Here is a 401,298-nt window from a genome sequence, read left to right as displayed (position 1 = left end):
AAGGCTTCTCCCCCCTCCTTTTCTTTTTAAAATGACCAGTATCAAACTGTTATAGAACACGAAAAAGAGCAAATGGTCATCACCATTCGTGCACATACTTTGTTGAAAACAATTAATATAGTAGAAAAACGTCTTTTCGACAAATTACACAGGTTGTGGATAAACAATTCAACAAGCTGTGTAATAACTTTCCACAGGTTATCCACAAATTGTGGATAAGATAAATAGGCCAGATAAGTAATTAAGAGTTAAAACACAAATATAATATCAAAATAAACAAGATGGTGCAATGGGTGTCACAAACTTATCCACACACTTTACATCCTGTTGAAAAATAATTATCCACATAGGTTATTTGTGTGAAAAAAATGTCGATAATGGATGTGGATAGTCAAAATATGCCGGAAAAATATCCACAACCTTGTTTTGAAGGTTTTTTTGAAGGAAAAAAAGAATAAAATGCTGGAAACTAAAAAAGAAGGTTTCTTCACTTGATAACTTGTGTTATGCTTATAAGGTTGATAATAAGAGTTTTATCATTGATATTGACAATCGATGGGTTACACAAATATAATGAGTTAGACTGTCTTAAACAGCTATTCCTCAGGGAGGTGTCATAAATGAAAAGAACGTTTCAACCAAATAACCGTAAGCGTAGTAAAGTTCATGGCTTCCGCAGCCGTATGAGTTCTAAAAACGGACGTCTAGTTTTAAAGCGACGCCGCAGCAAAGGTAGAAAAAAATTATCAGCTTAGGCCACTGAATAATGTCAGTGGTCTTTTTTACATAAAATCGTAAATGAACTGTCAGTTTTTATCGGAGTGGAAGAAAACATGAAGAAGCGAAACAGGCTAAAAAAAAATGAAGAGTTTCAAACAGTGTTCAAAAAAGGTCAATCAATGGCTAATCGCCAATTCGTCATTTATCAGCTGGACCAACCAAATCAAGAAGAACTGCGTTTAGGATTGTCTGTCAGTAAGAAGATAGGGAATGCAGTGATAAGAAACCGGATTAAACGACTAATCCGTCAGGTGTTCTTAGAGGAAGGTCATAAGCTAAAGCAAGAAAAAGACTACATTGTTATCGCACGAAAACCAGCAAGCGAATTGACCTTTGAAGAAACAAAGAAGTCTCTCCAGCATTTATTTAGAAAATCCGCTGTTTATCAACAACAACCGAAAAAGTCTTCGTAATAGAAACTTTCGTTGAATCAATTTTTAAAAGCGCTTCCTTCATCTAGTGAATTAAAATGAAACCACCACTTTGTAATGAAAAAATGTTACCATACTGATTAGGTGAGTCACTTTCGTAATCAATTCCAACTTAAATAAAGTTTGAAGTAATGGGAGGAATCTTGTTGAAAAGGCGATTATTACTAATATTTAGCTTGATTGGCGTGTTGGTTCTATTGGCAGGATGTACACAAATCAATGAACCAATCACATCAGATAGTAAGGGATTCTGGAATTCTTACATTGTATACCCGCTATCTCAATTAATCACTTATATGGCAAACTTAACTGGTGAAAACTATGGTGTAGCGATTATTATTGTAACTCTTTTGATTCGTTTGCTCATTTTACCATTAATGATTAAACAGTTAAGAAGTACAAAAGCAATGCAAGCACTTCAGCCAGAACTAAAGAAGCTTCGTGAAAAATATAGCTCAAAAGACCAGAAAACACAGCAGCAGCTTCAACAGGAAACAATGGCTCTTTTCCAAAAGAATGGTGTAAATCCATTAGCAGGGTGTTTCCCAATCTTAATTCAAATGCCAATCTTAATTGGTTTTTATCATGCGATCATGAGAACAGCTGAAATCAAGAAGCATACTTTCTTATGGTTTGACTTAGGCAGTCCAGATCCATTATTCCTGCTACCGATTATTGCAGGTGTAGCTACTTTTATCCAGCAGAAGCTAATGATGGCTGGAAATCCTTCGGACAACCCTCAAATGGCGATTATGCTTTGGGTGATGCCAATTATGATCATTGTATTTGCAATCAGTTTCCCAGCGGCACTTTCACTGTACTGGGTTGTAGGTAACATTTTCATGATCATTCAAACTTTGGTCATTAAAACACCTCAAGTAAAAGTTGATACAAAAGAAAAAGCTGGCGGGAACAAAAAATGAAGGAAATAACTGCTGTCGGTCGCACAGTCGAAGAAGCAGTAGATTCCGGACTGAAACAAATTCAACTACTACAAGAAGAAGTAGATATCACAATAGTAGATGAAGGAAACAAAGGGTTTTTAGGATTATTTGGTAAAAGACAAGCTGTTGTCAAGTTAGTAGAAAAGCGAGATGCGCTCAAATTAGCAACACAGTATTTAGATAAAATTGTTAAATCAATTGATCCTAAAGCAAATATTGTTTCGAAAAAAGAAACGAAAAAGATTTCTTTTCACATTAATGGAGACAAAACTTCATTAATGATTGGAAAAAGAGGACAAACACTGTACTCTTTAGAAACCTTGGTGCAGTTAGTGTTTAATCGTTATTCTGATCAGTATCATCATATTACAATTGATATTGGAGATTATAGGAAGAAACGACAAGAAGCACTTGAACAATATGCAATCAAAACGGCAAACCGTGTTTTAAAAACGAAGAGAAAGGTTCATTTAGAACCGATGCCTTCGAATGAACGAAAAGTCGTTCATGATACGATTGCAGCATTTTCTAAAGAACTTGCCACGGCATCCGAAGATACAGGCAGCAAGCGTCATGTTGTGGTGATGTATAAAAAATAGCAGAAAGGCTAAGATTCAGCAAAGCTGGATTTTAGTCTTTTTTTATTGAAAAATTACCTTTTAATAGTAGATTCCTCCTTTATTTCTAAAAAGTTAGTGTGTTATTTAGATCGAAAACGTCATTTTCCCTTAGTTGCAAAGGGAGAAGGGCGTTTTAATTTATTGGATTTAGGTGTAAGATGTGAAGACAAGTTTAGAACGTCGTTATTCACATGTGGATAAGTTAAGTGTTAAAATAGACAGGGTGCAAAACTGTGGATAATTAAATGTGGGCTACTTTCGCTTCGCATGCATTTATGGTATCTTTAAATTTTGGATTAAGCGTTTTTGATATAGAGATGGACAACGTCCATTTAATAGATATAAGACTGTCTATTGAATAGAGAAAGAGGTGAATGAGCGGTGGATACAATTGCAGCAATTTCTACACCAATGGGTGAAGGGGCAATTGCCATTATACGTTTAAGTGGGCCTGATGCAGTTCAGATTGCTGATCGCATGTATAAGGGGCCTAAGGAGAAAAAACTTGTATCAGTGGATTCTCATACAATTCATTATGGTCATATTGTAGATTCAAGTACCGAGCAAGTGATAGAAGAGGTCATGGTGTCTGTATTAAGAGCACCAAAAACATTTACGAGAGAAGACGTTATTGAGATCAACTGCCATGGCGGAATTGTCACGGTCAATAAAGTCTTGCAGCTTGCTTTAAAAGAAGGAGCGAGATTAGCGGAGCCAGGTGAGTTTACAAAACGTGCTTTCCTAAATGGAAGAATCGACTTGTCACAAGCAGAAGCCGTAATGGACTTGATTCGTGCAAAGACTGACCGTGCGATGAATGTCGCAATGACTCAAATGGAGGGACGTCTCTCCGGTTTGATTAAACGTCTTCGTGGTGAGATATTGGAGACACTTGCCCATGTAGAAGTGAATATTGATTATCCAGAGTATGACGATGTGGAAGAAATGACACATCGAGTCTTAGTTGAAAAGGCGACATCTGTGAAAAAGGAAATTGAATCGCTTCTAACGACTTCACAGCAGGGGAAAATCCTACGTGAGGGTTTATCTACTGTTATTATTGGAAGGCCAAATGTTGGGAAGTCTTCCTTATTAAATAGTCTTGTTCAGGAAACAAAGGCGATTGTGACCGATATTCCTGGAACAACCAGAGATGTCATCGAGGAATATGTGAATGTAAGAGGAGTGCCGCTCCGTTTAGTAGATACTGCAGGTATACGTGAGACTGAAGACATTGTTGAGCGTATTGGGGTCGAACGATCAAGACAGGTCTTAAAAGAAGCTGACCTGATTTTACTTGTGCTCAATTATAGTGAAGAGTTATCTGAGGAAGATATTAAGCTATTTGAGGCTGTCTCGGGTATGGATATTATTGTGATTGTCAATAAGACTGATCTTGAGCCTAAACTTGATGTAGAAAAAGTAAAAGAGTTAGCGAAAGATCGTCCAGTCGTGACAACATCTTTATTACAAGAAAAAGGGATTGATGAGCTTGAAATGGCCATTCAATCTTTATTCTTCACTGGCTCAATTGAAAGTGGAGATTTAACGTATGTAAGCAATACTAGGCATATTGCGCTCCTTCAAGAAGCAAAACAATCGATTGAGGATGCTCTAGAAGGAATTGAAATGGATGTACCGATCGACATTGTTCAAATAGATTTAACACGCTGTTGGGAGCAGCTAGGTGAAATTATTGGGGATGCTGTTCATGAAAGCTTAATTGATCAGTTATTCTCTCAATTCTGTTTAGGAAAGTAAAGGGAGGAACAAAAGAAATGGGTTATGAAGCTGGCCAATATGATGTAATCGTCGTCGGTGCCGGTCATGCTGGTGTTGAGGCTGCTCTTGCTTCTGCAAGACAGGGCGCCAAAACACTTGTATTGACCATCAATCTCGATATGGTTGCTTTTATGCCATGTAATCCGTCCGTAGGAGGTCCCGCTAAAGGGATTGTCGTCAGAGAAATTGATGCGCTAGGCGGAGAAATGGCACGAAATATAGATAAGACACATATTCAAATGCGTATGCTGAATACTGGGAAAGGACCTGCTGTCCGTGCGTTAAGAGCGCAAGCAGATAAGTTTCAATATCAGCACGAAATGAAAAAAACAATGGAAAATGAACCAAACCTAACAATGCTGCAAGGGATGGTAGACCATTTAATTGTAGAAGATGATGAATGTAAAGGTGTTGTGACTCAAACAGGTGCAAATTATCGCGCGAAGTCTGTTGTTCTAACGACTGGTACTTTCTTAAAAGGCCGCATTATTTTAGGAGATCTTTCTTATTCAAGCGGTCCTAATAATCAGCAGCCTTCCATTAAATTATCGGATCATCTAGCAGAATTAGGATTCGATTTGGTTCGCTTTAAAACTGGGACACCACCTCGAGTAAACAGCCACTCGATTGATTATAGTAAGACGGAAATTCAACCAGGTGACGATGTACCACGTGCGTTTTCTTATGAAACTGTGGAATATATTACAGATCAATTACCATGCTGGTTAACATACACGAGTTTAGAGACTCATCAAATTATTGATGAGAATCTTCACCGTTCTCCTATGTATTCAGGTATGATTAAAGGAACAGGTCCTAGATACTGCCCGTCTATTGAGGATAAGGTGGTTCGTTTTAATGATAAACCGAGACATCAAATTTTCTTAGAGCCAGAAGGCCGTAATACGCAAGAAGTGTATGTTCAAGGTTTATCTACAAGTCTGCCAGAGGATGTACAGCAGCGAATGCTGTCAACCATTCCAGGGCTTGAAAATGTACAAATGATGCGAGCGGGTTATGCCATTGAGTATGATGCGATTGTGCCTACACAATTGTGGCCGACACTTGAGACGAAGAAAATTTCTGGATTATATACAGCTGGCCAAATTAATGGTACCTCTGGTTATGAGGAAGCTGCAGGTCAAGGAATTATGGCAGGTATCAATGCAGGAAGAAAAGCATTGGGTAAAGAAGAAGTCATTTTAAGCCGATCTGATGCATATATCGGTGTTCTCATTGATGATCTTGTCACGAAGGGTACAAATGAACCTTACCGTCTTTTAACTTCTCGTGCAGAGTACCGCTTACTTCTGCGTCATGACAATGCTGATTTAAGATTAACGGAACTTGGATATAACATTGGTCTAATTTCTGAAGAGAGATTCCAAGCATTCACACAGAAAAAAGAGGCTATTGAAGCAGAGAAAAAACGTTTATATTCTGTCATTATTAAACCTACAGCAGAGACACAGGAATATATCCGTTCTCTTGGTGGAAGTGAATTGAAGGATGGTATTCGCGCTAGTGATCTGATGAAGCGTCCAGAGATGAACTATGAATCTGTTGTGAAACTAGCTCCTGCTGACACACCGCTTCCTGCTGATGTGTGTGAACAGGTAGAGATTCAAATTAAATATGAAGGTTATATTGAAAAGTCGCTCCAACAAGTTGAAAAGCTGAAAAAGATGGAAAACAAAAAGATTCCGGATCGAATCGATTATGATGCCATCAAAGGGATTGCAACTGAAGCGAAGCAAAAGCTAAAAGAAGTCCGACCGCTTTCTGTTGCACAGGCTTCTCGTATTTCAGGCGTTAACCCTGCTGATATTTCTATCCTTTTAGTGTATTTGGAGCAGGGACGTATTGCGAAGATAGCAGAGTAGAAAGGATGTCGGCATGAACATTGAACAATTTACAGCAGCACTAGAGGAGAAAGGGATCACTCTTTCTCCAGTGCAGCTTGAACAATTTGAAACTTACTTCCATATGCTTGTAGAATGGAACGAGAAGATGAATTTAACGTCCATTACAGAAAAGGAAGAAGTATATTTAAAGCATTTTTATGACTCGATATCAGCAGCATTTTTTATTGATTTTCACAATGTGACAACAATTTGTGATATTGGAGCTGGTGCTGGTTTTCCAAGCATTCCTCTTAAAATTTGTTTCCCTCATCTACATGTGACCATTGTTGATTCTCTCCAGAAACGCATTACGTTTCTCAATGAGTTAGCAAAAGGGTTAAACTTACAAGATACTACTTTTTATCATGATCGTGCGGAGACCTTTGGACAACGTAAAGATCAGCGTGAAAGCTATGACCTTGTCACCGCTAGAGCAGTTGCGCGCTTATCTGTCTTAAGCGAACTATGCCTGCCTCTTGTGAAAAAGGAAGGTTTGTTTGTTGCATTAAAAGCATCTGCTGCAGATGAAGAGATGCAAGCAGGAAAAAAAGCCGTTACTGTCCTCGGAGGAGAGGTTGTTGAAAAGCATTCCTTTGTTCTTCCTTTAGAAGAAAGCGAACGGAACATCATTGTCATTGAAAAGAAAAAACAAACACCAAAAAAATATCCTAGAAAACCAGGAACACCTAATAAATCGCCAATAGAGGGTTGATCATGTAAAAGGTCGGTTTTTCTTCAATATTTATGATTTTACAGAAGGAAAAAACATGAGAAAATAGAATTATAAAAAGGTAGTTTTTAAAGGTGGTGTAGGTTCATGAAGCATTCACTCTCACGCTTCTTCGGGCTTGGTGACAAAGAACATCCTGAGCGTGATACCGAAATAGAGGCAGAGATTGCTGAGCATGAAACATTAAAGGAAGAGATACAGGAGCTCCCGGTCGACACAATTATGCCTAACCGTTTTCAGCCACGCACCATTTTTTCAGAAGAAAAGATACAAGAGCTGGCCACAACCATTCATACCCATGGCATTATTCAACCGATTGTTGTTAGACCAACAGAAGAAGAAGGAAAATATGAACTGATCGCCGGCGAAAGACGTTGGAGAGCGGTACAAACTCTTCAATGGGAGAAGATCCCCGCTATTATAAAAGATTTTACTGATACGGAAACGGCATCTGTGGCATTGATTGAAAATTTGCAAAGAGAAGAGCTGTCTGCAATTGAAGAGGCTCATGCTTATGCACGTCTTCTAGAGCTTCATGATTTAACGCAAGAAGCGCTTGCTCAGCGTTTAGGTAAGGGACAATCGACTGTTGCAAACAAACTAAGACTTTTAAAGTTGCCTGAAGAGGTACAGCAAGCCATTTTGGAGAAAAAAATCTCAGAGAGACATGCCCGTTCACTTGTACCTCTAAAGCTGCCAGAATTACAGATCACGCTGTTGCAGGAAATCATCGAAAAGCAGCTGAATGTGAAACAGACTGAAGAGCGTGTAGTGAAGATGCTTGAACAAAAAACAGATCGCAAACCGAAGCCGAAACGTAAGGCGTTTAGCCGAGATACGCGAATTGCGATGAATACCATTCGTCAGTCTCTCCACATGGTAGAAGACAGCGGACTTAAAATAAATACCGAGGAAGAAGAATTTGAGGAATATATCCAATTAACGATTCGAATTCCTAAATAGAAAGAAGCTGATGAGCATTACTCGTCAGCTTTTTTGTCTTTCTCTCCCTTCAATTCATGATATTTACTTATTATTAATTAATTGGTAAAATATGATTTTCATAGTAGAAGGGAGGTGACATATAACTGATGAAAATGAAAAAGACTGTTTTTGCTATTATCTGTTATTTACTAATCTCTTTTTCTCTTTTTTCAAATGAAACGACTGTGTTTGCTGTGAGCACGTCAACAAATCATGATACTCATTCAGCGGAAGAAACGATTACGAAAGAAGAACTGAGTACTCTGAAGAAACAAGGTGTGGTTTCGACAGATGTAACGGTTCAACAATTAAATCAAGAGCAAGCGTCTCAGGACGATGCGATCGATGTAATCACAGCTGATGATGATTTGGAGAACTATGGTTTAAGGCAAAACAAACAGGATGAAATGGTAACGGATGAAAGGCCGAATACCATTCGCCATCTTTTTGGTAAACCGTATCCTGGAACCGATATTATGCCTCAAAAAGGGGATATATTGGTGACGAGCACTGGTGCTTTGAATGGTTTAATTGGTCATGCAGGCATCGTCATTAATGAGAAAAGCTATGCATCCATTCCTGGGTTCCGGCAGCATCCAAATATAGATTCGATTCAAAGCTGGTTTCGCTATAGTGCCAATACAAAGGTGATTCGGATTAATCATCAGGAAAAGGCAGATTTAGCAGGGGATTGGGCGCATGATTACGTGAAAGACCATCCGAAGGCTCGATATTCGATCACTATGTCTATTCAATCCTTGGACCCTACTTATTGTTCAAAGATTGTATGGCAGGCTTATGCGAAAACCGGGGACGCTGTTGGACATGCCACATTTACCATTAAAGCACCCTATGGGTTTTTGAAAAAGAAGAACTATAAAACAGTGACACCTAAAGTCATTGTAAGTGAAGGCCGAAAAATTGGCGGGCTAAACTTTTGATTGTATCTCCCTCACTTTTATGAAAGTGGGGGTTTTTTGTCTCGTTATTTTCTTCAAAAGATATATTAATATATCTTTAAAGCGTATTTTTATGCATCTATTCATGTACGGAAACACAGATTCATTCACGAATTTATAATGGGGGAACAAAAAAAGCAAACGTTTCATACTTTTTTTGATAGAATAGGAAGTATGAATGAATGAGAAACTTGTTAAGTTGAAAGTGGGTGACATCGTGGGGAAAATCATAGCGATTACCAACCAGAAGGGCGGCGTTGGGAAGACGACAACTTCTGTTAATTTGGGTGCGTGTTTAGCATACATAGGAAAACGAGTGTTGTTAGTTGATATTGATCCGCAGGGAAATGCCACGAGTGGTATTGGGATTGAGAAGGCCGACGTAGAGAAGTGCGTGTACGATATTTTAGTAGACGATGCAGATGTACTTGATGTGATTAAGACGACAGAGGTCGAAAATCTTGATGTCATTCCTGCGACGATACAGCTTGCAGGGGCGGAAATTGAGCTTGTGCCTACGATCTCACGTGAAGTGAGGCTGAAAAGAGCACTTGAATCTGTGAAGCAAAATTATGATTATATGATTATTGACTGCCCGCCATCGCTTGGATTACTGACGATTAATGCGTTAACTGCATCCGATTCTGTTTTAATACCGGTTCAGTGTGAATATTATGCGCTTGAAGGATTGAGTCAATTGTTGAATACGGTTCGTCTTGTGCAGAAACATCTAAATACCGACCTTGCCATTGAAGGTGTCTTACTGACAATGCTGGATGCAAGAACAAATCTTGGAATCCAAGTCATCGAAGAAGTAAAAAAATACTTTAGAGATAAAGTCTATCAGACCGTGATTCCGAGAAATGTGAGACTAAGTGAAGCGCCTAGTCATGGGAAACCTATTATCTTGTATGATCCACGTTCAAGAGGTGCAGATGTCTATTTAGACTTAGCAAAGGAAGTGGATGCGAATGGCTAAAGGTCTTGGAAAGGGTATTAATGCGCTATTTAACAATGTGGATTCCAATGAAGAAACTGTCGAAGAAATTAAGTTGAAGGATTTGCGCCCGAACCCTTATCAGCCAAGGAAAACGTTTGATGATGATGCATTGTCTGATCTCAAAGAATCGATTCAGCAGCATGGTGTTTTACAGCCGATTATTGTTCGTAAGTCCATTAAGGGATATGACATTGTCGCGGGAGAACGCCGTTTCCGTGCAGCACAACAAGCTGGTTTGACAACGATTCCTGCGATCGTCAGGGAATTTTCAGAAACACTGATGAGGGAGATCGCTCTTTTAGAAAACTTACAGCGCGAGGATTTATCTCCATTAGAGGAAGCGGAAGCCTATGCCTCCTTACTAGATCACTTAAGTGTGACTCAGGAGGAATTAGCCAAGCGATTAGGCAAAAGCAGACCGCATATTGCGAACCACCTTCGTTTATTAACATTACCGGATGAAGTACAGAAGCTGATTGCGGATGGAACATTATCCATGGGACATGGACGCACGCTGCTTAGTTTGAAAAACAAAAAGAAGCTGGCGCCATTGGTAAAGAAGGTCGTGGACGAAGGATTAAATGTCCGTCAGGTTGAGAAACTTGTTCAGCAATTAAATGAAAATGTTCCACGTGAAACAAAGAAAAAAGAAGCACCAAAGGATCGCGTGTTGAAAGAAAGAGAATCTTTCTTACAAAATTACTTTGGTACTTCAGTGACGATCAAGAAACAGAAGAAAAAAGGGAAAATTGAGATTGAATTTCTCTCAAATGAAGATTTAGAAAGAATCCTTGAATTGCTTTCTACGAGAGAATCATCGGAATGACCATCTTGATATGAGATGGTCTTTTTTATATTCTTCCCGTGATATTTTGAATAGGGGTGAAAAGAGAACGGCTTTTTTCTCTCGTCCAATCCATTTGATCAATGTGGGATAGACTTTCAGAAAGTGTATTGGCCATAGACATTACAAGATGAAGACGTGTGTTTTGGAGAACGAAGTATTCCATAAAACCGCTCACGTTGACGATTCCATTAATATGAATATTGCCTACTTCTGGCAGCTCTTTTTGCACACCTGCACCGGGCTTTAACGGTCCTTCTCCAATTTGAAACGATCCTACACTTTTCACTCTACCTAAACAGGCATCAACGGCTACGATAAATGGATGTTTATGAGCTTGTTCAATTTCAGCGAGCTTTTCCTTTAAATTGACCGCATGCACTGGGTCAGAGAGAGTGCCGTATACATGCAGCTTTTTTAAATCAAGACTTGAAAGCTTTGTTCCTACAAGTGGACCTAGAGAGTCACCGGTTGAGCGGTCTGTTCCTATGCAGACGATGGCAACGGGTCTTTTTCCTGCTTTCTGAAGATGCGAGAATAAAATACTTTTAAGCTGCTGAATGGCATTTGTATCCGTATGGGACACGTATTCTTTCACCCTATTTCTTAAAAAAAGACCGTTCTTGCTATTCATAGGTCTCACTTCCTTGTCATAGTAGTTAGTATCAGTATACGGAAACAAGCTTAATTCTATACCTATGAGGTGATGATTGTGTGGAAGGCTGGTTCAAGGTGGACGCTTTTAATTTTAGGAAGCTTGATAGGAGCGGGATATGCCTCCGGTCAAGAAATATGGCAGTTTTTTGGCCTTGATAGCGGACTAGCCATTCTACTGTTTACGCTCATGTTTATGCTGTCTACCTATGTGGTGTTAAAAATCAGTTATGAGGTGCGTGCCGATCATTTTGTGCCGGTGTTAGAGCGTCTTGTAGGTCCTTGGCTGGCCAAGGTGTATGATATTTTAATTGTTCTTTATCTATTCACGACAACAACAGTCATGATTGCCGGTGGCGGGGTGACACTTGAGATGTATCATGTGCCATTTTGGGTTGGAATCGGTGCATTTTGTTTATTTTCATTTATGATTTTTTTCTGGGATGTGAAAGGGCTCTTATCTGTGAATGCCTTCATTATACCAATTTTGGTGGCGGGGCTCATCTATGCGTTTGTTTTTTATTATATGAATCATGATCATATGTGGAGAATTGATTTTGGCCAGCAATACAATTGGCCTGCTAGTATCGTCTTTGCTTCTTTGAATATATTATCTGTTGTGGCGGTGCTGTCTTCAGTGGGGAAAGAAATGAAGGGGCTTGGAGAGGCCAAAGTTGCGAGTATATTAAGCGGTTTGATTTTTGGTGTCATTTCTTATGTGTATAACGAAATACTAGTTGATATTTCTGGGAGTCTTTCAGCAGAGGGGATTCCTTTGTTTACAGTATTAGAGGGGGCACCAACATCATTGTTTGTGTTTATGACCATTGTTCTTTGTTTAGCGATTTATACAACAACCGCTGCAGGATTATTTGGTTTATCCAGCCGCATGCTCTCTTTTGTACGAATGCCCCGCTGGCTCATTGTATTCATCATGCTTCTTTTGATGGCACCTTTAACCTCTCTTGGATTTGCTGATTTGATTGCTTTCTTGTATCCGATTTACAGCTTGCTCAATCTTTATTTGCTTGTCTGTTTAATGCTGTATCCGATTTTAAGTAAAAAGATATTTTTCCGTTCTAAAAATTATACTGATAAAATAAAATAAACACCTCTCTTTCAAAGAGAAGTGCTTATTTTATCCGAATGGAATCAATCGCTTCCTTGATATCGTCATATACAGGCATGTGCTGGAGACGCTGCATGCGTTCCTCTATTTCTGAGATGGCTTGTCCCTTTAAATGCTGGGATACGTGCTGTTTGACAATGGTTGTCTGGTTTATCATGTCTTCGGTTTTGGACAATTGGTACTCCAAGTGCATGCGTGTGTTTGCCAATTCATCGTGAAGCCGCATTTTCAGCAATCGCTTTAAATCTTTTCGTTGTCCTTCTCTGCGCATGGCCTGAATAGCGGCAATTTCTTCAGGTGATTGCGATTGTGTTTGTGGTGCAGATTGACTTTCGAATACAGACATGGAGCGGCGGGCACTCACATTTTGTAAGAAACGCTGGGCGTCACTAGGAGGTTTATTTTGATTGATCATATGTCGACTCCTTTCTTAACGAATACCCATTTGCATCGCAAGGCGTCTATCTGCCTTGGCATAGTCATCACCCATTGTGTACATATGTCTTGAAAGGGTGGAAAGTTCTTGTTCGTAGTCTCTCAAGGTGTACAAGGCATTCAGTTGTTTTTCATGAGAATAAAAGGATGATTGCGGCTGCTCCATCCTTACTTCCTCTAACAGTGCTTCTACATCGCTATGGGTTAATAAATCATAGTGACCAAAGCCGACAAGTCCTTTCAGCTCTTGTTTTACATGATGGACGGCATCTTTGACACTATCATCAATTCCATCTATTTTCTCAAATACAGTGTGTACTTCATGTTCAATAATACTTTGTAGATCATAAGATGAATTTTTTAGTAAATGGGATTTTATGATAATTTCAATCCCGTTTTGTGCATATGCACGGCCTGAATGGATGTCTTGTAAAAGCATCGCTGTAAAACTTGTATTGTGATCAAGCTGTTCATCTAAAATACGAGCGGTTCCATTCGGATGGAATGAATACCCATTTACTTTAAAATCTCCTGAAACGAGAGCTAAAAATGCATTTGTATCAAATGATTCGTTCCACTCTATATTCATTGATGCAAAAGCTGATCTTAAAAAGGTGTCAATTTCTCTTGGTTTATATTTTATGGATTCTTGGACCGATCCCTGCTCCCGGGGCGGTACGGTGTACTTGACTTGTCCAACTCCATGATCATGGCGATTGAGTAAACCTACATAATGATTGGGTTGAATATATTCTGTGAGAACATGGGTATATTTTCCTTCTACTGCTTTTTGCTGAATGGAAGGTGCCAAGCTGCTCCATATATTTGGGCTATCGAATGTGATGGCTTTTTTGACAGCTGGTTGTTCTGTCGCAATATAAGCACAAACAGCACCGGCAAGGGCTTGTCCAGTGAGATAGATGGCTGCATTTGGGTGCTTCTGACAGATGTCCTCGATGTATTCCTTCCCTTTAAAAAAGACATGTTCTTGCTTTCCGGCTAAGGATTTTCTTTCAATGGGGTAGGCATAATCCGTTTTTAACAATGATTGGGTAGCCGTTTGAACATCTTGTGCCGATGTCACCGTCATTTGTTTTGGCAGAGGACAGTGAAACGCGACAATGAACTCATCTGACTGTTCCTGCTGCATCGTTAAACCATATAATTGATGATCTATTTTTAGAAAATCGTTGACAGTGAGCGTATGCTGACCTACTTCTATCGTATGGTTCTGCTGGTAATTCTCTGCGTTTCCAGCGTGATCGGATATGATTTTATAATCTTTGTCGGTTAATCTATCCTTTCGATTGACCATCGTACCTGCTCCCTCACATAACATTTATGCAGATATCATAAATCAAAAAATATGGAAAAACCACAGCGTTCTACCAATAAAAACCTTTTGACCTACAGTGTTTGTGACAATATTGAAAAAAAGCGGAGTTTAAGTAACTATTGGTCACAAATAAAATGATCTAAAAGAAGGGTTTTTTCTATAAAAAAGAACGGGATTGATACATGACAGCGGCTCTTTATTTTGTGCATTGCTCTCTATCGTCGTTTTTTTGTACAATAGATTTAATGAAGTGAGCAAGAGAGGTGAATGCTGATGGCAGACAAAGCATTTGGGTTACATGACGTCGTTGAAATGAAAAAACCCCATCCATGTGGCGCCAATCGGTGGAAAGTCATTCGTTTGGGCATGGATATTCGTATTAAATGCGAAGGGTGTGGGCACAGCGTGATGATCCCAAGAAGAGATTTTGAACGAAAAATGAAGAAAATTCTCGTCAAGCATGAGGAGCCAACTGCTTAAGTAGGCCTCATGCTTTTTTGATGAAATTTGTCTTTTGTTCAGAGAAACAGATGCAATTTCTCATTTTAAAGCTCCGATTTAGTCTTTTTGGTAATGTTTCTTCTATTGAAAATGCATGATGGTTAGCTTGTCTTTTCATGTAAACCTACTTATAATTGCTCTAGGTTCATATTACGCAGTATAACGAGCACGTTTCATATAGAGGAGATGAAAGAATGGCTTTAACAGCTGGTATTGTTGGCTTACCTAACGTCGGGAAGTCAACGCTATTTAATGCAATTACACAGGCTGGAGCGGAGTCTGCTAACTATCCGTTCTGTACCATTGATCCAAACGTCGGAATTGTAGAAGTTCCAGACGAGCGTTTGCAAAAACTGACAGAATTAGTGCAGCCAAAAAAGACAGTTCCGACTGCTTTCGAATTCACTGATATTGCTGGTATTGTGAAAGGTGCATCTAAAGGAGAAGGTTTAGGAAATAAATTCCTTTCTCACATTCGTCAAGTAGATGCGATCTGTCACGTGGTGAGAGCTTTTGCTGATGATAACATTACACATGTGTCAGGTAAGGTTGACCCAGTGTCAGATATTGAAACGATTAATTTAGAATTGATTTTGGCTGATCTAGAAACGGTTGAAAAGCGTTTAACTCGTGTGAGTAAGCTTGCGAAACAAAAAGATAAGGAAGCGGTAGCTGAATTTGATATTTTGGAAAAGCTGAAGGACGCATTTGAAGCTGGAAAATCTGCAAGATCGGTTGAATTTACAGATGAGCAGCAGAAGCTTGTGAAGCAGCTTCATTTACTCACGTCAAAACCTATTCTGTATGTAGCAAATGTGAGTGAGGACGAAGTAGCAGATCAGGACGGAAACGAATATGTACAGCAAATTCGTGAGTTTGCATCTGGCGAAAACGCTGAAGTCATCGTCGTTTGTGCGAAGATTGAGTCTGAAATTGCAGAGCTTGAAGGAGAAGAGAAGCAAATGTTCCTTGAAGAGCTTGGCATCAAAGAATCAGGTTTAGATCAGTTGATTAAAGCGTCTTATTCACTTCTTGGCTTAGCTACGTATTTCACAGCAGGTGAGCAAGAAGTACGTGCTTGGACATTTAAAAAAGGAATGAAGGCGCCGGAATGTGCTGGAATCATTCATACGGACTTCGAGCGTGGATTTATTCGTGCTGAAACGGTGGCTTATGAAGATTTACTAGCTGGCGGAAGTATGTCTGCTGCAAAAGAAGCAGGAAAAGTTCGTTTAGAAGGTAAAGAATATATAGTGAAAGATGGAGACGTCATTCATTTCCGTTTTAACGTATAGGTTCTTGTCATAGGCAAAGTAATTTGTTATAATATACAATTGTGAGTAATATAATTTATTGCTCCTTGCCCGTATAGGGCCGCTTAGACCAAAAGGAGGTGCAATCAGATGAGAAAGTACGAAGTTATGTACATCATCCGCCCAACAGTTGACGATGAGGCTAAAAAAGCAGTTATCGACCGTTTTAATAACGTGTTAACTTCTAACGGTGCGGAGATCACTGGAACAAAGGATTGGGGTAAACGTCGTCTTGCATACGAAATCAATGATTTCCGTGAAGGCTTCTACCAAATCGTAAACGTTCAATCTGACGCTGCAGCAGTTCAAGAATTTGACCGCTTAGCTAAGATCAGTGACGATATCATTCGCCACATTGTTGTTAAAGAAGAAGAATAAATCATTGAAATATATATTTAAAGGTGGTCTTTCAATATGCTAAACCGTGTTGTATTGGTCGGAAGACTAACAAAAGACCCTGAGCTTCGCTACACGCCTAATGGTGCGGCTGTAGCCACGTTTACTCTAGCTGTGAATCGTACGTTTACGAATCAATCTGGAGAGCGTGAAGCCGATTTCATTAACTGTGTTACTTGGAGAAGACAAGCCGAGAACGTGGCTAATTTCTTGAAAAAAGGAAGTCTTGCCGGTGTAGACGGTCGCTTGCAGACAAGAAACTATGAAAACCAGCAAGGACAACGTGTCTTCGTGACAGAAGTTCAAGCTGAAAGTGTTCAATTTCTTGAGCCTAAAAGCGGCGGTGCTGGTTCAGGTGGATACAGCGGCGGTGGTAATAGCGGAGGCCAGTATTATGGCGGCAGCCAAAATGATCAGAATCCATTTGGAAATGAACCAAGTCAAAATCCATATGGCAATCAAAACAACCAAAATCGTAATCAGGGAAATAGCTTCAATGATGACCCATTTGCGAATGATGGTAAACCGATTGACATCTCCGATGATGATTTGCCATTCTAATTGATCTGAAAAAAATGACCAAAGGAAAGGTGTGAAAACAAATGGCAGGTGGACGCAGAGGCGGTCGTGCGAAACGTCGTAAAGTATGTTTCTTTACTTCTAACGGAATCACGCACATCGATTACAAAGATGTTGATCTTCTTAGAAAGTTTGTTTCTGAGCGTGGTAAAATTTTACCTCGTCGTGTAACAGGAACTAGCGCTAAGTATCAACGTAAATTGACATTAGCGATTAAAAAATCACGTCAAATGGCATTACTTCCATACGTTACTGGTGAGTAAGTCGTTGACTTAAAAGCGAAGGGCCTTGAGCTCTTCGCTTTTTTTATTTGTCTCACTTTTATGAGAAAGTCGTTTCTGGCAGTCTAACTAGGGGAAGTATGTAAAAAGAGAGTCAACGTGACAGTTTGTTCTATACAAATACTAGGTTAATCTGTCATATTGGTATTTTAAAATATACTTGCAGTCAGGGCGTGGGAAGATGATTGAATTTAAGAATGTATCGATGCAATTTTCTGATGACCGGTATGCCGTTCAATCTGTTGATTTGGAGATTCAGAAAGGTGAATTTTTTGTATTGATTGGACCTAGTGGGAGCGGGAAAACGACGACTTTGAAAATGATCAATCGTCTCATCTCTTCTACAGAAGGTGAGATTTACATAAAGGATCGAACCATCAGCGATTATGATATTTATGAGCTGCGCTGGGATATTGGTTATGTGCTTCAGCAAATAGCGTTGTTCCCTCATATGACCATAGAAGAGAATATTGCTGTAGTGCCAGAGCTGAAACAATGGAAGCGGACTGAGACGAATCAGCGTGTTGATGAGTTGATGTTCATGGTGGGGCTTGAGCCTTCTACCTATCGACATCGAAAGCCAGCAGAGCTTTCAGGAGGACAGCAGCAGCGAGTCGGCGTAGCACGGGCACTTGCTGCTGATCCTGAGATTGTCCTGATGGATGAACCTTTTAGTGCGTTAGATCCACTGACGAGAGAGAAATTACAAGATGATCTGCTTGAGTTACAGCGCCGTATTCAAAAGACCATCGTTTTTGTGACACATGATATGCAGGAAGCCATGAAGCTTGGAGATCGGATATGTGTGATGAATGAAGGAAAAGTGGTGCAGGTTGGACGCCCAGAGGAATTGATTCAGCATCCAGTGAATCCATTTGTGCGGGAGTTTGTTTCAGGAGCTGCCCGTCATGTAGACCATCAAGCATTTGAGCTGACAACTATTTCTCAGCCCATGCCTCAAGATGATCTGTTAGGCGATGAGGCGGTCTCCATCCATGCGACGCTGGAAGAGGTTCTATCTCGACTGGCAGAGCATGAAGAGCTTGTTGTTGAGAAGGATGGGGAACGGATCGGGCTCATCACTCGTCAAGCGGTGATTCAGTATTTAGCCGGTACTTCTGCTGAGAGGGGCGAGACACATGAATGAATGGACTAGTGTGCTATGGGCTCGAAAAGATCAGCTCGGACACGCCTTACTTGAGCATATTCAAATTTCCTTCATTGCGTTATTTCTAGCGATTTTGATTGCCATTCCTTTAGGGATTTATTTAACGAGAGTCCCTAAGATAGCAGAGTGGATCATTGGGGTGACGGCTGTCTTGCAGACAATTCCGTCTTTGGCGCTGCTTGGACTGCTGATTCCTCTCGTTGGGATTGGTCAAGTGCCCGCAATTATCGCTCTTGTCGTCTATGCTCTGCTCCCTATTTTAAGAAACACATATACAGGCATTCGTGAGGTCGATCCGTCGCTGCGGGAAGCGGCGTTTGCTATGGGAATGAATCACCGCAAACGCTTATTAAAAGTAGAACTCCCTCTTGCTATGCCAGTGATCATGGCAGGTATTCGAACGGGGATGGTCCTCATTGTAGGGACAGCCACTCTTGCAGCTCTTATTGGGGCAGGTGGATTAGGGAGTCTGATTCTGCTTGGAATTGATCGAAATGATATGTCTTTGATCATCATTGGTGCTATTCCAGCTGCATTACTTGCGCTCTTATTTGATGTGGTCTTGCGGACACTTGAGAAAATCTCCTTTAAAAAAACCGTGATCTCTGTAACGGTCTTTGCTGTAATAGCAGGAGCAGTTGTCGCTGCCCCATTGCTGTTTCAACAAGAAAAGAAAGAGATCACCATTGGAGGGAAGCTGGGGTCAGAGCCTGAAATTTTGATCTCCATGTATAAGCTTTTAATTGAGCAGGATACAGATATCCAAGTCAATCTTAAGCCTGGTCTTGGTAAGACGTCCTTTGTTTTTCAAGCACTGCGGTCTGGTGATATTGACATCTATCCTGAATTTACAGGGACAGCGATTTCTGAATTTCTGAAAGAAACAGCGAAAAGCACGGATAAGGAAAAAGTGTATGAGCAAGCGCGCCAAGGTTTGGCGTCATCCTTTCAGCTTCAGCTTCTTCAGCCGATGGCTTATAACAATACATATGCTTTAGCCGTGCCTCAATCACTAGCGGATCAATATGATTTATCAAAGATTTCAGATCTGGGTCAAATCAAGAATCGTATACGTGCTGGCTTTACTTTAGAGTTTTCTGATCGTCAGGATGGATATTTAGGCATTCAAAAAGCTTATCAGTTTTCTTTTGACGATGTGGTCACGATGGAACCGAAACTTCGATATCGCGCCATTCAAAAAGGGAATATTCAGTTGGTCGATGCGTATTCGACAGACAGTGAATTGAGACAATACAAGTTGAAGGTGCTTGATGATGACAAGCATGTTTTCCCGCCCTATCAAGGAGCGCCCTTGCTAAGACAGGAGACATTAAAAGAGTATCCTGAGATTGAGGCCTCTCTCAACAAGCTCGCTGGTCAAATCACAGATGATGAGATGAGAGAAATGAATTACGAAGTCAATGTGAAGGGGAAAGATGCATTTCAAGTAGCCGAAGCCTATTTAAAAAAGAAAAAATTGCTTCAATAATCAAGGGGAAGCAGGTCTGCTATATACAAAGCGGCCTGCTTTTGAAAAGAAAAAAAACAAAAATCATTGACATCTATTTCAAAAAATAATATCCTTAATTCGAGATAAATATATTTTTTGATCATATATCTCGAATTCGAGATAATATAAAAGCATCAGTCAAGACATAATGAGTAGGGACATGTTACGTCATGAAGAGGAGGTCATTAGAAGTGAAGAAAACAGAAGGAATTCACCATATCACAGCAATTGTTGGTCATCCTCAGGAGAACGTTGATTTTTATGCAGGTGTTTTAGGTCTGCGTCTCGTGAAAAAGACCGTCAATTTTGATGATCCAGGCACATATCATTTATATTTTGGAAATGAAGGAGGTTCTCCAGGTACCATAATTACGTTTTTCCCTTGGCCAGGTGCACAAAAGGGACAAATTGGAGCAGGTCAAGTAGGTGTGACAACATATGTCGTACCGACCGGTGCCTTCTCTTTTTGGAAGGAACGCCTTGAGCAGTTTGACGTTTCTTATGAAATGATTGAACGCTTTGGTGAGGCCTTTCTCTCATTTGAAGATCCGCACGGTTTATTGATAGAACTTGTAGAACGTGAAGAAGGAAAACAGAATGACTGGACATTTAATGGGGTGACACCAGAAGTAGCGATTAAAGGGTTTGGCGGAGCTGTTTTATTAACTTCACAGCCTGAGCAAACGATGCAGCTGCTAGAGCAAACGATGGGACTTGAAAAAGTCGGCACGGAAGGAGATTATGTGAGATTCCGTTCGTTTGGAGAAATCGGCAATGTCATTGATGTGAACAAGACACCTGTTGCACGAGGACGTATGGGCGTGGGTGTTGTACATCATATTGCGTGGAGAGCAACAGATGATCAGGATCAATTAGATTGGCAAAGACATGTTGCGCAAAGCGGATATCAAGTGACGCCTGTGCAAGATCGAAATTATTTCAATGCCATTTATTTTAGAGAGCTTGGCGGCATATTATTTGAGATTGCGACCGATCCTCCAGGGTTTGCACACGATGAATCTGTGGAAACGATGGGTGAAGCGTTGAAACTGCCGCCGCAATATGAGGCGCAGCGTAGTCAAATTGAACAAATCGTGCTGCCGATTGAGGTAAGAGAAATCAAAGGGAAAGGAGATTCATGATGAAGCATCTTTTTCAAAAAGGAAAGAATGAACAAAAACCTGTCCTTCTCATGCTGCATGGAACTGGCGGGACAGAGCAAGACTTATTGCCGCTTGCAGAAGTGGTAGACCCTGAAGCATCTGTTCTTAGTGTGAGAGGAAATGTATCAGAAAACGGCATGCCGCGTTTTTTCAGGCGTTTGGCAGAGGGTGTTTTTGATGAGCAAGATTTAATTGATCGTACAGAGGAATTATATACATTTATCGGGGAAGCAGCAGATAAGTATGGATTTGATCGTCACAATGTTGTAGCCATCGGCTATTCAAACGGGGCGAATATTGCTGGAAGTCTGTTATTCCATTACGGAGATGCGCTGAAAGGAGCGATCCTGCATCATCCAATGGTCCCAAGACGAGGGGTTTCATTACCTTCATTAGCGGGGAAACAAGTCTTTATAGCAGCTGGTGAAAATGATCCAATGTGCCGTCCTGAGGAATCTCAGGAACTGGAGCAACTGCTTCAGGAGGCGGGAGCATCCGTAACGCTTCATTGGGAAAATCGTGGACATCAGCTAACGAGAGAAGAAGTCGATGCTGCGGCATTGTGGTATCGTCGTCAATTTAAATAAGGTGGGGAATACAGGTGGGATTTTTACAGAATCTTTTTGGGCAAACCAAACAAAAGGAGATGGAACAAGTGGAAAACGTAAAACTAGCGATTATTTATTATAGTTCAACAGGTACAAACTATCAGATGGCGAAATGGGCGGAGGCTGGAGCGAAAGAAGCTGGTGCTGAAGTCAAAATTTTAAAGGTTCCTGAATTGGCACCAGAAGCAGTTGTTGCATCAAATCCAGCATGGAAAGCACATTTAGATGAAACAAAAGATGTCCCTGAGGTTCAGTTAAGTGACTTAGAGTGGGCAGATGCCATTATTTTCAGCATGCCGACACGTTTCGGTAACTTACCGGCTCAAATGAAACAATTCTTAGACACAACAGGCGGTTTATGGTTCCAAGGGAAACTAGCAAACAAAGCAGTGAGTGCGATGACATCTGCACAAAACCCAAATGGCGGACAGGAGCAGACAGTTCTGAGCCTTTATACAACGATGTTCCACTGGGGAGCCATTATTGCCGCTCCTGGATACACGGATGATTCCCTATACGGCGCAGGGGGTAACCCTTACGGTGTGAGTGTGACTGTTGACCAAAATGGAAAGATCCAAGAGGATGCAGAAGCAGCCGCAAAACATCAGGCGAAACGTACAGTGAATGTAGCAGAATGGATCAAAAAAGGTCAAAACGCTTAATAGATGTATACAAAAAGAATGCAGCCACTCCGCTGCATTCTTTTTTCATTAATAAGGATCTGAAGGGGTGCTGTTGTTGATCGCATCATTGACAGCCTGTGCCGCGCCTGTTGATCCAATTGGTCCGCTTGGCTCCTCTTGTTTGAAGGCTTTTAAGCCATCGGCCACACGTTTTCCGTAGTCAGGATCAGCTTTTGTAAAGTTTTCGATCATTTGGTCTTGGATGTCTTTTTGGCAGGTAGCTAAGGTGTTGACTAAGTTTTTAATCAGTTCCTCACGTTCCCAATCATTGAAGCGGCGATAGGTTTCTCCCGCTTGTCCGAAATTGTTCGGGCGGTCAATGGCTTCTCGTTTGACTTCACCCTCTACAAAAGGCGTATGATCCTTTCCATCTTGCTGCGCTTCTTTTAATCCCCCGAGAATGGACGGTTCATAATTCACATGGGGGTTTTGTCCTTTTCCTTGATCCACATGATATTCCATTTGCCCATCTCGCTGATTGGTGGCAACATGCTTTTTCGGGGCATTGATCGGCAGCTGTAAATAATTTGGCCCGACACGATATCGCTGCGTATCAGAGTATGAGAAGGTACGTCCTTGCAGCAATTTATCATCTGAGAAATCTAATCCGTCTACAAGAACCCCCGTCCCAAAGGCAACCTGTTCCACTTCTGCAAAATAATTTTCTGGATTTTTGTTTAGCACCATTCGTCCGATTGGTTTCCATGGATAGTCATCCTTGTACCAGAGCTTTGTCGGATCGAGTGGATCAAAGTCTAGATGGGGGTGGGTGTCATCTTCCATGATTTGCGCGTATACTTCCCATTCAGGATGATCCCCTTGTTCAATGGCTTCATATAAATCCTGTGTGGCATGATTAAAGTTTTCCCCTTGAATGGCTTGGGCTTGTTCTTGTGTCAGGTTGCGAATCCCTTGCTTCGGTTCAAAGTGATATTTGACCAGTACTGCTTTTCCTTCATGATTCACCCATTTATAGGCATGGACGCCAGAGCCTTGCATGTGCCGGTATGTGGCAGGAATGCCCCATGGCGAGAAGAGAAATGTCACCATATGTGTTGCTTCAGGTGATTGTGAAACGAAATCAAAAATGCGCTCACCATCCTGACGATTGGTGACAGGGTCAGGCTTAAAGGCATGAACCAAATCAGGGAATTTCAAAGCATCTCGAATAAAGAAAATTTTGAGGTTGTTCCCAACGAGATCCCAGTTGCCGTCTTCTGTATAAAATTTGATCGCAAATCCCCGCGGATCGCGTAAAGTTTCTGGTGAATGTCCGCCGTGAATAACAGAAGAGAATCGAACGAAGACAGGGGTCTTTTTTCCTTTCTCTTGAAATAATTTGGCTCTTGTATAAGTGGAAATGTGTTCGTCACCGAATGTACCGTAGGCTTCAAAGTATCCGTGTGCGCCGGTACCTCGTGCGTGAACGACACGTTCAGGGATGCGTTCACGATCAAAATGACTGATTTTCTCTAGGAAATCGTAGTTTTCAAGCGTAGTCGGTCCTCTATTCCCAACGGTTCTCATGTTTTGATTATCTGTTACCGGGTGACCTTGGCGATTCGTCAAGGTTTCTTCTGACTCTGAAGATGATGTAGGCTGTTGATCTTCTTTCAAGGTAGAATCCCTCCTTCAATATCTCCTTAACAATATGGTCATGTTGCTCCCTATTTCATACAAGGATTGATATAATGAGTGAAAACTTTTATGAGGAGCGGACCTAATGATTCGATTACACTGCCTTCACGCACATCCATCTAATATTTCTTACATTGACGACGCTTTCTATGACACAGGATTTGATCTGCATCACATCGTCGATTCATCATTTATGGAACGAGCCAAACAAGATCCCGCATTTGATCTTGAGCAGCAGCAAACCTATGCGATCAACAGACTCATGCAAGAAGCAGAGGCTGATCTTGTTTTATTAACGTGTACACAATACATTGCGGCTTTGGGGGAGCAGCAGCACCTGTTCAAACAACCAATTGTTCCGATAGATGAGCCGTTATTTGAGCAGATTTGTGAGCGAGAGGGTCCGCTTCAGCTAGTGTTTTCAAACCCAGATACAGTAGAAGGAACGATGAAGCGACTGTCTTCATATGTAAAAGAGCGGGGAAAGCAGTTGAAGGCAGAAGTGGTTGTGCTAGAGGATGTCTTTCATCTTTGCTTGAACGGTGATATACAAGCCTACCATGAGCGAATCATGGAACAGTTAAGGCAATCTTTGAAGCAGCAGCATGGAGATATTTGTGTGATGCAGCTCTCGATGGTTCACGCTGCAAAGCAGGTGGAGCAGGAAACAGGAGTGTCCATCATTCATCCGCTATCACCACTCAAACCATTTGTTTATCAAAAAATAACGGCTTTAAAAGAGTGAACCTGTCAGGTTCGCTCTTTTTGTATAGAAACGTAAATGGGATGACATGTTAAAAAAATAATGGAGCGCAAACTATTTTTAACAGGTGCGCGTCTATCCAATGTAAGAAATAACAGATGCGCATTTAAGATAAAGGAGCTCTTTGTAAAATGAAGAAACGAAAGATTGATGATCAATTTGCGGATTACGTAATGGAGCATAAACACAGTTTTTATCGATTGTCCTATAGCTATGTCAAAAACCCAGAAGATGCGATGGATGTCGTTCAAGAGGCGATTCATAAAGCACTCAAATCTGTTCACCGATTAGAGGATGCGACCAAGATGCATAGCTGGTTTTATAAAATCGTCGTAAACGCTGCCCTCGACTTTTTACGAAAGAAGAAGCGTGTGCAAGTGACAGACGATGACACGCTTGAATTTTTATCGCAGGGTGAATCGGATGTCTATGAGGATCAAGATGTCAGACGGGCGATAGAAGATTTGCCGGAGATGTATCGGGCCATCATTATATTAAGATTCTTTGAGGATTTAAAGCTAGAGGACATTGCTCATATTCTTGGAGAAAATGAAAACACCATTAAAACAAGATTATATAAGGCGTTGCGGCTTTTAAAAGTAGAATTATCGCAGGAGGAAATATAAATGGATAAGCATTTGGAGCAATTAAAAGAGGAATATCTAGAAATCCCTATTCCCCCGGAATACGATGCTATGGTTGAACGGACATTAAAACGAAAAAACAAGCAACCTCATTTTCAGAAATGGACGATCGGACTTGTTGCTGCGGCTGCTTTATTTGTCACAACTGTGAATGTCAGTCCGCAGGCAGCAAGAGCGATTTCAGAAGTACCCGTCATTGGAGAGCTTGTGAAAGTCGTGACGTTCACAGAATTTAAAAAGAGCGATCAGGGAACAAATATTGATCTCAAAACACCACACGTTTCAGGGCTTGGGGACGGAAAATTACAAGACAGCCTGAATCAAAAATATTTAGCTGAAAACAAAAAGCTGTATCAAGATTTTGAAAAGGAAACAAAGGGTTATAAAAATGGTCATTTGAGTGTAGAGAGCGGATATGAAGTAAGAACAAACAATGATCAAATTCTTTCACTAGGTCGATACAAGGTGACGACTCAGGCTTCTGCGGCAGAGGAAATGACATATGATACGGTGGATAAGAAAAACCATGTACTCATTACATTACCAAGTCTATTTAAAGATGACCGTTATATTGATGTGATTAGTGAAAATATTAAAGAACAAATGAAGAAACAGATGAAAGAGGATTCAAATAAGATTTACTGGATGACGAAGCAAGATACGGTTGATCCGTTTAAGAAGATTCAGCCAGATCAAAGCTTCTATATCAATTCAAAAGGCAAACTGGTGATTTCCTTCAACGAATATGATGTGGCGCCTGGTTACATGGGTGTAGTTGAATTCACGATTCCAACAAGCGTGCTAAAGGATATTCTCGTCAGCGATATGTACATTCATTAAAAGAAGAAAAAAGACTGCTGAAGATGTCAGCAGTCTTTTTATGTTTATGAAGAAAGTGCGTCTGTTAGTGCAGGCACGACTTGTTTCTTTCTTGATACAACACCTTTGAGTAAAGCAGTGTTGTTTTCAAGTGTGACATTAAATGCTTTTTCTACTTTTGCTGCTTCAGCACCAAGGGCAAGCGCAAGAGAATCATTTTCTAGAATGTCTGTGATCACTAAAACAAATAGATCAAGACCTTTCGCTGCGATAACTTCATTGATTTTTGCTTCGATGTCAGCTTGTCTTGCTGTTACTTCAGCAATATCAACTGTATTAACTTGTGCAATTTCGACTTTGCTGTTACCTAGTGCAAATTCTTTTGCATCCAGTGTGATTAATTCTTGAACTGTTTTTTGGCTTAGGTCAGCTCCTGCTTTCAGCATATCTAAACCATATACGTCAGGGTCTACTCCTGCGATTTTTGCCAGCTCATGCGCAGCATCAACATCCTGCTGTGTGCATGTTGGGGATTTGAATAGCAAGGAATCAGAAATGATCGCAGACAAAAGCAAACCAGCGATTTCTTTTTCAATTGTGACTTGGTGCTCTTTGTACATTTTGTTTAAGATCGTTGCTGTGCAGCCAACTGGCTCAGCACGATAGTAAAGAGGTTCACTTGTTTCAAAGTTGGCAATACGGTGATGGTCAATGACCTCTGTCACTTGTACTTGATCAATATCGCTTACACTTTGTTGGAATTCGTTATGATCGACAAGAATGACTTGTTTTGTTTCGTTTGCAGCCGTTTCAATGAAACGAGGTGCTTCTTGTTTAAAGAAATCTAATGCGTATTGTGTTTCTCCATTGATTTCTCCAAGTCTGACAGCTTCTGCTTGAACGCCAATTTTGTTTTTCAGATCAGCGTAAGCGATAGCAGAGCAAATCGTGTCTGTGTCAGGGTTTTTGTGTCCGAATACGAGTGTTTTTCCCATGTGAATTCTCCTTCTTACTTTTATTGATGATGTTTCTATTCTAACAGCTTTTGACCTTGAATTCAGGGTTTATAGCTAAGAATAATCTAAAAAATTGTAACATGCTGTCTGAAAAGTTGCATGTACAAGACGATCTAAGTTGTTCCACGTGAAACGCTCTTGGGATAGCCTGCATTTTACTTGCGATTTGCGGCTATGGTAAAATAAAGGTTGGGTCAAGATATGACGGAGCGTACATCGTACGTATACATAGAAGTACACATTGAGCAAGATATAGAAAAATGATTGGATTGAGGTGAAGGTGTGAAACAAACAAAAGCGTTAGTAGAAGGCGCTATCATGATCAGTATTTTTGCGGTAATGACGCTGTTTTATTTGTATGTGCCACTTTTATCCATTATTTTCTTCATGGCTGCTCCGATTCCGATCATTCTCTATACAATCAGGCATGGCTTGAAAAAAGGAATTGCGGCTGGCGCTATTGGCATAGTGATCAGCTTTTTAATTGGGTCTATTAATGGGCTGTTAAGTGCGCCAATGCTGATTGCTGTTGGAATAGGTATGGGTGTTTTCTACAGCAGGAGGCAGCCAGGTCAGGCTATCATTACGGGTGCGCTGATCTACTTATTCAGTTTTCTCATTTACTTTGTTGTCAGTGTCCAGCTGTTTCAAGTAGATATACTGGGTGTCGCAAAGGAATCAATTGACCAAATCATGCCGATGGTAGAGAGTACCTTAAAACAATCTGGCGCTTCTGATCAGGACATAGCAAAACAACTCAAGCAGTTTAGAGAGATGCAGGATACGGCATTAAATTCTTTACCTGTAGCGCTTTTGATTTTTGTCACGCTGATGTCTTTCGTCAATCATTGGTTTGTGCGGCCGTTGATCAAACGGTTTGTTCCAGACATGCCAGCTCTTAAGAAATTTAAGGATATGCGACTGCCAAAAAGCATGGTATGGTATTATTTACTCACACTGCTTTTGATGCTGATTCAGCCGGAGAAAGGCAGCTTTTTATCGCTCGTGCAAACGAGTGCTTTTCAAATTTTATTTATACTGGTGCTTATTCAGGGCTTTTCTTTTATCTTCTATTATTGCCACGAAAAAAACATCTCAAAAGTGGTACCCATTTTTGCCGTCGTATTGACGATTCTCTTTCCGCCAATCGGTGTGATTGTGCGTATTATAGGGATTGCTGACATAGGCTTTGATTTAAGAGAAAAAGTAAAAACAAATAATTCACTCTGAATGTTGAGGAGTTGATATCAGTGCCAAGCTTCTATCGAAAACCTGTCATCAAGTATCCGATCTTCGCGTTAATTGTCCTTGCGGTGATCACAGTCCTCCTCAACCTTTATTTTAATTGGATCATAGGAGCGGTTGGTCTTTTAGTCCTTGCGGGTGTGCTCTACTTTTTAAAGTGGGCAGATACGCAGGTGCAAAAAGAGATTGATTCATATATTTCAACATTATCCTATCGAGTCAAAAAGGTTGGAGAAGAAGCATTAATGGAGATGCCAATTGGTATTATGCTGTTTAATGACCAGTATTATATCGAATGGACCAATCCATTTCTCGCTTCGTGCTTCCATGAAAGCACACTTGTCGGCAGATCCTTGTATGATACATTTGAATCCATTGTGCCTCTTATTAAACAAGAGGTTGAGACAGAAAATGTGACGCTGAATGACCGGAAATTCAAAGTCATTATTAAACGGTCAGAGCGCCTTTTATATTTCTTTGATGTCACGGAACAAGTGCAGATTGAAAGACAGTATGAAAATGAACGAACGGTGTTATCTTATATCTTTTTAGACAATTATGATGATGTGACGCAGGGTCTTGATGATCAGGTGCGCAGCGCGATTAATAGTGAAGTCACATCGCTGTTAAACAATTGGGCACAAGAATACGGCATTTTCTTAAAAAGAATTTCATCTGAACGATTTATGGCTGTATTAAACGAGAGCATCTTAGCAGAGCTTGAAGCATCGAAGTTTTCCATTTTAGACGAGGTTCGTGAGAAAACAGGGGCACATAGCGCCACACTTACCCTTAGTATTGGAATCGGTGCGTCTGTTCCTTCTTTAAAAGAACTTGGCGCACTTGCGCAGTCGAGTCTTGACCTTGCCCTCGGACGAGGCGGGGATCAGGTAGCGATTAAACAGCCGAATGGGAAAGTGAAATTCTACGGTGGAAAAACCAATCCAATGGAAAAACGGACACGAGTACGCGCACGGGTCATTTCACATGCTTTAAAAGAAATTGTATCTGAAAGCGGTAATGTCATGATCATGGGGCATAAGTTCCCCGACATGGATTCTATCGGTGCCTCGATCGGGATTTTAAAGGTTGCTCAGGCGAATGGAAAAGAAGGTTACATCGTCATTGATGCCAACCAGATTGGGGATAGCGTTCAACGCTTAATTAGTGAAATTAAGAATTATGAAGAACTTTGGTCCCGTTTTATCACGCCTGAGGAAGCGATGGAGCTTGCAAAGGATGACACATTGCTTGTGGTCGTAGATACACATAAACCGTCGCTTGTGATGGAAGAACGACTGCTAAATAAGATCGAAAACGTCGTTGTCATTGACCACCATAGACGTGGTGAGGAATTTATCCGTGATCCTTTACTTGTCTATATGGAGCCGTATGCTTCATCTACAGCAGAACTGGTGACAGAGCTGTTAGAGTATCAGCCGAAGAAATTGCGGATTAACATGATTGAGGCCACAGCACTTCTTGCTGGGATTATCGTGGATACGAAGAGTTTCTCCCTCAGAACGGGGTCAAGAACGTTCGATGCAGCATCCTACCTTCGTGCAAAAGGGGCAGATCCTGTCCTTGTGCAAAAGTTTTTGAAAGAGACCGTCGATCATTACATCAAACGGGCAAAGCTCATTCAGCATACAGAGCTGTATCAAAATCAGGTAGCGATTGCTTCCTTGCCGTCTGACAGATCTGAGTATTATGATCAAATTACGATCGCACAGACGGCTGATTCTCTCTTGTCGATGAGTGAGGTTGAAGCATCATTTGCTGTCGCAAGGCGAGATGACGATACGGTCTGTATTAGTGCAAGATCGTTAGGGGATATCAACGTTCAAATTATTATGGAAGCATTAGATGGCGGCGGTCATTTAACTAACGCTGCGACCCAGATTTATGGTATAACCATTGAAGAAGCGGTAGAGAAGTTAAAAGCTGCCATAGACGAATATTTCGAAGGAGGGGTTCAAAGATGAAAGTCATCTTTCTAAAAGACGTAAAAGGCAAAGGGAAAAAAGGCGAAGTCAAAAATGTAGCAGACGGATACGCTCACAACTTTCTCATCAAACAAGGGTTAGCTGTTGAAGCAACTCCAACGAACCTAAGTGCATTGGAAGGGCAGAAAAACAAAGAGAAAAAGAATGCCATCCAAGAGCTTGAGCAAGCGAAACAATTAAAAGAAACACTTGAGGCGCTGACAGTGGAACTCACTGCTAAATCAGGTGAAGGCGGTCGTCTATTTGGATCGATTACAAGCAAACAAATCGCTGATAAATTGCAAAAAGAACATCAAATCAAACTCGATAAGCGTAAAATCGAGTTGAATGATGCCATCCGTGCGCTAGGATACACAAATGTACCGGTGAAGCTTCACCCAGAAGTACAAGCAACATTAAAAGTGCACGTCACAGAACAAGCATAAACAGAAAAGAACCCGTCTCCTCGTGAGGCGGGTTCTTTGTTTATGATGGATCCGAAATATAGACGCTTCGTCCAGCACGCATACCGGATAAAAACATGAAGAATAGGACGACGATAAAGATGATAATGGCTGGCGTCCATGTATGTGTCACATCAAAAAGGATACCGATCATGAATGGACCAACAGCGGCTAATAAATAACCGAGTGACTGCGCCATTCCAGAGAGGGCAGCTGCTTGTTCCATATTGGTTGTTCTTAATCCGATAAATGTGAGGGCAAGACTGATACTGGCCCCTTGTCCGACGCCGATGAATAACACAGAGATGACAAGAATAGGCGTCGACCCTCCGAGAAGGAGTCCAATCATGCCGAGTAAATACACAAGGACAAGGCCGACGACAAGCGGTCTTTGCGTTTTTAATTTTTCTGCAAAGACGGGCGTTAAGAAGGTGGATGGCAGACCAGTGAACTGCATAATAGAGAGCATCCATCCCGCTGTCGCCAGGTTCATGCCATGTGATGTCAAAATATCAGGAAACCATGCGATACTGCTGTAGAAAAGAAATGATTGCAAGCCCATAAAAAAGGTCACCTGCCATGCGACACGTGAACGCCATATTGGCTGCTCTTTGAGTGAAATGCTTTTGACAGCTGTGTTCTGATGAAGAAGCTGCGGCGCCCACACCATCATCGCAAGAAGGGCAAGTCCGGCCCAGACAAGGAATGATGTATTCCAGCCCCCAGGCATCGCATGACTGAGCGGAACGCTGACACCAGATGCAAGTGCAGCAAAAACGGACATCGATGTCGTATACACGCTTGTCATTAATCCAGCATGTGCAGGGAATTTATGTTTCACAAGTCCAGGTAAAAGCACATTACAAATCGCAATCCCGACGCCGACTAGCGCCGTTCCCATCATTAAAAAGGTGATGCTTCCCAATGAACGAATGACAATCCCAAAGAGCAGGACAGCAAGCCCAAGCCAAAGTGTTCGTTCATTCCCAAGACGTTTTCCGATTTTAGGTGCAATGGGAGAAAGCAATGCGAATGAGAGCAGTGGTAATGTCGTGAGGAAACCAGCCAGTCCATTTGAAAGCTGTAATTCAGAACGAATGGCACCGATCACAGGACCAACAGACGTAATGGCTGGCCTCAGGTTAAAGGCAATGAGTAAAATCCCAGCAATCAGCAAAATGGTTTGCCCTGTACTGCGGGGATGAAATGTTGATTTTTCTAGTTGTTGTTCCATGAATGTAAACTCCTTTATTTCTTTAAGAACGATCTTTCTTCTGTTCAAGCTCCGCTAATTTAGCTAATAAGATGTGCTGCGGCATATGCATGATTTGCTCTAACGGTACATTGAGTGATGCAGCAAGCTTTTGTGCGGTATCGGCTGAGATTTGTAAAGGTCTCATGCGCAAATCCCTCCTCTTTCAATCTATACGTTCCAATATACCATATCAACTTTGTGACTTGCTGATAAAAAATTTGGGTTTTCTTTTATAAAACCACTTGATGGCCGATAAGAAATTTTTTTGAAATTGTTTCAGATGGTGGCCCTCTCCTTGTTCAATGTGAAAGTGAAGCTTTCGTTCCTGCATCCCTTTCTGTAATAAAAGATCATGGAGTTTTTTGTTGAATAAAGGCATGTGCTGTTGGACAGATGTTTTGCCTTTCCCTTCTTCACTGCCTACAGACAAATAGACAAGGTGGTCCACAGACTGAATGCTTTGTTGTTTAGCAACCGGTAGAAAATCTGGATACCAAAATGACCCAGAGATAGATGCGATGTTTTTAAAAAGGTCAGGGTACATGAATAAGGTATAAATAGCAAAGAGCCCACCTAATGAAGCACCTACATGGCTATGTTCATGACCGGTCTGTTTGACTGGGTATTCTCTTTTGATATATGGAAGCAAGTCATTTGCTAAAAATGACACATATGTCTGTGCCTCACCTTTAAAGTCAGGGAATCCAGAATGCAGTGATGATGCTTTCCATGGTGTATATTCGTCAAGTCGATTGAAGGGGTGTATACCGACGATGATGATTGGCGAGATGGTTTTGGCTTCAATCATGCTTTCGATCTCTAGCAGGTGGGTTCTAAACAAAGAAGAGCCATCTTGTACAAAGACAGCTGGAACATCAATAGAGGTGTCCGGTGGAAGGTAAATATCAAGCTGCCGCCCGTTCAATTCGTCATATAGAAACGTTCCGTTCATGTGTATTCTCTCCTTCAAGTTTTCAAGCTCCGCTGAAAAAGAAGAACAAAGGACTAAAATGTTTAGCCCTTTGTCAAGATGCGCATCTTTTTAGTTGGTTTGATCTAGCCATTTGACAGCCTGATCAAGGAAGGTGGTTTTGCTTAGTGCTGTTCCTCCCTGAAGCATAGGATCAACGACATTTTCATTGATGTGCCCATTTTTCACAGCTTTTAGGCTGTTCCAAATTTTATTTCCCTCTAAGTCCTTCAATGCATTTGGATTCGATGAGTTTTCCTCTTGGGAGAATTGAACAAAGATATAGTCAGGATTGAGTTCGCCTAGGCGTTCCAATGAAATCATTGCTTGTGCTTTGGCTTTTTTGATATCACTTGGTGCTGTAAACCCTAAGTCCCCATATAAAGTAGAGTTGAAGTATACGTCTTCAGGGTACACGTACAGGTCGCCCTGTCTAATGCGTAAAATGACAGCTGTTTTGTTGTTGCTTTTGTCTTTCAGGGTTTCTTTCGCTTGTTTGAGATCTTTCTGATAATCAGAGATGATGCTTTTCGCTTCTTCACTTTTTCCAGTCAGTTCACCGAGTAATAAAAGGTTGCTTTCCCAGTCGGAAGAGACATGTGATACTGGGATCGTCGTTTGGACTTTATCTAGTTTTTTAATTGTTGCAGGCGGGAACTTGGTTGATCCGAGTATCACGTCTGATTTTAGTTTTAAGATTTTTTCTAGGTTTGGTTCAGTTTTTTCCCCAATGCCTTCTGTTTTTGCTGTAATGTCTTTAAATAATTCAGGGAAAGTGCCGCCGACAGTAGAAGCACCAATAGGGTCGATACCAAGTAGTTTTGCATCTTCCATCGATTCTAGGCTTCCAGCAATGACGATTCGTTTCACTGGTGTTTTCAGTTTGTACGTTTGATCTAAGTATTTGATGTTTGTTTCTGCTGCTTCAGCTGACTTGCTTTTGGTTGTGTTTGAAGCCGGTTTATTTTCTGTAGCACCACAGGCTGCTGCGATGATCGTCATGATACAAAGGATAAGCAATGCGAACCATTTTTTCATTTGTTTTCTCCTTTAACTGATAATTGTTCTCAATTAAAGATTGTAGTAGTCATTCGTCCTTTTATCCATAGACAATGATCTGTCTAGTGATGGACTTTTTACGGAAAAAAAGATAAAAGGTCCTGAATGACTCGTTGATGACTGGCTGCTGTGTATTCACGCCAAGGGTCAGAAGCGAGTGGATAGACGGCTTGTTGCGTCACAGCCTTGAGATTTTGCCAAGCCTCCTGTTGCTTTAATTTTTGATAAAAAGCAATGGTTTTTGGTTCTTTATGCAACAAGAGGAAGATGGCATCTGGGTCTAACTGCTGTATAGAGTGAATGCTGATTTTTTTTTCGATGAGCTGGCCATCATTCTGAAAAGCTGGCAGAAGGCCAATGTCATGAAAAATTACTTCTGACATGGTGCGATTGACAGATAAGTAGAGCTGATCTTGAAAGATACGAAGAGGCAGGACGGTTCTTGGTGGATGATCAAAAAGGCATGCCTTTTTCGCTTGAATGACGAGTTCTTCGTAATGAAGGATCCATTCTTCTGCTTCCCTCGTTTCGTTTAAGAACAGAGCTGTTTGTCTGAATTGAGCGCGCCAATCCAATTGTGTGAATGGAACAAAGTGAACAGGACAGATGGTTTCCAACGCTTGTTTTTCTTCCTCTGTCACATGATCATTGGCAATGATCAGCTCAGGTTGTGCTTCCTTCAATTGCTGTAAATTGGCTTCAGCGTGTTCGTTGATACGATGTGCACTCAGATGAATCGGAATTTCTTCTGCATAATGCTCAAAATCATGTGCTGTCCATTTAGGGTGAAGAGGGGCAGCATATGGGATGATATGAATGGGTGTGAGCTGACCGAGTATGGAATGGCCATAGGCAGCCATTTTCCGTTGACGGCTTTTCATATAAGCAGAAGGAGTGATACCCGTTTTTTTCTTAAAGATACGGCTAAAGTAATAGGGGTCTTGATAGCCGATGTCCTGTGCAATGTCTTTGAGCTTTGCATGACCTTTTGCCATTAACTGTTTGGCTCTAGCCAGTCTTTTCTTGGTGATATAATCAGTGACACTCACATCAAAATGCTTTTTAAATAGCTCGCTGTAGTGATTGGCGCTGATACCAGCCATATGAGATAGACTTGTAAGGCTGAGAGGTTCTTCGGAATGTTGATCGATATATTGTTTTGTTTTAAAAAGGGCGTGTGTTGTGTCACAAATGTCTTCTTTATGCAGTGTGAAAAGCTGCATCATGAGCTGTTGAAAAAGGGTTTGGCTTCTAAAAAAGCTAATGGATTCAGGTTTTTGCCATTCTGCTGTCATGTCGGACAGTAAAGAATGAATGTGTTCAATCGAGCTAATATCGATAAATTGCCATACATTCAGTAAAGATCGGGCTTGTTCAGTTGATACTTCTTCTATGTTTTGACCTTGCGGCGTGTACATCTGAAAGCGAAACAGGTAGAGCTCGTGTTTTTGATGTGGCTCTGTTTTCAACATAAATGTTTCCCCAGGCATCATCGTATAGAGTGTCAGATTTTTCAATCGCCATCTTTGATCATTCAATGTAAGTAAACCGCTGCCACTTATGTTAAAGAGGAGGCAGAAAGTATCTGACAACTGCTGCTCCGTATGTGGAAGATCTGCATTATTTATTTTTTCAGTATATGTTAATCGATAAATGCATTGTTCAGCATTTACCTTTGTACATAATTGATGATTGTTTCCCATAAAACCACCTGATCTCTTATTAATTGATAAATATTCTCAATTGAATTGTATCAGAAAGAGCTGGAAAATGGTGTGTTTATTCTGTCAAAAAAGCACCCTGATGGAGATCAGGGTGCGTAGGGTGTAGAGAAATACTTGCATTCGTTGTCCGTCCTGCGCCTGTGATAAGGGCAATCTTTTGAGATAGATCACTATATTTCGTGTGTTCACTAGCTTTTTTTCATGTCTGTGGTTGTTAAAGGATCATCATGATAGAGTGCAAAACGAAAAGCATAATTCATCAGCACCGGCAAAACGGACGTATGTCCTTCTTCAGGGAACTCGTGATAGGCAGTATGCAAGCCGTATGACGATAAAGGCAACATACGATTTGCTAGTGAATTGGCATGATCATTCATTTGACATGGATGATGTTTTTCTAACTCACCTACACCTACAAGCAGCCTGACATCCATAGGCACCTGACGTATATAGTTGGTGAATTGGTGTTCTTTTTCTAGAAATAATTTTTTGTTCCAGTGGATAGAAGGGCTCCCTGCAATATATGTCTGATAAGCATCAGGGTGCTCAAATAGTGTGTGTAATACAAAAAGACCGCCAAGAGAATGCCCAAACAGTGTTTGACGACTTTGGTTGATCGGAAAGCGTTGTTCGATATAGGCCTTTACCGTCATTTCTAAAAAAGAAAAGAAAGTAGAAGCGCCGCCATATGTATGGTTGGAGAAGTCCTTTCTTTTCCTCCCAATGGAAGCATCAGGGGCGGTAAGAGTGAGATCATAATGCCTAAGCGGATGATAGGATTCTTCTGTTTGATAGCCAATTCCAACAATGATTGCAGGTATGATTCCTGTTTTTTCAGGTCTTCTTGACTGTAAACGAATGGCTTCGACCATTGTGCCAAAAAGCGAATTTCCATCAAGTACGTACATGACTGGAAAACCAGCCGCTGGAGGAGTAGCATTCGGTTTAAATATAAAAAGTCTGTATGGGTGTGCTGTGATATCCAGTTGCTCCGTCCCAGGTATAAAAAAGGGACGGCTTTCTCCGAAAAGTGAATTCTCAGTACCCATTCCTTCAGGGTGTTTCAACATATATAAAAATTCCCTTCCTCAAAATGATCCTCATATGGTGATAAAAGCAGACTTGTGAATATTGGTTGGATGAGAGTATTACTTGAAAACTTCAAATGAAAATGATTCTCAATTATCATGTGAGCAAACCAAATAATAATAGTTATTAATTATAAAGTCAAATGTTCATAAAGTTATGTAAATGTTAATTTCGCCCAATTCATTGATGCGGCCTGCTCTGCTTCTATATTTTGCGTCGGCAGCCGGTCATCGAGAAGTTCCGCCATACCAAGCACCGTCCTTTCATACAAAAATACACTACTCTTCTTTTTAACATTTTCATTCATAACAAAATGAAATGGTCAGTCGGGGTTCTGCTAGAGAGCGTGTTGAAAGAGGAGGGGCTGTTTTAAAAGTGGCGAAATAACATATAACATCAAAAATGAGGCAATAAGAAAAGTAAGGGATGTGCCCTTACTTTTTGATCAATTGGTGTACATATCTGTTAACATCATTCACTTAAAATCCATCTGTGACATCATATTCGTAACGGATATCGGCTTTGACATTGCTCATAGTAGATCTCGCTGTAGCTTTTGCGTTGTACTTAAAGCTCCATTTTTGAGCGACTCTTAATTGATCATCCAGAGATATACGATAAGAACCACTTGTTGCAGAGGAGAAAAGTGATTGATACCAAATGTTACTATCACTAGCCATCAGTTTGTGTGTGACATTCCCTTGGTTGGGTGTTTGAGTGCTAGTTGTCGTAATTGATTTAACTACAGCGCGTTTAGGCACTGTGGAATTATTCGTTAAATCCATTGTAATGACTGAAGAGTCAACTCCTAAAAAATTTAAAGAAGAATTCCCCAAGTTCGTAGCAGTCCCTGTAAAATTGAATGTCCCATTTCCAGATTTAATACGATCTTGAATGGAAACAGTAAAATACATGTTACCGGTATATGTACCACGGGTTACTTTCACAAAATAAGTTTCTGAAGTTGAAGTCACGTCACCAGTATTTGCAAAAATAAAAGGCGTTACTGAATCAGGATTTATAACTTCGGATCCTGTCCTAGAATATTTCGAATTATACACCTCGATATTCATCCCTGTATATTGCTTATTATACGAACTTCTGACATAAACTCTTTCCCCTTTATTGATCGTAAACTGATAATACGCTTCATTTTCACCTTCAGGTAAGATTGTCGTGTCTGAACGACTGTTTTTCCAATATCCCATTGAACTTGCAGTGTTAGGACTGTTATTCCCTGTAATAGCTGCTTCCGCTGAAGTAGGTGCAAAAAAACTAGCAACAAGCGCCAATAATAATGCTGGTAATAATAAACGTTTAAAGATAGTATTTGTCATATATTAACCCTCCTTGTAATAATTACTATATCGACATTAAACTAACAAATTTTAACTGAATTGCCGATATATTTAATAATCACTATTTTCTTAAAAAAGGAGAATCAAAATGAATATTAATACGTCGTATACAGCCAGTTCTTCGAACAATTTGAACCAAATAAACTCTAAAGGTCAATCAGCTATTAAAAGTACAAACGAAGTGATGACCGAATCTGATAGACGAATGAAAATATTAGATGAAAAATACGAAAAAATAAATGAACAAAATAAACGATTCAAAGATCCTCAGAGTCATATATATGATAAGTATCGAAATCCATACTCTTCTTATTTCAGAAGTGATCTAACTAAAGTGGAGAGAGAAGCTGCTTATACGATGGAAATGAGTTGGGCAAGGAATAATAAAGGTGGACAATATGACTTCAATGATGCTATTTTCCGTAATGAAAAACGGTACGATCCTACCCAAGAAAGTGTAGAAAAGAAACTATTAAATCGTCAAAAGGTGAATGAACAACTGCAAGCTTTGTTTTCTACCAATGGTTTGAACATTCCTAAAAACGCCAATTTAACTTTTACCATTGACCCAAATCATTTCAAATTAGTGGTGAGTGGATCAACTGATGAATCACTGATCAAACAAATAGAAGACATATTAAATACAAGCAACAATACAAGAGAACTATTTTTCCATATTATGAAAAGTAGAAATGATGATTCGACTCAATTCACGCCGGATTCACTTGCAAAGTTCCACCTTGTCAATCAAATCAAAACGGTGACAGGCTACGACTTAAAAGGTTTAAGCATTGTAAACGGTCAATTTGTAACGGATACCGGAGCGAACATTTTTGATATCTACAAAGAAGAACTTCTGAAAAACCCATACACAGCAGAAAATGCCCGCATTGCTGCATCACATTATGGTGCACAGCTCTTTGATCTAGCGAAGAACGGGTATGATTCTATTCCTGATTTGGTGCTATCTATTGGTTATGAAAACGGGTCTTTATATGATATTGGACAAAAGGTGAATTACGGAGTTAAGAAAACGATAGATTAAAAAAACGCACCTGATATTTGCAAGGTTTGATCATGTGCGTGTACATGCCGTGTTAGAATATCAATCACATGTTTGAACAACAACAGCTACAAATCCCATAAGCGATACAAAGGACTCTATAACAATTTATGTTACAGAGTCCTTTCTATTTGAAGTGTGTTGTTTCGCTGTTCAATGAAACAGCCACATGGTAATTTTGACTATAGTTGATGTTTTTCACTTTTTTATTGATGAAAATGTTAAAATGATGAGTAGCGTATTTTTTTATGAAAGGACGGTGCTTGGCATGACGGAACTTCTCGATGACCGGCTGCCGCCGCAAAATATAGAAGCCGAGCAGGCCGTATTAGGTGCTGTTTTTTTAGAACCATCTGCGCTAACGCTCGCTTCTGAAGTATTAATTCCAGAGGATTTCTATAGAATGTCGCATCAAAAGATTTACAATGCGATGCTTGTACTTGGTGATAGAGGGGAACCGGTTGACCTTGTCACGGTGACATCAGAACTTGCCAATACAGACTTACTAGAAGAGGTAGGCGGGATTTCGTATTTAACCGATATTGCGAACTCTGTCCCAACTGCCGCAAACATTGAATATTATGCAAAAATCGTGGAAGAAAAATCCATTTTAAGACGTCTGATCCGTACAGCGACAACCATTGCACAAGATGGATATACGCGTGAGGATGAAGTAGAAGATCTATTGAGTGATGCTGAAAAAACCATTATGGAAGTGGCTCAGCGTAAAAACTCAGGAGCTTTCCAAAACATTAAAGACGTTCTTGTTCAGACATATGATAATATTGAACAGCTTCATAATCGAAAAGGTGATATCACTGGGATTCCAACGGGTTTCTCAGAGCTTGACCGGATGACAGCTGGCTTCCAGCGAAATGACCTGATTATTGTAGCGGCTCGTCCGTCCGTAGGGAAAACAGCCTTCGCGTTAAACATTGCACAAAACGTCGCAACCAAGACAGATGAAAGTGTCGCCATCTTTAGTTTAGAGATGGGCGCTGAGCAGTTGGTCATGCGTATGCTTTGTGCCGAGGGAAATATCAATGCACAAAACCTAAGAACTGGTAACCTCACCGAAGAGGACTGGGGTAAGCTGACAATGGCGATGGGTTCGCTATCAAACAGTGGGATTTTCATTGATGATACACCTGGCATTAGAGTCAGTGAAATTCGCTCGAAATGCCGCCGTTTGAAGCAAGAAAACGGGCTTGGCATGATCCTGATTGACTACTTACAGCTCATCCAAGGGAGTGGCCGATCAAGCGATAACCGTCAGCAAGAGGTATCTGAAATTTCTAGGGCTTTAAAGTCACTAGCAAGAGAACTTGAAGTGCCGGTCATTGCCTTATCACAGCTTTCTCGTGGGGTAGAGCAGCGTCAGGACAAACGTCCGATGATGTCTGATATTCGTGAATCAGGAAGTATTGAGCAGGATGCCGATATTGTGGCGTTCCTTTATCGTGATGATTACTATGACAAAGAATCAGAGAATAAGAACATTATTGAAATTATTATTGCGAAACAGCGTAACGGTCCAGTTGGAACGGTATCACTGGCTTTCGTGAAAGAATATAACAAATTCGTCAACTTAGAAAGAAGATTTGATGATGCGGGTGTTCCGCCCGGTGCTTAAAGCTAAAGCCCAGCTCAAGAAGCTGGGCTTTTTTTGATCCATCTACATCGAAAGAATGACTGAAAAACAGTCGAAATGAGGAGGAGTGGGAGAAAAAGAGAGCGTATACTAAAGGGAGAGAAAAGGAGTGATGACTGATGAAGTTTCAACAATTCGAAGCCGCTCAATTACGCATCGCACGTCCGACCGTCAACATGAAAGAGGTTGTTTCTTTTTATGAAGAAGGTTTAGGGCTGAAACGAATAGGCTCATTTGATCAGCATGAAGGGTATGATGGTGTCATGCTTGGGCTTCCTCACCAGCATGTTCATCTGGAAATCACCAAACATGAAGAAGACGAAAGCTTGCCTGTTCCCCACCCAGAGCAGCTGCTTGTATTCTATATTCCGGATGAAGAGGAATTTCAGCAGATGAAAAAGAGACTGATCGCATTTGGCGGACGGCATGTCACCTCTACGAACCCGTACTGGGATCGAGGAGGCGTGACGATTGAAGATCCAGATGGATATCGAGTGGTGCTCATGAATACAGAAGGAATTACACCTGATTAAGAAAGACTCCCATCTCGTGGGAGTCCCAGCGTGTAGACAAACCCTCGCATTCGGTGTCAGTCCTGCGTGCTGGTGCTCACGAATGAAAAATTCGCTCCGCGCCAGTACTCGTCCTTCCTCGGGCTGCAAAGGTTTTCTATCACGCTGAAAAGAAGACAAAGGGCTAAAATCAACACCATTTTAGCCCTTTGTCAACAACCTGAGACTCCCATCTTGTGAGAGTCTCAGATTGTTAGGAACGAGGCGTGACACGGAGCTTCAGTTCTTTTAGTCCATACATACCGCTGCTTGTCATTGGGACGTAAGAGAGAAGCTCTAGTGATTCATATCGTGACTGTATGGCTTTGATGGCAGTGTATGCTTCCAGGCGAGCAAGTGGTGCGCCTAGGCAGAAATGAATGCCGTGGCCAAAGCCAATATGGGGATTAGGGTGCCGGTGTATATCGTACTCATGTGCGTTTGGAAATTGACGCTCATCCCGGTTCGCAGAAGCAAGAAAGACAATCACACTGTCTCCCTTTTTCAAGACTTTTCCTCCAAGTTCGGTGTCTTCTGTGACATACCGGACGATGGTAGGCGCAGGGGCACGAAAACGGACAGCCTCCTCCACAGCTCGAGGAATGAGGTCAGGTGATTGAGCGAGCGCTTCATACGCCCCCGGATTTTCTAACAAACTAAAGATCATATTGGAGATCAGGTTGGTGGTCGTTTCGTTGCCTGCTAACAGGAGAAGATTGCAGAAAGGAATTAATTCGTCTGCGGACAGCTTATCTCCATCTTCCTCCGCTTGGATTAAAAGCGAAATCAAATCCTCACTAAGGTTCTGCCGCTTCTCTTCAATGATGTCAGCAAAAAACGCCATCATGTCCGCTTCGCTTTGATCCCGTGTTTTTTGCCATTCAACGACATCTTTTTCATGTTCACTTTTAGGCATGCTGACGAGAATATCGGACCATTCTTTAAAGGATTGTTTATGTTCTGTTGGCACACCTAAAAGCTCTGCAATGACTATCACAGGAAGCGGATAGGAGATGTCTTGAACAAGATCAATCTCTTCCTTACCTTCTATTTGTCCAATGAGATCATCCATTAACTCTTGAATGCGTGGTTCCCACAATTTCATCACCCGGGGTGTAAAGGCTTTGCTCACAATGGAACGGATTCGTGTATGTTTTGGCGGGTCCATCATGACCATTGTTTTCATCAGTGAATGTTTCCGGTGGTCTTGAGGAGGTTGACTAGAAAAGGTATCTTTATCGATGGTGACGCGCTTTGCTTCTTCATAGGTGAAGACACTCCATGTTTGGCTGTGTTCATCGAAATGAACAGGGGATTCTTGACGCATTTTGGCGTACCAATCAAATGGGTGATACGGGTCCTGCTTATTTTTCCCTCTTAATAACGCTTTCTGAACGGCACTAGGTGTTGTTGTTTCCATGATCATCACTCCTTATGGGTTGTCAGATGATTCCTTTTTTTCACTGTGTTAGATTTAAGGTAATTCATCAGGAGAAAGGATTCAACCAACAGAAAGGCGAAATCTGTTGAAGAAAATGGGAAGGGGAGAGCGGCTTGTGGCGGACTGCTACAGAGGGGATAAGCGCGCAACTGAATCAAAGCAACAATTAAGAAAAGCGTTATTTCAGTTATTAAAGGAGAAGGAATGGGGGAAGATTTCTGTACAAGATTTGACGAACAAGGCAGGAATCCATCGCACCACCTTTTATCAGCATTATGAGGATAAGTTTGACTTGGCTCAGCAGGTCATGGATGAGATGTTTGATGTCATGAAAACGGCTATTTTTGCTCCTGTACATGAAAATGAGTGGAAGAGCGATCATGCAGCATATGTGTATATTTACCGCTTTTATCAGCATTTGCAGGAACATGAAGAGGAGTATCAGATTCTCTTGAAAAGGGGAAGAGAGCTTAATATTCATCAGACGGCCAGTGCTTTTTTTGAAGAAAGCTTTACTTTAGGGCTAGAAGAAGTCACAGGTTCAACACCTGATCCACAACACGTTCCTCTCGAGATGCAGAAGCAATTTGTCATTTCTGCTTATGTTGGAACAGCTGAGTGGTGGCTGAGAAAAGGTAGACCATACTCACCCGACTTTATGGCAAGTTCGATGATTCAATTGATTGAAAATCACTGAACAAACGGAAATGAGAAAAACAGTAATTTTGATCGAAATCTTCTTGTTCAAGCGTAGAATGAGCAATTAAAGCGCTTTTCCTCACATGTAAAACGAACAAAATTTGATTTCAAGATATTAATGTTCGGATTTCACGTTGACTTTTTCATTGTCCATTGATAAAATAAATGTGTTTGAAAGAGATAACGTTTTGAAAGGTTAACGGAGGTGCACGATATGTCTTCAGTAGTCGTAGTAGGTACGCAGTGGGGTGACGAAGGGAAAGGGAAAATTACCGATTTCCTTTCAGAAAATGCAGAGGTGATTGCCCGTTATCAAGGGGGAAACAATGCAGGTCACACAATCAAATTTGATGGAGTGACTTACAAGCTACACCTCATTCCATCCGGTATTTTTTACAAAGAGAAAACTTGTGTCATCGGTAATGGAATGGTGGTTGATCCTAAAGCGTTGGTCACTGAGCTTGCGTATCTTCACGAACGGAATGTGAGTACAGATAACCTCAGAATCAGCAATAGAGCCCATGTCATTCTGCCTTATCATTTAAAATTGGACGAGGTAGAAGAAGAGCGGAAAGGGGCTAACAAGATCGGTACGACGAAAAAAGGAATCGGACCAGCTTATATGGACAAAGCTGCCCGCGTAGGAATCCGTATCGCAGATTTATTAGATCGTGAAGTATTTGAAGAGAAGCTTGCCCGTAATCTAGAAGAGAAAAATCGTCTTTTAGAGAAAATGTACGACACAGAAGGCTTCAAAATTGAAGATATTTTAGATGAGTATTATGAATATGGTCAGCAAGTGAAAAAATATGTTGTGGACACATCTGTTGTATTGAACGATGCTCTAGATGAAGGCCGCCGTGTTCTTTTTGAAGGGGCACAAGGCGTTATGCTTGATATCGATCAAGGGACATATCCGTTCGTGACGTCATCTAACCCAGTGGCTGGAGGCGTGACGATTGGTTCTGGTGTAGGTCCTACGAAAATTCAACATGTGGTCGGCGTATCAAAAGCTTACACAACTCGTGTAGGTGATGGCCCATTCCCGACAGAACTCCATGATGAAATTGGCGATCAAATCCGTGAAGTTGGCCGTGAATACGGTACGACAACTGGCCGCCCGCGCCGTGTTGGTTGGTTTGACAGTGTTGTTGTCCGTCATGCACGCCGTGTGAGTGGAATTACAGATTTATCTCTTAACTCCATCGATGTACTGACAGGGATTGAGAAATTGAAAATCTGTGTTGCTTATAAATTGAACGGAGAAATCACTGAAGAATTCCCAGCAAGTCTAAATGAATTAGCGAAATGTGAACCTGTCTACGAAGAAATGCCAGGTTGGACAGAGGATATTACAGGCGTGAAGAATTTAAGTGAACTGCCTGCAAATGCCCGTCATTACTTAGAGCGCATTTCACAATTAACAGGTATTCCACTTTCTATTTTCTCAGTCGGACCAGACCGTTCCCAAACGAACGTTGTCCGCAGCGTGTACCGTCCATCATTATAGACTGATCAGACACCAGTAAAATCACACATTTTACTGGTGTTTTTTTGTTTAAATATTCCTTAATTTCTACGGAACGCTCTTCCTGTCATTACCAAAATGTGATAACTGTATAAAAGGGAAGGAGCGTTCTAGTGAAAGAAAGAATACGATTATTAGATATTTTACGAGGTTTTGCGATATTAGGCACATTGGGTACAAATGTCTGGTTTTTTGCGTACGCAGGGGATACCTTTGCGACAGATCAGATTGCGGATGAATATGAAAATGGCAGTTTTCTTGAAAGTCTTGTCTCTATGTTCGTTTATGGCAAAATGCTATCGCTGCTTACGATCATGTTTGGTGTAGGGCTAGAGCTGAAATACCAGCAGGCGAAAAGAAAAAATACGACTTGGCCGGGTACATATTTATGGATTCTTTTGTTCTTATTGATTGAAGGCTTTGTCCATTTTGCGCTAGTGATGGAATATGATGTGCTCATGAGTTACGCCGTCACGGGTTTGCTTGTGGCGTTTATTGTCCGTGGAGGAAGTCGGCGCATCAAAAAAGGCATGATTGTCTCGGGTGTCATTCATTTGTTGGTGACGGCTTTTCTCGTTGTATTTTCTTTCTCTGAATTGGAAACTGAATCCTATGACGGGAGCAGTGAACCAGCGTACGAAGAACAACTGCCGGAGACATGGATATCTCAAGTTCAAGACCGAGTACAGCACTTTTTGATGTATCGAGAAGAAGCAATCTTTATTATCCCAATGAATACCTTTTTGTTTTTATTAGGTGTGCGGATGATGAGAGCCGGTGTATTTTATGCAAATGAGCGTGGGCAAACTCTGCGGAAAACATTATTCAGAATGGGTTTGTGGATTGGACTGCCGCTGAATGCGCTCGTCTTCGTACCAAATGACATAGTAGAATTTGTGGTGCGTTATGTGTTTTCACCATTCCTCTCTATATTCTATATTGCTGTTGTGGCGAAGCTTTTAGAACGGACGGAATCATGGTTCATGTGGACTTGGTTTGAATATGTAGGAAAAATGGCGCTTAGCTGCTATATCCTGCAAAATGTCATCTGCTCGCTTCTTTTTTATAGCTGGGGATTGGGTCTTGGCGGGCAAATCAACGCCCCCCTTATCATCTTGTCATGGCTGTTCATTTCACTTCTGCAAATTGCCATTTCAGCCCTTTGCTTAAACGTCTGGCGGATTGGACCAATGGAGTATATCCGATCACAGGCACTTCGCCGGGTGACAATGAAGAAAGCATCTTAAAGGGGAATAGATACAATGTTTTTCAAAAAAACGACGAAAAGAGAACAAGCCAATGCACAAAAAGCAGCAGGATCGGCGTTTGTTTTTTATCTTCTAGCATTAGGAGGACATGCGTCTTACGCTTTTTTTCAAGGTGAGAGTACACCTGTGACTTTTGTGATTTTAATGACAGGTCTTCTTGTGTTTTTCACCGCAGATTGGCTATACAATAAAAAACATTCATAAAAAAGAAGCCCTCTGATGAGAGCTTCTTTTTTATTTTAGGCTTTTATATTGGCCTTTTAAATTTTTACGAATGTATTGAATGATTTTGCGCAGTTCGTTGGCATGCGGTCTGCCAAATGGACTTGTTTGTCTTTGCTGATAGAGGACTTGGCCTTTTTCATTTAATAAGAAATAGGCAGGTTCTCCGTGCACCCCATGATCTTCGTAGGGGGCATCTTCCCCGTGATAGAAGACTTCATAGGCTTTCAATGATGTGAGGTCTTGGTCAGACATGATGGGGAAAGAAAGTCCCTCTTTGTCTGCAAATTCCTTCAAGTCTTCAGGGTTATCTGTTGAAATCGTCATTAAGTGAATATCCTTGTCTTGAAAATAGGATTGCTGTTTTTCCAGCTCTTTTAATTCCTCGACACATACTGGGCACCATGCTCCTCTAAAGAAAACGATGAGGTGCCAGCTTTGATGCTCCTCTAAATGTTTGTAAAACTCAATGTGATCGCCCTGCACTGTTGGCAGTGAAAAATCGGGCATTTTATCTCCTAATTTAAATGAACTCATCCTATGCTTCCTCCTTTTTCAATCACCATGCTGTTTGTTTCTTGTATAACCAATATTGGTCGGAATCAAACGTTTCTGTGTGCTGGATTGGGCAGTAGCCATTGATTGAATGAAGGCGCTTTCGGATTTAGGCGATATAACAGAAGATATCAAATCCGACACTTTTTTTAAAAAAATGTCGAAAAACGTATTGCCATATGTAATTACTCTATGATATTATAAATCTCGTTGTTGCAAAGGTCTCTGAAACTTGTTAAGATGCGATTTTCCAGCTTTTAAAGCGATTGGTTTGACGCAATACAGCTTCTTCAGATTCACTTTTCACAAACCGAGAGCCATTAGCTCAGTTGGTAGAGCATCTGACTTTTAATCAGAGGGTCGAAGGTTCGAGTCCTTCATGGCTCACCATGTTTTGGCCCGTTGGTCAAGCGGTTAAGACACCGCCCTTTCACGGCGGTAACACGGGTTCGAATCCCGTACGGGTCATTGATTTACTTTAGCGTTAAGCTAATTTTTCCTCACTTGCTTGAAGGAGCACCACGATTGCTTTTTCGGGCAAGTTACTGAGGTCCGGTAGTTCAGTTGGTTAGAATGCCTGCCTGTCACGCAGGAGGTCGCGGGTTCGAGTCCCGTCCGGACCGCCATTTATACATATTCATCTTTTGATGATGGCTCGGTAGCTCAGTTGGTAGAGCAACGGACTGAAAATCCGTGTGTCGGCGGTTCGATTCCGTCCCGAGCCACTTCCAAACGCATCTGCAATCGCAGGTGCGTTTTTATTATGAAAAGAAGGCATAAAAAGGGAGAAGCCGGACCTAGGTAGGGCCCGGCTCCATAAGAAGAAGACGTTACATGTATATAGACGTTTGGTGACTGGAAAAGTTTCAATAAAAAAGGAAAAAGTCATCAAATCTTTTGGATGAAGTTCTTCTATCCAACGTTTACTAGCAAAGAAAGCCGTTATTGTTTTTATCTTTGCCTCGTAAAACGTTATAATAGACAGTGAGCCTTTTTTGCGTAAATGAAAAAGGCGTAATGAGACATGCAAAATGGAATGACATAGATGCTAAAAATGCAGGAGGAAATCACAATGGAAAAAAAGATTCTTGTCGTAGATGATGAAAAGCCGATTGCGGATATATTGGAATTTAACTTAAGAAAAGAGGGCTACGAGGTTCATTGTGCGTATGATGGAAATGAGGCCCTTGAAATGGTAGAAGAAATTAAGCCAGACATTATTTTGCTCGACATTATGCTGCCGAACAAAGATGGCGTTGAAGTATGCCGTGAAGTGAGAAAGAAATATGATATGCCGATTATCATGCTGACAGCAAAAGACTCTGAAATCGATAAAGTCATTGGTCTTGAGCTTGGTGCAGACGATTATGTCACAAAGCCATTCAGTACACGCGAGCTGCTTGCACGTGTAAAAGCAAATTTAAGAAGACAGACGGCTGCTCCGCAATCAGAGGAAGAATCTGAATCAAATGATATCGAGATTGGTTCACTTGTGATCTACCCAGATGCGTATGTCGTGTCTAAGCGTGACGAAACGATTGAGCTAACGCATCGTGAGTTCGAATTGCTTCATTACTTAGCGAAACATATTGGACAAGTCATGACACGTGAGCACTTACTGCAAACGGTTTGGGGCTACGATTACTTCGGAGATGTCCGTACAGTAGACGTGACAGTCCGCCGTCTTCGTGAAAAAATTGAAGACAACCCTAGCCACCCGAGCTGGATCGTAACAAGACGAGGCGTCGGCTACTATTTAAGAAACCCAGAGCAGGACTAAGATTCTTATGAGTAAAGTAGGTTTTTTTCGCTCGATTCACTTTAAATTGACCTTGATTTATGTGCTGCTGATCATTGTCGCCATGCAGATCATTGGCGTGTACTTTGTGAAGCAGCTAGAGCAGTCCTTAATTAATTCCTATGATAATTCCTTGAATCAGCGAATCTACTCGTTATCGTATTACCTAGAACAAGATTCATCGAAAAGCAAGGCAGAATTAAAAGAGGATGCTCAAAAGATATTAAACGATTTTAACAACAAAGATGAGTCTAATGAAATTTCTGAAGTCAGCTATATTGACGAAAGCAGAGAGGTCATTGCCTCTGTGAATAACGGCAGTCAAGAGATTGCCGGGAAGAAAATCACAGATCAAATCATTAGCCGTATTTTCGCGGTTGGCAAAGACTACGAGAAAAAATTCTATGACCCAGAATCGAATAAACGAGTCCGCATATCAGCGACAGCCGTGAAAAATGAGAACCAAGAAACCGTTGGTGTCATTTATGTGGTCTCATCCATGGAAAGTGTTTTTAACCAAATGCGAACGATCAACACCATTTTGGCGACGGGTACACTCATCGCACTTGGGACGACCGCTCTACTTGGTATATTCATATTCAGAACCATTACCCACCCAATTTCGGATATGAGAAAGCAAGCGATCGAGCTCGCCAAAGGGAACTTTTCCAGAAAGGTCCGAAAGTATGGACATGATGAGATTGGTCAGCTAGCAACGACATTTAACCATCTGACGAGAGAGCTGGAGGAAGCGCAGCTGATGACAGAGGGTGAGAGGAAAAAGCTTTCTTCTGTTATCGCCTATATGACCGATGGCGTCATTGCCACGAATCAAAATGGGGCCATTATTCTATTAAACAGCCCGGCACTAGAGCTTTTGAATGTTTCACGTGAAACAGCTCTAGAGATGCCGATCACATCCTTGCTTGGCTTAGAAGAAACTCATACATTTGAAGATTTAGTCGAAAATCAAGACTCCATGCTACTAGAAATTGAACGTGAAGATCAACTGTCTGTTTTGCGTGTCAATTTCTCAGTGATTCAGAAAGAGCATGGGAAGATTGATGGCTTGATCGCGGTCATTTATGACGTAACCGAGCAGGAAAAAATTGATGCGGAACGTCGTGAATTCGTGGCGAACGTATCCCATGAGCTGCGCACACCGCTTACGACGATGCGAAGCTATCTTGAGGCTCTCGCTGAAGGTGCGATTGGTGATAAAGAGCTTGCGCCAAGGTTCCTCAGTGTCACGCAAAATGAAACAGAGCGCATGATTAGACTTGTGAATGACCTGCTCCAGCTGTCTAAGTTCGACAGCAAGGATTATCAATTCAATCGTGAGTGGACGAATTTTATTAGGTTTATCTCGCTCGTCATTGATCGTTTTGAAATGACGAAGGAGCAGCATGTCGATTTCATCCGGAACCTGCCGCAGCGTGAAATATATGTGGAAATTGATCAAGACAAAATCACACAGGTGCTCGATAATATCATTTCCAATGCTATGAAATACTCGCCAGAGGGTGGACACATTACGTTCACTGTCGATTTGGATGAGGAGCAAGGTCTTGTGTTATTCAGTGTCAAAGATGAAGGAATCGGTATTCCGAAGAAGGATATGGATAAAATCTTTGAACGTTTTTATCGAGTGGATAAGGCAAGAACAAGAAAACTTGGCGGAACCGGCCTAGGTCTTGCGATTGCAAAAGAAATGGTTCAGGCTCATGGCGGAGATATTTGGGCTGACAGCATTGAAGGAAAAGGAACAACAGTAACCTTTAGCCTTCCGTACAATGAAGAACAAGAGGATGATTGGGATGAAGCGTGAGACCTTTAAAACCATTATATTGACAATCCTAATTGCGATCAGTCTTGTGTTTACATGGAATATTTGGATGTTCCAGCCCGTCATGCAGGATCAGGCTGATGCCGGCACACAGGTCGTGGAAACGAAGAAGATTTCAAGCGACGAGCCTCGGAGTCTCATTGATGTCGTGAAGCCGCGTGAGATGTTCATCCATTCCAATGGAGAGCATTTCAAAGTCGATCAAAAGGAACTCTTCCAAAACTTTTGGAATGATGTGAGCCTGTGGGATGTCAAAGAGATTGCCGATGTGTCGGACCAATATTCCGAGCAGAAATTTAAGAATTTCTTCTATGGACGCGAGGGGCAAGGCAAAACATTGGATCTTGTGTTCAATGATCCGATTCCGATTGATATTTTCCAAGCGCTGTTTAAATGGCCGAATAAATCCATTGAATACAACTCATTTGACCGGATGATTGTGCCGTTTGCTCAGCCGGATAAGGCCAATAAGAAAGTCTATTTGGTTTCATACAGCAAGGAAACGGTGCTTGAGCTGACGATTGAATCAGCCAACTATCGTAATCTGATGGATAGTATTGCAGCCGCTCAAAACGAGATGCCGCGCTATGATCTATATACTTTCTCTACGAATTCAAAACGAGATTTCCTTCTGCCGCAGAAGCAAAAGCAGCTTGAAGCGAAAATGTTCTTTATCGAAACGATTAAGACAAGCAAATTCAAGGACGCTTTGTTTACAGACCCAAGTCTAGTTGGGGAGGAATCTAATTTAAACCGGACGGTGTATACAGATGGAACGAGTCGTCTTGAAGCAAATCAAAAAGACCACCGCATCCAATATCAGCATCGTAATATCAATTCTAGTACCGTATTCCAAACGGGAGATTTGATCAAGCGAAGCGTGAAGTATTTCAATGATACCGGAAGTTTTACCGATAATTATCAATACTTCGGCATTAACAGCAACCAGCAGCTGTCCTTTAATATGTTTATGGATGGACTGCCGATCGTCAACAGCACAAAACATCCATTTGGTATGACATCACTTGAAGTACAATGGGCGAATGATGACATTTTGAGTTATAAGCGTCCAAACTACATTCTCGGCAACAAAGCGAGTCAGAGTGAACAGGTCAAACTGATGAATGGGACAGAGCTGAAAAACTTGATCATCAAGCAGACGAAGTATGATGATTTAGAGAAAATTGAACAGATATTCCCTGCCTATCAAGCGACATCCACGGCATCAGATCAGGATCAAGCGATGTTTGTCTGGCTAGAGCCGGTATGGTGTATGAAATATAACGGAAAAACCGTCATTTTAACGAATGATTTGCTGACAGAGGGGAGCGAGAATCATGGAGTGGAATAAGACCAAAACGATCTTTATCCTAGCCTTTCTCGTTCTCGATATCTTTCTAGGTTTCCAATACTTTGAAAAGCGATCGACCGATCATTTTGCGATTATCGAAAAAACAGATACGCTGGAAGAAATGAAGGCAGACGGAATCAAATATGGCAATCTATCAGATGAAGCGAAGATTGGATATCGCATTACAGCTGAGAAAAAGCAATATACGAAAAAGGATGTCGACGGATTAGCTGATCAAAAGACGAAAAGCACATTCCCGAAAACCGAGAAAGATGATCCTGTCACCCTGCTTGAAATGACCTTCAATAAACCAGTCGCATTGCCGAAAAAAGATATGAAAACAGCAGCGACCAATCTTGTGAGCCAGCGTTTACTGGATGGTAAGAATTATAAGCTCTGGAGCATCGATGAAGAAACAGGTGAAATCGTCTTTTTCCAAACGTATAAAGGAAAATACATCTTCCAAGAAGGTCTTGATGACACCGAAACTATTGGGAAGATCACATTGGATGTGAACGATCAAAACGAGGTCGTCTCGTACCGGCAGTCGATGGTGATATCGATTAATGAAGTGAGAAAAGAAACCCTTGTCCCAGCGCTTGAAACGGTGAAGGACTTATATACACAAAATATGCTGAGCCAAAACACGACAGTGAAAAAAGTGGAGCTTGGCTACTACACGCAATACCCAGGTGCAAGCACTCAAGTCATGGTTCCTGTATGGCGAGTAGAGATTGAAGGCGTGGCAGCTGGTTCAAAGAAAAAGACAGAAGAAGAATATTTGATCAATGCCATTGATGGCTCAACACTTGATCATATAGAGAAAGAAGACAAATCTTCATTGGAGTGAGAGAACATGAGCTTGCAGTTCAGTGTACTAGCGAGCGGAAGTACGGGGAACGCTTTTTATTTAGAAACAGACGAGCATGCTTTTTTAGTAGATGCGGGCTTAAGCGGCAAACAGATGGTAGAGCTGCTTGGTCAAATCGACCGAAAGCCAGAAGATTTGGACGGAATTTTTGTCACTCACGAGCACTCAGATCATATTAAAGGACTCGGTGTGATGGCAAGAAAGTACAAGCTTCCTGTCTATGCAAATGCGAAAACATGGAAGGCGATGGAGTCACATATTGGGAAAGTGGATACGGAGCAGAAATTCCACTTTGATATGGAGACGGTTCAATCATTCGGCGGTCTCGATGTTGAATCATTTGGCGTATCACATGATGCGGCAGAGCCCATGTTTTACGTATTCCATTATGGCGGGCGTAAACTTGCCCTTATGACGGATACAGGCTATGTGAGTGACCGGATGAAAGGGATTATTAAATCAGCCAATACGTTCGTATTTGAGAGCAACCATGATGTCGGCATGCTGCAAATGGGGCGCTACCCATGGAGCATTAAACGCAGAATTTTGAGCGATGTCGGACACGTATCCAATGAAGATGCGGCTCTTGCTATGACAGACGTGATTGGAGACGCCACCTCACGCATTTATTTGGCCCACTTGAGTCAAGACAACAACATGAAGGACTTAGCCCGTATGGCGGTCCAGCAGACGCTTGAAATGAAGGGCTTTGTTGTAGGGGACGGCTTTGATTTATATGATACGGACCCGAAAAAAGCAACCCCGCTTTGCGCCGTATGATTTTTACAATCGTATGATTAAGATAAGAGCTTCTTACCAACACTATATACATCATCTATTCACTGAAAGGAAGGAAACATAGTGGATTATCGCGATGTAGAGTGGAAGCCGAGACGAAGCAGAAAAGGATATTTCCTATCTGGTCTGATCGGTGTATTGGTAGGAGCTTTTTTAATGGGATTCTTTTTCCCCTATGTGTCTGGACAAAACGGCAGCCCCTTTGGCTGGCAGTCAGCTGGAGATCAGCAGGCATCAGATGGCCCTTTAAAGACCGTCAATGTGAACGTGAATGATGCGGTCACAAAAGTGGTATCGAGTATGTCGGATACAGTTGTCGGCGTCATTAACATTCAAAAGTCGAGCTTTTGGGAAGAAGGCGGTGAAGCAGGCAGCGGGTCAGGTGTGATTTATAAAAAAAAGGGTGACACCTTTTATATCGTGACCAACCATCATGTCATCAAAGGCGCAAACCAGCTTGAAGTGAGCCTTCAGGACGGGACAAGGATCGGGGCAAATCTTGTCGGCAGTGATCAGCTGATGGATTTAGCGGTACTTACGGTCAAAAGTGATAAGATCAAGAAAACCGCTGCCTTCGGCAATTCAGACCATGTTAAACCAGGTGAGCCTGTCATCGCCATTGGAAATCCATTGGGCCTTGAATTTGCTGGCTCCGTCACACAAGGTGTGATTTCTGGAACGGAGCGTGCGATCCCTGTTGATTCTAATGGTGATGGACAGACGGATTGGAATGCGGAAGTTTTGCAAACGGATGCCGCCATTAATCCTGGGAACAGCGGCGGAGCCTTGATCAATATGGACGGCAAAGTGATCGGCATCAATTCAATGAAGATTGCTGAGTCAGAGGTGGAAGGGATTGGGCTGTCTATTCCTGCGAATCTGGTGATCCCTGTCATAGAGGATTTAGAGCGCTATGGAGAGGTGAAGCGTCCGTACCTTGGTGTTGGGATGAAATCACTAGCAGATATTGCGAGCTATCATTGGCAGGAAACGTTAAAGCTGCCATCAAAGGTCACAACCGGAGTCGTCGTGATGAGTGTCGAGCCTTTATCTCCAGCAGGAAAAGCAGGGTTAAAAGAGCTGGATGTCGTGACGTCGTTTGACGGCAAGGAAGTACAAAATATCGTTGATCTGCGTAAATATCTTTATCAAAAGAAAGTCGGCGACAAGGTAAAGGTGCAATTTTACCGAAGCGGAAAGAAAAAATCAGTCGAGATCAAACTCTCCCAAACCGATCAGTTCGGTGGCTAGCCAGTTCCTATAGGGGACTGGCTTTTTTTACATGCCCGGCATATGATAAAGGAAAGGGGGAGATACGTTTGGTCACATTACAGCCGATGTCACAAACGGATTATGACGTCTTGATAGAGGCATCCATTAAGAGGTACGCAGAAGAAAAGATACTCGCAGGGACGTGGGGTCAGGAAGAAGCGCAAAAGAACGCAGAGGAACAATTTGAGCGGCTGCTACCTGAAGGTCTTCAGACAGAGGATCATGAGCTGTGGACATTCATGCATGGAGACGAATCCATTGGGTGGGTATGGCTTTGCTATGATCCAGATCATCCCCAGCATGAAGGATTTATTTATAATTTTATTTTGTTTGAAGCGTATCGAGGAAAAGGGTTGGCAAAACAGGCCATGGCGGCATTAGAAGAGCAGGCAAAGTCATTAGGTGTGAAGAAACTATCGCTGCATGTCTTTGCCCATAATCAAATCGCCCGCTCACTTTATGAGAAAACGGGATTCGCTGAGACTGGGATTTACATGAGCAAGCCTTTATAAAAAAAGAGAAGTACCGTGCGGCGAGCGTACGGTACTTTTTTATGTGGACATCATGGCATCTTGCGCCGTGACTCGGTATAGATCGACTTTGCATTTCACAAACGCACGGATGATGGCTGGGACTTGAGCTTCTGAACGAATCAACAATGAGGTCTCGTCATCTCTGATCACAAGGTCTGTTCCCACACTTTGTAAGTACTGCGTGAGAACAGGCTTCACCTCATCATCAATCCATGCATGCTTGAAGGTGGCACGAATGGTTGAGGACGTGATGGTTTTCTCTTGAGGATGAGTACTTGAGGACACGATTTTTCCTTCAGATATGAAAGCTGTTTTGGTACAAATAGGCTGGGTGAACCTTGGCTCGTCTGCTGTTAAAAAGACAGTTTTTCCTTCAAATTTTAACGATTCAATCACCCGCTGGATATGTAAGATAGAATCTGCATCAATATCCGCAAAAGGCTCATCAAGTAAAATAAAGTCAGGCTGATGAGCGATGGCTTGAGCCATTCCGAGCCGCTTCTTCATCCCAGGTGTAAAGGCACCGACTTTCTCTTGATGATAACGATGTAAGCCAACAAATTCGAGTAATTCTTCATAATAGCTCGTTTTCTGGCGAGTACCCGTAATTTTCGATAAATAGGCAATATGCTCAATAGCAGTCAGCCCTTCATATAAATCTGTATATTCAGGCAGAACACCGATATGATGACGTACTTTTTTTAACGACGTCATGTTCATCATGATAAATGTGCCAGAGGTGGGGCGGGAGATCCCTGTAATGATATTAAAAAAGGTCGTCTTACCAGCACCCTTCGGTCCAATGAGGCCGAAGATATCCCCTTGATGGATATCAAGATCAATATGATTTATTGCGACTTTTGTCCGATATTTTTTTGTCAGCCCTTTTGTGTGAAGCACTTAGACATCCCTCCTCTGAAACAGTAGTGCCGTTCCAACGAGTAAGACAACAGTCAATGCGGCATTCATCAGCACATAGGTCAGCGGTTCACTCCAGCGCGCATAATAATAAGGCGTCACGTATTGGAACCAGTGAATCAACCGTTCTGAAGAAAGAACAGACATCATGCTCATGATTGGAAATAGAAAGGAAAACAACATGCCAACAAACATCGATTTCTGTGGTGTTGGAAAGAGCATGGACAAAAACAAAGCACAGGAGATGCCGACACTGATAAACGTTAATATTTTTAAGGCATCAGAGAACAGAAAACGATGTGAAATCACCATATTTAATATATATGTGGTCATAATGCAACTGAGCCAAAACAGCATCAGCCCAAGATATTTCCCGATGACAATGTTTAAACGGGTCGTTTTGCTGACGAGAAAACGAATGGTTTTCAAATGAATTTCGCGGCTCAAAATATCATGAGATAATAAAAAAATAAGGAAGAAACCAAATAACGAAATCACTAGTTCATTCCCAATGGAATAAGGGTCCTTTGCCTGTTCCCACTTCCCTTGATAAGCAGCTATAAATGGAAGACTTGATACAAAAGTAGATAAAATGAAAATAATAACAATAGTTAAGATGGATTTTGTGCTTTTGAAGAGCTGCTTAAATTCATTCATACAGATGGTCCACACACACTGTACCTCCCTTCATCTTTATTATACCGCTAGAAAAGAAAGACACCATATCTCGCTCTTTAACATTTGCTTAAATTTTATAAAAAAGAAGACTCTTCCAGAACAGTTAACTCATTTTTAAAAATGTTCAGAAAAATATCTTGATTTATCAAAAAACATCATGTATGATAGCTTTAATTCAAGATAGTTAAACAGGCAATGACGAGAGAAAGTACAATCATCAATTTTTCCACAGAGAGCTTCGGCAGCTGAAAAGAAGCAAAAATAATGATTCGAAAAATGGTCTCTGAGCCTCGTGCTGAACATATCCATGATATTAGTAGGTGACGACGAGAGTTGGTACTCGTTATCAAAACCACAGTATATGAGCCAAATTGGAGCTTTGTACTTGTAGAGGCTGTTTAGCGCGAGCAAACAGTAAATAAAGGTGGTACCACGAGACAAATACCTCGTCCTTATGATTCATAGATAAGGATGGGGTATTTTTTATTGTCCACTTTTTTTCATACAAATGTTCAAATGTTCCACGTGAAACACCACAACCATTTTTTCAAATGAAAGGGAGATTAACATGAGTGAACATGCATTGGTTTTGCAATCAGATTTCGGTATTGATGATGGAGCGGTCAGCGCAATGTACGGCGTAGCCAATACAGTGAGGAGTGGCATCCGCATTTTTGATTTAACTCACAACATTCCCCAATATGACATTTGGGAAGCGTCTTATCGCTTGCTTCAGACGGTCACATATTGGCCGGAAGAAACGGTGTTTGTCTCCGTCGTTGACCCAGGCGTTGGATCAGAGCGAAAGAGCCTTGTCGTCAAAACAACAAGCTCCCACTACATCATCACACCTGATAATGGGACACTTACGCATGTCGCCCAGGATATTGGCATCGTGGAGGCTCGGTATTTAGATGAAACCATCAACCGTCTGCCGAAGTCAGGAAAATCACATACTTTCCATGGTAGAGACATTTACGCCTATACAGGCGCGAGAATTGCTTCAGGTGTGATTTCTTTTGAAGAGGTCGGGCCAAAGGCGAATATAGAGGACATTATTCACCTTCCAGTCGTACAAGCTTATGCGGAAGAAGAAGTGATCACAGGGACGATTGATATTTTAGATGTGCGGTTCGGAAACCTATGGACAAACATTCATCATACGTTATTTGAACAGCTTTCAATCAATTATGGGGATGCAATAGAAGTTACCATTGCCAACGGGCCAAAAAATGTGTATAAAAATATCATGACCTATGGACGATCTTTTGCCGATTTAAAGGTAGGCGAACCACTCGTATATGTCAATTCACTCGATCATTTAGGCGTGGCGATCAATCAAGGGTCATTTGCAAAGGCTTATAACATCGGTACAGGCACAGGCTGGCGCCTTTCGATTCGCAAAGCTCCGCGCATTATATACGAATAAGAGGAGGAAACATCATGGCAGGTAAACAACTTTCAACGAAAACTGTCGTTGCCATCGGGATTGGCGCAGCCGTCTTTGTCATTTTAGGACGCTTCGTCTCCATTCCAACTGGGATTCCGAATACACAAATTGAAACATCGTACGCGTTCCTTGCATTAATGGCCGTGCTATTTGGTCCTATTGCAGGCGCATTGATTGGATTTATTGGTCATCTCATTAAAGATGCCACCACATTTGGACCTTGGTGGAGCTGGATTATCGTTTCGGGTGTTGTTGGTTTATTGATCGGTCTCATTTCGAACCGTTTAAAAGTAGAAGAGGGCGACTTTGGCTGGAAAAAAATCACGCTCTTCAACGCCGTCCAAGCCGGCGCACAAGCATTAGGCTGGTTTGTCATTGCGCCGGTACTCGACATTGTGATCTATGCAGAACCTGCAAATAAAGTGTTCGTTCAAGGCATCGTAGCAGGAATCTCAAACATCATCACAGTCGGTGTACTAGGCACCATCATCATTGCGGCTTATGCGAAAACGAGAAGCAAAAGCGGCAGTCTATCGAAAGAAACATCATGAAGCAAGGTGGAACACATAAATGAAGAAACCGATGATTCAATTCGAACATTTCGGATTCAAGTATCGCAGTCAGGCAGAACCAACATTGAAAGATATCAACCTGACCATCTATGAAGGAGAAAAAGTCCTCATTGCAGGCCCGTCTGGATCGGGAAAAAGCACACTAGCCCATTGTATCAATGGGCTAGTTCCTGCGTCTTATAAAGGTTCTATGGAAGGAAGTCTCCACATCGGCGGAAAAAATGCAGAGAAAGAGAACATTTTCTCCCTCTCACAGCTCGTTGGGACGGTGCTGCAAGACCCTGATGGACAATTTATCGGGCTAACCGTAGGAGAAGACATCGCATTTACACTTGAAAATGATCAAGTCACACGCGAAGAAATGAAAACACGTGTCGAAAAAGCGGCAAAATTAACAGAGGTAGACGGCAAACTCGCATCGTCCGTACATGAGCTGTCAGGAGGTCAAAAACAACGTGTCGCCATCGCAGGCGTACTTGTCAACGATGTCGATATTTTGCTATTCGATGAGCCACTGGCAAGCCTTGATCCTGCTACAGGTAAAGAAGTGATCGACCTTATTGACCATCTGCAAAAAGAAACGAAAAAAACGGTCGTGATGGTGGAACATCGATTGGAAGACGTCCTCTTCCGTCATGTCGACCGCATCATCGTTGTCAATGACGGCACGATTGCAGCGGATATGACACCAGATGCATTGCTCGCCTCCAATGTATTAGAAGCCGCGTATTTACGTGAGCCTTTATATGTGAAAGCGATGAAATATGCAGGCATTCCGGTTGAAGCAGGAGATCAGATCGCTAATTTACAGCACCTCACCTTAAATGACGAGGCAAAAGAGAAAATCGAACAATGGATGGAAGCATCTGAGCCATCAGTCGAGCAGAATGAAGCGCCGGATTTACTAGAAGTGCGTGAGCTGAGCTTTGATTATCCGACAAGACCCAACACACTGAACAACATCTCTTTTACCGTCAAAAAAGGAGAAATGATCAGCATCGCCGGTGCCAATGGCGCAGGCAAGACGACACTATCCAAGGTGCTTTGTGCATTTGAAAAGCCAACCAAAGGGACAATCCTTTTAAATGGCGATGACATCACAGGAGACACCATCAAACAGCGCTCCGAAAGAATCGGTGTCGTCATGCAAAACCCAAATCAAATGATTTCTAAACAAATGATTTTTGATGAAGTCGCACTAGGTCTCGTTTTAAGAGGCGTAAAGGAAGACGACATCAAGGCTCGTGTAGAGCGGGTTTTAAAAGTATGCGGGCTGTATCCATTTCGAAATTGGCCGATCTCAGCACTCAGTTTTGGACAGAAAAAACGCGTCACCATTGCATCCATTCTTGTGTTAGAGCCAGAAATCATCATTTTAGATGAGCCAACGGCCGGTCAAGATTTTAGACATTACACAGAGATGATGACGTTTTTAGAGCAATTAAATCAGCAGGGAGTCACGATTTTGATGATCACCCATGATATGCATTTGATGCTCGAATACACAACAAGAACCATTGTCATTTCAGATGGAGAAAAAATCGCAGATGATACACCAGCCAAAGTGCTGACAGATCAGCTGCTAGTCCAAAAGGCGAGCTTAAAGGAAACGTCGCTCTATGAACTGGCGCTAAAAGCAGACTGGCCAAATCCAAATGAACTCGTGGATCGCTTCATTGAGGTTGACAGAAAGGAACGAATGACATGGCTGTAGACATGCTGTCCTATATCGATCGCCCGTCGCCGATTCACCGGCTGACAGGGGCAACCAAACTCATTTGCTTTATCCTCTGGTCATCCGCAGCGATGCTCACATATGATACAGGCGTATTAGTGTTTATGCTAGTTGCCAGTATCGTGTTCTTTCAACTGTCGAATGTGCGATTTCGTGATATCTCTTTCGTAGTGATTGTCTTGGCGATTTTTCTTGTCATCAATAACATCGCCATTTACGTCTTTGCGCCTCAGCAAGGTGTCGCCATCTATGGAGCGAAGCACGAGCTGTTTCACATTGCAGGCTGGTACAATGTCACACTTGAACAGCTTTTCTATCAATTGAACATTACACTGAAATACGTGACTGTGATGCCAGCAGCGCTTTTATTTATCGTGACAACAAATCCAAGTGAATTCGCCTCATCGCTCAGCCGAATTGGGGTCAGCTACCGGATTTCGTATGCTGTAGCGATTGCTTTGCGCTATATTCCAGATATTCAGCGTGATTTTCGAACGATTGCCATTTCTCAGCAAGCAAGAGGCATTGATTTATCAAAGAATGAAAAACTGGGAAAACGGATTAAAAATGCGCTGTCTATTGTGATGCCGTTGATATTTTCTAGCCTAGAACGGATCGAGACCATCAGCAATGCGATGGAGCTGCGCGGGTTTGGGAAACATAAAAAGCGTACATGGTTTACGGCGAAAGACTTTCAAAAAGCAGATTATGCGGCGTTATTGTTTGTTGGTGTGGTATTGATCGTGTCGCTAGTGATTACATTTGTTAGAGGAACGAGATTTTACAATCCGTTTTGATAGAAGGAAGCCTTCACAGGAGTGGAGGCTTTTTTATTTGGTTTGTGGATAAAAGGTGTGGAAAATGGTAAAAGACTATTAACATGTGAATAAATCGGTTATATTGAACAATGAGCGAAACACTTGTGAATAACCAAACAACATATTGGAGGAATTAGAAACTTATGAACAAATCACTTTATGCTTGTGCAGAACATATAGAAACCGTACTAGACATGTACATAGATGATCACGAAACACCGCCAGAATTCAGAAAAATCGAACATACACACAGCTTATCCACAACCTGTGAATTGTGCGATGAACCTGCAATATATATAGTGGGGAACGAATGATCGGACACAAAATACACAAATTTTATCCACAATTGTTGATAACTTATATGAATAACTTGTTCTTAAGGTGGGGATGACCTGTGAATATATCAATTATCACAGTAGGAAAACTAAAAGAGAAATATTTAAAGCAAGGCATAGCCGAATACACAAAACGATTACAGGCATACGCAAAAATCGAGATCATTGAGCTCGCAGACGAAAAAGCACCCGAGAATCTCAGCGAGCAAGACATGAAAATCATCAAAGACAAAGAAGGCGAACGCATCCTAAGCAAAATCAACCCAGACGCCCACGTCATCGCCCTCGCCATCGAAGGAAAAATGAAAAGTTCCGAAGAATTAGCCGATACAATAGATAAGCTGGCAACATACGGGAAAAGTAAGGTATGTTTTGTCATAGGTGGATCCCTTGGATTAAGCGACGCTGTCATGCAGCGGGCGAATGAGAAACTGTCGTTTTCGAAAATGACGTTCCCGCATCAGTTGATGAGGTTGGTGTTGGTGGAGCAGATTTATCGGGCGTTTCGGATTGTGCGGGGGGAGCCTTATCATAAGTGAATGAGGTTTTTGAAGAAATATATATATAATCTGATGTAATAGAGTTCTTATTATAAGGGGGATGAATATGGAACATGATATTCGTTTGAAAATTATAGATTTGAATTTGGGTTTTAAAATACTAAAGAAATTTGAAGATAATTGGATTTATATAAAGATGGTATCACATACTTCTAAAAACTCGAGTAATTGTGCCTATTTTAAATTTAAGCTGAAGGATCTTATGCTCTTAGATGATGATATATTTTTATATGGGAATGAGGATGAGGATAGGCTGTATTTAAACAAAAGCGGAATTGTTCAAACTGAATGTTCCCCTGAAGAAGATGAAATTCTTTTTAAAATAGCCTCCTCCGATGGAATTATAGAGGTATTTATAAAAAAATATCTTCCTATCTTAAACGTTAGATTAGATGAACTAACTAATCTAGTAAAAATATAATTATTACAGAAGGACAAACAGACTGGAGACATTTAAAATATGCTTTAAAAAAGTTAAATGGAAATGACATGTTTCAAAGCTTAGATATTGAATTTTTTGAACCTGATAAAAAAACTCAGATGGGTAACGATAAATTAAAAAAAATTCGTGATTATCATGCTTTATTGGAGAATGAATATTGTAAAATATTTATTTTTGATAGAGATGCTGATGATATTAATAGTGAATTTGGAGATGCTGAAGTATTATATCATGGGAACAATGTGTATTCTATGTTGTTACCAGTACCAGAGCACCGTAAAGACACACCATATATTAGTATCGAACATTATTATTTCGATAAGGATTTATTTAGAGAAGATATTAATGGAAGAAGACTATATATGGTAAAAGAATTCGATAAAATTACAAAAAAACATCTACTAATTCCTAATTTATATGCACTTAAAATAAATAAAGAGTCTAGTGATATAGGTATTTTAGATTTTAAAATTATGAAGTATGAAGAACAAGAAGGGGACTTATCCAAAGTAGCTAAAGATGGACAAAATATTGCATTAAGTAAAAGCAATTTTATTAAACATATTGAAAATGAAGAATTTAAGGGAGTTAATGTAGCGGCATTTTCATCAGTCTTTACAATGATTGAAGATATATTACAAGATTATTTACAAAATAAAGCTGGAGAAATAGAGATAAGTAAGGGTGTGTATTTAAAAAAGTATCCTACAGGATTAAGTACATTATCTTTATTTGCAGAGGCTCCAAAAGAATTATTAACTCTTTATAAAGGTACAAATCTAGTAACCGTTGGACCTGTAGTACTAGAAAATCATAATAAATTGATACTCGAAATTAAGGCTTTGATTAATGAAGAATGGCATCAGATTATACAATTTCCTTTAGATATTACTCCCTACTTAGTGGATTTTATAATGAAGAAAAATAAGAATAGATATAATCGTATAGAGCTTCATTTGTTTAGCCCTGATAGAGCAATAAGTTCTTCAAGAGAAATCTTAAAAGATGACATCTCTGGAACTATTCTATTAAGAGCGCTAAATTTGTAAAAAAATTCGTTAAATAGATAGGTAGTTTAGACCTAAAAAAGTAAAATATTTTTTTTAGACTTTAAAAAAATGCTCAAGAGCCTTTTAAAAATGTATTAAAGGGCGAGAGTTTTATAATATAAAGTATTGAGCAGTGACTATCATTCGTGTTAGGAGCTGCCTTTAGATAAAACCTCACTTAGGTGCATTACGGAGAGCCTTATCATAAGTAAAATCAAATCGTTAGTATTAATATATATAGTATTTTATATTAAGAAAGGAGCGGAATTGTGAAGAAGGAGTACAAAAATATAACTATAATATCAGAGATAGAAACAAAAATTAATACTTTAAATAGAACTAGAAATAATAGAATAGAAATGAGTAAACGTTTAAAGAAGTATAGTGACAAATGGAAAATAATTTTTTTCTGGTTAAACATTGAAGCGGTAATATTTGTGTTATTGTCTCTTGGAGGAAAGGAAGTAGAACCTAGTTTTTCAAATAGTGGTTTTAGCTTAATTGCTGGAGTTTTCTCGATTTACGTAATCCTATTACAATACTATGTAAATGAGTTGAATTATAATGAGAGGGCTTTAAAAACACACTATCATCAATTAGATATAGAAGACTTAATTTTAAAGTTAAAAAAGTTGTTTTTAGAAAAGAATAATAGTAATAGTGATGACAAGTCATTAATAGAGAGATTTGATATTATTATGTTTGAGTATCAGTCAATACTTAAGAATAACGAAAATCATGATTCTGTTGATGATGCAAAACATAGATTTAATAAAATAATAGAAGATAAAGAATTTAAGAAAAAGAAAATAAAAGATTTTACAGTAGACAACATTTTATTACATGTTAATATGGCCATACTCTTATTTCCTATAGTTACTATTTATATTTATTTTCTAAAGTGAGTGATATGATGGAACTAATTGAGCTTACATATAAGTATATATTATCAATGTCCAAATCTAAAAAATATAATCCACAAACTATTGCTATTACCAATTACTTTGATAAACATAGTTTCTCGGCTATTAAAATTGAATTAGAAAGAGATGTTAAAGATTTTTGTGAAAATAATTACCCTTTTAAAGCAAGAGATTTTATTTATAAGAACGATTATTTTACACCTAGAAATATGTATTTGATAAGTCCAATATACTATACCTATTATACTTATATTGTTTTTAGAATAGCCAAATTGTTTTTAGATGAAGATACTAAATTAGATTTCTCAAAAGAACGAATGAAGATATTTTATTCAGGATTTTTAGACATAAGTTCTAATCATTCGGATGTCAAACAAAATGCTAGATTTAATAAAAGTTATAGCAGTTTTCAAAAAGAGAGAGAGAGATACTTTGATTTTCCCGTGTTAAAAATAGATTTACAGGATTTTTTTAACTCGATTAAATTAAAATCGTTGATAAATAAATTAAAAACGTTACTAGGAGAAAATAAGATTATTGATGATTTGAGTTATTTTCTTAATTTTTGTGGATTTGATTGTTTACCACAATTTCATTATTCAATAGGTTCATCAATATTATCTCAAGTATATTTGCAAGACTTTGATTCAAAAATAGAGAAAATAGCTTCAAGAGAAAACATAAATCTAATTAGATTTGTTGATGATATGTATTTTATTTATTTAGATGGTGAGATGGACTATAAAAGAAATAATAACTTGCTTAATGAAATAAGCTATTTACTATGGAATGAAGAGTTAGTGTTAAATTCCTCGAAAACAAAATTCTTAAGTCCAGAAGAATATAAAAATACAGTTGAAGTAATTGGCTTTGACTATGGTGAAGAAATGGTATCCTTCACTAGTGAAAAAATTATAGATAAAAGAACTAAAGAAATAATTAATAATGGTAACTTAATTCAATTAGTTAATAAATTATGTAGATTAGAAGAAGAGAGCGGTATAGATTTGAAAAGGTACAAGGAAATATTAGATGAATACATATCAATTGAAGGCGAAGATAATAGAAAAATATTAAATAATATTATTTTCTCTGGTAAATGGAAAGTGTTAAGTGATAAAGAGTTAAAGAATTTAGTTGAAAACTGGAGATATATTCAATTCAATCCATCTCAATTTACCGTCTTATATGTATTAATTTGTCGGCATTTAGAAAGAAAAAATGTCATAAATGGATCGAAAATAAAGTTGATTTTAAACTATTTATTAAATAATAGTAACTTTACATTTCGTGATACATTAGTAGCGGTTGCATATTTATTTCAGAATAAAAATAAACATAGTGATTTATTAAATAAGATCGAAATAGTTAATGTGGATTTTGTTAAATTTGTTAAAAAATATGTATGAAGGAGTTAATTAGTAATGATTCTGGGAGTTATAAAATAAAAGTGAAGCTTTATTTAAGTAATTAATATTGAATTATTATTTCAGTATTTGACAACGAACATATATAAGGACATATTGCGTTCTTAAAGGAGACTTTCATGGGTTTCAAAGCTGATTTTAAACATGAAATACGTAACGTAATAAAAGACGTAGAAAAAGAAATAAATAAAACATGGAAAATTGAATATAAAGGGCATTCTATAGAAATTACAAACCAAATAAAAGAAGAGCAACTAATCATTGATGGTGTGACAGTTGATAAAAAACAACGAAAAAGTTTATTGACTCATATGATCCCTTATTCAAAATTGTCAGGGATATTGGAGCTTCAAGATGGTACAAAACACAAGGTGTCCGTTAAACTTGGTGGGTATGTACGATTTCGTTGTATGGTGAAGGTAGATCATGAAACGGTTTTAGATGAATCAATGAAGATAGACCTTCTATCATGGGATCATAAAGAGAAAATCGTTCCCTTTATTCAACAACAAATTCAAACACATCATAAAATAGTAGATGATCGTTTACCCGATGAAGATTATTTATTTGACGAAAATGAACCACGATTGGCTCCCGGTTTATCTGATTATTATGTAGATGAACGACCTGCCCCTTTTTATGTGAAGAAACTATTGAAGCTTTTTGAAATACAACTGAATCATCCTACAAACGAAACTAGAAAAAAAACATATGAAAAAATCATTTCTAACAATATGGCGAGTCGCAACAGTGAGTTAATTGACCGATTTCAACAAACACAATGGGATGAGTATCTTGTACAGCAAGAAGCGTTATGGCTTCTTGAGCATGCAGCACATCGGGAGGTAGTTAAATTTGCAGTTATGATACTGGGATGTACGAACTGTGAAAAATACAAAGAGCTTTTATTCACAATAGGTATGCATGAAGAATTTACTTCTTATGTCGTGTTTGCATTGAAGAATGGCACAATTCAAGGAAACGAACATGTTTGGCGTCTTGCAAAGTCCGTCGATGGATGGGGGAAGATTTCGGCTGTTGAGCAATTGGAAGCATCGACGCCAGAAATAAAACGATGGCTCCTAACAAAGGGCTGCGAAAATACAATCATGAATGAATACTTAGCTTATACTTGTGCTCTTAATGGTGATCTGGAAACAGCTTTATCAAAAGATGAAATTTCCAAAGAATTATATGATGGAGCGAGTCTCATCATTCAAGCATTATTAGAAGATGAGGTTTCTAACTATGGTATCGAAGAGTATCCAAATGCAAGCTTAGTTCTCTGCCGTTTTATTCACCATGCTCATAAGCACTGTCAATCAATTGAGGACTTTTATCCAATATTGAAAATAAATGAGTTTTTAAATGATGAACAAGAGATTTGGGAAGACCGATTGAATGCTTCATGGAAACAGGACGATTATAAGGCTATCCAGGAAGCTGTTCAACCGTTTATCAATGACAGTAGATGGCCAAAGCTTGCAATCGATTCGTTACAACAGGGTTTCAGCTCCCAAGCACTTAAAATCGCTCTCTTTTATCGTTTAGATGTGATTGAGCATCTATTTGCTTTACTTGAGAAAGATCCGGCAAATAGTGAAATATACTTTGCTGTGATGGACACAAATCATCACCAGCATATTAGAGAGCTTTGTACATTTGCAGAAACACATTTATCGTTATCAAACCTCTCAGATGATGAAGTGGCTTGTCTACAATATATTGTGCAAGATTTATATGAACACGAAGGTATAGGATTGCCATTGATTCAAGCTGCACTTAGATCAGATGATGGAAATTTACAGTATCATGCTTTAAGTGTATTAAAAGAATGGTCTCCTTCGTATTCGCAGCAAGCGGCCACAAGAGAATTGATTGAACATATTGCTGTGAAGACAAAGGATAAGGAAGATCGAAAGTTAACCAAATACTTATTAAAGAAATAGGATTCGGTTTACCTTCGCACTACGAGAATAAAATCTATATATTAGAAAGCAGGCACACCATGCACACAATCAAAAAAATAGGCAAAACCTTCTCCTACATCACGCCAGTATCACTCACCGACCGCCCCATCCTAGGCATGGTCGAAGGCAATAACAAAACATTAATGATCGATGCCGGTAATTCAGAAGATCATGCGAACTATTTCATCCAAAAGACCTTAAAACAAGAGAACGCTACACCTGATCTGGTAGTCCTCACGCATTGGCATTGGGATCATATTTTTGGTCTACCGGCGTTGCCTCATGCGGTTTCAATTGCTTCTGCAAAAACCAGAAAGGAAATGGAGAAGCTTCTTCCGTTTTCGTGGTCTGATGAGGCGATCGATGAGCGGGTGAGGGAAGGAACGGAGATTGAGTTCTGCGCGAAGGCGATAAAAGAAGAATATAAGAATCATCGAGAGATTCAGGTCGTCTTACCGGTTGTGACGTTTGATCGTCGGATGGAGATTGATCTTGGCGGGGTGACTTGTGTTGTGCAGCATGTTGGGGGTGATCATGCCGCAGATTCAGTGATCGTGTATGTGAAAGAGGAAAAAATCCTGTTTCTTGCTGATTGCATTTATCCGAAAATGTATGCTGAAAAAGTACATTATACGGTAAAAGAAATCTTGCGTCTTTTAGATGAGTTAGATGCATTTGATGCTGAAACGTATATTCCTTCACACCAAAGACCGTGGACAAAAGAGGAGTTTCGTCAGGAAACAGACAAGCTTCGGATGATTGCGAAATTCACCGATCTTTGTGGTGGAGATCAACAGAAAATCACGATAGAATATCAAAATTACGTGAACAGAGAATTGAAAGAAGATGAACTAGAAACCATTGCTTACTTTGTAAATGGTTATTAAATAATTATGGTGACTAAACAGAAAAAGTCTCATTTGAGTGATTTCCCTCAAACGAGACTTATTTCATTTCTATGGTAAACCTACAAAGTCTTCTGCATCACGAACTGTGACAGACATCTGTTTTGCATTAATAATAATGACACAATCCCAAGTGGGCTTTATTTGCAGTTCATCATTCTCATCAATACGAATAATCCCTTTAAATTCAACAGTCTGTTCTAGAAAGACCATTTTCTTTTCTGTATCATCTTTGACGGCTGTTAAATGTTCAGGATAGTGAATCGTCCAATCATAAAAAGCGGTTTTCTTCATAGTTCCTCCTATTTTCATTCGTACACATCTCCGAATACTTCTTTTGTTTGCCGGATTGTCAGTGATTTATTGGTTGGATCAATTGAAATGACACAATCCCAAGTAGGTTTGATTTGTAGCTCGTTGTTGTCATCCATCCAGATGATGCTATTTAGTTCAATGGATGGCTCTAAAATGACCATTTTCTTTTCATAATGATCTGTAATCGCTGTTAAGTCTGCTTGTAAATGGATGGTCCAGTCAAAAAAAGTGATCTTTTTCATTGTTTTCTCCTCTCATCATCGCTTATATTTCCATTATAACCTGAGTGTTTTCTGACACCATTTTTTATCAATTCTTCTATTAATCGAGAGGTTACTTACAGATGGACAAAATAACTGACCCATACGACACCTTCAAAACCAAAATATCGAAATATCCAATTGAACAAAATCATTGGCAAGCCTTCAAAGATGGAACAGCGATTAAACAATTAAAAGCGGGTACATGCCTGATCAAGGCTGGCGATCCAGTGAAGCATGCTTATTTCTGCATAACGGGGCTCTTCCGTCTGTTCTATTTGTTACCGGATGGAAGGGAGTATAATGTGGCTTTTACGTTGGAAGATGATTTTGCTACTTCTTATGCAAGTATGATCAACGGGCAGCCTTCTCCTTATTCGATTGAAGCGATGGAGGATTCTATCGTGATTGAAATTCCGTATGATCTGCTTCAAATGTTGATGGACAGAAGTCATATGTGGGAGCGGTTTGTTCGGGTGAGTGTTGAAAGGCTGTATACGAGAAAGGAAGAGCGTGAGAGGGAACTGCTATATTTGCCAGCAATTGAGCGATATCAGGCGTTTTTATTGAAATATCCCGGGTTACATCAACGTATCGCTCAATATCATATTGCCTCATATATCGGTATTTCTCCGGTTTCGCTGAGCAGGCTGCTACATCCTGCTGAACATTAACCTATGTTAATGCACATTCTCTAGATCTGGCGTACAATCATCACATCATAGAAGAATCGAGGGGCATGATGATGAAATATATGATGGTTGTTTTATTAGAGTTCTATCCATCTTGGCTTGCTTTACCACGAGAGGAGCGCAGAACCCATGCGGCTTCGCTGCAAGAATTGATGCAGAAATATGAGGAACATGTGACGGTGCGCTTTTTTGATGCTGAAGCTCTTCCAGGTAAGGATTACACAGATTTTGTGATGTGTGAAACGGATGACCTGAAGTTCTATCATTTTATGTGGGAAGAGATTAGAGATTCTATTCCTTACACAAGTGGTTATGTCAAAATTAAAGAGGTCATCATGGGAATGGAAAATGCTTTTCAAACATATGAAAAAGAATCTCTGAAAATGGATCAGTAATCGAAAACCACCTGCTATCAGGTGGTTTTTTGCACATTCTATTTTTTGGTATAATCAGTGGTAAGGTAAGAACGGATAAATTTTTGAACTGAATCGGAGGTAATTATGAAGCAGCTGTATATGAAGCAAAAGGTATTTAGTCTGAGCGGCAGGTTTACAGTCAAGGATCAACAGGAGAATGATGTATATGTGGTCGAAGGCAGCTTTATGAAGGTGCCAAAGACGTTTACCATTTTGAATACAGAACGAGATGAAATCGCTGTGATTACGAAGAAAATGTTTACCTTTTTACCGAAGTTTGTAGTAGAAGTTGATGGTCAAGAGGTATTGACGATCAAAAAAGAATTTACGTTCTTCAAAGCCAAATATTCAATTGATGCTGCGGGTATCGAAGTACAAGGGAACTGGTGGGATATGAATTTCCAAGTGCTGCAAAGCGGCGAAATGATCGGTCAAGTGAAGAAGGAATGGTTTACTTGGGGGGATAGCTATAAGGTGGATATTTTGAAAGAAGAGATGGAGCCTGTGATGATTGCATTGGTTGTTGCGATTGATTGTGTGAAGGCGGATGAAGCGGCGTCGAGGTCTTCGTCGACGACGATGAATAATTAATTGGAGGGTTTAAAAAGTTGGACAACCTCACCCGCATTTTAAGATTAAGAGATGCAGAGATATGGGAGTATGAATTTCTCGATAATAAAGACATCATCGTCTATTTCTCGATTACAGATTTAAATAGAAAAGCAACGATTCATGATAACCCTCTGGCCACTCAAGAAGAACTGGATGAAAGAGATAATTACATATCAATGGATGTGCACAGCCATCTAGATCTCAAGAAAACGCTAGAAGAAGATATATTTGATGACTTTATCACCAATATCTCAGCTTTAGTAGAGCATATGCATGATTTTCACAATGCGCATGTTTTTATTCACATGCATGTTCATGACAAAATCGAATTGACAGATTTTCAGTTAGAAAAAGATGAAGAGATGCATGGCGATGAAAAAGAACAACTCTATACATTTAAACGTTTATGGATTCAGCAGGCATGTTTTCAATTGGTCGAACAACAATTAAATCGAAAAATCACAGACATGTCTAACAGTAGGTTTTGCCAAGATCTAAAGTGAGGTGAGCAAACGAATGACATTCCCATACAAAGTATTTCAAACAGTCGTCGAATGCGGCAGCTTTACAAAAGCTGGAGAGAAGCTTGGGCTGACGCAGTCTGGGGTGAGTCATAATATGGCGAAGCTTGAGTCAGAACTTGGGATTGTGCTGCTTCATCGGAATCGAAACGGGCTGTCGCTGACAGATGCAGGTGAGCGGGTGATGCCGCATATTCGCCAAATCATTCATCATGCGTCATTGCTTGAGCAGGAGGCGGCGTTGATTCAAGGGATGGAAGTGGGGAGCATTAAAATCGGCACGTTTTCTAGTTTTTCTTCAAAAATGCTTCCGCAGCTGATTCATCGTTTTACGAAAAGTTATCCCAATATCCAATTGGAGTTATACGAAGGCGGCTATGAAGAGATTGAAGAGTGGATCGCGTCTGGCACAGTTGATCTTGGGTTTTTAACACAGCCATCTAGAGATTTGGTAACTGTTCCACTGTTTCAAGATGAATTGGTGGTGCTCATGCAAGAGAGTCATCGTTTCCATACAAAGAAGGTGATGGAAGTCGCTTCGTTTCAAGATGAACCGTTTATCATGCCAAAAGCGGGCTGTGATCAACTCATTAAGAAAATATTAAAAGAAAGAGGCGTAAAACCCCATGTTTTATTTGAGATTGAGGACAACAATACGCTCATCTCTATGGTTCAGGAAGGCATTGGGCTCACGATCATTCCGAAGTTGATTTTGCCGCCTCAGGTGCCTCATGCGAACGTAATTCCACTTGAGACCAGTGTTTATCGCGAAATCAATATGGCGTTTAAATCTTTTAACGCAGCCTCTCCCTCTACTAAAAGATGGATTGAAGCGGTCAAAGATCATTTTAAATAGATTCAGCTTGAACGAGAGTCTCTATTCAAGCTGATCAATTTATAGCGTGATCACCCCACGAATGGTAATAACCGCTGCACCTGCTACTTTAATCACCGGCTTTGCTTCATTCGGAATGACCGTGATACGAAGCAATCCTGGTCTGCCGATTGCATCACCTTGAGCAATGCGCAGATGAGTGGTTTCTTGCTGAGGAATGATCCCTTCCAAATACAGATATCCGGCTAATGCTCCGTTTGCTGCTCCGGTTACAGGATCTTCGGGTATACCAATGCCAGGTGCAAAATCCCTTGTATAAAGATCACAGTCCTTTGTGGCTTGAAACGTATAAAGATGAGTCGTTGTGATACCCTGCGCTTTATTCATTTTCCCTAAAGCTGCTAAGTTTGGTGCCGCTTGATCAATGTCATCCTGATGTTTCAGCGGAACCAGGAGATGCCAGTTTCCGGTGTTTGCTAATTTTATAGGATAGGATGGATCAATCCTGTCACTGCTTATACCGAGCATGTCACTAAGCTCTTCTACATCGATGATAAAATCTCGCGTCTTTGGCGTGACCTGTGTCATCTCCACATCCACAACTTTGCCATTTTCCTCGTGCCATATAACGGGAACATGGCCGATCTTTGTTTCTAACACAACCCCTGATTTTTCTTTAGCCATCCCTAGCTCCGTCGCTAAAAGCCAAGTCAACCCAACCGTCGCATGCCCGCAGAAATTGACCTCTTCCGTTGGAGTGAAATATTTCACTCGATAATCAGCTTTCTCATCATGTGCCGGCAGTAAGAAAACGGACTCGGGTAAGTTCAACTCCTTGGCGATATTCTGCATCTCATCCTCCGTTAACCATTCCCCATCCAACACCACCCCAGCGGCATTACCTCCAAATTTCTCAGTTGTAAACGCATCGACATGATACACCCTAATATCTTTCATCTGACGAATCCTCCTAAACATGTTGTTATGTTCATCATAAGTTTGTATGATGCATTCGTAAAATGAATCTTTTGAATGTGATGAATTGGAATTGTTCATGTAATATCAAACAACTAGGCGCTAAGGGCGGAAAGGTCTTACCGTTACAGGAAAAGGAATGTCGGAGAGTAGTAAGACGGTAAAGTCGTTTAAGGCTGAAAGAAAATAATATCGGATCAAAAGGCAGGTTCAAAGAGAATCTGCTTTTTTTGTAGTATGCTTGAACAAAACAAAAAGAAAGCGAGGGGGTCAGCATAGCTTTAGGAGGATATATCAATATTGGATTGGTATTCTATGATGACATTCATTTAACAATCACTTTTCGCAAACTGACTGACTTTTTAACAAAAAAAGGAATATTGATAACGAAGGTAAAGTTTAGTCAGGACGCTAATGGCGAAGCATGGATCGAACATGATGTAAAAGAGAATAAAATCAAAAACAATTACTTGGAAGCCTATTATACAGAATTTGAATTGACGGGAACATGTCTAAAGCATACGACCATGAATATACAAAAAGAAGCTGGTTTTGTTGGATTCGTTCTATATTTAAAGTGGACAGAGGTTGTTTCACATGATGTCGTTCGTATTCAACAGGAGATCGTACAGTGTCTTGTAGAACTTTATCATACTCTTACGTTCGAGTATGCATTCATTGGTCATGAAATGGAAGTCGAGCTTCATCCAGATGATGTTGAAAAGAGTCTGCAAGAACATCATGCTTTTCCAGTTGTTCTTATAGGTAAAGGGGATTGTTTAGTCATTTTTTATGGTGATACTCTCATTGACGGGCTAACTACTCAAGAGAGAGGGAAGAAATATTTAAAGGTTAAAAGAGAACAGTAGAAAAGCCTCCTGAATGTATCAGGGGCTTTTTCCTTTCATCACCCATAATAATTATTCGCTTGAATAAAAAATTGGGATTGTGTGTAGTTATATGTGATTTTCGAAAAGTCGAAGGGCTGGCCGTTTGTGAGATGAAAGACCGTCTCGACGCGGAGAGCGGGATCGTCTAGTTTGAGGCCGAGGTGCTTTGCTTCGGTATCGTTCAGTTTGCCTACTTGTAAGTACATATCGGAGAAGCCGACTTTGAGTCCAAGACCTTCACTGACGAATTTAAATACAGAATCGGCTGCAATTTCTGTGTTGAGGTAAGGAATAATGGTTTTCCGGTAATAGGACTCTTCTAAACATAAAGTTTGTCCATTGATGTAACGAATGCGTTTAAGGTAGAAAACATCCTCATCTGGTTCAATGTTTAAATTCAGCGCAGCTTCTTCTGGCGGTTTGATGGTATCTAACGTGAGAACTTCTGATGTCAGTTGAAATTCCTCTAAATCTTTTTTAAACCCTTGGTTGGATAAAAGGCTGATATAGCCTTTGCGTCTATGCCTTCTCACAAAGATGCCGCTGCCCCTCACCTGATAGACAATCCCTTTTCTTTCGAGTAAATCTAATGATTTGATAATTGTACTTTTGCTCACAGCAAATTGATTCATGAGCGTCTCAAGCACAGGAAGTTTGTCTCCTTGCTGTAGCTCATGTGTGACAATATATTTTTCAATATCGCTCGCAATTTGTTGATACTTTAACATAGCCATTCCTCTTTGTTTTCACGATTTATTGTCTTTGTATTATAGCACATCCCGATTTCTTTTTGATATGCAAATTGAAATTATATAGGTATTGATAAATTGTACCGGTATAATTATAATGTACATATACTAGTAGTGATAAAGGGGGGTTTTATATGTCAAAAGTGAGGGATTATCAAAAGCTTGCAGAAGACATCTTAGAAGCAGTTGGCGGAGAAGAAAATGTGGTGAGTGCTGCAAGATGCGCCACGAGGCTGCGTTTGGTGTTGAAGCGTTCTAATCCAAAGGCAAAAGAAGCAGTCAACGCCATGCTTGGCGTCATTACAGTGGTGGAAAACGGTGGTCAGTTTCAGGTTGTGATCGGTCAGCATGTAGGTGAGGTATATGAGCATTTTTCCAACCTTGTTCAGCTCCAAACGTCGGATGATGATCAGCCGAATGAAAACAAAGGAACGATACTGAATCGGGTCATTGCGACCATGTCCGCTGTGTTTGCGCCATTTGTGTATATTTTAGCCGCAGCTGGTATTTTACAAGGTGCACTTATCTTAATAAATTTGATATTTCCAAGCTTCTCGAAAACAGGAACTTATGAAGTGTTTAGCTTTATTTCTTGGGCACCGTTTACGTTCTTGCCCATTTTTATTGCGATCACTGCAGCCAAGCATTTCAAAACAAATATGTATATCGCGGTTGCTTGTACAGCAGCGCTTGTCAGTCCTTCTTGGACAGAGATTGCTGGACGTGTAGCATCAGGGGAAGGTGTGACCTTTTTAGGGATTGCGTTATCTGAAACGGTTTATACATCATCCGTCTTGCCACCGCTTTTCTTAGTATGGATTCTTTCCTATGTAGAAAAATTCTTAAACAAACGAATTCATGAGGTTGTCAAACCGCTATTTGTCCCATTTCTATGTATGGTCGTCATGGTTCCGTTAACCATTCTATTAATCGGTCCTCTTTCGACAGCAGGTGCAAATGGGATTGCAAACGGATACAATATCTTAGCTGAAAATGTACCAGCTCTGGCAGGGGCCATTATCGGCGGTTTCTGGCAAGTACTCGTGATTTTCGGTGTTCACTGGGGCATCACGCCAATGGTACTTGCGAACTTTGAACAATATGGACGTGACTCCTTTCAGGCATATCAAACCATCGCTGTTATCGCTCAAGTCGGTGCGGTGCTGGGAGTTATTTTAAAAGCAAGAAATCGGGAAACACGGAAAGTTGGGGTTTCAGCTGGAATCACAGGACTCTTCGGTATTACGGAGCCTGCGATTTACGGTGTCACCTTACGTTTTAAAAAGCCGTTTATTTTCGGGTGTATTTCTGGAGCAGTCGGTGCCATTGTGGCCAGCTTCTTTACGCCTTATTACTTTGCATATGCAGGGCTGCCTGGCCCTCTGACCATTGTGAACGGAATCAGTGCAGATTATCCAACGTCTATCATTGGTATTTTGATTGGTGTGGCCATTGCGCTGATATTACCAGTTGTGCTTATTCAATTGTTCGGTTATGGGGAAGATACGGTAGACCAGCCAGCTGGTGAAACACCTGTTAAAGATCAAGGCGGAGAAACGACACAAGCTTCTATGAACAATGAAGAAATGATCACGGCTCCACTTACAGGAAAGGTGCTTTCGTTATCTGAAGTGCCAGATGCCGTATTTAGCTCTGGAGCGATGGGGAAAGGCTTTGCCATTCATCCGACCGATAACAAACTGTTTGCACCGTTTGATGGCAGTGTCGTCATGCTTGCACCAACAAAACATGCGATTGGTCTGCGTTCTGAATTTGGTGTGGAGTTACTTGTTCATGTAGGAATTGATACGGTCTCTCTAGATGGATCGGCATTTACACTCAATATCAAAGAAGGCGACAAGGTGAAAAAGGGTGAATTGTTGATGACATTTGATCAGGAAGCAATTGAAAGCAAAGGATTACAAACAATCACACCTGTTATCATTACCAATACCCAAGCATACGAAGATGTGATTGTAGAGAAACGTTCGACATGTCAGCCAACTGACGTCATGATGACAATTGTGAAATAGGAGGAATAGATAATGACTTTACCAAAAGATTTCTTATGGGGCGGGGCATTAGCCGCTCATCAATTCGAAGGTGGATGGAATGCAGCTGGCAAAGGGCCGAGTGTTGTAGATGTCATGACAGCAGGTGCTCATGGTGTTCCAAGACAGATCACGGAAACGATAGAAGAAGGAACTTTTTATCCAAACCATGAAGCCATTGATTTCTACCATCGTTACAAAGAAGATATCGCCATGTTTGCTGAAATGGGATTAAAATGCTTGCGAACATCGATCGGCTGGAGCCGAATTTTCCCTAAAGGGGATGAAGAAGAGCCGAATGAAGCAGGCTTACAGTTTTATGATGATGTGTTTGATGAACTGATTAAACATGGAATCGAGCCTGTCATTACGTTGTCTCACTTTGAAATGCCCCTTCATTTGGCAAGAGAATACGGCGGATTCCGAAGCAGAAAAGTCGCTGAATATTTCGCGAAATTCGCGGAAGTATGCTTCAATCGTTACAAGAACAAGGTCACGTACTGGATGACATTTAATGAAATCAATAACAAAATGGACGTCAACAACCCGTTGTTCCTTTGGACAAATTCAGGGGTATCTGTCAAAGAAGGCGAAAATGCCAAAGAAGTCATGTATCAAGCGGGCCACCATGAATTGCTTGCAAGTGCATGGGCAGTGGCAAAAGGAAAAGAGATCAATCCGTCCTTTCAAATTGGAGCGATGGTGTCCCACGTGCCAATTTATCCATATTCCTCAAACCCAGAGGATGTCATGCTGGCAGAAGAATATATGAGACAGCGCTATTTCTTCCCAGATGTCCAAGTGCGTGGCTACTATCCAAGCTACGCGTTAAAAGAATTTGAGCGCGAAGGCTATCACATTCCATTTGAAGAAGGCGATGAAGAAAGTTTAAGAAAAGGAAAAGTAGATTATCTTGGCTTTAGCTATTATATGTCAACAACGGTCAAAAGCGATGCAGTATCTGATCACAAAGGAGACATTGTCAATGGAGCACTGCCGCATGGTGTAGAAAATCCGTATATCAAATCAAGTGACTGGGGCTGGTCCATTGATCCGACAGGTTTAAGGTATACATTGAATCGTTTTTACGATCGCTATCAAATCCCGCTATTCATTGTGGAAAATGGCTTTGGTGCCATTGATCAAGTGGAAGAAGACGGCTCTATTCATGACCCAGAGCGAATTCAATATCTCGCTTCTCATATTCAAGCACTGAAAAAAGCGGTTGAATATGACGGTGTGGACCTCATCGGCTACACACCTTGGGGCATCATTGATATCGTGTCATTCACAACCGGTGAAATGAAAAAACGCTACGGCATGATCTATGTTGACCGCGATAACGAAGGTAATGGTTCAATGAAGAGACTCAAAAAAGATTCGTTTACTTGGTATCAAAACGTCATCGCAACGAATGGTGAAGAAGTGTAACAAAGGAAAATGCAGACCCGGATGAGTGTGGTATACGCTTGTTCGGGTTTTTGTGTTTCTTTCGACAAAAATGGTGCGCATATCCTTTTGTTAACAAGAAATAAGTCTTATAATTTAGATAGAATATTTGATGATGAAAATAAGAGAAGATAGATGGAATGGGAGAGGTAGTAAATGACGAAATGGTGGATGGTTCGTGCGGGTGACCAAAACGAATTAATTACAATTTGGGAAGAGAAAGGCATTGCATCGATAGGGTGGCCTAAATTAGGTAATCCAAAACAATATCAAACAAAGCAAGAGATGAATGCTCGAGCTGATGTCATATTCGCTGAGAACAAACCTTTTACGAGAAGAAGCTGGGTCAGTCAGGTATGGAGGTTTAGTAGAGAAATCAAAAAGGGAGATCGAATCATTACGTACATAAAAGAAAGCCGTGAATATCGAGTAGGTACGGTGATTGCTCCGCATTTTTTTGATGAAGCAGTTGGAGATAAAATGTATCCAAATCATATTCAGGTAAATTGGGAACCAATAGCAGTTAAACGAGATTCTCTCAGTCAATCAGCTAAGAACAGCCTCGGTTCTATATCAACTGTTTTTCGTGTAGATGATTGGGGGAAAGAGATTGAACATTTACTCAAAAACCCTACATCTATATCAGCACCTGAAGATGAAACCGAAGAAGATGAAATTATCGAAGATTTAGTCAGCAAAGCTACTGTCATGATTGAAGATAAAGTAGATAAATTGGACCCGTGGCAAATGCAAGACTTAGTCGGAGGCTTACTGCAAGCAATGTCATACAATGTTCGCGTGAGTCCAAAAGGGCCAGATGGCGGTGTGGATGTATTAGCTTATAAAGATGCATTTGGATTTGAAAAGCCTATTATTAAAGTACAAGTAAAGCATCGGAAAAATTCAGCCAGTTCGCCAGAGGTGCAGCAATTATTAGGTGCTAATCCAATGAATGCTAACAGTTTATTTGTTTCTACTGGTGGGTTTACTTCTCATGCAAAAGCTGTTGCGAAGCATAATGAGGTTCATCTAGTGGACTTAGAAGAACTCGTAAATCTTATTGTACATTGGTATGAACATATGCCAGCTGAGACAAGATCCTTATTACCTCTGAAAAAAGTGTATGTACCTGAGTGATCTTTTTATTGTCTATGTTTCAATAACTCCTGAATACAAAGAAAAAAGAGGGTAATGACGGTAAAATAGTTCATTGGATTCTGAAAGATATTGATGTTCATTGATAATTGAAGAAGAATCCACAGACTGAATACCACCATAACAGCAGGAATAATTAATTTATACACAATGGTTCTCCCTTCTAGAGTAGTGCGGTTTTAGTTGGCATTGTCTCATATCATTGTAGAGGTTGAAAAGAGGTAAAGGTTTTAATAGGTTCTATCACATAATTCGGTATAATTGATCTATAAAAGCGATAAATGGTAGATAAAGAATAGGAGTTGTTGAAATGAATCAAACTCTGCAAATGGGTGCCAATACCGTACTAAACTCTCCAAAGGGGCAATTATTCATCAGTTATGAAGTGTCATCTGCAATTGATATTTCTTTAACGGCGTTTCTCTTAACAGATTCAGATCTAGTTCAAGGAGATAATGGCATTATTTTTTACAATCAGCCGGAGAGTGCTACGGGTGTCGCGACACTTTTACCAGCAGAGATATCAGATCAGTTGAAAAGACATCAATTGAATTTTGATATGAGCAAAGTGCCCGTCGGAATCACAAAGATGGCTATTACACTAACAGAGGATCGAGGAATCGGCTTTTCTCATGTGAAGAATCTGCAAGCAGAAATTCGAACAGGTGATGAGGTGCTATACTTAACACCAGTAAGCTTTACAAATGAAAAGGGTATTGTCGTAGTAGAGCTATACATAAGAAATAGTGAAACGAAAGCACGATCCATCTGGCGTGGCTTCGATTCTGGATTGGAAGGGCTATGCAAGCTTTATGGGGTGGAGGTTGAACCTGATGAACAGGATGTTTCTACACCTCCTCCAATGGTTTCTGAAAAACAAATTAATGAGCCTGCTCCAATGAACACAGCCGCTAAAGAGAAAGTCTCTGCACCTATTAGCTTAGAGAAGGTTCAAGGTAAAATTAGTCTAGACAAAGGTCATAAACCGATCATCATTGAAAAAACACCAGAGATTACGGCTACAGTATCTTGGGAGTCTGGAACCGATTATGATATCTACGCATTGGTCTATACGAAGTCAGGAAAACAAATAGATGTGGCCATGTTTGGCGCAAAAGGTGTTCCCGCTCTCAAAAGTTACGGTAACGGAGCTGTTGAGCATATGGGAGATGTCGGTAGAGATCGTGAATCAATGAAAACGGAAGTCATTAAACTAAGGTTAAATGATGATATCCTTGCGGTGGTACCCGTTGTTTACTCTGCTCAATCAAATGGAACAGGTTCTTTCTATAGATATAGAGTGTCTATGAGTATCGATAATCATCAAGGAACGTCTGTCACTATTCACGCGAAACATGCAAATGACAATGATCGAATTTATTCTTGTGTCCCAGGTATTCTTCAAAACACGAATCATGGTGTGATCATCCGTCCATTAGAGCTTTACAGCAAACCGAATTCCGAGCGCAGACCTAAATTAAAAATGAAGTATTCAAATGAAATTGATGTTTTGATGGATAAAGGACCAATCAATGACTATAAGTAACGTGAACATGTGGCTAGACAGAGTATAATGAACTGTCTGGCTTTTTCTATATCCTACAATTAATAAACTTGTTTATCCGAATTAGCGGGTAAATTGGATAGAGAGTTCATTCCATTTTTTATGTCATTTAGCCTATTTTTCCGTTTTGAAGGTCACGGTAAAATAGACTTTATGATCAATAATGGAGGGAGTGGCTTCTTCTGGGCAAGATACTTGATGCAAAAGCACTAACCAGTGCCATGGATACAAGGGCAAAACACTATCAGGAACTCCGCGAACAAATGATAGATTTAAAAAAGGCATTACAAGGTGTTGCCAATCTCGGTGACGACTTTACTGGAAAAGGTGCCGATAACATTAAAAGCTTCTACAAAGAACTCGCCGGAAATGTGGACATGTTCATCAGCTTTATTGATAAGCAAAAAGCCTTTCATGAAGGTGTTTCTGGAACGCTTGATGATACAAACTTTGGCGGCGATACCTTTGTAGAAGAACACTTTTTAGACAACGCTGTACATATGGGAATCAAAAATGCCAAAAGTATTGTAAAGGATCAAAAAAACGCTCTTAAAACCATTTTTCAAGACATAGATGACCTCATTTCACTAGAAGTATTTGATAGCCAAACTTTTGATGAAAAAATAGAAGATGCGGAAGACGAGCGAAAAAAGACAGTGAAAGACCTAAGAGAGCTTGATCAAAATTTAAAAGATGAATATGCTTTGTCAGAGACGGAGCAGCAAGCTACAATGGCATTGTACGCAGAAATGATGAATGCGACAAATGACGGAAAATCCATTTCGCCTATGAATTTTGACAAGAAAGCGTATCAAAATAGCGAAATCTACAAGGCAAAAAGCGATATTGAGAAGCAAACTTCTGAATATCTAAAAATAAAAAAAGATCAAGAAGAAGCCCGCAAGATTGCAAAGGAACAAGAAGCACTAGCCAACCGTCCTTGGTATGAAAAAGCCCTTGATTACGGTGGGAATATCGTTAATGAGCTGACAGGCGTGAACGATGCAAAACGTGCCGCAACAGGTGTCGATCCGATCACAGGTGAAGAACTCACCGCAGGCCAGCGAGTCGCCGCAGGCGGCATGGCAGCAGCAGGATATATCCCAATCGTCGGATGGGCAGGACGCATTTTCAAAGGCGGTAAAGCCGTTTATAAAACGACTCAAGCCACGTCCGCCGCAGTAAGAGCGGTCGACATTTACAAGACATCACAGAAGTCTTTTGACGCCCTGAAAACATCTCAAAAAGGCTTATATGGACTCACCGCAACTAACGGCTTCAGCGAAGCGATTACGGGTCGAGATATGTTTGGAAATAAAGTCTCGAAAGAACAGCAGGAAGCGAGTATGAATGCGGCGCTTGGGATGCTTTTGCCGTTTGGGGCAAAAGGGTTTCATGGGAAGATGGGTGTAAAGAGTTCAGGTATACCTAATATTTCAAAAAGGCATGATGAAATTGCTCATAAAAGTTATTATGGTAGAAAAGATTTTAGAATAAAGATAAATAGTGCAGTATATTCTCATCATGATAATAAGCATTTAAAGGCTAGAACTGCCGAAGAAGCGAAACGTTTTAGTGAAACCGGAAGACGAAATGCTCAATACCTACCTGAAATAAATAATAAAGTGATAGAAAAAGAAGCTCTTCAAAGAGGGCATATCATTGATAATGGCAATAATAATTTTTACTTCATTTATGATACTGGTAAAGTTGTTGGTTATGATAATGGAAAATCTACTAGTTGGATTAGAGGAGAACTAACGAGTGGTAATGTGTATCACGGTCATCCAATAGCTGGTGATAGATTAAATAAGTATTTAAACAAATTAGGAATAAAATAACTATAAAATTAACAAAGAGGTCGGATAAAGATGAGAAAGCATGTGAAACTTGATATTCCGGAAGTAAACATTCATCCCTTGAGGATAACTGAAGGTTGGAATGTCCGTTATAATCATTTTTGGGAAATTGACCCTAGAAAGTTAGAAACAGAAGATGAAAGATGGTTTATGTTCACTGAAAGTTTGTTACAGCTTTATCATGAGAAATCATCAATAACATTGGACTTAGGTTGGTATCCCGATTTATCTTCAGATGGCAACTATCTTGTTCTAATAGTTAAAAATACAGATTGGGACAATCCTATTCAGGAGTTTAGCTCTGATGACTATAGCAAAGTGATAGATTTTATAGAATTTCATTTAAAAGAAATTACATCTAACTGGTGGAAATAAAACTGTATGTATTTCTACGAGGTTAATAAGGCTAGTGCTTCTCTGTTTTGCCGTTTCTATGGTGGTGGTCTTATAATGAATAAAAACCAAACAATGCTTAAAAAGAAAAATATGTGGAACCATCATTGGAGCATTAAAAATGTATATAGAACTGGATAAAATTTTATCCGCTGATAAATACTAGTAAGTGAGATACTCTTGTATTTTAGCCTAAACGATTGGGAAGAACTATCAAAACAGGTACTCAATAAACTAATAGAGTGGCAGCGAAAAATTGCGTACTGTCTCGATAATGAGTGCAATGAATATGAGTTTCATATTTTATTGGATTTGCTGAATACTAATGATGCGGAATTATTTGAGATTTGTATTGATACATTAAGAAGTTATCCTATTGAAGAGGGTAAAAAAATAGTACTGAAACATCCTCAGATTACAGAACGTATAAATCAAATGTTGACTACTACTGCGAACCTACCAGCAAAGACAGTTCTTCGAGATTTCATTTCAAAAATACATTCAAATTAGTCCGTTATTGCTGAAATTTAATGATGAAATAAGATCTTGATTGGTTTTATACTGATCAAGATTATTTAATTTACACTGATGAAAAATGTCACATTGTAAAAAGAGTAAGTAGGAATGTATTTATTCGGGATTTTAAACAACATAAGATTCATTATTACGTACATGTAATTATACAAAGTCCCCATTTATATTGATTTCCTAGATTTATATCCGGAAATTTTGAAAAAAAGCATAGTTATCTAGAAATCAGTTCATTCCACCGTGTAGCCTGGTGGAATTTTCAAGGGGGAGATGTCTAGAGAGCAATGTTTATACGCCTTGTGGAGGTGCTCCTATGAATAATAAAGGAAAAACAAAAATCGAAACCTTAAAAAGAAAAAGCAGAAGAAAGCACTTAATAAACGAATTAAGCTATATGACACTTCCAGAACCCCCTTTTTTGGAGGTCGAAGAGAATCAATTTTTTTGTCAGAAGGTATTTACTTTCCTGCAATCGAGAGAACATAAAAGTCAAATACATGGAGACAACTATCTAGAGCATATTGAAAAGTCTACACAAATGTTAAATGAAATGGTCGGGAGGATAAAAGAGATTCCTAAACAAGGGAGATTGCTTTTTTTCCGAGATCATGAAATTGAAGCGCTTTTAGTGAATGTGGATGAAGTGTTTCATCATTTAAATCAACTTCTTGAGCAAACCAAATTTTTAAGTGGATACGGAGATTTCATTTTAATAGCAGAGGATTTTCATTTTGGATTATGCATAGAGCGTACAGAATATTTTTATGAGTTTAGTTTTTGGGGAATGTGAGTTTAGATCAAGCTTCATTTCAAAAAATGACAGGGATTTTTCTCTATAACCATTTCCCTCAAATTTAAGCAATTCACTATCATTACCTTTCACATTCATATAAAATAAGAGCTAGTGAAAATTTGAAGAGATGCTTGATAAATGAAGGGCATGTAAGCTGTATGAAATGATGAGATGTTTCAAGTACGTGAAGGTTGCAAAGCTGTTTCTCCTCACGCATGAATCTTGTAAGCGTAACCATTATTTGTCACTTCATTGCAATGTGTTGAGGGGTGTGTCAGCATGAGGAATCCGTATTTGAGAACGGCTTCTAGTCTTTATATCAATTATTTTTTATTAGGTATGGTCAATATTATTTTGGCTTCTAATATGCCATTTTTGATCAAACAATTAGATACAAATAGTGCGGGGATAAGTTATATGATATCTGCACTCGGTATTGGCAGGGTGCTCACGTATGGTTTATCGGGCGTACTGTCAGATCGTTTTGGACGAAAGCCGGTCATTTTGGTTTCGGGGGTGCTGATGGCGGTGTTCCTCATTGGAATCCCATTGTCTCCGAATTATCAAATCGCGTTTGCGTTTGCGATTTTGGCAGGGGTGGCGAATTCGGCGATGGATGCAGGGACGTATCCGGCTTTAATGGAAGCTTTTCCTCAAAACTCGGGATCTGCAAATGTGATGGTGAAGGCGTTTATTTCGATTGGGGCGACCATTCTGCCGCTCGCTATTTTCTTTTTAGCAGAGCATGATCTGTTTTATGGATTTGCGTTTTTTGTACCTGCTTTTATCTATTTAGTGAATGTGATGATGTTGTGGACATTGCCATTTCCGAATCATCGCAAGGTGGAGCAAGTTCAGGTGACGGAGCATGATGGACTTCCGCGCTTCTCATCAGAGCCTACGTTTTGGAGAGAAGGGGTCGCACTGATTGTGATCAGTTTTACATCAAATGGTCTGTACGCCTTGCCGCAAATTTGGCTGCCTACGTACGGTGAGGAAATATTGGGAATGGCTTCTGGCAGTGCTGTGAAGCTGCTTAGTTACTATAGCATGGGCGGTTTGCTGTCTGTCTTATTGCTCGCATTTCTTTTGCGCCGCATTGTTCGTCCGGTCACCGTGCTGCTACTCTATCCGATCATTACACTCGCTTCTATATGTGTGCTATTGGTCGTGAAGTCTCCAGTCATCGGGACCGTCAATGCATTTGTATTGGGCTTTTCAACAGCTGGTGTCTTTCAGCTGACGTTAACCGTAATGGCTGAGTTCTTCTGGAAAAACAAAGGGACGATGACAGGAATTATCTCAACAGCAGGCGGAGTGTCCGCCATTGTGATTCCGGTTGTCACTGGTTTGATCGAAACCCACGCGACCATTTTGCAAATCTTTATATTTGATGCGGGTGTCGCTGTTGTTGCGATCATCGGGGCGATGTATATCCTCAATCGATATCGCCGGATTATGATACACGAATAAAAAAAGACGACTTCCAAAGCGGAGGTCGTCTTTTTTCTGTGTTTCGTTTAGAAACGGTCATTTTCAAATAGAATTTGTTTCACTTGTTCAACTGGCATATCCTCGCCAGTAAACAGTTTGTACGCAAGGGCACCTTGCCATAGCATCATGCCAAGACCGTTAATCGTTTTGGCACCAGCTTCTTGTGCTTGAGCAAGAAGTTTTGTTTTTTGCGGGTTGTAGACAACATCTGTCACGATTAAGTCTTTGCGTAATACATCAAGGGTATCGTCAATAATGCTGAGTTCATCTAATGGTTTCATGCCAAGGCTTGTCCCGTTTGCTAAGATCGCACTTTCAGCTACTTCACGACGGAAAGCGTCTTTGTCTTCAAGTGGGAAGATATTCGCTTTGACACCGAATGATTTCATTTCGTTGTTGATGTAATTTACATTTTCTTCTGCTTGAACAAAGTATTGATCATTACGAGCAAAAATACTAATTTCACGAATACCTGATTGTGCAAGCTGAATGGCAATCGGTGTTGCAGCGCCGCCAGATCCAACGAGTGTAACCTTTTGTCCAGCTAATTCAACGCCATGTTCAATTAAGTTTCTTACGTAACCAAGACCATCTGTGTTGTAGCCAACCAGCTTGCCATCTTTGTTTACAACTGTGTTGCTTGCGCGAGTATGTCTTGCAGAATCATCTAGTTCATCTAAGTAATCGAGTACTTTCATTTTGTTCGGCATGGATACGTTAAATCCAGCTGCACCCATTGCTTTCATCCCGTTTACTGCTGCTTCTAGTTCATCATTTCCTACCTCAAAAGCAAGGTAAGCATAGTTGATTCCTGTTAGTGTATAGCCAAGGTTGTGCATCCGTGGTGACAGGCTGTGCCCGATTGGTGTTGCAAGAAGACCGACTAATTTTGTTTTTCCATCAATATTACGTTCGTGTATGTTTGTCATGATTGACATCTCCTTTAATTATCTAAACAATTTTTTCATGCGTCGTAAAACAAAGACTGCTAACAATACGCTGATGACCGCAATGATCATATCGAAGAATAAAGTCATTTTAATATCGTACGTGCTAACGAGTCCGCTTGTAATCAGCGGAACAAGGATAAACGCTGAACTTGCCGCAATGTTGACATATGATGAAGCCGTTGCTTTGTTTGTAGGGAATAATTTCATCATAATACTCATCGCCAACTGGAAAATGCCGGCTGTAAATAATCCTAAGAAAAAGGTACTAACAATGACAATGCCGTACGTTTCGATTTGAAATAGTGAAAGCATGGCAAGGAATGCCCCGATTGGGTAAATTATGGCGACCATAATCGGTGAAATGAATTTATCTAATACGATTGAAAGCAATAGAACAGATACGAGTGCACCAATACTAAAATAAGAAAGAAGCTGTGTCGCTTGTCCTGAACCAAGCCCAATCAATTTCAACCCGAGCTGTGGAAGCCAAGTTTGCCATACGACAAATAATGCAGTAGACGTGAATCCCATAAGTACAACAGCTAAACCTTCACCAAACATTTTCGGTTCTTCCTTCATTTGCTCTTGAACGGGAAGATCGTTTTGAGAAGCCGTTTGCTTATGATTTGGGAACGGCATAAAGATCAAGTAAATGCCTACAAGTAAATAAAGAAGTCCTAGACCAAAGAATGCCCAGCCCCAGAAGATGTCATGTGCAATAAGGAATGCCAAGATAAATGGAAGAACAGTCGCACCAATTGATACAGACGCCTTCACTAATACAGAAGCTGAACTTGCTTTTTTAGGAAATGACTCTGTCAAAGCAGGATATGTCCCTGAATCAAGCAATGAGTTTGCAATCCCTGCGGAAATGGCAAAAATGAAAGCCAATGTATAATTGGTCGTCGTTGGAATCCCAATTAAGAATAATAAGTAAAGAAAGTTACCTGTAATAATGACAGGTTTTCGCCCCCAGCTGTCTGCCAGCCGGCCAGAGAAAAAGAGAGCAATTAATTTACCGATACCGATTGCTGATACAAGCAAGCTGATTTTTGGAATATCTACATGGTAGCGTTCAGATAAGCTTTCCATGTTTGATGCCACAATAATATTGATCATGCCTAGCATGAAATAGTTTAAGTACATGCCAAGTGATGATTTAATGTATGGATTTTTCATGTTCCCACTCCTATATTTGAAACCCTGTTCGGGCCAAATTCTTGTTACCCTTTGTTATTTCCTTAAACGTAAATAATATTAAGTCCATCACAACACCCCTTGTGTGATTGATGAAAAAATAATGAATATTCATCTGTTCTTCAAATAAGTACATCGTTCTACTAAATAATTAAAAATAATAACAGTTATCATAAGTTGATGGACTTTCTCGATTTGATCAGAATCAAAAGATCCATCTTTAACTGTAGTTGATATCATAAATAACGATATGTTCATAAAAGGTATAACGATATACTAAAAGAAGCAACGAGATAAATATACTCCTGTGTATAAAATGTGTCAAGTTTATGACTTTGCGATTTAAAAAAAGAAAAATGTAATAAAGAAATAGTTGACTTGCTCAATAAAAAAAGGAGAATCGCTTTGCAATTCTCCTTTCAGCGTGTAGACAAACCCTCGCATTCTTTGTCAGTCCTGTGCGCTGGTACTCACGAATGTCAAATTCGCTCCGTGCCAGTGCTCGTCCTTCCTAGACTGCAAAGGTTTTCTATCACGCTGAAAAGAAGACAAAGTGCTAAAATAAAGTTCATTTTAGCACTTTGTCAACAATCTGAAAGGAGAATCGCTTTGCAATTCTCCTTTTCATGATCATGTCGAGGTTTCTCGAATATGAAGTTGAGGCTTTAATATCAATCGCTGCAGTTCTTCATCCTGCTCGTTCATTTTATGATACAAAAGGTTGGCTGCTTTGACTCCAATGGATCGTGGAAAAGATGAGACTGTGGTGAGCGGCGGGTGATACATCTCCGCTTCAGGGATGTTATCGAATCCAACTACATCAATGTCTTCACCAGGCTTGATGTCACGCGCTGCTAATTCTTGAATCACCCCAAACGCCACTAAATCACTGAAGCAAAAAATAGCAGTAGGTGGTTCGGGAAGGTCAATCACTTGGGCAAGGGCTTCTTTCCCGCCTTCACGGGTAGGCACCATATCGATAATAAGAGATTCATCCATCGTTAGGTCTTCATCATCATGGGCTCTTTTGAACCCTTTCATCCGTTCAATCCAAGTCGAGGAGGATTTGATTCCACCTAAGAAGGCGATGCGGCGATGACCTTTTTGAAGAAGATGACGGACCGCCATCCAAGTGCCTTGTTCATAATCAACGCCGACATAATCACAATGGACATCTGCTAATTCACGGTTTGCCAATACTTTTGGTGTGCGAATGTTGTTTAACTGTTTCACCGTTCGTGTCGAACTTTTCGATGCTGGATTTAAGATGATTCCACCCACTCGGTGCTCTACCATTGTGGAGATGAGCCGCTCCTGCTTATCTACACTATCAAAGGTTGTCCCAAGTAAAACGGTATAGCCAAGTGATTCAAGTGTGGTTTGCACACCGATTAAAAATTCAGAAATAAAGGTGTTTGAAATATCCGTGACGATCACACCCACAATATTTGAACTTTTCGACCGCATGTTGGCAGCGACGCGATCGTACACGTATCCCAAATCCTCCATGGATTGCAGCACTTTTTTCCGGGTGGCTTCAGAGATCCTAGGGTTGTTGCGAACAACGAGTGAGGCCGTTGAAGTCGATACACCGGCATGCCGAGCGACTTCTTGTAATGTCACACGCTGTTTGTTCATTTTTTTCATTTGTCTTCACCAACTTCATTGGATTGCCTAACTATGGTTCATCATCAAGATGGATGTCTCCACCAAACGAGCCGAACATTCTTTGTTTCATTATACCTTAATCAAGGGGTGTTGATGAAGTGATGTCATATCAGCTTCAGATATGGAGGAAACAACATCTTAAAAGATTACCATTGACAGCTTTCTTTTAGAGGCGTAAAATATAAAATTATTCAGAAATAGCAACATTTAAAGTAAATATCGAAGGCTATGATTGCTGTGGGTCACACTATGGCAGGAGCAGCTTCTGGAGAGACCGCATGTATGTGCGGCGCCGAAGGGTTCACAATCTCAGGCAAAAGGACAGAAGAGTACGAAATATTGTATTTGTGATGCATGGATCATACTGTGTATTGCTTTTCTCTATTTTGCTATTCTTTTATGACCGTGAGATTGGAGCGCATCCAATCTCTTTTTTTATGGACTTTTTGAGAGTTCATTATTTCAGTATAGGATCGTGTCGTAGGAGGGTGTTGAAATTGGCACAACAAGAGTTAAAGCGAGATTTATCAAACCGTCATGTTCAATTAATTGCCATTGGCGGAACGATTGGAACGGGGCTGTTTTTAGGGTCTGGAAAGGCTATTCAATTGGCAGGACCATCGATCATTATTGCGTACTTAATTGTCGGAATGGCCATCTTTTTTGTCATGAGGGCACTTGGAGAATTGCTCTTATCTAAGGCGGGCTATCAGTCTTTAACGGATATAGCAGAAGATTATCTTGGACCATGGGCTTCCTTTGTGACAGGGTGGACGTATTGGTTTTGTTGGATTATGACAGCGATGGCGGATGTTATTGCGGTCGGGGTGTATGTGCAGTACTGGTTTGATATTCCGCAGTGGATTCCTGCTATTATTTGTTTATTGATTTTGCTAGGATTTAATTTATTAACGGTGAAGCTTTTTGGAGAAATGGAATTTTGGTTTGCACTTATTAAAGTGATTACGATATTACTGTTGATTGGCGTTGGAATTGTCCTGTTAATCATTGGTTTTCAAACAGATGCAGGGCCCGTGACGGTAACGAATCTGTGGTCACACGGAGGATTATTTCCAAATGGTGTGACAGGCTTCTTATTGTCATTCCAGATGGTGATTTTTGCGTATGTGGGCGTGGAACTTGTCGGTGTGTCAGCAGCAGAAACAGCGAATCCGCAAAAAAATATCCCGTCTGCGATTAATAAAATTCCATTAAGAATTCTATTTTTCTATGTAGGTGCGATTTTTGTATTACTATGCATCAACCCATGGACAGAACTCAGTGCATCAGAAAGTCCTTTTGTGAAAACCTTTGGGCTCATTGGGATACCAGTAGCGGCGGGACTCATCAACTTTGTCGTCCTGACATCTGCGGCTTCTGCTTGTAATAGCGGTATGTTCTCAACGAGCCGAATTTTGTATAATCTCAGTCATCAAAAACAAGGACCGGCATCTTTTGGCCGTCTAAATAAGCATGCTGTTCCAAGTAATGCCCTGTTTGTGTCGACGATTGTGGTGTCAGTAGGGGCTCTTTTAAGCAAGCTGATTCCTGAACAAGCCTTTGGTATTGTGACTACGATTAGTGCCATTTGTTTCATTTGGGTATGGAGTATTATTTTAATATGCCATCTGAAATATAAGAAAACACGTCCTGAACTGCATAAGGCGTCTACCTTTAAAGCGCCATTTACACCTTTTGTGAATATAGCGGTTCTTGTGCTCTTTGCTGCCATTCTTGTCATCATGCTTTTCGCTGATGCTACACGTCCAGCCCTGTTATTGACACCCGTATGGTTTGGGTTTCTATTTTTGATTTATGCACGAAAGAAACGCCGTTCAGCATAATGAACGAAAAAAGCACAGCCTTTTTAAATGGCTGTGCTTTTGCTTATTTAACGATTTCGAATCTTCAACATATAGTATGCATTAAGAATGATCAGAACAAGCCCAACGACGATGATGGAGAAGAGCTGAGAGTGATTGGCGCCAAGAGAATAGACAATCAAAATAAACATGGCACCGGTCAATAAAATATTCATCATTTGGAAAGTGTGAAAAAGCCCATCGAGCATCACATGCTTTTCGCCTTCATCAGAAATGGCGAGCAGTTTTTTGCCATAATCTTTATCGGTTGGACTAGGTAGGTGACGATTAGGATAGACGAGCTTTAGGACAGAGATCGATGCATAAGAAAGAATGACGGTGATCAAAAATAAGGCAGCATTTGCGAGAATCAGCCAGAGTGGCTGCTCGGTTACGATGGAAATACCAATTGCAATAATCGATAAAATGGTACTCACCGTATTAGCTAACGTTACATCAGTAAAGGTTCGGTACTGTTTTGCCTCTAGTTCATCTTCCTCATCACCAGATACTGAAAGAGAGACTCTTTTCTTCATGCGTGAAATGCCTGAAAAACAATAAATGATGAATAGAACTGTCAAGCCAGTGATGACAAGAGTCGCTTCAAATGAAGCTTGCAGAAGTGTCAGCTCAAATTCGGCTGCCAGCAAACAGTAAGCACCGAGAAAACCAAGGAGAGCACCTAAGAGCATTTTGTATACAGTTTTCATGTGAGTTCATCCTCCTCAAATAGAAAAATATGTTCAATGGGTTCTTGAAAAATACGTGAAAGCCTCATAGCAAGTAAGAGAGACGGCATTAATTCATCTCGTTCCATTAAGCTGATCGTCTGGCGGGAAACCTTTGCCCGTTTCGCAAGCTCCGTTTGGTTTAAACCATCACGTGCCCGCAGCTCTTTTAGCCGATTTTTCATTCTGTCACCTCAACTCTGATCAAAATGTTATCTTGATTGTAAAGTATTATATTCATTTTGACAAGTATATTTGTCAAAATGATAAAAGTAATTGTCAGAAAGATCGCCTTTATTCAAAAGAGAATCAATGATACGCTAAAGAAAAGAGAAACAGAAAATAGGTGATGCCCATGTTCATTGATCAATTAAAAAGTGACTTACATCAATCACAGCCGCTATTTATCGGAGAAGAGACAGCGTTCAAAGCGGCAGTCCTTGTCCCTTTGGTGCAAGTAGACGGGGAATGGCATGTTTTATTTGAAGTGCGATCACTGACGATGAGAAAACAGCCTGGCGATATTAGCTTCCCAGGAGGCAAACTCGACGGCGGCGAAACCGCACAAGAAGCTGCAATGCGGGAAACATATGAAGAACTAGGGATTCCGCCCGAATCCGTCAAGGTTTTAGGACAGCTCAGCCCTTATATTGCCTCACCATCCTTTGTGGTATATCCATTTGTCGGGATCATTGATGAACAGCAGGTCAAACATTCCTTTAATCAAGAAGAAGTAGAGGAGACCTTTACTGTGCCTCTATCATGGCTCAGCCAATACGAACCGTACTTACACCATGTATCGGTGCAGCCAACACCAGGAGAGGACTTTCCTTATGAAAAAATCATGAATGGTGAAAAATACAGCTGGGGGAGTCGTTCGATTGAGGAGTGGTTTTATGATTACGATCGTTACACCATTTGGGGATTAACTGCCCGCATATTAAAACATTTTGTGATGGTTGCAAAAAGAAATTCCTAGAGAATCAGCTCTAGGAATTTGTTGTAGAAAGGCGTTCTTTTGCAGTTTCTTTTCCTTTCCCTTTTCCAATTAGGATGGGCGCTTTCGCTTGGCTCAATCCATATGAAGGCATGTTCACGTAGATAGATTCATATGAGCCGGCTTGAATTTGATACGTTTCATGATAAATTCCGACCGCGTCATTATTTCGTGCTCTTTGGTTAAATCCTTTCCAAGCAGCCAAATGCTTCTCCATCTTGGCGTAGGCAAGGAGGTCCTCTGTTGATTTCCAATATTGGATCATGGTAGTGGTGCGTAAACCGAAGTAATTTTCTGTCCCGAGAAAACCAAGTTCTTCTTGATGTGTATAAAGTTCTTTGATCATCCCCGGCATCGCCTTAAATACTGGCAGCCATTGATGGACAGCCCAGCGTTTATTGATTCTCATTCCGATAATGAACACAACAATCGGCTCAGAATTGTCTGTTGTATACCTGCCAGCACGTATATTTTTTTTCATTTGTTCACCCTTCTTTCTTCATCGATTCACAGGTCTCCACGCACCAATCAATTCCAGCCTGCGCCACTTTCTTTCCGTAATCTAACGTATACAGCCAATACTTCGCATCAGCTTCATCTGGATACAGCTCTTGAATGTTTTGTTCAATCGCAACATATGTCTCATAACGGATACGGAGCTGCCTCTCATAATCCTGCAAAAGCACCAATTTTTTCTCAAACGAAAGATATTGACCAAAAAATAACTTTAATAACACTTCATTTCGTTCTGATGGTACTTGATCGAGCGGCTGCGCCAGCCATTGCCTCAACGTGTCCAGCCCTTTTTCAGTCAGATGATACTCCCGCTTGTCTGAGCGCCCAGTTGTAGAAGCGGGTGAAACCTTCGCAAGCCCTTCCTCGACTATTAACTTTAAAGCTGGATAAATTTGTCCATAACTAATTTTCCAAAAGTGATGCAAGCTCCTATCAATTAATTGCTTCACTTCATACCCAGACTTACAATCTGTCGTTAAAATCCCCAAAATCGCATACGTCGTATCATTGTATTTTTTCATTGATCAACACACCTATCTAAAAGATATATCATTTAGATATATAATAAACGATGTATAACTGCAGATACAAGAGGTATGAGAAAAAAATAAATGCTAGAAAGGAGGTGAAGAGATCACTGATTTGTTAATCAATGAGAGGAATCCTTCATATAGAATGAACGATCATAGTTTGGAGGGGACATATGAGTAAATCGAAAATCTGGATCATGACTATTCTGGCGGTACTACTGATTGGTGGAGGCGGCTGGATAGCCTATCAAGCAATCGCAAAAAAGAGTGTATTGAATCATCCCTACGCCTTTGCATATAAGACTCATGATCGTGTGAACTGGTTCAAGGTAACGGAGAGAAACGGAAAAGTAACAGGTCATCTGAATGAAACCATTTTAGAGGAAAATCCGAAAAGGCATTATGATCCCAATCTATTTATCAACAAATATCAATTAACTGGGAAATCAATTGAAAACGGTTACGAATTTTATGTGAAGCAAGGGAAAGAAACGGTCACATATGAAGTTCACCTTGCCGAAAAAGATCTTTCTGTGAAAAAACAAGGTGAAAAGCACAGCATCACATACAAAGCAGTTGATCAAAAAAACCTACGTGCTGTTCAACAGGACATTCATACTCGATATGAGAAACTGATGGATGACACGGAAAATAGATTTCATGATTATGTACGAAACTTCATTAAGAAAGTAACAGGCGCTTATGGTTATCTGTATACGGCAGAGGATGGTTCGTACCAACTATTTCTAAAAGTAAAACGAATGTATATGCAGTCTGAATGGGCAGGTTCTTTTCTAATGAGAAAGGTCCCAGGAGATGGTGGTGAACCATATAAAGAAACGAAACATACAGCCGGTGGAGTTTCAGATGGGATGATGTTTGATTTGAGTACTTATCCTGCAATTGAAAAGGGTTTTATTTTAGGGGAAACTGACCGAGACGCAACATACATTAAATTTCCTTTTAAAATGGCAGGCGGGACAATAGAATTTAAAGCGGTCACGAAAGAGGAATATCAAGAACAAACGGAAGCATTTAAAAAGAAGGCGAAAGAATGGCAAAAGTAGATCGTGTTGGAACAGATGAATGTTGTGAATGGCATTTCAGGGCGATCAGAATTTAGTTGAATAAATAGGGATAATGAAGATTTTTTAAATCATATATTAGTGGAGGTACCTATGAGTAAATTGAAAATGTGGGTCGTGTCTATCCTGGCAGTACTCGTCTTAGGTGGAGGCGGCTGGACAGCATATCAAGCAATCGCACAAAAGAATTCATTGAATCATGCCTATGCATTTGCGTATAAAACGAAGGATAAAATGAGCTGGTTTGAGATATCTGAGAATAAAGGCAAAGTAACGGGGCATTTGAATGAAAAGTATATAGAAGAAATATGGTGGGATCCCAAAATATATAAAAAACAATATGTAGTGTCCGGGAGTTCAAAGGAAAACGGTTATGAATTTCGAGTCAAACAAGGCAAAGAAACAATCATATACGAAGTTCAAATGTCTGGGAAAGACCTATCTGTAAAAAAACAAGGTGATAAGAAAAGCAGGATATATAAAGCAATCAATCGAAAAAAGCTAGATTCGTATCACAAAAAAATTCAAGATCGACATCAACATCTAGTTGATACATCAGAAACTAGATTTTATGACAATATGAGACACTTCAGGGATAAAGTAGCGAAGGTATATGGTTTTCTATATACGGCAGAGGACAAACAACTATTTTTACAAGTGGAAAGCATGCATATTGAGAATGGATGGCTCGGCTCTTTTCTAATAACAACTGTTTCTGAAGAGGGGTGTAAGCCCTATAAAGAAATGAAATTAGAGGTCGGGGGCGAAACTGATGGTGGAGACTATTTAGACATGAGCTATGATCCTATAATTGAACGAGGTGTCATTATAGGTTCGACTGATCGAGATGCAAAATCAATCAAACTGCCAATTAAAAAGACTAACGGTACTATAGAGATAAAAGCTTTCACGTATCAGGAATTTAAAAAACTCCCTAGACCATATATCATGACAGGCGATTCAGTAGAGTTAAAAGCTGTCACGAAAAAGGAATATGAAAAACAAGCGAAAGCATTTAAAAAGAAAGCAGAAGAAAAGAGAAAATAGGCATCTTAAACCAGATGAGTGAATCAACTTATCTGGTTTTTTATGGAGAAACATTTTGTTGATTGATGATAGAAGGAACAAAAGAGTTGCTTTAAGTAAATAAAGAAAAGTATTTTGGGTATATAGACCTTAATAAATTTCAGAAAAATAAATGTTGACGCTTTCATATAATCAATATATACTAAAAACAAATCCAATATAAATAAATTAGACATGTGACTGGTCATGCAGGCAGGATCTAAAAACGATGAATTTCTTTAATTTGTCGTTTTAGGTCCTTTTTTTATTGCCAAAATATAGGTCTCATGTATGAGAAAAGGAGGAGAAGAAATGGATTACACACAAGTCGCCAAAGATGTTTTGCAGCATGTAGGTGGTAAAGAAAACATTGCGCACCTTGAGCACTGCTCAACAAGACTTCGCTTCACACTAATTGATCAGAAAAAAGCAGATGTACAGGCATTAGAAAAAACACCAGGTGTCATAGCAGTTAGAATGTCAGGACAATGCCAAGTGGTCATTGGGAATGACGTGATTGAAGTGTATCAAAAGGTAACAAATTTAATGGGCGGCAGCTCGTCTGGGCAAGGCGTGCCATCCAATCAGCCAAAAGAAAAAAGAAAAGCAGGCACAGTTCTATTAGATTTCATTGTGGGTGTCTTCCAGCCGCTTGTTCCGGCTATCGCAGGCGGAGGGATTTTAAAATCATTTCTTCTCCTTTTCTCTTTATTAGGCTGGGTGGATGCAAAAGGCCAAACCTATCAAATACTGAACATGGTGGGTGACGCACCACTATACTTCCTGCCATTATTAGTCGCTGTCACAACGGCAAATAAACTAAAGGTAAACCCACTGGTCGCATTATCAGCAGTCGGTGCACTCCTTCTTCCGAACATGACAGCCATGCTTACTGAAGGTGCGCAATTAATGTCATTCGACGTAAAAAATATAGCTTATGCGTATCAAGTGTTTCCAGCAATCCTTTCTGTATTGCTTTACGCTCAAATGGAAAAATTCTTCACACGATTTTCACCAAAACCAATTCGGATTTTCTTTGTCCCAATGATGTCATTAGTCATTACTGTACCAGTTACGTTACTGCTATTAGGACCACTTGGTTTTACAGCAGGACAAGGGTTTTCATCCGTTATTCTTGCGATGTTTAATACAGTAGGCTGGGTAGCTGTCGCAATTTTAGCAGCGGTACTCCCGTTTATGGTTGCATCAGGCATGCACAAAGCAATGGTCCCTTATGCAGTGACAACGATGGGGAACCTCGGGAAAGAAGCACTTTATTTACCAGCATCCCTTGCGCATAATATTGCGGAAAGTGGAGCTTGTTTCGCAGTGGCACTACGCACGAAAGACAAGGTACTCAGATCAACAGCCATTTCGGCAGGAATTTCAGCATTTTTTGGCATCACAGAGCCTGCTTTGTATGGTGTGACACTTCAAAATAAACGCGTACTTGGAAGTGTCATGATTGGTTCGTTTGTTGGCGGGATCTTCATTGGATTAGTTGGTATACAAGCCTTTGTACTAGTTGGTCCTGGATTAGCAAGTATGTCGATGTTTATATCAGATGAGCTTCCACGAAATCTAATGTTTGCTGTCATTGGAGCTGTCATTTCCTTCGTTGTTGCTTTTATCGCTGCTTTTGTATTAGGTAAGGATAAAAAAGTAGAAGAAAAGACAAATGATCAAGAAGCATTTGCTGAACAAATTGGAGCAGGGGAAACTTTCAAAAGCCCTGTGATTGGTCAAATGATCTCTCTATCTGAAGTAAAAGATGATATTTTCTCTTCAAAGGTCATGGGAGACGGAATTGCCATTGTTCCTTCAGAAGGAGCGTTATATGCACCAGTAGATGGTGAGGTCACCTTGCTGTTCGAAACAAACCATGCACTTGGTATGAAAACGGACAAAGGGGTTGAAGTATTATTCCATATTGGCATTGATACTGTACAGTTGGAAGGACAGTATTTTTATCCAAAAGTGCAGGCAGGAGATCGTGTACAAGCAGGGGATTTACTCATTGAATTTGATGTAGAAAAAATCATGGAAGCAGGATACGATCCAGTTACGCTTGCTGTCATCACGAATACAGATCAATATGATATTAAGGTACAGCCATTACAAGAGGTCAATCGCCAAGATACATTGATGGTTATCACCCAATTAGGAGGCTAAACATATGACGACAATAAAAGGTTTTCCAAAAGGATTTTTATGGGGCGGCGCCATTGCCGCCAACCAAGCAGAAGGCGCTTGGAATGTAGATGGAAAGGGCCCATCTGTTGCTGATATTGCGATGTACCGTTCTAATTTGAGTGTAGAAGATTATGAAGGGCATCTAGCTGTTACTTCTGAAAATATAGATCGAGCGATGAAAGACCCAGATGATAAAAAGTATCCAAAACGCAGAGGTGTTGATTTCTATCATCACTATAAAGAGGATTTGGCTCTATTTGCTGAAATGGGTTTTAAAACTCTTCGCATTTCTATTGCATGGAGCCGTATCTTCCCAACTGGAGAAGAGAAAGAACCAAATGAAAAAGGACTCCAATTTTACGATCGTTTATTTGCAGAAATGAAAAAACACAACATAGAACCGATTGTGACGCTGTCACATTATGAAATGCCGTTAGCACTGAGCGTGAAATATAATGGCTGGGTTGAAAGAAAAGTCGTTGATCTCTTTGTTAAGTTCGCCAATGTATGTTTTGAACGCTATAAACATGATGTGAAATATTGGCTGACCTTTAATGAAATAGATAGTATTCACCGCCACTCTTTTATTACAGCAGGAATTATTCCTGATCGCTGCCCAGAAGGGAAAGAGGAAGAGACGGTTTATCAAGCACTCCATCATCAATTCATTGCCTCTGCACTCGTAACAGCAGATTGTCATCGCATCATACCAGGCAGTCAAGTAGGGTGTATGCTGACAAAATTAACAACGTATCCGCACACTTGTCATCCGAATGATGTGGAGCGGGCATTGAAACAAAACTTAGAAAACTATTTCTATGCAGATGTTCAGGTATTTGGTGAATACCCTCCGCTTATCAAGCGCATGCTTGAGAGAAAAAACATTCATATCCAAATGGAATCAGATGATCTTTCTATTTTAAAAGAAAATACAGTAGATTTTATCTCGTTCAGCTACTATATGTCTTTAACTGAATCAGCTGATGAAGGATTAGAAAAAACGGATGGAAATACCATCCGTGGGGTCAAAAATCCTTACCTTCCATCTACTGATTGGGGATGGCAAATTGATCCGGTTGGTCTGAAAATTTCTTTAATAGAATTATATGATCGTTATCAAAAACCACTGATCATTGTAGAAAACGGCATGGGTGCAAAAGATGTTGTTGAAAGTGATGGATCAATTCACGATGATTATCGTATTAACTATTTCAAAGAGCATTTCCGCCAAATGAGAGAAGCGGTGGAAGAAGGCGTTGACCTCTTCGGATATACGAGCTGGGGCTCAATTGATATTATTAGTGCAGGTACATCACAGATGTCAAAACGATACGGGTTTATTCATGTAGATCAAGATGACGATGGAAACGGTACATTAAAACGTTCTCGTAAAGACTCATTTTATTGGTACAAAAAGGTCATTGAAACAAATGGTGAATCGCTTGATTGAAAAACCACAATCATGAAAACAGGTGATGACGATGTTTAAAATCAAAAAAGTTTTAAACTCGAGTGTGGTTCTGGCTGAAGATCAGAACCAACAGGAGATGGTTCTATTCGGCCGGGGGATTGGTTATGGACAAAAACCAGGTCAAATGATTGAAGAAAAGAAGGCAGATCAAGTGTTTATGTCTGTCGATAACATGAGAGCGAAGGAATTTCTCCAACTGTTAGATTCAATGCCGCAAGAGTTTATCGATTTAACTCAGCATATTGTTCAATATGCTGAAAAACGCTTAAACTCAAGTCTGAATTCTGGTGTCTATTTTACCTTGATGGACCATTTGAATTTTGCAGTAGAACGGCACAAGAAGAATATTAATATTACAAATCGAGTATACTGGGAAATCAAAAACTACTATACCGAAGAATTTGAAGTAGGTAATTATGCGCTTGAGTTAGTCAACAATACATTGGGCATACAATTACCAAAGGAAGAAGCGGCCAATATCGCCTTCCATTTAATTAATGCGTTAGGTGAAGAGTCCGATTCCAAAGATGGCATGAAGTATGCCAAGATGATCGGAAGTATTGTGAATCTCGTCCGCTATACGTTGAATATGAAAATGGATCAAGAGAATATTCATTACAGCCGATTTATTACACATGTGAAATTCTTTGTTGAAAGATTTTACGCAAATAAATTATTATCAGATCAAGAAAATGAGTTGTTTGAACAAATTGCACACTTGTATCCTCAAGCGATGGATGTGGCTTTCAAAATCAAAGATTATATTAAACAGGTGCACAGTATTGTTATTCCAAATGACGAACTTACGTATCTGGCGGTACATATTCACCGCCTCATTTCTTATCAAGAACTAAAATAAATGTGGACCACTTGCCTTGTAATGAGGCAAGTGGTTATTTGTATTGTATCGGTTTATGTTCCAATAGGTCGTTCTGTTGGGTTAAGATTTGTATCATTTAACGAATTGTAAGACACCGTTTGTCCGAAAACAACGATGGCTAAAGCGAAAATGAGTAAACTCACTTTTTTCATCATAATTCCTCCAATTAAGTGTAGTGTGTTCCAATTGATAGGCATCCTTCAAAAAGAGATATGCTTGGTGAATTGAACCCAGCTCTTCAAAGTGTTTGGCAGCTAGTGCACTTAATTCACGGGTACCTTCAACATCCTTTAGTTCTTTCAGAATACTGATGTCATCGAAACAGGTTTGAGCTTTTTTGGATATGTCTTCAGTGAAATATAGGTGATAGAGAAAATTCATTTTTGCTGTATAGATGGGGTTTCTGTCTATTTCTTGTTTTTGTTTGACTAATTCAAAATAATAGAGAGCTTGCGACTTTTCATCAATGGAGAGCAGCTCTTTTAGTAACATAAACATGGAGTGTTCGAAATAACAAGATGAAAGGTAGTCATCATCACTAAGAGCCTTTTCTAGGGCATCAATACATTTTTTTGATTCTCCAGCTTCGGCATATAGAATACTGATATTGTGATAAAGCTGTGATGCTAGAAAATGATCGTTTAATTGATTTGAGATGTGTAATGCTTTTGTGTAGTAATTCTCAGCTCTTTTGAAATCGCCAATATCCATGAAGTTGGTGGCTGCGATCACAAAAGCTGCTGCCAGTCTTCTTTCATAGCCATCATGACCTTTGAAAATATCGATGGCATTCTGAATATAATGAAGTGAAATCAGGCTTTGGCGAAGCATCATATATAGGTTTGCGACCTTCGTATGGAATTCTGCTACTTCTATTTCATCAGGAATGTTTTGCAGTTTTTTCTCAGCAATTTTAAACAGTCCGATGGCTGATGCATAGTCTCTGTTATATGAAGCGTAAAGGGCTTTATATAGGTAAAAATAGTATTCAATTAAGTCGTTTGTTTTAGAAGGGTATTCTAGCACTGTCGGTTCATTCAGTTTTTTACCCCTTCGTTCATATAACATGAGCTTAAACTTGCCTTCTAGCAATGAATAGTAGGTCAAGACCTCCTGATTCTCTTCCATCTCTTGAAGTAATTCCTTTAATTCTGTGTAGATTGTCTTTGCATTGTGTACATCATGCTTACGAATGGCAATTCGCCAATCATTTAAACGGTTCCCCACCTGTTCAGCTGAAATGATCATCATGGAAATTTCACCTCTTTAACATCCTTTCGCCTGTTTCAATAAAAAACGATATCACAATTTTTGGTAAAATATAATCGTTTCAGAGAGGTGATTGACAGGAGGTAATAAAAAGGACCTTATGTCATGAGATGTACGTTATTGTAATGATCATTGATTGTTTATTCAAATGAGTAAAATCTTTTTTTGGAAGTCTAAAAACGTGATAGATACTATTAGTTTTAAGTTTATGGTCGAAAATACCATCTGAATATATGAAATAAAGCTATTTTAGCTATGAGAGAAGAACAATGAAAGGTCGATCTAGAAGGGAAAATCAGTTATGATGTTGCTAGATGATTTTGGGAAAGAAACTGGTAGTTACTGAGAAAGGTGAAAATCCGAGACAAGTGTTGACCTTTCAGAAAGGATGTTGAAATGAAAAAAAGATTTCAAATGTTAAACTGGCAAATGACAATTGTGATTACTACGCTTTTACTTGTTTTAGTCACTCTTTATATCTCAAAGAGATACTTTTATAGCAAAGAAATTGAGTTGCTGACAGAATCTTGTCAACAAGAAGACGGCAAAATCATACTAGAAACAAATAGTTTGACTATGGATTACTCCTTTGAGTGTAAGAAAAAATAAAACAGGCAGAAAGCTGCCTGTTTTACACCAATTAAAACCCTAAGTTTTGTAACCACTTGTTTAACAAGGCCTCTCGTTTCTCAGCGGTGAAGCGATCGTATTTTCCTAAATTTAAATGAGCTGAAATTTCACCGTCATTCATAAACAAAATTCTTTCAGAGCAAAGGGCCACTTTTGGATCATGGGTGACGAGAAGCAGAGTTGTTCCTTCAGAATTGATTTGTGAAAAAATATCCATGACTTCCTTTGTGGTTCTTGAATTAAGAGCACCTGTGGGCTCATCTGCAAAAAGAATGTTTGGTTCATTCATAAGAGCTCGACAGATAGAGGCTCTTTGGAGCTGTCCTCCTGATACTTCTGATAAATATCTATCAGCTAAATGATCAATATCAAGTTTCTCCATTAGATATTTTGCTCGTTCATTGACTTCTTTTCTCGGCATTTTCTTCGCTAAGTAAGCTGCAGCAATGATGTTATCAAATAGATTGAGGTTCTTTAGTAAGTGGCTGTGTTGAAAGACGAATCCCATCTCTGATAAGCGCAAAGCTGTTAACTGTTTGTCTGTCATTTCTGATAGCAGTTGACCTTTATATTTGATTTCCCCTCTGGAGGATGTCTCTATACCGCTAAGTTGATAAAGCAAAGAGGTTTTTCCACATCCTGAAGGTCCCATAATGGTGACAAATTCTCCACGTTTAATTGATAAGTGAATATTTCTAAGAATGGTCTGTTTTTGTCCTTTTAATGAATCAATTTGTAAAGACAATTGTTTCGCTTCAATTAATTGTTCCATGTGAAACATCTCCTTATGAAAGTGTATGACGGCTGATTTTACTAGAAAAAAAGGACTTCAATAACCACGAGATGACAGTTAAATTCACCATAAACAGCAGGAGAGGATACACGATCCAAACCCATTTCGGGGCTAACCACTGAAGGCTGGATGCTCCTAATGATGCTCCGCCTGCACTCATTAACGCCGGACCAATAGTATGAACAGCGATTGCTCCAATGAAGGCACCAATAGAGAGAACGACGATAAAACTTGTTAAGTATTGATAGGTTAAATCTTTTTGAGAAAAACCAATCGTCCTTAACAAGTGAGTACGATTTAAATCTTTCGCCCTTAACATGTGTAGAAACATCATTAACATGAGGCTGGCTGTTCCAAAAGCTGCGATGGTTGAAAATAATGCAATCACTTTTACTAGAGATGCGGTGCTTCCTATTGTTTGATGCACATATTCTTTCATATCTGTCACTTTTGCAGGAGACATATTTGTTTCAAGTGCTGCTTTTTTTCCTGCCATATCTATTCCTTGTTTTAATTGTATTTGAATGGTTTTCCAAAGGGATGATTGAGGAAAAGGCTGAGATAATGCTTTAGCAGTTTTCCCTCCGTTGGTGACGTCTTGATAAATGCCGGTAACCATTTTTTGAACTTGCTGCCCATTTGTGGCGAGAGTGACTTTTTCGCCTATCTTTTTCTGAAGTGAGTCAGCACTCAACACCGATAAAGCAATCTCTTCCTCCTTCAACGGTTCCCTTCCTTGTAAATAGGTGAGAGGGAATGCTGAAAGATCACCTGTTTCTAAATAGAGCGTTTCTAATGTATTCTCCATTGTTTTGGCTTGTAGAGAAGTTGTTTCATAGACGGTAGATGTTTGAATGTCTTGGTCTTCGCTAATCATAGACTCTATTTTATTTGTACTTTTCTCTAAATGATTTCCCTGCCGAATATCAATTCGAAGGTCACTTTTTCCAGAGCCAAGATATGTGATGAAATCTGGTGATTGTAATGTGTACCATAACTGAATCGGCATCAACATTAAAAATGTACAAAGCGCGATAATACAAGTAATTGTTGAATACATCTTTATTCGCGAGAACAGATCTTTCAAACCAAACCAAAAATTTACTGGGAGGAATCTGTTTTTCTGGAGGTGCATAGGAATTTGTTTTTTATGGCTTGGTGAGCTTATGCCGCCTTGAATGGCTTGAGCGGCTGATATTTGTCCAAATCTCCTTAGGACAGCATAGCTGAATGAGATGACGATCATTGCCGTCAAAATTGACACCAAAAGCGGGATCACCTGATGAATAAAAGAGAGGCGATTCCCCATATATTGCTGAATATTGGCTGTAAACAAATCACCAAACATGAGCGTCATTAAATATCCTGCTATACACCCTATACAGGCAAGCACAGCATATTTCCCAACGTATAATTGTTTGATTTTTGATAAAGGGATTCCAAGTACTTTTAAGATTCCAATTTCACGTTCATCCTCTTCTATAGCGGCGGTCATAGCGAGACGAAGAGAGAGGAGAGAAATGCTAATGAGCAGAAAGCAGACAAGAAGGAGAATGGCGATCACCATACCATCTGTTAGGGCATTCAGCATGCGAAGCAGGGGTAATGTGACAGCAGGCCCCTGTTGTGGCAGCTCAGATGATTGATAGAGTGATTGAAAAGCATCTGCTTGACCAGCATCATGCAATAAAAATTCAATTAAGTACTCCTTTTTTTGAAACACTTGATTCAGTGCCGCCCAGTCCGCATCATGCAGAAGAAATCTCTTTGAACTGACAAGACTTGGATTCATTTGGGCATCTCGTAAGAACGTTTTGATTTGAAAAGAGAATTGATGAGAGCCTTTTGTAATGAGTAACCTTTCGCCAATCTTTAAGTGGTATTTTTGTTGAAAATAAATAGGGACTGCTACTTCTCCTTTATTTACAGTGAGCTTTTCATTTCGTTCGTTTAAAAGGAAATCAAAATAGCGATTTTGCTTTACAAATAAATGATCCATCACACCCGCTTGAGCAGGCTCCTGCCCGAACTTGATGCTGACATGTTCGATCGGAATCATTGGAACAATTTGATGTGCCTTCACCATCGACTGTTTACTTGAAAATGTATCGACCGCTTTTTCATCTAAGCTCCCATCGTGCATTTGGACAAAGTCTGGTGCTTTGGCTGATTGGAGTAAATCAGAAATGGAACCATTCAACTGGACTGTCATTTGCGCAGCGCTTGTTGCTAAAAATGATGTCATCATGATGCAAAGGGTTAAGCCGATTGAAATGAGACGGTGGCGGGTTAGGTCTTTCTTGATAAACGTCAATCTCATGAGGCTGATTCTCCTTCATGTCGAAGCATATTTTTTGTAAGGAAGGCAAGTGCAAACATCAAGGCACTGACGATTAACACGGTCACATACATGCTGGTGGAAAAAGTGTTGAACAAGAACCCGTACATCATTTGACCGAGCGGTGCAGCACATTGAGAGACCATTGTCAGATTGGCCATGACTTTTCCTAATTGAGCATTGGGTGTTTTCTTTTGCACATGTGAGATGACAACGATCGAAATCATGGTGAGCAGCATGGCAATTGGGAGACACCCTGCTAAAAAGAGAAAATAGGCTGGAAATGTCCCAAATTGAAGAGCCACCTTGGATGTTGAAAAAGCAACAGGCAGCAAAATGACTGCGATGACGAGCAGCCAGCGATACAAAGTAGGAATGCGCCAATGTTTCGCTACAAGCCCAACTAGCAGGGCGCCTGCGATGACGGCAAATTCAATGATGCCCATTCCTATTCCATACATGATGTCACTGCTTTTCATTGTGACCCTTAAAATAATGGGACCTCCAACGATAAAAAATGGTGTGAGGATGAAATTTAGCAGCGCTGCAAGCAGCATGGCTCTTTTTAAAAATGGCTGGCTTCCGATATAGGAAAATCCTTGTTTCATATCTTTCAAGAGTACTTTGGTCATCGGTTCTGCGAGTGGGCTAGGTGAGAAAGAGATATTTAACCGTAAAAGCATGCATGCTGATAGAAAAAATACAATGCTACTAGCACCTATGATGACCTGGCTCCCAATGAGTCCGTATAAAACGCCGCCAATGATAGGAGCGACAACACCTGAAAGGGCCTGCACGCCATTCACGATGCCATTTGCTTGTTCTAATTTTTCTTCTTTCACTAGCTGAGGAATACTCGACATCACAGCAGGAGCATAAAATGTACTCATGACACCAAGGAGAATCATGACGGCTCCAATCATATAAAGTGAATCATGACCTGAAAATAACCAGAAATAAAAAGCCAGAATCATAATGCCAGTAAGAACATCGAATAAAATCATCAAATTTCTTCTGTTAAACCGGTCAGCAATTGCTCCTGCTAATGGCGAAAGGAGGAGCGGGATATTGGATAAAGCAAAAAGCAGGGCATATAAATCAACACGATGTGTCATATCCAAGACGTGTAAAGATAGAACAAAACGAATCAAGGAAGACCCGAAAACGGAAATAATTTGCCCGAGAACGAGGTAGATAAAGTGGGTGGAACCATTTTTGGCTGATGACGACATGAAAATCACTCTCCTTTTAGACCGACCGTCAGTCTATAATGTATGCAGGATTGGTATTGAAGTGACCAATCACTGATTATTGTCTTCCGGTTCTCCAGTTAAACGTTGGAGAAGGAAGGAGAAACTTCCCTTTTCTGCATGTAAAGAGGCTTCAAGGATTGCGATAAATGCTAGCGCCCGTTGTATGCTTTCCGCTGTGGTCCATTGGAAAAGTCCCTCATCAAAGATAACCTGTGCAGAAGCGAGGAGAAATTCGACAGTTTCTTGTGGGTAATCCGTTTGAAATATCCCTTCTTCTACACCTTGCTGAATGACTTCTGCTAAAACGGGTGATAGCTCTGTAATGGCTTTGATCAAGCTTTTTTGATGCATCTCTGCATTAGCAGGCTGATGAAATTGTTCGATCATGCCTTCTTTATGGCTGCCCTGTTTAGGAGATTGTGCCATGATGATGCGAAATAATTTATCGACCACTGAGATATCTGGATCAGCGGCAATACGCTTTGCCTCGATGATATCTGCTTTTATGATCCGGTCAATGATTGCATCCATCACTTCTTCTTTGGAAGTAAAGTAATAATAGAATGTGCCTTTTGCAATGCCAACGGCTTTGAGGATGTCAATAATTGTGGTTTGCTGATAGCCTTTGGTTGAAAAAAGCTTCTCTGCTGCATTTAAGATGTCATTTTTGCGTTCCTCAGGATGTTTAACGGTTCTCATAAAGCCATCCTTTCTTTTGACTAGACTGTCGGTCGGTCCCTTGATTTGATTAAACACTTTTTGGCGTATCCTTGTCAATGGCTGTTTTTTTCAGCTTTGCATTTATTGTGCAATGACACTATGATACATTGAATGAAAACCCTTCAGGAGAGATGCAGAATGCAATTTTTAACCAGTGAATTGGCGCAAGAGATGGTTGAACGTACGATGCATATTTTACATCAAAACATCAATGTCATGAATGCAGATGGTGTCATTATTGGGTCTGGTGAACGAAAAAGGATTGGACAAAAACATGATGGAGCACGTCTAGTGCTGTCAAGCGGAGATAGTGTGGAGATTGATCAGGAGACGTCCCGCCGCTTAAAAGGCGTGAGACCTGGAATCAATCTGCCTATTTGCTTTCACGAACAAGTCGTTGGTGTCATTGGGATTACGGGTGAGCCAGGGGACATTCGTCATCATGCCGAGCTGGTGAAAATGGCAGCTGAACTCGTATTAGAGCAGTCTTTTCTACTTGAACGCTTCCAGTGGCGGCAGCGAATAGAGAGTGAAATTGTGAATCAGCTCATCTCCGAGTCTGACATGGGTGATCATCAGTTGAAGCACCGTGCTGACTGGCTTGGAATGGATCTAGACAAGCGGCGAATGGCTATTGTTTTTCAGCCGATTCCATCGTCCGAGGATACTGTACACAAAATGATGCATGCCATTCAATACGATAAGAATGCGGATGATTTACTAGGCATGACCTTCCGTCATGAATTAATCCTGTTAAGACAGCCGATATGTGACCATCAATTCAAGCATGTGATCGAACAGCTGCAACAAACAATGGCAGGTGCAGTTGATGGACAAGTGCTAGTGGGTGTAGGAACTGTCGCTGAGGACATGAGTCAATTACCGTTGTCCTTTCAGCATGCGAGAGAGGCCCTGCGGTTAGGAAAGGTGCTCCATCCAGAGGAAAACATATATGTCTTTGAATCTTATCAGCTTGAAAGCTTGTTTATAAAAGCGAGAGCCGCTAAAGAGGGCAAACGGTGGAGTGATTTTTATCATCCGCTGATACAAGAAATGGAGCTCGTTCAAACGTTAAAGGTTTACATTGAAGAGGGCGGGGATTTACAAAGAATCGTTGATCGTCTATTTATTCACCGTAATACACTGCGATATCGTTTAGATAAAATCCAGGCATTGACCGGAAAAGACCCTCGTCATGTGAAACAGTTGATGGAGCTGTACATAGCACAATTGGACAATCAATTGTCTTAATTGTGCATTTGCACAACTGGAAGAAGAAATAAATAAAAGAAGTTCATCTGGATTCACAACTCGATCCCAATGGGTAAACGCTTACAATTAAGAAAAGACAATCAGGAGGGATGGAGTATGGGTGGAGATGTGACAGTAAGTACATTGGGCGCATTGACTGCGCTTGTGATCGCTATTGTTCTTATTTTAAGAAAAGTATCACCTGCTTATGGCATGTTGGCAGGCGCATTTATTGGCGGTTTGGTTGGCGGTGTAGATGTTGTGCAGACCGTGAACGTCATGATGGAAGGCGCAAAGGACATGATTCCAGCTGTTCTTCGAATCATGGCGGCAGGTGTACTGGCAGGGGTTTTAATTGAGTCGGGTGCAGCGTTATCTATTGCGGAGGCCATCGTGAAAAAACTTGGAGAGGCGAGGGCACTTTTAGCACTCGCACTTGCAACAATGATTTTAACAACGGTGGGTGTTTTTGTAGATGTAGCAGTCATTACAGTAGCACCAATCGCACTTGCCATTGCCAAGCGTGCAAAACTTTCTAAAACGGGGATTTTACTTGCGATGATTGGAGGAGGGAAGGCGGGGAATATCATGTCACCGAATCCGAATGCCATTGCAGCCTCTGATGCCTTTGGTGTACCGCTTACTTCCCTGATGGCGGCAGGTGTCATACCGGCTATTTTCGGGATAGCCGTCACGTACGTATTAGCCAAAAAGCTTGCGAATAAAGGGACACCTGTTTTGGAAGAGGGAGCTGACCAAGGCGAGGTTCAAGTACCTGGTTTTCTACAAGCGCTTATAGGCCCGCTTGTGACCATTCTCTTGTTAGCCTTAAGACCGTTGTTTCAAATAAATATTGATCCAATGATTGCCTTACCAATAGGAGGAATTGTTGGCGCTCTTTTCATGAAAAAAGGGAAGTTTCTCAATGATTATGCGATGTCAGGGCTGCATAAAATGTCAGGTGTAGCGATCATGTTACTAGGGACAGGCACATTAGCTGGAATTGTATCGAATTCTTCCATGAAAGAGGTATTTATTCAGGCGCTTGACGCTTCGGGATTACCTCCTTACTTGCTTGCACCAACGTCTGGAATTTTTATGTCGGCAGCCACAGCTTCGACAACTGCAGGGACGGCAGTTGCAAGTGGTGTATTTAGCGGAACTCTTATTGGTCTTGGTGTATCTGCCCTTTCAGGCGCAGCTATGATTCACGCTGGCGCAACTGTTCTCGATCATATGCCGCACGGAAGCTTTTTCCATGCAACGGCGGGAAGTGTTCAAATGGATATAAAAGAACGGTTGAAATTAATGCCCTTTGAATCGTTAATTGGTTTGACATTAACTGTGGTATCGACCATTATCTTTGGTATTTTCCAGCTGTTCGGCTGAGGACTTAATGAGAAACGAGGGGTTTTTGGATGAAAATTGTGATCGCACCAGATTCATTTAAAGAAAGTTTATCTGCTTATGAGACAGCATGTGCCATCGAACGAGGATTTCGCTCTATTTTGCCATATGCAGAATATATGAAAATCCCAATGGCAGATGGAGGAGAAGGCACAGTTCAATCGTTAGTGGATGCGACAGGCGGAACCATTGTCCAGCAAGTGGTCACAGGCCCGCTTGGCAAACCTGTAGATGCCTTTTTTGGTATGTTGGGAGATGGGCAGACAGCTGTCATAGAGATGGCAGCAGCATCAGGATTACATCTTGTCCCGCCAGAAAAACGGAACCCCTTATTCACGACGTCTAGAGGGACAGGAGAATTAATGCTTGCAGCGCTGGATAAAGGAGCGAAGCATTTAATCATTGGGCTTGGCGGAAGCGCAACAAATGATGGCGGCGTTGGCATGATGCAAGGTTTAGGTGCTTCTTTTCTCGATAAAGCAGGCCAAGACCTCACGCCGGGCGGTGGATCACTGAATCAATTAGCTTCTATTGATCTATCTCGACTGGATCCAAGATTGCGATCAGTCCGTCTGGAAGTGGCGTGTGATGTGGATAATCCTTTAACGGGTGAAAGAGGAGCGTCTGCTGTGTTCGGTCCTCAAAAGGGAGCAGATACAGAAATGGTTCAACTGTTGGACAAGAATTTATCTCATTTTGCACAAGTGGCTAAGCAGCATCTTCATGTCTCCTTTGGTGAGGCGGCAGGTGCAGGAGCGGCAGGAGGAATGGGCGCGAGTTTATTAGGCTTTTTACAGGCTGATCTGCAAAAGGGAATCGATATTGTACTGAAAGCCGTACATTTTGCTGACGTACTAAAGGACGCTGACCTAGTCATTACAGGGGAAGGTCGGATTGATCAGCAGACCATTTACGGCAAAACGCCAATCGGTGTAGCCAAAGCTGCGAAACAATATGGACTCCCTGTCATTGGCATCGCTGGGTCCCTCTCAAAAGACAGTGCAGTCGTACATGATCATGGCATTGATGCACTTTTTAGTATTGTCCCTGGCGTCACGACTCTGGCTGAAGCCATGCATGATGCTAGTGTGTATGTAGAGAGAACAGCAAGGAATATTGCGGCTGTCATGACATTTGGAAGAGATAAGTAAATGATGAAAAATGTTTCCTTTTCTATCACATTCCTTTCTATAGAAATGTGGTAAAATGGTTCTAAATGAAAAAAAGTTGGAGGAAACACAAATGTCTAATCTACCGAATTGTCCATCGTGCAGTTCAACCTATACATACGAGGATGGCAGCATGCTTATTTGTCCAGAATGTGCGCATGAATGGTCGCTAGAACAAGAACAAGCGGCAGAGGAGCAGCTTGTTGTCAAAGATGCGAATGGAAATCTATTAAGTGATGGTGACACGGTCACTGTGATTAAAGATTTAAAAGTCAAAGGTTCTTCTTCGGTTTTAAAAATAGGGACGAAGGTCAAAGGGATTCGTTTAGTCGAAGGCGATCATAACATTGATTGTAAAATTCCTAGCTTTGGCGCGATCAAGTTAAAATCGGAGTTTGTGAAGAAAGTATAATATATGAAAAGAGGCTGTCGATCATCAGCCTCTTTTTTATTTCGATATTTATAGGTGAAAGGTATAATCTTAAACATCATTTCATACATATGTACCTATTGAAAATCATTCTTTTTTTAAAAAATCAAGCCTCTTTTCTTATAAAAATTCACGCTTTTCTTAACTCTACCTTAAAAAAGGCAGATGATTCTCTAAATTTTGCCTAATCCCCTTCACAACTTTTGGGCATTGCTGTACCATATGGAAGTGTTCTTCTATTTTTGACGGATCATGGTGTTTATCAGGAAATAGATGATAGATGATACTTAGACAAAGAAGGAGAGGTAACGTGACGAACGTTTTAGAACTGCAACATGTATCTAGGCATATTCGCGGGAAAAAGATTGTTCAAGACTTGAGTTTCTCTGTCCAAGCGGGCGAAGTCTTTGGCTTCTTAGGACCGAATGGCGCAGGAAAAACGACAACCATTCGCATGATGGTCGGTCTTTCTCCCATTACATCCGGTGACATTCTGATTAATGGTCATAGTATTCAAACCTCATATCAGCATGCCATCCAAGATGTCGGTGCAATTATTGAAAATCCAGAAATGTATAATCATTTAACGGCAAGACAAAACCTTGTTCATTTTGCCAGAATGAATGGAAAAGTGGATGAAGGTCGAATTGATGAACTACTAGAACTAGTTAGTTTGCAGCATGTGAAGCATAAGCGTGTCCGTACGTTTTCATTAGGAATGAAGCAGCGTTTGGGGATTGCTCAGGCATTGATACATAAACCGAAACTGCTAATCTTAGATGAGCCGACCAATGGACTAGATCCAGAGGGAATTCGTATGATACGAGATTACTTGAGAAGGCTGGCAAAGGAAGAAGGGCTTGCTGTCATTGTTTCAAGTCACCTCATGTCAGAAATGGAATTGATGTGTGATCGTTTCGCCATTATCCAAAAAGGAAAGCTGATTGCGATTGAGGATCAGCGTGCGGAGACGAAGCAGGATGATTTGGTCAATTATCGAATGAAAGTAGCATCAAGTGAGTTTGAAGAAGCTCAAAAGCTCATTGAAGCATTTGAGGAAGGCATCACAGTTAGAGAAGAGGAGCAGTACTTATTCTTCTCCATCCTAGAAGAGAAAATGCCAAAATTGATTCGTCATTTGAGTGAAGCTTCTATTCATTTGTACGAAATCAAAATAGAAAAACAAACCTTAGAAGATAAGTTCTTAAGCTTAACAGGTAAAAAGGAGGCAGACGTATGATTCGCCTCATTCAAAACGAGTGGATGAAAATCAGTTATCGTGTGGGTACTTGGATTATGGTTGGGCTTCTTGTTTTAGGTATGATTGCGACGTTGATTTTTGCTGTTAAGACAAATGACGGAGATCAAGCATCCGGTGATTGGAAAACTGAGTTGCAAGAAATCAATAAAGCAAAGAAGCAAGAATTGAAAGAGGATAATATAAGCTTTTATAAGAGATCCCTTGAAACCGAAATAGCGATCAATGAGTATCGAATCAAACATGATTTACCTCCAGCCGATCAATTCGGTAAAAATGCATGGACTTATGTGAAAACAAATGCTAATTTGCTTCAGCTGGTCGGTGTATTTGTGATTATTATTGCAGCCACAATTGTCTCGGCTGAATATAAGCATGGTACAATTAAATTATTACTGATTCGTCCGCCATCCAGGTTGAAGGTTCTTTTGTCTAAATACTTTACCGTTCAACTATATTCACTTTTCCTGATCGCTGTCCTATTTATCTTATCCTTTATCTTAGGTGCGATATTCTTTGGACTAAACAATGATTATGTGTATTTGGCTTATCAAAATGGTGAAGTCATTGAACGGTCTCAGTTTGCAAATATGGTTTCTTATTATTTGGCGCATTGTGCTATGTTTGTTGTATTAGGGACACTTTCTTTTGCCATCTCAACGGTGTTTAGAAGTGAGGCCATTTCCATAGCGATTAGTGTATTAGCCTATGTTGTCGGAGCATCCATCACAAGCATTTTGATGTTCTTCTTTGATTGGGCGAAATACTTATTGTTTGCCAACGATCCTGCACAGTATTTCGCAGAAACACCTACTTTTATCGAAGACATGTCCCTAGGATTCTCACTAACGGTCCTAGTCATTTATTGGGCCATCTTCTTGGCGGTTGCTTTAATCGTCTTCCAAAAGCGAGAAGTAAAAACAGGTTAATTTAACTTTTTAGGAGGTTTCTATCAATGATTAAGCGTAAAGGTGAAAAAATTATGGGGATTATCAGTATTGTCCTCAACGTAATTGGTGTTGGTTTTGGGGCATTGATGCTCTCTGTGGACCCAGCAGTTTATGAAGAATTGAATGAAGTGTTAAAAGAGGAAGGCAGTGCCTTGCCAGTTGAAACACTTGAGGCATCGGTTCATGCCTTTGGCGTTCAGTTTATGGTCGTTTCCGCAATTGCGGCTGTCTTAGCCCTTGTTGGTGTGATTGTCTTGAAAACAGACCGCCGTGCCGTGCTTTCTGGTATTCTTTTCTTGGTTTCCGCTGTGACTCTTTTAATTGGAACTGTTGGTCTTGCTTTCGTTCCGATGATCTTGTTGCTAATCGTTGGATTGATGTCACTAATTAGAAAACCAAAAACAGACATTCACACGAGTGAATATCCTTCATAATTCAAAGAAAAAGACATGCGCTGGTTTGCGCATGTCTTTCTTTTTTATATGATGCCAATCAGTTTGGCGATGATGAGTAAAACGATACTGAACCCCCACATCCAAAAGAACGAGTAGCGGATATGTTTCCCCATATCGACCCCTGCAAGACCGATGGCGAGCCATACAGCAGGTGCAAGGGGGCTGACAAAGGTGCCGATGATATTTCCAATCATCATGGCGTATGCTGCAGATGTCCCTGACACACCAACCTCTGATGTAATCGATTCGACAATCGGCAGAAGTGCATAATAATAAGCATCCGTACTTGTCAGCATATCAAGCGGAACCCCAAATATCCCCACAATGATATGTAAAAATGGCAGTAAGAAAGCTGGCAAAATGTGAATACTGTCCACTGCAATCGCCTTTAGCATGCCCGTTCCTTCAAGAATTCCTAAAAAAGAACCTGCGGAGAAAATTACAGCTGCCATCATTAGTGCACTTGGGGCATGTGCCTTTATTCGCTCCATTTGTAAATTCACATTTGGAAAGTTAATCAGAAGTGCTAGTGAAAGACCAATCATAAACATATAGCTAGCAGGAATCACGTTCAGCACAAGAAGGACAACAACAGCTAAAAATAGAATGAGGTTGACCCACATTAAGTGATAACGCTTTAAAGACGCATCGCCTGTTTCGCTGATCGATTGAATGGCACGATCCCAATCGGCGCCTTCTAATTGGACAGCGGCTACTTCATTTGCGGCGATTTTCACCCGAATTCGTTTTTCTTCTCTTTTTCCTAAAATGAATGCCATTCCTAATACGAGCACGACCCCGATCAGCTGAATGGGAATAAGCGGTGCCCACAGTTCAGATGGGTCCATATTTAGAACACTTGCTGCCCGTCCTGTGGGGCCAGCCCATGGAATCATATTGGTTAATCCAGCACTTGTCCCGATTAACAAAAGCAATAAATAAGGACTCATATGTAATTTTTTATAAAGCGGAAGCAGTGCAGGTACAGTTAATAAAAAGGTGGTAGCTCCTGCTCCGTCTAAGTGTGCGATGACCCCAATCAAGGCAGTTCCCATCGCAACTGTGACAACATTTCCTTTTGTCAGCTTGATTAATGCTTTAATTACAGGTTCAAAGAACCCTGTATCTTGTAAAATGCCAAAAAATAAAATGGCGAAGATAAACATGGTCGCCACTGGCAATACTTTGATAATCCCTTGTTCAAAGAAAGTTTGAATGTCATTGATACCAAATCCCGCGATGAGCGCCCCTATTAAAGGCACCATGACCATGGCGACAATTGGACTCGCTTTCCCCCAAATCAGCAAAACAACAATCGTTAAAATAATCAACAATCCAACAAACGTTAACATAAGCCCCTCCCCCTACAATAAACCGTTTACATTTGTTTGTTTTTATACCAATGCAGTCCCACATCTGCATTGAAAAAAAGAGTATCAAAAATATGAGTATTAGGCAACCGCTTTCATACCTATACAATGGTAAAAAAGGATGGTGAATCCAATCGTGGCGCGGTGTTCAATATGTCAAAAAATTTAGATAAAAAATAATGATTCTATTGGTAATCTACTACCGGAAGAGATTTTATAGGTATTTAGATTCACTTAAAAGTAAAAAGCGCCCTTTGGATGGACGCTTCTTTCACGCTATTTTTTCAAAATAACGTATTCGTAAGGATTCAGTTGTAACTGTTGAGATGTATGCTGTCCAGTCAGCATATTTTCATAGCTTTCCGCTGAATCTAGTGAAATGTTCTGTTGCTGTTCTGTAAAATTCATCATAAACACAAAGTCCTGCGATCCATCTGTTCGTTTCTGGACACTGACGCCCTCTGGAATCGAAGAGGATAGGATCGGTTGTATGCCTATTCCTGTGATAAGGTCTTCGTAAAAATCATCATAAAACGCCTGCTCATTTTCAGAAGCCATATAGTATGCTTTCCCTTTGCCAAATGGACGGACAGTAAGGGCGGGCTGTCCTTCATAGCAGCCATTCTCAAAATGCCCTAACACAGAGGCTGTTTCAGGATGAATGGACTCGCAATATTGCCCGACATGATAAGTGCGTCCATTTCCTGTGGTCATTAAAACGTGTTCATCTGGCATCAATGTGTTGATTTCCTCTGCCCAAACACCAAGTACATGGCGGAGAGGACCGGGGAAACCACCAAGGAAACAGAGGTCGTTTTCATCGACCATGCCGCTCCAGTATGTTGCCACAAAAATGCCGCCCTCTTTGACAAATGCTTCGATCTTTTCTGCCACGCCTGGTTTGATCATGTAGAGCATTGGTCCAACAAGCACTCGATAGGATGAGAAATCCTTTTCCATCCCGACAATATCAACAGGGATGCCCTTTTTCCAGAAGCTTCGATAATGAGTTTGGCAAGCCTCTACATAGCGTTTGTTGGTATTATTTAAGCCTTGCGCATCATCAATTGCCCAATGGTTTTCCCAATCATATATGATGGCGACTTCTGGTTGAACGGATGTACCCGCAATCGGCTGAAGCTGCTCCAGCTGTTTTCCTAAATCAGCGACTTCTTGAAACACACGCGTGTGTTCATGTCCTGAATGATCCACAACAGCGCCGTGGAATTTTTCAGAGGCGCCTCGACCTTGTCTCCACTGGAAATAAAGGACGGAGTCGGACCCGTGGGCAATCGCCTGCATGGCAGAGAGGTGTGCCATTCCTTTATGCTTCACCTTATTCACTTCATGCCAGTTCACGAGGCTTGGTGTGCTTTCCATCACAAGAAACGGCTGACCGCCCTTTAATGAACGATACAAATCGTGAACGAAGGCGACGTTTGACGCTAATTCTGCAGTGGTTTCTCTGCCGCTATGCCATGCTGGATAGCTATCCCATGAGATCACGTCGACTTCTTTTGCAAATTGATGATAATCCAGTCCAAGAAATGGACGCATATGCGGATAGTCGCCCATAAAATTGGTGGTTACTGGCACATGAGGTGTTAATTCTCGTAGCGGTTCAATTTCATTTTGATAAAAATTGATCGTTTGTGCTGTGACAAAACGCTTCCAGTCTAGGTTCATGCCATGAATCATGTGCTCGCCATGAGGGGCTGGTGACTCGATTTGTGACCAATCGGTAAAGGTGTGGCTCCAAAATCCCGTCCACCATGCTTGATTCAAAGCTTCAAGGTCATGGTTGTATTTGTCTTTCAAATAGTCTCTAAATGCTTCTTGGCAAAGATCACAATGACATTCACCGCCATATTCATTTGAAATGTGCCACATGATCAGCGCTGGATGATCCTTGTAGCGTTCAGCGAGCAAACGATTGAGTGTATTCGTTTTTTCTCGATAAACCGGTGAGGTGAAGCAATGATTATGGCGAAGTCCGTGTAAGTTGCGCTGGCGGTTTGCTTCAACGCGTAAGACTTCTGGATATGTTTGCGAGAGCCAAGCAGGTCTTGCTCCGCTTGGCGTGGCGAGAATGGCGTGAGCTCCCTGCGCTGCCAAGCGGTCCATGATATCATCCAGCCAGGCAAAATCATATTCCCCTTCTTTTGGCTCGAGCTTGCTCCAAGCGAAAATATTGATAGAGAATGTTTGACAGTGTGCAAGCTTCATTAATCGAAAATCTTCGTCAATGATCTCCGGCATATGGAGCCATTGATCAGGATTATAGTCGCCACCATGCAAAAAGCCTTTCACATTTGGGTGAACGAGTGGGTAATGCTTTCCCATTTTGTCACGTCCTATCTGTTTAATTACGGTGTCATTTGTTTAAATACATCAAGAGAAGGCAGGGCTTTTCCGTTGAAATCAAACATGGCCTGATTTTCCCAAGCATTCCCGACTGTCCCGGTTGTTTGAATATAAGCGAGCCCGTATTGACTAGACCACGGAGCACCTTTTGCTGGAATCCAAAGCGGCTCCCAATAAAAGAACCCTTTCCCGCGATGGTTTTTCACTTGTGAAATTTTTTCTGATAGATCTCGTATAAAAGATGCCTGCCCTTGTGGTGATGCTGGATAACCGGCCGTATTGACTGAATCTTGGTTAAATGAGTTATCGAGGTTGTCACCATTTGCTGTTGTAAAGCCGTAGGCGGTTTCGACCACGATGACATCTTTGTTATAGCGGGCGCTAATATCATTCATATTGGTAGTAAGACCGCTAAATCCCCCGTCCCAATACGGGTAGTAAGATAAACCGATCGTATCGAACGAAACGCCTCGTTTGGTGATTTCATCAAACCACCAGCGAGATGCGCCATTGTCTCCTCCATGTGCAAGGTGAAGCATGACTTTGATGTTTGAATCGACAGAGCGGACAGCATTTGTCCCCGCTTTTAGCAAAGCAGCGAGTCGGTCAAATTCACCGCCGCCTTCACCCCAGCTTTTTCCGTTCGGCCAAAGCATACCTGAATTCAATTCATTCCCGACCTGCACCATATTTGGTAGGGCATTTTGTGCTTTCATCGCTTTAAGTACATCGCTTGTGTAAGTGCCAACCGCTTTCTCTAAATCGCTTTGCGAGAGATTGGTCCAAGCTTTCGGTTTGAACTGTTTACCGGGATCGGTCCAGAAATCACTGTAGTGAAAATCAAGCAGCACTTTCATGTTTTGTGCTTTTGCACGTTTCGATAGAGCAATGGCGGTATTTAAATCGTTTGTCCCGCCGTTATAGGCACGGCCTTGGTTGTCGTATGGATGGTTCCAGAGTCTAATGCGCACATAGTTGACACCTTTCTCTTTTAATAGCTTGAGCGGATCAACCTGCTGCCAGTTTTGGTTGTAGTATTTGCCGCCGCTTCGCTCCACTTCTGCGAGCATGGAGATATCGGCTCCTTTGATGAAATCACCTTGCAATCCATTGATCGGTTTCACCGAAATCGTATCAGCCTTTGCTTCAGGCAGAATACCTAATCCCATCAGAAAGAAAACGACAACAGTGACAAGCAACCATTTCTTCATCAAATCTCCCCTTATCCTTTTGTCCCGCCTTGTGTGAGGCCGGATACAAATTGTTTTTGTAAAACAAGAAACAATAAAGCAACTGGAATCGCAATGAGTAAAGCCCCGGCTGCAAAGGTCGTGTAGCTGGCACCCATTTTGTCTGATACAAGATTGTATAGACCGATTGGGAGCGTATACATTTCGGGTGAGCGGACAATGACACTAGAGATGATGAAATCACCCAGCGGTCCTGTAAATGAGTTGATGGCAACAACGGCTAAAATCGGCTTGGCAAGCGGCATAATAATTTGGATGAAAATCCGGAAATGCCCTGCGCCATCCATTCTGGCTGATTCATCGAGATCCTTTGGAATCGCATCAAGATAGCCTTTCATTAAATACGTATTCATTGGAATTTGTCCGCCTGCATAAATCAAAATCAATGCAAGATGGCTGTTAATGAGTCCAAGCATTTGAGCCAATACAAAAATGGCAATTAGCGCTGAAAATTGAGGAATCATTTGCAGCAGCAAAAAGAGCATCAGCCCATTTTTCCGTCCTTTGAATCGGAACCTAGAAAAGGCATAACCTGTAAAGCTGACAAGTATCAACGTTAAGAGCATAGTTGCAATACTGATTTTCATTGAGTTCCAATACCATTTTGCATAAAGTGCTCCCTGACCGAAGAAGAGTTCTGTAAAGTGGCTGAACGTTGGATTCTTCGGAAACATGCTTGTGCTCATCAGGCTGTTCCCGGGATTAAAGGAAGCGCCGATCGTCCAAAGGAGTGGATATAGAATACAAACGGAGGCAATGAAAAGGATGAAATAGGTGATACTCAGGCGAATGAGCTTATTTTGTTTTGATCCCATATCACATCATGTCCTCCTCTTTGAATGAATTCGTTCTCTTAAACTGCCAAAGTGCAATGGCAATGACGAAGATCGACAGTAAGATCGTAACAGCGGCAGCGAGTGCATATTGAGAAGACTGCATCGTCAGTTTGTAAATCCAAGAAACCAAGATGTCCGTTCCCCCAGCAGTTGAGCCAGCCACAGGCGGTCCTCCGCCATTAAATAAATAGATGATATTAAAGTTGTTAAAGTTAAACGTATACTGCGTGATTAATATAGGTGCAATTGAATAGAGGACAAGCGGTAATGTAATGGAACGGAATTTCTGAAAGAAATTTGCCCCATCAATGGTTGCAGCCTCGTATAAATCTTCAGGAATGGCCTGCAAAACGCCGGTTGTCATAATGAACACAAAAGGAAAACCAAGCCAAGTCTGCATCGCAATAAGAGCAATTTTGCTCCAAAATGGATCTGTCAGCCATGGTTTTGGATCAATTCCAATCGATGCAAAAAGGGTATTGTTGATCGCACCAAACGTGTCGTTAAACAATCCAGCAAACACCAAAATGGTCACAAATCCTGGAACAGCCCACGGCAGAATCAAAATCGTTCTGAAAAACCGTTTTCCTTTTAAATCTTTTTGATTGAGCAGAACCGCTAGAAAAATGCCGACAGCACATTGAAGGGTCGATGCAGCCAACGTCCATACGACCGTCCAGCCCAGTACATCAATGAATGTGTCTCTCCAAATATCGATTGAAAAGATATTTTGAAAGTTTTTGATGCCTACCCAATCAATGAGATTGGCAGGAGGCGAGTGGTATAAATCATAGTTTGTAAAGGCCAGCGCAAAGCTGAACATAATAGGAAAGACAACAGAGAATAGAAGTAAAAAGAAAGCAGGAGTGCTCATTAAGTAAGGAAAGCCTTGATCGATGAGCTGATGGTATTGAGCACGGATGGAATGAAGCGGAACCCCTTGATCACGTTTCTTTCCGTTCATAAATGCATCTCGTATCATGAGTACATAAAAACCGATGCCAAATCCAGCTGTTAAAAGTGCAATAATTCCTTTTGCTAAAAGGAAAACAGAGTTGTCACGAGGCAGCATCGTACCAAGTGTGAACAGCCCCCAGAAGCCAATATTGAATAAATCATAAAACACAACTAGAAAAGAAACGCCAAACAGGAAAAAGAGTGCCCCTTTGCCATACTGTTTGTTGTATATTTGCCCCATCCCGGGTATAAGAGAGAACATTAGCGCCCGTCTCCGGTGTGTCTTTGATTCCACTATGTGTGTGCGGTCTAGTTCAAGGTTACCCGTCACGTTTAACACCTACTTCATATGAAATTAGATCAAGTGCAGGCAGCATGATAGATGAACAGCTACCTGCGCTTGATGTTTATTTGGAGTGATTCGCTTTAATTTGCGAGTCGATTTGTTTGACCGCGTCATCAAATGCCTTTTTCACATCGGTACGGCCAGTCGCAATCAGTCCTAATGCACTGTCAATCGGCTTCCACACCTCTGCCATCTCTGGATTGTTCGGAGTCAGCGTGGCATATTTCGTTTGCTTTGAAACAGCATCCGCATTAGCGTTTTCAGTAATGACTGGGTCTTTCATCAGCTTTTTCACTGGTGGAATTTCCTCTGTTACTTCAAAGCGCTTTTTCGAATTTTTTTCGTTCGTGATAAACTCAACAAATTTCTCGGCAAGTTCTTTATTTTTAGAATAAGAGGAGACGTTGTAGCTCTTTACACCTAAGAATGAGCTCATATGTTTTCCGTTAGGGAGTGTTGGCAATTCTGTCACGCCATAGTCGATACCCGCTTCTTTATAAGGACCAAATGACCATGGACCAGAAATCACAGCCGCAGCCTTTTTCTCAGTGAATAAGGAGTTGAGGACATTGATTCCTTGCTCACCAATGATGCCTTTCGGGAAAAGTCCTTCGCTAAAGAATGTCTGAATGTATTTTCCGCCTTCGATGGCACCATCGTTATTAAGACCAATATCATTGACGTCATAAGACCCATCGTTTTTCTGTTTGAAAATATAGCCCCCTGATCCGCCTAATACACTTTGTGCGTAGTAAATTTCATCCCACTTCGCAACAAAACCGTATTTCCCGTCCTTTGTCAGCTTTTTCGAAAGGTCATACCAGCCATCGAGTGTCGTGGGTGCCTTTTTGACAAGGTCTTTGTTATAGAAAAGCACAGTGGTTTCAACGGATTTTGGCAGGCCATACAGCTTACCATCTACCGTTTGTGATTGAATCGATTCGTCTGTGAAGGAATTGATCACTTTTTCATCTGGTTTGATTTCTTGTAACAATCCCTCTGTGACAGCTGATCCAATTTGGTCGTGAGGCATGGTGATGACATCTGGACCAGTGCCGGCTGCGCCATCAAGACGAAGCGCTTCAATTTGGTCGGCATATGCTTTTTCGACTACTTTGACTTTCACGTCGTTTTGTTTTTCAAATTCTTTGACGGCGTCTTGAATCCCATCAGACTTTTTGACATCCTCCCACACTAGCAAGGTCTTTGTACCTGTAGATGCTGGCTGTGTACCGCTTGAATTGTCATCTCCTGGTCCGCATGCTGACAGTAGCAGCACAGCAGTACCAACGACTGCCGATAATGTCGCCCATTTTCCCTTTTTCATTCGTAATCCCCTCTCGTTCTTTTTTCACAGATGATAAGAAAACGCTTTCTTAATGTGAGAATATCAACTTGAGTAAAAAAAGTAAACACATTTTATTAAATTTATTAAGTAAAATTTTTTACTGAAATAAAGAGAAAAGAAGCCCACCATATACGGCAGGCCTTCCAGCTGTTTATATCGTGCTTTTCCGAAAGACAGGTTCTGAGGCAATCAGCACGGTTTTTGGTAATGTTCTGCCATCAACAAGTCTTTCTAAAAGTAAATCGACAGCTGTTTCGCAAAGTAAAGAGGTATGGATGTGATAAGTTGTGAGCGGTGGTGACACATATTGAGAGACGTGAATATCGTTGATACTAAAGACACTCACTCGATTTGGTAAAGAAAAACCGCGTTCATTTAATGCTTGTAAACAGCCTATCGCAAGAGGATCACTTGCGACACAAAAAGCGGTTGGCAGGTGATCACCGAGCTCGTCGATCGCCTTCATCATCAATGAATAGCCTTCATCTACAGAGAAGTGGTGACCGATATAGACCAATTGTTCATCCAGTTTGTTGTGTGCTGTCATGTACTGGCGGAAGGTCGTTTCACGAATATCTGGAATACGCCTATTTGTATTGAGATCAAGATCTGTCCCGCCAATAAATCCGATGGATGTGTGGTGTTTTTCGATAAAAGAATCAATAATCTTTTCAACAATTCGTTTCAGGTTTGGTTTCACAGAATCAAAGCGGTCTTCATCTGGTGATGTATCAATAAAGACGATGTGTTTTGTGATCGCATATAATTGATCAAGCTCAGTTTTTTTAAATCGACCGATGGCGATGATGCCTTCTGTAGAAGGATCAATCGATTGAAGACCATCAGACGGTTTGTAAGCGGTAACATTTAAGCTTCTGGTATTGGTGAGTTCCTCAATGCCTAGACGAATGGATTTAAAATAAATATCTTCAAGCTCCTCTTTTTCTGTCATCCAATAGAGAAAGGCAATTTTTTTTAGTGAATGTTTGAATGTCTTTTTTTGATAGGACAAAGCTTCTGCTGCCGCGTATACTCTCTCACGTGTTTGATCCGTAACCGATAGGTTGGGATCTTGGTTCAGTACGCGAGACACGGTGGCGATGGATAATCCGGCTTTTTCTGCAATGTCCTTTATTTTAGCTGCCAAGTCAGCACCTCCTATAGAAAATATCTCCTTTCAGTATAGAGTCTTTAAAAAAATTAGTAAATATTTTTATTAAATTGATTGGTTTAGGCTGTTCTTTACGAGTTGGAAAGGAATTAGTAAGATATATGTATTGAAGATGTAGGATTAAGATTTCTGATAGGAGAGGGACAGATGTATTATGATGCACTGAAGACATTTGTGACAGTGGTAGAAGAGAAAAACTTTACAAAAGCAGCTCAGAAGCTACGGATTTCTCAACCGAGTGTCAGTCTTCACATTAAGAACTTGGAGCAGGAATTTCAGACTGTTCTGCTTAATCGTTCGCCAAAGCAATTAACGGTGACGCCAACTGGGGATATGCTGTACCATCGATCAAAACAAATCATTCGTTTATATGAACAGGCGAAGCAGGATATTTATGAGCATCATCATCTGGCACGAGGGAAGCTCACGATTGGAGCGAGTTTTACCATTGGGGAGTATGTGTTGCCGCAAATCTTGGCGCAATTTCATCAGCTTTATCCGCATGTTGATATTGAGGTAGTCATTGATAATACAGAGGCGATTGCCAGACATGTTCGCTTATTCCATGTCGACATCGGACTGATCGAAGGACAAACCAATGACAAAGAACTCTCTGTGGAAACGTTTCTAGAGGATGAACTGTATATCGTTGCACCATTAGACCATCCGTTTGCAAAGAAAAAGGATGTCACCATTGATCAATTGCAAAATGAAACATGGATCACAAGAGAAGAAGGATCTGGGACAGGAGAATACTTACAGCACGTCCTGAAATCAAATGGACTGAAAGCGCGGACCTTTGTGACATTTAGCAGCAATCAAGCGATTAAAGAAGCTGTCATTCATGGAATGGGGCTGTCTGTTTTATCTAAATATGTGCTCCAGCGGGGCAGCATTGGCGGGGAATTGGCTGTCATTTCTGTGAGGGGAATGGACTTTAAACGGACATTTTCCTATGTTGAATCCCCGATGACAGGTGGGAATAAGAATAAGGAATTGCTTGTTGAGTTGTTGAGAAAAGAGAGAAAAGACGCTTCTCCGCAGTAGGAGAAACGTCTTTTTTTTATAATCCTTTGATGTTGATTTCATCGACTGGTAGGAAAATCTCACCTGTATCTGTGTACTTCATGGTGACTTGATCGCCTTCTTTTAAATAAATAATAAGAGGCTCTTTTTCAGATGACATCGTGTAGTTTTTCCCATCGTCTAGTAAGAAGGTGACGGTTGTATAATCACCTGTCTTTTCCTTATACACCCTCTTCACTTTACCTGTTGACTCTTTCTTTTCTTGCTTCGATGAACTATTGACGGTACCGCCGCCTTTTTGAAGAGCTGTTTTATAGGCTCTTAGTGCTTCGTTTGGTGTAGAAGCATATGCGGCGATTTCAGGATTGGCTGCCGAAACAATAAAGTAGTTTTGCAGGAACCCATTTGAATCGAGAACAGGTGTAAGCCAGCTTGCTTCCCCATAGAAATTATAAAGAATCGGCATGCGGCCCTTCCATTTCTTCTCGATAAATCGTTTCTCAATAATTTGCAAAGCTCCCTGTGAATCCATGTAGGATTCTTCAAGATTACCCGTATAATACGTGGCTTTTCCTGTTCGGGCATTTGTTAGTGCATACCCGAGCATGGAATCAACGCCCTCTTTTGGACTCGTGAAATCTGTGAAGTAATACATATCCCCTTTTGAATCAAACACCGGACTTACATTGGCTTCAGTCCCCTCATCAGAAGGCAGCTTCACATCTGATTTTCCAAAGAGGCTGTTCCAGAAACCATGTACATAGTTGCCGAAGTAACTATTCTGCAGACTGACGGCCTCTGGTGACACAGCGCCATCAATAAAGGCTGGTACTTTGTCTAAGGCGTATTTCTTCGTTTCACCCGTTTTGGCATCCACAACAACCACACCTGAAGCTTTAAACCCGTTTCGTGCAGAGATGAAATCTCCAAATGTTTGGATGTAATAAGGCTTGCCATCATCATTGATCTCTAGCTGCGTGTCTCCATAGAAAATCAAGTCTGGATACTGAAGACGGATATGCCGCTCAATTTCTTTATTGAAATAGGAAGAAGGCGTATAGACCATCTCGGTTTTCACAAACTTTGGATTGGCAGATGAGTCGGTCGCACTTAATGTAAAGTAACCCGGTGTGCTACCAGAACGAATCCATTTAAAGAAATCGGAGAACTCGACGGGTGCGATATACACATACTCACCATTGACCTTCTGAATTTGCAAGCTGCCAAGCTCGTAGTAACTCGTGTTTGGCACCTGTCCGAACGATTTCTTCATCTTATTGCGAGCAAATTGCGGTGGTACACTCGCAGGTGTCTCTGTCTCATCGAACGCTTTGATTTCGACTTTTTGCTCCATTTTAGACACGTCGAATTTCTCATTTGCATTAAATAGAAAAGCGGTTGCCATATAAACACCGAGCAACAATAAAATGAGAAATAATACGCCTTTGATCTTTCGCTCCAATCCCACTGATAAAAAGGCACCTGCTGCTGTCACAACAAGTCCAATGAGCCACAGTGATGATGGGTTGCGGTCTAAATTGGTGATGTAGTAGAAGCCGAAAATCCCGATGATGAACAGCAGGGCAAGTCCTGCAATCCACATAAGGGGCACCTGTTGTTCGGTCCCTTTCTTTCTAACGATCAACCTGAGTGGTGTGAGCAAAAGGGTCAAGACAAGACCGATCACAACCGAAAATAACAACATATATCCCACAAACAGATCTCCTTTCAAATCAATCACTCTTTTAGTATATACGAGTGAGACAGGGAAAAGATTCACCGGATAGAAGGTTCATTTAAATGCCGATCGAATCAATGGCTGATTGAACATCTTCTTTCAGCTCAAAAAATGTGAGTCTTTTTTCGATTTTCTCTATTAACGCGTCAATGGCTTCACCTGACATATGGGTTTGGATGTTCCTTTGATGTTTGTACACGTTAATCAGAAGGTCATCAATTAGATCTACTATTTTTTTGGCTTCTTGACGATCCTCTGCAAATTCATTTTGAAGTTGATGCCGGATGGCTCTGATCAGCGCTGTTTTCTGTTCTTCTTTGATCTTTGCTTTCAAAGCAGCCAGCTCTGCTGGTGTCATGTCTTCCGTGTTAAAGTTTGCTTTTGAGAAAATGGAGCTTGATGTATGCGTATCTGTCATTCTTTGCAAAAAACGATCTGCATCTGTTGGTTGTTTCTTTGAAAATTCCATTTATCGTTCTCCTTAAGAAATACCCATGTTCTTGGCTAGGGCCGTATCTGCATCGTGGTATTGTTTTCCTAGCTGGCTCATATCATCTGATATTGAGTCCATCCACCTTTTCATATCCATCGCATGATCAATCGCTGCATCATACTTTTTAACTGAATAGAACTCATTGTCAAGACCCTCTGTTTTTAAGTGGCGAATGACAGCATCCACATCTGAAGCCGTCAGCTGATCATACGAGCCAAAACCGACAATTTGTTTGTATCTTGAACGGACGCGTTCCACTGATTGATCCACTTTGTCATCGAGTTTCTCAATTTTGCGAATGATTTGCTGCATATGGTGCTCGGCATATGTGGAGAATGTACGACCTGTGTTCATAAGAACATGCGACTTGATTAAAATCGCTACCACACTTTGCGGGTGAACATTTGATTGGCTCAATTGATGTAACATGGCGGCAGTGAGAGAAGGGTTTTTTCTCAACATATCATCAATGGTTTGAACGGAGCCATCTGACGAAAAGGAATACCGGTCTAAGCCATGGCTGCCGGCGAGGGCTTCAAGAAATAAATTCGCATCAAGTGAAGGATTCACACTCATTGCCCGATTGAGGAGATTTTTCATAAATTGGACGGCTTTTGAGGAGTCCTCAGTGTAATCGACGCCTTCAGGTAAAGCGGCATCATACATCACTTTCACACGACCGATTTCTGTCGTATGACGATTTAAGAGAGATAGCCCGTCATTGAGATTGATATATTCTGTTAATCTACTACGGTAATCACCTTTTAATGCTTTGGCTTGCAGACCATCCGATAGATTTGGGTAAATATTCGGATTCTCAAAGGTGACCCCGCCTTTAATAAAATCATTTTTGACAAGAACATAAGAAGCATTTGACCCGCCAAGTGAATGCCCTGTCACATACATCTTCGCATTCGGCATTTTCTTATGGATCTCTTTCGCATACCGGTCCGCCTGCACCATTTGATTCTCTGCGCCGTGTTCAAAAGGGATATTTTTAATCAAATACTTCGTATCTGAAATCAACCAATCTTGTACAATCTCATTTGTATAGGTCGTTGTCCCTGTCGTCACCTTCGTCGTGACTTCCTTTGACGTCTGTGACTGGCTAAAAGGAGGCAGCTTTGTCAAAATGGTAGAAAGAAGATCATCTGACTCTTTTTTTCCATGTTTTTTAATGGTATCTTTATATTGGCCTGCCCCAATCGGTTCTGAGCCGCGGTAGGCGATGACGGCGTTTTTGATTTTTGTGAGGTCTTTTCCTCCATCGGAGCGATCAAAATCTTCTTCGGAAACGATAGTTAGTGCATTAAGACCTTTAGTTGTTTCTTTATAATCAATGACATACATGGTCTTATTTTTACTAATTTCTATTTCACTAGAAATTCTATAGTAATCTATTTTATAAGATGCATTGGAAATAAGATTATAGTCTTTATCAGAAAGTTCGTTTTGGGCTACGGTTTTAGACAAAATTGTCACTCCTGTAATATTTATCTTATATATTATATGATATTGTATGATAGATATCTATAAAAAGAGGATTTTAACAAAGGTGGATTTATCTAATGAAAAACACAATCAAAGTTGTGATTATATTATTTACTATCGTTATTATTCTAATAGTTTCTCTTATTATCCAACAAGATAAGAAAGAAAAATCGAATGATTCAGGAGGGGAAACTGTTGTGAAAGAGAAAAGTGATCAAGAAAAAGCAGAAGAGTTCGCAGAGAAAATGAAACCAAAAATAGAAGAAAGATTACATAAAAAGGATATCTATCATTTTATAGAAAAAATAACATTCAAAAAAAAGGTATCCATTAGTCCAATGGGATATGTAACAGTTGATGGTTATATAAATGATGATCCTGAAAAATTTTATTTCTCAGCATCTTTAATGCATAAGTCTAACGAAATTGGTTCTATGAGCTTTTCCCCAGAGTTGTCATATCGTTTTAAAGACTGGAATAAATATAAAGATGAGCCTGAGATAAAAGAAAACTACCTTAACAGACTCTCTAAAAAAGAACGAGAGCAATATCTAAAGGACATTGGAGAAAAAGAGTAAAGCAGGTACTCACCTACCTGTTTTTATTTGTGTCAATTTCATTTGTAGATTGATTAAAGGTTCATAAAGGAGTTTTTATTTTTTATGAGAAATACAATGAAATTTTCTATATTATTTGTGGTCGTCATCATCTCAGTAACTGCTTTCATTGTAGAGTACATTAATCAGAGTCTGTCGGATGATGTAGTGGAAGAGAAGAGCGATGAAGAAAAAGCAGAAGAACTTGCAAAGAAGATGAAGCCTAAGATAGAAGAGCATTTACATAAAAGAGACATTCATCACTTTATTAAAACCATAACGTTTGAAAAAGATGTGACCATCAATCCTATGGGGGATATTATAATCGATGGCTATATAAATAATGAACCGGAGAAGTTCGGATTTTCAGCTTCTTTACAATATAGTGCTAAAAAAATAGGTTCAATGAGTTATGATCCTGAGTTGTCCTATCGTTTTAAAGATTGGGACAAATTTAAAGATGAACCAGAATTAAAGGAAAACTATCTTAAACGACTCTCTGAAAAAGAACGAGAGCAATATCTAAAGGACATTGGAGAAAAAGAGTGAAGCAGGTGTCTACCCACCTGTTTTATTTTCTTATTATCATTAATTGAGAAGTTTTGATTGTAAGGAGTGTTGCGTTGTATGAAAAATACTTTAAAACTTGTATCTGTTTTGGTCGTTATCATCATTGTCTCAGTGACTTCGTTAATCACTCAGCACAATAAGCAAAGTAAAACAAATGATGTGGTAAAAGAAAAGAGCGATCAAGAAAAAGCAGAAGAGCTCGCAGAAAAAATGAAGCCTAAAATAGAAGAATGTTTACGCAAAGAAGACATCCATCACTTTATTAAGACCATAACGTTTAAGAAGAGGGTAACTATTGATCCAATGGGCTACATCGTAATTAGAGGATATATAAATGATGAACCGGAAAAGTACGGTTTCTCAGCTTCTTTACAATATAGAGCTAAAAAAATCGGTTCAATGAGTTATGACCCTGAATTATCAGACCGCTTTATAGATTGGGAAGAATATAAAGATGAGCCGGAAGTGAAAGAAAATTACCTTAAAAGTTTTACTAAGGAGGAACGTGAACAGTATCTGAGAGACATTGGAGAAAAAGAGTGAAAAATATCCGTTAGCCGTATGTTCTTTAAAAAACGATGACCAAAGTAATATGCTATCATTCCCCTAACAACACTTACAAACAAGGGAGAGTTTTCAAACATGGCAAATAAAAAGAAATTGATCTTGGATGTAGACACTGGAATTGATGATGCGATTGGTATTTTGCTTGCAGTGAAAAGTAAGCGGTTTGATATGTTGGGGATCACAACGGTGTGCGGGAATGTGTCTGTTGAAGCGGCGACGTTGAATACGTGTAAAGTGCTTGAGCTGGTTGAGGCAGAGGATATCCCTGTCATCAAAGGTGCAGTAACGCCCCTTTTGAGAGCCCCTCATTATGAACATCGGGTGCATGGGGAGGATGGAATTGGCGGCGCTTTAAAGGAAGCCCGGCCTAAGAAGACCGCATGTGAAGGTTTTGCGCCTGATTTTATCATTGACCAAGTGCTGAAGTATTCGAAGCAGGTTACGCTCGTGTTGACAGGACCGTTAACGAATTTAGCCCTTGCGGTAAAAAAATGTCCTGAGCTGATTCATCACGTGAAAGAAGTCATTTTTATGGGGGGTGTCGTGCAGGGACAGGGGAATGTCACACCGGTTGCGGAATTTAATACATATGCAGATCCAGAAGCGGCGAAATTGGTGCTGGAGGCTGGTTTCCCTTCATTGACTCAAGTAGGGCTGGATGTCACGAGACAGGTCTTGTTAACGGATGAGAGAATTGATGCCATTCAAAATGAAACGTTAGCCAGTTATATCAGAGAGAGCACAAGCATTTACCGCCAGCGCTATTTTGAGCGGAATGGGGTGTGGGCATGTGCCATGCATGATCCGCTTGCTGTAAGTCTTGCAATTGATAAACAACTTGTGAATACACAGGCTTTTCATGTAGAAGTGGAGACGAAGAGTGAGTTCTGCGATGGTCAAATGATATGTGATTTTCAGCATCAATGGGGAAAAGATCGCAATCTTCAAGTGTGTATGGATGTAGATGCTGAAGGGTTTTTTGATTTAATGATCAAAGTCTTGAATTCTTAAAAAAGAAGTCTGTGCAAACAGGCTTCTTTTTTATAAGATGGGAACATGAGGAAATGTATGCGCTCACATGAATGAGGAAGGAGTGAAGTCAATTGGCTTCTGTCAGTTTAAGTAGTATGGATAAGATAAGGGCAGCAAGCAGAGGATTGCCGCCAAAACTGAAAGCAATTGCTGAGCACATTACAAGTGAGCCCCGCGACATCATCCATTTGTCGATTGTCGAGCTTGCCAAAAAGACAGCGAGCTCAGAGGCAACGATTTTTCGTCTTTGTAAAAGGCTTGGATTTGAGGGGTATCAAGATTTGAAGATTGCTATTGCCCAGGAAATAGACCAAACGAAGCCTGATTATGTAGATGAAGAGATGAGTCTTGACGATGATACTGCCGTTTTTATGCAAAAGGTATTTCAGGCAAACATCACTGCATTAAAGGATAGTTTTCAATTGTTGAATCCAGAAGATGTAGAAAAAGCCGTACAATTAATCCATGAAGCAGAGCGCTTAGAGTTTTATGGCAGCGGTGGGTCTGGCCTCATCGCCACAGATGCTTTTCACAAATTTATGAGAACAGGCATCAACTGTATTGTTCATACAGATTCTCACTTTCAAGCGATGTCGGCAGGCCTGCTTGATCAAAAGAGCACAGTGCTTGGTATATCTCATTCTGGTCGAAATAAGGATTTACTGGATGCGATGAAAACAGCTAAGGAAAAAGGAGCGAAAACCATTGGCATTACAAGCTATCAGCGTTCTCCATTGAGTCAGCTTGCAGATGTCACGCTGTATACATCAACGCAAGAAACGGCTTTCCGAACGGAAGCGATGTCTGCTAGGCTTGCCCAGCTTACTGTGATTGATGTGCTATATTTTGCGCTTGCACATTTAAGGCAGCAGGAAACATTAACAAACTTAAAGCAAATGAGAGAAACCATTTCTCAAAAAAGAGTGTAATGGTTTCAAAAATAAATTTTTCTATTAGTGAAAAATGCTGTTGTGGTAACGATTCTAAGGTTTTAAATGAAAATTATTTTCTTTTTGGTCGTTGAATGTCGAAAAAAATATTCCTATAATGGGATTTATCAGGTACACCGGCACCACGACACTTTATTTCAAATCAATGATTGGGCGTGATACAGATGAAGGGAAACCAGGCGGTAATTGGTTTGGATATTGGAACAACAAGTACAAAGGCGGTTCTATTTGGACCACAGGGGAAAGTCATATCAAAGCATTCTGTTCCTTATGACCTCATTCACCCCCAGCCAGCATGGGTTGAGCAGAACCCTGAACATATTTTAGATGCTGTGATTGCGAGTGTAAGAGGCGCATTGACGAAAGCAGCATTTGATGCAAAAAACCTCATAGGTGTGGGAATTAGTACGGCGATGCATTCCTTAATCGTCATGGATGAGAATGGAAAAGCATTAACAAACAGTATCATTTGGGCTGATAACAGAAGTGCAGAACAAGCGAAACGAATCATAACGGACTTAGATGGCTTTCAAATTTATAAAAGAACCGGAACACCGATCCATCCAATGTCACCGCTTTCAAAAATACGATGGATCAAGGAAATGACACCTGACGTCTTCAATCAGGCAGCAAAATTCATTTCCATCAAAGAGTATGTTCTTTATCATTTCTTTGGTCAGTATGTGGTCGATTATTCAATCGCGTCAGCAACAGGACTGTTCCGATTGGAAACGCTTCAATGGGACGAGGAGGCACTACGTATTGCAGGAATTCAGGTGAATCAGCTGTCTGAACTTGTTCCAACGACGCATCAGCTGCGTGGTCTTCAGCCAGAAATTGCGCTGCGAATGGGCATTGAAGAAGATACACCATTTGTTGTGGGTGCAAATGACGGTGTACTAGCGAATCTTGGTGTTGGTGCGATTGGCAAAGGTGAGGTAGCAGTCACGATTGGGACAAGTGGTGCGGTACGTACAGTCGTAGATCAGCCAATTACAGATGAGCAATCAAGAACATTTTGCTATGCATTGACGGACAAGCATTGGGTCGTCGGAGGACCGACCAATAACGGCGGAATTATGCTGAGATGGCTCAAGGATGAATTTGGGTCTTCCGAGGTGGAGGTAGCAAAGCGTCTAGGTGTAGACCCTTACGATCTGATGATTGATATTGCAGAAAAGGTTCCAGCTGGCTCAGAAGGACTGCTGTTTCTACCATTTTTAACAGGTGAGCGAGCACCTTATTGGAATCCAAACGCAAGAGGCACGTTCTTCGGGATCGGTCTTCAGCATAAGCGCGAGCACTTTATTAGAGCCGTGTTAGAAGGCGTCATTATGAGTGTTTTCTCGATCGGTGTGGCACTAAGAGATTTAACAGGTCCAGCGAAGGATGTCAGGGCTTCTGGTGGATTTGCGAGATCCCCGCTATGGCGGCAGATTTTGGCGGATACAATGGGCAGAGAAGTGCTTGTTCCAGAGAGCTACGAGGCTTCCGCACTTGGGGCGGCTGTCCTTGCACTTCATAGTTTAGGTCATATGGAAGAGATAGAAGAGGTACAGGAATGGATCCGTATTTCTGCCCGCCATGAACCAAATATGAAGAACAACGAAACATACATAGAGCTGTTTTATTTATATGAGCGTCTCTATGACAAACTGAAGGATGAATTTGATGTCATTAGTGCGTTGCAATTAAAACAAAATCGTTAAACATCGGGGAAAAGGTGGGAGAACATGCTTTTATTCATTGTGATTGCGGCTATTGTCCTTTTACTCATTCTCATTACAGTCGCTAAGTTGAATCCGTTTGTGAGTTTGATCATTACCTCTATGCTAGTAGGCTTTGCTACAGGAATGGATTTACAGGAAATCATTCAATCGATTAAAACGGGATTAGGGAACACGTTATCGTTACTGGCGATTGTACTAGCGCTTGGGACCATGCTTGGGAAAATGATGGCTGAGTCAGGGGGCGCTGAGCGGATAGCTCAAACACTCATCAGTCGTTTTGGGACGAAGAATGTGCATTGGGCGATGATGTTTGTAGCCTTTATCGTGGGGATACCTGTCTTTTTCCAGGTCGGATTCGTTCTTCTCATTCCCTTACTCTTTACCATTGCGATTGAAACGGGCATTTCGCTCGTGACGATTGGGATTTCATTAATCGCAGGATTGTCTGTTGTGCATGGGCTAGTTCCGCCTCATCCAGCTGCAATGGCAGCAGTAGGCATCTATCATGCCAACGTGGGGAAAACGATTTTCTTTTCAATCATCGTCGGTTTGCCAACAGCTATTATTGCTGGACCGATGTATGGTAAGTGGATTGGAAAACGGATACATAAACCAGTTCCAGAGATGCTCAGAAAGCAATTCACGGAACGACATGCTGATCGGAAGCTTCCTGGTTTTGCGAATACGATGTTTACCATTTTGGTGCCGGTCATTCTTATGCTGCTTGCCACGTTGGCGGATATTATTTTGCCAGAGGATAGTATGTGGTATCAGATGTTCAAGTACATTGGAGATCCCATAACAGCTTTATTGATTGCAACAGTGTATTCTTTCTTTAGCCTTGGCTTTATACAAGGGATGAGCCGTGACCGAGTGCTGTCATTCAGTAACGATTGTTTGGGACCGATCGCTTCCATTCTGCTTGTGATTGGTGCAGGTGGAGCGTTCAATAATGTACTGATCGATTCAGGCGTTGGGGATTATATTGCTGATTTAGCCAAACACTCCCCAATCTCACCGATTTTACTTAGCTGGCTGATTGCTGCGGTTATTCGTGTGGCAACAGGATCTGCTACAGTATCCATGATGACAGCGGCCGGAATTGTAGCCCCAATTGCTGCATCCATGCCGGATGTGAGCAGAGAGCTGCTTGTTTTAGCAACAGGAGCGGGTTCATTGATTTTGTCTCATGTCAATGACTCTGGTTTTTGGCTGATCAAAGAGTATTTTGGTATGACCATTAAAGAGACGTTCTTGACTTGGACGGCTATGGAGACCATCATTTCCGTTAGCGCCATTGCATTTATTATGATTATTAATATGTTTATATAACGGGACAACAGCTCAATTCTTCGGGATTGGGCTGTTTTTGGTTTGTTGTTATGCCGCTTTTGACAATTTAGGATAAAATAATGATATTGAGCTATGGGAGGCGGACACGATCGAACCTTTAAAACATGTATATAATGAACCATTTATTCAACATTTAGCAGAAAAACTTGTGCAAGCGTCAACTGTATTTGATGCTGATCACTTTCAGCAGCTCGTGTTTCAAGAGGATTGGGAGCAGCTGGAGTTAAAAGGACGAATGAGAAGAGTGACTGAATCGATGCACGCCTGTCTGCCTGAAGATTATGAGAAGGCAATCGATGTACTGCGTCAGACAGCACCGCATTTTACAGGGCTCAGTGCGCTCGTATTTCCAGACTACGTCGAGACATATGGTGTTGACCATTGGGATATTTCGATCAAAGCACTTGAATTCTTTACACCGTTTTCCACTGCTGAATTTGCCGTTCGACCTTTTCTCATTCAAGATCAAGAGAAAATGCTGGCGCAGATGCTTGTGTGGTCACAGGATCAAAATGAACATATTCGCCGTCTCGCTAGTGAAGGATGCAGGCCTCGTTTGCCGTGGGGATTATCCGTCCCTGCGCTGAAAAAGGACCCTTCTGTCACGCTGCCCATTTTAGAAAATTTGAAGTCAGATTCGGCCAAGTATGTGCAAAAAAGTGTAGCGAATCATTTAAATGATATTTCTGCAATTCAGCCAGACCTCATGAAGCAAATGGTCAAAAGCTGGTATGGAACCAATGAACATACAAACTGGATTGTCAAACATGCATCCCGTACGTTATTGAAAAAAGGCGATCCAGATATCATGGCTTTATTTGGCTATGGAGATGATCCGTCTATCCAAGTGACGGATTTGAAGGTGACGCAAGACCCCGTTCGTATTGGAGAGAAGCTGACCTTTCATTTTATTCTTCAGGCAGATAAGCCATTAAAGCTGCGCGTAGAGTATGCCATTGATTACGTGAAAGCTCGTGGTACACGCAATCAAAAGGTATTTAAAATCACAGAATTTGATACAGGATCGGCCCTGCATAGAGAATTTGTCCGATCACAGTCGTTTCAAAATATGACAACGAGAAAGCACTATGAGGGCATTCATACATTAACCATCATCATCAACGGCATCCCAAAAGCGTCTGTCGATTTCGAAGTCACAGCAGCTGCTCATGAAAAAAACCGCCACTGAGGCGGGTTTCAGCGTGTAGACAAACCCTCGCATTCGGTGTCATTCCTGCGCGCTGGTGCTCACGAATGTCAAATTCGCTCCGCGCCAGTACTCGTCCTTCCTAGACTGCAAAGGTTTTCTATCACGCTGAAAAGAAGACAAAGGGCTAAAATCAAGTTCATTTTAGCCCTTTGTCAACAATTTGATACCCGCCATTGAGGCGGGCTTTGCTTGCGTTTCTAAGCTTTCTTTTTCATTAAGAATGAAGCAATGATGGCGGCTGCTAAGAAACCGATACTGATAATCGAGCTAGGTAAGTTCTCTGGTCTGAATAGGAACAGAACAAAACTGACACTGAGTACAAGACCAGCAAATAAAGTGAAATACGGAAATAACCATACTTTGAAATACGGCTCCTGCGGATATCTTGGACGCAGTTTCAAATGAGCCAGACAGATGCTGATCCAAATAAGAGAAACCGCAAAACCAGGGATTGCCAGCATATAGCTGAAAATTTGATCTGGGTACAAGTAAGCAAAGAATGTTCCGATTAAAAGAAACAGAACGGTCACCCATAAACTTAAAATAGGTACACCTCTTTTGTTGACCTGTGCCAGCTTTTTTGGACCGCCGTCTGATTTAGATAGAGAATGAATCATTCTTGTCGTGCCGTAAATACCAGAGTTGGCGGCAGATAGAACGGCTGTAATTAAGACGAAATTAATGAAGTGAGAGGCACCTTGCATTCCAGCTGCTGAAAAGACTTGGACAAAAGGGCTGTTATTCGGATCGATTTGATTCCAAGGAATGAGTCCGCAAATAATCAAAATCGGCAGTGTGTAAAACAAGATGATGCGCCACATCATACTTTTGACAACACCAGGTAATACCTTTTCTGCATCCTTTGTTTCTGTAATGGTCAGCCCGATCAATTCAGAGCCTCCATACGAGAAGATCACCACTAATAATGAGGCAAAGACAGCACCCCATCCGTTCGGGACAAAGTTTTGGTAATTGGTGAGAACAGGCGTGCTTTGTTCGCTCGGAATGATTCCAAATAATAATGCAGCACCGAGAATAATAAACACAATAATAACGAAAATCTTCATTCCAGCGAACCAAAACTCAATTTCACCAAAGTATTTTACATTATTTAAATTAATTCCGATGACTAAGAGCGAGCAAAGTAAACATAAAGACCATAAAGGTACGTTTGGCATCCAATATTGAAGTAAACTCCCCGCTGCAATGATTTCAATGACACATACAGTGAGCCACATAAAACAGTAAACCCATCCGACAACAAATGAAAAACGTTGACCAAGCGCAATCTGTATGAGGTCGCGAAGGTTATTCCCTGGGTAGACGATGGCCATTTCAGCTAAAGCCGCCATGACAATGAGAAGAAGCAATCCAGCAAATACATAGGAAAAGATAACTCCAGGACCTGCTAAGCCGATTGTATCGGCACTTCCTTTAAAGATTCCTGTACCAATGACCCCGCCCATCGCAATCATGCGAATATGACGCGGCGATAAAAGCTTTTTTAATTCGTGTTGTTCCTGATTCGCGCTCATGACGTTCTCCTTTTTTAAAATGCTTATGTTCCATTTTCTTTTTTCGAGCGGTCAGTGTCAATATAAAAAAAGAGATTTTTCAGACTAAATAGGCGGTTGATTCTATCAAATGAGCCGTTTTCTTCCATAAATCTTTTCCATGACCCATCCCCAAAATCTGAAACTTCGTGAAAAAATGAACTTTTGCCTTCATTCTGACATAAACAATTTTCAGTTTTTGTCGATATATCTTTTGTATTACTAAAGTCCTAATAAAGAATTGTTTATAACTGTAAAATATTTCAAAAACGTATGAAAGAATGAAAGGAGTTATTGAAGATGTTTATGAGAAAAGCAAGTGATTCATCGTCGGGAGCCCTTCTTAGTGAAAGCAGTCAATTAGTTGAACGAATTGAGAAGGGAGATTTTTCAGCCAGAATTGATACTGCTGTATTCTCTTCTAGTCAAACAATAGAAGCAGTGGCTCAAATAAATGAAGCGTTGCAAAAGATGCAAGAAGCGCAAGAAGATATTCATATGCGTATGAATTTAGTGACAAAAGCCATTAAAGTGGGTCTATGGGATATGACGGTTGTAGCAGGAGATCCTGTGAATCCAAAAAACGAATTCACATGGACGGATGATTTCCGCAAAATGCTAGGTTTCCAAAATGAAAACGATTTTCCGAATGTCTTAGACAGCTGGGCATCTCGAATTCATCCAGATGAGCAGGAATACACCTTGAATGCATTCTCTACGCATTTATTGGATCATTCTGGCCGTACACCGTATGATATCGAATATCGTCTGATGTTGAAAAATGGCGAGTATCGCTGGTTCAAAGCAACTGGAACGACGATTCGAGATCGAAATGGGGTACCTCTTCGTGTGGCAGGGGCTCTTTTTGATATTCATGATCAGAAATTGAAAGAAGAAGAGCTGCAAGCATTCGTGACAAGATATGACTTGATCAACCGTGCGCTTGTGGAAGCGCCTTGGGATATGGTTGTAGAGGCTGGCGATCCTGTCAATCCAAACAATGAATTCTGGTGGTCTCCACAGTTTAGAAAAACGCTTGGTTTTACAGATGAAAAGGATTTCCCTAACGTGTTGAGCAGCTGGAGTGATCGTTTGCATCCTGAAGATAAAGAATCGGCTCTCCAAGCTTTTGCGGATCACTTAAATGACCATTCTGGCCGCACACCATTTGACATTGATTATAGATTGCAGAGTAAAAATGGCGAGTACCGCTGGTATCATGCGGGTGGTGAAACCATTCGTGATGAGAAGGGTGTCCCTTTACGTGTCGCAGGAACGATTCGTGATATTACGTTAGAAAAAAATAAAGAAAAAACAGCCAATGAAATGGCTTCCCAAGTAGAGCAGCTTTCAAGTTCTATTAGTGAAATGGTATCTGGTATCAGTTCTGTGACAAACCAAGCACAAGAGCTTGCTGTCGCCCAAGAGCAGTCAACGTCTGCTGCTAATTTGGCGAAAAACAGTGCAGATGAGACGAAGAACATTTCAGACTTAATCAAAGAAGTGGCAAACCAAACGAATCTGCTTGGTTTGAATGCCGCAATTGAAGCAGCAAGAGCAGGCGAGCAGGGCCGCGGTTTCTCAGTCGTTGCCGATGAAGTACGTAAGCTAGCGCTTCATAGTGCCAATGCGACAGAAAATATCGAATCTAGTTTAACTGAAATGAAAACACAAATCGATCAAATTCTTGAAAATATCTCCAATATGACAGCTCTTACGCAAACACAGGCTGCTTTAACAGAGCAAGTGAACGCTTCAGTTGATGAAGTGAATCATATGTCTCAGCGTCTGGTGGCATATTCAAAGAGTATCTAATGTCACAAAAAACCGCCTTTTCATCAGAAGGCGGTTTTTTTATTTAAGCATGATCTGCTGGGAAAACAATACCGGCGTCTTTCCTAGCGGCTTCAAGAACCTTCATGACAGAAAGACTGTCATCAAGCCATTCATAACACTTTTCGACATTTCCGGTTTCAATGATATGCTGAAATGCTTCTGCTTCATAAAACAGGCGGTTTGAATTGGTTTGTGCATTGAGTGAAGTGACTTGGTCTCCAATATGCAGCAACACTTCCTCACAGCCATTCGCACCATTTTTCACATGCAGGAACCCTTTTTCCCCTTGAATCAAAGCGAAATTCATACTGCTTGTATCTTTGCTGCCAACACTTGTGGCGATGAAATCATTGTAAGTAAAAGTTAAAACACCAGATGTGTCGATGCCGTTTGGATGGCGGTTGGCCTGGTAACGAACGTCTTTCGGTGAACCAAATAGATTCATAATGAAATGAACATTGTAGATGTTAATATCCATTAGAGCACCGCCAGAAAACTCTGGGTTAAAGACATTCGGCGTTTCCCCGGCGAGCAGCTGATTATATTTACTTGAATATTGACTATAGTTACATTGAACGAGTTTGATTCTGCCTAATTGATGAAGGTGTTTTTTGATTAAATGATAGTTGGGCATATGAACGGTCGTAATGGCTTCAAATAGGAAGAGCTGCTTTTCCTTTGCGAGAGCGATTAAGGCTTCTAGCTCTTTCACATTAGAGGTAAAAGGCTTTTCGCAAATCACATGTTTTCCGTGTTTCAATGCAGCCGTGGCATGCTCGCTATGTAAACGATTGGGTGATGCGATATATACCGCTTCTATGTGGGGATCTTCTAACATAGCGGTTAAATCCGTATAAGTCGTTTGCACCCCAAATTGATCTGCGAGTTTCTTTGCCGTAGCTTCCTTTCTTGAATAGACAGCGTGGCAAGAAGCACCTTCAAGCTGTTCAATTGCCTGGAGGAAACCTTCCACAATCACACCTGTTCCAATGGTTGCTATTCTCATTCTATTCATAACCCCTTCCATACGATTGATGTCACGTCAAGCTGTCTCTAGTATACCTGATGTTTTCATACAACGTGTACTTAACAGCTAGGCGCAGAGGGGTGCCAGTAAAAAATACCGGCACATCTTTGGCAGTCTCTACAATTAACTAATGTTAGCTAATGTTTGTTTCGTTAACAGTTGAATGGCCGCCTTCCTCTTTTTTAACTCTTGAATGGATTTTTGAATATCTTCTACTTTTTGTTCGAGCAGCTGTTCCGCTTCTGTTTTCGACTGTTTCTCGAATAGTGACGTGATAATTTCTCGAATTTCTTTGAGTGAGAAATCTAGCTTTCTTGCTTCAGTGATAAAGGATAGCATGAGTACATATTTTTTATCATATAAACGATAGCCGTTATGTGCTCTCTTAGGCTCGGGGAGCACACCCTCATTTTCATAAAAACGAATGGTTTCAATATGTACACCAGACATTTTTGACAATTTTCCTCTCGTAAATGTAATCATTCCCTGCACCTCCTTTCTTTGCTATCCATCATACAATTAGATTTGCTAGTTTCAAAATATTCTCCGATGAACATTTGTTCCTTTTCATACTGTTAAAATGACAGGTCTGTCCTATTCACAGCGGATTTCATAGAATAGGTTATAATAGATGAGGATGAAGTGATTTTTTGTTACAGATATGAACAAGTAGACAGTGTGAGAAAAAAACGATAGGCTAAAATAGGTACATAGTATGATGAACAGCATGTGATCATGTAGATGATCACTCAAAATAGTGACAGCATGTTTTGCTGAGAAAAGGGGAGCAGTGAATGTATAAATTAGTCGCAATTGATATGGATGGTACGTTATTAAATGATCAGCATATGGTGCCGGATGAGGTGTTTGAAGCCATTCAACAGGCGAAGGCAGAAGGCGTTAAAATTGTTTTATGTACAGGCCGGCCGATTGGCGGGGTGCACCGCTATTTAAAAGAGCTGCAGCTTGATCAAGAGGGGGATTATGTCATCGCCTATAACGGAGCGCTTGTACAAAACAGCCATACAAATGAAGTCGTATCAGAATTAACTTTATCCTATGATGATTTGACTTCTTTATATGAACTGAGCCGTCAACTGGATACACCTATGCATTATTTCGATTCAGCTCATCTATATACACCAAATCGGGATATTAGTGAATACACGGTACTTGAATCGTATTTAACGAAATTGCCGCTTAAGTATTTACCTGTCGAAGAGGCAGACCCATCCATGAGACTTCCGAAGATGATGTATATTGATCAGCCGGAACGTTTGGAAAAGACGATACAAGCCATTCCATCTGAAGTGAAGGATCAGTACATGATGGTAAAAAGCACAGATTTCTTCCTAGAAATTCTCCATCCTGATGTGAGCAAAGGGAATGCCGTGAAGCTTCTAGCGCATGAACTGGGGATTTCTCGTGAAGAAGTGATGGCGATTGGTGACAATGGGAACGACGTGTCGATGCTGGAATTTGCGGGCTGTGGCGTTGCGATGGGAAATGCCATTGATGATGTCAAAGCAGTTGCGGATGTTGTGACAAAATCCAATAACGAAGCAGGAGTGGCACATGTCCTGCATGAGAGAGTCATCGGAAAATAAAGAAAGAGCGGTCTACCAATGAGGTAGCCGCTTTTTTATATGTGTGAGAAAAAGTAAACAAGCATACGTCTGCTGTTCAAATTTGTTTTTTCGAGCATCGCCTTTACATGATCATGCACCGTATGAGGCGAGATAAATAACGTACTGGCAATTTCTTTTGTGGATTGTCCTTTTATTAAGCAGTCAAGGACGTTCATTTCTCTTTCTGTTAGCCGATATGTTTTCGCTATATAAGGAAGGATGTCACTTGTTTGAGCTCGTTTAATATGAATCATGACAGCCTCTTCCTGCCCGGCTGCCTGTGCTAAACGAAATGCTTGAAGAGAGAGAAAACGCCCTGTCGGCATTCTGGTGATGCTGACCGCTGTTTGGTCACCGCCGCCATATAAAAGCTTAGCACCTAATGCTCTAAACGGACGGGGCATGATGGCACCGTCATGAATTTGCTCAAAGGTTTGGAAGGTGTGGAGCCAATGAAGTCCGGTTTCATTTCCATAAAGAAGATGGTAATCGTGTGAAAGAATGAGGAAGCCTTGGTGTTCCGCCGTTTCATCTTCTTCCGTTTCTCTTCTTTTAAAAAGTTCATCTCTCAGCTTGGCTGCGAGTGCTGGTGTTTGGCGACTAACCGCTTGTATATCTTGTTCATGAAAAGGTTCCTTCTCCTTTTTCCGATAAAGGCTGGCAATTCCCCAGCATTCACCTTGAATCACAAGGGCTGCCCGCAATTCATCTGCCCATCCGTTAGGTAACAAAATGTGCTGGTATCGACCACTATTGATGTATTCTCCGCTTTGGACGAGACTGGCAGCGTGGACAGGACCTTTCGCTAGATCTTCATGCTGGTGCACATCTTTTTTTAAATATTCATTTTGAAACAGCTCGTTATGTATGGCTTCAATCGGTTCATCTGTAAAAGAACCCGTCGAGAGGAGAGTAGCTGGATCAATGGTTGTGATACAGGCAGCATCAAAATCACAGATAGCAGCAAGTTCATCTCGAATGCTTTTTCTCAGCTGCTGAAAATGAGCGGCTGGATTGTTCATTTGATCTCCTCCTCAATATCCCCACTTTTAGGGATCGTTTTTTTTCATCTATCTTCTTACAATGAAGATAACATACCGTTAGTGTAAAGGAAACGAAGCAAAGCGGAAACTGGAGGAGAAGACATATGAGTGTAAATCAACATTGGCATGATCCTGTTGCTGAATCCTATGCGGCGACAATTGCACATAAAGTACCGGGCTATCATCTTTTGCATGAGCTGACAGTGGATAGAGTAGAAATCGAATTAATGGGAGCGGCTTCTTGCATTTTGACAGTCGGAGCAGGTGGGGGCGAAGAGATCATCAACATGCTTCAAAGAAATAAAGACTGGCATATCACAGGGGTTGATCCATCTCCAACCATGCTTGATATGGCCAAGCGCAGAGTGGCACAGCTTCATATGCAAGAACGCGTCACATGGTATGAGATGGCCTTAGACAAAGTGCCGGTTGAAAAGTTGTACGATGCAGCAGTAAGTTTGCTTGTCATTCATTTTGTAAAAGATCAGCTGCCCTTTTTACAGGAGATCGCCCGCCGGCTTCAGCCAGGGGCACCGCTCGTGCTGGCGTTTATTAAAGGAGATCCAGAAACGCCTGCATTTCAGCAGGAGCTTCATACGCTTTCTCTCTTCATGAAGCGTCAAGGCTTGGAAAAGGAAGTGTTTACGTCCTTCCGAGAAAGGCTGGGTGTCACAACATATCCCGTGTCTGAAGAAAAGATGACAGCACAATTAACCGAAGCAGGATTTCAAGACATTAGACCTTATTTTCAAGCTGGCATGATCAAAGGGATTGTTTGTAAAAGAGGCAATAGAAAGGCGGTTGAAAAATGAGGTCAAAAGTGATGGTGATAGGCGGGTATGGACATGTGGGGCAGCAAATATGTCTTCAATTAAGTGACGTGTATCCAGGCCAAGTCTTTGCGGCTGGCCGAAGTTATGAGAAGGCTGAACAATTTTCACGCCAAACGAATGGGCGTGTACGTCCATTTCAGATAGACGTAAGACAACCAGTGGATACGGACTGGATGGATGAAACGAAACTCGTGATCATGTGTCTTGATCAAGATGACACGTCATTTGCTGAAACATGCTTACGGTCAGGCATTGATTATCTAGATATTTCGGCAAAAGGAGCCTATATTGAGCAGCTGGCAAAGGTACAGCAACCATTGAACGCAACGGCTGTGTTGAGCGTAGGTCTTGCACCTGGTCTCACCAATTTGCTTGCAGCGAAGGCGGCATCTATTCTGACCTCTGTGGAGCAAATTGATATTAGTATCATGCTTGGGTTAGGTGACCAGCATGGAAAAGCAGCTATTGAATGGACGCTTGATCATGTGCATACGGATTATGAGCTGACGAAGAATCATCAGCGAAAGAAAGTCAAAAGTTTTACTGGAGGGAAACGCATTGATTTTGGCAAAACGCTTGGAAAGCGGCAAGCCTATCAGTTCCCTTTCTCTGACCAGCAAACATTGCCTTCGACGCTCCATGTGCCTTCTGTGACAACAAGGCTCTGTTTTGATTCTGGCGTAGCGACACGTGCATTTGCTCTCACAAGGAAACTCGGAATGACGTCCCTTCTCACGATGCCGAAAATCAAGGAACGAGCCATTTCACTGATTCAATCTGCTCAAATGGGTACAGATCAATATGCAGTGAAAGTGGAAGCGGTAGGAATGAAGGGTAACGAAATTCATCAGGAAGAGCTTGGAATAAAAGGTCGCGATGAGTCTCGAGCAACGGCTCAAGTCGCAAGTGCTGCGGCACTGCATGTATTGAGCAGGCAGTTTCAGGCAGGTGTCTTTCATATCGAAGAATTATTTTCATTAGCGTATGAGAATGGTGATTTTGCGTTGGTGGATCAAAAAACGAAGGAAAAGCACGCATTAGCATTGAGAGCCAGCCTTTTAACGGCATAAAAGAAAACGACAAAAGATACGCATCAGCTCAAAAGTACAGGTCAGTCATGTGGGCGCTTTATTCATGATCCATTTAAAAACAAGGTGTCTATGATCCGAAAACAACAGCTTGCTCTCCATGTAAATGGCCGAGAGGTGAAAGAGATTCAAATCGAGGATTGTAGACTGAACTGACATAATGATTATATTTGGAAAATAAATCTCAAGTGGGTGTTTACAAGTGCTAGATACAGAACAAGATGTAGTGAAGAATTATATAGATTCACCCCAAAAATTGAAAAAATTATATAAACGAGTATTGTTCGTTGTCAGTCTATCGCAAATATTTGGAGGGGCTGGAATAGCCGCAGGAATTACGGTAGGTGCTCTTTTAGCGCAACAAATGCTTGGGACTGAAGCGTATGCAGGAGTTCCAATCGCTTTATTTACTTTGGGGTCAGCTGGGTCAGCTTTCATTGTAGGAAAACTTTCGCAACGTTATGGACGACGTATCGGTTTATCGACAGGTTTTGTTGCTGGAGGACTCGGAGCAATTGGCGTTGTGCTGGCAGCTATGATGAATAGTGTCATTTTATTATTTGCATCGCTCTTCATTTACGGCGCAGGAACATCCACAAACTTACAAGCGCGTTATGCTGGAACGGACTTAGCGAATTCTAAACAGCGTGCAACTGCCATTAGTACAACAATGGTCATGACAACATTTGGAGCAGTAGCAGGTCCGAATTTAGTTGAAGTGATGGGTAAATTTGCAGTATCAATTGGTGTTCCAGCACTTGCTGGTCCCTTTATTTTATCAGCAGCATCACTAATTGTAGCTGGTCTTGTCCTTTTTATTCTACTGCGTCCTGATCCGTTAGACATTGCCCGAAGAATAGCAGCTTACAAAGCAGAACATGGGCATGGAAATAAACGAGATGCTGCTGATAAAAAAATAGATAAAAAAGGGCTTACAGTAGGTGCCACGGTTATGATCTTAACTCAAATTGTCATGGTTGCACTCATGACCATGACACCGGTGCATATGCAGCATCATGGTCATGGATTAGCCGAAGTGGGCATTGTAATTGGTTTTCATATAGGGGCCATGTATCTTCCTTCACCTATCACGGGTGTACTTGTAGATAAACTAGGACGAACAGCTATGAGCATAGCGTCGGGCATCACATTGTTACTTGCTGGTTTATTAGCAGCATTCGCACCAAGTGATTCAATGATTCTATTAATCATTGCTTTGTCTTTACTTGGATTGGGATGGAACTTTGGTTTAATTAGTGGTACTGCTCAAATAGTGGATTCTACAGATCCATCAACCCGGGCAAAAACCCAAGGAACACTCGATGTTTTTGTTGCGTTAGCAGGTGCTTCTGGCGGTGCCCTTTCAGGAATGGTCGTAGCGAATACGAGTTATGCTACATTATCTTTAAGCGGAGGAATTTTATCGTTAATTCTCATCCCTGTCATCGTTTGGTCTTTTAAAAGTAAAACATAATGCAGCTCCGTGCTCATCCATCACAAAAAAAAGACATGCCTCCAATCATTGGAAAGCATGTCTTTTTTGAATCTCTCTTCACAGGATGCTAGTCTTCTTATGATGCCGAGGACACATCTCCTTTTTTCTTGATACTGGCTTTAATGAGCTCAGTCAATGTGTCAGAGCCTTTTGTGGAAAGATGAACACCATCTGGCTGAAAATAGGATGGCTGTCCTGTGGCAGCTGAATGCCAATCGACTAACCTCACATTGTGATGTTGATTGGCCACACGCTCAATGACTGCATTCACATCATTTTCCCAAGATCTTGGAACGCGAGTGTTCACAAGAAAAATATGAGCCTTCGAGAAATGTTGAATGAATGAGGTCAAAGTCCCCTCTGTAAAATAACCATTTGTGCCAAGCTCAATAATAACAGCGGCATCAGCCTTGTTAAAAGAAGCATATTGAGGGGCGATGCGGATGGCTTCGTTCATTTGCCTTCCGACCCTTGCGTCAATGGTGATGGGTTCATAGGCCTTTTCTAAATTTGAAGCAATGTCTAACATGACGGAATCACCAATGGCAAGAACTTGGTGAAATTGTTTAGGATCCGCTGCTTTTTTCTCATGTTTGTCTTTCTTTTTCTTCACTTTTGATTCTGTCTGACCGCCTGCCTTTTGGGGCGCTGTCTTAATTTGTGTTACTTCTTGTGCATGCGGGGATGTATGAGACGAGCTAGACATGCCAATGGTAAATAAAATCAAAAGGACTGCGGCAATCCCAAGAAACACTTTATTGGACATAGACCATTGCTTGATTCCTGTTTTCCAAATCGACCAAGAGGCAAAATAGTGTCTAAACCCGAGTTTACGAATCGGCTGTTCGATCAAACGATAGGAAGCCTCTGATATGAGTAGAATTGCGATGAGCTGCAATGTGACACGTCCCATAGAAGGCTGTCCAATCTCAATGACCGGTGTGGTCAGCACGATAATTGGATAATGCCATAGGTAGATGCCATAAGACCGCTTCCCGAGCCAAACGAGTGGTTGAAAAGACAGCCATTTCCCAATAAGACTGGCAGGATGGCAGACACACGCAATTAAGATCGCTGCATTCAGACAGAATAAAAGCATACCGCCTTGGTAGAGAAAGCCGTCAAATTCGTCGACTGCATAAACACATAAGAGGAAAATGACCATCGAACCGAATCCGGCTATATGTAGTATACGTCTGCCGACAGGAAGTAATTTTCTGCTGGAAAGTCTGTGCATGGGCCAGACAAATGCAAGACTGCACCCGATGAGGAGTGCAAACGCACGTGTGTCTGTTCCATAATAGATCCTGCTCGGGTCAGTATCCGGTGAATAGAGAATGGCCATCCATAACGCAGATACAAGTGCCAGACCAAAGGTGATCATAGGAAGATGGGATCTATTTTTCACCCATTTCAGTCCAGCAATCAACAGTACCGGCCAAATGAGATAAAATTGCTCTTCAATCGCCAAAGACCATAAATTTTTTAGTGGAGATACAGCATTGAAGCTGTCAAAGTAAGAGAGCTGATGAAAAATGTACCACCAGTTACTCACATAAAAAAAGGACGATAAGGCATCGCCACGAATGGACATTAATGCATTTGAACCAGCAATGGCGCACCAGCTGACGATTAAAAAAATCATGACGTAGGCAGCTGGAAGCAGCCTTCTGATGCGGCCCATCCAAAAAGGCAGAAGCTCTTGATAACCCAAATCCTGCTTATGCAGCAAGATGGTTGTAATCAAGTAACCAGAAATCACAAAAAACAAATCAACGCCAAGAAACCCGCCGCTTGCGGGTTCAATATGTAAGTGATAAGCAATGACCGCCAATACGGCAACAGCTCTCAGCCCATCTAATCCTAATATGTAACGTAAACGGTTTTCCTTGCTGTTCATGAAAAAGAATCCCCCATCAATGTCAAACGCGTCTTTTTTGTTGTCACTCCAAAAGAACAACGATTCTTTTATTTTATATAAGATTAGACGCATCAGCATTACATTTTGTTGGCGAATTTCTGTCTTTTTTAAAATTTTTTTATATGAAGAAACTTTCTAAGGATTGAGGGATTCTTATTTTTATACTCAAACCGAAAATCCCTGTCATAATAAAAGAAGAAGGAAAGGGGATGTGTTGAATGAGAACGATTGAAAATGATCTGTTATTGGTTCAAATCAATGAGAGAGGTGCCGAGGTGAGAGAGGTGCTTCATAAAGAAAGTGGACGTCAATATATGTGGTCTGGTGACCCTGCTTATTGGGGCAGGGTGTCGCCCGTCTTATTTCCGATTGTCGGACGGTTGAAGGATGATCAATACAAGATAGACGATCAAACGTATCAACTCTCGCAGCATGGATTTTTGCGTGATGTTGATTTTGAACTATTTGAAGAAGCAAAAGATCAGGTGGTTTTTCAATATCAATCAAATGGCCGTCACACGTCACAATATCCGTATGAATTTACAGCGCGCATCAGTTATGCACTGTCGGAAAATGGACTAACGATTTCCTGGGAAATTGTTCATGAAGGAGATGGCACGATGTATTTCTCGATTGGCGGGCATCCGGCATTTCATGTTCCGCTTGTTGAAGGCGAGCAGACAGCTGATTATTCACTTACATTGGCACCTTCCACCGAACATGATCCAGTCCAATATGAACTTCATGATTCACTTGTGAGAGAGAAGGAGAAAGGTGTTGAGTTTGAGCCGATTCAACTTCGCCCAGAACTTTTTCAGAACGATGCAATGATCTTTAGTCATATTCATCAAGTATCATTGACTTCTCAAGCAGGTCACGGCATTGAGGTCGATCTCAGTGGTTTTCCGTTCGTTGGTATTTGGTCTCCATATGATCAAGAAAAGGGAACAATGGCTCCTTTTGTTTGTATTGAGCCTTGGTATGGGATCGCTGATATGGAAGGGACGAATGGGCAGTATAAGGAGAAATTCGGCATTCAAACTTTAGAGAAGCAAGAGACCTTTCACGCAGCCTACACCATTTTCTTTAAATGAACATTTGTGCATGGTGAAGTGAACAATTTGTTATGATAGAGGAAAAAAGGAGGCGTACAAATGGATCGGGAGAAACAGCAATTAAGTATTGAAGCAGCAAGGCTCTATTACTTATCTGATTACAGTCAGCAGGAAATCGCCAAGCAGCTTGACCTGTCGAGGCCAACGGTGTCTCGTCTGCTTCAGTATGCGAAGGAAAAAGGGTACGTCCAAATTACAGTGATGGATCCATTTGAGGATTTAAATGAGCTGTCCTCATTGCTGAAAGAAAAATATGATCTGCTCGAGGCTCATGTGGTATTTTCACCAAAGGACGATTATCCAACGATTACTGATTACTTGAGCCGGTTTGGTGCAGATTATCTTCAGAATACGGTGAAAGACGGTGATATCGTTGGAGTGAGCTGGGGCACCACGATGTATCAAATTGCTCAAAAGATGCAACCTAAACAGGTAAAAGGGGTAGAGGTGGTTCAGCTGAAAGGCGGAATCAGCCATTCACATGTGAATACATATTCTGCGGAAACAATTCAGCTGTTTGCATCAGCTTTTCAAACGGCACCACGCTATTTGCCACTGCCTGTTGTGTTCGATAGTGCCGCCGTTAAAGAGATGGTCGAACAGGACAGACATATTCAGCGCATTATTGAAATGGGCAAACAGGCAAATATCGCTGTGTTTACTGTTGGGACGGTAAGAGATGAGGCGCTTTTGTTTAGGCTTGGTTATTTCCGTGAAGAAGAAAAGGCGCTGCTCAAGACATCCAGTGTCGGAGATATCTGTTCACGTTTTTATGATCAAGAAGGACGTATTTGCAGTGAAGCGATTAACAATCGCACAATCGGTGTGGAGCTGGATGATTTGAGAACAAAAGAGCGCTCCATTCTTGTTGCTGGTGGACATCGAAAGGTTGCCTCTATCCATGGGGCGCTGAGAGGAAAATATGCGAACGTATTGATGATCGATCAGCACACAGCAAGAGCTCTTTTAAATGTCACAAAATAGATGAACAAAATTTCATAACTATATTTACAATTGTTCAATAGTCATTTAAGATGAAAGTATCATATTTAAAAGGAAGTGTGAATCATGACAATAGCAAAGCTCATTGATCATACAGCGCTAAAACCAGATACATCTAAAGCTGCGATCATGCAGTTACTAGAAGAAGCAAAGACATATCAATTTGCTTCCGTTTGTGTGAACCCAACTTGGGTATCTCTTGCGGCGAAAGAACTAGAAGGAGCGGGCGTTGATGTATGTACAGTCATCGGTTTCCCGTTAGGTGCAAACACCACAGCAGTGAAAGCATTTGAAACAAAGGATGCCATTGAAAACGGTGCAACTGAAGTGGACATGGTCATCAATATTGCGGCATTGAAAGATGGCGAATATGATGCGGTTGAACAAGATATTCGTGCCGTTGTAGACGCAGCAAAAGGCAAAGCCTTAGTGAAAGTCATCATTGAAACTTGTTTACTCACAGATGAAGAGAAAGTACAAGCTTGTGAACTTTCTGTAAAAGCTGGCGCTGATTTCGTCAAAACATCGACTGGATTTAGTACAGGCGGTGCAACAGCTGAGGACATCGCATTAATGCGTAAAACAGTTGGACCTGACATCGGTGTCAAAGCATCAGGCGGCGTAAGAACAAAAGAAGACGTAGAAGCGATGACAGCTGCAGGCGCAACCCGTATTGGTGCCAGTGCAGGCGTTTCCATTATTAAAGGAGATCAATCAGCTCCTTCTAAAGACTATTAATTCATACGATCCTATGGTAGGATAACAATCATGACTCATTAGATGATGAAAAAGTCATATGCGGAAGGATCTCATTTCTGGGATTTTCTTCCACAATTTGTTTGCGAAATAGGGTTTGTTCCATACAAGCACATTAATGTAAACGAATTCATTCAAGGAGGAAAAACATGAAATACGTCATTGGTATTATCGGTTTGCTGGTGATTCTCGCCATTGCATGGCTGGCAAGTAACGGGAAAAAGCGAGTGAAATTCCGTCCAGTCATTGTCATGATTGTACTGCAATTTATTTTAGGTTATATTCTGCTCAATACAGGTGTTGGGAACTTCCTAGTCGGGGGCTTTGCAAAAGGATTCCAAATGCTTCTAGGCTATGCTGGTGAAGGGATCAACTTCGTATTTGGCGGTTTAATGAATGATAATGCGTCAACTTTCTTTATCAATGTCTTGCTGCCGATCGTCTTCATTTCTGCCTTGATTGGTATCCTGCAGCATTGGCGTATCCTTCCGCTGATCGTACGCGGAATTGGGTATTTGCTTAGTAAAGTCAATGGAATGGGGAAACTAGAATCTTACAACGCCGTAGCGTCAGCGATTTTAGGTCAATCCGAAGTGTTCATTTCCATTAAGAAACAGCTTGGATTATTACCTCAACAGCGTCTTTATACATTGTGTGCATCTGCGATGTCGACTGTATCAATGTCCATTGTCGGTGCGTATATGCAAATGATTAAACCGGAGTACGTTGTTACAGCACTTGTGCTGAACCTATTTGGTGGATTTATTATTGCGTCTATCATCAATCCATATGAAGTGTCTAAAGACGAAGATATGCTTGAAGTCGTAGAAGAAGAAAGACAATCTTTCTTCGAAATGCTCGGCGAATACATTATGGATGGTTTCAAAGTAGCCATTGTTGTGGCTGCGATGTTGATTGGATTCGTTGCATTAATTGCGATGATTAATGGTATTTTCACAGCTGCCATCGGTGTTTCTTTCCAAGATGTACTTGGATATGTGTTTGCACCATTTGCTTTCCTTGTTGGTGTACCTTGGAGTGAAGCGGTACAAGCAGGAAGTATTATGGCGACCAAAATGGTATCAAACGAATTTGTAGCGATGCTTGCTCTATCTGGCGACGGTCTTCATTTCACTGCTCGTACAGAAGCGATCATTTCTGTATTCCTTGTGTCATTTGCGAACTTCTCGTCTATCGGTATCATTGCTGGAGCAGTGAAAGGCTTAAATGAAAAACAAGGAAACGTTGTCGCACGCTTTGGATTAAAGCTGTTATTCGGTGCAACACTCGTCAGCTTCTTAACAGCAGGCGTTGTCGGTTTGATTTACTAAACTAAAAAAGGAATGGTGAAAACAATGAGAATGGTAGATATCATTGCGAAAAAACGTGACGGAAAAGAATTATCTTCAGAGGAAATTTCTTTCTTTGTCAAAGGTTATACGGACGGAACAATTCCTGACTACCAAGCAAGTGCCTTGGCGATGGCGATTTTCTTCCAAGATATGACGGATCAAGAACGTGCAGATTTAACACTCGCTATGGCAAACTCAGGGGACACAATTGACCTGTCTGCTATCGACGGCATTAAAGTAGACAAGCATTCAACAGGCGGTGTAGGCGATACAACAACGCTTGTACTCGCTCCTCTTGTTGCAGCACTTGATGTACCTGTTGCAAAAATGTCTGGGCGTGGTCTTGGACATACGGGTGGAACAGTCGACAAGCTAGAGGCAGTCAAAGGCTTCCACGTTGAAATTACAAAAGACGAGTTCATCGAGCTGGTGAACCGTCATAAAGTAGCGGTCATTGGACAATCAGGCAACCTGACACCTGCTGATAAAAAACTGTATGCCCTTCGTGATGTAACAGGGACTGTTAACTCAATCCCGCTCATTGCAAGCTCTATTATGAGTAAGAAAATCGCTGCTGGCGCAGATGCAATCGTATTAGATGTGAAAACAGGTGCAGGTGCTTTCATGAAAACACCTGAAGACTCTGAGAAGCTTGCAAAAGCAATGGTTCGTATCGGAAATAATGTTGGCAGACAAACGATGGCTGTCATCTCAGACATGTCTCAGCCGCTAGGATTAGCGATTGGAAATTCCCTTGAAGTGAAAGAGGCGATTGACACGCTTAAAGGCGAAGGCCCTGAAGACTTAAACGAGCTTGTGCTCACATTAGGAAGTCAAATGGTCGTTCTTGCGAAAAAAGCAGAGACACTTGATGAAGCAAGAGAAAAGCTAATTGAAGTCATGAAAAACGGCAAAGCACTTGAGAAATTCAAGGAATTTTTAGAAAACCAAGGTGGAGACGGCTCGATTGTAGATCAACCGGAAAAACTGCCGCAAGCACCGTATCAAATCGAAGTGCCGGCAAAAGAATCAGGTGTGATCGCTGAAATCGTCGCAGACGAAATCGGTGTTGCAGCGATGATTCTTGGAGCAGGACGTGCAACAAAAGAAGACGATATCGACCTATCTGTTGGCATCATGCTCAACAAAAAAGTAGGCGATCGTGTAGAAAAAGGTGAATCTCTCGTGACACTGCATGCAAATCGTGAGGATGTAGCGAATGTCATGGAGAAAATTTATGACAACATCCGCATCGCTGACCATGCTGATGCTCCGACTTTGATTCATACAGTGATTACAGAATAAAGAGAAAAAGACAAAAGTGATGAATCGCTTTTGTCTTTTTTTATGTAAATTTTAGGTAGCGCTTCTTCTAGATATGATAAGTTAGATGAGTAGGAGGGGATAAACCATGAGAATGCTCAAACTCATTCTCTTTATTTTTGTTGTCTTGATGATCATTGGATTTATCAGTTACTATGTGGGACCAACAACAACACCAAGTTCTTAAGACGAGCAAAAGCTCGTCCCAGCGTGAAGACAAACCCTCGCATTCGGTGTCAGTCCTGCGCGCTGGTGCTCACGAATGTCAAATTCGTTCCGCAAAAGTAGCTGTCCTTTCTAGACTGCAAAGGTTTTCTTTCACGCTGAAAAGAAGACAAAGGGCTAAAATAAACTACATTTTAGCCCTTTGTCTACGGTCTGAGACGAGCAAAAGCTCGTCTTTTTTAATTGAAATAAAAAATTTCACTTTATGAAACAAACCTCTTGCAATCATGAAACAATGGGTGTATATTAGTTGACGAGTCAATGATTGATATATCAACTAATTGATCTGAATAGAAAAGAGGGGATGGCATTGACTGCATTTTGCTCTGAAGAAGCAGAGGTATTATATCGTTTGCAGTGTGTGAACCGTATGATGGGTGTGAAGTTCGAAGCATGCACGGGCATCAGCCAATCAAGACTGGAGTTGCTATCACTGTTATTCCAAGCCGACGAAATCAGCCAATCCGATTTGCAGAAAAAAGTAAATATTGATAGTGCGGCTGTGACGCGTCACTTAAAACAGTTAGAAACAAAAGGAATGGTCACGCGCAGAAGAAAGCCGGAAGATAATCGCGTCACGCTTGTTCGTCTGACAGATGAAGGCAGAACAAGAATCGAAGCTTCTAAAAAAGAAAAAGAACGATTTATCTCAGAAATGCTTGAAAACGTAAGTGATGAAGAACGAAAGCTTCTCACTGATGTGCTCATCCGTATACAACAAAACATCAAAAAGATTCAAACAACCTAAAGGAGTGTTACACATGGCTACAACATTAAAAACAAACGATTTTATGGATATTATGAAAGGGCGCCGCTCCATTCGTAACTATGATCCAGCAGTGAAAATTAGCAAAGAAGAAATGACAGAGATTTTAGAAGAGGCAACAACAGCACCATCATCAGTGAATGCACAGCCTTGGCGCTTCATGGTCATTGACAGCCCAGAAGGAAAAGAAAAGCTTGCACCACTCGCAAAATTCAACCAAACACAAGTAGCTACATCATCAGCTGTCATCGCTGTGTTTGCAGATATGAAAAACAATGAATACTTAGAAGAAATTTATTCAAAAGCAGTAGAAAATGGCTACATGCCGCAGGAAGTAAAAGAAAGACAAATTGCTGCATTAACTGCACATTTTGAAGCTCTTCCAGAGCAAGTGAATCGTGAAACGATCTTAATTGACGGTGGACTTGTGTCAATGCAGCTGATGCTTGCTGCTCGTGCGCATGGCTATGATACAAACCCAATTGGCGGATATGACAAAGAAGTCATCGCTGAAACATTCGGCTGGGATAAAGAGCGCTATGTACCAGTTATGCTTCTATCCATTGGGAAAGCGGCTGACGAAGGTTATGCTTCTTACCGTTTACCGATCGATCGCATCACAGAGTGGAAATAATTTTTAAAAAAAGGGAGACGATCATATGATTATTATTCATGCAGGGATGACCATTCATCCAGAGAAAGAAAATGTATTTCTAGAAGAAATCAACGGTTTAATGAAAGCTTCACAGGAAGAAGAAGGCAATGTGTCCTACAAGCTTTTCAAGGATACAGAGAAAGAAAACACCTTTTTAATGGTCGAAGTGTGGAAAGATGAAGCAGCGGTTCAAAGCCATAATGCAAGTGCACATTTCCAAGCTTTCGTCGCAAAGGCAAAAGAATTTTTAGCCGCTCCACTTGATGTTGTTGCATATCAAGGAGAGCAGCTTTCATAGAAAAACAACAAACACCCTAGGCATTTATAGCCTAGGGTTCTTTTATTTTCGACAATTCGTTCCACCTATTTCAATCTCGTATTGTGCATTTTCCACAAAGTTTCTGAAAATAAAATGTTTTTCGACTTAAGTATATTGGAATATGCTAGAATTAGATATTATTTATTACCAAATTAGGGAGGAACCAATATGAAAAAAGGGAAATGGACGAGCATCGCACTAACAGCTGTCCTCAGTTTAGGCACATTGACAGCTTTCAGCACCCCTCTATCTGCCCACACCTCAGAAAAGTCAACATCCTCAGATGGTGGTCATTATTCAGGTATTCCATTCGACGCAAGTGTTGTCAATGAAGACCGCCTCATCAAAGCCTTGAAAAAACAAGGAAAGATCAAAAAGAATGCCAATGAGGCAGAAACCCAAAAAGCATTAAAGAACTACCTAAAGAAAAAAGAAGAAGCAGCGATGAAACAAAGCGCAAGTACCTTAACAGAAGAACCTGAATTCCTAAAAGAATACAAACAAAATGTACATAATAAACTAGCCAAAAAGAAAAAGTTAAAGAAGCATAAAGGAAAAGAAGGCAATCAAGTAAAGCCGGTGAAAAAGGAAAAATATAAAGGCGACGTCCGTAATGATAAAGTTTTGGTCTTATTAGTAGATTTTAAAGATTATAAGCATAATAGTATTAAAAAAGAAGAGACTGATATGTACTATGACAAGTACGATCAGCAGCATTACCAAGATATGCTTTTCGGAAAAAATGGCTACATCGGTCCAGATGGTAAAAGAAAAGTATCTATGAAGCAGTATTATGAAAAGCAGTCCGGTGGAAGCTACACGATTAGTGGAACAGTAGCTGGATGGTATACAGCCAAGCATGAAGCAGCATATTATGGCGGGAACGTACCAGACGAATCAGGAAGTGACGGCAGACCGCGCGAATTGGTGAAAGAAGCCCTCGAAGCAGCGGCAAAGGATCCAAACATTGACCTTGGTGAATATGATCAATGGGACCGCTATGATATGGATGGGGACGGTGTTTATAATGAGCCAGACGGTATCATTGACCACCTCATGGTTGTACACGCTGGCGTAGGTGAAGAAGCTGGCGGCGGACAGCTTGGCTCTGACGCGATTTGGTCGCATCGCTGGTCACTTGGTGATGTATTTGAGATTCCAAACACTGAATCAGAAGTGGGTCAAGGCGGAAAGTTAGGCGCTCTAGATTATACGATTGAGCCTGAAGATGGCGCAGCAGGCGTGTTCACACATGAATTTGGACATGATCTTGGTCTGCCTGATGAATACGATACACAATACACAGGCAGAGGAGAGCCCGTTTCTTATTGGTCTATCATGTCAAGCGGAAGCTGGGCAGGTAAAGTACCTGGTACGGAACCAACAGGTTTTAGTCCATATGCAAAAGAAATGCTTCAAAACTTGCATGGCGGCAACTGGCTTTCTGGAAAAACCATTGATGGTAAGACATTAACAAAAAGCAAAACAGTTTTAATCGATGAAGCAGCAACAAAAGGAACCAACCATGATGCGGTTCGAGTCGATTTGCCAGATAAAGAGATTGTGGTCACTCAGCCTGCACAAGGGCAATATTCATACTTCAGCGGAACAGGTGACAATTTGAATGCTACCATGACGACATCAGGGATTGATTTGTCGAAGGGAAGCAAAGCCGAGCTTACGTTTAAAGCATGGTACGATATCGAAGAAGATTATGACTATGCGTATGTAGAAGTTCGTGAAGCTGGGACAGACAAATGGACAACCATTGCTGGTAATATTACGAATGATCGAAATGAGGCAGGAGCGAATGAAGGCAATGGCATCGATGGAAAATCAGATGGCTGGGTAGATGCATCCTTTGATCTTTCTGCTTATGCAGGGAAGAAGATCGATCTTCAATTCCGCTATACAACCGATGCAGGATATTCACTGCCAGGTTTATTTGTAGATGATCTAAAGATTACAGCAGATGGAGCAAAAGTGTGGTCAGATGATGCCGAGGGAACGTCCACGTTCACTTTTAATGGATTCTCTCAATCTAATGGAAAACAATATGCCGCTCAGTATTATTTACTAGAATGGCGCTCTTATGCTGATGTCGATAAAGGCTTAAAGCATATCAAACGAGGAGCAAGTCTGATGAGCTATAATAACGGTTTGGTCGTGTGGTACGTCGATCAATCGTACAGTGATAACTGGGTTGGAAAACATCCAGGGAACGGCTTCCTTGGAGTCGTAGATGCAGATCAACAAGTGTTGAAATGGAGTGACGGCTCTATTGCAGCGACAGGTTTCCAAGTACATGATGCAGCATTCTCTTTGAATCCAAGCACGAAGCTGAATATTGATTATACAGCGACAACAGGCTTAACCTTAGAGGATCGCTATATCCGCCCAACGCGTACATTTAGTGATAAAAAGAACTATGTGAATCCAAATAACCCTGATGCAGGACGTGATGTGCCAACATACGGCCTATCCTTTAAAGTCGTCGGACAAAGTAAGGACCGTTCTGTTGGAAAGGTATTAATTTCTAAAAGCAACTAAACAAAAAGCCGGATTCAATCCATGAATCCGGCTTTTTGATACGTTAAGACATGGATTTTTAGCATATGACTCGTCTTTGATCGAATGTTTGTTCTTTTTTATTTTGATATCCGAATGAAACCATTATATAATAGAGATTGGAAGGTTTTTCTTTCATTCAATGTTCTTTTTAGTTGTTAAAAAACCAAGAAAGGATGAGCGTTACCAATGAGTTGTGTCACTGCCAAGCAATTAAAGGTGATTCGAGGGACGATGCAGACTTTTTGCAGCCATTTAGAGTATGATGGCCACGGTAAGCTTCATATTAATACCATCATGGCTTTTATTAAAAAGGAATTTGGTGTAAGAAAAATGAAAGACATTCCACAAAGTCGTTTTCATGAGGCGTTAGAGCTAATCCAAGACTTTGATTTATACACGGACAAAATACAAATACGAGACCGTCTATCAGAAAGGAATTCACTAAATTGAATATTTTAGCAATGATTTTAGTAGGAATTGTCGCTTTAGAGCACATTGTCATCATGTTACTAGAAATGTTTTTTATGGAATCAAAAATGGCGAAAAGATCGTTCAATCTGCCTGAACACTTACAAAAGGATCCAAATGTGAAAGTGATGTTTGCTAATCAAGGGCTATACAATGGCTTTCTAGCTGCTGGACTCATTTGGGGGCTCATTCTTGGTTCGAATACCGTAGGATATATGATTCAGCTATTTTTCGTTCTTTGTGTGTTCATCGCAGCAGTATTTGGCGGGGTGACGTCTAATAAATCGATTATCATCAAACAAGGGTTACCAGCTTTTCTTGCATTAATTGCACTTATCCTGGCTATATAATCCTATCAACGTGATAGAAAACCTTTGCAGTTTAGGAAGGACGAGCATCGGAGCGAATTTGACATTGGTGAGCACCGAAGCGCAGGACTGACACCGAATGCGATGGTTTGTCTACACAGTAAAGCCGCCCCAGAGGGCGGCTTTTATCTTTTACGCATTCCCATCAAACGAATAATGGACGTAAGACAAAGGGCAACAGCGACAGCCAATATGATTTTTCCATACATGACGCCCGTAAGATTCATTAAAAAGACAGCCAATATGATACAGAGCGTGATGATAATCATCACAATCGAATAGGTTTTCATCTCTTTTTCCACTCCTTTTAAATTCCCTCTAGCGCAAGAGGTCTGTCAATTGTTTCTCATATTATATCATTTCATCACAATTTTACATGAAATTCCCTGTCAATAGAATGTGACAGAATGATTAGATTTGAAGTGAGGCTATATTTTTTAAAAAATCGGGTATAACATAAAGAGTTGTATCTAAGTCTGATTGCTTGATATTTAATTGTGCAAAATACAAAATAGCCACATGATAAATAGAAAGGATGATCAAGTTGAGCAAAAACGTCTTATTAGTATCAACAAGCAGCTCAGAAATGAACGGACACCCTACAGGCTTATGGCTAGAAGAATTGGCCGAGCCATTTCATATTTTTAAAGAAAATGGACTCAACGTGCAAATTGTTTCAATAAAAGGTGGAACAGTACCGATCGATAAAAATTCAATTCCTGAAGGAGTTCCAGCACAATATCAAGATGTGTATGAATTACTTCAAGACACAAAGGCACTGACAGATGTAAACCCAGCTGAGTATGATGGCATTTTCTTTGCTGGAGGACATGGCCCAATGATCGACTTTGCATCCAATCAATTGGTTGCCGATGCGATCTTAGCGATTTCAGACAAAAATGGAGCCGTTGGGGCAGTTTGCCATGGCGTTTCTGCCTTTGTTGATGTGAAGGATCGTGATGGAAAATCATTTATCGACGGCAAGAAAATAACAGGATTCACAAATGAGGAAGAGGATGCTGTTCAGCTGACATCTAAAGTTCCATTTTTATTGGAAACAAAACTTCGCGAGCAAGGGGCAGCATTTGAAAAAGGCGATGCATTTGCGCCATTCGCTGTTGTAGATGGACAAATCATTACTGGACAAAATCCAGGATCAAGTGCAGAAACAGCACGCTTATTTGTCAAAACCATTGCATAAATCATCAAATAAACCAGTCGTGACTCATACGGCTGGTTTTTTGTTATAAAAATTTCCTAAAAAAGTCCAAAACAAGTATTAGAAAAATGGTAAAATAATCACAGGGTAAAAAACCCAAATTAGGGAAAAGGGGATGTTCCTGTGAGAGCATTTTATGTCAAAATCACCGCCGCCTTACTGTCTATTTTATTGGTCACAACAGGTTTATTTTCACCAGCAATCAATGCAGAAGATGCACCAAAATCAAGTGAAAAAGTATCGCCACTGACTGAAAAAGCCATTCAGCAAGTGCAAGAGTCGTTTGAAAAACAGGATAAAGGGACTGCGGTTCAACAGAAGGAAGTAAAAAAATCATTTAAAGTAGATAAGAAAAAGGGAATAAGTATTAAACGAAAAGCGGCTGCAGATGGAAAGATGCGTACGTCTGCCGTTCGCTCTATTGATGGACTAGCCATTAATCAATCGGCAGTTTTAAACGAGGAAGATCCAGTTGATTTATGGTTCTTAAGTACATCGTCTCCTCAGGCGCTCATCAGCCGGATTACCTCTCCAAATGCTGATTATTTCGTTCAGTTATTTGTTATTGATTATGAAGAAGGACAAGCTTATCCAACGGATCTGATTCAACCGGCAGGCAGTCTGCTTGCGTTAAGCAATTTACCAGCGGGGGATTATGCGTTTGGTATTACTAGCGGTGGAAACTTTGGAGACTCATATACATTACAGGTGAACGCAAAAAACCCACCAAATTTCACAGGTGCTGAATCCCTATCATCAACATTGCAATACTTTGTTGCTGCGTATGCCAATGGGGATGTTTTCGCAAATGGTACAAAAGTGTATAACAAACAATCTAAGACCGCCGATTATAAATGGGAGCGTGTATTTTATTTCTCATATGATGGAAAATATCAACAGAGAACGCATTCTGTTGACAGTGTAAAAGTGAAAAGTATTTCGGCACCAGTATCGTACTCTGCTCCATATGCGAGTTCCTCTGAGGCCATTCTTGTATACTTAGATGTGGAGACATTATTTATGTATCATGAATCATCGTTTGCTAGTGGGCAGTACTACCATAGCAGCTTTGTTGATACTCTCGGAAAGACAACGCCAAGGCGTTTAGACATTGATGATCTGACCAATTATGGCGATCATATTTTGGCTGTTGATATAAAGACAGGAAAGCCAATTGATTTCTTCAGTGTCCTTAATTTCTACTATGCAGCAGGGATCGAGAAGCTGCCAACGATCAATACATTGAATTAAGATCGGCGGTTGACATCAAATCGCCACATGTGTAGAGTAAAGATAATTAAATGACAAAAGTCCACTAGGGGAGTCATGTATGACTGAGACAAGAGAAAATCTTGGACCCTTTGAACCTGATCTAGTTTGTACTAGCGGAGGGAAGTGGAGCAGGACCTTGTCTTATTCATGATTGAATCGATAAGAAGGCCGCTCCATTTGGGGTGGCTTTTTCATTTATTCAACTGAAAAAGAGGAGGCTTTTTTTATGACATTTTCAACGCAATTAAGGCAAGAAGCAGAACCATTATTTGAAGCGATTTATCAGCATCCGTTTGTGAGAGGACTTGCAGCAGGAGAACTCGAAAAGGAACAGATCATTCATTATGTCAAACAGGATGCAGAATATTTAAATGCCTTTATTAAAATTTATGCGGCAGCCATTAGCAGATGTACAGACAGAGAGGACATTACCTTTTTCCATCAACAAATGGCTTTTGTTCTTGATAGTGAGACACATCCTCATCAAAACCTTTGCCGGGTGGCAGGTGTAGCTTATGATGAACTGCAAGGTGCATCTTTGGCGCCAAGTGCTCATCACTATATTCATCACATGCTGCAAGTCGCCGAGGAAGGGACGCTAGGAGAAATCATTGCGGTTTTGCTCCCTTGCCCTTGGACCTATTGGGAAATAGGCAAACGAATGCTCAGAGATGTAGAGCCCGATCCTGCCCATCCATTCTATGAGTGGATCACGTTTTATGGCGGGTTAACGGACTCTGTTACAGTGGAGCTTTGCAAACGGCTTGATCAGTGGGCGGAAGGAGCAAGTGAGAAGGAAAAGGAGAAAATGAAACAGCACTTCATCTTAAGCTGTCAGCTTGAGTATAAATTCTGGGAAATGGCCTTTACTGTCGAAGAGTGGCCTGTCCAAATGGAGGTGCATTCTTTATGACATGGAAGATGAAAGAAGTCGTTCTTGCTGTCATTTTATCAGTGGCATGCGGAGTTATCTATTTAGGGTGGTCGACGCTTTATTTACCGATTACAGCCCTTGTCGGTCCAGCAGGAGGCAACATCATGTTCGGAATTTGGGTCATTGCCAGTCCAATCGTTGCTTACATTATCCAAAAGCCTGGCGCTGCCCTCATCGCAGAAACAGCTGCCGCCGCCGTGGAATTACTGACAGGCAGCCACTTCGGTCTTTCTGCGCTTTTGATTGGTGTGTGCCAAGGACTTGGAGCAGAAATCGCCTTCGTTCTATTTGGCTATAAGCGATATCGCATGTGGACACTCATGTTGTCTGGTGCCTTTGCAGCAGTAGGGGCAATGGCATATAGCCTCATTGCCAATGGATTCGGCTATTACACGCCTCAAGTGTTACTCATGACCCTTGTCACTCAAGTCATTAGCGGCATGTTACTCGGTGGTTGCTTGGCAAAGGTTGTGGTGGATGCTTTATCTAAAACAGGTGTGCTGAATCAATATGCCATCATGAAAGAAAAACGAAGTAAGGGTGACCAGCATGGATTCATTTCTCGCGTGCAGTAATCTCACTGTCCGTTTTTATGAACAGCCGAATCCCGTTCTTCATCAAGTATCTCTTTCTATTCAAAAGGGGGAAAAGGTGCTGATATTAGGACCAAGTGGAAGCGGGAAATCTACGCTGATTTCTGTGCTTGCTGGCATTATTCCAGAGCATATGGAAGCTGAAGTACAGGGAGAAGTGATGCGGCAAAGGCATACTGGTGTCATGTTTCAAGACCCAGATTCGCAGTTTTGTATGCACCGAGTCAATGAAGAAATTGCGTTTAGCTTAGAGAATCGATCTGTCCCTCGAGAACAAATGGATGACATGATTCAGCATCTCATGAAAAAGGTACAGCTGGATGTCGACCCAAATACAGATATTCATACCTTATCTGGCGGAATGAAGCAGCGGTTGGCGCTTGCTTGTTTACTAGCATTAGAGCCAGATGTCCTGTTCTTTGATGAACCGACTGCACAGCTTGACCCAGCAGGAAGAATGGAGATATTTCAATTGCTTCAGCAGCTTTCGGCTGAACAGAATCAGACGATGATTTTTGTGGAGCATGTGTTAGACGGTGTCATCGAGTGGATGGATCGGGTGATCTTATTAGATCATCAAGGCTGTATTATAGCAGATGGAACGCCAAAAGACGTGATGAACACATTTGAGGGAGAAATGAAAGAAGCCGGCATTTGGCGTCCGAAAATATTTCCCGAGAAATGGTCCAATGTCTTACAAGATCCGTTTCATCCACTGAGTCAAACACTCTTGCAAACCTTTGAGGCGAGAAAAGTACGGCATGAGAAAGTGTCATCAACAGATCGAGAGACAATCATTCGCACAGATCATCTACAACTAAGCTACGGAAAAAAAAGCATTATAGATGACCTGCACCTTGATATAAAAGCAGGAGATTGGGTTGCGATCATTGGTGAAAATGGCAGCGGAAAAAGTACGTTTCTTAAACATGTCATCCGTTTAGAACCAATAAAGAAAGGTCACATTTACTTAAAAGGAAAACACCTGAAAAAGTGGTCTGACCGAACATTATATGAAAAAGCAGGCTTTGTATTTCAAAATCCAGAACTTCAATTTATACAGGATACAGTGTTTGATGAAATCGCATTTGGTGGGAGACAGCGAAATTGGTCAGAGTCTGTGGTGCAAGAAAAAACGAATCAGCTATTGGCAGAGTTCGGCCTAGAGAAGCATAGAGACGCGCATCCTTTCACCTTAAGCTTAGGACAAAAAAGAAGATTAAGTGTTGCCACGATGCTTCTTTTTGATCAGGATGTACTCATTTTAGATGAGCCGACCTTCGGGCAGGATGAGAAAACGGCGAGGGAGTTAATCCGGCGTTTAAAAGAACGGCAACGACAAGGCACCACTATTATTATGGTCACACATGATATGGAACTCGTTGATGAGTGCGCTGATCAGGTGCTTGTTTTTCATCAAGGGGAGCATGTTTATGATGGTACGCCTTTTGATTTATTTTCTCATCAGGAACTTGTCACTTCCTGTGAGCTGAGAGTGCCGTTACATTATCGCTATATGGCTGAAAGAAAGGAAGTGATGACGATTGCAAAGTAATCACTCCTTTCTATCCACTGTAAATCCAGTCATGAAATTACTCGCCCATCTCCTTGCGATGTGCTGTCTGATGGCAATTTCTGATCCTAAAACGACGTTCATCATCTGGCTGTTTGCACTTGGAATTGGACTTGTCCTAGGCGGCTGGAATTTGAAATACCTCATCACCAGACTTGTACCTTATCTGCTCTTTTTCATTCTCGTGTTTTGGATGATCGCGGCCTTTGGCAAGGGAGATCATACAGTTTGGAAGTGGGCATGGTTTCATATCACAGAGGAGAGTTTAAGAAATGGGCTGACCATTTCTTTTAGAATGCTTGGCTTTGTGACATTTGGTCTCCTTTTTACATCAACAACTGATTTGACGGCCTTTATGATGAGCTTAATCCATCAATGCCGAATGTCACCCAAATGGGCATATGGGATGCTGGCAGGCTTCCGGTTTATCCCGTTGTTTCAAAGTGAATTGAAGCAAATGAAGGCTGCACATAAAATTAGAGGTTACAAGCAAAAAAACAGTTGGAAAGCCTTTATACGTTATGCACTCCCTCTTTTCACGCAAGGCGTACGGAAATCTGAACGACTAGCCATTGCGATGGAAGCAAGAGGCTTCACAGGGACGAGGGAGAGAACGTATTATCATGTCATCAGCACTTCGTGGATCGACTGCATGTATCTTTTTTTCATCGTCATTAGTGTGTTGATATGCATCTTCTTCTTTTAAAAACAGCCACATTCTCTTGATAGAATGTGGCTGTTTTATATGTCTTAGGTCATTTGGTTGATATTAGTACACATTGCAGGCTGTAATAGATCATATAAAGAACCGATAAAGAGAGTGTACTGAGAAAAAGAGAGGATGAACGTGAGCGAATGTCACAGAGAATTGATAACATAATAGACGCTTTACCAATCGTTGGACTAGCTATGAGAGAGCAGCTAACCTTTTCTGTATTAGGGAAAGAGAAGGTTCTTTATTATCAGCAGCACGGGAACATTGATTTAGGGTTTAAAGCAGGGGACGTTGTAGCTCCCGGGTTCCAAAACTTTTCGATGTTGAAAAATGGGAGAGAGCCATCATTTATCCAGATTCCTAAAGAGGTGTACGGTATTCCTATGGACATCGTCGCCGTCCCGATTAAAGATGACAATGGTCAAGTGATCGCTGCCTTCTGTGTAGCATATGACCAAACGAATCAACAACGATTAGAACACATTATGACGGAAAGTAACGATGCTTCCGAAAAACTAGTCGCGATGGTACAGCAAGTGGCTGCACATTCAGAGGAACTACAAGCGACAAGTGAACAAATTTTACAAAATACAAAAACCACTGTCGAAAATTCCTCTAAAATCAACCAAGTGTCTAATCTCATCAAAGGTATCTCTGATCAAACGAACTTACTTGGACTCAATGCATCCATTGAGGCTGCAAGAGTAGGTGAAGCAGGAGCAGGCTTTGGGGTGGTTGCTACGGAAGTGAGAAAGCTGTCTACTCACGCAAAGCAAGCAACGACTGATATTGAAACAGCGCTAAAAGATGTGCAAGGCTCTATCAAAGGAATGGAAGAAGAAATAGCACAAATCGTGGCTTCTTCTGAACATCAAGCAGAACTTGTTGGCACTTTCACAAAAATTATTGAGGGGCTGCACGAAACGAACGAAACGATGAAAACATTGGCAACAGACTTAGTGAATTATCAAGTGAAATAAATAAACGAATCACAAAACCTCCAGCCGTATTGGAGGTTTTTTAACGTGTTGAAGTGAGTTTTTTGTCATGATATTGACGGGTTTTTCACTGACAGGGAAGTTACACTTCTGTATGATAGAAAAAGAGAGACCTGTTTTGATCATTAGACCTATACATAAGGAGGAAGCCCATCTTGACACAATCAGCAAAGCTGCAAGAAGTACTTGCGCCTTACCGTCCATTGTTAGATCAAACTGAAAAACCACTGATTCAATTACAGATAAAACAAGGAAAAACAGGACCATATGACAGCAAAATATCAGGTGATCCTTATTTCCCAAAAAACGACGAATATCCCGTTGATGGAGAAGGCCATCCTATGAAGCTGCTGGCACAAATCAATTTCGGCCAGCTGCCAAAGCTGAAAGATTACCCAGAAACAGGACTTTTGCAAGTTTTTATTTCTGTACATGATGATCTTTATGGGATGAATATTGACCATAAAACAGAGCAAAAAGATTTTCGGATCAAATTTATTGAGGAACCTTTCTTAGCTGAAGAAGACTTATTGACTGATTTTTCATTCGTGAAAATTCCTGACGATTTTTATTTTCCAGTTACGAAGGAAGGCGCGATTACAGGTGAATTATCAAGCGAAACGATCAGTGTAGAAGATTTCCGCTTTGAAAAAGTCACAGGAAAGCGAAGCTGGGATCTATTCGAAGATGCTGTTGGTATTGATGGTGATGAAGCAGATACTTTACTAGATGAATTTTATGAGACAGCAAGTGGCTTTGGCCACAAAGTAGGCGGATACCCAGGTTTTACACAAGAAGACCCGCGTACCTATGTAGACCAAGAACATACTGTGCTATTATTGCAAATTGACTCAGATGATGAAGTGGACATGTTGTGGGGAGATTGCGGCATTGCTAACTTTTTTATCAAACCAGAAGACCTCAAACGAAAACATTTCGAAAATGTCGTCTATAACTGGGATTGCTCCTAATTTTGTAAAAAACACTCTTTTTGAAGAGTGTTTTTTGTCTATTTTTAGCCTTTTTGCCCCTAAATCGTCATTTCTGAGAGGTAATATGTCATTCTTTCTAGTTGACCGTATCAAAAAAAAATGTAAAATCATCTTAAAGTCCTCTTTTTTGAAAATAATAATAAAATGACATATCAATCAACAATGAAATGCTCGAAAAAGCGGAATGTACTGGGGGGGATCAATTGATCATTTCGAAAGTAATCAACAATAATGTGGTCAGTGCGTATGATGACGAGCAGCATGAGCTGGTCATTATGGGCAGAGGGATTGCGTTTCAAAAGAAAAGCGGAGACCCGATTGACGAAGAACGTATTGAAAAAGTATTTTCCATTCAAAATAAAGATATATCAGAAAAATTCAAAACCCTGCTTTATGATATTCCGATCGAGTATATGCAAGTGTGTGAGGCAATTATCGATCACGCGAGAACGACCCTTAACAAAAATTTAAATGACAGCATCTATGTCACGTTAACGGATCATATTACCTTTGCTATTGAACGTCATCAAAAAGGAATGGACATTAAAAATGCCTTGCTTTGGGAAATCAAACGGCTGTACAAAGAGGAATTCATGTGTGGTGTAGAAGCGATTCGGATCATACAGGACAAGCTCAACATCCATCTTCCCGAGGATGAAGCAGGCTTTATTGCGATGCATATTGTCAATGCAGAACTGAATGAGGAAATGCCGAATGTCATTCAAATTACAAAACTGATTCAAGATATTTTGAACATCGTAAAGTATCATTTCCAAATTGATTTGGACGAAGAATCATTAAATTATTTCCGTTTTGTCACGCATTTGAAGTTTTTTGGACAGCGTCTGTTTAACGAAACACAAATGGAAAATCAAAATGAGTTTCTGTATGAAGTGGTAAAGGAAAAAAATACAGCCGCTTTTCAATGTGCGGAGAAAATTAATGACTATGTTCAAAAGGAATACAACCGAAGTCTCATAGAAGATGAGATGTTATACTTAACTTTGCACATCGATCGAGTCATAAAAAGAAAATAAATCAAAAAGAAAGCGTTGACATATCAAAATTAACATGCTAATTTATAACTATAAACTCAATAACCCACAATCTTTTAGGATTGTTACTGGTCAAGCAGGCAAAACCTAAATCATTGTCCCTATCTTTGATAAGGCGTGATTTAGGTTTTTTTGTATCTAAAGGCTTATAAAATTGAATAACGATCAATCGCTATGAAGGATTGTTACTGGTTAAGCAGGCAAAACCTAAATATCGATTAATGTCTGAATCGCTATTTTTCGGGCATTAATGGATGTTTAGGTTTTTTCTATATCAAGATGAAATCAACGATTGGAGGGTAACACAATGAACCACAAACAAACAGCAAAAGAAGTTCTAGAGCTTGTCGGCGGTGAAAAGAATGTTAAGCATGTCACGCACTGTATGACAAGGCTCCGCTTCAACTTATACGATGAAAGCAAAGCGGATAAAGAGAAGCTGCAATCAACAGACGGCGTCATGGGCGTGAATCAAAGCGGCGGTCAATACCATGTCATTATTGGCAACGACGTATCAAACGTCTATCAAGCAATGATTGCTGATTCTGGGTTATCAACAGATGTAAAGTCAGGCGATTCAGATGAATCATCAAAACAAAATGTGATTTCAAAACTTTTCGATTTTATCTCTGGTGTCTTCACACCGATTCTTCCAGCCATCGCTGGAGCTGGTATGATCAAAGGGATCTTGGCATTAATGCTGACGTTTCAATGGATCTCAGATAAAAGCAGCACATATGCGATTTTAACAGCTATCGGAGACGGAGCCTTTTACTTCTTACCGATTCTGCTTGCTGTAAGCGTAGCCAAAAAAATTGGCACAAATCAGTATATCGCCGCTGCCATTGCAGCAGCCGCACTGCACCCGCAGCTCACCGCTTTACTAGGTGCAGGAAATACAGAATTTCTAGGCTTGCCAGTGGTTGCCGTTGTGTACTCTTCATCGGTGATTCCAATTCTACTCACTATCTGGCTCGGCTCATATGTGGAAAGATTCGCAGAAAAATATAGTCCGAAATCACTAAAAATCATTCTTGTTCCAACAGTTACACTTCTTGTCGTGGTACCAGTTATGCTTATCGCGGTTGGACCGCTTGGTGGGATTATCGGAAATGGTCTTTCAGGTGGAATTGATTTATTGTTCAAACATGCAGGTATTTTGGCCGGACTCTTAATCGGTGGCTTTATGTCACCATTGATCATTACTGGCATGCACTATGCACTACTTCCAATCATGATCAACAACATTACATTAAACGGTTTTGACTTCATTCTTCCAATGATGTTTGTAGCGAATATGGCACAAGCAGGCGCAGCATTCGGTGTCTTCTTAAGATCAAAAAACAAAACATTCAAATCATTGGCGATGTCTACAAGTATCACTGCGTTAATGGGTATTACTGAACCTGCTATGTATGGTGTGAACATGCGATTGAAAAAACCGTTCCTTGCAGCCCTCATTGGTGCAGCAGCAGGCGGCGTGTTCATGTCTATCTTCAAAGTAAAGTCATATGTGATATCAGGATCAGCAGGTCTTCCAGGTCTCCCAACGTTCATTGGACCGACATTTGTTTACTCCATCATTGGATTAGTGATCGGCTTTGTTGTAGCAACCATCATGACACTTGTTCTAGGGTTCAAAGATGTACCAGTGAAAGATGATACAAAAGCAGACAAACCAGAAGAAAAGAAAGACACAGTAGCGCTTCAAAATGAAGTGGTACAAAGCCCGCTTGAAGGTCAACTAAAGCCGCTCAATCAAGTAAATGATGCAACATTCTCTAATGAAATCATGGGTAAAGGAACAGCCATTGTCCCAACAGTTGGACGTGTAGTAGCACCGTTCAACGGCAAGGTTGAAACCATTTTCCAAACGAAACATGCCATTGGTTTAAAGAGTGATCAAGGCACAGAGCTTCTCATCCATGTGGGGATTGATACAGTAAAACTTGGCGGTAAACATTTCACAAGTCATGTGCAGTCAGGTGATCTCGTTCAAGCAGGAGATCTGCTAGTTGAATTTGATATCAAGAGCATTCAGCAAGATGGCTATGATGTAACAACGCCAATTATCGTCACCAACACAAATGATTTTGCACAAGTTGATGCGAAAACAGATGGGGCGATTACAGTAAAAGAGACATTGCTTACAGTCAGTGTAGAAGAAAATGAGGAGGGCATTCAACATGACGAATTTAGAAAAAACATTTCCTAAAGGTTTCTTATGGGGCGGCGCAGTAGCCGCCAACCAAATTGAAGGCGCTTATAACAAAGATGGAAAAGGCTTGTCGACAGCCGATATATCACCACACGGTATTATGCACCCATTTGACGAATCAATGAAAGACCTTAATTTATATCATGATGCGATCGACTTCTATCATCGCTATAAAGAAGATATTGCCCTGTTTGCAGAAATGGGATTCAAGTGCTTTAGACTATCCATTTCTTGGCCACGTATTTTCCCAAATGGCGACGATGCGGAACCGAATGAAGCAGGCCTCGCTTTCTATGAAAAAGTATTTGATGAACTGCATAAGCATGGAATTGAGCCAGTTGTCACAATCTCTCACTATGAAATGCCGCTTGCGCTTGTGAAAAACTATGGCGGATGGAGAAACCGTAAGCTTGTGGGTCTTTATGAAACATACGCTAAAACATTGTTCACTCGCTTTAAAGATAAAGTGAAATATTGGATGACCTTCAATGAAATTAACGTCGTCTTACATGCTCCTTTCACAGGGGGCGGCCTTGTATTTGAAGAAGGCGAAGACGAGAAGAGCATTCAATATCAAGCAGCGCATCACCAATTTGTTGCAAGTGCTCTAGCTGTTAAAGCAGGACACGAAATCATTCCAGATGCGAAAATCGGTTGTATGATTGCAGCGATGACCACATATCCGTACAGCTCAAGACCTGAAGATATGTTTGCTGCGATTGATCAAGATCGTAAAACATTGTTCTTCTCAGATGTACAGTCAAGAGGCTATTACCCTGGATACATGAAACGTTATTTCCTGGAAAATAACATCAATATTGAATTCCAAGACGGTGACGAAGACATTCTAAGAAACCATACAGTCGACTATATTGGCTTCAGCTATTATATGAGTTTTGTGACAAGTACAGATCCAGAGGTTCTTGGACAAGTTACTGGTGGTAACCTATTTGAAGGCGTGAAAAACCCTTATCTAGAAGCAAGTGATTGGGGCTGGCAAATTGATCCAAAAGGACTTCGTACAACACTAAACCAACTATATGACCGCTACCAAAAACCATTGTTTATCGTAGAAAATGGATTGGGTGCTGTGGATCAAGTAGAAGAAGACGGCTCCATTCAAGACGATTACCGAATTGATTACCTCAGAAGTCATTTGCTTGAGGCAAGAGAAGCGATCGCAGACGGCGTTGATCTGATCGGCTACACAAGCTGGGGCCCAATTGATCTTGTCAGTGCATCAACAGCTGAAATGAAAAAACGCTACGGCTTCATTTATGTCGACCGTGATAATGAAGGAAACGGTACATTAGATCGAAAGAAAAAGAAAAGCTTTGATTGGTATAAACAAGTGATTGCGACAAATGGAAAGCATTTAGACGCATAAAAAAGAGAGACAAACCGCTGATGAAACGGTTTGTCTCTTTTTATTGTGAGTGGCCTATGATGTCCACACTTGATCCGCAATCTCAATCACATGACGCAGCTTTTCCCATTGCTGTTCTTCTGTTAACAAATTGCCTTCCTCTGTTGAGGCGAATCCACATTGTGGGCTCAAACAGATTTGGTTGATGTCCACATATTGAGCCGCTTCCTCGATTCGTCTTTTGATCTGATCAACGGGTTCAAGTTCCCCATACTTTGAAGTGACAAGACCTAGTACGATTTGAAGGTTTGGATTTTTCACATAACGCAGGGGCTCAAATCCGCCAGAACGGTCATCGTCGAATTCTAAGAAGAGACCATCCAAATCGAGACCCGCAAAAATCGTTTCTGCCGCTGCCTCGTAACCACCTTCGGCTGCCCATGTTGATTTAAAGTTACCACGGCAAATGTGCATGGTGATCACTAAATCATCTGGTCGATCGGCAACCGCTTCATTGATTGTTTTCGCAAATGATTCACGCAGTTCATCTTCCTCGCGGCCAAAGGCTTTGATTTGTTCATGTCCTTTTTCAGAAAAGAACACAGCCCAAGCTGTATCATCTAGCTGTAAGTAACGGCAGCCTGCATCATAAAAAGCACGGATGGCTTTTTTATAAGCTTGTGCCACGTCATGGTGAAAATCATCTAAGCTGTCGTACACACCTTCTTCAAGCTTTCCACGGAAAAAGAGCATATTCGGACTTGGAATCGTCATTTTAGCCGTATGATCACCCGCGATGCTGTGAAGGAAGCGATAATCCTCTAGCATTGGATGATCAGTAAAATCAATCTTACCTGTTACTTTGATGCCTCTCGCTTTTGTCGTCGTATTGTGGAATTGAATGCCTTGGTCTGCTTCAAATCCTTCGACCCCATCAAGCCCTTCTAGAAAGTCAAAATGCCACCATGCACGTCTGAATTCTCCATCTGTGACAACCTCTAATCCAATTTCCTTTTGCTTCTCTACAATACGAGTGATTTCTTCGTTTTCAATTTGTCTGAGCTGTTCTGCTGTCAGTGTACCGTCTGCTTTTTGCTTGCGGGCTTCTTTGATGCGTTCAGAACGAAGTAAACTCCCTACTTGATCTGCGCGAAATGGCGGCTTTGTTGTTTTCTTACCAATGGTTTGTACTTGTGTCATGCTGAATCCCTTCTTTCTTCAGGTTATAAATCAAATAAAAAAGCTCTTCCTTGGATAAGGAAGAGCATCATATACTGTGAGATCTCTGCCTTATCTTCAAACAAGCATCAGCTTGCTTAAGGAATTAGCACCATTCTGTTCCTAGGAACAGCGGTTGCCGGGTTTCACAGGGCCAGTCCCTCCACCACTCTTAATAAGGTTACCTTTGATTCAATTTTCTTAATAAACACAATTATTCAATCTTTTCGAGAAAAAGTCAATGGTTTTTCCTATTTATTTTCCTACATAAACAAATCAGCGACGAGAACACCTGCTAATCCAACAAGTGATAGAACTGTCACCATTAATGTCCACGTTTTAAAAGTTTGAGCCATCGACAAATTAAAGTATTCTTTGTAAATCCAGAAACCTGCATCATTCACATGAGAGAATGTTATACTGCCGGCGCCTGTTGCAATCACCATTAATTCTGGGCTGACTCCCGTCAAACCAATCAGCGGTGCAGAAATGCCAGCTGCTGTGAGACCCGCAACAGTCGCTGACCCTAAAGAGACACGAAGGACAGCTGCAATCAGCCAAGTGAGGAGCAGAGGAGACAGTGTGCTTCCTTGCATAATCCCTGCAATGTATTGATCAACGCCGCTGTCAATGAGCACCTGTTTAAAGGCGCCGCCACCTGCAATGATCAATAGAATCATCGCAATGGAGCCAATTGAATCCGTAATCGACTTCATGACGTCCTGCATGCTCTTTCCTCTGCCAAGACCAAATGTGTAGATGGCAAGCAGCACAGAGATTAATAGGGCAATCGCCGGCTCACCTAAAAACTCAGCCGCCGGTAGCAGTGGAGAGGACGGGAAGAAAATTTCTAAACATGCTCTGAATGTCATGAGCAATACAGGTAAAATAGCGGTGAAAATACTAATGCCGAAGCTTGGCATTTCCTCTTCTGTAAATTCCTTTGGATTAAACAAGTCCTTTGGAATGTGTGCATGCAGTTGATCTTTCTTAAATAGTTTCGTAAACAGAAGTCCGCCTACTAAAACAGCAGGAATGGCTAAAATAATTCCAACCAATAAGGTTTGTCCCATGTTGGCTTGAAATACATTGGCAATGGCTGTCGGCCCTGGGTGAGGAGGGAGAAAGCCATGTGTTGTAATGAGTGCAGCGACGAGCGGCATTCCCACATACAACACAGGGAGTCTTGCGGCTTGAGCAATGGTAAAGACTAATGGAATAAGAATAATGAATCCGGTTTCATAAAATAGAGCAATTCCGATAACAAATCCAGTCAGCGTCGTTGCCCATTGAATTTTCCCGATACCAAAGCGGTCGATGAGTGTCATGGCAATACGCTGAGCACCGCCAGAATCAGCCATCAATTTACCAAGCATCGCTCCAAAGCCAAGAACCAACGCCAGATGGCCGAGTGTACTTCCAAGCCCTTTTTCGACTGAAGCAATCGCTTCAAGTGGTGACATGCCTTCTAAAACGGCAACGATTAGAGAGACAATAATCAACGAAATGAAAGCGTTTAACTTAAAGACAACCATGAGTAAAAGTAATAACAAAACGCCAAGTCCGATAAAAACTAACGACATGATCTTTCCTCCTTTGTGCTGCATAAGGGAGCGTGAACGCTCCCTCTGCTTTATCCTTCAAGTATGTCTACTGCTTCTTTTAACGTATCCTTTGAGCCAACATTTCCCGGGAAAATCACATAAGACATGAATGGGAATTTACTTTCTTCTCCTGTTTGCCAAACGGGAATACCTGGTCTGATTTGACCTGCGACAGTCGCACGTTTGACGCTGAGTCCTCTTGTTCCAATATCACTTGAGGTGATTCCACCTTTGGCAATGAGGTACTTAGGGCGAATGGAGAGGCGCTGAACAATGCTTGTCACAGCATCACTAATCTGAACAGACAGCTTCAATTCTTCCTCTTGACGATCGTCCCCAAGATCAAGCCGTTCTCTCCTTGTATAAACAGCAACCGATTGCCCGGTTGTTAAAAGCCTTTCAGTTTGTTGAATCACGCGGTCAATTTCCTCTTGAAATGCTTCAGGTTCTAACACGAGGTGTGTATCAAATTCAATAAATGCGATGTCTTCATTTTGCTGCAGCGCTTGCAATTGTTCGGTTGTTTTTTTGACATGGGAACCGACCATGATGAGGCCACCGTGCCTGCTTTCTTCCTGTATTAAGTCTTGTCTAGTTAATAGAGCTTGATCCTCAATGCCGCCAAGCACTTTTGTGAGAGCTGCCGCACTTCTAAATAGAAAGTGCTGACCTGCTTTGATGGCATCTATGAGGGCAACGACAAAGACTTTGACATCGTCATAGTCCACTGCATTTACAACTACTTTTTGAAAATCCTTCACGGTCATCAGCTGATCCTTGATTTGTTCAATACGTAAAGCCCGGATATCTTCTAAAGAAATATAAGTAGTGTTTTCTTTAGTGAACGATCCGTTTGATTTCTCTTCGATCCATTCTCCGAGGTGAGAAGATTGAAATCCGAATGTACGATCCAATGCAAATTCTGTGTCACCAGCAGGAATTAATTCGTGACCTTCCTGTACGTAGTGAATATTGCCAATCGTAAAGCGGCCGCCTTCTTTAAAAAAGGGAAGAAGAATTTCGCCGTCAAATTGGCGGGAGCTTTGCTGTTCAATGGTCGTTCTGAGAATTTCAGTCTCCAGTGGGAAGTGTCCACGCAGGGTGGAATCCCCCCGGCTGACAATGATGAAATCTTGATCAAGCTGTTCAGCCGTTTTCACAATCGTTGATGCGATCGTTTCATGAAGAACCGCCGTTTCTTTCTCTGTCATACTGCGAGAGTTGGTTAAGATAAAGAACATACGGCTGTCTTCAAGAAAACCAGCCTCAATGCTTTTCTCTGACCAATCGGTGAAAACAGAGACGCCGTGCACGGTTTGAATGCCTGTTGGGTCATCGTCTAATACAATCACTTTATGGTGAAAATGGTTTAGTGCTTGTTCGTATGCTGATTGAATGCGGTCTGAATCCGCTTTCGGAATGGCATTTAGTATCTCAATGCTTTGTTTCATAGAACCTCATCCTTTCTTCACTTCAACATGAGCCATTTTTTCGTAATATTGAACGATCCCGCCGTGATCAAGTCCAGACTTTCCGTCCGCTTTGAGGGCGTGGAAGATTTCCAGCAGCTGACTAGAAAGCGGGAGAGGAACGCCGATATCATGGGCGGTTTCCATGACATTGGTTAAATCCTTTAAGTTGATGTCAATACGTCCACCAGGCTCAAAGTTTCGTTCTAAAATGAGGGGAACCTTCGCATCGAGGACAGCACTTCCTGCCAGTCCACCTCGGATGGCTTCATACATTTTATCAATCGCAATGCCAGACTTAGCGGCAAGAACGAGTGCCTCGGACATGGCAGCGATATTTAAGTTGACGATGATTTGATTCGCAAGCTTAGCGGTTGTCCCGCTTCCATTTGATCCAACTAATACGACATCTGTGCCCATCGCATAGAGGACATCCTTTACTTGTTCAAAGATCTCTTCTTCTCCGCCCGCCATAATCGCAAGTGTCCCGTCTATCGCCTTTGGCTCTCCGCCACTGACAGGAGCATCGATAAATTCGACCTGATGCTGTTTTGCCAGTGCCGCTAATGCTCTAGAAGTAACAGGTGAAATAGAGCTCATATCTATAATGATCGTGCCAGGTTTTGCTGCAGCCAATATGCCTTGTTCACCTGCTACGACTGCTTCTACATGCTCACCTTTTGGAAGCATCGTGATGATGATATCGCTTTCAGATGCTGCCTCAGCAGCTGATGCAGCGGCATTTGCGCCCACTTCTTTTAATGCTAGAACAGCTTCTGTATGAATATCGAAAACAGTCACAGTATGACCGGCTTTTAATAGATTGAGTGCCATAGGTTTCCCCATAATGCCTAATCCAATGAATCCAATTTGCTTTGCCATTTTGTCCGCCTCCTATTTAGAAACCCCTTACAAAAAGCGCTTTCTTTTCTTTTTGTTAGTATATATACTATCTTTTTAATTTGATAGTAGGAAATAAACTATTGTTCATTTAATGTACATGACGAAATAGGAATGTGTCAACGGAAAATATGAGAAAAGTCACAAAAAAAAGACCGGAAACAGCTCCGGTCTATTGTCGATTATGTTTTATTTTTAGCTACAGCTAATCGAGAACGTTTGACGTTGTCGATCGCATTTGATCCTAATTCTAAAACAGCTGCGACGTACAAAACATCAATAATCACAAGCTGATTAATACGAGAAATCATTGAGTCAGAACGATAGGTTGTTTCTCTCGATGAACTGAGCAGATGAAAGTCGGATTTCTTGGCGAGCTCTGATTTCGGATAGCTCGTAATCGAGGCGACCGTTGCACCTTTTTCCTTTGCAAATTGCACGGCATCAAGGATTTCTCTACTTTCCCCTGAATGTGAGATCGCGACGATAAAATCATGTTCCGTTGCATGTGTTGCAATCATATTCATCATATGAGGATCGCTGCATAGACTCACTTCAAAGCCAAGCTGGAGAAACTTATGATAGGCATCTCCGGCAATAAAACTGGAGGCACCTGCTCCAAAGAAGACGGTTTTATGAGCCTGTTTCATTTGCTCAATAAATTGTGTCACAGCTTGGTCTTCTAAAATATGTTTCATATCCTGAATAGAGTTGGTTGTTAACTCTATGACCTTATGTTTAATATCTGCGACACTATCAGATGCTTCGATCTCACCGTATATGGATTGAGGCGTATTGGTCGCAATATCCTGCGCGACATGGACACGAAACACTTGATAGGACTCATAGCCAATTTTTCGCAGAAAACGAAAGATCGTCGTTTCACTTGTGTTGCATTCAGCAGCGAGTGCACTAATCGAATGAAGCACAACTTTCTGAGGGTTTTGTAAAATGTAATTGGCAATCTTTTTCTGGGTAGGGGACAAACTATGAAATGTTGTCCGGATATGACTAAAAATATTCTCTTCTATGATAAACACCACACTTCATCTAACATTCTATCTTAAGCATACAGGAACTTATGAAAACGGTAAACAAACCTCACATGAAAAATAAAGAATAATATGGAAGAAAACACTTCTTTTGGTTCTTTTGTCATGGTATACTCAATTGGTAATAGACAAAAATGGGGGTTTTTACTATGACAATGAAAAAAGGCCTAACGATCAGCCTGCTCATTTTTTCGCTGATTGTTTCGTTGTTTGCGCCAGTTGGATCTGCGGATGCCAAACAAGTGAAAAAAGCAAAAGTAAGTACACACTATTATAAAAAGAAAAAAACGTTTAAATATGCACAGGTGAAAAACCTTAGTAAAGCGCATATGAAAACCATCAATCGTGATTTAAAAGAAGATATTGCATTCTCTTATTCTACGTACTTGTTCTTAAAGGACGAAGCGAAAAAGGAAGGCTACGGGAAGGTCACGTATGAGAGAACGTATGAAACGAAATTTAACAATGGTAAGAAACTGAGTATCTTAAACTATGATTACATGTATAACGGTGGAGCGCATGGGGATACGATGGTTACGAGCATGAACTATGTGTTAACAAAGAAAAAAACAAAGCAACTGTACTTTACAGATGTGGTAAAAACAAAGAAAAAGCGTACAAAAGTAAGAGATTATATCTATAACTACACAAAGAAGCATAAAAGTAAATTCTATGCGAATCTGAAAAAAAGCGATATTCAAATCGGCTACGACACGCAGTACTACTTCACGAAAAAGGGAATCGCTGTTGTCTTCCAGCCATATGAAATTTCACCGTACTATGTAGGAATTCCTATGATTCAAGTACCTGCGAAGGTGTATAAATAAACAAGAGAAACGGCCATGAATTTGGTCGTTTTTTTATACATAAAAAGAGCCCCTGGTGATGAGGCTCTTCTTTTTACATTTATACTTGTTTGGGTGCATCGTTTAGTGGGTGACGGCGTTTGCCGTTGTAGTGGCGGCGCATACGAAAGATTTCAAACTCCGAAAGCTCTGCGCTTTTTCGTTTTTGGGTGCGGTTATCTTTTTTGAAAGAGAATAGTAAGTAGCAGCAAAGTGAAGCGATAATCAATAAAATCATCATATGACATTCCTCCAATTCATCCTATTCTTTAAGTGTAGACAGGGTGAGTGATGTTTATAACTGAAAATAGTGAGCAAATAGCGTTTAGTTCTAAAGGTTTATTCTGGCTGCTTTTTTAGGTCTAAAATACTGGTTGTTTTTAACTATTATATTTCCAGTTATTTCACTCGTCAAGAAGAATTTTTCTGGGGTTGTCTCTATTAGTACGATTAAGTGTCATAAAAGTTTCAGAAAATTGTAAACTTTTATTAAAAAACCGTTCCCGAACAGGAACGGTTGTAAACATGTTTATGCTTTTTCTTCAAATAAACGTGCTATTTCCACGATCACTTCTGATGCTTTCAGCATGTTCTCTACAGAGATGAATTCATATTTACCGTGGAAGTTTTCCCCGCCAGTAAAGATGTTTGGCGTTGGAAGTCCTTTATATGAAAGCTGTGAGCCATCTGTACCGCCGCGGATTGGTTCAATGACAGGTGTCACTGAGCGGTTTTCCATGGCTTCATGAGCGATGTCTACGATATGTTTGACTGGCTCAATTTTTTCTCTCATATTGTAATATTGATCCTGAATGCTAAGGGTGATGCTGTTTTCGCCATATACCGCTTTTAAGTCGTTTGCGATTTTTTCAAACAGTGCTTTGCGCTTGTTGAATTTCTCTTTATCAAAATCACGAATAATATATTGCAGCTCTGCTTCTTCTACTTCTCCTACAAACCTCGTGAGGTGGAAAAAGCCTTCGTATCCTTCTGTGTATTCTGGAGATTCATCTGAAGGAAGTTTGTTGTGAAAGAGCATGCCGATCTTTGCAGCACTGACCATTTTGTCTTTTGCTGTGCCTGGATGGACGTTGTTTCCTTTAATTGATACTTTTGCACCTGCGGCGTTGAAGCTTTCATATTGAAGCTCTCCTAGCGGGCCGCCGTCAATCGTATAAGCATAAGAAGCGCCAAAGGCATCAACATCGAATTTGTGAGGTCCTCTGCCGATCTCTTCATCTGGTGTGAAGGCGACACGAATTTTTCCATGTTTGATTTCTGGATGCTCAATCAGGTAATGCATGGCGGTCATAATTTCTGCGATACCTGCTTTGTTATCTGCACCAAGCAGGGTCGTGCCATCAGTCGTGATGAGCGTATGTCCTTGGTATTTTTGTAAATTTGGAAACTGTGCTGGAGATAATACGATATGTAGATCTTCGTTTAACGTGATGTCCCCGCCTTGATAGTTCTCATGAATCTGCGGTTTCACGTTCTTGCCAGTGAAGTCAGTGGCTGTGTCGATATGAGCCAGGAAGCCAATGGTTGGCACTTCTTTGTCTGTGTTAGATGGGATCGTGCCCATGACATAACCGTTTTCATCCATTGTCACTTCTTGAATGCCGATGGATTTCATCTCTTCAACTAGCTGCCTTGCTAGGTTTAGCTGTCCTTCAGTGGATGGGCAGCTCTCCATGTCTGCATCAGACTGTGTATCCACTTTTACATAACTTGTGAATCGCTGGATCATTTCCTCTTTCATCAATACGTCACTCCTTTTGTAGAATATGTTCATTTTATCATGTCTTGAATGCGCTTCATAACAAGAAAGGCTTTCTCTGACAATTAGAGAGGAAAAAGACCTACTTTTATTTTGTGATGTGCTGAATGGTTCTTTAGGGTGATTTTTTTGGGTGTCTTTTTATTTATAATGAGGACATATAAAATCATCCATTTGTACGTTAATTTGGGAGGAAGGGGTGCGAAAGTTGGATTCTAGTCAAACACTTGCACTCGCTCAAAAGTTCCAGGAAGCCGCTGATGGCATTCGGCAGTCGAAGCAGCTGCTTGAGAATCGGCTGAAGGCAGTTGGATCAGGCTGGCAAGGGGAAGCAAGAGATAAATTTGATCAAAGCTTTGAGGAAACAGCGGTACGCTATGATCAATTTGAAAAGGACTTGCTTGAAACAAGTCAGGAACTGCGGGATGCTGCTGTCAAAATCGAGGAACGTAAAGCTGAAATCGCCAGAATGGAAGAGCTTGAGCGAAAAAGGCGAGAAGAACGGAGAGAAAGAAATTGAGAAGGGAGATGATGTGATGGCGCGTGACATTGTAGTAGATCCAGATCAGCTGACAGGGCTGGCGAATGATTTTGTAGGAGAGCTTTCGGCCATCGAAACAAAGCACCACGATTTACATAGTGAACTGGATGGCCTCATCCTAGGCTGTGATCCCCGTTATCGAAGCTGTTTTTCTGGAGTAGGAGATGCATGGGGTTCTGGACAAGCCTTAATGAGCAAATTGAGCAGTGACGACATTGCCATTCGTCATGCAACGGATAAAATGGTCGAAGCTGATGATATTTTAAGGAAAATGTACAGTCTGTATGATCAATATGGTACACTCACGAGCCTAGCTGGTATTGTGATGATGCAGGCAAAATACTATGGGCTTGGAATGACGACTTTTATTAAAGAAAATGGCCGATATGCTGCGCAGCATTCAAAGCTCCTTCTTGATGTGACCGGACGGGTAGAAGGTACGAGATTTGACCGGTTGGCAAGGATTTGGCTGAGCAAAAAAGAATTATTAAAACGATCGAATTGGTCGATGGCTGACCTGGTCCATAAGAAATTTACAAAATTTTATCCTAGCGATACAGTGGCGTTCACGAACAGTGTACGTGATTTCACAAAAGGAAGTATCAATTGGAAAGACACAGCTGGCATCAAGTCTGTTCTGAAAAATGGTGCAAGGTTTGCGAAAGGAAATGCCATCATTGCAACGGTCGTCACGGGTGCAACAGAAACGGTTGGCTGCGGTCTGAAAATTGCGGAGAACTATGCGGAATTTGGGGATCAGCCAGAAGTTCTCAAGCGTGAAAATGCAAAGGCTGTTGGAAATGCAGTGAATAATACGGTCTTTATTGCAGGCGGATCTGTTGCAGGTGCCGTTGTGGGCGGCGCTCTTGGAAGCTTTGCAGGACCGATTGGAACAGTGGTTGGCGGTGCGATAGGATCAGCAGTAGGTGGCTTTATTGGTGAAAAAGTCGCCAAGCTTACTTCTGGTTTTGCAGAACAGGTCGCAGTGAAATTAAAAGACCCAATTCATGCGGTTGTCGATAAAGGAAAAAAAGCATTTGAACTGGCAGGTCAAGGTGTTAAAGCAGTCAATGACACCATTGATCAAGCAAATCAGGTGATAAATAAAGGAATAGAAAAAACAAAAGAAACCGCAGATTCGCTGTTGAAAGGTGCAGGTGATTTCTTGAAGGGCGCATTTTCTTTTGGATAAGGAGAGATCAAGTTGGATCAGCTAAGTCTAAGTATCGAGGAACTCATCTTTAGTTTTTACAGTGAAGGCTATTTTGAGCAAGGGATGTCTTTAAAGGAAGCCTATTATCCAGATGTAGAGGATGAACGTCTTGGATTTTTATTTGAAATTGCATGTCGCTCTTTGCTGGCAAAAGACGTGCTGGAATTTCGAAATAGACAATACCGTTATAAAGAAAAATACCGGCATTTCATTCAAGCCATGAACGATGCATCACATACCGTGAAAGCTTCAAGGTTTGGTGCATTAGATGAAGAGGTCAGTACGTCCTTTCATACGACTCAGGCAGGTGTGTATTCACACCATACGCTTAATGATCAACAAGTGCATCAGATTCACAAACTAAAAGACGATCAGCAGACTGTGGAGCAAGTGACAACCTTTTTGAACATACACATGAGTGAACACCTCACACCAGTCATCAATTTGCAGGCGGAAGAATTTGAACTGCTGTTAGAACAAGCCAGTCAAGGGAATGATGATTGGCCTTCTTTTCTAAATAAAGCCGAGAACCAAGAGCTTGTGCGGGCATTTGTTTCTGATGTAAGGGTCAGAAGAGGAAAAATGGATTCTTTGATGAAGGTCACTTATGATAAAAATAATACGCCGGATGTAGAGTCTATGATATTTGTTATTCCGGGGCAGAAGCATTCTTGGCTAGTGTCGGGCATGAAGGAAAATGAATTTCGGATAGAGACGGCTCATAGGGACGGATTACGTTCTATATTCTAATGGAGAAAAGGAGAATGGCGCTTGAATCCAAGTGAAGTAATAGAAGTGAGGAGCAGACCCTTTCTAAGAGTATGGGCATTCTTAGCAACGGGCGGGTTTGGCATCATCGGTATTTGGTTATTTTCAGAAGCTCTTACATTTGAATCGAATTATACGTTGTTTTTATTTTTAGGCGGATTATTAGGCATTGTCTATGGGTGGATCTCTTTTTTGATGATTCTTCCGGCTTTTACGAAGAGGGGAAATGTGATTTTTCGCATTCAGCGTGGAGAGAATGGCGCTGTTTTATACCGGCAACAAACAATCCCTTTTCAAGACATACAATCTATTGATATGCGCAGGCATCGTTACAGTATTAGGGGATTTCTGTTCATGGATGTGCTCATTCGTAAAATAGATGGGAAATTGATCAAGATTCCGGCGTACAGTATTTTAGATGAAGAAGTATTTGAGCAAACGGTGAAACAAGACATTTATCCATATTTACATGAGACCGCCCAAGAGAATTGGAAACAGCAGCATGGTCATGGTGAAAAGCAGAATCAATAGATGTTTTCGCCATCATTCCATGAGGTGAGACGCCACTTTTTTTAAGAAATCGTGTATGATGTCAGTAAAGACTGAACAATCAAGAGGTGATGAGAGATGGACAAAGAAATGGTAATCGACCTCGTCACAGAACAAATGGCACGAATTCGAAAAGAAAAAGACTATACGCAGGACCGTATGGCTGAGGTGCTTGGTCTATCCAAGCGGCATTTGCAACAGGTAGAAAAGAATCGTCTTCGCCTCAACTGGACGCAATCTGCGGCCGTATGTGCATTATTCAGGGATAGTGACATTTTAAAAGGGACACTTGGGGATGATCCGCTTGAGATTTTGGAAGTCGTCGCCCACGATGAATTGCATTTATCTGTTGAACGTACGATTGGCGGAAAGGTTTGGTGGCGGACGTCTGTGAAAAAAGGTACGTTTCGTCTCCAGCAAAATGTACTAAGCCAGCATTACCGCATCTTAGATGATGAGAATTATCGCTATTATAGTTCCTTTAATAAAGAAGAAGCGAAGCGACGGTTAGAGGAATTAAGTGAGCTGTCGTAAGCAGAAAAAGAGAGGTACCTCTATGACAGGGACCTCTCTTTTTTGTGTTGTTTATACTTTCAGAGTGTTTTTCGCCCGAATAAAGGCAACAAGCTGTTTGATTTCTTCATCTGTTAGTGGAACGCCGTCTACATGGATGGTTCCTTCTTTTGCTTCCGTCAGCTCAATTTTGATATCAGAGATTTTGCGTTGGATCTCTGGCTCGTCCGTTCTACCAAGTAAAAAATCAATGGACGTATCATACAAATCAGCCAGCAGTTTCACTGCTTCAAGCGAAGGTCGTCGGTACCCAGATTCGTAACCGGCATAGGTGCTTTTGGCGATACCTAGGCGATCTGCCGTATGCTGGAGAGACCATTTTTTCTTTTTTCTAAGGGTGGTTAAACGATCGAGTATCATACATGAACGCTCCTTTATATACAACAACAGTATATCATATTTTGACAAAGAGTGTACGCGTTATGCGTAATAATTTCTTGATTAATTCGCGTTATGTGACTATAATGGCAATGAAGGTACGCGTAAAGCGTATATTATAGAATAGCACAAGCTGGCTTATAATATGTGTGACAAACGAAGTAATTTTACTGAAAGAGGTGGACCTGTTGAAGAAATTATTGCTTTTAACCACTGGTGGGACGATTGCATCTGTAGAGAGTGAAAATGGTTTAGCTCCAGGTGTTAAAGCTGAGGACCTTTTAAGCTATTTAAACGAAATTAATGCAGACTACACAATGGACACAAAGTCCCTAATGAGTATAGATAGTACCAATATGCAGCCTGAATACTGGGTTGATATCGCAACAGCCATTTATGAAAATTATGATCAATATGACGGATTTGTCGTCACGCATGGTACGGACACAATGGCCTATACATCAGCAGCACTATCGTATATGCTGCAAAATCCTGATAAGCCAATTGTCATTACAGGGTCACAAATCCCGATTACGTTTAAGAAAACAGATGCGAAGAAAAACATTACAGATGCGATTCGTTTTGCATGTGACGGTGTTGGCGGCGTATACGTCGTATTTGATGGCAGAGTCATTCAAGGAACTCGCGCAATCAAACTAAGAACGAAAAGCTACGATGCATTTGAAAGTATTAACTACCCATATATTGCATCGATTGAAAATCATCAAATTGAATACAATAGCAAAGTAAAAAGATCATCAATGAAACCGCTTAAATTAGATGCATCCTTGAACACAGACGTTTGTTTATTAAAACTGCATCCAGGACTGAAGCCTGAGTTTTTAGATTCAATCAAAGGTTTGTACAAAGGGGTCGTCATTGAAAGCTACGGCAGCGGCGGAATTCCTTTCGAAGGAAGAAACCTTTTAGAAAAAATCAACGAATTGCTGGAAGAAGGCATTTCTGTTGTGATCACCACTCAGTGTCTCGAAGAAGGAGAAGACATGAGTGTGTATGAAGTAGGACGTAAAATCAATCAAGAACTGGTTGCTCGTTCTAGAAACATGAACACAGAAGCCATCGTGCCAAAGCTCATGTGGGCATTAGGTAAAACAACAGATCCACGAGAAGTGAAAAAGATTATGGAAACGCCAATCGCAGAAGATTTAGTGATTTAACTATTCTATAGAAAGCAGGTCATACGAGATGGTTCAAGCAACTTATCGTTACGAGAAGGATTTTCTAGGTGAAAAAGAAATTCCCGCAGACGTGTATTATGGTGTTCAAACGCTTCGTGCAAAAGAGAATTTCCCGATTACAGGATATCGCATGCATGAAGAACTCATTCGAGCATTTGCCATCGTCAAAAAAGCAGCAGCTCAAGCCAACATGGAAGTCGGACGTTTATATGAAGGAATTGGAAATGCGATCGTTCAAGCTTCAGATGAAGTGATTGAAGGCAAACTCCATGAATATTTCATCGTAGACCCGATTCAAGGCGGCGCAGGAACGTCTATGAATATGAATGCCAATGAGGTCATTGGAAACAGAGCCCTCGAGATCATGGGACATCAAAAGGGCGAATACATTCATTTAAGTCCAAACACACATGTGAACATGTCACAATCGACAAATGATTCGTTCCCAACGGCGATCCATATTGCAGTGCTCAAGCAGTTAGACATTTTACTTGAGACGATGCAGGCCATGCAGGACGTATTTCAAAAGAAAGCAAAAGAATTCGATCATGTCATCAAAATGGGGCGTACTCATTTACAAGACGCTGTTCCGATCCGTTTAGGACAAGAGTTTGAAGCATACAGCCGTGTGCTCAGCCGTGATATTAAACGAATCAACCAATCAAAACAGCATTTATATGAAGTGAATATGGGTGCGACAGCTGTTGGGACAGGCCTCAATGCAGATCCTCGCTACATCGAAATCGTAGTGAAGAAGCTTGCTGATATTTCTGGACTGCCATTAGTAGGCGCAGAGCACCTCGTAGATGCGACGCAAAATACAGATGCATACACAGAAGTATCTGCTGCCTTAAAAGTATGCATGATGAACATGTCTAAAATTGCGAATGACCTTCGCTTAATGGCATCTGGCCCACGTGCAGGTCTTGCTGAGATTGCATTGCCAGCCCGTCAGCCGGGATCATCCATTATGCCTGGGAAAGTCAATCCAGTCATGGCAGAGCTCATTAACCAAATCGCATTCCAGGTCATTGGGAACGACCACACCATCTGTCTTGCTTCTGAAGCAGGCCAGCTTGAGTTAAATGTGATGGAGCCTGTTCTGGTCTTTAACTTGCTTCAATCTATTAGTATAATGAATAACGGATTCCGCTCATTCACAGATCACTGTTTAGCGGACATCGAAGCAAATGAAAAACGTTTGAAAGAATATGTCGAAAAAAGTGCAGGTGTCATTACAGCGGTAAACCCTCACTTAGGCTATGAAGCTGCGGCTAGAATCGCAAGAGAAGCCATTTTAACAGGACAATCGATCAGAGATCTTTGCCTGCAAAATGATGTGTTAACAGAAGAAGAACTTGATATTATTTTGAATCCTTACGAGATGACAAAGCCTGGCATTGCGGGTGCAGAGCTCCTAGAGCGATGATAATATCAAAAATTTTATTTTATTAATATGTTGAATTGCCTGTGAAAAAGAGAAAAACAGGCAATTCACTTTCTTTCGAATTGACACACTTTTTTCACAATATTTTGAAAACGCTTAACGCACGCACAAAGGGAGGAAACAAAATGAAAACACCACGTCTACCGTCTATTTTAGAAGTCGTGTCTGTACTTGGCTTATTTTTAGCAATTGTTTTATCATTCACTCTTTACTTCAAATTAGATATTCAGCTAGCATTGTTCATCTCATGGTTTATGGTTATTGCTTTAGGAATTCGTTTAGGGCATTCGTACAAAGACCTTCAAAATGCGATTACAAAAGGGATATCAAATGGATTAGAGGCTGTTTTAATCTTAATTGCAGTAGGTGCACTTGTTGGTACATGGATTGCTGGCGGTGTTGTACCCACGTTAATTTATTACGGACTGGAATTTATTCATCCTAATATCTTCTTATTAGCTACACTGATTATCTGTTCTATTATGTCTGTTGCTACTGGTACGTCTTGGGGTACAGTTGGAACAGCAGGTATTGCGATGATTGCGATTGGTGAAGGATTGGGTATCCCATTACCGATCGTAGCTGGGGCTGTTTTATCTGGCGCTTATTTTGGTGATAAATTATCTCCTTTATCTGATAGTACTGTGCTCGCTTCCTCTCTTTCAAAAGTGGACGTGCTGGCGCATGTAAGAGCCATGATGGTCTTATCCATACCTGCCTTTGTTATTACGGCTATTATGTTTACAATTACTGGATTTATGTATGGCGGAAGAAATATTGATCAAGATAAAGTAGAGTTTTTGAAACAAGCATTGCAGGATACATTCACGATTAATATTTGGATGATCATTCCGGCAGTCATTGTTGTCCTATTACTTGTATTGAAAAAACCGTCAATGCCTGTTATCGCAATTGGTGCACTGCTTGGGGCAGTCTGGGCGATGGCATTCCAAGGAATGAACCCAGCTGATGCGCTTGGTACAGCATATAACGGCTTCTCTATTAATTCAGATGTAGATTTCTTAAATACACTGTTGAACCGTGGCGGTATTGTGAATATGTTAGGATCTCTAGTGGTCATTATTCTTGGACTTGGTTTTGGTGGAGTTCTTGAATACTTAGGCGTGTTAAAAGTGATCGTCGCAACATTCGAGAAAAAATTGCACAATGCAGGAAATGTGACACTGTCTACACTTGTAGTAGCATTCTTCGCGAATATCTTTGGTTGTGCAATGTATGTCTCATTAATTCTTACACCAAAAATCATGGAAAAAAGCTATGACAAATTAAAATTAGACAGACGTGTGTTATCTAGAAACTCTGAGGTTGGTGGAACACTTACGTCTGGTATGGTTCCATGGTCAGATAACGGAATTTACATGGCAGGGATTCTAGGCGTCTCGACATTCTCGTACTTACCATTTATGTGGTTGAGCTTTGTCGCCATTGGCCTTGCCATTATCTACGGATATACAGGGAAATTCATTTGGTACGTCAAAAATCAACAAGAATCAGAAGAATCGGCTTCATAAGCCGCTACAAAAGCCGCCCCTCCCCTGGGCGGCTTTTGTTTGTCCTAGGACCGTAAGACTATGTGTGTTACCAGAAGGAAGGGTGTGTATTTTGACCCCCTATAAAAGAGGGCTTAAGGTGTGGTATGAAGGTGATTCAAAGCATATTTATACCATAAAAAGGGCACAAATCCCTATTCAAACATGAGTCTTTGAACCTTATAATAACAATATTGGAAAAAGTGCGATTCACCATTACGCTCGTTTAGAGGGACTCTAAGCAGCGTTTTTATTTTTGACAGGAGGAGGAACCCATATGAGCTTATCGGATATGCTGTCTGCCCTTAACGGTGGCATTTCAAATAAAAAGGCAGAGATCGAAGAGAAAATTGCTCGACTCAAAAAGGCAAAAAGTAAGATTGAACGTGAACAAGATGCCGCAGAAACAGACCTAAAACAAATCAAGCAGCCAAAGCTTGGGGCCTCTTGGAAAGGGGAGCGGAGCCAAGATTTCAAATCAGAACGAAATGAAGCGCATGATGCGCTGCAAACGATCGTAAGCGATAAATATCCACGCTACGTGAGCCGAATCGAATTCAAAATCAGTACACTAGAAGCAGAGCAGGCTGCCTTATCCTTTGCCAGCTCTTTAGCTGGAGATGCCGCACGTTTGGCTGAAAAAGGAGAAGACGCAGTAGAAGACGCAAAACGCTTGATCTCAAAAGCATGGAGCAGCTTGTAAGCGAGCTTCATGCTGAACCAATCTGGAGGATATCATAATGGGACAAATTAAGTTAAACTACCAAACAGTGATGGATAAACTAGATGAAGTCTCCCAAGCAGTTGAAGCTTTAACAATGAAAAAAGCAGCAGATAAAGCTGGTGAAAACAGCCTTGAATTTGTAACCAAATGGACGGCACGTGAAGCAGAGGTGGGCGAAATGGTCTCAAGCTTTAAAGAAGCCTTAATCAAAAACGTTCAGGATACACGCTCAAATGTGAAGACGCTAAAAGAACAGGATGAAGCGATTGCGGCAAAATCATAAGCCCCAATCGTTTTATTGATAGCGTAGCTGAGTACGATGTAAAATATAGTCGTAAAGACTCATATATAATTCGGGATTTATGACCTTAGATTATTCCGTTTTTCTTCCAAACACCATGTTAAAAGGACACCTTTTCCCTATTTAAGCCTAAGGCTTTTCACCTTATACTATACTTAATGAAAGCGAACGATAGAAATGTCAGGACTGGAAAAAGCAGATGATCTGCCCGGTTTCAAAAACGCTGACGCCGTGCTTTCTTATGAGGTCTAATAGAGGTGGATGACATGAGTTTATCCGAGATGCTGCATCATCTGCATATGGGGATTGAAAACAAACGTGCAGAATTTGACGAAATGATCTCTCGGTTAAAGACAGCCAAAAGTAATATTCGAACAGAACAAGATCTTGCGCAGTCTGACATAAAGGAAATCAAGAAGCCTGCTCTAGATTCGTCATGGAAAGGTGAGAGAGGAACGGACTTTCACCGTCATCGGAAAGAAGCCTATCACGTGCTGCACGACATTGTGAACAATGAGTATGAAACCTATATTACGGAGATAGACCAAAAAATTATGCACTTTGAGTTAAAAAAAATGGAACTCGCTGTCGCTAGTAATTTTGCAGGAAGAGCCCAAGATGTGATGGAAAAAGGCGAGGATTTTGCAAAGGATGTCAAACATTTAATTGAACGGGGCTGGAAAGCTCTTTAATAAAATAAACGAAACAGCCGGCTGAACAAGCGGCTGTTTTTTTTGGTTTAGTCACATCCGCCGCTACCACCTGAATCACCACCGCAGGAGGCATCAGAAGCGTGATGTGTATACGAATCAGTATAGTTACTGGTTGTTGAACTGTGATGTGCAGAATGCTTAGAAGATGAACGCTTATCTTTTGGTGTAAACATGTGGGCGGTAATGGCGCCTAAAGAAGCTAGTATGATGATGATAACAAACATGATGTATCCCTCCTCTTGTTTCATATTCATACGTTTGAGCCATAACAAAGTTCCCGGTCGGAAAGAAAAACTGGGCAAAGAGTTCTATTTTCGTTTATGATGATAGGCAAAAGTAATTGACCAAGGGAGGGGAGTCTATGTTATCTCTACGTCAGGAGGAGCTGTTGAGGCGGTTAATGCAGGCAGAGCAGGAGCTGACAGGTGAAGAAATTGCACGCCTGATAGGCGTCACATCACGAACAGTTCGAACAGATATGAAAGCGCTTAAATCAATATTAGAAGCACATGGGGCAACACTTCATATGAAACGTGGAGCAGGGTATACATTGACTGTCGAAGATTATGGAGCATTTCGTACTTTTTTGAAAAACTCAATGAGAGAAAGAAATGAAAAAAAGAATCAAGTTATTCCAAATCAGCCTGAGGATCGTATCTCTTATTTATTGAGAAGGCTTTTGTTGTCCGAAGACTATAAGAAATTAGATGAATTGGCCGAGGAATTATTTGTGAGTGAATCTACTGTGAAAAATGACCTGAAAGCAGTCAAGCATCTATTTTCTTTACATGGACTCTCTGTTGCACACCGACCTAAATATGGACTGAGGCTGACTGGAGATGAAATGAAATTAAGGTATTGTCTAGCTGAGCATGTGTTTCAGCAGGAGCATCCGAACCCTGCCCTTTTACCTGAAGAAACGTATCAATTGATTCAAGATATGGTGCGTTCACGTACAAAGGCAAGCGGCCTTCATGTCTCAGAGATCGGTTTAAGCAACTTAGTGACACATATCGCCATTGCGTGCAAACGAATTGAAGAGAAAAAATTGGTGATGATGCCGGAAGGAGAACTCAAAGACATTCAAACACAGCCCGCTTTTCAAGTGGCGAGGCAAATGGCAGAAGATATGCGTCACGTACTCGGTATAGATTTTCCATTATCTGAAATGGCCTATATTGCGATTCATTTAATGGGTGCAAAAATGATGGCGTATGGAGAAACGGGCCACACGCTATTTCACATGCTTGATGAAGAGCATTTCCGTTTAACTCACCAACTACTTGGTTATGTCGAAGAGCACATGTCACTTGATATTCAGACAGACAAGGAATTGATTGTGGGACTAAGTCTTCACCTGAGATCAGCGATTCATCGGTTCCGATATGATATGAACATCCGTAACCCCTATTTATCAGACATAAAAAGGCATTATCCGATTGCTTTTGAAGCAGGTGTCTATATGGGAAGATGGCTGAAGGAAAAAGAGAATGTAGAGATTCATGAAGATGAAATCGGATATTTGGCGCTGCATATTGGTGCTGCCATAGAGCGGACAAAAACTCAGACTGTGAGAAAAAAATGCTTGATTGTGTGCGCAACGGGTGTCGCGAGCAGTCAGCTTCTTCTTCATAAGCTGAAGGCCGCCTTTAGCGAAAGGCTAGAGATTGCTGGAACTGCAAGTGTCAGTGACCTTTTGTCGTATGACTTGAGAAGTATCGATTTGATCATTAGTACCATACCTCTTCAGAACACACTACCTGTGCCAGTGATTGATGTACATACGATCCTCAGTGAAGACGATATGTTGAGGCTGAAACGATTTGTACAGGGGTCACAAGAAATGGGTGTCTTGCGATATATCAGTCCGAAGATGACTTTTTTTCAGCAAGATCTACAAACAAGGGAAGAGGTTCTTCAATTTTTCGTGAATGTATTGCAGGAACAAAACCGAATCCCGGATGATTTTGAACAGCTATTGCTGGAAAGAGAGGAAGTGTCACCTACGTCGTTCGGTCATTTGGTCGCGATCCCTCACCCAATCAAACCGGCAACAGATGATACGTTTTGTGCGATCTGTACGTTGAGAAAACCAGTGCTGTGGGGCGACGATCGGGTACAGGTCGTCTGTTTGTTAAGTATACAGAAGACGTATCAGAAAGAATTGCAGTCACTTTATCAATTTCTTGTGCGTTTGACAGAGCAGAAGGAAGTGGTGGAGCAAATCATCAAAGCTGCTTCATTTGAAGAACTGACGGCGGCGCTGCACGTGTTGGAACAGCCAGATGAAAAAAAAGGACACCCATTTCCGCATCTGTGAGGAAAAAGATTAGATGTTAATGAAAGCGCTTTTAAAATAACATCAATAAGGAGGATGATCACGAGTTTTTGTAAAGGGGGAGACGGATCATGAGCTTTAAAGAGAGAGCGGCCGACGTCATGGGACATGTCGCTTATCGTATTACAAATCAGAAATATATTATGGCGATCAAGCAAGCATTTGTCACATTAATGCCAATCATCATTACAGGGGCATTTGCTGTACTGGTCGCAAATATGATCATGAGCCCGGAAACGGGGCTTGCCCATTTTGAGATATTCAGGTTTTTAGCAGAGCTTCAGCCAATTATGAAGGCAATCAATTATGCCACGCTGAACTTTTTAACGATCGGGGCTGTGTTCCTCATCGGGATTGAGCTTGGGAAAATCAATGGACATAAATCATTATTCCCAGGATTAATGGCATTGATTTCATTTATATCCGTTATTCCGACGACACTTCTTCTTGAAGTCGATGGATCGATGCGTGAGGTTGTCGATGTGCTGGCGAGGCAATTCTCCGATCCAAAAAGCTTATTTTTGGGTATGATCATTGCCATCGTCTCTGTAGAGATCTTTTGTAAGCTTACCGAGGTGAAGTGGCTGCAAATTAAGATGCCAGATTCTGTTCCATCAAATGTGGCGACGTCTTTTTCTTCACTTTTCCCATCAATTATTACGATTACAATCATTAGTTCATTCGGGTTTGCGTTTCATCGTGTGACAGGCATTTATTTGCATGAAGCGGTGTATAACGTCGTGCAGCGTCCGCTTGAAAGTGTTGTGCAGGGACTGCCTGGTATTTTAACGTTAATGTTTGTGGCTCAATTTTTCTGGGTGATCGGTATTCATGGCAACCAAATGATTAAACCGATTCGCGAGCCGCTCTTATTAGGATCAATTGCAGTGAATATGACAGCATTTCAAGAGGGCAAAGAGATTCCGAATATTATCACGATGCCATTTTGGGATGTGTATATGAGCATTGGTGGTTCGGGTGTGACGATTGGTCTGTTGATCGCCATTTTTATAGCGGGTAGAAGGGAAGAGATGCGTAGCATTGCCAAGCTTTCATCGGGACCTGGACTGTTTAACATCAATGAACCAGTTATTTTCGGATTACCTGTCATGCTGAACCCTGTGATGGCGATTCCGTTTATTGTTACACCACTCGTGACAGGTACGATTGGCTATATCGCAACCGCTACAGGTTTTGCCGGGAAAGCGGTGGTGATGGTGCCGTGGACGACACCTCCGATTGTGAATGCTTGGCTGTCTACCGCTGGCAGTATGGGGGCTGTCATCACACAGCTCATCTGTATTGTTGTCGCTGTTTTTATCTATTTGCCTTTTGTCCTCTTGTCCAACCGGAAGCCAGAAGCAGCACCTGATTCAGAATAGAAGGAGGGCTCATGAATGAACATGCAATTTAGATGGTATGGCAAAGAAGATCCTGTCTCCCTTTCATATATTCGGCAAATTCCCGGCTTGAAAGGGATTGTCAGTGCCGTCTATGATGTGCCGGCTGGCGATCTGTGGCCGGAGGAAAGTATTGCTCATTTAAAAGCGGAAATCGAACGTCACGATCTTGCTTTTGAAGTCGTAGAAAGTCTCCCGGTCCATGAAGATATTAAGCTGGGAAAGCCTAGCCGGGATGTTTATATCGAGCATTATCAAGAAAATATCCGGCGATTAGCAAGGCATGGTGTGAAGGCCATTTGTTATAACTTCATGCCAGTCCTTGATTGGACACGAACACAGCTCGATTTCCCACTAGCTGATCAATCGACGACTCTTGTTTATTTTCAGCATCAGCTTGAACAGATGGATATAGAAAAAGATCAACTTTCCTTACCAGGGTGGGATACGTCTTATACGCAGGAAGAAATGAGAAAGTTGATGGCTGCATACAGGGCATTGGGTGCGGAAGGGTTGTTTGAGAACCTAGACTATTTCTTGGGAAATATCCTTCCAGTTGCAGCGGAAGAGAACATGAATATGGCACTGCATCCAGATGACCCTCCTTGGAACATATTTGGTCTACCCCGCATTGTCAGTTGTGAAGAACAAATAGATCGTATCCTTCAGCTCGATGAACGCTCACAGCACGGACTGACCTTTTGTTCCGGTTCCCTAGGCTGTAATGCGAAAAATGATGTTCCTGCACTTGCGAGAAAGTATGCCAAAAAAGGGCGTATACACTTTGCTCATTTACGCAATGTCAATTTGTATGAAAACGGTGATTTTGAAGAGTCAGCACACCTGTCGTCAGCAGGCAGCCTCGATATGGGAGCGATTATGAACGCATTGTTTAAGGAAGGATTTGCTGGCTATGTCCGGCCAGATCATGGACGAATGATCTTTGGTGAGACGGGCAGATCTGGCTATGGATTATACGACCGGGCACTTGGAGCTATGTATTTACAAGGGATGTGGGAAGGACTTCAAATTCACACGAAGAAAGGTCAGGTGGCAACATGAACAAAATCGACATACCCAATGACTTTATTCTAGGTGCTGCGGCTTCTGCTTGGCAGACAGAGGGTTGGAAAGGGAAGAAACCGCATCAGGATTCGTATATAGACCTTTGGTATAAGGAGGGGTATCACGTATGGCACGAAGGATACGGACCAGCGGGAGCAACGAATTTTTACGAGCGCTATCCCGAAGATGTAGCCCTTATGAAGGAAATTGGGTTATCTCATTACCGGACATCGATCAATTGGTCGAGGTTTCTCATAGATTACGAGAATGGAATTGTAGATGAGGCCTATGCTCGTTATATTGATAATTTCATCAATGAATTACTTGAAGCGGGTGTAGAGCCGATGTTTTGCTTAGAGCATTATGAGCTTCCTGCCGTTTTGCTTGAAAAGTACGGCGGCTGGTCATCTAAACATGTTGTCGATCTGTTTGTTCTCTATGCAGAAAAGGTGTTTGAGCGCTATGGAGACCGGGTCAAACATTGGTTTACCTTTAATGAACCAATTGTTGTTCAGACTCGTGTGTATCTAGATGCTATTCGTTATCCTTTCGAGCAAAATACGAAGAAGTGGATGCAGTGGAACTATCATAAAGCCTTGGCGACAGCAAAAGTGGTGAAGCTGTTTCAGGAAATGGGCTTGAAGGAATCAGCCGGTGCAAAAATCGGGGTCATTCTCAATCCAGAAGTGACGTATGCGAGATCGACTGCCTCGCATGATCAAGAAGCTGCCCGCATGTATGATTTGTTTTTTAATCGAGTGTTCTTAGATCCCTCCATTAAAGGCGAGTATCCAGAAGAACTGCTTGATGTATTGAAAAAGCATGACATTCTTTTCGATGCAACGGAAGAAGAGCTTCAGACCATTAAAGATCATACAGTCGATGTGGTCGGTCTTAATTTATACTATCCGCATCGCGTTAAGGCACCTAGCAAGGCTTGGAACGAAAATACACCGTTTCATCCATCTTATTATTACGATCTATTTGAGCTCCCAGGGAGAAAAATGAATCCATTCAGAGGTTGGGAAATCTATCCGAATATTGTCTATGATATGGGTATGAGAATAAAAGAGGAATACGGGAATATCGAGTGGTTTGTGGCTGAAAACGGTATGGGGGTCGAGCAGGAAGAACGGTTTAAAAACGAAGACGGCATCATTGATGATCAGTACCGAATTTCATTTATCAGCCAGCATTTGAAAAAAGCCCTCCAAGCGAAAAAAGAAGGTTCAAACTGTAAGGGATATATGCTGTGGGCTTTTACGGATAATGTCTCACCGATGAATGCATTCAAGAATCGCTACGGATTAGTAGAGATCCAGCTGGAGAATGAACGGAATCGTCAGATGAAAGCGTCAGGATACTGGTACAAGACATTAATCCAAACGAGGAAATTAAGGGATGAACCAGATTTTATTTATCAATAGGAGTGATGGGATATGAAGCGAATCATTCTCGCTTGTGCAGCAGGAATGTCAACGTCGATTGTGGTATCTAAAATGAAGGCAGCCGCAGAAGGAAAAGGGCTGGATTATGAAATTTATGCGATACCTGAAGGGGCCATTGCGGATGAACTAGAAGAGCATGGGGACGATGTAAAGGTCATTTTGCTAGGACCGCAAGTTAGCTTTATGAGAAAGGCAGCAGAAAAAACAGCGGCACCTTATCATATACCTGTCGATGTGGTAAATGTAAGATTATATGGAACAGCGAATGGAGAAAAAATTCTAGAACATGCACTGAAACTAGCAAATGAATCTTGAGCAATCGGAGGAGAAGCAGATGACGGTATTAGAGGAAATGCAGGGAGCAGCCTTTCAAATCATTGCCCATGCAGGTGAGGCACGAAGCCATTATGTAGAAGCCATTCGTCTAGCAAGAGCGGATGACTTTGAAGCAGCGCAGCAGTTGATTGAAAAAGGGGAGGAAGCGTTTCGAAGCATCCATGACCTGCACTTGTCACTGATACAAAAAGAGGCGGCAGGGGAACAGCTTCCCTTTTCTTTACTGCTCATACATGCAGAAGACCAAATGCTCACAACAGAGACCATCCATCTGCTTGCCATTGAAATGATCGAAATGTGTAAAAAAATGAATACCCTGTCAAAATAGATATCAGTTATTAACCAATTTCTGTTATAATCATTCGGTAGATAAAGAGAAAGCAGGATTGGTGAATGAAAAAAACATGTATGTGGCTTGCAGTTGGTTTAGTCATGCTGCTCATTTCGGGCTGTATGGGTACGAAACAGCAAACAGAAGGAAACCAGCAAGCCATCAAAGAGGTAAAGGGTCAAGGACAAACGAAAGAAACAACAGAAACTCAGCAAATTGAAGCGGCAGAGATAGACAAACAAAACTGGATTCAGCAAAAGGAACCCGTTGCGCTTCCAATCTTGATGTATCACAGTATCTCTAGCGGTAATTCGTTACGTGTGCCAAAAAGCGAATTTGCAGCTCATATGAAATGGCTGAAAGACAACGGCTATGTCACGCTGTCGCCGAAAGAGGCATATCAAGTTCTCGCGACCAATTCGACACCAAGTGAAAAGTATGTTCTTATCACATTTGACGATGGATATACGGATAACTACACAAAGGCATTTCCGATTTTAAAGGAATATGGAATGAAAGCCACGATTTTTATGATCGAGCAGTCCATCGGCCGCCCGCATCATTTAACCGATGCCCAAATGGATGATATGGTGGCGCATGGTATTTCAATAGAGAGTCACACCATTCATCATTTAGAGCTCAATCGTTTATCACAGAAGCAGCAGGAAGAAGAATTAAAAGGATCGAAGGTATTCTTTGACCAGCGGTTTTCCCAACAAACGGTCATGGTCAGCTATCCGGTCGGTCGCTATAACGAAGACACGCTGAAGCTGGCGAAGGAAGCAGGATATGAAATGGCTGTAACCACTGAACCAGGACATGCGAAGAAAGAACAAGGCATGATGTCCTTACATCGCCTGCGCATTTCACCGGGACTTTCACCCGAAAGCTTTGGCAGGCTGATAGAGGGAAATTGATCAATATTAGATCACAGATGTTTCACATGAAACATTTTACGACACGTTTCGTGGATTAAATACGATTTGTTTGAGATAAATGTATGCAGAAAGAATCAGTTTTTATATACTGATTCTTTTTTATTTAACTAAATAAGGTCTTACAGTTGCCAATAGAAAGTAGGAGGGCTTAGAAGAAAAGTACAGGTTATTATACTTGAAAGTTATTTTGAGTGTTGTTCAGTTTATTTGATTCATTGCATAACAAAAAGCTGTATAATTTATTTGAAATAATGAAAATTCTGCATTTGAAATGAATCAGTAAGATTAAAAAATAAGCTTAACTATGGTAACAAATTGTTACTTATGGTAACATATTGTTGCACAAGTTTTTTGTTCAACTCGGACTAAGTTGAACTAGTTTTCAAACTGAAGCACGAGAGCTTCAAGGTGAATTTCTTGAACGTTCACCATACAACTGAAAAGAAATTTAATTTGGGCACTCGGCTGACTACCGTGTGCTTTTTCTATGTATAAATTTAAAATGTGAGGAATACACTGAAATAATATGAAAAAATAAAGCAGCCCTCCAAAAAACAGAAACGAGATAGAACCAGCATTACCTTGACTAGGGGTAATGAAGGTGCCGCTTTATTTTTCATTATCATCTTAAGGGTTCATTCAGAACGTTCTCTTATCTAAAATCCATATGATGAACTGGACTAGAGTTCGGATTGAATTTAAGATAAGGAACCAAAGCTTGTACTTACAGGTACAAGCTTTTTTCTTTTTGTTTTTGCGTCTCTCAACGCGTGAACGCACAAGTTTTGTTCTCAAACTGACCCCTCCTTTCTAGGCATAAAAACACCTTTAGTATGGAAGGGGGGAGGACTATCGTTTGCAACACGTTTCTATGTATATTTTACCATCTTTCCTATTTAATGACGAATAGCACCTTGTTGTTTCCTCTCTGTTTTTCTTTGCGTTTCATTCATAAAACTCCATATGTGTTTTCTCTAGTTTGTAATAATCCAATCGATCTTTCAAGGTTCCTGTATGAAATTCAAATTTATGTCCATCAGGGTCTGTGAAATAAATCGACTTCTGATCTCTTTCGTCTCTTGGCCTGCTTGGTAAGATGTTGACGTTCAAATCTTTTAGTTTGTTATACATTGGATCTACATCCTCCTCATCAATAGAAAAAGCGATGTGTGTGTAAGAGTGATGGATGTCTTGACGAGGAATGTCTTTTTCTACATTGAGGGCAAGCCACAGGCCGTTCAAATCAAAGTAAGCTGTCGTTCTGCCCTTTGTTAACAATTTGGCATTAAAGACCTTTGTGTAAAAATCAATAGATGTCTCTAAATCAGAAACAGAAAATAATAAATGGTTTATTCCTTTGATGTTCAATTTAATCACCTCAAATTCAATGATGAGAAAAAAGCTTGCAGACTCAATCTACAAGCTTTGTTGTTTATTGATAAACAGGATAACCCGTTATCTTTATATCTTTTCCCAGCGGTTCAAGAGAGAGTTGATCCAGTTCAATTGCATCACTCATGAGGCGTATGCCTTCGCCTCCGAAAAAAGAAGGAGAGAGTCGTCCGCCAATGAGCTTGGGCGCCATGTAGATGACGAGTTTATCGACCAGCTGCTGTTCTAAAAATGAGGCATTGATTTGCCCGCCGCCCTCAATCATTAGGGAGGAGATATTTCTTTCTCCAAGCACTTGAAGTACTTCTTGTAAGGGCACCCGGATATCGCTATCCGTCATGATGACGCTGACGCCAGCTGCTTCTAAAGCGGCTCGTTTTTCTTCATCGGCTTGTTTTGTTGTAAAGATCCATGTTGGCGCCATTTGATCCGTGACCACCTTTGCTGTCAGCGGGATAGACAGTTTAGAGTCTAAGACAATTCGAATCGGATGATGACCGTTTGGAATGCGTGCTGTTAATGAAGGATCGTCGTGAATGACGGTTTGCGCACCGACCAAGATCGCATCGTTGATACTGCGAATGTGATGTGCATCATAACGGGACGTCTCTGATGTAATCCACTTGCTGTCAGACGTAGCAGATGCAATTTTTCCGTCTAACGTAATGCCTGCTTTGAGTGTCACGAAAGGCGTTTTTTTCGTAATAAAGTGGTTGAACACTTCATTCATGAGAATGGATTCTTGCTCCATGACGCCTGTGATGACTTGAATGCCTGCATCTTGTAAAATGGCAATCCCACGCCCGGCAACAAGCGGGTTCGGATCCAGTGCAGCAACGACGACTTTTTCTACGCCAGCTTTCACAAGTGCTTCAGCGCATGGGCCTGTGCGGCCATGGTGGGAACAAGGCTCTAGTGTCACATAGATCGTGGCACCTTTTACCTTGTCTCCAGCCATTTTAAGTGCATGAATTTCTGCATGTGGTTCGCCGGCCTTCATATGCGCCCCGACCCCAACAATTTCATTTTCTCGCACAATCACAGCCCCGACGAGCGGATTGGGAGATGTCTGACCTTTCATTGCTTCAGCATTTTCAAGGGCTAGTTTCATATATCGCTCATGATGTGGCAATCGTACGCACCTCTTGATCCGCCTTCATATGACCTGAGCGGTTAATTTTTGTCTGCAAGTATTTTTCATTGAACTCAGAGACATCACCCCAAAGTGGAATCCGTCCAGAAAGAGAAAGGCCTGCATGACTGATAGCATCGGTCTTTTTCGGATTATTGGTGATAAGTCTGACTGGCTTTGTACGCAATGTTTGAAGAACAGCAATCGCTTCTTCATATTGACGTGTATCATCTTCAAAGCCTAGTGCTTCGTTTGCTTCTACTGTATCGTAGCCGTTTTCTTGCAAGATGTAGGCCATGGCTTTACTGAAAAGACCGATCCCGCGTCCTTCATGGTTGGCTAAATAAAACAGTGCGCCTGCTCCATTGTCCTCAATCATTCGCATAGACTGTTTCAATTGGAACCCGCAATCGCAGCGTTTGCTTCCGAAAATATCGCCGGTGTGGCAGATGGAATGCATGCGGATCAGCGCTTCATCAGCATGTTCGAAATCTCCGTAAACAAGGACACTTGATTGCTGATGATCTGCAAGCTCACGGGAGGAAAGGCTTTCGATTAAAGCTTCATCTGATAATGGTTCTTTCCCATCGTCTTTTAACCATGAATACCAGTTAAACATGACCGTTCTACCGTCTAAATTCACTGGCAGTTTAATAGGTCCAGTGATATATATAAATCCGTCTTCTTGCTGTACTCGTTTGATTTTATCTTTTAAAATGGCTGTTTTAACCTCTGTGTGTTTGTCCATATTCTACACCTTCTTTTTTGTCTGTTTCTTCAATCTGTAAACGAACGAGAACGCCAAATGGATCAACAAATTCGTTACTTTTTCCTGTCGTGTTCATGTGAACACCTGCTTTTGTCAGACGTTCGACGACGGATGTTCTATCGTCTTCTTTTGGGAAAACCAGTGTATAGCTTCTAATTCCTGAAAAACGTGGATCAATGGCTCCTTTTCTCCCGCGTCCCCATGCATTAAAGGCAAGGTGGTGATGATAGACGCCACCAGCAACGAATAAGCTGGCTGGGGGAGCCATTCGGATATGAAAACCGAGCGTGTTCACATAAAAGGAATCGGCTTCTTCTGGGTTGAGATGGAAATGCAAGTGTCCCATGACTGTACCAGCCGGGAGTCCTTCCCAGGTGGAATCAGCGGCTTCTTGCAGGAGACCATCTCCATCAAGCGGAGCATTTCCGCCACCTTTCAGCTCTCCATGCTCACCTACCCATATGTCCTGAGGACGATCAGCATAAATCTCAACGCCGATGCCATCTGGATCACTTAAATAAATGGCTTCACTGAAAAAGTGATCGCTCGCTCCAATTAAAGGATAGCCTTTTTTGATCACATGCGCCAGCCATGTGCCCAGGTTTTTTCTGGTAGGTAATAAAACCGCAAAATGATAAAGTCCTGGCTCATGATCCGGCTTCTCTTTCAGCTGCACATCTTCTTTCAGCACAAGGATTGGTTCCTTTGCGTTGCTGCCAAGCGTGACAGTAGAATCCGTCTGTTCTAATAAAGTAAAACCTAAAATGTCTGTATAAAAAGGCAAAGAACGCTCAAAGCTGGACACATGTAATTCTGTTACACCTAATCTTACCTGCTCTATTGTATTCAAAGCTCGGTCATCTCCTTCATGTTATATGCATCTGCATGTTCAATGGTTTATTGAAAATTGATAAAAATGATTACCTTGTTACTTTTAGTAACTAAACTATATAATAGTTAGTGACTTATTTCAAGTAATTAATTATGTTATAATGAAAAAAAGTAGAGAAAAGCAGGAGGGAGTAAAGTATGGCTCAAGTAGATGGCTGCCCAATTACAGATGCCATGGAGATTTTAGGGAAGAAGTGGGTGATTCTGATCATCAATCAGCTTTTGACAGGGCCAAAACGTTTTTGTCAGCTTGAAAATGAAATGAACATCAGCGGACGGTTATTATCAGAAAGGCTGAAAGATTTAGAAGCTGAAGGCCTTGTTGAGAAAAAAGTTTATCCCGACATTCCCGTGCGGATTGAATATGAACTAACAGAACAAGGAAAGAAAATTGAACCAGTCATACGGGAAATGTATGCTTGGTCTTTAGAGCGAAAAAATAGTGAAAAGGGTGAACATGTCCCTTCTTAATCGATTTCGATCAGTGTCCCTGATCGATTTTTTTTGTGATTTTCCAGAAATCTAAGTCAATAGTATGAAAAATGATGTTGACAATAATTTCATTCATCATATAATATCAAGGAGAAGAGGGTTCTTTTCCCTGTAATGGAATGGGGAGGTTATGCCATGGTATCATGAATGGGACAGATTACCTAAACCGTGTATCACTACATCATGTAGCAGCAGACATCTTTGACTTGTCGAAAGCAAAGATTTATTTTTTAAACTCAATTGATAATGATTATCATAATCATTTATGAGTGTGATTCATACGCTGATAAAGGTTATTTTTTTTATTGTCTATTGAGAATAATTATCAATATCAATTAGGAGGATATATATGAAATCACTTCGTTCAGCATCACACGTCTTATTATTCTTTAGCTTTGTCCTATTGTTTGCTCTAGCCCCGGTTAGCTCTGCCTCAGCAGCAGGCTTAGCAGATGGTCAATATTCAGCACAATATGTGGTATGGAAAGCAGACAGTGATTCAACGTCAACAGCAAATACGTATTTTGAAAAACCAGCTAAGCTTGTTGTGAAGGACGGAAAAATCAAAGCGCAAGTCACGTTAACGAACAGCTCTTGGATTACAAGCTTTAAAACATTGGATCAAGGTGTTTACAAAGATGCGAAGGTGATCAGTACAAACGCAGCTGCTAACAAGAGAACGGTAGAGTTCAATGTCAACAGCCTGACAGATGTTGTACCAGCTAAAGTGAGTGTGACTGTACCGGTCATTGGATATACAGGCAATTACGATATTCGCGTCAAGTTTGATGCAGCAACTGTTCAATAAAAAGGGAGGAAATTCATCTGATGAAAAAATGGATCAGGATGCCAGCCTTTGTGGCTGCATTATTGCTGGCACTTATACTGCCTTTTTCAAATGCACAGGCTGCCTCATTAAATGATGGTACATACTCCGTCAATTACACTGTGATGAAGGCCGAAGGGACTGCCGTTTCGATGGCAAATGATTACTGGCTGAAGCCGGCAAAAGTGATCGTGAAAAATGGCAAGCTGACTGTGCAAATGACCATTAAAAACAGCAGCTGGGTAACGGAATTTAAAGTGCCGGGAAATGGTGGCTATGTCGATACGACGGTTCTATCAACGAATAAGAAAGCCAATACAAGGCTTATTCAATTCCAAGCACAGAGTTTGTCTAAACCAATCAAGTCAAAAATCCATGTCACAGTCAAATCGGCTGATTATGATCACGACTATACCATCCAGCTGAAATTCGATGAAAGCAGCATCAAGTCACTTTCTTCTGACAGTTCAAAAGAAACAGCAGGTGCAGCAAAACATCAAGAAACATCAAAAGAAACAACCAAAACAACTGATTCATCCACCAAAACAAAACAAGAAGAAAATCCTCAAACTGGTGATACAAGCCAGATGGGATGGCTCCTTGTGCTTGTCTTATGTTCAGGCGGGTTTTTAGCGAGAAAGTGGATCATCAAGCATTAACGGAAGGAAGTGTCATCTTTTGAAACGTCTTTTTCATCTACAGACAGCTATTCTGCTCGTTTTATTCAGTTTGTTGACTGCGTTTCAGCTGCCTCAAGGAACGGCTCAGGCGGCATCATTGGTTGATGGTGAATATACGGCCGGATTCACCATTTTAAAAAATGGCAGCACTGAAGCATCCATGATGGATACGTATACAGAAAAGCCAGCTAAGCTCATCATCGAAAATGGCAAGACGACTGCCTATCTTACGCTGAAGCAAAGCAAAGAAATCACAGATTTCAAGGTCGAACAAAATGGCTCTCTCGTCACCACTGAAACGGTCAGTGAAGATGAGACAGCGAATACGCGTGTGATCAAATTTGATGTAGCCGATGTATCAGCCAAATTAAATGGCTGGGTCAAAATTTACTGGGACTTAGGCGGCTTTATTTATGATGAGGCGTATGACGTACAGCTCGCTTTCGACGAGAGCAGTCTCACACTTGTCACGCCTGCGAAGCCAGACGATAGTGAAACAACACCTGATGATCAAAACGGTACGACGCCAGGCGACAGCGAAACAAAGCCGGATGATCAAAGCGGCACGACGCCAGGCGACAGCGAAACAAAGCCAGATGATCAAAACGGCACGACGCCAGGCGACAGCGAAACAAAGCCAGATGATCAAAACGGCACAACACCAGTTGATTCGACACAGAACCAATTAAAAGATGGTGTGTATCGTATCAACTACAGTGTGCTGAAGGGCGATGAGGATGAGGTATCTCGGATGAGCCAATACTTCTCACATCCAGCATCGTTAACCGTTAAAAATGGAACGCAAACCGTTTCCTTTACGGTGAAGGATCATACGTCAGTTGATTCTTTGAAAATAGAGAAAAACGGTTCTTATCAAGAAGTGAAAAACGTGAGCACAGATCAAGCAAAGAACACAAGAGTGGTTTCATTTGAAGTGTCTGATCTGAAAAAAGCAGTTAACGGAAAAGTACACATTGTAGTAGCAGCAGCTCACTATGATCAAACGTACGATATTCGTTTTCAATTTGATTCAAAAAGTATCGTTCCACTGAAGGACGGTCAAATAGAGGAAGAAACACCGGCTACACCAGAAACACCAAAACCAAATAAACCAGCACCAGAAACAACGAACGGCGGAACGAATCAAGAGACAGTTCAGCTAAAAGACGGGGTGTACAAGCTTCCTTTTTCAATGAAGAAAGCAGACAAAGATGAGCTTTCTCGCATGAACGATTACGTCGTGAGCCCTGCGACATTGGTGGTGAAAAATGGCCGCCATTTCGTTTCATACACTGTCAAGAACAGCTCAGCCATCACGTCGTTCCAAGTAGGAACCGGCGGTAAATTTGAAGAGACGCTAGTTGCAAAGGCTGATCAAAAAGCAGATACACGAGTGATTCAATATGAAGCAAAAAGTTTGAGTAGTGCTCAGGCAGCACGCGTGAAAATTGACATTCCAGCTGCCAATTATCATGAGCAGTACGATGTCAAACTTGTCTATGATACGAAAGGCATCGCAAGTGGTGAAGGAAGCGGAATTGCGACGGTGATCGGAGACGATGAGAGCATCGGCTTTGTGAAAAATCCGAATGATCACGATTCTCAACCAAACCAGCTTGCGAATCTCGCACCAGAGGAAACGGGCGCAGAGCAGATGACCTTTACGCCATCAGATGACCAAACCAAGTCTGAGACAGGTCAGCTGAACCCGAAAACAGGAGATACTTCACTTCTTTGGGTGTACATTCTTTTATTCGGCGGGTCACTATTCGTGCTCGTCAGAAAGTATCAAACTCGTACAAGATAAAGAATCTATTTTAAGTGAGGTGCGCCATTCATCTCGGCGCACCCACTCTCTTTTTTCGAAAGGAGGCTTTTGTTTTTTGAAGCATCGAATGTTATGTACCCTGATTACTGCTCTATGTGTGTGCGTCCTCCTAGCAGGCTGCTCACAGTCAGCTGAAAGCTCAGCGAAAGGCAAAAAAAGCGCAGCATCAAGTGCCCGCATTGTGGCAACGACTGTAGCTGCTGCTGAGATCATGGATGCGCTAGAGGTGGATCTTGTCGGGGTGCCAACAAGTCAAAAATCCTTGCCGGCTCGATACAAAGGACTCCCAGAAGTCGGTAACCCAATGAGCCCGGACATGGAAATCATCCAATCACTTCAACCGACAGATGTCCTGTCTGTCACGACCCTTCAATATGATTTAGAAACGCCTTTTCAACAAGCTTCTGTCCCTGCGACATACCTTAACCTTGAGAGCCTGGACAAGATGGAGAACGCCATCACAAAGCTTGGAGAAAAATATGATAGAAAGACACAAGCGAAACGCATTGTGGATGATTTTGAACAAAAAAAGAAAGACATACAAGAGAGAACGAAGGGAAAGACGAAGCCATCCGTTCTCATTTTGCTTGGTGTACCAGGCAGTTATTTAGTGGCAACAGAGAATTCCTATATCGGTGATCTTGTGCGTATTGCAGGAGGAAAGAACATCGTAAAAGGTGAGAAAATGGAGTATTTGGCATCCAATACGGAGTATTTACAAAAAGCCAATCCAGATATCATTCTTCGAGCCGCACATGGGATGCCGGATGAAGTCGTCAAAATGTTTGATCAAGAATTTAAAACAAATGACATCTGGAAACATTTCCATGCGGTCAAACAAGACCGGGTGTACGACCTCGAAGAAAGCTTATTCGGGACAACAGGCAACTTAAAGGCAGCAGAGGCATTAGATGAATTGACTCGTATGTTGTACCCGTCATAAGCGGCGAATCTTAATGATAAAAGGACGTTCAAGATGAAAAAAACAGGGATTTTATTTCTGATAGTCAGTCTCTTACTAGCCGGCGTATTTATTTATTCCGCCATTACGGGGAGCATTCATGTTACACCGATTGAATTATTGGAAGGGCTTATGACCGGTCAACATGCACAGGTAGAAATCATTAAAGATTTAAGAATCCCCCGCATGCTCATTGCGATGTTTACAGGGGCGGCTTTATCTGTCTCCGGTGTCCTCTTGCAGTCTGTGATGAGGAATCCATTAGCAGATGCCGGTGTTATTGGTATTTCATCGGGAGCTAGCTTCTTTTCTTTAATGGCAATTACAGCGCTTCCTCAATTTTATTTCTACTCTCCTTTATTTTCAGTTTTAGGCGGGGCAATTGCCTGCTTCCTCGTATACGTGTTGTCTTGGAAAGGCGGCTTAAGCCCGATTCGAATGATTTTGGTGGGGATCGCCATCAATGCCATGTTTACAGGGATGGCAGAAGCGTTTGTGACCATTTGCAGCTATTTCAATATCACCATTAATCAGTCGGGGCAGTCGAATCTGACGATGAAAACGTGGGGAGATGTCCGTTTAATCGGTGTCTATGGCGTCATTGGGCTTGTGGTTGCGCTTTTCTTTAGCAGATGGTGTAACTTGCTTGCCCTTCAAGATAAGACGGCGAAAAACTTAGGATTGCGTGTGACCAGAATGCGCCTTTTGATTTCAATCACGGCGGTGTTATTAGCAGCGGTGACTGCTGCGGTAGCGGGCGTGATTGCCTTTGTCGGCTTGCTCATTCCCCATATCTCTAGAAGGCTTGTCGGCTCTGACCACCGGGTACTGATTCCATTTTCTGCGTTAAGCGGGGCCTTGCTCATTTTGACGGCTGATACGCTCGGCAGAACGCTAGTGGCACCAAATGAAATCCCTGCTTCTACAATCATGGCTGTCATTGGCGGGCCGTTTCTGATCTTTTTATTAAGAAGGGGGGATCGTCTGCATGGACATTCGTGAGGTGTCGTTTTCCTATGATCGACAGAGGGACATTGTTCAATCGGTCACCACGAAGATCGAAAAAGGAAAAATTACGACCATTATCGGTCCAAATGGCTCGGGCAAATCCACGCTGCTTTCCTTGATGGCACATAACCATTGTCCACATAAAGGACAGATTCATTTAGATGGACAAGAGCTGAATGCGTTCAAGCCAAGGGAACTCGCGAGAAAGCTGGCAGTCGTACATCAGCAAAATGAAGCGCCGCTCGATTTAACGATCGAACGAGTCGTGGCATTTGGGAGAACGCCCTACCAAACGATGCGCGGCAGTGACAAGGAAGAAGATGAGAAAGCAATCGAGTGGGCGCTGTCCTGTACCAAGCTGACGGATAAGCGAAAGATGCCACTCGCCTCATTGTCAGGCGGAGAACGGCAGCGTGTATGGATTGCGATGGCTTTAGCGCAAAAAACACCGATCCTTTTCTTAGATGAACCGACGACTTATTTGGATATGTATTATCAATTTGACATTCTGGAGCTCATTCGAGAGCTCAATGTCGAGCATGGATTAACCATCGTGATGGTCCTGCACGATATGAATCAGGCGATTCGCTATAGTGATGTCATCATCGCCATGAAAGATGGACAAATTATCCGCGAAGGGCGGCCCAATGATGTGTTAACCGAAGAAATGGTGCGGCACATTTATCATGTGTCCGTCACAATTAAGCAGGATGCAGAAACAGGGATGTATATCGTGCCTGTAGGCATATAAGTTGTGCAAAAAGCAGGTGAGACAGTGTGAAACGAGGGAAAAGGATCGGGCAGCGAATGCTGACGATCGTCTGTTTAGGTGTTTTCCTATATAGCGGTACTGCCATTGGCTTGGAGCTCTTTGGCTATTATCAAAATCGTCAGGTGCTTGCAAAGGCTCAGACACTTTACACACACGAGGATGGAATGAAACAGCGAAAACCTGGAGAAATCCGTCAGTCATTTGATGATTTGCGAAAGGTGAATGAAGACATTGTCGGTTGGATTGATATAAAGGACACGATGATTCAGTATCCAATTGTTCAGTCAAACGATAATGCATTCTATTTAACTCGTAATTATGTAAAGGATGACACACGGGCAGGCAGTATCTTTATGGATTATCGTAATGACGTCTTGCATGAAAGTCCCAATACAGTGTTGTACGGTCATCGGATGAGGGATGGGTCTATGTTTGCTGGTCTCACAAACTATTTGAAAAAAGATTTCTTCCAAGATCATCGCACATTTCAGTACGATACGCTGTACCAAAGCTATGAAGCAGAGATTTTTGCTGTGTATGAGACGACAGTCGATTTCGATTATATTCAGACTGATTTTCAGGATCTTGGTGAATATGCGCACTACTTGCAAGCTGTGCGTAAGAAGTCCATCTATCAAACGAAAACAGACGTATCCACAGATGACTTGATTCTCACATTATCGACCTGTGATCACGTGCTGGCACCTAAAAACAAGCGTCTCGTGGTACAGGCGAAGCTAAAGAAAGTTTACTAGAAAAGGAGAGACAGACGGTTGAAATGTTTACATGTGATTTGGGCAGGACTCGTCGTCGTGCTTCTCCTCGGCGGATGCAGCCAGGCGGCGCCTGTCGAGAATGGGAGCAGGCAAGGTGCGCTCAACATTCAGGATTTTGCCGGCAGAACATTATCGTTTCATGAATCACCTGAACGGATCGTCTCGTTGTCAACTGGCGACATGAGCATCATTTATGCTCTAGGTGGTCAGGTTGTCGGCCGGCCAACTGCCGAATTGCCAGACAATCTACAAAAGGCAAAGTCCGTACAATCAATTGGCACAACCCATCAATTTGATGTCGAGCTGATCACGAGTTTAAAGCCCGATGTGGTGCTTGGGAATGAATCATTAAACAGCAAGGATATCTCTACTATAGAAGGAATTGGTTCACAGCTTCTTTTGACAAGTGCCAACTCAGTGAAGGATGTCCAGCGTCAAGTTACTTTATTTGGTGATTTACTTGGAAAGCAGCAAAAGGCCAAAGCGCTCAATGCTCAAATCGATCAGCGGATCAAGCAAGTGAAGCAGCCTGAGAAAAAAGTAAAGACGCTCGTTGTGTATGGTGCACCCGGCACATATATGGCGGCACTTCCGCAATCTTTAAGCGGTGATCTGCTGCGGATCGCTGGTGGGGCGAATATTGCTGAAAATGAACCAGCACTCGAAAAGTTTCCGCAATATGCACAAATCAATGCAGAAAAGGTAATCGAGGCCGATCCAGATCTCATTTTGCTGATGACACACAGCAATCCTGAAGATGTCAAAGCAGGCTTTATGAGTGAAATGAAGCAAAATGCGGCGTGGCACGATGTATCAGCTGTCAAAAATGGACACGTTGAGATTCTACCAAGTGACCTATTTGGGACAAATCCAGGCGCAGAAGTCATCAGAGCGATCGATGAATTAGAGAAGAAATTGAAGCGATTGTCATCATGAAGATGAATGCAGAACTAGATTTTCAAAAAAGGCAGTCAAGACGAAAATGGCTGTTACCAGGATTGTTTCTCTCTTTATGTGTGGGCGTCTGTCTAGGACTTGCGGTAGGTTCTGTCCAATTATCGCTGACGGATTTAATGGCTGTCTTCACGGGATCAGGTCTGCCTGTTCATGAAAAAATTGTCATGGATTTACGGTTTCCGCGTGTGCTCATTGGTTTTCTCGTTGGGGCCTGTCTCGCAGCATCAGGAGCGATTTTACAAGGAGTTGTCCGAAATCCACTGGCTGACCCTGGGATCATTGGTGTGACTGCGGGCGGCGGGTTAGCTGCTGTACTCAGCATGATTGTTCTTCCACAATTCACGTATTTGCTTCCGGCAGCCGCTTTTCTGGGCGCCTTATTAGCAGCTCTTGTCGTGTATATGCTGTCATTTGATCAAGGGGTTTCACCGCTTAAATTGATCTTGGCAGGTGTTGCCGTCAATGCGTTGCTTGGTGCGGTGATGAATGGGTTTATGGTGCTTTATAGTGAGCGTGTGCAGGCTGTTTTGCCTTTTCTATCAGGCGGATTAAACGGACGGAGCTGGCATCATCTTAGCTTTGTGTCGCCATATGCGCTGGCTGGATTATGTCTTTGTTTTTTCGCCATTAAACCGTCCAATCTCCTTTTGCTTGGCGATGAATCGGCTCAGCTATTGGGCCTTCGAGTAGAGCGGACTCGATTTTTTCTCATTGCGCTGGCCGCTCTTTTAGCTGGAGCGGCTGTCAGTGTCAGTGGTTTAATCGGATTTGTCGGGCTTGTTGTGCCTCATTTTATCCGTCTTTTAATCGGAGATGACTACCGGTATTTGCTACCGATTTCAATGCTTGGAGGGGGCGTGCTTGTGGTCTTTGCCGATACAGCGGCACGGGTCTGGTTTACACCGGTTGAATTGCCTGTAGGGATCTTGCTTGCCTGCATCGGTGCACCTTTCTTCCTCTATTTATTAAAAAAGAAAGGGAGGGGTTAAGATGGATGTCATTGCAATGGATGACGTGAGTCTCAGTCAAGGCGGCTTTCGGCTGTCTTCCATTTCAGCAGCTGTTCCTAAAGGGAGTGTGACCGGAATCATTGGCCCGAATGGGTCAGGTAAGTCGACTTTTATCAAAGCGGCCGCACGACTGACCTCAATCGAAAGCGGCATGATTTACATTCACGACATCCCACAAAAAGAGATGACGGCACAGGAGATCGCCAAGGAGGTGGCAGTTCTCATGCAAACAAGAACCGCCATTCCATCGATGACAGTACGTGAGCTGGTCGCACTTGGACGCAGTCCGCATCGTTCCATCTGGAAAAAAAGCACCACGTCAGATCATGAAGCGATTGAGTGGGCGCTTGAGGTGACGAATAGCCGCACCAATGAAAACAGAATGCTCCATACATTATCAGGCGGAGAAAGACAAAAGGCATATATTGCAATGGCACTGGCTCAGAAGACAGAGACTATCATTCTGGATGAGCCAACCACTTATTTAGACATTGCGCATCAGCTTGAATTACTGGAGCTGCTCAAACAGCTGAATCAAACACATGGCATCACCATTTTAATGGTTCTCCATGACTTGCAGCAGGCCGCAAAATATTGTGACCGTCTCATTGCTATGAAGCGAGGTCAGGTGCATCAAATTGGCTCACCAAAAGAAGTGTTAACAGAAGACTTTTTCAAGGAGGTTTTTGGGATTCAGGCAGAGGTTCACTTAGACGGACCGCATCCACTCATTATCCCCATTGCCTCCATTCAACAACAAAAGGGAGATGAACCAAACATGATTATTGTAAATAACCAAGTAAGAGTAGAAAAAGGCAGTGCCGACCACCTTGTTAAACGGTTTAACAAGCAGGGGCAAGTAGAATTTATGGAAGGTTTTTTAGGAATGGAAGTATGGGTCACTCAGCAGACAACTGATTACGATGAAGTAACCATTCACACCCGCTGGAATCGAAAAGAAGACTTTGTGAATTGGACAAAATCTCAGGCATTTGGTGATGCGCACGCTCATGGAAAGGCGAAACCTGAAGGCCTGTTAAAAAACAAAATTACGTACTATGAAGTGCAAGTCACAAGACCTGCTTTACAGAAAAAAGCCTAAATATTCAAAAGCGCTGCAGCGAAGAAGCAGCGCTATTTTTTTGTGATTGTCTCTTTCCGTCACATATTTTTGACAAAGTATTCAAACAACTGACACAATCCCATCCAAATTTTAGGTAAAATTTACTTTATTTTTGAAGCGCATGGGTGTAAAGTACAGGTATAAATAACTAACCGAATGAAAATCAAGAGTAAAATTTCACCGAGTGAACTATATCAAATGGACTTCCACTTGTGAATCATTGAACAAATAGTGAACTTTTTGTGAAATGGTGAGCATAAATATCTCGAATCATTCGGCATGCGAAAGTAAGGGAGGATGTAAGGCTGTGAGTGAGCTGTTTTTAGCAAGATTTCAATTTGCCTCAACGACATTATTTCATTTTATTTTTGTTCCTATGTCTATAGGTTTGGTATTTATCGTTGCATTGATGCAAACCCTTTATGTCGTCAAGAAAAAAGAGATTTATAAAAAGATGGCAAAATTTTGGGGTCACCTTTTCTTAATTAACTTTGCAGTAGGTGTGGTGACAGGGATTCTGCAAGAATTCCAGTTTGGGATGAACTGGTCTGATTATTCAAGGTTTGTCGGTGATGTCTTTGGTGCACCGCTTGCCATTGAAGCGTTATTGGCCTTTTTCCTTGAATCTACATTTATTGGACTTTGGATATTCGGCTGGGATCGTCTGCCGAAAAAAATTCATTTGTTATGTATTTGGCTCGTTTCTCTTGGTACGATCTTTTCGGCGTTTTGGATTTTACTCGCCAACTCATTTATGCAGGAGCCAGTTGGATTTGTGATTAGAAATGGCCGTGCAGAAATGAATGACTTTGGGGCGCTCGTGACAAATCCGCAACTTTGGGTTGAGTTCCCGCACGTTCTGTTTGGTGCATTGGCAACCGGTGCTTTCTTTATCGCGGGTGTCAGTGCCTATAAAATGATCAAAAAACAAGAAGTGACCTTTTTCAAAAAATCTTTCCAGATTGCCATGGTGCTTGCTTTCATTTCTGGCTTAGGTGTGGCGTTCTCTGGACATGATCAAGCAAAGCACTTAATGGAATCACAGCCGATGAAGATGGCAGCAAGTGAAGCCCTTTGGAAGGATAGTGGAGATCCAGCGGCTTGGACACTATTTGCCAACATTGACACAGATAAAAAAGAAAACTCTGCGGAGATCAATATTCCGTTTGCTTTAAGTTACTTGGCTTATTCGAAGTTTAGTGGAGATGTGCCAGGCATGCTGACCCTTCAAAAAGAATATGAAGCAAAGTTTGGTCCTGGAGATTACATTCCTCCAGTCAAAACAACCTTCTGGAGCTTTAGAATCATGGTGGGTGCCGGCATGTTGATGATTTTTGCTAGTATGATTGGTTTGTATTTGAGCTTTAGAAAAAAACTAGAATCAAACAAATGGTATTTACGCTTCATGGTATGGATGATTGCGTTCCCGTTTATTGCAAACTCAGCTGGTTGGATCATGACGGAAATTGGGCGTCAGCCGTGGACAGTCTTTGGTATGATGACAACCGCACAATCCATTTCACCAAACGTATCGTACGGCATGTTGCTATTCTCAGTCATTAGCTTTACGACCATTTATCTGATTCTTGCCATCGTGCTTGCCTACTTATTCATTCGAGAAATTAAAAAAGGTGCACATTCTGAAGAGAATACAGATCAAAAGGATGAAACGGACCTGTCTACAGATCCATTTGATGGAGGCGCATATCATGGCATATCTTAACGAGATTTGGTTTATTCTTGTCGCAGTACTGTTTGTTGGATTTTTCTTCTTAGAAGGATTTGATTTTGGTGTCGGGATGTCCATGCAGCTGCTTGGAAAAGATGCACATGAGCGCCGCATTTTAATCAATACGATTGGCCCTTTCTGGGATGCGAATGAGGTCTGGTTGATTACAGCAGGCGGAGCTATTTTCGCCGCTTTTCCTCACTGGTACGCTACGATGTTCAGCGGATACTATATTCCGTTTACGGTTCTCCTGCTAGCGCTCATTGGGCGGGGGGTCGCCTTTGAATTTAGAGGGAAGGTCGAGAAGGCTTCATGGATCAAAACGTGGGACTGGGTGATCTTCTTTGGCAGCCTGCTTCCGCCATTTTTACTCGGCGTGCTATTCACAAGTATTTTACGAGGAATGCCCATTGATCAAAGCATGAATATGTACGCTGGATTTACAGACTTTGTGAATCTTTATTCAGTGATCGGCGGGGTAGCTGTGACGGTTCTTTGCCTTCTGCATGGATTGATTTTCGTCACACTCCGCACTGAGGGTGATTTAAGAAATCGTGCAAGAAAGCTCGGTCAGCGTGTTTTATTGATTGCACTGCCGGTTCTTGTTGTATTTGTTGGTGTGTCTATTCTTGAAACAGACATTTATACCGTGCGTCCGATCATTACGATCCCTTTAACTGTACTCATTGTGGTTTGTTATGTAGCGGCTCTATTCTTTATGAGAAAAGAGCGTGATGGATGGACATTTTTATTCACAGGTGCAGGTATTATGGTGACGGTGACCATGCTTTTCACAGCATTATTCCCGCGTGTCATGATTAGTTCGATCAACCATGCATTCGACCTCACCATTCAAAACGCTGCATCAGGATCTTATTCACTGACGGTCATGACGATTGTTGCCATTTCTTTGCTGCCTTTTGTGCTTGGGTATCAAATCTGGAGCTACTATGTCTTCCGTAAACGTGTAAGCGGTAAGGAGCCAATGACCTACTAATGGATAAACGTTTGCTTCAACTAAAAGGAATGAGGGGGCTTCTTGCCCTCTTAGGTATTGTGTCAATCATCCAAGGAGCAAGTATTATTTTTCAAGCACAGTGGCTGGCACATGCCATAACAACGCTGTTTGACGGGAAGAGCCTCATGCAGGCAACGCCTTATGTCTTGCTGTTTCTTGCTGCCTTTCTGGTGCGGCACGGTCTCACCTTGATGCGGGAGAAGGTCATGTTCACCTATTCTTCCCGAATTGGAGCAGACGTCAGAAAGCAGCTGTTGGACCAGCTGTTCCGTTTAGGGCCAGCTTTCACGAAGAAAAAAGGAACAGGAAAGCTTGTGACATTGGCGATGGAGGGCATTGCCCAATATCGTCAGTATTTACAGCTGTTTTTGCCGAAAATGGTGAACATGGCAGTTATTCCGGTGATGGTGCTTGTCTATGTTTGGACATTAGATGAAACATCTGCTGTCATTCTGATTGTCACGCTGCCGATTTTAATTGTTTTTATGATTTTGCTAGGACTTGTCGCTCAGCGTAAAGCGGCCAAACAATGGAGATCGTATGAGAAATTATCCAATCATTTTACTGATTCTCTCCGTGGCCTTGAAACGCTTCGCTACTTAGGGATTAGCAAAAAGCATTCTCGCAATATTGCAGAGGTCTCAAAGCGTTATCGAAAGGCGACGATGAGCACACTGAAAGTCGCCTTTCTTTCATCTTTTGCTCTCGATTTCTTTTCTATGCTGTCCATTGCGACTGTCGCTGTATTTCTCGGCTTGCGCTTAATTGAAGGAGATCTTTTGTTATTGCCGGCTTTGACCGCACTGATGCTTGCGCCAGAATATTTCTTGCCAGTCCGTGAAGTGGGAAATGATTATCATGCGACGTTAAACGGTAAAGAAGCGAATGAGGCGATTCAAGTGATTTTAGAGGAAAAGGGCTTCCGAGATCAGGAGACACAATCCGTGCAGCTGAACGAGTGGAATGAGCAATCTGAGCTCACACTGCAAGATGTCAGTGTGTTGCATGATGAGCATGCTCCTTATTCGATTCAGGATGTGGACCTCACTGTGAAAGGAAAGAAAAAGATTGGGATCATCGGTGCCAGTGGTTCGGGGAAATCGACGTTAACGGATGTTCTCGGCGGTTTTGTTGAACCGTCTGCAGGTGAAATCATCCTAAACGGAAAGCCGCTTGCTCATTTACAGCTGGCGGCATGGCAAAAAGAAGTCGTTTATATGCCGCAGCATCCTTATTTATTTCACATGACACTGAGAGAAAATATTCGTTTTTATGAACCGAATGCAACCGATGAAGACGTCGAAAGAGCGGTGGAAGAGGCAGGTTTGTCTCATCTCGTAGCGGAACTCCCCAATGGACTGGATGAGGTCATTGGCGAACAGGGCAGAGGACTGAGCGGCGGACAAGCGCAGCGGATTGCACTCGCTCGCACAGTGCTCGGCCAGCGATCCATTATGCTGTTAGATGAACCAACGGCTCATCTGGATATTGAGACAGAGTATGAATTAAAGAAAACAATGCTTCCATTGTTTGAAAATAAACTTGTGTTTTTAGCCACACACAGACTTCATTGGATGACGGATATGGATGAAATCATTGTGATGGATCATGGGACGATTGCAGAGATGGGGACTCATGAATCATTAATGAAAAGAAAAGGTGTGTACTATCAATTGGTACAGGAACAAATGGGGGCGGTCACACATGGTCAGTAAAGGCTGGTTTATACCTTATATCAAGGAGAATCAAAAGCTGTTTGCCTTGGTGCTTTTTTTAGGGGCGATTGCGGTGTTTTCTGCTTCTATGCTCATGTATACGTCAGGGTTCCTCATTTCAAAAGCTGCCACAAGACCTGAGAATATCTTGATGGTCTATGTCCCAATTGTGGCAGTACGTACCTTTGGTATTTCACGCTCAGCTGCTCGTTATGCAGAGAGACTGGCGAGCCATCAGCTCATTTTGACGATGATTGAAAAAATGCGGGTACGTCTTTATGACATGGCTGAACGAAGTGCCAAACAGACTAAGCTTGGAACAGGTGAAATGCTTGGGCTGTTATCAGAAGATGTGGAGAGATTACAGGATGCGTATTTAAAAACAATTTTTCCATCCATCGGTGCGCTGCTTTTATATGCCGCTTCGATTGGAGCACTTGGGCTTTTTTCATGGCCTTTTGCCGGATTGATGCTGCTTTATATGGCGCTGCTCGTATTTGTATTCCCATACATCACAGTACTTGTGAACCGGGCACGACAAATTCAAATGAAGAAAGGCAGAAATGAACTGTACAGCCATTTAACAGATGCCGTCATGGGCGTGAGTGACTGGTTGTTTAGTGGCAGACAGAACGATTTCGTTGAAGGCTATGAACGAAAAGAAGCAAAGCTATTAGCGCTCGAAGCGGCAAAGCATCGGTTTATCCGTCTGCGCCAATTTTTAGCACAGCTAGTCATTGGAGGAGCAGTCGTCCTTGTTGTGTATTGGAGCGGCTCAGTCGTTCAGGCTGGTTCTATGCCACACACGCTCATCGCAGCCTTTGTGCTTGTGCTGTTTCCATTAACAGAAGCCTTTCTTCCGCTGTCAGATGCAGCAGGCGATATTCCTGTTTATCAGCATGCCGTCAGCAGATTAAATCATTATGAAGAGCAGTCGTATGAAGGATTAGTGGAGAGGAAGGCAGCAGACGAGACACCCGTCTCTGATGGCTTTGAAGCGGTCTGTTTTGATCAAGTCACCTTCGGATATGAAGCAGATCAACATGTACTCAAGCATTTTTCGTTTTCACTGAAGCAAGGTGAATCGCTCGCTCTTTTAGGAAAAAGCGGTGCAGGCAAATCGACCATTTTAAAATTGTTAGAAGGGGCAGTCGTGCCAAATCAAGGGGTTGTCAGCATTCAGGGGAAACCGGTACAAAGCATTCAAGATGAGATTTCCTCCTATGTGTCTGTACTCAATCAACAGCCCTATTTATTCGATACGTCTGTTTTAAACAACATTCGCTTAGGCTCTCCAGAAGCGACAGAAGAGCAAGTAAAAGAAGCCGCGCGGCAAGTGCAGCTGCACGATTACATTGAGTCTTTGCCAGAAGGTTATCACACAGGTGTACAAGAGACAGGGGTTCGTTTCTCTGGTGGAGAAAGGCAGCGTATGGCTCTAGCTCGGATTTTGCTGCAAAACACACCGATTGTTGTATTAGATGAACCAACCGTTGGGCTTGATCCACGCACAGAGCGTGAATTGCTTGAAACAATCTTCCGTGTGTTAAAAGGAAAAACAGTCATTTGGATCACCCATCATCTCACTGGCTGTGAGGCATGCGATCGTATGATGTTTATTGAAGGTGGACGCATTGAGATGCAGGGGCAGCATCATGATTTGCTGAAAGAAAATCTGCGTTATCAAAAGCTGTATGAAATGGACCGTCCATTTTCGGTCGTGTAAAAAATGGATGACAAGAACGTTCGGACAGAAGATTTCTGCCCGAACGTTTTTTTGAGATTAAGGATTTACTTTTCCTACACCCGCATTTGATACAACTTCTGATTTCACATTGTTCACGTTAAGCAAAGAGTAGTTATAAGGAGGGTTGTACGTACCTGTTGAAGACGTTGGCAGGCTACCTGTGCTGTTAATATAAGAGTTGTTGATGACATGCCAAGTACCGACTTGACGGCTGTCCCAGCTGCCGATGGCATTTTTCGTGTTTTCAAATACGTTGTGTTCAATTCTCATTTTCGCGCCCATACGTGAATTAATCGCTGTTGTTAGGATGTTTTTGTAATAGTTGTTATACACATGGCCTTCCCCGAAGCGCATAGACGGTACACGAGAGTTCAAGTTTTCAAAACGGTTGTTGTGGAACGTGATTTTTCTGTTGTAGTTATCGTTATCGGAGCTGCCCATCAGCATCGTTTTCCAGCTGTCATGGACATAGTTCCATGAGAACGTAATGTAATCAGAGTCATTTTTCACATCGAATAACCCATCATAGTCATCTTTATCAGAGTTTAAAGTGTTGTAGAGTTCATTATGGTCGACCCATACGTTTTTAGAGGCACCTTCGATTCCGATGGCATCTTTATCACCGATTTTGCTGTGATGGATTTTGAGGTTGCGGATGATGACGTTATTGGCGCGCCATACTTTAATACCAATCCCATTAAATTCGCCGTTTGTCCCTTTACCGACGATGGAGACATTGTTTGTATCTTTCACATCAATTTTATTGGCTGAAGTATTAGAAGGAGTAATCGTTCCGTCTACCACGATTTTCAATTTTTCATTTGTTCCTTTGCTTTTGAGGGCAGCTAATAGTTCATTTCCGGTTTTCACCGTCACCGTTTTACCGCCTTCACCGCCTGTTGTACCGCCATTTAATGTGGAGAATCCTTGCTGATTAAAATTGGCCATAATCGAAGGGCTTTCTGGATATTTCGTTGCTGCTTTTGCCTCCCCATTTGGCGCAAATAATGAAGTCACGAGACCAACCGCTAACACACCAGCTAACATTGGAACTTTTTTCTTCAACATGAACATCTCCATTCTCTATTTTGTTTTAATGTAAACGTTTCCAAAATAAGCTGCGATTCAACCGCTCCTCCTTCCTTCGCCAGCATCGCCTCTTTCGGAATGTAGGAAGAGCATAGCACGCAAAAAGGTATCATCGGCTAAGAATTGGAACGAAGTATTCCACGATTTTCAAGGAAACTAAGGCAATGATTATTTCAATTTATCTACATGAGACAAGGATCATTGACGATAGGTACTGGGGTAACCTAGTGATTATGAAAAGGACGTTCTTCTTTTTAAGGAAAATCAAGATGATTACGAAAGCGTCATTTTGTTAGAGACAAAGACATGTCATAATCATTACATAAGAAAAAATTGGATATCAAATAGATCCGTGCGCTAAACAAGAGGTAGACAAGGCTCCAATTAAAAAAAGAAGGTCTATTTTAAACGATGCGATCACCGGTGTCGTCTAATCAATAAGAGATAGAAAGGAAGGAGGGACGTGTTTGGAGCAGACCGAGGAGACTTTATGGATCAAGCGGGCAAAACAGGGGGATGATGCCGCATTTACCGCCCTTTATCGGCATCATTATTCGTTTCTTTACCGTTATTTGATGAAATTGACCCTTCAACAAGAGCTGACAGAGGAGATCATGCAAGAAACGATGCTCAAAGCGTACATGAAACTTTCTTCTTTTAGAGGAGATTCATTATTTTCAACATGGCTCATGTCCATTGCATCTAGACAATTTTTAGATCATCAAAAGAAAAGAAAACGTGAACAAACGAGAGAAGGAAAGGCGAATCAAGAAGCCATCCGCCGGTTCAAATGGGATGTTCAGCAAAAAGGCCATACTTGGCATGACATGTGGGATGCTCTAAATGAGTTAAAGGCACAGGAGAGAGCATCGATCCTTCTCCATTACTATTATGGCTTTACTTACCCTGAAATCGCTTCGATGCTCGGGGTGAGAGAAGGTACGGTGAAATCGAGGGTTCATCATGGGATCAAGAAAATTCGAAAGGAGTGGGACTGATGAAAGAAGATCGTTTCGCCGATCGTTTAAAAGAGGAGCTGCAGGAGCTCGATGAACAAATTGAAGTAGAAAAGCCGAGTGAACAAGCTTTGATGTTGATGCTAAAGCAGGCAAAGGAAAAAGAGAAAAAACGTTTTAAACAAGAAGTGCTGGCGTACATCATCGTCAGTCTGACCATCATGACACTTTTTGCAGCTGCCATTACTCATTTGCCCATCATCTTCATTCTTCTCCAAGTGGTGAGCGTGCCACTCTGTGTGGTTGTCGGCATCAAGGAATATCAACAGATTAAAGGAGGGTCTTCCTTATGAGTCAGACGGAAATGATCATCTTATTGTGCGCATTACCGTTACTGTTTGCACAGGGATTTCTCTTATTTATGGATGCCAAGAAAAGAGGGCGTTATAAATGGTTCTGGGGCATCATTGGGTTAATCAACTTCCCATCTTCTTCTATTTTATATTGGCTGTGTGTTGTCTTACCTGATCGGAAAAGAGGAGAAAAGCTCAGAAAAGATTGAAAGACATTGTAAAACTTTTGACCTTTTTTTTGAATGATCATCATCTAGAAAAAGTGAAAGTTTCATGAATGTGTCAAAGAAAGCGGGATGTTGAACGTCCAGTTCGTCATTTCTAGCACGATAGTCATTCTTTGAGCGGGTCATTTTCATGACGGAAGGTGATTCTGCTTGATCTATCTCATTTCGGCATCGTTTTCATCTGTTATCAATATTGATCAGTTTTTACAAATGGTGTTAAATTAATTTCAATATGCGTTAGAAAATCTAACAACCAAAGAGTGAGATATTGACAAGGAGGCAGATGAGACATGTTGACCTTAGATCGAGCAGCACAAACAGCACAAAGCTACATCCACCGTGTGCTAGGGGATGTAGAAAAACGGAATCCAGGCGAGGCGGAATTCCAACAAGCCGTAAAAGAAATTCTGGAATCCCTCGTCCCGGTTTTTGCAAAACACCCAGAGTATGAAAAACAGGGGATCTTAGAACGCTTAATTGAGCCTGAGCGGCTTGTGATGTTTCGTGTACCGTGGGTAGACGATGAAGGCAAAGTACAGGTGAACAGAGGATTCAGGGTTCAATTTAATAGTGCCATCGGTCCTTATAAGGGGGGCATTCGGTTTCACCCATCGGTCAATGCAAGCATCATCAAGTTTTTAGGATTTGAACAAATCTTTAAAAACGCACTGACAGGTTTGCCGATCGGCGGAGGAAAAGGTGGATCAGATTTTGACCCTAAAGGGAAATCTGATGGAGAAATCATGCGTTTTGTTCAAAGCTTTATGAGTGAACTCAGTCGTTATATTGGACCTGATCAAGATGTACCGGCAGGAGATATTGGGGTAGGCGCACGCGAAATCGGCTATATGTTCGGCCAGTACAAAAAAATGCGTGGTGCGTATGAAGCAGGTGTCCTGACAGGAAAAAGTCCTGGCTTCGGAGGCAGTTTAGCAAGAAAAGAAGCGACCGGCTATGGACTGGTGTACTTTATGGAAGAAATGTTAAAAGCCCACGGAATGCAATTTGAAGGACGATCTGTTGTTGTGTCTGGGTCAGGAAATGTATCGATTTATGCGATGGAAAAAGTATTGGAATTAGGCGGAAAGGTTGTGGCTTGTAGTGATTCAAGCGGAGCCATTTACGACCCTCAAGGCATTTCACTTGAGACAGTGAAGCAGCTGAAGGAAGTCGATAACCAGAGAATTAGTGCCTACATAGACATTCACCCGCATGCTGAATTGATTGAAGATTGCGAACAAATTTGGTCTCTCCCTTGTGATATTGCGCTGCCATGTGCGACCCAAAATGAAATTTCAGAGTCGCAAGCACAGCAACTAGTGGCAAACGGTGTCATCGCTGTAGGAGAAGGGGCCAATATGCCGTCCACGCTTGAGGCCGTCAAAGTATTTGAACAACATGATATTTTGTTTGCACCAGCAAAAGCAGCAAATGCTGGGGGAGTGGGTGTTTCGGCGTTAGAAATGGCGCAAAACAGTGCGAGAATGTCTTGGACTTTTGAAGAAGTAGATGGTCAGTTGAAACAAATGATGCAGTCGATTTATAGTCAGTGTACCGAGACAGCTGAAGAATACGGACACTCTGGAAACTTAATGGTAGGCGCAAATATTGCAGGATTTCGCAAAGTGGCAGATGCCATGATCGCACAAGGCGTCATTTAACTCCTGCTCTCCCGCACCTGTTTATTTCATAACAAGATCGGGAATCGTCTTGTAAGAATGACAATAAGGAGGCGCGGGAGAAAATGAAAAAGTGGCTGAAACAAATTGTCAAATGGGCACCAGTGATTTATCCAGTGGTGAGGAAAATATACAAAGAACGAAAAGCATCCAAAAGTCGTAACGTATCAGCCGGGTAATCCGGCTTTTTTTTATGAAATGAATGAAACAAAAAAATATGCTGTGGGAATGATCCATTTCACTTCTCTCTCCGTTAAGTACATAACAAACGGAAAGAGGAGGCAAAACAGATGAAAATGAAAAAAGCATTTTTAACGATCCCGCTTAGTGCAGCATTATTATTACCAACTGCTCAAATGGCAAGTGCACACGAAGGACATATGCATGGGGATGCAAAAAAGTCGTCATCATCACAAGAGGTGTCAAATAAAGCAACGGATCTTCGCGCAGCGCTTGATCAGCTGTTCTCAGAGCATGCTTATTTAGCAGTGATCACGATGCAAAAAGGAATTGATGGCAGTAAAGATTTTGATCAAGCAGCAGCAGCGTTAAATGAAAACACGAATGATCTATCAGATGCGATCGCCTCTGTGTATGGAAAAAAAGCAGGGAAACAATTCAAAGAGATTTGGTCAAGCCATATCGGTTACTTCGTTGATTATGTACAAGCAACAGCGAAAAAAGATGAAGCAGGTAAAAAGAAAGCGGTCAAAGAGCTTGATCAATACCGCATGAAACAAGCTGATATGCTTGATAAAGCAACGGATGGAAGATTGAAAGCAAGTGAACTTGAAGAAGGTTTAAAAATGCACGTCAATGAACTGCTAAAAGCTTTTGACAGTTACACAGAAAAGGATTTTGATACAACCTATGAAACGGTCAGAAAATCCATTCATCATATGTTTGAAGTAGGTAAAGGCGTATCATGGGCGATTACAGATCAATTTCCTGGGAAATTTGATCAAAAATCAGTGGATACTCCAGCCGCAGATCTTCGTGAGGATTTAAACTACTTGTTCTCAGAGCATTTGGCACTCGCGGTAGTGGCTATGCAAAAAGGGAATGATGGCAGCAAGGACTTTGACCAAGCGGCAGCAGCGTTAAATGAAAACACGAATGATCTATCAGATGCGATCGCTTCTGTTTATGGAAAAGATGCAGGAAAACAATTTAAAACGATCTGGTCAAGTCATATCGGATATTTAGTTGATTATGTTAAAGCGGATGCATCAGGAGACGAGCAAGCAAAAGAAAAGGCCGTCAAAGATTTAGATGCTTACCGTATGAAACAAGCAAAATTTTTAGATCAAGCGACAGATGGCCGCTTGAAGGCGGCTGACTTAGAAGCCGGGTTGAAAACCCATATTGATGAGCTCATCAAAACGTACACGTCTTATCACAATGGCGAATATGATCAGCTGTACCCGACTGTCAGAGAAGCATACGGCCATATGTTCATGGTTGGTCAAGATGTCGCATCAGCTATTGTCGATCAGCATCCTGAATTATTCAAATCCAACATGCCAAATGAGATGCCGAAAACAGGTATGGGAGGCACAGCCGGTCCATTAGGTATGTCATATGAAGCATTTGCTGGGATGATGGCAAGTCTCATCTTAGCCGGAGGTGCAGTGGGCGCGTTCTTCCTCATTCGCCGTAAACCATCAAATTAAACAATATCAAGACAAGAGGGAACGTGCACAATCGTGCCGTTCCTTTCTTCAAAAGGAGGTCGACTTGCGTGAAAAGATGGCTGTTTGGTATTCTTACGCTTCTCATCATCACGGGCTGCGCATCCCAATCAATAGATGAAAAGTCATCCTCTGAAACTGCATCATCTCCTGAGCCAATGACAGCAAAACAAGCCAAGAATCAATCTCATTCACACGACACGTTAAAAGATGAGCCATCGGGTATTGTCCCCGCTGACATCTCCATTCCAGCGATTGATGTCCAAGCAAAAGTGGAGAAAACGACTTTATCAAAGGATGGCAGTATGGGTGTTCCGCAAAATACAGATCACACGGCTTGGTTTGAAGATGGTCCGAAGCCTGGTGATAAAGGGAATGCTGTCATAAATGGACATGTTGATAATAAGTGGGGCCCAGCTGTTTTTTATCGACTAAAGGAGCTAAAAAAGGGAGACAAAGTCATTGTGACATCCTCGTCAGGGGAAAAGCGAACCTTTGAGGTTCTCAAGGTGAAAAGCTATCCGCGCGAAGAGAAACCAAATGCTTTTTTCGGGTACGCCTTTACACGGAATCTCAATTTCATCACATGTACGGGAACTTTTGATCATGCAGCCGGTACACATGAAAAAAGATTGGTTGTCTTTACACAACTGATTTCCTCATAAGAAAAAGGCGGATACACGGAGGTGTAACGCCTTTTTTTCATGATTTCCACAACAGCATCTTAGAAGAAGATTCATAGGTCATTAGATATGGTTGGTTGTATAAATAGGGGCGTTTGTCATATAAATGAGTTGGCAATTTTTATTTCTTTTCAGTAGAATATGAGTAATGAAGAGAACTGTAAGCGTATACAACCTGTCCAAACAAGGCAGATTCTCCACCCTAAATGAAGGAGGCCGATCTAATGCTGAGTAAAAGACTGGCGCACATTTTAAGTCAGCTGATGGCAGCTGAGACTCCTCTCACGAGCGCAGCGCTTTCTGTCAGTTTACAAGTGACAAGCCGCACCATCCGAACAGACATCAAGGAACTGAATGAGCGTCTAGCCCCTTATCAAGCAGCTGTATCAGCTGTTAGAGGCGCTGGCTATGAGCTGTTGATCAACGATGAGAATGCCTTTCGCCGTTTTATGAAGGAAGAAGTCGAACAGGAAGAACCGCTTGCTGTTCTTCCAGAAGAACGAGTTCGATTTATTTTGAAAAAGCTGCTTCTAGCGGAATCATATGTGAAGCTGGAAGACTTACAGGAGCAGCTGTTTATTAGTAAATCGACGATGAGTAATGACATGAAATGGGTCAAACGTAAGCTCGAACCCTTTGATCTGAAGCTGGAAGCAAAGCCGAATAAAGGCTGCCGGATTAAAGGATCTGAGATGAAAATCCGTTATTGCATGTCAGAATATTTATTCAATGAACGGCGTTCCTATCAAACAATGCTGGACACGGCGGTTACGATTTTGCCAAAACATGAGCTGGAATTGATTCAGAGAACCATGATTGATTATATCAACGAGGAAAAAATGAATCTATCAGACATTTGCATGAATAATTTAATTGTTCATATTGCTATTGCCTGTAAACGGATTAGACACGGAAACTATGTATCTGTGCTGCCTGAAGAAATCAACGAAATCCCAAGGGCAAAAGAATACAAGGTAGCCAAAAAAATGGTTGAGCGTCTTGAAGGGCTGCTGGATGTCTCATTTCCACAAGAGGAAATCGTTTATATCGCCATCCATTTGCTAGGAACAGCCAAAATGGTACAGTCTTTTTCAACGGGCGGTCAAAAACAAATTGTGGATGATGACACGAGCCGTCTTGTTCAACTGATGCTGAAAGCCATTGATCAAAAATTGCAGCTGGATTTAGCGGGAGATGCGGAATTGCTGATTGGCCTCAGTTTGCACTTAAAGCCAGCGATCAATCGGTGTAAGTATGGAATGAATTTAAGAAATCCAATGCTAGATGAGATCAAAGCGGGCTATCCAATTGCCTTTGAAGCAGGGATTGTGGCGAGCAGGGTCATTGAAGAAGAGACAGGTTTGTCCATTCATGAAAATGAGATCGGCTATATGGCACTTCATTTTGGTGCGGCCTTAGAGCGCAGGAAAATGGAGATACCACCGAAGCGATGCCTGATTGTCTGTGCGTCTGGTGCAGGGAGTGCAAGGCTACTTCAAGATCGTTTGCGGTCACAATTTGGGTCAAAGCTGACCATTTTAGGAACAGCAGAGCTTTATTCCCTTCCGCATGTCTCTTTACATGCATTGGATTTAATTATTACGACCATTCCCATTCATATGGATTTACCGATTCCTGTCATTCAAGTGAACACGATTTTAGGAGGCAGTGATTTTTTAAAAATAGAAGAAGCTTTGACAAGTGAAACAAGAGTGACATTAGCCACGCAATATATGAAAAAGGAATTGGTCTTTACAAAACGCGCCTTTCAAACAAAAGAAGAGGTCATACACTTTCTCACGCAAAAGGTCATTGACATGGGCTTAGCGCCAGTAGAACTTACACAATCTGTGATGGAAAGAGAAGAGTCTGCACCGACTTCATTTGGGCATTATACAGCGATTCCGCATCCGATGACCCCGCTGACAGAAGAGACGTTTTGGGCGATCTGTACATTAGAAAAACCGATTATTTGGGGAGAGAAAAAAGTTCAATTTGTGTGCTTGCTTTGTGTCGAAAAAGAGAACGCCAAAGACTTAAAAGGCATGTACCGTCTGCTTGGAGAGCTTGTCCATCATGTGAAATTTATTCAGCACCTCATCACCTGTGACACCTTTGAAGACATGCTGGATGTCATGTATAAAAAAGCGCCTTCGTACAAGAACTAATGGTGTGATATTAACTTTTTCCGCTTCCTAAAGGAAAAAGTATGGGTGTTTATGAAAGCGGTTTCATAATATGATGAATGTGTAAAGAAAAGCTTCATACTTCAAAAAGGGGGCGTTTACAATGAACATTTTATTAGTTTGTGCAGCAGGTATGTCAACAAGCTTACTTGTCACAAAAATGGAGAAAAGTGCACAAGAACAAGGAAAAGACTATCGTATTTGGGCAGTATCTGGAGATGCTGCAAAAAATCATATTGATCAAGCCGATGTGCTTTTATTAGGACCTCAAGTTCGTTATTTATTACCGCAAATGAAAAAACTAGGAGAAGACAAAGGAATTCCAGTAGACGTGATTAATACCGTGCATTATGGCGTATGTAATGGTGCTGAGGTTTTAAAATCTGCTGAACAGTTAGTGAACGGATAAAGGGGGCGGAAGGGATGAATGGATTCAACCGATTTCTAGAAGAGAAGGTTATGCCGTTTGCAGGGAAGATTGCCGCTCAAAGACATTTACAAGCATTGCGTGACGGAATTGTTTTAACCATGCCTCTCATTATCGTCGGTTCACTGTTTCTCATTTTAGCCAACCTTCCGATTCCAGGATATAGCGATTTTATGGCAAGTGTCTTCGGAGCCGAATGGGCCACGAAACTATCCTATCCTGTGAATGCCACCTTTGACATTATGGCACTTGTTGCGACCTTTGGGATCGCGTACAGGTTAGCTGAAAAGTATGCAGTCGATGCACTGTCATCTGGAGCAATTGCTGTCGCAGCTTTCCTTCTAGCCACACCTTATCAAGTCCCGTTCACACCTGAAGGATCAACAGAAGCTATCCTAGTGAATGGCGGTATTCCCGTCACACTGATGGGCAGTAAAGGGCTATTCGTTGCCATGATTATTGCCATGCTTTCCACCGAAATTTACCGCTTTATTGTACAGCGGAATATTGTCATCAAAATGCCTGATGGTGTACCGCCAGCAGTTAGTAAATCGTTTATCGCACTTATTCCAGGTTTTGTGGTCATCACGCTGATCTGGGTCGCTAGGCTTCTGATTGAGATGACACCTTTTGAGAGTATTCATAATATCATCACGGTCTTAATCGGCACACCACTATCCATTCTTGGTGGAAGCTTAGGCGGAAGTATCGTTGCCATCGGTGTGCAAATGCTCCTCTGGGCATGTGGTATTCACGGAGCCACCATTGTCGGCGGAGTCATGGGTCCGATTTGGCTCGGTGCGATGGATGAAAACCGTCTTGCCTTCCAAGCAGGAGAAGTGCTGCCGAATATTTTCACAGCGCAGTTCTTTGAAATCTTTATCAATGTCGGCGGAAGCGGCGCGACGCTTGCTTTGGTACTGACCATGATCTTGCGTGCGAGAAGTAAACAAATGAAACAGCTTGGCCGTCTTGCGATTGGGCCAGCCATCTTTAACATCAACGAACCGATCATTTTTGGAATGCCGATTGTGATGAACCCAATGCTTCTCATTCCGTTTATCCTTACGCCAATTATGATGATCATCACCACATATATCGGAATGAGCACAGGACTTGTAGCAAAACCGGCAGGGATCGCTGTCCCGTGGACAATGCCGCCAATCATTTCAGGCTATCTCGCAACAGGCGGGAAAATCTCTGGCGCGGTCATGCAGCTGATTAACCTTGCCTTGTCATTTGCGCTATACTATCCATTCTTTAGAATGTGGGATAAGCAGAAATTGAAAGAAGAAAATGAGCTTGAAGCAAAAGCATCAACAGATGAAAATGTCGTCAGCATGTAATAGAGGGAACAAGGGGGATGCGGCCGATGGAAATGGAACAAATTGTGTTTCAACTCATCTTGCACGGTGGTAATGGCAGAAGCTCGGCCATGGAGGCCATTACATGTGCAAAGCAAGGCAATTTTGATGAGGCGAAGCAAAAATTGCAGGAAGCACAAGACGCGTTAAATGAGGCGCATCACGCACAGACAGAGCTGATCCAAGGAGAAATCAGAGGAGAGAAAACCGACGTCAGTCTCTTGATGATTCATGCACAGGATCATCTGATGAACGCAATGACCGTCAAGGAGCTTGCAGCTGAAATCATTGAGCTCCATGAAAAAATGAAGCAATTCGGAGGTGTCAATTCATGAAAGACGGAATCAAAATTGTCACAATAGGCGGTGGATCAAGCTATACGCCTGAGCTGGTCGAAGGGTTTATCAAACGATATCAAGAATTGCCTGTAAAGGAATTATGGCTTGTGGATATTGAAGCAGGTCAGGAAAAGTTGAACATCGTGGGTGCCCTTGCAAAACGTATGGTCGAAAAAGCAGGTTTGCCGATTGAAGTGCACCTCACCCTTGACCGCCGGGCAGCTCTGAAAGATGCGGACTTTGTCACGACACAATTTCGTGTAGGACTGCTCGAAGCCAGAGCTAAGGATGAGAGAATCCCGCTTAAATATGGCGTCATTGGACAGGAAACGAATGGTCCAGGCGGGTTATTTAAAGGTCTACGCACCATTCCAGTCATTCTAGACATCGTGAAGGATATGGAAGAGCTTTGCCCAGATGCCTGGCTGGTGAACTTTACAAATCCAGCAGGCATGGTCACAGAGGCGGTGTTACGCTACACGAATCTGAAAAAAGTGGTCGGTCTATGCAATGTGCCGATTGGAATCAAAATGGGCATTGCAAAAGCGCTGGATGTCGATGTCGAACGCATTGAAGTACAATTTGCAGGCCTCAATCACATGGTCTATGGCTTAGATGTGTATTTAGACGGGGTCAGCATTATGGATCAAGTGCTCGATGAATTAGGAAATCCAAATAGCCAGTGGTCCATGAGGAATATTGAAGCGAAAAACTGGGAGCCTTCTTTCGTCAAAGGCTTAGGGGTCATTCCATGTCCGTATCATCGTTATTACTATAAAACGAAAGATATGCTGGAGGAAGAACAAAAAGCGGCTCAAGAAAAAGGAACAAGAGCAGAGGTTGTGCAGCAAGTCGAGCATGAATTGTTTGAGTTATATAAAGACCCAGATTTATCGATTAAACCGCCGCAACTCGAAAAAAGAGGCGGGGCTTATTACAGCGATGCAGCATGTAATTTGATCAGTTCCATCTACAATGATAAACATGACATTCAACCGGTAAACACAGTGAACAGAGGAGCGATTGCCAGCATTCCGGCCGAATCAGCGGTTGAAGTGAACTGTATCATTACAAAGGACGGACCAAAACCAATCGCGACAGGTGATCTGCCTGTGGCTGTGAGAGGACTCGTTCAACAAATCAAGTCCTTCGAGCGTGTGGCAGCTGAAGCAGCTGTGACAGGAGATTACGAGACGGCTCTTGTCGCCATGACCATCAATCCACTCGTTCCATCTGATGAAATTGCAAAGCAAATCTTAGATGAAATGCTTGAAGCGCACCGTGAATATTTACCGCAGTTCTTCAAATCAGTGAATGCTTAAAATAAAATGGCCCCTTTATGGGGTCGTTTTTTATGATTTTTTCATATGGAAACCGGAGAAAGCAGTGTATGATAGAAAAAACAACATGTACTGCTTCAAAGAAAGGACGGTTAGAATATGGTGGCAATTGGTTTAATGCTTTACGGCTTTATCGTTCAACCTCTACTTAGTTACGGCACAGTGGTTTTGTTTTTGTATGGAATCATCGCTTCATTTATTGGTCTGATTCGGCATAGACAGGATGTGTGGATGTATGTTCTCCGCTTGCTCGTTTGTTTTACCATTCCAGTAACCAATCTGTTAATGTATTTCGCAACCATCGGTGGAGATGAAAGAGACTTTGATTTCCAGCCGATGCCGCCAGTTTATCATCTTGTTTTTATCCTAGAAATCATCATCGTCTTTTTACCAGAGATCTTTTTACTGATCGAGAGAAAGCGGAGTATCAAAGGGAAACAGTGGATATATGCAGGGGCCATTGTGGGGATATCGGTCTTGTTTTGGTGCACGATTTGATAAGAGGCTGACTGACATCTAAGTCTTTTTCGCCTTTTTGTTGCGTAACCTCTTTCGCCTCACCTTTACAAAAGTAATGGAAAGAACAAAGATAGAAATTCCGAGAAACTTAAATAGAAAACGGGTGAAGAACGATGAATCATCGAAACCTGTAGCGATGATGATTGATCCGATGCAAATCCCAAAAAACGCTAGTAAATAAGTAAAAAACATACCATCACTCCTTAAGTGTGGAATAGATCCATATTTTCCATTATGAGGTAGTGGAGGAGATAAAGAAACAAAAAAAGAACCCTTCATCAAATGAAAGGTTCTTTCGCTTGCTTATGCCTGCTTGACAACCGAATCGACTTCTACTGTCCAGCCGAAGATGTCTGGCTGAGTTCCTTTTTGGATTCCGGTAATCGCTTCGTACAATTTCTTCGATACTTCGCCTGTTTGACCATTTTGAATGACGTATGGCTGATCGTGATAAATTAATTCACCGACAGGAGAAATGACGGCTGCCGTTCCTGTTCCGAAGATTTCTTCAAGTTCACCTGACTGATGTGCTTCAATTAACTCATCAATTGAAATTTTACGTTCTGTCACAGGGATTTCCCAATGCTTTAACAGCTCAAGCACAGAATTCCGTGTGATCCCTTCTAAAATGCTGCCGTTCAGTTCAGGCGTCACGATTTCTCCGTTGATTTTAAAGAAGATATTCATACTACCGACTTCTTCAATATACTTTTTCTCGATGCCATCAAGCCACAGAACTTGTGAAAATCCTTTCGTTTCAGCAACTTGCTGTGCTTTCAGGCTTGATGCATAGTTTCCAGCTGTTTTGGCATTTCCTGTTCCGCCTTTAACAGCGCGGACAAATTCGTTTTCCACCGCAATTTTGACCGGATGAATGCCTTCTTTATAATAAGAACCTACTGGAGATAAAATGATGATCAGCTTATAGGTGCTTGACGGTGCAACACCTAAATAGGGCTCAGTAGAAATAATGAATGGACGAATATACAAAGAAGTGCCCTCTGCATCAGGTACCCAATCCTTATCAATGCGAATGAGTTCATTTAAGCCTTCTAAAACCGTTTCTGTATCAATTTGCGGGATACATAGGCGGTCATTTGATCTGTTTAAGCGTTCCATATTTTTTTCGGGACGGAATAAGAGAATCTTTTGATTCTCAGACACATACGCCTTCAAGCCTTCAAAAACAGATTGGCCATAATGATAAACCATAGAAGCTGGGTCCATTGGAATCGCCTGATAAGGAATAATTCTCGGATCATACCAGCCTTTATCAATTGAATAATCCATCACAAACATGTGGTCTGTGAAGATTTTTCCGAATTCAAGTTGATCAGATTGAGGTTTTGGTTTTTTTGTTGAACTAAGTTCAACGCGGATGGGTTGTTTTGGCATCGTAAATCTCCTTGCTGTTTGATTATTTGAAAATTCTAATAATATGAAATAATTATGATTCTATTCTATACCTTCACAAAATATTAGCAATAGGTTTTCTGGAATTCAGACAAGAAAAATCTGTTAAAGCGCTTTCCTCCTCTCTGTCGTGGTTTTACTGAAGTTTTCCCTTAGAAATAAAATCCAATTTCATTATTAACTGATTAATCTGACAATTTAAAAGCGATTTGTTTTCCTGTAAGATATTCTTTCAACCATACACCTTTTGACTAGTACATTGCAAGGGGCATTGCCATATTTTAATCCTCTTTTTTTTAACCGATAAAGGTAGAAGAGAGTGGAAGGGAGCAAACAACGAGATGAAACGAATGATATCAGGCGCCTTATTGATTTTATTGATGACCGCCATTAGTTTTGGCTGTCAAGCGATGACGGAGGAGGCTGGTGCGAAGCAAGGTACTGCCTATTACGTCGCAGCAAATGGGAACGACAAATATCCAGGGACAAAGCAAAAGCCTTTCCGTACGCTGAAAAAAGCGGCAAGTATCGCGAAAGCTGGGACAACAGTTTATATGAGAGGCGGTACATACAAAGAGAGATTGATTGTCCGCCATTCTGGAACAAAGAAAGCACCAGTTGTTTTTCAAGCGTATGGAAAAGAGAAGCCTGTCATTAGCGGAGCATCTCTTAAAGGAAATCAAGCAGACGGAGGTCTCGTGAAGCTTGATCAAAAAAGCTATATCACCCTGAAAGGTTTGACAGTCGGTCATATTAAAACGAATAAAGAAGATGTGACACCCATCGGTATATTCATCACAGGAAGCGGCAAAGGCGTCAAACTGCTTAACAACCGTGTGTACGACATTCAGACGACACATCAAAATGGGAATGCTCATGGCATTGCGGTCTATGGAACGAAAGCACCTGCAGCCATTGAAGACATCGAAATCAAAGGAAACACTGTGGAAAAGTTAAAGCTGGGTTTTAGTGAAGCCCTTGTGCTAAACGGAAACGTTAAAAAATTCCGCGTGACACATAATACAGTCCGGCATACGGACAATATCGGGATTGATTTAATTGGTTTTGAGAATGTCGCACCTTCTAAAAAGTATGATCAAGTGCGAAATGGTGTCGTATCTAGAAACAAAGTTTATGAGATTACGAGTGTTGGGAATCCAGCGTACGGCAAGGACATCTCCGCAGGAGGAATCTATGTGGATGGCGGGAAAGACATCGTGATTGATCATAACATCAGCCATCATAATGACCTTGGGATTGAGGTCACAAGTGAACATAAAGGGAAGATGGCCGAACGCATTCGCATTGAGCACAATCAAGTATATTTAAATCGTTATACAGGCATCTCCATCGGCGGCTATGACAAGAAGCGGGGCGGAACCACAAACACGACCATCTCCCATAACATTTTGTACAAAAATGACACAGCCGGCTTAGAAGGCGGTCAATTGCTCATGCAATATCAATCGGTGAACAATCGAATCACGAATAATATCATGACAGCCAGTGCTTCGCATTACTTAGTCGTGAATCTTTACGAAGTGAACAAGAAGAATACATTCCAAAAGAATGTCTACGATGACCGCAAAGGTGCAAAAGCCTCACAGTGGGTATGGCGCGGGAAATGGCTGGAAGGCTACAAAACGTATCGCTCGAAAAGCGGTCAAGATAAAGGATCAGCACACCTCAATCCCCAATTTGTGAATGAGAAAAAATATGATTTCCGTCTTAAGGCATCATCACCTGCTAAGAAAATCATCGGCAGTTAAACAAGGCATTCGGTGCAAATGATCATTTTAGAAATTTTCAAAAAAGTCATTGACATTGATGAGACATCACATTAAAGTAAAGAAGACATTTCAACTAAAACAAATTTCATAACGGATCTCTTATCAAGAGAGGCAGAGGGACTGGCCCTATGACGCCCAGCAACCGTTTCTATTTAAGAAATTGGTGCTAATTCCTGCAAAGCTGTTACAGCTTTGACAGATAAGAGAGGAAGACTTCCCGATACATGTTTCATGCAACGGTGATCAAGCCTCTCTTTATAAAGAGAGGCTTTTTTTGATCTCTTTTTTTAGAATCAAAAGACTGGGTTCACAGGCATATTTCCACTTCTTTACCTAGTTTTCCGATGTGAAAAATAAAACAACTTGAGGAGGAACAGTAATGAAACGTAAATATTGGACATCATCTCTTGTATTATTGACGGTCCTGACCGTGCTATTATCTGGTTGCGGTACGGGATCAAGCGCAGGCTCAAAGGCTAATGCAAACGAAAAGGTCTCCTTTGACAATGTCCCGAAGCGATTTGCAAAAGGACAGGGAGCAAAAATTAAAGTGATCCGTAAAATTGGCGGGGACGATCATACTGCTCAGTTTTTAGCAGGAACGAAGGCAGAAGGTGAAGCGCTAGGCTTTACAGTAGATGTCTACACGGCAAATGGTGATACGGCGAAGTTTCATGATGCCATTTCTCAAGCACTAGAAGAAAACTATGATGGCTTTATCATCTCTCATGGGGATGATGAGGCGACAGTCGCTGATGTGAAGAAGATCACAGCGAAAGGCATTCCAGTTGTGGCGTTTGATTCAAATCCGAAGCTGAAGGACATCAAAGGGGTCACAGTGACGTCTCAAGATGACGAGCAATTAGCGAAAAAATCATTAGATGCACTCGTGGCTGATTTTAAAGGGAAAGCAAATATTGCGTATCTTTGGGTAGACGGATTCCCTCCAATGGTGAGACGAAACAAGGTGTACCAAGAAACGCTCAAACAGCATACAGGAATCAAGGAACTTGACCGATTTGGCGTTGCGGCCTCTGATACATCAGTTCAAACACAAAATGCGGTTGCGGCGATGCTAAATAAATATCCAAAGGGTAAACTGGATGCGATTTTTGCCACGTGGGATGCATTTGCGATTGGTGCCGCAAGAGCTTTAAAAGAAGCAGGAAGAACCGAAGTGAAAATATACGGTATTGATGTATCTAATGCCGATCTGCAAGAAATGACTGCGAAAGACAGCCCTTGGAAGTACACTGCCGCTGTCGATCCGAAGCTCATTGGCGCAATCGACGTAAGGATTCTTGCGAAGAAACTAGCTGGCGAGAAAACGCCATCTTCCTATGACCTTGAGGCCTCTCTCATTTCACAAAAGCAGCTTCAGGATGCAGGAAAGGCCATCAATATGGTCAATCTTGCAGATGAAGTAAAAGGATTCGGATCATCGACTGCTTTTGAAGAAGACTGGATGAAGACCTTGAAGAAGCATTATGCAAAATAAACAACGTGCACTCTCTTTTCATAGAGGGTGTTTCGTTTTTCAATTGACGATCAGGAGAGAAGGAGGACACCTATGACAACGCCGCTAGTTCATATGAAAAACATTTCGATTGAATTCCCAGGAGTCAAAGCGTTAGATCAAGCAAATTTCACATTAAAAAAAGGCACAGTCCATGCCCTGATTGGGGCGAACGGCGCTGGGAAGTCAACGTTAATGAAAGTTCTCTCTGGTGCTCATTCACATTTTGAAGGAACCATCCACATCAATGGCGAGGCGGCGACCATTCATACTCCGAAGGATGCGGCCTCATACGGTGTGCAGACCGTCCATCAAGAAGTGGATACAGCTCTAGTGCCTTATTTAAGTGTTGGCGAAAATATGATGATTCATGAAATGGAGAAAAAAACCTTCGTCCGCTGGAAAGAGATTCACCGCAAGGCAGCACAGCTGTTAAAAGAGATGAATATTGACATCTCGACGAAGCGTCTTGTGAGTGATTTGACACTGGCAGAAAAACAAATGGTGCTCATTGCCAAGGCTGTGTCGATCAAATGCAGCATTTTAATTTTAGATGAACCAACCGCTCCACTTAGTCATGCAGAAACAAGCAAGTTATTCTCAATGATTCATCAATTGAAAAAGAACGGCACAGGCATCATTTTTATCTCGCATCGCATGCCGGAGATTTTCAACATCTGTGATGAACTGACTGTGATGAAGAATGGAACTGATGTGGCGGCGCACCTCATTAAAGAAACCGATCCAAAGCAGGTCATTGAAGAAATGCTTGGCGCGCCATTAGAGGATCAATTCCCATTCCGTACACCGCTAGAGGATGCACCGATTGTGCTTGATGTGAAAGAGTTGCATGACCAGCATAAATTAAACAACATTCATCTTCATGTGAAAAAAGGAGAAATTCTCGGGATTGCAGGACTAGTCGGTGCTGGTAAAACAGAATTGTGCAAAGCCCTATTCGGCGCCTCAGAAAAAAAGTCAGGCACTGTGCAGCTGCATGGTCAAACCATTCATATCAAGTCGCCTCATCACGCTGTGAGAGCGGGTATTGCCCTTGTGCCTGAGGAACGGAGAAAAGAAGGGATTCTAACAGAAGAAACTGTTGGATGGAACGTAACAGCTGCAAGTCTACGTTCGTTTACACGGCCGTTCAGCTTCTTACATCGTTCTAAGGAACGGAAGGCAGCAGATGGAATCGTCAAGCGGCTTGGCGTCAAGACACCTTCTCTTGAAGCGAAGGTGAAGCATCTCTCTGGTGGAAATCAGCAAAAGATTGCGATTGGAAAATGGCTGTTGGCTGAGGCGGATGTCTATCTCTTTGATGAACCAACCAAAGGTGTAGACGTTGGAGCAAAAAAGGACATTTTCTCCCTTATTGCAGAACTAGCTGCAAGAGGAAAAGCGGTTATTTATGCTTCAAGTGAGCTTTCAGAAATTGCAGGAATTGCCGACCGAGTATACGTCTTATATGATGGCAGCATTGCCCGGGAAATGACGGCACCAATGACTGAAGAAGAGCTTTTATATCATTCAACAGGAGGACAATCATGAGTGAACGACAAGTTTCAGCCCCAGTTCAACAAATCAAGAAACAGCGGCCATCCTTTCATCTGTTTGATTTCTTTTATCAATATGGCACCATCTTAACGATTGTCGTATTGATTGTTGTCTTTGCGGCAGCCAATCCGGCATTTTTACAGTCAGGAAATATCATCAATATTTTACGATCGATCTCGATTGTAACCATCATTGCGGTAGGGCTGACGATCTCCCTAGCAGTGAACGGCTTTGATTTATCTGTAGGCTCAGTTGCTACGTTATCAAATGCAATTGTGATCTCCATGTTTGTATGGTTCTCGCAAAACCCACTCATTGCGATCCTTTCTGCGCTGGCGGCTTCTCTTATTGTCGGTTTGCTGAATGCTTGGATGATTGTCAAAATGAAGATTCCAGATATGCTCATGACACTAGCCATGATGTTTATCATTCAAGGGCTGGCACAAACCTATACGAAAGGTGCGACCATTTCTGAAAATATGGTGCTGCCTGATGGCACTTTTTCAACTGGCACCATCCCTGCCTTTTTCAGCAAGATTGGGCAGGTCCCCTATATCATTTTGATTATGGCGGTTATTGTGCTTTTTGCACATGTTTTTATGACTTACACAAAGCATGGGCGATTGATGTATATCATTGGTGGAAATAAAGAAGCCGCTCGATTATCTGGTATTCATGTGAACAAATACAAAATCGCAGCATATCTCTTGTCTGCCTTATTTGCGGCGATCGGTGGTATCGTGCTGGCATCAAGGGTGATGACAGCAGAAATTAACGCAGGAACGCCATATTTAATGGATGGGGTAGCTGCTGCTTTTATTGGGTTTTCAGTCATGGGAGCAGGTAAACCAAACGCATTCGGTACATTTATTGGTGCGGTGCTCATCGGTATTTTGCAAAATGGACTTGTGATGATGTCTGTCCCGTATTATGCAATGGATATCGTGAAAGGATCTGTGCTTGCACTGGCACTCGCGCTGACTTATTACAAACAGCGTGGCTAAGATGTATTTTTTTAAAACCATTTGCGTCCTCTCTCCGTCTAGTAAACGGAAAGCAGTGTAACAGCTGTTTGCCAAAAGGAGATGACAAAAAGAATGAATATGTCAGCAACTCATGTAGAAGATTTGAAAAGTGTCATGGAAGACTGGAAAAATGAATTATTAGTATATAAATTTGCATTAGATGAAATGGATACAAAGTTTTCGATTATTAGTCAGGAATATAATTTAATCCATGGACACAACCCAATAGAGCATACAAAATCACGGATCAAATCCTTTGAAAGCATCGTGAATAAACTAGCGAGAAAAGGATGTGACATCACCACACAATGTGCCAAGGAGTACATACATGATATCGCTGGTGTCCGCATCATCTGTTCGTTTATTCAAGATATCTATAACATTATTGATGTTCTGAGGCAAAGAGAGGATTTAAAGATCCTTGAAGTGAAGGATTACATTCAGCATCCGAAACCAAATGGCTATCGAAGTCTTCATTTAATTGTTGAGATTCCTGTTTACTTAACGAATCGTGTGGAGCATGTGAAGGTTGAAATTCAGGTGCGGACCATTGCGATGGATTTCTGGGCGAGTCTCGAACATAAAATCTATTATAAACTGCAAAACGATGTTCCTCATCAGCTCACTGATGAACTAAAGGAAGCGGCAGATATCGCTCACTACTTAGATGAAAAAATGCAAAATATCAAACGAGAAATTGATTAACCAATAAAAAGAGTAGCTGTTTTGAATGACAGCTACTCTTTTCAGTCTTATTAAGGGTTGGTGCCTCGATCTCTCTTTTGAATGATCGTACCGTCATCTTGCGATTGTGCAGACGGGCTGCCTTTTTGTGTAGAAGTACCAATCCAAACACCTGTGAACAAGAGCGCAAAAATCGCACTTGAGATCAGCCATTTTTTCATCATACATCACTCCATCTTCTTAACAAGTTTTGAATGACAACGCCTTGTTCTGAAAATAAATCGCTTCTTTCGGAAGACCATTTTCAGTTAAGTAGGCGGCTACATCCTGACAGATAGCCTCAAGATCAACAAGGAAATTCATAGATTCTAATTGATCACAATAAGAAATGATCTGCTCAATCATGTTGTTTGGCTGGAGCATCAATGTTTCTAAAATGGATAATTTAAGTGAAATGTTTCGTTGTTTTAAATTTTCTGCTTTTTGAAGTGAAAGCTGTACATAATAGTGGAACAAACCAGGCTTTTTCAGCTTAAATAGCGCTTTCGTGTAGGCATACAAGGCCAGTAAATAACCGCCTGGAGAAGAAGTTTCGAATGCCTCAATCAATAAAGCTTTTTCTAGGAGCGGCACAGCTTCACTGTATTCACTTCTTAGACTTTTAATAAAGGCTGCATTGCAATATGCGTGACCAAGTAAATCCGGATCCTCCATCTGTTCTAGTGAGTAAATCACCTGTTGAAACAAAGTTTCTGCCTCATCATATTTAGATTGATCCGCATAATTCAGAGCAAGCATCATTTGACAGCTGATTGATTTTTTCACATAACATGGATCTGCGTCGTAAATAGACGAAGCCTTTTTTAAGTGGTGGATGGAGAGAAGTGTGGATCTTATATTATAGTATAGACATCCTGTTTTATAATGGAATTCTGCCTTTTCAATGTCATCATGTACGAGATCTAATTTATCCTCGGCCAATTTCAAATGGTGAAATGCTGTATCTTGATTCCCTCTGCGCATTTCATACATGCCTTTAAAGAAATAGAAATAGTAGCTGAGCATATCATCTGTACGAATCGCATTTTCATCCACAAAAAGACTGTGATCTAACGAAGCTGTATCTTCGACTAAATCTTTGAAACGGTATTCTAAAAGTTGATAGTAGAGTAAGACATCTTGATTCTCTTCCATTCGATCAAATGCTTGAAGAATCTCTTCTTTTAGCTGTATTGCTTCTTGTATGTCTCTTTTTTTCATCAAGACATACCAGTCATTTAGCATATTTGCTACATCAACGGATGACAAAACACCTGTTTCTTCCAATTGGTATCCTCCTTTCTTCACCTATTCATTTCTGCTGATTCTTATTTGTCTGAATCATCTTTCCATATTAAGTATCTTCTTATATTTTAAGCGGTCTATCTCAATTTGTAAAACATGTTTTTTGATGTAAATTCAACCAGTAGTGAAAAAAATAGGGAGTAGTGATCTAATTGTATACGCTTACATTTTTTTAGGTAAAAAGAGGATGTTCAAAAAAATATATCAGGATATCAATAGAGGAAGAGAGACAGTGAAAGAGGGTTTTTTCATAGGTGAGAAAGAAGTGGTATTTATAAAGGAGTGTTCGCGGTTTTTTGTGAGATTATATCACATGAATATTGTGAAACATGCTTCTTTCAGAATAAAATGAGTTATTCGCAAAAAAGTAAAATTTAAAGAGACTATCGATCTAGAATTGTATGGATCTTTGGTATTGATAAAAAATATCACACAGTATAGCTTTAGCGTGGTATAGTAAGATTGTTGTTGCGAATATTTAGACAAAACTGACAATTGGGGGTCGTGTTTTATGAAGAAATCGATGTTACTGATCATGGGACTAATTGTTGTGCTCGTCATGGCAGCCTGTGGTTCAAAATCGGACAGCGGTTCGGGAGAAGGCAAAGGCACATATAAAATCGGGATAGATACAACATATCCGCCATTTGAATTTGAAAAGGGCGGTAAATATGAGGGAATAGACGTTGATTTAATTAACGCAATTGCAAAAGACCAAGACTTCAAAGTGAAGCTTGAAGCAATGGATTTCTCAGGGATCATTCCAGCGATGCAAGCAGGTCAGCTTGATGTTGGAATGGGTGGTATGAGTATTACAGATGAGCGTAAAAAGAAAGTGGATTTCTCAGATCCATACTTCGACGCTGGTCTGACAGTTGTTGTGAAAAAGGACAGCAGCATTAAATCGATTGATGATTTAAAGGGGAAAAAGCTAGCTGTTAAAAATGGGACAACAGGTGCAAAATTTGCATCAGATAACGCAGACAAATATGGGTATGAAGTAGTTCAATTCAATGACAGTCCATCTATGTTCCAAGAAGTATCTAATGGAAATGCAGATGCTTTAATTGAGGATTATCCTGTCATTACGTATGCGATCGCACAGCAAGACTTGAAATTGAAAACAGTTGGAGACCGCTTGAATGGCGACCAATACGGGATCTCAGTCATGAAGGGGAAAAATCAGGACTTATTGAAGAAAATCAATAAAGGGCTGGAAAACCTAAAGAAAAACGGTGAATATGACAAAATTATTGAGAAATATTTGAAGTCATAACACAAGCGAGGCGCGCTCAGAGCGCGCTTTCTTTATGTGTCAACCGTATGTGAATTAGGGAGGGAGAAACATGGATACGATTGTTAATGCATTTCCGTATTTAATGGATGGTTTGCAAACCACTTTATATATCTTTGTTGTTGCTATCATTTTAGGTTTTATCATCGGGTTGATTGTGGCGTTATTCCGCCTGTCACCATTTAAAATCTTGAACTTTATTTCACTCGTTTTTGTCAATGCCATTCGAGGTACGCCATTTATCGTACAGCTATTCTTCATTTATTTTGGGCTTAATACACTTGAATTCATTTCGCTTGATCGAGTGCCGGCAGGGATTATTACAGTAGCGATTAATGCAGGAGCTTATTTCTCAGAAATTATTCGTGCAGGGATTCAGTCCATCGATAAAGGACAAACTGAAGCCGCACGCTCTTTAGGATTCACAGGTGGACAAAACATGCGTTTTATCGTTCTTCCACAGGCATTCCGCCGTATGCTTCCAGCCATTACGAACCAAGCCATCATCAGTTTGAAGGACACCTCTCTCTTATCGATTATCGGTATTGCTGATATCATGCAGCGGGGACAAGTTCAAGCATCGGCTACATTTGATCCTTTGAATGTCTGGCTCATTGTCGGTGTCATTTATTTCGTGATCATTTATTTACTTTCTCTACTGGCTAGCTACGCAGAAAGGAGATTTGATGTGAAATGAGTATGATTACGGTGAAAAACTTGAAGAAATCCTTTGGTGATAACGAAGTCTTAAAGGATATTAATGCAGTCATCGAGGAAAAAGAGGTTGTATGTGTCATTGGTCCTTCAGGGTCAGGGAAAAGCACATTTCTAAGATGTCTCAATAAATTAGAGGATATTACGGCTGGGGAAGTTGTTGTCCACGGACATACGATTACAGACCCAAAAGTGAATATCAATAAAGTACGACAAGAAGTTGGCATGGTGTTTCAGCACTTTAATTTATTTCCTCATAAAACCGTGTTAGAAAATATCACGATCGCACCGGTGAAAGTAAAAGGGATGGAGAAGAAAGCCGCAGTCGATAAAGCATTAGACTTGCTTGAAAAGGTCGGCTTGAAAGACAAGGCCAAAAGTTACCCTAACCAATTATCTGGTGGACAAAAACAGCGTGTTGCCATTGCAAGAGCCTTGGCGATGGACCCGAAAGTGCTCTTATTCGATGAGCCGACATCTGCTCTTGACCCTGAGGTCGTTGGGGATGTTTTAGCTGTTATGAAACAATTAGCAGTCGAAGGAATGACGATGATTGTCGTCACACATGAAATGGGCTTTGCAAGAGAAGTGGGAGATCGCGTGATCTTTATGGATGGCGGATATATCGTCGAAGAAGACAAACCAGAAGCACTCTTTGGAAACCCGCAGCACGAGCGTACCAAATCATTTCTTAGTAAGGTGCTATAAAAAAAGAGTAAGAGCAGGTATGCTCTTACTCTTTTTCTTTTGTGACGAGAATGAATATACCGATTCGCATGCATTTCCTAGGAAATATTATCGCTGGAAGAACTCAATCCACTCTTGGTCTGGCCCTCGGAAAAAGAAGTAGCAATAGCCATTGGGCAATGTTGTGATTTCTTCATCTATTAGCTCAATTTGCAGCTTTTGAATACGGTTAAATTCAGCGTGAATATTATCTGTTGTGAAGGCGAGATGGTGAACCTTTCCTTCAGATGGAAGGTCACTGCTATACCCTTGAATGAGTTCAATTTCCGTTTCCGCTTCGTCTTTAAAGCCAAGAAAGGCAAGTTCAATGACTCCGTTTGTATGAGTGATGCGATCCTTTAATTTCATGCCCACCACTTTTTCATAAAAATCAATGGACTGATCAATATTTGTCACCATAATCCCTGTATGATCTAAGCGTAATGTTGTCAAAAAAGAGCCTCCTCTATGTCGAGTTGATATTTTTCTCCTCATCTTATCATAATAGAAGTAACGTATACATTCATATGGTAGGATAGAGAGAGTCAATTTAGGATAAGGATGACACAAATGAAAAAAATCTCATTAAAACAAACATTTGCAGAACAAGTGAAAAAGGGATATCCGCTTATTTCAAAAGATGCTGTGTCGCGTGTGAACGGTGTACAGGAAGGCGAGCTCATTGAATGGGTAGATGAAAGAGGCTCTTTTTTAGGGAAAGGATATTATGGTGTGCAAAATAAAGGCATCGGTTGGGTGCTTTCCTTTGACGCTAACGAAAAAATAGATCAGCCCTTTTTTGTTTCTAAACTTGAACAGGCATCCAAAAGCAGAACGCATCTATTTCGTGATGCACAGACGACGGCTTTCCGTGTGTTCAATGGGGAAGGGGATGGAATTGGTGGAATCACGATTGATTATTATGATGGATTCTATCTCATCCAATGGTATAGCGAAGGTGTTTATACATTAAAAGAAGATGTATTGGCTGCGATTGAGCAGGTGTACCCTGACTATAAAGGCATTTATGAAAAGAAACGATTTGATACGTCTGGACAATATATCGAAGATGACGATTTTGTAAAAGGGGAGAAAGGTGAATTTCCTCTTATCGTCAAAGAAAATGGGATGAACGTGGCGGTTTATCTAAATGATGGTGCGATGACAGGTATTTTCCTTGATCAGCGTCATGTGCGAAAAGCAATTCGAGATCGCTATGCAAAAGGAAAGACCGTCCTTAATACGTTCTCTTATACCGGCGCTTTCTCTGTAGCAGCAGCGCTTGGCGGGGCAAGCCGTACGACAAGTGTAGATGTTGCAAACCGCAGTTTGAAAAAAACATCTGAGCAGTTTGAAGTGAATGGCATTGATGTAGACGGGCAGGATATCAAAGTCATGGATGTCTTTAAATATTTCCCGTTTGCGGCGAAAAAAGGCTGGAGCTATGATGTTGTGATCTTGGACCCACCTTCCTTTGCACGAACGAAGAAACACACATTCAGTGCGGCGAAGGATTATAAGAAACTATTAAAAGAAGCCATCCAGATCACAGCTGAGAACGGCGTCATTGTGGCGTCAACCAATAGCAGTGCATTTGGGATGAAAAAGTTTAAAGGATTTATTGCACAGGCCTTTAAAGAATCTGGGAAAACGTATCGTATTCTTGAGGAATATACACTTCCTGAGGACTTCCGTACAACGAAAAATTATCCTGAGGGGAACTATTTAAAGGTTGTCTTCATCCAAGCATAAGAAAAAGCCATTTTCCGATAAGGGGAAATGGCTTTTTCTATAAGGCAAACGACATCAGGATAGGCGCTGCACATAATGTAATAATGGCCGAAATGATCATGGACACACTTGAGATCGTGCCTGAGACGGAGCTCAGTTCAAAGGCCTTCGATGTGCCTGCACCGTGTGCTCCTGTACCAAGCAGAACGCCCATTGCAATGTCATTATCAATGCGGAAATAACGGATAACCAATGGCCCAATGATTGAACCAAATAATGCTGTTAAAATGACGAATACAGCCGTAACGGACGGCATCCCGCCAATCATTTCAGACACACTCATTGCAACGGGTGTTGTGACGGACCTTGGGACGAGGCTCTCGATCAGACTCGTGTCCAAATGAAACAATTTAGCGATAAACGCTGTTGATAAAATCGCAACGATAGAACCGCAAGCCACATTCAAAATAATTTCTACTGCATGCTTCTTCAAAATATGAAAATACTTATATAAAGGAATGGCAAATGCCACAGTCGCAGGTTGAAGCATATTTGTCAGCCATTTTCCGCCTTGATTGTAAGCATCGTAAGGAATGTTCACGATTAACAGCAAGACCACAAGAACAACCGGTGTTACAAGTAAAGGGGAGACATAGACTTTCGGATGACGTTTATAAACCGCTTTTGATCCGAGATAGATCAGAATGGTTAAGATCAAAAATAGTCCACCAACTAACATAATTTTTTTCGCTCCTTTCTTTTCGCAATCATCTGCGTCATCATGCCAGTCGAGAGCATGACCACAAAGGTACTAAGTAAAACCACAAGGACAATACTTGTGCCAGATTGAGAAAGTAATGTTCCGTAATCAATCACACCTACTGCTGAAGGGATAAAGAAGAGCAGCAGTTCTCCGAGCAGCCATACGGCGCCAAGTTCAATCCATTTTAATTTAATGATGTTAAAATGAAGTAATAAGAAAATGACAAGAATGCCTAAGATCGTGCCCGGAATTCTTAAATGCAAAAAGGCCGCCAGCACATTCATCAATTTCGCAAAAGCAAATAAAGCCATAATCTGAAGGGTAGCAATCAGCGACGTTTTGAGCAATTGCACTTTCTGTTCACTCCTTTTTCTATATAAATTGTTCACTGTTTCACAAAAACAACACAACGTTCTAATCGGTGAGCTTACTTTAAAGTGTACAGCACGTTCTATTATAGGTAAAATACATATATCGAATAGTTAGTATTCCTTTTGTCTATAGAAAGGATGAACCATGTGGACATCAGACATTTAACATATTTCTTAGAAGTGGCACGGTTAAAGAGTTTTACGAAAGCATCGCAATCGCTCTATGTGTCGCAGCCGACCATTTCCAAGATGGTCAAAAACCTAGAGGATGAGCTAGGTGTGCAGTTGTTTTACCGTAATGGCAGACAGGTTGAAATGACAGATGCTGGACAAACCATGTATACACAGGCGAGTGAAATCACACAATCCTTTCAGAACTTAACGAGTGAATTAAATGATTTAATGAATGTGAAAAAAGGACATATCCGAATAGGACTGCCGCCCATGATTGGATCAAGCTTTTTCCCAAATGTGATGGGGGAATTCCGCCAGCAGTATCCAGATGTCACCTTTCAATTGGTGGAGCACGGCTCCATTAAAGTAGAGGAAGGGGTAGAGGATGGATCATTAGATATTGGTGTCATTGTTCTGCCTGCAAATGATAAAATTTTTCATACATACACCATCATTAAAGAGAATATGAAGCTTGTCACCCATCCATCACATCCGATGGCAGGACGTGATGAGGTTCATTTGGCTGATTTAAAGGAAGAGTCTTTTATTTTCTTTCGAGAAGATTTCGTTCTGCACAGCCGAATCTTAAATGAATGTATGAATGCGGGATTCAGGCCAAACGTTATTTATGAAACGTCACAATGGGATTTCATCAGTGAAATGGTTGCTGAGAACCTTGGAATCGGGCTTCTGCCTGAACGGATTTGCCGTGATCTAGATCCTGATAAAGTGAGGATCATTTCCTTAAATCCGTCTATTCCGTGGCATTTGGGTGTCATTTGGCGAAAGGACCGCTACTTGTCCTTTGCTGCAAGAGAATGGTTAAAGCATACAAAATCCTATGTGTGGGATGCAGAGTAAAAGGGAGGACGATACAGATGAAATTAAGCTGCGTGTCTCATCTTTTGGAAAAGGTTCGAGCGGAAAATCCGCTTGTCCATAATATCACCAACCAAGTTGTGACGAACTTTACAGCGAATGGACTGCTTGCTTTAGGTGCTTCTCCAGTCATGGCAAACGCCAAAGAAGAAGTGGCAGAAATGGCGCAATTAGCGGATGCACTTGTGCTGAATATCGGTACACTAACAAAGGATACAGTAGAGGCAATGGTCATTGCTGGACAAGCGGCCAATGAAAAAGGTGTACCAGTTCTATTAGATCCTGTTGGTGTTGGTGCGACAACGTTTCGGACGAGTGCGGCGAAACAGCTGTTACAGCAAGTGGACATCACTGTTGTCAGAGGGAATGCTGCTGAAATGGCTCATTTAATTGGAGTGGAGGGCTGGCAGTCAAAAGGCGTTGATGCAAAAGGGGTAAATGGAGATGTATTGTCTTTAGCAAAGCAGGCGGCAAAAGCACTTCAAACCGTTGTGGCGATTACAGGGAAAGTGGATGTCGTGTCAGATGGAGAAGAGGTTCTATCTATTCATAATGGACACGAATGGTTAACCAAGGTGACAGGGACTGGCTGTTTACTCACCTCTGTCATAGGGGCATTTTGTGCAACAGGGGAACGGCCAATTCATGCGTCGGCATCAGCTCTGCTGTTTTATGGTGTCGCTGCAGAAAAGGCAGCTCAGCAGACAGAAGAGAAAGGGCCAGGCACCTTTCAAATCGAATTGTTAAACGCACTATCCAATACAAATGGTCAAGATGTGATCACGTTAGGGAAAATAGGGGGAGTTTTGCATGACGAAGGTTGATCAGCAGCTAATCAAACAGCAATTATCGGTTTATTTTATTATGGGAACAGCGAATACAAGCCGGCATCCGCTTGATGTGGTGAAAGAGGCCATTCAAGGCGGGATCACGATGTTTCAGTTTCGTGAAAAGGGTGAAGGTGCTCTGCAAGGTGAAGAAAAGAAAAAAATCGCTCAGCAGATTCAAGCACTTTGCCAAGAAGCGAATATCCCCTTTATCGTAAATGATGATGTACAGCTTGCAATAGATCTTGATGCAGATGGTGTCCATGTTGGGCAGGAAGATACACTTGCACTAGACGTACGGCAAAGAATCGGGAATAAAATATTAGGCGTGTCCACGCACAATCTAGATGAAGTGAGGCAAGCGATGAAGGACGGGGCAGACTACGTTGGGATGGGTCCAGTCTATCCTACAGAAACAAAAAAGGATACACGCAGTGTCCAAGGTGTTTCTTTAATCAACGAAGTACGTCAACACGGTCTTCACATTCCTATTGTGGGCATCGGCGGGATCACGTATGAAAATGCGGCACCAGTCATCCAAGCGGGAGCCGATGGCATTAGCATCATCAGCGCCATTAGCCAAAGCGCTGATCCGAAAAAAGCTGCGGAAGAACTAACATCTCTTGTCGAGTCAGAGAAAGCAGCTCTTTCATCTGTAAAAGACATGGATTGACTCATCCATGTCTTTTCTTATCTGCGTGAAAAATAGACAGTAGAGATACAATTGTGTACAATCTAATTGTTCGATTATTTTCGAAATGACAGGTAAATAAAGGAGAATGAATGATGGAAGTGCTCGATACGTATTTTCGCCGATATGATGAAGCGGGAAAAGGGCAAGAGCAAATGAACGAATTGCTGGCATTGTTTTCAGATGATGTCATGATTGTCTTAAATGGTGCTGAAAAGCCTGGCATCCAAGCGTTCACACAGTTTTTGAACACATTTTTCCACGTACATGAAGACATTAAACATATGTGGGATGGTTGGGTAAAACGAGAAAATGGGAAGTATGAAACAAACTGGGCTGTTTGCGGAAAGTTAACAGACGGTCGTGTATATACAGCAGAAGGCATTGATATTGCGGAGCTGGATGATCAAGGAAAGATCGTTTATTTAGAAAACGTCCCGAAAAACCCAGAGTTATTCCAGCGATATTAAAAAGCCGGCAGAGCAGATATTATCCCCTCTAATTAGACAGTATGAGATAATAAGCAAGCATGAGGCTTGCTTATTATTAGATTTATTTATCCGTAAATAGCTTATCAATCAAACTTATAGCAACAAAACAAAATGGAAATGCAATGAAAATGTACAGAACGTTTTTAGGTACAAACATATTGTAATAATAGAAAAATACACTCATAAATAAAAGCATCACTGCATACTTGATCATACTCTTCACAACATTCCTCCTAATATATATCTACCAACCATTATTAGCGCGCTTATCCCTCTTATCTAACTGTTTAGCAATTTGAGTTCACACACTGGTAGCTTAGACTTCTTTTATTTGTCTAACGAATAAGCGTCAATCGCTTCTTTAGCAGATGTTTCGTGATCAAAAAGAAGATATCGGCTGTACACTTCACTTAAATGCAGGGGACCTTCGTCTAAGTTTTCAACTAGCTCAAAGATATCTAGTACGGCTACTAGTTTTGTGGTTGTTTGTCCATAATCTCCATTTTCAAATGTCTCATCTGGAAAATGGTCTTTGACGATTTGTTTCACTTTTCGATTGTTTTTTGCTCTCACTAAAATGATTCGTTCCTCAAAGATTTTATCCGGTCTCACCTTTGGTGAGGAGCTAGATTCAAATAATAATTTTGCTGAGTACAATTTATGCATATGTTTCACTTCTTCCTTGTGGGGTGAATTTCCAGTATGTGTTTAAAATGATAACATAGGAATAACAAGAGAAGTCTATGGGGGTAATAGGGTTGAAAAGAATCATTGATAACAGAGGAGAAGTTCATGAAATTCTGCTGATCGTCATCACATGCTGTTCGTTGATCACGTTGAGGAAATGTGACAAGTTAGAAAGATATAAAGAGAGATTAAAAGGCCAATTTATCCCATATTGAGTACAGTTTTGAAATAGCAAGCACTGAAAAAGCCGGCAGAGCAGCCGGCTTTTTCTCATCAATCTGTATCCATATGCATACCTGTGTGTGCTTTTACCTGAATTTCTGTAAAGGTGTCTTCATCTGCTTTTTCAGAGGAGAAAATGGTGCCTAAGTAAGCCGCAAGGAATCCGAGCGGGATCGAGATAATCCCAGGGTTCGATAGTGGGATAAGCGGCTCTCCTGTGAAAATGGCTGCCCCTGATGGGTCCCAGACGCTTGGGCTGAGTGACACGATCAGGAGTGCGCTCAGAAGGCCTGTTAAGCTTCCTGCGATAGCACCTGTTGAGTTAAATCGTTTCCAAAAGACAGTGAAGATAATCAACGGTAAATTCGCACTTGCTGCCACTGCGAAGGCAAGTGACACAAGAAAAGCGACGTTTAAAGATTGCGCAAATAATGCAAGAATGATGGAAAGGATGGCCACGCCGATAGAAGCAAAGCGTGCCGCCTTCACCTGTTCCCGTTCACTCGCTTTCCCTTTGCGGATAATCTGGCTATAAAAATCATGGGCAAAGGCAGACGCGGCGGATAAAACAAGACCGGTCACCACTGCTAAAATGGTCGCAAAGGCAATAGCGGAAACAAAGGCAAATAATAAATCTCCTCCAAGCGCTTGGGCGAGTAGTGGAGCGGCCATGTTTCCTGCTGCATCGGCTGCCGTGATCGCTTCTGTTCCGACAAAAGCAGCGGCACCGAAGCCGAGGAAAACCGTCATTAAATAAAAAATCCCGATGATCCACGTAGCGGATAGAACAGATTTACGCGCAGAAATGGCATCCTTTACCGTATAAAAACGGATCAAAATGTGCGGCAAACCTGCTGTTCCTAGCACAAGGGCAAGGTTCAGAGACAGGGTCTCTAAAGGCACATCATATTTATTTCCCGGGTGAAGAAAAGCTTCACCAAGCGGGGTCGCTGTTTTCATCTGCTCAAACATCTTCAGCAGGCTAAAATCAAACTTGGCAAACACAAGCAGCGAAATAATCAGCGTGCCCAGCATGAGAAGCACAGCTTTCGTGATCTGTACCCAGCTGGTGGCGATCATGCCGCCAAACACGACATAAATAGTCATCAAGACACCTACGATCAGCACCGCAATCCAGTAATCAATGCCAAGAAGCAGCTTAATTAATGCACCTGCCCCAACAAGCTGTGCAATCATATAAAAAGTTGAGACTGTGATTGTGTTAAATGCGGCTACCCCTCGAATGGCAGGACGCTTAAATCGTGCAGCAATCATATCAGCCATCGTATATTTTCCTAGATTTCGAAGCGGTTCAGCCACGACATAAAGGACGACAAGATACGCTACAAGAAAGCCAATACTATAGAAAAAGCCGTCAAATCCATTTAAGGCGATCATGCCGGCGATCCCTAAAAATGAAGCAGCAGACATATAGTCCCCGGCGATGGCAAGGCCATTTTGAAATCCAGTCAGTCCGCCGCCTGCGGTGTAAAAATCACTCGCATTGCTTGTTTTTTTCGCAGCAAAATACGTGATGACCAATGTGAGACCTACGATCGCTATGAATAAAATAAAAGCGGTCATACTCATTCGTCATCACCTCTAGATTCAGTTTTTAAAGCGCTTACATATTTGTCGAACTGAGCCGCTTTTTTTGCATAAAGCCCACATAAAACCCATGTCATCACAAATTGCGTGAGGGCAAATAACCAAGCCCACGTGATCGCTCCAATTGCTGGCATGTTCAAAAAGGTGAAGTAGGATGTAGCAACCGGAAGTGAAAAGTAAAAGAGAAAAAAGAAAATCGTCATCGGTACGATAAATCTGCGTTTTTCCTCAAGAAGTTTTCGAAAATCCTTTGAAGCGGCAACCTTCTTATAATGAACGTTTTTGTCTGCCATTGTTTCCTCCTTTGTACGAATTAGGGACAAGGTACTCCAATGCATATGAGACGATCTGGTTGTTTATGACAGTATATCATAAAAAAGGCACCCAAAAAGGGTGCTTTCTACCGATAATGCGCAAGAAATGTTTGTCTTGCTTTTTCATATGCTTCTGCATCAAAATGATCTCCGCATTTGTGAATACACCAGGGCTCCACTTGCCTTGCAATCCCAACCTCATATCCCTGCTGTGCAAACTCAAAAGACTGTGACACATCATAAAAATGAAACCCGTCTAAGAGGTCCTCACGCCACTTGATATCATATTGTGTTGCCATAAAAAGACCGTCAATAGCAGAAGCTTTGATATAACCTTGGGGCTCTGTCTGTGGATGACCAGATTCAAACGTTAGCAGCTGATAGGTGTCGTGCCGATATTCAATGACTTTCCCTCTGCAATCATGGCTCTCCCACCAGATTCCATTGTCTGGCACACTTTCTGCACCTATTACCCCAAGCATGCCAAGTGACGGATTCTGCAAGAAAAGTGGGATCAGCTCGAGAAGCATATGCTGTTTGACGATGAGTGTATCTTGATGAAGATAAATTTTAAACTGTGCAGGATGAGTGAGAGCTTCATTGTATCCAGAGGCCATACTTGATGCATGTCTAATGGGCAAAACCTCTACATGATACCCGTGCGGAGCAGGAAGTGAAGCAAGCTGCCGGAAGCAAGCTTGAAACATCGACTCATCATTTACACATAAAACAAATAAGATGGTGGGGCTACTCATTGAGTTGAACCGCCTCAACCACGTATTGATAGGCTGTCGCTGCCTCGTTAAAATCAAAACGGATGCCATGTTTTACGAGTAATTCATGTAGATCATTCATGACGCCCGTATAGGAAGGGTGTTGTACACGAATGGTTTCAAGCTCACGAACATGGAACCCGGCTGACTGAAAGAGGGCATGAATTTCGTGAAGGGTAAAGAAGCGTAAATGTGTTTGATCCATTAATCCTGCATCTGTATAAGAAAATCTCCCAGCCAGTAATTCTAAAACCGTTGAAATATGACCAATATTCGGAATGGAAGACAAGATGACCCCTTCCTTTTTCAGAAAAGGTTTGACCTTTTTTAAAACGGCCCAAGGGTCCAATAAATGTTCAAGGACGTCTCCGAAAATGATGCAGTCAAATTGTTCATGCTGATAAGGCAGCGCCATCTGTTCAATATTGCCGCATAAAACATGATCCAGCGCTTTCTCAGCTTGCTTTGCCGCATCTTCAAAAGATTCAATTCCATATATGGTACGGTCTTGTTGTTTTAGGACTTTGCCAAGCTGGCCTGTGCCGCATCCGATATCCAAGATAGACGTCCATTCCTTACGAATACGATGGACAATCACAGGGTTCACACCGTGATAATATTGATCCTTCTTTTGATGATAATAAGATAGGGAATCTGAACTCACGCGCCACCCACCTTTCTTCTTTCTTGTGTCTCATGCTTAATATATGGGTGGGGAGCTTGGTTTTATAACGAAAATGGGCAATTTCCATGAATGACAGCTAAAAAGGGGTCATATAAAGAACAGGGAACGGACTGTCCTCCTAAAAATAGAAAGACAGAACCCCATTGAGTGGAAGGGATTGGTATGATGAGGTGTTCAATTATTGTAGCGTATCGTCATGAAAGGATGTTTAAAAGGTCAATTGACAGGTTAGAACTTTAGCCAAAGCAATCTGAAAGACAAAGGATAACGGCGTTGATTACGGTTTGTTTATCATCTTCTGATCACCGTTGGATGTTAAAAAAGCTTGTATTTCCTCGATGCCTAGTCCAATTTTTTTCGCTTCTTGAATCAAATAAACCCACTCTTCGTCAACTCTTCTTTTCACTTGCGTATCCATAATATCCTCCAGTTCAATAAGACATATTCATCTGCAACCAATGACTTGAACAAACCGTCTAGTAACTGTACGTGTATGTGAATGGAGTACAAAAATAGATTTTTGTCGAAAAATGATGACATTTAACCTATTTTGTAAAATTTATCACCTACCACGTTCCTAAAAAAATGACTAAAAAACCCATAAATATTGAATTCTTACTTCTCATAATAAACAATTGTAAAGTCAGTTAAAAGATTATAAATTAAAATAATGATAAAGACCTAAATCATTTGACTCATATAAACCAATAAGGTTGACATATGCCATCAGCGTGAACAAATTTCATCTTTGCAGGACGCACATATTGTTCGTTTGGGAAGTTCTTCTTAAGATGGTATTCTAAAAGAAACAGAATTCACCAAGAAGGAATGAAGAAAGACATGTATAGCCTTTTTCAAAAGTATCAAGAAGTTGTCATGTATCTGATCATGGGTGTGTGTACAACCATTGTCAACATAGTCAGCTTCTATTTATTCGTTGAGATGTTTTCTATGGATTACAAAACAGCAACGGTTGTTTCATGGGTGTTTGCTGTGCTCTTTGCTTATATCACCAATAAGAAGTATGTCTTCAAGCAAAAGGCTCGTGACACAAAAAGCCTGATGCGTGAGCTTTCTTCATTTTTTAGTGTCCGTCTCATGTCTCTAGGTGTAGATCTGGGGCTGATGATTTTATTTGTGAGCCAAATGGCGCTCAACGAAACCGTCGCAAAAATTCTTGTTAACTTTGTGATTGTCGTGGTCAATTATGTCGCCAGTAAATGGTTCGTCTTCAAGAAAACAAAAGAAGATGCGATTTAACACATGAAAAAGATAGGTGATGTGAAATGAGCAGCAGGCCAGACGAATTATATGATGCCATATATCAACAAACAGAAAAGCAGCATGAACAAGTGTTGAGGCTAGTCAAAGAAATGACCGCACATCCAGAAGCATTTTCTGAACAAGAAAAGGAAAAGATCAACCGAATGGACATTGCGCTTCAAACAGCGACGGACATTTTAGAAAATTTAATGACCCCTGATACGCAAATGACCATTGTTTTAAGACAAGGGAGAATTCGTGTTGACCTGACGAAAGCGTAAAAGAAGCAGCCAATTGAAAAGCGGCTGCTTTTTATTATGCATCGCTTGTTTCCCGGAGTTGCTTTGGAGACATGCCGATTTTCTTTCGAAAGACTTTATTCAAGTAATTCGCGTTTCGGTAGCCGCACTGTGTGGCGATTTCTTCAATCGAGTATTTCGTTGTTTTCAGTAACGTTTCCGCCTTTTCTAAACGAATATTGGTTAAATAATGAATCGGTGTGAAGCCAGTTGCCTTTTTGAATTCCCTCGTAAAATGACTTTTGGATAAACGTGCCGCAGCTGCCATATCGTCAGGCCCAATCTCCTCGTGAAAATGGTGGCTTGCAAATAAGGCCGCTTGGACGATGGGCTCAGGCCATTTCTCCATTTGTCCCTCAAGCTTTGGCAAATATGAATACAGTTCCATGACAAATTGATAAGCAAGGCTAGACCCCTCAAATGGATTGGTAATCCGTCTTTCACTGGCTTCATCATAAATCTTCTTTAGCAGGCGGATCGGTTTGGAATTCGGATGAAAACGCATGACCTGCTTTCCTTGATCGATAAATTGATCAAAGCAAAGGTCACAGGCTTCCCCATAAAGTGTTAAATAGAGAAATTCCCAATGTTCACTGTCTTCTGGAAAATAGTATTGATAAGCACTGGGGCTTTTCACCAGAAAGGCCTGTCCAGGCAATACTTTGAATCGTTTCTGTCCGATTTCAATCATGCCGTGTCCAGACAGTGTGAGCTGAAAGATGCACTTGCCCTGATCCTTCCGCTCTACGCCATTCCAGCTGTATAACGAAGATGATTGAACTTCCCAGCCAACAGACCAGATTTGGGCCGGCAATGTCACATCAGAATGGTGAAAACGAAATGCAAATGCTTCCTTCTTCAAATTGGAAACCCTCCTTCACAGCAAAAAACAACCTTTTTCTATTTTGAATCATGTTACACCTCATATCACATCGTACCATTCACAGCAAAAAAAGGGTATTTTTTAACGATTTTTTTACCATTGAACTTCAGCTGACGGGGCAACTAAAATAAGATTATCAGAAGAGAAAAGGGGAATGGATATGATCGACACATTACGAGCAGCATTTCACCAGCAATTTGGAGATCAGGAAGAACTCCGCTATTTTTTCGCCCCAGGCAGAGTCAATCTGATTGGTGAACACACAGATTATAATGGGGGCCATGTCTTTCCATGTGCACTCACTCTTGGTACATATGCTGCGGGAGCAAGACGATCAGATGGACGCGTCAGAATGTATTCCTTGAATTTTGAAGAAGAAGGTGTGAAAGAGTTCGATCTTTTTGAAATCGCTTTCTCAGAATCGGACGGCTGGGCGAATTATCCGAAGGGAGTATTCCAACAGTTTATCGAAGCAGGCATGGATGTGAAAGAAGGCTTTGATATTGTATATGCCGGCAATATCCCAAATGGCGCAGGCCTGTCATCTTCTGCCTCTATTGAGCTCGTCACGGCTGTCTTGATCAATGAATGGTCGTCATTCGGCGTAACGCAAATCGACCTAGCCCTTCTTGGGCAGCGTGCTGAAAATGAGTTTATTGGCGTGAACTGCGGCATTATGGATCAATTTTCAATTAGTCTTGGAAAAGAAGGTCACGCTATTTTGCTCAATTGTGACACGCTTTCCTTTGAATACAGCCCATTTCGGCAAGAGGGTCTGGCACTTGTCATTGCCAATACAAATAAAAAACGAACACTTGCAGATTCCAAATACAATGAACGCCGTTCAGAATGTCAATCTGCTTTAAACGATCTTAGAAAAGAACGAGATATTGCGCATTTATGTGAGCTCACGGCGGATGAATTCGCTAAGCATGAACATTTGATACAAGATGAAACGTGTAGAAGACGTGCAAGACATGCCATCACGGAAAACGAGAGGACCATGAAAGCAGTAAATTTTCTGAAAGATGATAAAATGGGAGAACTAGGTGCACTCATGAAGGCATCTCACCTTTCTTTAAAGAATGATTATGAAGTCACTGGGCTTGAGCTAGATGCACTGGCTGAAGCCGCATGGCAACATCCAGGGACGATTGGTTCGCGTATGACAGGTGCTGGCTTTGGGGGCTGTACCGTCAGCATTGTGAAAGAAGAGCTGCTGGACTCATTTATAGAAGAAACAGGTGCGATTTATCAAGAAAAAACAGGCATTCAAGCCTCTTTTTACACAGCTGGAATTGGAGGCGGCGCTAGAGAATTAACGAAGGAGGAATTTTGATGGCAATTTTAGTATGTGGGGGAGCAGGTTTTATTGGCAGTCATGCGGTAGCGGCTCTTTTGGCTAAAGGAGAACAAGTAGTAATTGTGGATAATTTGCAGACAGGTCATAAAGAGGCAGTCGTAAAGGGTGCCGTATTAGAAGAGGGAGATTTAAGGGATCATGCTTTTTTAAGACGGGTTTTTCAAACGCATGACATAGAAGCGGTCATGCACTTTGCGGCAGATTCACTTGTTGGAGAAAGTGTAACAGACCCGCTGAAGTACTATGACAACAATGTCGGAGGGGCAACGGCTTTACTTCAGGTGATGAATGAATTTGATGTGAAACGCATTGTATTCTCTTCAACTGCTGCGACATATGGTGAACCAAAGCGTGTACCGATCGTTGAAACGGATGAGACGAACCCAACAAATCCTTATGGGGAAACAAAGCTCGCGATTGAGAAAATGCTGAAGTGGTCTGAGCAGGCATATGGTATTGAATATGTTGTGCTTCGTTATTTTAATGTAGCCGGTGCTCATACAGAAGGGATTGTCGGGGAAGATCATCAGCCAGAAACGCATTTAATCCCAATTATTTTGCAAGTGGCATTAGGAAAACGTGATCAAATCATGATTTACGGTGAGGATTATGAAACAGAGGATGGCACATGCATTAGAGACTACATTCATGTCATGGATTTAGTAGAGGCGCACATTCTAGCGGTTGAGCGTCTGCGTGAAGGAAAAGGAAGTGCGACGTACAACTTAGGGAACGGCACAGGCTTCTCTGTGAAGCAGGTCGTAGAAGCTGCAAGAGAAGTGACGGGGCATGCCATTCCAGCACAGGTGGCAGAAAGACGTGCGGGTGATCCAGCTAAGCTGATTGCTTCATCAGAAAAAGCGCTGAAAGAACTAGGATGGAAGCCGCAATATGCAGATCTCCACACCATCATTCAAAGTGCATGGGATTGGTTTCAGAAACATCCAGATGGCTATCAAAGTGAGTAACGTGTAGCAGGCAGGGGAGGAGACAAAGGGAATGGCGATTGATATTTTTGAAAAGCTAGAACAGCTGATTCAATATGGGGTTAATAAAGAGCTGATATCACCACTAGATATGGATTATACAAGGAACCGGCTGCTAGAGGTGCTTGGTCTCGATGATGCTGAGGCAAGAACAGTCTCAGGAGACAGCGACCTTGAAGACATCTTAATGCCGATGCTCGATTGGGCAGTTGAAACAGGTCTTATTCCTGACGGGACAGATACGTATCGTGATTTATTAGATGCCAAAATCATGGGCTGCTTGGTGGCGCCTCCGAGTGTCATCTATGCAAAGTTTGAAGAGAAACGCAAGCATTGCGGACCAAAGGCAGCGACAAGCTGGTTTTATGAAATGCAGCAGCATGCCCACTATATTCATACAGGCAGAATCGCCAAAAATGTGCAGTGGTTTACACCGACAGAAGATGGTGAGCTTGAGATCACGATTAATCTATCGAAACCGGAAAAGGACCCAAAAGCGATCGCTGAAGCCAAACAGCTTAGTCAAAAGCAATATCCTCTTTGTCTCCTTTGTAAAGAAAACGTTGGGTTTGGGGGACGCATCAATCACCCAGCAAGACAGAATCACCGGATTATTCCGGTAACACTTACAAATGAGTCGTGGTTTATGCAATTCTCGCCGTATGTGTATTACAACGAACATTGTATTGTGTTCAAGGGCGAGCATGAACCAATGCAGATATCTAAAAAGACCTTCGAGCGTCTGCTTTCCTTCATATCTATATATCCGCACTATTTCATAGGATCAAATGCTGATCTTCCCATTGTTGGAGGCAGCATATTAAGTCATGACCACTTTCAAGGTGGTGCTCATGAATTTCCGATGGCGAAAGCAAAGATGGAAGAAGTGTTTTCTCTCGAAAAGTTTCCGAGGGTGAAGGCGGGTATTGTGAAATGGCCGATGTCAGTGATCAGGCTTCAAAGCAGCGACCAGCAGACGCTTGCGGAGGCAGCAGATTTTATATTACATGAGTGGAAAATGTATTCAGATCCAGAAGCGGGGCTGTTCTCACATACAGGAGAGACCCCGCACAATACCATTACACCGATCGCACGCCGCCATGGGGATGAGTACGAATTAGATCTCGTGCTACGAAATAATCGTACAGACAAGCAGCACCCAGGCGGAATCTTCCATCCGCACAAAGAAGTTCATCATATTAAAAAAGAGAATATCGGATTAATCGAAGTCATGGGTCTCGCCGTGCTTCCTGGAAGATTAGCAGAGGAATTAAGCCAGCTAAAAGCGGCGCTGCTATCCAAAAACCCTCTTGAAGAAATCAAAGCCTGTCCGCCTATCATGAAGCACGAGTCATGGGCAGAGCGTCTGATCGAAGAGAATACCTTTACGAAGGACAACGTAGAAGCCATTTTACAAAAAGAGATCGGCCTCATTTTTTCTCGTATACTCGCGCAGGCGGGTGTGTTTAAAAGAACAGAGCAAGGGAAAACAGCATTTAAACGTTTCATTCAAACACTCCATACAGGCAGGTGATGAGTTGATGATTGAACAGGTAAGAACTTTAATGGAAGAAAAGCAACTTGACGGTGTTCTGATTCAAAAGCGTAATAACTTTTCTTGGCTGACTGGAGGAAGAAGAAATCACATTGTGTTAAACACGCCAGAGGGCGTTTGTCAGCTACTTGTGTTGAAAGACGATATTGTCCTAGTTGTGAATCAAATGGAAGAAAAACGAATCATTGAAGAAGAAATGGCGTATTTTGACCATCCCTTTCAAGTCGTCACAATGGATTGGTTTGAGGATGAGACTCCTTACATTCAAACACTCATAAAAGACAAACGAATTGGTGCGGACATTCAAATGGAAGGAGTGGAATGGATCGAACCCGATTTGTCTCGTGTTCGATCCATCCTTTCAGCGCCACAGCTCAGCCAATATGAAACCCTTTGTCATGACACAGCTGTTATTGTAGAAAGTGTCTGTCAAGAAATCGTTCCAGGACAGACGGAGCATGAAATTGCTTCGCTTGTTGCTCAAAGAGCGATCGGGCAGGGGATGACGATAGAAGTGCTGCTTGTGGCAACAGATGACCGGATTCATCAATATCGCCATCCGATCCCAACAGAAAAAGCACTTCAAAAGCATGCACTGGTTGTCCTTTGTGCTGAACGGCATGGACTCGTGGCAAATGTCACAAGATCCGTTTACTTTGGACAGCTACCAAAGGAGCTTGAAGAAAACAAGGAAAGGCTTGCGCGAATTGACACGGTCATGAATGCGGCCACTCGTCCAGGGAACACCATTGGAGATGTATTGAAGGCCGGCATTGCTCAATATGAAAAAGAAGGATTTCCTGATAGCTGGAAAAAGCTTCACCAAGGTGGCAAGACTGGATTTGTGTCTAGAGAGATCATTGCAGTTCCTACATCGGTGGAAGAGATCCAGCTTCATCAAGTATTCACTTGGAATCCTTCCTTACCAGGATTGAAATCAGAAGATACGATGGTCGTCGAGAAAGAGGGGAATCGCTTTTTAACCTATACAGGCAAGTGGACGTATATAGACATAGAACATGAAGGAAGCATCTATAGACGACCAGACATTTTGGTGAGAGACGAATAATGAGAAGCCGGCGATGAGCCGGTTTTTTGCTGGAAGTCTTTAGTGAGTTTCCACTCATTTATCACCATTACCAATCATTACAGCGCATAGGGGGAGGATCGATACTTTCTTTTCTTGTCGACTTGCGTTAAAATGAGTAAGGTTTTTGTTAAATATGGGGATACCTATTTTAGAATTGTTTACCTAGATAAAATTTCATAAAGTTAAATTGAAATTTGACCAAACTTTTTTATTGTGGTAAACCTAAATTTGACAAAGTTCTTGATTGTTTGTCCTTTGCCTTCAACTCTCAACTTTTCAAATTCCTAGAAATTTATTGTGTGTGCAATAATATAAATTTATGGCGAATTTATGACATTTCAATAGAAATCTGTTGAAAAATAAATGAACTTTTGAAAAAAGGGGAGCTAACTCCAACAGATTTTGATAGCATTACAAAGGGAAGAAAAGTTTTCGAAGGCAGATGGCTTTTCACAATTATTCAGCAATTTATACATTATTTAAGGAAGGATGGTGATCTTCTTGTTCAGAGCCATTAAACCTATGCTTTTATTAGCGATGCTCGTGAGTGTTTTTGTATTAGGAGGTTGCAGCAATATCGCTGTTTTAGATCCTAAAGGACCAGTCGCAGCACAACAAAAAGACTTAATCCTTTTATCTATTGGATTCATGCTCTTTATCGTTGGTGCGGTATTTGTACTGTTTACCATCATTTTGGTTAAATACCGTGAGCGTAAGGACGTTGGAAACGCCTCTTATAACCCAGAACTACACGGGAATACGCTTCTAGAAGTTGTCTGGACAGTGATCCCAATATTAATCGTTGCTGCCCTTTCAGTTCCAACTGTAAAAACCATTTACTCTTTGGAAGAGGCGCCTCAAGCAACAAGTCATAAAGATCCACTTGTCGTTTATGCTACAGCAGTTGATTGGAAATGGATCTTCAGCTATCCAGAGGAAAATATTGAAACAGTGAACTACTTAAACATTCCAAAAGATCAGCCGGTTTTATTCAAAATCACTTCCGCTGATACAATGGCATCTCTATGGATTCCTCAGCTAGGCGGGGAGAAGTATGCGATGGCTGGAATGGAAATGGAACAATATCTTCAAGCTGATGAAGTAGGCACATATGAAGGAAGAAACGCCAACTTCACAGGAGAAGGCTTTGCTCAGCAAAAATTCAAAGTCAATGCGATGACGCAGTCTGACTATGATAAATGGGTAAATAAAACGAAAAAAGAAGCACCAAAGTTAACGAAGAAAACGTATGACTACTTGATGCTTCCTGATGCTGCAGATGTGCAGACATTCTCATCAACACATTTATCTTTTGCGAAGCACGGAGAGGATTCTGAATATGCACTCCAAGCACGCAAACGTTTAGGTTACCAATCAGTTTCTCCGCATTCCAAGACAGATCCTTTCGAGAATGTGAAGAACTATAAAAGAAAACTAGAAAACGAATAAACTGACTAAGGAAAGGAGGAGGCCGTTATGCATTTAAAATGGGATGAGTTTTTTGTAACTGGAGACCCATTAATTCTTGGTGCGCAAATTTCTATCGCTCTTACTTCCATTGCCATTGTGTTTGTTTTAACCTACTTCAAAAAGTGGAAATGGCTCTGGAAAGAATGGCTGACATCAGTTGATCATAAAAAGCTTGGAATCATGTATATCCTTGCTGCTGTGATTATGTTCTTCCGCGGTGGGGTAGACGGACTGATGATGCGCGCGCAGCTGGCGCTTCCTAATAATACGTTTTTAGATTCAAACCACTATAATGAAATTTTCACAACGCATGGTACGATCATGATTTTATTCATGGCGATGCCATTCTTAATTGGTTTAATCAACGTCGTGGTTCCTCTTCAAATTGGTGCACGTGACGTTGCATTCCCGTATTTGAACAACTTGAGCTTCTGGACATTTATGGTCGGAGCAATGCTGTTCAACATTTCCTTCGTTATTGGAGGATCACCAAGTGCAGGCTGGACGAGTTACATGCCGCTCGCCGGAAATGATTTCTCACCAGGACCTGGACAGAACTACTACTTGCTCGGGCTCCAAATTGCAGGTATTGGTACACTAATGACAGGTATTAACTTCATGGTGACCATCTTAAAAATGCGTACAAAAGGTATGACGCTTATGCGTATGCCGATGTTTACATGGACAACATTGATCACGTCTGTCATTATCGTTTTCGCATTCCCTGTTTTAACAGTTGCTTTAGCACTTATGACATTCGATCGTTTATTCGGTTCAGCATTCTTTACACTCGAAGCGGGCGGTATGCCAATGCTTTGGGCGAACCTTTTCTGGATTTGGGGACATCCTGAGGTATATATCGTTATCCTGCCGGCTTTCGGTATTTTCTCAGAAATCTTTGCGACGTTCTCAAGAAAGCAGTTGTTTGGTTACAAAGCGATGGTTGTATCGATTGTGGCAATCTCTGTTCTTAGTTTCCTTGTGTGGGTTCACCACTTCTTTACAATGGGGAACAGTGCAGCGGTTAACTCATTCTTCTCGATCACAACAATGGCGATTTCTGTACCAACAGGTGTGAAAATCTTTAACTGGCTCTTTACAATGTATCGAGGCCGTATCAGTTTTACATCTCCAATGCTTTGGGCACTTGGTTTCATCCCGAACTTCGTAATCGGTGGTGTGACTGGAGTTATGCTTGCGATGGCAGCTGCGGATTACCAGTACCATAATACGTACTTCCTTGTATCCCACTTCCACTATGTATTAATCGCAGGTACTGTATTTGCTTGTTTTGCAGGTCTTGTTTTCTGGTATCCGAAAATGTTTGGTTACAAGTTAAACGAACGAATCGGCAAATGGTTCTTCTGGGTATTCATGATCGGATTTAACATCTGTTTCTTCCCGCAGTACTTCTTAGGACTGCAAGGAATGCCAAGACGTATTTATACGTATGGACCAGAAGATGGCTGGACTGCACTAAACTTTATTTCAACAATTGGTGCATTCATGATGGGTATCGGATTCATCATCCTTTGCTATAACATTTACTACAGCTGGAGACACGCGAAACGTGAAGTGTCTGGAGACAGCTGGGGAGAAGGACGTACGCTTGACTGGGCGACATCTTCTGCAATTCCGCCGCATTATAACTTTGCAGCACTTCCAGAAGTGACGTCACCAGATGCATTCCATCATTGGAAGCAAAACAATGTAGACGTTCATCCTGAAAAAGAATTCAAGAAAATTCACATGCCGCACAATTCAGGCAGACCGCTGATCATGTCTGCATTCTTCGGACTTGGTGCATTCGGTCTTGTATTTGAATGGTACTGGATTGGCGTTATCGGCTTAATCGGTGTATTCGCAACAATGATTTTACGTTCATTTGAATATGACGATGGCTACTATATTCCTGTTGAAGAAGTGATTGAAACAGAGAAAAAGAATAAGGAGGCGCAGAAGTAATGGGACATAATGATAGCAGCTATGCAAATGCACCGCTTGAATATCAGTCTGAAACAGGACGTTTAAACATCCTTGGTTTCTGGATATTCCTTGGCGCGGAAATCGTGTTATTCTCAACACTTTTTGCGACCTACTTTGTTCTTCATGGCAGAACAGCTGGCGGCGTTTTGCCAGCTGAGCTATTTGATATGAAGCTTGTATTGATCATGACATTCCTGCTATTGGTGAGTTCATTTACATGCGGGATTGCCGTTCATGAAATGCGCCGTGGAAGTACAAAAGGGGTTGTCATTTGGACGATTCTGACACTGCTTCTAGGTGCAGGCTTCGTTGGTTTTGAGATTTTCGAATTCTTCCATTATGTACATGAGGGTGCGAGCATCCATACAAGTGCATACTGGTCTGCATTCTTTGTTCTTTTAGGAACTCACGGATTACACGTATCCATCGGTATCTTCTGGATTACGGGCGTCTTGTTCCAAATTAAAAAACGTGGATTAACACCACAAACAGCAGCGAAGATCTTTATCTCAAGTCTATACTGGCATTTCCTTGATGTTGTATGGATTTTCATCTTCACAGCTGTGTACTTGATCGGATTAGGGGGGCTTTTGTGATATGGCTGGAAAAACACATTCCTCAGCAGAGCACGAACACTTCCCTTGGAAACACGTAGTCGGCTTCATTCTCTCCATTGTGCTAACCATCTTAGCATTCTGGATTGCCATCGGAGCTGAAATTGGCAGTTCCGCAAAACTATGGATTATCTTTGGTTTTGCCTTCATTCAAGCATTCTTGCAGCTGTTCATGTTCATGCACATGACAGAGAGTGAGAACGGAACTGTTCAAGTCGGAAATACTTTGTTTGGTCTGTTCTGTGCGATCATTTTCGTCATCGGGTCTGTTTGGATCTTCGCGGCTCACTACAGCCACGGAGAGAACAGCAAAGACGGTTATTCACCATCTGCGCCAAAGCAGTCTGAGCATTCAGAGAAATAATAAAAAACCACTCATCTTTCATAGGTGAGTGGTTTTTATGCTGATTGTGATAACGCTTCCAATTGATGATGTGATATCTATCTGCTGCTGAATCTTTTACGAATGAATGGAAGTCCATAGATGAGGAAAGCTGCAATGTGAGCCAGAATCACGTTAATGGCAAAGAATGCGATCATGAAGGTATGTCCTGCTGGAGATAAACTGCTTGTCATGTAAAGACCGAAGAAAATCCACATAATCATGATGGGTGGAATAGATGCTAATGCAATCTTTCTGTTTTCCAACCATAAAAACAGGGGTGTAGCTGTTGCAATACATAGGTACGCAAAGAACATATCCATCGTATCCAACTCCTTTGTAAGTTGATGTTCAATTCAAATGAGAGGTCAGGATGCAATTGTGTCTGTTTTTAGGAGATATTGTGAACATTTTGTTACAAATATTATACCACAATTGACTTTGAAGTAAACTCAATAATTGGAAAATGGGCCTTATTCCGCAGAAATTGTTTTTTTTCTTATACCTCAGTTAAGCTTATGCTGGCAAGATGTTCACCTTTCATATCGCCACATAAGTCATTGAATTTTCCCCTTAAAATCTGTAAAATAATCTTTTTAAAGGACTTATGATCGGTTGTCATGATAGAGTGGAAAGGAATTTTTTCCTATTGTTAGGATGAAAAGTATTTCATTTTTTGAAAATAGAATGGAACCTTTCAGGTGTCACTTCCGTCATATTTAAGGTGAGTTGCTTTTGTGAAAATTTCAATCTAATATAAATAAGGGCTTTTATGTTTTGTAATAAGGGTGGTTAGTTCATGAACAAGCAGAATACATCTCCTTACTATCAGGGAGATTTGATTTTTATATTTTTAGCCTTCTTTGCCATCAGTGTCATCGCTATTTATGCTGCGGGACAGTTTGGGCAATATGGATCTAATGCATGGACCAGACAGATCATTTACTACATGGTCGGGGTCATCTGTATTGTGGCTATTAATTACTTCGATCTGGAACAATTAGAAAAGTTAAGCCTATATATTTTTATAGGCGGCATTATGCTCTTAATTCTTTTAAAAATTGCTCCTGCACAAATTGCAGGTCATGATTTTGCTCCAATTAAAAATGGTGCAAAAAGTTGGTTTGTGTTACCGGGAATTGGAACATTTCAGCCTTCAGAGTTCATGAAAATTGGTTTGATTATGATGCTCGCCTCTGTCATTGGGAAGGCAACCCCAAGAGGAAAACGAACATTAGAAGATGATATTTTCCTACTATTAAAAATTGCCGGCGTGGCTGCTGTACCAGTCGGACTCATCTTTTTGCAAGATGCAGGTACGGCTGCGGTATGTATGTTTATTGTCGTTGTCATGGTCTTTTTATCAGGGGTCAACTGGAAATTGATCTCTCTCATCGGTTCAGTGGTTGTGCTCTTAGTTGCCGCTGTGTTAGCCGTGATTATTCTATTCCCTGATTTCGCACAAAAGATCGGGATTCAGCAGTATCAGATCAATCGGATTACCGCTTGGCTGCCTGATAGTTCTTCGACAGCCAACCAAGCCCAGACACAGGATGCATCTGGATCTGATAAATATCAAGTCGAGCAAGCCATTATGGCAATTGGGGCAGGACAAATTTTCGGGAACGGTGTTAAAAACTTAAAAGTGTATGTTCCAGAAGCACAGACAGATATGATTTTCTCTATCATAGGGGAAGCCTTTGGTTTTGTCGGCTGCGCATTTGTTGTGATCATGTTCTTCTTCCTGATTTACAGGCTTGTTGTGTTGATTGACCGTATCCATCCTTATAGCCGGTTTGCGTCATTTTTCTGTGTAGGATATACAGCATTGATTGTCATCCATACATTCCAGAACATTGGCATGAACATAGGCGTCATGCCTGTAACAGGGATACCGCTCTTATTCATCAGCTTCGGGGGAAGCTCTGTTTTATCTGTTCTGATTGGATTTGGTATCGCCTATAATGCAAGTGTTCAATTAACGAAATATCAAAGTTATTTATTTAAATAAAACGGGTAAAGGGCAGTCTAAGCGTAGGCTGCCTTTTTGGTGTGAGTTCTAACTTTTGAAAAGCAATATTCATTTGTCTTATGATAGTAGGAGTGAAGGAGGTCTTCGAATTGAATAAAACGATAGAAACCATCTTAAATCATCGGTCCATCCGTTCGTTTACAGATGAGCGTCTGACAGACGAAGAAGTGCTGACACTTATCAAAAGTGCACAGGCTGCTTCGACATCAAGCTATGTACAGGCGTATAGTATCATTGGTGTAACAGATCAGGAGAAGAAGGCGAAGCTTGCTGAACTGGCTGGAAATCAGCCATACGTTGAGAAGAATGGGCATTTTTTTGTTTTCTGTGCAGACTTGAAACGCCACGACTATATCGCAAAAAAAGCAGGGAAAAACCATCAAGAAGCGCTTGAGAATACTGAAGCCTTTCTGATCAGTGTGATTGATGCGGCGCTCGCTGCGCAAAATGTCAGTGTCGCCGCAGAATCTATGGGACTTGGCATCTGCTATATCGGCGGACTGCGTAATCAGCTGAAGGAAGTATCAGAATTACTTGAAACGCCTTCCTATGTGCTGCCGCTATTCGGCCTGGCCATAGGACATCCTGCCAATTCATCATCTCAAAAGGAACGGTTGCCCGTTGAGCTGATCTATCATGAAAACACATATCAGCAAGACGAAGCTCATGTGGATCGTTATTTAAAAGAATACGATGATCGTATTTCATCATATTATGAAGAACGAACAAACGGTGAGAGAAAAGATACATGGTCTGAGCAAATGCTTCGAGGCTTTAGCCAGCCAAAACGTGCTTTCCTCGGAGATTTTGTGAAAGAGAAGGGCTTTAATCGAAAATAAATCAGGAAATCCCCCTTTCAAGTGAGAGAGGGGGATTTCTGTAAGAGGTGCGACATCATGAAATTAAGTATACTTGATCAATCTCCTTTGATTGGAGATGCGACGCCTGCTGAGGCGCTGAAGCAAACAGTCGAGCTGGCGAAGCAGGCAGAGAAATGGGGTTATCATCGATTTTGGGTATCAGAGCATCACTTTTCAAACCGGCTCGCAGGATCGAGTCCAGAGGTGCTTCTCGGTCATTTATCAGCTGTGACGTCACATATCCGTATTGGTTCAGGTGGCGTCATGCTGCCCCACTACAGTGCCTATAAAGTAGCAGAGAACTTCAGAGTGCTCGAAGCCTTGGCTCCGGGCAGAATTGATCTTGGCATTGGACGTGCTCCTGGAGGTATGCCGATCTCCTCCATTGCCCTTCATCATGGAGAACGGAAGCGACTTGGTGATCAATACCCCGAGCAGGTAGAAGAATTAAGGGTGTATTTACATGATTTAGCCGATGAATTTTATCCGCTGCCTCACCTGACCGCTTCTCCGAAAGTAGATACTGCCCCAGAGGTATGGATGTTAGGTTCCTCTGGAGGAAGTGCACGGCTTGCCGCAAAAGCAGGTGCAGGTTATACGTTTGCTCTTTTCATTAATGGAGAAGGCGGAGAAGACTCTGTGTCGCAGTATATCAACCGATTTGAACCTTCGGAATTTGGTGATGAGCCGCGTGTCAGTCTTGCGGTCTTCGTTTTATGTGCAGAAACAGAGGAACAGGCAGAAAAATTGGCTGTCAGCTTAGATTTATCATTATTAGCTAGCGAACAAGGACAGAACCTTGGCGGCTTTCCTTCATTTGAACAGGCAAAGGACTATTCCTACAGTCCATATGAACAAAAACGAGTAGCAGCCAATCGACAGAGAATGGTTGTTGGCACGCCAGCCTCTGTGAAGCAGCAGCTGACAGAACTCGCAAAGGCGTATCGTACAGATGAAGTGATCGCTGTGACCATCACACATCACATGCAAGAACGTCTCACATCGTATCGTTTATTAAAAGAAGCTTTTGACGCATAACTTATGTGAATTTACCGTCTGCGCAGCCAATAAAAGGGATAGAGGAGCATCATGGTGAGAATAAAGGCAGCTGTCACCGCCAAGCTAAGCGGATAAATGCAGGTGGTATAGACAGTCAGTTCACATGCTTGATGAAAAGGACGAGGCTGTTTTGCATGTAAAAAGGTAAAAAAATAAACCAAGGTGATCGTGAGAAAAAAAGCCGTCATAAAAGAAACGATCCATAGCCATATCAACATGAATTTCTCTTTCCTCCATATATGATAGAAAAGCCTTGTTGAGCTGATGGGCTCATACAAGGCTTATTATGTGATTCTTGTTTATTCAGGATAAATATCGAATGGTTCTTTCGTTTGAACCGTATCTGATTTGCCTTTCAGGCTTGCATACGCAAGCATTGTATACTCACCTGCTTCTAACTTCTGTCCTTTATTGATCGTGCCATTCCATTTCACACGATGCTCTCCTTTATCAACATGTTGATAAACTCCTGCTTCACCTAAATACTCTCCATCTGTCGAGTAGACGAGGAATGCAAGATTTTCAGCACCGCCTGGGAGATAGCTACTAATGACATAGCTTCCAGCACGGTTATCAGGCTCTACGGAAACCGAAGTGACGCGCGGGTAATCAGGCTCTTTTACAATCAATAAAGTAGGGATTTCAGTGACCTTTCTGCCATTTTCGCGAATGGTGATACTGCCTTGGTACGTTCCTTTTTTCGTTTTTCCATAATTCACTTGTACTGCGGAAGTAAAGGACCCTGTGGAATTCCCTTTTACTGTGATTTTTTTCGTGCCGTTTGTGCTAATGCCATTGCCATCGAACTTGTAATCAATGGTATAGGTTTTCGGTGCTTTTGACAGGTTTTCTACCTTGAACTTCTTCGTTTTGATTTGAACGCCCTTTTCTTTTAAGAAAGTGCCGTACGAATAGCTTGCATCAGACACAATAGAAGACGCTTGAAGTGATTCGATGATTCGAACGCTGCCTGTGCCCTGCGTATTGTGAGGGAACTGGCTGCCATTTGGGTCATACAATGTTTCTGCTGTATTCATCATCAGCGCTTTAATTTGCTCTGTAGAATACGATGGTTTTGCTTGTTTAATAATCGCTGCTACTCCGGCTACATGAGGAGATGCCATGCTTGTTCCTTGCTTCGATCCATAGCCGTATGGCTGAGAAGGATCGTGTGTCGGAATGGTGCTGACAATACTCACGCCAGGTGCTGAAAGATCTGGTTTGATCATCCACGTATCGACAACAGGTCCGCGAGATGAGAAGTCAGCGACTTGTTCACTTAACTCTTTCACAAATTGAATCGAGAAAGTTGTTGTATTGTTACCAGCCTCAATGGCTTTAACAAGTGCTGTTCCTTCCGCTTTTGACAGCTTAATCGTCGGAAGTGCTAGACCTGGTACATCCACAGGGATTTCTCCATCGGTATTGTTGTACATGACAACGCCGATCGCACCAGCAGCTTTCGCATTGTCCACTTTATCAACAAAGGCAATGGCTCCACGTTCAATCACTGCCACCTTTCCTTTGACATCGATGTTTTCAAAATCTTTTTCGTCACCGATGCCTGCTTGGACGAGTGTGACTTGTTTTTGGTCAAGTGCTTTTAAATCATTTTCTTGATAGTAGCCCATCACTTTTGCTGTTGAATAGTTCGGGAATTTCACGTTGTATAAACTGTACGGAAGCTGAGTGGCTCCGACAGAAATAGCATCTCTTGATGTCCCAGGAGATCCAACGGTCCAGCTGTTTGGCCCACTGTTTCCGTTTGATGTCACAGCAACAACCCCTTCAGACATGGCCCAATCCAGTGCGATGCTTGTTGCATAATCAGGGTTATTCACACTGTTCCCAAGAGAAAGGTTCATGACATCGGCTCCGTCAGTGACAGCCCGGTCGATGCCTGCAAGGACATTTTCAGTTGTTCCTGATCCGCCTGGTCCAAGGACACGGTAGGCGAGAAGGGTAGCGTCTTTAGCGACACCTTTAATTTGTCCATTTGCCGCAATTGTTCCTGCGACGTGTGTACCATGATCTGTCGATTCGCCTCTAGGATCTCCTTTTGGTGTTTCTTGTGGAGAATAGTCATTATCAACAAAGTCATAGCCTTTGTATAATCCGAAGTTTCCTTTTAAATCAGGGTGGGTATAGTCTACTCCAGTATCAATGACAGCGACTTTTACCCCTTTTCCAGAGTAGCCGGCATCCCATGCTTTTGGGGCACCGATAAATGGAGCACTTTTATCCATGAGTGGAGAGACATCCTCATTAGGAAGCTGGACGCTTTCCTTTTTCACTTCATCTGTTTGATATGTAACATCCGGATAAACGGCTTTTACTCCGTCAACTGCGAGCAGTTTCGGGATTTCGTTTGCAGGAAGTTTCATAGAGAAACCAGAGAAGACTTTTTCATATTCTTGACGAACACTCGCTTTATCTAACTTTTTGAGTGCTGCATTCTTTACTTTCGTTCGAGATTTTTTGAGGGAGGCCTTTGTTTGTGCTTCGCCTTCTTGCTTGGCTTCAACTAAGGATTTTTCCTTTAATTCAACAATGACAGTGGTGTGTTTTCTAGACTTAACATTGATTTCGCCGAAGATTTCTGCTTTTTCCAGTTCCACCTGTTTGTTCGATGGAGCGGCAGCAGCCTGACCTGAAAAGAATGTGGATAAGGTAAAAATAGTGGAGAACAATAGAACAGAAGAACGAGAGATTACTTTTTTCAATTAATTTTCCCCTTTCTAGCTGTGTATTTAGGGAGATAGCCTTTCTTTTTGTGGATAAATAGGAAAGATTCACTGCCCGTTATTAAGTATTCCATACGATGAAACCAATTCCTTTACTGAAATGGTCTTATTTTACATAGTCATAAAGAACTATTTTGTTTATAAAGTCACACTTATGCACAATAATCTGTTGATAACTCGATTATTCAGATATATATATGGAAAATAAAAAAATCTCATACACAAAATCTAGTAAGAGGGTGTTGATATGTGGATAAACCCTGTTGATAAGATGTGCTTATCTTTGGGATAGTGTGTGTATAAAATTTTCATAGAAACATTGTGGAACATGATCATCTTCTGCACTTTTCAACAAAACTTCTGAAAACTAGTTCGTTTTTTCACCCAGATTGTGACAAACCTCTCTTTTTTCTCGGGATATGATAGGAACAGTTAATTTGCTAGAACTGCTAGATTCTAAGGAAAGCGGAGGGATGTTCAGTGAAGAAATGGAAGAACTGGTTGAGTGTATGGTTTGGTTTTGTGATGAATGTGCTTGTGAATCCTGGTGAGCTGCTGAAGAAGCAAGGGGTGAAAGTGACAGCAGTGGATGGAGGATTCTTTCTTGCGGTGAATGAGAGAAAGCTAGAGAAACTGGCAGATGAAAAGAAGAAGAAGCGCAGGACAGAAAAGCCGTTTCAAGAAAGTCTGATGATGCTTTATGAAAAGACAACGAGAGAGGCGCGTGCCGGTCCGTTCTTATCTTTACAGAAAAGTTGAAACAGGGTAAAATCCCACATAAGACACGTTATCTGTGGGAGAGGATGCCCCTTGAAGATATATAAAATATTGAATAACAATGCAGTGGTTGTAAAGGAGGGTGATCAGGAGAAAATTGTGATGGGGCCCGGAATTGCTTTTCAGAAGGGGAAAAATGACGTCGTTCCCGTTCAAAAAATAGAGAAGATTTTTGTTGTGCGTGAAGAAAATGAGAAATTCAAACAAATTCTTGCGACATTGCCAGAAGCGCATATTGAGGTGGCAGAGCATATTATTAGTTATGCAGAGGGTGAACTCATGATGCCGCTCAGTGATCATATCCACATTTCACTGACAGATCATTTATCCTTTGCCATTGAACGCGTTCAAAAAGGCATTGTCTTATATAATAAATTGCTTGGTGAGATCAAAGTCTTATATAAGCAGGAATATGATATTGGAAAGTATGCCATTCGTTATGTAAAGGAGCGGCTTGGGGTTGACCTGCCGGACGATGAGGCAGGGTATGTGGCACTTCATATTCATACGGCCAAAATGAATACGGAGTCCATGAAGAAGACGGTCAAATACACAACGATGATCAAAGAAATGATCGAGCATATCGAAAGCGTTTTTGAGCGCTCGATTGATGAGGATAGTATTTCATATCAGCGCCTTGTGACACATTTGAGGTATGCATTAGGCAGGTTGGAATCGAATGAAGCATTTCAAATCATGGACGATGACATGCTGACTTTTATCCAAACAAAGTATGATTCGGCTTACCGGTGTGCACTTGGACTGGCTGATTTGCTGAAAAAAGAATATGGACTTCATCTCCCTGAATCGGAGATCGGCTACATCACGCTGCATGTCCAGCGTCTGCAGGATGCCGAATTGGTGTAAAGGTTGTGCCTGTCCGCAGGCTTTTTTTTATGCACACTACTCTAATTAGTGTATATGGGTCATTTGATTCGAAAAAATAGGTTGACGCAGGTCACGCTCTTATACTATGATGAAAGCGTAATCAAAAACCAATATCGTGGGATTGTGACTGTCAGGCAGGCAAGACCTAAAATTTGCGTAACGAGGGGACGTGTATGTCCTTTCATCGTTAGTGAATTTTAGGTCTTTTTTGTTTTAAAAAAAGGGGGAGACAACATGGATTATCAAAAAACAGCCAAAGAATTAACAACATTATTAGGCGGCAAAGAAAATGTCATTAGCGCAACACATTGTGCCACACGACTCCGATTGGTGATGAAAGATGAGGCGTTGATTGACAAAGATGCCATTGAAGAACTTGAGGGTGTGAAGGGTGCCTTCTCAAGCTCGGGTCAATTCCAGATCATATTTGGAACAGGTTCTGTCAACAAAGTATATGAGCCTTTTGCGCGTGAGGCGGGTCTTGAGGCAGACGACGAGAATCAAAAACCAGCCAGCCATGATGAAGCCGTGAAGCAAAAAATGAATCCACTTGCACGTTTTGCCAAGACGCTATCGAATATTTTTGTACCAATCATTCCAGCGATTGTAGCAAGCGGTTTATTAATGGGCCTATTAGGTATGATGAAAGCCTTCAAATGGGCTGATCCAAGCTCTGCCATCTTCCAAATGCTAGATATGTTCTCAAGTGCTGCCTTTATCATTTTACCGATTTTAATTGGGGTTAGTGCAGCCAAAGAGTTTGGTGGAAATCCATATTTAGGAGCTGTCATTGGGGGCATTATGATTCACCCGAGCTTGCTGAATCCATGGGGACTGACAGACGCAAAACCAGAATATATGCATCTATTCAACTTTGATATTGCGCTTCTTGGTTACCAAGGAACGGTCATTCCCGTGTTATTAACTGTGTATATCATGTGCGTGATTGAAAAGAACTTAAGAAAAGTTGTGCCGAACAGTATTGATTTACTTGTGACGCCGTTTGTGACGGTGATTGTGACTGGATTTGTGACGTTTATTGCTGTAGGACCGCTAGGGAGAATGCTCGGTACAGGGATCTCGAATGCACTCACTTATGTTTATGACCATGCAGGATTCTTAGCTGGACTGATTTTCGGAGGTGCTTATTCTTTAATTGTACTGACAGGTGTTCATCATAGCTTCCATGCGATTGAGGCAGGACTTCTGAATGATATTGGACGGAATTATTTGCTGCCGATCTGGGCCATGTCCAACGTCGCTCAAGGCGGAGCTGGGCTAGCGGTCTTTTTCTTAGCAAAGCGTGCAAAAACGAAAGAAATTGCTTTACCAGCAGCATTTTCTGCTTTCTTAGGTATTACAGAGCCGGTCATATTCGGTGTGAATCTTCGTTATCGTAAGCCATTTATTGCTGCAATGATCGGAGGTGCATTAGGCGGGGCGTTTGTCGTCTTCACGAAGGTAGCCGCCAACGCTTATGGTTTAACAGGGATTCCGATGATTGCCATTGCAGCTCCATTTGGTTTACAAAATGTGGTAAATTATGTTATTGGTATGTTAATAGCTGTTGCTGTTTCATTTATTCTTACCATCATCTTTAAAGTCAAAGAAGTCGAAAAATAATCAAGGAGTGGTCACAGTGATGACAACAACGGACGCAGCACTTCGTCAAAAGGTAACAGATCGTATTCGAAACTATGAGCATTTGGTGAAAAAAGATGTGTACCGTCAGAACTTCCATTTAATGCCGCCAGTCGGTCTTTTAAATGACCCGAATGGATTGATTCAGTGGAAGGGAGTCTACCATGTGTTTTATCAATGGCAGCCATTTAAAACAGGACATGGGGCAAAATTCTGGGGTCACTACACATCAACCGATCTAGTGAATTGGCAGCATGAAGAGGCTGCCCTCACGCCAAGTGATTGGTTTGATCAGAATGGATGTTATTCTGGCAGTGCAGTCATTGATGATGGTCGTATGTATGTGATGTATACCGGAAATGTCCGTGATGAGCAAGGAAATCGTGAGACATATCAATGTTTAGCTGTGTCAGAGGATGGGATTCATTTTGAGAAAAAAGGTGTCGTGGCGACTTTGCCAGCGGGATTCACTGCACATTTTCGTGACCCGAAGGTGTGGAAGCGGAATGGAAAGTGGTACATGGTCCTTGGAGCACAAAGTGAAGATCTCAAAGGACATCTTGTCTTATTTACATCTGATACATTAGACAATTGGACGTTTCAAGGCATTATTGCAGGCAGTGGAAAGAATGGTTTAGATCATTTCGGATACATGTGGGAATGTCCAGATCTGTTTGAATTAGACGGTCAGGATGTATTGATCGTGTCACCACAGGGGCTGAAGCCTGATGGATTCAAATACAACAATACACATCAATCTGGTTATTTTGTTGGTACATTGGATGATCGTACCTACCAATATACGCATGGAGCGTTTGAGGAGCTGGATCGTGGCTTTGACTTTTATGCACAGCAGACTTTCCAAGATGAATCGGGCAGACGCATTTTAATGGGATGGATGGGTGTACCAGATCAAGGGGAAGAGCATCATCCAACCATCTCTTATCAATGGATCCATTGCTTGACGATTCCGAGAGAGCTCCGTTTAGATGATGAAGGACGTCTTATTCAACAGCCGGTAAGTGAACTTCGATCTATGCGGACAAATGAGCAGGAGCATGTTTTTCACGTTAAACGATCTGTTCACTCCATTCCTGTTGAAGATTTGACGAGCGCAGAGGTATTCATTGATCAAATTGAAACTCAAAAAGGATTTGAATGCTGTATCCGTGCTGCTGCTCGTATCATTTATGATAAAGATGAAGGCAAACTAACGTTAGAGCGAGATCGATTTGAAGATCGAATAAAGGAAGTTCGTGAAGTAGAAATTGAGGAATTACAGGATCTGCATATCTTTATTGATGCATCATCGATTGAGATTTTTGTCAACGGAGGCCGGGAAGTATTTACTGCACGTTACTTTCCTTCCCCGGGAAATAAATCAATCTCCATCAGTGGTAGAAATGAAACGAAGCTTAAATTGAAGACGTGGCATTTGCAAAAAGAAGCAGGTCATTGATCTGCTTTTTCTAGTGAGATCAGCCTGTATCTTAGTGCCTATAGAGCGTGGAAACAAGGGTCGCCTCAGGTGATGGAGATCGGTTTGATGACGTTTTACATATATGATAACAGGTTCAATTATGGTATCATTTTAAAATATATACAGCTGAGGCTGACGTTTATCCAAATGCGGTAGGACAAAAAGGGGTTGTTTACTTGAATTCAAAACAGCAGCCGACGACTAGAAAACGCTTGGAGACAATGGCAGATCATGTTGAAGATAAACGTGAAGAATATAAAGAATTGCTGATTCAAGTCCAATCTATTCTCGGTGAACCTTCTCTAGAGCAGGAAGAATTAAAAGAGAAGCTGTCAGATACGTATAAACAAATGAAAGAATATGCCTTATTTGTTGAATCCATTGAAGCCTTTATTCGAAAAATGGCGAAAGAATCTGATCAGCAAAAGTAGGTAAAAAAGTATGGTGAAAGAGTGTACCTGGGTGTGGGTATGCTTTTTTTATTTAAAGATTATCTATGTCAGTTTTATTCTAAATCTTAATGTATGATGATAAATAGAAATTTGTAGATAGAATATTTAATGTATATGAGTTTTAAAAGTGCAAGAAACATTACAATGCGGAAGGATAACCATTCTTCTCAAAACGAATGTAGAGAGAACTGATATCCATATTTTATTTAATATATGAGTAGATAGTAAAAATAATCCTAAGGTCTGTCTTAGGATTATTTTTGAAATTCTTTTATGTATTTCTTGAACCCACTTTCAATCCAGTAAAGTGAGATCAATTATTGTATTTTGTATCTTATTGAATTGTGGAATTTATTTTTATGGCTTTAATAATAGTTTTTGAACTCCGTATATAACATTTCTTCTAGTTTTTTTTCCTCTAGTATACTAAGGACTGTTACAGCTTTTTCAGTATACTCTTCAGGTGAATCCATGTTTAAGTTTTTTAGACATATCCCTTTACGACCATAGCAGATTGCCATCTCCCTGTATGCACCATGTCTTTTACAGAGAGGGATTGCTTCTTCTAATACAACTAATGCCGACTTAAATTTATTGTATTTTATTAAAAGAAGCGAAAAATTAACTCGAATATTAATTTCAATTTTATAAGTATCTTGAAAATTCTTATATATATTAAGTCTTTTCAATGCATTCTTTGCTATATGTATAGCTGTTTCTATAGGAAATATAAAAAGTATAGAGTTTATCAGTCTAATATCAATCAGGTACCAATTTTCATGCTTAGAAAGACGTTCCCAAACAGTATCTACATGATTGCGTGCTTGTTCAATACTACCCGTTTCATGGAGCACTATTAAAGCTGTACAAATACATTGAATATCACTGACCAATTGGTCCTCCGAATCTGATAGCAACCTTTCAGATTCTGTTATCAATTGTCTTAATTTGTTTGGATGATTGAAAGTCGTACGAAAAAAATCGTTAATAAACTTTTGCCTTCGAGTATATTGAAAATCGTTCATAATATAGTGAAACTCATCTAAAGAAACGTCTACTTTTTCCAGTAAAGCCATAAAAGATGACGCAAGTATGTCGATTCGATGTAGTTCAAACTTTGAATAAGCACTTTGTGATAGTAAACCACTAGAAACATAATGCTGAGTATATCCTTTGTTCTTTCTAATTGATCGCATAGTCTGTCCTATATTGTTAAGCAATTTTAATGTCCCCTTTCAGTCTTATTTGACTAAAATGTTATGAATGGTTCATACCATAATATAATAAATCCTGGAAATTGAAAAAAGCGTAGAGAACTATTTATAAACAGCATTACAAATATAGAGGAGAGTTGACTAAATGATAATTTGGGCTTTAATCACTACAATAGTATCTTTTATTTTAATTTTTAATTTTTGGAATGAAGATAGAAAAACATCATATGTATTCATAATGGCGACAATTTTTCTTATTTTCCTTGACCTTGGTTTAATATTTATTTGAGTATTAAAATTGTGTTTATTTTGCGGGTTGAAATAAGAATATTTGTCGTGATGATGATTTCTCGCCTAATATTAATAACTGCTTCTATAAACTTTAAAGAATACTGGTAATAGAGAAGTAATCGTCGATGTTGTTGTACCGAAATAAAAAATTTCTTTTGAGATGATAAACAGGAGAAGTTCGACTTAAAGAGTACCAAAAATTGTCGTGTTGCAACTTTATGTGAACTCTATGTTCCACGGAAGATGTGGAAAGGTATCTTTGGAAAAGATAGTATCAAAACGAATTAAGATTGATTAAATCAAATGAATGGAACATTCGGAGTTTATAAAAGTAGGATAATTCAGGAAATATCTGAGTGGAAGAACTCTTATAATGACTTAGCGGAAGGCTTGTAATACTGATATAAGTTGAACCCCCAAAATTGACTTATTACATATAGAATGCAACAAATATAAAAAGGGAGTTCAACTGTTGATGAATTGTGCAATATTAAAGGAATGACTAGTTTACACATCAATACGCTCTGTAAGTTTTATAAATTACTTTGAAATTTATTTATACATATGGTTTATTGCGTTGCTTCTGTATCCTTTGAGTTTTCAACTTATTTGTCCAAACGATGTGCGGAATGTTTCGTTGGTCCGATGTATTCGTTTAGTTGGAAAGAGCCTTTAATGGCAGCTGTGATGAATTCTTTTGCTGCATAAATGGCTTCTTTCACGTCTGAGCCGTTGGCTAGTTCAGCTGTGACTGCGGCTGAGAATGTGCAGCCTGCACCGTGTGTGTATTCTGTGTCGATCTTATCTGTTTCAAGGCGTTCGAAGGTTTGTCCATCATAAAGCAAATCAATCGCTTTATCAGGGCTTAGCTTACCGCCGCCAGTGATGACCACATACTTTGCACCAAGTTCATGGATGCGTTTTGCGGCTTCTTCCATTTGTTCCATCGTTTTGATCTCGCCAATGCCGCTTAATTGACCTGCTTCGAAAAGGTTAGGTGTGATAACTGTTGCCAGTGGCGTGAGCTTTTCGCGCAATGCTTCAGCGTGCTCTGGGTAAAGGACTTCGTTCGCACCTTTACATACCATAACAGGATCAATGACGACATTTTTCAGCTCATATGTTTTGATCGTTTCAGCTGCGAGTTCAATGACGTCAACTGTTGGCAGCATACCTGTTTTTAACGCATCTACACCGATGCCTTCCACGATCGTTGAGAGCTGCGCGCGGATGGTTGATGTATCGATTGGAAACACTTGATGATCCCAGTTGTTATGAGGATCCATTGCAACGACAACGGTTAAAGCTGTCATCCCGTAGACGTTTTTTTCTTGAAACGTTTTTAAATCTGCTTGGATACCTGCACCGCCGCTTGAATCCGAACCTGCGATGGTGAGTGCTTTATTCATAGACATAGTTGCTGAACCTCCAATGTGATGTGTAACAGTTACTGTTCTATCCCTTATTATAATCAGCTTTTCCATTTATCACAATGAAACGGCATAAAAAAGCGTTCCACTCTTCATGGAACGCCTCATTCTTTATCTTTTACAAATCACCAATTTCCCTTTTTTCAGCTCCTCTAAAAGCGTTAAGGCTAATTCTTGATCGGCGCCGGTCGACATGATTTTGGCCATCAGTTCATCATCCCTGGTGCGAATGACATTGGCGATCTGATCTAAAATCCCTTGATCGACAGCTGTCATGCTCTTTGCTTCCGTGTACTCAGTAACGGTATCAGAGCGTTCGGGGTCATACGCGAACACAAACACATCGTCCTTTGTGGATTGTATCTGTTCGATCGTCTGTTTGGCTTCTTTACTATTCTCAACTGTGAAAAATTCCATCATCATCACTCCTTTTCATCAAAAATTCCCATTTTCTCGATCAATCAAACCGCCTTTTATATCATGAGAAGAAAGCCGATTTATGTTTTAATGAAAAAGACGAATCTATTAAAGGAGTTAGGCCGATATGAAGATTTCTTTACTAATTGTGACACATAACCGGCTGAGCGCATTGTGTGAACTGCTTGAATCCATCTCGAGACAAAGCGTACAGCCTTTTGAAATTGTGGTCGTAAATGATGCAGGAGAGCGAGTGGACGTGATTCAGGAACTCTATCCAGAGCTGCCAATTCGCTTGATTCATTTAGATGAGAATGTCCAGCATGTGAACGCAAGAAATGTTGGCGTGCGTGAGCTGACAGGTGACGTCATTATGCTGAGTGATGACGATGATTATTTTACACCTTGTCATATTGAACGTATGAGCAAGGCGCTGGAAGACGCTGATTTTGTCTTTTCGGATGCGGAAATTGTTTCGTTTGAAGAACGAGGTGCGACTCGTTTTCCAGTATCAAGACGTTTGTTTGCTTATACAGCGGACATTGAGGACATGCGTGTTTTTTCTACATATGTTCCTTCTGGCAGTATGTACAAACGACGCATACATGATGAGATCGGCTATTTTGATCCAGCGATGCATCACTACTGGGACTGGGACTTTTTCCTGCGTGTTACGCAGCATGCACGAGCCAAACGAGTGCCAGTTGCCAGTGTGATCTATGCGTTCTTTGATGGTGGGGGCAATCAGTCGAGTGATCTTGGTGAAACAAGGAAGAACTATTTAGATGACCTGAGTGAAAAGCATGGGCTCGGTGATTTGCCAACAGCGAATTTTGCTGTCCTATTAGAAGAACCAGCGATGAAAAATCGAGAATCAGAGAGTGAGATTGTATGGGATGGAAAACCGATGATCTCAAGATTGGCACAGCAGACAGAAGGAGGACAACCGCAATGAAGCCATTTTTAAATGATAGCTGGTGGGCTGTGATGAAAAGTGAATTTGAACAGCCATATTATCAGGAATTACGTGAGTGGGTAAAGGAAGAATATCGTACGCAGATCGTGTTTCCAAAGCCAGATGACATTTATCGTGCCCTCCATTTGACGTCGTATGAAGATGTGAAGGTCGTGATTTTGGGACAAGACCCTTATCATGGCCCAGGACAGGCACACGGATTAAGCTTTTCTGTTCAGCCTGGTGTCAAGCATCCGCCATCTTTGAGAAATATTTTTCAGGAGCTAAAGGATGACCTCGGCTGTCCGGTCCCTAACCATGGCTCGCTTGTCAGCTGGGCAGAGCAGGGTGTCTTGCTGTTAAACACCGTGCTCACTGTAAGAAAAGGAGAAGCGAACTCGCATAAAGGCAAAGGCTGGGAACGTGTGACAGACCGCGTCATCGACGTCCTGAATGACCGAGATCAGCCAGTCGTTTTTGTGCTTTGGGGCAGACATGCGCAAAATAAAAAAGAACGCATTGATCAAAGCAAGCATTACATCATTGAGTCACCTCATCCAAGTCCTTTTTCCGCAAGAAACGGCTTTTTTGGCAGTCGTCCGTTCTCAAAAGTAAACGCCTATTTAAAGCAAATGGGGATCGATGAAATCAACTGGTGTATCAAGGACATCGAATCAAAATAGGACGAGGGAAAATCCCTTCGTCCTGTTTATTTTAAAAATTTACGGACAATGTCGAGTCCGTTTTTCGCATTTGGATAGCGGAAAGAAAAATCAAAGCGATTGGTTTGCCGCAGGACGCTTTTTTCATGTGTAAAGGTGAAAAAGCTTTCTTTTCCATGATATCGTCCGATACCGCTTTCACCAACGCCTCCAAATGGTAAATATGGAGTGGCGACATGCATCAGTGTATCATTAATGCAGCCCCCGCCAAATGAGAGGTTGTCTAGAATATAGGCTTCTGTTTCTTTATTTGTTGTAAATAAGTAAAGAGCGAGCGGCTTCGGTCTTGCCTTAATCATGTCAGCTGCCTCTTGAAGAGAACCAAATGTGATGACCGGCAAAATAGGTCCGAAAATTTCCTCCTGCATCACAGGGTCTTCCCATGTAATGTGATCTAGAATGGTCGGTGCGATTTTGAGCTCTTGTTCATTGCGCTGTCCACCTGTCACCATCGTGCCATTAGAGAGAAATTGTGAAAGTCGATCAAAATGACGCTGGCTGACATTTTTTCCGAAATGCGGATTTGTTTCAGGCTGGTCCCCGTAAAAGTCTCGGATACAGGTCGTCATTTCACGCAATAGTTCCTCTTTGATCGATTCATGAACTAGTAAATAGTCTGGTGCAATACATGTTTGACCAGCATTCGTGAATTTACCAAAGGTGATTCGTTTCGCAGCGAGCTTGATGTCTGCATCAGGCATGACAATGCATGGACTTTTTCCGCCGAGCTCAAGTGTGACAGGTGTGAGATGTTTTGCGGCCGCTTCCATGACGACTTTGCCGACGGCTACACTCCCAGTAAAGAAAATATAATCAAAAGGCAGTTTCAGAAGCTCTGTGCTGACATCCACACCGCCTTCAACGACCGCTGCAAGATCTTCTTGAAACACGCTTTCCACAATCGTGCCAATCACGTTTGAGACGTGCGGCGTTAATTCTGACGGTTTTAAAGTAACGGCATTTCCGGCAGAAATGGCTCCAACTAATGGCGAAAGGGCCAATTGGAAAGGATAGTTCCAAGGGGCAATAATCAGAACACTTCCGTACGGTTCCTTAATGATCATACTTTTTGATCCGATATGGGTCAGAGGTGTTTTCGCGCGAGATGGTTTGGCCCATTTGTGAAGATATTTGACGGTATGATTGATCTCTTCATATACCATGCCAATTTCTGTTGTATAGGCTTCCTGTTCGGATTTATGTAAATCATGGGCTAAGGCTTGTAATATGTCCTTTTCATGATGTTTAATGGCTTTTTTTAAATCGTTAAGAAGACGGATTCGATCTTGAACCGCTGGTGTTTGCACGTTTTTTTGTTTGTGAATGAGTTCAGTGAGTTTGCTCATCTTTCAGTCCTTTCAAAGACGATATTGTTTCTTTTTTATTATGTGTGAATCTTGGGTAAGGGTCAAATAAGAGGAACAGAAGCACACAGCTTTGAAAAAATGAGCCCATTCGGTTTGTTCATTTGGTAAAATAATGTTGGAAAACGAATTTTTTAGATTGGAGGGTCTACCCTTGAATATTCATATATCAAGTCTGCTTCAAAAAATGGAGGAAGCCATTCAAAAAGCAAAACAAAGTGGAAATGATGAAGAGGTGAAACGTCAAGCGGCGGTCATTTCTTCACTATGTGATGTCATTCTCGACACATCATCACAGGTGCAAATGCCGCAGTCTTCGGTTATTTCACCACCTCCATCTATACAGACACCATCTGCACCGGCTGTGTCTACGGATCAAGCCATGCTAGAGAAATTGATGGGCACTAGCGGTGCAAAGAAATTTCAGCATAAAGAAGAGGGTCAACAAGAGAAAGATGGCAACGGTGACTCTATTTTTGATTTTTAATGGTCTTGTCACGACAAAGGGAAGGTGATCGGGTTGAAACTATTTTTGGGCGCCATTCAGTGGATGGCATTTTTTATCGCAGCTTCTATTGCTGTGCCGATTGCGATTGCACAAGCATTTGAATTAAATCAAGTGCAGTCGGCGGAACTGATTCAGAGTACATTCTTTTCACTTGGACTTGTGGCGATGGTGCAGTGTTTATGCGGTCATATGCTGCCGATCAATGAAAGTCCAGCAGGGCTGTGGTGGGGGGTATATACCCTTTATGCAGGCATGACAGGGACGATTTTTGCTACATATCCTGAAACCTTGCAAGCGTTACAAGGGGCGTTAATTTTTAGTGCTGCGTTCTTTTTTATTTTTAGTCTCTTTAAAATCATTAATTGGCTCGCGTCTTTATTTACGCCGGTTGTCACAGGTATTTATTTGCTGCTGCTTGTTGTGCAGTTAAGTCAGCCAATTATGAAAGGGCTGATGGGGATCGGCTATAGGGGAAATCAGGTAGATGGGCTTGTCTTTTGTCTATCGATCTTGATTATTGTCATCACCTTCATGATCAGCCGCTCAAAATGGCATTATTTAAGACAGTTTTCTGTGTTATTCGCACTTGCAGGCGGCTGGCTGTTATTTGCTTTACTCGGACTAGCGAAGCCTGTTCGCATTCCTGAGCAGATCATTGAGTTTCCAAAGCTGTTTCCGTTTGGCATGCCGGTCTTTGACAGTGGACTGCTTGTTACGTCCTTTTTTATTACGATCTTACTCATAGTGAATATGCTGGCAAGTATTCGAATTGTGGAAAGTTCCGTCAAGGCATTTGGTGAACTGCGTGAGCGGAAACGAGCCAGACCGGCTGGTTTTGTCGCCGCATTTGGTCATTTGCTGAGCGGACTGATTGGTGCGATTGCGCCTGTCCCTATTTCAGGGGCAGCGGGTTTTATACAAACAACCAAAATTCCATCGAGAAAGCCATTTTTCCTTGGCAGTCTGCTCATTGTCCTCATTAGTTTATTTCCATTATTGATGAGCTTTTTCTCTGCATTGCCTTCACCTGTGGGGCTGGCTGTGAACTTTGTGGTGTTCTCTTCTATGATTGGGATTGCTATGTCTGAATTCGATCAGTATGAAAAAGAAGACATCCCGCGCATTCGATTTGTGCTTGGCATCGCTGTTTTAGCAGGCGTGGGCGCAATGTTTGTGCCGCAGGGGGCATTGAAAGGCATGCATCCTGTGCTGATTTCTTTATTGAGCAATGGTCTTGTGCTTGGTACGCTGATTGCAATTGTGGTCGATCAAGTGCTACTGCGAAAGAAAAAGAAATCCGACAATCTCGTGTCAGCATCATAGGAAAGTTGAATGTTGGATGAGACCCGCGCTATGATAAACATAATTGACGAGATAAGGAGAATGACGAATGAAACTATTTTTCATATTAGGTGCCATTAACGCCATGCTTGCGGTTGGTCTTGGAGCCTTCGGTGCACATGGACTGGAAGGGAAAATTCCTGAAAAGTATATTGAGATATGGAATAAAGGGGTTCAATATCAGATGTTCCATGCCATTGGCCTGTTTATTGTCGCCTTTCTGGCAGATAAGCTGTCAGGTGTTTCCCTAGTGCCGACCGCTGGCTGGGTGATGCTGGCAGGCATTCTTTTCTTCTCAGGAAGCCTTTATGTGCTTGCCTTGACTCAGGTGAAGATATTAGGTGCCATTACACCAATTGGCGGAGTGGCATTTATCGCTTCTTGGATCATGCTAGTGATTGCAGCAGCAAAAAATTTATAAGCTAGGAAAACCGATGCTCTCATAGGGGCATCGGTTTTTTTCTTAACTCCAATAAGGAGAATAGTTCGGAGGTGCTTGATAATAAGGTACATAGTGGGAAGGGGGGACAGGGTGAGTTTGTGCCTCTTCCTCCCGGTGGCAGAAAGGTCCGATAAACACACCAGGCTTCACAGGCTGCGTCGCCTGTTTCCACTGCGTTTCGTTCATGCAATAAGTATGTGCCATGATGTGAGAAGGCGTGAGGGTTAGAAGGTCTGAACCTAAGATGACTTCTGGTGTCGATGCGTTAAAAATGGCTAACAAATGGGTTTTGTCCTGTAAGGCGACTTCGTAATGCCACCAGCCTTGTGGCACATTGGCTACCTGCCCGGGGGTAATGGTGTAGGTGGACAGCTTTTTTGTAAAAGGGTTCAGCATGGATACAGCAGCAGAGCCGGCGATACAATAAACAAGCTCGGCAGCATTTTGATGATAATGAGGCTCTACTACTTTGCTTTTACTCAAATATATATCCAGCAGAGATACTTGATCGAGCGAATTTAATTGTTTTTTTCCTAAAACATTAATCAGGTTGTGTTGGTCATATTTCACAAGGGGGCTTTGATTCAAATCAAATGAATATTTGACATTCGGCGATGTATAATCCAGCTCAACAGTCATTGATGTCACCTCTAGGCGTTTAATAAAAACTACTAGGCATCTTATGAGCCTTCCCCCGAAGGTGTGTCAAAAACCTAGACAAAAGAAAAAAGCAAGGGCGTCTGCACCTTGCTGTTGATATGAACTTGAGGTTATCTCGGAGAATACGTAGACATCGAGTATGGATAGTCATATTGAATTTCCCCATCAAACGTAATGTAATCAAGATAGATCGTTAACAATAAGTATCGTGTCCCTGTTTTGTTATCACTGATGATAATGTGATCACGTCCTGCGGCCTCAATGACCCCTCTAAAAATCTTAGAGTTCCATTCTTTACTTGCCTCAAACGTCATATAGATCGTGGCTACTTTGCCGCGGTTTAATCGTAAAATATTTTCAATATAGGACTGCTCAAGCGGCAGCTGACCGGTGACGTTCTGCTGATAAATCGGTCCAGAAGGAATTTGATAGGGCTGCCCGCCACTTTGCCCACCTTGGCCTCCTTGTGAAGTACCAGTAGACGGCATTGGCGAATACCCCTGCTGCATTTGACCTTGCATTTGACCCTGCGTTTGGGGAGGGACTGAATAACCCATCTGCTGCGCAGGATACGGATTTGCTCCATATTGTTGCTGGCGAAAATCTTGACCTTCGAAACCCGAACCTTGCCCAAATTGATTTTTCAATTTCATAACGTTCCTCCTCTTTCCTCATGGTGTTCTAAACAGAAGGCAGAAAAGCGCCTGTTGTTTCCATAGCATTCTTTTTCTCTTTCACACTATGAGACAGGAAGAGAGAATATGTACATTGAACGAAAAAAGGAACTGCTTTGTGCAGTTCCTCAGCGTGTAGACAAACCCTCGCATTCGGTGTCAGTCCTGCGCTTCGGTGCTCACGAATGTCAAATTCGCTCCGCGCCGATGCTCGTCCTTCCTAGACTGCAAAGGTTTTCTATCACGCTGAAAAGAAGACAAAGGGCTAAAATCAAGTTCATTTTAGCCCTTTGTCAACAATCTGAGGAACTGCTTTGTGCAGTTCCTCAGTATTCAGACAAACCCCGTATTCGTACTGCCTAGACTGCAAAGGTTTCCAACAATCTAAGGAATGCCTGTTTACATCAACCAATTCATAGCCCGCTGGACGTCATAGAGAAGGGTCATGATGAGAAAAAATAAGGCGATCGGTGTGATGGCAATGATAAAGGCCTGCCATATTCTCAGCTTCATCACAGCGACAAGGCCTAAAACAGCCATCCCAAATATCCATGTCTTGGTATACGCATCAACCAGTGGTAAAACACTGAGATAATACCATACTTCATAGTGCTGGTCTAAATAGGGTGAGATTTTCACAAATGTATACGGACCAAGCAACCCCACAGTAAAAATCCAAGTAAGAGCAAATAAGGTGGAAGGAAAAATGACCGTCAGTGTGCAAGCTTTGAGCACATCTCGATACGGCGCTTTACTGCCAAAAAACAGTCGCCCTAACCACTGTAAAATGAATGAACCGAAAAATAGAAAAAAATTGCCTACTAAAATACCAAAACCTGCTCCGTGTAACAGAATAAAAGGATATGGAATATGATTGCCCATATACTCACTAAAATACCCTTCGTACATCCAGCTAGTACCAGCGATACTTGCAAGGAGTATCATCAGCCACATGGGAATAGAGGTATGTTCATATGAGCGAATAATCGTTTTTGTCGCGACAAAAATTTTAAAGAATCGAAAAAAACCTTTTGCTTCCTCTTCTTGGGAGAGATCACTCTTCATATACTCCAATGTTCTTTACTCCTTTAATACACATAAATGATTACTTATATTACCAAAATTTTTACGTTTTTCAAAGATAGATCATGAAAAAAATCCAATTTTATAAAAAATAGGTCACTCTACAGTCTCTTTAAGAGGAGACACATATGATAACCATAGTTTAAAAGAGACCGAGGTGAAAACATTGACGAAAGTAACGGTCATTATGACGAGCTACAACAAAGCGGCCTACGTTGGCAGATCAATTGAAGCGGTGCTGCAGCAGACCTTGTCAGACTTTGAACTTTTTATCATGGATGATGGATCAAACGAACAAACCCTTGCTACTATTGAGCCTTTCCGTAAAGATCCACGCATCCATTTTATCCAAAGCGGGGTGAAAACGCTGGAGGAAAGAACGGCGAAAACACGCTATGCCGTCCTCATTAATCAAGCATTAGAACAGGCAAAGGGCGAGTATATTTCCTATGCCACAGATGACAATGTCTATGCACCAGACCGTTTAGAGAAGCTCACGAATTATTTAGATGCTCGTCCGAATGAACATATTGTCTATTCTAGTTCAAAAGTTATCTATTTAAATAGCGAAAAAGAGCCAGTAAAGGAAACGATTCGACCTGCGCAAACTGTGCAGTGGAATGCACCTTGTGCTATTGATCACTGTTCAGTTGTACATCGTGCATCCATTTTAACAAAGATTCGAGCTGAGTTTGGATCCTACTGGGACGAGAGTCCGCATTTTTATCGAATAGGGGATGCGCGGTTCTTTTTTAGATTAAATCACTTTTATCCGTTCTACCCTTTTGATGAGGTATTGGATACAAACTACATCACAGAACAGTCTATTCATTATCAGTTGGCAGAAGATGAGAAAAGCGATTTTATTCAAGCACTTCCTCCGCAGTCTACCTGCAGGGAGCTCCGCCATATATTAAAACAAAGACATGGGAGGTGACCTTAAGTGTCGCATTATATTCATCATTATTGGCAGGTGTACTTTGAGTATGTGAATCTGATGAAAGACTTATCCTATCGCCACATACCCCTTGGATTAATCAGTAATTTTTATCAATACATCAGCCCTGAAGTGAGGGAACGTATGGAAGATAAGGCGTTTGGTGAAGAGCTGACAACAACTTGTCCAAAGCCGCAAGACATTCAGCCATTTTTTGATCAGCATAAACAGCAGATCAAGCGTATCCCTTATCGTCCGAGTCATGGAAAGGTACTGCTTCACTTTGAACACCTGCGTTTTACTGAACACAATTACACGCGATTCCATCCGAACCAAACAGTGGTGCTCGCGCGCTGGAAGAAGGCTGATTATTTCGGATTACCGGTGATCAGCAAGCCGGAATTAGCCGGAGAGGTTAATAAAGAAGCCCATGTTGAATATATTGAAAAAGCAAATGCTCTATTGAAACCTTACGCCCACCATCCTGTCTTTGGCAATGTCTTTTTTAGAGAAAAGCTTCGGAAGGACATTGTGCAATTTATTGATGTGATTGACCAAATAGAAACGCTATTTGAGATGCAGCCAATCACAACTGTCGTAGTTGGTACGACGGAGGATGCATATAGCCGTGTGCTCGCCTTGCAAACCGTGAAGCGCCATCTCACAAGTATTTGTCTTCAGCACGGTGCGCTCATGGGAGATGAAGCCTTTTTGCCGATTTTCACCACCTGCCACGGAGTGTTTGGAAAATATGAAAAGGACTGGTATGTAGACAAAGGCTGTCAGCCTGAGCAGGTGGAGATCACAGGTCACCCGAGATTTGATTTGGTGCAGGAGCGAACACCGCTTCAACAGGAAATGGTCTTTCGTAAATTGAACTTCAATCCTGCCAAAAAGACTGTGCTCGTGGCAACACAGCCGTTTTCAGAAGCCTTTTACGGTGATGTTCTTAAAACGATTGCAAAACGGAAAGATATTCAGCTGATTATGAAACCTCATCCGTGGGAAATCGCTCGAAATCGGTTAAATGACTACACAGCGATTGAGCGTGCGGGGAACCATGTGAGATTAATTAAAAAAGAGATCGACTTGTATGACCTCCTGCCGTATATGGATATGGTCATAACGCTCACATCAACAGTTGGTCTGGAAGCAATGCTCTTTAAAAAGAGTGTACTGATTGGAAAAATGACAGAAGGCAGAAGATACCCTTATTACGAGTCGCTTGGCAGCTGCCACATCGAAAACCCTATTGAGCTGGCCGAGAAAGCGATCCGTATTTTATCGGATGAACAAGAAATGAAGCTGGCGAAACAGCAAGGTGCTCGTTTCATTCAAGAACATTATCCGCATGCACAATCGACCGATGTTCTGCTTTCTCTGCTCAAAACAAAAACAGGCGTGGATTTTCAGAGATGAAGATAGGGGTGTGCAAGCGATATGGGACAAAAGAGAGCACAATTTCTTCCTTATGCACTGCCTTTTATTGAACAGGAAGAAATTGATGAAGTCATTGGAACATTAAAGTCCGGCTGGTTGTCCACCGGACCAAAAGTTAGACAGTTTGAAGAAGAGTTTAGGCAGCTGACTGGAGCGAAGCACGCAATAGCAGTCAATTCATGTACAGCTGCTCTATTTTTAGCGTTAAAGGCGAGAGGCATTGGAGCTGGTGATGAGGTCATCACAACGCCTCTGACGTTCTGCGCAACAGCCAATACGATCATCCATACGGGAGCAGCCCCTATTTTCGTGGATATTGATCCGGCGACACTCAATCTAGATGCGAAAAAATTAGAAGCGGCCATTACACCACATACGAAAGCGGTTGTCCCTGTACATTTTGCTGGTCAATCGTGTGATATGGATCAAATTTTAGCGATTGCCAAAAAGTATGATTTGTTCGTGCTGGAGGATGCCGCTCATGCCCTCTATACGACCTATCATGATCAACCGATTGGATCAATTGGTGATGCGACCGCTTTTAGCTTCTATGCAACGAAAAACATAGCGACTGGTGAAGGTGGCATGCTGACGACAAATGATGATGCACTTGCGGCTAGAATCAGAAGGCTGGCGCTTCACGGGATGAGTAAGGGAGCGTGGAATCGTTATGGAGAAAAGGGAACATGGTATTACGAGGTCGAGGAACCGGGCTATAAAATGAACATGTTTGACGTGCAAGCATCGTTAGGGCTCGTTCAGCTAAGCCGGTTGAAGGAGATGCAGACACGTAGAGAACAGATTGCAAAGACATACAATCAGGCATTTCAACATGAAGCTGGTCTCATCTTGCCGCCTGTACATGATGAGGGAAGACATGCGTGGCATTTATATGTGCTGCAAGTTGATCCAAAAGAAGCAATGATCACACGCGATGACATGATTGATCAGCTGCAAAAGGAATATAAAATCGGCACGAGTGTTCATTTTATTCCCGTTCACTTGCATCCATATTATCAAGAGACCTACAACCATTCACCAGAGGATTTCCCTGAGGCACTCACTTATTACAAACGAACGCTTTCGCTCCCGCTCTATCCAAGTATGACAGATGAAGATGTGCAGGATGTCATCACCGCAGTCGTGTCAATTTTAAAAGACAAGAAGGCCTCTTCATGAAAGTCGTTCATGCAATAGACGATCAGGTGCTGGCAGCTTGGCTGAAAACATATGGTCATGAAGCGGAACGCATGGCAGGATTCAAGCAGTTTGCTCTTGTCAGCGGCGCTAAGCTCAAAGCAGTGCTGCTATACGAATGGTCCAAATGGGAGAGCGGCATTTTTGACAAGCATATTTTTCATGTGAAGTTTGTGGAAGCTGAATCAGCGTTGCTCTTTAAAGAATTGATGGAGAGATTCATCAATTGGATGAGAACAGAAAAATGTGATTTTTTCTTTTTACGTCTTGAGGCGGCTGATCTTGAAAAAAACCGCATTGTTCAAAAACTATCCCATGTGTATTATGTCGGTGGTCTCACTAGGCTTGAGGCACCGCCTGCCCTCATGGAGATGCCATCATCAGATCAAGATGTGGTGATGGGTGTGCCAGATGAAAAGGATTACGATGAGGCGGTCTTACTAGGTGATCGGGCTTTTGTGAAAAGCCGTTATGCCCTTGATCCATATTTAGACCAGCGTGTTGTTCAGCATTTTTATCAGGAGTGGATGAGAAACAACCTACTCGGACGCGCAGATATCAACCTCGTTGCCAAGGTAAATGATGAAGTGGTTGGCTTGATTCAAGGTATGACAAAGGGGCATGAGATGGGGCTTGAGCTTTTTGCGATTAGACCGGATGTTCAAGGAAAAGGGATCGGAAAAAAGCTGTTTATTGAGATGATGAAAGTGTCTCATCACAGAGGGCATCACTTCATTTCTGCGGGGACACAGCTTCATAATACGACAGCCATCCAGCTGTACGAAAAGATGGGGTTTAGGACAACAAATGCCTTTTTGTATTACCATGTGTGGCCGAAAAAAGGAGAGAGGTAAGATGGCGCATTTCTATATCGGAGATCGCAAAGTGGGAGATGATGCGCCTGTCTTTATCATTGCAGAGGCAGGCATTAACCATGATGGAAAGCTGGATCAGGCACTTGCTTTAATTGATGTGGCAAAAGAAGCAGGGGCTGATGCGGTGAAGTTTCAAATGTTTCAAGCGGATCGGATGTATCAAAAGGAACCGGGGTTATACGAAACGGCCAAAGGAGAAGAAGTGTCTATTTTTTCTTTAGTGGAACAAATGGAGCTGCCGCCGGAATGGCTGCCTGTCTTATTGAGGCGTTGTAAGGAAAAAGGATTGATGTTTTTAAGCACCGTGTGTGATGAAGAATCGGCTGATTTATTGAATCAAACGAATCCACCTGCTTTTAAACTGGCATCCTATGAAATCAACCATTTGCCTCTTTTTCGTCATACGGCTTCTTTTCAAAAGCCGATCATTTTTTCAACAGCTGGGGCCACCATTGCAGATGTTCATGAAGCATATGAAACGATTACGAGCCAGCAAAATAAGCAAGTCGCTATCATGCATTGTGTGGCAAAGTATCCAGCGCCTAGAGCATATACGAACCTGCGGGTGATTCAAACCTTAAGATCCGCTTTCCCTGAAGCAGTCATTGGCTTTTCAGATCATAGTGAACACCCGACGGAAGCGCCAGTAGCCGCTGTGAAGCTCGGGGCAGCAATGATTGAAAAACATTTTACAATAGATAAAACATTACCCGGAGCGGATCATTCCTTTGCTCTTAGTCCTGAAGAATTAAAGGAAATGGTTCAGCACATTCGAGCGGCAGAAAAGCAGCGGAATCAAGCAGAAATAGACGTTCATTCATTACCAGAGGAGCTTCTTGGCAGTTCTTATAAAACGACAACAGCCATTGAAGGGCAGATTCGAGAATTTGCGTATCGAGGAATTTTTACGACCAAAGGCATTGCAAAGGGTGAGACCCTCACGTCAGAAAATGTAGCCGTGCTGCGCCCTGGACAAAAAAATCAGGGGTTGCATCCGCGATATATGCCGATTTTACTTGGCACAAAGGCTGTGAGAGACATCCCAGCCCATACAGGCGTTTCGTGGAAAGACGTACTCATGCAGGAGTCTCGAGATGATGCATGATGTACTTTTTGTCATTCAGGCTAGGATGGGGTCAACAAGACTGCCCAAAAAAGTGATGAAACCGATCGGCGGCATGGCGCTGATTGATTTGATTGTGGAGCGGGTGAAGCAATCAGATGATTACCATCACAAAATGCAAAACCTTATGATTGCCACAACGGTCGAGCCAGAGGATGACTATTTGGCTCAATACTGTATGTCAAAGGGTTATAAGGTGTTTCGAGGCAGTGAGGCAGATGTGCTTGAGCGGTTTGCGCAGATTGTCCGCCAATTTGAACCTAAAACGGTTGTACGTTTAACGGGAGACAATCCATTTATAGATCCTTCGCTTTTGTCGAAAATGCTTGAAAAACATAGACAGGAAAAGGCTGATTACACATATACGAATGGAACACCACTCGGTATTTCCGGGGAAATGATTGAGGCATCTATTTTATGTAAAATCGACAAATTTCCCCTCACTTATTCAGAACGTGAGCATGTCACGCTGTATATCAGAAAGCATCCCGAGCAATTTCACCTTCAATTATTCACACCGCCCAAAGAACTTGCATATCCTGCTTATCGATTCACGATTGATACAGAAGAAGATTATGTGTTTGCTACCTGTTTATTAGAGAAAGCTGGTGGTTCTATTGCTGTGCCGACAGCTGAGCTCATTTCCATCTGTGAACAACATCCAGACATTGTTCGTTTGAATCAATCTGTGAGACAGAAGGATGCTGAATGAACAAAAAAATCATGATTGTTGTTTATGGGGGTTTTTTAAGAGGAATGGGTCATGTCGTCAGAATGAAACGTTTGGCAAAAGAACTGCTTCAGGAAGGGAACGATTTATATTTCTATACAAATGATCAGATTTGTGTAGAAATGCTTTCGCACCCAGAGTGGCACGTTCAGATGGTGCATGAGTCGAATGCGCTTCTACAAATCCAACAAGACATCAAAAAGCTAAAGCCTGACCTTTTAGTCATAGATGTGCTTGATTGTGATCTTCAGTTTCTTCAAACGATCAAAGACTCCTGCGATAGTGCGAGGCTGGTCTTATTTGAGGAAAAAAGAGAGGAAGCTTGTCAGCTTGCAGACACGGTCATAAACGGCATTTATGGCGGTCTGGACGGGAAGCACGAGCAGGTTAATGGCACGGCTTATTATCATGGAACGCCCTATTTATTGTTAGATCACGAGTTTAAACGATTCAAAGACACATATGAGGTTCGAAAAGAATGTAAAAAGGTGGTCATCAGTCTTGGCGGTAGTGATCCGTGCGGCCTGTTATCAAAGGCTGTATCGGCGCTTCTTCAAACAAATCACCTAGACATTTTAGCGGTCGCAGGAAAAGCCTCTCACATCAAAGAGCAAGTAGAGGCGGAACATATCCAATTCATTCAACATACAGATCAACTACCGGTTCTTTTATCAGAAGCTGATGTGGCTATCGTAGCAGGCGGTATGACGTTATATGAGGTAATTTGTATCGGGGTGCCCAGCATTGTCCTATCGCAAGTAGACCACCAAGCAGTGACAGCGAGCATGTTTGCGCAAAAGGGCGCTTGTTTTCACCTTGGATTAGGTGACCTTGTGGAAGAAAAAGACCTGTTGCAAGCTGTTCAAAAACTGTCTGACAGCTATTTTCTCCGCAGAAGCATTCATCTTAATGGACGTTCACTCATTGATGGAAAAGGAATCGAACGAGTGAAAAACATTCTTATACACCTCATGAATTCACACCAAAAAGAACATAAGGATGTGTAGATGTGAAGGGAGTTATTTTAGCAGGAGGAAAGGGATCACGGCTGGCACCATTAACGAAGATTTTCAACAAACACTTGCTGCCGGTTGGTCCATACCCGATGATTTATTGGTCATTATTCAAACTGAAAGAAGCAGGAATTGTAGATGTGATGCTGATTTCACAGGAAGAACAAATTCCGTTGTTTCAAAAGTTACTGGAAGATGATCGTGAACTTGGGATGAACATTGTGTATCAAGTACAGCCAGAAGCGTCTGGTATTTCCGATGGTTTATCCTATGCAAAGTCCTTTGCTCAAGGGGAAAAATTTGTGCTGATGCTTGGTGATAATGTATTTGAAGATTCTTTACGCCCTTTTGTCGACGCCTTTAGGCAACAAGAAAGCGGAGCCAAGGTTTTATTGAAAGAGGTGGCAGATCCAAAACGGTTTGGCATTGCAGAAATTGATCCTGCTCATCACCGAATTTTATCAATTGAAGAAAAGCCAGAGCATCCGACGTCATCTTACTGCGTCACGGGCATCTATTTTTATGATCAAGACGTCTTTCAATATATCGAGGAAATCTCGCCGTCAGATCGAGGTGAACTAGAGATTACTGATGTGAATAATCTCTACATCTCAAATAGCCAGCTGACCTATGATATGTTAAAAGGGTGGTGGATTGATGCAGGAACTCATGAATCTCTCCACGAAGCATCAACAAAAATGTTTGAAACGATGAAGGAAAAAGAGGGATACGAATGACGAAGTCTTATTTAATTACAGGTGGAGCAGGGTTTATTGGACTGAATTTTGTGAAGCTGCTGCTTCAAGAATCCGATGTCCGGCTGACCGTATTTGATAAATTAACATATGCCAGTCATCCAGAGGAGATGGAATATTTATCAAAGCTGCCTCATGTCCGTTTTGTCCAAGGAGATATCACGCTGCAAGACGAACTAGATCAAGTATTTGATGAAGCGTATGATGCCATCATTCATTTCGCAGCAGAATCACATGTCGATCGCAGTATTCAGTCAGCAGAACCTTTTATCCAAACAAATGTCTTTGGTACCTATCGTATGCTTGAAGCTGTCTTAAAGGGAAAGGCGAATAAACTCATTCATATTTCCACAGATGAAGTATATGGAGATTTGGAGCCGGATGATCCTGCTTTCACAGAACAAACACCACTCTCACCGAATAATCCTTATTCAGCAAGCAAGGCAAGTTCAGACCTGCTTGTGAAATCTTATATCCACACCCACCAATTACCCGCCATGATCACAAGATGCAGCAACAACTACGGACCTTATCAGCATGAAGAAAAATTAATCCCAACCATTATTAGAAAAGCGGTCAATGGTGAAAAGATTCCGATTTACGGAGACGGCCAGCAGATCCGGGATTGGCTGTATGTAGAGGATCATGCGAGAGCCGTAAAACAAGTAGTAGAAAACGGAACAGCCGGTCAGGTGTACAATATTGGCGGCGGCAACGAGAAAACAAATCTTGATTTAACCAAAACCATTCTCACACATCTAGGCATCTCTCATGACCAAATCGCGTTTATTCAAGACCGGAAAGGGCATGACAGGCGGTATGCCATTGATGCCAGTAAGCTAAAAGAAGAGCTTGGCTGGGTGCAGGCAACTTCATTCGAAAAAGGTATCGAAAAAACGATTGATTGGTACCGTGCCAAATATGATCAAAGTGAAGAAGGGTGACCGATGAAAGTTTTAATCACCGGTGCAGGCGGCCAATTAGGGAAAGAATTGACGAAACAGCTGAAAGAAAAAGACATCACCGTCATTGCTTTAACAAGGAGTATGCTGAATATCACAGATCAACAGGCAGTCAGACATGCAATGAGACATTTCCGTCCGGATATTGTTGTCAGTGCGGCTGCTTATACGTCTGTCGATCAATGCGAAACAGAAACGGAAAAAGCCTATCTTGTGAATGGGATTGGCGTCTACTATACAGCGCTTGAAGCTAAAAACGTAGGGGCAGATGTGTTACATGTCAGCACAGATTATGTATTTGATGGGCAAGCGGATACCCCTTATCAAATCGACGCACAAGCAGATCCACAAACCATTTATGGAAAGAGTAAAAAACTTGGAGAAGAATTGATTCATCTTGTATCAGATGAAGTGAAGATCATTCGGACATCGTGGCTTTATGGACATGAGGGACATAATTTTGTGAATACCATTCTTCGGCTGGCTGAAACGAAGGATCATTTGCGCATCGTCAATGATCAGTTAGGGTCTCCTACTTATACAAAGGATGCCGCAGAAGCTTTGATTCACTTGTTTGACCAGAAAGCAGGTATTTATCATGTCAGTAACCGAGCAAGCTGTTCATGGTTTGACTTTGCGACAGAAATTGTGGCAGCAAGCGGTCTGTCTACGACAATTGAACCCATTTCCACTGAAGAGTATGGCTTCCAAACACCTCGGCCCGCCTACTCTGTGTTAGACCTGCAAGCGATTGAAGCGACTGGCTGGAAGCCAAGACACTGGAAAGACGCACTTCACGAATACTTGCAGAAAGAAGGGAGATTCGAGCAGCATGATTGATGGTGTACAAACGAAAAAACTCATGAAACATTGTGATGATCGCGGCTTTTTCGCAGAGCTTATTCGAGATGACGAACCGATGCTGAAGCGCTTTGGGCAGGCGTCGTGGTCGAAAAGTTTCCCAGGAGTCATCAAAGCCTTTCATTATCATGAAAAACAAGACGATGTTTGGTTTTTCCCAGCAGGTCATGCACAGGTCGTTTTATACGATTTGAGAGAAGATTCTCCGACAAAGGATCAAACCGATGTGTATTATATGGGAGAAGATAATCCGATGCTGCTCCTCATCCCAAAGGGAGTTGCCCATGGCTACCGCGTATTAGGGGAGACGCCGCTGCAGATTGTGTATTTTACAACAGAATCGTACGACCCAAAAAACCCAGATGAGAAGAGAATTGCGTGGAATGATGAGTCGATCGGATTTAATTGGGAAACGACATTTAAATAGAGAAGAGAGGCCTTTCGCAGGAGAAAGGTCTTTTTTTGTTGAAATACATTCTGTATGTGTCATTTTATGTATATTGATGAAAAGGGATGTGGATGAGTTTGTCTAAAAGAATTGCATTTGTAACAGGGGCAAGTACAGGCATTGGAAAGGCAATCGCAAAAAAACTTGCCGCTCAGAGCGATATGAAGGTGATCATCAACTCTAGAAATATGGCCTCACTTGAACAGACGAAACAGCACATTCAAGATATGACAGAAACAAAGGAACCGCTGTCTCTATTTTGTGGAGATATGTCGCTTGAAGCAGTGAGGTCGGAAGCCTTTGAAGAAATAGAAAAGGAGTTTGGCAGACTCGATGTGCTGATCAATAACATTCCAGGAGGAAAGCCAGATACATTTGATTCATGTGAAACTGACCAGATGCTGGATGCTTTCTCCCAAAAAGCCATCGCTTACGTCGATACAATGAAGCGTGCAGCCGCATTGATGAAAAGACATGAATATGGACGGATCATTCAAATTGTCGGGAACCTGTGGAAGGAACCTGGTGAACAAATGTTTACGAATAGTATGATGAATGCAGCGATTATTAATGCCAGTAAAAATGCAGCGACACAGCTCGCGTCGTCTAGTATTACGGTAAATTGTTTAAATCCAGGTTTTATTGCAACCGATCGGTATGAACAATTTATCGGCAATATGATGACGAAGCAGGCATTGTCACGAGAGCAGGCTGTACAAGCTGTCGCATCAGGTATCCCAATGCAAAGAGTGGGCTCAGCGAGTGAGATGGCGTCATTGGCTGCTTTTATGGCATCAGAGGAAGCTTCTTATATCACAGGTCAACAAATCTCCGTAGACGGTGGAACGATGAAAAGTATATAAACTGAAAAAAACCCGCTATAGGCGGGTTTTTTGATGAAATCGAATGGGGAGGATGGACAGGCGATCGATAAAGAGAGCAAGCTCCTCAATCGGGGCAACCATTGAAATGCGTACATGACGGCTTCCATTGGCTCCAAATACTCCTCCAGGCGTGACAACAACATCGGCATGTTCGAGTAAATAGTCAGCAAAGGCATGAGAATGTTCAAAGTCATCAGGAATCGGAGCCCATAAATAAAAGGCGCCGGGTGGACGTTCGATTGTCCAGCCAAGCTTTTTCGCCGCTTGCCGGATGAAGAAATTGATTCGTTCAAGGTATATCGCCTTTAATGATTGAATATGGCAGTCATCACTTTGCAAGGCAGCAGTCGCAGCGTGTTGAAATCCGCCATACATACTAACAAACACGTGGTCTTGGAAGGTGTTGATGGCTTGGATGATCTCCTCATTTCCAACAGCAAAAGCGACTCTCCATCCTGCCATATTAAATGTCTTTGATAGAGAATATAATTCGACTCCTACACTTTTCCCGAGAGGAGTATTCATGAAGCTCACGGGTGTTTGTTCATAATGAAATGAACCATAGGCAAAATCATGAATAACATACAGCTCGTGAGCGGCCGCAAAGGCAGCAGCCTCTTCAAAGAATGCCTCATTTGCAACAGCACCCGTGGGGTTATTCGGATAATTCAAGAACAGTACTTTTGCTTTTTTGACTATGTCAGGATCAATTGAGGAGAGATCTGGTAAATAGCCATTTTTCTCTTCAAGTTTGATACTGTATGGCTTGGCGTCCGCCATCAAAATGCCTGAATGATATTCAGGGTATCCTGGATCGGGAACGAGTGCGATATCTCCTGGATCAAGCAGACACTGACTCATGACATACAGCCCCGTTTTTCCGCCAGTGAAAAGAGCAATTTCCTTCTGCGGATCAATCTCAGCACCGAATTCCGATCTATAAAAATCTGCAATGGCTTGTTTGAAAAAGTCAAAGCCTCTAAAAGGGGCATATTGTTGAAATGGCAAAACACCCGCTGACTCCTGTAGGGCACTCACGATATGGGGAGGAGTTGGTAGATCAGGGTTTCCCTGACCTAGATTCATGATGTTTGCTCCGTTTTTTGTCTTTTGAGCTATTTTTTCAAAGACGGTGCCGAATTTCTGTTCAGGCAGCCGTTCAATCATTTTAGATGCTAACATTTTCACCACAGCAGCCTCTCTTTCTATCCCTTCACTAATTCATCCATTAACTGAATCGTTGCCTGTTTCTGAATGTTGCGGATGGACGCGGCAACATCTTGTGAGGATGATCCTTTTAATTCAAGAGATACGATTCCATTAAAAGCTTCAAATAAATCAAGATCCACCATAGTCCCTTTGGCAGGGAATGATTGACTGACAATCGCAGTATCTCCAACGAATGCTTCCTGCGGAATAGACACATGATCAATGGTGATATGTGTGGATTCAGGTGGTATGTGCCCACTCTCTTTAAAATGCTGAGGATACAAGTGGCAGTCCGCTACATAAAATGTATGTCCAGAAAGCAGTTGTTTTGGCAGTACAGCCTTTTTTCCATCAACTAATACATCAATCAATAGCTTGGCCATATCGACGCCAAAGACCTTTTTAATATTCGGGATCATATTCCAGCCAGCGAATCGAGCCGCTGATTCGATCAGTCCAGTTTCTCGATTTTTCATGAGTTTGATTTCTGTATGGGTTGCACAATGTTCAAGACCTAGCCCTTCATTTGCCTTCCTTGCTGCTTCAATGATGATTTGCTTTGCTTCATTGTCTAAGATCGTCGGAGTGATATGAGCCGTTTCTGTAAAGCCGATTTGAGGGGTTTTATCATGTATGACAAAAGGGAGATATTCGCCCTCTACGACCAGCCCTTCTACACTGACATAATCAGCATAACCTTCATCTTGATACCAATCTTCGTAAGCACCCTCTAAATACGTTTCAGCGACAAACGGTGCTTCATACGTGACAGCGTCTGGGACTGGTATGGTTTCCAAATACGATTGTACTTGTAAAAACAAGTCATCACTTCCGGCTTTGTCATGAAACAAGGTGACGCCAATAGAACTGGCTAAATATGTAGGCTTTAAAATGAGCGGTGTTCCGATAGACTCAATGGCTTGTTGGAAATCAGATAAAGTCGTGACAGGCTGAGTTTTCACCGCTTTGACGCCAGAGGCATTGAATGCAGCCCTCATTTGGCTTTTATCACGCGCCATTTCGGCTGCCTTGACACCGGCACCTCGTAGCCCAAGACGTTCAGCGGCCTTTGCCATCGGTGCAATGAATAATTCATTATTGGTCGTGATTGCATCTGCTTTGAAAAAGGAAGCCACTTGAATGAAGTCTTCCACAACCTCTTCTTCTGATTTTGGATAATCATCATGTGCCCAGTAAATAGAATCAGGGTGTTCAAAAGAAGGGTGTGTCTCAAAATAATCACGGTCTTTGATGACCGCAATGGAGTATTTTTCGATTAGCTCGGCATGTCCCTTTGTAATCGCAAAGGGTCTTGGGATATAAGAAACGATATGGTATGATGCCGCCACGCTTTCATAAAACATATGAGGCGGGCACCCTCCTAAGTCAGCAATGACAAGTACAGTTTTTTTACTCAATGAAAGCACTCCTTTTATCTAGCGGTGTAACCGCCATCTGCAGTGACGACACTTCCAGTCATATAGCTGGATAGGTCAGAGGCGAGAAACAGCATCACGCCAGCAATTTCTTCAGGTTTTCCAAGCCGCAGCATAGGATTCACCTTTGCTTTTTCTTTTTTGACGATCTCGAGACTTTCTGTGTGATTGTCTAAAAAGGACTTTTCATTTAGTGGCGTATCAATGATGCCAGGGGCAATACAATTTACCCTGATTTGATGAGCGGCATAGTCGATGGCCATTGATTTGGTGAGCTGAATGACACCGCCTTTTGTTGCATTGTATGCCGGAATGTCAGGCCAGCCCACAAGACCTCCGACAGATCCGGTATTGATAATACTTCCACTCTTCTTTTCAAGCATATGCGGCAATGTATGCTTACTCATGAGAAAGACGCCGGTCAGGTTGACCTGAAGAATACGATGCCAATCCTCCAGTGCCATCTCATGAATAGGTGAGACAATTTCGATGCCTGCATTGTTAATGAGGACATCAATGGCACCGAATCGGCTCAGCACGTTCTGAACGGTTTGGTGACAGTCAGACTCCTTCGTAATATCTGTTTTAAAAAATGCAAGGTGCTCATGCGGCAATGATTCAATGAGTTGGTTGCCGCTGCTTTCATTGATGTCAGCGACAGCTACTTTTGCTCCATTCTCGAGGAAGAGCTTGACGGCAGCAAGCCCAATCCCCGACGCACCCCCTGTAATGAGGACAACTTTTCCGTCTAGCTTCATTTCTTCACCTTAGATGCTTTTGGTTTTAAGCGATTATAGCGAGGAGGGAAGAAGAGATTAATAGACTTTGATGCTTCTGGCTTTGGATTGATGGCCCCATGATCTTCCCGTGGATCACAGAAATAGGTGGTGCCAAATTCCATCTTTTCTGTAAAGCCTTCGATTGTCATATCATACCCTCCACTGATGCAAATGCCGATTTGTTCATTTCTATGTTTATGAAAAGGCATTTCTCCACCGTTTCCAGGGATATTGGCAATCATCAGCTCCATCCAATCCTCCACAAAAAAAGTCACTTCCATGCCAGGGAGTAAATCCCGTGTTTTGAAAATGTCTAAGAAATAAGTGGGTGGAGCTGTATATTCTTCGTCATCCTTTAATCTCTTAATATCAATGGCGATCACTTCTTCATCTGTCAGATTTGAAGCGCCGTGAGGGACAAACGGTGGTGCGATATAGGCTGATTCTAAAGGGGTGAGCAGTTGAGTCGATTGGCCGACAGTCATTTGAAGCTCGCCTTTTAATACAATGCCGATTTGTGCTTCGGGATGTTCGTGAGGTTCAATGATTGTGTGGGGAGGGACGTATGAAATTAACACTTCCGTACCGCCTCTTACAGTGGAATATTGGATAACGCCATTATCCCATTCTAATTTTTTCGCTTGAGGAAAATATCGTTCTTGCGTCTTTTGTTCAGTTTGCATCTTACATCTCTCCTTTTCCGAATATGGACCAACTCATGGGTATACTTTTAAACGTTCGAATGAAGATGAGGCCATATGTGGCTCTTGCTACCTCATTCGTTAAAGCAAAATCAAATTCGCCGTCCCTTACTTTCTGCGCGGCAGTACTTGTAGAATTAACAAGTTCAAATTCAGCATTTTGGTGAATGAAATATTGAATTAAATTGACAGGTGCAGGATGTGAGACAATTTTTAAATGGTGGAGCATTTGTTCATGGAATGGGAAATCAGGTCTGACAGCCAAACCATACATGGGCGTGTCACATCTGAAAATTTGTAAAAGCTGTAGATCTGGTCTCATGTAGAAGTGTTTGATGCCTTCATATGCGTGTGGAACGAGAGTAAATTGAAGTGGTTGAGAGAGAGTATGTTCAATGCAAGTTTCGAATGTGTCATAAAGGGATAGTTTCGTATGAGTGCCGAGTGTAGTGGTGGATTGAGAGATGAAATGTTTTGCTGCGTATTCACTGCTTGTCCCCTTAGGGCCTAGTGTGTTGACTGTAAACATCTTAGGTGAAGGGCTGGGCTCTTCTTTGAAATGAAACACATCATTCTTTAGGATCATGTTTACCATCCAATCTTTTTCAAATTTTTACTAGATTATAAAATTTAAAATTGGCAATTGTCAACAAATTTTATAAAAAATGTAATATATGATGATATTAAAAATTGATCTAAAAAACTGCACATATCGAGATGTGCAGTGAAATGTGCTTACGTTTCAAGTGTAGTTGGCTGTTTTTTCTGTAAGGCACGTTCTCGTTTATAGCTGCCGAAGCTGATGATAAAACCAACAAGTGTGATCAATGCACAGACAAGACCTACCGTATGATATCCGAAATGGACATAAACGGGTCCCATCAGTGCGGAACCGAGCATAACAGCAAGGTTGGAGGCCAGGCTGTAAAAAGCCATCACTTTGCCGCGATGGGTTTGAGAGCAGTCGCTTAGAACGGTGCTTAGAAGCGTGACAGATAAGCTTTGCATAGCCCCCCAAATAAATAGGGCGAAAATCAGCAACATCCACGAGAATGGCGCATAAGGAAGCAAGGCTAGAACAAGCGCAATTCCACCCAGCACAAAGACAAGGGAACGGGTTTTACCGAACCAGTCTGCTAATTTTCCAGTAAACATACTCATAGAAAAGCCGACGCCATAAGCCATAATAAGAAGTCCAGCTGTTGATTGTCCGCCATCAAACAGACTTTGCAAATAAGCACCTAAAAACGAGTACATGCCGTAAAATCCAAGCATATTGCAAAACGTCACAGTCAAATAGGCAGGCACGCGATCAATTTTCAAAGCTCCCCATAAAGAGCCTGTTTTCTCTCTAGCTTGAGGTGCCTTCGGATCAGCTGCTCTGACTTGTTTTCTTGATTCAAGGATGACGAGTAGCAGGACAATGAGACTCATCATAGCGAAGATCCAAAACGTCCAGCGCCAGTTTAAACTCTGGCCGATAAAGGCGCCAATGGGCACACCAAGGACAAGAGAAAGAGACCAGCTCGATACAATGAGTCCCATCACTTTGCCGCGGTATTCGTATGGAACCCGGTCGCCCACAAGAGCATAGGCTGTTGGCACGAATACACCAGTTGCCAGCCCTGAAATAGCACGGCCTGCAAAAAACACGGCCAAATTTGGGGCAGCAGCACACATCACTGTTCCAATTAAAAAGAAGGACAGCCCAATTATCAAACACAGCTCTCTTGAATATCGGTCCCCTAAAGGAACGAGTAGCGGAGCTCCAACCAGCACAGCTAACCCATAAATGCTGATGGAAAGAGCGAGAACATCAAGAGAGTGCTGAAAGGAGTTTGATAAATCAGGCAGCAGTGGTGAAATCACCAGTTCCTCCGATCCCGCCGCAAAAACGCCAAGTGTGAGTGCAATGGCAAGTGTGATGGGAAAAGTTTTAGAAGCCTGGCTGTCTAAAGATTCTTTCATCAAGTGATCCCTCCATACTTGCTTTTTCATTCAATTCCGTTAAAATAAATTCTACCATTATTTAGTTTTATTTTACATTTCGTATCATAAGTATCATCATAAAATACTTTTCAAATGGAACGATTTTGGGATAGGAGCGTAACGAATGAAAATCACCGATGTGGATGTGCATATTTTAAACGAATTGAGAGAAGATGCCCGCTTATCAATGAGGGAATTGTCCAAACGAGTGAATTTATCGGCGCCTGCGGTAGCAGAAAGAGTGCGAAAACTAGAGGATGCAGGGATTATCGAAGGGTATTCTGTTCAAGTCAATTATAAAAAGCTGGGTCTGATGATAGACTGTTTACTGGAAGTCACCGTATTAAATGGGGAGTATCAGCGTTTTGTGACATTTATGAACCAGCATCCACGTGCGTTCTTTGCTTATCGAGTGGCAGGACAGTCCTGTTTTTTCATTAAGCTGTCTGTTTCTTCTCTTGAAGAAATTGAAGCCTTTATTCAAGATGTGTCTGGCTTTACAAAAACGGTCTCCCATATTGTCTTATCAGAGCATTCCTTTACCCATCCCATTCAGGAACGTGTGAAACAAATAGAAGAGCCAGAAATGACCGTGGTGAAATAGAAAAAGGACCTGCCCTCAGGTCCTTTTGATTCGTTTATCTGACTGATAGCTCATGATCGTAATGATCAATCCAATGAATGTTACACCTGCCGCAAAGAGTGGGACAAGCTGTAAATGAGTGATTTCGATAGCAAGACCGCCAAGCGCTGCACCGCCGGCATTTCCAATATTAAAGGCAGAATGACTGAGCGTTGATGCGAGTGTCGGGGCTTCATGTGCCATGTTCATCGTGCGGTATTGCAAGGTAGGAACGAGAATAAATGAAATAATTCCCCAAACAAAAATCGTCAGCACGGCAGGCACTTTAAAGGCAGATGTATATGTGAATAACAACAGAACAGCCATCAGCAAGATCAATGTGATGATAATACTCGGCATCAGCTTCCAGTCGGCAAGCTTTCCGCCGACTAAATTCCCAATGGTGACCCCAAGCCCAAAGAGGACAAGAATGAGGGTGACCCCGTTTTCCTGAAAGCCAGTCACTTGCAGCAGGATCGGGCTGATATACGTAAAGGCGGTAAACACACCCGCAAAACCGAATATCGTCATCGCAAAGGAGACGAGAACCTGCGGCTTTTTCAACACCGATATTTCATTTCGAATATCTAATACTTCTTCTTTCGATTGATTTGGTACTAAACTGATTATACCGATTAAGGAAATGAGACCAATGACGGCAATGACGAGAAATGACATGCGCCAGCCGAATTGATTTCCGATAAAGGTGCCAAATGGCACACCCAGTACATTGGCTACTGTCAGTCCTGTAAACATGAAGCTGATCGCACTTGCGCTTCGCTCCTTGGGAACAAGCCGTGCAGCCATAATGGCGCCGACACCAAAGAAGGTACCATGAGCAAATGACGTTAAAATACGTGCAACCATCAATAGACCATAAGAAGACGATACAGCTGCGACAGCATTTCCTGCTACGAAAAGAATCATTAATAGAATGAGGAGACGTTTTCTCGACATTTTTCCAGTTGATAACGTTAAAATAGGGCCGCCAACTGCGACACCGAGTGCATATCCGGTAATCAACTGACCTGAAGCAGAAATAGATACATGAAGATCATTTGCGACATTTGGCAAAAGTCCCATGATCACAAATTCAGTCATGCCAATCGAAAACGCACCGAGCGTTAACGCAAAAATAGCGATGGGGAAGTTTTTCATGATGAGATCACCTTTCTAAACAAATACATAAAAAGGCTCCGGAAAGATCCGAAGCCTTAAGAGTTTATCATACATGGAAATAAGACGCTAGTTGCTCGTTTGCTAATCGGTTTCCAACAAAGAAGGAACCAAATTCGCCGTAACGTGCACTCACTTCATCAAATCGCATTTCGTAAACCAATTTTTTAAATTGAAGCACATCATCAGAGAAAAGAGTGACGCCCCACTCATAATCATCAAAGCCAACAGAACCTGTAATGATCTGTTTTACTTTCCCAGCATAGCTTCTGCCAATTAAGCCATGGCTTCTCATAAGGGATTTACGTTCATCCATTGAAAGCATGTACCAGTTGTCATTGCCAGAACGTCTTTTATCCATTGGATAGAAACAGACATATTGAGAAGAAGGAAGCTCTGGATAGAGGCGCGCACGTACGTGCGGGTTCTCGTAAGGGTCTCCGCCATCTCCGCCTCCTGCTAAGTAGTTGCTGAGTTCAACAACTGACACGTAAGAATAAGCTGGAATCGTAAACTCAGCTAGTCGTGTCTTGTTGAATTCAAGTTCAATTTCACCTAGTTCTTCCATGGTCGGACGTAAAATCATGAGCATAATATCTGCTTTTTGGCCGACAATACTATAGATTGTTTGGCTTCCAGCCTGATTGTGCTCGGCTGTTTTCCATTTTTCTAATAGACCTGTGAACTCATGAATGATGGCTTGACGCTCATCGCTTGTTAGCAGCTTCCAAGCCGTCCAGTCGATCGTTCTAAAATCATGCAGCGCATACCAGCCATCTAGTGTTTGAGCTGCTTCATTTGTTGTATGTTGTTCGCTCATTTCTTTCACTCCTATTTACAGTTTTCCATCTGTTCCAACTATAACATAGTTTGTCCAAATGAAGATGTGATCAAAACTTGAACGACGAAAACGCTTTTCTAGAAATTGATTTAATTAGTTTGAAAAATAAGAATTTAATTTGTAAGCGCTATAATGTAAGTTGGTAGTTTGAATTTATGTAGAAGAAGAGTATGCTTAAAAGAGAACGCTTTTTTTGTAAAATCAAGGAGGGTATTGAAGTGGCAGATATTTTTTCAACAGTTCAGGAAAAGGTTGCAGGTAAAGGAGTTAAGATCGTTTTTCCTGAGGGAATGGACGAACGCATTCTAACAGCCGTTCAAAAACTAGCAGATGGCAAAGTATTGCAGCCAATTGTTGTAGGTAAGAAAGAAGAAGTAGAAGCAAAAGCAAAAGAATTAGGTCTTACACTTGATGGTGTTGACGTGTATGATCCTCATACATATGAAGGTTTTGAAGATCTTGTGCAAGCTTTCGTTGAAAGACGTAAAGGCAAAGCGACAGAAGAGCAAGCGAGAAAAGCATTACTGGATGAAAACTACTTCGGTACAATGCTTGTGTATAAAGGTCTTGCAGACGGCCTTGTAAGCGGAGCAGCACACTCAACTGCTGATACAGTGCGCCCAGCACTTCAAATCATTAAAACAAAAGAAGGCGTAAAGAAAACTTCTGGCGTCTTCATTATGGCTCGCGGCGAAGAGCAATATGTGTTTGCTGATTGTGCGATCAACATTGCACCAGACAGCCAAGATCTTGCTGAAATTGCGATCGAAAGTGCAAACACAGCAAAAATGTTTGACATTGAACCACGTGTGGCGATGCTTAGCTTCTCAACAAAAGGCTCAGCAAAATCAGACGAAACAGACAAAGTGTCTGAAGCGGTTCGCATTGCAAAAGAAAAAGCACCTGAACTTGTTCTTGATGGGGAGTTCCAATTCGATGCAGCTTTCGTTCCTTCAGTGGCAGCGAAAAAAGCACCAGATTCCGTCATCAAAGGCGATGCTAGCGTATTTGTTTTCCCTAGCCTTGAAGCTGGAAACATTGGCTACAAAATTGCCCAGCGCTTAGGTAACTTTGAAGCTGTAGGTCCAATCCTGCAAGGTCTAAATCAGCCAGTAAACGATCTTTCAAGAGGCTGTAATGCCGAAGACGTTTATAATCTTGCGCTGATTACAGCAGCTCAAGCACTATAAAATAGCATCTCGACTAGAGCAGTCAGTACGATAGATTCGTGCTGGCTGTTTTTTTATTTTGTCCAAATGTGTACAATAAAGGGTGAAAAGAAAACACGAATCGTAGATAAAGCCGATAGGATAGGCAGGTGCTATAATGGAGGATTTAATATATAAACTTCAGCATAAGGTCGCATTTTTAACCGATGCGCAGAGGAGAATTGCAGATTATATCGTACAAAATCCAATGGAAGTCGCTTTTTTAACTGTCGATAAATTGGCGTCAAAAGTCGGGACGAGTACAGCAACGATCATGCGCTTCTCTGCTGCTGTGGGGTATTCCGGTTTTTCTGAATTCCAAAAAGAGCTTCAATCAGCTATGAAGCATAAAGCCGACCCTCAAACGAGACTTGAAGCGAATCTCAAGCATTCAAATAAGAATAAGCTCCTGCATGAACATGTAGAACTTCAATTTCAAAATATCCAGTACGCACTGGACAATATCACGGAAGAAACCTTTCAGCAGATTGTTGGGAAAATAGCCAGCGCACGCCACGTTTTGTGTACAAGTGTTCGAAGTGGAAGACCTGTTGGTGAGTATCTGTCACTCGGAATCAATCGGTTATTGGGGAATTGCCAATACATTGATGCAGACAAAAGCGACTGGGTGGATGATTTGGTTCATTTCGACTCGGGTGATTTCATTATAGCTGTCAGCTATCCGCGCTATGCAAAGCGTATGAAAGATTTGATGGAAGCAGCGAAGTCTTATGGGGTGGAAGTGCTTTTAATCACAGACAGCTACAGCTCTCCATTAACCAAATATGCACAATATGTATTACCATGTTCCTCTGCAAGTGTAGGCTCTCATAACTCTGTCGTATCTGCTATCTTTATCGTCGATTACATTTTAAGTGCCTTAGCGATGAATGATCCTGAAAGAACAAAACCACGTTTAGATCAAATCAATCATATGTTAACGAAAATGAGTTACCACACAACACATTAGTCGTGTGGAACTCATTTTTTTATTTTTTTGAAAGCGCTTTACTAATTGAAAATGAGGTGGTATGATCATATCACGAAAGTAATAAATATTACTTTAATAAAAATAAGTGTAATGAATATAACTCAAAGGGGATGATGGAAACAATGAGTACTGTTCATTTCGTGTCAAATGATCTTATCGCTAGGGCAAAAAAGCTTAACTCGACCTTGCTGTCAGACGTAATGGGATGCACCGGCGCGATGGATCATCAAATCAAACCAGTTGCGAAAGGCATGAATGTAGTCGGCACAGCTTTTACTGTTAGCTTACGGCCAGGGGATAATTTATTTCTTCATCAAGCGATCTACTCTGCTAAAGAAGGAGATGTACTGATTGTGGATGGAAAAGACCATAAGGGCCATGCCTATTTAGGGGAATTGATGGCACATTCAGCAAAGGCTGTAGGAATAGAAGGAATCGTGATTGACGGGCTTGTTCGCGACAAACTCTCTTTAGAGGAGCTGGCTTTTCCAATCTACAGTAAGGGATTTATGCCAAACGGACCTTTTAAAGATGGTCCTGGGGAATTGAATCAAACCATCTCGTGCGGCGGTGTCAAAGTAGCTCCAGGCGATTTAGTCATTGCTGACGATGATGGAGTCGTCATCGTTCCAAAGGAAAAGGCGGAACACCTGCTGACACTAGCGGAAGAGAAACAAGCGTATGAACATCAGAGACTAAAAACGATTCAACAGTATGTGGATGAAGGAAAGCATGACATCAGCCTCATAGCACCGGCATGGCTGGAAGGCAGAATGAGAAAATTTCAAGGATAGGGGAATCGGTGATGAAAATAGGCTTTATCGGATATGGTGAAGCAGCATATGAGCTGTCAACGGGATTGAAAACAGAAGGATTAGACCAATTTTATGCGTATGATGTCCTATTACTAAGTGAGAAATTAGCTGGCTCGTTGAAAGAAAAAGCATCGCAAACAGGCGTTCAATTAACGAGCAGTATTAGCGAAGTCATTGAGAAATCTGATCTTGTGATTGCAGCTGTGCCAGCGAATAAAACCTTAGAAGTGGCACAATCCGTATCGGGAAGTTTGAAAAAGAATCAATTATATGTAGATGTATCGGCATCAACACCAGACATCAAAAAACAAGTAGCAAACGAAATTGAAAAACAAGAAGCGCTATTTGTAGATGCCGCCATGCTAGGGCCTCTTCCAATCAACAAACACAAGGTTCCGATCACGGCAAGCGGCAGTGGAGTTGACCAATTCATGAAAGTCATGAATGCTTATGGTATGAATATCACAAAAATTAGTGACCAGCCAGGAGATGCTTCGGCACTAAAACTAATCAGAAGCATTTATATGAAGGGGATTGTCGGTCTCTTGATTGAATTTTTGGAAATTTCCAAAAAATATAATGTGGAACATCAAGTGATTTCTTCACTAAGCGATACAATCGATAGCAAAAGTTTTGAAGAGACCATGAACCGTCTTGTGACAGGGAGTGCATTGCATGCAAAAAGACGGGAGATTGAGCTGCTTGGCTCTATTGAAATGCTAGATGAAGCAGAGATTGATGCTAGTATGTCTCGGGCAGCACAACAGAAGCTTAAGAGATTAGCAGACTTTCACTTTGCTGAACGATTTGACGGGGTAAAACCTGCTAGCTGGGAAGAAGTCATTGACGTGATGCAGCAAGGGGAATAAATTGTAAGCGTTTTATTTAATGAAGGGGAGGCGAAGAAACGATATGGGTTTTATTGCGTTGATTGTGTTCATAGCTGTCATCATTATATGGAATGTTATGGTGAAACGGAATATGGGAGAAGCCATGCTACTAGGCTTTATTGCGACCACATTATTTGGCGGATTGGATGCGTTAAGACTTTTCTGGGATGGTTTAATATTTGCATCCACATATGAGGTGCTTTATGCAGCTGTCGCATTTGTATTCATGGCCTATTTAATCGAAAAGTTGGAATTAATTCATGCACTCTTACGAATCCTAAATTCGGTTGTAGGCAAACTTCCTGGTGGAGCGGCTTATATGAGTACGTTAGGTTCAGCAGTGTTAGGCGCTCTTTCAGGTTCAAATTCTGCAAACACAGCTGCGACTGGCTCTATCACGGCCTCTTGGATGATTAAATCCGGGTGGAGCCGAACTCATACGGCCACGATTCTAGCAGGGAATGGCGGACTTGGAGCGGCACTGCCTCCGAACTCTTCCATGTTTATCATGCTTGGGTTTGCCCCAGTTGCCGCCCTTGTATCTGAGGGAGATTTATATATTGCCCTTCTAATAGGAGGACTGTATCAAGTCGTATACCGATTTATTTTGGTGTATCTTCTGGTGAAAAAGAATAAAATTCAGGCCATGCCGCCAGATGATATTCTTCCTTTCTGGGAAGCGGTAAAACAAGGGTGGAAGTCGATCTTTATTTTTTTCGGTGCCTTGATTCCTATCATGATCACCATTGGTCCGTTTGCAAACTACTTAAAAAGTAATCCAAACATCGGACCGGAGGCAATGGATCAAATTTCTTTAATTACGTGGATTCCGATTCTCATGATATTAATTAGTCTAACAATTGGAAGAAAAAAGGCGTCTGCACTTGATTGGTCTCAGTTTTTCAAGTCGGCTATTCCTAAGTTTACAACGATCGGAGCCTTGATGCTGTTTGCGGTGGCTGCTAGTCAAGTGCTTGCAGAATTAGGGCTCGCAGATGATTTGACGCAAATCACATCAGTACTTGCCATTCCGAAATGGCTCATGGTGCTCATTGTGGGTGTTCTTGTCACACTGGTGGCAGGCCCTCTATCTTCAACAGCGACATTAACAGCAGTTGGACTTGTCTCATTTTCAGCTTTAATCTCAGTTGGAGTGGACCCAGTTGTGGCTGTAGTTGCCATTCTTGCTTTTTCATCAACTGAAGGCGCTTCCCCGCCTGCATCAGGGTCCATATTTATCGCTTCTGGTCTTGCAGGGGCCAGACCAGAAAAAACCTTTATCCCACTGATCCTCTATTATATGCTTCCGATCGTTGGCATTGGCTGGCTCATTGGAATGGAGATACTTCCCGTATAGAAAGGAGAAACAGATGAGAGTATTGATGGAATTCTTATTTAAAGTGCTGCTTGTCCTATTTCTAACGTCAGGAACGTTGTTGGTATTCGGTCAAATACTAGGAATACTCTTGCAAAAGGGAGATATGATCATTGCTAGTACAAACCTATTTAAAAACCCAACACTGGTGTTAAGTGCCTTTTTTAGCCTTGTCGGGTTTTCACTCCATTATATCCCTGAGAAGAAAGACGCTGCATGTAACGATCATGACTCAGCATCGGTCACTGAAACTTTAAAATAACCATCAAAAGCTGGATCCTATCGAAGGATTCAGCTTTTTTATGTGAATTAGGTATAAAAACCCAATACATACGATTCATTTTTTAGTGAATTCGTTTTCAATCATATGCCTCTTGTGCTAGTAAATGGTAACATAACGGAGGACTATTTGAGGAATAGAGGTGTTTGACGATGTCTGGAGCTATCATCGGTTATACAACAGCCTTGTATTCGTTAAAGGCAGACATATCCATAAAAAAAGAACAAATCATAGAACTGAGCATATGCCGAAAAGAAGTGAAAGAGGCAAAGTCTGCTCTGGCAGATGCTAACAAGAAAATGACTCATCCAGATCTGACATCACATACATGGTTTGGCCATCTCGCAGATACGTTTGATGACATTCGAGACGAGATGGCATCCGCCAGTCAAGAGATAAAAAGTGTACAGCTGACCAATCTATTGAATCGAATTGATGAGAAAATCAGCGACTTAAAATCAGAGATCCATTCATTAGAACATGAAATTCATTCGGTTGAAAGAAAAATAGAGAAAGAAAAACAGAAACAACTGGAAGAAAAAAGAGGGTAGTCACATGAGCAGAGAAATTAAAATAGATGCCAGTCAGGTCAAACGAGTATTACAGCATGCAAAACAATCAGGCGCTCAAATGAATGCAACACTTCCAACAACCATCAAAGGAAGAAATCAGCTCCTGACGGCAGACACATTAGAAAAAATCAATCAGCAGCTGAACGAATTAAGTACATCCTATATAGACATTCTTCAGAAACAACTTGTACAAACAGAACAAGCGGTGAACACCATGATCGAAACGGACAAGGCGCTTGCTTCCAGCAGTAAAAGAAAATAAAGGAGAACGTAATGAAAACCCTTGATGCTTTTGCGCTAATAAACGGAATTGACCAAACGCTGAATACATTAAAACAGCACTCACAACAGATTAGATCCATAGAAAAACAAATCCAACAGATCATCTCACTTGATGGCGCACTAAAGGGAGAGGCGGGGCAAGCCATCCGCTCCTTTTATGCAGAATGCCATATTCCCTTCCTGCAATTTTTTCAGGTTGTCATTGAGGAATACAGCTCTGCGCTCAAACAAACAAAGCAGGCACTTCATACCCTTGAATCAAATCAGCAAGGCTTTATATCACAAGCATTTATTGAACACGAACTTGATTCAGGTTTAAAAAAAGCGGAGCGAGCGATTTCTGACATTGTTTCAGATGTGAGTCAGGCGATCGGCAGGGTCAGTCATATCGTTCACTTGCCTCATGTAGACGAGTCTGCTTTTCAACAGAGCTATCAAAAAGCGTGGCTTGAGACATCCAGAACCATTGGACTGCTCCATGCCTTTGACAGAGAACAAACAAGTGCTATGAATGAAACAACAAGTGCATTGCAAACAATGAAGCAATACATCAACACGCTAAGCACCATGTTCACCGGCCCAAAAATCGAAATCACCAGCTATCAAAAGGGATCTATTTTCAAAGACACAAAAGAAGAAAAAATAAGCAGCACGATCAGCGGATTGAATGACAAAATAGACAACACGAAAGACCATCCGATGATGATCATGCTGAAGAAATTGAGTGAGAAAGAACAGGCGAATGTGGATACGGTGGTTCGGGACGAATCTCATAAAAATATTAATCAACAAGTCATAGCAAACGATCCATCACTTACGACATTGCAAAGGGAAGCTGTGAACGGGAAAAACAAGATTCATAGAGACATCAGGGTCATAAATGATAAACTATACAACGTTAAAGGCATTAAAAAATTAAAAGAATTCGATATAGCAGATGAAGTCGTCACCGACTCATCCGATATTGATTTTATTGGCGGTCGATACACCGTTTACGCCAATAAACAAATCATCCGAACGTATATCGCAAACGGTGAAGTTAGAATAGAAGAAGTCGACAAAATCCCAGCAAGCCGGAGCCGAGGCAATGCGAAACGCATATTAGACGGTGAAGTTGTCTCAACAACCGAAAACATCATCCTAGAATACAGCGGAATCTATGACGGTTATCGAGCCGTCACCGGCAAAGACCCAGAAACCAGCAAAAATATTAGTAGCACAGAACAAGCCCTATCCGCAGCCTCTATTATCCCATTTATGAAAATCATTAAAGGTGGGAAATATGTCTTTAAGATTGATCAAGGGAAGAATGTGGTGAAGAGGGTTGAGAAGACAAGAAAGGGTACGGGTGAACTGATTAAATTCAAAGGTGATGAAGCTATTATTCATTTTGAAAAGCATAGTAAAGAGATAATGGGTGCAATGGGCAAAAACAAATACAATATTAAAAATTATCTTGAAGATGCAAATCACCTTATTCAGAAGGGACAATATGTACCAGAACTGAATGGATATGTGAGAATTGTTGGTGGAAAGGGAAGTGCAAAATACGGATTTGTTGGGCTCGATAGAAAAACAGGAAATATCACCACATTTCATATAAAATCGGTTAAAGAACTTTCTAAAAAAGCACCAAGTTTAGGGATAAAAACAAAGAAGTAAAAAAGGGTGATCGTATTGAAAATAAAAAAAATAAACTGGATTTCACAAGAAGCCTCAGAAGCTGAAGTGATTGTAACAGATGGCGAACTGGAAATAATGTGTTTTGCTCAACCATTAAATTACCTTGAAGAAAATGAACTATTAGAACCTATTTATTGTTTAGACGTGTCAGACTTAGTGAAAGCTGAATTGTCAGAGTATAGAATTGAAAAATTAGATGATAATTTCAGTTATAGTTTTTTAGGACAATTAATTGATAAGCGTGATGAAAAAGTGAAGGTAGGCGGACTTTTATTAGAATTAGATTACAATATACCGGGAGATATAAATGAAGGCGATTTTATAAGTTTTAATTGTCAACGGTTAGATATTTATTAGTATGAGCCGAAGTCTTAAGGAGCATTAAATGCACAAAAAACAAGAACTAACGAAACAAATCCAAACGGTCATCAACATCCTAGAAAAAGAATATTCGCAAGAGATCCATCAAGGTGTACTTGAATTAATATATAGAAGATACAAGAATGCCCAAAGAATCATGCAAGCCAATGATGATCTCCAAAAGATCTTTATCATTGGCGGAGTTAGGGCTTACTTGGATAGTCATAATGACTATCTAAATCCATTCTTAGATGAATTACATAAAGCGGAAAGTCTACTAAAAGAACTGTTGTATTGATTATATAGTGATAGGTAGAAGTCTTTGTATTAGAAAGCGATACAAAAACACAGAAAGGAATTCGTATGAATCAGAAAAAACACATCAACAAAAAAACAGTCAATTGGCTATTAAGCATCAGTGTTCTTCTCGTCATTGGGACAGCTTTTATGAGAGGGGTTTATGTCCCACATGCCGATTCGGATTATCGAGGTTTTCCCATTGATTGGCTAGTCCTGCATTCAAATTATGGTGTTGAATTTCTATTTTTTGGTTTTATACTCGATGTCATCATTTTCTATTTTCTATTAAAGGTGCTCCTGCGGGTGTATAAAAGGATTATGACAAAATCAGCTGAATAAACGCTAGTTCAACCTTTTAGGAGGCTTTCAAAATGATTCATTTTTCTCAGATTCCCAACTTGGTCATGAACGAACCAGCAAGTGACATACATATCAAAGAGGCAGAAGCTGAACTAAATATGATGTTTCCTCATGCCCATCAAGTCTTACTGAAACAATCAAATGGATGTTCCATTGGAGGCGACCTGCTTTTATACGGAACTGAAGACATTGTAGAACGCAATAAAACATGGGAAGTCCATCATTATGCCAGCGGCTATGTAGCCATTGGTGACGATGGCGGCGGGCGAGTATTTCTTATGCGGCAGGCAGAAGAAGAGAAAAAAGTGTGGATTGTCGATGCTGGTGTGATGGACCCTCAGCATGCGGAATTGGTGGCTGAAGACTTGTTAAGCTGGGTAAGTCACGGCTGTTTCATAGAAGTTTAGTCTATTAAGGAGATGATCGATTTGCCGTGGAACACATTGATCGCTGCGGGCCTCGTGGTTGGGGTTCCAGTCATTTTAATTACAGCTGTTTATTTCATCGCGAAAAGGAAGAACAAGAAAACCAAATCCAGTTGAAAAGCTCTGTGACGTTCCTTGTCATAGAGCTTTTTTCTCTCTCATTCTCCCTCCATGTTATAATAAACACAGTTTATGAACGAGAGGATATGCAGGACATGAAAAATGAACCTATTGAGTTATTGACACAGCCGACATGGCGAATCATAGATCAATCGAGCCTTGGTCTCTATGTAGACCCAAAGCAATCTTTTGCGATGGATGATACGCTTTGTGCGTCGGTCGGGAAAGGACTCTCGCCAGCGACAGCGCGTTCTTGGGTGCACCACAATACGATCGTTCTTGGGATTCAGGATACAAGACTTCCATTTCTCCAAGATGGTGTAAAGCTTCTTGAGGAAGAGGGATATCGCGTGATTGTGCGCAATTCAGGCGGTCTTGCTGTGGTGCTGGATGAAGGCGTACTGAATGTGTCTTTAATCTTTGCTGAACAAAAGAAGGGCATTGATATTGACCGAGGATATGATGCGATGGTGGAATTGATCCGCCGGATGCTGTCGCTGTATGAGGTGGACATTGAAGCCTATGAAATTGTCGGCTCTTACTGTCCAGGTAGCTACGATTTGAGCATCAATGGAAAGAAATTTGCCGGCATTTCTCAGCGTAGATTACGCGGAGGGGTCGCTGTGCAAATCTATTTGTGTGCAGATGGAAGCGGCCGGGAACGAGCTGATTTGATTCGCCGTTTTTATGAGGCGGCCTTAAAGAATAAACGGCATGAGGTGAAAGCGGTATTCCCTGATATACAGCCTGATACGATGGCATCCCTATCAGAATTAACTGGAAAACCCATTGACTGTGCGCTTCTCATGCGTCTTTTACTAGAAGAACTTCAAAAGCTGAGCGAGCAACTGACCGCTTCAGGGTTGACCACCGAGGAACAACTGGAGTTTGAGAAAAACATGACGCGGATGATTGAGCGGAATGAGAAAGTGTTCTCGTAAACACATCTTTCCATCTTAAAAATAGGGGTGATGTAATGGAAACGAAACTTCTGAAAGCGATTGAACTTCGAGAAAGTGGACATCTTCAAGAATCCAATGACATGCTCATCCGTCTTGTAGAAGAGTATCCAGATCATGCCTCCATTCACTATCAATGTGCTTGGAGCTATGATGTGTTAGGGGAGGAAAAACAAGCTGTCTTTTTTTATGAGAGGGCGCTTGAGCTAGGTTTGTCTTCAGAAGAAAGAGAAGATGCTTTCTTAGGATTAGGAAGTACATACAGAACCTTAGGGGAATATGAAAAGTCAAAACAAATATTCCTCCATGCGATGGAAGCTTATCCGCATAATAAAGCCATTCAAACGTTTTATGCCATGACTTTGTATAATTTAAATGAACATAGCAAAGCAATGGAAATATTACTGAACTGTTTAACTGAGACGACAAACGATCCTGCTATTTTGAGTTATCGAAAGGCCATTGACTTTTATTCAAATCAGTTAGATCGATTGTGGAAATGATTTATATAGAAATGGAGGGGCAATGTAATGGAAGAATCCCCTCCTTTGCTATGACATTTTATATGTGATAGTCCTTTATGACATAAGAAAGAAGGAAAATGTTTTGTCATTCATCACCACGTATTACCCGCTGTTTATGCTTTGTATTTTGTCTCTGTTGTATATGATATATCGTATCCAGCCAATGGCCTCTACTGTGAAAAAAATCATCATTGTGCTTTGTGTGTTAACAAATGCTGCCTATATTTGCTGGCGCCTCTTCTTTACATTGCCGCATGAAGGTACTTTTAATATTGTCATGGGCATTTTGCTTGTTGCCTGTGAATGCATTGGGTTTATCCAGCTGCTTGTGTTTTATACACTGGTTTGGAAGCCTTCAAATCGGAAACAAGTCATGATCAGTGATCTTGACAGGCTGCCAACAGTTGATATTTTCATAGCTACATATAATGAACCGATTGAGGTGCTGAAACGCACTGTTGCAGGTTGTTTGAATCTCTCTTATCCGAAGGAAAGCTTTCAAATTTATTTATGTGATGATGGCAATAGGGAAGTTGTAGAGCAGCTTGCTTCTGAGTTTGGTGTTTATTATCTGACAAGAACAGATAACAGATTTGCTAAGGCAGGTAATTTAAATCATGCGATGTCTCAAACGGATGGGGAGCTGATTCTGACGCTTGATGCAGATATGGTCCCTCTTCCTTCATTTTTAGAAAAAACAGTGCCCTATTTTCATGATGGAGCAACTGCGTTTGTTCAAGTTCCACAGGCGTTTTATAACGAAGATCCTTTCCAATATAATATGTTCTCGAAAGATCGAATTCCAAATGAGCAGGACTTCTTCATGCAAACTCTCCAAGCTGGTAAGGATCGGTTTAATGCCGTCATGTATGTTGGGAGTAATACGGTTTTTAGAAGAACGGCATTAGATGAAATTGGCGGATTTGCTACTGGAGTGATTACAGAAGACATGGCAACAGGAATGCTTCTCCAGGGGAAATTCAAATCTGTGTCTGTCGGAGAAGTATTAGCCGTCGGTCTGGCACCTGAAAGCTGGCTTGATCTGTTAAAGCAGAGAGATCGCTGGTCGAGAGGGAACATTCAGTGTGCCCGTAAGTTTAATCCTTTGAAGGTGCGCGGCTTAACGCTGATGCAGAGAGTTCTTTATTTAGATGGCATTGTGTATTGGTTTAACGGTTTGTTTAAAATGATTTATATTCTCACACCGATTTTGTTTTTATTGTTTGGTATTCAAAGTTTCTGGGCAGATTTCCAGTCCGTTTTCATGTTTTGGCTGCCGGCATTCTTTAGCTCGTATTTAGCGTTTAAACTTGTGTCGAATCAAAAAAGAAGTATGTTTTGGAGTCATATTTATGAAAGTTCAATGGCATTCCACTTAGCTGGTGTGGCACTCAGTGAACTGTTCTTGAAGAAACGGGTTGAATTTCTGGTGACACCGAAGGGAATTCAGACGGACAAAAGGCATTTTCATCTGAAAACGATGATTCCCCATCTGATCTTCTTGTTGCTCTCATTGCTTGCCCTTGTGAAAATAGGTTACGATGTGAAGGTAAATGGGACGATGAACGCTGATCTTATGTTGATTAATATTTTTTGGGTGCTTTATAACGGTGCAGGCTTATTCATGGCACTGCTTGTGGCGTTTGATCGACCGCGTTATCGGAAATCAGAGCGATTTGTTATTGAAAAAGAGGGGCATCTTCGTTCTGATCATCAAGATCAGTCGATTGCTTGTTTTCTACTAGATATGAGTGATTCAGGTGCGCGTCTATCCATTCCATTGGACCAAGCGTCTTCTCTATATCAAGGACAAACGCAATTATTTTTTTCAGAGAATGAAAGTGTGGCGTGTGACGTGGTTTGGAGCTATCCAGAGGGAGACAAGCTGATGGTTGGTGTTGCCTTTACTGACACAAAAAAATCAGAGTATTTATCACTGATCCGTTTCTTATTCACACGAGAGCATGTAGCGATGACGGATCGTGAGAAAAAATCGTATGCCGTTCGGACGTTTCTCCGCTTTTTAAGAGAAACGGAGAAGGTACCAAAGGCTCTGCGTCGCAAATGGATGAGAAGGCCATTGCAAGGTGTGACAGGTACGATCGCCTATGAGGACCGACTAGAAGAGAAGGTGCCGGTGATCATACATGATATCAGTTTATCTGGGTGCAAAATTGAGTTTGAAGATTCAATTGAATTAAATGGGAAAGTGCTGATCACCATTGACACAGAATCTCTAACGGATCAGCCGGCGATTGCGATTTGGACATCACAAAAGCGAGGTCGTACAATGGCCGGACTCAAGTTTGTTCAGCCTGAAATCAAGCAGATAGAAGAAAGAGAGGGAGTGGTTTCTTGAAATCTAAAAATGGCGGTTACCTCTATTTACTATGGCTTCCTGTCATCATAGGAGCCGGCTACGGCATTTCGCTTTTCGTGCCGTTTCTTCAGCCTGTACTGACGCTTGGTATCGCAGGGCTTTATATTTTTATCTTTGGTGATTTTCAGGTGAGGCAAGTTAGGTACATTTTTATGTTCGTCTTCTTGATCAATGTCCTTTTTAGCGTGATGCTATTTTTGGATATTTAAAAAAGTGCTTCCCGCAGGTGGGGAGCACTTTTTGGTTATTCAGCCATTTTTTCAAGGTTGCCGTTCCGGTCCATTTTAAAGGTTGGTGCGGCACTGTCGTCCTCTTCAAACAAAACTAGTTTTCTTGCACGGTTCATGATTTTGACGAGTGTTTCATAATCTTCTTGAATGGTGAGCTGATCCTTTTCAAGCTTTTTCACTTCAGCTTCTAGTTGAGACACTTTATGTGAAAGTTCGTTGTTTTCTCGTTTTAACCGGCTGTTTTCCATCCGTAAGGCAGATGATTGCTGTCCATCGCCTTCATAGCGGCGTAAGAAATCAATGATATCCTCAATGGTTAACTCTTGGCGCTGCCCAAATGGATTGGCTTCTGGCTTTTTCTCTGTCACTTGAGAAGCCTGTGACAATAAATGTGATAAACTAGCTAACTCTTCATTGTAGCTTTGATCCACAAACTGAAGCTGTTCGGCTGTTTCGGCTGCAGGTGCAAATGTTTCTTCTTGCGCAGGTTCCAGTTCTTGAGAGAACTCTTCCTGTGTGATCGTTTCTTCAACTTGCGGCTGATAGAGCAAACGTTTTTTCGCAGGCTGTCCATTGCCGAGTGCACGCATGCGTTGTTTACGCTGTTTTTTGGCAAGTGCCAATGCTTTTTCATATTGATGCCTCACGACAGCATTCCATCTAAATCCGCATGCCGCTGAGGTACGGTTTAGCTTGTCTCCAACTTCTTCAAATGCGTTCAGTTGTGTACTGCCCTCTCTGACGTGACGTAAGACGGTTTCTGCCAGAAGGAGATCATTTTCCTCTGACCAAGCATCTTGTCTTTGTTTTGACATGTGTTTAAACCCCCATAAGATTTGATGGTATTAGATTAGCCAAGTTGAAGAAGGTTTATACAAGTTTGCTAAAAGGATAGTGGAAAATACTAGCTTTTATGTGAATACGTCTCTGTGCTGACAATGCTTCTTGCAACTCCAGTCGCTTCGATGTACAATGTTGGGTGGTATATTATTCACTCTTAGTTGTCCAACTGTTTCATATAGAATGAAGTTTCATCATTGAAAGGAAGCGTAAGAACATGGCTAATGAGTTTCGCGTATGTGACGATTGTGATGCGACGAACCTAAAAACGTTATTGCCTCGACTTAAATCGGTTGACCCTGATGCAAAAATTGAGATTGGCTGTCAATCGTATTGCGGTCCAGGACGAAAAAAGGCTTTTGCGTTTGTGAACAATCGCCCATTATCCGCACCAACAGAAGATGAGTTACTCGAAAAGGTTCAAAAAAAAGTCAAATAAATGTCACTGAATGTGTTCAGTCGACCTAAAAAGAGGTCCGTCCCTGTCAGGTCGGGCTTTTTACGTCCGTTCAATCTATGAGAACACATTCGCCAGCAAATTCAAGGATGTTTTCGGGAAAAGTTACCCGATATAATAGAAACACGTCTTAAAAAAAGAGGGACGAAACGATGGCGTATCCAAAAGGGAAATTATCCGAAGAAAAGGTATTTAAAGATCCTGTGCACCGCTATGTTCACGTACGGGATGCATTGATATGGGATTTAATCGGAACGAGAGAGTTCCAGCGCCTTAGACGAATTAAACAGCTAGGCACCACTTATTTAACGTTTCATGGGGCAGAACACAGCCGATTTAATCATTCACTCGGTGTATACGAGATTGTCAGACGAATTGTGGATGATGTGTTTAAAGGAAGACCCGAATGGGATGAAGGGGAGCGTGAGCTTGTACTGAGTGCCGCCCTGCTTCATGACCTTGGACATGGTCCGTTTTCTCATTCCTTTGAAAAGGTCTTTCATTTAGATCATGAATCGTTTACAAGAGATATCATTTTAGGGCAGACGGAAGTCAATGAAGTGCTGCGCCGGGTCAGTGACGATTTTCCAAAGCATGTAGCAGAAGTCATTGCCAAAACGTATCAAAACAAACAGGTGGTCAGTTTGATTTCAAGTCAAATTGATGCCGACCGAATGGATTACTTGCAGCGTGATGCTTACTATACAGGCGTCAGCTATGGTCATTTTGATATGGAACGTATTTTACGCGTGATGCGTCCAAGAGAAGATCAAATTGTGATGAAACAGAGCGGGATGCATGCCGTAGAGGATTATATTATGAGCCGCTATCAAATGTACTGGCAAGTGTATTTCCACCCAGTGACCCGCAGCGCAGAGGTCATTTTAACAAAAATCCTCCATCGTGCAAAAGAGCTGCATGAAACGGGCTACATTTTTACACATGCCCCGGTTCATTTTTATTCAATTTTTGAAGGAAACGTCACCACAGAGGACTATATTAAGCTGGATGAATCCATTGTCTTATTTTATTTTCAGGCGTGGGAAGATGAAGAAGATCACGTGCTGGCTGATTTGTGCCGCCGTTTTATGAACCGCCGTTTATTCCAATATACAGAGTTTAATCCTAACGAAGAAATGACGAAATATTTCAAGCTGACGGCTTTGTTCAAAGAAGCAGGAATTGATCCTGACTATTATTTAGTGGTCGATTCTTCCTCTGATTTGCCTTATGACTTTTATAGACCGGGCGAAGAAGAAGAGCGGCTGCCGATCCACCTTTTGACGCAAAGTGGTCATATTAAAGAACTGTCGAGACAGTCAGATATTGTTGACGCCATTTCCGGTAAACGAAGAACCGATCATAAACTTTATTTCCCGATGGACTTAATTGTAGATATGTCGGAAAAAGCTGAAGAAAAGAAGGCGATCATGAAGTTGCTTGGATTGGGATAAGGAAGTACTGAAAAAGGAGATGTCGGGAATTTGTTGAAAGAGCATGCAAAGTTGATGAAGGTGTTCTCTGAATCTGGGGAAATCGTTGGACGGAAGAAGCTACAAAAAATGATTTACATAGCAAAAAAGCTAGATTTGCCTTTTTACGAGAAATACGATTTTCATTTTTATGGCCCTTATTCAGAGGAGTTGACGCTCAGAATTGAAGAGCTGTGCAACCTTGGATTCTTGGACGAAATGAAGGAAAAAAAGGGCGGATACTATCAATATCGTTATTCGCTGACGGACAATGGGAAAGAGTTTCTCGATCAGTGTGAAGTGGACATGCCTGACCTCAAAGTGCTGACGCAGCAGATGAATGAGCAATCGTCTCGTTTTCTAGAGCTTGTCTCAACGATTTTATACTTTGATGATCTGCCAAAAGATGAGGTAAAGGAAAAGGTCTTCACCATTAAAAGCAAGCAGCGCTATACGGACGAAGAATTTGAGGCAGCCCTTGCGTATATTGATCAGTTGAAGGAATTGAACTAACTTTTCAAAAGCCCAATTTTTGGGCTTTTTTTGTTTTGTAAGACCCGGACCGAAAGCGCTATTTTTGAATGAAATGTGTTTCAAAATATCCGAAAAATTAGTGAAAATGACATGTTTCGACTTTCTTCCTGTATATCCAATTTCCTGTTTTTGACTGAATAGAAGGAAAATGGTGAATTTTCAGTGAATATATAACCTTGTGAAAAACAAAGGAGGGATAGGAATGAAAAAGCGTTCAGTCTTTTTGTCATTTTTATTGGTAGGTAGTTTGTTACCGGGGGTAAGTTCAGCTTCTGCACCAGTTACAAGTGCAGGTCATGGGCATGATCATGGTCATGCGCCGTTTGAAACACATATTAGTGAAGGGTTGCCAAAGGCAAACGATTTTAAAGATTTGACGAAGGCACCTCCTATTGAAAGAGATGTGACAACCAAGATTTTAGACGAGTCTGGTAAACAGGTAGGGTCTAGAACCTTTAAAGCAAATACAGGAGATTCGATTTCAACAAAAGCTAGTACAGGCAGTCAGAAAGTGACCGTCTATGCAGTAGCTGATGCGCAGTATCGTGCGAAATATAGTGATTGGCAGACGCGCATTGTCAGCATCATTGAGCAAGCGGATGTGACATTTAACCGTGATCATGATGTGGACTTTGTCGTACAAGCCGTAGGGTCTTGGACGTCTTCAGGATCAAATGCATCACAAATTTTGTCTAACCTTCAGCGCAGCTTTGATGGCAGAGGATACGATTTTGTCACAGGATTTACAGCAAATCCAAACTTTGATGCTGGCGGAATCGCTTATGTTTACAATAGTGCACCGAGCGGAAGTGCATTCAGTGTCAACCTTGATCAAGGAACAGCGAATACAGCAAAAGCGGCTACACATGAATACGGCCATAACTTTGGTTTGCCGCATGACCCTCAAGGCAGCGGAATTGTCTGCTTAATGAATTATGATTATTCTTACACTGTCGATTACTTCGATGCGGCTCATAAAAATCAAGTGAACCGTAATAAAGCTTGGTACAGATAAGGTAAGAGACAAAAGGACAAACACCGAAAAAGTGTTTGTCCTTTTTATATGCTTACAGGTCGCTCATTCGCTTTCCTGCTACAGCATAATGTTCTTTTTTCATTTCTTCAATAATGACAGAGACTTTTTCTGCACCTGCGCCTGTTGTTTCAACAACGGCATCTGTGACTTTCTCCACAAGAGCTCTTTTCTGCTCATCTGTTCTTCCTTCAAGCATTTGAACGGTGATAATTGGCATGGCGAAAACCTCCTTTTTCCTTTCATGCTACGCTTCCCTTTAGTTTAAGGGACTTCTTATAGTATACTGAATGAAGTAAATCATTGTATAGAAAGAAAGAGGGATTCATGCCTTTGGACCAATTTCTTGTTTATCCATTAGAACTGATTCCATATGTCGCCATTACGCTTGTTGTGGCTTTTACGATGCACGAGCTGGCGCATGCATATGTTGCGTATCGTTTTGGAGATCCGACAGCTAAAAATCAAGGGAGACTGACGCTCAATCCATTGAAGCACCTTGATATTTTCGGGACGATCTTGATCTTTGTGGCTGGGTTTGGCTGGGCGAGGCCTGTACCTGTGAATCGGTACCATTTCAAAAAACCACGTCTCGCAGGGATATGTGTGTCGATCGCTGGACCATTAAGCAATTTGGTTTTGGCATTTTTGGGCTTTTGTGTGTATGCGCTTCTTCAGAAATTTGGTGGGGAGTCGCTCATTCGCTTTGAGCCGGGGGTCGATTATTTCTTCCAAATCTTTATTAACTTGAACGTGATTTTGTTCCTATTTAACTTATTACCGATCCCGCCGCTGGATGGATATCGTATTATTGAGGATGTTGTCAGTCCCGGCATCCGTGCAAAGATGACGCAGTTTGAACAGTATGGAATCATCATTTTCCTCATCTTCGTCATCACGCCGCTAGGTCAGTTTGTTTTTGTTCCATTGATCGGAATGCGGGATCAAATCATATACTGGTTTAATCTTATTTTGAAGCCGCTGCTTTAGGAGGTTTAATGAATGGAAGGTAAAAAGAAGAAACCAATTGGTTTTAATATCATTAAAAAAACAGATGCAACGGATGGACATGGAGGTTTTGGGGCAGGTGCCCTCAGCCTTGATAATATCTCGCCAGTCATCATTGATGTGGAGGAAAAGGAAGCCGTCATTGATATTGGTGCGATGCATGCAAGAAGTGCCGTCGAAAAAGGAATTAAATTTTTAAAAACCAAAGAAGAGGTACCTAACGGAAAACCGTATTGGCTCGTATGGGTGACGATTGACCGCAGAGAAGAAGGACCATATTATGCAGGAGTCACAGCTTGTGAAATGACGGTTGACCGCTCGATCCGCAGAGGATATAAGTCGCTTCCTGAGCATGTGAATTTAATGGATAAATCCATGAAGCGTAAAATCGTTGTCAGTCATATGGATGATGGTTCGAAAAAGGTGCTCGCTGATTTCTTGAAGAGTCACAATGAGGCGTTATGGGAAGCATCCACAGATGAATTAAAAGAAGGATTGGCTGTTCCTGAGTAATTGTGAAATTTTTGTGAAGAATGATGAATGGATACCAATTCCAGTCGTTTTTTCAGTAAACTGGTGTTAAAGCTAGGACATGGAGAATCCCGAGATGCAGATCTCGGGGTTTTTCATGTCCATTTTTAACGCTTCAGCCATTTTTCCCACCATTTCTTAGGCTGTTGATCTTGAGCTTTGTCTTGCTCAGATGCTTTGTTCTCAGCACCATAGCAGACACCGGTCGGCTCCGTTCCTTCTATAAAATAGGTAAATACCTTTGATTCGCATCCTGGGCCTGCGAGATCACCGGTTTTTGGATTGATATATACGCCTTTTACACCGTCTGGCGGCATGAAGGAGGAGGCTGGCTGATTCGAGAGGGCTGATTCCATAAAGGAAGCCCATATCTTTTTCGCATAGGCGGTTTCTTTGACCGAGTCAATGGTGCGTCCTTTATCGTAGCCGGTCCACACACCTGTGACGAGCTGGGGAGAGAAGCCGATCATCCAGCTGTCAGCGCCTGTCGTTCCTGATTTTCCTCCATAATTTCTGGTAAGATCTTTTGAAATGGTACGTCCTGTGACACTTGTATAGCCATTTAATTGATCATTGAACATCCCTGACATCATGTCAGTGGTGACAAATGCTACTTTTTCATCTAGTACTTGCTCTCGTTTTTGTTTCTCCTCAAAGAGTACGTTGCCCTTTGCGTCCGTTACTTTCATAATAAAGGTTGGCTTGACACGTTTTCCTCCATTGACCAGCATCGCGTAAGCATTGGTCATTTCGATTGGTTTGACAGGTGAAGTACCTAGCGCAAGTGAAGGCACTTGATCTAGTTTTTCGTGAATCCCGAACGTTTTGCCTGCACGTACAAGCTGTTCCATTCCTAAAAATAGATGGGTTTTGACCGCATAAATGTTATCAGATAGAGCCAAAGCCTGAAGCATCGTAATACCGTCATTGGCGTAATAGCCGTGATAGTTGCTTGGGGAATAAGCAGCGCCGCTTCCTTGTTCATCCAGTTCAAAAACGGTTTCCTCACTGCGCATCACCGTTGCTGGAGTGAACCCATTTTGCAAGGCCATGTAATAGAGAAGTGGTTTCATTGTTGAACCGGGCTGTCTTTTCGCTTGTGTGACCCGGTTGAATGGGCTTTTCTCATAATCTCTTCCCCCGATGAGTGCAAGCACATGACCTGTCTGGGGATGAATGGCGGTTAAGCCAATTTGGATACCTGATTCAGAATCCATGATGTTGGTTAAAGTCTTTTCAGCGATTTTTTGTAATTCAGGTTGTAAGGTCGTTTCGATATGAAGACCATACGTTTCAATTTGTTCCTCGGTTAAACCCAGCGTTTGTTTCAGTTCGCGAATGACATCATCATAAAAATACGGGGCCTGCTTTGCTTGCAGCTGCTTTTGCTTGAGCGGGCGATAGGACAGCTTTTCCTTGCTGGCATCAGCAGCCGCTTTTTTTGTGATCATGCCATCCTCTTGCATTTGCTTTAGGATCATCTTTTTTCTTGCTTCGGCTCTTTCTTCGTTCACATAAGGGGAGTAGAGAGAAGGCCCCTTTGGAATCCCGGCAAGCAAGGCAGACTCAGCTAAAGTTAAGTTCTTCGCTTTTTTTCCAAAGTAAAGGCGGGATGCCGCTTCCACACCGTATGCGCCGTGGCCATAATAAATGGTGTTCAAGTATCCTTCCAATATCTCATCTTTTGTATAGTTTTGTTCTAAGCGGATGGTGTAAAAGGCTTCATTCCACTTCCGCTTCCATGTTTTATCATGATCTAAATATAAATTTCGTGCGTATTGCTGGGTGATCGTGCTGGCGCCTTGTACCTTTGCCATTGCACGAATATCTGCCACAGCAGCACCTGCCATTCGTTTCACGTCAAAGCCGTGATGCTGATAAAAGGTTTTATCCTCAACTGCGACCACTGCCTGCTGTATATGAGGGGACATGTCCTTTAACGGAACCCAGTATCTCTTTTCTCCAAAGCTTGATTCGCCAAGTTTAGACCCATCGGCTGCATAAATGGTCGTGGATTGGGGAACTTGAACAGAGGGAGCGCCTTGCCACTTAGCTAGTAAAAGAATCGTCAAAAAGACTGTGCCAGCAAATAGAAAAGCGAGCAAGCCGATAAAAAAACAGGCCCGAATCGTTTTCACGGTCATGCGGATTTTTTTATTACTCATGATTGTGTCCATGCAAAGCCCCCATTTTGACGGTTTTTTATCAGTATGGGACAAAGAAAACCGTTTTAAACAGGCGACTGCAAGGGTGTACTTTAAAAATGAAGTTATCTCATGCGGTTCTTTACAATTTGATATGAATCCACTATACTTTTTTCTTGGACAATCGATATAGTCATAGCCGATAAAAGGCGCTAACAATAGATGTTTGTTTATTATTGGATGAGAGGAAGATGAACAATGAGCGAACTTTGGTATACAGAGAAGCAAACGAAGAATTTTGGCATTACATTGAAGGTGAACAAAACCCTTCACACAGAACAAACAGATTTTCAGCATTTAGAAATGGTGGAAACAGAAGAGTTTGGCAATATGCTGTTTTTAGACGGTATGGTGATGACATCAGAGAAAGATGAGTTTGTATACCACGAAATGGTGGCACATGTTCCTCTTTTCACTCATCCAAATCCGGAAAATGTTCTTGTCGTAGGCGGAGGAGACGGTGGTGTCATTCGTGAAATCCTGAAGCATCCAAGTGTGAAAAAAGCGACACTTGTTGATATTGATGGCAAGGTCATTGAATACTCGAAGAAGTTCCTTCCTTCAATTGCTGGGAAACTAGACGATCCTCGTGTAGAGGTGAAAGTCGGAGACGGCTTTATGCACATTGCGGAAGCTGACAACGAATATGACGTGATCATGGTTGACTCAACTGAGCCAGTTGGACCAGCTGTAAACCTGTTCTCTAAAGGTTTCTATGCAGGAATCTCAAAAGCACTAAAAGAAGACGGTATTTTCGTTGCACAGACGGACAACCCTTGGTTCACACCTGAGTTAATTACAAATGTACAGCGTGATGTAAAAGAAATTTTCCCGATTACCAAGCTATACACAGCGAATATCCCAACATATCCAAGCGGTCTTTGGACATTTACCATTGGTTCTAAGAAGTATGATCCACTTGCTGTAGAAGACAGCCGTTTCTTTGATATTGATACGAAATATTACACAAAAGAATTGCACAAAGCGGCATTCGTTCTGCCAAAATTTGTGAGCGATTTAATCAAATAAATCAAGCGAAATGGAAATGCGCAAATGTCAGTTTGCGCATTTTTTGAAGCGTAAAAGGAGGAATCTTGCATGAGATTCGACGAGGCTTACTCAGGAAAAGTGTTTATTGGAAGTCATCCGACATGGGAAGATGCGAAAGTCATTTTATACGGGATGCCGATGGATTGGACCGTCAGCTACCGTCCAGGCTCACGTTTTGGCCCGAACCGTATTCGTGAAGTATCCATTGGATTAGAGGAATACAGTCCTTATTTAGATCGTGAACTGCACGAGGTGCCATTCTTTGATGCTGGCGACATCCCGCTTCCATTTGGCAATGCACAGAAAAGCTTAGATTTAATTGAAGAGTATGTTGACAGCATTTTAGAAAAAGGGAAGTTTCCATTAGGAATGGGCGGCGAGCATCTTGTGTCTTGGCCGGTTTTCCGTGCGATGTATAAGAAATACCCTGATTTGGCCATCATCCATATGGACGCACATACCGATCTTCGTGAGGAATATGAGGGTGAGCCGCTTTCACATTCGACACCGATTCGTAAAGTGGCAGGACTTATTGGACCTGAAAATGTATACTCTTTCGGCATCCGTTCTGGGATGAAAGAAGAATTTGAATGGGCAAAAAAAGCAGGCATGCACATTTCTAAATTTGAAGTGCTGGAGCCATTGAAGCAAGTATTACCAAAGCTGAAAGGCCGCCCAGTTTATGTGACAATTGACATCGATGTACTTGACCCGGCACATGCACCTGGTACAGGAACGGTAGATGCTGGCGGTATTACGTCAAAAGAACTGCTGGCATCTATTCATGCCATTGCTGGTTCTGATGTGCATGTCGTCGGTGCAGACCTTGTAGAGGTAGCGCCTGTATATGATCATTCCGATCAAACGGCGAATACAGCAAGCAAACTTTTGCGAGAAATGCTGCTTGGTTTTGTGAAATAACATCTTGATAGAGGAGCTTGTCATCTCATATGGACAAGCTCTTTTTTTTACATTGGTGACATGATAAAGGAGGCAGGTCGTGTTTTCTTCTGTATTGATGGTATTACTCGCTTTATGTGTGTTAGCGGCAGGCTTTCTTACGTTGAAAAGAGAGCTTGCAGTGAGTCCGCCCACGTTCACCTCGAAAAAAGAGGCAAAGGATGAGATGGTTCATCTGTTTCAGGATCGAGGCTTTTTCTATCTCACTGGCATCGCGCTGTTGATGCAGTTTGTTTATAAGCAAGGGCATCTTCTCCCATTTGATTTCTTTCAGGCATTTTTGGCAAGTTCAGGTATCCAAGCACTGTTTTATCTCATTAATCGAAAAAGCGCGGGGCTCAAGACTGGACTCGTGATAGGGGTGAGCTTCATTTTTCTTTTTCTCTAAAGAGACATGTGAAGATCAAAAATGGGGTTTCATCCACACGAAGATGAGAAATGATGGGATGATAGGCAATCGGGATTATGGTATACTATTTTAGTTAAACGGGTCTTAGCAAAGGAAGTGCAAAATGACACAAAACCAAATTTCAATTCATGTAAAGTCAGTGATGAAACCAGAGACGGAACCGGCTGAAACGATCGAATTCCGCACAACTGGAACGTATCAAGAGAAGAATGACAAAACGTATCTCACTTACCATGAAGAACATGAAATGGGTCAAGTAAAAACTGTTGTCAAAATAAGTGAAAAAGAAATTTTTGTCATGAGATCAGGTGCGATTCAAATGAAGCAGCGCTTTCTCATTGGAGAAACGACCGTGACACATTACACGATGCCATTTGGCACACTTCAGCTTGATGTGCACACACATGGCATTGATCTTGATGTAGACAATGGGCTTCTGCACATTACGTACGATATGCTGACAGGTGAAGATCAAAAGCATTTACATACATTATCGATTTCATATAAGGAGGATTTACGTTCATGAATATCGCAGAACAGGTCAAAGATGCGTTAAAAGAAGAAATCATTGCGGCAGTCGTCAAAGCAGGACTTGCTGATGAAAGCCAGGTGCCGGATGTTCTTTTGGAAGTGCCAAAAGACAAAACTCACGGTGATTATTCCACCAATATGGCGATGCAGCTTGCCCGCATTGCGAAAAAAGCACCTCGTCAAATCGCCGAGGACATTGTGAATGCATTTGATAAAGGCAAAGCGTCAATCGAAAAACTGGATATTGCAGGTCCAGGATTCATCAACTTTTATATGAACAATCAATATTTAACGAAACTGATTCCGGCAGTTCTTGAAGCAAAAGAGGCTTATGGCGAAACGAATACAGGCGGCGGTCAAAAAGTGCAAGTCGAATTCGTCTCAGCCAACCCAACAGGTGACCTTCATCTTGGACATGCCCGCGGTGCAGCTGTAGGAGATTCTCTTTGCAACATCCTTGATAAAGCAGGCTTCGACGTGAGCCGTGAATACTATATCAACGATGCAGGCAATCAGATCAATAACCTTGCTCTATCTGTAGAAGTACGTTACTTTGAGGCGCTCGGTCTTGAAAAAGAAATGCCAGAGGACGGGTACAGAGGAGAAGACATCAAAGGCATCGGGCAGAAACTGGCAGATGAATTTGGTGACCGTTTCGTGCACGAATCAGAAGAAGAGCGTATGAAATTCTTCCGTGAGTACGGTTTAAAATATGAACTAGAAAAACTACGTGTCGACCTAGAGAATTTCCGTGTCCCATTTGATGTGTGGTATTCTGAAACGTCTTTATATGAAAACGGAAAAATCGAACCAGCGCTAGAAACACTTCGCGCTAAAGGCTATGTCTTTGAAGAAGATGGCGCAACATGGTTACGTTCAACTGATTTTGGTGATGACAAGGACCGTGTCCTGATTAAAAAAGACGGCAGCTTCACGTACTTGCTTCCAGATATCGCATATCACAAGGACAAATTGGACAGAGGTTTTGACCAGCTCATCAACATTTGGGGAGCGGACCATCACGGCTACATTCCTCGAATGAAAGCGGCGATCCAAGCACTCGGATATCCAGAGGACAAACTGGAAGTCGAAATCATTCAGCTCGTTCACCTTTACAAAAACGGTGAAAAAATGAAGATGAGTAAACGTACAGGTAAAGCCGTCACAATGCGTGACTTGATTGAAGAAGTGGGCTTAGATGCCACTCGTTATTTCTTTGCGATGAGAAGTGCGGCGACACATATGGACTTTGACTTAGACTTAGCGATTTCTACGTCTAACGAAAACCCTGTGTACTACGCGCAATATGCACATGCGAGAATTTGCAGCATGCTCCGTCAAGGGGAAGAAAAAGGCTACGAGCCAAACCTTGAAAAAGCAGATTTCTCTCACATTCAGTCCGATAAAGAATACGATCTTCTGAAAATCATCGGCAGCTTCCCAGAGGTTGTAGCAGAAGCAGCAGAAAAACGTATTCCGCACCGCGTCACAAACTATATCTATGATCTAGCATCAGCCCTTCACAGTTTCTACAATGCCGAGAAGGTCATTGATGTTGAAAATGAAACAAAAACAACAGCACGTCTATCGCTGATGAAGGCGACACAAATTACACTAGCCAACGCATTAAAACTCATTGGCGTATCTGCACCGGAAAAAATGTAATGCACAAAGCCCCGCTCTATTTTATGAGCGGGGCTTCTTTATATAAAAAAACCCGCTATTCTCGAGAGATAGCGGGTTTTGAACATTAACCAAGCGTATTAATAATGTTAGAAATAGAATCGAATAATTGACTAAGTACATCAGAGAACATGAGCGTATCCTCCTTTCAGAAAGCATGTAGTATGTGCGTGTCATAGGAATTACCCAAGTGTGTTAATGATGTTAGAAATAGAATCGAATAATTGGCTAAGTACATCAGAGAACATAGTTTGTATCCTCCCTTCGGCAAGCATGTAGTATGTGTGCGTTAATGGGGTTATCCAAGTGTATTGATAATGTTAGAGATAGAATCAAATAATTGGCTAAGTACATCAGAGAACATGTTTTTGCCTCCTCTCTTTTCTTTTTACATCTACTTAACGAAGGGGATGAAGGGTTGGATCACTTTTTCTAAAAAATTTTAAAAAAAGAATCGATGGCATAGAAAAAGCACCCACATATGAGGGTGCTTTTTAGGTTTTATTTATGGATGAACACGCCATTGGATTTGTCCGTCGTAGCAGGATAGCTCGGCACTCCCGCCAATCGGCAAGGTGAAGACCGGCTGTGTATGTCCGATATCGACATCGTAAATCACTGGAATGTGTTGAAGCATTGAGTGCTTATCTAGAATGAACCTCAAATGTTCCTCTGTCATCTTGGATTTCTTTTGAAAACGTCCGATGATTAACCCTTTAATGGATTCGGCATGCTGCAAGAGCGAGGCAAGGTCTCTGGCGAACATTTCAGGAAAGACCAAGTCATCATCCTCCACAAATAAGATGGCATCCTTGATGTGAGGCATAAAGGGTGTCCCTTGCAATAAGTTCAGTGTACAAAGATTTCCGCCATACAAGGTGCCTTCAGCTGTTCCTTCTTGATAAATCCCCCATGTTGTCGGCTGAAACTGCCTATTTACTTGATCAAGATACCACGAATCATCACTCCACTTTGTAGAAGGGGTGAAATCAAATGGCTCGCTGCTCATCACGCACGCTTGAAACATGGCTGTCTGCTCCTCTTGGCCTTGTTCCATTTGGAAACTGGAGAAATGAGGGCCTGAGTACGTCACCATGTCACATTTGGCGGTAATGGCATTTGCAAGTGCGGTAATATCACTGTAGCCGCAAAGAACCTTTGGGTGCTGACGAATCAAATCATAATCTATATAAGGCAAAAGCTCATTGCAGTTAAAGCCGCCGATTGCTGTCAAAATGCCGTCGACTTCATCATTTGAGAAAGCCTCATGTAGATCAGATAAACGGTGTTCAATAGAAGAAGAGGAATGCAGATCACATTCAAACACGTGTTGTCCAAAAGAAACAGTGAACCCTAATTCCTCTAAACGTTTTTTTGCCTGAGCCATTCCTTCTTCTGATAAAATGCTGGCACTTCGGCTTGGAGCAATTACCCGAATGTGGCTTCCCTTTTTTAAAGCAGATGGTGTACGCATCAGTCATTCGTCCTTTCCTTCACATATTTTCCATTATATCGGATCAAAACGCTCCAGTCTGTAAAAGCTAAAAGAAAGCAGCAAACCGTGCGTTTCAGACGAGCTGTGCAAAGGGTATGGAAAAGAAAAAGACAGAATGAGGGCGGAGAATGTGAAAAAGAGGAGACTGGAATTTCTATTTTTATATTTCATGATATTCGGGGCATATGTGGTGTTTTGGTGGCCAGTGCCGGCGTGGGGTTTTCAGCTTTACGCAGCTAGTTATATCGCCATCATTTTATTTAGTATTATCTCGCTTATGCTAGAGAACCGGACATCACAGCACACGCTGTTATGGATGTATGTACTGATCTTTTTCCCGATCATCGGCTATATGTTTTATTTGTTCTCGGGGCAGCTTTATGTCAAAGGACATTTGTTTAAATCAAAGAGAATGTATAACCGAGAAAAATTACGCAGAATATCAGAGCTTGAGAGTAAGCCGGATGAGACGCGTTTAACCGATAATCAGCGTGCTTTTTTTCATTACACAGAAAAAGCGACAGGGATGCATGTAAATACAAATAGTGATATGGAGATTTTAAAGAATGGAGAGGAAACCTTTCCACGTATTTTTGAAGAATTAAAAAAGGCAAAAACGTTCATCCATATAGAATATTACATGTTCAAATCTGATTTTCTCGGTCACCGGATGATGGAGATCCTGATTGAAAAAGTGAAAGAAGGAGTAGAGGTTCGATTCATCTATGATGCGGCTGGCAGCATTCGCTTCTCACGAAAAGATATTAAACGATTGAAGCAGGCGGGGATAAAGGTCGCTCCTTTTCTGCCATTAAAATACGGATTCTTTAATCAAAAATTCAATTTCCGAAATCACCGAAAAATCGTGATTATTGATGGTGAAACAGGATTTGTTGGTGGGCTCAATGTGGGGAAGGAATATGTAGGACGCGATGAAAACATCGGCTTTTGGCGTGATACGCATACGATGTTAAAGGGTGAAGCCGTTCAGACACTTCACTCCATATTTATGCTGGACTGGGAGTATGTATCAGATGAAGTGTTAATTGATGATCCGAAGTATCACACCCCGCATCCTGTGACAGGAGAAGATGTCATACAGGTCGTGCCGACTGGACCTGATATGAAGGAAAGTATGAGTGATTTATATGACGCACTCATTTCGAATGCACAGCAATTTGTCTGGATTGCGACGCCTTATTTTGTCCCAAATGAATCCATTCGCACAGCGTTAAAAATTGCGGCCACAAGAGGGGTGGATGTGCGTGTGATGGTGCCTGAGATAAACGATGGCTTTCTCACGCAATACGCCACACGATCTTATTTTTCTGAGCTTTTGAAAGAAGGCATCAAGGTGTATCACTATCAAAAAGGATTCATGCATCAAAAGGTCATGATTGCAGACGGAGAGCTTGCCTCTGTCGGAACGGCCAATGTTGATATGAGAAGCTTTCAACTCAATTTTGAGGTCAATGTCTTTACAGCGGCAAAGAAACCGATCGAGCAATTGATGGCTCATTATGAGGAAGATATGAAAGAATGTGAGCAAATGGGGCCGGTTCATTTTTATAAAAGGGGCTTAAAGGAACGTTTAAAGGAATCGTTTGCTCGGTTGTTTTCAGGTGTATTGTGAGGGAATCCAGGGGAAGAAATCATTTCCTGATCTAGTATTTCTATAATGATTCCTCTATAATTGAAAATGATTATCAATTATAGAGGAAGTGAGGTTCTTTTACATATGCTAAAACGCTTTTTTGCCTATTACAGGCCCTATCGTGGTCTGTTCTTTTTAGATTTCTTTTGCGCTGTGGCCGTCGGACTCATGGAACTAGGTTTCCCGCTGATCGTGAACTACTTCATTGATACATTACTGCCGACAGGGAACTGGACGGTCATTGCCTGGACCGCACTTGCGCTGTTTGTCATTTACGCACTCAGCTCAGTGATGCAATTTATCGTGTCATATTGGGGGCACATGCTTGGCATCAATATTGAAACAGATATGAGGAAGAAGCTGTTTGATCATTTTCAGCGTCTGTCCTTCAAATTTTTCGATAACAACAAAACGGGCAAACTCATGTCACGGATGACAAATGACCTTATGTACATTGGAGAGGTAGCGCATCATGGGCCGGAGGATTTGTTTATTGCGATTATGACCATTCTTGGCGCTTTTGCCGTTATGCTCATGATTAACTGGCAGCTTGCCATTTTAACGTTCTTGATTATGCCAGTCATCATCTGGTTAGCCCTTCATTTTAATAAAAAAATGACACAGGCGATTACACAACTCAACAATGACATTGGAGATTTTCATGCAAGGGTTGAAAATAATATTGGTGGTATTCGTCTTGTTCAAGCCTTTGCAAATGAACATTTCGAGAAAAAGCGCTTTGCTGAAAATAACAACCGCTTTCGAAAAGCGAAACTTCTTTCCTATAAAATTATGTCGGTTAACGGATCAATCAGCTATATTCTCACAAGGCTTGTGACGCTGTTTGTCCTTCTGGCAGGTACATGGTTTGTTCTTCAAGGTCAATTAACGGCAGGCGGATTTATCGCCTTTGTCTTGATCACAAATGTGTTATTCAGACCAATTGATAAGATCAACACGGTGATTGAAATGTATCCAAAAGGCATTGCCGGTTTTAAAAGCTATGTCGATTTGCTTGAAACAGAGCCAGATGTGAAGGATACAGAAGGAGCACGTGATCTTTACGGCTTGAAAGGTGAAATTGAGTATCGAGACGTGACATTTGGCTACGATGAGCACAGTCATGTATTGAAGGATATCAACTTGAAGATCAAACAAGGGGAAACTGTTGCGTTTGTCGGGCCATCAGGAGCGGGGAAATCGACCATTTGTAGTCTGCTGCCTCGTTTTTATGATGTGGACGAAGGAGACATCACCATAGATGGTGTGAGCACAAAATCGATGACCTTGTCCTCTTTAAGACAGCAGATTGGCATTGTGCAGCAGGATGTCTTTTTATTCTCAGGCACCATTCGTGAAAACATTGCGTACGGTAACCTAGAAGCGAGTGATGCAGACATTTGGGAGGCGGTGCGACGTGCCCATTTAGAGGAGCTCGTTCAGCGTTTCCCAGAAGGGTTGAATACGGTCATTGGTGAACGCGGCGTTAAGCTATCCGGCGGTCAAAAGCAACGTCTGTCAATTGCACGGATGTTTTTGAAAAACCCATCTATTCTTATTTTGGATGAAGCGACGTCAGCACTTGATACAGAAACAGAAAAAGCGATCCAAGACGCACTAAGCGAACTGGCAGTCGGCCGGACGACACTCGTCATTGCTCACCGCCTTGCGACAATTAAACATGCAGACCGAATCATCGTCGTGACAGAGGAAGGCATTGAAGAACAAGGCCGTCACCAAGATTTAATTCAAATGGGCGGCGTCTATAGCAGACTGCACGAAGCGCAGTTTGGTCATTGAAGAAAAAGCCCTTTTGATAAAGGGCTCAGGCTGTCGAGAAAATCTCGACAGCTTTATTTTTCCCTTAAAGTTTCCATTTATTTGACAACGCCAATCTGTAAAGGTTTATCCGATTGTCGTATTTTTGGTGTCATCGCACATAGACGCTTTCATCCATCATCATTACGTTGAAAATAAAAAAGATTGTAGAAAAACATGAGTTTCTCTACAATCTGAACAGGCTCTTCAGCCTGTTCTTTATTGTCCAGTGATGACCATATTGACAATTGGCACACACAGTAAAAAGAAAACGACGAGAAAAACAATTTTATATCCCATCTCTTTTTCCTTATTATTCTTACGTTTTTGCATATAAACAGCAAAATAAGAAACACCAGTTAACATCATTAATACCGATATTATAGTCAACATAAGATCATCACCTTTTCAATATGTTGTTGATGTCCTTGATTTAAAACCACTTCAACACTAGAGTTATTACAACACTTTGAATTACTACTAACAGCGCTAATAATTTCCATTCCTTTTTATTGATGTTTCTTTTTGATAGATATTTCCAAGATATAAGATTAATAATTAATACTATTATTAATACTATAAAAAAAGTAAAAATAAAGGGTGATGTTACTACTACCATATATTCTCCCTCCAATTAAAGATTTTAGATTTTTAAACAAGAAGGTTGAGCATAAAATGCTCAACCTCAACTTTCTTCTTTAGAAACCTATAGTTGCTCTTTCTATTCTGTAATCCCCGCTGCCTAATAATTTAACAGTTAGATAAGTATTGTATTCAAAAAGAAATTTAAAAGCTCTAAATGTACCGTGACTTTGTACAACCCAAACACTAGGATCAAGTTTATCTATCCAAGTATTGTGAGATTCACTATACATAGCTCCTGTCAAATTAACATCTTTTGTTGCTCCAGTGACTTTTCCGCCTTTAAATTGAAATTCACCAGCTAGTCTGTGTTGAAAATGAAATCCAGCAGTATTTTTTACATACGCTTTATAAATTTTTTTACCTGAAGGATACTTACTTTTACTTGAAGATACATCATAAACATTTTCACTTTTGAAAAACAATGATACTGTTTCATTAGTTTTACCAATTTCTCTTTTAAGAGAAATTTCAGTTTGGTCAGTTTCGAGTTTTTTATTTGCTTCAACGACCAATTCATCAAGGGCTTCATTTATATCTGCAATTTCTTTAGCAGTAGGATATCCCTTTTCTTGGTCTACAGATGACGTTGATTTTGCTGAAGCAAAACTTGGAATTAACAAAAAACATATCAAAGATAAAATCAGAATTTTTTTCAACTGTTCATTCCCCTTTATAGTTTTTTCAAAGCAGCTTGTAAGAGTCTTACCTTTATACTATAAACAAATTTTTGTTATTTTTGTATATATTTAGGTAATTTTAAGGGGGTTTTAAGGAGAAGAACAAGTTGCTAAATCGGATCTAAAGACTATGTGATACCCATTTGCACATAGTCTTTTCATTGATCTTATATTTGATTTCCAGCTTCTTTACCACCTACACTTGATGTAATCACTTTGTCAGCCATTTCATGTGAGACAGCAACAGAATGAAAAATTGGTAATGCTAATGCTACAGTTACAAGCATGATGGGAACAAAAATTTTACTCTTCAACATATAACAATTCCCCTCCTTGAATTAATGACTTTGCTTCAAGTGCTCTTTCATAAAAAACGACAGCAATTTCCAACTGCCCACTTCTATTATAATATCGTGCTGCTTCAAAAGCTAGTTGATACACATCTTCGTAAAGATTTTTGCTTTGTAGTGTATCAAGCCAATGTTTTAACTCTGTGGCTGTATTGGATGTGTTAGATTGAACATAAAGGCAATATAAAAATTTCATTTGTGTTTCATAAATTATGTCATTCAGTTGTTGGGCCGCGGAGACCCCTTTCTCAAATGTTTCGGCTGCTGGAACAACCTGTCCTAATTTCAATAGAGTATACAGTTTGTTAAAATAGGATTTTGGAACATGTGATGTTTCATTCTTTTCAAAAAGTTCACAAGAAGTATCAAAATGGAACAAGGCTTCTGGATATTTTTCTAAGTGGAAATAACACTTGCCTAAGTTAAAGATCGTAGAGGATATAAGGTATTCGTTTTTCGTCTGCTGTGCATAAGAATGGGATTTTTTAAAGTAAGTAAGTGCATCAGCGTATTGTAGTTTGGATAGATAATTTCCGGCGATGACTGAATAGCACCAGGCCATTTTTTCTTGCATTAATGGTTGCTCTGTAAATAGGCTCAATGCTTTATGTGCATACATGACAGAAATTTGATACTGATCTATGTGGTAGTACACTTCTGATAACTTGTAGTAAAATTCAGCCTTTTCAGTAGGGTCTTCAATATCCAGGAGAACTTTTTCAGCAGATTTATAAGAACTGATCGCCTCGTCAAATTGTTTTTTTCTAAATTCGTGCATTCCTTTAAAAAACCAAAAATAAAAATCTAACATCTTTTCAATTTGATCTTTGTCTTTATGAAGTGATTGATCAACCTTATGTTTCTGCTCATTGATCTGAACCATATATTCATCTAACTCACGGCTAGACAACTTAGGTTTGAGGTAACTTAGCATTAAGTCATGTCGAAACTCCAGCAGAGTAAAATATAATAATACGGTTTGATTTTCTTCCATACCGTCAAAGAGTCGTTTAACATCTGTTTTTAAAAATTCTGCATCAGTTATTTGATCTTTTTTGATGGCTGAATACCATTCATTCAGCTTGATTGCCACTTCGTCATAAGTGATAGAAGCACCCATATATACTCCCCCTTCAAATTCCTATAAAACCATTTTATACAATATTTTAACATGTCTAACTATTCTAAAATCGAATAGATGCGCTCTATATGTAAATTTTCGGTATACCGCAAAATCAAGCCTACTTTAAGAGGAAAATGAACGATTTTTATCACATAAGACATGCTGCATATTTTGCAAAGTGAAACTTATTTCCTTTAAAATTATGTCAGTAAATGGATCTATCAGCTATATTTTGACACGCCTTGTGACGCTGTTTGTCCTTCAAGGTCAATATTGCTCACCGCCTTGCGACAATTAAACATGCAGACCGAATCATCGTCGTGACAGAAAAAGGCATCCAAGAACAAGGCCGCCATCAAGACTTAATCCAAATGGGCGGTGTCTATAGCAGACTGCACGAAGCGCAGTTTGGTCATTGAAGAGAAGTGATTGAATGAGTCCAGCTATTAAGCTGGGCTCTTTTTGATAGAATAAAATCTTCTTTTCCATTTAAATGGAATGTTGATATACTATAAGGCAATTGGATTCAAAAGGAGAGGATGGCTTGAGTGAAACGGCAAAAACAGTCATGATCAAAAGCATTCACTATGTGACGCTCGTTGGCTTATTTATCTTAATCATTCCCGCTGGACTCAATCCAGTCTTTTTTTATGTGGGAATGATTTTGTTTGGCATCAATACTGGAGTGAACATCATAGGTAGTTCTCTGAGCAAAAAAAAGATATTTGCGACGCTCGCCATCAGTTTTGCTGTCATATTGTTTGGGCTGTTTAAGCTCTTATATTAAATCTTAGCCCTTTTGAAAAAGGGCTTTTTTTGCTAGGATAGTAAAAACTCGTGTAGGAAGGATCTGATGGAATGAAGGGGCTTCGGCGTTTACAGAAGGGCGATAAAATAGGTATTTATTCTCCCTCAAGTCCAGCATCTGCTACCTCGCCTCTTAGGTATGAGCGGGCGAAGGAATGGCTTGAACAAAAAGGATTCATTGTGGTACCAGGATCATTAACAGGGAAAGAGGATCACTATCGTTCGGGAACGATTCAAGAACGAGCAGCTGAGCTGAATGAGCTGATGGCGAGAGAAGATTTGTCCTGTATCATGTCGATGATCGGGGGGACGAACTCGAATAGTTTGCTGCCTTATCTCGACTTTGAGCTGCTGATGAAGCATCCGAAAATCATGATTGGTTATTCAGATGCGACGGCGATTCTTTTAGCGGCTTATGAAAAAACGGGTCTGCCTGTTTTTTACGGGCCTGCACTTGTGCCGTCTTTTGGAGAGTTTGAACCATTTGTCAATCATACATATCAATCTTTCGAGGACATTCTCATTCATCCGCAGCCCATCCCATATCAGGTGAAAAAACCGCCCTTCTGGACGGACGAACGGATCAACTGGGAAGAGAAAATACGAGAAAAAGAAAAACGTCCAAACGATTGGATGTGCGTCATTGAAGGGCAGGCAGAAGGCAGACTGATCGGCGGGAACCTAAATGCCATGTATGGCATATGGGGAAGTGAATTCATGCCTCAAATCCAAAAGGGCGATATCCTTCTCATTGAAGATTGTATGAAAACCGCCTCCATCGTCGAAAAGAACTTCTCTCTGTTAAAGATAAATGGTGTGTTTGAACGGGTATCTGGTATCCTTTTAGGGAAACATGAGCTGTTTGATGATGAAGGAACGGGCAAAAGGCCGCACGATCTATTACTTGAAGTACTGGGAGATACAAAGAGGCCGCTCATCGCGGAATTTGACAGTGCCCATACGCATCCGATGCTCACGATGCCAATCGGTACACAAGTAAAAATGAATGCAGCGTCAGGCGAGGTTTGGCTGACAGAAGCATGGATATAAGAAAAAGAGCAGCCCTAAGGCTGCCCCAGCGTGTAGACAAACCCTCGCATTCGGTGTCAGTCCTGCGTGCCGGTGCTCACGAATGTGACATTCGCTCCGCGCCGGTACTCGTCCTTCCTAGACTGCAAAGGTTTTTAACTACGCTGAAAAGAAGACAAAGGGATAAAATAAAGTTCATTTTATCCCTTTGTCAGCCTAAGACTGCCTTTCTTTACGATTACGAAGCATTCTCTTTTTCAAATGGCTGAAGGAGGTCTTGTGCCTCTTTTCCTTCTACCACGATTAAATAGTCTGATTCTAAATGAGTGAGCCTAAAGGTTTCTAGCTCTACGATGTTCTTAATGTTGCACATTGTTTTTTTAGAATATACATATAAACGATGCTGAGCGTGCTGGCACTTTTCGTATAGAGAAATAAGCTTATGTAAATTCAATGCTTTCGCAGCAATTCGGATTGAATAGATTTGTGACATCTTCATATCCTCCTGTTAAATACTTTCTCACAATAGCTTTGTTACCCCCGTTGTGATAGAGGTAAACCTTTCTCTACGATTTCCACTCAATGGTGCCTCCGCCCGTCCGCCGATTGCCTCTGATCGCTGACAGCTCCTCAACAAGATGGAGTAAGGCCTGATCCTTTTTCTTTGCCTCAATCATAAAATCCACATCACGACCATACGGCTTTAAAGCTTGAAAAAGTGGCAATACAAAGGACATCTCCACTCCATCCGCATGGCTTCGTATCGCCTTTTCTGATTTTGGTGAGGATAAGTGGATTTTAGGCAGTATGCCAGTGTTTGCCCACGTGTCAAACACTCTTGGCAGAATGTCATCAAGTGCCGCATCATCATCTTTGTTTGCCATATGATGGTGGTAATCAAATACAAACGGGATGCCATGCTTTTCACAAACATCAAGCGTTTCTAATGACGTGTATGTTTTGTCATCATTTTCAAGCGTCATTCTCGCCTTGATATGTGCAGGAAGCTGCTTTATATTTTCATCAAAACGCTGTAAAGCAGATGCCTTGTCACCATATGCACCTCCGACATGAATGTTCATATAGCCTTCCTTTTCAAGCTTCATGGCCTCAAGCATTTCATAATGATAGGTCATATCGATGACGGCATTTTCTGTAATGGATGGCTTTGGACTTGTGAACAAAGTAAATTGATTGGGGTGAAAGCTCACTCGTAATCCGTGCCGCTTTACGAGTTGACCAATCTCTAGAAATTCTTTGTGAAAGGGTGTCACAAAGTCCCACCTCACCTCAGGGTGGGTGGCGAGCGGGACAATCGAGCTTGAAAAACGGTAAAGCGGAATATCATGGGCAATCGCAAAATAAAGCGTTCTTAATGTATTGACGAGGTTGGCTTTCGTCGTTCGCAATAGAGCCTCTGTCCTCTCTTCCTTTGAGAGCTTACTGTATCTTGCAAAGGTCAGCGACTTGGCAGGTGAAGCTTCCCATAAAGTGACGGCGTTGGATACATAACCAAATCGATAACGCATAGGTCAACTCCTTTATAAAAAATACGAGAACAGGGCGCCTATCCACTCAATTGGACGCGTGAGAAGTGGGCGTTGTTTGTATTTTTCTTCAGTCATCAGTTCTGAAACTTCCATGTGTTCACGAATCTTTTCCTCTACATGTGCGGTGAAGGCGGGATCATCAATGGCCACATCCACTTCTTCGTTGAAAAACAAACTTCGTTTATCAAAGTTCGCCGTACTGATCATACAACGGCTATGATCGATGAGAATGGCTTTCGCATGATAAAACCCTTTATAAAAACGATACACAAGACATCCAGCAGCGATCAGATCTTTCAAATAATGAAATCCAGCTTCTTTCACAAGCGGGTGATCTGCCTTCATTGGGATGATGATGTCGACAGTCACGCCTCGCTTCCGTGCGTCAAGAAGGGCGCTTAGAAGAGGAGCAGATGGAATAAAATAGGGCGTGCAGATGGTGATTTGCTTTTTCGCCTGTTGAATATCGTGAAGAAATAAGGCCTCTAAAGAAAAACCTGCCGTCGCACGTGTTGTGCACTGTAATGTTCCCGGTTCCAGTGTAGGAAAAACCTCGTATTGCAGCTGTTGAATACCAGATGAGCGGTACAAATCATTCAGAAACACATGCTGGAGGTCTGCGACAACCTGTCCTGTCATGCGCAGGTGATAGTCCTTCCAAATGCCAAACCTGCCGTTTTTCCCTACATATTCATCGCCGATATTAAACCCGCCAATGTAGCCGATCTTCCCATCGATCACCGTGATCTTCCGGTGATTTCTCATGTTCAAGCGATAAATGAAAAAAGGAAAACGTGGTTTATTTAAAAAGTAAAATTGAATGCCGCTTTTTTCGAGCATCTGAATGGATGTTTGATCAGATGAATAGGAGCCTAATCGATCAGTGAGCAAAAAAACCGAAACACCTTGCTCTGCTTTCGCTTTAAGTGCTTGCAGAATCCTTTGCCCAATCTTGTCGTTCTTTACAATAAAGAACATCATATGAATAGAAGAAGAGGCTTGCTGTATATCCGTAAGAAGCTGATCAAACAGTGGTTCGCCATCATGATAAAAGGCTGCATCGCCGCTTGTTTGGTCAAAAGACCGTTCAAAAGCATGGGTAGAAAAATATTTTCTCCCTATATAAAGATCTAGCCTGACGAGTAGAACAATGACGAAGACGACGAGTAGAATGATCCATGCGATCATGAAGGTTCCTCCTTTTTTACATATGACGATAGTGTACCCAAATGGGCAAAAAATATTGACTGAATACTCATTCATTATTTATGATAGAGGTACAACATGGAAACGGAACAAAGTGGGTCTTGGGGAATGAAAGGGGGAGCAAGATGAATAGCCTTTTAATTGTTAACTTGATTGCATTTGCGGCAGTGACCGCTTACGCTGTGTATTTGTTTATTTATCTCATTCGAACACGAGCGGCGTATATTCGTCTTGGCAAAAAAGAAGAATTTCAGAAAGACATGAAAAAACGCTTAGAACGTGTTTGGGTGAATGTGTTTGGGCAAAAGAAACTGCTCAAGGACAAGAAGAGCGGCATCATTCATGTGCTGTTTTTCTATGGATTTATTTTAGTGCAGTTCGGAGCCCTTGATTTTATTATGAAGGGACTTGTTCCAGACAGCGGGCTACCATTAGGTCCGCTTTACGGTGTCTTTACGTTCTTCCAAGAGGTGGTCACACTTCTCATTTTAGTGGCGGTGGTTTGGGCGTTCCATAGAAGATATGTCGAGAAGTTAGTCCGTTTAAAAAGGGGCTTTAAGTCAGGGCTTGTCCTTTTGTTTATTGGCGGATTGATGCTGACCGTATTACTGGGAAACGGAATGAACATCATTTGGCATGGGCACTCACTATCAGCAACTGAGCCAATTGCTTCCGGCATTGCTTTCTTGCTGGGCTGGCTGTCACCACTTGCGGCAACAATTGTGTTCTATGTCGCATGGTGGGTGCATCTTCTTATTTTACTGACGTTCTTAGTGTACGTCCCGCAGTCTAAGCACGCCCATCTCATCGCTGGCCCGGTCAACGTATTTGTCAGCAGATTGGACCCGCCAGGCAAACTGCAAAAAATTGATTTTGAAGATGAGACACAAGAAACGTTCGGCGTTGGGAAAATTGAAGATTTTCGTCAATCTCAGCTGATCGATCTTTACGCTTGTGTGGAGTGCGGGCGCTGTACGAATATGTGCCCGGCGACAGGGACGGGGAAAATGCTGTCTCCAATGGATTTGATTTTACGATTAAGAGATCATTTAACAAATAAAGGGGCTGCCATTACTTCAAAGACACCGTGGGTTCCGCAGCTTGCTTTCAAGCAGACGACAGGAAATCAGCTGGCATTACAGGCAAGAGGAGCCGGAGCGGAAGAATCTGCGGCGAGCGCAATGTATCAACCTTCTCTCATTGGTGAGGTCATTACAGAAGAAGAAATCTGGGCATGCACGACATGCCGAAACTGTGAAGATCAGTGTCCTGTCATGAACGAACACGTCGACAAAATCATTGATATGCGCAGATACTTAGTGCTGACAGAAGGAAAAATGGATGCAGATGCACAGCGTGCGATGACAAGCATCGAGCGACAAGGGAACCCATGGGGATTGAACCGAAAAGAAAGAGAAAACTGGCGTGAACTAAGAGAAGATGTGCACGTACCGACGGTGAAAGAACTGAAAAAAGCAGATCAGACCTTCGACTATTTATTCTGGGTTGGATCGATGGGTGCATATGACAATAGAAGCCAAAAGATTGCTCTTGCCTTCGCAAAACTGCTCAATGAAGCAGGGGTTTCTTTTGCCATCCTAGGCAATAAAGAGAAAAACTCAGGCGATACACCGAGAAGACTTGGGAATGAATTTTTGTTCCAAGAGCTTGCTGCAAAGAACATCGAAGAATTCCAAAAAAATGACGTAACCAAAATTGTCACGATCGATCCGCATGCTTACAATTTATTTAAAAATGAATACCCAGACTTCGGGCTCGAGGCAGAGGTGTACCATCATACAGAATTACTGGCAGAGCTAGTAAAAGAGGGAAAATTAACGCCTATTCATGAAGTGAACGAGGTCATTACTTTCCACGATTCTTGCTACCTAGGCAGATATAACGAGGTCTATGATCCGCCAAGAGATATTTTAAAATCCATTCCGGGTGTGACACTGAAAGAAATGGAACGGAATCGTGAATCCGGGATGTGCTGCGGTGCCGGCGGCGGTTTAATGTGGATGGAAGAAGAGACAGGTACTCGGATTAACACAGCGAGAACGGAGCAGGCCTTACAGGTACAGCCGTCCATCATCAGCTCAGGGTGCCCATATTGTTTAACCATGCTTGGGGATGGGACGAAAGCGAAGGAAGTAGAAGAACAGGTCGGCACATTTGATGTTGCAGAACTTCTTGAAAAATCAGTGTTTGGCGAAACGAGAACGCAGGCTTCATAAAGATGTCAGGCCGATGGATCGACTGTTCATCGGCCAGTGGACACCGATATTTAAAAGCTGTCTAGCATTTATGTAAGCGGTAACAAACAGGAGGGGAAAGAAATGAGCACGACGGTCATTGTATCTGGAGCGAGAACACCATTTGGGAAAATAGGTGGAACTTTAAGTCGTTTGACTGCTGCAGAATTAGGCGGGATGACGATAAAAGCTGCGCTGGAAAGAGCCTCAAATGTTCATGAAGTGGATGAAGTCATCATGGGTAGTGTCCTTCAAGGAGGACAAGGTCAAATTCCTTCAAGACAGGCAGCTAGACATGCAGATCTCCCTTGGTCGGTTCCGACGCAAACCATCAACAAAGTCTGTGCTTCAGGAATGCGCAGTGTCACGACAGCCGATCAAATCATTCGAGCGGGAGATGCCAATGTGATCGTGGCAGGCGGCATGGAATCCATGTCTCATGCTCCTTATCTTCTGAAAAAAGCACGATGGGGTTACAAAATGGGAGATGGTGCTGTACAAGATGCCATGATTTTAGATGGATTAACCTGTTCGTTTACAGGTGTTCATATGGGTGAGTATGGAAGCATGGCGGCGAAAGAGCTTGGCATTACACGAGAAGAACAAGACCTTTGGGCGTTAAGAAGTCATGAACGAGCCATTGAGGGGCAAAAAAGCGGCTTTTTTAAAAATGAGATCATCCCCGTTACCGTCAAGAATAAAAAAGGAGATCAGCTGATTTCAGAAGATGAAGCCCCGAGGCGTGATACGTCATATGAACGTTTGTCAAAACTGATGCCCGTTTTCGATCAGGCAGGTACGATCACCGCTGGCAATGCACCTGGTGTCAATGATGGTGCAAGTGCGCTTCTATTAATGAAAGACACATACGCCATGCAGCAAGGTGAAAAACCTATGGCAGTTGTGCTTGGGCATGCCCAAGTAGCAGTAGAGGCAAAGGATTTTCCGAAAACACCAGCCTATGCCATCGAAAAAGTGTTAAAGAAAACAGGGAAGCGAGTAGAGGATATCGATTTGTTTGAAATCAATGAGGCTTTTTCAGCGGTTGCATTGGCATGCGAAAAAATGCTTGGACTGGATCGGCGGAAAATGAATGTGAACGGAGGGGCAGTCGCGATTGGTCACCCGATTGGAGCAAGCGGAACACGTATTATATTGACCTTGATCCATGCACTCAGACAAAGAGGAGGCGGGATCGGCATTGCGGCGATTTGCAGCGGCGGGGGTCAAGGTGATGCGATCATGATCAAGGTGGATTAAAAGGGAGGCGTTCATTGTCATGAGTATAGAAGAGACCGTCATGGTCGTTGGGGCTGGGCAAATGGGCTCAGGTATTGCCCAAGTATTTGCACAGTCAGGTTATACCGTCCTGCTCCATGATACAGAAGAGGAGCAGATTCATCGAGCCATTTCCTCAATGACCAAACAACTGACGAAACGAGCAGAAAAAGGAAAGCTGGCACATCAGGCAGTCCGTGATATTACACAGCGGCTGGCTGTTTCAACAGATTTAAAGGATGTACAGCAGACGCATTTAGTGATTGAAGCCGCATCTGAACAAATGAAGATCAAAAAACAAATCTTTGAAACCCTCGATCAATTTGCACCTGATGACACGATATTTGCGACAAATACGTCTTCCTTGTCGATCACAGAATTAGCAGCCGTGACGAACAGGCCAGAGAAAGTGATTGGCATGCATTTTATGAATCCAGTTCCCGTGATGAAACTTGTTGAAGTGATCCGTGCGCTGCAAACGGATGATGCCACGTACCAAGTTGTTTTTGATACAGCAAAGACATTAGACAAAACGCCAATTGAAGTGGAAGACTTCCCCGGTTTTGTGTCAAATCGCATTTTAATGCCGATGATTAATGAAGCCATTTACACCCTTTATGAAGGCGTGGCAGATGTAGAAAGTATTGACGGCATCATGACGCTTGGAATGAACCATCCAATGGGCCCGCTTCGTCTCGCCGACCTCATCGGGCTCGATACTTGTTTATTTATTATGAATACCCTTCACGAGGGTCTTGGAGATAGCAAATATCGACCTTGTCCTCTTTTGAAAAAATATGTGAACGCAGGCTGGCTGGGCAAAAAGACAAAGAGAGGTTTTTACACTTACCACGACCACTCATAGGGGGAGTCAAGATGGATGTGTTGCTGACAGAAAAACAACGTCTTTGGAGAAAACGAGTAGCAGAATTTGCACGCCAGCATGTCTTCCCAGAAGTAGAAGCGATGGAACAGGGCGTGTTCCCGAAAACGCTTTTAGCTGAAATGGGTCGGCAAGGCTTTTTAGGCATTCCGATCCCAGATAAGTATCACGGATTAGGGGCAGATTTTACAACCTATATCATGGCGATTCATGAATTATCCAAAGTAAGTGCAACCATCGGTGTCATTGTATCCGTTCATACATCCGTTGTGACGATGCCGATTTTGGCGTTTGGAACAACTGAACAAAAAGAATCCTACGTTCCCAAGCTTGCGTCCGGGCAGAAGCTGGGCGCCTTTTGTCTAACTGAACCGAAGGCAGGATCAGATGCCTCTAGTATTCAGTTGAAAGCAGAGCGGGCAGACGATCACTATGTGTTAAATGGAACGAAAATTTTTATCACAAGCGGCGGTGAAGCGGAAGTGTATCTTGTATTTGCTGTGACAGACCCTGCTTCTACTAAGAAAAATATATCAGCGTTTATTGTGGAGAAAGGGACACCAGGATTTACGATCGGAAAAGATGAGAAGAAGATGGGCCTGCATGGATCAAAAACAGTCACACTTCATTTTGACGGTGTTCGAATTCCAAAAAAACAGCTGCTCGGTGCAGAAGGAGAAGGCTTTCGGATTGCCATGTCTAGCTTAAATGCGGGGAGAATTGGCATTGCGGCTCAAAGCCTTGGCATTGCAGAAGCCGCATTAGATGAGGCGGTGACGTATTTAAAGCAGCACCCAGCTGGCCTTGAAACGACCATTCGGTTGGGCGATCTGGGCACCAAGCTGGAAGCGGCAAAACTTCTTGTCTATCAAGCCGCCTCTTATAAAGAGGCCAATCGCCCTGTCACGAAGGAAGCGTCGATGGCGAAGTTATTTGCATCTAAAACAGCGGTTGATATTAGTACAGAAGTCATCCATTTGCTTGGTCTAGCCGGTTACACGAAGCAATACCGAGCAGAGCGGTACTTTCGTGATGCGAAAATTTGTGAGATTTATGAAGGAACAAGTGAAATACAAAGGCTGGTTATTTGTAAACAGCTAATATGAAGTGAGGTGGCTCATGATGCAGTTCCAATTAAGTGACGAACACGAAATGATACAAAAAATGGTGAGAGATTTTGCGAAAAATGAAGTGGAGCCAACAGCAGCAGAGCGAGATGAAACAGAATCGTATGATCCGGCTATTTTTCGTCAAATGGCAGAGCTTGGTTTAACGGGAATCCCTTGGCCAGAAGAAAATGGAGGGATTGGTAGTGATTATTTGGCTTATGTCATAGCGGTTGAGGAGCTCTCGCGAGTGTGCGCCTCTACAGGTGTCACCCTGTCTGCTCACACATCACTCGCTTCATGGCCGATCTATACATTCGGAACAGATGAGCAAAAGGAGACGTATTTAAAGCCGCTTGCAGCGGGTCAGAAGATCGGCGCATACGCACTGACCGAGAGCGGCTCGGGCTCAGATGCCGGCGGAATGAAAACAACAGCAGTAAAAGCAGGGAATGAATACGTCTTGAACGGTGCAAAGATTTTTATTACCAATGGAGGCATTGCGGATTATTATATTGTGTTTGCTGTTACTGACCAGGATGCTTCATCCCGCAATACAACCGCTTTTATTGTAGAAAAAGAGACGCAAGGCTTCTCAATCGGCAAAAAAGAAAGCAAACTGGGCATCCGCTCATCGCCAACGACAGAAATCATCTTTGAAGACTGTCGTATACCCGAAAGGAACCGGCTTGGTCAAGAAGGCGAAGGTTTTAAGATAGCGATGATGACACTTGACGGCGGCAGAAACGGTATTGCCGCACAAGCTGTTGGTATTGCTCAAGGTGCTCTGGATGCAGCAGTCAATTATGCAAAGGAGCGCAAACAATTCGGTAAACCAATCATTCAGCAGCAAGGCATTGCTTTTAAGTTAGCGGATATGGCAACGGCAATTGAGGCCTCAAGACTGCTCACCTATCAGGCAGCATGGCTTGAAACAAAAGGGCTTCCGTATGGGAAAGAATCAGCTATGTCCAAGCTCTTTGCCGGTGATACAGCCATGAAGGTGACGACAGAAGCCGTACAAATCTTTGGTGGATACGGCTATACAAAGGATTACCCAGTCGAACGATACATGCGTGATGCGAAAATCACTCAAATCTATGAAGGTACACAAGAAATCCAGCGGCTGGTCATCTCACGGAAACTGCTAGATATGTAGAAACCAAGTAAAGACCACCTGATGTGAGGTGGTCTGTTTTTGTCTCAAATGTGAAATCCTCTCCAATGTGATCTCATATCACCTGATCGTTATGGTAAAATTGGAAAAAGAATCAAAATGGAGGTTATCATGATGAACACAACATTGATTGGCATTTTAGGAATCGTCACAATGATCATATGGATTATGGTCTCCACAGAGCTTTCAAATTCTCCAAAAAAGAAGGAAGAAAAAGAAAACAGCCGCAGAAAACTCATTGTACTCATGTCTGCGGGCACTTTATTCACCGTACCTTTGGTTTTTTCACTCATTCAGAATATCCAGCTGTAACATATCCCTTCGACTAAACCGCTGCTGTCTGTTTTAATTTCATCCATTTGAAGAAAACAAAACGGACGAGTGGTCCCATAATCAACATCTGCAAAGGGAACGCCAACATGACATTATGGCCGAAAATCGTTAAGTAATCAGATAGAATCGATTGTGTTTGAAATCCTGTGCCGATGCTTTGAACAACATATCCGCATAAAGACATGAGACACACCATCCCAAACACGATAAAGATAGAAAGAGTAAGAATAAAATAGATTTTCTTGCCTTTTGGGGCAAAACGGTTGGCTGCTTTTTTTGCTGAAGGCCCAACAATACACATCTCAATCAACAACGTGATGGCAAAACCGATCACATAGGTGAGTACACCTTCTAACCATGTCATATGTCCAAGCCGTCCATTTAAAAATAGGTTATAAAAGAACATCACTGAAAACATACAAAAACACATCAAGACACCAAATTGTATATCTTCTTTTTTTGTCATTGGCAATTTGATCAACCTCTCAAAATTAGTCTATTTATTATAGATTTCTGTTTCAATTCGTCGTAAGTGAACATTTTGTGAAGGAATAAATCCCCTTTTTTAAGAAGAGTAAATGGCTTTGTATTCATCAAAAGAGAAGACAAAAAAGCATGCAAAATGTGTACTTCACACATGAATTATGCCAATTCGGCACAAATGATTGACCGCTAGAGGCTTCTCTTGTGAAAAAATCAAAAATTAACATCAATAAAGGTGGCATAAACTCCCCTAATTTGTTTATAATGAGAGGTATGGTTTGTCGTAAGAATAAGGTATAAATACTTATTATTTCACTGATAAATGGATACATACATGTAATAGAAAGGGAGTGTCTGACCTTGAGTTTGAAAGAATACTCACAGGAACAGCTCAAACAAATGTCTTTAGTTGAACTTGCTTATGAAATTTTCAGAGACAGCAAAACACCGATTACGTTTTCCGAGTTAATAGATGAAATTGTCCGTTTGCAAGGGATACAAAAATCTGATCTTGATGATCGACTTGCTCAATTTTATACAGACTTAAATATAGATGGCCGCTTTATTTCGTTAGGTGATCAGAGATGGGGACTTCGCAGCTGGTATCCAGTTGATCAAATCGAAGAAGAAGTTCAGCCAGCTGTGAAAACAAAAGCGAAAAAGAAAAAAACAAAAGCTGCTGTCGTTGAAGAAGACTTCGATGATATTGAAGAGGAAGAAGAAATCGACGAGCTTGAAGAAGATCTTGATCTTGTTGAAGACGACGAGGACCTTGACCTAGATGATGAAGAAATCGATGAAGAGATAGAAGACTTCGACGAAGATGATGATGAAGATGATGACGGCTTAACGGAAATTGATGAAGACGATTTAGACGATGATGAGGAAGACAAATAACCCTCACAAACCGGTCCTGAAAACAGGACAAAACCGTCTTGACTTTCCAGAGCGAACTATGTAGTATGTATTTTGGGCTCTCTAAAAAAGAGTACGTAAAGATACGTTCATTTACGCTCCCTTTCATTTATTTGAAAGGGAGCTTTCTTATTTTTCAAGAGATTTAGGGATACACTCTAAAAGGATGAAGCTGTGCATGTCTAGTCATGCAAGGGTAAAAAAGAGAGGAGCATACGAAATGACAAAGTATATTTTTGTAACAGGAGGAGTTGTTTCCTCACTTGGAAAAGGGATCACGGCTGCATCGTTAGGCCGCCTTCTGAAAAATAGAGGGATGGATGTCACCATTCAAAAATTTGATCCATATATCAACGTAGACCCAGGGACAATGAGTCCATACCAGCACGGTGAGGTATTTGTCACAGACGACGGTGCTGAAACAGACCTTGACTTAGGTCACTACGAGCGTTTCATTGACATTAACTTAAATAAGTACAGCAACGTTACAACAGGTAAAATCTACTCTACTGTTTTGAAGAAAGAGCGCCGCGGCGACTACTTAGGTGGAACAGTACAGGTTATTCCCCACATTACAAATGAAATCAAAGACCGTGTGTACCGTGCCGGGAAAGAAACGGGTGCAGATGTGGTCATTACAGAAATCGGTGGAACAGTAGGAGACATCGAATCCCTTCCATTCCTTGAAGCGATTCGTCAAATGAAGAGTGACATCGGCCGTGAAAACGTGATGTACATTCATTGTACTCTTGTTCCTTACATCCGTGCTGCAGGCGAACTGAAAACAAAACCAACACAGCATAGTGTAAAAGAACTTCGTAGTCTAGGTATTCAGCCAAACGTCATTGTGGTCAGAACTGAAATGCCATTGGCACAAGACATGAAGGACAAAATTGCGCTATTCTGTGATATTGATACGAAAGCAGTCATCGAATGTCAGGATGCAGATACCCTTTATTCGATTCCGCTTGATTTACAAAAACAAGGATTAGACAAGCTTGTATGTGAGCACATGAAGCTTGACTGTCAAGATGCGGACATGACGGAGTGGACGGCGCTTGTTGATAAAGTGCAAAACCTTTCAAAACAAGTCACAATTGGTCTTGTAGGGAAATATGTTGAGCTGCAAGATGCATACATTTCTGTCGTTGAATCACTTCGTCATGCGGGCTATGCATTTGATGCGGATGTTCAAATCAAATGGATCAACGCAGAAGAAGTCACAGCAGAAAATATGGCTGATTTCGCTCAAGATGTAGACGGCATTATTGTTCCTGGAGGCTTCGGAGACCGCGGAGTAGAAGGGAAAATCATTGCAACACAATATGCGCGCGAAAACAAAGTGCCATTCTTCGGAATCTGCTTAGGTATGCAAGTCGCATCTATCGAATATGCGAGAAACGTACTAGGTTTAGAGGGAGCACATTCCGCTGAAATTGATCCAGAAACAGCATTCCCAATCATCGACCTTCTTCCAGAACAGAAGGATGTTGATGACTTAGGTGGAACACTTCGCCTCGGCCTATACCCTTGTAAATTAAACGAAGACTCAAAAGCATTTGCTGCATACAATGACGAAGTCGTGTACGAACGCCACCGTCATCGCTATGAGTTTAATAACGAATTCAGACAGCAAATGGAAGCAGCAGGTTTTGTCTTCTCTGGTACAAGCCCAGACGGACGCCTTGTTGAAATCATTGAACTGAAGGATCACCCATGGTTCCTTGCTTCTCAGTTCCACCCAGAATTCATTTCAAGACCAACAAGACCACAGCCGTTATTTAGAGATTTCGTTGGTGCTTCACTACAGGCATCTGAATCAAAATAAAACAAAAAACTGCCGAGAATATCATCTTCTCGGCAGTTTTTTTTATTCATATTCCTCAACGATTTCTTTCACAGTAAACGATAGAGCATGGTAGACATATAAGCAGGTCATCAGTGCAGGATAGCCGAACCTTGTTCCATCTTCTGCAGGCACAAGTGGTTTTTTGAGCTGAAAATCAATGTGGACATCACAATGCTCTTCAATAAATGATGTCTCCTTTTGTGCAGGACCGACCCCGACAATAGGTGTACCTTGTTCGTGCAGCTCTTTGACAAGGGATTGAATCTCTTGATCTTCTGGATCTGAATAAAATAAAAGCACCCTGTCACTTGGATGAAGTAAGCTGCGCTCCTTTTGATCCAGCGGCAGAACCTTCGCACCCGGAAACGGTTCCTTGCTCTCAGATGCCTCTAAGGCTACAGCCGCCAGTTCATTCTTGCCATGAAAATACACGGCATGTCCACTGACAACGGCCTGAGCAAGAAGGCGTGCACCGTCTTCGATCGCTTCGGCCTGCTTACCTCCAATACGTGAAAAAATACCTGATAATTGGGTAGTGAAAATTTTTAACAAGACTCATTTCCTCCTTCTGTCAGATCATTTTATAATAGAATATATAGAGAATATTAGGAAAAATGCTCAGAAAATGTCGTAAAGTAAACTATTATAATTAAAGGAAATGTGAAAATCAAACAGAATTATTTAACAACAGCTCTTTTTATGGCGAAAAATGAAAGCAATGGGGTGTAACAGATGAATGAGAAAATTTTAATTGTCGATGATCAGTACGGTATTAGAATATTGCTGAATGAAGTGTTTCATAAAGAAGGCTATCAAACCTTTCAAGCCGCTAACGGACTACAGGCATTAGATATTGTGAAAAACCATAGACCAAACCTTGTCCTGCTTGATATGAAAATTCCCGGAATGGATGGCATTGAGATTTTAAAACGCATGAAATTAATTGATGAAGACATTCGCGTGATCATTATGACAGCTTATGGCGAACTAGATATGATTCAAGAGTCTAAAGAGCTCGGTGCATTAACGCATTTTGCTAAACCATTTGATATTGATGAAATCCGTGATGCGGTCAAAGAATACTTGCCGCTCGAAACAAATGGCTAGATGGAAATGATTGAATCAAGTCATTCTGTTGCCGATTTGTCGAATAATTGGTATTCTAGATAAGAAGAAGAAAGCGATCTGACTTTGAAAGTTTACATATGGCGAGAAATTCTGGTCATGCTAGGGTGGAGAGCTTTTTTTAGTAAGCAAATTAGCTACATAGGGAGGATTTTTCATCATGCCTTTAGTTTCAATGACAGAAATGTTGAAAGACGCAAAGGAAAAAGGTTACGCTGTTGGACAGTTTAACTTAAATAACTTAGAATTCACGCAAGCGATTTTACAAGCTGCTGAAGAAGAGAAATCTCCAGTTATCTTAGGAGTATCTGAAGGAGCAGGACGCTACATGGGCGGCTTCAAAACAGTTGTCGCAATGGTAAAAGCGTTAATCGAAGAATATAATGTAACAGTTCCTGTTGCGATTCATTTAGATCACGGTTCAAGCTTTGAATCTTGTGCAAAAGCGATTCATGCAGGATTTACTTCTGTGATGATTGATGCTTCTCACCATCCATTTGATGAGAACGTAGCGACAACTGCAAAAGTGGTTGAGCTTGCACATTTCCACGGTGTATCTGTAGAAGCTGAGCTTGGAACTGTTGGTGGACAAGAAGACGACGTCATCGCTGAGGGCGTTATTTATGCTGATCCAAAAGAGTGCCAAGAGCTTGTAGAACGTACTGGTATTGACTGCCTTGCGCCTGCACTAGGTTCAGTTCATGGTCCATACAAAGGTGAACCAAACCTTGGTTTCGCTGAAATGGAAGAAATCGGTAAAACAACTGGACTTCCACTTGTTCTTCACGGCGGAACAGGTATCCCAACTGCTGACATCAAGCGTGCGATTTCACTTGGTACAGCAAAAATCAATGTAAACACTGAAAACCAAATTGCTTCTGCGAAAGCAGTTCGCGAAACACTTGCTGCAAAAACAGAAGAGTATGATCCACGTAAATATCTTGGACCAGCTCGTGACGCAATTAAAGCGACTGTTATCGGCAAAATGCGTGAATTTGGTTCTTCTAACCAAGCATAATTTGATGAGAACCGAAAGCCGCCTGAGTCACAGGCGGTTTTCTCCATATCATGAGAAAGCGCAATCAAATTTACATTTCAGACAATTTATTGATAGGAGAGTGGCACAGTTATGTTATTTTTCGTAGACACAGCGAATATCGCAGACATCAAAGAGGCACACGAGCTTGGCATTTTAGCAGGCGTGACAACAAACCCTAGTTTAGTAGCGAAAGAAAAGGACGTATCGTTCCACGACCGCCTTCGTGAAATCACTGACGTGGTATCAGGTTCAGTTAGTGCGGAAGTCATTTCTCTCAAAGCAGAAGAAATGATTGAAGAAGGAAAAGAGCTGGCTGCTATTGCACCAAATATCACAGTGAAAATCCCAATGACAACAGACGGTCTTAAAGCAGTCAAAGCGTTAACAGACCTTGGGATTAAAACAAACGTCACGTTGATTTTTAGTGCAAACCAGGCACTTCTTGCAGCTAGAGCTGGTGCGACGTATGTCTCTCCATTCCTCGGCCGCTTAGATGACATTGGCCAAAATGGTCTTGATCTCATTAGTGAAGTGAAAACCATTTTTGATGTTCATGGATTAGATACACAAATCATTGCTGCATCCATTCGTCACCCGCAACATGTGACAGAAGCTGCGCTTAGAGGTGCTCATATCGGCACAATGCCGCTGAAAGTCATCAAGCAGCTGACAAAACACCCATTAACGGATGCAGGCATTGAGCAATTTTTAGCAGACTGGAATAAATAAGTGATTGTGGCAGACGGATACGCATCCGTTTGCCGCAGTTTTCCTTAAATACGCTAAGAAATGTTTTGTGCAAAGAAGAGAACATCACAGCCTCGCAAAGCTTCGATTATTTTTCTTCCGACAAATTTCGTTTAACCTGTATTCTTTCTCTTGATATTGGCTAAATTTTGGACAAGACCTTTTAAAGCGCGACATCCACAAACAGTATAACTCCAACAGTGATCTTCTTTAAGAAGGGAGACAAATATGGAAAAGTTAAACATTGCCGGCGGTGACCCCTTGCGCGGGACCGTACATATTAGTGGTGCGAAAAATAGTGCTGTGGCACTGATTCCTGCCACGATTCTCGCTGATTCTCCAGTAACCATTGAAGGCCTTCCGCATATTTCAGATATTGACACATTACGAGATCTGTTAGAAGAGATTGGCGGAAAGGTCACGTTTGAAAAAGGTGAGATGGTTGTCAATCCTGCCTCCATGATCAGCATGCCGCTTCCTAATGGGAAAGTGAAGAAACTACGAGCATCCTATTATTTAATGGGCGCCATGCTCGGTAGATTCAAGCAGGCTGTCATTGGATTACCAGGGGGCTGTCACTTAGGACCTAGACCGATCGATCAGCATATCAAAGGCTTTGAAGCACTTGGAGCCGAGGTGACAAACGAACAGGGTGCGATTTATTTGCGCGCTGAAAAATTAGTCGGAGCCCGTATTTATCTTGATGTTGTCAGTGTAGGTGCGACCATCAATATCATGCTGGCAGCCGTGCTAGCTGAAGGGAAAACAGTGATTGAAAATGCCGCAAAAGAACCCGAAATTATTGATGTAGCAACACTGCTTGCAAGCATGGGAGCTAAAATCAAAGGTGCGGGGACGGATGTGATTCGGATCGAAGGTGTGGAATCTCTTCATGGCTGCAGGCATTCCATCATCCCTGACCGCATAGAAGCAGGTACATTTTTAATTGCAGGTGCAGCGATGGGGAATGAAGTTGTGCTTGATAATGTGATCCCAACTCATTTAGAATCAATTACGGCGAAACTTAGAGAGATGGGATTTACAATTGAAACAAGCAACGATCAAATGCTGATCGTTGGCAGAAATGAAGGACTCAAGCCTGTCGATATCAAAACCCTTGTGTATCCGGGCTTTCCGACCGATCTTCAACAGCCGATGACGGCTTTGTTAACAAAAGCGAAAGGCACGAGTGTCGTGACAGATACCATTTACTCTGCCCGCTTTAAACACATTGACGAATTGCGTCGAATGGGTGCTAACATGAAGGTGGAAGGAAGATCTGCCATTATTACAGGTCAAACGCAGCTTCAAGGTGCAAAGGTCAAAGCAAGTGATCTGCGAGCAGGTGCTTGTCTCGTTGTTGCAGGGTTAATGGCAGACGGTGTGACCGAAATCACAGGGCTTGAACATATAGACAGAGGATATAGTATGCTTGAGGAGAAGCTTGAAGGCTTGGGTGCAACCATCTGGCGTGAAAAGCTGAATGACCAAGAAATAGAAGAACTTCAAAATTCATAAGGCTTTGACTGTGAGAGGAGATTTGGACAAAAATGGAAAGAAGTTTATCGATGGAACTAGTACGGGTGACAGAAGCAGCTGCATTAAAATCTGCTCGTTGGATGGGTAGAGGTTTAAAAGACGAAGCGGATGATGCTGCAACAAGTGCCATGCGTGATGTATTTGATACGATTCCGATGAAGGGAACTGTGGTCATCGGCGAGGGAGAAATGGACGAAGCGCCAATGCTTTATATTGGGGAAAAGCTTGGAAACGGATATGGACCTCGCGTGGATGTCGCTGTTGATCCATTGGAAGGAACAAATATTGTGGCGAGCGGCGGCTGGAATGCTTTAGCTGTTATCGCTGTTGCAGATCATGGCAACTTGCTGAATGCACCTGATATGTACATGGATAAGATCGCAGTAGGTCCAGAAGCGGTAGGCTGCATCGACATTGAAGCGCCTGTCATTGACAATCTTCGTGCTGTTGCAAAAGCGAAAAACAAAGATATTGAAGATGTTGTTGCGACAATTTTAAACAGAGAGCGACATGAAAAGATCATTGCTGAGCTGAGAGAAGCTGGAGCAAGAATCAAGCTGATCGATGATGGTGACGTTGCAGGAGCCATTAATACAGCATTTGATCACACAGGTGTTGATATTCTATTTGGTTCAGGTGGAGCGCCTGAAGGTGTCCTTTCTGCTGTTGCGCTTAAAGCACTTGGTGGAGAAATCCACGGTAAGCTTCTTCCACAAAGTGAAGAAGAGCTGAGACGCTGTGAGAAAATGGGACTGGATGTTGGAAAAGTCCTCAGAATGGAAGACCTCGTGAAAGGCGATGACGCCATTTTTGCAGCGACAGGTGTAACAGATGGCGAGTTATTAAAAGGTGTTCAATTTAAAGGCTCTGTTGGAACAACACATAGTGTTGTCATGCGTGCGAAATCAGGTACTGTTCGATTCGTCGATGGCAGACACAGTTTAAAGAAAAAACCGAATCTTGTCATTCGTCCGTAATCTGAAAGCGGGTATTCTTTACCCGCTTTTCATATAGGTGTCAAATATATATCATTTTCTTTTTAAAGTTGAATATTCCCTGCAAATGAGGTAAAACTAAAGAGTGCTGCGAAATTTTCTACGAATTTACTTCTTTTAAGCTTCAACAAGTTTAAATACTGCCGCATCATGACGATATACTCATTATCCTTCTCTATGTTGACAAAGCTCAATTTCACATTGTTCCTATCTTTACGATAAAACGAGTGGGAGCGTTACCATGAGAGCGAGGTCATTCCAACAAAAACGGAATTAAAAGCTAATCAAATACAATAGTCATGCATTCGTAATGAAATACATTGACTAGAAAAGTGTGGTGTCCATATTGAAAGATGTTTCGATTTCATCTTTGGAAAATATGAAATTAAAAGAGCTGTATGAGTTAGCAAAAAAGTACAAAATCTCTTATTACAGCAAACTAACAAAAAAAGAATTAATTTTTGCCATCTTAAAGGCGAATGCTGAGCAAGAGGATCTCTTATTTATGGAAGGGGTTCTAGAAATTATTCAGTCAGAGGGATTTGGTTTCTTAAGACCAATTAACTACTCCCCAAGCTCTGAAGACATTTATATTTCAGCTTCACAAATCAGACGCTTTGATTTAAGAAATGGTGATAAGGTGTCTGGAAAGGTACGACCTCCAAAAGAGAATGAACGCTACTATGGCCTCCTTCATGTCGAAGCGGTAAATGGGGACGACCCAGAATCAGCTAAGGAACGTGTTCACTTTCCTGCACTCACGCCGCTATTCCCTGATCGTCAAATGATTCTTGAAACACAGCCTAATCACCTGTCTACTAGAATTATGGATATGATGGCACCAGTTGGGTTTGGACAGCGTGGTTTAATTGTTGCACCGCCTAAGGCTGGGAAAACCATTTTGCTCAAAGAAATTGCCAACAGTATCTCTGAAAATCATCCAGAGGCAGAACTGATTGTTCTTCTTATTGACGAACGTCCAGAGGAAGTAACAGATATCGAACGTTCTGTTGCAGGGGATGTCGTTAGCTCAACCTTTGACGAAGTACCGGAAAACCACATTAAAGTAGCAGAGCTTGTATTAGAGCGTGCGATGCGTCTAGTTGAACATAAAAAAGATGTCATCATCTTAATGGACAGCATCACAAGGCTTGCTCGGGCATACAACCTGGTCATCCCGCCAAGCGGCCGAACGCTTTCCGGTGGTATTGATCCAGCGGCTTTCCACCGTCCAAAACGCTTCTTTGGTGCTGCGCGTAACATCGAAGAAGGTGGAAGCTTGACCATTTTAGCTACTGCACTTGTTGATACGGGATCACGTATGGACGATGTGATTTATGAAGAGTTTAAAGGAACAGGAAATATGGAGCTCCATTTAGATCGTTCTCTTGCAGAAAGAAGAATTTTCCCAGCCATCGACATTCGTCGTTCCGGTACAAGAAAAGAAGAACTGCTTGTGCCTAAAGAACATCTTGATCGTCTATGGGCGATGAGAAAATCAATGTCAGATACACCTGATTTCGCTGAGAAATTCATGCGCAAAATGAGAAAAACAAAGACAAACCAAGAATTTTTCGATATTTTAACGCAAGAATGGAAACAAGCAAATATGTCTGCATCAAGAAGATAGCTTCCTGAAAAAATACATTTGCAATCATAGACTCACACTGTTATAATTTTATCATGTGCGTTTCAGAATTTATTCTGAGATATTAACTCTGTTTCCGAATTGGATTCAGGGCGGAAGGAGATGACAGTAGATGAAAACAGGAATTCATCCTAACTACAAAAAAGCTACAGTCAAATGCGCTTGTGGAAATGAGTTTGAAACTGGATCAGTAAAAGAAGAGGTACGCATCGAGATTTGCTCTGAGTGCCATCCTTTCTATACAGGCCGTCAAAAATTCGCTTCTGCTGATGGACGTGTTGACCGCTTTAACAAAAAATACGGTCTTAAGTAATAATAGATACAATAAACAGGCAGGAATCCGTTCTTGCCTGTTTTTTTACGTGGATTGATGGAACTTTAAAACGGGGGAGAAGACCTTATGTATGTGATGAAACAAAGCGGTTGGCTTGAAGTCATCTGCGGAAGTATGTTTTCTGGAAAGTCGGAAGAATTGATTCGGAGAGCCAAAAGAGCCACCTTTGCCAAACAAGAAGTAAAAATATTCAAACCAGCGATTGATAACCGGTATAGCACAAGCTCAGTTGTGTCACATAACGGTTCATCCGTCGATGGGATTGCAGTAACCTCACCAAAAGACATAATAACGCACATATCAGAACGAACCGATGTCATTGGCATTGATGAGGTGCAATTTTTTGATGAGACAATCATTGATATTGTCACTCAATTGGCTGATAAAGGCTACCGAGTCATTGTTGCAGGCCTTGATCAAGACTTCAGAGGAGAGCCATTTGGTGTTGTTCCGCATTTAATGGCATGTGCAGAGCTTGTAACAAAACTTCAAGCAGTTTGTTCGGTATGCGGCTCCCCAGCGAGTAGAACACAACGCTTGATCGACGGTAAACCCGCATCTTATGATGATCCCATTATTTTAGTAGGTGCGCAGGAATCATACGAAGCACGATGCAGACATCACCATGAAGTACCAAAATTAGATGTTGGTACAACACTTGACAATTAAAAAAATAGCAAATGCCGCTGTGTTTCGTTTTTCGAGATTTTGGCTGAACACCCATCATTTGTACTTAAATAAATTAAATAACGCTACGAAAAAATTATCTAATTTTCAACGCTTGCGTTTTGGTATAAGCAGGCATAAAATGACTAACTGTAGTGTAAAGCATTTAAACGAAAAGTTCGATTTCTTGTCATAATTTTTTTGATTAAGGATTTTTCTCCTTGATCGTTCTTTGTATTAATAGTTCACTTTATTTATATTTTAGAAAGAGGGTAGTTTTTGATGAACAACGTGAAGAAAACAAAAGAAGGGTACCTCGAAACCACTTTGACAGGTAAAGATGTATTATCGATTCCAACGTTGAACAAAGGCGTTGCTTTCTCTGAAGAAGAAAGACAAGAGCTTGGACTAGAAGGATTACTTCCTCCAACTGTTCTGACTTTAGAACAGCAAGCAGAGAGAGCATACAAGCAATTTCTAGCTCAGCCAGATCGTCTTCGTCAAAACGTATACTTAAGTGATTTGCAAAACCGTAACGAAGTATTGTTCTATAAGCTTCTAACGGACAAGCTTCGTGAAATGCTTCCTGTTGTTTACACACCAACTGTTGGTGAAGCGATTCAAGAATACAGCCATGAATACAGAAGACCTCATGGTGTCTATCTTTCAATCGACAACATTGACGGTATTGAAAAAGCATTTGAAAACTTACATGCAACAGCAGGCGACATCGACCTTATCGTAGCAACTGACTCTGAGAGTATTCTTGGAATTGGTGACTGGGGTGTTGGTGGTATCAACATCGCAATTGGTAAATTAGCTGTTTACACGGCTGCAGCAGGTATTGATCCAAGCCGCGTCATTCCAGTTGTATTAGATGTTGGAACTAACAATGAAAAATTATTAAATGATCCATTGTACATCGGGAACCACCACAAACGTGTACAAGGTGAAAAATACGAAGAATTCATTGATGCGTATGTAAAAGCAGCACTTAAATTCTTCCCGAAAGCATTGCTTCACTGGGAAGACCTTGGAAACAAAAATGCGCGTAACATCATGAAAAAATACAACGACAACATCTTAACATTTAATGATGATATCCAAGGTACTGGTGCCATTACTTTAGCGGGTGTTCTTGCAGCTGTCAAGAAAACTGGTACTCAATTGAAAGATCACCGTGTGATGATTTTCGGAGCTGGATCAGCTGGAATCGGAATCGCCGATCAAATGCGTGACACAATGGTTCTTGAAGGTCTAAGTGAAGAAGAAGCAAACAATGCATTCTGGACGTTAGACTACAGAGGGTTACTAACAGATCAGTTTGAAGATGAAGTGCTTGATTTCCAAAAACCATACCTTCGTTCTTCTGATGAAGTAGAAGGCTGGGCTCGTGATGAAAAAGGACAAATCTCATTTGCTGAAGCTGTTCGCAAGGTGAAGCCAACCATTCTTATTGGTACATCAGGTCAAGGTGGCGCATTCACTGAAGAAATTATTAAAGAAATCGCAGCTCATACAGAGCGTCCAGTGATCATGCCGATGTCTAACCCAACTCCACTTGCTGAAGCAGTACCGGAAGATCTATTCAAATGGACAGACGGTCGTGCACTTGTTGCAACTGGAAGCCCATTCGAAAATGTCGAGTATAACGGAATTGAACATGAAATCGGACAATCAAACAATGCGTTCGTTTTCCCTGGACTTGGTCTTGGTTCAATCGTAACGGAATCAAAAATTATCACAAAAGGCATGTTCGTTGCTTCTGCAAATGCGATCGCTGAAATGGTTGATCATGAAAAACCAGGCGCTGGACTGCTTCCAAGCATTGATAAATTGCAAGAAGTATCAATCAAGGTAGCTGTTGAAGTAGCAAAAGCAGCAATTAAAGATGGTGTCGCAAGAAGAACACCTGACAACATCGAACAAGCTGTAAAAGATGCTATGTGGATTCCTGAATATAAAAAAATTGTAAGAGCATAATAAAATGTGTAACGCGGCATTGTTTCGGGTAATGTAAGCAATGCCGCTATAAAATAAGAAACATGTAAAGGATTCAAGGAGGAATAGTAAGATGGACTTTTTAAATATTTTGATCCTCCTAGCACCGATTTTTTTCGTTATCGCGCTGGGTTGGTTCGCAGGGAACTTCGGCAGCTATGACGCTAAATCTGCAAAAGGTGTAAGTACACTTGTTACAAAGTATGCTTTGCCAGCGCACTTTATCGCCAGCATTCTGTCAACACCAAAAGATAAATTCTATAGTCAAATTCCATTTTTCGTTGCATTGATTCTCGGAATCGTAGGCTTTTATATCATTATCCTTTTAGTTACGAAATTTGCTTTTAAATATGATTTAACAGATTCATCTGTTTTCTCATTAAACTCAGCACAACCGACCTTTGCATTTATGGGGATTCCGGTCTTGGGCAGTTTATTTGGGGCTCAAGAAGTTGCAATTCCGATTGCTATTACCGGAATAGTTGTAAATGCATTGCTTGATCCAATTGCTATTATTGTGTCAACTGTCGGTGAAAAAACAAAAGGAAAAGCCAAAGACGGCGAAAGTTTCCTGAAAATGACGACGAAAGCGATTTTGCACGGTTTATCAGAGCCGCTTGCGCTTGCACCGTTAGCAAGTATCATTCTTGTTCTTTTAGGATTTAAACTTCCTGAAATCGGACATGAAATGCTAGAGGAAATTGGAAGTGTGACATCAGGGGTTGCGCTCTTTGCAGTCGGTGTCACAGTCGGTATCCGCAAAATTAAACTGAGCTTACCAGCTTTCAGTATCGCATTGCTCAAAGTAGCTGTACAACCGTTACTTATGTATTTTATCGCCATTCTTATGGGTCTTTCGGCGGATGAAATTACAAAAGCTGTATTGCTTGTTGCCTTCCCAGGTTCAGCTGTTGCGGCCATGATCGCCACTCGATTTGAGAAACAGGAAGCAGAAACAGCATCGGCATTTGTGATCAGTGCGATCATGTCACTCATTACATTACCGATCATTATTGCACTTACCGTATAATATAGTAGAAAGGCTGCCTTATAGGCAGCCTTTCTTAGCGAAATGAATGAAACAGAGGGAAGAGCACACGCTTTTTTTTCATGTCGGGGTGTGCCTTTTCCTTTTCTTCTTCTTTTGATGGTTTTGGTTTTGTCAATGTGGCTGTGAGGCGTTCTAATTTTGCAGTTAATTCTTCAATTTCTCTTCTGTGCTGGAGGAGCTGGTAGGAAACGCCTTCATCTGCTTTCTTAGCGAGTTTCCGTTCTAATTCTTGGAAACGGGCTTCAATATGACTGACATGTGATTGCTCTTGAAGGAGCTGTTTCACTTGTTCTTCTAAGGCTTCTATCCGTTTTGATGAGTCAGAAGTTTCTACAGCAGGTGATAATTGCTGGGCGGTTTCTTCATGGATCGGCAGTCTAATGTCATGGAGAATCACACCTTCGTTCATTTGGTGTTGGACCTCTTTGAGCAGCTGGACAATGTCATCATGAAATTCGTAATGTCCAAGTTCATTCCGGGCGACAGGGATGTTGAGCTGTTTGACCCAGCGCTGAATGGTTTTTGAAGATACACCAATTTCCTTTGCAACCTCATTTGTATTCAAACCAAATGCCCTCCCTTTTTTCAATTACAAGTACCATTCTCTTTCGTGAGCATCCGTTCCTTCACGTTAGACAAAACAAGTAACCAATCGCCAAAGATCGTGTTTTCTAGTGAAAAATTGCAGAAAATCAATTGTTTTGGAAATTTTTTTGACTGTCATACCCCGCTATACTATAATTAGACTGTTACGCACAAAACAGAGGTGAAGACCATGTTAGACCGTTTAAAATCAATTGAAGAACGCTATGAAAAGCTAAATGAATATTTAAGTGACCCTGAAGTGGTGAACGACCCTAAGAAGCTTCGTGAATATTCGAAGGAACAATCTGATATTCAAGAAACTGTTGAGGTATATAGACAATATCGTGCGGCATATGATCAGCTAAGTGATGCGAAAGCCATGCTGGAAGATAAGCTCGATGCCGATATGCGCGACATGGTCAAAGAAGAAATTTCAGAGCTCACAGAGGAAACAGAACGTTTAGAAGACGAGCTGAAAATCTTGCTCATCCCGAAAGATCCGAATGACGATAAGAACGTTATTGTGGAGGTTCGTGGTGCAGCGGGCGGAGAAGAGGCTGCGCTGTTTGCAGGAAACCTGTACCGTATGTACAGCCGTTATGCTGAAATGCAAGGCTGGAAAACGGAAGTCATGGAAGCGAGTGTCACTGGAACTGGCGGTTATAAGGAGATCATCTTTATGATTAGCGGTAAAGGTGCATATTCTAAACTAAAGTTTGAAAACGGTGCACACCGCGTGCAGCGTGTTCCAGAAACTGAGTCAGGCGGCCGTATTCATACATCAACAGCGACAGTTGCTGTATTACCAGAGGCTGAGGAAGTTGAAATTGATATCCACGAAAAAGATATTCGTGTGGATACATTCGCATCAAGCGGACCTGGGGGACAAAGTGTTAATACCACAATGTCTGCTGTTCGTTTGACTCACCTTCCAACAGGTGTAGTGGTTTCCTGTCAGGATGAGAAATCACAAATCAAAAACAAAGAAAAAGCGATGAAAGTTTTGCGTGCGAGAATTTATGATAAATTCCAGCGTGAAGCACAAGCTGAATATGATCAAACCCGTAAATCTGCTGTTGGAACAGGGGATCGTTCAGAACGTATCCGTACGTACAATTTCCCACAAAACCGCGTGACGGACCACCGCATTGGATTAACGATTCAAAAGCTTGATCAAATTTTAGAAGGAAAACTTGACGAGGTCATTGATGCATTAATTATGGAAGACCAAGCAAGAAAACTTCAAAATGCAAAATAAAGAGCGAACGATCTTTGAAGCCCTTAAATGGGCTTCTTCTTTGTTAACGGAAGCGGGCAGAGACCAAAACGCAGCAGAGTTAATGTTGATGCATGTGCTTGGATGGAGCAGAAGTGAACTTCTTGCCCGTTTTCATGATCCACTGCCAGAGGAGCAAGATTCACAATTCAGCGAGTTCGTCGCGCAGCACAAGCGTGGAGTGCCTGTGCAGCATTTAACGGGTGTTGAATTTTTTTATGGGCGTCCTTTTGAGGTAAACAAACACGTTCTGATTCCTCGTCCTGAAACGGAGGAAGTGGTGTTGGCGGCATTGAACATGATAAATCGTGTGTTTCCTGATGATCAGCCGCTCAAAGCGGTTGATGTAGGAACAGGTAGCGGTGCAATTGCGATTACGTTAGCTCTTGAAAAAGAATCTCTCACTGTGACAGCGACGGATATTTCACGTGAAGCACTTGAAGTAGCAAAGCGAAATCAAGAAGCGCTTGGTGCAGACGTTCATTTTGTCCAAGGGGATTTACTTGAACCGATTATGGATCAAGGCATCAAAGTCGATGTGTTTATTTCTAATCCGCCTTATATTGCGGCAGAAGAAATGGATGGTTTATCAGAGGTTGTCACAAAGCATGAACCTGTCAATGCGCTGACAGATGGGCGTGATGGCCTGTGGTTTTATGAGCGTATCGCCTGTGATCTCCACAAAGTACTTCATCAGCAAGCGGTGGTTGTCTTTGAAATAGGACATACACAAGCACAAGATGTAAAAGCGCTTCTTTTGCAGGCGTTCCCTTCAGCTGATGTTCATATCATCAAGGACATCAACAGAAAGGATCGAGCAGTTTGCGCACACATTCAAAACGGAAGTCCGGCTGAATAAAGTCGGACTATTTTATTATGTAAAGATGAAACTTATGGTAAAAGGGAAACGTATATATAGAAGAATGAACATTCTGATCATGATTTTTTACATAAATTTGTTTTGAAGGAGCGAATGGTGTGAACAGAAGGTATGCGATGGTGTTGGTCATCGTCAGTGTACTATTGATTGTGAGTGCTTGCGGTAAACCGAGCTTTAAAAAAGAAGCAGCAGCATTTGGGGAAAACTATAAAAAAGCACAATACACAGTGAATCGGACGGATGACCTATCTGACATGAAGGAGAAGTTGAAGGATTATTTAACCGAGCATGAATATCAAGAATATACAGAAGACAGCATGTTTCCAAGTGTATTAGAAGCAGCAAAAGATCAAGATTGTCAAATTAAACTGAAAAAAATTACGTTTACACCTTCAGATGAAAGCGATGACAGGATTGAATTTGACTATGAAATGATCATTCAATTTATTGACCATAAAGGAAAGGTCAAAAAGGAAATTGAGAAAAAAGGTGCAATGACAGTTATCAAAACAGATTCGGGATTAAAAATCAGCCGAGATTGGGATGGGAGACTGTACCCGTCCGATTACCAATCCTCACTAAAAAGCCGTTCATAAGTTGTTGAATGGCTTTTTTGCATGCAGAAAAAACATTGATTCGCTTTCCTCATGTAGTTGTTTTTTACTCATAATCTATTAAAAAAATCATTTTTGCTGTTTACGAGATGCGTTTCCTGGACACAATGTTTGTAGCGAAGAGAAAAAGTGGGGGGAACACATCATGTTCAAAAGTAAAATGATGATTTGTCTTTATATGTTTCTATTATTATGTGGTGCTTTTGCAAACCTTGGAAAAGAGGAGACGGCGGCTGCTTCTGCCAATCAGCCTGTTGTGATTCCAGATGAAGCCATTCGTTTACGCATTTTAGCCAACAGTGACCAGTCGGCAGATCAAGATGTGAAACGAAGTATTCGAGATGAGGTCAATGCCAATATAACGGAATGGGTGAAAGACCTCACATCCATTGAAGAAGCTAGACGTGTGATTCGTTCAAAGCTTCCAGACATCAATCGTATTGCCAAAGCAAAATTAAAGGAACAACACATTGATCAATCCGTATCGGTCAGCTTTCAAAAAGCCTCATTTCCAACAAAGCTATATGGCAACTTTGTTTATCCTGCTGGGAAATATGAAGCCATTTTGATTACGTTAGGGGAAGGAGACGGAGCCAATTGGTGGTGTGTGTTATTCCCACCTCTCTGCTTTATCGATTTTTCAAACGGAGAAGCGATCGCCTCACCAGAAGGAGATGATAAAGAGCAGGTAGCCGCAGAGCCATCAAATGAATCTGTCAATGAAGTGGTAAAAGAAGAAGAGACGGGTGAAGTGAAATTCTTTCTGTTCGAATGGGTCTCTAGTCTTTTCTCTTAAAAAAGGTCTAAATCTGTTTTTGCCTCATAGAGTTGAAGTAAGAGAACAAAAAGAGGTGAAAGCATGTATTATCAATTAAGAATAGCGACAGAAGAAGATGCCCCGGCCATTAATGCTTTTCTTGAAAAAGGCCAAGCAAAAGGCGGGGTGACGATTGCAGAGCGTACGTCATTTGTGGTCATGGAAGATGCAGACGGTGAGCTTGCAGGCTGTTTAGGCCTTGAACGACTAAATGAACAAGAAGGATTGCTAAGATCACTTGTGATATCAGATAAACTTGGTCAGGGGCATATCGTTTCTCTGTTCCAAAGTGTTCAAACGCTAGGGGAAAAGCAAGGTGTGGACACCTTTTATGTTGTAGCCAATCACTCCTCTTCGCATGATTTTTTAGCGCTGATGGGCTTTACGCCTATAGAGGAAATCCCAGAAAGTGTGTGGGTATCTGCGCATGCAAAAGAGTCGTTGGGAAAAGAGCAGGCGGTTGTGCTGCAAAAAACAGCGAGTTAATCACAAAACACCGGACTTATTCACATACTTATCCACTGTAAAACAAGCGTTATCCACAAATTGTGGACAACGCTTGTTTTATTTAGCATCATCTTTTATACTTTCAAAAGGATAATTGAGATATATCAACAGTTTTATCTTTTTTAAAAGGAGTTTGTATGATGTTAAATACAAAAAGATGGTCTGTGGATTTAAAAAAGGATTTATCCACATACTATCCACAAATTGAACAAGCAGCTCTGTTGTTGCGGCAGAATGAAGTGGTCGCTTTTCCGACAGAAACGGTGTATGGACTAGGGGCAAATGCAAAAGAGACAGAGGCTGTGAAGAAAATTTATGAAGCGAAAGGACGCCCAAGTGATAATCCGTTGATTGTTCACATTGCGGACGTTCAACAGCTTCATGAATTTGCGCAAATAGAAAATGAAAAAGTAACAGCGCTGATGGATGCCTTTTGGCCAGGCGCTCTCACCATTGTTCTACCTTGTAAGCCGGGCACATTATCAAAGCAGGTGACGGCAGGTTTAACAACAGTAGGCGTAAGAATGCCTGATCATCCTGTTGCGCTTGAACTCATCCGAGCAGCTGGTTTGCCAATTGCCGCGCCTAGTGCCAACCGTTCGGGAAAACCGTCGCCGACACTTGCGGATCATGTCGCGAGTGATCTTGATGGGAAAATTGCTGGCATTGTCGATGGTGGTTCAACAGGTATTGGCGTGGAGTCAACGGTTGTATCCTGTATAGACGAGATTCCAGTGATCTTAAGGCCGGGGGGTATTACAAAAGAAGCGTTAGAAGAGGTCGTAGGAACGGTCAACATGGATCCAGGGCTGACGAAAAAGGATGAGGTGCCAGTATCGCCGGGAATGAAATACACACATTATGCACCTGAAGCACAAATGTATATATTTCATGGAAGTGATGAAGACATGCAGCTGCACATTCAGAAGTACCGAGCTGAAGGGCTAAAAGTAGGTGTGCTGACGACAGAAGAAAAGAAGGAATGGTTTGCGGCAGATGTTATCTTTAGCTGTGGATGGAGAGAAAAGCCTGAAACGGTTGCTTCAAACTTATATCGTGTGCTGAGACAATTTGATGAAACGGATGTAGACTTGATCATTTCAGAAGCCTTCTCAGAGCAGGGAGTTGGTTCTGCGATCATGAACCGTCTGCAAAAAGCGGCAGGAGGGCGCACTCTCTCTTCATTCAAATAGTTCTAACCTCTCTTGGACAAACATAGGTTAAAGGAGAATGCGTGTCCAAGGGGGATTTACATGAATGAACTAGCTGGCGAATTGCTGACACTCAGTATCATGGCTTTTGCACTTGGAATGGATGCCTTTTCGGTTGGACTCGGCATGGGGATGATTCAGCTGAGATTCCGCCAGATCCTTTATATTGGACTTGTCATTGGGATATTTCATATGTTTATGCCTCTTTTTGGCATGCTAACAGGTCAGCTTTTATCTGGCTGGCTTGGGCTCCTAGCAACCTATATAGGCGGGGCGCTGCTTTTGGTGCTAGGTCTGCAAATGATCATCGCTTCTATCCGAAAAGAAGATAAGCCATTTATCGCACCTGTTGGGGCCGGTCTCGTTCTTTTTGCAACAAGTGTGAGTTTAGATAGTTTTTCCGTTGGCTTAAGCCTGGGGATTTACGGTTCTCGGGTGTTGATGACCATTTTATTGTTTGGCTTTTTTAGTATGATGCTCACATGGCTTGGATTATTACTCGGTAAACAGGTTCGGTCATGGGTAGGTTCATATAGCGGTGCGCTTGGCGGGTTTATTTTACTAGCCTTTGGAATCAAATTATTATTTCCGCTCTAGCCAGTCTCCTTACATAACATGTAGAATGAAATGCTATATAATAGAAGAAAAGGAGGTCGAAAGATGAATATCTTATTTGTTTGTACGGGAAATACTTGCAGAAGTCCGATGGCTCAAGCCCTTTTTTCCTCCATTGCAGATGAAAAAGGCTTACAGGTCACTGTAAAATCAGCGGGCATCTTCGCCTCTGATGCAGGGAAGGCTTCTCCTCAAGCAGTCGAAGCATTATTTGAGAAAAGCATTCCACTCAATCACTCGTCGTCTAAACTAACAGAAGAACTTCTTCATGAAGCAGATTATGTCTTCACCATGACGATTCAGCATAAACAGTTGATTGTGGAGCAATATGCTCATGTGAAAGACAAGGTCTTCACTCTAAAAGAATTTGCGACAGGATCAGAAGGTGACGTGTCGGATCCATTTGGAGGGAGCCTCTCCATTTATCAGGAGACACGAGATGAACTAGAAACGCTATTGTATCAACTTGCTAAAAAGCTTAAACAGGATCACAAATCCTCATAAATGGACAACCTGTAAAACCGTTGCGCAAACGGTTTTTCTGCTTTTGTTTGCAAATGACTAGGCAGAGGTTAAAATATAACTGTAAATAAAGAATGAATGTAAGACATGACAGATTAACTCACCCTTAGGAGGAATTGCCCGATGAAAGTAGCCATTGCATCCGATCACGGCGGAACGAATATTCGTGAAGAAATCAAACAACTAATGGATGAATTAAAGATTGAATACATTGATATGGGTTGTGAATGTGGATCAGGTTCTGTAGACTACCCTGACTATGCTTTTCCTGTAGCCAATATGGTGGCAAACGGAGAAGTCGATCGAGGCATTTTGATTTGCGGGACAGGTATCGGTATGAGCATTTCAGCAAACAAAGTGAAAGGCATCCGCTGTGCACTGGCGCATGATACATTCAGTGCAAAGGCGACAAGAGAACATAACGATACAAATGTTCTTGCGATGGGAGAACGAGTCATTGGACCAGGATTGGCAAGAGAGATTGCTCACATTTGGCTGACAACAGAATTTACTGCAGGACGTCATGCTGTGCGGATTGGTAAAATCGCTGATTACGAAGAAAAGCACCTGTAAGGAGCGCTTAACATGAACATTGGTCAAGATTGGCTTGAGATGTTAAAAGAGTTTCATCAAACAGTTGAACTGCGAGCCGGCCACATTTTAGTGATTGGCTGCAGTACATCAGAAGTGGCTGGCGAGCACATTGGGACAGCGGGAAGTGAGCAAATTGCTGAAGCTATTTATCAAGAGCTCGATCAACTGAGACGCGAGACAGGAATCGAATTGGCTTTCCAATGCTGCGAGCATTTGAATCGTGCCCTCGTTGTGGAAGAAGAGGTGGCGTACCGGCTTAACTTAGAAATTGTAGCGGCTGTACCTGTCCGTCAGGCGGGTGGTTCTATGGCGGCTCATGCGTATCAGCAAATGGAACACCCTGTGCTGGTTGAATCCATTTCAGCACATGCAGGGATTGATATCGGTGATACATTCATCGGCATGCACTTAAAGCGGGTAGCCGTACCGGTCCGTCTCAGCCGTCATCAATTAGGACAAGCACATGTGACGTTTGCAAAAACTCGTCCAAAGCTGATTGGCGGAGAACGAGCCGTTTATACAAGATCATAGTTCGGATATATTTCTAATATAATGTTGAATGATGAAGACGCTCCACCCCTTGAATATTCGGATTTTCATAAAAAAGAAGTCGATTTTCCAAAAAAAACTTTTACATTTTACTCAAAAACCGTGTACAATGAGATGGTGAAAACATCGAATGGAAATAGATTGGAGAGGATTTCGCTGATGAAACATTTACCTGAGCAAGACGCACAAGTATTCAAAGCAATTCAACTAGAGCGGAAACGCCAGCAGGACAAAATCGAATTAATTGCATCAGAAAACTTCGTAAGCGAAGCAGTCATGGAAGCGCAGGGCTCTGTCTTAACAAACAAATATGCAGAAGGTTACCCTGGTAAACGCTACTATGGCGGCTGTGAACATGTAGACGTTGTAGAAGATATCGCACGTGACCGCGCAAAAGAAATTTTTGGCGCTGAGTATGTGAACGTACAGCCTCACTCAGGTGCTCAAGCGAATATGGCCGTATACTTTACAATCCTTGAGCATGGCGATACAGTGCTAGGCATGAACTTATCACATGGCGGGCATTTAACACATGGAAGCCCTGTAAACTTTAGCGGCGTACAGTACAACTTTGTAGAATACGGTGTAGATAAAGAAACACAGCATATCGACTACCAAGATGTACTTGAAAAAGCACGTGAGCATAAGCCGAAACTAATCGTAGCGGGGGCAAGTGCTTACCCACGTCAAATTGATTTCAAAAAGTTCCGTGAAATTGCCGATGAAGTCGGTGCTTACTTTATGGTGGACATGGCTCACATCGCGGGTCTTGTTGCAGCAGGTCTTCATCCAAATCCTGTTCCTTACGCTGATTTTGTGACAACGACAACTCACAAAACATTGCGCGGACCTCGCGGCGGAATGATTCTATGCCGTGAAGAGTTTGGTAAAAAGATCGACAAATCGATCTTCCCTGGTATTCAAGGTGGACCACTCATGCATGTGATCTCTGCAAAAGCTGTTTCTTTCGGTGAAGTATTGAACGGAGATTTCAAAACATATGCACAAAACGTGATTGATAACGCAAAACAACTAGCTGAAACACTTTTATCTGAGGATATTCAGCTTGTATCTGGTGGAACAGATAACCATCTTGTTCTCATCGACTTGCGCTCTCTTGGCATTACAGGAAAAATTGCAGAAAACGTTCTTGATGAAATTGGTATCACGGTGAACAAAAATGCAATTCCATATGATCCAGAGAAACCATTTGTTACAAGTGGTGTACGTGTAGGTACAGCAGCAGTGACAAGCCGTGGCTTCGATCAAGAAGCGATGAAAGAAGTCGGTTCCATTATTGCGCTTGCTCTGAAACATCATGAAGATGAAGCGAAATTAGAAGAGGCGAAAAAGCGTGTATCTGATCTGACAGCTCGTTTCCCTCTATATCAAGAATTAGATTATTAAGATGCAGACCCATTTGCCTATTTTTGGCATGTGGGTTTTTTTTGTAGGATTTGCGAATCATATTGAAAGATGATGTCTTTTTATGTAGAATTGTAGGAAGTGTGCAAAGTTCACCGGAAGATGACAGAAAAGGAGTTGTAGCAAGCAATGGCAAAGGTTTATGTATTTGATCACCCGCTTATTCAGCACAAACTTACATATATTCGTGACGTTCATACAGGAACAAAAGAATTTAGAGAGCTAGTGGATGAAGTCGCAACATTAATGGCATTTGAAATCACAAGAGACTTACCGCTTGAAGAGGTAGATGTAGAAACACCTGTACAAGTCGCTAAATCAAACGTGATCTCAGGTAAAAAACTCGGAGTTGTGCCGATTTTAAGAGCAGGTCTTGGAATGGTAGACGGGATTTTGAAACTCATTCCAGCTGCCAAAGTGGGACATGTCGGTTTATACCGTGATCCGAAGACATTAAAGCCTGTTGAATATTATGTGAAGCTTCCATCTGATGTGGAAGAGCGTGAATTTATCGTAGTAGACCCAATGCTTGCAACGGGCGGATCAGCTGTAGAAGCATTAAACAGCTTGAAAAAACGCGGTGCGAAAAACATCCGCTTCATGTGTCTGATTGCTGCGCCAGAAGGTGTAGAAGAAATGCAAAAACATCATCCAGATGTTGATATCTACATTGCGGCATTAGATGAGAAGTTAAACGAAAAAGGTTACATCATCCCAGGTCTTGGTGATGCTGGTGACCGTATGTATGGAACAAAATAAGAAAGATTCATGAAAAGCCCACATGCAAACGTGCATGTGGGCTTTTTTGAAAAATATGACAAACGGTTGATATCGTTCTTAGAAAAATCAATGTATACTGAACATTAGCAGTTTTTTTGAATGAATGTCACAACTCTCCTAAAGTTTGATGAAATTGTGAACATTTTGTGTGCTCTCTCATTATAGAAAAGTTTTTTAACTTTCAACGGATTGACACATCATAGACGCTATTGTATGCTAAACGAGGGTATTATGGTAAGGTTTTCATAGCCTATAGCACTCTACTAATCCTCATTGTGAACCCTTTAATAATCAGGGTTTGTATCAGCGAATGAAGCAGAATCCCATAGATCTAAAGATTTCAAGTCTGATTGCACAATTAGACCGATGGGTGATTGATTTTTTTCAAATAGGACGGCTTATCATAAGCGTCTTCTACGCAGTTTTCATCACCATTTATCACCTTTTTTACAATATTTTTCATCGGGAGTCAGATGAATGAACGATCCAAACGTCATTTTCCGCAGACAGAGTAAATATATGTTCTATTTATTGGCAATTTTTGTGTTTGGCTATGCCATGCCTGGTTTTAAACCACTGTTTCTTGGTTTCATTATCGGCACAATTTTTGCTTTCTTTAATTTATTCCTGCTTATTCGGAGAATGCATGCTTTTGATCGAGCAGTTAAAAAAGGAAAATCTATTCGTTCAATGGGAAGTACAGCCAGGTGGGCCAACGCAATTCTCGCAGTAGCGATTGCTTGGCGTTACCCTAACGAAGTTCATCTGGCAGGTGTTGTTATAGGATTAATGACAATATATCCTGTCATTATGATAGATTCCTTCATTCAACTTAAACGTTCTACTATGGAAGAGAGGTGAATACTCTTTGGGTCACAGTTCAAAAACTACAGAATTTTTAGGGTTAACGTTCAACTTATCCAATGTTCTCATGATTACGATTGCTAGTATCATCGTTCTTCTCATAGCGGTGCTGACTACTCGTGTTCTGGCTATTCGTCCGACAAAGGCGCAGAACTTCATGGAATGGATTGTTGATTTTGTTCGAAATATCATAGGTAGTTCGATGGACATGAAAACAGGAGCCCCATTTCTAGCGCTTGGCGTTACATTACTCATGTACATATTTGTTTCAAACATGCTTGGACTGCCATTCTCGATTACGGTCGATCACAACTTATGGTGGAAATCACCAACTGCTGATCCTGCAATCACAATGACACTAGCAATTATGGTCATGGGATTGACACATTATTATGGTGTCAAGGCGAAAGGAGTCAAGGAATATACAAAAGACTTTTTCAAGCCGATCCCATATTTAGTGCCGCTGAAAATCATTGAAGAATTTGCAAACACGTTAACACTTGGTTTGCGTCTTTACGGAAATATTTTCGCTGGAGAGATTCTTCTTGGTTTGCTCGCAGGACTTGCGACCAATTTCTACACGCAAAACATTGCACTAGGTATTGTTGGTACATTAGGTGCCATCGTGCCGATGATTGTATGGCAGGCATTCAGTTTGTTTGTCGGAACCATCCAGGCATTTATCTTCACCATGCTGACAATGGTGTATATCTCCCATAAAGTCAGCGACGAACACTAAAAAATTGAGAGTCCAAAATGGACGTTATTTTAAAGGAGGAGCTTTTTAATGAATTTAATAGCAGCAGCAATTGCAATCGGTTTAGGAGCACTAGGAGCAGGTATTGGTAACGGTCTAATCGTATCTAAAACAGTTGAAGGAATCGCTCGTCAGCCAGAGGCTGGTAGAGAACTAAGAACACTTATGTTCATCGGGGTAGCTTTAGTTGAGGCACTTCCAATTATCGCTGTCGTTATCGCATTCTTGGCATTCTTTGGTTAATATGTGAGAAGCGTTCTAATATGAATTTTAATGGCGAAGATCAGATTAGTTCGAAACTTCGCCATTCCTTTATGTTTTGTTTCTTAACATATTATTTAAAGAAGGGAGTTGCCGTACTAAATGTCTCAGTTACCAGTGGTTTTAGGAGCAGGGGGCTTAAGTTTTAATGCCGGGGATATGTTGTTCCAGCTAATCGCTATGCTCATCCTGCTTGCACTTTTAAAGAAATTTGCGCTTAAGCCTTTATTAGGGATTATGAAACAGCGTGAAGATTATATAGGAAATGAAATTTCAAGTGCTGAAGAAAAGCACGTTCAAGCTGAAAAGCTTCTTGAAGAACAACGTGTCTTATTAAAAGAAGCACGCGAAGAATCACATACACTCATCGAAAATGCGAAAAAGATTGGTGAGAAACAAAAAGAAGACATCATTCAAGCAGCACGTCAAGAATCAGAGCGCTTGAAAGAGTCTGCTAGAACTGAAATCGTGAAAGAAAAAGAACAAGCTGTGGCTGCACTGCGCGAGCAAGTTGCATCACTTTCTGTATTAATTGCTTCTAAAGTGATTGAAAAAGAACTTGATGAGCAAGCACAAGAGAAATTGATCCAAGAGTATCTTAAAGAGGCAGGCGAAAGCCGATGAGCGTGACTATTGTCTCTAAGCGTTACGCTTCTGCTCTTTTTGACATCGTTCTTGCTTCTTCGGCAGTAGACGAAACTGAAAAAGAGCTGAATGAGATCAAAAAAGTTCTGAAGGCTGACCAAGAATTAAATGACTTTCTTGTTCATCCGAAGATTACGGCAGACAAAAAGAAACATCTGATTGCAGAAGCTTTCAAAGGTGTTTCGACATATGTTTTGCACACAATGTATTTATTGATTGACCGCGGACGCACGAATATTTTTCCTGAAATGGCGTCTGAGTTTGTGAAACTTGCAAACCGTACGAAACAAATAGACGATGCGATCGTGTATTCAGTTAAACCGCTCAGCGGAGCTGAAATTCAATCTTTATCTGAAGTATTTGCCAAAAAAGCCGGAGTCACATCACTGCGTGTTGAAAACGTGATTGACAAGGATCTAATAGGCGGAGTGAAAATCCGTATCGGAAACCGCATTTATGACGGCAGTGTCAGCGGAAAGCTTTCCCGCATTGAACGTCAGCTTGCAGGCGAAAATCGTTAGAAGGGGTGAAACCTTAGTGAGTATCAAAGCTGAAGAGATTAGCGCGCTGATAAAGCAGCAAATCCAAAACTATCAATCTGAAATTGAAGTAAAAGATGTCGGTACAGTCATTCAAGTAGGGGACGGTATCGCGCGTGTACATGGCCTTGACAACATTATGGCAGGAGAGCTTGTTGAGTTCTCTAACGGTGTAATGGGTATGGCTCAAAACCTTGAGGAGTCTAACGTAGGTATCGTAATCTTAGGACCTTACAAAGATATCCGTGAAGGTGACGACGTAAAACGTACAGGTCGTATCATGGAGGTTCCAGTAGGGGAAGAGTTAATCGGACGTATTGTGAACCCACTTGGTCAGCCTGTTGATGGACTAGGTCCAATTTTAACAAGCAAAACACGTCCAATCGAAAGTGAAGCACCAGGCGTTATGGATCGTAAATCGGTACATGAGCCGCTTCAAACGGGAATTAAAGCAATTGATGCCTTGATTCCAATCGGACGCGGACAGCGTGAATTGATCATTGGGGACCGTCAAACAGGTAAAACATCTGTTGCAATCGATACGATCCTGAACCAAAAAGATCAAGACATGATCTGTATCTATGTAGCGATCGGACAAAAAGAATCAACTGTTCGTGGTGTTGTTGAAACACTTCGTAAGCATGGTGCGCTTGACTACACAATCGTTGTCACAGCTTCTGCATCACAGCCAGCTCCACTTCTTTACCTTGCTCCTTATGCAGGTGTAACGATGGGTGAGGAATTCATGTATAACGGCAAGCATGTGCTTGTTGTGTATGATGACCTTTCTAAACAAGCGGCAGCTTACCGTGAGCTTTCATTATTGCTTCGTCGTCCTCCAGGTCGTGAAGCATTCCCTGGTGATGTTTTCTATCTTCACTCTCGTTTATTAGAGCGTGCAGCGAAGCTTAGTGATGAAAAGGGTGGCGGTTCTATCACAGCATTGCCTTTCGTAGAAACGCAAGCTGGTGATATCTCTGCATATATCCCAACAAACGTTATCTCAATCACAGATGGACAGATCTTCTTACAATCTGACCTCTTCTTCTCAGGCGTACGTCCAGCGGTAAACGCAGGATTGTCTGTATCTCGTGTAGGTGGTTCTGCACAAATCAAAGCGATGAAAAAGGTAGCAGGTACACTTCGTTTGGATCTTGCTTCTTATCGTGAGCTTGAAGCATTCGCTCAGTTTGGATCTGATCTAGACCAAGCGACTCAAGCCAAATTAAACCGTGGTGCTAGAACAGTTGAAGTCTTAAAACAAGACTTGAACAAACCGCTGAAAGTTGAAAAACAAGTAGCGATTCTTTATGCACTGACAAGAGGATACTTAGATGATGTAGCGATTGCTGATGTCAAACGCTTTGAAGCTGAGTTATTCATGTACATTGAAGAAAACCATAAAGACTTGTTTGACACAATCTCTCAAACAGGAAACATGCCTGCTGATGAAGAGTGGAAAGCAGCGATCGAAGGCTTTAAACGTACGTTTGCACCAAGCAACTAATTAGTAATCTTTCCGAGAGAAAAAGATTCTCTTTTTCTCTCTTTTCACGTAAATGAACACGGATTCCTGAAAAAAGGTGGTGAAATCTTTGGCCTCATTACGCGATATTAAGTCAAGGATCACGTCAACAAAAAAATCGAGTCAGATCACAAAAGCGATGCAAATGGTATCAGCTGCGAAACTGAATCGTGCTGAAAATAATGCGAAGTCCTTTGTTCCATACATGGAGAAAATCCAAGAAGTCGTTGCGGCAATCGCAACTGGAACAAGTGCTAAGCACCCAATGCTTCTTTCAAGACCTGTTAAGAAAACAGGGTATCTCGTCATTACATCTGATCGAGGACTTGCAGGACCTTTTAACAGCTCGATTTTACGTGCCGCTTACCAAGCCATTCAATCTCGTCATCAATCTGCTGATGAATATGCGGTGATTGTGATTGGTAAAATCGGACGCGACTTCTTCAAAAAGCGTGGTATTCCAGTTATTTCTGAAGTAACAGGGCTTGGAGACGAAGTAGCGTTTGCTGATATTAAAGAATTAGCAAGCAGTACAGTGCAAATGTTCTCTGATGAAGCGTTTGATGAGCTTTACATGTTCTATAACCATTTCGTCAGTGCCATTTCACAAGAAGTAACAGAGAAAAAATTATTGCCGCTAACGGACCTTTCGGCCGCAGCGACACCAAATAAACGTTCCGCATCTTATGAGTTTGAGCCTTCTGAAGAAGAAATTCTTGAAGTTCTCCTTCCTCAATATGCAGAGAGTTTGATTTTCGGTGCGCTTCTTGACAGCAAAGCAAGTGAACATGCTGCAAGGATGACAGCGATGAAGAGTGCAACAGACAACGCAAAAGAATTGATCGACAGCCTGACACTCTCTTACAACCGTGCTCGTCAAGCAGCGATTACACAAGAGATTACAGAAATTGTCGGCGGAGCAGCTGCCTTAGAATAGAAATAATTGTCAGGAGGGAATGCAATGAAAACAGGACGCATCAGTCAGATCATGGGACCAGTCGTAGACGTTCGTTTTGAAGACGGTCACTTGCCTGAGATTTATAATGCGATCAAAGTTTCGCATAAAGCGGAAAGCGAAAGTGAAGTTGATATCGACTTAACTTTAGAAGTAGCACTACATTTAGGTGATGATACAGTGAGAACCATCGCAATGGCATCAACAGACGGTGTGAAGCGCGGTATGGAAGCTGTAGACCTTGGAAAACCAATTTCAGTACCAGTTGGTAACGTAACACTTGGACGTGTATTCAACGTACTGGGAGATAACATTGACTTAGATGAGCCACTTGGTGTGGAAGCGCAAAGAGACCCAATCCACAGACAAGCGCCTTCTTTTGATCAACTTTCTACAGAAGTTGAAATTCTTGAAACAGGTATCAAAGTTGTTGACCTTCTTGCTCCTTACATCAAAGGTGGAAAGATCGGTCTATTCGGTGGAGCCGGTGTTGGTAAAACCGTTCTGATTCAAGAATTGATCAACAACATCGCACAAGAACACGGCGGTATTTCTGTATTCGCTGGTGTTGGAGAGCGTACACGTGAAGGAAATGACCTTTACTACGAAATGAAAGATTCTGGCGTTATCGAAAAAACAGCGATGGTCTTCGGCCAAATGAACGAGCCACCAGGTGCACGTATGCGTGTAGCTCTAACTGGTTTGACAATGGCAGAGCATTTCCGTGATGAACAAGGTCAAGACGTATTGTTCTTCATCGATAACATCTATCGCTTTACACAAGCAGGTTCTGAAGTATCAGCCCTTCTTGGACGTATGCCTTCAGCGGTAGGTTATCAGCCAACTCTTGCAACAGAAATGGGTCAGCTTCAAGAGCGTATCACGTCTACAAACGTAGGATCGGTTACATCGATTCAAGCGATTTATGTACCTGCGGATGACTATACAGATCCAGCTCCAGCTACAACGTTCGCTCACCTTGATGCAACGACAAACCTTGAGCGTAAGTTGACAGAGATGGGGATTTACCCAGCGGTAGATCCACTTGCTTCAACATCTCGTGCCCTTGCACCTGAGATTGTTGGCGAAGAGCATTATGCGATCGCGCGTGAAGTTCAGCAAACATTGCAACGTTATAAAGAATTGCAAGATATCATTGCCATTTTAGGTATGGATGAATTATCTGAGGACGATAAGCTTGTGGTACACAGAGCTCGTCGTGTTCAATTCTTCCTATCTCAAAACTTCCACGTAGCAGAACAGTTCACTGGCCAAAAAGGTTCTTATGTGCCATTGCAAGAAACTGTTAAAGGCTTCAAGGAAATCTTATCTGGTAAATACGATCACCTTCCAGAAGATGCATTCCGCTTAGTCGGCCGCATTGAAGAAGTGGTTGAAAAAGCCAAAGAGATGGGTGTAGAGGCCTAATCTGGTCCTTAGGAGGGTAAAAGCATGAAGACCGTTCAAGTCAATATCGTTACTCCCGACGGCCCAGTGTATGAAGCGGATGTGGAAATGGTCAGTGTAAGAGCAGAAAGCGGTGAGCTTGGGATTTTAGCTGGCCACGTTCCAATGGTTGCTCCGCTAAAAATCGGTGCAGTTCGCTTAAAACATAGTGGATCAACTGAATTGGTTGCAGTAAGCGGTGGATTTGTTGAAGTTCGCCCCGAAAAAGTAACCATTCTTGCTCAGGCTGCTGAAACATCAGACAAAGTTGATGTTGATCGCGCTAAATCAGCGAAACAGCGTGCTGAAGAGCATTTGAACCACCCGAATGAAAGTGATGTACGCAGGGCGGAACTCGCATTAAAACGGGCATTAAACCGTTTAAATGTAGCAGGGAAATAAAACAGAAAATCCTTCTTATCATTGCGATAAGAAGGATTTTTTTAGGATGACATGAGAGACTGATACATCGACACATACGGATGAGATGCTTGCTTTTCAAGATATAAATGCTCGCAAAAATGCGTACTATGCCACGTTTTATTGTTTCGGCGCAAGCCAAGGGTATATTGATGCGAAGAGTCCATATAAGGCCGCACGACCCAATCAGCATCTGAATGATGCTTGATGACAACCTCTCCCATGTACACACTCAACATCGCTTCCAATGCATCAATAGGCATTTTCCACTCAGCAAAAAGCTGCTGACGGAAGGCATCGAAGTATAATGACTCTAACTGATAAAGGCTTTCCTCTGAGTAATCCAAAGAAATGTTATGAAAATGACACAATTGTGCTAATTCTTCTAGCTGTGTCTGTCTATAATCAAAGTAGAAAGCAATGGCTTCCCATTCATGTTCAAATGAGGGAACCAGTTCTCCGTACAAATCAACAAAGTCAGGAAAAGAATCTTTCAAATATGATCAGCTCCTTCCACCGCAGTATATCATCTCCTTCGCATCAGAATAAGAGGGGATTCACTCTAAATGTAGCTCTTTTTTCCAAATGATTCATCTTTCCGATTTTGGAGGATATAATGAAAGGGAGTTTTCCTTTACAGAAATCAATAAAAGGAGGATTCAAGTGTATGGAAGACGTAGGACAACAAGCAATTGTCAGTATTGTGATCCACCTATTTTTTATCGCCATTACGTGGTGGGCATTGCTTGCGGTGAATATCGATCCACTGATTAAAAAAGGAAAAATTATTCAAGCTAGATTGCTCATGATGCTGCTCACGATTGCTATTGCATCGGCAGTCAGCAATTTCTTCCTTGATTATTTAAATTTCTCCAGACAAATCCCTTATATGTTTTAACATAAAAGGTTTGGTCACTGCCTTCTGCGGGAACGTAAAAAGAAGTGTCAAAAATATGGCCTTTGATGACTTTTCCACGTATGCATTGATCTCCTTGCGGCTACACTTGTAGCAAGGGGGAATGACAAGTGAGAAAGTATTTAAAAGGTTGGCCATTATTTGCATTTATTCTTTTTTTTGTTCTGATGATTCAAGGTGTTCGGGCGGAAGAAACATCCACGCTCGCCCAAATAGCAGAAGGTATGAAAAACCAGCAAATCGAAGTAAGTGGATGGACGCTTCATGCCAAAACAAATATAGACATTTCATCCGAACAATTTTCAAAAAAAGTGAAACGTTTGAAAGACGAACTACGACAGTATGAGTGGACCGAAAAAAAAGAGAAACATGTCACCAAAGTCACAGGAATTTACAAAGATGAAAAAAATGATACATTATCGAAAATTTTACTCGTGAAGACCGACACAAAATCAAACCAAAAGTCGTATTTATTATATGAGCAAAAAGGTGCTCGCCCACTGAATACCTGGGAGCATACATATGATCAGTTCGTACGTCATGCAAAAAGCATATTACAAGAAAAATTTGTGATTTTTACTTGTCTCGATGGTCATGTAAATGGTATGATGGATGTTGTTTTGCAAAAAAAAGCTGAAATGATAGCAAATGAATTTCAAGCAAAACCAGTTGAGTATCTCGTTGAGTCTAATTTTGTGTCGCTTTCCGCTTACACAGAGAAGTGGGAACAGTTCATTATGACTTCAAATGATAAAATGAATGTTCAAATTGCCATCAGAAGTTCGGAAATGAACGAAAATCATACGATTACGGTTGGCACACCAATCGTAACGACTGAATATTAATATAGAGAATTTGGGACGCGGAGGGGAAGACCTTGGAAAAAATCATCGTCCGCGGCGGTCAAAAGTTAAACGGCACAGTTAAAGTAGAAGGCGCAAAAAATGCCGTTTTACCAGTTATCGCTGCATCTTTGTTAGCAAGTACAGAAAAAAGCGTAATTTGTGATGTACCTACGCTCTCCGATGTATATACAATCAATGAAGTGTTACGTCATTTAGGAGCAGAAGTACATTTTGAAAATAACGAAGTATCAGTAGATGCATCTCATGCACTAGAAACTGAGGCTCCGTTTGAGTACGTCCGTAAAATGAGAGCATCTGTGCTCGTCATGGGACCACTTTTAGCTAGAACAGGTCATGCAAGAGTTGCATTACCTGGTGGTTGTGCGATTGGTTCAAGACCAATTGATCAGCATTTAAAAGGCTTTGAAGCAATGGGAGCTAAAATTCAAGTAGGTAATGGTTTCATCGAGGCTGAAGTAAATGGCCGTTTAAAAGGTGCAAAAATCTATTTGGATTTCCCAAGTGTAGGGGCAACTGAAAACATCATCATGGCAGCAGCATTGGCTGAAGGAACGACGATTTTAGAAAACGTAGCAAAAGAACCTGAAATTGTTGATTTGGCAAACTACATCAATGCCATGGGCGGTAAGGTTCGCGGGGCTGGAACTGGTACAATCAAAATCGAAGGTGTAGAAACACTTCACGGTGCAAAACACAACATCATCCCTGACCGAATTGAAGCTGGTACGTTTATGGTGGCAGCAGCCATTACTGAAGGAAATGTTCTTGTAAAAGGCGCTGTGCCTGAGCACATGACTTCACTTGTGGCAAAAATGGAAGAAATGGGTATTCAGATCATTGAAGAAGAAGAAGGTTTAAGAGTCATTGGACCATCTGAGCTCAAGCCAATCGATCTAAAAACAATGCCGCATCCTGGGTTCCCAACGGATATGCAATCTCAGATGATGGCCCTATTGCTTCGTGCGAACGGAACAAGCATGATCACAGAAACTGTGTTTGAAAATCGTTTTATGCATGCTGAAGAATTCCGCCGCATGAATGGCGATATTAAAATTGAGGGTCGCTCTGTGATTATCAATGGACCTGTTCAACTTCAAGGTGCTGAAGTGGCAGCGACTGATTTAAGAGCAGGAGCAGCACTTGTACTTGCTGGATTAGTGGCAGAAGGTCATACACGTGTCACTGAATTGAAGCATATTGATCGTGGATATGTGAACTTCCACCAAAAACTAGCAGCAATCGGTGCAGACATTGAAAGAGTAAATGATGAATCAGCAGATGTGACACAAGAACAAGTTGTATCAGATCTGAACGCGTAATGATAAAAGAAATCAGTGTGTCCATTTGGGCATGCTGATTTTTTTTAGAATCATAGACTGGTTCCATTTTCAAAAGCTTATCATTAGTGTATCCAATCATTTTAAATTTTATTCATAAAGACGAACAGTCAATCAAATGATGAAGAGCACGAGCGTATCACCAAAAGACTTGTCCAATGAATGAAAGAAGCTGTCATATTAGCTTGTCCTTGCCCATAGGATAAAAGAGATTCAATGACAAATGGGGGCAGCCAATATGAAACCAATGATATGGACAATCGCAGGAATTTGCATCATCATTTTAATGATTCCAACCTTACTCGTGTTGCCGACGTTCCAAGGAAAACCAGCGGCCAGCCAACACGTAGCAGCAGAACCATCAGTTAAAAAAGAAGTGAAAGGTTCAGTCAAATTGAAACAATCACCCGTCTCCATTCCCGTCTACCGTTCAGCGCATCAGCAGGTAGAAAACATCCCCTTAGAAGAGTATGTGATCGGTGTCGTCGCTTCTGAAATGCCAGCCGATTTTGAAATTGAGGCGCTCAAGGCACAGGCACTCGCCGCTAGAACGTATATCGTCAGACAAATGATCATTGATAAAACCGTCAAATCTCCACAAGGTTCTCTTGTAGATGACACTCAAATGTTCCAAGTGTACAAAAATAAACAGGAACTGAAGAAAATTTGGGGAAAAGCGTACAATTGGAAATTAAAAAAGGTCACAGAAGCTGTCGCCAGTACACAAGGGAAAGTACTGACGTATGACGAAAAACCAATTGATGCTTCCTTCTTTTCAACAAGTAATGGGAAAACCGAAAATGCAGAAGCTTATTGGAAAAATGAAATCCCTTATTTGAAAAGCGTCTCAAGTAAATGGGACGAAAAATCACCCAAATTCCAAAACAAGAAAACCATCACAGTGAGCGAATTTCAGCAAAAACTGGGTGTGACCCTTGGCCAACAGCAGGTGGGAGAAATTGTAGAACGTACACCAGGCAATCAAGTAGCCAAAGCCGTCATTAACGGAAAAACATTGTCGGGTAGAGACATTCGCGAATCACTAGGATTGCACTCTGCGGACTTTACATGGGAACGAAAGGGTCAGCAAATCGTAATTACGACAAAAGGGTATGGCCATGGTGTGGGCATGAGTCAGTATGGTGCACATTATATGGCACAGTCAGGTAAAAAAGTAGAGGCGATCGTGAAACATTATTATCAAGGGATAAAAATTGAATCAGCTGATCGCTTTCTGAACACATATATGGCTAAGAAATAAAAGCAAAGATGCCTCAAAATGGGGGCATCTTTTTTTATGTGTGAAGAGGTTTGAACAGAATGTGACAAATTGCGACTTAAGACGCACCTCAGGAAATCTTAAACATTTACATCCCGACAAGAACCGATGGCCGATACAAAGCCCCTCGAAAGAATGAGAAAACGAGGGTGACAAAAGAGTCTTTAGGTGAAAATATCTAGACATCTGACAGAATTTTAGTGATTTTGATGAAAGAGAAAAAGGGATCGAGTCCTATACCATTCCAAGACAGAATATTTTACGATTAAGATGTTTCAATCAAATACATAAGGAGGAAGGAAAAGCATGTTGAAAAAAGTATTTACACTCGTAACCTTAGCTGTATTGACATTATCAATGTCAATCTCTTCACCAGTATTTGCAGAAGCAGCATCAGCCAAAAAACATAAGAAAGATGTAAGAGTGACCATCTTACTTGATGCAAGTGGAAGTATGGCAAGAAAAGTGGATGGAGAGCGCAAATTCGATTTAGCAAAACAAGAGGTATTTAAATTTGCTCAGTCTCTTCCGAAAGATGCTAAAATCCGTATGAGTTTGTTTGGGTCTGAAGGAAACAACAAAAACTCAGGTAAAGCTCAATCATGTGAAGTCATTAGAGGCGTTTATGGCGTTCAGCCTTATGAAAAGGATAGTTTCGAAAACTCTCTAAACGGTCTTGGACCAAATGGCTGGACACCGATTGCACGTGCTCTTGAAAGTGCAAAGCAAGCAGATAAGCAGCTTCATAAAGGAACAAAACACATTGTGTACTTAATTACTGATGGTGAAGAAACTTGTGGTGGAGATCCAGTGAAAGTAGCGAAAGAGCTTCATAACTCAAAGGGATCTACTGTAGTCAATGTGATTGGATTAGACTTTAACGATGGCTATGAAGGTCAATTGATGCAAGTAGCTAAAGCTGGTAAAGGTCATTACTACCAAGCAAGCACTGGGAAAGAAATGGGTTCTATCCTTACAGCAGAATCATTAAAACTACACGAATAACTTGCTGAAGAAAAGGGAAACGATTGATTGATGCTTTCGTTTCTCTTTTTCTGTACAAATGAAAAAAAGGGAGATTTTTTAATGAAAAGAAATATTATATTAACCATTTTAGCGAGTCTTGTTCTGCTTCTTTCTTCACCAGCTCATGCTGTAACGAAAAAGGAGCCTGCTCACGTGGTGATTTTACTTGATTTAAGCGGAAGCATGGCACAATCAGTTGAAGGCGAAAAGAAAATTGATATCGCAAAACGCTCGATCCAAAGTTTCGCAAGTATTTTATCAGAAGATACACAAGTCTTGCTTCGTGTTTTTGGTCATGAAGGAACGAATAAAAATGCAGGAAAAGCCGTTTCTTGTGCAAGTTCCGAAGCAGTTTATGGATTTGGAACATATGAGCAAGCAGCCTTTCAACAAGCGCTGAATGTGTATGGTCCAACAGGCTGGACACCACTTGCCAAAGCATTAACTGATACGAAACAAGATTTTGAAGATCACCAAGCTGAAGGGAAAAATATTGTATATGTTGTCAGCGATGGTGAGGAAACATGTGGCGGAAGCCCATCACAAGCAGCGAAGCAATTACATGAAGAAGGTATTGACACAATCGTCAACATCATTGGCTTCGATGTAAATGAAAAAGAAGCAAAAAGTCTAAAATCTGTTGCCAAAGCTGGTGGTGGACAATATCAACCAGCAGCAAATGCAGAAGAATTGAATCATATTCTTCAAAAAGAAGCGAACTCTTTTGGTCAATAAGATGTGAATAGACAGCTGGGGAGAAACCCCCAGCTGTTTTTTCATAAAGGATCAATTTAAAGTCGTTTCTAATTCATCAATCCGTTTCTCCACGTAGTGCTGATCTTTTCTTGCATGAAAGGTTTCGGCTTTTTCTAATATCGCGGTGGTATTGTATTCTGGAATCTGGGAATAGCTTTCGTAAACTCCTTTTGGTATTAACACGTTTCCTTCAGGCCAATAAACTGCAATATTTCCACGTTTCAGCTCTCCGAATTGAGCAACTCCTTGGTAGGATCCATATTGATTGAAAAGGACAACAGGATCGCCTTCTTGGACGTAAAGCTCTTTCGCATCTTCTTCATTCATCAAGATAGAATGCCGCTTTCCGCCATTAAAGGCATCCTTTTCACTGTAAATCATAGAGTTGAATTGCTTGCCTCGTCTTGTCGTGATATTGAAATGCCCCTCAGTTTTTCGATATTGGGGAAGCTGTGCTGGGAGCAGGTGTCCTTTTCCATCCGGTGTTGGACACACCCCATCTTCGCAAAGCCATGCGCCACCCCATTGAAAGACATCCCCTTTATGACGCAAATGCTGGATCCCATCATAGTTCCGATTTGCGATGGCAATCTCACGACGAATGTCTTCAGCATGGTCAAAATGAATCAGCTTCGCATCTTCTGGACGAACCCTTTTTGCTAGGTCAATATAAATGTCCCATTCAGCTCTGGCTTCTTCAATGCGTGGCCCTTCAATTTCCGGACTGAAATACACCATGCGTTCCGTACTGGTTGATGTACCGCCGCCTGGCTGTTCATATCTTGTCATTGCAGGCAGAACAATCACAGTCTCTTCTGCTTCTACCAGTGTAGAGGTGTTCAAAATAATATCTTGATGGACACGAAGTTCAAGCTCGGATAGTGCTTTTTCAATCGCTTCAGGATTTGGCATCGTTTCTAAAAAGTTTCCACCGCTAGTAAACAGCATCTTCAGCTTTTGCGGGTGTTCTTTTGGAAGAGCCATTTTTTCAAATGATTGCCCAATCGTGTCACCATGCCATTTTGGAATATCAAATCCCCATATCTTCTCGATTCTTTTAATATTCTCTTCATCAAAATCACTGCCGGGCAATACGAATGGATCGGCACCCATTTCGCCTGAACCTTGGACACCGCTATGGCCACGAATAGGCATAACGCCACAATGTTTTCTGCCAATAAATCCTCGTAACATGGCAAGGTTTGCGACTTGTGATATATTATCAGTTGCAAAACGATGCTGAGTGAGACCCATACTCCAAATAAACACCCCTGAATTGGCATTGGCAAGCAGTACAGCGAATTCCTTCATTCTTTCTTTAGATAAGCCTGACGATGCTTCGAGATCCGCCCATTTTAACTGAGCGACATGCTGCTTTACATCTTTTATGCCGGTTGTATGCGCTTGGATAAATTCATGGTCAAGAGCGGAATGAGGCGCTTGCTCTTCCATTTCAAACCAATGTTTGATGACACCATTCATAAACGCAATATCGCCGCCTATATTGACTTGATAAAAATCATCCGCTATTTTTGTGCCGAATAAAGCACTTTCTGGGATAGAAGGGACCCAATATTTTTCCATTGCAGGCTCTTTATATGGATTGATGACAATGATCTTGGTTCCTTTCTTTTTAGCGGCGTATATATATTTAGTGGAAACCGGCTGGTTGTTTGCTGCAACAGAGCCCCAAAAAATCAATACATCTGTTCCAATCCAATCACTGTAATTACAGCTGGATGCACCTATACCAAGGGAGCGTTTAAGAGCGGTTTTGCTTGGTGAATGGCAAATACGAGAAGCATTATCGATATGATTTGTTCCAATATATCGCGCAGCTTTCGCCGCAGTATAGTACACTTCATTCGTAATCCCTCTAGCTGTTAAATAGAAAGCAAGCTGACGTTTATCAATCGATTTGATTTTAGCGGCGATTTGATCTAATGCACCATCCCAAGAAATGCGTGTAAAGGCATTCTCACCTTTTTTTCGAATCAGAGGATAAGGAATACGCCCAAGTTTTCGAAGAGACGTGCTATCCATTTGTTTGAGCCGCTCAATATCTTCGAACCATTTTGGATCAATAGCTGGCATTGTGTTAAGCCGTAGCACATTCAGTCTTGTTGTGCATATATGGGGTCCTGCTAGTGTTTGATCGTATAAACCTGATACACCAAGAGCACAGCCGTCACAAACGCCCTGAGTCAATATACGGTACGCATAGGGGAGGTTATCTTTGTTCTCCCATGCCACTTTCATTGTGTCTCGAATGTGTTTCGGTTTTACTTTTCCAAGCCCCATAGGAGCAAAAGAGGCCCATAGCTTTGGTGAGGGTTTTTTGTTGAGTTTAATAGGCCCCTTGTGTTTTGTTTTTCCCATGATATCGTCACCCTCCTATTACTTTGTAAAGCGTTTTCATATCTAAAAATTACCTGTAGATTGTCATTCTGTCAAATTCATATTAAGAGCGGACCGTGACAGAAGAAGGAGCAGTAAGATTTGATTCACGAAGTTGTTTAATATCCTTCCGAATGAGAAGAGATATGATAAACGCAATGAAAAATAGGCCAGAGAAGACCATGAGACTTTGTGTGTAATTGCCTGTAATGTCACGAATAAAGGAGGAAAATAAAGGTCCTGCTAAACCAGCAGCGGCCCAAGCGGTGAGAATATAACCGTGTATGGCACCTAGCTGCTTCGTACCAAATAAATCTCCTATATAGGCTGGAATTGAAGCAAACCCTCCTCCGTAGCACGTATAAATGATCGCCATCACGATTGAAAAGATGAGCGGATCTTTTAAGTAGGGAAGTAAGGGAAAAGCAATGAGCTGTATAGTAAAGAAAATCGTATACGTATTTGGCCTTCCAATATAATCAGAGAAAGACGCCCATCCGATCCGTCCTAGCCCATTAAAGGCACCTAAAATTCCAACAAGAGTAGCTGCTGCACCGGCCGTGAAACCAACACTTTCTTGAGCAAGCGGTGATGCTACAGAAATAATGGCAATTCCGCATGTAATATTAATAAAGAGCATGACCCACAAATAATAAAAACGCCGTGTTTTAATGGCTTCATTTGCTGTGAGCTGTGATAAATCTTGAGGAATTTTCCTTTGGCTTGTTTTTAGCACGTTAAATTGTTTGACATCATCAGGTGTTGGTGGTGATAAATAAAGAGATGAAACGACCATGATGATAAAATAAGAGATTCCGAGAATATAGAAGGTATTTGCAATATCAACTTTTTCAATGAGAAATTGAATAATGGGACTGCAAATCAGAGAAGCAAATCCAAAACCCATAATGGCTAAACCCGTTGCGAGTCCTCTTCGATCTGGAAACCATTTGACTAATGTTGAAACTGGTGCAATATAGCCTACACCTAATCCGATTCCAGCGAGTACACCATAAAATAAATAGAGGAGAGGTAATGAAGACATGTGAACAGCAAACCCTGATCCAGTCATCCCAATGCCGAAGAAAATAGCTGAGAAGAGCCCTGATGCCCTCGGCCCATACTTTTCAACGAAATGCCCCATAAAGGCAGCCGATAAACCTAAAAATAAAATAGCGATGCTAAATGTCAGGCTTATTTCTGTTAATGACCATTGAAAGGTTTGATGTAAAGGATTCGTAAAAACACTCCATGCATAAACAGATCCGATAGATAAATGAATCCCCACAGCACTTGTAGCGATAAGCCAACGGTTTTTTGTTTTGTTCATTGTGTTCCCTCCATATAAAGCAAACAAAAAGTTTGATAAGATAGAAATATGTTACATTTTTATGACTTTTTAAAATAATATCACAATTCGTCTGGTTCATATAACTAAATTTGTGTTGAAAGGAAGATCAGATCATGAATCCTTCTGTTAAAACGAAACGACGCATACACCAATATCGCAGTGGTCAAATGACATGTAAAACAGATGAAGTTGTAGAAGAATTCCCTTTAACCGTGCTGGTGAATGGTGAAGAGTTTGTCACACTCGTTTGTTCACCGGATCATTTGAAAGAATTGGTGATCGGTTTTTTAGCTTCAGAAGGAGTCATTCGATTTGAAAAAGAGATTAAAAGGTTTACAATAGATGAAAGTATGGGTTTTGCATATGTTGACTTACATCACTCAACTCAGTTCCAATCCTCAGATTTTACAAAACGAGTGATCGGATCTTGCTGTGGGAAAGGAAGACATTTTTATTTTCTCCAAGATGTGAAGACGGCAAAAACAGCCATTGACCGAATCAGTATTTCTGC

The 401,298-nt window shown here is 41.6% G+C and carries 402 protein-coding genes, 4 tRNA genes, 2 pseudogenes, 4 riboswitches and 1 other annotated feature (1 of these 413 running past the window's edge); of the genes and pseudogenes, 297 read left to right on the top strand and 111 right to left on the bottom strand.

Annotated features, from left to right (window positions below):
• Positions 1-620 precede the first annotated feature (620 nt).
• The 11 genes from rpmH to NST15_RS19010 all read left to right on the top strand — a co-directional run bounded on the left by rpmH (position 621) and on the right by NST15_RS19010 (position 10,960).
• A complete protein-coding gene (gene rpmH, locus NST15_RS19060) occupies positions 621-755 on the top strand; it encodes a 50S ribosomal protein L34 (protein ID WP_008360908.1) in 135 nt (44 codons plus the stop codon).
• A 78-nt stretch (positions 756-833) separates the two neighbouring features.
• Positions 834-1,193: a ribonuclease P protein component gene (gene rnpA / locus NST15_RS19055; protein WP_008347592.1), complete on the top strand. Its 360-nt coding sequence runs from the start codon at positions 834-836 to the stop codon at positions 1,191-1,193.
• 158 nt (positions 1,194-1,351) lie between these two features.
• Positions 1,352-2,134, top strand: coding sequence for a YidC family membrane integrase SpoIIIJ (gene spoIIIJ, locus NST15_RS19050; RefSeq protein WP_089374159.1), 783 nt, complete (start codon positions 1,352-1,354; stop codon positions 2,132-2,134).
• The gene (jag, locus tag NST15_RS19045; RefSeq protein WP_057078773.1) at positions 2,131-2,754 is read left to right on the top strand and encodes an RNA-binding cell elongation regulator Jag/EloR; all 624 of its coding nucleotides are present in this window, start codon (positions 2,131-2,133) and stop codon (positions 2,752-2,754) included. The genes spoIIIJ and jag overlap by 4 nt, the downstream gene beginning before the upstream one ends.
• Positions 2,755-3,156: 402 nt before the next feature.
• Positions 3,157-4,536 carry a tRNA uridine-5-carboxymethylaminomethyl(34) synthesis GTPase MnmE gene (gene mnmE / locus NST15_RS19040; protein WP_017359868.1) on the top strand — a complete coding sequence of 460 codons (1,380 nt, stop codon included), beginning with the start codon at positions 3,157-3,159 and terminating at the stop codon, positions 4,534-4,536.
• A gap of 17 nt (positions 4,537-4,553) precedes the next feature.
• The gene (gene mnmG, locus NST15_RS19035; RefSeq protein ID WP_039169033.1) at positions 4,554-6,440 is read left to right on the top strand and encodes a tRNA uridine-5-carboxymethylaminomethyl(34) synthesis enzyme MnmG; all 1,887 of its coding nucleotides are present in this window, start codon (positions 4,554-4,556) and stop codon (positions 6,438-6,440) included.
• 13 nt (positions 6,441-6,453) lie between these two features.
• Positions 6,454-7,173 (top strand): 16S rRNA (guanine(527)-N(7))-methyltransferase RsmG, encoded by a 720-nt coding sequence (gene rsmG / locus NST15_RS19030; protein ID WP_007497477.1) that lies wholly within the window; start codon positions 6,454-6,456, stop codon positions 7,171-7,173.
• Between the two features lie 105 nt (positions 7,174-7,278).
• Positions 7,279-8,154, top strand: coding sequence for a nucleoid occlusion protein (gene noc / locus NST15_RS19025; RefSeq protein WP_024718432.1), 876 nt, complete (start codon positions 7,279-7,281; stop codon positions 8,152-8,154).
• Positions 8,155-8,282: 128 nt separating this feature from the next.
• Positions 8,283-9,116 carry a YiiX/YebB-like N1pC/P60 family cysteine hydrolase gene (locus NST15_RS19020; RefSeq protein ID WP_048001990.1) on the top strand — a complete coding sequence of 278 codons (834 nt, stop codon included), beginning with the start codon at positions 8,283-8,285 and terminating at the stop codon, positions 9,114-9,116.
• 235 nt (positions 9,117-9,351) lie between these two features.
• Entirely contained in the window at positions 9,352-10,113 is a 762-nt protein-coding gene (gene soj / locus NST15_RS19015) for a sporulation initiation inhibitor protein Soj (RefSeq protein ID WP_008360890.1), read from the top strand.
• The gene (locus NST15_RS19010) at positions 10,106-10,960 is read left to right on the top strand and encodes a ParB/RepB/Spo0J family partition protein (protein WP_035704116.1); all 855 of its coding nucleotides are present in this window, start codon (positions 10,106-10,108) and stop codon (positions 10,958-10,960) included. The genes soj and NST15_RS19010 overlap by 8 nt, the downstream gene beginning before the upstream one ends.
• A gap of 25 nt (positions 10,961-10,985) precedes the next feature.
• On the opposite strand, the gene yyaC is transcribed toward NST15_RS19010, so the two are convergent.
• A complete protein-coding gene (yyaC, locus tag NST15_RS19005; RefSeq protein WP_025208343.1) occupies positions 10,986-11,612 on the bottom strand; it encodes a spore protease YyaC in 627 nt (208 codons plus the stop codon).
• 72 nt (positions 11,613-11,684) lie between these two features.
• Between yyaC and NST15_RS19000 the strand changes: the two genes are divergently transcribed.
• Positions 11,685-12,740: a hypothetical protein gene (locus tag NST15_RS19000; RefSeq protein WP_080964591.1), complete on the top strand. Its 1,056-nt coding sequence runs from the start codon at positions 11,685-11,687 to the stop codon at positions 12,738-12,740.
• 25 nt (positions 12,741-12,765) lie between these two features.
• Here the strand turns inward: NST15_RS19000 and NST15_RS18995 are convergent, their stop codons facing one another.
• Together NST15_RS18995 and NST15_RS18990 are read right to left on the bottom strand one after the other, a co-directional pair.
• A complete protein-coding gene (locus NST15_RS18995; protein ID WP_035390143.1) occupies positions 12,766-13,176 on the bottom strand; it encodes a hypothetical protein in 411 nt (136 codons plus the stop codon).
• A 15-nt stretch (positions 13,177-13,191) separates the two neighbouring features.
• Positions 13,192-14,511, bottom strand: a complete 1,320-nt coding sequence (locus NST15_RS18990; protein WP_252224746.1) for a hydrolase — start codon at positions 14,509-14,511, stop codon at positions 13,192-13,194.
• 294 nt (positions 14,512-14,805) lie between these two features.
• Here NST15_RS18990 and NST15_RS18985 point away from each other — a divergent pair, with 294 nt between their 5' ends.
• The 10 genes from NST15_RS18985 (at position 14,806) to wrbA (ending at position 22,713) form a co-directional block, all read left to right on the top strand.
• The gene (locus tag NST15_RS18985) at positions 14,806-15,012 is read left to right on the top strand and encodes a DUF951 domain-containing protein (RefSeq protein ID WP_008347561.1); all 207 of its coding nucleotides are present in this window, start codon (positions 14,806-14,808) and stop codon (positions 15,010-15,012) included.
• A 215-nt stretch (positions 15,013-15,227) separates the two neighbouring features.
• Positions 15,228-16,328 (top strand): redox-regulated ATPase YchF, encoded by a 1,101-nt coding sequence (gene ychF / locus NST15_RS18980; protein ID WP_007497458.1) that lies wholly within the window; start codon positions 15,228-15,230, stop codon positions 16,326-16,328.
• A 108-nt stretch (positions 16,329-16,436) separates the two neighbouring features.
• On the top strand, positions 16,437-16,724 hold the full coding sequence (gene rpsF / locus NST15_RS18975; RefSeq protein ID WP_008347557.1) for a 30S ribosomal protein S6: 288 nt from the start codon (positions 16,437-16,439) through the stop codon (positions 16,722-16,724).
• Between the two features lie 36 nt (positions 16,725-16,760).
• Complete coding sequence (gene ssbA, locus NST15_RS18970) at positions 16,761-17,303, top strand: single-stranded DNA-binding protein SsbA (RefSeq protein ID WP_007497456.1); 543 nt, start codon at positions 16,761-16,763, stop codon at positions 17,301-17,303.
• A gap of 41 nt (positions 17,304-17,344) precedes the next feature.
• Entirely contained in the window at positions 17,345-17,584 is a 240-nt protein-coding gene (gene rpsR, locus NST15_RS18965) for a 30S ribosomal protein S18 (RefSeq protein WP_008347556.1), read from the top strand.
• 199 nt (positions 17,585-17,783) lie between these two features.
• On the top strand, positions 17,784-18,749 hold the full coding sequence (locus NST15_RS18960) for an ABC transporter ATP-binding protein (protein ID WP_342498750.1): 966 nt from the start codon (positions 17,784-17,786) through the stop codon (positions 18,747-18,749).
• The gene (locus tag NST15_RS18955) at positions 18,742-20,259 is read left to right on the top strand and encodes an ABC transporter permease/substrate-binding protein (RefSeq protein ID WP_340968666.1); all 1,518 of its coding nucleotides are present in this window, start codon (positions 18,742-18,744) and stop codon (positions 20,257-20,259) included. Before NST15_RS18960 ends, NST15_RS18955 begins: the two co-directional genes overlap by 8 nt.
• A gap of 212 nt (positions 20,260-20,471) precedes the next feature.
• Positions 20,472-21,422 carry a ring-cleaving dioxygenase gene (locus tag NST15_RS18950; RefSeq protein ID WP_017359878.1) on the top strand — a complete coding sequence of 317 codons (951 nt, stop codon included), beginning with the start codon at positions 20,472-20,474 and terminating at the stop codon, positions 21,420-21,422.
• The gene (locus tag NST15_RS18945) at positions 21,419-22,030 is read left to right on the top strand and encodes an alpha/beta hydrolase (RefSeq protein ID WP_144626542.1); all 612 of its coding nucleotides are present in this window, start codon (positions 21,419-21,421) and stop codon (positions 22,028-22,030) included. The genes NST15_RS18950 and NST15_RS18945 overlap by 4 nt, the downstream gene beginning before the upstream one ends.
• A 59-nt stretch (positions 22,031-22,089) precedes the next feature.
• Entirely contained in the window at positions 22,090-22,713 is a 624-nt protein-coding gene (wrbA, locus tag NST15_RS18940) for an NAD(P)H:quinone oxidoreductase (RefSeq protein WP_045034926.1), read from the top strand.
• A 48-nt stretch (positions 22,714-22,761) separates the two neighbouring features.
• Here the strand turns inward: wrbA and katX are convergent, their stop codons facing one another.
• A complete protein-coding gene (katX, locus tag NST15_RS18935; RefSeq protein ID WP_035704100.1) occupies positions 22,762-24,351 on the bottom strand; it encodes a catalase KatX in 1,590 nt (529 codons plus the stop codon).
• A gap of 106 nt (positions 24,352-24,457) precedes the next feature.
• On the opposite strand from katX, the gene NST15_RS18930 reads away from it, so the two are divergent.
• The 3 genes from NST15_RS18930 (at position 24,458) to NST15_RS18920 (ending at position 26,619) form a co-directional block, all read left to right on the top strand.
• The gene (locus NST15_RS18930) at positions 24,458-25,117 is read left to right on the top strand and encodes a hypothetical protein (protein ID WP_035704099.1); all 660 of its coding nucleotides are present in this window, start codon (positions 24,458-24,460) and stop codon (positions 25,115-25,117) included.
• Positions 25,118-25,266: 149 nt separating this feature from the next.
• Positions 25,267-25,761 (top strand): RNA polymerase sigma factor, encoded by a 495-nt coding sequence (locus NST15_RS18925; RefSeq protein ID WP_035704097.1) that lies wholly within the window; start codon positions 25,267-25,269, stop codon positions 25,759-25,761.
• On the top strand, positions 25,762-26,619 hold the full coding sequence (locus NST15_RS18920; RefSeq protein ID WP_017368457.1) for a DUF3298 and DUF4163 domain-containing protein: 858 nt from the start codon (positions 25,762-25,764) through the stop codon (positions 26,617-26,619).
• Positions 26,620-26,663: 44 nt separating this feature from the next.
• Here the strand turns inward: NST15_RS18920 and NST15_RS18915 are convergent, their stop codons facing one another.
• Entirely contained in the window at positions 26,664-27,593 is a 930-nt protein-coding gene (locus NST15_RS18915) for a manganese-dependent inorganic pyrophosphatase (protein WP_048001996.1), read from the bottom strand.
• A 303-nt stretch (positions 27,594-27,896) separates the two neighbouring features.
• On the opposite strand from NST15_RS18915, the gene NST15_RS18910 reads away from it, so the two are divergent.
• Genes NST15_RS18910 through rplI form a run of 3 tightly spaced genes read left to right on the top strand, consistent with a single transcriptional unit; the run spans position 27,897 to position 31,290 of the window.
• A complete protein-coding gene (locus NST15_RS18910; protein WP_017368456.1) occupies positions 27,897-28,844 on the top strand; it encodes a YybS family protein in 948 nt (315 codons plus the stop codon).
• 20 nt (positions 28,845-28,864) lie between these two features.
• Positions 28,865-30,844 (top strand): DHH family phosphoesterase, encoded by a 1,980-nt coding sequence (locus tag NST15_RS18905; protein ID WP_017359884.1) that lies wholly within the window; start codon positions 28,865-28,867, stop codon positions 30,842-30,844.
• Positions 30,841-31,290 (top strand): 50S ribosomal protein L9, encoded by a 450-nt coding sequence (rplI, locus tag NST15_RS18900; RefSeq protein ID WP_007497423.1) that lies wholly within the window; start codon positions 30,841-30,843, stop codon positions 31,288-31,290. Before NST15_RS18905 ends, rplI begins: the two co-directional genes overlap by 4 nt.
• A gap of 40 nt (positions 31,291-31,330) precedes the next feature.
• On the opposite strand, the gene NST15_RS18895 is transcribed toward rplI, so the two are convergent.
• The 7 genes from NST15_RS18895 to NST15_RS18865 all read right to left on the bottom strand — a co-directional run bounded on the left by NST15_RS18895 (position 31,331) and on the right by NST15_RS18865 (position 38,742).
• Positions 31,331-32,542 (bottom strand): MFS transporter, encoded by a 1,212-nt coding sequence (locus NST15_RS18895; RefSeq protein WP_342498749.1) that lies wholly within the window; start codon positions 32,540-32,542, stop codon positions 31,331-31,333.
• Positions 32,543-32,564: 22 nt separating this feature from the next.
• Positions 32,565-32,708, bottom strand: coding sequence for a YycC family protein (locus tag NST15_RS18890; protein ID WP_008347524.1), 144 nt, complete (start codon positions 32,706-32,708; stop codon positions 32,565-32,567).
• Positions 32,709-32,753: 45 nt separating this feature from the next.
• On the bottom strand, positions 32,754-33,515 hold the full coding sequence (locus NST15_RS18885; protein ID WP_342498748.1) for an alpha/beta hydrolase-fold protein: 762 nt from the start codon (positions 33,513-33,515) through the stop codon (positions 32,754-32,756).
• Positions 33,516-33,605: 90 nt separating this feature from the next.
• Positions 33,606-34,571, bottom strand: a complete 966-nt coding sequence (locus NST15_RS18880; protein WP_342498747.1) for an iron-hydroxamate ABC transporter substrate-binding protein — start codon at positions 34,569-34,571, stop codon at positions 33,606-33,608.
• Between the two features lie 98 nt (positions 34,572-34,669).
• Positions 34,670-36,295 (bottom strand): helix-turn-helix domain-containing protein, encoded by a 1,626-nt coding sequence (locus NST15_RS18875; protein ID WP_342498746.1) that lies wholly within the window; start codon positions 36,293-36,295, stop codon positions 34,670-34,672.
• A 209-nt stretch (positions 36,296-36,504) separates the two neighbouring features.
• The gene (locus NST15_RS18870) at positions 36,505-37,386 is read right to left on the bottom strand and encodes an alpha/beta hydrolase-fold protein (protein ID WP_342498745.1); all 882 of its coding nucleotides are present in this window, start codon (positions 37,384-37,386) and stop codon (positions 36,505-36,507) included.
• A 498-nt stretch (positions 37,387-37,884) separates the two neighbouring features.
• On the bottom strand, positions 37,885-38,742 hold the full coding sequence (locus tag NST15_RS18865) for a hypothetical protein (protein ID WP_019743428.1): 858 nt from the start codon (positions 38,740-38,742) through the stop codon (positions 37,885-37,887).
• A 109-nt stretch (positions 38,743-38,851) separates the two neighbouring features.
• On the opposite strand from NST15_RS18865, the gene NST15_RS18860 reads away from it, so the two are divergent.
• From NST15_RS18860 to NST15_RS18850, 3 genes are all read left to right on the top strand, one after another.
• The gene (locus NST15_RS18860) at positions 38,852-39,808 is read left to right on the top strand and encodes a DUF4885 family protein (protein ID WP_342498744.1); all 957 of its coding nucleotides are present in this window, start codon (positions 38,852-38,854) and stop codon (positions 39,806-39,808) included.
• A 286-nt stretch (positions 39,809-40,094) separates the two neighbouring features.
• Positions 40,095-41,459, top strand: a complete 1,365-nt coding sequence (dnaB, locus tag NST15_RS18855; protein ID WP_003214779.1) for a replicative DNA helicase — start codon at positions 40,095-40,097, stop codon at positions 41,457-41,459.
• 137 nt (positions 41,460-41,596) lie between these two features.
• Positions 41,597-42,010 (top strand): VOC family protein, encoded by a 414-nt coding sequence (locus tag NST15_RS18850; protein ID WP_017359894.1) that lies wholly within the window; start codon positions 41,597-41,599, stop codon positions 42,008-42,010.
• 232 nt (positions 42,011-42,242) lie between these two features.
• On the opposite strand, the gene NST15_RS18845 is transcribed toward NST15_RS18850, so the two are convergent.
• Positions 42,243-43,448, bottom strand: coding sequence for a cytochrome P450 (locus NST15_RS18845; protein WP_342498743.1), 1,206 nt, complete (start codon positions 43,446-43,448; stop codon positions 42,243-42,245).
• 115 nt (positions 43,449-43,563) lie between these two features.
• Between NST15_RS18845 and NST15_RS18840 the strand changes: the two genes are divergently transcribed.
• The 4 genes from NST15_RS18840 to NST15_RS18825 all read left to right on the top strand — a co-directional run bounded on the left by NST15_RS18840 (position 43,564) and on the right by NST15_RS18825 (position 47,168).
• Entirely contained in the window at positions 43,564-44,166 is a 603-nt protein-coding gene (locus NST15_RS18840; RefSeq protein WP_231493294.1) for a TetR/AcrR family transcriptional regulator, read from the top strand.
• 216 nt (positions 44,167-44,382) lie between these two features.
• A complete protein-coding gene (locus NST15_RS18835; protein WP_007497400.1) occupies positions 44,383-45,678 on the top strand; it encodes an adenylosuccinate synthase in 1,296 nt (431 codons plus the stop codon).
• A 131-nt stretch (positions 45,679-45,809) separates the two neighbouring features.
• A complete protein-coding gene (locus tag NST15_RS18830; protein WP_342498742.1) occupies positions 45,810-46,943 on the top strand; it encodes a DUF418 domain-containing protein in 1,134 nt (377 codons plus the stop codon).
• A 15-nt stretch (positions 46,944-46,958) separates the two neighbouring features.
• Positions 46,959-47,168 (top strand): hypothetical protein, encoded by a 210-nt coding sequence (locus NST15_RS18825; RefSeq protein WP_024718463.1) that lies wholly within the window; start codon positions 46,959-46,961, stop codon positions 47,166-47,168.
• Positions 47,169-47,198: 30 nt separating this feature from the next.
• On the opposite strand, the gene NST15_RS18820 is transcribed toward NST15_RS18825, so the two are convergent.
• Positions 47,199-47,723: a redoxin domain-containing protein gene (locus NST15_RS18820; protein ID WP_182489021.1), complete on the bottom strand. Its 525-nt coding sequence runs from the start codon at positions 47,721-47,723 to the stop codon at positions 47,199-47,201.
• Between the two features lie 332 nt (positions 47,724-48,055).
• On the opposite strand from NST15_RS18820, the gene NST15_RS18815 reads away from it, so the two are divergent.
• The 11 genes from NST15_RS18815 (at position 48,056) to NST15_RS18765 (ending at position 56,189) form a co-directional block, all read left to right on the top strand.
• Positions 48,056-48,131 (top strand) — tRNA-Lys (locus NST15_RS18815).
• A gap of 6 nt (positions 48,132-48,137) precedes the next feature.
• Positions 48,138-48,209, top strand: a tRNA-Glu gene (locus NST15_RS18810).
• Between the two features lie 81 nt (positions 48,210-48,290).
• A tRNA-Asp gene (locus NST15_RS18805) sits at positions 48,291-48,367 on the top strand.
• 26 nt (positions 48,368-48,393) lie between these two features.
• Positions 48,394-48,466, top strand: a tRNA-Phe gene (locus NST15_RS18800).
• Positions 48,467-48,813: 347 nt separating this feature from the next.
• Positions 48,814-49,521: a response regulator YycF gene (gene yycF / locus NST15_RS18795; protein ID WP_017359978.1), complete on the top strand. Its 708-nt coding sequence runs from the start codon at positions 48,814-48,816 to the stop codon at positions 49,519-49,521.
• Positions 49,522-49,528: 7 nt separating this feature from the next.
• Complete coding sequence (gene walK / locus NST15_RS18790; RefSeq protein ID WP_017368444.1) at positions 49,529-51,367, top strand: cell wall metabolism sensor histidine kinase WalK; 1,839 nt, start codon at positions 49,529-49,531, stop codon at positions 51,365-51,367.
• The gene (gene yycH / locus NST15_RS18785) at positions 51,357-52,736 is read left to right on the top strand and encodes a two-component system activity regulator YycH (RefSeq protein ID WP_017368443.1); all 1,380 of its coding nucleotides are present in this window, start codon (positions 51,357-51,359) and stop codon (positions 52,734-52,736) included. The genes walK and yycH overlap by 11 nt, the downstream gene beginning before the upstream one ends.
• The gene (gene yycI / locus NST15_RS18780; protein ID WP_242731364.1) at positions 52,723-53,586 is read left to right on the top strand and encodes a two-component system regulatory protein YycI; all 864 of its coding nucleotides are present in this window, start codon (positions 52,723-52,725) and stop codon (positions 53,584-53,586) included. The genes yycH and yycI overlap by 14 nt, the downstream gene beginning before the upstream one ends.
• Positions 53,587-53,592: 6 nt before the next feature.
• A complete protein-coding gene (locus NST15_RS18775; RefSeq protein ID WP_007497388.1) occupies positions 53,593-54,387 on the top strand; it encodes an MBL fold metallo-hydrolase in 795 nt (264 codons plus the stop codon).
• Between the two features lie 81 nt (positions 54,388-54,468).
• The gene (locus tag NST15_RS18770) at positions 54,469-55,656 is read left to right on the top strand and encodes a S1C family serine protease (protein WP_017368441.1); all 1,188 of its coding nucleotides are present in this window, start codon (positions 54,469-54,471) and stop codon (positions 55,654-55,656) included.
• Positions 55,657-55,724: 68 nt separating this feature from the next.
• On the top strand, positions 55,725-56,189 hold the full coding sequence (locus NST15_RS18765; protein ID WP_017359973.1) for a GNAT family N-acetyltransferase: 465 nt from the start codon (positions 55,725-55,727) through the stop codon (positions 56,187-56,189).
• A 39-nt stretch (positions 56,190-56,228) separates the two neighbouring features.
• Here NST15_RS18765 and NST15_RS18760 read toward each other — a convergent pair whose 3' ends face one another.
• Together NST15_RS18760 and NST15_RS18755 are read right to left on the bottom strand one after the other, a co-directional pair.
• Complete coding sequence (locus tag NST15_RS18760) at positions 56,229-57,110, bottom strand: ABC transporter ATP-binding protein (protein WP_035390097.1); 882 nt, start codon at positions 57,108-57,110, stop codon at positions 56,229-56,231.
• Positions 57,111-57,800: an ABC transporter permease subunit gene (locus NST15_RS18755; RefSeq protein WP_008347476.1), complete on the bottom strand. Its 690-nt coding sequence runs from the start codon at positions 57,798-57,800 to the stop codon at positions 57,111-57,113.
• Between the two features lie 192 nt (positions 57,801-57,992).
• Positions 57,993-58,263, top strand: a binding site (T-box leader).
• A 111-nt stretch (positions 58,264-58,374) separates the two neighbouring features.
• Between NST15_RS18755 and NST15_RS18750 the strand changes: the two genes are divergently transcribed.
• From NST15_RS18750 to NST15_RS18695, 12 genes are all read left to right on the top strand, one after another.
• Entirely contained in the window at positions 58,375-59,235 is an 861-nt protein-coding gene (locus NST15_RS18750) for an S-adenosyl-l-methionine hydroxide adenosyltransferase family protein (RefSeq protein WP_017368438.1), read from the top strand.
• A 14-nt stretch (positions 59,236-59,249) separates the two neighbouring features.
• Positions 59,250-59,807 (top strand): ECF-type riboflavin transporter substrate-binding protein, encoded by a 558-nt coding sequence (locus NST15_RS18745; RefSeq protein WP_024718471.1) that lies wholly within the window; start codon positions 59,250-59,252, stop codon positions 59,805-59,807.
• A 19-nt stretch (positions 59,808-59,826) separates the two neighbouring features.
• Positions 59,827-61,542: an ABC transporter ATP-binding protein gene (locus NST15_RS18740; protein WP_342498741.1), complete on the top strand. Its 1,716-nt coding sequence runs from the start codon at positions 59,827-59,829 to the stop codon at positions 61,540-61,542.
• The gene (locus tag NST15_RS18735) at positions 61,533-62,360 is read left to right on the top strand and encodes an energy-coupling factor transporter transmembrane component T (protein ID WP_035390091.1); all 828 of its coding nucleotides are present in this window, start codon (positions 61,533-61,535) and stop codon (positions 62,358-62,360) included. The genes NST15_RS18740 and NST15_RS18735 overlap by 10 nt, the downstream gene beginning before the upstream one ends.
• A 164-nt stretch (positions 62,361-62,524) precedes the next feature.
• A complete protein-coding gene (locus NST15_RS18730) occupies positions 62,525-62,695 on the top strand; it encodes a CxxH/CxxC protein (protein ID WP_008360116.1) in 171 nt (56 codons plus the stop codon).
• 80 nt (positions 62,696-62,775) lie between these two features.
• Entirely contained in the window at positions 62,776-63,255 is a 480-nt protein-coding gene (gene rlmH / locus NST15_RS18725) for a 23S rRNA (pseudouridine(1915)-N(3))-methyltransferase RlmH (RefSeq protein WP_035390089.1), read from the top strand.
• A 67-nt stretch (positions 63,256-63,322) separates the two neighbouring features.
• Entirely contained in the window at positions 63,323-63,697 is a 375-nt protein-coding gene (locus NST15_RS18720) for a hypothetical protein (protein WP_342498740.1), read from the top strand.
• A 68-nt stretch (positions 63,698-63,765) separates the two neighbouring features.
• Entirely contained in the window at positions 63,766-64,767 is a 1,002-nt protein-coding gene (locus NST15_RS18715) for a hypothetical protein (protein ID WP_342498739.1), read from the top strand.
• 269 nt (positions 64,768-65,036) lie between these two features.
• Positions 65,037-65,672: an SLATT domain-containing protein gene (locus NST15_RS18710; RefSeq protein WP_050826797.1), complete on the top strand. Its 636-nt coding sequence runs from the start codon at positions 65,037-65,039 to the stop codon at positions 65,670-65,672.
• Positions 65,673-65,680: 8 nt separating this feature from the next.
• Complete coding sequence (locus NST15_RS18705; protein ID WP_234717167.1) at positions 65,681-67,099, top strand: RNA-directed DNA polymerase; 1,419 nt, start codon at positions 65,681-65,683, stop codon at positions 67,097-67,099.
• 137 nt (positions 67,100-67,236) lie between these two features.
• Complete coding sequence (locus NST15_RS18700) at positions 67,237-69,066, top strand: hypothetical protein (RefSeq protein WP_342498738.1); 1,830 nt, start codon at positions 67,237-67,239, stop codon at positions 69,064-69,066.
• Between the two features lie 59 nt (positions 69,067-69,125).
• The gene (locus NST15_RS18695; RefSeq protein WP_182489015.1) at positions 69,126-69,974 is read left to right on the top strand and encodes an MBL fold metallo-hydrolase; all 849 of its coding nucleotides are present in this window, start codon (positions 69,126-69,128) and stop codon (positions 69,972-69,974) included.
• A gap of 69 nt (positions 69,975-70,043) precedes the next feature.
• On the opposite strand, the gene NST15_RS18690 is transcribed toward NST15_RS18695, so the two are convergent.
• Both NST15_RS18690 and NST15_RS18685 read right to left on the bottom strand, forming a co-directional pair.
• The gene (locus tag NST15_RS18690) at positions 70,044-70,286 is read right to left on the bottom strand and encodes a hypothetical protein (RefSeq protein ID WP_008347452.1); all 243 of its coding nucleotides are present in this window, start codon (positions 70,284-70,286) and stop codon (positions 70,044-70,046) included.
• A 14-nt stretch (positions 70,287-70,300) separates the two neighbouring features.
• On the bottom strand, positions 70,301-70,549 hold the full coding sequence (locus NST15_RS18685) for a hypothetical protein (protein ID WP_024718483.1): 249 nt from the start codon (positions 70,547-70,549) through the stop codon (positions 70,301-70,303).
• 101 nt (positions 70,550-70,650) lie between these two features.
• On the opposite strand from NST15_RS18685, the gene NST15_RS18680 reads away from it, so the two are divergent.
• The 5 genes from NST15_RS18680 to NST15_RS18660 all read left to right on the top strand — a co-directional run bounded on the left by NST15_RS18680 (position 70,651) and on the right by NST15_RS18660 (position 73,664).
• A complete protein-coding gene (locus NST15_RS18680; RefSeq protein WP_236797794.1) occupies positions 70,651-71,241 on the top strand; it encodes a Crp/Fnr family transcriptional regulator in 591 nt (196 codons plus the stop codon).
• Between the two features lie 71 nt (positions 71,242-71,312).
• Complete coding sequence (locus NST15_RS18675; RefSeq protein WP_144489733.1) at positions 71,313-71,654, top strand: darcynin family protein; 342 nt, start codon at positions 71,313-71,315, stop codon at positions 71,652-71,654.
• Positions 71,655-71,759: 105 nt separating this feature from the next.
• Positions 71,760-72,266: an LURP-one-related family protein gene (locus NST15_RS18670; protein ID WP_035704155.1), complete on the top strand. Its 507-nt coding sequence runs from the start codon at positions 71,760-71,762 to the stop codon at positions 72,264-72,266.
• 17 nt (positions 72,267-72,283) lie between these two features.
• Positions 72,284-72,790, top strand: coding sequence for a hypothetical protein (locus tag NST15_RS18665; protein WP_017368423.1), 507 nt, complete (start codon positions 72,284-72,286; stop codon positions 72,788-72,790).
• A gap of 13 nt (positions 72,791-72,803) precedes the next feature.
• On the top strand, positions 72,804-73,664 hold the full coding sequence (locus tag NST15_RS18660; RefSeq protein WP_342498737.1) for a LysR family transcriptional regulator: 861 nt from the start codon (positions 72,804-72,806) through the stop codon (positions 73,662-73,664).
• Positions 73,665-73,703: 39 nt separating this feature from the next.
• Here NST15_RS18660 and NST15_RS18655 read toward each other — a convergent pair whose 3' ends face one another.
• Positions 73,704-74,600, bottom strand: coding sequence for a PhzF family phenazine biosynthesis protein (locus NST15_RS18655; RefSeq protein WP_035704147.1), 897 nt, complete (start codon positions 74,598-74,600; stop codon positions 73,704-73,706).
• Positions 74,601-74,923: 323 nt separating this feature from the next.
• Here NST15_RS18655 and NST15_RS18650 point away from each other — a divergent pair, with 323 nt between their 5' ends.
• The gene (locus tag NST15_RS18650; protein WP_035704144.1) at positions 74,924-75,487 is read left to right on the top strand and encodes an Imm64 family immunity protein; all 564 of its coding nucleotides are present in this window, start codon (positions 74,924-74,926) and stop codon (positions 75,485-75,487) included.
• Between the two features lie 38 nt (positions 75,488-75,525).
• On the opposite strand, the gene NST15_RS18645 is transcribed toward NST15_RS18650, so the two are convergent.
• A complete protein-coding gene (locus NST15_RS18645) occupies positions 75,526-76,236 on the bottom strand; it encodes a GntR family transcriptional regulator (RefSeq protein ID WP_035704142.1) in 711 nt (236 codons plus the stop codon).
• Positions 76,237-76,391: 155 nt separating this feature from the next.
• Here NST15_RS18645 and NST15_RS18640 point away from each other — a divergent pair, with 155 nt between their 5' ends.
• From NST15_RS18640 to NST15_RS18630, 3 genes are all read left to right on the top strand, one after another.
• Positions 76,392-78,290: a beta-glucoside-specific PTS transporter subunit IIABC gene (locus NST15_RS18640; protein WP_035704139.1), complete on the top strand. Its 1,899-nt coding sequence runs from the start codon at positions 76,392-76,394 to the stop codon at positions 78,288-78,290.
• Positions 78,291-78,299: 9 nt separating this feature from the next.
• The gene (gene bglA, locus NST15_RS18635) at positions 78,300-79,739 is read left to right on the top strand and encodes a 6-phospho-beta-glucosidase BglA (RefSeq protein ID WP_123766729.1); all 1,440 of its coding nucleotides are present in this window, start codon (positions 78,300-78,302) and stop codon (positions 79,737-79,739) included.
• A gap of 174 nt (positions 79,740-79,913) precedes the next feature.
• Positions 79,914-80,894 carry a restriction endonuclease gene (locus tag NST15_RS18630; protein ID WP_046527586.1) on the top strand — a complete coding sequence of 327 codons (981 nt, stop codon included), beginning with the start codon at positions 79,914-79,916 and terminating at the stop codon, positions 80,892-80,894.
• A 5-nt stretch (positions 80,895-80,899) separates the two neighbouring features.
• On the opposite strand, the gene NST15_RS18625 is transcribed toward NST15_RS18630, so the two are convergent.
• Complete coding sequence (locus NST15_RS18625) at positions 80,900-81,061, bottom strand: hypothetical protein (protein ID WP_100218327.1); 162 nt, start codon at positions 81,059-81,061, stop codon at positions 80,900-80,902.
• 161 nt (positions 81,062-81,222) lie between these two features.
• Between NST15_RS18625 and NST15_RS18620 the strand changes: the two genes are divergently transcribed.
• The 5 genes from NST15_RS18620 to NST15_RS18600 all read left to right on the top strand — a co-directional run bounded on the left by NST15_RS18620 (position 81,223) and on the right by NST15_RS18600 (position 87,525).
• Positions 81,223-82,458 (top strand): TerD family protein, encoded by a 1,236-nt coding sequence (locus NST15_RS18620; protein WP_224558859.1) that lies wholly within the window; start codon positions 81,223-81,225, stop codon positions 82,456-82,458.
• Between the two features lie 200 nt (positions 82,459-82,658).
• Complete coding sequence (locus NST15_RS18615; RefSeq protein WP_342499070.1) at positions 82,659-84,317, top strand: T7SS effector LXG polymorphic toxin; 1,659 nt, start codon at positions 82,659-82,661, stop codon at positions 84,315-84,317.
• Between the two features lie 30 nt (positions 84,318-84,347).
• Complete coding sequence (locus NST15_RS18610) at positions 84,348-84,710, top strand: hypothetical protein (RefSeq protein WP_035390066.1); 363 nt, start codon at positions 84,348-84,350, stop codon at positions 84,708-84,710.
• Between the two features lie 862 nt (positions 84,711-85,572).
• Positions 85,573-86,049: a hypothetical protein gene (locus NST15_RS18605; RefSeq protein ID WP_035390064.1), complete on the top strand. Its 477-nt coding sequence runs from the start codon at positions 85,573-85,575 to the stop codon at positions 86,047-86,049.
• A 282-nt stretch (positions 86,050-86,331) separates the two neighbouring features.
• Positions 86,332-87,525 carry an MFS transporter gene (locus tag NST15_RS18600; protein ID WP_025208290.1) on the top strand — a complete coding sequence of 398 codons (1,194 nt, stop codon included), beginning with the start codon at positions 86,332-86,334 and terminating at the stop codon, positions 87,523-87,525.
• Between the two features lie 47 nt (positions 87,526-87,572).
• On the opposite strand, the gene NST15_RS18595 is transcribed toward NST15_RS18600, so the two are convergent.
• The 3 genes from NST15_RS18595 to NST15_RS18585 form a co-directional block, all read right to left on the bottom strand.
• Positions 87,573-88,475 (bottom strand): shikimate 5-dehydrogenase, encoded by a 903-nt coding sequence (locus tag NST15_RS18595; RefSeq protein ID WP_017368407.1) that lies wholly within the window; start codon positions 88,473-88,475, stop codon positions 87,573-87,575.
• Between the two features lie 18 nt (positions 88,476-88,493).
• Positions 88,494-89,675, bottom strand: a complete 1,182-nt coding sequence (locus tag NST15_RS18590) for an MFS transporter (RefSeq protein ID WP_007497314.1) — start codon at positions 89,673-89,675, stop codon at positions 88,494-88,496.
• Between the two features lie 648 nt (positions 89,676-90,323).
• On the bottom strand, positions 90,324-91,340 hold the full coding sequence (locus NST15_RS18585; protein ID WP_024720466.1) for a LacI family DNA-binding transcriptional regulator: 1,017 nt from the start codon (positions 91,338-91,340) through the stop codon (positions 90,324-90,326).
• A 276-nt stretch (positions 91,341-91,616) separates the two neighbouring features.
• A riboswitch (glycine riboswitch) is annotated at positions 91,617-91,696 on the top strand.
• A gap of 162 nt (positions 91,697-91,858) precedes the next feature.
• Here NST15_RS18585 and NST15_RS18580 point away from each other — a divergent pair.
• On the top strand, positions 91,859-93,205 hold the full coding sequence (locus NST15_RS18580; protein WP_045033632.1) for an amino acid permease: 1,347 nt from the start codon (positions 91,859-91,861) through the stop codon (positions 93,203-93,205).
• A 47-nt stretch (positions 93,206-93,252) separates the two neighbouring features.
• Here the strand turns inward: NST15_RS18580 and NST15_RS18575 are convergent, their stop codons facing one another.
• Positions 93,253-93,933: a DUF3169 family protein gene (locus tag NST15_RS18575; RefSeq protein ID WP_272511282.1), complete on the bottom strand. Its 681-nt coding sequence runs from the start codon at positions 93,931-93,933 to the stop codon at positions 93,253-93,255.
• Complete coding sequence (locus tag NST15_RS18570) at positions 93,930-94,136, bottom strand: helix-turn-helix transcriptional regulator (RefSeq protein ID WP_008347396.1); 207 nt, start codon at positions 94,134-94,136, stop codon at positions 93,930-93,932. Before NST15_RS18570 ends, NST15_RS18575 begins: the two co-directional genes overlap by 4 nt.
• A gap of 170 nt (positions 94,137-94,306) precedes the next feature.
• On the opposite strand from NST15_RS18570, the gene NST15_RS18565 reads away from it, so the two are divergent.
• Positions 94,307-94,930, top strand: coding sequence for a CoA pyrophosphatase (locus NST15_RS18565; protein WP_317328340.1), 624 nt, complete (start codon positions 94,307-94,309; stop codon positions 94,928-94,930).
• Between the two features lie 10 nt (positions 94,931-94,940).
• On the opposite strand, the gene NST15_RS18560 is transcribed toward NST15_RS18565, so the two are convergent.
• Both NST15_RS18560 and NST15_RS18555 read right to left on the bottom strand, forming a co-directional pair.
• The gene (locus NST15_RS18560; protein ID WP_008347392.1) at positions 94,941-95,429 is read right to left on the bottom strand and encodes a DUF4188 domain-containing protein; all 489 of its coding nucleotides are present in this window, start codon (positions 95,427-95,429) and stop codon (positions 94,941-94,943) included.
• 4 nt (positions 95,430-95,433) lie between these two features.
• Entirely contained in the window at positions 95,434-95,985 is a 552-nt protein-coding gene (locus NST15_RS18555; RefSeq protein ID WP_008347390.1) for a PadR family transcriptional regulator, read from the bottom strand.
• Positions 95,986-96,167: 182 nt separating this feature from the next.
• Here NST15_RS18555 and NST15_RS18550 point away from each other — a divergent pair, with 182 nt between their 5' ends.
• From NST15_RS18550 to NST15_RS18530, 5 genes are all read left to right on the top strand, one after another.
• Positions 96,168-97,061: a hypothetical protein gene (locus NST15_RS18550; protein WP_342498736.1), complete on the top strand. Its 894-nt coding sequence runs from the start codon at positions 96,168-96,170 to the stop codon at positions 97,059-97,061.
• Between the two features lie 111 nt (positions 97,062-97,172).
• Complete coding sequence (locus NST15_RS18545; protein ID WP_060832786.1) at positions 97,173-98,126, top strand: hypothetical protein; 954 nt, start codon at positions 97,173-97,175, stop codon at positions 98,124-98,126.
• 330 nt (positions 98,127-98,456) lie between these two features.
• Positions 98,457-100,316: a beta-glucoside-specific PTS transporter subunit IIABC gene (locus tag NST15_RS18540; protein WP_060832785.1), complete on the top strand. Its 1,860-nt coding sequence runs from the start codon at positions 98,457-98,459 to the stop codon at positions 100,314-100,316.
• Positions 100,317-100,320: 4 nt separating this feature from the next.
• Positions 100,321-101,787, top strand: coding sequence for a glycoside hydrolase family 1 protein (locus NST15_RS18535; protein ID WP_025208280.1), 1,467 nt, complete (start codon positions 100,321-100,323; stop codon positions 101,785-101,787).
• A gap of 31 nt (positions 101,788-101,818) precedes the next feature.
• A complete protein-coding gene (locus NST15_RS18530; RefSeq protein ID WP_008347382.1) occupies positions 101,819-102,667 on the top strand; it encodes a PRD domain-containing protein in 849 nt (282 codons plus the stop codon).
• 93 nt (positions 102,668-102,760) lie between these two features.
• Here the strand turns inward: NST15_RS18530 and NST15_RS18525 are convergent, their stop codons facing one another.
• The 5 genes from NST15_RS18525 to NST15_RS18505 all read right to left on the bottom strand — a co-directional run bounded on the left by NST15_RS18525 (position 102,761) and on the right by NST15_RS18505 (position 109,670).
• The gene (locus tag NST15_RS18525; protein ID WP_342498735.1) at positions 102,761-103,939 is read right to left on the bottom strand and encodes a Rap family tetratricopeptide repeat protein; all 1,179 of its coding nucleotides are present in this window, start codon (positions 103,937-103,939) and stop codon (positions 102,761-102,763) included.
• Positions 103,940-104,597: 658 nt separating this feature from the next.
• Complete coding sequence (locus NST15_RS18520) at positions 104,598-105,359, bottom strand: ABC transporter ATP-binding protein (protein ID WP_008347378.1); 762 nt, start codon at positions 105,357-105,359, stop codon at positions 104,598-104,600.
• A 13-nt stretch (positions 105,360-105,372) separates the two neighbouring features.
• Positions 105,373-107,700: an ABC transporter permease gene (locus NST15_RS18515; protein ID WP_060832783.1), complete on the bottom strand. Its 2,328-nt coding sequence runs from the start codon at positions 107,698-107,700 to the stop codon at positions 105,373-105,375.
• Positions 107,697-108,950: an MFS transporter gene (locus NST15_RS18510; RefSeq protein WP_060832782.1), complete on the bottom strand. Its 1,254-nt coding sequence runs from the start codon at positions 108,948-108,950 to the stop codon at positions 107,697-107,699. The genes NST15_RS18515 and NST15_RS18510 overlap by 4 nt, the downstream gene beginning before the upstream one ends.
• A gap of 69 nt (positions 108,951-109,019) precedes the next feature.
• Complete coding sequence (locus NST15_RS18505; RefSeq protein WP_008347371.1) at positions 109,020-109,670, bottom strand: TetR/AcrR family transcriptional regulator; 651 nt, start codon at positions 109,668-109,670, stop codon at positions 109,020-109,022.
• Positions 109,671-109,829: 159 nt separating this feature from the next.
• Here NST15_RS18505 and NST15_RS18500 point away from each other — a divergent pair, with 159 nt between their 5' ends.
• The 7 genes from NST15_RS18500 (at position 109,830) to NST15_RS18470 (ending at position 116,590) form a co-directional block, all read left to right on the top strand.
• The gene (locus NST15_RS18500; RefSeq protein WP_057078842.1) at positions 109,830-110,942 is read left to right on the top strand and encodes a sugar diacid recognition domain-containing protein; all 1,113 of its coding nucleotides are present in this window, start codon (positions 109,830-109,832) and stop codon (positions 110,940-110,942) included.
• Positions 110,943-111,059: 117 nt separating this feature from the next.
• Positions 111,060-112,331, top strand: a complete 1,272-nt coding sequence (locus NST15_RS18495) for a GntP family permease (protein ID WP_008347366.1) — start codon at positions 111,060-111,062, stop codon at positions 112,329-112,331.
• 29 nt (positions 112,332-112,360) lie between these two features.
• Entirely contained in the window at positions 112,361-113,500 is a 1,140-nt protein-coding gene (locus tag NST15_RS18490) for a glycerate kinase (RefSeq protein WP_008347364.1), read from the top strand.
• Positions 113,501-113,591: 91 nt separating this feature from the next.
• Entirely contained in the window at positions 113,592-113,930 is a 339-nt protein-coding gene (locus NST15_RS18485; RefSeq protein WP_342498734.1) for a zinc ribbon domain-containing protein YjdM, read from the top strand.
• 328 nt (positions 113,931-114,258) lie between these two features.
• Positions 114,259-115,188, top strand: coding sequence for an ABC transporter ATP-binding protein (locus NST15_RS18480; protein ID WP_342498733.1), 930 nt, complete (start codon positions 114,259-114,261; stop codon positions 115,186-115,188).
• On the top strand, positions 115,185-116,135 hold the full coding sequence (locus NST15_RS18475) for an ABC transporter permease subunit (RefSeq protein ID WP_007497285.1): 951 nt from the start codon (positions 115,185-115,187) through the stop codon (positions 116,133-116,135). The genes NST15_RS18480 and NST15_RS18475 overlap by 4 nt, the downstream gene beginning before the upstream one ends.
• A gap of 26 nt (positions 116,136-116,161) precedes the next feature.
• Positions 116,162-116,590 carry a DUF4064 domain-containing protein gene (locus NST15_RS18470; protein ID WP_024720447.1) on the top strand — a complete coding sequence of 143 codons (429 nt, stop codon included), beginning with the start codon at positions 116,162-116,164 and terminating at the stop codon, positions 116,588-116,590.
• 44 nt (positions 116,591-116,634) lie between these two features.
• Here the strand turns inward: NST15_RS18470 and NST15_RS18465 are convergent, their stop codons facing one another.
• From NST15_RS18465 to NST15_RS18435, 7 genes are all read right to left on the bottom strand, one after another.
• Positions 116,635-117,963: a citrate:proton symporter gene (locus tag NST15_RS18465; RefSeq protein ID WP_342498732.1), complete on the bottom strand. Its 1,329-nt coding sequence runs from the start codon at positions 117,961-117,963 to the stop codon at positions 116,635-116,637.
• 294 nt (positions 117,964-118,257) lie between these two features.
• On the bottom strand, positions 118,258-120,324 hold the full coding sequence (locus NST15_RS18460) for a beta-galactosidase (RefSeq protein WP_342498731.1): 2,067 nt from the start codon (positions 120,322-120,324) through the stop codon (positions 118,258-118,260).
• A gap of 23 nt (positions 120,325-120,347) precedes the next feature.
• Positions 120,348-121,556: a glycosyl hydrolase 53 family protein gene (locus NST15_RS18455; RefSeq protein ID WP_342498730.1), complete on the bottom strand. Its 1,209-nt coding sequence runs from the start codon at positions 121,554-121,556 to the stop codon at positions 120,348-120,350.
• Positions 121,557-121,567: 11 nt separating this feature from the next.
• Complete coding sequence (locus tag NST15_RS18450; RefSeq protein WP_007497274.1) at positions 121,568-122,410, bottom strand: sugar ABC transporter permease; 843 nt, start codon at positions 122,408-122,410, stop codon at positions 121,568-121,570.
• 1 nt (position 122,411) lies between these two features.
• On the bottom strand, positions 122,412-123,650 hold the full coding sequence (locus tag NST15_RS18445) for a sugar ABC transporter permease (RefSeq protein WP_007497272.1): 1,239 nt from the start codon (positions 123,648-123,650) through the stop codon (positions 122,412-122,414).
• Between the two features lie 145 nt (positions 123,651-123,795).
• Positions 123,796-125,061, bottom strand: a complete 1,266-nt coding sequence (locus NST15_RS18440) for an extracellular solute-binding protein (RefSeq protein WP_035703994.1) — start codon at positions 125,059-125,061, stop codon at positions 123,796-123,798.
• Between the two features lie 172 nt (positions 125,062-125,233).
• The gene (locus NST15_RS18435) at positions 125,234-126,229 is read right to left on the bottom strand and encodes a LacI family DNA-binding transcriptional regulator (protein WP_342498729.1); all 996 of its coding nucleotides are present in this window, start codon (positions 126,227-126,229) and stop codon (positions 125,234-125,236) included.
• Positions 126,230-126,400: 171 nt separating this feature from the next.
• Here NST15_RS18435 and NST15_RS18430 point away from each other — a divergent pair, with 171 nt between their 5' ends.
• Positions 126,401-127,300: a LysR family transcriptional regulator gene (locus tag NST15_RS18430; protein ID WP_017359912.1), complete on the top strand. Its 900-nt coding sequence runs from the start codon at positions 126,401-126,403 to the stop codon at positions 127,298-127,300.
• Between the two features lie 16 nt (positions 127,301-127,316).
• Here the strand turns inward: NST15_RS18430 and NST15_RS18425 are convergent, their stop codons facing one another.
• The 3 genes from NST15_RS18425 to NST15_RS18415 form a co-directional block, all read right to left on the bottom strand.
• Positions 127,317-128,993 (bottom strand): hypothetical protein, encoded by a 1,677-nt coding sequence (locus tag NST15_RS18425; protein ID WP_342498728.1) that lies wholly within the window; start codon positions 128,991-128,993, stop codon positions 127,317-127,319.
• A gap of 82 nt (positions 128,994-129,075) precedes the next feature.
• Positions 129,076-129,486, bottom strand: a complete 411-nt coding sequence (locus NST15_RS18420) for a hypothetical protein (protein ID WP_041092638.1) — start codon at positions 129,484-129,486, stop codon at positions 129,076-129,078.
• Between the two features lie 12 nt (positions 129,487-129,498).
• A complete protein-coding gene (locus tag NST15_RS18415; RefSeq protein WP_108611686.1) occupies positions 129,499-130,983 on the bottom strand; it encodes a DUF2974 domain-containing protein in 1,485 nt (494 codons plus the stop codon).
• 95 nt (positions 130,984-131,078) lie between these two features.
• Here NST15_RS18415 and NST15_RS18410 point away from each other — a divergent pair, with 95 nt between their 5' ends.
• From NST15_RS18410 to NST15_RS18375, 8 genes are all read left to right on the top strand, one after another.
• Positions 131,079-131,579 (top strand): DUF1433 domain-containing protein, encoded by a 501-nt coding sequence (locus tag NST15_RS18410; RefSeq protein ID WP_019743871.1) that lies wholly within the window; start codon positions 131,079-131,081, stop codon positions 131,577-131,579.
• An 84-nt stretch (positions 131,580-131,663) separates the two neighbouring features.
• Entirely contained in the window at positions 131,664-132,146 is a 483-nt protein-coding gene (locus NST15_RS18405; RefSeq protein WP_076821411.1) for a DUF1433 domain-containing protein, read from the top strand.
• Positions 132,147-132,224: 78 nt separating this feature from the next.
• The gene (locus NST15_RS18400) at positions 132,225-132,710 is read left to right on the top strand and encodes a hypothetical protein (protein WP_008347333.1); all 486 of its coding nucleotides are present in this window, start codon (positions 132,225-132,227) and stop codon (positions 132,708-132,710) included.
• A 99-nt stretch (positions 132,711-132,809) separates the two neighbouring features.
• Positions 132,810-133,745, top strand: a complete 936-nt coding sequence (locus tag NST15_RS18395; protein ID WP_342498727.1) for a nucleoside hydrolase — start codon at positions 132,810-132,812, stop codon at positions 133,743-133,745.
• Between the two features lie 116 nt (positions 133,746-133,861).
• Entirely contained in the window at positions 133,862-134,695 is an 834-nt protein-coding gene (locus NST15_RS18390; protein ID WP_034646848.1) for a MurR/RpiR family transcriptional regulator, read from the top strand.
• Positions 134,696-134,880: 185 nt separating this feature from the next.
• Entirely contained in the window at positions 134,881-136,425 is a 1,545-nt protein-coding gene (gene gntK, locus NST15_RS18385; protein ID WP_024720429.1) for a gluconokinase, read from the top strand.
• A gap of 24 nt (positions 136,426-136,449) precedes the next feature.
• A complete protein-coding gene (locus NST15_RS18380; protein ID WP_281201143.1) occupies positions 136,450-137,778 on the top strand; it encodes a GntP family permease in 1,329 nt (442 codons plus the stop codon).
• A gap of 277 nt (positions 137,779-138,055) precedes the next feature.
• A complete protein-coding gene (locus tag NST15_RS18375; RefSeq protein ID WP_342499069.1) occupies positions 138,056-138,988 on the top strand; it encodes a DNA alkylation repair protein in 933 nt (310 codons plus the stop codon).
• Between the two features lie 218 nt (positions 138,989-139,206).
• Here NST15_RS18375 and NST15_RS18370 read toward each other — a convergent pair whose 3' ends face one another.
• Positions 139,207-140,544 carry an amino acid permease gene (locus NST15_RS18370; protein ID WP_007498042.1) on the bottom strand — a complete coding sequence of 446 codons (1,338 nt, stop codon included), beginning with the start codon at positions 140,542-140,544 and terminating at the stop codon, positions 139,207-139,209.
• A gap of 318 nt (positions 140,545-140,862) precedes the next feature.
• Between NST15_RS18370 and NST15_RS18365 the strand changes: the two genes are divergently transcribed.
• Positions 140,863-142,377, top strand: a complete 1,515-nt coding sequence (locus NST15_RS18365) for a PAS domain-containing protein (RefSeq protein WP_025208249.1) — start codon at positions 140,863-140,865, stop codon at positions 142,375-142,377.
• A gap of 43 nt (positions 142,378-142,420) precedes the next feature.
• Here the strand turns inward: NST15_RS18365 and NST15_RS18360 are convergent, their stop codons facing one another.
• Positions 142,421-143,404: a Gfo/Idh/MocA family oxidoreductase gene (locus NST15_RS18360; RefSeq protein ID WP_046344808.1), complete on the bottom strand. Its 984-nt coding sequence runs from the start codon at positions 143,402-143,404 to the stop codon at positions 142,421-142,423.
• A 144-nt stretch (positions 143,405-143,548) separates the two neighbouring features.
• Positions 143,549-143,908, bottom strand: coding sequence for a MerR family transcriptional regulator (locus NST15_RS18355; protein ID WP_007498034.1), 360 nt, complete (start codon positions 143,906-143,908; stop codon positions 143,549-143,551).
• Positions 143,909-144,219: 311 nt separating this feature from the next.
• On the opposite strand from NST15_RS18355, the gene yidA reads away from it, so the two are divergent.
• On the top strand, positions 144,220-145,032 hold the full coding sequence (gene yidA / locus NST15_RS18350; RefSeq protein ID WP_181891617.1) for a sugar-phosphatase: 813 nt from the start codon (positions 144,220-144,222) through the stop codon (positions 145,030-145,032).
• Positions 145,033-145,067: 35 nt separating this feature from the next.
• On the opposite strand, the gene NST15_RS18345 is transcribed toward yidA, so the two are convergent.
• Positions 145,068-146,075, bottom strand: coding sequence for a LuxR C-terminal-related transcriptional regulator (locus NST15_RS18345; RefSeq protein ID WP_099496958.1), 1,008 nt, complete (start codon positions 146,073-146,075; stop codon positions 145,068-145,070).
• A gap of 125 nt (positions 146,076-146,200) precedes the next feature.
• On the opposite strand from NST15_RS18345, the gene NST15_RS18340 reads away from it, so the two are divergent.
• The 3 genes from NST15_RS18340 to NST15_RS18330 all read left to right on the top strand — a co-directional run bounded on the left by NST15_RS18340 (position 146,201) and on the right by NST15_RS18330 (position 149,491).
• Positions 146,201-146,908 carry a class I SAM-dependent methyltransferase gene (locus NST15_RS18340; protein ID WP_008345735.1) on the top strand — a complete coding sequence of 236 codons (708 nt, stop codon included), beginning with the start codon at positions 146,201-146,203 and terminating at the stop codon, positions 146,906-146,908.
• On the top strand, positions 146,905-147,999 hold the full coding sequence (locus tag NST15_RS18335) for a saccharopine dehydrogenase NADP-binding domain-containing protein (RefSeq protein ID WP_342498726.1): 1,095 nt from the start codon (positions 146,905-146,907) through the stop codon (positions 147,997-147,999). Before NST15_RS18340 ends, NST15_RS18335 begins: the two co-directional genes overlap by 4 nt.
• Before the next feature lie 220 nt (positions 148,000-148,219).
• Positions 148,220-149,491 carry an MFS transporter gene (locus NST15_RS18330; protein ID WP_255234149.1) on the top strand — a complete coding sequence of 424 codons (1,272 nt, stop codon included), beginning with the start codon at positions 148,220-148,222 and terminating at the stop codon, positions 149,489-149,491.
• A 97-nt stretch (positions 149,492-149,588) separates the two neighbouring features.
• On the opposite strand, the gene NST15_RS18325 is transcribed toward NST15_RS18330, so the two are convergent.
• A complete protein-coding gene (locus NST15_RS18325; protein WP_255234148.1) occupies positions 149,589-151,412 on the bottom strand; it encodes an acyltransferase family protein in 1,824 nt (607 codons plus the stop codon).
• 239 nt (positions 151,413-151,651) lie between these two features.
• On the opposite strand from NST15_RS18325, the gene NST15_RS18320 reads away from it, so the two are divergent.
• The 11 genes from NST15_RS18320 (at position 151,652) to NST15_RS18270 (ending at position 162,335) form a co-directional block, all read left to right on the top strand.
• Positions 151,652-152,527: an aldose 1-epimerase family protein gene (locus NST15_RS18320; RefSeq protein WP_342498725.1), complete on the top strand. Its 876-nt coding sequence runs from the start codon at positions 151,652-151,654 to the stop codon at positions 152,525-152,527.
• 60 nt (positions 152,528-152,587) lie between these two features.
• Positions 152,588-153,532 carry a sugar-binding transcriptional regulator gene (locus tag NST15_RS18315; RefSeq protein ID WP_019743593.1) on the top strand — a complete coding sequence of 315 codons (945 nt, stop codon included), beginning with the start codon at positions 152,588-152,590 and terminating at the stop codon, positions 153,530-153,532.
• Positions 153,533-153,616: 84 nt separating this feature from the next.
• A complete protein-coding gene (deoC, locus tag NST15_RS18310; RefSeq protein ID WP_322536110.1) occupies positions 153,617-154,288 on the top strand; it encodes a deoxyribose-phosphate aldolase in 672 nt (223 codons plus the stop codon).
• A 167-nt stretch (positions 154,289-154,455) separates the two neighbouring features.
• Entirely contained in the window at positions 154,456-155,637 is a 1,182-nt protein-coding gene (locus NST15_RS18305; protein WP_017358632.1) for a NupC/NupG family nucleoside CNT transporter, read from the top strand.
• A 24-nt stretch (positions 155,638-155,661) separates the two neighbouring features.
• Entirely contained in the window at positions 155,662-156,963 is a 1,302-nt protein-coding gene (locus tag NST15_RS18300) for a pyrimidine-nucleoside phosphorylase (RefSeq protein ID WP_039164991.1), read from the top strand.
• Positions 156,964-157,510: 547 nt separating this feature from the next.
• On the top strand, positions 157,511-157,954 hold the full coding sequence (locus NST15_RS18295) for a MarR family transcriptional regulator (protein ID WP_342498724.1): 444 nt from the start codon (positions 157,511-157,513) through the stop codon (positions 157,952-157,954).
• Positions 157,955-157,967: 13 nt separating this feature from the next.
• A complete protein-coding gene (locus NST15_RS18290; protein ID WP_017368360.1) occupies positions 157,968-158,606 on the top strand; it encodes a nitroreductase family protein in 639 nt (212 codons plus the stop codon).
• Positions 158,607-158,631: 25 nt separating this feature from the next.
• Positions 158,632-158,925 carry a putative quinol monooxygenase gene (locus tag NST15_RS18285; protein WP_017368359.1) on the top strand — a complete coding sequence of 98 codons (294 nt, stop codon included), beginning with the start codon at positions 158,632-158,634 and terminating at the stop codon, positions 158,923-158,925.
• 189 nt (positions 158,926-159,114) lie between these two features.
• Positions 159,115-161,496: an immune inhibitor A domain-containing protein gene (locus NST15_RS18280; protein ID WP_007498008.1), complete on the top strand. Its 2,382-nt coding sequence runs from the start codon at positions 159,115-159,117 to the stop codon at positions 161,494-161,496.
• A gap of 207 nt (positions 161,497-161,703) precedes the next feature.
• Positions 161,704-161,967 (top strand): ORF6C domain-containing protein, encoded by a 264-nt coding sequence (locus tag NST15_RS18275; RefSeq protein WP_008345710.1) that lies wholly within the window; start codon positions 161,704-161,706, stop codon positions 161,965-161,967.
• Positions 161,964-162,335, top strand: coding sequence for a DUF1304 domain-containing protein (locus NST15_RS18270; RefSeq protein WP_007498006.1), 372 nt, complete (start codon positions 161,964-161,966; stop codon positions 162,333-162,335). The genes NST15_RS18275 and NST15_RS18270 overlap by 4 nt, the downstream gene beginning before the upstream one ends.
• A gap of 143 nt (positions 162,336-162,478) precedes the next feature.
• On the opposite strand, the pseudogene NST15_RS18265 reads toward NST15_RS18270, so the two are convergent.
• Positions 162,479-162,673 (bottom strand): annotated as a pseudogene (locus NST15_RS18265) (hypothetical protein); the annotation flags it as partial.
• Between the two features lie 224 nt (positions 162,674-162,897).
• Here NST15_RS18265 and NST15_RS18260 point away from each other — a divergent pair.
• The 11 genes from NST15_RS18260 to NST15_RS18210 all read left to right on the top strand — a co-directional run bounded on the left by NST15_RS18260 (position 162,898) and on the right by NST15_RS18210 (position 175,309).
• Positions 162,898-163,554 (top strand): type 1 glutamine amidotransferase domain-containing protein, encoded by a 657-nt coding sequence (locus tag NST15_RS18260; RefSeq protein ID WP_017358640.1) that lies wholly within the window; start codon positions 162,898-162,900, stop codon positions 163,552-163,554.
• Positions 163,555-163,695: 141 nt separating this feature from the next.
• Positions 163,696-164,823 carry a hypothetical protein gene (locus tag NST15_RS18255; protein ID WP_108611109.1) on the top strand — a complete coding sequence of 376 codons (1,128 nt, stop codon included), beginning with the start codon at positions 163,696-163,698 and terminating at the stop codon, positions 164,821-164,823.
• A gap of 56 nt (positions 164,824-164,879) precedes the next feature.
• Positions 164,880-164,983: riboswitch (TPP riboswitch) on the top strand.
• Positions 164,984-165,070: 87 nt separating this feature from the next.
• The gene (gene tenA, locus NST15_RS18250) at positions 165,071-165,757 is read left to right on the top strand and encodes a thiaminase II (RefSeq protein WP_108611108.1); all 687 of its coding nucleotides are present in this window, start codon (positions 165,071-165,073) and stop codon (positions 165,755-165,757) included.
• On the top strand, positions 165,754-166,353 hold the full coding sequence (locus NST15_RS18245) for an ECF transporter S component (RefSeq protein ID WP_035702599.1): 600 nt from the start codon (positions 165,754-165,756) through the stop codon (positions 166,351-166,353). Before tenA ends, NST15_RS18245 begins: the two co-directional genes overlap by 4 nt.
• Entirely contained in the window at positions 166,328-167,926 is a 1,599-nt protein-coding gene (locus NST15_RS18240) for an energy-coupling factor transporter ATPase (RefSeq protein ID WP_342498723.1), read from the top strand. The genes NST15_RS18245 and NST15_RS18240 overlap by 26 nt, the downstream gene beginning before the upstream one ends.
• On the top strand, positions 167,916-168,650 hold the full coding sequence (locus tag NST15_RS18235) for an energy-coupling factor transporter transmembrane component T (protein WP_024719222.1): 735 nt from the start codon (positions 167,916-167,918) through the stop codon (positions 168,648-168,650). The genes NST15_RS18240 and NST15_RS18235 overlap by 11 nt, the downstream gene beginning before the upstream one ends.
• 149 nt (positions 168,651-168,799) lie before the next feature.
• Complete coding sequence (locus tag NST15_RS18230) at positions 168,800-169,639, top strand: methyl-accepting chemotaxis protein (protein ID WP_008345693.1); 840 nt, start codon at positions 168,800-168,802, stop codon at positions 169,637-169,639.
• A 173-nt stretch (positions 169,640-169,812) separates the two neighbouring features.
• Complete coding sequence (locus tag NST15_RS18225; protein WP_255234146.1) at positions 169,813-170,628, top strand: YwqG family protein; 816 nt, start codon at positions 169,813-169,815, stop codon at positions 170,626-170,628.
• Between the two features lie 224 nt (positions 170,629-170,852).
• Positions 170,853-171,686: a PRD domain-containing protein gene (locus NST15_RS18220; protein ID WP_017368351.1), complete on the top strand. Its 834-nt coding sequence runs from the start codon at positions 170,853-170,855 to the stop codon at positions 171,684-171,686.
• Between the two features lie 325 nt (positions 171,687-172,011).
• On the top strand, positions 172,012-173,919 hold the full coding sequence (locus NST15_RS18215; RefSeq protein ID WP_046344788.1) for a beta-glucoside-specific PTS transporter subunit IIABC: 1,908 nt from the start codon (positions 172,012-172,014) through the stop codon (positions 173,917-173,919).
• Complete coding sequence (locus NST15_RS18210; RefSeq protein ID WP_255234145.1) at positions 173,891-175,309, top strand: glycoside hydrolase family 1 protein; 1,419 nt, start codon at positions 173,891-173,893, stop codon at positions 175,307-175,309. Before NST15_RS18215 ends, NST15_RS18210 begins: the two co-directional genes overlap by 29 nt.
• 54 nt (positions 175,310-175,363) lie before the next feature.
• Here the strand turns inward: NST15_RS18210 and NST15_RS18205 are convergent, their stop codons facing one another.
• From NST15_RS18205 to NST15_RS18185, 5 genes are all read right to left on the bottom strand, one after another.
• Positions 175,364-176,488, bottom strand: a complete 1,125-nt coding sequence (locus NST15_RS18205; protein ID WP_035702583.1) for a 5-methyltetrahydropteroyltriglutamate--homocysteine S-methyltransferase — start codon at positions 176,486-176,488, stop codon at positions 175,364-175,366.
• A gap of 87 nt (positions 176,489-176,575) precedes the next feature.
• Positions 176,576-176,688, bottom strand: a riboswitch (SAM riboswitch).
• Between the two features lie 81 nt (positions 176,689-176,769).
• Positions 176,770-178,089: a gluconate:H+ symporter gene (locus NST15_RS18200; protein ID WP_342498722.1), complete on the bottom strand. Its 1,320-nt coding sequence runs from the start codon at positions 178,087-178,089 to the stop codon at positions 176,770-176,772.
• Positions 178,090-178,139: 50 nt separating this feature from the next.
• Positions 178,140-179,561 (bottom strand): four-carbon acid sugar kinase family protein, encoded by a 1,422-nt coding sequence (locus NST15_RS18195; RefSeq protein WP_342498721.1) that lies wholly within the window; start codon positions 179,559-179,561, stop codon positions 178,140-178,142.
• Between the two features lie 6 nt (positions 179,562-179,567).
• On the bottom strand, positions 179,568-180,461 hold the full coding sequence (garR, locus tag NST15_RS18190) for a 2-hydroxy-3-oxopropionate reductase (protein WP_008345672.1): 894 nt from the start codon (positions 180,459-180,461) through the stop codon (positions 179,568-179,570).
• 200 nt (positions 180,462-180,661) lie between these two features.
• Positions 180,662-181,519, bottom strand: a complete 858-nt coding sequence (locus NST15_RS18185; RefSeq protein ID WP_017368342.1) for a MurR/RpiR family transcriptional regulator — start codon at positions 181,517-181,519, stop codon at positions 180,662-180,664.
• 161 nt (positions 181,520-181,680) lie between these two features.
• On the opposite strand from NST15_RS18185, the gene NST15_RS18180 reads away from it, so the two are divergent.
• A complete protein-coding gene (locus tag NST15_RS18180; RefSeq protein ID WP_008345668.1) occupies positions 181,681-182,358 on the top strand; it encodes a DUF3298 and DUF4163 domain-containing protein in 678 nt (225 codons plus the stop codon).
• 79 nt (positions 182,359-182,437) lie between these two features.
• Here the strand turns inward: NST15_RS18180 and NST15_RS18175 are convergent, their stop codons facing one another.
• Positions 182,438-182,617: a hypothetical protein gene (locus tag NST15_RS18175; RefSeq protein WP_008345664.1), complete on the bottom strand. Its 180-nt coding sequence runs from the start codon at positions 182,615-182,617 to the stop codon at positions 182,438-182,440.
• A gap of 288 nt (positions 182,618-182,905) precedes the next feature.
• The gene (gene pepT / locus NST15_RS18170) at positions 182,906-184,138 is read right to left on the bottom strand and encodes a peptidase T (protein ID WP_142153241.1); all 1,233 of its coding nucleotides are present in this window, start codon (positions 184,136-184,138) and stop codon (positions 182,906-182,908) included.
• 226 nt (positions 184,139-184,364) lie between these two features.
• On the opposite strand from pepT, the gene NST15_RS18165 reads away from it, so the two are divergent.
• The 5 genes from NST15_RS18165 (at position 184,365) to NST15_RS18145 (ending at position 187,761) form a co-directional block, all read left to right on the top strand.
• Positions 184,365-184,676 (top strand): WXG100 family type VII secretion target, encoded by a 312-nt coding sequence (locus NST15_RS18165; RefSeq protein WP_255234212.1) that lies wholly within the window; start codon positions 184,365-184,367, stop codon positions 184,674-184,676.
• Positions 184,677-184,692: 16 nt separating this feature from the next.
• Positions 184,693-185,889, top strand: a complete 1,197-nt coding sequence (locus NST15_RS18160; RefSeq protein WP_255234211.1) for a glycine zipper domain-containing protein — start codon at positions 184,693-184,695, stop codon at positions 185,887-185,889.
• Positions 185,890-185,901: 12 nt separating this feature from the next.
• Positions 185,902-186,660, top strand: a complete 759-nt coding sequence (locus NST15_RS18155) for a hypothetical protein (RefSeq protein WP_342498720.1) — start codon at positions 185,902-185,904, stop codon at positions 186,658-186,660.
• Between the two features lie 21 nt (positions 186,661-186,681).
• On the top strand, positions 186,682-187,209 hold the full coding sequence (locus tag NST15_RS18150) for a YfjD family protein (RefSeq protein WP_056704059.1): 528 nt from the start codon (positions 186,682-186,684) through the stop codon (positions 187,207-187,209).
• Positions 187,210-187,305: 96 nt separating this feature from the next.
• Positions 187,306-187,761: a helix-turn-helix transcriptional regulator gene (locus NST15_RS18145; RefSeq protein ID WP_017368337.1), complete on the top strand. Its 456-nt coding sequence runs from the start codon at positions 187,306-187,308 to the stop codon at positions 187,759-187,761.
• Positions 187,762-187,812: 51 nt separating this feature from the next.
• Here NST15_RS18145 and NST15_RS18140 read toward each other — a convergent pair whose 3' ends face one another.
• Complete coding sequence (locus NST15_RS18140) at positions 187,813-188,160, bottom strand: helix-turn-helix transcriptional regulator (RefSeq protein ID WP_017368336.1); 348 nt, start codon at positions 188,158-188,160, stop codon at positions 187,813-187,815.
• A 206-nt stretch (positions 188,161-188,366) separates the two neighbouring features.
• On the opposite strand from NST15_RS18140, the gene NST15_RS18135 reads away from it, so the two are divergent.
• The 6 genes from NST15_RS18135 to NST15_RS18110 all read left to right on the top strand — a co-directional run bounded on the left by NST15_RS18135 (position 188,367) and on the right by NST15_RS18110 (position 194,091).
• A complete protein-coding gene (locus tag NST15_RS18135) occupies positions 188,367-189,356 on the top strand; it encodes an asparaginase (protein WP_017358664.1) in 990 nt (329 codons plus the stop codon).
• Positions 189,357-189,384: 28 nt separating this feature from the next.
• Positions 189,385-190,806, top strand: a complete 1,422-nt coding sequence (aspA, locus tag NST15_RS18130; RefSeq protein WP_008345644.1) for an aspartate ammonia-lyase — start codon at positions 189,385-189,387, stop codon at positions 190,804-190,806.
• A gap of 143 nt (positions 190,807-190,949) precedes the next feature.
• A complete protein-coding gene (gene nhaC / locus NST15_RS18125) occupies positions 190,950-192,356 on the top strand; it encodes a Na+/H+ antiporter NhaC (RefSeq protein ID WP_008345642.1) in 1,407 nt (468 codons plus the stop codon).
• A 295-nt stretch (positions 192,357-192,651) separates the two neighbouring features.
• On the top strand, positions 192,652-193,077 hold the full coding sequence (locus NST15_RS18120; protein WP_017358667.1) for a DUF5082 family protein: 426 nt from the start codon (positions 192,652-192,654) through the stop codon (positions 193,075-193,077).
• 37 nt (positions 193,078-193,114) lie between these two features.
• Positions 193,115-193,381 (top strand): YwqI/YxiC family protein, encoded by a 267-nt coding sequence (locus tag NST15_RS18115; protein WP_008345634.1) that lies wholly within the window; start codon positions 193,115-193,117, stop codon positions 193,379-193,381.
• 284 nt (positions 193,382-193,665) lie between these two features.
• Positions 193,666-194,091 (top strand): DUF5082 family protein, encoded by a 426-nt coding sequence (locus NST15_RS18110; RefSeq protein WP_007497950.1) that lies wholly within the window; start codon positions 193,666-193,668, stop codon positions 194,089-194,091.
• A 47-nt stretch (positions 194,092-194,138) separates the two neighbouring features.
• Here NST15_RS18110 and NST15_RS18105 read toward each other — a convergent pair whose 3' ends face one another.
• Positions 194,139-194,336, bottom strand: a complete 198-nt coding sequence (locus NST15_RS18105; protein WP_017358669.1) for a hypothetical protein — start codon at positions 194,334-194,336, stop codon at positions 194,139-194,141.
• 137 nt (positions 194,337-194,473) lie between these two features.
• On the opposite strand from NST15_RS18105, the gene NST15_RS18100 reads away from it, so the two are divergent.
• The 7 genes from NST15_RS18100 (at position 194,474) to NST15_RS18070 (ending at position 201,947) form a co-directional block, all read left to right on the top strand.
• Entirely contained in the window at positions 194,474-196,432 is a 1,959-nt protein-coding gene (locus NST15_RS18100) for a BglG family transcription antiterminator (RefSeq protein WP_035389950.1), read from the top strand.
• Between the two features lie 89 nt (positions 196,433-196,521).
• Positions 196,522-197,832, top strand: coding sequence for a PTS transporter subunit EIIC (locus NST15_RS18095; RefSeq protein ID WP_024719533.1), 1,311 nt, complete (start codon positions 196,522-196,524; stop codon positions 197,830-197,832).
• A gap of 15 nt (positions 197,833-197,847) precedes the next feature.
• The gene (locus tag NST15_RS18090; RefSeq protein ID WP_171465915.1) at positions 197,848-198,912 is read left to right on the top strand and encodes a mannonate dehydratase; all 1,065 of its coding nucleotides are present in this window, start codon (positions 197,848-197,850) and stop codon (positions 198,910-198,912) included.
• Positions 198,909-200,342, top strand: a complete 1,434-nt coding sequence (locus NST15_RS18085) for a glycoside hydrolase family 1 protein (protein WP_046526790.1) — start codon at positions 198,909-198,911, stop codon at positions 200,340-200,342. The genes NST15_RS18090 and NST15_RS18085 overlap by 4 nt, the downstream gene beginning before the upstream one ends.
• A 12-nt stretch (positions 200,343-200,354) precedes the next feature.
• On the top strand, positions 200,355-200,678 hold the full coding sequence (locus NST15_RS18080; protein WP_008345616.1) for a PTS sugar transporter subunit IIB: 324 nt from the start codon (positions 200,355-200,357) through the stop codon (positions 200,676-200,678).
• Between the two features lie 19 nt (positions 200,679-200,697).
• Positions 200,698-201,027, top strand: a complete 330-nt coding sequence (locus NST15_RS18075; protein ID WP_008345614.1) for a PTS lactose/cellobiose transporter subunit IIA — start codon at positions 200,698-200,700, stop codon at positions 201,025-201,027.
• Positions 201,028-201,092: 65 nt separating this feature from the next.
• Positions 201,093-201,947, top strand: coding sequence for a polysaccharide deacetylase family protein (locus NST15_RS18070; protein WP_342498719.1), 855 nt, complete (start codon positions 201,093-201,095; stop codon positions 201,945-201,947).
• A 966-nt stretch (positions 201,948-202,913) separates the two neighbouring features.
• Here the strand turns inward: NST15_RS18070 and fosM are convergent.
• From fosM to NST15_RS18050, 4 genes are all read right to left on the bottom strand, one after another.
• On the bottom strand, positions 202,914-203,336 hold the full coding sequence (gene fosM / locus NST15_RS18065) for a FosM family fosfomycin resistance protein (protein WP_041091552.1): 423 nt from the start codon (positions 203,334-203,336) through the stop codon (positions 202,914-202,916).
• 64 nt (positions 203,337-203,400) lie between these two features.
• Complete coding sequence (gene ribD / locus NST15_RS18060; RefSeq protein WP_342498718.1) at positions 203,401-204,492, bottom strand: bifunctional diaminohydroxyphosphoribosylaminopyrimidine deaminase/5-amino-6-(5-phosphoribosylamino)uracil reductase RibD; 1,092 nt, start codon at positions 204,490-204,492, stop codon at positions 203,401-203,403.
• The gene (locus NST15_RS18055) at positions 204,479-205,240 is read right to left on the bottom strand and encodes a GTP cyclohydrolase II (protein ID WP_008345606.1); all 762 of its coding nucleotides are present in this window, start codon (positions 205,238-205,240) and stop codon (positions 204,479-204,481) included. The genes ribD and NST15_RS18055 overlap by 14 nt, the downstream gene beginning before the upstream one ends.
• Positions 205,218-206,111, bottom strand: a complete 894-nt coding sequence (locus NST15_RS18050; RefSeq protein WP_255234140.1) for a VOC family protein — start codon at positions 206,109-206,111, stop codon at positions 205,218-205,220. Before NST15_RS18050 ends, NST15_RS18055 begins: the two co-directional genes overlap by 23 nt.
• Before the next feature lie 179 nt (positions 206,112-206,290).
• Between NST15_RS18050 and NST15_RS18045 the strand changes: the two genes are divergently transcribed.
• From NST15_RS18045 to cydC, 15 genes are all read left to right on the top strand, one after another.
• Entirely contained in the window at positions 206,291-206,623 is a 333-nt protein-coding gene (locus NST15_RS18045; protein ID WP_007497926.1) for a helix-turn-helix domain-containing protein, read from the top strand.
• A 370-nt stretch (positions 206,624-206,993) separates the two neighbouring features.
• On the top strand, positions 206,994-207,452 hold the full coding sequence (locus tag NST15_RS18040; RefSeq protein ID WP_058337097.1) for an NEAT domain-containing protein: 459 nt from the start codon (positions 206,994-206,996) through the stop codon (positions 207,450-207,452).
• 20 nt (positions 207,453-207,472) lie between these two features.
• Entirely contained in the window at positions 207,473-208,129 is a 657-nt protein-coding gene (isdC, locus tag NST15_RS18035; protein WP_065461339.1) for a heme uptake protein IsdC, read from the top strand.
• A 19-nt stretch (positions 208,130-208,148) separates the two neighbouring features.
• The gene (locus NST15_RS18030) at positions 208,149-209,957 is read left to right on the top strand and encodes an NEAT domain-containing protein (protein ID WP_342498717.1); all 1,809 of its coding nucleotides are present in this window, start codon (positions 208,149-208,151) and stop codon (positions 209,955-209,957) included.
• A gap of 76 nt (positions 209,958-210,033) precedes the next feature.
• A complete protein-coding gene (isdE, locus tag NST15_RS18025) occupies positions 210,034-210,921 on the top strand; it encodes a heme ABC transporter substrate-binding protein IsdE (protein ID WP_048001169.1) in 888 nt (295 codons plus the stop codon).
• Positions 210,922-210,954: 33 nt separating this feature from the next.
• Positions 210,955-211,941: an iron ABC transporter permease gene (locus tag NST15_RS18020; protein ID WP_007497915.1), complete on the top strand. Its 987-nt coding sequence runs from the start codon at positions 210,955-210,957 to the stop codon at positions 211,939-211,941.
• Positions 211,928-212,698, top strand: coding sequence for an ABC transporter ATP-binding protein (locus tag NST15_RS18015; RefSeq protein WP_135226463.1), 771 nt, complete (start codon positions 211,928-211,930; stop codon positions 212,696-212,698). The genes NST15_RS18020 and NST15_RS18015 overlap by 14 nt, the downstream gene beginning before the upstream one ends.
• Positions 212,699-212,724: 26 nt before the next feature.
• A complete protein-coding gene (gene srtB, locus NST15_RS18010) occupies positions 212,725-213,474 on the top strand; it encodes a class B sortase (RefSeq protein ID WP_342498716.1) in 750 nt (249 codons plus the stop codon).
• 18 nt (positions 213,475-213,492) lie between these two features.
• The gene (locus tag NST15_RS18005; RefSeq protein ID WP_342498715.1) at positions 213,493-214,431 is read left to right on the top strand and encodes an ABC transporter substrate-binding protein; all 939 of its coding nucleotides are present in this window, start codon (positions 213,493-213,495) and stop codon (positions 214,429-214,431) included.
• Positions 214,428-215,441, top strand: coding sequence for an iron ABC transporter permease (locus NST15_RS18000; protein WP_046344768.1), 1,014 nt, complete (start codon positions 214,428-214,430; stop codon positions 215,439-215,441). The genes NST15_RS18005 and NST15_RS18000 overlap by 4 nt, the downstream gene beginning before the upstream one ends.
• 1 nt (position 215,442) lies before the next feature.
• On the top strand, positions 215,443-216,564 hold the full coding sequence (gene isdG, locus NST15_RS17995; protein WP_035389921.1) for a heme oxygenase: 1,122 nt from the start codon (positions 215,443-215,445) through the stop codon (positions 216,562-216,564).
• Between the two features lie 328 nt (positions 216,565-216,892).
• Complete coding sequence (locus NST15_RS17990; RefSeq protein ID WP_035389919.1) at positions 216,893-218,308, top strand: cytochrome ubiquinol oxidase subunit I; 1,416 nt, start codon at positions 216,893-216,895, stop codon at positions 218,306-218,308.
• Entirely contained in the window at positions 218,295-219,311 is a 1,017-nt protein-coding gene (gene cydB, locus NST15_RS17985) for a cytochrome d ubiquinol oxidase subunit II (RefSeq protein WP_017368319.1), read from the top strand. The genes NST15_RS17990 and cydB overlap by 14 nt, the downstream gene beginning before the upstream one ends.
• A complete protein-coding gene (gene cydD / locus NST15_RS17980; RefSeq protein WP_342498714.1) occupies positions 219,311-221,047 on the top strand; it encodes a thiol reductant ABC exporter subunit CydD in 1,737 nt (578 codons plus the stop codon). The genes cydB and cydD overlap by 1 nt, the downstream gene beginning before the upstream one ends.
• The gene (cydC, locus tag NST15_RS17975) at positions 221,037-222,773 is read left to right on the top strand and encodes a thiol reductant ABC exporter subunit CydC (protein WP_342498713.1); all 1,737 of its coding nucleotides are present in this window, start codon (positions 221,037-221,039) and stop codon (positions 222,771-222,773) included. The genes cydD and cydC overlap by 11 nt, the downstream gene beginning before the upstream one ends.
• 57 nt (positions 222,774-222,830) lie before the next feature.
• Here the strand turns inward: cydC and NST15_RS17970 are convergent, their stop codons facing one another.
• Complete coding sequence (locus NST15_RS17970; RefSeq protein ID WP_017358687.1) at positions 222,831-223,862, bottom strand: pectate lyase; 1,032 nt, start codon at positions 223,860-223,862, stop codon at positions 222,831-222,833.
• A 488-nt stretch (positions 223,863-224,350) separates the two neighbouring features.
• Between NST15_RS17970 and sigY the strand changes: the two genes are divergently transcribed.
• From sigY to NST15_RS17905, 13 genes are all read left to right on the top strand, one after another.
• Positions 224,351-224,881: an RNA polymerase sigma factor SigY gene (gene sigY / locus NST15_RS17965; protein ID WP_342498712.1), complete on the top strand. Its 531-nt coding sequence runs from the start codon at positions 224,351-224,353 to the stop codon at positions 224,879-224,881.
• A complete protein-coding gene (locus NST15_RS17960) occupies positions 224,881-225,192 on the top strand; it encodes a YxlC family protein (RefSeq protein ID WP_008345570.1) in 312 nt (103 codons plus the stop codon). The genes sigY and NST15_RS17960 overlap by 1 nt, the downstream gene beginning before the upstream one ends.
• On the top strand, positions 225,189-225,401 hold the full coding sequence (locus NST15_RS17955) for a hypothetical protein (RefSeq protein WP_008345569.1): 213 nt from the start codon (positions 225,189-225,191) through the stop codon (positions 225,399-225,401). Before NST15_RS17960 ends, NST15_RS17955 begins: the two co-directional genes overlap by 4 nt.
• A gap of 308 nt (positions 225,402-225,709) precedes the next feature.
• Positions 225,710-227,080 (top strand): NADP-specific glutamate dehydrogenase, encoded by a 1,371-nt coding sequence (gdhA, locus tag NST15_RS17950; protein WP_342498711.1) that lies wholly within the window; start codon positions 225,710-225,712, stop codon positions 227,078-227,080.
• Positions 227,081-227,163: 83 nt separating this feature from the next.
• Entirely contained in the window at positions 227,164-227,277 is a 114-nt protein-coding gene (locus NST15_RS17945) for a hypothetical protein (protein WP_008345567.1), read from the top strand.
• Between the two features lie 111 nt (positions 227,278-227,388).
• Positions 227,389-228,771: a hypothetical protein gene (locus NST15_RS17940; RefSeq protein WP_048002463.1), complete on the top strand. Its 1,383-nt coding sequence runs from the start codon at positions 227,389-227,391 to the stop codon at positions 228,769-228,771.
• 68 nt (positions 228,772-228,839) lie between these two features.
• On the top strand, positions 228,840-229,454 hold the full coding sequence (locus tag NST15_RS17935; protein ID WP_039963049.1) for a class F sortase: 615 nt from the start codon (positions 228,840-228,842) through the stop codon (positions 229,452-229,454).
• A 242-nt stretch (positions 229,455-229,696) separates the two neighbouring features.
• Positions 229,697-231,640 carry a BglG family transcription antiterminator gene (locus NST15_RS17930; protein ID WP_342498710.1) on the top strand — a complete coding sequence of 648 codons (1,944 nt, stop codon included), beginning with the start codon at positions 229,697-229,699 and terminating at the stop codon, positions 231,638-231,640.
• A gap of 121 nt (positions 231,641-231,761) precedes the next feature.
• Complete coding sequence (locus NST15_RS17925; protein ID WP_007497889.1) at positions 231,762-232,067, top strand: PTS sugar transporter subunit IIB; 306 nt, start codon at positions 231,762-231,764, stop codon at positions 232,065-232,067.
• 14 nt (positions 232,068-232,081) lie between these two features.
• Positions 232,082-233,431: a PTS cellobiose transporter subunit IIC gene (gene celB, locus NST15_RS17920; RefSeq protein ID WP_007497888.1), complete on the top strand. Its 1,350-nt coding sequence runs from the start codon at positions 232,082-232,084 to the stop codon at positions 233,429-233,431.
• A 26-nt stretch (positions 233,432-233,457) separates the two neighbouring features.
• The gene (locus NST15_RS17915) at positions 233,458-233,784 is read left to right on the top strand and encodes a PTS lactose/cellobiose transporter subunit IIA (protein ID WP_008345561.1); all 327 of its coding nucleotides are present in this window, start codon (positions 233,458-233,460) and stop codon (positions 233,782-233,784) included.
• Positions 233,781-235,109 (top strand): 6-phospho-beta-glucosidase, encoded by a 1,329-nt coding sequence (locus NST15_RS17910; protein ID WP_007497885.1) that lies wholly within the window; start codon positions 233,781-233,783, stop codon positions 235,107-235,109. Before NST15_RS17915 ends, NST15_RS17910 begins: the two co-directional genes overlap by 4 nt.
• A gap of 117 nt (positions 235,110-235,226) precedes the next feature.
• Positions 235,227-235,625 (top strand): hypothetical protein, encoded by a 399-nt coding sequence (locus NST15_RS17905; RefSeq protein ID WP_025208200.1) that lies wholly within the window; start codon positions 235,227-235,229, stop codon positions 235,623-235,625.
• A gap of 324 nt (positions 235,626-235,949) precedes the next feature.
• On the opposite strand, the gene NST15_RS17900 is transcribed toward NST15_RS17905, so the two are convergent.
• Positions 235,950-237,041, bottom strand: a complete 1,092-nt coding sequence (locus NST15_RS17900; RefSeq protein WP_156061543.1) for a branched-chain amino acid aminotransferase — start codon at positions 237,039-237,041, stop codon at positions 235,950-235,952.
• Positions 237,042-237,400: 359 nt separating this feature from the next.
• Between NST15_RS17900 and NST15_RS17895 the strand changes: the two genes are divergently transcribed.
• The 5 genes from NST15_RS17895 (at position 237,401) to NST15_RS17875 (ending at position 243,652) form a co-directional block, all read left to right on the top strand.
• Complete coding sequence (locus tag NST15_RS17895) at positions 237,401-238,828, top strand: right-handed parallel beta-helix repeat-containing protein (protein ID WP_342498709.1); 1,428 nt, start codon at positions 237,401-237,403, stop codon at positions 238,826-238,828.
• A gap of 117 nt (positions 238,829-238,945) precedes the next feature.
• Positions 238,946-239,055, top strand: a riboswitch (SAM riboswitch).
• A 173-nt stretch (positions 239,056-239,228) separates the two neighbouring features.
• Positions 239,229-240,347, top strand: a complete 1,119-nt coding sequence (locus NST15_RS17890; protein WP_007497873.1) for a sugar ABC transporter substrate-binding protein — start codon at positions 239,229-239,231, stop codon at positions 240,345-240,347.
• 72 nt (positions 240,348-240,419) lie between these two features.
• Complete coding sequence (locus NST15_RS17885) at positions 240,420-241,916, top strand: sugar ABC transporter ATP-binding protein (protein ID WP_268412639.1); 1,497 nt, start codon at positions 240,420-240,422, stop codon at positions 241,914-241,916.
• Entirely contained in the window at positions 241,913-242,926 is a 1,014-nt protein-coding gene (locus tag NST15_RS17880) for an ABC transporter permease (RefSeq protein ID WP_008345548.1), read from the top strand. The genes NST15_RS17885 and NST15_RS17880 overlap by 4 nt, the downstream gene beginning before the upstream one ends.
• A gap of 93 nt (positions 242,927-243,019) precedes the next feature.
• Positions 243,020-243,652 carry a GTP pyrophosphokinase family protein gene (locus NST15_RS17875; RefSeq protein ID WP_007497867.1) on the top strand — a complete coding sequence of 211 codons (633 nt, stop codon included), beginning with the start codon at positions 243,020-243,022 and terminating at the stop codon, positions 243,650-243,652.
• Between the two features lie 50 nt (positions 243,653-243,702).
• On the opposite strand, the gene NST15_RS17870 is transcribed toward NST15_RS17875, so the two are convergent.
• Positions 243,703-243,852 carry a hypothetical protein gene (locus NST15_RS17870; protein WP_017368302.1) on the bottom strand — a complete coding sequence of 50 codons (150 nt, stop codon included), beginning with the start codon at positions 243,850-243,852 and terminating at the stop codon, positions 243,703-243,705.
• Between the two features lie 19 nt (positions 243,853-243,871).
• The gene (locus NST15_RS17865; protein ID WP_342498708.1) at positions 243,872-244,957 is read right to left on the bottom strand and encodes a Rap family tetratricopeptide repeat protein; all 1,086 of its coding nucleotides are present in this window, start codon (positions 244,955-244,957) and stop codon (positions 243,872-243,874) included.
• A gap of 529 nt (positions 244,958-245,486) precedes the next feature.
• Here NST15_RS17865 and NST15_RS17860 point away from each other — a divergent pair.
• The 3 genes from NST15_RS17860 (at position 245,487) to NST15_RS17850 (ending at position 247,691) form a co-directional block, all read left to right on the top strand.
• A complete protein-coding gene (locus NST15_RS17860; protein WP_045033805.1) occupies positions 245,487-246,251 on the top strand; it encodes a transporter substrate-binding domain-containing protein in 765 nt (254 codons plus the stop codon).
• A 70-nt stretch (positions 246,252-246,321) separates the two neighbouring features.
• Positions 246,322-246,966 carry an amino acid ABC transporter permease gene (locus tag NST15_RS17855; protein ID WP_007497860.1) on the top strand — a complete coding sequence of 215 codons (645 nt, stop codon included), beginning with the start codon at positions 246,322-246,324 and terminating at the stop codon, positions 246,964-246,966.
• Positions 246,963-247,691, top strand: coding sequence for an amino acid ABC transporter ATP-binding protein (locus tag NST15_RS17850; RefSeq protein WP_025208197.1), 729 nt, complete (start codon positions 246,963-246,965; stop codon positions 247,689-247,691). Before NST15_RS17855 ends, NST15_RS17850 begins: the two co-directional genes overlap by 4 nt.
• Before the next feature lie 87 nt (positions 247,692-247,778).
• Here NST15_RS17850 and NST15_RS17845 read toward each other — a convergent pair whose 3' ends face one another.
• Positions 247,779-248,162: a VOC family protein gene (locus tag NST15_RS17845; RefSeq protein WP_008345541.1), complete on the bottom strand. Its 384-nt coding sequence runs from the start codon at positions 248,160-248,162 to the stop codon at positions 247,779-247,781.
• A 117-nt stretch (positions 248,163-248,279) separates the two neighbouring features.
• Between NST15_RS17845 and NST15_RS17840 the strand changes: the two genes are divergently transcribed.
• A complete protein-coding gene (locus tag NST15_RS17840) occupies positions 248,280-249,461 on the top strand; it encodes a class I SAM-dependent rRNA methyltransferase (protein ID WP_017360158.1) in 1,182 nt (393 codons plus the stop codon).
• Between the two features lie 37 nt (positions 249,462-249,498).
• On the opposite strand, the gene NST15_RS17835 is transcribed toward NST15_RS17840, so the two are convergent.
• Positions 249,499-250,179, bottom strand: a complete 681-nt coding sequence (locus NST15_RS17835; RefSeq protein ID WP_007497850.1) for a CidB/LrgB family autolysis modulator — start codon at positions 250,177-250,179, stop codon at positions 249,499-249,501.
• On the bottom strand, positions 250,173-250,556 hold the full coding sequence (locus NST15_RS17830; protein WP_008345527.1) for a CidA/LrgA family holin-like protein: 384 nt from the start codon (positions 250,554-250,556) through the stop codon (positions 250,173-250,175). Before NST15_RS17830 ends, NST15_RS17835 begins: the two co-directional genes overlap by 7 nt.
• A 165-nt stretch (positions 250,557-250,721) precedes the next feature.
• Between NST15_RS17830 and NST15_RS17825 the strand changes: the two genes are divergently transcribed.
• The 4 genes from NST15_RS17825 (at position 250,722) to NST15_RS17810 (ending at position 253,615) form a co-directional block, all read left to right on the top strand.
• Positions 250,722-251,609: a LysR family transcriptional regulator gene (locus tag NST15_RS17825; protein WP_008345526.1), complete on the top strand. Its 888-nt coding sequence runs from the start codon at positions 250,722-250,724 to the stop codon at positions 251,607-251,609.
• Between the two features lie 17 nt (positions 251,610-251,626).
• On the top strand, positions 251,627-252,451 hold the full coding sequence (gene thiM, locus NST15_RS17820) for a hydroxyethylthiazole kinase (protein ID WP_342498707.1): 825 nt from the start codon (positions 251,627-251,629) through the stop codon (positions 252,449-252,451).
• Positions 252,438-253,127: a thiamine phosphate synthase gene (thiE, locus tag NST15_RS17815; RefSeq protein WP_035702490.1), complete on the top strand. Its 690-nt coding sequence runs from the start codon at positions 252,438-252,440 to the stop codon at positions 253,125-253,127. Before thiM ends, thiE begins: the two co-directional genes overlap by 14 nt.
• Before the next feature lie 113 nt (positions 253,128-253,240).
• Complete coding sequence (locus tag NST15_RS17810) at positions 253,241-253,615, top strand: nuclear transport factor 2 family protein (protein ID WP_327862317.1); 375 nt, start codon at positions 253,241-253,243, stop codon at positions 253,613-253,615.
• A 348-nt stretch (positions 253,616-253,963) separates the two neighbouring features.
• Here the strand turns inward: NST15_RS17810 and NST15_RS17805 are convergent, their stop codons facing one another.
• The 6 genes from NST15_RS17805 to NST15_RS17780 all read right to left on the bottom strand — a co-directional run bounded on the left by NST15_RS17805 (position 253,964) and on the right by NST15_RS17780 (position 258,343).
• Positions 253,964-254,302, bottom strand: a complete 339-nt coding sequence (locus NST15_RS17805) for a DUF4288 domain-containing protein (RefSeq protein ID WP_060781543.1) — start codon at positions 254,300-254,302, stop codon at positions 253,964-253,966.
• A 294-nt stretch (positions 254,303-254,596) separates the two neighbouring features.
• A complete protein-coding gene (locus tag NST15_RS17800) occupies positions 254,597-256,135 on the bottom strand; it encodes a cation acetate symporter (protein ID WP_041091531.1) in 1,539 nt (512 codons plus the stop codon).
• Positions 256,132-256,446: a DUF485 domain-containing protein gene (locus NST15_RS17795; protein WP_255234130.1), complete on the bottom strand. Its 315-nt coding sequence runs from the start codon at positions 256,444-256,446 to the stop codon at positions 256,132-256,134. The genes NST15_RS17800 and NST15_RS17795 overlap by 4 nt, the downstream gene beginning before the upstream one ends.
• A gap of 107 nt (positions 256,447-256,553) precedes the next feature.
• Positions 256,554-257,222 carry a glycosyltransferase family protein gene (locus NST15_RS17790; RefSeq protein ID WP_035389886.1) on the bottom strand — a complete coding sequence of 223 codons (669 nt, stop codon included), beginning with the start codon at positions 257,220-257,222 and terminating at the stop codon, positions 256,554-256,556.
• Entirely contained in the window at positions 257,215-257,904 is a 690-nt protein-coding gene (locus NST15_RS17785; RefSeq protein WP_017368290.1) for a class I SAM-dependent methyltransferase, read from the bottom strand. The genes NST15_RS17790 and NST15_RS17785 overlap by 8 nt, the downstream gene beginning before the upstream one ends.
• A gap of 298 nt (positions 257,905-258,202) precedes the next feature.
• Positions 258,203-258,343: an anti-repressor SinI family protein gene (locus tag NST15_RS17780; protein ID WP_008345506.1), complete on the bottom strand. Its 141-nt coding sequence runs from the start codon at positions 258,341-258,343 to the stop codon at positions 258,203-258,205.
• A 458-nt stretch (positions 258,344-258,801) separates the two neighbouring features.
• On the opposite strand from NST15_RS17780, the gene NST15_RS17775 reads away from it, so the two are divergent.
• Together NST15_RS17775 and NST15_RS17770 are read left to right on the top strand one after the other, a co-directional pair.
• Complete coding sequence (locus NST15_RS17775) at positions 258,802-259,185, top strand: GtrA family protein (RefSeq protein ID WP_024719496.1); 384 nt, start codon at positions 258,802-258,804, stop codon at positions 259,183-259,185.
• A 26-nt stretch (positions 259,186-259,211) separates the two neighbouring features.
• Positions 259,212-259,469 (top strand): hypothetical protein, encoded by a 258-nt coding sequence (locus tag NST15_RS17770; protein ID WP_008345502.1) that lies wholly within the window; start codon positions 259,212-259,214, stop codon positions 259,467-259,469.
• Positions 259,470-259,503: 34 nt separating this feature from the next.
• Here the strand turns inward: NST15_RS17770 and NST15_RS17765 are convergent, their stop codons facing one another.
• Complete coding sequence (locus NST15_RS17765) at positions 259,504-260,349, bottom strand: AraC family transcriptional regulator (protein WP_008345501.1); 846 nt, start codon at positions 260,347-260,349, stop codon at positions 259,504-259,506.
• A gap of 175 nt (positions 260,350-260,524) precedes the next feature.
• On the opposite strand from NST15_RS17765, the gene NST15_RS17760 reads away from it, so the two are divergent.
• The 8 genes from NST15_RS17760 (at position 260,525) to qoxD (ending at position 269,798) form a co-directional block, all read left to right on the top strand.
• The gene (locus NST15_RS17760; protein ID WP_342498706.1) at positions 260,525-261,709 is read left to right on the top strand and encodes a galactokinase; all 1,185 of its coding nucleotides are present in this window, start codon (positions 260,525-260,527) and stop codon (positions 261,707-261,709) included.
• Positions 261,709-262,701: a UDP-glucose 4-epimerase GalE gene (galE, locus tag NST15_RS17755; protein ID WP_017368288.1), complete on the top strand. Its 993-nt coding sequence runs from the start codon at positions 261,709-261,711 to the stop codon at positions 262,699-262,701. Before NST15_RS17760 ends, galE begins: the two co-directional genes overlap by 1 nt.
• Positions 262,702-262,732: 31 nt before the next feature.
• Positions 262,733-264,253, top strand: coding sequence for a UDP-glucose--hexose-1-phosphate uridylyltransferase (gene galT / locus NST15_RS17750; protein WP_052320534.1), 1,521 nt, complete (start codon positions 262,733-262,735; stop codon positions 264,251-264,253).
• 7 nt (positions 264,254-264,260) lie between these two features.
• The gene (locus tag NST15_RS17745) at positions 264,261-265,343 is read left to right on the top strand and encodes an aminopeptidase P family protein (protein ID WP_035389879.1); all 1,083 of its coding nucleotides are present in this window, start codon (positions 264,261-264,263) and stop codon (positions 265,341-265,343) included.
• Positions 265,344-265,856: 513 nt separating this feature from the next.
• Complete coding sequence (gene qoxA, locus NST15_RS17740) at positions 265,857-266,813, top strand: cytochrome aa3 quinol oxidase subunit II (RefSeq protein WP_089374137.1); 957 nt, start codon at positions 265,857-265,859, stop codon at positions 266,811-266,813.
• A 27-nt stretch (positions 266,814-266,840) separates the two neighbouring features.
• Complete coding sequence (gene qoxB / locus NST15_RS17735; protein WP_008345496.1) at positions 266,841-268,799, top strand: cytochrome aa3 quinol oxidase subunit I; 1,959 nt, start codon at positions 266,841-266,843, stop codon at positions 268,797-268,799.
• On the top strand, positions 268,799-269,416 hold the full coding sequence (qoxC, locus tag NST15_RS17730) for a cytochrome aa3 quinol oxidase subunit III (protein WP_007497820.1): 618 nt from the start codon (positions 268,799-268,801) through the stop codon (positions 269,414-269,416). The genes qoxB and qoxC overlap by 1 nt, the downstream gene beginning before the upstream one ends.
• A 1-nt stretch (position 269,417) precedes the next feature.
• Complete coding sequence (gene qoxD / locus NST15_RS17725; protein ID WP_007497818.1) at positions 269,418-269,798, top strand: cytochrome aa3 quinol oxidase subunit IV; 381 nt, start codon at positions 269,418-269,420, stop codon at positions 269,796-269,798.
• 77 nt (positions 269,799-269,875) lie between these two features.
• On the opposite strand, the gene NST15_RS17720 is transcribed toward qoxD, so the two are convergent.
• Positions 269,876-270,139 carry a spore morphogenesis/germination protein YwcE gene (locus NST15_RS17720; RefSeq protein ID WP_008345491.1) on the bottom strand — a complete coding sequence of 88 codons (264 nt, stop codon included), beginning with the start codon at positions 270,137-270,139 and terminating at the stop codon, positions 269,876-269,878.
• A gap of 476 nt (positions 270,140-270,615) precedes the next feature.
• Here NST15_RS17720 and NST15_RS17715 point away from each other — a divergent pair, with 476 nt between their 5' ends.
• From NST15_RS17715 to NST15_RS17705, 3 genes are all read left to right on the top strand, one after another.
• On the top strand, positions 270,616-271,827 hold the full coding sequence (locus tag NST15_RS17715) for an FtsW/RodA/SpoVE family cell cycle protein (RefSeq protein WP_008345489.1): 1,212 nt from the start codon (positions 270,616-270,618) through the stop codon (positions 271,825-271,827).
• A gap of 110 nt (positions 271,828-271,937) precedes the next feature.
• Positions 271,938-272,687, top strand: a complete 750-nt coding sequence (nfsA, locus tag NST15_RS17710) for an oxygen-insensitive NADPH nitroreductase (RefSeq protein ID WP_017360135.1) — start codon at positions 271,938-271,940, stop codon at positions 272,685-272,687.
• A 54-nt stretch (positions 272,688-272,741) separates the two neighbouring features.
• Positions 272,742-273,746 carry an LLM class flavin-dependent oxidoreductase gene (locus NST15_RS17705; protein WP_342499068.1) on the top strand — a complete coding sequence of 335 codons (1,005 nt, stop codon included), beginning with the start codon at positions 272,742-272,744 and terminating at the stop codon, positions 273,744-273,746.
• Positions 273,747-273,757: 11 nt separating this feature from the next.
• Here the strand turns inward: NST15_RS17705 and NST15_RS17700 are convergent, their stop codons facing one another.
• Both NST15_RS17700 and NST15_RS17695 read right to left on the bottom strand, forming a co-directional pair.
• A complete protein-coding gene (locus tag NST15_RS17700; protein WP_017360133.1) occupies positions 273,758-273,985 on the bottom strand; it encodes a hypothetical protein in 228 nt (75 codons plus the stop codon).
• 81 nt (positions 273,986-274,066) lie between these two features.
• Complete coding sequence (locus tag NST15_RS17695) at positions 274,067-276,490, bottom strand: S8 family serine peptidase (protein WP_052320532.1); 2,424 nt, start codon at positions 276,488-276,490, stop codon at positions 274,067-274,069.
• Positions 276,491-276,991: 501 nt separating this feature from the next.
• Here NST15_RS17695 and NST15_RS17690 point away from each other — a divergent pair.
• From NST15_RS17690 to NST15_RS17670, 5 genes are all read left to right on the top strand, one after another.
• Entirely contained in the window at positions 276,992-277,270 is a 279-nt protein-coding gene (locus NST15_RS17690) for a hypothetical protein (protein WP_342498705.1), read from the top strand.
• A gap of 51 nt (positions 277,271-277,321) precedes the next feature.
• Positions 277,322-278,155, top strand: coding sequence for a PRD domain-containing protein (locus NST15_RS17685; protein ID WP_026050173.1), 834 nt, complete (start codon positions 277,322-277,324; stop codon positions 278,153-278,155).
• Between the two features lie 255 nt (positions 278,156-278,410).
• Positions 278,411-279,799, top strand: a complete 1,389-nt coding sequence (locus NST15_RS17680; RefSeq protein WP_008345474.1) for a sucrose-specific PTS transporter subunit IIBC — start codon at positions 278,411-278,413, stop codon at positions 279,797-279,799.
• A gap of 19 nt (positions 279,800-279,818) precedes the next feature.
• On the top strand, positions 279,819-281,276 hold the full coding sequence (locus tag NST15_RS17675) for a sucrose-6-phosphate hydrolase (protein ID WP_342498704.1): 1,458 nt from the start codon (positions 279,819-279,821) through the stop codon (positions 281,274-281,276).
• Between the two features lie 197 nt (positions 281,277-281,473).
• On the top strand, positions 281,474-281,728 hold the full coding sequence (locus NST15_RS17670) for a hypothetical protein (RefSeq protein WP_008359596.1): 255 nt from the start codon (positions 281,474-281,476) through the stop codon (positions 281,726-281,728).
• 386 nt (positions 281,729-282,114) lie between these two features.
• Here NST15_RS17670 and NST15_RS17665 read toward each other — a convergent pair whose 3' ends face one another.
• The 3 genes from NST15_RS17665 to NST15_RS17655 form a co-directional block, all read right to left on the bottom strand.
• On the bottom strand, positions 282,115-282,969 hold the full coding sequence (locus NST15_RS17665; protein WP_035702466.1) for an Rgg/GadR/MutR family transcriptional regulator: 855 nt from the start codon (positions 282,967-282,969) through the stop codon (positions 282,115-282,117).
• 890 nt (positions 282,970-283,859) lie between these two features.
• Positions 283,860-284,669, bottom strand: a complete 810-nt coding sequence (locus NST15_RS17660; RefSeq protein ID WP_008343648.1) for a bifunctional hydroxymethylpyrimidine kinase/phosphomethylpyrimidine kinase — start codon at positions 284,667-284,669, stop codon at positions 283,860-283,862.
• 126 nt (positions 284,670-284,795) lie between these two features.
• The gene (locus tag NST15_RS17655; protein ID WP_025208177.1) at positions 284,796-285,101 is read right to left on the bottom strand and encodes a general stress protein; all 306 of its coding nucleotides are present in this window, start codon (positions 285,099-285,101) and stop codon (positions 284,796-284,798) included.
• A gap of 127 nt (positions 285,102-285,228) precedes the next feature.
• Between NST15_RS17655 and NST15_RS17650 the strand changes: the two genes are divergently transcribed.
• Positions 285,229-286,056 carry a glycosyltransferase family 2 protein gene (locus NST15_RS17650; protein ID WP_342498703.1) on the top strand — a complete coding sequence of 276 codons (828 nt, stop codon included), beginning with the start codon at positions 285,229-285,231 and terminating at the stop codon, positions 286,054-286,056.
• On the top strand, positions 286,053-286,739 hold the full coding sequence (locus tag NST15_RS17645; protein ID WP_017360124.1) for a uracil-DNA glycosylase: 687 nt from the start codon (positions 286,053-286,055) through the stop codon (positions 286,737-286,739). Before NST15_RS17650 ends, NST15_RS17645 begins: the two co-directional genes overlap by 4 nt.
• Positions 286,740-286,765: 26 nt before the next feature.
• Here the strand turns inward: NST15_RS17645 and NST15_RS17640 are convergent, their stop codons facing one another.
• Positions 286,766-288,124: an aldehyde dehydrogenase gene (locus NST15_RS17640; protein ID WP_342498702.1), complete on the bottom strand. Its 1,359-nt coding sequence runs from the start codon at positions 288,122-288,124 to the stop codon at positions 286,766-286,768.
• Between the two features lie 172 nt (positions 288,125-288,296).
• Between NST15_RS17640 and NST15_RS17635 the strand changes: the two genes are divergently transcribed.
• The 3 genes from NST15_RS17635 to NST15_RS17625 all read left to right on the top strand — a co-directional run bounded on the left by NST15_RS17635 (position 288,297) and on the right by NST15_RS17625 (position 290,412).
• The gene (locus NST15_RS17635) at positions 288,297-288,629 is read left to right on the top strand and encodes a YwdI family protein (protein WP_008343634.1); all 333 of its coding nucleotides are present in this window, start codon (positions 288,297-288,299) and stop codon (positions 288,627-288,629) included.
• Positions 288,630-288,662: 33 nt separating this feature from the next.
• Positions 288,663-289,973 (top strand): purine/pyrimidine permease, encoded by a 1,311-nt coding sequence (locus tag NST15_RS17630; protein WP_007497786.1) that lies wholly within the window; start codon positions 288,663-288,665, stop codon positions 289,971-289,973.
• Between the two features lie 67 nt (positions 289,974-290,040).
• The gene (locus NST15_RS17625) at positions 290,041-290,412 is read left to right on the top strand and encodes a DUF423 domain-containing protein (RefSeq protein WP_003215282.1); all 372 of its coding nucleotides are present in this window, start codon (positions 290,041-290,043) and stop codon (positions 290,410-290,412) included.
• Between the two features lie 42 nt (positions 290,413-290,454).
• On the opposite strand, the gene NST15_RS17620 is transcribed toward NST15_RS17625, so the two are convergent.
• The 3 genes from NST15_RS17620 to NST15_RS17610 all read right to left on the bottom strand — a co-directional run bounded on the left by NST15_RS17620 (position 290,455) and on the right by NST15_RS17610 (position 292,841).
• A complete protein-coding gene (locus NST15_RS17620) occupies positions 290,455-291,072 on the bottom strand; it encodes a cupin domain-containing protein (RefSeq protein ID WP_007497783.1) in 618 nt (205 codons plus the stop codon).
• A gap of 131 nt (positions 291,073-291,203) precedes the next feature.
• Positions 291,204-291,746, bottom strand: a complete 543-nt coding sequence (gene gerQ / locus NST15_RS17615) for a spore coat protein GerQ (protein WP_007497781.1) — start codon at positions 291,744-291,746, stop codon at positions 291,204-291,206.
• A gap of 420 nt (positions 291,747-292,166) precedes the next feature.
• Positions 292,167-292,841 (bottom strand): YIP1 family protein, encoded by a 675-nt coding sequence (locus NST15_RS17610; protein ID WP_212359616.1) that lies wholly within the window; start codon positions 292,839-292,841, stop codon positions 292,167-292,169.
• A gap of 175 nt (positions 292,842-293,016) precedes the next feature.
• Here NST15_RS17610 and NST15_RS17605 point away from each other — a divergent pair, with 175 nt between their 5' ends.
• The 12 genes from NST15_RS17605 to NST15_RS17550 all read left to right on the top strand — a co-directional run bounded on the left by NST15_RS17605 (position 293,017) and on the right by NST15_RS17550 (position 304,054).
• Entirely contained in the window at positions 293,017-293,787 is a 771-nt protein-coding gene (locus tag NST15_RS17605) for a glycosyltransferase family 2 protein (protein ID WP_342499067.1), read from the top strand.
• Positions 293,788-293,793: 6 nt separating this feature from the next.
• Positions 293,794-295,206: a CDP-glycerol glycerophosphotransferase family protein gene (locus NST15_RS17600; protein WP_342498701.1), complete on the top strand. Its 1,413-nt coding sequence runs from the start codon at positions 293,794-293,796 to the stop codon at positions 295,204-295,206.
• Positions 295,207-295,227: 21 nt separating this feature from the next.
• Positions 295,228-296,406, top strand: a complete 1,179-nt coding sequence (locus NST15_RS17595; RefSeq protein WP_173408388.1) for a DegT/DnrJ/EryC1/StrS family aminotransferase — start codon at positions 295,228-295,230, stop codon at positions 296,404-296,406.
• On the top strand, positions 296,403-297,278 hold the full coding sequence (locus tag NST15_RS17590; RefSeq protein WP_284725834.1) for a GNAT family N-acetyltransferase: 876 nt from the start codon (positions 296,403-296,405) through the stop codon (positions 297,276-297,278). Before NST15_RS17595 ends, NST15_RS17590 begins: the two co-directional genes overlap by 4 nt.
• A 1-nt stretch (position 297,279) precedes the next feature.
• Positions 297,280-298,404: an N-acetylneuraminate synthase family protein gene (locus NST15_RS17585; protein ID WP_342498700.1), complete on the top strand. Its 1,125-nt coding sequence runs from the start codon at positions 297,280-297,282 to the stop codon at positions 298,402-298,404.
• The gene (locus NST15_RS17580) at positions 298,394-299,134 is read left to right on the top strand and encodes a glycosyltransferase family protein (RefSeq protein WP_342498699.1); all 741 of its coding nucleotides are present in this window, start codon (positions 298,394-298,396) and stop codon (positions 299,132-299,134) included. Before NST15_RS17585 ends, NST15_RS17580 begins: the two co-directional genes overlap by 11 nt.
• Positions 299,131-300,159, top strand: coding sequence for a glycosyltransferase (locus NST15_RS17575; RefSeq protein WP_024719472.1), 1,029 nt, complete (start codon positions 299,131-299,133; stop codon positions 300,157-300,159). Before NST15_RS17580 ends, NST15_RS17575 begins: the two co-directional genes overlap by 4 nt.
• A 2-nt stretch (positions 300,160-300,161) precedes the next feature.
• Positions 300,162-300,902: a sugar phosphate nucleotidyltransferase gene (locus NST15_RS17570; RefSeq protein ID WP_017360113.1), complete on the top strand. Its 741-nt coding sequence runs from the start codon at positions 300,162-300,164 to the stop codon at positions 300,900-300,902.
• Complete coding sequence (rfbB, locus tag NST15_RS17565) at positions 300,899-301,864, top strand: dTDP-glucose 4,6-dehydratase (RefSeq protein WP_017360112.1); 966 nt, start codon at positions 300,899-300,901, stop codon at positions 301,862-301,864. Before NST15_RS17570 ends, rfbB begins: the two co-directional genes overlap by 4 nt.
• 3 nt (positions 301,865-301,867) lie before the next feature.
• Complete coding sequence (gene rfbD, locus NST15_RS17560) at positions 301,868-302,722, top strand: dTDP-4-dehydrorhamnose reductase (RefSeq protein ID WP_025208169.1); 855 nt, start codon at positions 301,868-301,870, stop codon at positions 302,720-302,722.
• Positions 302,715-303,170 (top strand): dTDP-4-dehydrorhamnose 3,5-epimerase family protein, encoded by a 456-nt coding sequence (locus tag NST15_RS17555; protein ID WP_135226438.1) that lies wholly within the window; start codon positions 302,715-302,717, stop codon positions 303,168-303,170. The genes rfbD and NST15_RS17555 overlap by 8 nt, the downstream gene beginning before the upstream one ends.
• A 92-nt stretch (positions 303,171-303,262) precedes the next feature.
• Positions 303,263-304,054, top strand: a complete 792-nt coding sequence (locus NST15_RS17550) for an SDR family oxidoreductase (RefSeq protein WP_272950059.1) — start codon at positions 303,263-303,265, stop codon at positions 304,052-304,054.
• Positions 304,055-304,069: 15 nt separating this feature from the next.
• Here the strand turns inward: NST15_RS17550 and NST15_RS17545 are convergent, their stop codons facing one another.
• From NST15_RS17545 to NST15_RS17520, 6 genes are all read right to left on the bottom strand, one after another.
• On the bottom strand, positions 304,070-305,263 hold the full coding sequence (locus NST15_RS17545) for an aminotransferase class I/II-fold pyridoxal phosphate-dependent enzyme (RefSeq protein ID WP_170916843.1): 1,194 nt from the start codon (positions 305,261-305,263) through the stop codon (positions 304,070-304,072).
• Positions 305,264-305,280: 17 nt separating this feature from the next.
• The gene (locus NST15_RS17540; protein ID WP_136944621.1) at positions 305,281-306,702 is read right to left on the bottom strand and encodes an ATP-grasp domain-containing protein; all 1,422 of its coding nucleotides are present in this window, start codon (positions 306,700-306,702) and stop codon (positions 305,281-305,283) included.
• 14 nt (positions 306,703-306,716) lie between these two features.
• Entirely contained in the window at positions 306,717-307,478 is a 762-nt protein-coding gene (locus NST15_RS17535) for an SDR family NAD(P)-dependent oxidoreductase (RefSeq protein WP_052320449.1), read from the bottom strand.
• Positions 307,475-308,182, bottom strand: coding sequence for a cupin domain-containing protein (locus NST15_RS17530; RefSeq protein ID WP_008343606.1), 708 nt, complete (start codon positions 308,180-308,182; stop codon positions 307,475-307,477). The genes NST15_RS17535 and NST15_RS17530 overlap by 4 nt, the downstream gene beginning before the upstream one ends.
• 1 nt (position 308,183) lies before the next feature.
• Complete coding sequence (locus tag NST15_RS17525; protein ID WP_050826712.1) at positions 308,184-308,786, bottom strand: bacilysin biosynthesis protein BacA; 603 nt, start codon at positions 308,784-308,786, stop codon at positions 308,184-308,186.
• Between the two features lie 149 nt (positions 308,787-308,935).
• Positions 308,936-310,168 carry an MFS transporter gene (locus NST15_RS17520; RefSeq protein WP_046526758.1) on the bottom strand — a complete coding sequence of 411 codons (1,233 nt, stop codon included), beginning with the start codon at positions 310,166-310,168 and terminating at the stop codon, positions 308,936-308,938.
• A gap of 145 nt (positions 310,169-310,313) precedes the next feature.
• Here NST15_RS17520 and NST15_RS17515 point away from each other — a divergent pair, with 145 nt between their 5' ends.
• Positions 310,314-310,793, top strand: a complete 480-nt coding sequence (locus NST15_RS17515) for an Lrp/AsnC family transcriptional regulator (RefSeq protein WP_008343601.1) — start codon at positions 310,314-310,316, stop codon at positions 310,791-310,793.
• A 15-nt stretch (positions 310,794-310,808) separates the two neighbouring features.
• Here the strand turns inward: NST15_RS17515 and NST15_RS17510 are convergent, their stop codons facing one another.
• Together NST15_RS17510 and hemQ are read right to left on the bottom strand one after the other, a co-directional pair.
• The gene (locus NST15_RS17510; RefSeq protein WP_212338440.1) at positions 310,809-311,969 is read right to left on the bottom strand and encodes an MFS transporter; all 1,161 of its coding nucleotides are present in this window, start codon (positions 311,967-311,969) and stop codon (positions 310,809-310,811) included.
• Positions 311,970-312,036: 67 nt separating this feature from the next.
• Entirely contained in the window at positions 312,037-312,807 is a 771-nt protein-coding gene (hemQ, locus tag NST15_RS17505; protein WP_024719459.1) for a hydrogen peroxide-dependent heme synthase, read from the bottom strand.
• Between the two features lie 239 nt (positions 312,808-313,046).
• Between hemQ and pta the strand changes: the two genes are divergently transcribed.
• From pta to NST15_RS17420, 17 genes are all read left to right on the top strand, one after another.
• On the top strand, positions 313,047-314,018 hold the full coding sequence (gene pta, locus NST15_RS17500; RefSeq protein WP_008343597.1) for a phosphate acetyltransferase: 972 nt from the start codon (positions 313,047-313,049) through the stop codon (positions 314,016-314,018).
• A 136-nt stretch (positions 314,019-314,154) separates the two neighbouring features.
• Positions 314,155-315,006: a MurR/RpiR family transcriptional regulator gene (locus NST15_RS17495; protein ID WP_342498698.1), complete on the top strand. Its 852-nt coding sequence runs from the start codon at positions 314,155-314,157 to the stop codon at positions 315,004-315,006.
• Between the two features lie 143 nt (positions 315,007-315,149).
• Entirely contained in the window at positions 315,150-315,821 is a 672-nt protein-coding gene (locus tag NST15_RS17490) for an RraA family protein (RefSeq protein ID WP_342498697.1), read from the top strand.
• An 11-nt stretch (positions 315,822-315,832) separates the two neighbouring features.
• Entirely contained in the window at positions 315,833-316,711 is an 879-nt protein-coding gene (locus NST15_RS17485) for a prephenate dehydrogenase/arogenate dehydrogenase family protein (RefSeq protein WP_342498696.1), read from the top strand.
• 43 nt (positions 316,712-316,754) lie between these two features.
• Positions 316,755-318,089, top strand: coding sequence for a TRAP transporter large permease subunit (locus NST15_RS17480; protein WP_050826709.1), 1,335 nt, complete (start codon positions 316,755-316,757; stop codon positions 318,087-318,089).
• Between the two features lie 13 nt (positions 318,090-318,102).
• Positions 318,103-318,369, top strand: a complete 267-nt coding sequence (locus NST15_RS17475) for a hypothetical protein (RefSeq protein ID WP_008343586.1) — start codon at positions 318,103-318,105, stop codon at positions 318,367-318,369.
• A gap of 170 nt (positions 318,370-318,539) precedes the next feature.
• Positions 318,540-318,938, top strand: coding sequence for a DUF5082 family protein (locus tag NST15_RS17470; RefSeq protein ID WP_113746884.1), 399 nt, complete (start codon positions 318,540-318,542; stop codon positions 318,936-318,938).
• A gap of 4 nt (positions 318,939-318,942) precedes the next feature.
• A complete protein-coding gene (locus tag NST15_RS17465) occupies positions 318,943-319,221 on the top strand; it encodes a YwqI/YxiC family protein (RefSeq protein ID WP_008343583.1) in 279 nt (92 codons plus the stop codon).
• 11 nt (positions 319,222-319,232) lie between these two features.
• Complete coding sequence (locus NST15_RS17460) at positions 319,233-320,903, top strand: T7SS effector LXG polymorphic toxin (protein ID WP_046526751.1); 1,671 nt, start codon at positions 319,233-319,235, stop codon at positions 320,901-320,903.
• 15 nt (positions 320,904-320,918) lie between these two features.
• Positions 320,919-321,281, top strand: a complete 363-nt coding sequence (locus NST15_RS17455) for a hypothetical protein (protein ID WP_017360093.1) — start codon at positions 320,919-320,921, stop codon at positions 321,279-321,281.
• Between the two features lie 28 nt (positions 321,282-321,309).
• Positions 321,310-321,582, top strand: a complete 273-nt coding sequence (locus NST15_RS17450; protein ID WP_017360092.1) for a hypothetical protein — start codon at positions 321,310-321,312, stop codon at positions 321,580-321,582.
• Between the two features lie 65 nt (positions 321,583-321,647).
• Positions 321,648-321,923, top strand: coding sequence for a hypothetical protein (locus NST15_RS17445; protein WP_342498695.1), 276 nt, complete (start codon positions 321,648-321,650; stop codon positions 321,921-321,923).
• Positions 321,924-321,955: 32 nt separating this feature from the next.
• Entirely contained in the window at positions 321,956-322,351 is a 396-nt protein-coding gene (locus NST15_RS17440; protein ID WP_017368244.1) for an SMI1/KNR4 family protein, read from the top strand.
• Positions 322,352-322,584: 233 nt separating this feature from the next.
• Positions 322,585-323,430 (top strand): lipoate--protein ligase family protein, encoded by an 846-nt coding sequence (locus NST15_RS17435; RefSeq protein WP_250026689.1) that lies wholly within the window; start codon positions 322,585-322,587, stop codon positions 323,428-323,430.
• 35 nt (positions 323,431-323,465) lie between these two features.
• A complete protein-coding gene (locus NST15_RS17430; protein WP_096881989.1) occupies positions 323,466-323,951 on the top strand; it encodes a tetratricopeptide repeat protein in 486 nt (161 codons plus the stop codon).
• A 103-nt stretch (positions 323,952-324,054) separates the two neighbouring features.
• Positions 324,055-326,331, top strand: coding sequence for a glycosyltransferase (locus NST15_RS17425; RefSeq protein ID WP_342498694.1), 2,277 nt, complete (start codon positions 324,055-324,057; stop codon positions 326,329-326,331).
• Positions 326,328-326,561 carry a DUF5970 family protein gene (locus NST15_RS17420; RefSeq protein ID WP_008343557.1) on the top strand — a complete coding sequence of 78 codons (234 nt, stop codon included), beginning with the start codon at positions 326,328-326,330 and terminating at the stop codon, positions 326,559-326,561. Before NST15_RS17425 ends, NST15_RS17420 begins: the two co-directional genes overlap by 4 nt.
• Before the next feature lie 35 nt (positions 326,562-326,596).
• Here the strand turns inward: NST15_RS17420 and NST15_RS17415 are convergent, their stop codons facing one another.
• Positions 326,597-327,397: an RsfA family transcriptional regulator gene (locus tag NST15_RS17415; protein WP_007497717.1), complete on the bottom strand. Its 801-nt coding sequence runs from the start codon at positions 327,395-327,397 to the stop codon at positions 326,597-326,599.
• 242 nt (positions 327,398-327,639) lie between these two features.
• Between NST15_RS17415 and NST15_RS17410 the strand changes: the two genes are divergently transcribed.
• The 4 genes from NST15_RS17410 (at position 327,640) to NST15_RS17395 (ending at position 330,900) form a co-directional block, all read left to right on the top strand.
• Positions 327,640-327,861 carry a DUF1450 domain-containing protein gene (locus NST15_RS17410; protein ID WP_003215259.1) on the top strand — a complete coding sequence of 74 codons (222 nt, stop codon included), beginning with the start codon at positions 327,640-327,642 and terminating at the stop codon, positions 327,859-327,861.
• 170 nt (positions 327,862-328,031) lie between these two features.
• Entirely contained in the window at positions 328,032-329,333 is a 1,302-nt protein-coding gene (locus NST15_RS17405; RefSeq protein WP_007497716.1) for an HD domain-containing protein, read from the top strand.
• 30 nt (positions 329,334-329,363) lie between these two features.
• Positions 329,364-329,864, top strand: a complete 501-nt coding sequence (locus tag NST15_RS17400; protein ID WP_007497715.1) for a YwgA family protein — start codon at positions 329,364-329,366, stop codon at positions 329,862-329,864.
• A gap of 223 nt (positions 329,865-330,087) precedes the next feature.
• The gene (locus NST15_RS17395; RefSeq protein WP_017360078.1) at positions 330,088-330,900 is read left to right on the top strand and encodes a zinc-dependent metalloprotease; all 813 of its coding nucleotides are present in this window, start codon (positions 330,088-330,090) and stop codon (positions 330,898-330,900) included.
• 52 nt (positions 330,901-330,952) lie between these two features.
• On the opposite strand, the gene NST15_RS17390 is transcribed toward NST15_RS17395, so the two are convergent.
• A complete protein-coding gene (locus NST15_RS17390; protein ID WP_008343530.1) occupies positions 330,953-331,138 on the bottom strand; it encodes a 2-hydroxymuconate tautomerase in 186 nt (61 codons plus the stop codon).
• A 113-nt stretch (positions 331,139-331,251) separates the two neighbouring features.
• On the opposite strand from NST15_RS17390, the gene NST15_RS17385 reads away from it, so the two are divergent.
• Entirely contained in the window at positions 331,252-331,908 is a 657-nt protein-coding gene (locus NST15_RS17385; RefSeq protein WP_342499066.1) for a site-2 protease family protein, read from the top strand.
• A 12-nt stretch (positions 331,909-331,920) separates the two neighbouring features.
• Positions 331,921-332,439, top strand: coding sequence for a YwhD family protein (locus NST15_RS17380; RefSeq protein ID WP_007497712.1), 519 nt, complete (start codon positions 331,921-331,923; stop codon positions 332,437-332,439).
• A gap of 125 nt (positions 332,440-332,564) precedes the next feature.
• Here NST15_RS17380 and NST15_RS17375 read toward each other — a convergent pair whose 3' ends face one another.
• On the bottom strand, positions 332,565-334,634 hold the full coding sequence (locus tag NST15_RS17375) for a transglycosylase domain-containing protein (RefSeq protein ID WP_113746889.1): 2,070 nt from the start codon (positions 334,632-334,634) through the stop codon (positions 332,565-332,567).
• A 225-nt stretch (positions 334,635-334,859) separates the two neighbouring features.
• On the opposite strand from NST15_RS17375, the gene speE reads away from it, so the two are divergent.
• The 5 genes from speE to argS all read left to right on the top strand — a co-directional run bounded on the left by speE (position 334,860) and on the right by argS (position 339,276).
• Entirely contained in the window at positions 334,860-335,690 is an 831-nt protein-coding gene (speE, locus tag NST15_RS17370) for a spermidine synthase (protein ID WP_017360074.1), read from the top strand.
• Between the two features lie 69 nt (positions 335,691-335,759).
• Positions 335,760-336,632 carry an agmatinase gene (speB, locus tag NST15_RS17365; RefSeq protein ID WP_008343514.1) on the top strand — a complete coding sequence of 291 codons (873 nt, stop codon included), beginning with the start codon at positions 335,760-335,762 and terminating at the stop codon, positions 336,630-336,632.
• Positions 336,633-336,711: 79 nt separating this feature from the next.
• Positions 336,712-337,059, top strand: coding sequence for a hypothetical protein (locus tag NST15_RS17360; RefSeq protein ID WP_058213493.1), 348 nt, complete (start codon positions 336,712-336,714; stop codon positions 337,057-337,059).
• 124 nt (positions 337,060-337,183) lie between these two features.
• The gene (locus NST15_RS17355) at positions 337,184-337,606 is read left to right on the top strand and encodes a DUF1934 family protein (protein WP_007497707.1); all 423 of its coding nucleotides are present in this window, start codon (positions 337,184-337,186) and stop codon (positions 337,604-337,606) included.
• Positions 337,603-339,276, top strand: coding sequence for an arginine--tRNA ligase (gene argS, locus NST15_RS17350; RefSeq protein WP_017360071.1), 1,674 nt, complete (start codon positions 337,603-337,605; stop codon positions 339,274-339,276). Before NST15_RS17355 ends, argS begins: the two co-directional genes overlap by 4 nt.
• A 523-nt stretch (positions 339,277-339,799) precedes the next feature.
• On the opposite strand, the gene NST15_RS17345 is transcribed toward argS, so the two are convergent.
• Positions 339,800-340,768 (bottom strand): S66 peptidase family protein, encoded by a 969-nt coding sequence (locus NST15_RS17345; protein WP_342498693.1) that lies wholly within the window; start codon positions 340,766-340,768, stop codon positions 339,800-339,802.
• A 151-nt stretch (positions 340,769-340,919) separates the two neighbouring features.
• On the opposite strand from NST15_RS17345, the gene cls (NST15_RS17340) reads away from it, so the two are divergent.
• Together cls (NST15_RS17340) and NST15_RS17335 are read left to right on the top strand one after the other, a co-directional pair.
• Entirely contained in the window at positions 340,920-342,422 is a 1,503-nt protein-coding gene (cls, locus tag NST15_RS17340) for a cardiolipin synthase (RefSeq protein ID WP_025208143.1), read from the top strand.
• A 105-nt stretch (positions 342,423-342,527) separates the two neighbouring features.
• Entirely contained in the window at positions 342,528-344,243 is a 1,716-nt protein-coding gene (locus NST15_RS17335; protein ID WP_110487170.1) for an ABC transporter ATP-binding protein, read from the top strand.
• A gap of 237 nt (positions 344,244-344,480) precedes the next feature.
• Here NST15_RS17335 and NST15_RS17330 read toward each other — a convergent pair whose 3' ends face one another.
• The 4 genes from NST15_RS17330 to NST15_RS17315 all read right to left on the bottom strand — a co-directional run bounded on the left by NST15_RS17330 (position 344,481) and on the right by NST15_RS17315 (position 347,053).
• On the bottom strand, positions 344,481-344,654 hold the full coding sequence (locus tag NST15_RS17330; RefSeq protein WP_165379188.1) for a hypothetical protein: 174 nt from the start codon (positions 344,652-344,654) through the stop codon (positions 344,481-344,483).
• A gap of 305 nt (positions 344,655-344,959) precedes the next feature.
• Positions 344,960-345,562, bottom strand: a complete 603-nt coding sequence (locus tag NST15_RS17325; RefSeq protein WP_144683434.1) for a hypothetical protein — start codon at positions 345,560-345,562, stop codon at positions 344,960-344,962.
• Between the two features lie 188 nt (positions 345,563-345,750).
• A complete protein-coding gene (locus NST15_RS17320) occupies positions 345,751-345,900 on the bottom strand; it encodes a hypothetical protein (protein WP_165379187.1) in 150 nt (49 codons plus the stop codon).
• Positions 345,887-347,053 carry a Rap family tetratricopeptide repeat protein gene (locus tag NST15_RS17315; protein WP_144683437.1) on the bottom strand — a complete coding sequence of 389 codons (1,167 nt, stop codon included), beginning with the start codon at positions 347,051-347,053 and terminating at the stop codon, positions 345,887-345,889. Before NST15_RS17315 ends, NST15_RS17320 begins: the two co-directional genes overlap by 14 nt.
• Positions 347,054-347,328: 275 nt before the next feature.
• On the opposite strand from NST15_RS17315, the pseudogene NST15_RS17310 reads away from it, so the two are divergent.
• From NST15_RS17310 to NST15_RS17300, 3 genes and pseudogenes are all read left to right on the top strand, one after another.
• Positions 347,329-347,475, top strand: a pseudogene (locus tag NST15_RS17310) (hypothetical protein); the annotation flags it as partial.
• Between the two features lie 125 nt (positions 347,476-347,600).
• Positions 347,601-347,843: a hypothetical protein gene (locus NST15_RS17305; RefSeq protein WP_052320430.1), complete on the top strand. Its 243-nt coding sequence runs from the start codon at positions 347,601-347,603 to the stop codon at positions 347,841-347,843.
• Between the two features lie 71 nt (positions 347,844-347,914).
• Entirely contained in the window at positions 347,915-348,913 is a 999-nt protein-coding gene (locus tag NST15_RS17300; RefSeq protein ID WP_065461241.1) for a S66 peptidase family protein, read from the top strand.
• Between the two features lie 217 nt (positions 348,914-349,130).
• Here NST15_RS17300 and NST15_RS17295 read toward each other — a convergent pair whose 3' ends face one another.
• From NST15_RS17295 to cls (NST15_RS17285), 3 genes are all read right to left on the bottom strand, one after another.
• Complete coding sequence (locus NST15_RS17295; RefSeq protein ID WP_008343494.1) at positions 349,131-349,385, bottom strand: hypothetical protein; 255 nt, start codon at positions 349,383-349,385, stop codon at positions 349,131-349,133.
• A gap of 73 nt (positions 349,386-349,458) precedes the next feature.
• A complete protein-coding gene (gene uvsE / locus NST15_RS17290) occupies positions 349,459-350,421 on the bottom strand; it encodes a UV DNA damage repair endonuclease UvsE (RefSeq protein ID WP_342498692.1) in 963 nt (320 codons plus the stop codon).
• Positions 350,422-350,433: 12 nt separating this feature from the next.
• A complete protein-coding gene (cls, locus tag NST15_RS17285) occupies positions 350,434-351,630 on the bottom strand; it encodes a cardiolipin synthase (RefSeq protein ID WP_342498691.1) in 1,197 nt (398 codons plus the stop codon).
• A gap of 143 nt (positions 351,631-351,773) precedes the next feature.
• On the opposite strand from cls (NST15_RS17285), the gene NST15_RS17280 reads away from it, so the two are divergent.
• From NST15_RS17280 to NST15_RS17255, 6 genes are all read left to right on the top strand, one after another.
• Positions 351,774-353,885, top strand: a complete 2,112-nt coding sequence (locus tag NST15_RS17280) for a heterodisulfide reductase-related iron-sulfur binding cluster (protein WP_060781517.1) — start codon at positions 351,774-351,776, stop codon at positions 353,883-353,885.
• 102 nt (positions 353,886-353,987) lie between these two features.
• Entirely contained in the window at positions 353,988-355,163 is a 1,176-nt protein-coding gene (locus NST15_RS17275) for an acetyl-CoA C-acetyltransferase (RefSeq protein WP_060781516.1), read from the top strand.
• A gap of 19 nt (positions 355,164-355,182) precedes the next feature.
• Positions 355,183-356,046: a 3-hydroxybutyryl-CoA dehydrogenase gene (locus tag NST15_RS17270; protein ID WP_046526731.1), complete on the top strand. Its 864-nt coding sequence runs from the start codon at positions 355,183-355,185 to the stop codon at positions 356,044-356,046.
• Positions 356,047-356,057: 11 nt separating this feature from the next.
• Complete coding sequence (locus tag NST15_RS17265; RefSeq protein WP_017360058.1) at positions 356,058-357,170, top strand: acyl-CoA dehydrogenase family protein; 1,113 nt, start codon at positions 356,058-356,060, stop codon at positions 357,168-357,170.
• Between the two features lie 16 nt (positions 357,171-357,186).
• On the top strand, positions 357,187-358,329 hold the full coding sequence (locus tag NST15_RS17260) for an acyl-CoA dehydrogenase (RefSeq protein ID WP_017368220.1): 1,143 nt from the start codon (positions 357,187-357,189) through the stop codon (positions 358,327-358,329).
• A 132-nt stretch (positions 358,330-358,461) separates the two neighbouring features.
• On the top strand, positions 358,462-358,659 hold the full coding sequence (locus tag NST15_RS17255) for a hypothetical protein (protein ID WP_017368219.1): 198 nt from the start codon (positions 358,462-358,464) through the stop codon (positions 358,657-358,659).
• A gap of 13 nt (positions 358,660-358,672) precedes the next feature.
• Here the strand turns inward: NST15_RS17255 and NST15_RS17250 are convergent, their stop codons facing one another.
• On the bottom strand, positions 358,673-359,146 hold the full coding sequence (locus tag NST15_RS17250) for a DUF2798 domain-containing protein (RefSeq protein WP_224559426.1): 474 nt from the start codon (positions 359,144-359,146) through the stop codon (positions 358,673-358,675).
• Positions 359,147-359,523: 377 nt separating this feature from the next.
• Here NST15_RS17250 and rpoE point away from each other — a divergent pair, with 377 nt between their 5' ends.
• Complete coding sequence (gene rpoE, locus NST15_RS17245; RefSeq protein ID WP_017368217.1) at positions 359,524-360,060, top strand: DNA-directed RNA polymerase subunit delta; 537 nt, start codon at positions 359,524-359,526, stop codon at positions 360,058-360,060.
• A gap of 238 nt (positions 360,061-360,298) precedes the next feature.
• Positions 360,299-361,906: a CTP synthase (glutamine hydrolyzing) gene (gene pyrG / locus NST15_RS17240; protein ID WP_017360053.1), complete on the top strand. Its 1,608-nt coding sequence runs from the start codon at positions 360,299-360,301 to the stop codon at positions 361,904-361,906.
• A 42-nt stretch (positions 361,907-361,948) separates the two neighbouring features.
• Here pyrG and NST15_RS17235 read toward each other — a convergent pair whose 3' ends face one another.
• Positions 361,949-362,479: a DUF2529 domain-containing protein gene (locus tag NST15_RS17235; RefSeq protein ID WP_065461234.1), complete on the bottom strand. Its 531-nt coding sequence runs from the start codon at positions 362,477-362,479 to the stop codon at positions 361,949-361,951.
• 180 nt (positions 362,480-362,659) lie between these two features.
• Here NST15_RS17235 and NST15_RS17230 point away from each other — a divergent pair, with 180 nt between their 5' ends.
• The 10 genes from NST15_RS17230 (at position 362,660) to NST15_RS17185 (ending at position 373,051) form a co-directional block, all read left to right on the top strand.
• Complete coding sequence (locus NST15_RS17230; RefSeq protein WP_003214681.1) at positions 362,660-363,034, top strand: response regulator; 375 nt, start codon at positions 362,660-362,662, stop codon at positions 363,032-363,034.
• Between the two features lie 178 nt (positions 363,035-363,212).
• Positions 363,213-364,070, top strand: a complete 858-nt coding sequence (locus tag NST15_RS17225; protein WP_007497678.1) for a class II fructose-bisphosphate aldolase — start codon at positions 363,213-363,215, stop codon at positions 364,068-364,070.
• Between the two features lie 111 nt (positions 364,071-364,181).
• Positions 364,182-364,820: a fructose-6-phosphate aldolase gene (fsa, locus tag NST15_RS17220; RefSeq protein ID WP_003215343.1), complete on the top strand. Its 639-nt coding sequence runs from the start codon at positions 364,182-364,184 to the stop codon at positions 364,818-364,820.
• A gap of 246 nt (positions 364,821-365,066) precedes the next feature.
• Positions 365,067-366,356, top strand: coding sequence for a UDP-N-acetylglucosamine 1-carboxyvinyltransferase (locus tag NST15_RS17215; protein ID WP_048001110.1), 1,290 nt, complete (start codon positions 365,067-365,069; stop codon positions 366,354-366,356).
• Positions 366,357-366,388: 32 nt separating this feature from the next.
• A complete protein-coding gene (gene glpX / locus NST15_RS17210; protein ID WP_007497670.1) occupies positions 366,389-367,354 on the top strand; it encodes a class II fructose-bisphosphatase in 966 nt (321 codons plus the stop codon).
• A gap of 364 nt (positions 367,355-367,718) precedes the next feature.
• Complete coding sequence (rho, locus tag NST15_RS17205) at positions 367,719-369,002, top strand: transcription termination factor Rho (protein ID WP_007497667.1); 1,284 nt, start codon at positions 367,719-367,721, stop codon at positions 369,000-369,002.
• 130 nt (positions 369,003-369,132) lie between these two features.
• The gene (gene rpmE / locus NST15_RS17200) at positions 369,133-369,333 is read left to right on the top strand and encodes a 50S ribosomal protein L31 (RefSeq protein WP_003215407.1); all 201 of its coding nucleotides are present in this window, start codon (positions 369,133-369,135) and stop codon (positions 369,331-369,333) included.
• An 87-nt stretch (positions 369,334-369,420) separates the two neighbouring features.
• Positions 369,421-370,023: a thymidine kinase gene (locus NST15_RS17195; protein ID WP_007497666.1), complete on the top strand. Its 603-nt coding sequence runs from the start codon at positions 369,421-369,423 to the stop codon at positions 370,021-370,023.
• Positions 370,024-370,302: 279 nt separating this feature from the next.
• Positions 370,303-372,003, top strand: coding sequence for an oxaloacetate-decarboxylating malate dehydrogenase (gene malS / locus NST15_RS17190; protein ID WP_024718762.1), 1,701 nt, complete (start codon positions 370,303-370,305; stop codon positions 372,001-372,003).
• Between the two features lie 91 nt (positions 372,004-372,094).
• A complete protein-coding gene (locus NST15_RS17185; protein ID WP_007497662.1) occupies positions 372,095-373,051 on the top strand; it encodes an AEC family transporter in 957 nt (318 codons plus the stop codon).
• Positions 373,052-373,085: 34 nt separating this feature from the next.
• Here the strand turns inward: NST15_RS17185 and racA are convergent, their stop codons facing one another.
• Entirely contained in the window at positions 373,086-373,637 is a 552-nt protein-coding gene (racA, locus tag NST15_RS17180) for a chromosome-anchoring protein RacA (protein ID WP_335352196.1), read from the bottom strand.
• 210 nt (positions 373,638-373,847) lie between these two features.
• Between racA and prfA the strand changes: the two genes are divergently transcribed.
• The 21 genes from prfA to NST15_RS17075 all read left to right on the top strand — a co-directional run bounded on the left by prfA (position 373,848) and on the right by NST15_RS17075 (position 390,841).
• Positions 373,848-374,915 carry a peptide chain release factor 1 gene (prfA, locus tag NST15_RS17175; protein WP_008343422.1) on the top strand — a complete coding sequence of 356 codons (1,068 nt, stop codon included), beginning with the start codon at positions 373,848-373,850 and terminating at the stop codon, positions 374,913-374,915.
• Complete coding sequence (gene prmC, locus NST15_RS17170) at positions 374,905-375,792, top strand: peptide chain release factor N(5)-glutamine methyltransferase (protein WP_342498690.1); 888 nt, start codon at positions 374,905-374,907, stop codon at positions 375,790-375,792. The genes prfA and prmC overlap by 11 nt, the downstream gene beginning before the upstream one ends.
• Positions 375,793-375,911: 119 nt before the next feature.
• Positions 375,912-376,409 carry a hypothetical protein gene (locus NST15_RS17165; protein ID WP_008343418.1) on the top strand — a complete coding sequence of 166 codons (498 nt, stop codon included), beginning with the start codon at positions 375,912-375,914 and terminating at the stop codon, positions 376,407-376,409.
• Positions 376,410-376,572: 163 nt separating this feature from the next.
• Positions 376,573-377,223 (top strand): stage II sporulation protein R, encoded by a 651-nt coding sequence (gene spoIIR / locus NST15_RS17160; protein WP_017360045.1) that lies wholly within the window; start codon positions 376,573-376,575, stop codon positions 377,221-377,223.
• 63 nt (positions 377,224-377,286) lie between these two features.
• The gene (locus tag NST15_RS17155) at positions 377,287-377,730 is read left to right on the top strand and encodes a general stress acyl- n-acyltransferase (protein ID WP_007497650.1); all 444 of its coding nucleotides are present in this window, start codon (positions 377,287-377,289) and stop codon (positions 377,728-377,730) included.
• 161 nt (positions 377,731-377,891) lie between these two features.
• Positions 377,892-378,944, top strand: coding sequence for an L-threonylcarbamoyladenylate synthase (locus NST15_RS17150; RefSeq protein ID WP_342498689.1), 1,053 nt, complete (start codon positions 377,892-377,894; stop codon positions 378,942-378,944).
• 60 nt (positions 378,945-379,004) lie between these two features.
• Positions 379,005-379,559: a manganese efflux pump MntP family protein gene (locus tag NST15_RS17145; protein WP_052320298.1), complete on the top strand. Its 555-nt coding sequence runs from the start codon at positions 379,005-379,007 to the stop codon at positions 379,557-379,559.
• 63 nt (positions 379,560-379,622) lie between these two features.
• On the top strand, positions 379,623-380,081 hold the full coding sequence (locus tag NST15_RS17140) for a low molecular weight protein arginine phosphatase (RefSeq protein ID WP_017360042.1): 459 nt from the start codon (positions 379,623-379,625) through the stop codon (positions 380,079-380,081).
• Positions 380,082-380,222: 141 nt separating this feature from the next.
• The gene (gene rpiB / locus NST15_RS17135) at positions 380,223-380,672 is read left to right on the top strand and encodes a ribose 5-phosphate isomerase B (protein WP_003214714.1); all 450 of its coding nucleotides are present in this window, start codon (positions 380,223-380,225) and stop codon (positions 380,670-380,672) included.
• Positions 380,673-380,684: 12 nt separating this feature from the next.
• The gene (locus NST15_RS17130; RefSeq protein ID WP_041091410.1) at positions 380,685-381,224 is read left to right on the top strand and encodes a TIGR01440 family protein; all 540 of its coding nucleotides are present in this window, start codon (positions 380,685-380,687) and stop codon (positions 381,222-381,224) included.
• Between the two features lie 177 nt (positions 381,225-381,401).
• The gene (gene glyA, locus NST15_RS17125; protein WP_024718755.1) at positions 381,402-382,649 is read left to right on the top strand and encodes a serine hydroxymethyltransferase; all 1,248 of its coding nucleotides are present in this window, start codon (positions 381,402-381,404) and stop codon (positions 382,647-382,649) included.
• A gap of 147 nt (positions 382,650-382,796) precedes the next feature.
• Positions 382,797-383,426, top strand: coding sequence for a uracil phosphoribosyltransferase (upp, locus tag NST15_RS17120; RefSeq protein ID WP_003214553.1), 630 nt, complete (start codon positions 382,797-382,799; stop codon positions 383,424-383,426).
• A 498-nt stretch (positions 383,427-383,924) separates the two neighbouring features.
• Positions 383,925-384,308 (top strand): ATP synthase subunit I, encoded by a 384-nt coding sequence (locus NST15_RS17115; protein WP_007497639.1) that lies wholly within the window; start codon positions 383,925-383,927, stop codon positions 384,306-384,308.
• 7 nt (positions 384,309-384,315) lie between these two features.
• On the top strand, positions 384,316-385,050 hold the full coding sequence (atpB, locus tag NST15_RS17110; RefSeq protein ID WP_017360038.1) for a F0F1 ATP synthase subunit A: 735 nt from the start codon (positions 384,316-384,318) through the stop codon (positions 385,048-385,050).
• A gap of 48 nt (positions 385,051-385,098) precedes the next feature.
• Entirely contained in the window at positions 385,099-385,311 is a 213-nt protein-coding gene (gene atpE / locus NST15_RS17105; RefSeq protein WP_003214968.1) for a F0F1 ATP synthase subunit C, read from the top strand.
• Positions 385,312-385,431: 120 nt separating this feature from the next.
• Positions 385,432-385,953 carry a F0F1 ATP synthase subunit B gene (gene atpF, locus NST15_RS17100; protein ID WP_017360037.1) on the top strand — a complete coding sequence of 174 codons (522 nt, stop codon included), beginning with the start codon at positions 385,432-385,434 and terminating at the stop codon, positions 385,951-385,953.
• Positions 385,950-386,495, top strand: coding sequence for a F0F1 ATP synthase subunit delta (locus NST15_RS17095; RefSeq protein WP_007497632.1), 546 nt, complete (start codon positions 385,950-385,952; stop codon positions 386,493-386,495). Before atpF ends, NST15_RS17095 begins: the two co-directional genes overlap by 4 nt.
• 16 nt (positions 386,496-386,511) lie before the next feature.
• Entirely contained in the window at positions 386,512-388,020 is a 1,509-nt protein-coding gene (gene atpA / locus NST15_RS17090) for a F0F1 ATP synthase subunit alpha (protein ID WP_008343398.1), read from the top strand.
• A gap of 88 nt (positions 388,021-388,108) precedes the next feature.
• Complete coding sequence (locus tag NST15_RS17085) at positions 388,109-388,975, top strand: F0F1 ATP synthase subunit gamma (RefSeq protein WP_007497628.1); 867 nt, start codon at positions 388,109-388,111, stop codon at positions 388,973-388,975.
• 24 nt (positions 388,976-388,999) lie between these two features.
• A complete protein-coding gene (gene atpD / locus NST15_RS17080; RefSeq protein ID WP_008343395.1) occupies positions 389,000-390,421 on the top strand; it encodes a F0F1 ATP synthase subunit beta in 1,422 nt (473 codons plus the stop codon).
• Between the two features lie 24 nt (positions 390,422-390,445).
• The gene (locus NST15_RS17075) at positions 390,446-390,841 is read left to right on the top strand and encodes a F0F1 ATP synthase subunit epsilon (RefSeq protein WP_008343393.1); all 396 of its coding nucleotides are present in this window, start codon (positions 390,446-390,448) and stop codon (positions 390,839-390,841) included.
• Between the two features lie 41 nt (positions 390,842-390,882).
• Here the strand turns inward: NST15_RS17075 and NST15_RS17070 are convergent, their stop codons facing one another.
• Complete coding sequence (locus NST15_RS17070) at positions 390,883-391,356, bottom strand: hypothetical protein (protein ID WP_019743250.1); 474 nt, start codon at positions 391,354-391,356, stop codon at positions 390,883-390,885.
• Positions 391,357-391,526: 170 nt separating this feature from the next.
• Here NST15_RS17070 and NST15_RS17065 point away from each other — a divergent pair, with 170 nt between their 5' ends.
• The 6 genes from NST15_RS17065 to NST15_RS17040 all read left to right on the top strand — a co-directional run bounded on the left by NST15_RS17065 (position 391,527) and on the right by NST15_RS17040 (position 397,018).
• Positions 391,527-391,757 carry a DUF1146 family protein gene (locus NST15_RS17065; RefSeq protein ID WP_008343389.1) on the top strand — a complete coding sequence of 77 codons (231 nt, stop codon included), beginning with the start codon at positions 391,527-391,529 and terminating at the stop codon, positions 391,755-391,757.
• 128 nt (positions 391,758-391,885) lie between these two features.
• Complete coding sequence (locus NST15_RS17060) at positions 391,886-392,620, top strand: YwmB family TATA-box binding protein (RefSeq protein ID WP_008343385.1); 735 nt, start codon at positions 391,886-391,888, stop codon at positions 392,618-392,620.
• 32 nt (positions 392,621-392,652) lie between these two features.
• Positions 392,653-393,960 (top strand): UDP-N-acetylglucosamine 1-carboxyvinyltransferase, encoded by a 1,308-nt coding sequence (gene murA, locus NST15_RS17055; protein ID WP_007497616.1) that lies wholly within the window; start codon positions 392,653-392,655, stop codon positions 393,958-393,960.
• Between the two features lie 256 nt (positions 393,961-394,216).
• A complete protein-coding gene (spoIID, locus tag NST15_RS17050; RefSeq protein ID WP_008343381.1) occupies positions 394,217-395,239 on the top strand; it encodes a stage II sporulation protein D in 1,023 nt (340 codons plus the stop codon).
• A 324-nt stretch (positions 395,240-395,563) separates the two neighbouring features.
• Positions 395,564-396,262 (top strand): VWA domain-containing protein, encoded by a 699-nt coding sequence (locus tag NST15_RS17045; RefSeq protein ID WP_080934067.1) that lies wholly within the window; start codon positions 395,564-395,566, stop codon positions 396,260-396,262.
• An 81-nt stretch (positions 396,263-396,343) separates the two neighbouring features.
• Positions 396,344-397,018: a VWA domain-containing protein gene (locus NST15_RS17040; RefSeq protein WP_026050166.1), complete on the top strand. Its 675-nt coding sequence runs from the start codon at positions 396,344-396,346 to the stop codon at positions 397,016-397,018.
• A gap of 51 nt (positions 397,019-397,069) precedes the next feature.
• Here NST15_RS17040 and NST15_RS17035 read toward each other — a convergent pair whose 3' ends face one another.
• Both NST15_RS17035 and NST15_RS17030 read right to left on the bottom strand, forming a co-directional pair.
• Positions 397,070-399,418, bottom strand: a complete 2,349-nt coding sequence (locus NST15_RS17035) for an FdhF/YdeP family oxidoreductase (protein ID WP_342498688.1) — start codon at positions 399,416-399,418, stop codon at positions 397,070-397,072.
• 82 nt (positions 399,419-399,500) lie between these two features.
• The gene (locus tag NST15_RS17030) at positions 399,501-400,766 is read right to left on the bottom strand and encodes an OFA family MFS transporter (protein ID WP_008343374.1); all 1,266 of its coding nucleotides are present in this window, start codon (positions 400,764-400,766) and stop codon (positions 399,501-399,503) included.
• A gap of 134 nt (positions 400,767-400,900) precedes the next feature.
• Here NST15_RS17030 and fdhD point away from each other — a divergent pair, with 134 nt between their 5' ends.
• Positions 400,901-401,298: the 5' portion of a formate dehydrogenase accessory sulfurtransferase FdhD gene (gene fdhD, locus NST15_RS17025; RefSeq protein ID WP_017360031.1), read on the top strand. Its footprint extends 391 nt past the window's final position; 398 of the gene's 789 nt are visible here — the first part of the coding sequence; the start codon lies at positions 400,901-400,903; its stop codon lies beyond the right edge, outside the window.

Source organism: Bacillus sp. FSL R5-0820, assembly GCF_038593385.1.
Classification (GTDB): Bacteria; Bacillota; Bacilli; order Bacillales; family Bacillaceae; genus Bacillus; species Bacillus altitudinis.
This window is presented reverse-complemented; position numbering and strand designations above follow the sequence as displayed.

Bases quoted from the DNA above. Each gene is read 5' to 3' on its own strand.
- rpmH (WP_008360908.1), top strand. From the start codon at position 621: ATGAAAAGAACGTTTCAACCAAATAACCGTAAGCGTAGTAAAGTTCAT.
- rnpA (WP_008347592.1), top strand. From the start codon at position 834: ATGAAGAAGCGAAACAGGCTAAAAAAAAATGAAGAGTTTCAAACAGTG.
- jag (WP_057078773.1), top strand. From the start codon at position 2,131: ATGAAGGAAATAACTGCTGTCGGTCGCACAGTCGAAGAAGCAGTAGAT.
- mnmG (WP_039169033.1), top strand. From the start codon at position 4,554: ATGGGTTATGAAGCTGGCCAATATGATGTAATCGTCGTCGGTGCCGGT.
- rsmG (WP_007497477.1), top strand. From the start codon at position 6,454: ATGAACATTGAACAATTTACAGCAGCACTAGAGGAGAAAGGGATCACT.
- noc (WP_024718432.1), top strand. From the start codon at position 7,279: ATGAAGCATTCACTCTCACGCTTCTTCGGGCTTGGTGACAAAGAACAT.
- NST15_RS19020 (WP_048001990.1), top strand. From the start codon at position 8,283: ATGAAAATGAAAAAGACTGTTTTTGCTATTATCTGTTATTTACTAATC.
- NST15_RS19010 (WP_035704116.1), top strand. From the start codon at position 10,106: ATGGCTAAAGGTCTTGGAAAGGGTATTAATGCGCTATTTAACAATGTG.
- yyaC (WP_025208343.1), bottom strand. From the start codon at position 11,612: ATGAATAGCAAGAACGGTCTTTTTTTAAGAAATAGGGTGAAAGAATAC.
- NST15_RS19000 (WP_080964591.1), top strand. From the start codon at position 11,685: ATGATTGTGTGGAAGGCTGGTTCAAGGTGGACGCTTTTAATTTTAGGA.
- NST15_RS18995 (WP_035390143.1), bottom strand. From the start codon at position 13,176: ATGATCAATCAAAATAAACCTCCTAGTGACGCCCAGCGTTTCTTACAA.
- NST15_RS18990 (WP_252224746.1), bottom strand. From the start codon at position 14,511: ATGGTCAATCGAAAGGATAGATTAACCGACAAAGATTATAAAATCATA.
- NST15_RS18985 (WP_008347561.1), top strand. From the start codon at position 14,806: ATGGCAGACAAAGCATTTGGGTTACATGACGTCGTTGAAATGAAAAAA.
- ychF (WP_007497458.1), top strand. From the start codon at position 15,228: ATGGCTTTAACAGCTGGTATTGTTGGCTTACCTAACGTCGGGAAGTCA.
- rpsF (WP_008347557.1), top strand. From the start codon at position 16,437: ATGAGAAAGTACGAAGTTATGTACATCATCCGCCCAACAGTTGACGAT.
- ssbA (WP_007497456.1), top strand. From the start codon at position 16,761: ATGCTAAACCGTGTTGTATTGGTCGGAAGACTAACAAAAGACCCTGAG.
- rpsR (WP_008347556.1), top strand. From the start codon at position 17,345: ATGGCAGGTGGACGCAGAGGCGGTCGTGCGAAACGTCGTAAAGTATGT.
- NST15_RS18960 (WP_342498750.1), top strand. From the start codon at position 17,784: ATGATTGAATTTAAGAATGTATCGATGCAATTTTCTGATGACCGGTAT.
- NST15_RS18955 (WP_340968666.1), top strand. From the start codon at position 18,742: ATGAATGAATGGACTAGTGTGCTATGGGCTCGAAAAGATCAGCTCGGA.
- NST15_RS18945 (WP_144626542.1), top strand. From the start codon at position 21,419: ATGATGAAGCATCTTTTTCAAAAAGGAAAGAATGAACAAAAACCTGTC.
- wrbA (WP_045034926.1), top strand. From the start codon at position 22,090: ATGGAACAAGTGGAAAACGTAAAACTAGCGATTATTTATTATAGTTCA.
- NST15_RS18930 (WP_035704099.1), top strand. From the start codon at position 24,458: ATGATTCGATTACACTGCCTTCACGCACATCCATCTAATATTTCTTAC.
- NST15_RS18925 (WP_035704097.1), top strand. From the start codon at position 25,267: ATGAAGAAACGAAAGATTGATGATCAATTTGCGGATTACGTAATGGAG.
- NST15_RS18920 (WP_017368457.1), top strand. From the start codon at position 25,762: ATGGATAAGCATTTGGAGCAATTAAAAGAGGAATATCTAGAAATCCCT.
- NST15_RS18915 (WP_048001996.1), bottom strand. From the start codon at position 27,593: ATGGGAAAAACACTCGTATTCGGACACAAAAACCCTGACACAGACACG.
- rplI (WP_007497423.1), top strand. From the start codon at position 30,841: ATGAAAGTCATCTTTCTAAAAGACGTAAAAGGCAAAGGGAAAAAAGGC.
- NST15_RS18895 (WP_342498749.1), bottom strand. From the start codon at position 32,542: ATGGAACAACAACTAGAAAAATCAACATTTCATCCCCGCAGTACAGGG.
- NST15_RS18890 (WP_008347524.1), bottom strand. From the start codon at position 32,708: ATGAGACCTTTACAAATCTCAGCCGATACCGCACAAAAGCTTGCTGCA.
- NST15_RS18885 (WP_342498748.1), bottom strand. From the start codon at position 33,515: ATGAACGGAACGTTTCTATATGACGAATTGAACGGGCGGCAGCTTGAT.
- NST15_RS18880 (WP_342498747.1), bottom strand. From the start codon at position 34,571: ATGAAAAAATGGTTCGCATTGCTTATCCTTTGTATCATGACGATCATC.
- NST15_RS18875 (WP_342498746.1), bottom strand. From the start codon at position 36,295: ATGGGAAACAATCATCAATTATGTACAAAGGTAAATGCTGAACAATGC.
- NST15_RS18870 (WP_342498745.1), bottom strand. From the start codon at position 37,386: ATGTTGAAACACCCTGAAGGAATGGGTACTGAGAATTCACTTTTCGGA.
- NST15_RS18865 (WP_019743428.1), bottom strand. From the start codon at position 38,742: ATGACAAATACTATCTTTAAACGTTTATTATTACCAGCATTATTATTG.
- NST15_RS18860 (WP_342498744.1), top strand. From the start codon at position 38,852: ATGAATATTAATACGTCGTATACAGCCAGTTCTTCGAACAATTTGAAC.
- dnaB (WP_003214779.1), top strand. From the start codon at position 40,095: ATGACGGAACTTCTCGATGACCGGCTGCCGCCGCAAAATATAGAAGCC.
- NST15_RS18850 (WP_017359894.1), top strand. From the start codon at position 41,597: ATGAAGTTTCAACAATTCGAAGCCGCTCAATTACGCATCGCACGTCCG.
- NST15_RS18845 (WP_342498743.1), bottom strand. From the start codon at position 43,448: ATGGAAACAACAACACCTAGTGCCGTTCAGAAAGCGTTATTAAGAGGG.
- NST15_RS18840 (WP_231493294.1), top strand. From the start codon at position 43,564: ATGGGAAGGGGAGAGCGGCTTGTGGCGGACTGCTACAGAGGGGATAAG.
- NST15_RS18835 (WP_007497400.1), top strand. From the start codon at position 44,383: ATGTCTTCAGTAGTCGTAGTAGGTACGCAGTGGGGTGACGAAGGGAAA.
- NST15_RS18825 (WP_024718463.1), top strand. From the start codon at position 46,959: ATGTTTTTCAAAAAAACGACGAAAAGAGAACAAGCCAATGCACAAAAA.
- NST15_RS18820 (WP_182489021.1), bottom strand. From the start codon at position 47,723: ATGAGTTCATTTAAATTAGGAGATAAAATGCCCGATTTTTCACTGCCA.
- yycF (WP_017359978.1), top strand. From the start codon at position 48,814: ATGGAAAAAAAGATTCTTGTCGTAGATGATGAAAAGCCGATTGCGGAT.
- walK (WP_017368444.1), top strand. From the start codon at position 49,529: ATGAGTAAAGTAGGTTTTTTTCGCTCGATTCACTTTAAATTGACCTTG.
- yycH (WP_017368443.1), top strand. From the start codon at position 51,357: ATGAAGCGTGAGACCTTTAAAACCATTATATTGACAATCCTAATTGCG.
- yycI (WP_242731364.1), top strand. From the start codon at position 52,723: ATGGAGTGGAATAAGACCAAAACGATCTTTATCCTAGCCTTTCTCGTT.
- NST15_RS18775 (WP_007497388.1), top strand. From the start codon at position 53,593: ATGAGCTTGCAGTTCAGTGTACTAGCGAGCGGAAGTACGGGGAACGCT.
- NST15_RS18750 (WP_017368438.1), top strand. From the start codon at position 58,375: ATGAGTGAACATGCATTGGTTTTGCAATCAGATTTCGGTATTGATGAT.
- NST15_RS18745 (WP_024718471.1), top strand. From the start codon at position 59,250: ATGGCAGGTAAACAACTTTCAACGAAAACTGTCGTTGCCATCGGGATT.
- NST15_RS18740 (WP_342498741.1), top strand. From the start codon at position 59,827: ATGAAGAAACCGATGATTCAATTCGAACATTTCGGATTCAAGTATCGC.
- NST15_RS18735 (WP_035390091.1), top strand. From the start codon at position 61,533: ATGGCTGTAGACATGCTGTCCTATATCGATCGCCCGTCGCCGATTCAC.
- NST15_RS18730 (WP_008360116.1), top strand. From the start codon at position 62,525: ATGAACAAATCACTTTATGCTTGTGCAGAACATATAGAAACCGTACTA.
- NST15_RS18720 (WP_342498740.1), top strand. From the start codon at position 63,323: ATGGAACATGATATTCGTTTGAAAATTATAGATTTGAATTTGGGTTTT.
- NST15_RS18715 (WP_342498739.1), top strand. From the start codon at position 63,766: ATGTTTCAAAGCTTAGATATTGAATTTTTTGAACCTGATAAAAAAACT.
- NST15_RS18705 (WP_234717167.1), top strand. From the start codon at position 65,681: ATGGAACTAATTGAGCTTACATATAAGTATATATTATCAATGTCCAAA.
- NST15_RS18700 (WP_342498738.1), top strand. From the start codon at position 67,237: ATGGGTTTCAAAGCTGATTTTAAACATGAAATACGTAACGTAATAAAA.
- NST15_RS18695 (WP_182489015.1), top strand. From the start codon at position 69,126: ATGCACACAATCAAAAAAATAGGCAAAACCTTCTCCTACATCACGCCA.
- NST15_RS18690 (WP_008347452.1), bottom strand. From the start codon at position 70,286: ATGAAGAAAACCGCTTTTTATGATTGGACGATTCACTATCCTGAACAT.
- NST15_RS18685 (WP_024718483.1), bottom strand. From the start codon at position 70,549: ATGAAAAAGATCACTTTTTTTGACTGGACCATCCATTTACAAGCAGAC.
- NST15_RS18680 (WP_236797794.1), top strand. From the start codon at position 70,651: ATGGACAAAATAACTGACCCATACGACACCTTCAAAACCAAAATATCG.
- NST15_RS18675 (WP_144489733.1), top strand. From the start codon at position 71,313: ATGAAATATATGATGGTTGTTTTATTAGAGTTCTATCCATCTTGGCTT.
- NST15_RS18670 (WP_035704155.1), top strand. From the start codon at position 71,760: ATGAAGCAGCTGTATATGAAGCAAAAGGTATTTAGTCTGAGCGGCAGG.
- NST15_RS18660 (WP_342498737.1), top strand. From the start codon at position 72,804: ATGACATTCCCATACAAAGTATTTCAAACAGTCGTCGAATGCGGCAGC.
- NST15_RS18655 (WP_035704147.1), bottom strand. From the start codon at position 74,600: ATGAAAGATATTAGGGTGTATCATGTCGATGCGTTTACAACTGAGAAA.
- NST15_RS18645 (WP_035704142.1), bottom strand. From the start codon at position 76,236: ATGTTAAAGTATCAACAAATTGCGAGCGATATTGAAAAATATATTGTC.
- NST15_RS18640 (WP_035704139.1), top strand. From the start codon at position 76,392: ATGTCAAAAGTGAGGGATTATCAAAAGCTTGCAGAAGACATCTTAGAA.
- NST15_RS18630 (WP_046527586.1), top strand. From the start codon at position 79,914: ATGACGAAATGGTGGATGGTTCGTGCGGGTGACCAAAACGAATTAATT.
- NST15_RS18620 (WP_224558859.1), top strand. From the start codon at position 81,223: ATGAATCAAACTCTGCAAATGGGTGCCAATACCGTACTAAACTCTCCA.
- NST15_RS18610 (WP_035390066.1), top strand. From the start codon at position 84,348: ATGAGAAAGCATGTGAAACTTGATATTCCGGAAGTAAACATTCATCCC.
- NST15_RS18605 (WP_035390064.1), top strand. From the start codon at position 85,573: ATGAATAATAAAGGAAAAACAAAAATCGAAACCTTAAAAAGAAAAAGC.
- NST15_RS18600 (WP_025208290.1), top strand. From the start codon at position 86,332: ATGAGGAATCCGTATTTGAGAACGGCTTCTAGTCTTTATATCAATTAT.
- NST15_RS18595 (WP_017368407.1), bottom strand. From the start codon at position 88,475: ATGACAAACATACACGAACGTAATATTGATGGAAAAACAAAATTAGTC.
- NST15_RS18590 (WP_007497314.1), bottom strand. From the start codon at position 89,675: ATGAAAAATCCATACATTAAATCATCACTTGGCATGTACTTAAACTAT.
- NST15_RS18585 (WP_024720466.1), bottom strand. From the start codon at position 91,340: ATGAAAAAAATGAACAAACAGCGTGTGACATTACAAGAAGTCGCTCGG.
- NST15_RS18575 (WP_272511282.1), bottom strand. From the start codon at position 93,933: ATGAAAACTGTATACAAAATGCTCTTAGGTGCTCTCCTTGGTTTTCTC.
- NST15_RS18570 (WP_008347396.1), bottom strand. From the start codon at position 94,136: ATGAAAAATCGGCTAAAAGAGCTGCGGGCACGTGATGGTTTAAACCAA.
- NST15_RS18565 (WP_317328340.1), top strand. From the start codon at position 94,307: ATGTTCATTGATCAATTAAAAAGTGACTTACATCAATCACAGCCGCTA.
- NST15_RS18560 (WP_008347392.1), bottom strand. From the start codon at position 95,429: ATGAAAAAAAATATACGTGCTGGCAGGTATACAACAGACAATTCTGAG.
- NST15_RS18555 (WP_008347390.1), bottom strand. From the start codon at position 95,985: ATGAAAAAATACAATGATACGACGTATGCGATTTTGGGGATTTTAACG.
- NST15_RS18550 (WP_342498736.1), top strand. From the start codon at position 96,168: ATGAGTAAATCGAAAATCTGGATCATGACTATTCTGGCGGTACTACTG.
- NST15_RS18545 (WP_060832786.1), top strand. From the start codon at position 97,173: ATGAGTAAATTGAAAATGTGGGTCGTGTCTATCCTGGCAGTACTCGTC.
- NST15_RS18540 (WP_060832785.1), top strand. From the start codon at position 98,457: ATGGATTACACACAAGTCGCCAAAGATGTTTTGCAGCATGTAGGTGGT.
- NST15_RS18535 (WP_025208280.1), top strand. From the start codon at position 100,321: ATGACGACAATAAAAGGTTTTCCAAAAGGATTTTTATGGGGCGGCGCC.
- NST15_RS18530 (WP_008347382.1), top strand. From the start codon at position 101,819: ATGTTTAAAATCAAAAAAGTTTTAAACTCGAGTGTGGTTCTGGCTGAA.
- NST15_RS18525 (WP_342498735.1), bottom strand. From the start codon at position 103,939: ATGATGATCATTTCAGCTGAACAGGTGGGGAACCGTTTAAATGATTGG.
- NST15_RS18520 (WP_008347378.1), bottom strand. From the start codon at position 105,359: ATGGAACAATTAATTGAAGCGAAACAATTGTCTTTACAAATTGATTCA.
- NST15_RS18515 (WP_060832783.1), bottom strand. From the start codon at position 107,700: ATGAGATTGACGTTTATCAAGAAAGACCTAACCCGCCACCGTCTCATT.
- NST15_RS18510 (WP_060832782.1), bottom strand. From the start codon at position 108,950: ATGTCGTCATCAGCCAAAAATGGTTCCACCCACTTTATCTACCTCGTT.
- NST15_RS18505 (WP_008347371.1), bottom strand. From the start codon at position 109,670: ATGAGAACCGTTAAACATCCTGAGGAACGCAAAAATGACATCTTAAAT.
- NST15_RS18500 (WP_057078842.1), top strand. From the start codon at position 109,830: ATGCAATTTTTAACCAGTGAATTGGCGCAAGAGATGGTTGAACGTACG.
- NST15_RS18495 (WP_008347366.1), top strand. From the start codon at position 111,060: ATGGGTGGAGATGTGACAGTAAGTACATTGGGCGCATTGACTGCGCTT.
- NST15_RS18490 (WP_008347364.1), top strand. From the start codon at position 112,361: ATGAAAATTGTGATCGCACCAGATTCATTTAAAGAAAGTTTATCTGCT.
- NST15_RS18485 (WP_342498734.1), top strand. From the start codon at position 113,592: ATGTCTAATCTACCGAATTGTCCATCGTGCAGTTCAACCTATACATAC.
- NST15_RS18475 (WP_007497285.1), top strand. From the start codon at position 115,185: ATGATTCGCCTCATTCAAAACGAGTGGATGAAAATCAGTTATCGTGTG.
- NST15_RS18470 (WP_024720447.1), top strand. From the start codon at position 116,162: ATGATTAAGCGTAAAGGTGAAAAAATTATGGGGATTATCAGTATTGTC.
- NST15_RS18465 (WP_342498732.1), bottom strand. From the start codon at position 117,963: ATGTTAACGTTTGTTGGATTGTTGATTATTTTAACGATTGTTGTTTTG.
- NST15_RS18460 (WP_342498731.1), bottom strand. From the start codon at position 120,324: ATGGGAAAGCATTACCCACTCGTTCACCCAAATGTGAAAGGCTTTTTG.
- NST15_RS18455 (WP_342498730.1), bottom strand. From the start codon at position 121,556: ATGAAGAAATGGTTGCTTGTCACTGTTGTCGTTTTCTTTCTGATGGGA.
- NST15_RS18450 (WP_007497274.1), bottom strand. From the start codon at position 122,410: ATGGGATCAAAACAAAATAAGCTCATTCGCCTGAGTATCACCTATTTC.
- NST15_RS18445 (WP_007497272.1), bottom strand. From the start codon at position 123,650: ATGTTCTCTCTTATACCCGGGATGGGGCAAATATACAACAAACAGTAT.
- NST15_RS18440 (WP_035703994.1), bottom strand. From the start codon at position 125,061: ATGAAAAAGGGAAAATGGGCGACATTATCGGCAGTCGTTGGTACTGCT.
- NST15_RS18430 (WP_017359912.1), top strand. From the start codon at position 126,401: ATGTATTATGATGCACTGAAGACATTTGTGACAGTGGTAGAAGAGAAA.
- NST15_RS18420 (WP_041092638.1), bottom strand. From the start codon at position 129,486: ATGGAATTTTCAAAGAAACAACCAACAGATGCAGATCGTTTTTTGCAA.
- NST15_RS18410 (WP_019743871.1), top strand. From the start codon at position 131,079: ATGAAAAACACAATCAAAGTTGTGATTATATTATTTACTATCGTTATT.
- NST15_RS18405 (WP_076821411.1), top strand. From the start codon at position 131,664: ATGAGAAATACAATGAAATTTTCTATATTATTTGTGGTCGTCATCATC.
- NST15_RS18400 (WP_008347333.1), top strand. From the start codon at position 132,225: ATGAAAAATACTTTAAAACTTGTATCTGTTTTGGTCGTTATCATCATT.
- NST15_RS18395 (WP_342498727.1), top strand. From the start codon at position 132,810: ATGGCAAATAAAAAGAAATTGATCTTGGATGTAGACACTGGAATTGAT.
- NST15_RS18390 (WP_034646848.1), top strand. From the start codon at position 133,862: ATGGATAAGATAAGGGCAGCAAGCAGAGGATTGCCGCCAAAACTGAAA.
- gntK (WP_024720429.1), top strand. From the start codon at position 134,881: ATGAAGGGAAACCAGGCGGTAATTGGTTTGGATATTGGAACAACAAGT.
- NST15_RS18380 (WP_281201143.1), top strand. From the start codon at position 136,450: ATGCTTTTATTCATTGTGATTGCGGCTATTGTCCTTTTACTCATTCTC.
- NST15_RS18375 (WP_342499069.1), top strand. From the start codon at position 138,056: ATGCACGCCTGTCTGCCTGAAGATTATGAGAAGGCAATCGATGTACTG.
- NST15_RS18370 (WP_007498042.1), bottom strand. From the start codon at position 140,544: ATGAGCGCGAATCAGGAACAACACGAATTAAAAAAGCTTTTATCGCCG.
- NST15_RS18365 (WP_025208249.1), top strand. From the start codon at position 140,863: ATGTTTATGAGAAAAGCAAGTGATTCATCGTCGGGAGCCCTTCTTAGT.
- NST15_RS18360 (WP_046344808.1), bottom strand. From the start codon at position 143,404: ATGAGAATAGCAACCATTGGAACAGGTGTGATTGTGGAAGGTTTCCTC.
- NST15_RS18355 (WP_007498034.1), bottom strand. From the start codon at position 143,908: ATGATTACATTTACGAGAGGAAAATTGTCAAAAATGTCTGGTGTACAT.
- yidA (WP_181891617.1), top strand. From the start codon at position 144,220: ATGTATAAATTAGTCGCAATTGATATGGATGGTACGTTATTAAATGAT.
- NST15_RS18345 (WP_099496958.1), bottom strand. From the start codon at position 146,075: ATGAACAATCCAGCCGCTCATTTTCAGCAGCTGAGAAAAAGCATTCGA.
- NST15_RS18340 (WP_008345735.1), top strand. From the start codon at position 146,201: ATGAGTGTAAATCAACATTGGCATGATCCTGTTGCTGAATCCTATGCG.
- NST15_RS18335 (WP_342498726.1), top strand. From the start codon at position 146,905: ATGAGGTCAAAAGTGATGGTGATAGGCGGGTATGGACATGTGGGGCAG.
- NST15_RS18325 (WP_255234148.1), bottom strand. From the start codon at position 151,412: ATGAACAGCAAGGAAAACCGTTTACGTTACATATTAGGATTAGATGGG.
- NST15_RS18320 (WP_342498725.1), top strand. From the start codon at position 151,652: ATGAGAACGATTGAAAATGATCTGTTATTGGTTCAAATCAATGAGAGA.
- NST15_RS18315 (WP_019743593.1), top strand. From the start codon at position 152,588: ATGGATCGGGAGAAACAGCAATTAAGTATTGAAGCAGCAAGGCTCTAT.
- deoC (WP_322536110.1), top strand. From the start codon at position 153,617: ATGACAATAGCAAAGCTCATTGATCATACAGCGCTAAAACCAGATACA.
- NST15_RS18305 (WP_017358632.1), top strand. From the start codon at position 154,456: ATGAAATACGTCATTGGTATTATCGGTTTGCTGGTGATTCTCGCCATT.
- NST15_RS18300 (WP_039164991.1), top strand. From the start codon at position 155,662: ATGAGAATGGTAGATATCATTGCGAAAAAACGTGACGGAAAAGAATTA.
- NST15_RS18295 (WP_342498724.1), top strand. From the start codon at position 157,511: ATGGCATTGACTGCATTTTGCTCTGAAGAAGCAGAGGTATTATATCGT.
- NST15_RS18290 (WP_017368360.1), top strand. From the start codon at position 157,968: ATGGCTACAACATTAAAAACAAACGATTTTATGGATATTATGAAAGGG.
- NST15_RS18285 (WP_017368359.1), top strand. From the start codon at position 158,632: ATGATTATTATTCATGCAGGGATGACCATTCATCCAGAGAAAGAAAAT.
- NST15_RS18280 (WP_007498008.1), top strand. From the start codon at position 159,115: ATGAAAAAAGGGAAATGGACGAGCATCGCACTAACAGCTGTCCTCAGT.
- NST15_RS18275 (WP_008345710.1), top strand. From the start codon at position 161,704: ATGAGTTGTGTCACTGCCAAGCAATTAAAGGTGATTCGAGGGACGATG.
- tenA (WP_108611108.1), top strand. From the start codon at position 165,071: ATGACATTTTCAACGCAATTAAGGCAAGAAGCAGAACCATTATTTGAA.
- NST15_RS18245 (WP_035702599.1), top strand. From the start codon at position 165,754: ATGACATGGAAGATGAAAGAAGTCGTTCTTGCTGTCATTTTATCAGTG.
- NST15_RS18240 (WP_342498723.1), top strand. From the start codon at position 166,328: ATGGATTCATTTCTCGCGTGCAGTAATCTCACTGTCCGTTTTTATGAA.
- NST15_RS18230 (WP_008345693.1), top strand. From the start codon at position 168,800: ATGTCACAGAGAATTGATAACATAATAGACGCTTTACCAATCGTTGGA.
- NST15_RS18215 (WP_046344788.1), top strand. From the start codon at position 172,012: ATGAACCACAAACAAACAGCAAAAGAAGTTCTAGAGCTTGTCGGCGGT.
- NST15_RS18210 (WP_255234145.1), top strand. From the start codon at position 173,891: ATGACGAATTTAGAAAAAACATTTCCTAAAGGTTTCTTATGGGGCGGC.
- NST15_RS18205 (WP_035702583.1), bottom strand. From the start codon at position 176,488: ATGACACAAGTACAAACCATTGGTAAGAAAACAACAAAGCCGCCATTT.
- NST15_RS18200 (WP_342498722.1), bottom strand. From the start codon at position 178,089: ATGTCGTTAGTTTTTATCGGACTTGGCGTTTTGTTATTACTTTTACTC.
- NST15_RS18195 (WP_342498721.1), bottom strand. From the start codon at position 179,561: ATGAAACAAAGCATTGAGATACTAAATGCCATTCCGAAAGCGGATTCA.
- garR (WP_008345672.1), bottom strand. From the start codon at position 180,461: ATGGCAAAGCAAATTGGATTCATTGGATTAGGCATTATGGGGAAACCT.
- NST15_RS18180 (WP_008345668.1), top strand. From the start codon at position 181,681: ATGACAATGAAAAAAGGCCTAACGATCAGCCTGCTCATTTTTTCGCTG.
- NST15_RS18175 (WP_008345664.1), bottom strand. From the start codon at position 182,617: ATGATGATTTTATTGATTATCGCTTCACTTTGCTGCTACTTACTATTC.
- pepT (WP_142153241.1), bottom strand. From the start codon at position 184,138: ATGAAAGAGGAAATGATCCAGCGATTCACAAGTTATGTAAAAGTGGAT.
- NST15_RS18160 (WP_255234211.1), top strand. From the start codon at position 184,693: ATGGCGCGTGACATTGTAGTAGATCCAGATCAGCTGACAGGGCTGGCG.
- NST15_RS18145 (WP_017368337.1), top strand. From the start codon at position 187,306: ATGGACAAAGAAATGGTAATCGACCTCGTCACAGAACAAATGGCACGA.
- NST15_RS18140 (WP_017368336.1), bottom strand. From the start codon at position 188,160: ATGATACTCGATCGTTTAACCACCCTTAGAAAAAAGAAAAAATGGTCT.
- aspA (WP_008345644.1), top strand. From the start codon at position 189,385: ATGGTTCAAGCAACTTATCGTTACGAGAAGGATTTTCTAGGTGAAAAA.
- nhaC (WP_008345642.1), top strand. From the start codon at position 190,950: ATGAAAACACCACGTCTACCGTCTATTTTAGAAGTCGTGTCTGTACTT.
- NST15_RS18120 (WP_017358667.1), top strand. From the start codon at position 192,652: ATGAGCTTATCGGATATGCTGTCTGCCCTTAACGGTGGCATTTCAAAT.
- NST15_RS18115 (WP_008345634.1), top strand. From the start codon at position 193,115: ATGGGACAAATTAAGTTAAACTACCAAACAGTGATGGATAAACTAGAT.
- NST15_RS18110 (WP_007497950.1), top strand. From the start codon at position 193,666: ATGAGTTTATCCGAGATGCTGCATCATCTGCATATGGGGATTGAAAAC.
- NST15_RS18105 (WP_017358669.1), bottom strand. From the start codon at position 194,336: ATGTTTGTTATCATCATCATACTAGCTTCTTTAGGCGCCATTACCGCC.
- NST15_RS18100 (WP_035389950.1), top strand. From the start codon at position 194,474: ATGTTATCTCTACGTCAGGAGGAGCTGTTGAGGCGGTTAATGCAGGCA.
- NST15_RS18095 (WP_024719533.1), top strand. From the start codon at position 196,522: ATGAGCTTTAAAGAGAGAGCGGCCGACGTCATGGGACATGTCGCTTAT.
- NST15_RS18090 (WP_171465915.1), top strand. From the start codon at position 197,848: ATGAACATGCAATTTAGATGGTATGGCAAAGAAGATCCTGTCTCCCTT.
- NST15_RS18085 (WP_046526790.1), top strand. From the start codon at position 198,909: ATGAACAAAATCGACATACCCAATGACTTTATTCTAGGTGCTGCGGCT.
- NST15_RS18080 (WP_008345616.1), top strand. From the start codon at position 200,355: ATGAAGCGAATCATTCTCGCTTGTGCAGCAGGAATGTCAACGTCGATT.
- NST15_RS18075 (WP_008345614.1), top strand. From the start codon at position 200,698: ATGACGGTATTAGAGGAAATGCAGGGAGCAGCCTTTCAAATCATTGCC.
- NST15_RS18070 (WP_342498719.1), top strand. From the start codon at position 201,093: ATGAAAAAAACATGTATGTGGCTTGCAGTTGGTTTAGTCATGCTGCTC.
- NST15_RS18055 (WP_008345606.1), bottom strand. From the start codon at position 205,240: ATGGACAAACACACAGAGGTTAAAACAGCCATTTTAAAAGATAAAATC.
- NST15_RS18045 (WP_007497926.1), top strand. From the start codon at position 206,291: ATGGCTCAAGTAGATGGCTGCCCAATTACAGATGCCATGGAGATTTTA.
- NST15_RS18040 (WP_058337097.1), top strand. From the start codon at position 206,994: ATGAAATCACTTCGTTCAGCATCACACGTCTTATTATTCTTTAGCTTT.
- isdC (WP_065461339.1), top strand. From the start codon at position 207,473: ATGAAAAAATGGATCAGGATGCCAGCCTTTGTGGCTGCATTATTGCTG.
- NST15_RS18020 (WP_007497915.1), top strand. From the start codon at position 210,955: ATGAAAAAAACAGGGATTTTATTTCTGATAGTCAGTCTCTTACTAGCC.
- NST15_RS18015 (WP_135226463.1), top strand. From the start codon at position 211,928: ATGGACATTCGTGAGGTGTCGTTTTCCTATGATCGACAGAGGGACATT.
- NST15_RS18000 (WP_046344768.1), top strand. From the start codon at position 214,428: ATGAAGATGAATGCAGAACTAGATTTTCAAAAAAGGCAGTCAAGACGA.
- isdG (WP_035389921.1), top strand. From the start codon at position 215,443: ATGGATGTCATTGCAATGGATGACGTGAGTCTCAGTCAAGGCGGCTTT.
- cydB (WP_017368319.1), top strand. From the start codon at position 218,295: ATGGCATATCTTAACGAGATTTGGTTTATTCTTGTCGCAGTACTGTTT.
- cydD (WP_342498714.1), top strand. From the start codon at position 219,311: ATGGATAAACGTTTGCTTCAACTAAAAGGAATGAGGGGGCTTCTTGCC.
- cydC (WP_342498713.1), top strand. From the start codon at position 221,037: ATGGTCAGTAAAGGCTGGTTTATACCTTATATCAAGGAGAATCAAAAG.
- NST15_RS17970 (WP_017358687.1), bottom strand. From the start codon at position 223,862: ATGTTGAAGAAAAAAGTTCCAATGTTAGCTGGTGTGTTAGCGGTTGGT.
- NST15_RS17960 (WP_008345570.1), top strand. From the start codon at position 224,881: ATGAAAGAAGATCGTTTCGCCGATCGTTTAAAAGAGGAGCTGCAGGAG.
- NST15_RS17955 (WP_008345569.1), top strand. From the start codon at position 225,189: ATGAGTCAGACGGAAATGATCATCTTATTGTGCGCATTACCGTTACTG.
- gdhA (WP_342498711.1), top strand. From the start codon at position 225,710: ATGTTGACCTTAGATCGAGCAGCACAAACAGCACAAAGCTACATCCAC.
- NST15_RS17945 (WP_008345567.1), top strand. From the start codon at position 227,164: ATGAAAAAGTGGCTGAAACAAATTGTCAAATGGGCACCAGTGATTTAT.
- NST15_RS17940 (WP_048002463.1), top strand. From the start codon at position 227,389: ATGAAAATGAAAAAAGCATTTTTAACGATCCCGCTTAGTGCAGCATTA.
- NST15_RS17930 (WP_342498710.1), top strand. From the start codon at position 229,697: ATGCTGAGTAAAAGACTGGCGCACATTTTAAGTCAGCTGATGGCAGCT.
- NST15_RS17925 (WP_007497889.1), top strand. From the start codon at position 231,762: ATGAACATTTTATTAGTTTGTGCAGCAGGTATGTCAACAAGCTTACTT.
- celB (WP_007497888.1), top strand. From the start codon at position 232,082: ATGAATGGATTCAACCGATTTCTAGAAGAGAAGGTTATGCCGTTTGCA.
- NST15_RS17915 (WP_008345561.1), top strand. From the start codon at position 233,458: ATGGAAATGGAACAAATTGTGTTTCAACTCATCTTGCACGGTGGTAAT.
- NST15_RS17910 (WP_007497885.1), top strand. From the start codon at position 233,781: ATGAAAGACGGAATCAAAATTGTCACAATAGGCGGTGGATCAAGCTAT.
- NST15_RS17905 (WP_025208200.1), top strand. From the start codon at position 235,227: ATGGTGGCAATTGGTTTAATGCTTTACGGCTTTATCGTTCAACCTCTA.
- NST15_RS17900 (WP_156061543.1), bottom strand. From the start codon at position 237,041: ATGCCAAAACAACCCATCCGCGTTGAACTTAGTTCAACAAAAAAACCA.
- NST15_RS17895 (WP_342498709.1), top strand. From the start codon at position 237,401: ATGAAACGAATGATATCAGGCGCCTTATTGATTTTATTGATGACCGCC.
- NST15_RS17890 (WP_007497873.1), top strand. From the start codon at position 239,229: ATGAAACGTAAATATTGGACATCATCTCTTGTATTATTGACGGTCCTG.
- NST15_RS17885 (WP_268412639.1), top strand. From the start codon at position 240,420: ATGACAACGCCGCTAGTTCATATGAAAAACATTTCGATTGAATTCCCA.
- NST15_RS17880 (WP_008345548.1), top strand. From the start codon at position 241,913: ATGAGTGAACGACAAGTTTCAGCCCCAGTTCAACAAATCAAGAAACAG.
- NST15_RS17875 (WP_007497867.1), top strand. From the start codon at position 243,020: ATGAATATGTCAGCAACTCATGTAGAAGATTTGAAAAGTGTCATGGAA.
- NST15_RS17870 (WP_017368302.1), bottom strand. From the start codon at position 243,852: ATGAAAAAATGGCTGATCTCAAGTGCGATTTTTGCGCTCTTGTTCACA.
- NST15_RS17860 (WP_045033805.1), top strand. From the start codon at position 245,487: ATGAAGAAATCGATGTTACTGATCATGGGACTAATTGTTGTGCTCGTC.
- NST15_RS17855 (WP_007497860.1), top strand. From the start codon at position 246,322: ATGGATACGATTGTTAATGCATTTCCGTATTTAATGGATGGTTTGCAA.
- NST15_RS17850 (WP_025208197.1), top strand. From the start codon at position 246,963: ATGAGTATGATTACGGTGAAAAACTTGAAGAAATCCTTTGGTGATAAC.
- NST15_RS17840 (WP_017360158.1), top strand. From the start codon at position 248,280: ATGAAAAAAATCTCATTAAAACAAACATTTGCAGAACAAGTGAAAAAG.
- NST15_RS17835 (WP_007497850.1), bottom strand. From the start codon at position 250,179: ATGTTAGTTGGTGGACTATTTTTGATCTTAACCATTCTGATCTATCTC.
- thiM (WP_342498707.1), top strand. From the start codon at position 251,627: ATGAAATTAAGCTGCGTGTCTCATCTTTTGGAAAAGGTTCGAGCGGAA.
- thiE (WP_035702490.1), top strand. From the start codon at position 252,438: ATGACGAAGGTTGATCAGCAGCTAATCAAACAGCAATTATCGGTTTAT.
- NST15_RS17810 (WP_327862317.1), top strand. From the start codon at position 253,241: ATGGAAGTGCTCGATACGTATTTTCGCCGATATGATGAAGCGGGAAAA.
- NST15_RS17805 (WP_060781543.1), bottom strand. From the start codon at position 254,302: ATGCATAAATTGTACTCAGCAAAATTATTATTTGAATCTAGCTCCTCA.
- NST15_RS17800 (WP_041091531.1), bottom strand. From the start codon at position 256,135: ATGAGTATGACCGCTTTTATTTTATTCATAGCGATCGTAGGTCTCACA.
- NST15_RS17795 (WP_255234130.1), bottom strand. From the start codon at position 256,446: ATGGCAGACAAAAACGTTCATTATAAGAAGGTTGCCGCTTCAAAGGAT.
- NST15_RS17790 (WP_035389886.1), bottom strand. From the start codon at position 257,222: ATGAGTAGCCCCACCATCTTATTTGTTTTATGTGTAAATGATGAGTCG.
- NST15_RS17780 (WP_008345506.1), bottom strand. From the start codon at position 258,343: ATGGATACGCAAGTGAAAAGAAGAGTTGACGAAGAGTGGGTTTATTTG.
- NST15_RS17775 (WP_024719496.1), top strand. From the start codon at position 258,802: ATGTATCTGATCATGGGTGTGTGTACAACCATTGTCAACATAGTCAGC.
- NST15_RS17770 (WP_008345502.1), top strand. From the start codon at position 259,212: ATGAGCAGCAGGCCAGACGAATTATATGATGCCATATATCAACAAACA.
- NST15_RS17760 (WP_342498706.1), top strand. From the start codon at position 260,525: ATGGATATGATCGACACATTACGAGCAGCATTTCACCAGCAATTTGGA.
- galE (WP_017368288.1), top strand. From the start codon at position 261,709: ATGGCAATTTTAGTATGTGGGGGAGCAGGTTTTATTGGCAGTCATGCG.
- galT (WP_052320534.1), top strand. From the start codon at position 262,733: ATGGCGATTGATATTTTTGAAAAGCTAGAACAGCTGATTCAATATGGG.
- NST15_RS17745 (WP_035389879.1), top strand. From the start codon at position 264,261: ATGATTGAACAGGTAAGAACTTTAATGGAAGAAAAGCAACTTGACGGT.
- qoxB (WP_008345496.1), top strand. From the start codon at position 266,841: ATGCATTTAAAATGGGATGAGTTTTTTGTAACTGGAGACCCATTAATT.
- qoxC (WP_007497820.1), top strand. From the start codon at position 268,799: ATGGGACATAATGATAGCAGCTATGCAAATGCACCGCTTGAATATCAG.
- qoxD (WP_007497818.1), top strand. From the start codon at position 269,418: ATGGCTGGAAAAACACATTCCTCAGCAGAGCACGAACACTTCCCTTGG.
- NST15_RS17720 (WP_008345491.1), bottom strand. From the start codon at position 270,139: ATGGATATGTTCTTTGCGTACCTATGTATTGCAACAGCTACACCCCTG.
- NST15_RS17715 (WP_008345489.1), top strand. From the start codon at position 270,616: ATGAACAAGCAGAATACATCTCCTTACTATCAGGGAGATTTGATTTTT.
- NST15_RS17700 (WP_017360133.1), bottom strand. From the start codon at position 273,985: ATGTTGATATGGCTATGGATCGTTTCTTTTATGACGGCTTTTTTTCTC.
- NST15_RS17680 (WP_008345474.1), top strand. From the start codon at position 278,411: ATGGATTATCAAAAAACAGCCAAAGAATTAACAACATTATTAGGCGGC.
- NST15_RS17675 (WP_342498704.1), top strand. From the start codon at position 279,819: ATGACAACAACGGACGCAGCACTTCGTCAAAAGGTAACAGATCGTATT.
- NST15_RS17660 (WP_008343648.1), bottom strand. From the start codon at position 284,669: ATGTCTATGAATAAAGCACTCACCATCGCAGGTTCGGATTCAAGCGGC.
- NST15_RS17655 (WP_025208177.1), bottom strand. From the start codon at position 285,101: ATGGAATTTTTCACAGTTGAGAATAGTAAAGAAGCCAAACAGACGATC.
- NST15_RS17650 (WP_342498703.1), top strand. From the start codon at position 285,229: ATGAAGATTTCTTTACTAATTGTGACACATAACCGGCTGAGCGCATTG.
- NST15_RS17645 (WP_017360124.1), top strand. From the start codon at position 286,053: ATGAAGCCATTTTTAAATGATAGCTGGTGGGCTGTGATGAAAAGTGAA.
- NST15_RS17640 (WP_342498702.1), bottom strand. From the start codon at position 288,124: ATGAGCAAACTCACTGAACTCATTCACAAACAAAAAAACGTGCAAACA.
- NST15_RS17625 (WP_003215282.1), top strand. From the start codon at position 290,041: ATGAAACTATTTTTCATATTAGGTGCCATTAACGCCATGCTTGCGGTT.
- NST15_RS17620 (WP_007497783.1), bottom strand. From the start codon at position 291,072: ATGACTGTTGAGCTGGATTATACATCGCCGAATGTCAAATATTCATTT.
- gerQ (WP_007497781.1), bottom strand. From the start codon at position 291,746: ATGAAATTGAAAAATCAATTTGGGCAAGGTTCGGGTTTCGAAGGTCAA.
- NST15_RS17595 (WP_173408388.1), top strand. From the start codon at position 295,228: ATGGGACAAAAGAGAGCACAATTTCTTCCTTATGCACTGCCTTTTATT.
- NST15_RS17590 (WP_284725834.1), top strand. From the start codon at position 296,403: ATGAAAGTCGTTCATGCAATAGACGATCAGGTGCTGGCAGCTTGGCTG.
- NST15_RS17585 (WP_342498700.1), top strand. From the start codon at position 297,280: ATGGCGCATTTCTATATCGGAGATCGCAAAGTGGGAGATGATGCGCCT.
- NST15_RS17580 (WP_342498699.1), top strand. From the start codon at position 298,394: ATGATGCATGATGTACTTTTTGTCATTCAGGCTAGGATGGGGTCAACA.
- NST15_RS17575 (WP_024719472.1), top strand. From the start codon at position 299,131: ATGAACAAAAAAATCATGATTGTTGTTTATGGGGGTTTTTTAAGAGGA.
- rfbB (WP_017360112.1), top strand. From the start codon at position 300,899: ATGACGAAGTCTTATTTAATTACAGGTGGAGCAGGGTTTATTGGACTG.
- rfbD (WP_025208169.1), top strand. From the start codon at position 301,868: ATGAAAGTTTTAATCACCGGTGCAGGCGGCCAATTAGGGAAAGAATTG.
- NST15_RS17555 (WP_135226438.1), top strand. From the start codon at position 302,715: ATGATTGATGGTGTACAAACGAAAAAACTCATGAAACATTGTGATGAT.
- NST15_RS17550 (WP_272950059.1), top strand. From the start codon at position 303,263: ATGAGTTTGTCTAAAAGAATTGCATTTGTAACAGGGGCAAGTACAGGC.
- NST15_RS17535 (WP_052320449.1), bottom strand. From the start codon at position 307,478: ATGAAGCTAGACGGAAAAGTTGTCCTCATTACAGGGGGTGCGTCGGGG.
- NST15_RS17530 (WP_008343606.1), bottom strand. From the start codon at position 308,182: ATGCAAACTGAACAAAAGACGCAAGAACGATATTTTCCTCAAGCGAAA.
- NST15_RS17525 (WP_050826712.1), bottom strand. From the start codon at position 308,786: ATGATCCTAAAGAATGATGTGTTTCATTTCAAAGAAGAGCCCAGCCCT.
- NST15_RS17520 (WP_046526758.1), bottom strand. From the start codon at position 310,168: ATGAAAGAATCTTTAGACAGCCAGGCTTCTAAAACTTTTCCCATCACA.
- NST15_RS17515 (WP_008343601.1), top strand. From the start codon at position 310,314: ATGAAAATCACCGATGTGGATGTGCATATTTTAAACGAATTGAGAGAA.
- NST15_RS17510 (WP_212338440.1), bottom strand. From the start codon at position 311,969: ATGAAAAACTTCCCCATCGCTATTTTTGCGTTAACGCTCGGTGCGTTT.
- hemQ (WP_024719459.1), bottom strand. From the start codon at position 312,807: ATGAGCGAACAACATACAACAAATGAAGCAGCTCAAACACTAGATGGC.
- NST15_RS17495 (WP_342498698.1), top strand. From the start codon at position 314,155: ATGGAGGATTTAATATATAAACTTCAGCATAAGGTCGCATTTTTAACC.
- NST15_RS17490 (WP_342498697.1), top strand. From the start codon at position 315,150: ATGAGTACTGTTCATTTCGTGTCAAATGATCTTATCGCTAGGGCAAAA.
- NST15_RS17485 (WP_342498696.1), top strand. From the start codon at position 315,833: ATGAAAATAGGCTTTATCGGATATGGTGAAGCAGCATATGAGCTGTCA.
- NST15_RS17480 (WP_050826709.1), top strand. From the start codon at position 316,755: ATGGGTTTTATTGCGTTGATTGTGTTCATAGCTGTCATCATTATATGG.
- NST15_RS17475 (WP_008343586.1), top strand. From the start codon at position 318,103: ATGAGAGTATTGATGGAATTCTTATTTAAAGTGCTGCTTGTCCTATTT.
- NST15_RS17470 (WP_113746884.1), top strand. From the start codon at position 318,540: ATGTCTGGAGCTATCATCGGTTATACAACAGCCTTGTATTCGTTAAAG.
- NST15_RS17465 (WP_008343583.1), top strand. From the start codon at position 318,943: ATGAGCAGAGAAATTAAAATAGATGCCAGTCAGGTCAAACGAGTATTA.
- NST15_RS17460 (WP_046526751.1), top strand. From the start codon at position 319,233: ATGAAAACCCTTGATGCTTTTGCGCTAATAAACGGAATTGACCAAACG.
- NST15_RS17450 (WP_017360092.1), top strand. From the start codon at position 321,310: ATGCACAAAAAACAAGAACTAACGAAACAAATCCAAACGGTCATCAAC.
- NST15_RS17445 (WP_342498695.1), top strand. From the start codon at position 321,648: ATGAATCAGAAAAAACACATCAACAAAAAAACAGTCAATTGGCTATTA.
- NST15_RS17440 (WP_017368244.1), top strand. From the start codon at position 321,956: ATGATTCATTTTTCTCAGATTCCCAACTTGGTCATGAACGAACCAGCA.
- NST15_RS17435 (WP_250026689.1), top strand. From the start codon at position 322,585: ATGAAAAATGAACCTATTGAGTTATTGACACAGCCGACATGGCGAATC.
- NST15_RS17430 (WP_096881989.1), top strand. From the start codon at position 323,466: ATGGAAACGAAACTTCTGAAAGCGATTGAACTTCGAGAAAGTGGACAT.
- NST15_RS17415 (WP_007497717.1), bottom strand. From the start codon at position 327,397: ATGTCAAAACAAAGACAAGATGCTTGGTCAGAGGAAAATGATCTCCTT.
- NST15_RS17410 (WP_003215259.1), top strand. From the start codon at position 327,640: ATGGCTAATGAGTTTCGCGTATGTGACGATTGTGATGCGACGAACCTA.
- NST15_RS17405 (WP_007497716.1), top strand. From the start codon at position 328,032: ATGGCGTATCCAAAAGGGAAATTATCCGAAGAAAAGGTATTTAAAGAT.
- NST15_RS17395 (WP_017360078.1), top strand. From the start codon at position 330,088: ATGAAAAAGCGTTCAGTCTTTTTGTCATTTTTATTGGTAGGTAGTTTG.
- NST15_RS17390 (WP_008343530.1), bottom strand. From the start codon at position 331,138: ATGCCAATTATCACCGTTCAAATGCTTGAAGGAAGAACAGATGAGCAG.
- NST15_RS17380 (WP_007497712.1), top strand. From the start codon at position 331,921: ATGGAAGGTAAAAAGAAGAAACCAATTGGTTTTAATATCATTAAAAAA.
- NST15_RS17375 (WP_113746889.1), bottom strand. From the start codon at position 334,634: ATGGACACAATCATGAGTAATAAAAAAATCCGCATGACCGTGAAAACG.
- speE (WP_017360074.1), top strand. From the start codon at position 334,860: ATGAGCGAACTTTGGTATACAGAGAAGCAAACGAAGAATTTTGGCATT.
- speB (WP_008343514.1), top strand. From the start codon at position 335,760: ATGAGATTCGACGAGGCTTACTCAGGAAAAGTGTTTATTGGAAGTCAT.
- NST15_RS17355 (WP_007497707.1), top strand. From the start codon at position 337,184: ATGACACAAAACCAAATTTCAATTCATGTAAAGTCAGTGATGAAACCA.
- argS (WP_017360071.1), top strand. From the start codon at position 337,603: ATGAATATCGCAGAACAGGTCAAAGATGCGTTAAAAGAAGAAATCATT.
- NST15_RS17345 (WP_342498693.1), bottom strand. From the start codon at position 340,768: ATGCGTACACCATCTGCTTTAAAAAAGGGAAGCCACATTCGGGTAATT.
- NST15_RS17335 (WP_110487170.1), top strand. From the start codon at position 342,528: ATGCTAAAACGCTTTTTTGCCTATTACAGGCCCTATCGTGGTCTGTTC.
- NST15_RS17330 (WP_165379188.1), bottom strand. From the start codon at position 344,654: ATGTTGACTATAATATCGGTATTAATGATGTTAACTGGTGTTTCTTAT.
- NST15_RS17320 (WP_165379187.1), bottom strand. From the start codon at position 345,900: ATGTTGAAGAGTAAAATTTTTGTTCCCATCATGCTTGTAACTGTAGCA.
- NST15_RS17315 (WP_144683437.1), bottom strand. From the start codon at position 347,053: ATGGGTGCTTCTATCACTTATGACGAAGTGGCAATCAAGCTGAATGAA.
- NST15_RS17300 (WP_065461241.1), top strand. From the start codon at position 347,915: ATGAAGGGGCTTCGGCGTTTACAGAAGGGCGATAAAATAGGTATTTAT.
- NST15_RS17295 (WP_008343494.1), bottom strand. From the start codon at position 349,385: ATGTCACAAATCTATTCAATCCGAATTGCTGCGAAAGCATTGAATTTA.
- uvsE (WP_342498692.1), bottom strand. From the start codon at position 350,421: ATGCGTTATCGATTTGGTTATGTATCCAACGCCGTCACTTTATGGGAA.
- cls (WP_342498691.1), bottom strand. From the start codon at position 351,630: ATGATCGCATGGATCATTCTACTCGTCGTCTTCGTCATTGTTCTACTC.
- NST15_RS17280 (WP_060781517.1), top strand. From the start codon at position 351,774: ATGAATAGCCTTTTAATTGTTAACTTGATTGCATTTGCGGCAGTGACC.
- NST15_RS17275 (WP_060781516.1), top strand. From the start codon at position 353,988: ATGAGCACGACGGTCATTGTATCTGGAGCGAGAACACCATTTGGGAAA.
- NST15_RS17270 (WP_046526731.1), top strand. From the start codon at position 355,183: ATGAGTATAGAAGAGACCGTCATGGTCGTTGGGGCTGGGCAAATGGGC.
- NST15_RS17265 (WP_017360058.1), top strand. From the start codon at position 356,058: ATGGATGTGTTGCTGACAGAAAAACAACGTCTTTGGAGAAAACGAGTA.
- NST15_RS17260 (WP_017368220.1), top strand. From the start codon at position 357,187: ATGCAGTTCCAATTAAGTGACGAACACGAAATGATACAAAAAATGGTG.
- NST15_RS17255 (WP_017368219.1), top strand. From the start codon at position 358,462: ATGAACACAACATTGATTGGCATTTTAGGAATCGTCACAATGATCATA.
- NST15_RS17250 (WP_224559426.1), bottom strand. From the start codon at position 359,146: ATGACAAAAAAAGAAGATATACAATTTGGTGTCTTGATGTGTTTTTGT.
- pyrG (WP_017360053.1), top strand. From the start codon at position 360,299: ATGACAAAGTATATTTTTGTAACAGGAGGAGTTGTTTCCTCACTTGGA.
- NST15_RS17230 (WP_003214681.1), top strand. From the start codon at position 362,660: ATGAATGAGAAAATTTTAATTGTCGATGATCAGTACGGTATTAGAATA.
- NST15_RS17225 (WP_007497678.1), top strand. From the start codon at position 363,213: ATGCCTTTAGTTTCAATGACAGAAATGTTGAAAGACGCAAAGGAAAAA.
- fsa (WP_003215343.1), top strand. From the start codon at position 364,182: ATGTTATTTTTCGTAGACACAGCGAATATCGCAGACATCAAAGAGGCA.
- NST15_RS17215 (WP_048001110.1), top strand. From the start codon at position 365,067: ATGGAAAAGTTAAACATTGCCGGCGGTGACCCCTTGCGCGGGACCGTA.
- glpX (WP_007497670.1), top strand. From the start codon at position 366,389: ATGGAAAGAAGTTTATCGATGGAACTAGTACGGGTGACAGAAGCAGCT.
- rpmE (WP_003215407.1), top strand. From the start codon at position 369,133: ATGAAAACAGGAATTCATCCTAACTACAAAAAAGCTACAGTCAAATGC.
- NST15_RS17195 (WP_007497666.1), top strand. From the start codon at position 369,421: ATGTATGTGATGAAACAAAGCGGTTGGCTTGAAGTCATCTGCGGAAGT.
- malS (WP_024718762.1), top strand. From the start codon at position 370,303: ATGAACAACGTGAAGAAAACAAAAGAAGGGTACCTCGAAACCACTTTG.
- NST15_RS17185 (WP_007497662.1), top strand. From the start codon at position 372,095: ATGGACTTTTTAAATATTTTGATCCTCCTAGCACCGATTTTTTTCGTT.
- prfA (WP_008343422.1), top strand. From the start codon at position 373,848: ATGTTAGACCGTTTAAAATCAATTGAAGAACGCTATGAAAAGCTAAAT.
- prmC (WP_342498690.1), top strand. From the start codon at position 374,905: ATGCAAAATAAAGAGCGAACGATCTTTGAAGCCCTTAAATGGGCTTCT.
- spoIIR (WP_017360045.1), top strand. From the start codon at position 376,573: ATGTTCAAAAGTAAAATGATGATTTGTCTTTATATGTTTCTATTATTA.
- NST15_RS17155 (WP_007497650.1), top strand. From the start codon at position 377,287: ATGTATTATCAATTAAGAATAGCGACAGAAGAAGATGCCCCGGCCATT.
- NST15_RS17150 (WP_342498689.1), top strand. From the start codon at position 377,892: ATGTTAAATACAAAAAGATGGTCTGTGGATTTAAAAAAGGATTTATCC.
- NST15_RS17145 (WP_052320298.1), top strand. From the start codon at position 379,005: ATGAATGAACTAGCTGGCGAATTGCTGACACTCAGTATCATGGCTTTT.
- NST15_RS17140 (WP_017360042.1), top strand. From the start codon at position 379,623: ATGAATATCTTATTTGTTTGTACGGGAAATACTTGCAGAAGTCCGATG.
- rpiB (WP_003214714.1), top strand. From the start codon at position 380,223: ATGAAAGTAGCCATTGCATCCGATCACGGCGGAACGAATATTCGTGAA.
- NST15_RS17130 (WP_041091410.1), top strand. From the start codon at position 380,685: ATGAACATTGGTCAAGATTGGCTTGAGATGTTAAAAGAGTTTCATCAA.
- glyA (WP_024718755.1), top strand. From the start codon at position 381,402: ATGAAACATTTACCTGAGCAAGACGCACAAGTATTCAAAGCAATTCAA.
- upp (WP_003214553.1), top strand. From the start codon at position 382,797: ATGGCAAAGGTTTATGTATTTGATCACCCGCTTATTCAGCACAAACTT.
- NST15_RS17115 (WP_007497639.1), top strand. From the start codon at position 383,925: ATGAACGATCCAAACGTCATTTTCCGCAGACAGAGTAAATATATGTTC.
- atpE (WP_003214968.1), top strand. From the start codon at position 385,099: ATGAATTTAATAGCAGCAGCAATTGCAATCGGTTTAGGAGCACTAGGA.
- atpF (WP_017360037.1), top strand. From the start codon at position 385,432: ATGTCTCAGTTACCAGTGGTTTTAGGAGCAGGGGGCTTAAGTTTTAAT.
- NST15_RS17095 (WP_007497632.1), top strand. From the start codon at position 385,950: ATGAGCGTGACTATTGTCTCTAAGCGTTACGCTTCTGCTCTTTTTGAC.
- atpD (WP_008343395.1), top strand. From the start codon at position 389,000: ATGAAAACAGGACGCATCAGTCAGATCATGGGACCAGTCGTAGACGTT.
- NST15_RS17075 (WP_008343393.1), top strand. From the start codon at position 390,446: ATGAAGACCGTTCAAGTCAATATCGTTACTCCCGACGGCCCAGTGTAT.
- NST15_RS17065 (WP_008343389.1), top strand. From the start codon at position 391,527: ATGGAAGACGTAGGACAACAAGCAATTGTCAGTATTGTGATCCACCTA.
- spoIID (WP_008343381.1), top strand. From the start codon at position 394,217: ATGAAACCAATGATATGGACAATCGCAGGAATTTGCATCATCATTTTA.
- NST15_RS17045 (WP_080934067.1), top strand. From the start codon at position 395,564: ATGTTGAAAAAAGTATTTACACTCGTAACCTTAGCTGTATTGACATTA.
- NST15_RS17040 (WP_026050166.1), top strand. From the start codon at position 396,344: ATGAAAAGAAATATTATATTAACCATTTTAGCGAGTCTTGTTCTGCTT.
- NST15_RS17035 (WP_342498688.1), bottom strand. From the start codon at position 399,418: ATGGGAAAAACAAAACACAAGGGGCCTATTAAACTCAACAAAAAACCC.
- NST15_RS17030 (WP_008343374.1), bottom strand. From the start codon at position 400,766: ATGAACAAAACAAAAAACCGTTGGCTTATCGCTACAAGTGCTGTGGGG.